Below are 457569 nucleotides of genomic sequence, written 5' to 3' on the forward strand. Positions count from 1 at the left end.
GCGTCGCCCGCACGGGTGCCGGCCACCGGAGATACGGTCCGCGCGAGCAGGGGTTGGTGCACCTTCTCATCGCACTCCGCGACACCGGTATGAGCACGGCCGGGATGAAGCACTTCGTGGAGCTCCTCGCTGAGGGGGCTGCGAGCCACGGGCGCAGGATCACGTTGCTGCAGGAGGGGCAGGCCCTCTTGGCGGCGCGACGAGCGGAACTTGAGCTGGCGGCATCGGCGTTGGAGAACAAGATCAGTCACTATGAGGGACTGATCGCACGGGGTCTGGACTGCGACGGTGGGCCAGTGAGCGGTGAGGTGCAGAGGTGTCAGGCTGTCCGAGTCTGACGTCTGGGCTGACACCGATGTCTTCCGATTCCTTGCTCAGTCGAGCGAGAGCCACCCGCCGAGGTGGGCGGCCACACTGACGTCGGCGGGAAGCGGGCGAACAGTGTCGTCGGTGACGAGCTCGGTGCGCCAGCCCGCTGACTCGCCCCAGCGTTCCTCGCGTCGCAGCGCGCGTTCGGACCGCACGGTGACGTGCTCGCCGATGCGCACGGCGCCGAGGTCGGAGCTGCCGACTCGGGCGGCAGCGTCCTGAAGGGCGGTCGACCCGACCGCGGGGGACTCCGTTCCTGTCGCAGCCCCGGTCTCTTGGACAGACCGAACAGGGCTGCCGAAGCGCACGGCGGCGTCGACGTCGATGCGCACGCGGCCCCGCGGGATCGGCCCCGAAGCGGACAGGACTCTCGGGTCTGCCGCGAACAAGGGATGCATCTCAGCCGGGACGACGACACTCGCGTGCGGCAGCTGCTCGAGCAGGCTGTCGACGCAGATGAAGGCCGCGCCGTCGCTCGGCGCGGACGCCAGCACCGCGACGACGTCGGCGGCGACCGTGCGGAGGGCGCGCGGACGTGAGCCGACGACGCCGATCTTCTGCGCGAGCAGCAACGTCTCCCCGTTCTTCTGCTCCTGCCGCTTCGCGTCGCCTGAGCTCCGTCCCGCCCAGTCCGGACCGTCGTGCCAGGCCACGGCGAGAGGCTCGTGCGCCAGCACGGCGCCGGCCAGCCAGGCGCGGCTGGCCCAGTCCCAGTCCTCACCGCCGTAGCCCAGGAAGTCCTCGTCGAATCCGCCGGTCTCGTCGAAGAACCACCTCGTGCAGGAGAAGACGGCCCCGATGACGAACCGGTAGGAGCGGTCGTCCGCGTCGAGCAGGTCCCTCGACGCGCGGTAGGCGGAAGCCAGCCAGCTGGGTTCGGTGAGCTCGCGCGCCGGCCCGGCAGTCTCGACGGGAGCATCCACGTCCACCCCGGTGAAGTCGGCGTGCTTGCGGTGGCCCGCGACGACCGCCTCCGGCAGCGACGACGGAAGCGCAGCCATGCGCGCCACGTAGTCGGGCTCGGGGGAGGTGTCGGCGTCCAGGAAGCACAGGATGTCTCCCGTCGCAGCCCGCGCTCCGAGGTTGCGGGCGGAGCCGGCCCGGAACCCGAGGTTCTCCTGCGCCAGCACTCGAACGTCGGCCGGGACCGTCGGGGGCACGCGGGAGCCGTCGTCGACGACGATGACCTCCATGAGCTGCGTCGGATGCGTCTGCCTGGCGAGCGCGGCGATCGTGCGGTCGAGCTCGGCCTGCTGCTCGAAGTGCGCGACGATGACCGACACCGACCTGGCGGATGCGCCGCCGTCAGCGCCGTCCGCATCCGCCAGGTCCCAGCGGTTGCCCGGAACCGTGCGTCCGAACGGCGGGCGGCTCGGGGTGCTGATGGTCACAGCGCCGCCCACCAGCTGAGGTAGGCGCGGGCGATCTCGTCGATGCTCGGGGAGGTCGACGTCCCGTCGTCGAGCCACGTCGACTCGGGCTGCAGGAGCGCGAGCTGCAGCGCCCTTGCGAGCTCGCCAGACCGAACGAGGTGCATGGTCTCTGGCCGGATGGCATCCATCTCGCGGAAGTAGGCGGAGTCCACGGTCAGGGGCCTGCGGCCTGCGGAGAGCCAGTCGGTGAGGGAGCCGGAGGCGGAGACGTGCTGGTGGGCGATGATCGGAACGGCCACGCTGCGGCTGCGTTCGAGGCGCTCCTCGGGCGAGAGGAAGCCGGTGCTCGAGAACTCCACGCCAAGCCCGCCCGCGTACCGCTCCAGGTCCGCGAGCTCCTGCTCGTGTCCGGCCGACGCGCATCCCAGCGCGACGACGCGCGGCCGCCGCTCGCTCGGAATGGCGGCGACCGCGTTGACGACCTCGAGGTGCCCCTTGCCTGGGTAGTAGAAGCCGAGCACGGCGACCTCGTCGGTCGGGAGCCACCCGTCGGGTCGCGGCTGGGGTGGCTGCGCGGGGAGCGGCACGACGTGCACCTGCACGCGGCTCCCGAGAGCGACCTCGAGCAGGCGCTGCTCGTGCGTGCTGTTGACGACGGTACCGGCGGCTGCCGCGACGACTCGGCGATAGCACTCGGTGCGGCGCGGAAAGCCATTCGCTCCGTCAGAGGCCTGCGGCACATCGTGGAGCGTGACGCTGACGGGGCCGCGCGCGGCGAGACGCTCGAACCGCTCAGCCGCCCGCTCGGGCGTGCTACCCCACAGGCGGTCGGTGAAGTGGACGTGCGCGAGCTGCGACGAGACGAGCCCGTGCGCGCTGCGGTAGGTCACGGCGGAGTCGAGCTTCGCGACGGCCGTCGCGACGGCGCGGGCGTACTGGTCGACACCGTGGGTCTCGTCGTCGCGGTGCAGGAGCAGCGGAGGGGCGTTCACGCGGCCCTCAACGTCTCGATCGTCGCGCCGTGTCTCGCGAATCCGGCCGCAACGGCGTCGGGATGCTCGGCGTACCACTCGAGGTGAGCGGCACGGATGCGTTCGCTGTCGATCGGCTCGCCGTCGCGTGTCCACGACTCGGTCGCCTCCGCGTCGAGGCCCCAGGCGTCGATGACCGCCTGCTCGCGCGGCGCGTGGATCGAGTTCAGGATTTCCCGGTCGAGCGTGAGCTCCCGCTCCGGGAGGTCGAGGCGCTCGCGGATGCGCTCCGCGGTCGCGAGCCAGATGGGGTTTCCCGGGTGGTTGATCGTACGAGCCTGCGCAAAGGAGGGGCGGGCGAAGAGCTCGGAGACGCGCACGGTGCCGTGGCGGTCCTCGCGGGCCCGCAGCTGTGCGATCGACTCGGCGCCGACCGCCCTGATCGCATCGCGCGACGGCGACTGGGGCAGCGCATCCAGGCCCGCGGTCTCTGCCAGGATTCGGAGGTCGTGGTAGGGGACCAGGGGAGGCACAAGCGAGGTGTCGGATGGTGGCCGGACGATCGCCTGGAACGGGTACAGCCCCGCGAACCTGATGACGGGGAACAGGGCGGTGCGTGCACCGGCGCGCAGCCTGGTGCTGAGCTGCTTCGTGCCGACGGGCAGCCCCCGGTAGTCGTCGCGCACGGGCTGCGCGACGAGGAAGCTGGCGCGTGCGAGCCACGACTCCAGGTGCGGGAGGTCGGCTGGCTCGAGCTCGTGCACGGGCGGCGTGCGCACGAAGCGCACGTCGTCGCCGAGAGCGAGACGCAGGGACTCAGCCTGGCAGTTGCCGATCGTGAGGCCGATGGGCCGGTCGTCCCCGGCAGGAGACGGGTCGCTTCCGGAGGCGAAGAAGTCTGCGTAGTGCGCGAGGCGTGCGGTGGCGTGCGTCATCGAGGGGAGAGGTCTCCGAACCTGCCGAGGTGGGTGGGGGGCGAGTTATCTTAGCTCCCGCGCGACCTGGCGCAGCGCGGGGTTGAGTTCCGGGTGCACGAAGTGGTAGCCGGCATTCGTGAGCCGCTGCGGTGTCACCCACCTGCTCTTCAGGATGAGCTCGGGCTCGGTGCGCAGCACGGCCATCGCGGGCTCGAGCATCCACCGCCAGGATGGCAGCCCCAACGGGGCGCGCACGACGCGGCGGATGCTCGCCATGAGCGTTCGGTTGTCGCTCGGGTTGGGGCTGCTCACGTTGATGACACCGTCGAGGTCGTCGCGGTCGATGAGGAACCTGACGGCGCCGATGACGTCGTCGACGTGCACCCAGCTGAACTTCTGCCGACCCCGCGTCCGGTACTGCGGGGCACTCCCGTCGCCGCTCGGTGCGGGACCGATGCCTCGGTAGCGCCGGTGGTTCGGGGCCCAGCCGTCGATGTTCGGGCCGCCGAGGCCCAGGCGGGCCAGGGTGAAGAGGGTGCTCGCGGCGGGTCCGTCGCCGAGCACGATGGCCATGCGCAGCGCGACGCGACGCGTCTTCGGGAGGGTGCCCTCGAAGAATGCACGTTCCCAGTTGCGGGCGACGTCGACGGAGAAGCCCTGCCCGAGCTCGCCCTCGGACTCCGTGTTCGGCCGGTCGGTCGCATGGCGGTAGATGGTGGCAGTGGAGGCGTTGAACCACACCCGCGGCGGGTTCGGCACTGCTGCGACCGCGGCCCGCAGCTCGGCCGTCGTCTCCACGCGGGAGCGCAGGATCTCGGCGCGGTTCGCGTCGTTGTAGCGGCAGTTGACGGACTTGCCGGCGAGGTTGATGAGCACCTCGGCACCGTCGATGGCGCGCTGGATGGCGTCTGCGTCGCCCCAGCGCACGGCCTCGCGCCTGCCGATGCGGACGACCTCCCAGCCGCGGCTCTCGAAGTCGTCCTCCAGCGCTCGGCCGACAAATCCGCTCGCTCCCGCGATGACGACGCGGAGCGCGTCGGGGCGCTCTGCCCCGTGACTGGCGTGGTTGTGCTGTTCCATGAGGCCGAGTGTAGTACTTTCTGAACATGTTCAGTTTTGAATCCGGTGGCAGCGCCGACTCGGGCGGTTCCGTCGACAAGGCACCCCGAGAAGAGCGAGGACCAGCGGTGCCGTCCACCAAGAGAGAGCGCACCCGGGCGCTCATCCGCGACGTCGCCCTCCGCTCCTTCCGCGAGCGCGGCTACGACGCGACGACGATCCGTCGCATCGCAGAAGAGGCCGGGGTGTCAGTCGGCACCACCAACTACCACTTCGCGACCAAGAACCACCTCGTGCAGGAGCTGTACCTGGACGTGCAGGAATCGCACGCAGACGCCGCGATCCCGCAGCTGGAGGGCGTCCGCGAGCTCACCGAGCGCCTCGCCATCGTCTACCGCACCGGCCTGGAGCAGCTCGAGCCCTACCACCCGCACGCGCCGGAGTTCCTCGCTGCCGCAGTGTCGCCGAGGTCGCCCATCAACCCGCTCTCCGAGGAGTCCGCGCCCGCGCTCGCGGTGATCCGCGGCCTCTTCGAGCGCGCCGTCGACGACGCGAAGTCCCCGCTGCCCGACGAGTTCAAGACCGGCCTCCCGCAGGTTCTGGTGCTGAGCCACCTGCTGCTGGCGCTCCTCTGGGTCTACGACTCATCGCCGGGGCGGGAGCGCACGCACCGCATCCTCGACCGCGCCCTCAACCTGCTGCGCATGACGCTGCCGCTCACGCGCATCCCCGTCGTTCGGGCGCCGCTGCGGGAGCTGCTCGCGCTCGCTGGGGAGGTGCGCGCCTGATGGCGCGCTCCGTGTTCGGACCCGGAGCGGCCTCGTGCGGACGCAACGCGGTCGACGAGCGCTGCACCCAGCCGCTGCAGTCGGTCTACGAGCAGGCCCTCGGGTCGCAGATCGAACTCCTCCACCCGCAGCTCCGCCGCTACTTCGGCCTCATACCCGCCGGGCACGAGGGCCGGGGTCGTGGGGTCTACTCGTGGGCGGGCCCCCGCCACACGGTGCTGCGGCCGGTGTTCGCCTGGCTCGCCTGGCGGCACGTCCTGTTCCCGGAGCGCGGGCGCAGCGTTCCCTTCACGATCCGCAACCGACCGGAGGACGATGGTGCCCTCTCCGCCAGGCGTGAGTTCGCGTTCCCGCTCGTCACGCGCGTCATGGAGGACACGATGAGGGCCATCCCAGTGCCGGGCGGGAGGCCGCGGCTCGTCGACCGGCTCGGTCGCCGACGCGGCCTCGAGGTCGAGCTCGAGGTCCGAGTGCACGAGGGCGGTGTGCGGATGCGCTCGACGCGCCTGTGGCTCCGGATGCGGGTCCCGGGCGCAGTCGCGGTCCTTCGCGTGCCACTGCCTCGCGTCGTCACCATGACGCTCGACGAGCGGGCGCATCCTGACGGCGACGGTCGCCAATGCGTTGACGTGCGCCTGCGGTCGCCGATCATCGGCGACGTGTTCCGCTACGTCGGCGAATTCGCGTACGACGTCGTGACCGTCAGCGAGCCCTGACATGACCGGCGGATTCTCGGGCACGAGCGCGTAGTCTCGCGCCGGAACAGCCCAGCCGAGGAAGCCAGCACCCGGAGGTCACATGCAGACGAGCACCGAGATTCCAGAGGTCGCCACCGGCGGCAAGGTCAGGCGGACGATCGCGATCCTCGGCGCGGGTGGCGACCTGACGGAGCGCCTCCTGCTGCCGGGGATCGCGAGGGTCGCCGACGCGAGCCCGGACGTCGAGCTGCACATCATCGGCGCCGCCCGCACCCCGCAGTCGCGCGACGAGTGGCGTGACGTCGTCCGGCAGAGCCTCGAGGGCATAGGCGTCTCGGAGGACACGATCGACGCGCTCGTGTCCCGCTCGGACTTCGTGCCGACCGACGCGTCCTCCGCCGACGAGCTGCGGGAGCTGCTCGAAGCGTGCCCGAGCTCGCCGCTGCTCTACGTCGCGCTGCCGCCGGTCATGGGCGAGAAGGTCGCGGCGGCGCTCGCCGAACTGGATCTCCCCGACGACCTCAGGATCGCGATCGAGAAGCCGTTCGGCGAGAGTGAGGAAAGCGCGCGGGCGCTCAACGAGGCGCTCGCCGCCGTCGTGCCGGAGGACCGCCTGTGGCGCATCGATCACTTCCTCGGGACCCCGGCGGCGGTGGAGCTCATCCGGTCGCGGGACCGCATCGAGGCGAGCGGCGTGCCGGTTGCCGACGCTGGGTCGAAGACGGAGGACACGGAGGACACTCGGGACGCGGAGTCACCCGGCCGCGTCGAGATCATCTTCGAGGAAGGCCTCGGCATCGAGGGGCGAGGCGCCTTCTACGACGAGACCGGCGCGCTGCGGGACATGCTGCAGAGCCACCTCATGCTCATGCTCGCGCTGACGGCCATGGAGCAGCCGGACGGGGAGCCCGGTGGGCTCGACGACGCCCTCGCGGAGGTCCTGCGGGCCGTGCGCCTGTGGGACGAGCATCCAGTGTCCGCCCGCCGCGCCCGCTACGCGGCCGGGGAGGTCGACGGGAAGCCGCTCGGGGCGTACGTCGACGAGGACGACGTGGATGCCGACCGCGGGACGGAGACGCTCGCCGAGATCACACTGCAGGTCGACACCCCCAGGTGGCGCGGCGTGCCGTTCGTGCTGCGCTCCGCGAAGGCCATCGGTGAGGCGCGGCAGGAGATCGTCCTGACCCCTGGCGACGGGTCGGCGCCCACGCGCATCCCGCTCCGCGCCCCTGCGGGCGACAGCAGCGCCGATCCGTACGCGCGCGTCATCGCGGGCCTGCTGACCGGGAACACGCTGCTCTCGGTGCGCGGCGACGTCGCCGAGGAGCTGTGGCGCATCGTGACGCCCGTGCTCGAAGCGTGGGAAGGCGACGCAAGAGAGCTGCCGGAGTACGCGGCCGGCACCGTCGGCGCTGACGCCTGACGCCTGACGCCTGACGCTGGCAGCGCGAGCGGACCACAGCGGGGCGGCACCAGCAGGAACTGGTGCCGCCCCGCGGCGGTTTCGCTCGAGGCGAGCGGTGGTCCGAATGGAGGGCCCTACCTGCGAAGCCCCTCGAAGAGCGGCTTGTAGGTGAAGCCAGCGATGAGGGCGCCCGCGACGGGGGCGAGGATGAACACCCACAGCTGCGCGAGCGGCTCGGAGCCGCCGAACACGGCCGTCGCGATGGAGCGGGCCGGGTTGAGCGACGCGTTGGACACGGGGATCGTCATGAGGTGGAAGAGCGTCAGCGCGAGGCCGATCGAGAGGGGAGCGAAGCCGCTCGGCGCGCGGCGGTCGGTGACGCCGAGGATGACGTAGAGGAAGAGCGCCGTCGCGACGATCTCGGTCACGATGACGGCGACGAGGCCGAACCCGCCTGGCGACGCCTCGCCGTAGCCGTTCGACGCGAAGCCGCCCGCCTGCGCCGCGGCCAGGAAGCCGTCCGGGCCGTTCGAGGCGATGAGGACGACGATGGTCGTGGCGAGGATGCCGCCGAGGATCTGCGCGACGACGTACAGGGGCACGTCCTTCCACGCGAAGCGGCCGGCGGCAGCGGCACCGACGGTGACGGCCGGGTTGAAGTGGCCGCCCGAGATGTGGCCGACCGCGTAGGCGCCTGCGATCACGGTGATGCCGACGGCGAGCGAGACGCCGACCCAGCCGATTCCGGTCTCGGCGACGCCGTTGGCGGCGGCGAAGATCGCGGCGCTGATGACGCCGAAGACGAGCAGGAAGGTGCCGAAGAACTCGGCGGCGAGGCGGCTGGTCGTCGAGGGGTCGCGTTCGATGGCGACGTCGGCGATTGCAACATCGGTGGTCATGGATGCTCCTAGGAGGTGGGCGGGTGGAATGAGGATTCTCACCGCGCGGTGATCTCGGGAACGAGGGTGCTCGTCCCACGACCCAGGGCTCGCCTGGGGGATCGTTCCCCCTGAATCGACTCTGAAGTGTACGACAAAACCCACCGGTCGGTCGCTCGGGGCGGTTCCCGGCCCCGTGTCGCTTCGCTCGGGGTCGACACCGATGCCGACGCCGGGAGCATGTCGAAACTGCATCGGGTCATGCCGAATCTGAAGCGCCAGTGTCGGCGGACGGCCATAGCCTCGAAGAAGGACTCAGTACCGCACGAGGCTCGTCGCCGCACGAGGCTCCAACGCACGACGAAAGGCACGCAATGACGCTGGCACCACATTCGCTCATCGCCGGAAGCAGCGAGCTCGGGGGAGGCGACGAGCTCATCGCCCGTCGCGCCGCAGACGGGGCGGTGCTCGCGCCGGCCTTCCGCAGCAACACCGCGGAGGAGCTCGAGCTGGCCGTGCAGGCCGCGCACGACGCGTTCGACGTCTACCGCGCGACGTCACCGGCCGACCGGGCGGCGTTCCTGGAGCGCATCGCGACGGAGATCGAGGCCGACAAGGACGAGATCATCGCCCGAGCGCACGAGGAGACCGGGCTTCCCGTCGCGCGCCTCACCGGTGAGGTCGGCCGCACCACGGGCCAGCTCCGGTTGTTCGCGAAGGTCGTCGCCGAAGGCGGCTGGCAGGGCGCCCGCATCGACGAGGCACTGCCGGATCGGACCCCGCTGCCCCGCGCCGACATCCGCCAGCGGAAGATCCCCCTCGGCCCCGTCGCCGTCTTCGGAGCGAGCAACTTCCCGCTGGCCTTCTCGACCGCAGGTGGAGACACGGCGTCGGCGCTCGCCTCCGGGAGCCCCGTCATCGTGAAGGCGCACAGCGGCCACCTCGGCACCGCATCGCTCGTCGGCCACGCCATCGCCCGCGCCGTCGAGGCATCCGGGCTGCCCAGCGGCGTGTTCTCGCAACTGTTCGGGTCTGGCCGGGTGATCGGGCAGGGCCTCGTCGCCGACCCGCGCATCAAGGCGGTGGGCTTCACCGGCTCGCGCTCGGGTGGGCTCGCGCTCGTGCGCATCGCCCAGCAGCGGGCCGAGCCCATTCCCGTGTACGCCGAGATGAGCAGCGTCAACCCGGTCTTCGTGCTCCCGGCCGCCCTCGCGGCCGACCCCGAGAAGGTCGCGGCCGACTACGTCGGCTCCCTCACGCTCGGCTCCGGACAGTTCTGCACGAACCCCGGCATCGTGCTCGTGCCGGGCGGCGACGCGGGTGACACGTTCCTGCGCGAAGTCGGCGAGCGCATCGCCCAGGCGAACGGGCAGACGATGCTCACGCACGGCATCGGCGACGCCTACCGGGAAGGCGTCGCGGAACGCGAGGCGTCCGGGGCGACGGTCGTCGCGAGGGGGCAGGGCGACTCGACCCTGAACGCACCGGCTCCCATCGTCTTCAGTGAAGCCGTCGAGGCGTTCGGCGAGGCGCTCGAGGGCGAGATCTTCGGTGCTGCCGGGCTCGTGCTGCGCTACGACGACGCCGACCAGCTCCGCGAGTTCGCCGAGCAGCTCGAAGGCCAGCTCACCGCGACGGTCCTCGCGACCGACGACGACACCGACGCGGCCCGCGCGCTCCTGCCGGTGCTCGAGCGCAAGGTCGGGCGCATCCTGTTCAACGGCTGGCCGACGGGTGTCGAGGTCGGGTACTCGATGGTGCACGGCGGGCCGTACCCGGCGACGTCGGATACGCGCTCCACGTCGGTCGGGGCGCTCGCCATCGAACGGTTCCTGCGCCCCGTCGCCTACCAGGACGTGCCGGACGCGCTGCTGCCCGAGGCGCTGCGCGACGCGAACGAGTGGGGCGTGCCGCGCCTCGTCGAGGGACGCATCCAGCTGCCGAGCGGGTACTGAGCCCCAGCTCCCAACGAAGTGCTGATGCGCTTCGTTGGGCGTGAACCCCGAGGCACGAACCCCGAGGCGCCGGTCGCAGCGCGTCGAACGCGGAAGGAGCTCACCCGGTCGGGTGAGCTCCCTCCGTGCGGCGTCCGAGCGAGGCCTGCTCGGCGCGACCCGCTTGCCGCGCTGCTAGAGCTTGACCGGGGTGACGAGCGTGCCGTTCGCGAGCCACGACCTGAGGTTGTCGACGACCAGCTGCCGCATGTCGTCGCGAGTCTCCCGCGTGCCGCTGCCGAGGTGGGGGAGCAGCACGACGTTCTCGAGACCGATGAGCGCCTCGGGGACGTTCGGCTCGTCCGCGAACACGTCGAGACCCGCGCCCCGGATCGTGCCAGCCTGCAGTGCCGCGACGAGCGCATCCTCGTCGACGACGGAGCCGCGGGAGATGTTCACGAGGACGCCGTCCGGCCCCAGCGCCTCGAGGACCTCGGCCGAGATGAGCTTCTGCGAGTCAGCGCCCCCAGCGGTTGCCACGACCAGCGCGTCACTGCTCCGTGCGAGCTCCACAAGCGAGTCGACGTACCGGAAGGGGGAGCCGGGGACTTCACGCCGATTGTGGTAGCTGATGGGGCAGTCGAAGCCCGAGAGGCGCTTGGCGATCGCGCTTCCGATGCGCCCGAGCCCGACGATGCCGACGCGGGTGCCGGTGAATCTCGTCGTGAGCGGGAAGTTGCCGGACCTCGCCCACGAGCCGGCCCGCACGTAGCGGTCGGAGGCGCTGATGCCGCGGTAGACGTCGAGGAGCAGGGACAGGGCGGTGTCGGCGACGCAGTCGTTGAGCACGTCAGGGGTGTTGCTGAGGGCGATGCCCCGATCACGAGCTGCGCTCGTGTCGGTGGTGTCGTATCCGACGCCGAAGTTCACGATCGCCTCGAGCGAGGGGAGCCGCTCCATGAGTGCGCGTGAGACCCCGAACCGGCCGCCCGTCACGACGACGCGCACGTCGGCGAGTTCCGCCTCCTGCTCGGCGGTGAGCTCGCTCGCGACGGCGGAGATGATCGGCGCATCGAACTCGGCGATGAGCTCCCGCTCGAGCTGCGGCATAAGGGGACCGACGCGCAGCACGGTGGGGGTCGCGGTGGTCGCCGCTGGGGTGGCGGTGGCCGCGGCAGTGCTGGCGGGGGCGGCGTCTGGCGTCGTTGCGAGAGGGGATTCCATGTCTGGATCGTAGGTCGCAGGACCGATGCTGGTCCAAGATGCACTTTGCATTGATTGATCCACTCGGCGCATGGATGCGAGTCTTGCCAGTAATCACTAGGGCACGCGGGTCGCTAGGGTTGACTCCGGCCCCGCGCCTCCCGCCGTCCCCCGCGGCTCCCTCGCCCAGTCGTGTTGACGCAGTCGAATCGACGCGCCCAAGCTGAAGGCGTCTCAACGAGGAGAACCACTGACTCAGGGCTCGGCCCTCGAGTTCACAACACCGGAGGAACAACGATGTCTTCTTCACACGAACCATCCCCGACACTCGGGCGCACCGCATCCAACAAGCCGTCCCCAGCGCGCCGCCCCCTCGCATCCGTCAGCAAGGCGGTGGCCGTCGGTGCCGCCGCGCTGCTCCTCAGCAGCTGCGCCGTCGCGAACTCCGACGGCGCGGCCGGAGGCGGTGGCGGAGGTGCGGCCAGCGCCCTCCGTGTTGTCCTGCAGCAGGAGCCGCCGACACTCGAGCCCTGCGAGGCGAACCTCACGTCGACCGGTGTCGTCGTGCGCTCCAACATCACCGAGCCGCTCATCGAGCGCAACCCCACGACGGGTGACCTCGACCCGCTGCTCGCCACCGAGTGGGAGCAGACGAGCGACAACGAGTGGACCTTCACCCTCCGCGACGACGTGACCTTCCAGGACGGCACCCCCTTCGACGCGGAAGCGGCCGCCTTCTCGATCGACCGGGCCGTGAACAGCGACCTCGGCTGCAACGTCGAGGGCTACGTGTTCGGCGAGTCCGACCTCGAGGTCAACGCGGTCGACGCGACCACCCTCACGGTCACGACGCCCGAACCAGACCCCATCCTCCCCTTGAAGCTCTCGTTCATCGAGATCGTCCCCACGTCGACGAGCACCACCGACAAGGTGCGCGAGCCCGTCGGCACCGGCCCCTACCAGATCGACCAGTGGGAGGTCGGCACGAAGCTCACCCTCGGCGCCTACGACGGCTACTGGGGCGAGGCTCCCGCCTACCCATCAGTCGAGTACCAGTGGCGCGGTGAGGGCACCGTCCGCGCGGCGATGATCACCGGCGGCGAAGCCGACATCGCCATGGGCCTCAGCCCGGACGACGGCATCGGCGAGAACGGCGTCAGCTACCCGAACAACGAGACGATCGCGCTCCGCTTCTCCGGCGACATCGCCCCGCTCGACGACATCCGGGTGCGCCAGGCGATCAACTTCGCCATCGACAAGGACGGCATCATCGCCTCCCTCTACCCGAACGGCGACGTCGTCGCGTCCCAGCTGATCCCCGAGGGTGTCGTCGGCCACAACGACTCGCTCGAGCCGTGGGAGTTCGACCTCGACCAGGCGAAGGCGCTCGTCGCCGAGGCCAAGGCCGACGGGGTCCCCGTCGACACCAAGATCACCCTCGTGACCCGCACGGCGCAGTTCCCCAAGGTCAACGAGCTGTCGCAGGTGCTGCAGGAGCAGCTCAGCCAGGCCGGCCTCAACGTGGAACTCCGCATGGTCGACACGACGCAGCACCTCCAGTACCAGCTGCGCCCGTTCGTCACCAACGAGGGCCCCATCGCGCTGCTCGTGCAGCACGGCAACCAGGCCGGTGACGCCCAGTTCACGGTCGACCAGTACATGAGCTCCACGGGCGCGCAGTCGACGTTCGGCACCCCCGAGTTCGACCAGAAGCTCGACGCCGCGGCCAAGACCTCCGGCGACGAGCGGCAGACCGCCTACGAGCAGATCTTCGCCGACCAGAACGAGGAGATCGTGCAGTTCGCGCACATCGCGCACCAGACTGGCCTCCTGGGCATCGCGTCTGGCATCACCTACGAGCCGAACTCGGCGAGCGGCGACGAGCTGCGCATCGCCGAGGTGAAGCCAGCGGCCTGACGGCCGCCCGCCACCCTGGAGAAAGCAGCCGCTCATGTGGACTTATCTCAGAACCAGAATCGTCTCCAGTCTGCTGCCACTCGTGGCCGTCGTCCTCGGCGTGTTCGTGCTGGCCCGCCTCACCGGAAACCCGGCGAGCCTGTACCTGCCGCTCAACGCGACGGAGCAGATGAAAGAGGACTTCGCGGTCCGCAACGGGCTCGACCAGCCGCTGTGGATGCAGATCGTCAACTACTTCTCCGGGGTGGCGCGCTTCGACTTCGGCGAGTCGCTCCGCACGGGAGAGCCCGCGGCGGCCATGGTGCTGCGGGCCTTCCCGGCCACGCTGCAGCTCGCCGGCGTCACGATGCTCCTCACGGTGGTCCTCGCGATCATCATCGGCAGCTGGGCGGCCCTCAAGCCGAACGGCGTCGCCGACCGCATCGCGAGCTTCTTCTCGATGGCCGCCGCCAGCGTGCCGGACTTCTGGCTCGCCATCATGGGCATCTGGATCTTCGCGATCACGCTCGGCTGGCTGCCCACCTCGGGCGTCGACAGCGGCGGCCTCTCCTGGATCCTGCCGATCGCGACGCTGATGCTGAGGCCCGTCGGGGTGCTCACGCAGATCGTCCGAGGCTCCATGGTGAGCGTGCTCGGGCAGCCCTTCATCAAGGTGGCCCGCAGCAAGGGCGCAGGTCAGCTCCGCGTCGTGTTCAAGCACGCGCTGCGCAACGCCGCGGCTCCCGCGCTGACGGTCGCCGGTGACCTCACGGTTGGCCTCATCAACGGTGCGGTCGTCGTCGAGACCATCTTCGGCTGGCCCGGCATCGGCAAGCTCATGATCGACTCCATCCTGCAGCGCGACTTCGCCGTGCTCCAGGCCGCGGTGCTCATCACGGCGCTGTCCATCTTCATCCTCAACATCCTCATCGACCTCGGCTACGCGCTCCTCGACCCGCGGGTGCGACCGGTGGCGAAGCAGTCGCGCATCCGTCCCACGGACAAGGATGCGAAGCGCGACGCCGCCGGAGCGGCCGCACGGAAGTCGGCCGCGAAGGGCACCGAGAGCAGCGACGCAGAGAAGGGCAAGGCGCATGTCTGACCCGCAGAACCCACAGGTCCCCGGCGGCCCCAGCACGGGCGCCGCCCCGCAGCAGCCGCCCGCGACGACGAACGTGCTCCTGCAGAAGGAGAAGCGCGAGCGGAACGGCGCCGAGCGACCCACGCTCTTCACGCTGCTCCTCAAGGACAAGGTCGCGACGGTCGCGGCCGCCGTGCTCGCCTTCATCGCCCTCGTGGCCGTCTTCGGGCCGCTGCTCGTGGGGGAGCTCGCCTCCAAGCAGGACCTCACGGCCATCAACCTGGCCCCGTTCAGCCTCGACAACGGCTGGGCGTTCATCCTCGGCAGCGACTCGCTCGGGCGCAGCATGCTCGCGCGCCTCGTGATCGCGACGGGAACAACGCTCGGCGTCGCGGTCCCCGCCGTCCTCGTGGCCCTCATCGTGGGATCCATCTGGGGCGTCTGGGCCGGCTATTTCCGCGGTTGGCGGGAGTCGGTGTCGATGCGCATCGCCGACATCATCATGAGCTTCCCGTCGCTGCTGCTCGCGGTCGTCATCCTGTACGTCTTCAACCCGAGCCTCGCGAACATCGTCGCCGTGCTGGCGCTGACCCGCATCCCGATCTACCTGCGTACGGCGCGGGCCGAGGCCGCCGAGCTGCGGTCGCGGATGTTCGTGGACGCGGCCACCAACTTCGGCACGAAGCCACGCAGCATCATCTTCCGCCACATCGTGCCGAACGTCGTGCCCACCCTGGTCACGCTCGCGACGCTCGAGTTCTGCTACGTCATGCTCGCCGAGTCCTCGCTGAGCTTCCTCGGCATCGGCGTGCAGTCGCCCGACGTCAGCTGGGGGCTCATGGTCGCCCAGGGACGCCAGTACCTGCAGCAGGCGTGGTGGCTCTCGGTGCTCCCTGGCCTCGCGATCGTCATCACGGCCGTCGCCGCGAACGTGCTCGCCTCCTGGCTGCGCATCGCGACCGACCCGAACCAGAAGTGGCGGCTCATGCAGAAGTCCGCCAAGGTGAAGCTCCGCCCGTCGCTCCCGACGCGCGAGCCCGCCGGCGAGGTGTGACCCTCATCCTCCCGCAGCAACGCCTTCCGGTGCCACGCGCCGGGCACGCCCGATCGGCCGGAGTCGCAGCATGACTCCGGCCGATTGGGCTGCCCTCGTGGTCATCTTCTTCGCGGCCTCCTGCCTGCAGGCCGGCATCGGCTTCGGGATGGGGATGCTCGCGGCACCCTTCATCGCCCTCATCGACCCGGCGCTGCTGCCCGCGACGGTGATCATCATGTCGATCCTCCTCACCTCGATCGTGACGGTCGCGGAGAAGGACTCGCTGGATCTCAGGGGCGCCGGGTGGGCATTGGTCGGGCGGGTGCCCGGCAGCGTCGCCGGGGCCCTGCTCGTGACCGTCATGGCGCCGGCCGCGCTCTCCTGGGTCGTCGTCGCGACCGTCGTCACTGGGGTGGTCTTCTCGCTGCGCGGCTGGGCACCGAAGGTGACGCGCTGGTCGCAGATCGTGGCCGGGGCCGCCTCCGGTGTCATGGGCACGACGACGTCGATCGGCGGGGCGCCCATGGCGATCATCTGGCAGGGCTCCGACTCGGCGCGGCTGCGAGGCACGCTCTCGGCGTTCCTGCTGGTCGGGTCGATCATCTCGTTCGGACTGCTGCTCGCGTTCGGTGCCGTCGCACCGCAGACGTGGACGGTCGTGCTGTGGATGGTCCCCGTCGTCCTGCTGGGCTTCGTCGCGAGCCGTTTCATCACCCCGCACCTCGACAAGACGCGCACGAAGCGGCTCGCACTCGGCGCATCCCTCCTCGGCTGCGCACTGCTCGTCGCGACGCAGCTCGTGCAGCTGCTCGGGTGACAGCGCCGTCCTGCCTGAGTCGCGGCGCAGCCACACGAGAAATGCAGGTTGGTTGACGAACCAACCTGCAGTTGCTGGGCTGACGACCCGCGCTGTACCTCCAGCGGAGGGGCGAACATGCGAGCGATGCAGGTTCGTTGGGGGACGAACCTGCATCTGTCGTATGTCTGTGCGCCGAGCGGGACAACGGGGCGGGGCGGGTGGCGAGCGGGGCGCCGGCTACCGGATGACGCGCTCCAGGGGCAGCCCGACCGCGTGCAGGTCGATGTTGCGCGCGATGTCGGCGGCGCGCTGCTCGAAGACCTGGCGTGCGTGGCCGGAGTGGTGGGGCGTGAGCACGGTGTTGTCGAGGGTCGAGAAGCGGTCGACGGATGCGGGAACGCGGCCCTCAGAGTCGGGTGCTCCCCACCACACGTCGATGCCGGCGCCGCCGATGCGGCCCTCGGAGAGCGCGTCGAAGACCGCGTCCTCGTCGACGACTCCGCCGCGGGCCACGTTGATGAGCAGCAGGTCGGGCTTCGCAGCCGCGAGCTCGGCCGCGCCGATCATGCCGCGTGTGCGATCGGAGAGGGGGATGGAGACGACGAGCACGTCGGCGCCCCCTACGAACTCGGGCATCCGGTCGGGGCCGTAGACCTCGGCGACGTCGAGCCCGTCTGGACTGGGCGCATCCGGTCGCTGTCGGAGCGCGGTGAGGCGCATGCCGAGGGCCTGCGCCAGGCGCCCGACCTCCGTACCGATCTCGCCGAGGCCCAGGAGGCCCATCGTCGTGCCGCGCAGCATGGGGTGGAACGGGATGCTCGCGTCGTTGCCGATCGTGCGCCACCGGCCCGCGCGCATCTGCGCATCCGCCTCCAGCGCGCGCCGGCGCAGCATGAGCGCGGTCATGACGACGTGCTCGGCGATCGCCGCCCCGTGGTGGCCGGTGTTGCAGATCGTCACGCCAGGCGGGAGCGCATCGACGCTCACGCGGTCGGCGCCGGCACCCGTGACGTGCAGGAGCGCGTCCGGGCGAAGCGAAGCCGCCTGCTCCGGCGTGAGCACGGAGGCGATGACGACGTCGGCCCCGCGGAGCGCGTCGTCCAGCTCCGCGGGGCCGAGCTCGGCGGTGAAGCTCCACTCGTGCGCGCGCTCCGTCTGCGCGAGGAGCTCCGCGAAGCGGGTGATGATCGGGTCGGTGACGAGGATGCGCATGCGGAGTCTCTGACTCTCTCCGGGGGTGGGTCGGCGGCTGGGCGGGGAAGTCGAGCTCTGCCGTTACCAGCGGGGGCTGGCGACGGTGTAGCCGGGCTGGAAGCGCTGCATGTAGCCCGTGTCGTCTCGTTGCGTGATGCCGCTGTCGAGGAACTGCTCGTGCAGCTTCGCGAGGCCGTCCTCGTCGAGCTCGACGCCGAGGCCGGGCCCGGTCGGCACGAGCACCGAGCCGTCGACGAAGGAGAGGTCGTGGGTGACGACGTCCTCGTCCGGCTGCTTCCAGGGCCAGTGCGTGTCGCACGCGTAGCTGAGCGACGGCGTCGCGGAGGCGAGGTGCACCATCGCCGCGAGGCTGATGCCGAGGTGCGAGTTGGAGTGCATCGACAGGCCCCAGTCGAGCGACTCGGCGAGGCCGCCGAGGGTGCGCGACCGGGTGAGGCCTCCCCAGAAGTGGTGGTCGGATAGCACGATGTCGATGGAGCCCTGCTCGACGGCGGGCTTCACGTCGGCGAAGCTCACGACGCACATGTTCGTGGCGAGGGGGAGGGTCGTGCCTCGGCGCACCTCGGCCATGCCGGCGAGGCCCGGGGTGGGGTCCTCGAGATACTCGAGCGACGATTCGAGGGCCTTCGCGACGCGCAGCGACGTCTCGACGCTCCACGCGGCGTTGGGGTCGAGGCGCAGCCCGAGGTCGGGGAAGGCGTCTGCGAGGGCGAGGATCGCGGCGATCTCCTGGTCGGGTTCGAAGACGCCGCCCTTGAGCTTGAGCGCGGAGAAACCGTAGCCGTCGACGAGCTGGCGTGCCTGCTCGACGATGCCTTCTGGGCTCAGCGCCTCGCCGAACTCGTCGGCGCCGGCGCCGGGGTGGCCGGCCCACTTGTAGAACAGGTAGCCGCTGAACGCGACCTCCGGGCGGATCGCGCCGCCGAGGAGCGAGCTCACGGGCACGCCGAGGATCTTGCCCTGCAGGTCGAGGGCGGCGACGTCGAAGGGGGAGAGGACGCGGTCGGCCGTGCTCGAGCCGGTCACCATGCCGCTCATGCCGTGGCCACCCTGCGAGGTGTCGGCCGCGAGCGCCTGCGCGACCGCGAAGCGCAGGCGGTTGGTGTCGAAGACGTTGATGCCGACGACGGCGTCCGCCGCGAGGGCCAGGCGGTGCAGGTGGGGTGCATCGCCGTAGGTCTCGCCGAGTCCGGTGAGGCCCGAGCGGGTCGTGACCTGCACGATCGCGCGGAGCGCGTACGGTTCGTGCACGCCGACGGTGTTCAGGAGGGGCGGGTCCTTGAAGGCGACCGGCGTGATCGTGACGGCGGCGATCTCGTTCTGCGGGTTCCGGTCGAAGGCCGCCGCCGCGGCGGCAGTCGAAGTGGACGCGAACTCGGATGCGGTCGTGGATGCGGTGGACGTGCTCTGCGCGGTCATGTCGTCTCCCTGTGTTCGTCGTTGAACGAGGTGTGTTCGTCGTTGCGGGCGGGCGCGCCCGGTTGCGCTTCGTCAGCGCAACCGGGTGCGCTCAGGCTCAGGCGACGGGGGTCGCGACGCGGTCCTGCTCGGCCGGGGTGGCCGCGCGCTTCGCGAGGAGGGCCCTGGTGTCGTCGATGAGCTTCTTGAGCTCTTCGACGTGCTCGGGCTTGGCGTCGATGAGGGGCGCGCGCACGTGGCCGGCGTTGATGCCGGCGAGCTTCGTGGCTTCCTTGACGAGCGACACGGCGTACCCGGGGACCGAGTTCCTGAGGCGCACGAGGGGGTGGTAGAAGCTGCGGTTGAGCTCGGCGAGGCGCTCCTTGTCGCCGGATTCGACGGCGTCGAAGAACGCGAGGGCGATGTCGGGGGCGAACGCGAACGACGCCGAAGAGTAGAGGGGAACGCCGATGGCCTTGTACGCCTCCTGGGCGATCTCTGCCGTGGGGAGGCCGTTGAAGAAGAGGAAGTCCTCGCCGCGCGACTGGGTCTCGTCGGTGACGGAGCGCACGATGCGGGACATGAGGTCGATGTCGCCCACGCCGTCCTTGAGGCCGATGACGTTCGGGATGCGGGAGACGGCGACGGCGGTGTGCTCGTCGAACCGGGCCGTGCTGCGGTGGTAGACGATCACGGGCAGCGTCGTGGCACCCGCGACCTGCTCGACGTAGGCGACGAGGCCTTCGCTGGGGCCGGTGACGAGGTATGGCGGGAGGAGGAGGATGCCGTCGGCTCCGACTGCCTCGGCGCTGCGCACCTGCGCCTTGGCGTCGGCGAGCGTCCCGCCGGCCCCGGCGAACACCGGCGTGGCCTTCTTGGTGGTCGTGACGGCCGTGTCCACGACGGTCGTGTACTCGTCGAGGCTCAGCGCGTGGAATTCGCCGGTGCCGCAGGCGATGAAGATTCCGCCCGGCTCGTGGGCGAGCCCCTGTTCGAGGTGCTGCGCGAGGGCTGCGACATCGACGGCATCGTCGGCCGTGAAGGGGGTGACCGGGAAGAAGAGGATTCTGTCGAGCACGTCGATCTCCTTAGTTGCGTGTCTCCGCGGTGCGTCGTTGCACGGTGCGGCTGTTCCGAGTTGGTTGCCCGGCTATCTGCGACGCTATGGTCTTATGGATGCGCAAACAAACTAAAGTGTGGATGAATCAATGTTGGGAGTGAATTGATGTTTACCCTCGTTCAGCTCGAGTGCTTCGTCGCGGTCGCCGAGGAGCTGCACTTCGGCGCGGCCGCCGAGCGCCTCCGCATGACGCAGCCGCCCATCAGCCGCCAGATCCAGCAGCTGGAGCGCGAGCTCGACACGCAGCTGTTCGTCCGCACGAGCCGCCGTGTCGCGCTCACCGAGGCCGGGCGCACCCTCCTGCCGAGCGCACGCAAGCTCATCGACCTCTCGGCGAAGGCCGCGGCCGATGTCCGCGCCGTCGGAGAGGGGGCGACCGGCACGCTGACCGTCGGGTACACGGCGGTCGCGGCCCACAGCGTGCTGCCCAAGCTGCTGCGGGCGGCGGCGGAGGAGCTGCCCGGGCTGCAGCTCATCCTGCAGGAGTCGGTGACCGTCGACCAGATGGACGAGCTGGAGCGCGGCACGGTCGACATCGGCCTCCTTCGTCCCATGCGGGACCGCCCAGGCGTCCAGTCGACGACGGTGCTCACCGAGCGCCTGGTGCTCGCCCTCCCGCGGGGGTCGCGGCTCGCGGAGTTCACCGGGCCCATCTTCTTGAGCGACCTCAACGATGAGGCGCTCCTCATGTACTCGCCGGGCGGGGCTCGCTACTTCCACGACCTGCTCCTCAGCATGTTCGTCGCCTCGTCCAGCCACCCGCGCATCGTGCAGTACGCGGGTCAGGTGCCTGCACTGCTTGCGCTCGTGAACGCTGGCATCGGCGTCGCGCTCATCCCCGAGTCCGCGACGCAGCTCGCGCCCGACGGCGTCATCTGCCGGCCGGTTGCCGACGGGGACCGGTCGGAGCCGTACAACCGCGTGCACCTCGACATCGCGTGGCGGGAGGACTCCGACAACCCGCTCGTGGCGGCGGTCGTCGAGCTCATGCAGCGCAACGCGTGAGCGCGGCCTCGGACGGCATTGATGCTCAACGCGCATCCGGTCATGCCGAATACGCTCTCGATCGAATGGATGCGGCTCCTTAGAGTGTCAATACGGCACCGTGGCCCAAGCCACGCGTGACCACTCAGCGCGGCGATGGAGGCGGAGCTATGAACCAGGTGACGGTCGAGACGTGGGAAGTGATCCCGGTCGCGGGCCACGACAGCATGCTGCTGAACCTCAGCGGAGCCCACGCGCCCCTCTTCACTCGCAACCTCGTGAAGCTCACCGACAGCGAAGGGCGCGTCGGCATCGGCGAGGTCCCCGGCGGGGAGAGCATCCGATCGACGCTGATCGCCTCGGCTGAACTCATCGTCGGCAAGCCCGTCGCCGACTACCGCGCGATCCTGCGCAGCATCCACCAGGAATTTGCGTGGCAGGACAGCGCCGGCCGCGGAGCGCAGACCTTCGACCTCCGCACGACCGTGCACGTCGTCACCGCCTGGGAGTGCGCGCTCCTCGACCTCCTCGGGCAGCAGCTCGGCCTGCCGATCTCGTCGCTCCTCGGCGACGGCAGGCAGCGCGAGGCCGTCGACGTGCTCGGCTACCTCTTCTTCGTCGGCGACCCCGACGCGACCGGACTCGACTACCTGCGCGGCGACGACACGAGCGACGCGTGGGGCACGGTGCGCCGCGAGCGCGCCCTCGACAGCGAGGGAGTCGTGCGGCTCGCGAAGGCCGCGCAGGAGCGCTACGGCTTCCGCGACTTCAAGCTCAAGGGCGGCGTGCTCGAACCGGCCGTCGAAGCCGCCGTCGTCACCGACCTCGCCGCCGAGTTCACGGATGCGCGCATCACGCTCGACCCGAACGGCTCCTGGCCGCTCGCCGAGGCGCTGCGCCTCGGCCCCGACCTGAAGCGCGTGCTCGCGTACGCCGAGGACCCGGTCGGCGCGGAGAGCGGCTACTCGGGACGCGAGGTGATGGCGGAGTTCCGCCGCGCCACGGGGCTGCGGACCGCCACGAACATGATCGCGACCGACTGGCGCGAGCTGGGGCACGCGATCCGCTCGCAGGCCGTCGACATCCCGCTCGCCGACCCGCACTTCTGGACCATGAGCGGTTCCGTGCGCGTCGCCCAGCTGTGCGACGAGCTCGGCCTCACCTGGGGCTCGCACTCGAACAACCACTTCGACGTGAGTCTCGCGATGTTCACGCACGTCGCAGCGGCGGCCCCTGGAACGCCGACGGCGATCGACACGCACTGGATCTGGCAGGACGGCGAGGAGCTGACGACGGCCGCCCCCAAGATCGAGGACGGCGTCATCCAGGTGCCGACGGCACCCGGCCTCGGCGTCACGCTCGATGACGGCGCGGTGAACCGCGCTCACGAGCTTTACCTGAGCCTCGAGAACTCGGCGCGCGACGACGCGTTCGCGATGAAGACCTTCATGCCCGAGTGGGCATTCCACCCGAAGCGGCCTGCCCTCATCCGCGCCTAGCGGACGCGGCGCAGGCACCCCAGAGCAACCAATCCAACACGACGAGGTGTGAGAATGGACCAGCGAATGACGCAGCAGCAGCTCCAGGCCGACGAACTGGCCGCGACGGCCGGCCAGGCTGGAAGCCGGGACGAGGTGGCCCCGAATGGCGAGGCCCTCAACGGCCAGGCTCAACCCGATCAGGTTCGATCCGATCAAGAAGTGGAGAAGGCCATGCTCCTCTCGGTGCGCGATCTCTGCATCTCCTACGGCATCGGCGGACGCGCCGTCGATGCCGTGAGGAACGTCTCGTTCGAGCTGTACGCCGGCGAGGTGCTCGCGGTCGTCGGCGAGTCCGGCTCCGGCAAGAGCACGGTGGCCCACGCGCTCATCAACCTCCTCGCACCGAATGCGACGGTCACCTCGGGAGAGATCAAGTTCGACGGGGAGCCCATCCAGGGGTTCAGCGACGCGCAGTGGCGCGGCATCCGCGGTCGGCGCATCGGCCTCGTCCCGCAGGACCCGGCCCTCTCCCTCAACCCGACGACGAAGGTCGGCGCCCAGGTCGCCGAGCCGCTCCTCATCCACGGACTCGCGAGCCGCAAGGACGCGCACGCCGAGGCAGTGCGACTCCTCGACATGGCAGGCCTCACCGAGCCGGCGGCCCGTGCTCAGCAGTACCCGCACGAGTTCTCGGGTGGCATGAAGCAGCGCGCGCTCATCGCGACGGCGCTGGCAGGTCAGCCGGAGATGGTGATCGCCGACGAGCCGACCAGTGCCCTTGACGTGACGGTGCAGAAGCAGATCCTCGACCACATCGACGGGCTCGTGAAGGAGCTCGGGACGGCCGTGCTCATGATCACGCACGACCTCGGAGTCGCGGCCGACCGCGCCGACCGCATCATCGTGATGCGCAAGGGCGAGATCGTCGAGACGGGCACAGCCGACGACGTCATGCTCCGCCCCCAGCACGACTACACGAAGAAGCTCCTGCGTGCCGCGCCGAGCCTGCACAGCCACGAGGCGCGCACCGTGCTCGTGACCGACAAGGCGACGGGCAAGGCGTCGAGTCGAGCGGCGGATGCGGGTGCTGGGGCTCCCGACATCACCGCGCCGCTGCTGCGGGTCGAGAACCTCACCAAGGAGTTCGCGCTTCCCGGCGGGCGCGGCGGCAAGCGCACGCTGACCGCGGTCGACGACATGAGCTTCGACCTGCACCGCGGCGAGACGCTCGCGGTCGTGGGGGAGTCCGGCTCCGGCAAGAGCACGACGGCGCGCCTCGTGCTGCGCCTCGAGAAGCCGACCTCCGGCCGCATCGTCTTCGACGACCAGGACATCACCGACCTCGAGGGTGAACGGTTGCGAGCCCTTCGCCGCAGGTTCCAGATGGTGTACCAGAGCCCGTACGCGTCACTGAATCCCCGCTTCTCCATCGAGCAGCTCATCGCAGAGCCCCTCGTGTCGTTCAAGCTCGGTGACTCGAAGTCGCGGGCCAAGCGGGTGCGGGAGCTGCTCGACCAGGTCCAGCTGCCGCAGCTGTTCCTGAACCGCGGCCCGGACGAGCTGTCCGGCGGGCAGCGCCAGCGCGTGGCGATCGCGAGGGCCCTTGCCCTCGAGCCCGAGTTCATCGTGCTCGACGAAGCAGTCTCGGCGCTCGACGTGTCGGTGCAGGCGCAGATCCTGGACCTGCTCACTGAGCTGCAGCAGGAGAACGACCTCACCTACCTGTTCATCACGCACGACCTCGCCGTCGTCGCGCAGATCTCCGACCGGGTCGCCGTCATGAAGAACGGCGTGCTCGTCGAGCTGGGCAAGACCGGCGACATCCTCATGAAGCCGCAGGAGCCCTACACGCGCAAGCTCATCGACGCCATCCCCGGTCACGGAAGCTCGCACGCCGCGTAGGCTCGGCGCCTATGGGCGAGGTGAGCGGGGCAGGAGGAGGTGCCGCCGGGGGTGCTGGCAGCACGACTGGCGGGACGAGCAGTGGGGTCGATGGTCTGGCGGTCGGCGACGAGTACTCCGACGACGAGCGCTGGCTCGTCGTCAAGGGCCGGCGCTGGCGGCGCACCGATCCGAGTCTCCCCACCGACGTCGTCGAACGGCTGAAGTCGCATCTCGGCCGCGGGCGATCGGGCGTGGGTGCTGCGAAGCGGCGGGGTGACGACTCCGCGGTGGCGGCGTCGCGCAAGCGCGTCGGGCTCGCGAAGCACGGGCTGGGCGAGCGCGGTCCGCGCTGGTGGGAGGAACCGGAGGCGGCTCGACTCGAGCGGGCCCGGGAGGCGCTCGCTGAGCTCGACGAGCTCGACCGGACGACCCCGGAGAGCGTCTGACGCTGCCAATCGCGGCGGGTCGCTCGGGCACATGATCGACCACCAGTGTTTACACCCAGGAAACTGTGTTCACTCGATACTTGGTTCATGAGCACAGAATTCATGAGCACCGATGCCGTGGCCACCGCCGTTCCACCGTTCCGCGTGACCCCGGACTTCTGGTCACAGCTGCCGAGGATGCCGCTCGAGCAGTACCCCGGCACTGAGGGCTACATCGCCGACGTCTACTCGAACCCGGACGGCTCCGCCATGTCGGCCGGCTACTTCGCGCTGACGCACACCGACGCCCCGCTCGACTACTTCTACGACTACGACGAGATGAAGGTCGTCATCTCCGGCACGTTCCGGCTCGAGAACGTCGACACCGGACAGGTGTCGTATGCCGGCCCGAAGGACGCGATCTTCTTCCCGAAGGGGTCGCGAATCCTCTTCAGCACCGAGGATTCGGCGCTCGCGTTCTACGTCGGCCACCGCTCCGTCGCTCCCTGACGATCATGGCGATGTCCACCATGCAACCGGCCGAGGTCGGGCCGGGCGTGAGCGCAACCGCCACCAGTTCAGCTCGATGGCGGCGGCTGCTCGAAGCGGGGAACCAGCAGGCGACCGACTCCGGATGCGACGCGGTCTGCCCAGCGCGCACCATGACGTTCGTGGTCGGCGCGGCGCCAGATGGCTGGGTGCCCGAACGCGGTGCTCCCAACGAGTCAGGGCCAGGCGACACGGCTTCCAGCGACTCCCGGCCCGCCGAGACGGCGCGGTCGACGTCTGGTGACACGGTGCCGGTCGAGCTCGAGGACGCGACCTCGGCCGCGTCGCGAGCCCGGATCCTCGAGGCGCTCCGGGCCGCGCGCACGGGGTGGCGGTTCCGAGTCGTCGGCGACGAGCTCGCGCTCGGCGCGCTGCGAGCCATCTTGCACGACGCCGGCGTGCTCGACGAGGAGATCGAGTTCGCGCTCACGGCCCCGGAGCCAGGCGTCGCCGAGGTCCTCGTGCACTGCGGGCACTGCCAGGCGAAGACGAGTGCGCCGACAGGCGGAAGCGTGCCGTGCTCGGGATGCGGCCTGCACCTCACCGTCTACCCCCACTTCTCGCGCCGCCAGGGTGCCTACCTCGGGTACTTCGCTGAGGCCGAGGTTGCCGAGTCCGACGGGGCGCGCGCTGCCGGCATCCCGACCCGGTTCGTCGCCGTTGCGCCCAGCCAGAGCGAACCGGTGCTCGCGTGACCGGCGCTCCCGCAGCCGACGCTGCGACGACTCGCCGTCCTGCTGCCGGCGCCGCGCTTCACCTCGTCGTCTCCGGCATCGCGGAGCTGAGCAGGGGCGTCCGCTCGTTCACGCTTCGCGACCCGCGGGGCCGTTCCCTTCCATCGTTCGCGCCGGGCAGCAGCATCGCGGTGCAGCTCGGCGACGGCGGCCGAAACTCCTACTCGCTGACCGGCAGCGGGCGGCGCCCAGACCACTACGCGATCTCGGTGCGCCTCGACGACGCGGGCCGGGGCGGCTCGAAATGGATGCACGGCCTCAGCGTCGGCGACGAGGTGACGGTGAGCGCCCCATCCAGCGCGTTCCCGCCTGTGCTCGCGGCACGCCACCACCTGCTGATCGCGGGCGGCATCGGGGTCACCCCGATCCTCTCGCACGCCAGGGCCGCGGCCGAGTGGGGGCGTTCCTTCGACGTGGTGTACGCGTACGGGGATGGCGGGGGAGCGCACCGGGATGAACTCGAGCGCCTGAGCGGGGGCCGCCTGACCGTCTGCGCGAGCCGCGCCGCCTTGCACACGCACCTCGCGGCGGCCCTGCTCGAGCAGCCGCTCGGCGCGCACCTCTACGTCTGCGGTCCGGTCGCCATGATCGACGCGGTGCAGGCAGCCGCTCGCGCGGCCGGCTGGCCCGAGGCGCGCCTCCACGCAGAGGCGTTCACCCCGCCCGCCCTCGACCCGGGCGAGCCATTCGAGGCGCGGCTCCTGGGCCTCGGCCGGACGATCCGAGTCGAGTCCGGCGTCACCCTGCTCGATGCGCTGCTCAGCGCGAACGTGCCGGTGCCGAACCTGTGCCGGCAAGGCGTGTGCGGCGAGTGCCGCGTCGCCGTCCGCGCGCCGTCCGGTTCGCAGGGCGCTGACGCGCGCGACCCCGAGGGGATCGACCACCGCGACAGCTTCCTCACCGATGAGGAGAAGGACCGCGGCGACTGCCTCATGCCGTGCGTCTCCCGCCCGAGAGGCGAGATCCTGGAGATCGAACTGTGACCGCATCCGCCACCGGCAAGGCCGACCATTCCGTCGCCGTCGCCGGCTTCCCGTTCCCCTTCCCGAAAGAGACCTACCGCTACAGCACCAACGTGGAGCCGGCGTCTGTGCTGCGGCCGACGGCGGCCGGCTCCTGGGGCGAGCATCCGGTTGACATCGACCACTGCTATGGCGATGAGCTCGCCGAGCGGGCACGCATCCTGAGCGCCGACCCGTCACGTCTGCAGTGCCTGCCGCACATGGTGCCAGCCGCGTGGGATGCGATGTTCGTGCTCATGGAGCAGCTCGCCGATGCCTACCCGCAGCACATGAGCCTCACCAGGGAGGGCGGCGGCTGGCACTGGCACAACGCTCTCCTCGGCATCGACCGGTGCTTCGCGGTCGGCGAGACCTCGTCGATGCCCGAGGGACCCCTCGGGTTCATCGGTCAGCAGCTGCAGGAGGATGTTGTGCTGCTCGACCAGCGTGACGGGGAGCTGTGGGCCGACGCCGGCCTCGTGACGTTCGCCGCGGACTGGTCGTTCGGGTTCGATGTCGGGATGTCGTTCCTCGAGATCCACGGACCGGTGCCGCGTGTCCACGACGAAGGGGTCATCCCACGGGCGCAGGCCTTCATCATGCGGCTCGAGCCCGGGCAGAGCTACCGGCGCACGAACTGGACGCTGACCGTCGACGGCAAGCTCGACACGTCGACGGAGACGTACCCGCAGTGGGGTCCGGACCGGACCTCGCTCGTGGACGGCCCGCTCGTCGCGGTCGGCGACAGGCTGCACCTGCGGACCGAGGTGCAGCACCTCATCCGCCTCCCCGAGTCGAACGCCATCATGTTCCTGATCCGCAGCTACCTGCTGCCGTTCGCGGCCCTCGCGACCGTGCCAGAGTGGGCGGCGAGAACGGTCGAGGTGCTCGAGGAGCTGCCAGCCGACATGGCCGAGTACAAGGGCGTGACGCGCACCCGCGAGGTTGGCATCAGGTGGCTGCGCGAGTTCGGGGGAGTCTGCGAGGGGAGCGCGGCCGGGGCGGCGTGATGCTGGTGCTCTCGCCGCGGGTCGGGGCGCTCCCGTTCCTGTGTAGCCTGGCCGACATGGCTGATGCAGCGCAGGTCCCGAGCGAGCGGGAGCACGGGGTTGGACGTGAGCGCGCTCCCGGGCAGGACGCTGAGGGCAGTGTCGAGGACAGGCCAGAGGACTCGGCTGTGGACTCAGCCGCCCCTACCGCGGCGGAGCCGCTCGAGCTGACGCAGCAGGAGCGGGCCGAGGCCACGCTGCGCTCCATCATGTCCGGTGGCAATCTCACCGCCGAGACGATGAAGCTCTCCAACGACTTCACCGACCGCCACGTGTCGCGGCTGAAGTCGCTCTTCCGCCGCGCGAAGTAGGCGGCGTCTCGAGAGCCGCGGCGCCCTCACGCGGTGCCGCGTGCCTCACACGAGCAGGTAGACGGCACCGGCGATCGTGAGCACCAGGACGATGCGGTCGAAGAGCTGCTGGCTCAGCCGCGGGGCGAGCCAGCGCCCGAGGAATGCGCCGCCGATGAGGAGCGGAACGAGCAGCAGGTCCAGCACGAGGGTGCTCGGCGTGATGAGGCCCAGCCCGATCGAGAACGGCAGCTTCGCGATGTTGACGATCGTGAAGAACCAGGCGGCCGTTCCGAGGAACGCCTTGACGGGGAACTTGGCGGCGAGGAAATACATCGCCATGACGGGACCACCGGCGTTGGCGACCATCGTCGTGAACCCGCCCAGCGATCCGTAGCCGACACGCGCGATCTTGGCGGCGCGGTCGCCAGGCGTCTCCGGGGTGCGGTAGCGGCGCCACACGGTGATGGCGACGAGGATGAGCAGGATGATGCCGATGACGCGGCGCACCCAGTCGTCGTCGGCGAAGGCGAGGAAGGCGGCGCCCGCGAGCAGGCCGACCGCGACCGCCGGGATGAGCTTGACGAGCGTTGACCAGTCCGCGTGGCGGCGATACGTCCACAGCGCGAACATGTCGCCGACGATGAGCAGCACGAGCAGGGCCCCGGTCGACTGCTTGGCGGGGAGCACGGCCGCGAAGGTCGCGACCGACAGCGTCGTGACGCCTGGCAGTGCCGTCTTCGAGATTCCGACGGCGAAGGCGGCCACTGCGAGCAGGACCCATCCGAAGGTGGGGAGTTGGGGGATCAGCTCGAGCACCTGTCGAGTCTAGGGCCGGGGCCGTCCTTGTCCTGTCGTGACGACAAGCGCGGTGCTGGCGGGGATGGAATCGGTCCCGCCACGCCTCGAGCGTCGGCACGCGCCGCTCGTCGTCACGTGGGGCTCGTCGTCACGCGCGGTCGAGCTCGTCCGGCCACGGTGGGTTCGCGCCAGCGCGGGCCACCGTGACGGCGGCGCTCTGCGTGGCTGTCGCGAGGGCAGCATCCACCCAGGAGTCGTCGAAGGTGCTGCCGTGAGCGCCACCGAGGATCACCCTGCGGATGTTCGGGGTGGAGACGGCGTGGAGGAGGCCCGACATGAATGCGTCGCCCGCGCCGACCGTGTCGACGACTCGGACGGCCGGGGCCGGCACGGTGAACTCGCGCTCGGCCGTGCGTGCGAGGGCGCCGTCGCCGCCGCGCGTCATGAGGGCGAGGCGGGCGCCGAGCTCGGTGAGGCGAAGGAGCACATCTGAGGGGCTCAGCTGCGGGTACAGCCAGGCGGCGTCCTCGTCGCTGAGCTTCACGACGTGGCTGAGGGCGACCAGGGCCTCGACGCGTTCGACGACCGCCTCGCGCTCGCCCATGATGGCCGCGCGCACGTTGGGGTCGTAGCTCGTGAGGATGCCGCCGCGGTCCCTTGCCTCCTCGAACACGGCTCGGACGACCGCGCCTCCGGGGTCGACGACCGCGCCGATGGACCCCGTGTGCAGCACGTCGACGCGCGTGAGATCTGGCGTGGGCAGCGAGAAGTCGAGATCGAACTCGTAGCTCGCGCTGCCGTGCTCATCGAGGGTGGCGCTCGCGGTCGAGGTGCGCTGGCCGTCGAGCGCGCCATCGACGAGTTCGACACCGGACTCCGCGAGGTGGGCGATCACCAGCCCGCCGAGCTCGTCGTCGGCGAGCCGCGCGGCGAGCTGAGAGCGGTGGCCGAGCCGGGCCAGGCCGACGGCGACGTTCATGGGGGAGCCTCCCGGGAGGGCCCGCCCCTCCGGGGAATGCTCGTCACCGGGCAGCAGGTCGACAAGCGCCTCGCCGATCACGAGCGCGCTCGCCAGCTCGCAGCCCGCGGCGTCGTTCTGCGTGTCTGCGGCGGATGCTGCGCGTTCGTTCATGAGATCGCCTCCGGTTCGATGTCGCGACCGCTCAGCCAGAGGAGCAGGTCGATGGCGGTTCCCCGGACGGAGGGGCCCTCGCCGAGCGCGAGAGGCTTTCCATTCGCTGTGACCGCGTCGGTTGCGACGAGTCTGCGGCCGGCGGCGAGTTCGCGTCCGCCGCCCATCGAGACGGGGGTCTTGCGCTGATGAGCGATCGCGGCGAGGACGGCGTCCTGCAGATAGTCGTGGGCGATGCCGAGGGGGCGGCGAATGTCCTCACCGTGCACGATGGCTTCGACGTAGCGCGTCGCGGCCGGCGTCGGAGCGCTCGACGTGCGGTCGGCGACTTCACCGAATCGGGCGAGCGTGTCGAGGGGATGCGCTCGACGCTCCGCCTCGACTCCTCGCTGGTTGAGGGCGTCGAAGTCGAAGCGTGCGGCCGTGAGCTGCGCGACGAAGCCGAGGCGAGTCGTCGTCGCGTCGTTGACGAGGTGCGCGAGGACGTCGTGCACCGTCCACCCCGTGCAGAGCGATGGGGTGCCCCAGTCGGCGTCGTCGAGGTTGCGGAGGTCGGCGATGAGCGCCGCGCGCTCCGCGTGCACGATGCGCCAATGGGCTCCCGGTCGACTCACAGGCATGACGCTACCGCGTCGTGGCCCCATCGGCGAGTCGCGGGCGCGCCTGTGAAGTCAACCCCGCGCATCCGAGGGGCGTTCCTTCGTAGCCTCGAGGCGTACCCCCGAATGTCCGGCGCCCGCTCGACGATGGCGCCTCCCCCGACGAGAGGAATCCCCATGCGCGCGCTCACGTGGCAGTCGACCGGCGAAGTGTCCGTCGAGACGGTCCCCAAACCGACGATCGAGGAGGCGGGCGACGCGATCATCCGCGTGACGTCGGCGGCCATCTGCGGCTCCGACCTGCACTTGTACAGCGTGTTCGGGCCGTTCCTCGCGAAGGGCGACATCCTCGGCCACGAGACGATGGGCATCGTCGAGGAGGTCGGCTCTGGCGTGACGAAGCTCAGCGTGGGCGACCGGGTCGTCGTGCCCTTCGTGATCGCCTGCGGCGACTGCGCCGCCTGCCATTCAGGGCTGTCCACGCAGTGCGAGGTGACGCAGAACACCGAGCAGGGCACCGGTGCCGACCTCTACGGATACACGGAGCTCTACGGCTCGGTGCCCGGCGGGCAGGCCGAGTACCTGCGGGTTCGCCTGGCTGACAACAACGCCATCAAGGTCGGGCACGAGCTGTCCGACGAACGCTACCTCTTCCTCAGCGACATCCTTCCGACGGCCTGGCAGGGCGTGAAGTACGCCGCCGTTCCCGACGGCGGGACGCTCGCCGTCGTCGGCCTCGGACCGGTCGGCCAGTTCGCGGCCCGTATCGGGAAGCACCTGGGCTACCGGGTGCTCGGGGTCGACCCGGTGCCCGAGCGGCGAGCGCTCGCGGAGCGCTACGGGGTCGAGGTCTTCGACTACGACGACGAGACGGCTGATGCGCTGCGTGCCGCCACCGACGGGCGTGGCCCCGATTCCGTCGTGGATGCGGTCGGCCTGGAGGCGCACGGTTCCGGAGACGGCTCCGGTTTCGCGGAGCTCGCGCAGAAGGGTGCTGGCCTGCTGCCGGACGCGATCGCGAAGAAGGTCATCAAGACCGCCGGTGTCGACCGGTTGTCGGCGATCATGCTCGCCGTCGACGCGGTGCGCCGGGGCGGCACGGTCTCGCTGAGCGGTGTGTACGCGGGCACGGCCGACCCGATGCCGATGATGACGATGTTCGACAAGCAGCTGACCCTGCGCATGGGCCAGTGCAATGTGCAGCGCTGGATCCCTGAGCTGCTGCCGCTTGTGGAAGACCGCAGCGACCCGCTCGGCACGGAGGATCTCGTGACGCATCGCATGCCGCTCGAGGACGCGCCACGGATGTACGAGGTGTTCCAGAAGAAGGCCGAAGGGTGCATCAAGGTCGTGCTGAAGCCTCGCGGCTGAGCTTCGTCCAGAGGAGTCACTCGGCCGCGGCGGGTTCCCAGCGGAGGAGCTCGCCCGGCTGACACTCAAGGGCGACGCAGAGCGCCTCGAGCGTCGTGAAGCGCACTGCCTTGGCTCGGCCGTTCTTCAAGACGGCGAGGTTGGCCGGGGTGATGCCGACCCGCTCCGCGAGCTCGCCCACGGACATCTTCCTGCGCGCGAGCATGACGTCGATATCGATGGCGATCGGCATCAGATGACCTCTCCGAGCTCGCCGCGGAGCGCCTCGGCCTCGGCCTCGCGCCTGGTGGCGAGGCGCAGCAGCATCCGCATCACCACCATGAGGAGGGCGCCGCCGGCCGTGACGAGCGCGGCACCGCAGAGAAGGCCGATCAGGCCGGGAGCCGCGGGTCCCGGAGCGAGCAGGATGGCCAGCGTGAGGATGGTGAAAGAGGCGACGGCGATCGCGCCGATGATCGTGTCGACGTAGCGGAAGGCTCCTGCGGAGAAGACCGAGCCTCGGCGGATCATCGTCAGCAGACGCCAGATGCTGACAGCGCTGACCTGCAGGGTGAGCACGAAGATCGCGGCGAGCGCGACGAGAGCGACTCGGGCCGGCGTGGGAACGCCCGCGAGGTCCGCCCAGGCGAGCGGCAGGAGCAAAAGCTGGACTGCGAGCGACCCGAGGAGCGAGACCGCGATGACGGCCTTGAGTACGAAGATGGTGACGGTGCCCACGGTGTGACCTCCTGCTGTCTAGCGATGCTTTTCTATCGATTTTCGATAGATTACAGCAGGTGGACGCTGACATGCGACACGATCACCTGTCCATGCTCACCTCAGCACGTTGACACTGGTGTGGTTATCGGGCGAGGTATGCGGCGAGGTTGTCGAGCGCCTGCATCCAGCCGTCGTAGACGTTGTCGTCACCGGGCTGGCCGGGGATTCCCCGGACGTGCAGTGCGACCTCGGTGTCGGTCTCAAGGTCGCCCGTCGTGAGGTCGACGCTGACGACAGGGGATGCCGCCGGATCGTCGTCGGGCGAGCCCCACGTGAAGACGAGGCGTTCCGGTTCGTCAACCAGCAGGTAGGTGCCCGCCGTCGGATACTCGTCGCCGGTGTCGTCGTTCACCATCGTGTAGGCGTAGGCGCCGCCTTCTCGGACATCGAGGTTGATGGTCTCGCGAGGCGTCGAGACGCTCACGGGGTGGTGCCAGTGGCTGAGGTCGTCGGCGTCCGTCCACGCGCGCCAGACGCGCTCGCGAGGAGCGGCGACGGTGCGGCTGAGGGCGAACTCCGGCTGTGCGACGGCTTCCGGGCTGGTCATGGCTGACTCCTCTGCGTGTTCGTGAACGCTGTCTTCATCGACGCTGCGTCACCGCGACTCAGGTCGCGGCTGGCCACGGTGGGGTCAGCTCGTCGGCCTGCAGCAAGGCTAGGTACCCAGGGTTGGAGTCTCCTCGACAACGCGCGTCACCGGGCCCCGTCCCTCGTCACTGGGCGGCGCGCCGTGCAGCCCGGCAACCGAGGGTCGTGTCTCAGAAGAGCGGCCAGGGCGCCGCGGGCATGTCGCCCTCCGGGGCCGGGAACTCGCGTTCGGCCGCGAGGCGTTCAACGCGGGCGGCGAGCTGCCCGAGCTCTGCGACCGAGAGGAGCTCGGCGAGCCTGGCTCCGAGACCGCCGTCACGCGTGTCGGCAAGCGCCTCGTGGAGCTTCCGGATGCTCGTCGTCTCATCGTCGCTGATCGGCTCGCCGACCCACCCCCACAGGACGGTCCGCAGCTTCGGCTCGACGTGGAATGAGAGGCCGTGGTCGACGCCGTAGCGGTGCCCGTCCGGCATGGCGAGCACGTGGCCGCCCTTGCGGTCAGCGTTGTTGACGATGGCGTCGAAGATCGCCATGCGCCGCATGATGGGGGAGTCCTCGTGGACGAGGACGACCTCGCGACCGGTCTCGTCTTCGCCGCTGAGGACGGTCCGCCAACCGTCTCCCGGCACCTCGGTCGCGGCGACGAGATCGACGGGGTCTTGCGCTTCGTCGATGTCCTGCCACAGCTGGAGCATCCCGGGCCCGAACTGGCCGTCACCGAGCCAGGTTCGCGGCACGATGTTCCAGCCAAGGGCCTCCGAGACGAGGTACGCGGCAACCTCGCGATTGGCGAGGTCGTTGTTCGGGAAGTCCCAGAGCGGCTTCTCGCCGCGGGATGGCTTGTAGACGACGTCGACAGGGTCGGCACCTGGAACGGAGTAAGTGCCGACGAAGGTCGCGTTCGACGCGCTCATGAGCCGGGCGGTGAGCTCGAGCACCGGACCGCTCGGAGCGGCGTCACCCAAGGCGGTGTCACCCGGGTCGGCGTCGCCCGGGTCGGAGGCGATCGACGTGGACGCCGTCGGCCCCTCGGACTCGGGCACCTGAGCCGTGTCCGCGGTTCCCTCGTTCGGCTCGGGTTCGGTCACAGGCCGTCGTCTGCCGGACAGTCGTGGCCTTCCGGGTCCATCGGGAGGCCGCAGCGGGGGCACAGCGATCGGCCGGCGCCGACGATTTCGAGGGTCCGCTTCGCGAAGGCACGGGCCGAGCCCACGGGGATGCGCACGCGGAGCAGCTCCTCGGGTTCGGCCGCCTCGACGAGCTCGTCGAGGCCGGCCATGCGGGCCAGCTCAGCCTCGAGAGCCTCGGTGTCCACGTCCGCGTCGACCTCGAGTTCGACCTCGACGACGGGGATCACCTCGAGGATGACCTGCGCGGTTGCCGGCTCCCAGCCGAGGCCGATCGTGCCGACTCTGAAGCGACCGTCGACGGGCGTGTCGAGCGGCTCCTCATCGATGAGCTCGATGGGGGTCGAACTCGGAACGCTGTAGCGGTTGCCGTCCTCGAGCATGAGCTGGTCGAGGATCTCGTCGACCTTCTCGGCGAGCAGAGCGGACTGCTCCTTCTCGAGGATGACGCTCACGACGCGGGAGCCGTCGCGTGCCTGCAGGTAGAAGGTTCGCTCGCCGGGCTTGCCGAGCGTGCCGACGACAAATCGGTCCGGCCAGTCGAATTCGTGCACGAGGGTCGTCATGGTCTCAAGCCTATGCTCAGGAGGCTCTGCCCGCGCCGCCGCCGACGGTCGCGTCTCCCGTCTGGGGGCCACCTGCCGCGGCAGCGTGCGACGGGGCGAGCCAGGACAGGTCTCCGGCATCGGAGTTGATGATGGGGACGCTCGGGCGTGCCTTGCCGTAGCTGATGATCGAGGTCGATGCGGGTCCGACGGCGAGCCGTTGGAACAGGTCGAGGTGCATCCCGAGCGCGTCGGCGAGCACGGCCTTGATGATGTCGCCGTGGCTCACGGCGACCCAGACGGCGCCGGGCCCGAACTCGCGCTCGACGTCGGCGTCGTGCCGACGCACCGCGGCGACCGCCCTCGACTGCATGGCGGCCATCGATTCTCCGTCGGGGAACGTGACGGCGGACGGCTGCGTCTGGACGGTCGCCCAGAGGTCCTCCTTGGCGAGGTCGGCGAGGCTCCGATTCTGCCAGGCCCCGTAGCCGCACTCGGTGAGGTCTTCGTCGATGACGTCGAGCGAGGGCTCGACGTGAGGGTCGTCGAAGGGGTCGGTGGGCTGCTGCGCGCGGATCGCGGCCGCGGTCTCGACGCATCGCTCGAGAGGACTCGTGACGAGGCGGGCGAGGGGCACCGACGCGAGCCTCGCCCCGGTCGCGGCGGCTTGCGCCCGCCCGGTCTCGTCGAGGAGGACTCCCGGGGTACGTCCCGCGAGGAGTCCGCTCGCGTTCGCCGTGGTGCGTCCGTGGCGGACGAGGATGACGGTGGCCATGCGAGTCACCCTAATCGGTGCGTCACGGGAAGTCCCTGCGCGGCGTCAGCGCTCGGTGAGCTGCCCGCCTTCGACGTGCCAGGCCCTGTTCAGCTGCACGGTCTCGAGCATCCGCCGGTCGTGCGTGACCAGCAGGAGGGTGCCGTCGTAGCTTTCGAGCGCCTGCTCGAGCTGCTCGATGGCGACGAGGTCGAGGTGGTTGGTGGGTTCGTCGAGCACCAGCAGGTTCACGCCGCGGGCCTGGAGAAGGGCGAGGCCCGCCCGGGTTCGCTCGCCGGGGGAGAGCTCGTCGGCGCTTCGACCGACGTGGTCGGCTTTCAGCCCGAACTTCGCGAGGAGGGTGCGCACCTCGGCGGTTGGCCAGTCTGGCACCTGCGCTTCGAACTGCTCGGCGAGCGGCGTGGGGCCCGCGAGGGCCGCCCTGGCCTGGTCGATCTCGCCGATGGCGACGCTCGAACCCAGGCTCGAGGTGCCCGAATCCGGTTGGATGCGCCCGAGGAGGAGGCGCAGGAGGGTCGACTTGCCAGCGCCGTTCGGGCCAGTGATGCCGATGCGGTCGCCGGCGTCGACCTGCACGGACACGGGGCCGAACGTGAAGTCGCCCAGGCGGAGTTCCGCGCGCGACAGGGTGGAGACGACGCTGCTCGAACGCGGAGCCGAGCCGATCGTGAACTGCAGCTGCCATTCCTTGCGCGGCTCCTCGACCTCGTCGAGGCGGGCGATGCGGCTCTCCATCTGGCGCACCTTCTGGGCCTGCTTCTCGCTGGACTCGGTGGACGCCGTGCGACGGATCTTGTCGTTGTCCGGCGCCTTTCGCATCGCATTGCGCACCCCCTGGCTCGACCACTCACGCTGCGTGCGTGCGCGCCCCACGAGGTCTGCCTTCTTCTCGGCGAACTCCTCGTACTCTTCGCGCGCGTGCCGCTTCGCGGTGGCGCGCTCCTCCAGGAAGGCTTCGTAGCCGCCGCCGTAGACGCGGTTGCTGTGCTGGGCGAGGTCGAGCTCGAGCACACGCGTGACGCTGCGGGCGAGGAATTCGCGGTCGTGGCTGACGAGGACCACTCCGCCGCGAAGGCCCTGGATGAACGCCTCGAGGCGATCGAGCCCGTCGAGGTCGAGGTCGTTGGTCGGCTCGTCGAGGAGCACGATGTCGAAGCGTGAGAGGAGGAGCGCTGCCAGGCCGACTCGGGCCGCCTGCCCTCCGGAGAGGGACGTCATGAGGGCGTCGGCGCTCAGTTCGAGGCCGAGCTCGGCGAGGACCGCGGGGAGGCGCTCCTCGAGGTCAGCAGCGCCGCTCGCGAGCCAGCGTTCGAGGGCAACCGCGTAGATCTCGCCGGGGTCGGGGGCGCCGGGCTTCGCCTCCTCGGCAAGGGCTTCGGCGGCCGCATCCATCTCTCTGGTCGCCTCGGTGGTGCCGGTTCGGCGGCCCACGTACTGCGCGACGCTCTCGCCGGCGACGCGCTCGTGCTCCTGTGGCAGCCAGCCGATGAATGCGTCGGCGGGTGCGAGCGAGACGCTGCCTTCCTGGGGCTCGTCGATGCCGGCGAGGAGGCGCAGCAGCGTCGATTTGCCGGCACCGTTCGCACCCACGACTCCGACCACGTCGCCCGGGGCGACGACGAGGTCGAGGGCGGAGAAGAGCGTTCGGTGGTCGTGGCCACCGGCGAGGTCCTTGGCGACGAGGGTTGCGGTCATTGTTCTATGGTCGCGCACTCCGACGCTGCGCGGCGACGGCGCCCCTGTTCAGCGCCCGGTCGCAGCCTCGGTTCCGGGCCTGTGGTCCGAGGCCTGGTGTCGAGCCCCGGCCGTTGGTCCCTTCGGCGGGAGTGGCTACACGAGGGTGTCGGCGTGGAGGGCTCCGACGAGTGGTGCGAGCTCAGGCACCTCCGCCGCCTCGGACAAGGACTGCTCGAGCACTGAATCGTGCGTGGGACGTGCACGCTCGAGGAGGTCGCGCCCGAGCGGCGTCAGTTCCGTGTAGATGCCACGTCGGTCGTCGTCGCACAGGATGCGCGTCAGCAGCTTCCGGTCTTCCAAGCGGGTCACGAGGCGAGTGGTCGCGCTGCTCGAGAGTGCGGCGGCGCGGGCGAGCTGACGCATCCGCATGTGCCATCCGTCCTGGCGGCTCAGGGCGTCGAGGACGGTGAACTCGACGACTGAGAGCTTGTGCTCGCGTTGCAGGGAGCGCTCGAGCTCCATCTCGATGAGTCCGTGGAGGGCCGCGAGCGTGCGCCAGCCTCTGGCGCGGATCTCCACGGCGTCGTCGGCGATTCCCATGTGCCCTCCTCAGGTGCGTGGCTGCCAATACTACTCCACTTGCGCGGATATAGCGCGTGTGCAACGATCATCTTCGTTGCGTGTGCAACTACTGCACGCGCCGTATATCGCTGGAGAAAACATGCCAATCGCGCTCTTCGCGCTCGCACTCGGCGGGTTCGGAATCGGTCTGACCGAGTTCGTCATCATGGGGCTGCTCCCCGAGGTCGCTGCCGACTTCGCCGTCTCAGAGGCTGTCGCCGGCGCCCTGATCTCCGGCTACGCCTTGGCGGTGGCAGTCGGCGCGATCGGACTCACGGTCGCTCTCACCCGCTTGGACCGCAAGAAGGCGCTGGTGGGGCTCATGATCATCTTCATCGCGGGCAACGTGCTCTCGGCGCTGGCACCCAGCTACGAGGTGATGATGCTCGGGCGCATCGTCGCGGCCCTCAGCCACGGCGCCTTCTTCGGGATCGGCGCGGTCGTCGCCGCGAACCTGGTTCCCGCGAACAGGAAGGCGGCGGCCATCTCGCTGATGTTCGCGGGTCTCACGGTCGCCAACGTGCTCGGCGTGCCGATCGGGACGTTCATCGGACAGGCCACTGGGTGGCGTTCGACGTTCTGGGTGATCGCGTCGATCGGCGTCGTCGCTCTCGTCGGCATGGCGGTGCTGATCCCCGCGTCCGCCGGGCGCAGCGGCGGCGGCAGCATCCTCGCCGAGTTCCGCATCTTCCGCTCCGGGCAAGTCTGGGCCTCGATGGCCATCACGGTGCTCGGCTACGGCGGCATGTTCGGGGCGTTCAGCTACATCGCCTTCACGCTGACCGGGGTGTCCGGGTTCGCGGCGTCCACCGTGCCCTGGCTCCTGGTGCTCTTCGGCGTCGGCCTCTTCGTCGGCAACATCGTCGGCGGCCGGGCCGCCGACCGGAACCTTGGGCGCACCCTGCTGGTCCTGCTGGTCGGACTCATCGTGATCCTCGTCGCGTTTGCGCTGCTCGCGTCGAGCCGGGTCGCGACGCTGGTGCTGCTCGTCCTCATGGGCGGCTTCGGGTTCGCGACGGTCCCCGGACTGCAGATGCGCATCATGAACTTCGCTGGTGACGCCCCGACGCTCGCCTCCGGCGCCAACATCGCCGCCTTCAACGTCGGGAACGCGTTCGGCGCGTGGATCGGCGGGCTGACCATCGCTGCCGGGCTCGGCTACGCTTCGCCGCTCTGGGCCGGCGCCGCGGTGACGCTTGCCGGGCTCGCCGCACTGGTGATCGCCGGCGTCATGCCCGGCGGTGAACTCCGCCGCGGTTCGCGAGGGGGAGAGGTGCCGCGCGAGCAACCGGCGCTCGCGGTAACGCCTGCTGCTTGACCGCCTGCCTGGGCGGGCCGACACTGATCTCGTAGCCTCGAATCCCCGCAGGCTGCGTCGAAGCTCGCCTCAGGAAGCTGTTGAGGCCGGAGCAGTTCAGAAGAGGACCGCCAGTGGCCGAGATGCCAGCGAACCCGCCAGAGGTATCCCCGCGTCGAGCGACCGGTTCGCGCCCGCCCCAGCCGAGCGGGGCTCTGACCCGGGATCGAGCTCCGAAGCGTGCTGCCGCGTTCGTCCTGACCGGGGCGCTCGCTCTCGTCGCGATCATCGTGGGCGCCGAGGTGCTGCGTGTGAGCGGTGACACGATCGAGCAGGGTGAGCTTGCCGCGTTCTACGAGCTGCCGGGCGGGGACGCGCCGAGCGAGCCTGGCACCCTCGTGCGGAGCGAGCAGCTCCTCGGCACACCCCTCGGCTCGCAGGCGTGGCGCATCATGTACTCGTCGACCGATCTCAACGGCTCGCCGGTGCTGGTCACGGGCGTTGTCGTCGTCCCGGATGGGGAGGCGCCCGCCGGGGGCCGCACGGTGCTCGCCTGGGGGCACCCCACGACCGGCACCGACCCGTCGTGCGCTCCCTCACGCGCGTTTGATCCGTTCCTCGGAATCGAGGGGATGCGGCTCATGCTCGACCGCGGCTATGCGGTCGTCGCGACCGACTATCTCGGGATGGGCGTTGTGACCGCCGACGGCAAGCAGGCCGAGCGGGATTCGTACCTCGTGGGAGAGACGGCGGCCAGAAGCGTGCTGGACGCGGTGCGCGCGGCGCAGCAGATCGAAGCAGCAGAGGCCGGGACCGAGGTTGTGCTCTGGGGGCACTCGCAGGGCGGCCAGGCTGTGCTGTTCGCGGCCCAGGAAGCGCCGAGCTACGCGCCCGAGCTCAAGGTCGTGGCGGTTGCGGCGGCGGCACCCGCCGCGGACCTGACGAAACTCATGGGCTCACACCTCGACGACATCTCGGGCGTGACGATCGGCTCGTACGCGTTCCCGGCTTTCGCCGAGGTCTACGCGGACGTGCCGGGGGTGGAGCTCTCGGGCATCCTCACTCCACCTGCCATCGCGAAGGTCGCGCAGATGAACTCGCTGTGCCTCCTCACGAGCCTCACCGAACTGCACGACATCGGGCAGCCGCTCGTCGGTGACTTCACGCTGCACGACCCGACCACGGTTGAGCCTTGGGCGACGCTCCTTGCAGAGAACTCGGCCGGGGCGAAGGCGTTCGAGGCGCCGCTCTTCGTCGCGCAGGGGAGCGCGGACGAGCTGGTGCTGCCCGCCGATACCGCGGCGTTCGTCGCCCACGAGGAATCCATCGGGGTCGACGTCCATGCCGTGACCGTGCCAGGCGCGAGCCACGGCACGATCGCCTATGAAGCGCTTCCCGAGCTGGAACGCTGGCTCGAACAGCACGTCCCCGACAACGGAGGTTCCTGATGTCCAAGACCCGTCGCGCCGCATCCACTGGCCTCGCGGTGCTACTGAGTGCCGGGGCGGTTGCCGCCTTGAGCGGATGCTCGCCGCAAGCGGACGCGCCCCTCACGCGGGCGGTCGCCACGTTCCAGGTCGTCGATCAGAGCTTCAAGGTCGAGCTCGCAACCCCGGAGCTCGTTGAGCACGCGCAGAAGCTCCTCGACGGCGAGGACGTGTCGTCGATCCCTCTGGGTACCGTCGTCCGCGGCGACGCGTCCGTCAACGAACCGTGGACGTGGCACATCGACCCGGCAACGCTCGAGTTCGCAGACTTCACGACGGAGGTCTGCGACGGTCTTCCCGAGTACGTCGAGGACGGAACCGTCACGAGCGACGTGTACTGCCCGTGGTCGGCGAAGATCACTGCGATCGAGCCGCTCGCGGACTAGCTCCGGCCGGTGCCGGTGCCGGTGCCGGTGCTGGTGCGGGTGATAGTGCTGGTGCTGGTGCTGGTGCTGCTGCTGGTGCCTGGTGCTGGATGCGGGTGGGCGTGCGAGCGCTGGTGCGGATGCGGAGCGACTGCTCGACTCGCGTGCATCCGGTTCGGAGCCTCGAGTGCTTCTCTGGGATGAGTCGGGCGACAGTCAGTCGCCCGCGGGATCCGAGCGCAGTGAGGCGGCGACGATCATGGGTGAAGACAGCATCGAAGAGGGAGTTCCCGAGGGCGAGGAGCGCTGGAGAGACGAGGGCGGTTCTGGGGAGAGCACGCACTTTCACGCGCACGGCTGGCGGCCTGACCCGGTGCTGCCGGGACAGGCGCGTCCGGAGGTGGCGGACCCGGCCGTTGCGCCGACGACGGTCGCAGTGGCCGAAGGCGACGACCCGGGGGAGAGCTGAGCGGCCGTCTCGGTCTCAACCTGACGCCGAGTTCTAGCCCCTGGTACGGCTGTAGCCGCCGCCCGGAAATGGGCTGCGGCTACTTGCTGTCGGCGACGGCGTTGACTCCACGGCGGCGGCTCCCGTTCAAGGGGCCGTTGCGCCGGAAGCTCTACCCAGCAGTTCGCCTAGCTATCCGGCAGTGCGCGTGCCAACGGCGCTGCGTCGACCCGCGCGGCGGGGACGCGGTCGTGCTGCTGCGACGTCGGTCTGGTCGTGCTCGAGCGGGAACAGGGCTGCGGCCAGTGCCTCCTGGGCCTCGTCGAGCGTCCCGAAGTCGCCGATGCTCTGGCCTTGAGGGCCCTGCAGCGTGTGCAGACCGGTGTCTGCGATCGTGATGAAGCCAGCGAACTCGTCGCTGATGGTTGCCGCGTACACGTCGTCGTCGGCTTGTCGCCAGGAGACTCGAGGTGCGGGCAGAGTGAATGGTAGTGCGAGTGTGATGCGAATCTTCGTTTCGTTGCGGCGCAGCCCGCCTGCGTTGGCGGGGCGCTTTCTTTCAAGCATGTGTGCGCCCGGGTGGGCGCGTGCTGGTCAGCCGTGTGCTCTCGTGGAGAGCGTCTTCGCGAGCAGCGTCTGCTGTTGAGTGGAACGGCGTCTCGGACTTGGGTCCTGGTGGCCACGGATCCGGTGGCGCGGATGGCGACTGGCAAGATCTGGAATGTCCGCGAGAAGCGGGGTGATCATGCGTCGACTCCACGACTATACGGCACAAAGCCTGAGTGAGAGGGTTTTCTTATGAGCGATGACACGAAGAGCAGCGTCGGCGAGGATGGCGGCGCGAGCGAGAGCGGTGAGTTGACGGAGCTTGGTTTCACGGTTTCGGGCTTCATCTCGAAGCCGGTGCGTGAGGTCTACGAGGCGGTCGCCGACCCCGCCGTCCTCTCCGAGTACTTCACGACGGGAGGCGCGAAGGGGCGGTTGGAGGCCGGAGCGGAAGTGCAGTGGGACTTCGCGGACTTCCCTGGGGCGTTCCCCGTCGACGTCATCGAGGCGGTTGCACCGAGCCGCATCGTCGTCCGGTGGGAGGCCGATGAGGACAGCGCGAGGCAAGGCTTCACGACGACGACGTTCGAGTTCGATCCTGTTGACGACGGATCCCGCACGAGAGTGCGCATCAGCGAGGCGGCCTGGCGCCTGAGCGATGCCGGTGCGAAGGCTGCGTTTGGCAACTCGATGGGGTGGACGGGCATGCTCGCGGCCATGAAGGTGTGGCTCGAGCACGGTATCCGTCTCCGCGAAGGGTTCTACAGGTAACCGGCCAAGCCCGGGTCTCCCTGACCGGCGCTGCGGACTTCGGGGTCATGGTGTCGGCTGCCTACTCCGTGATGACGCGTTCGAGGGTCGGGTACTTGGCCGTGCGGGTGTCGCCCGACGATTTCCCGGTGAGGCGCCGGCCGATCCACGGGAGGACGTACTCGCGCCAGTACGCGGAGTTGCGGGGGCGCTGGATGCTCGGGGCGCGGGGGCCGAAGTCCGGCGCGGGAACGTCGAGGGCGGCGAGCACGTTGGCCGCCACTCGTTGATGCCCGCTGACGCCCATGTGGAGGCGGTCACGCGACCAGTAGTCGAGGTGCGTGAGCTCGGGGTCTGCCCAGTTGTCGACGAAGGTGAGGCCCGGCTGGGCGGGGATCTTCGCGTGGACGGCGGCCGCGAGGGCGTCGCCGCGGGCGCTGATGCGCTTGCCCATCGGCAGGTGGTCGGAGGGGTTGGCGCCCGAGAGGAGGATCACATGGATGCCCGCGTCGAGGGCCTGCTTGGCGCCGTCGACGAGGCGCTGGGCGACGGCGTCGATGGAGACGCGCGGGCGCAGGATGTCGTTGCCGCCGCCGTTGAGGCTCAGGAGCTGTGGCTTGAGCGCGATGGCGGCGGGAAGCTGCTCTTCGAGGATCGCGTCGAGCAGACGACCGCGGATCGCGAGGTTGGCGTAGCTGACCGGTTCAGCCGACGAGACGGCGAGGCCCTGCGCGACCAGGTCGGCCCACCCACGGACGCGTCCATCCGGCAGCTCGTCGCCGACGCCCTCGGTGAAGCTGTCTCCGACGGCCGCGAAACTCGTGAATCCCATGCGGGAGAGTCCATCACACTAGAGGCGAGCTGACGTTCAGATGAGGCAGGAGTCGCCCTCGCAGGCTGTGCCCGCGACGCCGAGCATCGTGAAGCCACCGGCGGCCGGCGCGACCCCGTCGGCGGGGGCCGCTGCGCCTGCTCCTGGCAGCTCCTCGAGCGTCGTGGTCGTAGTCGTGCTGGTGTCGCTCGTGCTGGTGTCGCTCATGCCGGTCTCGGCGTTCATGCGTTCGCCTCGTCGCGGTCGCTCGTGACCTTGGCGAGGACCTCCGCGAAGGTTGCTGCTTCCTGCGCGCCGGAGACGCCGTACTTGCCGTCGATGACGAAGAACGGCACGCCCTGGATGCCGTAGGCCTGCGCCTGCTGCTGGTCGGCGAGCACGTCGTCGTGGTGCACACGCTCCTCCAGAGCGTGGACGGCCGCGGCCCGGTCGAGTCCGAGTTCTTCTGCGAGGTCGGCGAGCACGGCGATATCGCTGAGGTCACGCCCCTCGACGAAGTACGCCTTGAGGAGTTGCTCCTTTGCCTCGAGCTGGCGGCCGTTCGCCTTGGCGAAATGGATGAGCTCGTGGGCGCGCACAGTGTTCACGTGCTGCACGGAGTCGAAGTCGTAGTCGAGGCCGACGTCTTTCGCGATGCCGGTTACACGGTCGAGCATCTGCTCCACCTGCACGAGGGGGAGTCCCTTGCGCTCGGCGAGGTACTCGGTCGTCGACCCGTGGAAGTCGATGGGCGTATCGGGGGAGAGCTCGTAGCTGTGGTACTCGACCTCCACGGCCGGGGCGTCGCCCGACGCGGAGAACTGCTCGATACCGCTCTCCAGCTTCCGCTTCCCGATGTAGCACCAGGGGCACGCGATGTCCGACCAGATGTCGATGCGGATCGGTGCCTGCTCTGGGCTGGCTTGCGGAGAGGTCTGGGGTGCGTTCTGCGCTGCTGTCGTCACACGCACTGCAACCGGGCCCGCTCCGCGGCTATTCCCGGCTGCGTTCGCAGCTGTTCCGGGCCCCCTTCGCAGATACCCCCACTCGGCTGCCCGCACCGGGCAGGAACCATCTCGCCATGCTCTCTCGCAACCGGCGAGCCTAGAAAGGCGGTGGTTTTGGAGCGTGTGGGCGCGGAGGCAGGTCATCTCCTGGTGGGTGGTCATCCGTCGTCGTAGTCGCCGTCGCTGATGCTGCTCCGGGCGTTGGGCTCCCCGAAGCCATCCGTGGGAGCTCGTCGCTTGGTCTGAAGATCACGTCGTAGGGTTCGGGTCGGTCGATGTAGATCTTCCCGCTGGGTGTGGTCCATTTGAGGACGCCGCCGCCGAGTTGTCGGACTTTCCAGGCGGTGTGGTGTTTCACGATGTGGTGTGCGAGGCAGAAGTCGCTGAGGTTCCAGACGGCGGTCTCGCCGCCGTATTGGTGGTCCTTGGTGTGGTCGAGTTCGCATCTGGCTGCGGGTTGTCGGCAGCCGATGAAGCGGCAGTGGATGTCGCGGGCTTGGAGGAACGCCCGCATCGCCGTGGTCGGCTTGTACGAGTCGACGGCCTGCACTGCGCCCGTCACGGGGTGCGTGAGCACGCGGATGAAGGCTGGGGCGGTGGCGGCGAGGCGTTTCGCCTCCTCGAGCGGCATGGGGGACATGCCATCGAGCAGCGCCGGGGCAAGGCCCGTGCTGCCTGGGCCGCCGGTGTTGGGGCCGGCCAGCATCGTCGTCGCGGGGATGCTGATGTGCGCGATGGCTTGGATGCCCTTCGCGAGGCTCGCCGCCATGGGGTCGCTCGTGAGGAGCATGTCCGCGATGACGTCGGACATGACCTGATCGAGGGTGCGTTCGTCGGGCGCGAGGGCCGTGCTGTCTCTACCGCTCGCCGCGTGCGACGGGTTCGCGTTCGCGTCGGCTGCTGCGCCCGCTCCGGTTGCCGCCTGCGCGCCGGGCTTGGGGCGGGCCTTGATGATCGCTTTCCCCTGCTTCCGTGCCCGGTCGAGGACCGCGTTCGCGACGAACGAGCTCATCAGCACGCGGAGCACGCTCATGCCGTCGCCGAGATCCTCGACCGTCGCGCGGCGGCGCTTCTTCGCTCGCTCGTAGCGGTCGTCGATGGACTCCCCGGTGAGCTCCTCCGCGACCCGCTCGGCCGCCTTCTGCAACGCTCTCGGCGGCAACGGCTCCACCCGCACCCGCTCCAGCATGACCTGCAGGAATTCCGCGCGCCGCGCGGACTGCTCGGCTGGGTCCGCATGGTTCACCTTCAACCCGACACTCGCGAGCGTGGTCACCTGCGCGGGAGTCGCCAGGTTCTCCTCGAGCGCGAGGGCCAGTGCCGGGAACTCGCGTAACGTCACCGACGCGGACGCGAGGTGCCAGCGGCGAGCTTCACGAGCAGCCCCACCTCGTTCGCGATCGACCTCACGTGCATCGCCGACTCCGCACATCCCTCAGCGACATCGAGTGCGTGCCCGAACTCGTACGCCGCCGCGTGCGCCCGCAACTGCAGCGCGGTGCCAGCCGCCAGCATCGCCGCAGCCGCCTCCTCCAGAGCCAGAACCTCCGACCGCCGCGCCGCGACCGACCCCGGATCCGAGGGATCGAACCCCAGGCCCGGAACGTGGCCATCGCGGTGCTGCTGCATGCCCCCAACCCTACGGAGCACCACCGACATTCTGCGGGTTCGTGGATAACTTCCTCACCCGTGAGTTGCTCTCCACGGGCTCACGCGCTGGCTATCACCTGATCTGGACGCGACTTCAGCGAGCTGTGTTCGTATGTATGCCACGAAGGCGAGCAGTTCAAGCAAGTGAACTTGCTGTAACTCCGGGGTCCCCGCACTCACTCCGCCTTGACGACGGCCAGCTCATCCCAGTGCGTCGTGGCGCGCGGCGAGATCATCTCGCGACGCATCGTCCAGCTGCGTCCACCTCGAAGACCGGCGACGCCGAGGCCAAGCGACTCCTGCCCGAACTTCGCGGCGACGGCGTCGAGGGCTTCTCCCACGCGCCGGTCCTCGCTGCGCTCGCCGAAGATGTCGAGCGCGGCGTACGAGTCGCGGGCGACGAACTCGAACAGCGAGACGCCCACGCGCACGTACTTCAGGTCGCTGCGCAGTTGCGGGCCCAGGGCCGTGGCGGCCGCCCGGAACAGAACGACCGGGTCGTCCGTCGGCTCGGGGAACGCGACGGAGACGGCGTGCGACTCGTGCCCCTCGCGGAAGGGGGAGGTGGCCGCGTAGCAGCTCATCGCCCGGGCCAGCGAGCCCTGGGACCGCAGGCGGGCTGAGGCGCGCTGCGTGTACACGGAGAGCACCTCCTCGAGTTCCTGCACCGTCGAGATGGGCACGGCGAACGATCTCGAGAACTGGATCTGCTCGCGTTCCGACGGCACCTCGTCGATGGGGAGGCAGTCGATGCCGCGGAGCTCCTGCACGACACGCTCCTGCACGACCCCGTAGCGTCGCCGGATGGCGGTCGGCGACGATTCGCGGAGGTCGAGGGCGGTGCGGATGCCGAGTCCCACGTACTTCGCGGCCATCTTGCGGCCGACGCCCCACACATCGCCGACGTCGATCGTGCCGAGGATGCCGCTCAGCTGCTCCCGACCGTAGGCGTCGAGGTGGCAGACCCCGCCGAGCGACGGCTCGGACTTGGAGCCGCGGTTCGCGAGCTTGGCGAGGGTCTTGCTCGGCGCGATGCCGATGCTGACGGGGATGCCGATGAGCTTGCGCATGGCGACCCTGATCTCGCGCGCGACGGCGAGCGCCTCCGCGCGGCGGCCCGGAAGGCGGATGAAACTCTCGTCGATCGAATAGACCTCCTGCGACGGCGTGTACCGGCCGAGGAGCTCGATCGTGCGCGCGTTGATGTCGCCGTAGAGCTCGTAGTTGCTCGAGCGGGCGACGACGCCCTTCATCGCGGCCTCCGGCGCGATGGCCTGCCATGGGGCGCCCATCGGGATTCCCGCGGCCTTCGCCTCCTCTGAGCGCGCGATCACGCATCCGTCGTTGTTGGAGAGCACGACGATGGGCGTGCCCTCGAGGCTCGGGTCGAAGATGCGCTCGCAGGATGCGTAGAAGTTGTTGGCGTCGACGATCGCGATCGCTGACTGTGGCGCGTCGCGAGTCTGGCTCGCCTCAGACACGGTGCAGGCACCTCGTGACGACGCCCCACACGGTGAGCTCGCTGAGCTCCTCGAGCACGATGTCGGCGTAGGCGGGGTTCTCGGGCACCAGCCGTACGCGGCCGTGGTCGAATCGAAGGCGCTTGACGGTGAGCTCGCCATCGACGACGGCGATGACGACGTTGCCGTCGTGCGGTTCGAGTGATCGGTCGACGATGATCTCGTCGCCGTCGAAGATGCCGGCCCCGATCATGCTGTCACCGCTGACGCGCACGATGAAGGTCGCAGCGGGATCGTTGATGAGGTGCCGGTTAAGGTCGACGGGGCCCGAGTAGTAGCCCTGCGCGGGAGATGGGAAGCCGGCGGGCACGGCCTCCTCGGCACGTTCCGCGAGCGGCGCCCGCGACTCCGAGCTGCTCGCGCCCTCAGCGGGCAGCGAGACGGAGGCGAGGACTTCGACGCCTGCATCGCTCATGCGCCGCCTCCTGTCCTTCGTCCGGCAGGCGGGCCCGGTGCCGGCGCGCGTGCATCACACGGTTGTGCGAGCACCAATTGTCGCGGATGAACCTTCGGAGTGCGTGACGGATGCGCCCGGCGCGTGGTGTCGTCCGATCGGCACCATGAGGGGCCGGCCGGAGACGGGGTCCTCGACGACGAGGCTCTCGAGGCCGAACACGGCGCGAACGGTGTCGACCGTGAGGACGTCACCGGGCCGACCGGCCGCGTGGAGTCCGCCGTCGGCGAGCGCGATGAGGTGGTCGGCGTAGCGTGCGGCCAGGTTGAGGTCGTGCAGCACCATGACGATGGTGGTGCCCCGCGAGCGGTTCAGATCGGTGAGCAGGTCGAGCACCTCGACCTGGTGGCTGACGTCGAGGAAGGTCGTCGGCTCGTCGAGCAGCAGGAGGTCGGTCTGCTGGGCGAGCGCCATCGCGATCCACACACGCTGGCGCTGCCCGCCGGAGAGCTCGTCGACGTGCCGGTCGGCGAGCGCCGTCGTCTCGGTCGCCTCGAGGGCAGCGGCGACGGCGAGGTCGTCGTCGTGGCTCCACCTGGAGAGGAGGTTCTGGTGCGGGTGGCGGCCGCGGCCCACGAGGTCGGCGACCGTGATGCCCTCCGGGGCGATCGGCGACTGCGGCAGGAGTCCGAGCATCCGCGCCAGCTGCTTCGCCGGCGTCTTGTGCACTTCCTTGCCGTCGAGGAGCACGTGCCCGTCTCGCGGCGAGAGGAGCCGCGACATGGAGCGCAGCAGGGTCGACTTGCCGCACGCGTTCGCGCCGACGATGGCCGTGACCTTGCCTGGCGGCACGAGGAGGTCGAGCTCATCGATGACGACTCGGTCGCCGTAGCCGAGGCTCAGCTTCTCGACGAGGAGGGTGTGGTCTGCGGTCATAGTGAGCCTCCCGCGCGGTTCGTGCGGATGATCAGGTAGATGAGGAACGGTGCGCCGAGCACGCCGGTCACGACGCCGACGGGGTAGCGGGTGCCGAGGAGGAACTGGCCGACGAGGTCGGCGACGAGCACCAGCAGCGCGCCGACGAGCCCGGCGGGGATGAGGAGCGACCCGCCCCCGCCGAAGAGGCGCGCGGCGATGGGGCCGGCCAGGAAGGCGACGAACGCGATGGGGCCGGCAGCGGCCGTCGCGAACGACAGCACGCCGACCGCCGTGACGATGACGACGAGCCTCGTGCGGTTGACGCGCACCCCGAGGGCGGCCGCCGTATCGTCGCCGAGCTGCGTCGCGGCGAGGCTGCGGCTCTGCGCGAGGAGGATGGGCACGAGCGCGACGATCGCTATGGCCACCGGCGTGATGGCGTTCCAGGATGCGCCGTTCAGGCTGCCGTTGAGCCAGCGCAGCGCCTCCTGCAGATCCCACTGCGCCGCCTGCGAGAGCACGTAGTTGGTGATGCTGTCGAGCATGGCCGCGATGCCGATGCCGATGAGGATGAGCCTCGTGCCGGTGACGCCGCCCTTGAACGACAGCACGTAGATGAGGATCGCGACGCCGAGCCCGACGAAGATCGCGAAGAACGACACCTCGCTCGCGCCGAGCGACAGGGTGATGATGCCGAACGCGGCCGCAGCGCTCGCGCCGGAGGAGATGCCGATGATGTCGGGGCTCGCGAGCGGGTTGCGCAGCATGGTCTGGAAGGTGACGCCGGCGAGCCCGAACGAGAGGCCGGCGAGGATCGCGAGCACGGCGCGGGGGAGCCGGAGGCGCCCGATCGTGAAGGTCGCGCCCTGCACGTCCTGGCCCAGGATGACGGCGACGACCTGGTCGATGCCGTAGAACGTCTGCCCGTACATGAGCGAGAACACGAAGACGGCTGCGATGAGCGTGACCAGCACGAGCATGAGCAGGCGGCGGCGCGCCGCGCGTCGGCCGCGGCTGGCGGCGACGGCGCGGGCTGTCGCCTCGATCGCCGAATTCGGCGAGGACGGTGCCAGGGACTTGGGGGACGAGGCGGGAGAGCGCTGCCCGGATGCACGCGTTGCGGTCACAGGGCACGCACCTTCGAGCGGCGGACGATCCAGATGAAGATGGGGGCTCCGATGATGGCCGTGATGATGCCGACGTCGATCTCGGAGGGGCGCGTGAGGATGCGGCCGAGCACGTCGGCCCCCGTCAGCAGCGACGCGCCGACGACGGCGGAGAACGGCAGCACCCAGCGGTGGTCGACGCCGAACATGAGGCGGCAGGCGTGCGGCACGACGAGGCCGACGAACGCGATGGGTCCCGTGACGGCGGTGGCGGCACCGCAGAGGATGACGGCGCCGAGGGCCGCGGCGCCTCGAGTGAGCGCGACCTTCTCGCCGAGGCCCGCCGCGAGGTCGTCGCCGAGCGCGAGCGAGTTGAGCCCCTTCGCGGAGAGGAGGCTGATGAGGAACCCGACGACGAGGAAGGGGAGCACCTGCGAGATGCTGTCCCAGGTTCCGCCGCCGACGCCGCCGATCTGCCACGACCTGGCGCTCTGGCTGATGTCGCCGCGGGGCAGGATGATGGCCGTCACGAATGAGGCGAGCGCCGCGGAGGTCGCCGCGCCCGCGAGTGCGAGCTTGAGCGGTGTCGCGCCGCCTCTGCCGAGCGAGCCGACCACGTAGACGAAGACGGCCGCGATGGCGGCGCCCGTGATGGCGACCCAGATGAAGCTGGACGCGGAGGTCAGACCGAAGTAGGCGATGCCGGTGACGACGGCGAGGGATGCTCCCATGTTGACGCCGAGGATGCCCGGGTCGGCGAGCGGGTTGCGCGTCACGCCCTGCATGACAGCGCCGGACACACCGAGTGCGGCGCCCACCGCGACGGCGAGGAAGGTACGCGGGATGCGTTTCGCGACCGCGGCCTCGTCGAAGCCGTCGGTCGAACCGCCGAGCGCGGCCACCGCATCCGCCCAGCTGACGTCGCGCGAGCCGATCATGACGGAGACGACGACAAGCGCCCCCAACGAGGCCAGCGCGAGGACGAACCACAGCGCCCGCAGCCGCCGGGGACGTCGCACGGTGGCGACACCCCCGGCGGCTGCGGGAGGAGCGGTGAGGGTCACTGGACCTTGTCGGCTGCCTGCGAGAGGAGTGCGACGTAGTCGTCGAGGATCCAGGAGATGGAGAGCGGCGTGGGGTTCGCGGCCGTACCGAGGGGCTCGGTGCCCGGCAGGTTGACGATCGAGCCGTTCGCGACGGCGGGGATCTGCGAGAGGACCGGGTCGCCCTGGAGGGTTTGGACGAGCTCCTCGCCGCCGTAGGTGACGATGATCTCGACGTCGGCGAGCGTGTCGGTCTGCTCGGCACTGATGGTCTGCGAGAACTGGTCGGTGCTCGCGGAGGCATCGACGAGGCTCTGCGGGAAGGTCATGCCGAGGTCCTCGAAGAAGGCGCTGCGCGTATCGTGCGTCGTGTAGAAGCTGACCTGGCTGAGGTCGGTCTCGTCCACGTGCGTGAGGAACATCGTCTTCTTGCCCTGGATGGACGGGTACTTCGCGGCCGTGGCCTCGATCTCGCCCTCGAGCTCGGTGATGAGCGCGTCACCCTCGGCCTGGAGGCCCATGCCCTGGCTGTTGAGGCGGATCATGTCGCGCCACGAGGTCGCCCAGGCCGTCTCCGGGTAGGCGACGACCGGCGCGATCTCGGAGAGCGTGTCGTAGTCCTCCTGCGTGAGGCCCGAGTAGGCGGCGAGGATGACGTCGGGGTTCGTGTCGGCGACGGCCTCGAAGTCGACGCCGTCGGTCTCGTCGAAGAGCACGGGCGTCTCGCCGCCGAGCTCGTCGAGCTTCTCGCTCACCCAGGGGAGGATGCCGTCGCCGTTGTCGTCGCCGAAGTCCGCGCGGGCCATGCCGACGGGGACGACGCCGAGCGCGAGGGGGACTTCCTGGTTCGCCCAGTTGACGGTCGCGATACGCTCCGGCTTCTCGGTGATCTCGGTCGTGCCGAGCGCGTGCTCGATGGTGATCGGCGTGAAGTCGCCGCTCGCCGAACCGGGCTCCGCGCCGGTGTCGGCGGCAGGGGAGGTCGAGCAGGCGGCGAGGCCTGCGGTGAGCAACGCGGTCGCAGCGAGCGCGACGAGCTTGGAGGCGCGGGGCATGGTGTCCTTTCGGGGGTGGACCTGAGGAGCTTCCCGCACAACGATCGCCGCCGCAGTACGGCAGCGACGGCGGACGGGTCGTCGAAGTCGGTGGCAGCCTCGACCCGAGAGCGGGTCCGGTTAGGCGTGCCTTACCAAAGCTAGGCGACGCGGGTCTGCTTTGCAATCGAGCCAAAACGACACGAATCACCGCGAAACAGACATGTTCCGGTGAGGCTGCCGCACGAAGGTGCGGGTGACTACCGTGCGCGTTCCGGCGCGCGACGTCACCGCACGCGGAACTGACCGGGGCTCGTCCCGGTCACCCGTCTGAACGCCGTCCCGAAGGAACTCGCCGAGCGGAACCCCACCGTCATCGCCACCTCGTCGATGCTGTCGCCGCCCGCGAGCAACACGATCGCGCGTTGGATTCGGAACGCGGCCACCCAGCTACTGAAGCCGAGACCCGTCTCGGCTCGGAACTGACGGGTAATGGTGCGCGAGCTCACCCCGAGCCGCGCCGACCACGCTTCGAGCGTGCCGGCATCCCGCACATCCGCACGGACCGCCTCGACGATGGGAGCCAAGAGCTCGGAGTCGGGGATGCGCAGGAGCAGCTCGTGCGGGGATGGGGCGAGCACGTCGAGCACCATCGCCTCGGTCGTCGCCCGCGAACTGCCCTCGAGGCTCGGCTCAGCCAGTCGGTCGAGGAGGAGGCGCAGCAGGTCGGTCACGTCGACGGCGACCGGGCCGTCTGCGATGGGGGCGGTGCTCTGCACGCTGAACATGGCGGTCCGGTACCAGGTGCCGGCTGGCGTCCAAGCCGTGTGGCGGACGCCAGCCGGGATCCAGAGACCCACCGTCGGCGTGATCGTCCAGGTGCGGGAGCCGACCGTCAGTGAGGAAGCGCCCCGCGTGTTCCAGATGAGCTCGTGCGTCGGATGCGAATGCTCTTCCCAGAACGTGTTCCGACTGATGGCCTCGTCCATGCCGTCGATGACGTACGGCACGTCGATGGAGCCCGCCTCGAAGACAGGAAGACTGCGCCGGTCGACGTCGGGCACATCCACTGGCTTCAGGGGGAACACGGGGCAAGCCTACGGAGTCGACCTGCGGGTGCTGCTGCGGGTCCGTGTCCGGCCGCTCCTGGCGAGGTCAGGCACGCTCCGTCTTCAGCCAGTCGCCGTGCGATGGCGCCCAGTCGTAGGCCGCCTTCGCGTACGCGCCAGTCGCGGCCTGGTCCTGCAGGAGCGCATCGGCGAAGGGTGCGCCCAGGCGCTCGCGGCTCGCATCCGGAGCCTCCTCCAGCACCTGGGTGCCAGGGCCAGCCGACTCGGCGATCTCCCGGACTGTGGGGTTCTCCCCGCTCGCACCGATGACGTAGCCGACGGCGGCGCCCTTCTCGAGGACGCGCACGTAGAGCTCAGCCAGATCGTCGACGTGCACCAGCGTCCACCGCTGGCCGCCGTCGCCGACCAGAGCTGTCGGAGCCGACCCGTTCCCGGCGAGGAGCTGCGTGACACCACCTTGCCCCCCGTAGACGACTGCGGGCGCGACGATGGCCGTGTTGACGTTGCTGTTGATGACCTGTCGGTCGAGAGGCACGCGCCACGACACGATCTCGGGCGGCTCAGGCTCGGACTCCTCAGTGATGGCCGGGTTGTTCCCGAACAGCCAGATGCCGCTCGTGTGCACGAACTGGGTGGGGGAGTGCACGAGCTCGTTGAGCACGATGGGCACGAAGACCGGGTCGACGTCTGGCGCCGACGCCGTGTGGATGACGCCCTCCGCCTGGCGGAGCAGCGGCGCCAGGGCGACGCGGTCGGTGAGGTCGACGACGACGGCCCGCGCGCCCGCCTCCCGCACGGCTGCCGCCTTCTCCTCGGTGCGCACCGCGGCGGTCACGGTGTGACCATTCGCGAGGAGCGCCCGAAGCACTGCAGAGCCGATATAACCGGTCGCCCCGGTGAGGAACACCTTCATGTGGTCGCCTTCCGTCGTGTCGAAGTGGACTGCGGGGTGCAACGACCCGGATGCCGTCGGCATTCCGGGTCGTCGCAGAGCCCGCGGTCGTGGTCTGTTCCCGAGGGTCCAGTGGGCTAGGACGTCGTCGGGCCCAGGTCGGGGTCGGTTGCCTGCGCCGTCGGTGCGGGCGCGACGGAGTCGGTCTTGGGGACACCATCGGCGCCCACGGGGCTCTCGTCCGCGTCAGACGCGGATCCGGGTTCACGTCGGTCGACGCCCACCGTCACCTGCGTCACGAGCGCCGCGATGGCCCCGACGGCGACCAGGACGGGGGCCAGCGCGGCCGCCACGACGGTGACCGCGAGGCCCGCGGTCAGCGGGATCTCGAGGAGGGTGGTGCCGTCGTCGTTCTTGATGAACACGCGACGCACGTTGCCCTCGTGGATGAGCTCCTTGACCTTGCCGAGCAGGTTCTCGCCGGAGACCTTGAACTCCTCGTAGCCGTTCTTCTTCTCAGTCATGTTCTGCGTCCTTCTTTCGGTTGTGGTGGGACTGCTGGGTTGCGTGGAGGCCGGTCAGCTGGGAGCGTCAGCGCCCTGCCCCTCCTGCCATTCGGCCATCTTCGAGTAGTCGGGCAGCTCCTGGATCGACCAGGTGTTGCCGTCCGGGTCCGCGAAGTACACGAAGCGCCCCCAGGGCTGGTCGTCGATGGGGCTGACCTCGACGCCGCGGCGCGTGAGATCGGCGTGCGCTTCCTCGATGGAGGTGACCACGCATTGGAGGGCGCGCAGCGAACCAGCCTGCATGTCGCTGATGCCGTTGCCGAAGGCGATGGAGCAGGCGGAGCCGGGTGGGGTGACCTGCACGAAGCGGATCTCGTCGCTCACCACCTGGTCGTTGTCGACCGGCCAGCCCAGCGTCTCGCCGTAGAAGGCTCGCGAGCGGTCGACGTCGGTGACCGGGAGGCCGACGAGTTCGATGCGGTACTCAACCATGGTGTTCCCCTTTTCGTGCATGAGTCCTGCGGCGCTCGAGTCCCCTGCGACTCGAACGTGCGGGCAATGTAGCACCGGCCACCGACAGTTCGGACAGTCACGGGCCTTGCGGCGGCATGAAGGTCACCGAACCTCCCGCCAAGCCGCGAGCGCAGCCTCGCGACCTTCCTTCAGGCCGACGATCGGTGCCGGATACTCGTCGGTTCCCGCCTCAGGCACCCAGCGCTGCACGTATGCCCCGTGCGGGTCGAATCGCTCGGCCTGGCGCTCCGGGTTGAAGACACGGAAGTACGGGGCGGCATCCACTCCGGAACCCGCGACCCACTGCCAGTTGAACGGGTTCGAAGCCTGGTCGGCGTCGACGAGCGTGTCCCAGAACCACTCCTCGCCGCGCCGCCAGTCGGTCAGCAGGTGCTTGGTGAGGAAAGAGGCGGTGACCATGCGGATGCGGTTGTGCATGCTGCCGGTGCGCCACAGCTCCCGCATGCCCGCATCCACGATGGGGATCCCGGTGGTGCCCCGCTGCCACGCCTCGAGCGCGTCGCGGTCGAGTTCCGGCCACGGGAAGTCTTCGTAGGACGCGCGCCAGGGGCGCGTGTGGAGTTCGGGGAAGCTGTAGAGCGTGTGCCAGGCGAACTCGCGCCAGAGGAGCTCGCGACGGAAGGTCGCGGCGCCTTCTCCGGTGCGCCCATCGAGGGCGTGCCAGGCCTGCGCGGAGGAGATCTCACCCCAGCGGAGGTGCGGGCTGAGCCGGCTCGTGCCCACGAGGTCCGGTCGGTCGCGGTCCGCTTTGTAGTCGGTGACGACCCCGTCGAGGAACTCCTCGAGCCGGTCGTGAGCGCCCCGCTCTCCGGGCGTCCACTCCTCCCGAAGTCCCTCGGCCCAGTCTGGCCTCGTCGGCAGCAGCTGCCAGGAGTCGAGCGCGTCGGAGTCGAGCGAGGTCGCCTTCGAGCCGCGGGGGAGCGCGTCCGGTGCCGGCAGGGGCAACCGCGGGGGCTCATGGTCGAAGCGGCTCTGGCAGGCGTTGGCGAAGGGCGTGTACACGCGGTACGCCTCACCCTGCCCGGTCTGGATCTGCCACGGCTCCGTGAGGAGCGAGCCGGGGAGGCTGTGGGCCTCGGCACCGCCATCGATGAGGCCCTGCTTGATGCGTGCGTCGATGTCGCGCTCGGCCCCGCCATAGCGGCGGTTCCAGACGACGAGCCCCGCGCCAGCCTCTTCGGCGACGCTCGGCACGATCTCGTCCGCGCGCCCGCGCCGCAGCACCAGCGAGCCGCCGATCTCGTCCAGGCTCGCGCGCAGGGCATCGAGGCTGTGGTGCAACCACCACTTCGCTGCCCCTCCGAGCGCACGCACGCCGGGGGACTCCTCATCCAGCACGAACAGCGCGATGACGGGCCCGCCGCGTTCGAGCGCGACGTGCAGCGCCGGGTGGTCGTGGAGGCGCAGGTCGTCACGGAACCAGACGAGCGTAGGGGAGGCCATGCGCCAAGGCTATTGCTCGAACCTCGGCCGGAGGCTGGACGCGAGGCGCGGCAGTGTCATCCCAGAGGACCATGCGCGGGCGACCAGGGGCGGACGCGGCCGAGCGGGGCGCATCCGTAGCGTCGTGGACATGAACACCACATCCTCCCTTGTCGCGAGCGTCGTCGACGTTCGAAAGATCTACGGCACCCACGGCAGCGTCGCGGCCCTCGATGGCGTCAGCCTCGGCATCCGAAGCGGCGAGTTCACGGCGATCATGGGCCCGAGCGGCTCCGGCAAGTCGACGCTCATGCATGTCATGGCGGGGCTCGACGGCGCCACCTCCGGCCGCGTGTTTCTCGGCGACACCGAGATCACGGGCATGAACGACGCCGAGCTGACCGTGCTCCGGCGCCGAGCGGTCGGCTTCATCTTCCAGGCCTTCAACCTCGTGCCCACGCTGGATGTGCGCGGCAACATCATGCTGCCGTTCGACCTCGACGGCCGGTCCGTCTCCCGCGACGAGGAGCAGTGGATCACGCACCTCATCCAGACCCTCGGCCTGGCGCAGCGACTCGCGCACCGCCCCTACGAGCTGTCCGGTGGGCAGCAGCAGCGAGTTGCCATCGCGCGAGCCCTCGCGACGCGGCCAAAGCTGATCTTCGCCGACGAGCCGACGGGAAACCTCGACTCCAAGACGGGGCGAGAGGTGCTGTCGCTGCTCTCCACGGCGAGCAGCCAGTACGGCCAGTCGATCGCGATGGTGACGCACGACCCGATCGCCGCCAGCCACGCCGATCGTGTCGTGTTCCTCGCCGACGGCAAGGTCGTCGCCGACCGGCCCCGCACAAGCGCCGCCGAGATCTCCAACCTCATGCTTTCCATGGAGACGGCAGCATGAGCGCCGCCGGAACCGCGACCGCTGCGAGCAGTGCGGGGACCAGGAGCGCCGGCAAGCCGCGCCGCGCCCCGGAGTCGCAGCAGAACAGCGGCGGCGCGGCCGTCGTGCTGGTCTCTGCCCTCTCGGCCGCCTTCGGCACGGTGCTCATCATGATCGTCGCCGACCTCGCCGCCTACTTCGACGCGATGGGTCTCAGCGAGATCGGTCAGCTCGCGACGGTGCTCGGCACCGTCGCGGCCCTGTTCTTCACGATCGCCCTCTTCGTGGGCGCCGTCGTCACCTCCAACTCGGTCGCGACCGTCATCGCCGGGCGCACGAAGGAGATCGCGCTGCTGCGCCTCATCGGCGCCTCGGGGAAGTCGCTCCGAGCCCGCACCGTCCGCGAGGGACTCGTGCAGGGAGCATCCGGCGCGCTCGCGGGAGCCGTCCTCGGCGTCGGGCTGACCGCCCTCGGTGCGCAGCTCGCGATCATGAACGGGGCACTCGAGCCGTTCGCGTTCCCCATCGTGCATCCCGCGGTGCTCGCCCCCGTCATCGCCGTGACCGCCGCGACGATCATCGCGTCCTGGGTCGGTTCGCGCCGGGTCCTCTCGGTGTCCCCGATCGCGGCGACCTCGTCCACGGCAGAGCCGACCATGCAGGAGCTGCGCGCCGGTCGTGGGCGCAGCATCACGGCCGTCATCCTCATCGCCCTGGGCGTCGCCATGCTCGTCGGCGGTGTCTACCTGGGCCTCTCCAGCCCGACCGGTGTGCTCGTGAGCGTCGTGGGCGGCATGCTGTCGTTCGTCGGTGTCGTCATCGGCTCGCCCGTCATCCTCCCGCCCCTCATGAGCCTCGCCGGGAGGGCCCTCGGGCGCGGCCCGGTGACGCGGCTCGCGGCCGCCAACGCCGTGCGCAACCCATCGCGCAGCAGCCGGGCGGTCATCGGCCTCGTCATCGGCATCACGCTCGTCACGATGTTCGCCGTCGCCACGGAGACGTTCCGCACCATCACCCTCGAGTTCGGGCAGATGGAGCCCGAGATGTACGCCGCGTTCGAGCAGGTCATCGACGTCACGACGGCCATCATGAGCGTGCTCCTGGGCTTCTCGGTGCTGCTCGCCGCCGTCGGCATGGTCAACACCCTGTCGCTGAGCGTCATGCAGCGCAGGCGCGAGCTCGGCCTGCTGCGGGCGCTCGGGTTCACGGCGGGGCAGGTGCGGCGGATGATCGTGACCGAGGCCGTCGCCATGATCGCCTCGTCAGCGCTCTTCGGTCTGCTGCTGGGCGTCTTCTACGGGTGGGTGGGCGCGCAGGCCACCTTCGGATCAATGGTGGGGCGCATCATGCTGCCGAGCATCCCGTGGGTGACGGTCGCCGCCGTGTTGCTCGTGACGTTGCTCATCACCGTCGCGGCGTCGCTGCTGCCCGCCCGCCGTGCGACACGCGTCTCCCCGGTCGCGGCCCTCGCCGTCGACTGACGGCCTGCGCTCCGGCCTACGCTCGCGGTCCGCGCTCCGGTCTACGCTCGCGGTCCGCGCTCCGGTCCCGCGCGCACCTCGCTCCCGCATCTCAGAGTTGTGGCCCGTTGCTGTTCCCGAACTCGGGAACAGCAACGGGCCACAACTCTGCGAGGCGTCAGCGGCGCCAGGTGGCCAGCGGCGGCCTCGCGCCGGCAGCGCGGGCTACGGCAGCGTGTGGCCGGCTGCCGTGAAGAGGCGGTAGTACTCCTCGCGCGTGAGATGCACGTCCGAGCCAGCCGCCGACTCTGCGACGCGCGACGGGGTCGTCGTGCCGAGCACCACCTGGATGTTCGCGGGGTGGCGGGTGATCCAGGCCGTCGCGATGCCCGTCGGCGTGACGCCGTACTTCTCGGCGAGCGCGTCAAGGACGTCGTTGAGATCGGCGAAGTTCTCGCGGTCGCCGATGAAGACGCCGTCGAAGAACGCCTTCTGGAATGGCGACCAGGCCTGCAGCGTGATGCCGTTCAGTCGCGCGTAGTCGAGCATGCCGTTGTCTCGGTCGATGGACTGGTCGAGGCCCACCATGTTGGCGGCGATGCCCGACGCGATGATCGGGGCATGCGTGACGCTCAGCTGCACCTGGTTGATGATGAGCGGCTGCGCGACGACCGACTTGAGCAGCTCGACCTGCCCGGGAGTGTGGTTGGAGACGCCGAAGTGGCGGACCTTGCCGCGGTTGTGGAGCTCGCTGAAGGCCGTCGCGACCTCGTCGGGCTCGACGAGCGTGTCGGGGCGGTGGAGGAGGAGCACGTCGAGGTACTCAGTGCCGAGGGCCTCCAGCGATTCGTCGACGGTGCGCATGATGTGCTCGGCCGAGAAGTCGAAGTAGCCCTCGCGGATGCCGACCTTCGACTGGATGAGCACGTTCTCGCGCTCGGTGGGGGAGAAGCGGATGGCGTCCCCGAAGCGACGCTCGCAAGCGTGGCGTTCGCCGCCGTAGATGTCGGCGTGGTCGATGACGTTGACGCCGGCGTCGAGGGCCGTGCCGACCAGGGTGCGCAGCTGCTCGTCGTCGAGGTCCATGATGCGCATCTGGCCGAGCACGATGCTCGATGCACGCACGTCGGTCTGCGGGAGTGTGAAGGTCTTCATGCTGGCATCATCTCAACTCCGTTGCCGAGGAACCTGGCTGCATCGAGGACTTCGGGCGTCGCGGAGCGTCACAGTCGTTCCCCCGCTCGCCGCACACGCCTAGCCTTTCGGCACGGCATCCGCCGTCGAGAGGAGCGCACCCTTCCGGGGCGTTCCAGGAGCATCTTCCAGAAGCCACCCCCACGACGGAGCATCATGTCGGCACAGACTCGAATCGACCCCCGGGGGCCGCGCTTCGGCGCGGCCATCTCGGCGCTGCTCCTTCTCGTGACGGTGTATCTCGGCCTCGTGGCACCGGCCGGGGCCTCGTTCCCCGACCGGGTCGTGCAGCCAGGGTTCCTCCTCCTGGTCGCGCTGTCGGCGCTGTTCGCGTGGGGCTCGTTCGCGGGCATCCAGCGCCACCCGTACGGCCGCTTCTTCGCCCGCTTCATCCGGCCGCGTCTCGCCCCTCCGGCCGAGACGGAGGACGCGGCCCCGCCGACGTTCGCGCAGGGGGTCGGCTTCGCGGTCACGCTGGTCGGCGTCGTCCTGCACCTCCTCGGGGTGCCGCTCGCCGTGCCGGTCGCCGCGGGGGCCGCGTTCATCGCGGCGTTCCTGAACGCCGTCTTCGGCTACTGCCTCGGCTGCCAGCTGTACGTGCTGCTCTTGCGCGGCGGGATCATCCGCCGCCGGGCTGCGCAGGGCTGAGCCGCACCAGCATGGACGCCACCACCGCTGCGCTGCTCGTCGGTGCGCTCGTCGTGATCGCCACCGTGGTCGGAGTGGCGATGCAGCGCACGAGCGGGCGCCTGAAGCGCGCAGCTCAGCAGCTCGACGGTGCCCCGGACCTGGACCTGCTCACCGACGGGCCGCCGCAGGGGAAGCGCGCAACGCTCATCCTCTTCTCCACCGCGTTCTGCGCCAGATGCCCCGCGACCAAGCGGATGCTCGAGGACCTCGCGGCCCAGACGCCCGGCGTGGTCGTCGCCGAAGTCGACCTCACCGATCGTCAGGACCTCGCGCGCAGCTACGACGTGAGGCAGACGCCCACGGTTCTGGTGCTCGACGACGCGGGCACGCGGGTCGCTCGCATCGGCGGGCCGCCGAGGCGAGCCGAGCTGCAGGCGCAGCTCCAGCAGCTGAGCGCCTGATCCCGGCGCCACAGACCTCACCGTTCGACCCCCGGATATGCGAGGCTGTCCGCGTGGACGCATCAGTGGTGTTGCTCGTGATCATGGCACTTGTACTCATTGTGGCCGTGGTCGGCTGGGTCGCGAGGCGCGGTGTGAGCCGTTTCGACGGCGAGGGGGAGCCGGAGCCCGAGCAGTCGGAGATCGACCTCGAACTGCTGCCAGAGGGCGTGCTGCCGGGTCGCCGCGCGACCATCGTGCTCTTCACCGCCCCGGACAGTCCCGAATGCGCCGTGACGAGGTGGATGCTGCAGGACGTCGCCGCCACCTCGGCGGGGGTCGTGCTCGCCGAGGTGGACACGAGCATCCGCCCGGAGCTCGTGCTGCCGTACGACATCGTCGTCACTCCCACGGTGCTGCTGCTCGACGCCGACGGCAACCGCGCCGGCCGCTTCGACGGGGCGCCGCTGCGCGAGTCGGTGGAGGCGCAGCTCATCGAGCTCAGCGTGCGCTGACCGGGCGGCTGCCTCCGCTGTCCCAGAGCTGCGCGGGCCTCGCGTGGCGTTAGACGCCGATCAGGAGTTGAAGGGCCAGAACTCGAAGCCCGCGGAATGCGAGAGCGCGTCGCGGAGCAGCAGGAAGCCGACGATGCCGATGATCCAGGCCGTGTTCTCGGCGGCGTTCCGGCTCAGCCAGTCCGAGAGACGACGGAGGCGGGGTTCGACGGTGCGGCGTGCCGCGACCCGTCCGAGCAGGAGCAGCAGCGCCGGGACGATCATGACGACGCAGTACGCGGCGAGCAGCGGAGCTGATCCGGCGACGCCGAGCCCCGAGTTCGTGAGTAGGCCCACGGCCGCGAGATAGGGAATCATCGTCGCGAGCTCGACGAGACCCGCGGCCAGGGCGAGCACGATGACGGTCGCCGGGGAGCCACCGCCGAGCGCCCGCTCGCGCCAGCGGCCAAGGCGCCCGGGAGCGGCCGGTGCCGAGTCGGACTGCGGGTTCAGGTGTGCGGGAGGAATGCCGCTCCCGGCCGGGGCGACCTCAGCGGGCGAGAGCTGCGGCTCCTTCTTCTTCGTCGGCATGAGGATGGCGACGGCGAGCAGGCCTGCGCCGAGGAACAGCTGCACGGCGTAGGCGGTGGGCGTCTCGAGCACCGCGGCGGCACTGTCCAGCAGCACGGACGCGCCGGCCGTGAGGGCGAGACCGACGAGGAAGTAGAAGCCGGCGATCGTGCCCAGGTAGGTGAGCATGCGCCCGAGGCGGATGCGGCCGGGCGCGAGCAGGAAGAAGATCGGGATGAGCAGCGTGCCCGCACTCAGGCTGTCGACGAGTGCGAGTCCGAGGAGCGAGAGCAGCAGTTCTGTGGTCATGGGGCAAGCCTCAGGCGCGTGAGCGCGGGCCCGCGTCCGCCAAAGGGCGTCGACACGGCCGCCGGGCTACATCCTTCGGCGGACACCCTCCTTGCGTCTGTGTGCTGGGATGGTCGCATGACGGAACCCGGTGGGACGCTCGCGGCAGCGAAGACGCGCATCCGGGACCTCGACGAGGACACGACGTCGACCGTCGTCGTCGTGGCGATCGCCGTCGTGCTGGCGCTCTTCGACTCCGCTGAGCAGCTCGGTCCGACGCTCGGGGCGATCGCGATCGGCGCGGCAGCGCTCACGCAGAAGCGAAGGTTTCCGGTGGCCGTGCTCACCGTCTGCGTCGCACTGGCGGCGCTGACGCTCGTCGTCGGCGGCGCGCTCGGCGTGATCGTGCTGGTCCTCGACGCGCTGTATGTCGTGGGGAGGTTCGCTTCGAGGGGTGCGCTCCGGGTCGTGGAGTGGGTCGTCGTCGCGGCCGTGCTGGCAGCGTTCGTCGCGCCCCTGCTGCTCGGGGCCACAATCCGGGAAGCGGTCTTCTTCTGCCTGCAGGCCCTCGCCATCTTCTGCACCCCGCTGTGGTGGGCGGGCTCGGTGCGCCAGAGCGCGGAGCTGGCCCGTGTGCAGGAGGCACGCGCCGACGACGCCGAGCGCCTGCTCGTGCTGGAACGCGAAGAAGCGGTGCGCGCTGAACGAGAGCGCATGGCCCGCGACCTCCACGACGTCGTCGCCGCGAACCTCTCGGCGATCGCGATCACCTCCGAGGCGGCGCTCGCGGGGCCAGCGGTCGCTCCCCGGGAGGCCGGCGCCCTCCAAGCCATCCGTGCCTCCGCCCTCGAGGGACTCGACGAGATGCGGTCGATGATCCTCATCCTGCGTCACGGTGAGAGCGACAGTCAGGAGCTGGCCGCACCACCGCGGCTCGCTCAGGTGGCCCAGATCGTCGCGGCCACGCGCGCGGTCGACGTGACGGTCGTCGGCGAGGTGCCGAGCGCATCCGCCGCCTCCGAGCAAGCGCTCGCGCGGGTCGTGGCGGAGGCTCTCGCGAACAGCGAGCGCCATTCTCCCGGGGCCGACGTCGAGGTGCGCTTCGAGGAGGACACCGAGTCGATCTCCGTGCTCGTCACGTCCGTGGGCGGCACGCTCGTCGACGGCGCCCCGGGCACCGGGAACGGGCTCGGGCTGATCCGCGAGCGAGCCGAGCGTCTCGGCGGGCGCCTCGAGGCGGGGCCCATCGCGGGCGGTGGAGGGTGGCGCGTCAGCGCGCGAGTGCCACGGAACGTGGGAGGCGCGGAGCGCGGGGCCGGTCACCGAACCGAGAGGGCATCGTGAACGGAGCCGATCAAGCAGGCGAGGTGGACCAGGCCCACCTGGGCGGCGAAGCAACCGGGGCGGTCGGTGCTGCCCGGCCACGAGTGCGCGTGCTCATCGCCGACGATCACGCTGCGATCAGGGCGGGGCTGCGGCTCCTGCTGGAGGCACACGACATCGAGGTCGTGGGTGAGGCCGCTGACGGTGCGGCGGCGATCGGCAACGCGCGGGCGCTTCGACCGGACGTCGTGCTCATGGACGTTCGCATGCCCGGCACCGACGGCATCGCGGCCACACGGGCGATCATCGCCGAGTCGCTCTCGCAGGTGCTCGTGCTGACGACGTTCGACCTCCACGAGTACGTCTTCGGCGCGGTTCGCGCGGGTGCGGCCGGGTTCCTGCTCAAGTCGACGACCGGGCCCGCCCTGCAGGCGGCGGTGCAGGCGGTGGCGAGGGGGGACGGCGCGCTCTCGCCTGAGGTGACGCGGCGCCTCCTCGACCGCTTCGCCGAGACACGAGAGGAAGCGCCCACGGCAACGCCGGCTGTGCCCGGCATCGAGCAGCTCACGGCACGGGAGCGGGAGGTGCTCACCGCCCTCGGCGAGGGGCTCTCGAACGTGGGCATCGGCCAGCGGATGCACATCAGCGGGTCGACCGCGAAGACACACGTCTCCCGGGTGCTCGCGAAGCTCGGGGTCACCTCGCGCATGGAGGCCGCGGTGCTCGCGAGGCGTGCGGGACTCGCGGACTGATGCGTCCCCGCATCCGCCTGCCCTAGCGGATGACGTCGAAGACCTGCTTCTGGATGCCGTTCGAGTAGACCTCGTGCTCGACGAGCTTGAGGTGCTGGGTGGCCTTGTCGGTCTCGCTGAAGAGCCGCTTGCCTGCACCGAGGAGCAGCGGGAAGACGAGCAGGTTGTAGCGGTCGACGAGTCCGGCGTCGGCGAGCGCCTGGCCGAGCTCGGCGCTTCCGTGCACGATGATCGGGTCGCCGTCGCCGTCCTTGAGGGCGGCGACGTCGTCGATGGAGCGAAGGACGGTGGCGGGCCAGCGAGGGTCGTCGGTCTCGAGCGTCGTCGAGACGACGTAGCGCGGCATGGTGTTGTACTTCGGGAACTCCTCGGTCATGCCGGGCCAGACCGGCGCGAAGGCCTCGTAGCTCGTGCGGCCGAGGAGCAGCGCGCCGGCTTCGAGCTGCTCGGTGCCCTTGATCGTGTAGGCGGCCGGGTCGAAGTCGATGTCCTGCCAGGTCCACCCCGAGTTGCGGTAGCCCTCTTCACCTCCGGGGGCCTCCATGACCCCGTCGGCAGAGACGAAGGCGGTGACGATGAGCTGGCGCATGGGGTTCTCCTGACGGCGCACGGTTGATTCGCTCCTCGCGAACCGTAGGAAATGCTAGATCACTTGCGGCTAGGTCGGGGGCCAGCAAGAGAGCGTGACGCACGACTCTCGCGGCTGGCATCGCGGCTCGAGCTGTGGCGGATTCGTTGGTCGCGTCGCTAGAGTTTTTCCTGTGACGGCACAACGCGTTCGATGGGGAGTTCTCGGGGCAGGCAACATCGCGAAGACCTTCGTGTCCGACCTGCTGGCCCAGGGGCTCGAGGTCGCGGCTGTCGGATCGCGGGATGCGACAAAGGCGGCCGAGTTCGCCGCCGAGTTCTCCATCCCCGCCTCTCACGGCAGCTACGAGGACCTCGTCGCCGACCCGCACGTGGATGTGGTTTACATCGCGACGCCGCAGACGCTCCACGCGGAGCAGGCGCTGCTCGCGATCGGAGCCGGCAAGCCCGTGCTCGTCGAGAAGTCGTTCACCAGCACGGCCGCCGAGGCGGAGCGGGTCGTCGCGGCCGCCCGCGCCAAGGGCGTCTTCGCGATGGAGGCCATGTGGACCCGCTTCCTGCCGACGGCGGACGCGATCGGCGACGTGCTGGAGCGCGGGGCGATCGGTGAGCTCGTGAGCTTCACGAGCTCGCACTTCCAGAACCTCGACGTGTCTCCGACGAGCCGGCACGGTGACCCCTCGCTCGGCGGCGGGGTGATGGCCGATCTCGGCGTGTACGGCATCTCGATGGCCTCACAGCTGCTCGGGCCCGCCACGACGATCCTCGTCGACGGCGAGGCGTCCGAGCTCGGTGTCGACCTCTCCGCTTCCGTGCTGATGCGGCACGGCGCAGGCCGCAGCTCGGCGACGCTCACGCGCATGGACGCGCCGGGCTCGAACCGTGCAGCCATCGTCGGGTCCGACGGGTGGATTGACATCGATGCCGTCTTCTACGCGTCGACCTCGTTCACGGTCTACGACGGCGGCAGGCCGCAGCGTGAGCTGCTGCGCTTCGACAAGCCCCAGCACGTCGGCCGGGGCATGCAGTTCCAGGCGCTCGAGGTCGAGCGCTGCCTGCACGCCGGAGAACTCGAGAGCCCGCGCATGCCGCTCGACGAATCGGTCGCCATCATGGCGGTGCTCGACGAGGTGCGAGCCAGCATCGCCGCGCAGGCGGCAGCTGTGTAGCGAGCTCGCGCGGGCTCGACCGGGGCGCGCTAGGAGCTCGACCAGACGCCGAGCTCGTTGCCCGCCGGGTCGGTGAAGTGGAAGCGCCGGCCGCCCGGGAACTCGTACGGTCCGCTGACGATCTCCCCACCCGCCGAACGCACCTGGGCGATGCTCGCCTCGAGGTCGTCGGAGTAGAGGAGCACCAGGGCACCTCCGGGAGTGACTTGCGGGTCGAGGCGGAAGCCGCCCACCTCGTCGGTCTCCTCGCCACCCGGTCGACGGATGCCCACGTAGTTGGGGCCGGGGCCGTAGTCGTTGAAGGTCCACCCGAAGGCGTCGCCGTAGAACTGCTTGGCGACGGCGAGGTCGGTGACGCCGAACTCGAGGTAGTCGATCGAATGGTGGGCGCGGGCAGCTGGTTCCGTCATGCGAACCAGTCTGCCCGCACCCACCGACAATCGGCTCCGGGTGGCACCTCGCCAGCGCGGGGCGCGGCGGCTCGGAGCTCAGCTCGCCTGAGCGACCTCCGCGAGCACCTCACCGGCCGCGATTGGGCTGCCCGCCTCGGCCCGGTGGCGCAGGGTGCCGGCGGCCTTCACCTGCACGGGCGTCTCCATCTTCATGGCCTCGACCACGGCCACCGCGGTGCCCGCCTCGACCTCTGCACCGTCATCGACGAGCCAGCGCAGGAGCGTGCCCGCCATGGGGGCCGCGACCGACGAGCCGGACCCGCTGCCAGCATCCGCTGCCCCTGCAGAACCTGCCGCGCCGGCGGGCGACACCGCGGCAGCCGAGCCGCCCGCGGCGAAGAGCGTCGCGGGGAGCCGCATGGCGACGCGTCGCCCGTCGAGCTCGATCCAGGTCGACACGACCGACGGGTCCGTCGGCTGGACCGAGAGCGACTGCTCCGGGATGCGCTCGGCGAAGGTCGTCTCGATCCATTGCGTGTGCACGCCGAAGCCCGGCTCACCGTCGGGGCCTTCGCCGCCGATGAAATCTGGGTCGTCGAGCACCGCGCGGTGGAAGGGCAGCACGGTCGGCACGCCCTCGACCTCGAACTCAGCCAGCGCGCGGCGTGCGCGGCGGAGCGCCTCCTCACGGGTGGCCCCGGTGACGATGAGCTTCGCGAGCATCGAGTCGAACTGCCCGGAGACCACGGAGCCGGTCTCGACGCCGGTGTCGATGCGCACGCCTGGACCCGACGGCGCGCGGAACAGCGAGATGGTGCCCGGCCCTGGCAGGAAACCGCGCGCCGGGTCCTCGGCGTTGATGCGGAACTCGAACGCGTGCCCGCGGGGCTCGAACTCGGCCGCCTCGAGCGCGAGCCCGTCGGCGATGCGCAGCTGCTGCACCACGAGGTCGACGCCCGCGGTCTCCTCGGTCACGGGGTGCTCGACCTGCAGGCGAGTGTTGACCTCGAGGAAGGAGATGATGCCGTTCGCGTCGAGGAGGAACTCGACCGTGCCGGCGCTGCGGTAGCCGGCCTCGGCGCAGATGTCACGGGCTGAGGTGTGGATGCGCTCCCGCTGCTCGGGAGTCAGGAAGGGCGCGGGGGCCTCCTCGACGAGCTTCTGGTTGCGGCGCTGCAGCGAGCAGTCGCGCGTGCCGACGACCACCACGTTGCCGTGCTCGTCGGCGATCACCTGCGCTTCGATGTGGCGTGGCGACTCGAGGAACTGCTCGACGAAGCACTCGCCGCGACCGAACGCGGCGACGGCTTCGCGACCTGCTGCGGCGAAGAGCTCCTCGACCTCGTCGAGTCGGCGCGCGACGCGGAGGCCGCGGCCGCCACCGCCGAACGCGGCCTTGATGGCGATGGGGAGGCCGTGCTCCTCGGCGAAGGCGCTCGCCTCCGCGGGGGAGTCGACGGGGCCGCTCGTTCCGGCGACGAGGGGCGCACCGACGCGCTCGGCCAGGCGGCGGGCAGAGATCTTGTCGCCGAGGAGCTCGATGGCCGCTGGTGGCGGCCCGATCCACACGAGGCCAGCGGATTCGACGGCCCGCGCGAAGTCGGCGTTCTCGGAGAGGAAGCCGTAGCCGGGGTGGACGGCGTCGGCGCCCGTCGCCTTGGCTGCGGCGAGGAGCTTGTCGGCGTCGAGGTAGGTCTCCTTCGACGTCTCGCCCTCGAGCGGCACGGCCTCGTCGGCGAGGCGCACGTGCAGGGCGTCGGCATCGGAGTCGGCGTAGACGGCGACGGAGGCGACCCCGTAGTCGGCGCAGGCGCGGGCGACGCGCCCTGCGATCTCACCGCGGTTCGCGATGAGGACCTTGCTGATGCGGGTCATCGGAGTTCTCCTGGGGTCTGGGTGAGTGGGGTCTGGGTGCGTGGCTGGTGGATGCGCGGTTCGACGATGCGGAATCGCACGGTGGCGCCGACGGGCAGCTGGCCAGCGAGGGGTAGGTCGTCGGTGATGACGGCGCCGAGCACGGGGTAGCCGCCCGTGAGGGGATGGTCGGCGAGGAAGAGCACGGGCTGCCCGCTGGGCGGCATCTGCAGGGCCCCGCTGACGCAGCCCTCGCTCGGCAGCTCTCCGCCCTTCGCGCGAGTGAGGGCGTCGCCCTCGAGGCGCACGCCGACGCGGTTCGACTGCGGCGTCACCTGCCACTCCTGGCTCGTGAAGCGGGTGATCTCCTCGGCGGAGAACCAGTCGTCGCGCGGTCCGAGCACGATGCGCAGCTCGACGCTGTCGCCGCCCGCGGCAGGCAGGTCCCGGTGCGCCGCGTCGGCGACGGAGATCGCCGGGGCGAGGGGCGCCGCGGGCTCGCGGACGCCGAGCACGTCACCGGCCTCGAGTGCGTCGGGGCCGAGCCCCGCGAGAAGATCGGTCGCGAGGCTCTCGAGCACGGGAGGTGCGTCGAATCCGCCGCGCACCGCGAGGTAGCTGCGGACGCCGAACGTGGGGGAGCCGAGCTGCAGCTCGTCGCCGTCGTCGAGGGCGAAGGCCGCGCCGAACGGCACGGTGCGAGGGAGGACGCCGTCCACGGTCAGCTCGACCTCGGCGCCGGCGACGGCCACCACCTGCGGGCCGTGTGCTCGCAGGCGCAGGCCGCCGTAGGCGACCTCCAGGGTGGGGCCGCCCGGGCTGTTGCCGACGAGGCGGTTCGCCTGCCGGTGGGCGGGCGCGTCCAGTGACCCGGAGGCTGAGACGCCCATGCTGGCGTAGCCGTCGCGCCCGAGGTCCTGGAACAGCGTCTGCAGGCCTGGGGAGACCACTTCGAGGGCGGAGCTGCGGCCGTCTGCCCCCTCGGGTTGCGCCTGATCGGTCTGCTTGGGTGCGTTCGCGCGTTCAGCGCTCACGGTCGCGCGCGCCCGCTCGGTCGCGGCGTCGACGCTGAACGTGACGATGTCGCCCGGCGCCATGAAGGCGGCAGGGTCGCGGTCGAGATCCCACATGGGGACCTCCGTGGTGCCGATGAGCTGCCAGCCGCCGGGGCTCTCGCGGGGGTAGACGCCGCTGTAGGTGCCGGCGAGGGCGACCGAGCCTGCGGGGATGCGGGTGCGCGGGGTCGACCGGCGTGGCACGTCGAGCACGGGGTCGTCGCCCGTCAGGTAGGCGAAGCCGGGCGCGAAGCCCACGAACCCGACCGTGAAGGTCGAGTTCGTGTGGCGGCGCACGACTTCGTCGGCGGAGATGCCGAGGAGGTCGGCGACCTCCGCGAGGTCCTCACCGTCGTACCGCGTTGGGATCTCGAGACGCCGCGGTTCTCCCGCACGCACGCCGCTGAGGTCGGCGCCCGCTGCTGCGGCTTCGATCTCCTCGGCGGTCACCCGTGCGGGCCGGAACGGGACGAGCAGGGTGCGGGCACCCGGCACCATCTCGCCGACCCCGGGGATGCGCAGGGCGGTCATGGCGTCGAAGAGCGCGATCGTCTCGTCGAGGCTGTCGCACTCGATGAGGACCGCGTCGTCGCGGGCGGTGAGGACTCTCATGGGGTGGGCTCAGCTCCTAGCGGTCACGGACGTGGTGGCCGCTGTCGCCGTGGCTGCGGGCGCGAAGGGGCGCAGCTCGACGCCGGCCTCGGTGAGCGCGAGCCGCACCTGCCTGGCCATGTCGGTGGCTCCGGGGCTGTCGCCGTGCACGCAGATCGAGTCGGCGCGCAGCTCGAGCGTGCTGCCATCGATGGCCTCGAGGAGGCCTTCCGTCGCGAGGCGCACCATGCGCTTCGCGACCTCGTCGACGTCGTGCAGCACGGCTCCCGGCTCCCGGCGGGAGACGAGGGTGCCCTGCGGGGTGTAGGCGCGGTCGGCGAACGCCTCGATCGCGGTGGGCAGGCCCGCCTCGGTCGCGAGGCGGAGCACGGCCGAGCCTGGCATGCCGAGGAGCACGAGGCTCGGGTCGACGAGGCGCACGGCCTCGACGACGTCGGCGGCCTGGCGCTCGTCGTGCACGATCGTGTTGTAGAGGGCGCCGTGCGGCTTCACGTAGCTGACGCTGGTCCCCTCGGCGGCCGCGAGTGCTTGCAGCGCGCCGATCTGGTAGATCACGTCGGCGACGAGGTCGTCGGTGGCGACGTCGATGTTGCGGCGCCCGAAGCCGGCCAGGTCGCGGTAGCCGACGTGTGCGCCGATCGCGACCCCTGCATCCGCCGCCCCCTTGACGGTGGAGCGGATGGCGCGCGGGTCGCCGGCGTGGAAGCCGCAGGCGACGTTGGCGCTCGTGACGATGCCGAGCATCTCCTGGTCGTCGCCGAGGGTCCAGCGGCCGAAGCCCTCGCCGAGGTCGCTGTTGAGGTCGATGGCACGTGCGTTCATGTGGTCAGCCTTTCGCTCGGGGATGCGGATCAGGTGTTGAGGAGGTCGAAGATCGGTCCGACCGCGTTGACCGCCATGTACCAGGTGATGACCGTCGCGAGCGTGCCGATGATCAGCAGCCACTTCGGGTACTTCGCACCGCCCAGCTTCGACGGGCGGAACCAGCCGATGTACATGAACAGCGTGAGGCCGATGGGCAGGATGAGGCCGTTGAAGCCGCCCACGAAGACGAGCAGGGTGGCTGGCGGGGTGCCGATGGACAGGTAGACGGCGAGCGAGAAGACGATGAAGCCCACGGTCCAGAAGTCGGCGGCGCGGCCGGCGATGCGCTTCGAGAACACGGGGAGGAACGAGACCGAGGTGTAGGCAGCGCCGATGATGCTCGTGAGGGCGGCGAGCCAGAAGATGGCGCCGAAGATGCGGAAGCCGGCCTCGCCCGCGGCTGCCTGGAAGGCATCGGCGGCGGGGTTGAGGGTCGTGTCGAGGACGACGCCGCTCGCGACGACGCCGAGGATGGCGAGGAACAGCACGTAGCGCATGACGCCCGTGATAACGATGCCGGTGACGGCGGCGCGGTTGACCTGTCTGATGTGCTCGGGTCCGGCGTTGCCGGAGTCGAGGAGCTTGTGCGCGCCCGAGTAGACGATGTACCCGCCGACGGTGCCGCCGACGATGGTCGTGATGGTGGCGAAGTTGATGGTGTCGGGGAGGATCGTCTGGCGCAGCGCGTCGCCGATGGGCGGCTGGGCCACGATCGCGACGATGACGGTCAGGAGGATCATGGCGACGCCCGCGACGATGACGACGCGGTCCATGACGATGCCGGCACGCTTGATGAGGAAGATGGCGATGGCGATCGCGGCGCTGATGACGGCGCCGATCTTCACGTCGAGGCCGAGGAGCACGTTGAGGCCGAGCCCGGCGCCGCCGATGTTCCCGATGTTGAAGACGAGGCCGCCGATGACGATGAGCACGGCGAGGACGTACCCGCTGCCCGGCAGGGCGTCGTTCGCGAGGGCGCTCGCGCGCTTCCCGGAGAGCGTGATCATGCGCCAGATGTTGAGCTGAACGGCGAGGTCGATGAGGACCGAGATGAGGATGCCGAAGGCGAACGCCGCGCCGAGCTGCTGGGTGAAGGTCGCCGTCTGCGTGATGAAGCCGGGGCCGATGGCCGAGGTGGCCATGAGGAAGAGGGCGCCGACCAGGGAGGTGCGGCGGGCTTTCGCGTACTGCTTGAGCTTCTCGGGGGTGCTCGCCTCGTCGGCGGCCGCGGAGCTGCCGGCTGGTGAGGCCGATGATGCGGGAGGAGGTGTAGAGGACATGACTCGTTCCAGTTCGGTAGGGGAGCAGCGAGTGATTGCGGCAACCCTACGGTTGTTCAACGCTGAGCAACAGATTGTTCAACGATAGACGCGTAAATGTCTTGTTACAAGATGTATCGGGGTTGTTTCCGGAATCCGATCGACGAGTTCGACGTCCGAGCCCGCCGGTAGAGTTCGAAGCGTGAACGCAGCCGACGAGACCCTCGACAGGGCCGAGCGGGCGGCCTCGAGCCTCCGCCAGATGATCGTCGCGGGCGAGATCGTTCCCGGTCAGCGCCTCTCGGAGAGCGCGATGACGGAGCGGCTCGAGGTCTCGCGCAACACCCTTCGCGAGGCGTTCCGCATGCTCACGGCGGAGCGGCTGCTCACCCGCCGCCCCAATGCCGGCGTCTTCGTCGCCGTCCCCTCGCTCGCATCCATCCTCGACATCTACCGGGTGCGACGCATGATCGAGGTGCAGGCGTTGCGCGCGGCCCCCGGTCGGCACCCGGCAGGCACGCGGATGCGAGAAGCCGTCGAGCGCGCGCTCCAGGGTCGCGAGGCCGGTGACTGGGCCGCCGTCGGCACCGCCAACATGGAGTTCCACACGGCGATCGTCGCGCTCGCGGACAGCGAGCGGCTCGACCGCGTGTACGCGAACGTCTCCGCCGAGCTCCGGCTCGCCTTCGGCTTCCTCGAGGACCTCGAGTACCTGCACGCCCCGTACATCGAGCTGAACCAGCGGGTGCTCGCGCTCCACACCGCGGGCGACACCGAGGGTGCTGCGCAGGCGCTCGACGAATACCTCGTGAGGTCGGAGCGCACCGTGCTGGCCGCCTACGCGCGCATCGCGCCTGAGCCGACGATCTGATCCGAGGACCGCGTCCGACGCTCTGCGCCGATCCAACCGCCACGCATCTGACGTCCCAACCCGCCCCCTTGAAGGAGCCCGCCGTGTCGCTCACCGCCCTCGTCGTCCGCCACGTGGTCTTCGAGGACCTCGGCCTGCTCCGTGAGGTGCTCACCGCGCGCGGGTACGGCATCCGCTACCTGGAAGCCGGGCAGGACGAGATAACCGCGGACGAGCTGCTCGCGGCCGACCTCGTCGTGGTGCTCGGCGGACCGATCGGGGTGGGGGATGCGGAGCGCTACCCGTTCCTCGCGCCCGAGATCGCGGCGATCAGAGCTCGGGTCGAGGCCGACCGCCCGACGCTCGGCGTGTGCCTCGGAGCCCAGCTCATGGCGGCAGCCATGGGCGCAGACGTTGCGCCGACGGGCAGGGTCGAGATCGGCTTCTCGCCGCTGACGCTCACGGAAGACGGAGCGGGCTCTGTGCTCGAGGGGCTGCGCGACGTGCCGGTGCTGCACTGGCACGGCGACCAGTTCGAGATTCCCGCCGGCGTCGCGCGGCTGGCCGAGACCCCGGGCTTCCCGAACCAGGCGTTCGCCGCGGGCCCGAACCTGCTCGGCCTGCAGTTCCACCTCGAGGTCGACCCGCAGATGGTCGAGACGTGGCTCATCGCGAACGCCTACGAGCTGGCGATGCACGAGCTCGACCCGCGGAAGATCAGGGCGGATGCGCTCGAGCTCGCGCCGCGCCTCACGGCCGCCGCGCGCGAGGTCGTCGGCGCCTGGCTCGACGGCCTCGCGCGCTCCTAGGCTGGCACGCCGGTCGTTTCGGCGTTGCTCCCTGCTCGGGAGAACGGCACCCCGCGCGGCACCACGAGCGGCCCGCCCGTGATGGGGTCGTCGATGACGACGTTCGGCAGGCCGTAGATATCCTCGACCCGCTCGCTCGTCACCACCTCGCGTGGCGTTCCCGACGCGAGGATGCGGCCGTCGCGCATCGCGATGATGTGGTCGGCGTAGCGCGCGGCGTGGTTGAGGTCGTGGAGCACGGCCACGATGGTGCGGCCGCTGCGGTTGAGGTGCGCGAAGAGCTCCATGAGCTCCACCTGGTGGGCGATGTCGAGGAACGTCGTCGGCTCGTCGAGGAGGAGGAGGTCGGTCTGCTGCGCGAGGACCATGGCAACCCAGACGCGCTGCCGCTGGCCGCCGGAGAGCTCGTCGACGCGTCGCGCCGCGAGCGGCAGGGTGCCCGTCGCGTCGAGCGCGTCGCGGACGGCACGCTCGTCGGCTGGCGACCATTGGCGGAGGAGGCGCTGGTGGGCGAACCTGCCGCGCCCGACGAGGTCGGCGACGGTGATGCCATCCGGGGCGAGCGCCGACTGCGGCAGGAGGCCGAGGCGGCGGGCGACGTCCTTCGCACGCATGCTCGTGATGGCCTTGCCGTCGAGCACCACCCGGCCGGCTTCAGGGGTGATGAGCCGCGAGAGGCCCCGTAGCAGGGTCGACTTGCCGCACGCGTTCGGGCCGATGATGACGGTGAAGGATCCGTCGGGGATCTCTGCGCTGAGCCGCTTGATGATGGGCGCGCCGTCGTAGCCCAAGGTGACCTCCACCGCTTCGAGGCGTGGCGCGCCCCGAGCCGGGATGACGGCGTCGGGCTGTGGACGCTCGTCTCGGCTGCCGGGAGCGGGGGCGGGGTGTCTAAGCACGGCGGCGGATCTCCTGAACGATGGTGACGATGAGGTAGAGGCCGCCGACGGACACCGTGACGACGCCCACGGGCAGGGTGACGGGAAGCACGTGCTGCGCGACCAGGTCGGAGCCGAGGAGGAGCAGGGCTCCGACGAGGGCCGAGAGTGGAAGGGAGAGGTACGGTGTCCGCGCGATCCGGCGGGCGATCTGCGGGGCGGCGAGGGCGACGAAGGCGACGGGGCCGATGACGGCGGTGGAGATCGACACGAGGCCGACCGCCGCGAGCAGGACGACGGCGCGCACGAGCTGCGGCCGAGTTCCCGTCGCGGCCGCCATGTCGTCGCCGAGATCGAGCTGGCGCAGCTGGGGAGCCGTCAGCAGGAGGAGCGCGAGGAGCGGGATGCCGCACGCGATCGCGCCGACGAGCGGCGGAGCTGTCACCCCGTTGAGGGTGCCAGCTCCCCATGCGGAGGCGAACATGGCGGTCTCGAGTTCGACCTCGAGCAGCATCCATGTGTTCAGGGACGCGAGCATGGCAGAGATTCCGATGCCGATCACGATGAGGCGGAAGCCCTGCGCGCCGCCCCCGCGCGCGAGCCCCCAGATGAGGAGGGCCGTGACAAGTCCGCCGAGGACGGCGCCCGCGGTCATGAGCGGCCAGGACGCTGAGAAGGCGACGACGCTCACGAGCATCCCGGTGAAGGCGCCGTTGGAGAGGCCGAGGATGTCGGGGCTCGCGAGTGGGTTCCTGGTGACGGTCTGGAAGAGGGCTCCGGCGGTCGCGAGGAATCCGCCGAGCACGATGGCCGCCACGACCCTGGCCAGGCGCCATTCGAAGACGACCGTGCGGTCGAGGGCGTCCCCGCCGCCGAGCAGGGCGCGCACGACGGCGTTCGGGGTCAGCGGGTAGGTGCCGAGGCCGAGGGCGAGGATGCCGAGTATCAGGATGGCGGCGGCCGCGATCACGCTGACGATCAGGGTCCGCACGCGGAGGGGCATCGCGAGGGGCCCGGCTGTGAGGAGCACCTGCCGGTAGCCGATGTCGACGCGGTCTGGGATGCGGGTGGTGCTCACGAGAGGGTGCTCGCCGTGCGCTGGCGTGCGAGGGCGATGAGCAGGGGTGCGCCCACGAACGCGGTGACGATGCCGACGGGGATCTCGGCGGGCGCGATGAGGACTCGACCCAGCACATCCGACAGGAGCACGATGACCGGGGCGAGCACGATCGAGATCGTGAGGATCACGCGCTGGTCGACGCCGAACACCCACCTCGCGACGTGCGGCACCATGAGGCCGACGAAGGCGATCGGCCCGGCCAGAGCCGTCGCGGCCCCGGCGAGGACCGTGACCGCGATGATCACGCCCACGCGAATGGCGCCGACGTTCGCTCCTTGCGCGCGAGCGACGTCCTCGCCGAGCGCAAGCGCGTTGAGCCCGGGGGCGAGCAGCAGCGCGCCGATCAGCCCGAGGACGATGAAGGGGAGCACCGGCAGGAGGACGTCGAAGCCCCTGCCGAGGAGCGAGCCAGCGTTCCACGAGCGCATCCGGTCGAACGCATCCGGGTTGCTCAGGGTCATGCCCGTTGTCATGCCGGAGAAGACGGCGCCGATGGCGACGCCGGCCAGGGTGAGGCGGATGGGGTCGGCGGGGCCGCGCCCCGCGGAGCCGATGAGGGAGACGGCGAGGGTCACAGCGAGCGCGCCGAGGAACCCGAGCCACACGAACGAGGAGATGTCGCGGAGACCGAAGAATGCGACGCCGATGGCGATGGCGAACGCGGCTCCGGCGTTGACGCCGAGGATGCCGGGGTCCGCGAGCGGGTTGCGGGTGAACGCCTGGATCAGCGCGCCGGCGACGCCGAGGGCGACGCCCACGATGATCCCCGTCACGGTGCGGGGCGCACGGATCTCGCCGACGACGTAGCGGGCCTCGGAGGAGCCGCCGCCCCGCAGCACGTCGAGGACGACGTGCGGCGGGAGCGAGTTCGAGCCGACCATGAGCGAGAGCACGACCGAGATCACGAGCAGCACCGCGAGGGCGGCGAGGCCGAGGGATGCTCGGCCTCGCCCGTCCACCCGGAGCGGAGTCGGCGCGTGGCCGGCGTGGGCGAGCGTCACTGCTGCGCTGCGAGGAAGCGCTCGATGTCGTCGAGCACCAGGTCGCCGCCCTTGGGGCCGACGCCGGAGACCCAGTAGCTCGTGTCGACGAGGGTGACGGTGGGGAACTCGGCGGCGTTCTGGGTGATCGCGGTCGGCACGGTCGACGTGTCCTCGACGTCTGCCGTCGTCACGAAGACGTAGTCGGCCTTGGCGTCGAGGATGTTCTCCGGCGAGATGTCGGCCTGCAGTCCGTCCTCCCACTGCTGCTCGGGAATGGTGAGCCCGGCGCATTCGAGTGCCCCGCCAGCGAATGACGTGGGCCCGTAGAGGCTGAGCGTCGTCTCGTCGCGCGGCCGGATGAGGTTGGCGGTCTTTCCCGCCGAGCCAGTCTGGCTCTTGATCTCCTCGCAGCGGTCGTTGAAGCCGGTGAGGAGTTCTTCGGCTTTGTCCTGCTGTCCGAGCGCCTCGCCGATGAGGAGCACGTTCTCCTGCCACGGGTCGGCCTGCGTGGCCATGAACACGGTCGGCGCGATGGCTCCGAGCTGGTCGTAGAGCTTCGAGTGGCGGGATTCGGTGCCCAGGATGAGGTCGGGCTTCAGCGCCGCGATGGCCTCGAGGTCGGGTTCCGGGACGGTCCCGACGGGCTCTATGCCGTCGACGCCGAGGTACTCGGGGATGCCCGCGACGTTGCTGGCGACGGCGGCACCGACCGGGGTCACGCCGAGGGCGACGGCCGTGTCGAGCTCGACGGGCTCGAGGACCACGACGCGCTGCGGGTCGGCGGGGACCTCGGCCGTGCCTCTGGCGTGCTCGACGGAGCGGGTGCCGGATGCTCCGCCCTCGTTGTCCCCGGATGCGGGGGTCTCTGCGGCGCCGGTCGCGCATCCGGCGAGGAGCAGGCCGGTGAGTGCGGCGCAGGCGATGAGGGCCGATGCCCTCCGTGTCGTGGATGAGTGCATGGGAGTGACTTCCGTGGAGGTGGATGGATGGATCGCTGGGTGCTGCGTGTCGAGTGCTGCCTGGGTGGGCCGCGACTCACCGGTAGTAGACGGCGAGCGGGTAGTCGCCGTCGTGGCGCACCTCGATCGGGGTGCCGAAGACGTGCTCGAGGGTCTCGGTCGTCATGAGGTCCTTCGGGCTGCCGGAGTGCGCGAGCTGCCCGTCGGTGAGGGCGATGATGTTGTCGGCGTAGGCGGCGGCGAAGTTGATGTCGTGGATGACGATCACGAACGTCTTGCCGAGTTCGTCCGCGGCTCGGCGAAGCTGGCCCATCATGGCGACGGCGTGCTTCATGTCGAGGTTGTTGAGGGGCTCGTCGAGGAGGATGTAGTCCGTGTCCTGCGCGAGCACCATGGCGACGTAGGCCCGCTGCCGCTGCCCGCCGGAGAGCTGGTCGAGGTAGCGGTGCTCGAGGGTCGTGAGGTCGAGGAACTCGATGGCCCGGTCGATGTGCTGCTTGTCGGCTGGCGTGAGCCGCCCCTGCGAGTGGGGGAAGCGGCCGAAGCCGACGAGCTCCCGCACCGTGAGGCGGGTGACGAAGTGGTTCTCCTGCCGGAGGATGGAGACGACCTTCGCGAGGTCGCGGCTCTTCGCCTTCGTCACATCGTGGCCGCCGACGGTGACCGTGCCGGTGCTCGCATCCGTCAGCCTGCCGACGATCGTCAGCAGCGTCGATTTGCCGGCGCCGTTCGGGCCGACGAGGGCCGTGATGCCGCCTGCGGGGATGTCGAGGGTCACGGGCCCGAGCACGGTCGCCTTGCCGTAGGTCTTGGTGACGTTCGAGAGCGAGATCACAGGGCGCCCTTCCTGAGTAGGTACACGATGAAGAAGAGGCCGCCGACGAACTCGATGATGATCGAGAGGGTGCCGGCCGCGTAGAACACGTGGCGGAGCACGAAGTAGCCGCCGAGCAGGGTGAGCATGCCGAGGAGCATCGCGAACGGGATGACGTGCTTGTGCTGCGAGGACCCGGTCAGCTGGTAGGCGAGGGTCGCGACGATGAACCCGAAGAACGTCATGGGGCCGACGAGGGTCGTCGAGATGGAGATGAGCACGGCCGTCAGGATGAGGAGCACCGTGACCTTGCGCTTGTAGGCGACGCCGAGGTTGACGGCGGTGTCGCGGCCGAGGGCGAGCACGTCGAGGGTGTTCCTGGTGCGCCAGATGAAGGCGAGCACGACCGCGATGATGAGCGCGGCCCACGGCAGGTACTCGGGGTTCGAGTTGCTGAGGTTGCCGAAGAGCTTCGCCGAGAGCACGTCGAACTCGCTCGGCGTGAGGAGGCGCTGCATGAAGGTCGAGAGCGAGCCGAAGCCCACGCCGAAGACGACGCCGATGAGCAGCATGATGTGCAGGTTGCCGCGCTTGCCGGAGAAGAGCCACGTGTAGAGCACGGTCGCGAAGCCCACCATGAGGAAGCTCTGCAGGAACACCTTGGGGAGGCCGTCGGTCGAGGCGAGGGCCGCGCCGCCGAGGAAGAACACGAGGGCGGTCTGGAAGACGACGTAGATGGCGTCGAACCCCATGATCGATGGGGTCAGGATGCGGTTGCCGGTCGCCGTGTGGAAGAGCACCGTGGCGACGGCCTGGCAGGCGGCGACGATGATGACGGTCGCGACCGTGACGACCCGCAGGTTGACGGCGAGCCAGAAGCCGCGACTGCCGGGCTCCATGGCGATGTCGTAGGTGAGCACGCCGACGGCCGAGAGGACGACGAGGGCGCCGAGGATGCTGAAGCGCAGCCAGAGGCGGGGCGGCTTGGCGGGCTTGGACGCGTCGCTGACCTTGTCGCCGACGCGGCGGGCCGTGGATCTCGGGAGGCGGGGCACGGTGTCAGCCATCGCGCCGCATCCGGAGCAGGAGGGTGATGAAGACGGCGGCGCCGACCATGCCGAGGATCATCGAGACGGGCAGCTCGAAGGGCATGCGGATGACGCGGCCGATGATGTCGCAGACGATGATGATGCCCACGCCGAGCACGCACACCCATGGCAGGTTCGACCTGAGGTTGTCGCCGCGGGCCATGGAGACGAGGTTCGGCACGATGAGCCCGAGGAACGGCAGGAAGCCGACGACGACGGTCGTGACGCCGGTCGCGATGGCGACGAGCGCGGTGCCGATGAACATCACGAGGTTGTAGTTGACGCCGAAGTTCGTGGCGATGTCCTTGCCGAGGCCGGCGACGGTGAAGCGGTCGGCGACGAAGTAGGCGATGACGACGATGATGGCGACGATCCACAGCACCTCGTAGCGGCCGCGCACGACGCTCGTGAAGCTGCCCATGAACCAGGTGCCCAGCATCTGCAGGTAGTTCGTCTCGATCGCGAGCCACGTCGTGAAGGCCGAGACGACGGCGCCGAGCATGATGCCGATCAGCGGCACGATGAGGGCCGAGCGCAGCGCGACGCGGCGCAGCACGGCGAGGAAGACCATAGTGCCGATGAAGGCGGAGGCGCTGGCCATGACCATGCGGGTCGTGAGGCCGGCGGTGGGCACGACGATGTAGCTGACGAGCAGGCCGAGGGCGGACCACTCGGTGGTGCCCGTCGTCGTGGGCTCGACGAAGCGGTTCTGGGTGAGCAGCTGCAGGATGAGCCCCGAGACGCTCATGGCGCATCCGGCCAGCACGAGGGAGACGGTGCGGGGGACGCGGGAGATCCAGATCATCTCGCCGCCGAACTCGTTCCCCGCGATGTCGTAGGCGCCGACGAAGAGGGAGAGGACGGCGAGGCAGAGCACCACGGCGATGCCCACCGGGAGGGCGCCTCGGCGGTTGAGGAGCGGCACGCGGTGCGCGGGGGTGATCCGCGGCGCCGATGCGGCCGGGGGTGGGGCTGTTGCTGTCATTCGCTCGCTGTCATGGGCTGGCGGGCTGGGTGCTGTGCTGCGTCTGCTGCGCGTCTGCTGCGCTGTGCCCCGCTGCCCGGACGACGTGGGGGCGCCTTCCGAGCGGCGGGGCACAGCGCGGGTGCGCTGCCTAGCTGTTGGCTCCGGCGAACGCGGCAGCGACGTCGGCGTACAGGCCGGTGTAGGCCTGGATGCCCTCGTCGAGGTAGAACGTCGGGTCGAGGTAGACGATCTGGTTCTTCTGCACGGCTGGCACGTTCTGGAGTGCCTCGGCGCCCGCGATGAGGTCGGCAGCTGCGGTTGCGCCCTCTTCGCCGGTGCCGGCGTCGCGGTCGAGCACGATCATCCACTCGGGGTTGGCCTGCGCGATGGCCTCGACGCTGATGTCGTCGCCGTGGGAGGCGTCTTCAGCGGTCTGGTCGATGGCCGGGGTGAGGCCGATCGTGGGGAAGAGCTGGCCGACGCCGCGGCCCTCACCCGGTGCCGCGTAGGCGATCTCGCCGCCGGAGGTGATGAGCCCGACAACCGAGTCGGTGCCGTTGTAGGCGCTCTTCGCGTCGGCGATGGCCGTGTCGAAGGCGGCGATCGTCTCTGCGGCCTCTTCTTCCTTGTCGAAGATCTGGCCGAGGATCTCAACCTGGCGCTTCAGCTCACTCGTCGCCTCTTCGCCGTCGCGGGCGTTGATCTCGATGGTGGTGGGCTGGATCGCCTTGAGGTCCGCGTAGTAGTCCTGGAAGCGGTAGCCGCCGATGATGAGGTCGGGGTCGGCCTCGATGACGGCCTCGAGGTCGGGCTCGCGGTGGAGGCCGACGTCGAGCACCTCGTCGCCACCGGCGAGGTCCGGCCAGACGCTCTCCATGAGCGGCTTGGGGGCCGCGACGACGTCGATGCCCCAGTCGCTGAGGGTCTGGAACGTGGTGTTGTCGAGGGCGACGACGCGCTCCGGGTTCACGGGCACTTCGATCTCGCCGTGGTTGTCGGTGATCGTGACGGTTCCGGACGCTGCTGCCGCGGCATCCGCATCGGCGGCAGGCGCGGAGTCGGCCGGGGCGCATCCGGCGAGCAGGAGCGCCGAGATGGCGAGGAGGCCGGCTCCCTGGATACGTGCGGCGGTGCGCCGGGTGGGGGCGGTGAGCGTTTTGGGCATGGCGGATCCTCGGTTCGGGGATGGGCTGTGTTTCGCGCACAGGTGATGTTTCGGGCACGGATGTGAAGCCGCTGCAGGGGCCGCACGGGCGCTTCGGAGCGGACGGGCCAAGCCTGCGAATCGTGCTGATCATCCAGCGCGACTCGGCTTCGAGTAAGGCGAGCCTATCTTAAGTTCTGGGGCCGGGTTGGGCGATCTTGAGTGGAGCTCCGGGGAGAAGGGCCCGGCGCGTGACAGGCGCGAGACAATGGGGTGATGCTTTCTCCTCGTCCTTCGATGATCCCCGGTTGGCGTGACCTCACGACGATGGGCCCCTACCGCCGCGATCACTGGGTGGCGCTTCGGGTCGCCTTGGCGATCGGGGTGCCGCTGGTGCTCCTGTGGGCGACGGGGTCGATGCCGCTCGCGATCTTCGCCGTCTTCGGAGCGTTCACAAGCGTCTACGGTCGTGGGCTCAGCGTGTTCGGTCGGTTCCGGATGCAGTCGATCGCGGCGGGTTCGCTCCTCGCGTCGGTCGGCGTGGGCGCCGTCATCGCGCTCTCGCCTGGCCGGGCTCTGCTCGTGCTGCCCGCTGCGGCGATGTGGGCGTTCCTCATGTCGCTCCTCGGCGACCGTGTGCGTTGGGCTCCGCCAGGGCCGATGTTCCAGATCTTCGCGCTGGCCGGCATCGCGGCGCTCGCGGCGGGTGGTGAGGTGCTGCTGGTCGGCATCGGCGTCGCGGTCGTGACGGCGGCATGGTCGCTGCTGCTCGGGCTCGCGTTCGGCGCTGTCGGTGCCGTCGTGGATCGGGCGCGTGCGCGCACCGGGGCAGCCGCGACGTCGCAGCCGTCGAGTGCCGCTGCCGCTGGGACCGCCGCCGCTGCCGCTGGGGCCGATCCGGCACGCGCTGGGGCCGCGGGTGCTGGTGCCGACGAGGCACGTTCGGGTCTGGCGCCGGTGACGGGGTCGATTCGGTCGGTCCGCCCGGCGCGTTCGTCGGCGATCGGTCGGGCGACGATGTTCGCGGTCGGCACCCTCATCGCCGGTGCCATCCCGTTGCTGATCGGCATCGGGCATCCGTACTGGGCGATGGTGTCTGCGATCGCGGGTCTGTCTGCGGCGACGGGGTTCCATCGGGTGCTGCGGGCGACGCATCGACTTGTGGGCACGGTGCTGGGTCTTGGCGTGGCAGCGGTGCTGTTGGCGTTCGAGCCGAGCGGCTTGGTCGTGGTGCTGCTGGTGATCGCGCTGCAGGGTGGGGTGGAGCTGTTCATCGTGCGCAACTACACGATCGGGTTGCTGTTCCTGACCCCGCTGGTGCTGGTGATGGGCCGCCTGGCGGGTGACGTCTCTGCGGGCCAGCTGCTGCTGGAGCGCGGCGTCGAGACGGCCATCGGCGTGGCGGTCGCGATCGGCATCGCGGTGCTGCTCGAGTGGAGGCCCAGATGGCAGTCGCCTGCCTCTTCCAAGGTATAGATCACCAGGGGGCTTGCCGCAAGACCCCGTCGAGGCACCAGAATGAGCGATCGTGACATCTCCTGTTGAAGTCTTTGCCCTGCCGCCGCACCTGTCGTTCAAGTCGGACCCCGAACTCGTCGGCGAGGATGCCAGCCAGTTCGCGGCGATCGCTGGGGCCCTGTCGCGCCAGAAGCGTGAGCTGGCGTCGCGGCTCGACGAGCTTCGGCTCACCGATGGAGGGGCGGGGCAGCAGGCGCTCGACCGCGATACGGAGATCCACCGCCTGTCGCGGCAGCTTCGCGGGCTCGAGCGGTTCGGGGTGGACGCGTGCCTTGGGCGTATGACGCCGGCGGACGGGTCTCCGGATGTCTACGTGGGGCGCTTCGGGCTCGCGGATGAGGACGGGCGGCGCCTCCTGATCGACTGGCGGGTGCCGGCGGCTGAGCCGTTCTTCGCGGCGACGCACGCGAATCCGCTTGGCCTGGCGAGTCGGCGGCGGTACCGGTGGAACGTGGAGCGGGTCGTCGACTACTGGGACGAGGTGTTCGTGCCCGAGGAGATGGCGGGGCGGGTGGCGCTCGACGACCAGTCTTCGTTCATCGCGAGCCTCGGCTCCGCGCGGTCTGGCGAGATGCGGGATGTGCTCGGCACGATCCAGGCCGATCAGGATGCGATCATCCGGGCGGGTTCGCGCGGTGCCCTGGTCGTGGATGGCGGGCCGGGAACCGGCAAGACGGTGGTCGCCCTGCACCGCACGGCGTTCCTGCTCTACTCCGACCCGCGCTTCAAGCAGGGCCGCGGCGGGGTGCTCTTCGTGGGGCCGAGCCGCCCCTACCTGAACTACGTGGCGAACGTGCTGCCGAGCCTCGGGGAGGACAGCGTGCAGCTGTGCACGCTGCGCGACCTGCTGCCCGAGGGGGCGGATGCGCGTGACGAGGCCGACGCATCCGTCGCCCGCCTGAAGTCGTCGCTCGATCTGGTGCGCGCCGTGGGCAAGGCGGTGCGCTACCACCAGCGTCCGCCACGTGCACCGTTCACGGTGACGACGACGGACTCGCAGGAGCTGACGCTCGACGCGGCCGACTGGGCGGAGGCGTTCGTGGCCTACGAGCCTGGGCTCACCCACAACGAGGCTCGAGAGCAGGTGTGGGAGGAGGTGCTGCGACTGCTCGTCGACAAGCGCTCGCCGAGCGCGTCGGAGCACTCGGTGCGGGCGACGCTCCTGCGCGACGAGCGGCTGCGGGTTGCGTTCGCGAAGGCGTGGCCGCTGCTCGATCCGGCCTCGGTGATCGCCGATCTGTGGTCGGTGCCGGCGTACCTGCAGTGGTGCGCTCCCGAGCTGGGTGCCGATGAGGTGCGTCGGCTGCAGCGCCCGGATGCTCGTGCTTGGACTGTCTCGGACCTCCCGCTCATCGACGTGGCGAGGCGCCTCACGGGCGACCCGAACGAGTTCCGGCAGCGGGCGCGACGGGCTGAGGCGCTGGCGTCGCAGCAGGAGAACATGTCGCACGTTGTCGACAACCTCATCGAGGGCGATGACGACGGGGAGGGGCTGGTCACGATGCTGCGGGTCGAGGATGCGCAGCAGTCGCTCATCGACGAGGATTCCCTGCCGCCCGTCGACTTCGACGAGCTCGCGGGGCCGTTCGCGCACGTGGTGATCGACGAGGCGCAGGAGCTGACGGATGCGGAGTGGGCGATGCTGCTGGCGAGGTGCCCGTCGAGGAGTTTCACGATCGTCGGCGACCGGGCGCAGGCGCGTCACGGGTTCCGAGAGACCTGGGAGGAGCGTCTGGCGCGCGTCGGTCTGCCGAAGGTCGAGGTCGCCCAGCTGACGATCAACTACCGCACGCCGGAGGAGGTCATGCTCGAGGCCGCACCCGTCATCCTCGAGGCCCTTCCCGACGCGAACGTGCCGGTGTCGGTGCGCAGCAGCGGTCTCCCGGTCGTGTACGGCGGTGTCGCTGAGCTGCAGGGCGTGCTGGACGCGTGGCTCGACGAGCACCTCGACGGGATCACGTGCGTCATCACCGCGGTGGGCAGCGACCGGTCCCTCGCCTACGACAACCGCGGGCGCGGGCGCTCGCTCACTCCGGAGACCGCGAAGGGTCTCGAGTTCGATCTCGTGGTGCTCATCGACCCTGACCGCTTCGGAACAGGCATCGAGGGTGCCGTCGACCGCTACGTCGCGATGACGAGGGCGACGCAGCAGCTGGTGGTGCTGACCACGGAATGACGGTGCCGCGACGGGTCGTGCTTGCCGGGCGGAGCTCACGCGGCGACGGCGAAGTACTCGGCCTTCTCGAACAGGCGCACGCCCTCCCTGGACGCGAGGAGCTGCGCCCGCACGGACAGTTCTCTCACCTCGCAGACGATGCCGAGCGCGGCAGCCCAGAGACGCTCATCTGAAGTCGAGTCGCCGGGCCCAGGTCTCTCCCACGTGAGCATGACGCTCGCGGCCTGCAGCTCGTCGATCATGCGGGAGATGACGCTGGCGATCCGCTCGAGCTGCGGGTGGGTCGGGCGTTGCGGGTAGGCCTCGATCGGCATGAGCACGGGGAGCGCGTGATCGTCGGCGTCGAGGAACATGAGCCAGAGCTGGCGCCGGTAGGCCTGTCCGACAAGGGCGGTCACATGACGCAGGACGTCCTCGTCGGTGGTGATGGGGTCGGTCATCGGGGCTGGGATCGCTGTCATGGCACGAGTCTGCGCTGGCGACTCGGGACGCGGCCGCCTTTCTCGCCCGCTGTGCACGGGCCCGCATCCACAGGCCACGCGCCTGCGAAGTCGAGCGGAGCGCCTGCGTGGCGAGCTCGGGCGGAGGCAGGTGGGGGGCGGGCTCGAGACGGCGGGCGGGCGTCGAGGTCTGTGACGCCGAGCACCCGCGGGCCTTGGCAGGGTGGCCGCGCCGTGTGAAGCTGACTGGGTGACGACTTCCCCCGCCAGCAAACAGGTCTCGCGACGCCTGCACGGCCCACGCGATCCGGGTGACGCGTGGGTGTACTCCGACACCGGTCAGCGCTACTGGGGCAGGTTCGGCGCGGCAGGTCTGGTAGCCGTGGACCCGCAACGCGGGATCCTCCTCCAGCACCGTGCCGAGTGGAGCCACCACGGCGGCACCTGGGGCATTCCGGGCGGCGCCCTCCACGAGGGTGAGCTGCCGAGCGTCGGGGCGCTGCGCGAGGCCGCCGAGGAGGCCGGAGTGCCTGCCGAGGCCATGACTCCGCTCTTCACCAGCGTGCTGGAGCTCGGTTTCTGGCGATACACGACGCTCGTCGCCCGCGTCGTCCACCCCTTCGAGCCGGTGATCGCCGACGCGGAGAGCCTCGAGCTGCGGTGGGTCCCCATCGACGAGGTCGACGACCTGCCCCTCCATCACGGGTTTGCTGCCGCCTGGCCCGAGCTTCGGTCCGCGCTCGCGGTGCGGCCGGTGGTCATCGTCGATGCGGCGAATGTCGTCGGCTCGGTGCCGGATGGCTGGTGGCGGGACCGCGCCGGCGCTGCCGAGCGTCTGCTCGCGAAGGTGCACGCTTTCGCGCTCGCCGGAGCGCGAGCCGCAGTATCCAGCGTCCCGACCGCGGCCTCCGGGTCGACCTCGGGCGCTCCCTCGCACGCCTCCCGAAGTGCCACCAGCGCGGGCGTCCCCGCGGCAGACCTCGGACTGACCGGGGATCGGTGGTTCCCGGAGTTCGCTGTCGTCGTCGAAGGTGCCGCGCGGGATGCCAGCTGCCCGGCGGCCAGCGAATCTGTGAAGAACGCCGCGGTCAGCGTGGTCCGGGCCACCGCATCCGGAGACGACGCGATCGTCGACGAGGCTCGTCGTCGCCTGGCGATGGGGGAGTCCGTGACGGTCGCGACGAGCGACCGGGAGCTGGGCGAACGTGCGGTGGCGGTTGGTGCCAGCGTGCGCGGCGTGGGGTGGCTGCGGGATCTGGTCGGCTACGGGGACCGGCGCTCCCTCGAGCCGTAGCACTCGCCCTGCGCGGTCCTCCCAGGTGGCACGCCGGGAGTGCACGGCGGGCGTTCGGGCGACACGAGGGGACTTCGGATGCCGCGTGCGTACGTTCGCGGAGTCCCGGTAACGGGAGCGCCCCGAGCGGGCGCCTCAGCGTGCAGGATTCGACCCCGAGGAGCAGTACATGACTGACCACACCACGCACGACGGCCACGGCGCGCACTCGAACGCGACGCAGTCCGATGAGGTCGCGAAGATCGCGAAGCTCGTTAAGGACTTCCGCTTCGCCATGCTCACGACGATCGAGGGCTCGGGTTCGCTGGTCGCGCATCCGCTCACGATCCAGGAGGCGGAGTTCGACGGCGACCTGTGGTTCCTGATTCAGAAGGACTCGACCACGGTGCGGAACCTGGGCGCGGACTCGCGTGCCGGGGTGTCACTGAGCTCGAACGACTCGTGGGTCTCGCTGTCGGGCACTGCCGGACTCGTGGATGCGCCGGAGAAGGTGCGCGAGCTGTGGAACCCTGCGGCGGAGGCGTGGTTCCCGAACGGACCAGAGGACCCGAACGTGGGCGTGCTGAAGTTCTCGGCGAGCGGTGCCGAGTACTGGGACAGCCCGGGCGGCCGCATCGCGACTGCCTTCAGCTTCATCAAGTCGAAGGTGTCCGGCGAGCCGCTCGAGGGTGACAACGCCAAGGTCGAGCTGTAAGCAGAACTGCAGCAGGCTTCGGTGGTCCGGTCCCGCGCTCAGCGGGGCCGGGCCACTCGTCTCGGCGGGCACGGGCTCGTCAACACCCACGGCCCATTCAGTTAGATCGTTTAGCTTCTTTGCATGTCCTCCGATCTGCTTCGTCGTCTGTTCGTGACCGTCTCTGGAATCCTCTGCGTCGTCGGGACCCTCTTCGGGGTGGGCCTGTTCGGCGGCACCGAAGTCAACCAGTCGTCGAGCGGCAACCTCTCCGCCGACGCCACACTCATCGCTCCCGCCGGCACCGCGTTCTCGATCTGGTCGGTCATCTACCTGGGCCTGTTCGCGTACGTCGTCTGGCAGTGGCTGCCGAAGCAGGCGCACTCCGCCAAGGCGCGGGCCACCGGCTGGTGGGCCGCCCTCTCCATGCTCCTCAACGCGGGGTGGCTGCTGGTCACCCAGTTCGGCCTCATCTGGGTGAGCGTCGGCGTCATCGTCGCGCTGCTCGCTGTCTGCATCGTGCTCGTGAGCCGTATCGCCGCGCATCCCGCCGAGAACTGGGGTGAGCGCCTCGCCGTCGACACAACGTTTGGCCTCTACCTGGGCTGGGTGTCGGTCGCCACGCTCGCGAACCTTGGTGCCGCCATCGTCTCGACAGGTGTCGAAGCTGAAAGCACGCTCGGCGAGATATCCACGACGGCCGCACTTGTCGCCGTCCTCGGTGTTGCGACGTTCTACATCTGGCGTTGGAAGAACCTCGCCGTCTCTGCCGCCATCATCTGGGGTGTCGCCTGGGTCGGCTTCGGGCGGCTCTCGGATGCACCCGAGTCGACGCTCGTCGGCGTCGTCGCCCTCGCGGTTGCGGTGCTCATCGCCGTCACCGGCCTGCTCGCGAAGTCCATCGACTGGCGCAGCGCCAAGAGCTCAAATGCTCTCGCCTGAATCGCAACGAGTAGCAGCGTTGTTCAGGTCTGTGCCCGAAAGCTGCAGAGCTCGAGGGGTTCGTTGAATGAACTCACCTGTTGTTCGTCTCCCTGCGCGTAGACATCGGATGATTGCACTAGCATGTGGCTATGGCAGTTACCGATGGAGCTATTCTGCGAATCAAGGAGATGATCGTCTCCGGCGATCTTGTGCCTGGCTCGAAACTTCCGCCCGAGAAGGAGCTGAGCGAGCGCCTCGGTCTCTCGAGGAGCTCGTTGCGCGAGGCGGTGAAGGCGCTGGAGGTCATCCGGGTCCTCGACGTCCGGCGAGGCGACGGAACGTATGTGACGAGCCTCGAGCCGCGCCTGCTCTTGGAGGCCATGAACTTCGTCGTGGACCTGCATCAGGACGACAGCGTCCTCGAGATCCTGGCGGTCCGACGCATGCTGGAGCCACAGGCGGCCGCGGTTGCGGCGCGTGAGGCATCTCCCGAGCAGCTAACTCGACTCGAGGAGATCCTGAGCGAGATCGACGACGACACCGAGGTCGAGGGGCTCATCGAGCACGACCTTAAATTTCACCGGCACATCGTCGAGAGCACGGGCAACAAGTACTTGACGAGCCTCATCGACTCGCTCTCGAGCCGGACCGTTCGGGCTCGCGTCTGGCGCGGCATCACACAGGCAGGCGCAGTTTCCCGCACGGTCGACGAGCACAGGGCGATTCTGGATGCGCTGCGTTCGGGAGACACGGAGCTCACGGCCGCGCTCACCCTCGCGCACGTGTCCGGTGTCGAGCGCTGGCTGCGAGACGCGCGATGAGGGTCGCGCTCCACTCGGAGATCAAGCCCGGTGCTGTCGACCAGTATCGGGAGAGCCACGCCGTCATTCCGGAGGAGCTCGTCGCCACGTTCGATCGTGTCGGCATCAGCAGCTGGACGATCTTCCGGTCGGGCCTGCGGCTCTTCCACGATGTGATCTGCGACGACTGGGATGCGGCGAACGAGGTGCTCGACGCGGACCCGGCGAATGCCCGTTGGCAGCAAGACATCGGACGCTTCGTCGAACTCTTCCGAGACTCGGATGGTGGCGAGGGGTATGCTCCACTCGAGCTGATGTGGGATCTCGAGCTACAGAAGCGGCGCAGCTGACGTGGAGCGCTTCGATACCCCCGAGCCGGTGGACGCCCACGTCCACGTCTGGGATCGATCGCTGCTGCGTCTCGACTGGCTCGACGATCTGCCCGAGCTCGCGACATCCCGCCTTCCATGGGCCTACGACGCTCAGCGTGGAAAAGTTGGTGCCGCGGTGTTCGTCCAAGCAGGTGCCAGGCCCGCGGACGCGTTGGCGGAGGCGACGTGGGTTCAGTCTCTGGCCCAGGGATGGCCAGCCCTGGCCGGCATCGTCGCGGACGCCGATCTTCTGAGTCCTCCGGTTGAACTCGGCGCACACCTCGATGCGCTCGAGGAGCTGCCGCTGTACCGGGGCGTGCGTCACCTCCTGCAGGACCTCGACGTGCAGGTGCTGCGCTCTGACGCCCTGCTCCTCGGGCTCGATGCGCTTGCGCGCAGGGACTCGAGTTTCGACGCCTGCGTGCGCTGGTGGCAGCTCGAGGAGCTGGCCGGCCTGCTCGAGCGATCGTCGCCGCTCACGGTGGTGCTCGATCACATCGGCAAGCCGCCGCTCGATTCGGACGTGAAGTCGGAGGCCTGGGCGGGGTGGGAGGTCGGACTGCGCAGGATCGGAGCCCTGCCCGGTGCTCACGTGAAGCTCAGCGGGTTGTCCGCAGAAATGTCCGCGGGTGCGAAGGCGGGACCCACGTTTCGGGCTCGGGCTGCGCACGCCATCGAGACGGCGCTTGACGTGTTCGGCGCCGAGCGGGCCATGTTCGGCAGCGATTGGCCGGTCAGCGCGGTCGGCGGCGCGGGTCTTTCGACCGCCGAGTGGTTGGACTTCGTCCGAGGGCAGGTCTCCGACGTCGAGTGGTTGGAGATCGGCTCCGGCACGGCAGCGCGCGTCTACCGCCTCGAGCGCTGACGCTCGGGCGGCGGGCCCGCACAGCGCCGAGCCGAGCGCGGCGGCGTCGGAGCATGCCGCCACGGCCAAGCCCCACGACGGCCCAGCCGTCTGCTACCGGGCTATCACCGGCACAGGAATCAGCTCGAGCGCTGCAAGCTCCTGCCACAGCTCCTCGGGGATGGGTGCCCGGAGGTGCTCTGCGTTCTCGCGAACGGCAGCGGCGCGCGACGTCCCGACCACGACCGTTGAGACGGCGGGGTGCCGCAGGGGGAACTGGATGGCGGCCTGTGGGAGCGTCACGTCGTATGCTCCGCAGACCTGCGCGAGGCGGTCGACCCGCGCGGCGACCGCATCCGGGACTGCGCCGTAGTTGTAGTGCGCGCTGGCCGAACGAGTCGCTGTGGCGAGCAAGCCGGAGTTGAAGACGGCGGCCGTCACCACTCTGACGCCACGTTCGAGGCAGCGAGGGAGCAACTCCGCCGCCGCCGGCTGCTCGAGGAGGGTGTAGCGTCCGGCGATCATGACGACGTCGATGTCGCTCTCGTTCACGGCCCGAAGTGCAGCATCGACGCTGTTGACGCCGATGCCGACTTCGGAGACGACGCCCTGCTCACGCAGCGTTACGAGGGCCGGCAGCCCCTGCGAGATGCCGGCGTCGAGGTCGTAGACGTCCGGGTCGTGGAGGTACGCGACGTCAACGACGTCGACGCCCATGCGCTCGAGGGATTCGCCGAGGCTCCGCTCGACTCCGGACTTCGACGGATCGTAGCGGCGGACGAGTTCGTCGGGCACGGCGAAGCCGTTGGCTTCGTCCGTTTTGCCGGTGAAGTCAGGGTTGGGGACGAGGAGTCGCCCGACCTTCGTCGAGAGCGTGTACTCATCGGCGGGGAGGTTCGTGAGGAAATCGCCGAGGCGACGCTCGGACAGCCCGAGGCCGTAGTGCGGTGCCGTGTCGTACACGCGGACGCCCTCGTCCCACGCGGCTGCGAGTGCGGCCCGGGCCTGCTCGTCGCTGACTTCACGGTAGAGGTTGCCGATGGAGGCGGCCCCGAAGCCGAGCCGTTCGATCATGCGACCACGACCGGCTCAGACGAGAAGGCGTAGTCGATGAGGGTCTGCGCGAGCATCTCGGTCCCGGCTCCTGGGGCGAGGGGTGTCACGTAGTGCCCGCCCGTGAGAACTGTCGGGGTGACGAAGTGCTCGTGCAGGTGGTCGACGAATTCGATCATCCGATTCTCCATGGTGCCGCTCACGGCGACGAAGTCGAACATCGAGAGGTGCTGCACCGCCTCGCACAGGCCGACCCCGCCGGCGTGCGGGCAGACGCGCACGCCGAACTTCGCGGCGAGCAGCAGGTTCGCGATGTTCTCGTTGACGCCGCCGACTCGGCTCGCGTCGATCTGCATGACCTGCATGCCGCCAGATTGCAGGAACTGCTTGAACATGACCCGGCTGTGCGCGTGCTCGCCGGTGGCGACCGGAATGGGGGCGATGGCGCGAGCGATGGCGGCGTGGGCGAGCACGTCATCCGGGCTCGTGGGCTCCTCGACCCAGGCGACGCCGAAGGGGGCGAGCGCGGTGATCCACTCGATCGCATCCTGGGTGTCCCAGCGCTGGTTCGCGTCGATGGCTATGGGGAAGTCGGGCCCGCAGATCTCGCGGGCGATGCGCATCCGCCTGATGTCGTCGTCGATGCTGCCGCCGACCTTGAGCTTGATCTGCGGGAAGCCCTCGGCGCGCGCCTCGCGGCAGAGGCGCGCGAGCTTCTCGTCGGAGTAACCGAGCCAGCCCGGCGTCGTCGTGTAGGCCGGGTAGCCCGTGCGCAGCAGGGAAGCCTCTCGCGCTTCGCGTCCCGGCACTGCGGCCTCCAGGATCTGCAGCGCATCGTCCCGCGTCAGCGCGTCGGACAGGTAGCGGAAGTCGACCAGGTCGACGAGCTCCTCGGGCGACATGGAGGAGAGGAGCCTCCACAGGGGCTGGCCCGCGCGCTTGGCTTTGAGGTCCCAGAGGGCGTTGACCACGGCGCCGATCGCCATGTGCATGACGCCCTTCTCAGGGCCGAGCCAGCGCAGCTGCGAGTCGTAGACAAAGCCCCGATACGTGGCTCCCATGTCGGCGAGCAGCTCTTCGACGTCGCGCCCGACGAGGTACTGCTCGAGCGACCGGATGGCGGCGACCTGCACGTCGTTGCCCCGCCCGATCGTGAACGCGAACGCGTGGCCGGAGAGGCCGTCAGCGGTGTCGGTCTCGATCACCGCATAGGCCGCTGAGTAGTCGGGGTCGAGATTCATCGCGTCGGTGCCATCAGCGGTCAGCGACGTCGGGAACCGTACGTCGACAGTCGTCAGTGACTGAACTTTGCTCATTGTTCCTCCTTGCTGAGAACAGTAAACATCCGATCAATGCCACGTCAAGTGCTACAGTTGCCGCGTCCTAGGCCAACAGTGGCCGTAATCTTCAGATGTTTGGAGCGTGGTGCATGCGTTTTCTTCGATTGGGTGACGAGGGGGTCGAGGTTCCCGTGCTGCGAGTGGATGGCATCGACTTCGACCTGAGCGGGGTCACTGCAGACCTCGACGGCGAGTTCTTCGAGACGGACGGCATCGCGCGCGCCAAGGTGGCTCACGCTGCCGGCGAGCTTCCGGTGCTCGACGGATCGGCAGGTCTCAGGGTCGGGGCGCCGGTCGCGCGTCCGTCGGCGATCGTCTGCGTCGGCATGAACTACGCGGCACACGCCGCCGAGTCAGGGGCGGCGCCGCCCAGCGACGTCATCGTCTTCCTCAAGACGCCCAACACCATCTCTGGGCCGTTCGACAATGTGCCGCTGCCTCGAGGGTCTGAGAAGTCCGACTGGGAGGTCGAACTCGGTGTCGTGATCTCGAAGCGAGTCAGCTACCTCGAGAGCGCTGACGAGGCGATGGATGCGGTGGCCGGGTTCGTGGTCGGCAACGACTTGTCCGAGCGTGCCTGGCAGCTCGAAGCCCCTGGCGGACAGTGGAGCAAGGGAAAGTCAGCCCCGCGCTTCTCTCCCCTTGGGCCGGAGCTCGTGACCCCGGACGAAGTCGATTTCCGGTCGCTGCGCCTGTGGAGCAGGGTGAACGGGGAGCCGAGGCAGGACTCGTCGACGGCCGACATGATCTTCGATGTCCCGCACATCATCTGGACGCTGAGCCAGTACCTGGCCCTCGAGCCTGGCGACGTCGTGCTAACGGGGACACCGGAAGGGGTCGCCCTCTCCGGTCGGTTCCGGTACCTCAGGGTCGGGGATGTGGTCGAGCTCGGGATCGACGGCCTCGGGTCCCAGTGCCAGGTGATCGTGTGAGGGGCTCGATGCAGGGGCTGATCGCCGTCGTCACCGGCGGCGCATCTGGGATCGGGGCCGCGATCACCGAGCGCCTTCGTGCGGATGGCGCGTTCGTCGTCCCCTTCGACCTCGTGTCGAGCGAGCAGGGGCTCGTCGTCGACATCGGGGACGACGCGGCGGTGCGAGCGGCTGTCGACCAGGTGGTCGAGTGCCATGGCCGCCTCGACATCGTCGTCAACAATGCCGGGATCAGCTCGGTCGGCTCGATCGAGGACAACCCGGACGAGGAATGGCATCGGGCCTTCGATGTCAATGTCCTCGGGGCGGTGAGGGTGACGCGAGCCGCGCTGCCGCACCTGCGCCGCTCGCCGTGCGCGTCGGTAGTGAACACATGCTCGATCGCGGCCTCAGTGGGCCTGCCGCAACGTGCCGTCTACGGCGCGACCAAGGGAGCGCTCTTGGCGTTGACCCTGCAGATGGCCGCCGATCACCTCGCGGACGGGGTACGCGTCAACGCGGTGAACCCTGGGACGGCAGATACTCCTTGGGTGCAGCGCCTGCTCGCGGCCACCGACGATCCGGTTGCCGCTCGAGAGGCGCTAGAGGCGCGGCAGCCCTCTGGGCGACTAGTGAGCGCCGGAGAAGTCGCTGAGGCTGTCGCGTACCTGGCAGGCCCCGGTGCGAGGTCGACGACGGGCACGAGCCTCGCAGTGGATGGCGGCATGGCCGGTCTCCGCCTGCCACCGGCACGCGGTTGAACTGATGTTTACGGCCATTCGACAGTCATTGAACTTCGAAACTCGCTCTTGACCATTCAAACATCGGATGATTAGATCGCTTCTGGCGAAGCATCCGGGGTCTGAGCCCCAACATCGCAACATCAAAGGAGATAACGATGAAGAGACGCACGAAGACCGCCGCTGCCGCCCTCGCGATCGGGTCGCTGGCCCTCGCCGGCTGCGCGTCCGGGGAATCGGCGGAGTCGGCCGACGGCCTCGTCTGGTCCATGTGGATCGGTTCCACCGAAGATCAGACGGCCTGGCAGTCCGTCGGTGAAGCCGGGGCAGCAGCAGCCGGAGTTGGTGTGACCCTGCAGGGAGCGCCCTTCGCCGACTACTGGACGAAGCTGTCCACGCAGCTCGGCACCTCCGCTGCCCCGTGCATCGTCTCGATGCAGAGCCTCCGCATCAACCAGTTCAACACCGGACTGCTCCCGCTCGACGACCTCATCGCAGGGTCGGACATCGACCTCGCCGAGTTCGATGAGGGTGCGCTGGACGCGATGCGGGTCGACGGCCAGCAGTACGCGATTCCCTACGACACCGGCCCCATGGTGCTCTACTACAACAAGGACGCGTTCGCGGCGGCGGGCGTCGCCGACCCCGAGCCGGGCTGGACGGCCGACGAGTTCGACGCGGCTACTGCGAAGCTCAAAGACGCTGGCCAGGTGGGTATGGCGACGACGGTCGAGGATCTGTTCCTCGAGAGCAGCGTGCTCGCCTACAACGGGGGACGAGTGCTCGACGAGAGCGGTGAGTTCACCTTCGACGACCCGGCCTTCGGCCAGGGCGTCGAGTGGATCGCGAGCGCTGTCCAGGATGGCCGCGCGACGGTCGCGAACGGGCCGGACAACACGGCCGACGACAACGCATTCATGAACGGCTCGGCCGCATCCGTCGTCGGTGGGCCGTGGCTCCTCCTCGACTTCAACGCGAAGTCAGACTTCGAGATCGGCGTCGCCACGCTCCCGGCGGGCCCGAACGGTGGCGGCACCTTCTCGGCGGGCAGCGGCTTCGGCATCTCGTCGGAGTGCTCCGATCCTGAAGCCGCGCTTGCGGCGATCGCTGGCATGACCTCGGAGGAGACGCTCACGTCGCTCGCCGAGCAGGGCCGCGCGTTCCCGGCTCGGACTGCCTCTCAGCAGGTCTGGTACGACAACGCGGGCATCGAGGGACTTCAGGAGGCGATGGATGCGGCCCTGGTGACGGCGACCCCGCTTCCAGGCTCCGCGAAGGGCGACCAGTTCAATCAGCTGCTCGTTCAGTACGGACCGCAGATGGTGAACGGCGACAAGCCGGCCGACGAGATCCTGCCCGAGATCGCGACGCAGCTCGGATCATGACGCTGACCTCCGAGCCCACGGCGATCTCGCCTGCGGTTCCGCTCACCACCGAGGCGAGGAAGTCATCGCCGCCGCCGCGTCGGCAGCGTCGCAACCTGTGGGGGCCGGCCTTCGCCGCCCCCCACGCGATCGGCCTTGGGCTCTTCACTTTGACGCCCATCGTGATCGCCCTCGTCATGAGCTTCCACGACTGGCCGATGATCGGCAGCCCGACGTTCACGGGCCTCGACAACTTCGAACGGCTGTTCGCCGATGACACGTTCCGGGCGGCGCTCGGCAACACGCTGCTCTTCGTTGTCCTCTACATCCCCCTGAACCTCATCGTCTCGATGGGCATGGCGGCGTGGCTGTCGCCGCGAATCAAGGGCAGGCAGTTCTTCAGGGTCCTGTTCTTCCTGCCCACGGTCACGCCCATCGTCGCGAACGCGGTCGTATGGCGCCTCATCTACGAGCCGGGTGGCACGCTCGACGCGACCTCGCAGACGCTCTTCGGAATCGAGCTGCCGAACTTTCTGGCAGATCCGAACTGGGCGATGGCGGCGATCGTCGTCATGAGCGTCTGGCAGGGCTTCGGCTACAACATGCTCGTGTTCTCGGCGGCGCTCGACTCCGTGCCGGAGAACCAGATCGAGGCGGCCCAGCTCGACGGAGCGAACCCGTGGACGATCTTCTGGCGCATCCAGCTGCCGCTCATTTCGCCGTCCCTGTTCTTCGCCACGATCATGACGCTCATCACGTCGTTCCAGGTGTTCATCCAGCCGTACATCCTTACGAAGGGCGGGCCTGGCACGTCCACGCTGACGCTCGTGCAGTTCATCTACAACCAGGGCTTCACCTTCCAGCAGCTCGGGCTCGCCGCGGCTGCCGGGTGGGTGCTGTTCGTCATGATCCTCGTCATCACCGCCGTGCAGTTCATCGGCCAGAAGAAGTGGGTGCACTATGACTAGCGATACCGCCGTGACGAGGCGCCGGTCCGCACCGCCGAGTCGAACCGGGCAGCGCATCCGTTCTGCCATCGGGTACGTGCTGCTCGGCATCGTCACACTCATCTTCATCTCGCCGCTGCTCGTGATGATCGGCTCGTCGCTGAAGAAGCCGAACGAGATCTTCTCGACCCCGCCGAGCCTGTTCGGCTCGACGCTCGAGTGGGGTAACTTCGCCGAGGTCTTCGAGTACGCGCCGTTCGGCCAGTACCTCATGAACGGCATGATCGTCGCCGTGCTCGGTACCGCGCTGACCCTCGCGGTCGCGGCGCTCTCGGGCTACGCCTTCTCGCGGCTCAAGTGGAAGGGACGCGGTGCCACGTTCGCCGTGTTCCTCGCGACGATGATGCTCCCGCAGGAGGTCATCATCGTGCCGGCGTTCGTGCTCATGCGCTCGTTCGGCTGGGTCAACTCGTACGAGGCGCTCATCATCCCGTGGGCGTTCACGGCGCTCGGGGCGTTCCTGCTGCGCCAGTTCTACATGACGGTGCCGCAGGAGCTCGAGGATGCTGCCAGGCTCGACGGGGCAGGCACCGTGGCGATCTTCTTCCGGATCATGCTGCCCCTGTCGCGGTCGACGCTGGCCGTGCTCGCGGTCTTCACCTTCATCACCTACTGGAACTCGTTCCTCTGGCCGCTCATCATCGTGAATGACGTGAGCGCGCTCGGCACGATTCCGCTCGGCCTGCAGCAGTTCTTCGGCCAGCAGGGCACCCAGTGGCATCTGCTGATGGCGGCGTCCGTCATCTCCATGCTGCCGACGACCGTGCTGCTCGTGGCTCTGCAGAAGCACCTCGTGCGGGGCGTCGTGACGTCCGGCATGGGCGGTCGCTGAGCCCCTACCTTTCCGTACATCTCCGCAAGGCAGTCGCGAACGCTTCAGAGAGGAAGCTTCACCCCATGGCAATGTTCAAGTCAGCCCCAGTCCGCCCAGAGGCCTACCAGAAGTTCGAGCGTGAGACACCGGAGTGGTACCAGGATGCGAAGCTCGGCATCTTCGTGCACTGGGGTGCGTACTCGGTGCCCGCGTGGGCCGAGCCGATCGGGCCGCTCGGCACCTTCGACGAGGAGTACTGGTTCAGGCACAATCCGTACGCCGAGTGGTACTACAACACGGTGCGCATCGAGGGCAGCCCGGCGCATCAGCACCAGCAGGAGGTCTTCGGCGGGGCCCACTACGACGAGTTCATCGACCTGTGGAAGGCGGAGAACTTCGATGCGGGTGCCGTCATGGATATCGTGAAGTCGACCGGAGCGCGGTACTTCGTGCCGACGACGAAGCACCACGACGGTGTGACCCTGTGGGATGCGCCGGGGACGGGGGAGCGAAACACGGTCAGCCGTGGTCCGAAGCGCGACCTCGTCGCGGAGTTCAAGGAAGCGGCTGAGGCTCGCGGCGTGAAGTTCGGCGTCTACTACTCGGGTGGCCTCGACTGGCACTTCACGAATGCGGCCGTCATCGATGGTCCTATCGAGGGGGATCGGCGCCCGGTCGACAAGGAATACGCCGATTACGCCCACGACCATGTCGTGGACCTCATCGAGAAGTACGACCCGGAGGTGCTGTGGGGTGATATCGAGTGGCCGGATGCTGGCAAGGCGCCCGGTGAGAAGAGCCTCGTGAACATCTTCGAGAAGTTCTACGCGAGCAGGCCGGAGGGTGTCTCCAACGATCGTTGGGGCGAGACGCACTGGGACTTCCGCACGAGCGAGTACGAGCAGGGGCGTTCCCAGGAGGGCGACGGCGCGTGGGAGAACTGCCGCGGAGTCGGGTTCTCCTTCGGCCACAACACGCTCGAAGACGAGTCGAACTCGCTCGGTGGGGTCGATGCCATCCGCAACTTCGTGGACATCGTGTCTCGTGGCGGCAACTTCCTGCTCAACATCGGGCTGACCGCGTCGGGGGAGGTGCCCGAGCTGCAGCGCCGCACGCTCGAGACGCTCGGCGCCTGGAACGCGGTGCACGGGGAGGCGATCTTCGGGTCGCGGCCATTGGACGACTCGTTGGGTGCGGAGGGCGAGGACCCGTGGGTGCGCTGGACCCGCACGAGAAACACGGCGCATGCGTTCGTCGATGTGCCGGCCGGAGAGACCGTCGCGCTTGAAAAGTTCGCGAGTGGTCTGGACCTCGAGGGCGCCACGGCCGTCAGCGCGACGGCTCGAGTCGACGGCGGCACGGTCACGCTGGTGCGCGCTGAGGATGCGGTCGACGGGCCGGTCCGGGTGTCATTCCCCATCAGCGACTGAGCGGATGCGAGGGTCGCCCCGCGCGGAAATCTCTGGTCCGCGCGGGGCGACTTTCTGCCTTCATACTCCTCAAGCGCCCGATCCACGATTGATGCTTGCCACGATGAGTGCTCCGCCCCTACACTCAGAACCCTTGGGGGACGCGTTCTTGAGACGCCTTGTCTGGTGCGATTCCAGAGTCCTCCACCACTTTTTCGAGCGGGACGCTCGCTCGGAGCCGTCGGCACGCTTTTCGCGCAGCTGCCAATGCCGGTTCGCACCGCAGCGGATGCCTGCTCAGCTCCCCGAGGACAGTCCGAGCACCGGGTAGAGCACGTTGAAGCCTTCGGTGAGGCCGCCGCTGACGGCGTCGCCGCCGTGGTCGGCGCCTTGCACGATGAAGAGGGTGGTGTTGATGCCGAGCGCTTGCGTGGCGTTGGAGACGGTGGTGGCCATGGACACGAAGTCGGGGTCTTCGCTGCCGGCCGTGAAGATCGCGGTCACGCTCGCGTAGGTGCCTGCTGGGGCGGCCTGGAAGATGTTGATGGGCTTCGACGCTTCGAAGGCGGCGGCGTCGCCGCCGTAGATGTCGGCTTGGACGGCGTCGGGGGTTTCGGATCCCGGGTACTGTTCGCCGGAGACGCTGATGATGTTCTTGAACGTGCCCGGGTCCTTCGCGCCGTACTTCGCTGCGCATCCGCCGCCGTTAGAGTAGCCGGCAACGGTCCAGTACTTGGGGTCCTGGATGACGTTGAGGTTCGCGTTGACCCAGTTGACGACGTCTGTCGTGACGTAGGTTTCGGCGTTGCCGTACTTGGCGGAGTCGGCGCAGGCAGGGTCGACGTCGCCTTGGCCGCCGAGCTGGTCGGCGACGACGACGATGGGTGCGAGGCCGTTGTGGTCGGCGGCGAACTGGTCGAGGACGTCGCTGATGATCGTGGGGTCGGGGTTGCCGACGTAGCCCATCATCATGATGACGACGGGGAGGGCGGGCGCGTTCTCGACGAGCGCCGCCGGGGGCAGGTAGATGCCCGCGTCCCGGGCGACGAAGCCCGACGTTGTGCCGGGGATGGGGACGGAGCCGCGTTCACCGGTCGAGGGCATGTCTGCGGGGGCCTGCCAGGTCGTGGCGATGGGCTGCGTCGGGGCTTGCCGGTTGTCGGCGTTGAACTCGGGGAGGGTGATCTGGTCTTCTTCGACGATGCCGAACACGGAGCCGAGGGTGGGATTGAGGCCGTAGAGCGCGTTGATGCCGGTTGCGCCGGCGACGAGGTAGGCGAGGATCGAGATGCTCGCGACGATCTTGCGCCAGGGCTTCGAGTGGGGGAAGGACGCGATGGCGAGGCCGATGCCGGCGAAGGTGGCGGCGGCCCACGTGCCGACGGGGCCCGGCAGCTGGACGCCGAACAGGCCGAGGGCGTTGCCGCCAAGGTAGATGAGGAACCCGACGAGGGCACCGACGACGATGCCAATGAGTGCGCGTGGCGGCCACCGCTTCGTCTTGCCGTGCTTGGTCTTGCTGTTCCTGCGGACCAGCAGGGTGACCGTGAGGGCGATCGCGACGGCGTAGATGATCCACATCGCCGGCGAGTTAATGATGGGCAACTCGAGGATGGCGCTCATGGGCGTGCGTGGAACGACATCGGTGCTCCTTCAGGCGAAGCGTGACGGGGGATTCCGGCGGAGCTGCGGCACTGGTTGACTCAACTTCTCACACGGGGTGAGAGAAAGCTACACGCGCGAGTGGGGTGCTTGCCTGCGAAGTTTCGGGTGGATGCGGGGCGCTCGTCGTGCGGGCATGCAAGTGAGTTGGGCCGCATGTTTCCAAGCCCGGTGGTTGTACGGGCAGCGGCCCGCATCCTATCCAGGACGCGGGCCGCTTCTCGAGGATCGGTTACGAAAGCGCGACGAAGACTGGGTCCACGAAATATCCGGCTTCCACGCGAAGAACACCCGTCGCATCGATCGGGATCTGTAGTGCCTCGTTTCCGGTTGTGCTGGCACCCGCGTAGAGCTCTTCCATCGTCAGAGTCGGCTCCGGCGGGACGATCACTGTGTCGTAGCTGTTGGAGACGTTGCCTCCCGCGTCCACGTAGGAGAACGAAACTTGATTCGCAAAGGCGGAGTCTGCACCCTTGTAGGTGAGAGTTGCGTTCACGACGATGTACTGGTTGCCCGGCGTCGCAGCCTGGTTGAAGGTGTTCGCCTGCGCGATCGCGTCATCGGCGCCAAGCTGAACACTGTTGATGACTACATCCCAGTCTGCTGAAGAGATAGTAGTTCCGAGCGGGTAGGGGTTGTCGCGAGTTCCTTGATCAGCTGCGACTGCATCCTGCTGATCCGTATCGGATCCATTGGTCTCGGGGGCAGGCGCGGCCGTCACGGCTGTTGCCTCTTCGGCCGTTTCCACAACTGCGGTTGTGAAGACACCAACAACAAGTGCCGCGACGATGGCAGTAACCAGCGCGACGGCACCTAGAGCTAGCCCCGTGACAGCGAAGCCCTTCGGCTGTCGTCGAATAAGGGCTGTGATCCCGAGCGCAATTGCAGCGAGAGCAACAATGATTCCGAAGATCGGGATCAGACTCGTGAAGAAGGCAACGATCCCGACAATGAGTGCGGCGATTGCCAGTCCTCGAGCAACGGGTGCTGGGGGCTGGTAGTAGTTCTGCGGTTGCTGCACCTGGTACTGCGGCGGGCCAGGTGGTGGGGAGTACTGAGTCATGAGTCAATGCTCGGGTCGCAGTGACGGCCCCCCTGCACAGATTTCATAACGACTCGATTTCGAAATGCCCTCTGGGGTTATTTATCCGGGTGATTTGCCGATAACTGTCGGAGAAATACTTGAGCGCGAGAATAACTCCGATGGCAGATCAAGCTGGTTGGCTCCTTCCGACACCGCAGAGCGAAGCTAGAAGTGGCAGGGCGGTGACTGCGGGAGGAAGGGGTGTTTCGCGGTATGAACGCCCCGTGTTTGAGTCTCGGCTTGTTCGACGGGGCGATACGTTAGCTTCCCGGGACGCTGACCTGAGGTTACCTTTCGAGTTCGAGCAGCCCCGAGAACATCGCAATTCGTCAGGCCGATGGGCAGCGCGACGTGCCCCTTGGCGTCGTCATGGTGGGTATGGCGGCGGTGGCCTGGTGGCCGGCGTTCACGCTGGGGGCGTGGGGTGAGGTGTTCTTCGATGACATCCTCGGCTTCTGGGCCGCGTCGACCGCGGCGTTTGTGTTTGTGCTGCTCGAGCGGCGACGCGTCTGGGGTCGGCTCGGTCGTGCGGCGGTGCTGCTGGTGCCGACGGTGTGGCTGGTCCTGAACTTCCTGGTCGATGACGACTCGGACAACGTCGCGATCGCTCTGGTCGACCTCGCGGCGCTGCTGGTTGTGCTGCTCTGCGTGCCGTTCACGCTGTGGGTGCTGCTGCGCATCGTCTGGCCGGACTTCATCGACCGCACGCCGAAGCGCCGACGCTGGCTGATCGTCGCCGTGGTCGGAGGAATCGTTGTGATCGCCTACGTGCTCGGCCTCAACCAGGCGCACTTCCTCACCTGCGATGACTTCGCGGTCAGCGGGAACTCGCTGCCGCCGGGGTGCGTGCAGGGGAGCGGCGGCTGACTGGGCCCTGGGGCCTAGGCTCTGTCGGGAACAGATCGCGGGGAGCCATGCCATCCATTTATGCAAGCCGTCAGCCGAGTGTTGAGCACGACGCACAGACTCAGCTGCGACTCAGCGCGATCTTTGCCGGCCTGGCGGCATCTGCGGGCTCGTTGCGCTCGGAGCCGCTCGACGTGCACGACGCTCCTGACGGACGCGTCCGAGTGTTCGACCTCGGCGGAGGCACTGGGATGCTTGCCTACCTGCTCGAGCCTGAGGCCGGTGACCAGGTCGTCGTTGTGGCTGGTGCCTGGCCTCTGACTGAGGCCCTAGAGCTGGCTCAGAGTCGAGTTCTTCAGCTCAACCCTGTGAACGGGTTGCCTGAGTTCGTCCCAGCAAGGACCGCTGAGGAAGCGGCGGAGCGACGGGCGAGTCTGCAGAGCAGCGTTCAAAACGACCAAAGGTTGCGCACGATGTCCTACGAGTCACTCACCGAGGAGGAGTACCAAGCTCGGGAATCTGGCGTCTGGAACTCTGCAGGGACCGTGGAACCCGAGGAGCCACAGGCCGACACCGAGACCGACACCGACGTCGAAGCGATGAAGGAAGCGAAGATTCAAGCGGCGTTTGAGAATGCGAAGGCGGAGGCCGCCGCCGCAGGGACACCCATCGATGAAGAGACGGTTGAGTGGTACGTCTCAATCGTTGGGGACGGCGAACCGAACGTGACGTTTGTCACCGAGGAGCAGCGGCGCGCCTTCGAGGCCGAGGCCGAGGAGTATTTCGACGGTATCGCTGGCCACTATTCGCCGATGGAGGTGACCGGACGGCTGGGGCTCCCGGAGGAGGTTCTCAGCGAGGCCTGGAACGCGCAGTCACAGGACGCGCTGGACGCGGCGATCAACGCGTGTGAGAACGAGTGGCACCGCCGGATGCTCGTGCGGATGGCCGAGCATGCTGCTCTCGACGAACTCATGCTCGAGTTCGGCATCGAGACGATTGTGTTCCCCCAGGACCGTGAGCCGACGGAGGAGGAGCAGGAGGTGTGGTCAGTCGCGTACTCCGCGGCCATGGAGCGCTGGGAGCTCGGGGACTTCGTCGACGAGCCCGCAGCGCCGTGGTTGCTGTCGGGCGTCCAACTTGGCGCTCCCGCCTCCGACGCCGAGATCATCGCCTCGTTTGAGCACCCGACGGCTCGGCTGCAGTTCGAGCGCGTTCGGTAGGCACCGATGCGTTCCGTGATCGGCGGGTGGTGCTGTGTTCGTGACCCGCGCGGTGAGGTCGGGGCCGAGGAGTATGACGGGCACTTCCGCGTTTGCGCCGCGCGCGTGGCGGGTGACGTTGCTGAGCGCTTCTTGGACGTCGCGGTAGGCCGTGAGCTGGACGGTGCCGGGGAGCGTGCTGGAGGTGGAGGGCGGCTTCGATGCCGCCGTTTGCGCTGCCGTCGACAAGCGCTTGCAGGTCGCTGAGCTGGGGCTGCCGGGCAAGGGTCGTGTCTTCGTCGAGGCGCAGGACTCCGCCGAGGTGGGTGCGCATCTCCTCCAGAGCGTCGCGGGCGGATCCGGCGATGGACTCGAATTCGGCTTTGGCCTCTTCGTTGAGGTCCGCGACGCGGAAGGGGGCGGAGCTGGCCTGCATGTGGACGATGTTCATGCTGTGGGCGACGACGTCGTGCATTTCGCGGGCGATACGGGAGCGTTCTTCGGCGCCCATGCGGCGTTTTTGTTCGATATCGACAGTGCGCTTCGCATGCATGAGTTCGCGCTTTGACCAGTTGCGGCGGCTGAGGTTGTAGCCGGCGGCGACGATGGGCCCCGTGAAGATGGTGATGGCGATGAGGCTCGCGAACTGCGCGTCAACGTCCGCGCCGGCTCGCATGGCGTCGAACCCCATGAACGCGAGGGCGACGGCTGCGGGTATGAGGCTGACAATCCAGGTGGCGACCGCGAGCGTCAGGGTCGCGGAGGGTGATGATGCCGACCAAGAGGCTGAGCGAGATGAGCTGCGGCACTGGCAGGGGCCAGGCCTCGATGTAGATCGCGTAGGGGAACGGGAGGAGCGCGATGCCGGCGAGGTGCAGGAGGATCGCGATGCGAGGGCGGATGGGCGCGAGCAGCAAGCCGGCTGCCGTCAGCACCGCGAGTCCGAACGCGAGGCCGACACGCACGTTGTAGACGGCTCCGAGGATCGACACGGACACCGCGAACAGCGCGGCGGTGGCGACAGAGAGCAGCACCCACTCGAGCCGGGTGAGGGGCCGCGGTGCTGGCTCGCGTGCTTCTCGAAGCTGCCGGAACAGCTGGTCGATCGTGATGTTCACGAGCGTCACGCCTTTCGTCGAGGACGACGCTAGTAGGCGCGTGGATGCGGGGGCGTCACCTTTGGGGTGCAAGTGACCGACACCCGAGTATGGGGTGGGATCGTTGTCGCGGTCTCGCGAATAGAGTTAGCCGGGTCGATCGAATGCGCTCGGCCCCCCCCACTGGCTCAGTCTCTACTGTTGCCGACGATCTTGGAGTACTCGATGACCGAGCTCGAATCCATTGGTAGCAGCGACGACGCGCAGCAGATTGAGGTGATCAGCGATGGGAATGGGGTCGCGTTTATCGGGGACCCGGCCGCTCTCGATCGTCTGCTGTCGGAAGCTGGGTTGCCCGCTCGCGACCTCAAGTTGCCTCGCTTGAGTTCCGCAGGCGGCATCGGAGGCGCAGTGTTTCAGGCGGCGAGTACGATCGCGGAGTCATCTGGTCGCTGGGTGAAGATCACGGAGGAATCTGCGCGCAAGATGCAGAAAATGAAGCTCATGAAAGGGTCGGCTCCTGGCCTCAAACGTGCTGTGCTCACAGACAAGGGGAAGGTCACGGGTCTCATCGAGATCGTGAGGACACCCGCATCGTTTCTGACGAATCCTGCTGTCCTCACCAGCGCAGGTGCCTTGATGACGCAAATGGCGGTTCAGCAGGCGATGGATGACATCCAGGACTATCTCGCGGAGATCGATCAGAAGATTGACGACATCATCCGCGCTCAGAAGGACGACGTGTTTGCCGATCTCATCGGCGTGGAGATGGTGATTCGGGAGGCTATGACCGTGCGGGAAACGACCGGGCGCGTCTCTGAGACGACATGGTCGAAGGTGCAGAACGCCCCCTTCACGGTGGCGCGGACACAGGCCTATGCTCTGCGCCAGTTAGCCGCTCTTGCAGAGAAGCTTGAGACGCAGGGGGTGAACGACATGGAGAAGACGTTGAAGGGCGTCGAGACTTCCGCGCGGGAGTGGTTGGCTGTTCTCGCTCACAGCGTCCAGGTCAACGATGCGCTGGCTGTTCTGGAGATCGACCACGCGCTCGAGGGTGTACCTGAGCAGATTGAAAGCCATCGTGTGGGGGTTCTATCTGCTCGTCGTGACCGACTCATGCATATTTCATTGACGACCACTCGTCTTTTGGAGCGGATGCAGACTGCAGCGGATAAGGCGAACAGCAAAGTGCTCCTCAATCCGTTCGCTGCGGTGAATGTTGTGAGGCTGAGCAGTGGGGTGGCCAGTGCAATTACAGATTTCCACGACCGGCTTGAGATCGAAGACGATGAGCGGGCGCTCGAAGCACGGAGATGGCGCGATGCAGTGGTGGATGTTCGCGATACAGGAATCGAAGTGGCTAACGACCGATTCGATGATGCAAAGCGGATTGGATCAGAAGGTCTAGACAAAGCCAGAAATGTCGCAGGAACGGCAGCTTTGCGATTCGCGAATTTCGCTCTTCGGAAAAATCCAGAAGATTCCGACACAACACCGTGAGTCGACCTGAGGGTTCTAAGTCAGCGAGGGTCTCTCTGGTATCATGCCGGCGTAGCAACAGAGTGGGTACTTGATGGTGCGGAGAGCCTTGAGGTTGCGGGATCGTACGCAGATGGCGGTCAGGACCGAGCAGGGACTGTCCGACCGTGAGATCCGTGAGTACCGGGCGGGATAAAACGGTGGTGCGACGCGAGCATTGGGACCGTGGACCAGTCACCGGACATTGCTGGAAGGGCCGTGTCACACGATTTGTCGGTGGGTCTCCGCCCTCCCGAAGTGGTGAGCTTGAAATACGCGGCATCCCTCTGCACTCTAAGCCCAACACGCAGAAATGGGGTATCTCGGAGGGGAGAGGTCTGCTCGTTGGCTTGGTCCCCATCGATGACAGGCCAGACGCGGCGTCGGATCGCCTGCCGGAGGATTCGGGAGGAAACCCACATCACCGGCGTCCTGGCAGACAGCAGTAGCCGCTCTGGTGGAACGCCACTCCAAGTATTTGGTCTTCCGAGGCTGGTTGAACGGAAAAGAATCAAGCGCCATCGCAGACGAGCTCAACAATCGTCCACACAAGACCATTATTGGACGTTGGTGTGCGTCTCAATCGCGGTCGAGCTCACGGCGACCCGGTAGACTTGGCACTCTCGGCGGTCCGAGCTGATCAATGTGGATGCATGACTTCGCGGCGGGCGAATCGTTGCGTAGTGGACGAAGCGCTCAGGGGACCGTGGGGAGCTCCTGTCGGAACGAGACCCCGAAGAGGGTCGATCGCGGATCAGAGATCAAGCGGCGTGCAGGGCAAAGGAGACGAAGTGCGAGTTGAAGAGGGGGTTCTGCAAGATGACCGGATCTGACACTGTTACGAGCCATGTCTATCTCGGCACGTTGCGGACGACCGCCAGCCACACGATCAGTATTCCTCACCTGTTGGAACTTCTACGCGCAGTGCCTCATGGCGCGCCCGCCGAGCGGTACCGTCAGGCTGTCGTAGATGACAACGTCCTCGGGCGACCGACTCAGGTCGGCAGGCAGCGTTCGTTCCGACACCTGCGAGAGCTGTACTTCCTTGACCCGGGTCATCCGGAGTTCATGGGCCTGCGGCACTTCTGGGAAATCGATTCCTCGTCACATTCGCTACTCGCGGGGTTGTTGGCATTCACCCGTGACGAAGTGCTCCGCGCTTCTTTCACCGCGATTGCTGACCTACGCGAGGGCTTGAGCGTGTCATCGGCAGATTTCACTTCAGCTGTCGCCGCACAGTTCGATGGCGAGATGTCCGATTCGACGCTTGGCAAGACGGGCCGCAACACGGGCGCCAGCTGGACCCAGACCGGCCATCTGGTTGGTCGTACGAAGAAAGTTCGCACCGACCTGGTGGCACGCCCGGCGGCGGTTGCGTATGCAGCATATCTGGGGCACCTTGCTGGAGGGCGAGGCCTCGGCGTCCTTGACAACCCGTGGTCGAAGATACTCGGGGTCTCACCCGGCCGATCCTTAGAGGCACTCCGCGATGCCCACACCCAGGGGCTCCTCGATTTGCTCGTGGCCGGCAATGTCGTGGACGTAGCGTTCCCAGCCCTCGGGCGCGATATATGAGCCGCGTCTCCGATCTCGTCGACGCCTACAGAGCCGAGTTGTCCTTGACATGGAAGGACAACGTTTCGGGCGGTGAGCGCGTCTGGATGCTCGTCTACCCGCCGGACCTGGAGCGTCAAATGCGGCACTCGCTGCCGAACCTGGGGCTGGCGACAACCCAGGCAGGCCACGATTGGATCGTCCTCGATGTTACGGACGACTTCGGGCACTGGTTGTCGTCACACCGGCACGCGGAGGCGTTTTACGAGGAGCCGAGCGACCTCACGCAGTCGATCCTCGATCAGTTCGAGACGACATTGGTCGCGCGCATCCGCCAGACACTTGAAGCGGCTCCCACAGGCGCCGTCGTGTCGCTCGTCGGTATCGGCTCGATCTTCCCGTTCTTGCGTGCGTCGAGCGTGATCAAGTCCGTCGATTCTGCTGTCGCCGGCCGCCTCCTCGTACTCTTTCCGGGATTTCACGACCCGGAGACTCACTCATTCCGCTTGCTCGACGCGCGCGACGGGTTCAATTACCGCGCCCGCGTCATCGATCCTCAGAAGGACCTCACGTGACGATCAACAATGACCTGTTTATTCGGCACCCGCTGAGCTTCGAGATTCCGAACGACGGTGTCACCAACGTCGACCGTCCCGAGGACTCCAACCAGTGGGATGTCCTCAAGTACGAGCTCGAGAGCTTCGTCTGCGAGGGCGAGTACGAGCACGGCCTTCAGCGCATCCTTGACTCGTATGTCGGCCACCGGAACAGGACGACGCAGCCTGCCGTGTGGGTCTCGGGGTTCTACGGCAGCGGCAAGTCCCACCTCGTCCGTGTGCTTCAGCATCTGTGGGCCGACACGAACTTCCCGAACGGTGCGACCGCGCGGGGCCTGACCAACATCCCGCAAGGCATCCAGGACCAGCTGACGGAGCTGACCACGCTCGGCCGCCGGGATGGCGCCGCACCGTGGGCAGCCGCAGGTGCGCTCGACCGGAGCGGCGACACCCTCAATTCGGTGTTCCTCTCCATCGTCCTCGGGGCGGCCGGGCTGCCTGCGCGAGTCGCGCCCGCCCAGGTGGCTCTCTGGCTTGCGGGCAACGGGCACCTCGCCGCCGTCCGCGACCACATCACGACCAGCGGTGGGGACTTCATCGAGGAACTTGACGAGTACAACCTCAGCACAAGGCTCGCGAACGCCATCCTCGCCTCTGACGCAGAGTTCGCCGCATCAGCCAAAGATGTGCGTGCCGCGCTTCGCAGCCAGTTCCCGCCGGACACGCGGTCGTTCTCCACTGACGAGACCGTCGCGCTGTTCAAGAAGATCCTTGAATACGTCGGTGGTGGTCAGATCCCGCCGTCTTTGATCGTCCTGGACGAGGTGCAGCAGTACATCAGCGGCGACGGTGGCCGCGCTATGGAGGTGCAGAACCTCGTCGAGTCGGTGTCCCGCGAACTCGATGGTCGCGTGCTGCTCGTCGCCACAGGGCAGCAGGAGTTGACGGCGGACTCGACACTCCAGAAGATCCAGGACCGCTTCACCGTCAAGGTCGTGCTCAAAAATCAGGATGTCGATGCCGTCGTCCGTCGTGTGCTGCTGAGCAAGGAGCCCGCGAAGAAGCCGGGTCTCGACAGCACGCTCGCGTCGGTCGCTGGGCAGATTTCCCGGCAGCTCATCGGAAGCAAGATTCAGCACACCGCGGAGGACGACAAGGACCTCGCCGAGGACTACCCGCTGCTTCCTGTGCGGCGTCGATTCTGGGAGAGCGTGCTCCGCCAGGCCGACGCCGGCCGCGCCGGACAGCTGCGCTCCCAGCTCCGGATCGTGCACGAGGCGAACCGTAAGGTTGCGCCCAAGCCACTGGGCACCGTGGTCGGTGCGGACTTCCTTTACTCCCAGAAGAATGAAGACTTGAACGGCGCGGGGCTGCTCCTCAAGGAGACGCAGACGCTGATCCACGAGCAGTGGCAGAAGAACGCCCTGCGTGGTCGCGTCCTCGGCCTGATCCATCTCATCGGTCTCCTCCCGACCTCGGGGCATGGGGATATCGGCGTGCGCGCCTCGGCAGACCATCTCGTCGACCTGCTCGTCGAAGACCTCGCCCATGATGGCGACAGGCTTCGGCAAGAAGTGCCTGCCGTGCTCGAAGCGCTCGCCGCGGAGGGAATTATCCAGCAGGACGGCGAGGAGTTCCGTCTTCAGACGAAGGCGGGCCGCGATTGGGACGAGGCGTTCCGCAGGCACCACGCCCAGGTCACCGACAGCGAGGTGAGCACCGAGCGTGATTCGCTGTTGCTCTCCGAGGTCGGTCGGTCGCTGCCCGCTTCGATCCAGCAGGGGCGCGCCAAAGAATCGCGCAAGCTTGCCCTGCACGCCGATGCGTCGCTCCCGCCCGACTCCGAGGCGATCCCGGTGTGGCTCCGCTCAGAGTGGGACGAAGGAATCACGGCGAAGCAGTTCGATGAGGCCGCCCGCAGCCTTGGCGTCGACTCGCCGATCATCCTCATCCACGTTCCGCGACTCCAGGCCCCCACATTCGCAGCGGCGGTCCGCAACAAGCTCGCTGCACAGCGAGTGATCGACCAGCAGGGCATTCCTCAGGACGATGAGGGCAAGCAAGCCAGAAGTGCGATGCAGACCCGCCTCAATCGCGCGACGGACCAGGTGAACGCCCATGTCCGCGACGTCACCTCCAAGGCGAACGTTCTCCTTGGCGGCGGGACGGCACCCAGCGGAGTCAGCCTGCGCGAACGGATCGAAGCTGGCGCACAGGACGCCGCGACGCGGCTCTTCCCGCGGTTCGCCGAGGCAGACGACAATCGCTGGCCGCAGGTGATCGCCAGGGTCAAGAGCGGGTCGGCGGCTGATGCCCTCAAGGCCGTCAATCACGACGCCGACCCTGAGCAGCATCGCGTCATCAAAGAGGTACTCAGCCACATCGGCTCGGCTGGCACCTCCGCGAACGACGTCGAGAAGGCCGTCACCTCGAAACCGCTTGGCTGGCCGAGAGACGCGCTCATGGCTGCCCTCGGTGTACTCCTCGACACCGGGGTGATTCGAGCGACGCTCAACGGCAGCGAAGCAACGACTACCGACGTACTCAAGCAGACCCGCCTCGGCAATGTGCAGCTCCGCCGTGAAGTGACAGTTCTCAAGCCTGCCGAGAAGATTCAGGGGCGCCAGGTGCTGAGCACCCTCGGGTTCCCGACCGATAACGATGGACTCGTCTCGGCGGTCGAGCAAGCCGTAAAGTCGCTCGTTCAACGTGCGAAGGACGTGAGCGGACCGGCGCCGCTCCCGGACATCAGCGTCCCGAGCAACATCCAGATCATCATAAGCAGTTCCGGCAACGACCGAGTGCACGCCTTACTACGCGCGAAAGACGAACTCACGAGTTTCAGCGACAGGCTCGGGGAGCTTGAGCGCCGCAGCAAGAGCCGAGCCACAGCCTTGGCGCTCGCGCGCTCGCTCGCCACCTCCTCTGCCGAATTAGAGACCGCGTCGGCCGTACGCAACCGCCTCGACGCACTGGTCGCAAGCCGTGATCTGCTCGCCGACGCCGACCCTGTCGCCCCGATCGTCAAGGACCTGGCCGACGCGCTTCGCGACGCGATCCACTCAGCCGCGGGCGCGTTGAGAGACGCCCGCAAGCAGGCTGTCGAAAGCCTCGAAGCGCAGTCTGTATGGAAGCCGCTTGAACAGGCGCAACGCGCGTCGCTCCTCGCGGACCACCACCTCACTGCAGAGCCGGAGCCCAACCTGGCCGATCCATCGGCTGTACTGGCGGCGGCGCAGGCGCGACCTCTCCAAGGGTGGACCGCCGAACTGGACGCGATCCCGCAGCGTGCCTCTCGCGCTCTGGAAGCGGCCCTTCGGCTCACGACCCCTGCGGCGACGACCGCCACGGTCACCGTCTCGACTGCGAGCCTGAGCAGCTCGGACGAGGTCGAGCGGTACATTGACAAACTTCGATCGCAGCTTCTCGAAGCCCTGAGCAGCAATGACACCGTCGTGGTGAAGGGCTGATCATGACCGAAGACACGATTACCGTCCTGAATTCCGACCAACGGCGCTTCCTCGATGCCCAGACGCAACGCGCCCGCGAGGCGGCACAGCGCGCAGCGGAGGATGCCCTGCGCGCACTCGCGGTCGGTGAGCCGAGCCGGCCTGCCTTCCTGAGCGAGGAGCAGAACGGGCTTCGTCTGGCGCTTCGAGACAAGGGCCGGCAACTCGGTGACGACACGTCGCGAGCGGGAGCAACCCTCACAAACCTCGTCCATGACGTCGCCTATGAGCAATGGCACCGCTTGCTGTTTGCTCGCTTCCTGGAGGTCAACGAGCTCCTGCGGCACCCCGAGTACCGCGACATCCCGTTGTCGTTGGAGGACTGCGGCGATTTTGCGCCCGACCTCGGCGAACCCGACGCGTGGGCCGTTGCCGCTCGCTTCGCATCGGAGATACTGCCCGGTGTCTTTCGCCTGACCGACCCTGCGGTACAGGTGCGGTTCGCGGCTGAGCATCGTAACGCGCTGGAGCGTTTGCTGCTGGAGATCCCCGCTGAGGTGTTCACGACCGAAGACGCGCTCGGATGGGTGTATCAGTTCTGGCAGACGGCCGAGAAAAAGCGGGTGAACGACTCCGGGGTCAAGATCGGTGGCGCCGAACTATCCCCCGTCACGCAGCTGTTCACCGAGAACTACATGGTCCGCTTCCTGCTGGAGAACTCGCTCGGTGCATGGTGGGCAGCCCGGCACCCCGAGTCGCCGCTCGTCGATGCGTGGGAGTACCTCCGTCGCAACGAGGATGGCACTCCCGCCGCGGGCTCGTTCAGCGAGTGGCCCGAGTATGCCGCCGACGTGACCCTGATGGACCCCTGCTGCGGCTCCGGTCACTTCCTCGTCGCTATGTTCGGCATGCTCTGGCGCATGCGCGCCGAGGAGGAAGGCATCACGCCGGCCGAAGCACAAGACGCCGTACTCCGCGACAACCTCCACGGCCTCGAACTCGACCCACGCTGTACCCAGATCGCGACATTCAATGTTGCTCTGGAAGCCTGGAAACAGGGTGGGTTCCGTGAGCTCCCAGCACCGCAGATTTCATGTTCGGGCGTGCCGGTTCGCGCCAAGCGCGCGGAGTGGCTCGATCAAGCCGGCGAAGACGAGGAGCTCTCAAAGGTTCTTGGACGCCTTCACTCGCTCTTCCGCGGCGCAGATACGCTGGGTTCGCTTATATCGCCGAGACGCAGTGAGTCGGATAGTGCACTCTTTGGCCCGGACTTGAGTATCGGATCTAACTGGGACCAGGTGCGGGCCGCTCTCGTGGAGACTCTGAAATCCGAGCGGCAGGACACGACTGTCCTGGGGCACACAACTGCAGATGTAGTGCATGCGGCTGGTCTACTTGCACGCGAGTACACACTGGTGGCTACCAACCCACCTTATCTCCAACGAAACGCGATGGATGCTGCCCTTGCGCGCTACATTGACGAGTCCCACCCGCTCGCGAAGTCCGACATTGCGACCGCGTTCATAGAACGTTGTCTGACCTTCGCTGGCGACAGCGGCACGATTGCAGTGGTGTCCCCCCAAAACTGGCTTTTCCTTGGATCCTACGCGAAGTTTCGCCGTGACCTGTTGAAACGTCGCCGATTCGACTCGGTGGCTCGATTGGGTGCTGGTGCGTTCCGCCAGATAAGTGGTGAGGTCGTTAAGGTCGCACTCAGCATCGTGAGCGCGGCGTCAGCGGATGCCAGCCATCGTATCGCTGGTGTCCAGGCGCATCGCCTGGCGGGCGCGGATGGCAAGGCAGCCGCTTTGCAGAATGGCGAGATGTTGTGCCCTTTGCAGGTGGACCAGTCGCGAAATCCGGATTCGCGGATTACCTTGACCCGAATCCTGCCGGAATCACTGCTGGACGTACTTGCCGACGGGATGGCGGGGATCCAGACCGGGGACTACCCGCGATTCGGCCGAGTGTTTTGGGAACGCCCGCTACCGCACCCGGACTGGGAGTTTCAGCAGAGCACGGTTCGATCGACGACACCGTATGGGGGCCGCGAGCACATCTTGCGTTGGGAGGGAGGCAAGGGTCACCTCCACGAATTTGTGGCCGAGCGACTCGGGGAATGGGGTGTCGGTGCTTGGATTCGGGGCGTAGGACTGAGCGGGAAGCGAGGAGTCGCGATCTCGCAGATGGGAAACCTTCCTGCCACCATCTATACCGGTGAGCTGTTCGATAACAACACTGCAGTGATCCTGCCGAAAGACCCATCCGATCTTGAAGCGATTTGGGCCTATTGCTCCAGCGAAGACTTTGCCGAGGACGTCCGTGAGATTGACGACAAGATGAATGTCACGAATGCAACGCTCGTCAAGGTTGCTTTCAACCGTGAGCATTGGCAGCAGGTAGCTGATGGGATGGGTCCCCTTCCCAGACCCAAGTCGGATTACCCGACTCAGTGGCTGTTCAGAGGTGATGTCCGCACTGCATCCCATCCTCTCCAGGTTGGAGTCGCTCGCCTGCTCGGCTATCGCTGGCCCGAGCAGATATCAGATAATCTGGACCAGTTTGGCGACCAGGATGGCATCGCCGCGCTTGTGTCTTTACCCGGCGAACCGGACCTAGCCTCCAGGCTTCGCCAACTGCTCACAGCCGCGTACGGTGATGACTGGTCCAGCAATCTCGAACGCCAGCTTGTCACTGAAGCGGGGGGTAAGAACGGCAAACTCGAAGATTGGCTTCGCAGCACTTTTTTTGCCCAGCACGTGAAGGTGTTCGACAACCGCCCTTTCCTGTGGCACATCTGGGACGGTCGCAAGGACGGGTTTTCTGCGATCGTCAACTACCACGAGCTCGACCGGCCGACGTTGGAGAAGCTAGCCTTCACGTCGCTCGGCGCGTGGATCGACCGACAGAAACATGAGGTTCGTGAAGAACGGGCGGGTGCCGATGTGCGCTTAGCCGCTGCCGAGGAACTCCAGCGCAGGCTCAAGCTCATTCTCGACGGAGCGCCGCCTTGCGACGTGTACGTGCGGTGGAAGCCCATGGCCGAGCAGCCGATCGGTTGGGAGCCTGACCTTGACGATGGTGTCCGCCTCAACATTCGGCCATTCGTGACCGCCGGCGTGCTTCGGTCGAAGGTCAACGTGCACTGGAAGAAGGATCGCGGCACGAACACGGATGGATCGGAGCGGCAGAACGACCTGCACCCGACACTGGATGATCGCCGTGCAGCCCGAAAAGCTGCGGAGGCTGCCGAATGACGCTCGTCCGTGCCGTTGTCGCCAAGGCCCTTCGTGATGCCGGGGCCTTCAACTCGGGGGCGAACTTTTCCCCAGCAGCTGTTCTGTGGGCCGACCCCGAGCGCACATGGGTGCCGGTAATCCGCAGCCTTCAGGAGGCGGTGCCCATCCTCGTTCTCGGCGAGTACGACCCCGCAACTGCGCAGGGCCCGGCGCTCTGGCTTCGAGCCGTTCTTGCCTCGCCCGAGTCAGCGGAACTGCCGTCTCATCTTGCCGGACGCGATGAGCGCAACCCGTGGGTGATCTATCTGCCTGGTGTCAGTCGAAGTTCCGTGGCCGAGGCATCGGCTCTCAACGACTCGCTCGCGCCTCTCGCCGAGGTCGCGATCCGCTCCAATTGGTGGCCCTCCGCTCACGGCCAGACGCCGTGGACGCCGCACTCGTTCCTCTCGTCAAAGCAGGGTGCCGGGCTGGACATTGCTGGCGATGCCGCTACAAAGGCGGCCCTCACGCAGGTACTGGACAAGTTCTTCTTCGAGGACATTGACGACCTCAAGCGCATGGGCCGACTCGACTCGTCGCGTCTTCACCGCCTTGTGCTCGAAGACTCGGTGCGCACGCTCCTCGAATGGATGAATGACCCGGACGGCGTGCGCGCCTCGCTCAAAGGTGGTCGGTGGCAGGCGCTCAGAGCCGCTTGCAAGTCCGCATACGGCTTTGACCCCGAGACGGATGGTGCGCTTACTGCTGCCAGAAAGCTTGGCGGGCGAACGGGGGAGTGGGGAGCTGCTTGGAGGCGGTTCGTAGAAAACCCGAGCCGGTATCCAAACCTACCTGCGTTGCTTGACCAGGCCCGGCCTTCCGCGGTGGCGCTTTTCGGAGACATGGACCCACATATCGACTCCTGGCCCTCGTGGAACCAAGGTCAGGAGGATGCCCTAAGGTCAGCACTGGACGCCTTGGGGGCTTCCTGCGCGGATCCGCACCGTCGCGTTGCGGAGCTCGCTGACGCGCACACGTTGCGGGAAGACAGCGTGTGGGCTGCACTTGGCCAGGCCCCGCTCGCGCGTGCTGTCGGTCACCTCGCCGAAATAGCAGACCGTGTGGTTACCGCCCCGGCAGCCACGGACCTTGAGACACAAGTCGCCTGGTTCGGCAACGAGGGCCACTTGATCGACGACCTTGCTCTTCGGACCATCGCGACGGCGAAGACAGCTCGCGACCGGACCGCCGTCGCTCATGCTCTCGGTGTAATTTACGACCCTTGGGTTGATCAGTCGGCGCGAGCGTTCCAGGAGGCTGCAGTCGGTACCTACCACGGTCAGACTGGCCTCGATGTATCGGCCGGAACATGCGTGGTCTACGTCGATGCCCTGCGCTACGACTTGGCCACCCGTCTGGCTCGACGGCTGTCGCCACTCGCCGCCACCGTTGAGCCACGCCTAGCGGCGTTCCCCAGCGTCACGCCAACCGGCCAACCGGCAGTGGCACCAATCAAGATCAGTGTGGCTGGCGGCGTTGCTTTCGATGCGGCCGATACTCAGGGGCGATCGGTCAAGGGGCCAATCCTGCGGTTGGCCCTCGCTGGCGCCGGGGTCCAGGTCCTCGATTGGGACACCGCAGAGGTTGGCGACCCTGCTGGAATAGCGTGGACCCAGACAAACATGATCGACTCATTGGGGCACTCACACGGGCACCAAATGGCTGACCTTGTTGACCAGCAACTTGACCTCGTTGCCGAGCGTGTTCGTGCTCTGCTGGACACAGGCTGGCGGAAAGTCGTCGTAGTTACCGATCATGGGTTCCTCCTACCGGCCCAAACAGCAGAGAAGGTCAGCCTCCCGCTACCAGTCACAGAAGGCGACACCGCGCGCAAGCCACGCGTGGCACGGCTGAAGGCCGCAGCCGCGCGTCCAAACTTCCCGATCCTGCCCTGGACTTGGGACTCTTCCGTTGACATGGTCAGTGCACCGGGGGCTGCGGCGTTCGAGGCCGGCCGCCTATACGAGCATGGAGGCTTGAGTCCCCAGGAGTGCGTGATCCCCATCGTCACGGTGACCCGTAGCAATACTGCTATTACCCCCGTCAAGGTTGAAGCTGTCCGGTGGGCCGGACAGCGATGCCGCATCGACTATGGCCCTGCCGAGGCTGATCTCATGGCGGAGATCCGTCTCCGCCCCGCAGACGCTTCGAGCACGGTTGGCGGTCCGAAAGCCCCCGCAGAACCAGGAGAGGTCAAAGTGCTCGTGGACGAGGAACGGGCCCCGAGCGGGGTGGCCGCCTGGGTCGTCCTCCTCGATTTGAGCGGTGGGGTTCTAGCCCAAACGCAAACTACGGTGGGAGGAGCCGAATGACCAACGCAATCACTCTTGACGAGATCGACAAGACCGCAGCGTCAGCCTTTGAAGGCTACGTCGTCCGTAAGGATCTCGCGCAGCAGTTTAAAGGGGCGTATCCGGTCCCGACATATGTGGGCGAGTTCCTCATTGGACGCTACTGTGCTACGACCGACCTCGAGGAGATTGAGGAAGGCCTTCACGTCGTGCGACGTCTGCTCGCGGACCGCACTGTTCGGGCAGGTGAGGAGGAACTGTTCAAGTCGCGAGCTCGCGAGCGCATGACTGTCAAACTGATCGACCTAGTCAAGGCTCGGCTCGATGCTAAGTCGAACTCCTACGTCGCCGAGCTGCCAAGCCTCGGGCTCCGCGACGTTCGCATTGATGACGCCGTTGTCCGTGACAATGAGCGCATGCTGACCGGGGGCTTCTATGCCGAGGTGGACCTGTTCTACGACGCCGCGATCGCTGACGAGAACAACGGCAAGCCCTTCGCTATAGGGTCGCTGCGCCCCATTCAGCTCTCAACCCGCGACTCGCTCTCGCGCCTAGCAGAGGGACGCTCAAGATTCACTACCGAGCAGTGGAAGCACTTGCTGCTGCGGTCGGTGGGTTTCGAACCCGCACAGCTTACGGAGCGCCAGCAGGATGTCCTGCTGCTGCGCATGGTCCCATTCGTGCAGCGGAACTTCAATATGGTCGAACTGGGGCCTCGCGGCACTGGCAAGTCCCATCTGTTCCAGCAAGTCTCGCCATATGCTCACTTGATTTCAGGTGGCAAGGCCACTGTTGCCCGGATGTTCGTCAACAACGCGACCGGCCAGCGCGGCCTCGTCGCGCAGTATGACGTCGTCTGTTTTGACGAGGTTTCGGGCGTCTCCTTCGACCAGAAGGACGGCGTCAACATCATGAAGGGCTACATGGAGTCCGGTGAGTTTTCGCGCGGCCGTGAGTCTATCCGCGCGGACGGATCCATCGTATTGGTCGGGAATTTCGACGTGGACGTCGCCCATCAGCAACGCATCGGACACCTGCTGTCGCCGTTGCCCCCGGAAATGCGCGACGACACGGCTTTCATGGACCGCATCCATGCTTACCTGCCGGGCTGGGACGTCCCTAAACTCAACCCAACGTATTTCACCCATCACTACGGACTTGTCAGCGACTTTCTCTCTGAGTGTTGGTCCCGTCTGCGAGACCAGTCGCGACTCTCCTCGATCCAAGGCCGCGTGAACTATTCGGACGCGCTGTCTGGCCGTGACCTTTCTGCAGTCAACAAGACCGTCGACGGCCTGCTCAAGCTGCTTCACCCCAACGCCGAGACGCCGATTCCCGACGACGACCTCGAGTGGGCGGTTCGCATCGCGCTTGAGTGCCGCCGCCGTGTGAAGGAGCAACAACGTCGCATCGGTGCGGCGGAGTTCCGCAACACGCAATTCGGTTACCGCATTAGCGAGGGGGTGGAGCAATTCGTCTCGACTCCTGAGCTGGCAAGTCCCGACTCGATTGGCCTCGATCCGCTGCCGCCTGGCCAAGTTTGGGCGATCTCAGAGAGCAACGGCGATGTCGGCCCGGGGCTTTACCGGATCGAAGCGGCGGACACACCGGGATCCGGTGCACGCGGACTGCTCAATCAGGCAGCACCCGCAATGCTCCGCGAGAGCTTCAAGGTGGCCGAGCAGAATCTCATCGCTCAGGCACGCCAGCTCGTAGGCGACCGCGAGCCCCGCGAGCACAACCTGACCGCTCAGGTCCGCGCACTCGACGCAGCTAAGAACGGCGCTGGCCTCGGACTCCCAATTCTGCTCGCCCTTGCCTCCGCAATGCTTGAGAGGTCGGTACGTGGTGGTCTGATCGCCGTCGGCAACCTTTCGCTCGGCGGAGGTGTCGAGACAGTATTGAACGCTGCGCAGCTTGCAGAGCACGCGATGGAAAAGGGGGCGACAGCTCTGCTGCTTCCGGTGTCAGCCCGTCGACAGCTCCTCGACGTTAGCGATGAGGTCGCGACGAAGGTTTCGTTCGTCTTTTACAAAGACGTGCAGGACGCTTTAATGAAGGCACTTGACGAATAGAGTCGCGGTCAGGATCGCTTTTCTTGGCTTCAAGTGGCGTGACGCGCAGGCGCGTTTTGAGTTCCCAGGTGGGTCAAGAAAAGGTATCTGCGGCCGCGATGTCTGGCGGTGCTGAGGTCTGTGATTCCGCGATCTCGGTAGGTTCGGAGAAGATCTCTGCGACGCTCGCTGCACCCTGACTCAAGATTTTCCGCGACTTCCATCGCCCTGACATCCAGCGTTCGCGGAGTGTGGTTGCAGTCCTGAGCAGCCTCAGTGTGTTTTTCCAAGCAGGTATGTTCGCGTGTTCGGCAGTCGCGTCCGTGCGGCAGTGGTGGAAGCGAGTAGTCGCCCCTAAATTCTCGCCAGGAGTTCTGTCTTCTTCGCAGAGAACTCTTCTTCGGTTAGGACACCAGCATCACGTAGCTGACCCAGCTTCTCGAGTGCGGCGTAGATGTTCTCGGGCAGATGATTGGCGGTTCCTGAAGCGCTAACATTTGCAATATCGGCAGCCTTCTGATGCATCTTTGCCTTTACCTCGGCCAGGAAAGGCTCGAAATCCTGGGCAGGTTGCAACCACTTGACAACTACGCGGTTTCCCGACGCGTACAGGGAAACGTTATGTCCCATGAGGGACTTGCCGTGTTCAAATGACGAGATGTTGCGGTATGGGAAAGACTCGATCTCGAAGCCTCCGAGCTTCTTCGCATAGAACATGACTCGCAGGTCGGTCGCTAGTAGTAGACCACTCCGCAGCGTGTCCTGACCCGCGATTTTGGAGTCGTAGGTGCCGACTACCGACGCAAGTATCAGCTCGCTTGCTTCTAGGTGCTGGCTGGCGAGCTCTAGAAGCTTCTGTTTCGTGGCCATAGTTCCCTTTCGCGTCCCACCAAGTATGCGTCCTCCGCGGCTCTGTGCGTGGACACTTCCAGCCCCTCGGTGAGGGGTGGCTGTGGCGTATGGCACCGTCAGCCGGCGCGGCGTTGCGGTCAAGTAGCGTGCTAACCTCCATCCCACGTTCACGAGTTGCAGCGTCAAGTACCTGGCTAGCTGCACGGCAACCCTCCACCTGAGTGGGGTGCCCCAGGGGAAGAACGGGTCGACACCGTCCGGTGTGCGACAAGTCAGTTCACGCACCAAGCGGTGCCGAGCGCGGTGAACCCCGCGGCGCGCATCCGCTGGCCGCGCGGCGTACCCGTGAGGAGCGCACCCGTGCCCGAAACACCCACCCCGACCGACCAGGCCGCCCGCAACCAGAGCGGCGTCTACCTGATCCAAGCGAAGCGCGACTGGGATGCGGAGCTCGACCAGGACGCCCTCGCCGCGTTCCGAGAACTGCCCCACGAACTGCGCCGCGAGTGGCTGCTCGCCGTGCTGCGCTGGCCGCCGCACACGCACGCCACCCCGACCTTCGCCATGGCGTTCCTGACCGGCATGTTCCGCAAGGGCCAGCTCGACACCAAGCCCGACTGGCAGGAGTACGCAGGGCAATGGCACCAGCTCGGCTTCTCACCCATGCTTTTCCTGCTGCTCACCGTCACGGCGCAGAACCGGGCGCGGCTCCAACTCGACGCGCACGAGAACAATCCCCACGGCGTCTCCCCGAAGAAAGCACTCAAGCGGGCCGGCTTCGAGCAGGGCAGGATCGGCTACCGGGCAGGACACCTTCGCCCAAGCGACTGGAAGGCGATCCCCGAGACCTACGAGAACGGCGACTTCGCCAACGCAGTCGGCCACTTGCTGACGAAAGCGGGGGAGGCCCCAAGCGGATGCGCGACCTGCGTCGCCCGCAAGCTCGCGCGTCGCGCTTTCCGCGACGAGGGGCCGCGAGGCGACGGCAGGCTGCGCGATAGGAACCTCGAGCATCTCAGTCGGAAGACCAGCACGCGGGGCTGAAATGGACGGGACCTCTCGAAGCCACTGCACCGTTTGCCGTGAACACCGTGCAGTGGTTTCGAGAGAAGGGTCCCCGTGCCCCCAGCCGTTCTCCGGCGGGTATCGAGACCACGGCGCCTGATCTCAAGACCTGCGAAGAACCAGCCGAAACCCCGCTCAGTAGGGTTGTCGCGTGAGCTACGCGATCTCGATGACCATCCAGACCCAACTCCGTACAGACCGGCCCGCCTGGGTGACCGAGTATCTACAAGCGGTCGTCTCGAAGGACCCGGCTGCAAGCCGTGGCCCCAACCTGGCTGACGGCGCCCCGCACTACCTGTTGGCCGAGTACCTGCCCGAGCGTGACTGGTTTACCGCGGTGCCCTGCGGCCTGGATGCTGGCCTGATGGCGGACACGGAGCGGTTCTGGCTCGCCTCCGACTTCCATGACGATTTCATCCAGCACGACCAGTTCTTCATGGAGCTCATCGCCAACTACACCGCAGGAGACCGCATCATCGGGTCCATCTGGAACGACCTGTCGGCGACCAAGTTCACGCAGTATGCCTCCATCGGCGGAGAGCTGCACCTGCTCTCCGTCGACGGCGGGTGGCGGCCGGCGAACAGCGAGTCGTAGCAGCACGCGAACCCCGGGCACCGCAGCAGAGGGCGCAAGAACGCCTACGCGTCGACGACCCCCGTGAAGCGAGTACCGATGCCGTACGAGAACTCGCGCGTCGTTCCGGGGGCAGGGTCCGGCAGCTCGTCGAGATCGTGGTTGTCGCACGACATATACGTGAACTCCGGCCACCACTTCTTTGGCCGCACTTTCTCGACCGTCCCGCACACCTCGCACGTCAACGTCGCCCACACGGGACGCTTGCCTGTCCGGTTGGCCCGCGACTGAGCGAGCCACGCCGGCGGATTCGCATCCAGCTCCGCCAACGCCTCCTCGGCGATATACGGGGGAAGGCCGTTCCGCTTCGCCATCTCGAGCGGAATATCGAGACGGATCGCGGCGTCATGTCGGCTGAGCTTCATCACGACAGCCTAAAGCCAGGCTAGAGGGCAGGCGCGCCAGCAGCATCCGCCGCCGGATCCGCCGCCGCGCCAGCGGCAGAGCCAGAAGCAGAACCAGCAGCCGGCAGCGGTGCGAGGTACCGAGCGAGGCTGTCATCGAGCTCATCCACCCACTTCGTGTGGTGCGTGGATGCGATCGTGCCCGTCATCACGGACCGGTACGCGCGGTCGCGGTACCCCATGATGTCCTCGGACTTGTCGTGCTTCCACTCGAGGAAGATCTCCACCACCTCGTCCAGATCGAACATCGGGTAGTCGGTCGCCTCGATCAGATCGCGCACGTAGTCGGCCTGGAAGTGGATCTCATCCGCAGCCCCACCGATCGCGCGGAAACGCTCGAGCCACGCGGCGATGTCGGCCTGTCGCGCATCCACCCCGGGCAGCACCACATCGCCCAGGATGACGTCGCGCACGAACCACGCCTGCGCGTCGAACATGTTGAACGTGAACCACTGGTCCTGCGCGCCAAGGTAGAACAGGTGCGGGTTCTGCTCCCACACGACCCCCTTGTAGAGGCCCTCCGGATACACGTTGTTGGGGGAGTCGAGCGCCAGCTCGTTCGGCAGGAACGGGTACTTGTGCAGATACCCCGTGCACAGCACGACCGCGTCGAAGTCCTTCTCCGTGCCATCCGCGAAGTGGGCCGTCGAACCGTCGAACTTCGTCACCAGCGGACGCTCCTCGAAGCCGAGCGGCCAGTCGTACCCCATCGGCGCCGTGCGGTAGCTGGCCGTCACCGAGCGCGCACCCATCTTGTGCGCCTGGCTGCCGATGTCCTCCGCCGAATAGCTCGACCCGATCACCAGCACATCCTTGCCACGCAGGTTCTCCGCACCACGGAACTCGTGCGCGTGGCTCACCTGGCCTGGGAACGTCTCGAGGCCCTCGAACGACGGCATCTTCGGGAACGAGAAGTGCCCAGACCCGACGATGACGCGGTCGAACACCTCACGGCTCGTCTTCTTCGACTCCAGGTCCTCGCTCACCAACGTGAACTGCTGCGTCGCCTCATCGAAGTCCACCCAGCGCACCACCGTGCTGAAGCGCACATGCTTGCGGACGCCCGCCCGCTCCACGCGGCCCGAGATGTAATCCCACAGCGCGGGGCGCGGGGGATACGAGGAGATGGGGCGGCCGAAGTGCTCATCGAAGCTGTAGTCGGCGAACTCGAGGGCCTCCTTCGGCCCGTTCGACCAGAGATTGCGATACATGCTCGAGTGGACAGGCTCGCCGTGCTCATCGAGGCCCGTCATCCACGTGTAGTTCCACTGGCCGCCCCAGTCAGCCTGCTTCTCGAAGCAGACGATCTCAGGGATCTCCCGCCCCTGCTCAGCCGCCGACTCGAACGCCCGAAGCTGTGCCATGCCGCTCGGGCCCGCACCGATGATCGCAATTCTCATGTTCTGTTGTTCCCTGGTTCTGTATGTCTGGTCGAGTTACGTATGACGAAGTACTGACCACCAGGTTAACGAGTCGCTCGATTCGCGCGATAAAGCGGGTCGAACCGGCGCACCTCGCTGAGGGAGGGGCACCGGATGCGCGGCTCACGGCATGCAGACCGCCGAGTCCGCCTCCAGCTCCGGCAGCGACGACTCGTATCCGCCCGTCTGCACCGACGCCGACACGACCGCCGTCCCCATCGTCGAGAACGTGTACGTCGTCGTGACCAGCGGCGCCGGCTTCGAAGGCGCCTCCGTGTCCAGCCCGTACACCGCCCCGAAGTCGGGCAGCTCCGGCAGGTCCACCTTCGTGGTGCCCGTCTGCAGATCCAGCTCGTGCTCGGCCGCGAACGCCTCCATCGACGACGCAGTCCAACCCACGTCGCTGCGCGTCGCATCCAGCGCCGGCTTCAGCTCCGACTCGCACCGCTCGGCGAGCGTCGCACGGAACGTGAACGTGAACGCCACACCCGTCGCGACGATCGCCAGCACGCACAGCACAACGCCGCCGAACCTGACGTAGCCGAGGTACGCGTCGCTCCAGTTCGGCTCGCGGTCGCGGAACATCCACCGTTGCCCCGTCGAAGCGGCGGATGCGGGCCACCCGGCCTGCCACACACCGGCGGCGGCGAAGAGCGTGGCCAGCGCGAAAAGCGGAAGAAACTCCATGACGGCCGATGCTATGCCCAGTCCGCGGGCGGCCATGGGCACCGTGAACGCGAAATCACGGCCCGCTCAACGTCAGCTCTCCGCGCGGTCAGCAGGCGCAGGTCATGCTCGCGAACTCGTTGAGACCCACGATCGCGAAGATGATGCCCGTGATCAGGAAGACCGGGGCCGTCAGGATGCCGCACCAGAAGCTCGGCGCCTGCTTCTCGCTCGGCAGGAAGAACGTCGCGATCGCCGCCCCGATCGTCCAGACCGAGACGGGTGCGAGGAACGGCTGCTCGAACACCCAGATCATCGGCACCCAGTGCAGTCCGACGATGAGCAGCATGACGGGCGCCATCAGCTCGCCCTTCTTGCGCCTGAGCAGGATGAACGCCGCGATGAGACCGCCGATCACCTCGAGTGCCACCATGACGATGTAGATCGTGAACGGCACCGAATCCACCTGCAACGCCGTCGCACTCGTCCAGTTCCTGATCGCCGTCGGCAAGGTGATGCCGACGAGAGCCACACCAGCGAGGCTCAAGACGCCGAACACGATCCGCCACGCCCAGTGCCGCGGACGCTCCTGCGCCCACCCGGCCCACACGAACGTCGCGAAACCGAATATGGCCGCAGTGAAGATGACATCTCTCGGGAACTCGACGGACAGCATGCGCACCCCTTCATCGACGTGCCGCTCAGCCTAGGGGAGCGGCCCGCAGTAACTCCGAGTTCGCGTCGGGGAGAACTGCCCGCGCGCATCTGCTCGAGCCGCGCGAGCCGGCCGCTGCCCCGTCAGAGCACGTCGAGGATCGCGCCGAACGTCGCGTCGGCGTCGTGCAGCCAGAACGGATGCCCGACCTGCGGCAGCTGACGCACATCCCACCCCAGCGCCTCGAGCTCGGCAGGGATCGGCGCAGGGACAACCGTCTTGCCCTCCGCCGAGAGCACCAGCGTCGACGGCACAACCGGGGCCGCGGAGGCGGTGGGGGCGTGTGTGATCTGATCGAAGATGCCGACCGTCATCTTCTTGTCGAAGCGCTGCTTCGCGCGCTTGTCCAGCACACGCGTCGCCTCCGAGTAGCGTTTGCTGTCGCCGGTGCCCGTCGCTGCGCTGGCCAGCATCACAAGCGGCAGCGTCACCCCGGACAGCGCCCAGAAGACGCGGGCGCCGACGCCCTCGCTCAGCAGTCCGAGCTTGAAGCCGGGGTCGAGGTAGATCGCATGCCTCGGCAGCAGCCGCGGCACGGCGCGCACGAGCAGGGCACCCCCGAGCGAATGCCCGACCGCGCTGTGCAGGTCGCCAGGCAGGGTCTCGATGAGGTCGTCGACGAACTCGGCGAGACGGTAGCTCTGAGCCCGAGGACTGTCCCCGTGGCCGCGCAGGTCGACGGCGATCGTCGTGAACTCGCCAGACTCCGCGATGCGCTCGGCGAGCGAGCCCCACAGTTCGGCGCTCGCACCGATGCCGTGCACCAACGCGACCTTCTTCGGTCCGTCGCCGGTGGTGATCGTGTGCAGCTTCATGAGAGCCTTCCCAGCGGGTCGTGGTGGTGGATGAGCGCGCGCCGCCCGGTCTCACGCTACGCGTCCGACGCGCAAAGACGCCTCGTGCGACCCTCCGGTCGCCTCGCACCCCGCTGTTACGCTGAGCGCGTGTCGGAACCCGGGGTCTTCCTCATCCCGGCCCTCGCAGTGCTGGCTCCCCTCTTCGCGCGCAGCATCTCGCCCTGGGTCAAGGTGCCGATCGTCGTGTTCGAACTTCTGCTTGGCATCGCCGTCGGGCCGAGCCTCCTCGGCTGGGTCGAGAAATCGGACCTCCTCGACTGGCTCGCCGAGTTCGGCCTCGCGGCGCTCTTCTTCGTCGCCGGCAACGAGATCCGCTTCCGCAGCCTCGGCGGCGGGCTGCTCGGGAAGGCGTCGCTCGCGTGGGTCGTGAGCCTCGCCCTGGGGGTCGCCGCCGGCTTTCTCATCGCGCCGGGTGAAGCGGCCGTCATCATCGCGATCGCGCTGAGCTCGACGGCGCTCGGCGCGCTCATCCCCATCCTCCGCGACGCTGGCGAGCTCGGATCACCGTTCGGCAAGGCGACGACCGCGATGGGCGCCGTCGGCGAGTTCGGACCCCTGGTCGCCATCTCGGTGTTCCTCGGCACCCGCTCACCGGGCATCTCAGCGCTGGTGCTCGCGCTGTTCGTGGTCATTACGGGCGTCGCGATCCTCGTAGCCGTGCGCATGCAGCACGGGCACCTGCACCGGCTCGTCAGCGCGAGCCTCCACACCTCGGGCCAGTTCGCGGTGCGGGTGGTCATCTTCACGCTCGCCTGCCTCGTCGCGCTGAGCGCCATGCTCGACCTCGACATCCTCCTCGGCGCCTTCGCGGCGGGCGTCATGTGGCAGATCGTCATGCGCAGCGCGCCCGAGGCGGACCGCGAGCAGGTCGAGAGCAAGATCGAGGCGATCGCGTTCGGCTTCCTCGTGCCGCTCTTCTTCATCTACACGGGCGTCACGTTCAACCTCGACGCGCTGCTCGGCAGCGTGCAGGCGCTCATCCTGCTCCCCGTGTTCCTCGCGCTGCTGCTTGTCATCAGGGGTATCCCCGCGCAGCTGGTCGCGCCCAAGGGCGCGGCGCCGCGCGAGCGCTCGAGCCTCGGGCTCCTCAGCGCGACCGCGCTTCCCATCATCGTGGCGGTGACCGCCATCGGCGTCGACGAGAAGGTCCTCGATCCCGCCCTCGCCTCGTCGCTCGTCGGAGCCGGGATGCTCTCCGTGCTGCTGTTCCCACTCGTCGGCATGGCGCTGCGGCCAGCGGACGCTCGGCGAACGTACCCCGCGTCCACCTGATCCAAGACTCAGGTCCGCGCATCCACCCGGCAGATGACGCTCCGGTGGCGAACGAACCCGCGTTCGTCGTGTGGATGCGAGCCCCCGAGCGAGACGGGCCTAGTGGGGTGCGTGGAACGCCGTGATGTTCGCCGAATTCCAGCGCAGCGCATCCCATTCGCCGTGGAACGTCAGCACGGTGATCCCCGACGTCGGGTAGCCGTGGCGGATCTCCCGCGCCAGGTCCGACTCCTTGTCAGCGGCCAACGCGATCGCCGTGCCCGACACGGTCGGCTCGTGTCCGATGATCAGCAGCGTCTGCACCTCGGCGTCCGTCTCCTTGACCTGCTCGAGGTAGTCGTCCTCGCCACCCATGTACAGGGTGCTCGGGAACTCGGCCGGTGCCAGGATCTCAGCGGTCTCCAACGTCTGCCGCGTGCGAGCGGCGGGGGAGCACAGCACCTTGTCGACCTTGGGCGCGTGCTCGCGCAGCCAGTCGCCCGCCTCCGCAGCCTCACGTACGCCACGGTCAGCAAGCGAACGCTGGCGGTCGTCGATCGTCATCGGATGCTCGGCTTTGGCATGACGGAGCAGGATCAGAGTGCGGGGCATGGAGCCAGCCTAGGGAACTCGACGGCGAACGCTGAGCAGGCTGACCGCGCGCGCTCGGAACGTGGCGGTTCCGATCTTGTCTCCAACATGCTGAACGACCAGATCCCTGACGAACGGCGCCTGAGATCGAACAGCGTTTATATCTTTGAGATCTATGTCGGGTGACCGCGCTGGTCGAGAGTCGCGCGAACCGGGCGGAGCACGTCGTTCGGCGGGAACGACAGCGTGAACTCGACGTTGGGCACCGTGATGTCTCCCCAGTCGTCCCGCTTCACGCGGACGCGGACCGTCGACACTTCAGTGATGCGCACGCGCAACCACGCGCCATTCTCCAAGCGCAGCTCATAGGCGTCGGCGAGATACCCGATTCCCAGATCATCTAGAAGCGTCTCAGCTTCGAACCAGTCGAGTGCCCCGGAGCATTCCCGTCCGAGCAGATCGATGACCACGAAACCATCGCCGTGCGGGCGCATCCAACCGAGGAGCTCACCGTCTCCACGGCGATGCTCGATCCAATCGCTGGGGCTCGTCACGCCACGATGCTACCCAGCACGCGGCCCGGACCGTCGGTCTGTGGATAACTTCTGCGAGGATTTTCCGGAGCCGCTACCTTGACGGCCATGCAACCAAGGGGGAAGCGCAGGCGGGCCATCGGCACCGTTCTGCTCGTCATGTTCAGTCTCGGGGCGGCTGTCGGTGTGAGCGGATGCGCGCCCGAGGAAGGCACGACATCGAGCCCGCCCCCGACCTCCACCACTGGGACCGGAACTCCGGTCCTTCCCAGTAATGAGGAAGCCCTGGCGATCGTGGAGGAGCTGGTGCCGAAGTTCCTGGCGGCGGAAGCGGCGAACCTCCAGACGGGCTCATCCGACGCACTCAAGGAATACGCGATTGCGTCTTACGTGGAAAAAGTGCAGCAGGATCTCAGAGACCTGCAAACGCGCGGACTGACAGTTACGGGGATACCGACCTTAGACCGGCTTGAACTCCAGAAAGTAGAGTTTGCGGACGGCCATATCGAAATTGCTTCCTACGGCTGTTACGACATCTCAGGCACGCAACTAGTGGATGCAACAGGTGCCGATGCAATAGCGCCATCGACTTCCAGACGCGCGCCGGTTGTCGTGCTGGCTAGTGACTCCGAGGGTGCGTTCAAGATCAAGGAGACGGAGCCATGGTCTGGCGAGAACTTCTGCTGATCGGCGCGCTCTTAGTCGGTGGAGGGATGGCCGAAGCTGCGCCGAATCCCCGCGGGTGCACCTTTCTAGATTTCGCTGATGCTGCCTGCGGCAGCGCGTCCAACGACGGGAACGGCGTGAGCGTCAACGTCGAGGAGACCTACGTGGGTGACCCGGGTCCCTCTGACTCGTACGACGGCGGGGGCTCCGGGGATGACTACTCGTCCGACGACAGCTGGGTTGACAGCGGAGGCTCAGGAGACGATACGAGCGGCGGTGGCGGCCCGCCTCCGTTCATACCGAACGCGAGCGCGCTCGCATCCCCCGTGAGCTCCCTCGTCGCGCCGGCGACAGTGCAGTGCAGGGAGTGCGGCGGCGGCGGGGGAGGCGGCACCACCACGACCGCGCCGAGGCCACCCACGAGTTTCACGATCAGCGACGTGCTCACCCTCGCGCCCGCATCCGTGACCCTCACGGCCGAGCCCTCCACGTGGAGCATCGTCGGGACCCACACGAACTTCTACACGGCCGCCGCCCAGCACACCGCGGCCGGGAGCGTCCTCGGCCACCCGATCACCGTGACCTTCACCCCCACCACATACCGGTGGGACTACGGCGACGGCACCACGCAGGACACGACAACAGCCGGCTCAACCTGGCAAGCACTCGGGCAGGAAGACTTCACCGTTACTGAGACGAGCCACGTCTACACCGAGAAGACGACGGTGCAGGCATCCGTCACCGTCGTCTACACCGCCGTCGTGACCCTCGCCGACGGCACGAACATCCCCGTCACCGGAACGCTCAACCGCGCCTCGACCACCGTCACGCTGGAACTCTTCACCGCCGACACCGTCATCACCGTCGGCGACTGCAACGAGCAACCCCAGCAGCCCCGCTGTTGACCCGCGCAACCAACCCCGTCGTCGCTGACGCCGTCGCCGACGCAGCGACACTGCTCACGGAGACCGCATCGGCCGCGTACCGGTACCCCGGATCCTTACTCGCCCTCCCCGAACACGACCGATCCATCGGGAAGCACACTCCACCCAGGGTTGTGCGCCACCTCCCAGACGACACCGTTCGGGTCCTCGACCACGCCGTGGAACACACCGCCGAAGTCACCCTCCTGCGGCACCTTCAACATCACCCCGCCGCCGGCCGCCATCGCCGACACCACCGCGACGACCTCCTCGCGGCTCCCCACGTTGTGCGCCAACGTCACACCGGACACCTGCGAACGATCCTCACCGGTCCCCAGATCGCGGTTGAACTTCTCCGCATCGAAGAACCCGAGCACCTGCCCCGCCCCAAGCTGGAAGAACACGATCTCGCCCTCCACATCGAGCAGCGGTTCCCAACCGAGCGCATCGACGTAGAAGCGCCGCGCATCGTCGAGATCGCGAGTCGCGAACGTCACGAAGTTCACCTGCTGCTTCACGAGCGACCTACAAACGCCGAAAGGTTCTCCAACGACGACGAAATGCCCTCCACGTGATCCGCCTGACTGATGCCGCTCGGCACGTCATACGCCGAGACGGTCACGAGCGTGCCACCCGGGAACTCCGCCAACTCCCACACCATCGTCATGGTGCCCGCAAACCGCGCATCATCCGACTCGAACACGATCTGCTGGGCAACGCGCTCACCCTCGACCAGCTCCACGAACACCGACTCCGAAACATCCCGCGACTCAGCTGTCTTGCCACCACCGACCGGAACCTCCGAATACGTGAGCTCCAGCACACTGCGCCCACCCACCCGCGGCTCGAAACGCGTGTACCTGCCCGTCATCCCCGCCGGCGGCAACCAGGTCTCCAACGCCCGCTGATCGAGGAGCGCCCCGTAGACCCTGGATGCGCTCGCCGGCAGCACTCGCGAGACTCGGTCGACCCGTGGTTCGAAATCGCTCGTCATGCCCGGAAGCTAGCAAGCCGACTTGAAGATGCGCCGACCGGCCCCGAGAAAAGACTCTCAAGAACATTCACGGCACGTGTCGATTTCTCCGTCCGCCGTTCGACGCCATAGTAGACGGGTGCAGATCAGCACCCTGCAACCGGCCCTGCGGGGCTGCAGACAAGGAGAATCATCATGAAGTTCATGCTCATCATGCGTGCCACCGACGAAGCCAAGGACGCCTACGAGAACACCGACTTCACCGAGATCATCAACGCCATGGGCAAGTACAACGAGTCCATGATGGAAGCGGGCGTCCTCCTCGCAGGCGAGGGCCTCGCCGACGACCTCAGCACCGCCTTCGTCGTCGACTTCTCTGGCGAGCAGCCCGTCGTCACCGACGGCCCGTACGGCGAGACCCACGAGCTCTTCAACGGCTTCTGGATCATCGAGACCGCCACCCGCGACGAAGCCATCCAATGGGCCTCCCGCGCCCCGCTCCAGGGGCCGGGGTCGAAGCTCGAAGTGCGCCGCGTCACCGACATGAGCGACTTCGCCGGCCACGAAGACAACGAGTTCATCCAGAAGGAAGAGGGCTGGCGCGAGCAGCAGGCCGGCGCCTGAGCGCACCCGGACACGGACGCGGGCAGAGGCCTCGGCGATGATCTCGGCAGGGCAAGGCGAAGGCCACGGAGCGGACAGCGACGACGTCGCCGCTCGCGCGCCGGGCAAGCCCGCGACCGCCGCCGCCATCGACGCCGTCTGGCGCATCGAGAGCGCCCGCATCGTCGCGACCCTCACGAGAATGGTCGGCGACGTCGGCCTTGCCGAAGACCTCGCGCAGGAAGCCGTCGCCGACGCGCTCACCCAGTGGCCACAGTCAGGCGTCCCGGTCAACCCGGGCGCCTGGCTCACCGCCGTCGCCAAACGCAAGGCCATCGACGGGTGGCGACGCCGCGAGCGACTCGACGACCGCTACAGCGCCATCGCACGCGACCTGCGCGACGCGGATGCGACCGCCAGCGACCCCTGGGTGCCCATCGGCGACGACGTCCTCCGCCTCATCTTCGTCGCCTGCCACCCCGCGCTCTCCCGAGAGGCGCAGGTCGCACTCACGCTGCGCATCGTGGGCGGACTCACAACCGACGAGATCGCGCGCCTCTTCCTCATCCCGGTCGCGACCGTGCAGCAGCGCATCGTGCGGGCCAAGAAGAGCCTCGCCGCCGCCAGAGTGCCCTTCGAGACGCCCGACCCGAGCGAGTGGACGCCGCGCCTCGGCGGCGTCCTCGCCGTCATCTACCTGATCTTCACCGAGGGGTACGCCGCCAGTTCCGGAGACCGCTGGCTGCGATCCGACCTCGCTGCGGAAGCCCTCCGCCTCGGCCGAGCGCTCACCAGCATGCTCCCCAGAGAGCCTGAGGTGCTCGGACTCGTCGCACTCATGGAGTTCCAGAGCTCGCGCTTCGCGGCGCGAGAGTCGGCCGACGGCACCCCCATCCTCCTCGCCGACCAGGACAGGCGACGCTGGGACCGCTCGGCGATCCTCCGCGGTCGCGCCCTTCTGTCTAGAGCCGACGCCCTCGGCAAGGGGCGCGGCACGTACTGCCTGCAGGCCGCCATCGCCGAGCGGCACGCCGTGGCCCCGTCCGTGCAGCACACCGACTGGGCGCAGATCGTCCTGCTCTACGAGGTGCTCGGACGCCTGGCCCCGAGTCCCATCGTCCAACTCAACCGGGCCGTCGCGGTCTCCATGGCGACCGGACCGGCGACCGCACTCGCCATCGTCGACCGGCTCGGCGCATCCGGTGCCCTGGCCCGTGGCCCCCTGCTCGCGAGCGTGCGCGGGGAGTTGCTCTCGCAGCTCGGGAGGATCGACGAAGCGAGATCCGAGCTGAGCGTCGCGGTCGAGCTCACCGCAAACGAGCAGCAGCGTCGCGTGCTGCAGGGGAAGCTCGACGCCCTCCAAGCAGGCACCTGACGAGCGTCGTCGGCCAAGTCCCGACGCCGTCACCCGGGTCGGCCTGGGAGCCCCACCGGACGGCGCGGCCGGACAATCGGACTCCCGGACCGCGCAGCGCGATGACCAACTTGCGTGACGATCTGGGCCTCTGGGCTGGGTCTGGCCCGGAGGAGGCGGTCTCGTCACGCAAGCTGGTCAGCGGAAAGATATGGTGGGGGAGTCGGCCAGCTGGCCGGCGGTTCGGGTTCGTTCAGCGCCTACGCGCGCTCGAGGACGAGCAGGAACTCGACCGACCCGGTGGGCTCGACGGAGACGAAGCCAAGGTTCGGGGCTTCGACCCCGTAGTCGGCGAAAGTCACGGGGATGCTGCCGGCGACCTGCACGTTGTCACCGTCAAGGCCCGCCGTGAGGTCGATGGTCACCTGCTGGCTGACGCCGTTGAGCGTGAGCGTTCCGGTGGCAGGGATCGTCGCCTGCGTGCCATCCGCGAGTCCGTCGAGCGCGGCGACTGGCTCATCCAGCGTGAAGGTCGCCTCGGGGTTCGCGGCGGTGTCGAGCGCCTCGCTGCGGAAGTACTCGTCGCGGCGCTGCTCGTCGGTGGCGATGGATGCGACGTCGACCGTGATGTCGGCGGCCGTGAGCTCAGTCTCGGTGGTCGTGAGCGTGCCGGAGACGGTTTCGGTGCGGCCGGTGACGGTCACGTCCGTGCCATTGAGCACCTCATCCACCCGGTAGCCGGCGTAGGAGCCGGAGGCGACGGTCCACGAGCCGGCGAGTGTGCTGGCGTCGGCCGCGCTCGGGGTCGTCGACTCGATCTCGAGCGCCGGCGCCTCGGCTGCGGGCTCGGCGATCACGTCACGGTAGATCATGGGGCCGAACACTGCGGCGGCGATGCCGATCACCACGACAACGGCCGCGATGACGATACCGATGGTGGCTTTCTTCGATGGCTTCTTCATAGTTGTAGCTTGAAGCACTTTCCTATGGCTGGACTATGAGTTCTTCGTCGATCGCGTGAGGAAGCGGATGCGCGCTGAGGGGAGCCGGAGAGACTCCGGCACACACGGCTTCAGCACAAGCGCGGCGACTTAGGCTTCGAGCGCACCGCTGTGCGCGCAGCCGTGCTCGTCGAAAGGACCCCGGTGAACGACGCCAACGAGACCAGCAGCACGTCCAACCTCGCGTCCAGGCCATGGCTGGCCGCGTATGCCGATGACGTGCCCCACGACATCGCCGACGTGCGGGAGTCGCTCGTCGACCTCCTCGAGAACTCGGTGAAGCACTTCGGCTCTCGGCCGGCGCTCGAGTTCTTCGGGGCCGAGACCAGCTACGGCGAGCTCGGGGAGCAGGTGGCTCGTGCGGCCGAGGGCCTCCGCAAGCTCGGGGTCGCAGCGGGCGACCGCGTCGCGTTGGTGCTCCCCAACTGCCCACAGCACGTCATCGCCTTCTACGCTGCGCTCCGCCTCGGCGCGATCGTCATCGAGCACAACCCGCTCTACACGGCACGCGAGCTGCGGCATCAGTTCGAGGACCACGGCGCGAAGATCGCGATCGTGTGGGACAAGGTCGCCGATCTCATCTCGGAGCTGCCGAGCGACGTCGTCCCGGACACGATCGTCGCTGTCGACATGACGAGCGCGCTGCCATTCGGGAAGCGGCTGGCTCTGCACCTCCCCGTCGCGAAGGCCCGCGAATCCCGCGAGGCCATGACGGCGACCCCCTCGGATCGCCGCGTGCTCAAGTGGGAGCGCGTCGCGAATGCGAAGCGCATCTCGAAGCGAGTGCCCAAGCCCGCCCTGGATGACGTCGCCCTGCTGCAGTACACGAGCGGAACCACCGGCAGCCCCAAGGGTGCCATCCTCACCCACCGCAACCTGCGCGCGAACGCCGCGCAGGGCCGCGCCTGGGTGCCGGGGCTCACCGAGGGGCGAGAAGTCTTCTACGGCGTGCTCCCGCTGTTCCACGCGTATGGGATGACGCTGTGCCTCACCTTCGCCATGAGCATCGGAGCGCGGCTCGTCCTCTTCCCGAAGTTCGACGTCGACCTCGTTGTCGCGGCGGCCAAGAGCTCCCCGCCGACCTTCCTGCCCGCTGTCCCTCCTATCTACGACGCCCTGTCGAGGGCAGCCTCGCGCAAGGGGGTCAGCTTCACGGGCATCCGCTTCGCGATCTCCGGAGCCATGAGCCTGCCCGTCAAGACCGTCGAACGCTGGGAAGATGTCACCGGAGGGCTCCTGGTGGAGGGGTACGGCATGACCGAGACCTCGCCGGTCGCGCTCGGCAACCCGGTCGGCCCGACCAGGCGCCCCGGAACGGTCGGGGTGCCGTTCCCGAGCACGCACATCCGCGTCGTCGACCCGGACGACCCGAGCATCGACCGCGCCGCGGGCGAATCGGGCGAGCTCCTCATCCGCGGGCCGCAGGTCTTCCAGGGGTACTGGAAGCGGCCGGATGAGACCCGTGAGGTGCTCCTCGCGGGAGGCTGGCTCCGCACCGGCGACATCGTCACCGTGTCCGACGACGGCTTCGTGACGGTCGTCGACCGCAAGAAGGAGCTCATCATCACGGGCGGCTTCAACGTGAGCCCCTCCGAGGTCGAGGAAGCCCTCACGGCGCACCCGGACGTCGAGGGCGCCGCCGTCGTCGGCCTCCCGCGCAGCTCCGGGGGTGAGGACGTGACCGCCGCGGTCGTGCTCCGCGACGGTGCCACGTTCGACGGCGACGCGCTCCGCGACTTCTGCCGCTCACGACTCGCGTCCTACAAGGTGCCCAAGCGGGTCGTGCAGGTCGAGGAGCTCCCGAAGTCGCTCATCGGCAAGGTCCTCCGTCGCCAGGTCCGGGACCGACTCGTCGCCAAGCGCAACGAGTAGCGTCCCGCGGCCTGGATCCCGCACGGCCCGCGACTGCCGCCGCTCTGGTGCATCACCGGTGCGCCGACCCCGTAGCGACGGCCTCGCGGGTGCCCTCGGGCGTCGTGAGGCGCGAGTCTGCGGGTGCTGCTTCAGCGCGCTTCGAGGCGCGCGTCGAGCCAGTCGAGCAGCACCTCGTTGACGGCGGTTCGGGCGAGGGGCTCGCAGTGCGAATCGGCACCGTTGACGGCCGTGAACCGAACCAGCTCGGCGTCGGGCACGAAGCTGGCGAGCTCGTCGGACTGTCCCGGCCAGAACTGCTCGTTCTCCGGCGCCGTGATGAGCAGCGGCGTGGTGATCGAGCCGGCGGTCTCCGGACTGAGCCGGTACTTCCCGACCTCTCGATAGACGGCGAAGTAGCCGGTGCTCGCGTAGGGCTTGGCGCGGAAGTTCCACACGGCTCGTTCGGAGGCGCTGTGGCCGAGGCCCAGCTTCATGTACTGGTCGAAGTGCTTCGAGTCGCCCTTCTCCAGCTCGTGGCGCAGCGGAGACGGCAGGTGTCCGACCCAGGAGGTCGACACGTCCGTCACCCCGGGGTCGACGATCGCCGCTGCCACGCGGTGCTCGAAGGCCAGCGCCCGCGGCACCCAGTACCCCGCCTGGCTGACCCCGTAGACGGCGATGCGGGACCCGTCGATGCCGGGTAGGCCCAGCGCGTGGTCGATCACCGGTGTCAGGACTGCTTCGAAGTCCGGTCTGAAGTGGGTGCCGGCGACGAGCTGGCTCTGCTGACCCGGCCCGTCGAAGTACAGCACGGCGTACCCGCGGGCCGCCGCGGCCGCACCGATCGTCGAGTACAGATCCGTGAGCGTCCCGTCGCTGCCGTTGACCAGCACGAGCAGGGGCGACCGTCCGTCCCGCGGCGGCACATCCGGGCGCTGCAGGTACCCGGGAAGGGAGCCCTTTCCGTAGCGGATCGAGCGACCCTCGAGAGGGACACGCCTGAGCAACGCGAAGCGGTCCCAGGCCGCGCGGTGCATGGCAAACGCGTTGGCGTACCCGTCGGTGTCGCCGATGGCCGCGATCGCGTTGAGCGCGTGGCCGTAGTAGGCGGATGCTCGCAGCCACTGCGCGGCCGCGGTGGCGGTCCGCCCGTTGCTCTCGGAGACCTGCGCGAGCTGCTGCGTGGCCTGCGCTCTCGCGAACCAGGCCCTGACCCACGACTCCCGCTTGCCGTCCTCGACAGCGGCGAGCGTGGCGAAGATCTCCCCGAGGTCGCCAGCGCCTGCGCCGACGGATCCGAGAACGATCTTGGCTTCGAAATTCTGGTCTGCGTCGTGGAACAACGGCCGCGACAGTGCTGGATGGTGCGACATAGCCACATCATCCTCCTGTCGCCACCGGCCCGGTCCGATCCGCAGGGAGTTGGGAGGAAGCACCGGTCGCTAGGATGCCAGCACGGTCGCCGATCAGCGGCGAGCCCAGGGAGGGAGCATCCATGTCGTTCCAGTCGTACCTCGACAACATCGAGGGCAAGACGGGCCTCACGCCGCGTCAGTTCATCGCCATCGCGCAGGAGAAGGGCCTCGACGCGCCAGACACGAAGGCGGGCGACATCCTGGCCTGGCTGAAGGAGGACTACGACCTCGGTCGCGGGCACGGCATGGCGCTGGTGCACGTCATCAAGAACGGCCCGCAGATCAGCGCCAAGCACGTCGGCAAGGCCGGGGCACACGGCGACGAGTCCGACACGCTCTGGCTCGACGGTGTGGCGACGAAGCCAGCGGCGGGGGAGTGAGCGCACCGGAGGGGGCGCCCCCAGGCTCTTCGCGAGGTGCTGCCGAACGCCCCGGGAACACCGCCCCGCCTGCTGCTGACGTCTGCCCCTGCGGCAGCCGCCTCGCATACGAGTCGTGCTGCGGAGCCTTCCATGCCGGTCGTCCCGCGCCGACAGCCGAGGCGCTCATGCGTTCCCGCTACTCGGCGTTCGCGCTCGGCCTGCCCGGCTACCTCGCGGAGACGTGGGCGGAGGCGACCAGGCCCGACGAGATCGACCTCGACGACGGCACCGTCTGGCGACGCCTGCAGATCGTCGACACCCTCGACGGAGGGCCGGAGGACGAATCCGGGGTCGTCGAGTTCCGGGCCGCGTACCGGGACCCCGACGGCGCGGGCCTCCTCCACGAGCGCGCCCGCTTCATCCGCGCCGACGGCCGCTGGGTCTACCTCGACGGGCAGATCCGCGGGAGCTGAATCGACAGCATGGCCGCCACCCAGACGGGTGACGGCCATGCTCTGCCGGCTTCGCGCGACGACGTCGCGCCCCCGCGGAGCGTCAGCCGGTGTTCTGCAGTCCGGCTGCGACGCCGTTGACCGAGAGCAGCAGCAGGCGCTGGAGCTCCGCCGCCTCGTCGCTGTCGGGCTTCCTCGCGTCGTCGCGCAGTCGGCGCAGAGCGCGGAGCTGCAGCAGCGAGAGCGCGTCCACGTACGGACTGCGCATCTTCACGGCACGCTGCAGCACCGGCTTGCGCTCAAGCAGCTCGGCACCGCCCGTGATGCGGGTGACCCAGCTGGCCGTGAGATCAAGCTCGTCCGTCACGAGTCCCGCGAGCTCCGGCCGATCGCCGAGCTCCAGGTAGCGGCGCGCGATACGCGCATCCGTCTTCGCGAGGCTCATCGCGACGTTGTCGATCATCGAACGGAAGAGGGGCCACTCGGCGTAGGCGGCCTGCAGCTGCTCGAGGTTCCCGACCGCCTCCAGGGCGGTGCCCAGACCGAACCACCCGGTGAGGTTGATGCGAGCCTGCGTCCACGCGAAGACCCAGGGGATGGCGCGCAGGTCCTCGAGCGACTCCACCGACAGCCCTCTGCGGGCCGGTCGCGAGCCGAGTGCGAGCATCCCGACTTCCTCCATGGGTGTGACGCGGGCGAACCAGGGCGCGAAGCCGGGCGCCTTGACGAGCGCGAAGAAGCGCTCACGCGAGGCCGCATCCATCGTGGCCGCGACGCCGGCGTACTTCTCGGCGGCGTTCGCGTTGCGCGACTCCGTTGAGGGTGCGGAGGCGAGCAGCGTCGCGGAGATGACCTGGTCGATGTGGCGTGCCGCGATGTCCGGGTCGCCGTACCTGGCGAAGATGACCTCGCCCTGCTCGGTCAGCTTGAAGCGGCCGTCGACCGAGTGCGGCGGCTGGGCGAGGATCGCGACGTTCGCGGGGCCGCCGCCACGCCCGAGCGCGCCACCGCGGCCGTGGAAGAGCGTCAGCTCGATGCCGTTCTCCTGCGCCCACGCCGCGATCTGGCTCTGCGCCTCGTAGAGGGCGAGGGTCGCGGCAACGGGGCCGACGTCCTTCGAGGAATCGGAGTAGCCGAGCATGACCTCGAGCCTGCGGCCATTGCCGGCGAGCAGCTCGACGACCTCCGGCTGCTCGAGCATCTCGGCGAGGATACGGGGAGCCGCCTGCAGGTCGGCGAACGTCTCGAAGAGCGGGATCACGTTGAGCGCGGGTGGCGTCGCGCCCGGACCCGTCGCCGCCAGGGCGAGCTTGAAGACGTTGGCGATGTCCTCGGATGACTGCGTGAAGGAGACGATGTAGCGTCCAGCTGCGCGAGGCCCGTGACGCTCCTGGATGAACGCGACCGAGCGGAACACGTCCAGGACCTCGGCGGCGAGCTCGCTCGGCTCGTCCCCGGCTTCCAGCTCAGCGAGCTCGGCGAGCACCTTGCGGTGCACCTGGGAGTGCTGGCGCACCTCGAGCTCCGTGAGGTGGAAGCCGAACGTCTCCACCTGCCAGATCAGGTGCTGCAGCTCGCCGTACGCGTGCCGGCCCGCGCCCGCTGCGACGAGCGAGGCCTGCAGGATGCGCAGCTCGCGCAGCAGCTCGTCCGGCACCGTGTAGGCAAGGTCGGCGTCGCGTCGCCGCGTGGCCTCGATGCGACGCGCGATGAGCAGCAGCACTCTGCGGTGCGGCTCACCGGGCGAGCGCTGCGCGATCTCAGCAGCGGCCGACTCGTCGGCGCTCCCGAGGCGTGCGAGCAGGGTCGCCGCGGCCGCATCGAGCGGGGTCGTGTCGGAGCCGAGCGTGAGCGTGCGGCCGATTCGGGCGGAGGCACGTTCAAGGCCGAGCAGCACGTGCTCGGAGGCGATGACGGCCGCCTGTCGGCTGACCTTGGCGGTCACGAACGGATTGCCGTCGCGGTCGCCGCCGATCCAGGAGCCAACCCGCACGAACGGGTTCGCGAGCGGAGCGACCGTGCCCGAGATGCCACCCTGCAGCGCCTCGTCGACCCGGCGATACACGCGGGGGACGGTCGTGAAGAGCGTCTCGTCGAAGACCGCCATGACGGTGCGCACCTCGTCGACGGGAGTCGGCTTGTCGCTGCGCAGCGGTGACGTGCGCCAGAGGAGGTCGATCTCCTCGAGCAGGCGACGCGTGAGTTCCTGCGCTGCCGCGCTTCCGTCGGAATCGGAGCCGAGGAAGCGCAGTTCGTCGCGCTCCTCGAGAAGGTCGCTGATGCGGCGGATCGCGGACGACACCGCCCGGCGGCGGGCCTCAGTGGGATGCGCCGTGAACACCGGGTGGAAGCGGAGGCCGCGCACGCGCTCGGCCGCCTTCTCCTCACCGATCTCCGCGCTGAGTCGCGCGAAGGCCTGCGAGATCGTGTCCTCCTGCTGCTTCGCCGGGGAGGCGCCGCGGGACCGGAGCACGCGAACCCGGTGGTGCTCCTCGGCGAGGTTCACAAGGTGGAAGTAGCAGGTGAACGCGCGAGCGACCTCGTCCGCACGTGCCGGTGAGAGCGCATCCACCAGCTCCTCGGCTGATGCGAACGAGTCGTCTGCCACCTCGGCTCCGTGCTCGTACGCCGCGATCGTGAGGCGGCGCAGCCGCTCGACGTCGTCGAGGAGCGCCGGGCCTCCCGTCTCGGTGATGACCTGACCGAGCAGGGTGCCGAGGAGGTGCACATCCGAGCGCAGTTCGTCCGGCAGTTCTGCGCCAGCCTCAGTTCGGCTGGCGGGGGAGTTCGTAGGGGCTTCGAGCATGAGCACAGGCTACCGAGGCTGTGTCTCGACAATGTGACACGCCATCCATCATGACCGGGAATGACATTCCTGGGCGGGTGGCTGCTGGGGTCCCGTCTCAGTCGGCACCGGGGGTTGGCGGCTCGAGGTAGTCCTCGAATACGGGCTTCTCGAGCCCATCCTTCGCGGCCAGCATCGTGTCGAGGTAGAAGTTCCAACCGGCACGGATGTCCGTCAGCATGCCGACTGGCACATCGAAGTGCTCGAAGATGAGCCGCGTCGATGCTCCACCGGGGCCTTCAGGCTCCAGCGAGACCTGCAGATGCCACACGCCCGCAGCATCCTCGGTCGTGACCTCCAGCACTCCCGGCGCCTCACAGCGACCGATCGTCGCGCTGCTCGCCGGGGTGCCCTCCTCAGCCACCAGCTGGAGTCCGATCTGCCTGGCATCCTCATCGGTGTAGTGCCAGGGGCCGATCCACTGCGCAGTCCGGTCGCTCTCCGTGAACCACAGCCACAGTTCCTCCCGGGGAGCGGCGACGACGCGCTCGATGCGAATGGTCTGCGTGCCGACATCGTCGGCTGGTGTCTCGGACATGTCCGTATCTCAGCACACGACGTCGGGAAGCAGCTCGAACTCGGCGAAGCCGAATCGGACGCCGTTGACCTGCAGCTCGATGGCGTGGACTCCAGGGTGGTACCGGCGTGTGGTGATCGGCACGATCTTGTGACGCTTCGCGATCTCGAGCGTCTCGCCCGGAGCGAGCGTGGTCGTCGAGATCTTGAAGGTCTTCGGGGTCCTGCTCCCATCCGCCTTGACATGGTGCACCACGTAGTCGACGACCAGCTTCGCGGGCTCCTGACCGCTGTTCCGGATCGCTCCGCAGATGAGCAGCTCCTCGCCGAGCACGATGCTGCTGCGGTCGAGCGTCGGCCCGTCGACGATCACGTCGGCCGAGACGAAGCCGAGGATGCCCAGCGCCTCCTGGTCGCCGCGCTTCACGAGCGTCCTGAGGGCGTGCCGTACGAGCTTCGGCGTGTTCTCGTCGCCCTCCGCGAGCCACGCCGTGGCCAGTTCGCAGACGAGTCCCGCATCATGCCGACTGATGTCGTTGAGGTGGTTCGCGACCGAGCGGCGGACGTACTCGCTCTCGTCCCTGTAGAGAGCATTCAGGATCGGTGCGGTCAGGCGAGCGTCGCGAGTGATCCCAGCCACCCTCGTTCCCCACGGAAGGTATGGGCGCGTCCCCTCGGACGCGAGGCGACGCACGTGCTCATCACGGCTGCGGGTCCACGCGAGCATGATCCCGAGGGCCCGTTCGAGGCGCGCACGAAGCATCGCCCGAACCGCCCACTCGCACGTGAGCCGATGGGTCAGCTCGGCGAGCAGCTGCATGCCGTCGTCGAACGCCTCCTCACCGCCGTCGGCGATCGCTGCAGCGGAGACGGCGACCGAGACGGGCCAGATCATCCACCCGGTGAGGGATGCTGACTCCAGCGCCCGGCGCACGATCGCGGCGAAGGCCGGGTACGGCACAGGGAGGTCGACGGCAAGCGAGGCGGCGAGGTGCGCGCTCCGAGCACCCAGCGCGAGGTCATCGAGCTGGAGGGCCGCGCTGCGTGTCTCGGTGAGGCGAACGCCGGCCGCCGCTTCGAGCAGGTCCGTCATGGCGGAGGCCTGCTGTCGTCCGAGCAGTTCGTCTGCGAACGGCATGCGTCATCTCCTCTCAGCCGGGCGCCAGCTCGGTTGGGGTCGTCACGGGATTGTCGGGATTGTCGGGGGCGGCTGGTCGGTCAGCGGGCAGCAACGTCGTCATCGAACACCGAGTCGAGGAGGTCTGTGACGCGCGCAGCCTCCTCGGGCGTCGTCAGACTGGGCAGGATGATCCGCCAGTGCGTGGCGACCCGGGTCACAAGGTCTTGTCGGCTGCTCACGGCGCCCGAGAGGAGCTGGGTCCCCGTGAACGTCGACACGAGGAGCGAGCTCAGGTCCGCCGCCGCCACATCGCGGCGGATGCTTCCCTCGCGTTGGCAGAGCTGGATGAGCGGCTTCAGGCGGGCGAGCCAGTCGAGATACGGGCCGTGAGCGAGGAAGTTCGACCCGATCTCCGTCGTGACCAGGACCCCAGCAAGCACCACGACGTCGCTGCGCAGGAGCTGGGCGAACGCGAGCGAAACCTTGAGAAGAGCCTCGATTCCACTCGTCGCGGAGGTCGTCGCATCCGTCACCGAGCGCGTCGCGCGTTCCGCGTACTCGGCGAGGACCGCCTCGGCGACCGCCTCGCGCGTCGCGAAGTGGTGATAGAACGCACCGTTGGTCACCCCGGAGTGCTCGCGGATCCGCGCCAGCGTCGACCCCGCGAAGCCGAACTCCACGAAGGTCGTGGCGGCCGCGAGCACCAGCCGACTCCGCGTCTCGACGCTCCGCTGCTGCTGGGGCGCGTTGGACGGTCGGGGGAGGGCGGTCATAGCCAGTGAGTGTAGTGACGAAGACCCCGCCGCCGAGGGAGGGCGAGCGGGAGGGGCCGAATTCGCCAGGGCCTCACGCGCATCGAACCTGGGCCACACGCTCGTGCGCCTGATCTGCTGCCGTCGAGACCTGGTGGCCCGAACGCCTGGCACTGATGGAGACGACCTCTCCGATCTCGGCGAACCGGGGGCAGACAAGCGCCACCTCGTGGGGCGCTGTCCCCGTGAGGTGCTCGTGCGCCTCGATCCCTGCCTGGGCGAAGAGCAGGCCGGGCACGTGGTCGACCTCGTGGTCGAAGATGAGCCGGTTGGCGGATGGCCAGCCGAGGTGCGCCTGAAGGTCCAGACCGTGCACGGAGACCTCGGCGAGGGCTCCGCTGCTGCTGGGGCGGGGTTGGCGGGGGGCCTGCAGCTGACGTCGTCGCAGCGCCGAGTAGGTGCGCCTGGGCACGCACCGGAACGAGCCCGAGCCCTCCGCGACGACGTCGTGATCGATCTCGAAGACCGCGAACGCCGTCATCTCGTCGCAGCGCCCAGCGCGGACGCGCGCGCTGCTGATGCGAACCGAGGCCGTCATCGCCGCCGCGTTCGTCGCGATGCCGAGCCCGAACGCATCCGACCCCTGGAAGGTCAGCTCGTTGAGGAGGAAGGCCCAATCGAGCGGGATGCCGCCCGCTCGGTGCCCCATGAGGAGGCCCAGCTGCCTGGTGATCTCGAGCCCGAGGAGGGTCGGTGATGAGACCGCGGTCGACCGGGCGCCAGCCGCCTGCACGACAGTCGGGATCGTGCGCAGACGAGCGAGGTACGCATCCGGACTCACCTCATCCATCGTGGCGATGAGCATCGACTCTTCGCTGTCCTTGTGGACGAGTTCTCGGCTGACCCGCATCAATGCCCCCTTCGGCGTCGCTCTGCGCCACGACGCCCGTGATCTCGGTGAGCAGACATCACGGCGCGGCGTCATCTGCGCCAGTTGGCAGAGGGGCCCACGAGGAGTGACGTACAAAACAGAGTGTTCTGTATGTTAGCTTGCCCTGGGCCGATCGGGAAACCAACTGCTCACGATCCGAGAGGGGACACATGGGAGTGCTCGTGCATCCAGACCGTCAGATGCACCTCGCCGTGCGGTCGGCCGTTGCAGATGGACGTCTTCGGGTGGTCGCCGAGCATCGCGGTGGCAACCCGTGGCTGCTTGCGCGGCCCGGTGACCACGCGCTCACGGAAGTCCGGACCAGGCACCTCGACCTGGTCATCCCCAGTCGCCTCGAGGGGGAGACGGCTACGGCAGTTGTGCTCCTGGCTCAGGGGCGGCGTTCCCTGGACGAGCTGGCCGACCTTCCCTCGCTCCTCTCGGGCGATGCAGTCATCATCGCGAAGGACGCGCGGGGCGCGGTTCGCGTTGAGGGGCCGCGAGCCGGTGGCCGGCGGGCAGCGTGGGTCGACGTTGGGTCGATGGTCTTCGCGAGCGACGACAGGACGCTCCTCGCTGCGGTCTTCCGGTCAGACGCAGCATCTGACGGAGGCCGCGGGCTCGCGGTCATCAGGGCGATCCCAACCGGCATGTGGCTGCACGTGATCGAGGGGGCGACCCCTCGCCTGCGTGCCGTCATCACCGTGTGACGGAGGCATACCAGTCCAGGTCTGCGCGAGACAATCTGAGGTCGCGGTCGGGATGCCCACGCCAGCCGGTTCGTCGACGCAGGAGCTCGCCGTCGTAGGTGTGCTCGACGAAGGCTCGCTGCAGCAGCTGCGGAGGCACCTCAGCGAGGCGCGGGTCGTCGACCGGGATGTCTTCCTCGGGGAGGTCGAGGCCGAGCCGACGCGTCACGCTCGTGAGCATCTCCCGGAATGTCGCGGGTTCGGGGTCTGCGGCATGGAAAATCGCGTCAGGAAGCTCCCCGGAGTCAGTGGCCAGGAGGACGATCTGCGCCGCCAGCGAGCTGACATGGACGGTCGAGAGGCGCGCGTTCCCACCGCCCACCCATCCACCCAGGGCGCGAACGCCCGCAAGCGCAGTCGGGATGAACCAGCGGTCGCCGCCCCCATACGTCAGGGCGGCCCTGACGACCGTGCCGCCAGCCGACAGCACATGGGCCTCGCCGGCGCTCCGCGACACGCTCGCCGCGGAAACCGGATGCATCGCGACCTCGCCTTCACGGGCGAGGCGGTGCGGGCCGGGGCCGTACACGGCGGTCGTGCTGACGGCGATCAGTCGCGCCCCCGACCGCGTGCACTCGCCAGCGAGAGCACGGGTTCCCGCGTCGTTGACGGAGGTGGCCATGCGCGGGACGTTCCCGACGTAGCCGGCTGCGTGGATCACGACATCTGCCCCCTCGGCGGCACCGACGATCGTCCTGGTCTCGGCGAGATCGCCGCGCACGACATCCACGCCTCGCGGGGCGCGGTCAGGTCCTCTCGACAGCACCCGGACACGAGTGACGTCCGGCATCGTGCGCAGCCGAGCGAGCACGGCCGTGCCCACGAATCCCGTCGCCCCCGTCAGAAGAATCTCCATGCCGCCCCCACCTCTGAACCGTTCCGATCAGCGTAGCTGGCACCACCGACGGCACCGCGCAGCGACGGCCGCGGTGCAGCTCCTGGCATTCTTGGACCATGAAGCTCTCGCATCGCGCCCAGACCGTCGAGCCGTTCCACGCCATGGCCTTCGGGCAGCGGGCGGCGGTTCTCGAGGCCGCTGGTCACCGGATCGTGAAGCTCTCGCTCGGCGAACCTGACTTCGGGGCACCGCCAGCCGTGCGCGACGCCATGCGCGAAGCCATGGACGGTCGTCCGCTGCCCTACACGGTCGCGCTCGGGCTCCCCGCCCTCCGCCAGGCGATCAGCGGTTTCTACCAGCTCCGCCACGGTGTCGACGTGGACCCGGCGCGCATCATCGTGACCTCAGGAGCATCCGCGGCGCTGCCGCTGGTCGTCGCCGCGACCACCGACAACGGCGACGACGTCCTCATGGCCGACCCCTCCTACCCGTGCAATCGTCAGCTGGTCGAGAGCTTCGGCGGCCGAGTCGTCAGCGCGCCGTCGACCGTCGGGTCTCGCTACCAGCTCGATCTCGCCAGCGTGCGGGCCGCCTGGAGCGAGCACACGAACGGGCTCATGGTGGCGACACCATCGAACCCGACCGGGACGTCGATACCGTTCGATGAACTCGAGGCGATCTGCGCGTTCGCCCGCGAACGCGGCGCGTGGCGCATCGTCGACGAGATCTACCTGAACCTCTCCGACCCCGGTGCTGACGGCACGCCTCCGCGGAGCGTCCTGAGCGTCGACCCGGACGCGATCGTCATCAACAGCTTCTCGAAGTACTTCGGCATGACGGGGTGGCGGCTCGGCTGGGCGGTGCTGCCGGAGGCCCTCGTGCCCGCCGTCGAGAAGCTGGCAACCAACTACTTCCTCTCGGCGTCGGCACCCGCGCAGCTGGCGGCGCTCGCCGCGTTCACGCCCGAGTCGCTCGACCTCTGCGAAGCGCGGCGCACTGAGCTGCGTGCGCGACGCGACCTCGTGCTGGATGGGCTCACCCGTATCGGGCTGCCTGTACCGGTTCTCCCAGACGGGGCGTTCTACGTGTACTTCGACGTGGCATCGACCGGTCTCTCCGCGTGGGATTTCTGTGGCCGAGCGCTCGAGGAGGCACACGTCGCCCTCACGCCTGGGCGCGATTTCGGGGCAGCGACGGGGGAGACGCACGTGCGGCTCTCCTACGCCTCCTCCACGACTGAACTGGTGGAGGGCCTGGAGCGCCTCGGTCATTTCCTGGAGACGCTTCGCGGCTGATCGCGGGCGGCGCCGCGTTCGTGACGTCGAGGTCCAGACGAACGCCGTGGGCCAGCTGCTGGCGACGTGACTTGCTCAGGGTCTGCGGGCACGGGAGGATGGTCGCATGCCAGCGGTCCGCGTCGAAGGAGCGTCCGTCAGACGCGGCGGCACCCTCGTGCTCGCCTCAGTCGATTTCGAGGTGGCTGCGGGCTCCATTTTGTGCCTGACCGGCGAGAACGGTTCTGGAAAGACCACGGTGTTGCGCACGCTCACAGGACAGGTCTCACCGAGTTCGGGCCACGTCCTCGTCGGTGGGGAACCCGTCGATGAACGGAGCTCAAAGTTCCGGCGAAGGCTCGCGGCGCTGCTCGGGTCCGTCCCCTTCTCCATGACGATGACCGCGCGGGAGCATCTCACCGCGGTGGCCGCCTCCTGGGGTGCCTCGGTTCGCGACGCCAATGCCAGCGCCGACGAGGTGCTCGCGCGTCTCGGCATCCTGGACCTTGCCGATCGCTTCCCGCACGAGCTGTCGTCCGGCCAGTTCCAGCTCCTCTCGCTGGCCACCGCACTCGCACGACCGTTCGAGGTGCTGGTGCTCGATGAGCCGGAGCAGCGCCTCGACGAGCACAGGCGCGAGCTGCTCGCCCGCATCCTGACCGAGGAGCGCGAGCGGGGAGCTGCGATCGTCGTGGCGACCCACAGTCGTCCCCTCATCTATGCGCTTGGTGCAGCCGAGCTGCGTCTCGGGGGCAGCCCCGGTGCCCGCGGCAGCACCCCAGATGACGGTCTCAGGACTGGCGGTGACGATGACCGCGCGGCGGCGTGAGGGCGCCTACCGGGTCTACCTCGCTGTCGCCGTTGGGCTCATCGCCGTTGCTCCCATCGTGCGGATGCTCTTCCTCGCGCTCCTGCAACCTGCGTCGATCGGCTGGCTGACCTCCGCGGACTTCCTCGAGCAGCTTCGTCTCCTCACGGCCGCAGTCGGCCCCGTCGGCATGCTCGTGGGTACTGTGCGAGGGCCGGCCCTCCTTGCCCCGTTCGCGACGGTGACGCTCGGCTCGAACCATCTCCCTAGGATGCTCACGCTGCGGCGCCCGTTCGTGAAGAGCCTGATCGTCGCGGCCGCGGTCTCCGCCGCTGTCGTGTGTCTGCCTGGAGCCGCGCTGGTGGTGGGCCTCGGCGCTCGGCCTCTGGCCGTGGTGGCCTGTGCTGTCGCAGCCGTGGCGGTGGCCTCGCTCGGCGTCGTGTCGGCGTTGCTCGGTCAGCTGCTCGTCGGCCCGCGGGTGTGGGCTGGCGCCCTGCTCCTGGGGGTCTGGGGTGCGTCTCCGTTGGGCGATGGCCAGTGGTTCGCAGCGTCTTGGGCTGGTCTGGTCGGCGACGCCGACGCCGGGATCATCGGCACAGTTCTGCTGGTCGCCGCGGCGGTTGTCGCGCTCGCCGCTGTGCCTGGCCTCCTCAATCGTCTGCGCGGTGACGCTCTGCTGCTGCAGGCGGGACGCCGCGAGTCGGCGTCTGTCGCGATTGCCACCGGCGAGCTGGCGGGAGCTGCGGCGACGTACCGAGAGCGCCCCACGACAGGAAGAAGGCTCAGTGCTGTGGTCGGTGGACCACGTGTCCTCCGGATGCTGGTCCGCGACGCGGTCGGAGCGATGCGGACGCCCCAGCGCACGGTGCTCGGCATTCTCGGCCTCGCGGTCGGAGCCGTGCTGCTCGGGTCGGCCACGGGACATTCGGGCGCTCCCGAGCTTGCGGGCGCGGCCGCGTCGACCGGCGCGATCGCTGGCATCGCCGCCGTCGCATCCGTGCTCATGTATCTCGCGCTGGGGACCTTCGCAGACGGCTTCCGGCACGCCGCCGACGCTGCGGTCGGCGCCGCCGTCTTCGGAACCCCGGTCGGAGAGCAGTTTCTCCTGCACGCGGTGTTCCCAGTGGCCCTCGTCGTGCTCGTCGTCGGCGCGGTCGTCGCGGTGTCAGGGGGTGGTCCGGTACCACTCCTCGTGGCCCTGGCCCTGGTCGCCGTCCGAGCATTCGATGCCGCGCGGGGTCACCTGCCTCCCCTCTTGCTGACGCCGATGCCGAGCGAGGTCGGTGACCTGTCGGTGATCGCGCGTCTCGCCTGGCAGTTCGATGGCGTGCTCCTCTCCGTTGCCCTCGGTCTCGGCCTCGCCTTGCCGTCGCTGGCAGGCGCGCCGGCGCTCTCGATTGCGACTCTCGCGGTCGCGACGCCGCTGCTCGCCCTCGCGACGACGACGAGGCTACGTCAGGGGCGCGGGTAACGGACCTCGTAGTGCGCGTGCACGAACTGGCCCTCGACGTGCGCCGACTTCAGGTGGAGCGCATCCGCCTCGATGCGACGGGGGAGCACCGGCGCCCCTGACTCGAGGGTGACGGGGGCGATGGACAGTCGGATCTCGTCGAGCTGCCCGGCCTCGTAGAACTGACCAGCCAGGTCGCCGCCACCGACCACCCACACATCGCCATCGCCGGCCGCCTCTGCGATCTCGCCGAAGTGGTCGCTGACGGCGTCTCGGACCAGGCGGATGTCGAGCCCGTCCGGGACCGGGAGCTCACGTGTCGTGAACACGAACGCCGGACGCTCGGCGTAGGAATCCCGCCACTTCTCGGGATGCTCGTCGAGCCCCTCATGGTTGTAGACCCACTCGTAGGTCGTCGAGCCCATGACGAGGGCACCGACGCCCTCGAGGAACGGGCCGAAGCTGTTGTCCTCAGGCTGCTCGACCACGAACAGCCAGTCGAGCGAGTTGTCGTCGTCTGCGATGAATCCGGAAAGCGTTGTCGCGGTGTTGTAGATCACGTTCGTCATGTCGGCACGGTACCCGCGGCCACCGACAAATCCGGTGGAGGACGGACCGGGAATGCCACGCAGGGCCCGAACGCTGTGTCCTGCATGCGCAAGAACATCGGCTTCCTCTCATTCGGACACTGGCACCCGTCACCCCAGTCGGGAACTCGGACCGGCGGTGATGCGCTCGTCCAGTCGATCGAGCTCGCCGTCGCCGCCGAGGAGCTCGGCATCGACGGCGCGTACTACCGGGTCCACCACTTCGCGCGGCAGCTGGCCGCGCCGTTTCCGCTGCTCGCAGCCGTCGGGGCGCGCACGAGCCGGATCGAGATCGGCACGGGCGTCATCGACATGCGCTACGAGAACCCCCTCTACATGGCTGAGGAGGCCGCCGCGGCCGACCTCATCAGCGCCCACTCCGGCGGAGAAGGCCGACTGCAGCTCGGGCTGAGCCGTGGCTCACCGGAGCCTGCCCAGAACGGCGCGCACGCGTTCGGCTTCACCCCGCCGGAAGGGAAGACCGACGACGATCTGGCCCGCGCGAAGACCGAGTTGTTCCGCGCGGCCATCACGGGTGCAGGTCTAGTCGAGGGCAACCCGCAGATGACGGGATCCAACGCCCCACTGCCCATCCAGCCGCGCTCGGCGGGCCTCGACGACCGCATCTGGTGGGGTTCCGGGAGCCGCGCGAGCGCGGTCTGGGTCGCCGAGCAGGGCATGAACCTCATGAGCTCGACCTTGCTCACCGAAGACACCGGTGTGCCATTCGACGAATTGCAGGCCGAGCAGATTCAGGGCTTCCGTGACGCGTGGGCGGCTGCAGGACACGAGCGCGAGCCGCGCGTCTCCGTCAGCCGCAGCGTCATTCCCATCACGACCGATGAAGACGTCACCTACTTCGGGGGACGCGGCGGCAGCGAAGGCGACCAGGTCGGCATGCTGGAGGGCATGCGCTCTCGGTTCGGGCGCACGTACCAGGGTGCTCCTGACCGCATCGCCGAAGAGCTGGCAGCGGACGCGGCGGTCCAGTCCGCAGACACGCTCCTGCTCACGGTGCCGAACCAGCTCGGAGTCGCCTACAACACGCGCCTGCTGGAGACCATCGCCGAACACGTCGCCCCCGCGATCGGCTGGTCGCGGAAAGCATGATGGTTCAGGTCATCGCCGCGGCGGCCCAGATCACCGGATAACGCGGTAGCGGAGGTGCACGACCCCTGATTCGAAGGTGCGCGAGTCCAGCAGCTCGAGCGCTGTGCGGCGGTTGTTCCGGGAGAAGAACGGGGTTCCGCCTCCCACGAGGACCGGGCAGATGCGAAGCAGGTATTCGTCGATCAGGTCGAGGTCGGCGACCTGGTGTGCGAGTTCCGCGCCACCGATGGCGATCGCGCCATCACCTGGCTCGTTCTTCAGCTGGGCGATCTCCTCGGCGAGCGTGCCGCCGGCGATCCGAGTCTTGCCCCGGACCTCGGTGATCGTGTTCGAGAAGACGATCTTCGGGAGGGCACGCCAGAGCTCTGCGAACTCCTCCTCGAGCTGCCCGTAGTCTCGCTCCTCATCGGTGGGCTCCCAGTAGACCATCGTCTCGTAGAGCCGACGCCCCATCAGGTGGGCGTCGGCACCACGAACCTCGTCGGTCGCCATGCGGAACACCTCCTCGCTGGGGTCGCCCCAGTCGAAGCTGCCGTCCTCGTCCTTGATGTAGCCGTCGAGCGTGAGGGCGAGTGAGTACGTGACCTTCCGCATGAGCGAACCTCCTTGTTCGAGGGTCTGAACCTACCACCGGCGAGTGGTGCCGCTCGAAGCGTGCGAGTGGTGCGCGAGACACGCACGGGACCTGGGCTTTTCTGCTGGATTTTCCGCGGCCACCTTAAATGTCGGTGGTCCGGTCCAACATGCAGGTATGTACTCGTACGACGGTGAACCGCTGAAGGTCCTGGGGCTTGACCCCCACGACCCGGCTTCGGTCGAGGCGTGGCGGAAGTTCCTGCTGGACTGGGATGCGGACCTCGCTGTCATGGCAGCCATCGTGGCTGCCGACCAGGTGCGGGTACGCGCGAAGTTGGCGGAGATGGCGTCGGTTCTCGATGCGCTCGACGGCACCGCGGAGCATGCCATGCACGTGCAGTCGGTCGCGGCGGAGGTCGCATTGATCGAGCAGGTCGGGCAGTCGGCGGCCGAAGGCGCGCTGTCGGATGCTGGCATCGCCGTTCACGAGTTCCCTGGTCTCGTCGACGCGCTCGGTGAGGGGAGCATCAGCGAAGAGCAGCTGCGGGTGCTCACGGGTGCCGGGTTGTCGGTCTCGCATGTCGATTCGGTCGAGCAGGGGGCGCGGCGGGGAGAGTTCGTGCGGGTGATGCTCGCCGAGCTGGGCTCGCGTGTGCTGCCGCCGAAGGCGCTGCGGATGGCCGCGGCTCGGGTCGCGGAGTCACTGACGGAGGAATCGGTGTCCGAGCGGCACGAGCGGGCGCGGAAGACCCGCTATGTGTCGGTGACGGCAACGGAGAACGGCATGTGCCTTCTGCGGGCGAGGCTCCCGCTGATCGAGGGGACGGCGATCGCCGACCGGCTGCGGAAGCAGGGCAAGGCGCTCATCAAGGCGCGACCGAAACCCGCGAACGCGAAATTCGCCAGGAGCGCGACGAGCGCCGGTACAGCCGGGAGGCGAGGCCCGTTCGGGGCAGGGGCAAATGCCGATGCCGATGCCGCTGCTGGCGCCCGCGCCGAGGCGCATGTCGATGTCGACGCCCGCACCGATGTCGCCGCCGATGTCGACGCCCGTGCCGGCGCCCATGTCGATGCCGGCGCCCACGCCGATATCGACGCAGCTGCCGACCCCGCCGTGGATGCGCCCGATGAGCGCACCATCGACGAAGTCAAGGCCGACCTGTTCGCGGATATGCTGCTCACGTCCGACCCGATGTCCTGCGCCACTGCGGCGGGCATTCAGGCGAACGTCGCCTTCACGATCCCGATCCTCTCTGCCCTCACCGCGCCGGGAAGAAACGGCGCGGCCCGTGATGCCAGTGCTGTTGCCGGTGCAGGCGTGAGCGGCCCTGATGGTACGGGCGGCGTCGTTGCCGGCGCCAGCCGCGCGTCAGGCGCTACCCGCCTCACCCCGGCTCCAGCTCTGCTCGACGGCATGGTCCCGGTTCCGCTCGAAGAGGCGATGCGCCTCGCCGCGAATGCGCCGTCGTTCCTCCGGATCCTCACCGACCCGATCACGGGCACCGTCGAAGCCGTCGACGGCTATCGCCCTACGGCGGCCATGCGGAACTTCCTGGCCGCGCGCGACATCCACTGTCGCTGGCCCGGTTGCCGACAACCCGCCGCGAGATGCGACCTCGACCACACCCACGCCTGGGAACACGGCGGCACCACAAACCTGGAGAACCTCTGCGGGCTCTGCAAACACCACCACGTCATGAAACACTCCACCGCCTGGAGTGTCGAACAACTCGGCGGCGGCATCCTCGACTGGCGCACCCCAAGCGGCAAAGCGCGCACAGACAGACCCGAGCACCACGACGTCTACTTCACCCCCAACGACGACTACCTCACGCCGGGAGAGTCATCGCCAGCAAACCGCGGGACGAGTCCGCCCGCTGCCGAGCCCCCGGAAACGAGAGCAGCAGATGAAGCTCCGTTCTGACCGAGGCCCCAGGGTTCGCGGCCCGGCAGCGCCGACAGGCGCTACCGATTGGCGACACGCTTCGGTCAGCCGGGCGACACCGCCTGGCCGGGCGACAGCGGTTGGCCGGGCGACACCGCTTGGCCGGGCGACACCGCTTCGCCGGGCGACAGCGGTTGGCCGGGCGACAGCGGTTGGCCGGGCGACACCGCTTCGCCGGGCTACACCGCTTCGCCGGGCTACACCGCTTCGCCGGGCTACACCGCTTCGCCGGGCGGCACGACATGCGCCGTGTGCCCCTGATTCGGCGCCTGGCGCGCGCAGACCCGACGGAGGAGGACGGGCAGCGTCCGAGACGCGTACAGAATCTTTGCCGGGCTTAGCGGCGTTTGCGCTTCCCGCCCGAGCCGCCAGCCTTGGCCCGCTTCGCAGCCAGCTGGGCGCCACGGCTCGTGCCGGACGACGTGCCGATCCGCTTTGCGGTCGCCCGCTTCTTCTGCTGCTCCTTCACCCGGCGCTCAGCCTCGGCGAGCGCCTGCTGCTCCTCCCGCTGCAACGCCGCCGACTTCGCGCCCGTGCGGCCTCGCGAGCTCCCGGCCGTCCGTCCCCGGACGATGCCAACGAACTCCTCCGTGTCGAGGCGATCATCCTCAGCGGCCCAGATGATCGACACCGGAACCCGGGGGAGATCGCTGATGACCCGGTAGGTGACATCCTTCCGCGCGTGCTGCCGAGCGACGGACTGCGGGACGACGGCAACTCCAGCGCCTCCGGCCACCAGCTCCATCGCATCCGCCGCGTCGGTGGTCATGGCCGACGCGCCCGAGTCGAGACCGAGCCGCTCAGCGGCCTCCGCCCAATCCGGCGTCCAAGCTGCCAGCACCAGCTGCCAGTCGTCGAGCTCCTCGAGCCGCAGCGGCTCGTCGACATCGAGGTCCGACTCGACGGCGACCACGGCCACCACATCCTCGGCGAACAGGTCGATGGCGTTCACGCCATCACGGTCGAAGGGATGGCGCACGAAGGCGACCTGCGCAGCATCGTCGAGGACAAGCTGGCGAGCCTCGGCCGCGTGCACGGTCGTGAACTCCAGCGGCGTCTCCGCTCGTCGCCCCTCCCACACACGAGACCACTTGCGTGGATTGATGCCGGGGGCGAGAGCGACCGTGAGGTGCGTCGGAGTCTCCATGCCCGCAAGGCTACTGGGTACGATGCACAGATGAGCGAATCAGAGGGCACCTCGACCGACAACCAGCCGACGGACGAGAACCAGACCGCAGCCGAGCGCGGTTCCGAACAGACCATGAAACCGGCCACCGCAGCCAAGAAGCTCGGCATCTACCTGCCGGCCACCCCGGGGACGTTCCAGGAGACCCCGCTCACCCGCAGCGCCTTCCTCGAACTGCAGGAGACCCCGCCAGAGTGGCTCCAAGAGCTGCGCCGCACCGGCCCCCACCCGCGCGACGTCGTCGCCCGCAAACTCGGCATCACCAACTCCGGCCTCGCCAGGGGCGGCGTCACCGAAGCACTCACGACCGCCGAGATCCAGACGCTCCTCGAAGAGGCCCCGTCATGGCTCTCCCACGAGCGCGGCGTCCAGGCGAAGGTCCGCGCCGAGGACGCCCGCGTCGCCAAGCTGCACGCCAAGCGCGCCAACTGAGCCGACCTTGGCCAGTCTGCTCGCCGTCTGCGCCGTCGCGCAGCTCCGCCGGGACCCCGGCGCCATCGGCGTGACCGCCATCGACAAGCGCCCCGTCGATGGGGCCGTCAAGGTTGGCCGCTACGGGGTCTACGGCGACGTGCAAGCGGACCGCAAGCATCACGGCGGCCTCGACCAGGCCGTCTACGCCTACTCTCAGTCCGACGCCGACTACTGGGCGGCAGAGCTCGGACGAGACCTCCCACCGGGGTTCTTCGGCGAGAACCTCCGCATCGACGGGCTCGACGTCAACGAGCTCCGTGTCGGCGACACCCTCCGCATCGGCGACCCGACCTCGGCGAGTTCGTCCCGCAGCGTCGAGCTCGTCGTCACCGCCCCACGGGTTCCGTGCCAGACCTTCGCCCGCTGGGTCGGCGGCCACGACGAACGTGGCTGGGTCAGACGATTCGGCTCGACCGGCCGTGTTGGCGCGTACCTGCGCGTCGCGAAGACGGGCAGGGTCGCCGCGGGTGACGCCATCGAGATCGTTCCGGGTGCCGTCGGAGCGCCGACCGTGCGAGAGGTCTTCGCCGGCGCTGGCGCCTGAAGCCGGGCCCCGCGTCAGGAACGCGACGGACAGGCACCTACGCAGGCGCCCAAGGCAGGCACCCAAGGCAGGCACTCAGGGCAGGAGTCCAAGGGCAGGAGTCCAAGGGCAGGCACTCAGGGCGGGAGCCCGAGGGCAGTCGTCGGAGGGCAGGCCCTCAGGGCAAGCGTCCGTGGGCAGTCGTCTGAGGGCAGGCGCCCGAGTGCAGTCGTCCGAGGGCAGGCCCTCAGGGCACGCGCCCGAGTGCAGACGCCCGAGGACAGGCGAGCGCGGACACTCGCCCAAGGCAGGCGCCCGAGGATAGGGGCCGGGGGCAGGCGAGCATGCATCGAGCACCCGCCCCCGTGCCGCCAGCCCCCGGGCCGCCCAGCGCTGCCCCCGTGCGCCGTCCGCTACTCGGGGCGCCCGTAGGCCTCGAGGAGACGCAGCCAGAGTTCGCTCATCGTCGGGAACGACGGCACCGCGTGCCAGAGCCTCGACAGCGGCACCTCCCCGACGACTGCGATCGTCGCCGCGTGCAGCAGCTCGCCCACGTCTGGCCCGACCATGGTGAATCCGACGATGACGCCTCGGTCCTCGTCGACGACCATCCGGGCCGTGCCCTCGTATCCCTCGGCGTGCAGCGACGCCCCGGAGACCTTGCCGATCGGGACGTCGACCGACCGCACACGAAGGCCCTGCTTCTCCGCGGCCGTGCTCGTGAGACCGACCGCCGCGACCTCGGGGTCCGAGTAGACCAGCTGCGGCACCGCGACGTGGTCGGCCGTGGCCACGTGGGCGCCCCACGGCCCGTCGTCGAGAGCACGGCCCGCGGCCCGAGCCGCGATCGCGTCGCCTGCAGCCCGAGCCTGATACTTGCCCTGGTGGGTGAGGAGCGCGCGATGGTTCACGTCGCCCGCCGCGTACAGCCAGTCGGTGCCTCGCACCAGCATCGTGTCGTCCACGTCGATCCACGAACCAGGCTCGAGCCCGGCCACCTCGAGGCCCACGTCGTCGGTGCGCGGGACGCGGCCCGTCGCGACGAGCAGCTCATCGCTCTCGAGGACGCGACCATCGTCAACACTCACCGCGACGCGGCCAGCAGCGTCCCGGGCCACGCTCGACGGCGAAGCGCCGAGGATGACCTCCGCACCCCGGGAGCGCAGGGCGTCAGCCACCGCCTTCCCGGCGAACTCCTCGAACCCGCCGAGCACGCGGCTCCGGACGAGCAGCGTCACCTTCGCACCGAGGTCCGTGTACGCGGTCGCGATCTCGACCGCCACGACACCACCGCCGATGATCGTGATCGACTCGGGGATGCGCTTGACGGCGGTCGCCTCTCGGCTCGTCCACGGGGACGCGTCGGCGAGGCCGGTGATATCGGGCAGCAGCGCCGCCGAACCGGTCGCGATGACCACGGCGACCCTCGCCGCGTACGTGGTGTCGCCGACGGTGACCTGACGTTCTCCCGTCAGACGCGCGTGCCCGCGGACCAGGTCGATGCCTGCGCCAGACAGCCACTTCACCTGACCCTCGTCGTCCCAATCGGAGACGTAGGAGTCGCGCCGGGCGAGAACGGCCGAGACGTCGAGGTCGCCGGTCGCGGCTTCCCGAGCGCCGGGGACTGCGCGCGCCGCGCGGAGCGCTGAACCGCTGCGGAGGAGCGCCTTCGACGGGATGCATGCCCAATACGAGCACTCGCCGCCGACGAGCTCCTTCTCGACGATGAGCGCCCTGAGGCCGCCACGCACCGCGCGGTCCGCGACGTTCTCGCCGACTGGGCCCGCGCCGATCACGATCACGTCGTAGGCGGATGCGTCGGCTGCCCCGGCCTGTGTGTCAGTGACCACGCGCGATCCATTCCTCGAGATGCCCAGCTTCCGCGCCGATCGACGTCGCGTCGCCGTGTCCCGTGAACACCGTCGTCTCCGGGGGCAGGGTCAGCAGCCGCTCCGAGATCGAGGCGATGATCGTCCCGAAGTCGCTGTAGCTGCGTCCCGTAGCGCCCGGGCCGCCGTTGAAGAGCGTGTCGCCGCTGAAGAGCGTTCCGAGCGCCGGCGCGTAGAAGCACACCGACCCGGGCGAATGGCCTGGGGTGTGCAGCACCTGCAGGTCGACCTCGTCGATCAGGATGCGGTCGTCGTCGGCGAGCTCGATGTCGGGTGCCGTGTCGGGGTAGACGGCGTCCCAGAGCATCCGGTCGCCGCCGTGCAGCGCGATGGGCGCGTCGACGAGAGAAGCGAACTCCCGTGCCGCCGCGATGTGGTCGTCGTGCCCGTGCGTGAGGAGGACCCGGCGCACGCGCCGATCTCCCACCGCGTCCCGGACCGCCTGCGCGTCGTGGGCAGGGTCGATGACCACCACGTCATCGTCGTCGCCGATGAGGTACACGTTGTTGTCGACGTCCCACGTCCCCCCGTCGAGGGAGAACGTGCCGCTCGTCACGATGCGATCGATGCGCACCTTCCCGTGGCCGCTCACAGCTCCACCACCGATCGGAGGACGGTGCCGTCCTTCATCCGCTCGAACGACGCCTCGATGTCCTCGATCCCGATGCGCTCCGACACGAACGCGTCGAGGTCCAGCCTGCCAAGACGGTACTGCTCGACGAGCATCGGGAAGTCGCGGCTCGGGAGGCAGTCGCCGTACCAGGAAGACTTCAGGGAACCGCCTCGACCGAACACATCGAGCAGCGGGAGCTCGAGGCTCATCTCGGGGGTCGGCACCCCGACCAGGACAACCCGGCCAGCGAGGTCGCGCGCGTAGAACGCCTGCTTGTACGTCTCCGGCCGTCCGACTGCTTCGATGACGACGTCGGCGCCGAAGCCGCCCGTGAGGGCGCGGACGCCCTCGACGACGTCCTCTTCGCGGGAGTTGATGGTGTGGGTTGCGCCGAAGTGCGCCGCACGCTCGAGCTTCGCCGCGTCGATGTCGACGGCGATGATCGTGGTGGCCCCTGCGAGGGCGGCACCGGCGATGGCCGCCATGCCGACGCCACCGCAGCCGATGACCGCGACCGACTCGCCGCGCTTCACCTCGCCGGTGTTGATCGCGGCTCCGATGCCAGCCATGACACCGCAGCCGAGGAGGCCGACCGCCGCCGCGTCCGACTCCTCGTCAACCTTCGTGCACTGTCCGGCGGCGACGAGCGTCTTCTCGATGAAGGCGCCGATGCCCAGCGCGGGGGAGAGCTCGGTCCCGTCCTCGAGCGTCATCTTCTGCGTCGCGTTGTGCGTGTTGAAGCAGTACTGCGGCTGCCCCTTCGCGCAGGCGCGGCACTCGCCGCACACGGCGCGCCAGTTCAGGATGACCCGGTCGCCGACCTCGATCTCGGTCACACCCTCGCCGATCGCCGACACACGACCCGTGGCCTCGTGACCGAGCAGGAACGGGAAGTCGTCGCTGATCCCACCCTGCTGATAGTGGAGATCGGTGTGACAGACACCGCTCGTGATGATGTCGACCACGGCTTCGCCTGGCCCCGGATCGGGGACCAGCACCGTCTCAATCGACACCGGTTCGTTCTTGCCACGGACAACTGCACCTTTGACACGGGAGACCATGTGGCAAGGGTAGTCGTAGTCTCTCTGGATGGTCATCCTGATCGATCCGCCCGTCTGGCCCGCGCACGGCACGACCTTCTCGCATCTCGTCTCCGACTCGGCCCTCGGAGAGCTGCACGAGTTCGCGGCGCGGGCCGGCATTCGAGACCGGGCGTTCGACGTCGACCACTACGACGTGCCGGCCGAGCAGTACGAGGCCCTCGTCGCGCTCGGGGCCGAGCCGGTCTCGGGCTCCACGCTCGTGCGCCGCCTCGTCGCCGGTGGCGTGCGGGTGCCAGCCAGGGACCGGCCGAAGCGAGCCCGCCTCACCCTGATGCGCCGCTGGGACGAGCTCGGAATGGGGGACGATCAGCAGTCGGCGACGGATGCTCTCCGCGACGACCTGCTCGACGCCTGGTCAAGCCCCGCCCGCCACTACCACGACGCCACACACCTGCTCTCGGTGCTCGACGCCATCGACACCATGCGCCTCCGGGCCGCCGAGCTCGGCGCCTCGCTGAGCGAGCGGGAGCTGCTCACGGCCCGACTCGCCGCCTGGTTCCACGACGCCGTCTACGAGGGCGCCGCGGGCGACGACGAGCGAGCGAGCGCCGCCCTCGCCGTGGAGCGGCTCGGTGCCCTGGGTCTGGCACCCGGGCTCGTCGGCGACGTCGAGCGCCTCGTGCTGGCGACGATCGACCACGAGGTCCAGCGAGGGGATGCGGCGGGGGAGGTCTTCATGGACGCGGACCTCGCCGTGCTCGCCAGGACCGAGGACGGCTACGCGCGCTACGTCGCCCTCGTGCGGCGCGACTACGCGCACGTCACCGACGAGCAGTGGCGCGTCGGCCGAGCGTCGGTGCTTCGCGCGCTCCTCGGATCTGCACGCCTCTTCGTCTCGCCTGCGGCCCCCGAGGACTGGGAGCCGCGAGCACGACGCAACCTCGAGCGCGAGCTGAAGGGTCTCGAGGCGAGCGCGAGCTGACCGGCCGCGCCGGCTGGCCTGCGTCGGCCCATCAAGGCGCCGCGCGAACGTCAGTCTCCGCGACGCTCCGCGCCGACGTAGCGCGCCAGATGCTGCCCGGTGAGGGTCGAGGAGTCGCCGACGAGCTGCGCGGGGGTTCCCTCGAACACGACGGAGCCCCCGTCGTGCCCGGCACCCGGCCCGATGTCGATGATCCAGTCGGCGTGCGCCATGACGGCCTGATGGTGCTCGATGACGATGACCGACTTCCCCGACTCGACGAGCCGGTCGAGGAGCGAGAGCAGCTGCCGCACATCCGCGAGGTGCAGGCCCGTCGTCGGCTCGTCGAGCACGTAGACGCCGCCCTTCTCGGCCATGTGGATGGCGAGCTTGAGGCGCTGACGCTCACCGCCCGAGAGCGTCGTGAGCGGCTGGCCAAGGCCGAGATAGCCGAGCCCGACGTCGACGAGCCGCGCGAGCACCTTGTTGGCCGGTCCCGTGGCGAAGAAGTCGTGGGCCTCGTCGATCGACATCGAGAGCACCTCGCTGATGTTCTTCCCGTCGAGCGTGTACTGCAGCACCTCAGCCTGGAAGCGCTTCCCTTCGCACTCCTCGCAGACGGTCGACACGGCCGCCATCATCGCGAGGTCGGTGAAGATCACCCCGAGGCCGTTGCACTTCGGGCAGGCCCCCGACGAGTTCGCGCTGAACAGGCCGGGCTTGACGCCGTTGGCCTTCGCGAAGGCCGTGCGGATCGCGTCCAGCACCCCCGTGTACGTGGCCGGCGTGCTCCGTCGAGACCCGCGGATCGACGTCTGGTCGACGACCACGACGTTCGCCGACTTCGGGATAGACCCGTGGATGAGGGAGCTCTTGCCGGACCCGGCGACTCCGGTCACGACCGTGAGTACCCCGAGCGGGATGTCGACGTCCACGTCCTTGAGGTTGTGGCGCGTCGCGCCGCGGATCTCGAGGCTCGACGTCGAGGTCCGCGTCGTCTCCTTCAGCGAGACGCGGTCGTCGAGGTGCTTGCCCGTGAGCGTGCCAGAGACGCGCAGCCCCTCGACCGTGCCTTCGAACATTAGCTCGCCGCCGCCCGAACCTGCACGCGGGCCGAGGTCCACGACGTGGTCGGCGATCGCGATCGTCTCCGGCTTGTGCTCCACGACGAGCACCGTGTTGCCCTTGTCGCGCAGGCGCAGCAGCAGCTCGTTCATGCGCTGGATGTCGTGCGGGTGCAGCCCGACCGTCGGCTCGTCGAACACGTAGGTGATGTCGGTGAGGCTGGAGCCGAGGTGGCGCACCATCTTCACTCGCTGCGCCTCACCGCCGGAGAGGCTGCCTGATTCGCGGTCGAGGCTGAGGTAGCCGAGCCCGATGTTCACGAGCGAGTCGAGGGTCTCCTGGAGCGTCGCGATGGCGGGCGCCACCTGCGGGTCCTGCACGCCCGCCATGAAGACGGCCAGGTCGCTGATCTGCATCGACGAGCAGTCGGCGATGTTCGTGCCGTCGATGCGGCAGGCGAGGGCAGCCTGGTTCAGGCGCGTCCCCTCGCAGTCTGGGCAGGCTGTGAAGGTGACGGCCCGATCCATGAACGCGCGGATCGCCGGTTGGACCGCCTCGGGGTCTTTCGACAGGATCGACTTCTGGATGCGCGGGACGAGCCCCTCGTACGTCATGTTCATGTTGAGGGCGGGAACATGGACCTTCGTCGCCTCCTTGTAGAGGAAGTCCTGGAGCTCCTGGTCGGAGTACTCGGCGACCTTCTTGTCGCCGTCGAGGAACGGCGCCTCGGAGTAGCCGCGCACCATCCACCCGTCGATCTTGTAGCCGGGGATCGTGATGGCACCCTCGTTGAGCGACTTCGAGCGGTCGACGACCTCGTCCAGATCGAGGTCGGTGACGCGGCCGATTCCCTCGCAGCGCGGGCACATGCCCTCCGCGAGGTTGAAGCTGAAGTGTCCGGCCGGCCCGGCCGAGGGCGTCCCGAGCCTCGAGAAGATGATGCGCAGCATGGTGTGCGCGTCGGTGGCCGTGCCCACCGTGGAGCGCGCGTTCGAGCCCATCCGCTCCTGGTCGACGACGATCGACGCGCTCAGCCCCTCCAGCACCTCGACGTCGGGCCTCGCCAGGCTCGGCATGAACGACTGCACGAACGCGGTGTACGTCTCGTTGATGAGCCGCTGGGATTCCGCGGCGATCGTGCCGAAGACGAGCGAGCTCTTTCCCGAGCCGGACACGCCGGTGAAGACCGTCAGCTTGCGCTTCGGGATGTCGACGTCGACTCCCTTGAGGTTGTTCTCGCGAGCACCGCGAACGCGGATGGTTTCATACATGCAGTGATCGTAGCGAGCGGGACGCGGATCGGAGCGGGCAGCCGGACCTTGGTATGGACCGGATGCGGCGCGGGCGACCGGTGCGACGCCTCAGTGTGCTTGCATTCCCCATATGCCCCCGTTCCACTCTCTCGATGATCTCGTCGAATTCGTGACCACCGAACTCGCCCGCGGAGACCTCAGCGCTGTCGCGTCTGCGCTGGCGAACGCGCCGATGCCCGACGTCGCCGTGCTGCTCGAACGGCTACCTGCCGGCGACGCCGGGGTCGCGTTCCGGCTCCTGCCGAAGGACGAAGCCATGACCGTCTTCGAACGCATGGACGCACCCGCGCAGCGCGAGGTCGTGACGCAGCTCTCCGATACCGATGTCGCGAGGGTGTTCTCGGAGCTCGACCCCGACGACCGGGTCGCCCTCATGGACGAGCTCCCGGCGAAGATCGCGAAGCGGCTCATCCAGGAGCTGCCGGCGGATGAGCGCGGCGAGACGGCCATCATCCTGGGCTACCCGGTCGGTTCCGTCGGCAGGCGCATGACCCCCGACTACGTGCACGTCTACCCGCACGAGCTCGTCAGGGTCGCCCTCGAGCGCATCCAGCAGCGTGGCGGCAGCGCGGAGACCATCTACACGATCCCCGTCATCGACGACGGGCGGCATCTCCTCGGTGTCGTGAGCCTTCGGGAGCTGTTCTTCGCCGGCCCTGACGACACGGTCGAGAAGCACATGGCGACGGCCCTCTACGCGCACGCCGACGACGACGCTGAGGTGACCGCACGCACCCTGGTCGACCGGGGCGTTCTGGCCATGCCGATCGTCGACCGCGAGAACAGACTCATCGGGCTGCTCACGGGCGACGACGCCCACCGGATGGTCGAGGCCGCTCGAGACGAGGACGAGGCTCACGCGGGCGCAGCCGAACCCCTCCGGCGCCCGTATCTGACGACACCGGTCTTCGCCGTCGTCCGCTCCCGGATCGTCTGGCTGTTCGTGCTGGCGGTTTCCGCGATCCTGACGGTGAGCGTGCTCGAGCTCTTCGAGGCGACCCTCGAGCAGCAGGTGGCGCTCGCACTGTTCATCCCGCTCCTGACCGGCATCGGCGGCAACACCGGTTCCCAGGCGGCGACCACGGTCACGAGAGCCCTCGCGATGGGGGAGGTACGCCCCAGGAACGCCTGGCCGGTCGCCCTCAAGGAGCTGAGGACCGGTGTCGTCCTCGGTGTCACCCTCGGGGCAGTCGCCTTCGCCGTGGCGACGACCTTCTATGGTGCCGGCATCGGCACGGTCATCGGGCTCACCCTGCTGTCGGTCTGCACGATCTCGGCGACCGTGGGCGGCGTCATGCCGCTCGTCGCGAAGTCCATCCGGGTCGACCCCGCCGTGTTCTCGACGCCATTCATCTCCACGTTCTGCGACGCGACGGGACTCATCGTGTACTTCTCGATCGCCAAGTCGGTTCTGGGCATCTGAGCCGAGACACGCCCGAGCGAACGCAATCCAAGAATGCGCTCCGTCAGCCCGAGACCCGGTGAATTCATGGGCGTTCGCGCGCTTTGGCGTCGCAAATAGGAGAAATGGGGCAGCGAAACCCGCGCTTGATCTCCGAATCCGGCGAAGCGGCCCGGGGCGCCGAGTGAACGTATACAACGCGCGTGTCCCCAAAACCGTATCGTGGGAGCGAGGCGTGGGAGCGGAGAAAGAATTCCGCGACCGTGCCGGACTCTGGGGGGAGTCCACAGCGCCTGGCGCTGAGAATCAGCAGGAGAGAAACGAATGTCCAGCACCACGCTCAACGGCGATCAACGCGGGGGAGAGCCGTGGCAGATCGCGGAACGCGACCGGCTCTCCGGCGTTGCGCTCGAGGGTCATGCCCTGACCTTCCTCGTCGGCATGCCGGGAAGCGGACGCACCACGCTGCTCCGGCAGATGCAGGCGAAGCTCGAGACCGTCGGCGAGGCGCATGTCTGGTGCTCGTCACGTTCTGAATTGCAACGTGTTCTGGATGACCTCGCTGCCGGCAAGCGCTCGGGGCGTCTCGCGGTGCTCCTCGACGACGTCATCGTCGCGCAGGACGACCAGCTCTGGGACCGCATCAGGCGGCTGGTCATAACCGGAGACGACGATGGGGCTGCGGACCAGGGGAGCGCCCCGCGATTTCTCATCGCGTCGCTGTCGATGCCGGATTGGGCCTCCGCGCACGGAGCTGCCGGAGTGGTCCTCCGGCCTCGTGACCTCGCCTTCGACGCGTCGGAGCTGAATGCGGTCCTCGCAGCCAACGCGCCGGGCGCGCCTCAGGAACTGCGGATGCAGCTCCTCGACTCGTTCTCGGGTCATCCGCTCACGACTCGCGTCGCGTTGGAGCGATTCCGCGCCAACGCCCACGCTGAGGGCTGGTCCGTCGTCAGCGGCAGCTCGAGTGCCGCCATGACCCTGCAAGAGCTGCGTCGATTCGACCCCGCTGAGCTCGACCGCGTCGACGCCATACGGATGATGCGCGCCACCAGCGTCCTCCGGCGCCTCTCAAGAGAAGACCTCCACCTGCTCGCACCGGACCTCATCGACGACTACTGGTTCGACCAGCTCGCGTCCTCCCCGTACGGCGTCACGGAGATCAACCCGGTCTCCCTCGACGTCGAGTTCGTCTGGCACGCCGACACCTTCGCCCGCCTCAGCGCTGAGCGCTCACCCCACGAGGTCCGCGCGCTCGCCGCGCGCGCCGTGGCGGCCTTCCCGGGCGAGGGCAACGTCATGCAGCGGCTCTTCCTCTCCCTCCGGGCCCGCGCCTGGGGTGAGGTCGAGTCGATCGCGCAACGCCACTTCCGGACCATCTACGAGTACGCCCCGCGCGAGACCGTCGAGGAGATGCTCCAGGCCCCGGCAAGCGTGCTCCCGCGCCTCGTGAGCACGAACCTGCTCATCGCCCTCTTCCGCTGGCGCAGATTCGGCGCGACGCGGAGCGTGCTGCACAGCCTGCGCGAGTCCAGCATCGCCACGACTCGCATCGCCGCCAGCGACCCGATCGGCTTGTTCTCGCAGGTTACCAGGCACTCCCTGGCCACCTCCTTCGGGGGAGATCGTGCCGCGGCCGAACGCTGCCTTCGAGACGCGAAGGCCCTCATCCGTGATGCTGACGGGAAACTGCACGCCGCCCTCTACGCGTCGGCCATCGCTCGAGGGCGCTTCGCGGCCGACTGCCTCGTGCTGGTCTGGGCGGCAACGCTCCTCGAGGACATGCCGCTTGCTCTGGAACTGTCGACCATCGCTGCCGAGCACGGCCAGAGCTTCAACCGCACCGACATCGACGCGCTGCGGCACATCGAGATCATCGGGGTCATCTCCGGCGTGCGTCAGGCCGACGCAGCCAAGCTCACCGGTCGCTCCCTGCCGGGGTTCGCGGACTGCTTCGACCTGCTCGACAACGGCGAGGAAGCAAGGGCCCGCGACCTGGCGCGTCAGCTCCGCGACCTTCCGCGCTCCGTCCTCCCACACGACACCGGGGCGAGCGTGCGCATCCTCCTCGAGGCGCTCGTGGGCGATGAGGACCCGATCGCCGAGGTCGATGAGCTCCTCGAGCTGAGCGCGGCGTCCTGGCGCGACGGGCTCCCATCCACGCTGCTCACCTTGTCGGCGACGACCTTCTACCTCACGCGTGGGCAGAGTGTGCGCGCACAGAAGGCGGCGGACTACTCCGGTGCGGAAGGCGACTGCTACGTGAGCCTTTCGCGCGCCCTCGTCGAGCTCGCGAACGGCCGCCCCGGGGAGGCGCTCGCGCACGCCGAGGCCGCCCTCGCCGATGACAAGATCGCCCCGCGTTTCGCCTCGATCGCGCGCACGCTCGCGGCGCTCTGCATGCTGCGGCTCGGGAACCTGGATGCGGCCGCCAACCGCATCGCGACGATGGCCACGCAGTGCCTCGACGATCGAAACGCGAGGTTCGCGCTGCGCTTCGCGACAACAAGCGACGCCGCCCTCATGACCTCCATCAGCGACAAGCTGCCGAAGCGCATCGCCGACCTGCTTGTCGTCTCCGCACTGGACTCGCGGCCGCTCTCCGACTCCACCGTCGGTGAGGAGCTCTCGAGCGCCGAGATAGAAGTGCTCCGCCTCGTGGGGAGGAACTGGACCAACGCGCAGATCGCGGCCCAGCGCTTCGTCTCCGTGCACACGGTCCGCGCTCAGTTGCGCAGCGTGTTCCGCAAGCTGGGCGCCAGCGATCGCCGTTCGGCCGTGGCGGCAGCGGAACGGCGGGGGCTGCTCGACTAGCTTCGCTGGGCCTGCGCCGTGCTGCGCGTCGCCGCGGTGTGATCGGCGAGACGTTGCAGTCCCTCTTCGAGGGAGACCGCAGGCGACCAGTCGAGGTCGGCGCGGGTGCGGCGCTGGTCGAACCAATGCGCGGTCGAGAGCTGCTCGGCGAGGAAGCGCGTCATGGGCGGCTCATCCTGACCAGGTCGGATACGCCAGACGCCTTCGATGAGCGACCCCGCTGCACGGGCCACCCCGGCGGGGACGCGCAGTCGCGGTGGCGGCGCACCGCCGGCCAGGCAGATGCCCTCCATGAGCTCGGCGACCGTGCGCGGCTCGCCGTTCGTGATCACGTAGCTGTTCCCGTGCGCGGCGGGCGCTCGACGGAGCGCCGCCGCGATCCCGGTGGCGGCGTTGTCGACGTAGCAGGAGTCGATGAGCGCCGCTCCGCGTCCGAGGAGCGGGAGGGTCCCTCTCGTCGCACGCTCGAGGATGCGCCCGATGAGCTGCGTGTCGCCCGGCCCCCAGACGAGGTGCGGGCGAACGGCGACCACCGCGAACTCGGGAGCGTCTGCCGCGAGGGCGAGCAGCTCTGCCGTCGCCTTCGTGCGCGCGTAGCTGCCGTGCGCGAGATCGGGCCTCGCCTCGTCGGCGCTCGCCCCGTGGATGGCGGCGCCGAAATGCGCCACCGACGGGGAGGACACCATGACGAAGCGGGTGGCACCCGCAGCCTTCGAGTGTGCGAGCAGATGCTTCGTGCCCGTGACGTTGACGGCCTCGAACTCGTGCTCTGCGCCGCTCAGCGACACCTTGGCGGCGAGGTGAACGATGCCTTCGGCGCCGGCGACGGCCCGTTCGACTGCCGCCTCGTCCGTGATCGATCCGAGCGCATCCGTCACCCCGGCGATGCCACTCGGACCTCGCTGCATCGTCGTGACCTCGTGGCCGCCGTCGCGCAGCTCGGTCGCGACGGAACGCCCCAGCATGCCGCTCGCGCCAGTTACGAGGACCCTCACGGTGCCGAGACCCGTTCCCCGGAGAGCGCGCGCTCAGCCCAGGCGGCCAGCGCGCTCCGGTCGATCTTCGAGTTGTGCCTGATGTCGGTGGGGAGCTCAGGAACGATGAACGCGGCCGCGAGCGGATGCGTCGTGGATGCGCGCAGGGCGTCGGCGAGTGCCGCTTCGGCGACGCGCACCCGACGGGTGGGCTCCCGCGTCTCGAGCACGGCAACCGCCTGCGCCGTGCCGGCTGGGCCAACGCCGACGACCGCTGCGCGCCGCACCCAGGGCAGCGTCTCGAGGTCCTGTTCGGTTCCGACGGGCGCGAGGGGTCCGTCTGCCGTCACGAACACGTGGGGGAGTCGGCCCTCCACCCAGAGGCGGCCTTCGTCGTCGAGATGTCCGACGTCGCCCGTGCGATGCCAGCGCCCTTCGGAGGGCAGCTCGCGAGCGGCGGCACGGTCCGTCATCGCGAGCCGGTCGTAGCGCTCCTTGAGGTGCGGGGCGCTGATGACGATCTCACCGAGCACGCCGGGCTCGGCCGAGGGCTGGCCCCGCGCGGCTCCCGAGGAGTCGAGGGCGCTGATGCGCACCACGTTGCTGCCGATGGGCGCGCCCACGCAGACCCCGTCGTCGGGGGCGAGCGCGGCGGCCGAGATGCCCTCACGGTCGATGTCGGTCACGAGCAGGCACTCCGTCATGCCGTACGGCGTGTGCGCCTCGGCGTTCGGCATGAGGGCGCACGCATCGTCGAGCAGTCTTGCGCCGATGGGCGCGCCCGTGGACAGGAACGTCTGGACGCGTTCGAGCGCTGCACGCTGCGCCGCGTCCAACCCGTCGCGGGTCGCGACGACGTTGAGGATCGCCGCCGGCGATAGGAACACGATGCGGGCGTCCGCCGCGATGACCGCATCGGCAACAGCCGTCGCGGTCAGCGTGCGGGGCGAGGTGACATCCATGTCTGGGGTCACGGACCGTGTCCCGAGGGCCGGGCCGAGCAGCGCGAACGGTGCGAACCCGGTGACGAGGCCGGAGTCGGCGGTGACGCCGTAGGTGTCTCGCAGCGTGTCTCGCACGGCCTGCAGCTGCTGATGCGTGTACACGACGCCCTTGGCGGGCCCCGTGGAGCCTGAGGTGAAGAGCACCGCTGCGAGGTCGTCAGGGCCGGGGGCCTCGGGAAGGGCCGCGCCGCGCCCGAGCTCGGCGACCTCGGCGAGCGAGTGGGCGACGCCGAGGGCCGCGCGGCTGCTGGCGGGGATGCTCGTGGCGCTGATGCGCAGGCCGGGCCATCCGAGCACCTTCGCCGCGGTCAGTCCGGGGACCTGTCCGATGACGACGTCCGGCCATGCGCCTCGGACGGCACGCGAGAGGCCCTTGACGCCGAGGCCAGCATCCGCGACCACGACGACTGCGCCGATGCGCAGGCAGGCGTAGACGACGGCCGTGAGGGTCACGCCAGGCTGCACGAGCAGTGAGACGCGGTCACCGCGGCGGACGCCGACGGCGCTCAGCCCCGCGGCCAGCTCGTCGACGCGGGCGGCGAGCTGGCGCCAGGACACGGCGAGCGGCGCCCCGTCGGTTCCGCGGCCCATCTCGAGCGCGGCGACGGACGGGTCGTCACGGTGCTGGTCGAGGGCTGCCCACATGGGTGCGGAGCTGGGGGAGCTGCCTGCGGCGGGCGAGTTCGCCGGCTGCTCGCGCCGGCGCGCACGACCTGCGGCGACGTCGTCGAGCCAGGTGAGGAGATGCGTCGCATACGGGGTGTCCTCGGCGATGAGGTGGCCGGCGCCTTCGAAGCGGTGCACCTCGGCGTGGGGGAGGCGTCGCATGAGGTCGCCGAGGTAGAGGTCGGTGAAGATCGGGTCGCGGGGGCCCCAGAGCAGCAGGGCGGGCACCTCGAGCTTCGCGACGCCGGAGGAGACTTCCAGCAGCGCGTCGTGGCTCTCGGTGTCTTCGTCGACGGGGATGTCGGCGACGAACTGCTCGATGCCGAGACGCGACGCGCGGTCCAGGTACGGCGTGGCGTATGCGCCCTTCACCTCGGCCGACAGCGGGGGGTTCGCAAGGGCGAGGGTCGTCTGCAGGAACGCTGGGCTGGTCGACGTGGAGGCGCGCAGCACCGGCCCGAAGCGCGCGAGCCGGAGGGCCGCCGGGATGGGCAGGTCGCTCGGCTGGTCGACGGCGGTGTTGAGTGAGGCGACGGCGGTGAGCAGCTCCGGGTGGCGGACCGCCCAGCCGAAGGCGACGACGCCGCCCCAGTCGTGGCCGAGCGAGACGACGCGGCCTTCCAACGCGAGTTCGTCGGTGAGGGCGCCGAGGTCGAGGATGCGCTGCTCGAGCGTGCGTCGCACGTCGGTTCGCTCCGAGAAGCCCATGTCGAGCTGGTCCACCGCGACGACCCGCCAGGCGGTGCCCCCGGACTCGGCGGCCGCGAGTGACTCGTTGGCAAGCGCACGCCACAGGTAGGACCACGTCGGGTTGCCGTGCACAGCGAGGACCGTGCCTGCCGGCTCGATGCCGAGCTGCGCGAGGGCTGGCCCGGTGTCGAGGAGGTGCCAGCCCCGCCTGGTGCCCGCGTCCGCGCCGACACCCGGCGCATCGACGATGCGGCTGAACCGGTCTTGGAGGCCTGGCAGGCCGGCGGGTGGGCGTGTGGCCGACCTCACCACTTGAGCTCCATCATGGCCGTGTTGAGTCCGGAGCCGACGCCCATGAGCAGCACTCGGTCGTCGCGCTTCAGCGTGCTCGACTGCAGGTCGAGCGTGATCGGGATGGAGGCGGGGCCGACGTTCCCGAGCGTCGGGTACGTCGTTGGCACTCGCTTCTTGTCGAGCCCCACGGCCTTGACGATCGCGTTCGTGTGCACGCGGGAGACCTGGTGGGTGATGTAGTGATCCATCGACGACCAGTTCCAGTCGGCCTGGGCTTCCTTCCAGGCGGAGACGACGAGGTCGAGTCCTCCCTTGAGGAGCGCCTTCGCGTCGGTGAACATGCCCTGCACGCTGCCGACGCAGAGCTCGTGGAACTGGGTCGCCGCTCGAGTCACGCCGCCGAGGATCTGGTGGCCCTCCGGATGCTCGTCGGTGCGGCCGAGGACGGCCGCGGCGGCCCCAGAGCCGAGCGTGAGACTCGCGAACTCGCTCATGAAGTCCTCGCGGCCGATGTCGTCGCGCAGCAGGCGGTTGATGGTGTTGACCTGGATCTCGTCGGCGTCCTCACCGTTGACGATGATGGCGTAGCGGATCTGTCCGGCCTCGATCATCTGGGCGGCGAGCGTCATGCCGTTCACGAAGCCCAGGCACGCATTGGCGATGTCGAAGTTGACGGCCGAGCTCGGCATCCCAAGCCCGTGGTGCATGCGGACGGCGACCGAGGGCTCGAGGTGCGTGCGGGTGACCGAGGTGTTGATGAGGAGGCCCACGTCGCTGGCGTCGACACCGGCACGTCGCAGTGCCTCCTGTCCCGCGGCCACGGTCGCGTCGGTGAAGGACTCGCCGTCGGCCCAGTTGCGCCGTTCCGTGACCCCGGCGACGCGCTCGAGGAGGTTGCCGGGCAGTTTCAACCGCTTCAAGCCCGCGGCCAGCTGGCCTTCGATATCCGAGGAGGCGGTGGCCTTCGACGGAAGGCGGCTCGCGACCGACAGCAGCGAGACGTTGTGGAAGCGAGTAGTCGCGTTACCTGTCATAGATGTGATTTGCGTCCTGAGCCGTACGAGGGGTGTGGAGGGGCGTAACCACGTCAGTCTAGGTGTTCGACGGTGACCGAACTCTCAGGCCGAATCAATAGCGTGCAGAGATGTTGCCAAGTGATATTCCCACCCATGAAGATCTGCTTGAACTGACCGAGTACCGGGGCGAGGGCAGCGTGAGCATCGCCATCCCGGCATCGAGCGCGCCGAGCGAGTCGGAGGCTCTGCGACTCGAGCTGCGCGCGGCGGTGAGCCAGGCGGCGAAGGAGCTCGAGGCGCTCGGCCTGGACCGGGCGCGAATCGCGAAGACCCTCGATCCCGCGAAGCAGCTGGAGTCCGATCCGGAGTTCTGGCGGGCACAATCCCGGTCGCTCGTCATCCTGGCGGCCCCCGATCGCTTCCGCACCTTCCGCCTTGCCAACCGCCTGGGACAGCACGTGGCCGTCGGCGACCGATTCGACGTCGGCGCGCTTCTGCGTGCCACCACCTTCCCCAACTGCGGGTTCGTGCTCGGGCTCTCCCGAGGAGAGGTGACGCTCTTCGAGGTGCTCGCCGACGCGAAGCCGCGCCAGCTGCCCATCGAGGGGCTCCCCGACGACCTTCCCCTGGTGCTCGAGCACACGACGACGGGCGGACGCTTCGACCGACAGCGAGCGCAGGGCACGACGGGCGATCGCATCGGCCATGAGCGTTTCGCGAGGATCGTCCAGGAGCAGGTCATCCCGATCCTCCGGGAGTCGGGCGCACCGCTCATCCTCGCGGCGACGGGAGACTTCGACACCGCCTACCGAGCAGTGAACGAGTACCCGGGGCTCCTCGAGCAGCGCATCGGAGCGCATCCGGGGTCGCTGGCGGCCGGTGAGCTCGATGCGAAGGCGCGCGGCATCCTCGACGACCACTACCGCAGCGAGATCAATGCCTGGCGCGAGGAGTTCGGGACGAAGCGCAGCAATGGCCACGCGACGACCTCGATCAACGAGGTGGCGAGGGCCGCGTCGCAGGGCGCGGTTGCTGAGCTCTACTTCGACATGGACTCCACGCTCGAGGGGGAGCTCGACGAGCACGGCAAGCTGACGCGCGCCGAGACGCCCGGCCCGCACACCTACGCGATCGTCGACGAGATCGCGGCGCGCGCCCTCAAGCACGGTGCGAAGGTCAGGGCCGTGCGCAGGGGCGACCTGGTCGACGGCGCGGAAGTGGCCGCGACGCTGCGGTACCCGCTGGACTCCACGGCGTAGACCCGCGACCCGACGGGGTGGGGCGCTGACTCGGACCGAGTCGGCGCCCCACCCTTTCCCGTGTGCCCCCTTACGCGCCGCCGAACCGGAGCGCCTCGGTGTCGAGGCGGTTCTGGGCCTGCTCGATCGTCCGCGACGAGTAGGTGCCGGATGACCTTGCGTCGAGCAGCGCGAGCTGGGCGTTGTCGAGCAGGATGCGCGTGAGCTCGCGGCGCTGCAGGTGCGCGTCGTCGAGATCCTCGTCGAGCTCAGCGCGGTTGGCGAGCAGGCCACCCATGCGAGCCGCCAGCGTGCGCACCTGCTCGAGGACCTCTGGGTCGTACGATTGCCCGTCCGCGCGCCGCAGCTCGGGGTTCGCGAGTGATTCCTGCGCGACGTCGAAGACCTCGTCGGCGAGGCTCGAGAGCTCCCGCGCGTCTGCCTGCGCGTCGGTCCCGGTCACGCCGAGCCGCTTGATGAGCCAGGGGAGCGAGCCGCCCTGGACCACGAGCGTGACGATCGCGACCGTGAACGCGATGAGGACGAGCTGCGGGCGGTACGGGAAGTCCGAGGGCAGCGACTGTGCGGCGGCGAGGGTCACGACACCCCGCATCCCCGACCAGGCGAGCACGGCTCCGCCGCGCCAGCCCAGTCCCTCGTCCCGGTAGAAGGCCATGTCCGCGCTGGCCCGCTTCGCCCGGTCGAGCAGGCGTGGCCGCACGTTGTCCTTGCCGGCGACCCGCTCCAGGAACTGGTCGAGGCGAGGAGCGACGAGCGTGGCCCTTCGCTGTTCGCTTCGGAGCATCAGCACTAGGGGAATCACGAACGCGACCCTGATGAGGACGAGCGCGGCCGTCGCGAGGAGCCCGATCCCGACCGCGTGCAGGAGGCCGATGCCGTCCTCGTCGCCGTCGACCGACTCGATGAGCGCCGAGAGCTCGAATCCCATGAGGAGGAAGACGCCGTTCTCGAGGAGCAGCTGCGCCGTGCGCCAGTTCGTGCGCTCGCTGATGCGGTCCTGCGGACTGAAGCGGCTGGCACTCGCGTGCCCCGTGACGAGGCCGGCGACGACGACGGCCAGGACGCCGGAGCCTCCGATCTCCTCGGTGGGGACGTACGCCAGGAAGGGAACCGTGAACGAGATCGCAGTCGTCAGGACGGGGCTGCCCAACCTCGAGCGCACGAAGACCGTGACCGCCCCGACGAGGGCACCGAGCACCACGGCGAGCGTCACGGCGAGCACGAAGTCGCCGACGGCACCCCAGAACGAGAGCGCACCGGCCGTCGCGGCGATCGCGCTGCGCAGCATGACGAGCGCCGTCGCGTCGTTGACGAGCCCCTCGCCCTCGAGCACCGTGACGAGGCGCGGCGGCAGCCCGAGGCGCTTGCCGATGGAGGTCGCGGCCACCGCATCCGGGGGACTGATGACAGCGCCGAGGGCGACAGCTGCGGCGAAGTTGAGGTCGGGCAGCAGCGCGAAGAGCAGGAGGCCGCTGCCGAACGCCGAGATGATGACGAGCAGCACCGAGAGGCCGGTGATGGATCGCAGATTGCGGCGGAAGTCGGTCAGCGGAACGTTGACGGCGGCCGAATAGAGGATCGGCGGCAGCACGATCGTGAGGATCAGCTCCGGCGGGAACTCGAAGTCGGGGACCCCGGGGAGATAGCCGACGCCGATGCCCACGATGACCAGCAGGATGGGCGCGGCAACCCCAAGCTTCGGGGCGACCGCGGCGACCGCGACGATGATCAGGATCGCGGCGACGCCGAAGACTGCGAGTTCGAGCTCCATGGAACAGCAGACTAATCGGCTGGGGGAGATGGGCCGCTCCGGTACGCGCGTCGGAATGTTGCACTCCATTTCGGTCGGTGACGCGACCCGACGCCCATGCTCCGCGCGCGGACCTACGATCGGGCAACTCCCCGCACCGTCAGCGCTGCTGCCCCGGCGTGCGTGGGACCCCGATCCCGTGAGAGAGGCACCATGTCGAGACGCCAAGGACCCGGACGATTCACGGTCGGACTCGCCCTCCAGGGAGCGGGCTGGCACCCCGCCGCCTGGACGGTCCTGCCGCGCGGCGACGGCACCAGGCTCACCGAGCTCGGCTACTGGCGCGACCTCGTGCAGCACGCCGAGCGAGCCGGCATCGACTACGTCACCTTCGAGGACGCCTACCAGATCGAGGGGAGCGCACCGGACTGGGAGGCCCCCCGCGACCTCGCCGAGGTGTCGCTCGACGCGACCCTCCTGGCAGCGTCGCTCGCGCCGCTCACGAAGCGCATCGGGCTGGTCCCGACCATCGGTCTGACGCACGCGGAGCCCTTCCACGCGGCCACGAGCATCCAGACCCTCGACTTCGTCTCCCTCGGCCGTGCCGGCCTGCGCGCGAAACTGAGCGCGAGCGCGGCCGAGGCCGCGAGCTTCGGCCGCAAGAGCTCGCTCGGTCTCGACGCGATCTTCGCCGAGGGCACCGACTCCATCGAGGCCATCCGCCGGCTCTGGGACAGCTGGGAAGACGACGCCGTCATCCGCGACGCGAGCACCGGCCGCTTCATCGACGCCGACCGCCTGCACTACGCCGATTTCGAGGGGGAGCACTTCAGCGTCAAGGGGCCGTCGATCGTGCCCCGCTCGCCGCAGGGCCAGCCTCCCGTCTTCGCGCTCGCGCAGGCCCAGGAGTCGTTCGACTTCGCGGCTCGGCAGGCAGACGTCGTGTTCATCACGCCGGGTCGCTCGACGGTCGCCGAGCTGGTGGCGGCGATCCGGGACGCCGAGCTGCGTGTGGGCCGCACAGGGGAGCCGCTGCGCATCGTCGCCGACCTCGAGATCTTCCTCGGCGACGAGGACGGCTCCACCGAAGAGCACTTCCGCGCCCTCGACGAGCGCGTCCGCGCCGACTCCGGGTATCGCAGCGACACGAGGGTCGTCGTGCGCTCGAACGTCATCACGGCAGAGCTCATCGCCAAGTACGCGGATGCCGGCCTCGACGGCGTCCGCGTCCGCCCGCTCACCCACGGCGACGTCGCCGAGTTCGTCGACCGCGTTCGGCCGATGCTCGAGGCGAGGGGCATCGTCGCACCTCCCAATCCGCGCGAGAAGTCGCCGAGCCTGCGCAAGACGTTCGGCCTCGTCCCGCGTCCGGCCAACCGGTTCGCGGCCTCCCACGCGGAGAGGCCCGGAACCGCTGGCGCTGCATCGACCCGCGATGCCAGGAGCTCCGCACAGCCGGCATCCGCACGAAAGGCACACCGCGCATGACCAGCCCAGCGCTCAAGCAGGTCCACCTCGCCGCGCATTTCCCCGGCGTCAACAACACGACCATCTGGACCGACCCGGACGCCGGAAGCCAGATCGACCTCGCCTCCTTCCGCGCGTTCGCTGAGACAGCGGAGCGCGGCAGGTTCGACTACCTCTTCCTCGCGGAAGGGCTGCGGCTCCGTGAGCACAAGGGGCGCATCCACGAGCTCGACGTCGTCGGTCGCCCCAACACGCTCGTGATCCTCGCCGCCCTCGCGAGCCTCACCACGCACATCGGCCTCGTCGGCACGCTCTCCTCCACCTTCAACGAGCCGGCGGACCTCGCACGGCAGCTCGCGACGCTCGACCACCTCTCCGGTGGGAGGGCGGGCTGGAACGTCGTCACCTCGAGCGACGCCTTCCACGGCCAGAACTTCCGCCGCGGAGGCTTCCTCGAGTACGCGGAACGCTACGAGCGGGCCGAGGAGTTCGTGCGGCTCTCGAAGCGACTCTGGGACTCCTGGGAGTCCGACGCGATTTCCGCGAACCCCGGCCGAGGGGAGTACCTGCGCCAGGACGGTGTGCACCGCGTCAACCACGTCGGCAAGCACTTCGACATCGAGACCATCTCGAACGTGCCGCGAAGCCCGCAGCGGTACCCGGTCATCGTGCAGGCCGGCGACTCACCGGCCGGGCGCGACTTCGCCTCCGCGACCGCCGAGATCATCTTCTCGCTGCACGCGGCCTTCGAGGACGGCAAGCGCTTCTTCGACGACGTCAAGTCTCGCCTCCCCGCCGTCGGGCGGTCGAAGGACTCGCTCCTCATCATGCCCGCCGCGACGTTCGTCGTGGGTGACTCCGAGGCGGATGCACGCGAGCGGTCCCGCGCGGAAGCGCTCGCCCAGATCAGCCCGCAGACGGCGATCGCCATGCTCGAGCAGGTCTGGGGGAGGGACCTGTCAGGCGTCGACCCGGACGGCCCGCTTCCCGACCTCGAGCCGGGTGACGAGCTCATCCGTGCAGGCCAGGCCAACGACCTCTCCAAGCAGCGCGCCCAGATCTCGAAGTTCCGGGAGATCGCGGAGCGCGAGTCGCTCAGTGTCCGAGAGCTCATGCTGAAGCTCAACACGCGCCACACGTTCGTCGGAACCGGCGCGCACATCGCCGAAGAGATCTCCCGCTACGTGCAGGGTGGTGCCGCCGACGGCTTCGTGATCGTCCCCTCGCTCATCCCGAACGGGCTCGACCGGTTCGTGGACGAGGTCATTCCCGAGCTGCAGGAGCGCGGCGTCTACCGCGAGGAGTACACGCCGGGTGCGACCCTGCGGGAAACCCTCGGCCTGCCATCCGAGCCGCCATCGGCAGAGGCCCCGAGCGGCCGGCTGCTTGGCGCTGGAGGGGCCGTCGGGGCCTGAAGGTCAGGGTGCGGCGATGAGAATTTCGCGGGCGGCCGGATGTCAGCGCCGCAGCGGCGCGAGGCCTCGCGCGTCGAGCGCGGTCTCCAGGAGACCGACGGCCCTCGGTCCCACGCCGTGCAGCGACAGGAGGTGCTCGCGGCTCGCGCCAGCGACATCTCCGAGCATCGTCTGACCCGCCTCGGCAAGCGCGCGCGCTGCCGGAGCGCCGATCCCGAGGCGCGCGAGCGGCTCCGTGTCGGCGGCCGACGGCTCGGCCGGGACCCGGTGCACGCCGAAACGGTCCTCTGGGTCGATCCGGCCGAGCAGCTTCTGGGAGAGACGGCCGAGCGTGCTGAACTCCTCCGGGGTGAGCGCGTCGACGATGAGCTCGCGCACCTTGGCGACGTGCCCTGGCGCGGTCTCCTCGAGGAACGACATCCCCTCGTCGCTGAGCTTGGCGATCTTCGCCCGTCGATCGTCTGGGTGGCTCGTGCGCTCCACGTAGCCTCGCTGCTCAAGGCCGAGGACGACCCTGGACAGGCGGGGGAGCGTCGCGTTGGTGCGTGTGGCGAGGTCGGTCATCCGCAGGCTGCGCCCGGGCGACTCTGAGAGGACGGCCATCACGAGATACTCGTAGTGCGTGACGCCGGCGTCGTTGCCGAGCTGAGTGTCGAGTGCCCCTGGGAGGAGCTCGACGACCCCGATGAAGTGCAGCCACGAGTGCTGCTCGTCTGCGGTCAGCCATCTCGGTTCGCTCATGGCCCCATTCTCCCGACTTTTACTTGTAGATGCAAGTTTTTGAGTGCTACGGTTCCAGGCATGACGACAACAGACGGCGACAAGCTCGACGCAGGCACCGGCATGGGCCTCGTCTCCCTCCACGTCGGCGACCTCGCCGCGCAATCCGAGTACTACCGAACGGCCCTCGCGCTCGAGCCCATGGCCGAGGCCGACGGCGAGATCACGCTCGGCCGTGGACGGGTGCCGCTCGTGCGCCTGCGCCACACCCCAGGCCTCCCCATTCCTTCGCGCCGTGCCGCGGGACTCTTCCACACCGCGCTCCTCTTCGAGACGCCGAGCGACCTCGCCGCGACCGTCTACCGAGCCGCGCAGCACCAGCGCTCGCAGTTCGTCGGCTCCTCCGACCACCACGTGAGCGAGGCGTTCTACTTCACCGATCCAGAGGGCAACGGCATCGAGCTCTACACCGACCGGCCCCGCGACACGTGGCTCGACGCCTCCGGCCGCATCGCCATGTCGACCGAGTTCCTGGACCCGAACGCCTACCTGCGCGCCAACCTCGTCGAGGCGACCGCGGATGCGCCGCACACGGCGGCTGCCGACGTGGGCCACGTGCACCTGCAGGTCGGCGACGTCGACACCGCCAAGGGGTTCTACGTCGACACCCTCGGCTTCGAGACGACCACAACCTATCCGGGTGCCCTCTTCGTGAGCGCGGGCGGCTACCACCACCACGTCGCTCTCAACGTGTGGAACAGCGCAGGGGCCGGCCCCCGCGCGGCAACCCTCGGACTCGGCCAGCTCACCATCGAGGTGCCAGCGCGGGATGAGCTCGACGCGGTCGCCGAGCGGCTGCGCGGCGCAGGCCTGCAGTTCGCCGACGACGGCGCCTCCATCACCGTGCTGGACCCGTGGCGCTCCGAAGTGGTGCTCCGAACACGCGACCAGGCGGTCGCCGCGTGAGCCACCTCGCCATCACGACGGCCCTCACCTCCGCCGGGGGAAGCCTCCAGGACGATGCGGCCGACCGTCCGATCCTGCTGCTCATGCACGGCTACGGCTCGCACGAGGACGACCTCACCAGCCTGCTCCCGTCGCTCGGCGACCGTTTCGCCTGGGCCTCGCTTCGCGCGCCGCTCGTCCTCCGCCAGCAGACGCCCGCCGAGGTCGGCTCCTACGCGTGGGTCCCCATCGATCGTCCTGGACTGCCGGACCCGGTGCAGGCCGCGGCCGCGACCGACGCGGTGACGGCCTGGCTCGACGAGCACACCGCGCCCACCGCGAGCATCATCCCCATCGGGTTCTCCCAGGGCGGGCTCATGGTGACGCAGCTCCTTCGACGCGACCCGCAGCGCTTCGCGCGCGGCGCCGTGCTCTCCGGCTTCTCCCTCCAGGGCGAGCAACCCGGTGACGCTGAGCTCGCACGCCTCCGCCCGCCGGTGTTCTTCGGCCGCGGAGACCGGGACCAGATCATCAGCGACGAGACGTTCGAGCGCACCACGGGCTGGCTCGCGGACCACGCCACCCCGACGGAGAAGGTCTACCCGGGGCTCGCGCACGGCATCTCGCCGCAGGAACTCCAGGACCTCGCGGCCTTCCTCGCCTGAAGGCCGCCGCGCGGAATGTGACCCCGCGTGTCCCCCTGGTACTCGAGATTTCGGCCGCCCGCTTCCGCGGGCGGCCGTCTTCCTAGTCTCTGGACATCCCCACCACGAAGGAGTCCAGATGACCCGCTCGACCAGATCCCTCTCCGCTGCCGCCCTCGCTGCAGTCGGCATGATGGCCCTGGCGTCGTGCGCCGGGCAGTCTGGGGCGACTCCGGCGGCGGATGCGGACCCCGTGCAGGGCGGCAACCTCCGCGTCGGCATCCTCAGCGACATCGGATGCATCGACCCGGCGCAGGTCGGCAACAACAACAACGTCAACATCGCCCGCCAGACCGTCGCGTCGCTCACGACGCAGGACGTCGAGACCGGTGAGGTGCTTCCGTGGCTCGCCGAGTCGTGGGAGATCTCCGACGACGCCAAGGAGTTCACCTTCACCCTCGCCGAAGGCCCGACCTTCGCCGACGGAACCCCCATCGACGCGGAGGCCGTCAAGGCGAACGCGGAGGGGATCCAGGCGCTCGGCGCGAAGTCGCCGCTGGGCAATCTCTACCTGGCCGGCCTCGAATCGGTGACAGTCGTTGACCCGCAGACCGTCACCTACACGTTCGCCGAGCCCTCCGCGCAGTTCCTGCAGGCGACCTCGACCTTCACGCTCGGGCTCGTCTCCACGGAGAGCAGCAAGCTCAGCCAGGAGGATCGCTGCGCCGGCGACCTCGTCGGCTCCGGCCCCTTCTCCGTCGAGTCCTACACGCCGAACGCCGAGACGGTGCTCTCAGCGCGTGAGGATTACGCCTGGGGAGCATCCACGACGGGCAACACCGGGCGCCCGTACCTCGACACCATCACGTACTCCGTCATCCCCGAGGCATCGACGCTCACCGGCTCGCTCCAGTCCGGCCAGCTCGACGTGTCGACCGACGTGTCCTTCGTCGACCTCGACCCGCTCAAGAGCGCAGGAGCAAGCGTCGAGAACCGCGCGAACCCCGGTGTCGTGTACAACCTCATCCCGAACGCATCTCATCCGATCCTGTCGGACGAGAAGGTGCGTCTCGCCGTGCAGAAGAGCATCAACCGCGAGGAGCTCCTCGCGCTCCTGACGCCGGAGGACAGCCCGGCGACCAGCGTGCTCGCAACGTCGACCCCGTACTACAGCGACAAGAGCGACATCCTCGAGTTCAACACCGAGGAAGCCGCCAAGCTGCTCGACGAGGCGGGCTGGACCGAAGGAGCGGACGGCGTGCGCGAGAAGGACGGGCAGAAGCTGAGCTTCGAGCTCGCCTACTGGCAGCCGACGACGAACGTGCTCGAGCAGGTGCAGGTGCAGCTGGCGGCCGTCGGCATCGACCTGCAGCTCCGCGAGGCGCCCATTGCCGACGTCACCGCCATCAACGACGGCACGCAGCCGTTCACCTGGGCCAACATCACGCGAGCCGACCCAGACGCGCTCCGCATCTTCTTCTCAGCCGAGGGCGGCAACAAGTACAACTACCGCGAGGTGGGCCCGATCGACGAGGTCCTCAACTCGCAGGCAGCCGTCATCGACGCGGATGCGCGCCAGACCTCGGTCGACGCCGCCGTCACGCAGCTGCTCGAGGAGGGCTACGCGGTTCCCGTCATCCAGCTCTCGACGAACCTCGTCCAGGCACCCGGAGTCCAGGGCACGCAGTTCGAAGCCTCCAGCCGGCTCGACTTCTCGGCAGCCTGGAAGGCCGCGGAGTAGTTCATGGTCCGCTACTTCGCCGCCAGGCTCGCCCTGGGGATCCTGGTCCTCTGGGCGGCCTTCACGCTGTCGTTCCTCCTGCTCTACCTGCTCCCCGGTGACGCGGCCGCAGTGGCCGCGGCCGGCGGAGGTGAGGGCGCGGCCGATCCTGCGGCCGTCGAGGCGCTGCGAGCGGAGCTCGGGCTCGACGCCCCGTTCCACGAGCAGTACCTCGCGGCCCTCGGCGGCGCGCTCGTCCTCGACTTCGGAAGCTCCGTGCAGAACGGCATTCCCGCGACCGAGGTGCTTGCCCGTGCCCTCCCGTCCACGGCGACGCTCGCCGGGGCGGCGCTTGTCCTCTCCGTCGTCGGCGGCGTCGGCCTCGCGATCGTCAGCAACCTCGTCCGATCAACCTGGCTGCGCGGCATCCTCCAATCGCTGCCGTCGCTCGCCATCGCCGTCCCGACGTTCTGGCTGGGCCTGCTCCTCCTGCAGGTCTTCTCCTTCCAGCTCGGCTGGGTGCCCGCCTTCGGGAGCACCGGATTCGTGGGGCTCATCCTGCCCGCGCTCACGCTGTCCATCCCGACGGGGGCCTACCTCGCGCAGGTGCTGACGCGCAGCCTCCACGAGACGCTCGCGCGTCCGTTCATCGAGCAGGCCAAGGCGAAGGGCGCGGGCGACACGCGCATCCTCGTCCGCCACGCTCTTCGCAACGCAGCCCTTCCGACCCTCACGATCGGCGGTGTGCTCGTGGGCCAGCTCCTCGCCGGCACCGTCGTCACCGAGACCGTCTTCTCCCGCGACGGCGTCGGCCGCATGATCGTGACCGCCGTCGCGAACCGCGATATCCCGCTCGTCATGATCGCCGTCGTCTTCGCCGCGGTCGTGTTCGTCGTGACCAACCTCATCGTCGACGCGCTCTACCCGCTCATCGACCCGCGCCTGACGCATTCCACCAGACAGCAGCGACCCTCATCGAGGCGCCGCACGACGCCGACGCTGACACCCGGGCTCGCCCCGAGCGAACCAGCCGACGCACGCAAGAAGGGGGTCCCAGCATGAGCCAGGCTCTTCTCGAGACCGTGCCGGGCGTCACCCCGCTCAGCCGCACGGAACGCTACGTCGCACCCAGCGGCCTCGACAACCCGGATATCCGCGACAACCCGGAAGGGCGAGGGCACGGGACCGCCGAGCGGACGCCGCAGCCGGTGCCGGAGCCGGTCAAGCCGTCGTCGTTCGCACGCTTCAGCGGCCTCCTGCGCCTCCCGTCCCTCATCCTCGCGCTCGTCGTGCTCGCCACGGTCATCGCCTGGGCGATCATCCCGTCCGTCTTCACGCCGTACGACGCCGTCAACGGAACCCTCCTCGACCGCCTGCAGCCGCCGAGCGCCACGCACCCCTTCGGTACGGACAACCTCGGCCGGGACACCCTCGCTCGCTTCATCTACGGATCGCAGACCACCCTCTTGGCCTCCGGCCTCGCCGTGGTCATCGCCCTCGGCACCGGCGCGCTCCTCGGCCTCCTCGCAGGCTACCTTCGCGGGCTCGTCGACGAGGCGATCATGCGGTTCATGGACGTCATCCTCGCGATCCCGGCGCTGCTGCTCTCGCTCACCATCATCACGGGGCTCGGCTTCGGGACGCTCAACATCGCCATCGCGGTCGGCCTCGCCTCGACCGCGGCCTTCGCGCGCATCATGCGCTCGCAGGTGCTCTCGGTCGCGACGGCCGGGTACATCGAAGCGGCGAAGCTGTCCGGCGCCCGCTGGCCCAGCATCATCTTCCGCCAGGTGCTGCCCGCCGCGATCACCCCGGTGCTCGCCCTCGCCGCCATCGAGTTCGGCGCAGCGGTGCTCGCCATCTCCGCGCTCAGCTTCCTCGGCTTCGGCGCCCCGCCGCCCCAGCCCGAGTGGGGCGCGCTCATCTCCGAGGGACGCGACTACCTGCAGGCCGCCTGGTGGCTCACGACGCTGCCCGGCCTCTTGATCGTCGCCGTCGTGCTCTCCACCGCCCGCCTCTCCCGCTGGCTCCAAGACCGAGGAGACCGCTCATGACGTCAACGCAGTCACCCGTCCCCAGCGAAGCTCCCGCCGGGCCCCTGCTCTCCGTGCGCGGCCTCCGGCTCGCCTACAAGGGGGCCACGACGCTCGCCGTCGCCGGTGTCTCCTTCGACGTCTACCCGGGCGAGCAGGTCGCGATCGTCGGCGAGTCCGGCTCCGGCAAGACGAGCGTCGCGAAGTCCATCGTCGACCTCCTCCCGTCGAGCACCGACGTCCGCGCGGACGCGCTCCGCTACGACGGGCTCGACCTCACCGCCCTCACCCCGCTCGAGTGGCGCGCCGTGCGCGGCGCACGCATCGGCCTCATCCCGCAGGACCCCTCCGCGTCACTCAACCCGCTGCAGACGGTCGGCTCGCAGGTCGCCGAAGTGCTGCTCATCCACGGCCTCGCGACGAAGAAGGATGCGCGCGCGCGAGCCGTCGAGCTGCTGGCGGATGCGGGCATCCCGGACGCTGCGAAGCGAGCAGCCCAGTACCCGCACCAGTTCTCCGGCGGCATGCGGCAGCGTGTCCTCATCGCGGCGGCGCTCGCCGCCTCACCGGGCCTCATCATCGCGGACGAGCCGACCAGCGCCCTCGACGTGACCGTGCAGCGACAGATCCTCGACCTCATCGCGGAACGCGCCGCCGTCGCCTCCACGTCGGTGCTCTTCATCACCCACGACCTCGGCGTCGCCGCCGACCGTGCGGACCGCATCCTGGTCATGCAGCACGGCGTGATCGTCGAAGCGGGACCTGCCGCGCAGGTGCTCGAGGACCCACAGCATCCGTATACGAAGCGACTCGTCGCGGCCGCGCCGACGAGGACCTCGACCCGGCTCGCGCCGGCGCAGGGCGCCCTCGCGATCGACCGAAGCAGGCCAGTGCTCGAGGTCTCCGGCCTCAGCAAGACCTTCCGGCTGCCCGGCGGGGCGCGCGTGGATGCGACGAAGGACGTCGCGTTCTCGATCGCGCGCGGCGAGAGCTACGCGCTCGTCGGAGAATCGGGCTCAGGCAAGAGCACGACGGCGCGACTCGCGCTGCTGCTCGAACGGCCAGACCAGGGCAGCATCCGCCTCGACGGCGTCGAGGTCGCCGGAGCACGAGGCGGCGCGCTCAGGGCATTCCGGCGTAGGACGGGACTGGTGCACCAGGATCCGTACTCCTCCCTCGACCCGCGCTTCACCGTCGCCGAGTCCATCGAGCAACCGCTGCGCGCCTTCGGCGTCGGCGACAAGGCCTCACGGCGGGCACGCGTGCTCGAACTGCTCGACGACGTCGCGCTGCCCGCGAGCTTCGCCGAGCGGCGCTCCACGCAGCTCTCCGGTGGGCAGCGCCAGCGCGTCGCCATCGCCAGGGCGCTCGCGCTCAAACCGGAGCTCATCGTGCTCGACGAGGCGGTGTCGGCGCTCGACGTCTCCGTGCAGGCGCAGATCCTGCAACTGCTCGTCGACCTCCAGGCAGAGCACTCGCTGAGCTACCTCTTCATCACCCACGACCTCGGCGTCGTGAGGCAGATCGCGGACAGGGTCGGCGTGCTCCGCGGGGGAGAGCTGCTCGAGGAGGGCACGGTCGACGAGGTCTTCGAGCGCAGCACCAACGACTACACGCGGGCGCTCGTCGACGCGATCCCGGGCGGGCGGCCCACCGAGCGCGTCCTGGAGGCCATCGCATGACCTCCGCCGCCAGGCTCATCGACAGCGACAGCAGCAAGGGGGCGCGCTGCATCGCCGTGCTCGGCGCGGGCCCGCGCGGCGCCGGACTGCTCGAGCGCATCGTCGCCAACTACGACGCCGACGCCACCGGTCAGCTGGTCGTGCACCTCATCGACCCGCACCCGCCGGGCGCCGGGCGCATCTGGCGCGACGCGCAGTCCGGGCTCCTCAAGCTCAACTCGCTCGCGGCCGACGTCACGATGTTCACCGACGACACGAGCACCATCGAGGGGCCAATCCGAGAGGGCCCATCGCTGGTCGAGTGGGCGCAGCTCGCGACGCGCGGCGCCCTGCCCGGGTACGAGCTCGACGCGGAAGACCCGCAGCTCGCCGCGGAGATCCGGGCACTGGGTCCCGCGAGCTTCCCCACCAGGCGGCTCCAGGGCCGGTATCTCGGCTGGTTCTTCGAGCAGGCCGCAGACGCCGCGCCGGAAGGGCTGACCGTGCTGGTGCACACCGCGCAGGTGACGGGCGTCACGACGCTCGAGAACGGCTCCCAGCGGGTCGAGCTCGATACGGGTGACGGGCTCACGGTCGACGTGGTCGTCTACGCCCTGGGCCACTCGGGAACGCGAGTGCATGAAGGGACGAGGACCGCCGAGCACAGCGACTTCGCGGCACGCCACGAGCTCGCGTACGTGCCGCCCTCGTTCACGGCGGACGCCGACTTCAGCGCCGTTCGAGCGGGGGAGCCCGTCATCGTCCGCGGGCTCGGACTCGCCGCCGTGGACCTGCTCGTGCTGCTCACCGAGGGGCGGGGCGGAACGTTCGTGCCGAGCGCGGACGAGGGACGTCTGACGTACCTTCCCTCAGGACGCGAGCCGCGCATCCTCGTCGGCTCCAGGCGCGGTGTCCCCTACCACTCGAAGGTCACCAGCGTGCTGCAGGGAGAGCCCTTCGAGACGCGGTACTTCACGCCGGACATCGCACGGGAGGTCGTCGCGCGGCACGAGATCCTCGACTTCCGCACGCACTTCTGGCCGCTGCTCGCGAAGGAGATGCTCCACGGCTACTACCGGGAGCTGTTCACGGGCCACCCGGAGCGCGTCCGCATCTCCTGGGTCGAGTTCCGGGCTGACCTCGACCGTCTCGGCGCGCAGTCTCCGGAGCTCCACGACGCGGTCGTCGCGGCGCTCGTCGACCCCAGCGACGAACTCGACATCGAGACCTTCGACCACCCCCTCCGCGGTGCCGTCGCCACGGACGTCGGGTCGGTCTCGGCCTCGCTGCACGAGTACATTCGCGAGGACCTGCGGCGCAGGAACCGGCAGGAGCACAGCGAGAGCCAGGGGCTCTTCCTGGCGCTGCTCTTCTCGTTCATGACCTTCGTCGAGTTCCAGGACGCGCCCAACTGGTCACCAGCTTCCCTCGCAGGCGACGTGCGCGTCTGGTGGAAGGGCTTCTTCAGCTACGTCGCCTCCGGCCCACCAGGGCACCGCCTCGACGAGCTCCTCGCGCTCAGCGAGGCCGGTGTCGTGCACTTCCTCGGAGGCGACCTCCGGGTCTGGGAAGACGAGGAGACCGGGGTGTTCCACGCGACGGGGAGCACGCTCGAGCAGGAGGTCTCGGCCCGCGCGCTCATCGACGCCTGGCTCCCGGACTCCGACGTCGCGCACACCGACAACGACGCCCTGCGCCAGCTCATAGCATCCGGCGAGGGGCGCGAGCGGATCGCGGCCACGCCGGAGGGCAGCCTCGCCACCGGCGTCATCGAGGTGCGGCGCGCTGACTCGCGCATCGTGCGGGGCGACGGCACGGCGCATCCGCGACGGTTCGCCGTCGGGCCGTACACCTCGAATCCGTTCGTGGGGGCCTTCTCGCGCCCGAGGACGAACGCCGTGTCATTTCGCGAGAACGACGCCGTCGCGCTGAGTACCTTGAGACTTGTCGGCGACATCAGCAGAGAGAACCAGGATCGGGAGCAGCATGAGCACGCAGCAGAGCACCACCACCGGAGACCAGTTCGGCAAGCGCTGGGCGGCCTGGCACGACAGTCGTGAACGCGCGGTCCGAGCCCCGTATGGGCCGGCGGCACTCGTCGCCACGAACTGGCTCGCCGACGGCGTCGAGCTCGAGCTCGACACCGTATCGGGCGCCTGGACGATCGAGGACGGGGCCATCGTCGGCACTGGCCTCGCCTCGAGCGGATACACGGATGCATCCGGTGAGGCAGTCGGAGATCGGGTCACGCTCACCGCGGGCGAGGAGCTCCGCGACGGCGAGCGCATCCTTCGGGCCTTCGCTCGCGACGACCAGCGCGCGCTTCGCGTGCTGGACCCGGCCGCGCCCGGACGCGCGGCGCTGCTCGGCATCGACAGCTACGCGCCCGGTGACGACTACGTCGTCTCCGCCACCTTCCGACCGTCGACCGAGCAGGTCGATGTGCTCCAGGCCGACGGCTACGTGTCCAGGAAGGACCTCGGCGGGAAGCTCGACTTCACGCTCGGCGGAGCCCGGTTCTCGATCGACGCCGACCACGCAGAGGCTGGACTGCAGGTCGTCTTCGCGGATGCGACCAGCGGCGACGAGAGCTACCGGTTCCGGTTCCTCACCGTCCCGGCGCCGGAGGCCGACGGGACGACCACGATCGACTTCAATCGCGCGTACCTCCCGCCGTGCGCCTTCAGCGACCAGTTCGTCTGCCCCACGCCCGCCGCAGACAACCGCCTGACGGTGCCGGTGCGAGCGGGGGAGCGCAACGCCATCACGGCGTAGGACTCGACGTTCCCGACGGGAGCTTCGTCCCGCCGGAGCCTGGTTCGGACCATCCGCGGGCGGCCGACACGCGTCGGCCGCCGGCTCAGTCCTCCGCGTCCCAGGGCTCCGGTTCGATGTCGCGCCCGCGGATGCGATCGATCTCGCGGCGCTCGCGCTTCGTCGGCCTGCCGGCACCTCGGTCGCGGAACGCGATGGGCGCCGCGAACTCGCGCGGGGGAGGCGGCGGTGAGTTGTCGATGAGCGCCTTCGCCGCGATCGGTGCGCCCACGCGCTTCTTGAGCAGCTGCTGCGCGACGAGGATCCGATCACGATCGGTGCGCACGCGAACCTCGTCGCCGACGTGGATGCGCTGGGCGGGCTTCGCCCGGTCGCCGTCGATCTTCACGTGCCCGGCCTTGCAGGCGGCTGTGGCGGCGCTGCGCGTCTTGAAGATGCGCACGGCCCAGAGCCACACGTCGACGCGCACGGACGCGGGGCCGGCTTGGGGGGAGCCATGCTCGTCGGGGTCCATCCGCTGATCGTAGCGAGTCCGTGGCCGTCCGCGGATCTCGGTGCGCCGGCGGCGAACGACGCGACCATCCCGGCGACACGCTGGGCCACCCAGTCGCTGGGCTGCGCCCGCTGAGACAATGGGCGCATGGCGAGCAGAGAGCAGGAAGCCCCGATGCGGTGGGCGACGCTGCCGAATGCCATCTCGGTGGCGCGGCTGCTCGTCTTCGTGCCGCTCACCATCTGGCTCGCCGCAGATGGCAGAGCACTCGCGGCGACCCTGAGCCTCGCAGCCTTCGGCGCTACCGACTGGATCGACGGGTTCCTCGCTCGCCGGCTCGGCCAGGTCTCACGGGTGGGGGAGATCCTCGACCCGGTCGCGGATCGACTCGGCATCATCGCCATCGGCCTCGGGCTCGCCCTCCTGGGTTATCTCCCGTGGTTCGTCCTCATCACGATCTTCGTGTGCGACGTGACTCTGCTCGTGATCGGGCTCACCCGACTCGACCGCGTCCGCGAGGGGAGAGTCAACCTGCTCGGCAAGGCCAGGTCGGCGTTCATCATGGTCGCGATGCCGCTCCACCTGCTCTCCTACGCCGCTCAGGTGCCCGCTGAGCCCCTGCGGGGCATCACGTGGTGGATGCTCGCCATCGGCACGGTCCTGCACGTCGCCGCTGGCGCGGTCTACGCCGTCAGGTACCTGCGCCGCCGGGCTCCGTGACGAAGTCGATGAGCTCCTCGACGCGGCCCAGCAGGGACGGCTCCAGGTCGCGGTAGTCGCGGACCTGCTCGAGGATGCGCTGCCACGCCCTCGCGGTGTCCGCCTGCTCCTCGGCTGGCCAGCCGAGCGCCCGGCAGATGCCCTTCTTCCAGTCCTGCCCACGGGGGATGACCGGCCAGGCCTTGAGCCCGAGGCGCTCGGGCTTGACCGACTGCCACACGTCGACGTACGGGTGCCCGACGACGCGGACGTGAGAGGCGCCGAAGCGCTTCGTGATGTCGTCCGCGATGCGCTGCTCCTTGGAGCCCTTGACGAGGTGGTCGAGCAGCACGCCGACGCGCCGCGTCTGGCTCGGGCCGAAGACGGTGAGCACCTCGGCGAGGTGGTCGGCTCCCTGCAGGAACTCGACGACGACGCCGTCGATGCGGAGGTCGTGGCCCCAGACCTTCTCGACGAGCTCCGCGTCGTGCTTTCCCTCGACGAAGATGCGACCAGCCCTGGCGGTGCGCGCCTTCGCGTCGGCGACGTGGAACGACCCGGATGCGCTCCTCGCGCGCCCGGACGGCTGCTTCGCGACCGGAGGGCCGAGGAGGACCGGCTCGTCCTCGAGGAGGAAGATCGAATCCGCCGGGAACGCCTTGCGCTGCCCGTCGAAGTCCAGCAGCGTCACGGTCTGCTTGTTGGCGGAGGCGAGGCGCCCGTAGAAGCCCGTGGCCGCGTCCTCGAGCCACATGCCGCTCGCCATGGGGACCTTGCGCGTCAGCGGGGCGGATTTGCGCGCCCGCATCTGTGCGACGGGATCACCGCCGTAGCGGTCGTCGAACGCGTTTTCGTCAGAAGAAGACAGGTGTGCCACCCACGGAGTGTACGCCGAGGGTGAAAACCGGCAACGATTCGGTCGCTCGTTTCGACAACACTCAGTCGTCTGACGCACAATGGCTGGCGGTGCTTGTGCAGTTAACCGACCGGAATTCGGGCACCCCCGATTCCGCTACGCTTGAGCACCGACTCGAGGAGGCAAATATGGCTGGGTCTGACGCTGAGGCGCGAACCCCTGACGGCGACGGCGTCGTCGATGAACAGACGCAATCGTCGACGATGTCGTTCACTGGCGATTTCAGCGCGCAACTCGCCGCGCTCATCGCCGGCGGTGTCTCGAAGGAGGAGATGGAGTCGATCAGCGCCCTTCCCTCCGGCTCCGCGCTCCTGATCGTGCGCAGGGGGTCCAACGTCGGGGCCAGGTTCCTGCTCGACACCGACCTCCAGGTCGCCGGTCGCCACCCGAACGCCGAGATCTTCCTCGACGACGTCACCGTCTCCCGTCGTCACGCCGAGTTCACCAGGCACGGCCGCGAATTCCACATGCGCGACCTCGGCTCGCTCAACGGCACCTACTACAACGGCGAGCGCATCAACTCTGCAGTGCTCACGAACGGCGGAGAGGTGCAGGTCGGCAAGTTCCGCCTCACGTTCTACAGCTCTCCGCTCGACACGAGCCTGACGTCCGCGTCTGCCGGGAACTGACGGTGGCCGCTATCGCGGCGGCTTCTTCCAGTGGGCAGGGCCGCATGCTCAGCATCGGACAGGTCCTCCAGCGGCTGAACGTCGAGTTCCCCGAGCTGAGTCCCTCGAAGCTGCGCTTCCTCGAGGACAAGGGGCTCGTGCATCCCGAGCGCACGCCCAAGGGCTACCGCAAGTTCTCCGCCGGCGACGTCGCTCGGCTGCGGGAAGTGCTCACCATGCAGCGGGACCTCTACCTGCCGCTCAAGGTCATCGCTGAGTACTTCGACGCGCTCGACCGCGGGCTCGAGCCCGAACTCCCGGGGTCCAGGGCACCGCAGCGGCAGACGATGCTCGCCGCGGGCACCGTGCTCGACCGCGCGCAGCTCCTCGAGCGCTCCGGCGCGAAGCCTGCACTCCTCGAGCAGGCCGTGAGCGCTGGGTTGATCCCGGCGGCCAGCCGATACCAGGAGGACGAGCTCACGATGCTGAGCACACTCGTCGAACTGGAGAAGGTGGGCATCGAGCCGCGACACCTCCGACCGTTCCGCGCCGCCGCGCACCACGAGTTCGGTCTCATCGAGCAGGCCTTGTCGACCAGCACTCGACGGGCTCGTTCGGGCGGCGAGGCGCACGAGCGGGCGCACGAGCTCGCCGAGCACCTCGAGTCCGTCCGACGGTCGCTCATCCGTCAGGCCGTCCGCGGTCGCAGGTAGCTTCACCCTCCACTTGAACGTCAGGTGGATTCGAACGGCGCAAGCCCTCTCCGCGACACGCCGCTGCGCGCATCCCGAAGCCCGAGATACAGGGCGAGTCGGGTCGGGATCACATCGTTGTCGTTCGGAAGTAGCCGAGTCGCACGCGCTCCAATAGAATCAACTCAGACGGCTCGGGACTTACCTCAAGTTCCCCTGTGGTAAGACCCACTGCTTCCGCCCCAGTTCTCCTGGGAGCTGAGCCAGTCGAAAACGTGTGAAAGGTGCAGGCATGAGCGAGCAGGGACAGGGCGACGCGCCAACCGGCGGCGAGTTGGTCTTCACCGACGGCATTCCGGACCTCGATCCGGGTTCCGGCTACCGCGGCGCCGTTGCCGCGAGAGCCGCCGGCATCACCTACCGTCAGCTCGACTACTGGGCTCGGACGGGACTCGTCGAGCCGACAGTGCGCGGTGCGAAGGGGTCCGGCTCCCAGCGTCTCTACTCGTTCCGGGACATCCTCGTCCTCAAGCTCGTCAAGCGACTGCTCGAGACCGGCATCTCGCTCCAGCAGATCCGCACCGCGGTCGACCAGCTGCACGAGACCGGCGTCGTCGACCTCGCGCAGACGACCCTCATGTCGGACGGTGCGAGCGTGTACCTCTGCACCTCGAACGATCAGGTCATCGACCTCGTGCACCGCGGTCAGGGCGTCTTCGGCATCTTCGTGGGCCAGGTGCTCCGAGAGGTCGAATCGACGCTCGTGGACTTCGAGCAGCAGACCATCGACCCAGTCGACGAGCTCGCAGCTCGCCGCGCAAGCCGCGCGAGCTAGCCGCCGAGCCCCGCACCCTAGCTGTTCGACCGGCCCCGCTGACGCCCACGCGTCACCGGGGCTTCGTCGTCGGTACCCGCGGCGCTGGCATACGGGCCGAGGCGTCCCGCACGCATGATGCGCTCGAGGAGCGTGTCGAAGCTCGCGGCCATCTCCTCGGCGGAGCTCCCGGGCCACAGGTGCACGGGCTTGGCCGCGCCCGTGGCCTGCTGGAGCGACGTCCGCTCAGGCAACGCGGGGGAGAGGACAAGCGGTCCGAACATGTCGCGCAGCTCGCCGAGCCTGAACTGGTGCTCGATCGACTGATGCTTCGCCCGGTTGACGATGATGCCGAGCGGCTGCAGCCGCGGCGAGAGCTCACGCCTGATCTCATCCACCGCTCGGAGCGCGCGGTCTGCTGCCGCCACCGAGAACAGTCCCGGCTCCGTCACGACGGCAACACGGTCAGAGGCCGCCCAGGCTGTCCTGGTGAGCGCGTTGAGGGATGGCGGGCAGTCGATGAGGACCAGGTCGTAGTCGGCTTCGACGACGGCCAGGGCCTCCTCGAGGCGCCAGATCTCGCGGATCGACGGGTTCGGGGTGTCGAAGCTCAGCGCCGCCGGGCTTCCGACCATGAGGTCGATGACGCCGTGGCCTCCCTCGCCCCACGACGAGCGGGCGATCGCGGCTCGCACGGTGCTCGGCTTGGGAGAGCGGAGGACGTCGGCGATCGTGGCGCCATCCTGCGCGCGCGCGTCGAGCCCAGTCGAGACATCCGACTGGGGATCCAGGTCGACGACGAGGGTTCTGAGCCCGCGGGCCCAGGCGGCGGAAGCGAGGCCCAGGGTCACCGTGGTCTTGCCGACGCCGCCCTTGAGAGAACTGATGCTGAGGACGAACACCAGCCCAGGCTACATTCACTAGGCTTGCGTCACGTTGCTGCAAGCCCCTGTCGTTGTTGTCGGAAGGTGGAACACCGGTGTTCAAGAAGATCCTGGTTGCCAATCGAGGCGAGATCGCCATTCGCGCATTCCGTGCCGCTGTGGAGCTCGGAGCACGGACGGTCGCGGTGTATCCCTACGAGGACCGCAACTCGCTTCACCGCCTGAAAGCTGACGAGGCATACCAGATCGGCACCGTGGGACAGCCAGTCCGGGCCTACCTCGACGTCGCGGAGATCCTCCGCGTCGCGAAGGAATCCGGTGCCGACGCGATCTACCCCGGCTACGGCTTCCTGAGTGAGAACCCAGAACTCGCGCGGGCCGCCCAGGACGCGGGAATCGCCTTCATCGGGCCGCCCCCTCGGGTCCTCGAATCGGCGGGCAACAAGGTCACGGCCAAGAACCAGGCGATCGCCGCGGGGGTGCCGGTGCTCGCCTCGAGCCAGCCCTCCACCGACCTCGACGCCCTGTGCGCCGCCGCCGAGGAGATCGGCTTCCCGATCTTCGCCAAGGCGGTCGCCGGCGGCGGCGGGCGAGGGATGCGGCGCGTCGAGCGCCCGGAGGACCTGCGCGAAGCGCTCGAGTCTGCGATGAAGGAGGCGGACAGCGCCTTCGGCGACCCGACGATGTTCGTCGAGCAGGCCGTGCTCCGCCCACGCCACATCGAAGTCCAGATCCTCGCCGACGAGCACGGCAACGTCGTGCACCTCTTCGAGCGCGACTGCAGCGTTCAGCGACGCCACCAGAAGGTCGTCGAGATCGCCCCTGCGCCCAACCTCTCGCAGGAGGTGCGGGAGCAGCTCTACGCCGACGCGGTCGCCTTCGCCAAGTCCATCGACTACGTGAACGCGGGCACCGTGGAGTTCCTCCTCGACACGGCCGGCCCCCGAGCCGGGCAGCACGTGTTCATCGAGATGAACCCGCGCATCCAGGTCGAGCACACGGTCACCGAGGAGGTGACGGATGTCGACCTCGTGCAGGCACAGATGCGCGTCGCCTCGGGCGAGCGCCTCGACGACATGGGGCTCGAGCAGCACCAGCTGGAGCTGCACGGCTTCGCGCTGCAGTGCAGGATCACGACCGAGGACCCATCTCAGGGGTTCCGCCCGGACACGGGGGTCATCACGACCTACCGCTCCGCGGGAGGCTCCGGCATCCGCATCGACGGAGGCACGATCGCCACGGGAGCCGAGGTCCTGCCGCACTTCGACTCGATGCTGATGAAGCTCACGGCACGCGGGCGCGACTTCCCGGCTGCGGTGCGGCGCGCTCGACGTGCGCTGTCCGAGTTCCGCATCCGAGGCGTCGCCACGAACATCCCCTTCCTCCTCGGTGTGCTCGACGATCCCGACTTCCAGCGCGGGGACGTCGCGACCGACTTCATCGAGAAGCGCCCGGGGCTGCTCGAATACCGTCGCCCGGGCGACCGCGGCACGAAGATCGTGAACTGGCTGGCCGACGTCACGGTCAACGCACCGCACGGCGTGCGCCCGACCTCCGTCGAGCCGCGGACGAAGCTGCCCGCGCTCGACACCTCCGTCCCGCTTCCCGCCGGGCGGCGTCAGGAGCTCTTGGATCTCGGCCCCGCGGGGTTCGCAGCCCAGCTGCGTTCCGAGAAGCGCCTCGCGGTCACCGACACCACCTTCCGTGACGCACACCAGTCGCTGCTCGCGACGCGCGTCCGCACCCGCGACCTCGTCACGGCTGCGCCCTACCTCGCGAGACTCACGCCCGAGCTGCTGTCCATCGAGGCCTGGGGCGGTGCGACGTACGACGTCGCGCTCCGCTTCCTCGGCGAGGAGCCGTGGGAGCGCCTCGCGAGTCTCCGCGAAGCCGTCCCCAACATCCCGCTCCAGATGCTGCTGCGGGGCCGGAACACCGTCGGCTACACGCCGTACCCGGAGGCCGTGACGAAGGCGTTCGTCCACGAGGCGACTGCGACCGGGGTCGACATCTTCCGCATCTTCGACGCCCTCAACGACGTCGCCCAGATGCGACCCGCCGTCGATGCGGTTCTCGAGACGGGAACGGCGGTCGCCGAGGTCGCCCTCTGCTACACCGGCAACCTCGCCGACCCCAACGAGCCGTTCTACACGCTCGACTACTACCTGCGCCTCGCGGAGCAGATCGTCGACGCGGGCGCGCACATCATCGCCATCAAGGACATGGCCGGGCTGCTCCGCCCGCAGGCAGCCTCGAAGCTGGTCACCGCGCTCCGCGACCGCTTCGATCTGCCCGTGCATCTGCACACGCACGACACGGCGGGCGGACAGCTCGCCACACTCCTCGCCGCCAGCGAGGCCGGTGTCGACGCCGTCGACGTCGCGAGCGCCCCCATGTCGGGAACAACGAGTCAGGCAAGCCTCTCGGCGCTTGTCGCGTCCCTCGAGCACACAGAGCGGGACACGGGCATCAGCCTCACGAACGTCACCGACCTCGAGCCATACTGGGAGGCGGTCAGGCTCGTCTACCGTCCCTTCGAATCCGGGCTCCCGGGTCCGACGGGTCGCGTCTACAAGCACGAGATCCCGGGAGGTCAGCTGTCGAACCTCCGGCAGCAGGCCATCGCGCTCGGCCTCGCGGACCAGTTCGAGCGCATCGAGGACATGTACGACGCAGCCGACAAGATCCTCGGCCGCATCCCGAAGGTCACGCCGTCCTCGAAGGTCGTGGGCGACTTGGCCCTGCACCTCGTGGCCGTCGGCGCAGACCCGGCCGATTTCGCCGAGAACCCAGGAAAGTACGACATCCCGGATTCGGTCATCGGCTTCATGGCCGGTGAGCTCGGCGAGCTGCCGGCCGGATGGCCGGAGCCGTTCCGCAGCAAGGTGCTCGAGGGGCGCGACGTCAAGATCGAAGTCACGCCGCTCTCCGACACCGACGAAGCCGGGCTCGCGGGGGACAGCCTCGAGCGCAGACGGACCCTGAACCGCCTCCTGTTCCCACAGCCCACGGCAAGCTACGAGGACACCGTCCGGCTCTTCGGCGACCTCTCCGTGCTCGACACCCTCGACTACCTCTACGGGCTCGAACCCGGAGAGGAGCACGTCATCCACATCGGGAAGGGCGTGCAGCTCTTCGTGGGCCTCGAGGCCATCGGCGAGCCGGACGCTGACGGCATGCGCACGGTCATGGCGACCCTCAACGGACAGCTGCGCCCGGTCTTCGTCCGCGATCGCAGCATCAAGGTCGACACGATCGAACGCGAGAAGGCGGACAGCGGCAACCCCGGGCACGTCGCCGCACCGTTCTCCGGCGTCGTGACGCTCCGCGTCGAGGTCGGCGAACGCGTGGCGCAGGGGCAGACCGTCGCGACCATCGAGGCTATGAAGATGGAGGCCGGCATCACGGCTCCTGTCGCGGGCGTCGTCGAGCGCCTCGCCATCTCCTCGCCGCTAGAGGTCGGCAACGGCGACCTCCTCGTCGTCGTCCGCCCTGGCGCTGAGCGTGCAGATGACTGAGCGCCCAGCCGCTGAGCACTTCGAGCTGCTCATCATCGGTGCAGGCTCCGGCAACACGCTCCCGCCCGGCGACGAGGGCGGGCCGAAGACGGCCATCGTCGACGACGGACCGCACTTCGGTGGCACGTGCCTCAACGTCGGGTGCATTCCCACGAAGATGTTCGTGCACGTCGCCGACGTGGTTCGAAACGCGCGGGACGCGCAGCGGCTGGGCGTCCATGACGTCCACCTGCGTCCGTCCTGGCCGGAGGTGCGCGACCGTGTCTTCGGGCGGATCGACCAGATCAGCGAGGGCGGGGAGAGCTACCGCGAGCACGGGAACCCGCGCGTGACGCTCGTGCGCGAGCGCGTCGAGATGCTCGGCGACCGCGAGGTGCTGACCGCCTCCGGGCGCAGGCTGAGCGCGGAGACGCTGGTCATCGCCGCGGGCAGCCGGGCACGCCACCACGATGTGGTGCCCCTCGACTCCACGCTCGTGCACACCTCGGACACGATCATGCGCATCGACGATGTGCCGCGCCGCCTCGCGATCATCGGCGGCGGGTCCATCGCATCGGAGTTCGCCCATGTCTTCAGCGCCTTCGGCTCCGAGGTCACGCAGCTCGTGCGTGGGCGCGTGCTCTCCTCGCTCGACGCGGACGTCGCCGCGACGTTCACGGAGGCCGCCCGTGAGCGGTGGCGGGTCGAGACCGGCACCTCGGTCGTCGGCTTCTCCGAAGACGGTCGAGTCGCGACGCTCACGACGGACGCGGGGGAGCAGATCGAGGTCGACGCCGTGCTGGTGGCGATCGGACGCATCCCCAACACGGACACGCTCGGCACCTACGAGGTCGGCTTCGACCACCACGATGACGGCCGGTTGCGAGTGGACGCCTACCAGCGGGTGCTGCGCGACGGCCACCCGGTCTCCGGGGTGTTCGCGCTCGGTGACATCGACTCGGAGCACCAGCTCAAGCACGTCGCCAACCACGAGGCGAGAGTCGTCGCGCACAACATCGCGGTCGAGCCCGGGCGCCGTCTCATGAAGAACACGCTCGGCCCCGTGCCGGACGTCGTCTTCACCGAGCCGCAGATCGCGAGCTTCGGAGTGACGCTCGAACGCGCCGAGCAGCTGGGCTACGACGCCTTCGAGGTGACGCACCAATATGGCTCGACCGCCTGGGGGTGGGCGCTCGAAGACGAGCGGAGCTTCTGTAAACTCGTCATCGCGCGGGGCAGCGCGACCATCCTCGGGGCACACATCGTGGGTCCGGATGCGGCGGTCCTGCTCCAGCCCCTCGTCCTCGCGGCGAGCTTCGGGCATTCCATCAGGGGCCTCGCGCGTGGCCAGTACTGGCCTCACCCCGCAGCGAGCGAGGTGGTCGAGAACGCGCTGCTGCGCGCCGAGGAGGAACTGTGACCGTTCGCCCCATCCGCTACTACGGTGACCCGGTGCTCCGGACGCCCGCAGAGCAGATCACCGTCATCGATGACCGCATCCGCAGCCTCGTCACCGACCTGCTGGACACGACATCGCTCGACGGAAGGGCAGGCGTCGCCGCGCCGCAGATCGGCGTGGGACTCGCGGCCTTCTCGTACAACATCGATGGCGAGACCGGCTACGTGCTCAACCCGGTTCTCGAGAGCACGTGGGGCGAGCTCGAGGAGATCGACGAAGGCTGCCTGTCGGTTCCTGGCCTCTGGAACAAGACACCGAGGTACGAGCACGCGCGTGTGACCGGCATCGACCTGGACGGCGAGCCCGTGGTGCTCGAGGGAGCCGGGCTCATGGCGCAGATGCTGCAGCACGAGACCGACCACCTCAAGGGCGTCGTCTACATCGACACGCTTGCTGCTGAGCACCGCAAGGCCGCCATGCGCGAGATCCGCGGCAGCAAGTGGTTCGCGCCCGCGACTGCGGCCAGTGCGTCCACGGCGGGCAGGACCACGGCAAGCGCCTTCGGCCGCCCGACTCGCTGAGGGGCATGGCCGAAGGCGCAGGATCGGTGCTCTGCCGATCTACTTGAGCGTGATGCCCTGGGTCGCCGGCGCCGCGTTGTAGATGCCCTCGATGATCCCCTTGTACTTCTCGAGGATCACGTGGCGCTTGATGGACATCTTCGGCGTGAGCGTTCCGTTGGCCTCCGTGAACTCCCCGTCGAGCACGACGAACTTCCGGATCGACTCGGCCCGCGATACGCGCGTGTTCGCCCGATCGACCGCGTGCTGGATCTCGGCGAGCACCTTGGGGTGCTCGGCCGCCTGAGCGACCGTGAGGTCCGGATTCTCGCCGTTGTTGCTCAGCCAGGTCTTCAGCATCTCCGGGTCGAGCGTCACGAGCGCGGAGATGAAGGGACGCTGGTCCCCGACGACCACGATCTGCCCGACGAGTGGGTCGGCGCGAATCGGGTCCTCGAGCGCCGCGGGGGAGACGTTCTTCCCGCCGGAGGTGACGATGATCTCCTTGATGCGACCCGTCACCGTGATGTAGCCGTCATCGTCGATCGAGCCGAGGTCGCCGGTCTTGAACCACTCGCCGTCGAACGCCGCGGCCGTCGCCTCGGGGTTCTTCCAGTACTCGCGGAAGACGTTGATGCCCTTGACCTGCAGCTCGCCGTGCTCGTCCGTGCGGACTGCGACGCCGGGCAGCGCGGGGCCGACGGTCCCGATCTTGGACTTCTCGGCGAGGTTCACGGACGCCGGGGCCGTGGTCTCGGTGAGGCCGTAGCCTTCGAGGATGTTCACGCCGATGGCGCGGTAGAAGTGGCCGAGGCGGGAGCCGAGCGGTGCCGAGCCGGAGACGGCGTGCTTCACGCGGCCGCCCATCACCTCGCGAAGCTTCGAGTAGACGAGCTTGTCGAAGAGCTTGTACTGGAGTCCGAGCACGAGCGGCGTGCGGCCGGCGTCCTGCGACTCCGAGTAGTGCACGGCGACATCCGCCGCCTTCCGGAAGATCTTGCCGCGCCCACCGGCTTCCGCCTTCTGCTCAGCAGAGTTGTAGACCTTCTCGAACACGCGCGGAACTGCGAGCAGGAAGGTCGGGTGGAAGGTGCCGAGCGATTCGACCAGTTTCGTGGTGTCGTGCTGGTGTCCCACCTTCACGCCGCCGTAGATGCAGAGCACGGAGATGAACCGCGCGAACACGTGCGCGAGCGTGATGAACAGCACGGTGGATGCGCCAGGGTAGATGAGCGCGCCCAGCGGGTCCTTCACGTTCCGGCAGAGCTCGACGAAGTTCGAGTGCATGATGACGCACCCCTTGGGGCGCCCCGTGGATCCTGACGTGTAGATGAGCGTCGCGATGTCGTCGCCGTTCGCGATGCCGCGCCTGCGCTCGATCTCAGCGTCGTCGACGTCGGCCCCGAGCCTGGCGAGTTCATCGATGGCGCCTGCATGCAGTGCGTAGCGCACGCGGAGGCTCGAGACGGTGTCGGCGATCTCGTCGAGCTTGTCGTCGTGCTCGGGAAGCTCGGAGATGATGCCGACCGCCTCCGAGTCCTCGAGGATCCACTCGATCTGCGCCGACGAGCTCGTCTCGTACACCGGCACCATGACGGCGCCCGCGTACCAGAGGGCGAAATCGACGAGCGTCCACTCGTAGTTCGTCTTCGCCAGGAACGCGACGCGCTCGCCGACCTCGACGCCGGCGGCGACGAAGCCCTTCGCGAGGTCGTTAACCTTGGCGTGGAACTCCTTGACGGAGACATCGCGCCAGCGATCGCCGTCCGGCAGTCCGAAGAGGGCGAGATCCGGCGATTCTCGAAGTCTGTACTGGAGCAGATCGGTGGTGTTCCAGCTCGGCTCCGGGCTGACTACGGCGGGGGTCTCGGATAGCTTCATTGCAACTCCTGAGTGTGGTCCTGGTCGTGAGCCGCCTGGACGTCCATCGGCCGGGGTCATCCGGCTTCACGTCCAGTGGCCTTCAACCCTACCGTTCCGGACACGGCGAGCGGCGCACCGGTGCGTGGCATGTCCCGAGTACACTGATGTGCCATCGCCTATCGGGAGGCCACGCATGTTGTATTGGGTGCTCAAGCATCTCTTCGCAGGGCCCTTGGTGCGCGCGACGTTCCGCCCGTGGGTGCGGGGAATCGAGAACATCCCCGCGAAGGGGCCGGTCATCCTGGCGTCGAACCATCTCTCGGTCGTCGACTCGTTCTTCATGCCGCTCTCGATCGACCGCCGCGTGTACTTCCTCGCGAAGAAGGAGTACTTCACCGGCACCGGCATCAAGGGCTGGCTGACCGCGCAGTTCTTCAAGTCGACCGGCATGCTCCCCATCGATCGAGGCGGCGGAGCCGCGAGCGAGGCGTCCCTCCAGACCGGGCTCCGCGTCCTCAGCGAGGGCCGCGTGCTCGGCATCTATCCGGAGGGAACGCGCAGCCCGGACGCGCGCATGTTCCGCGGCCGGACAGGCATCGCCCGCATGATCATGCAGGCGGACAAGCCGGTCACCGTCGTACCGGTCGTCATGGTCGACACCGAGCGTGTCCTGCCCATCGGCGCGAAGGTGCCGCGGCTGCGCAAGGTCGGCATGGTCTTCGGCGAGCCGCTCACCTTCACGCGCTACGAGGGCATGGCGGCCGACCGGTTCGTGCTCCGCTCCATCACGGACGAGATCATGAGCGAGCTGCACGCCCTCAGCAACCAGGACTATCGCGACATCTACGCCTCGTCCATCCGAACCAAGATGGATGCAGAGGCCAAGGCGCTCGCCGCCGCGCAGAAGCCCTGAACGCGCGAGAGCCGGTGATTGCTGTCAGCGATCAGACGAGCACAGCGCGCGCTGCCCCGGGTAGTGTCGGGCCGTCCGGCGTGAGATTCAGAACAACCAGTGCTGCAGCGCGTGAGCTGTCAGCGTGAGATCCGAGACATGAGATCAGAGAAGCGAGCATGAGCCAATTCACCTCCACCCGCACAGAGTCGATCCCGACGCCTCCCGGCGTGCTCGAGGGCCTCGACGCGTGGCGCGAGCTGCCGATCAGGCAGCAGCCGCAGTGGGGCGACGCGACGAAGGTCGCGAGCGTCTCCGGTGAGCTCGCGTCCCTGCCGCCGCTCGTCTTCGCGGGCGAGGTCGACAGGCTGCGCGATCGTATCGCCACGGCCGCGGCCGGTCAGGCATTCGTCCTCCAGGGTGGCGACTGCGCCGAGACCTTCGCGGGAGCGACCGCCGACAAGATCCGAGCGCGCGTCCGCACGATCCTGCAGATGGCCGTCGTCCTGACCTACGGTGCCTCGATGCCCGTCGTCAAGATGGGCCGGATGGCCGGGCAGTTCGCGAAGCCCCGCTCGAGCGACAACGAGACGCGCGGCGACGTGACGCTGCCCGCCTACCGCGGCGACATCGTCAACGACTTCGACTTCACGACGGAGGGGCGGACGCCGGACCCCGAGCGCATGCTCCGCGGGTACCACACGGCGGCATCCACGCTGAACCTCGTCCGCGCCTTCACGACCGGCGGGTTCGCCGACCTCCGCGAGGTGCACTCCTGGAACCAGGGCTTCGCCGCGAACCCCGCCAACGCGCGCTACGAGCAGCTCGCCGCTGAGATCGATCGCGCCGTTCGCTTCATGGCGGCCGCCGGGGCCGACTTCTACGCGCTGCGTGATGTCGAGTTCTTCGTGGGCCACGAGGGACTCCTCATGGACTACGAGCGCCCCATGACCCGCATCGACTCGCGGACCGGCCAGCCGTACGACACCTCCGGTCACTTCATCTGGATCGGCGAGCGGACGCGTGACCTCGACGAGGCGCACGTCGACTTCTTCAGCCGCGTCAAGAACCCGATCGGTGTGAAGCTCGGGCCCTCGACAACGCCAGACACCATGCTGCGGCTCATCGACAAGATCGACCCGAACCGTGAGCCGGGGCGCCTGACCTTCATCACGCGCATGGGCGCCGGCAAGATCCGCGACGCCCTTCCGCCCCTGCTCGAGGCCATCAAGGGCGCAGACGCGCAGCCGCTGTGGATCACCGACCCGATGCACGGAAACGGCATCACGACCCCGAACGGCTACAAGACGCGTCGCTTCGACGACGTGGTTGACGAGGTCAAGGGCTTCTTCGAGGCGCACCGCGCCGCGGGGACGCACCCGGGCGGCATCCACGTGGAGCTCACGGGCGATGACGTGACGGAGTGCCTGGGCGGCTCAGAGCAGATCGACGAGAAGACGCTCGAGACGCGCTACGAATCGCTCTGCGACCCACGCCTCAACCACATGCAGTCCCTCGAGCTCGCGTTTCTGGTCGCTGAGGAGCTCCGCGCCGCGAAGCGCTGAGCCGAGTCGCAGCAAACAGAAGAGGCGCATCCCGGAGACGGGATGCGCCTCTTCTGTTCGAGCGGCGCAGCCGGCCCTGCTGCCTTCAGCAGCAGCAGCAGCCCGGCCGCTAGAGCGTCGCCGTCGCGGTCAGCGTGACGTTCGAGCCCGCAGGAACCTCGACCCCGGCCGCTGGAGACTGCGTCGACACCACGAATTTGATGACCGGGTTCGGGTCGTTGACGATGCCAGGGGGCACGTTGTGGCCCACGGTGAGCCCGAGCCCCTCCAATTGCGAGATCGCCTCAGCGATCGGCTTCCCGACGACGTCGGGGAGCGTGACCGGTGCCGGACCTCGCGAGACGGAGATGTTGATCGTGTCTCCCGGGACAACCGGGTCCGTCGTCGTGGAGAACGCGATGACGACACCGCTCGCAACCGACGCCGAGTACTCGCGGCTGGAGACGTTCACCACGAGGCCAGCGTCTTCGATCAGCTGGGTCGCGTTGGCTTCCGTCTCGCCTGCGACGTCGGGAACGACGCCGGCTGAGGCGATCAGTCGAATCGGCTGGCCTTCAGCGAGGGTCGCGGGCAGCGGAGCCCCGTTGTTGTCGGTCGCGGAGAGGACGATATCCGCCTCCTGATCGGAGAACTGCCGCAGCGTCGTCGCGGGATCGTAGGTGAACCCAGCCTCGGTGATCGCACCCTCGGCCTCGTCGAGGGTGAGCCCTTCGAGATCAGGCACGTCGAGCATCTCAGGTCCAGCAGACACGACCAGCGAGATCGGGGTCTCCGGCGCGAGGGAAGTGCCCGCCTGCGGGTCCATATCCATGACCGTGCCCGCCGCGACGTCGAGCGAGAACTCCTGCGTCACGTCGCCGACGGTGAAACCAGCGGCCGTGATGGCCGCCTCGGCATCCGCCTGCGTCAAGGAGACCGCCTGGGGAACCGTGTCGTACGACCCCGGCCCGAGACCGAACCACCACCCGACACCGCCGGCGGCGGCGATCAGCGCGATGACGATCACGGCGATCACGGCGCCGAAGCGGCGCCGCTTGCGCGCGCCCGACTCTGCCGTCGTGGTCGCCGGAGGGAGCTTGGGGGAGAGGTCGGTCGCTGTCTCCTCGGGGAAGAGGGCAGGGCTGGCCATCACAGGCGGCGAGCCCGGCGTGAAGGGCTCGACGTGCCCATCGAACGCGTCGGGAGGTGAGGACGCCGAGGAGAGCTGGCTGGTGATGGCCGCCAGCTCGGTCGGGTCGGTGTCCTCGATGTCCTCGTCGCCCGCCTGGGCGATCACAGCCGTCGGCGGGAGCGGACGCGCGGACTGCCCGAGCTCGGCCTCGGCACGACGGAGGGCCTCGAGCATGACGCCAGCGTCGGCGGGGCGCAGCTCCGGGTCGCGCTCCGTCGACCACGCGACGAGCTCGTCGAGCTCGTGGGGGACGTTGGGGTTCACCTCGCTGGGCGCAGGCACCGTCTCGTTCGCATGGCGGTACGCGATGTTCACGGGCTGATCGCCGCGGTACGGCTGCTCACCGGTGAGCATCTCGAAGAGCATGATGCCGAGCGAGTAGATGTCGCTGCGCACATCCGCCGTGCCCTTGGTCACGAGCTCCGGGCTCAGGTACGCGATCGTTCCGAGGAGCACCTGGCCCGTCGCCGTGTTCGCGCTCGCCGCCCTGGCCAGCCCGAAGTCGCTGAGCTTGATGCGGCCGTCGTCGGCCAGCAGCACGTTCTCCGGCTTGAGGTCGCGGTGGACGATGCCGAGCTTGTGCGCGGCCTGCAGGCCCGCCAGGACGGCATCCATGACATCGATGGACTGCTCGGGGGTGAGCTTGTGGTGGTCGTGCAGGAGGTCCCGCAGCGTGATGCCGGGGATGTACTCCATCACCATGTACGCGAAGATCTCGTCGTCGCCCTGGTCGTAGACGTTCACGACGTTCGGGTGCGTGATCTTCGCAGCGGAGCGAGCCTCGCGGATGAATCGCTCGCGGAAGCGCTCGTCGGCAGCGAGGTGATCGTGCATCACCTTGATGGCGACGCGGCGTTCCAGGCGCAGGTCAGTGGCGACATAGACCGTAGCCATGCCGCCCTTGGCGATCAGAGAGCGCACTTGATATCGGCCGTCGATCAGACGGCCGATCATGTCGTCGGGACCAACGGGACTCACGTCGTGCAGGATAGCCCGAGCAGGCGGTCAGCCCCCGGATGAAACACCGGACGCCGCCGATCAATCGCATCGGCTCGCATCCGCGGGCGGCGTCTGCGACGATGTGAGACGTGAGTGACGTCTTCAGTACCCGCGAGTGGTACACGATTCCCCAGGCCGCTGCCGAGCTCGGCGTCTCGACGGGGCGCGTGTCGACCCTGATCGAGGACAAGCAGCTGCTTTCGTTCCGCATCGAACGCGAGCCGCGCATCCCGCGAGAGTTCATCAAGGACGGGGAGCCGCTCGTCGGCCTCCGTGGCACGCTCTTCCTGCTCGCGGACGCGGGTCTGAGTGCACACGAGCAGATGGTCTGGCTCCTGAGCGTCGACGGGACGCTCGGCATCGCCCCCGTGGACGCGCTCGTCGAGGGCCGCAAGACGCAGGTTCGTCACGCGGTGCAGCTCCTCGCCATCTGAGGCGCCCGCGCACCGGCATGGACGGGGACCGAACGTCCTTGGGCGCTCGTGGCTGCTGCGCTGCGGGTCTGCGGCCCTGTCAGTGTGCGCGGTGCGCGGTGCGCTCCGCGAGGTCCTCGAGTAGCTGCCGCGACTCGCTGTCGAGTTCGATCGCCGCCAGGCCGGTGAGCGCCTCGCGCAACGACGTGCTGATGAGATCCTCGGTGCGCTGAAGTCCACCTGACTCGGCGATGAGGGACTGCATCCACGTGATGTCGGCGTCGCTCAGATCCGGGTCGCCCAGGAGCTCGTCGAGACGCGCCGAGTCATCCGGTGCCGCCAGCTCCTGCGCTGCAGCGATCATGAGCGTGCGCTTTCCCTCCCGCAGGTCGTCACCGCTCGGCTTGCCGGTCACGGCCTCGTCGCCGAAGACGCCGAGGACGTCGTCCCTGAGCTGGAAGGCGAGTCCGAGCGGCAGTCCGAACGACCGGATCTGCTCGACGTGCGAGTCGGATGCCCCGCCGAGCAGCGCGCCGAGCACGAGCGGCTCCTCGACGCTGTATCGCGCCGATTTCGAGATGGCGATGGTCTTCGCTCGGGAGGCTCGTGCATCGATGGGCACAACCGGCCACGCGACCTCTTCAACGAGGTCGAGGTACTGCCCCACGGTCACCTCGCTGCGCATCTTGCTGAACTCCGCCCGTGCACGAACCGCGTTCTCAGGGGAGACGAGGGCGCAGGCCTCGACGAAGAGCTGGTCGCTCCAGACGAGCAGGAGATCACCGAGCAGGATCGCGGCGCTCAGGCCGAAGTGCGTCTCGTCGCCTGCCCAGGCCGACGCGCGGTGATGGCGTGCGAAGGCGCGATGCGTGGAGGGGGCGCCTCGCCGCGTGTCAGAGCGATCGATGATGTCGTCGTGGACGAGAGCGGCGGCGTGGAAGAACTCGATCGAGGCAGCGGCGCGGACGACGGCCTCAGTGTGCTCGCTCGTGCCGGTCGCGCTGCCGAAGCCTGCGGCGCAGAAGGACGCGCGAAGTCGCTTGCCGCCCGTCGTGAAGCTCGCGGCCTGCTCGAGGAAGGCGGGCACGTCGACGCCGATCGGGCCGAGAACTCGCAGGTTCTCGTCGATTGTTGCGTCCAGACGACGCTGGACTTTGGAGGACAGCGAGGAACTCTCAGACACGACACCACTCTACCCAGGTGTGCGCGCCTACAATGGGCGCAATACTTCGGAGCGGGGCTCCGATCGCCCCCTTGAGCACGAGGTCAACATGGCACTATCTGAGCAAGAGCAGCGGTTGCTTGATGAGATGGAGCGCAGCTTCTATCAGAACGATGCGGACGTTGTCTCCACATCGCCGAGAAGCGGTGCTGCGGTCACCACGCGAGCCGTCGTCGTCGCGTTTCTGTCCGTCGCGGTCGGCATCGGCGTCGTCGTCGCCGGCGTCGCGACCAACATCCCTGTCCTGGGGGTCGTCGGGTTCGTCCTGATGCTCGCGGGCGTGGTCTACGCGTTCGCGGCCCCGAAGGGCGCCTCAGAATCCGATCCGCTGCCGACCGGTCGTCCGTCGCCGAAGCGCGGCGAGTCTTCGGATGGGTCCTTCATGGACAAGCTCGGCAATCGCTGGGACAAGCGGCAGCAGGGGGAGTAGCGGGAGCGGGCGCCCAGCGGCCCCACCTCGCACCACCACCGTCACCCACCACTTCGCACCACCATCGGGACCGGCCACCTGGCCGGTCCCGTTTTTTGCGCCCTGGATGGCGCCAACTAGCTCCACTTCCCTCCACCATGCAGAGGCCAGTAATTTACTGGCCTCTTTTCGCATTCTCAGGGAGCAAATCGGGTGTTTGCGTAGCTAGGTGGTTGGTTGTGGAGTAAAGTGGAGCTTGTGGGGATTCAGCGACGGGGAGGGAGGCGTGCATGTTCCTTGGCACGTACTCGCCCAAGCTCGATGAGAAGGGGCGGCTCATCCTTCCGGCCAAGTTCCGGGATGAGCTCGCGGAGGGCGTCGTGCTGACCCGTGGGCAGGACCGCTGCGTCTACGTCTTCTCGACGAGCGAGTTCGAGGAGCTCCACAACCGCATCCGTCAGGCACCCGTCACGAGCAAGCAGGCGCGCGACTACCTGCGCCTCCTGCTGTCCGGCGCGCACGCGGAGACGCCAGACCGCCAGAACCGCGTCACGATCCCGCAGCAGCTCAGGCAGTACGCCGGACTCGACCGCGAACTGGCCGTCATCGGGGCCGGAACGCGCGCCGAGATCTGGGGCGCCGAGGCCTGGAACACGTACGTCGAGGCCAACGAGGCCGCCTTCTCCGAGACCGCTGAGGAGGTGATCCCGGGACTCTTCTGACCCTGACCGCCGATTCTCAGCCGTTCCGCTCTGAAGCGCCTTCCCTCGCAGCAGAGCACAGCAGTACCGCAGGAGCCCCATCTGAAGCCACTTCCCCGGCGGCAGATGGAATCTCCACTTCGCTCCCCTCGCCCTCCCCGGCGGGGAGAGAGAACGGATGGGAATCAGTGATCAGGGAGGAACCCGAAACGTCATGACAGAGAACAACCAGAACGTCCAGGACAGTGGGGGCAGCGATCGTGACCCCGCGATGCTGCACACGCCGGTGCTCCTCGAGCGATGCGTTGAGCTCCTTGCGCCGGCCTTGCAGAACCCCGGCAGCATCTACGTCGACGCGACACTCGGCATGGGCGGGCACAGCGAGGCCGTCCTCGATCGCTGCCCGAATGCCCGGCTGGTCGGCTTCGACCGCGACTCGGAGGCCCTTGGGCTCGCCGGCCGTCGGCTCGCTCGCTTCGGCGACCGCGTCACGCTGGTGCACGCCGTCTACGACGAGTTCGCGTCGTCACTCGACAACCTCGGCATCGGCACGGTCGACGCCGTCTTGTTCGACCTCGGGGTGTCCTCGCTACAGCTTGACGAGGCCAGTCGCGGCTTCTCGTACATCCAGGATGCGCCGCTCGACATGCGCATGGACGCCACGAAGGGCGTCACGGCAGCCGAGATCGTCGCGTCCTACGGTGAGGACGAGCTCAGGGAGCTCTTCTACCGCTACGGCGACGAGAAGCTGGCGCCCCGGTACGCGAGCTGGATCGTGCGAGAGCGCGCCCAGGCGCCGATCGAGACCACCGGGCAGCTCGTCGATGTGCTCCAGCGCGCGACCCCGGCGGCCAAGCGCGACGCGGGTCACCCGGCGAAGCGCGTCTTCCAGGCGCTTCGCATCGAGGTGAACGCCGAACTGGGCGCCCTCGAGCGCGCGCTGCCACAGGCGCTCGACCGTGTCGTCGTCGGCGGCCGCGTCGTCGTCGAGGCCTACCAGTCGCTCGAGGACCGCTTCGTGAAGCGACTCTTCGAGGCGAAGACCACGTCGACCGCGCCAAGCGGACTGCCGGTCGAGCTTCCCGAGCACAAGCCCGAGTTCTCGCGCCTCGTGCGCGGAGCCGAGCGCGCCGGTGCCGCAGAAGGCGAGATCAATCCACGAGCACTGCCCGTGCGCCTGCGCGCGGTTGAACGAGTAAGGAGTCCACGGGCATGACGGCAGCAACGAGCATCCTTCGAGGATCCACGGCACCCCGTCGGTCCAAGGCAGCCCCCAAGAAGCAGGCGCAGTCTCCTCGGCTGCGCCTCGTCGAGGCGCCGAGCGCTCGGCGCCTGCCGAGCCTGCGCTCGATCATGATCTCGCTCGGCATCCTCGCGGGCGTGTTCGTCACCCAGCTCGCCCTGAGCATCGCGATCTCGCAGGGGGCCTACGAGGTGAGCGGCCTCGAGCAGACCCAGACGGAGCTGCAGCGCGAGGAGTCGGCCGCGCTCGAGGAGCTGAGCGCCATGTCCTCGGCGCAGAACCTCGCCGTCGAGGCCACGAAGCTGGGCATGGTCCCCACCGACTCGCAGGCGTTCCTGCAGGTCGGGAGTGCCTCACTCGCGACGGACGCGAGCTCCACCGGCACATCCGCGCCCATCAACACGGGTCTCGTCACCAACGAGGTGACGCAGCCGGCACCGGCTCCCGCCGCCGACGGAGTTTCACCGCAGCAGGCAGCCGCGCCTGAAGTACCGTCTGTCACCGAGCTGCGCTCTCCCTCGACGAGGTAGAACCACGACGAGGCTGAGGCGCCGAGAGGCCACTCAGCTGGGAGCAGAGCCGAACAAGGGGGAGGACCACCGTGTCACCGAAAGTGTCCAGGCGCAGGGCTGGCCTCGTCATCATCCTGGTGACCGCAGTGCTCATCGCCTTCGGGGTCCGCCTGATCGACGTTCAGCTCGTCTCGGCCTCGACCATCAACGCCGACGCCGAATCGAAGCGCGGCGTCTCCAGCACGATCTTCAGCGAGCGCGGGTCGATCGTCGACAAGAACGGTGAGATCCTCGCCGACTCCGCCGACCGCTTCGACCTCACGGTCGCTCCCGTGAACGTCAAGGAGTTCGACCGCACCGGTGACGATGGCAAGACCAGCGAGGTCTCGCGCGAGCAGGCGCTCGGTGAGATCGCCGCGATCACCGGCCAGCAGCAGGCAGAGCTCGTCGGCGTCGTGGATGCGGCCCTCGCGATCGACCCCAACAGCAACTTCGCGTACCTCAGCCGAGGCCTCGAGCTCGCGGCCTACGAGAAGATCCGTGCGCTCGAGATCCCATGGATCTACCCGAAACGTGAAGCCGCCCGCGTGTACCCGAACGGGCAGGTGGCGGGCAACCTCACCGGCTTCCTGGGTGCAGACGGCGAGCCCCTCGCCGGCCTCGAACTCTCGGAGAACCAGTGCCTCGCCGGCATCGACGGCGAGGAGACCTACGAGCGCAGTGCGGACAACGTGCGCATCCCCGGCACCGAGGTCACCCTCACCGAGGCCAAGCAGGGCGGCACGCTCAAGCTCACGGTCGACGCCGACCTGCAGTGGTACGCCCTGCAGGTGCTCGCCGAGCAGGTCACCGCGATGGGCGGAAAGTGGGGGCACGCGACCGTCATGGAAATCGAGACGGGCAAGGTCCTCGCGGTCGCCGACTACCCCTCCGTCGACCCCAACGACCCGGGCGCCACGGCAACCGAGGCTCGCGGCTCGCGCGCGTTCACCGCACCGTACGAGCCAGGCTCGACGATGAAGGCCCTCACCGCAGCCATGGTCTTCGACAAGGGGCTCTCAACGCCGGGCGAGCAGATCACCGTTCCCGGCCGCTTCGAGCAGACCGACGTGAGCTTCGGCGACGACTGGGCGCACGGCGACGAGCGCTGGACCGCGGCCGGCATCATGACGCGCTCCTCCAACATCGGCATCGCCATGATGGGCGAGCGCCTGAGTGCCAGCGAACGCTACGACTACATGCTCGACTTCGGGCTCAACGCCGACACCGAGGCCGACTTCCTCGGCGAGGAGTCCGGCACCGTCCACCCGTGGGAGGACTGGGACCCGCAGACGAACTACGCCACGATGTTCGGTCAGGGCCTGCAGGTCACCGCCCCCCAGATGGCGAGCGCCTACGCGACCATCGCGAACGGCGGACAACGGCTCCCCGTCCAGCTCGTCGAGGGCTGCGAGACCGAAGACGGCTTCCAGGAGACGGAACCGGGCGAGCCGCGTCAGGTCGTCTCCGCACAGGCGGCAGCCGACACGCTCACCCTCCTCGAGGCCACGGCACAGAGCGGAAGCCTCGCCAAGCAGGTCGCGATCCCCGGGTACCGAGTCGGAATCAAGACGGGCACGGCCGAGGTCTCGGCGGGCGACGGCACCTACCTGCAGGGGCAGTACATGGCCTCCATGGCCGGAGTCGCCCCAATCGACGACCCGAAGTACGTCGTGACGGTCTCGATCATGAACCCAACTACGATGACTGGAAGCGCCGCCACCGCGCCAGCATGGCACGATGTCATGGCGTACGTACTCCAATCCAACCGGGTGGCACCATCGCCGAGTCCGTGGCCGACCATACCGACCACGTTCTGATCCGCACTACTGCACAGGAAGTCATGCCCGCAGCAAGCATCCGTCCATCCCATCCAGTGCCGCGCTCGCTCTCTGAGCTGTGCGCGCACTTCGGACTCGACGCCCCAGAAGGCGTCGACCAGGTCGAGGTGACCGGCGTCTCCATCTCCTCGATGGATGTCGAGTCCGGCGACCTCTACGTGGGGCTGCCCGGCGCGCGAGTGCACGGCGCCAGCTACGCCGCGAAGGCCGAGGAAGCCGGCGCCGTCGCCATCCTCACCGACGCGGCCGGTGCCGCACTCGCCGGCGAGCTCGGCGTTCCCGTGCTCGTCACGGAGGAGCCCCGCCTGGCGCTCGGCGACGTCTCCGCCTGGATCTACCGGACCGACCCCGACCAGCCGAAGCTCTTCGGCGTCACAGGAACCAACGGCAAGACCTCTGTCGTCTACATCCTCGACGGGCTCCTGCTGCAGCTCGGCGTCGTCACGGGCCTCACGACCACGGTCGAACGCCGCATCGGCGAGGAGCGCATCGAGGCGAACCTGACCACCCCGGAGGCGAGCGAGCTCCACGCTCTGCTCGCCCGCATGCGCGAAGTCGGGGTCCACGCGGCGAGCATCGAGGTGTCCGCCCAGGCCGTGACGCGTCACCGTGTCGACGGCATCGAGTTCGACGTCGTCGGCTTCATCAACCTCTCGCACGACCACCTCGACGACTACGTCGACTTCGAGGAGTACTTCGGCGAGAAGCTCAAGCTCTTCACCCCGGAGCGCGCGCGGCGCGGCGTGGTCTCGCTCGACTCCGAGTGGGGCGCGCGGGTCGTCGAGGACTCCCGCATCCCCGTCACGACGATCTCCTCCAAGCCCGGAACCGAGGCCGACTGGAACCTCGTCGTCACGGGCGCAGAAGGCGGCAGCACGAGCTTCACGCTCACGAGCCCGGACGACCGGGTGCTGCACTCGAGCATCCCGATGCCCGGCTGGTTCTCAGCGGCGAACGCCGGGCTGGCGATCGCGATGCTCGTCGAGTCCGGCTACGACCTCGGCGAGATCGCGGAAGTGCTCGAACGTGACGGCGGCATCGACGCCTTCGTGCCCGGACGACTCGAGCTGGTCTCCGGAGACAAGGGGCCGCGCCTCTACGTGGACTACGGGCACACCCCCGACGCCTTCGAGCAGACGCTCGGCGCCCTCCGGGAGATGACCACCGGCCGCCTGTTCATGGTCTTCGGCGCCGATGGCGACCGTGACCGCACCAAGCGCCCGGAGATGGCACGGGTCGCGGCAGCTGGCAGCGACGTCGTCATCATCACCGACTACAACCCGCGCACCGAGGACCCTGACGAGATCAGGAAGGTGCTCGTCGAGAGCGTGAAGGCGAGCCACCCTGACCGGGAGCTGCACGAGATCGCCGACGCGAGCCTCGGGCTCCGCAAGGCGGTTTCGCTCGCAGGGCCGGAGGACACTATCCTCGTTGCCGGCCCAGGCCACGAGAGCTACACCGAGGTCGCGGGCACCAAGATCCAGTATTCGGCACGAGACGAGGCCAGAGCGGCGCTCAGGGAAGCAGGGTGGTGAGCGGATGATCGAACTCCGACTTCGCGAGATCGCTGACATCACCGGGGGAGAGGCACGTCCCGTGGGTGACGACACGCTCGAGAGCGTGTTCAGCGGCACCGTCGACACCGATTCCCGACTCATCCGTCCGGGCGACATCTTCGTCGCCAAGCCGGGCGAGGTCACCGACGGGCACCTCTTCGCCCCCAAGGCTGTCGAGAACGGCGCCTCGCTCCTCATCGTCGAGCGCGCCCTCGACCTTCCCGTCACGCAGGTCGTCGTCGACGACGCCGTCCTCGCCCTCGGACGCCTCGCAACCGAGGTCGTGACGCGCGTGAAGTCCCGCGGACAGCTCGTCACGATCGCGGTCACCGGGTCGAACGGGAAGACGACGACGAAGAACCTCCTCAACGAGATCTTCTCGGCGCGAGGCGAGACGGTCGCGCCCATCGCCAGCTTCAACAACGAGGTGGGCGCCCCGCTGACGTTCCTGAAGCTCACAGAGGAGACGCAGACCCTCATCGCCGAGATGGGCGCGAGCGCTCCAGGCGAGATCCGCAGGCTCATCTCGATGGCGAAGCCGGACGTCGGCATCGTGCTGACGGTCGGCCTCGCGCACGCGGGCGAGTTCGGCGGCATCGAGGTCACGCTCACCTCGAAGACCGAGATGGTGCAAGGGCTCGTGGCGGGGGACACCGCCGTGCTCAACGCCGACGATGCGCGCGTCGCCTCGATGGCAGACAAGACCGACGCGAACGTGCTGTGGTTCGGTCGAGGCGAGCGAGCGGACGTTCGCGCGAGCGAGGTCTCGACGAGCCTCGACGGGACGGAGTTCACGCTGCACCTTCCCGAGCAGGAACCCGTCGTCGTCCGCTTCAACGTGATCGGGGAGCACCACGTCACCAACGCGCTCGCCGCGGCGGCGGCCGCCCACACGCAGGCGGTGCCGGCCACGGAGATCCGTGACGCCCTCCAGCGCGTGACACGCGCCGAGCAGTGGCGCATGGAGCTCCAGCACGCCGGCTCCGTGCACCTCATCAACGATGCCTACAACGCGAGCCCAGACTCCATGGCCGCCGCCCTCAAGACGATCGCTCAGATCGCGCCGAGCGGCGCCCGCACGGTCGCGGTGCTCGGCGCCATGAGCGAGCTCGGGGATGCCTCCATCGAGGAGCACGACCGCCTCGGACTCCTCGCCGTCCGCCTCGGCATCGACCAGCTCATCGTCGTCGGCCGCGACGCCCGCGCGCTGCACCTCGGAGCGATCGCCCAGGGCTCCTGGGATGGGGAGTCGATCTTCGTCGAGTCCATGGATGAGGCGTACGAGCTGCTGGTCCGTGAGACGCGCCCGGGTGACCTGGTCCTCGTCAAGTCTTCGAACTCAGCGGGCCTCCGACACCTCGGAGACCGTTTCGCCGAGCACCTCAGGGGGCACTTCGCGTGATTGCGATCCTTATTGCCGGAGGTGTCGGGCTGGCGTTCACGCTGTTCATGACGCCACTCTTCATCCGCCTGTTCCACAAGCTCGAGTGGGGCCAGTTCATCCGCGAAGATGGGCCGGAAGCCCACCACTCGAAGCGCGGAACCGCGACCATGGGCGGCATCGTCTTCATCGTCGGCTCCGTGCTGGCGTACTTCATCGCGACGCTGGCCACGGGCGACCAGGTCACGGCCGCCGGACTCCTCATCCTCGGCATGATGGTCGGCCTCGGTGTCATCGGCTTCATCGACGACTTCCTGAAGGTCCGCAAGCAGCAGTCCCTCGGCCTCGGTGGCTGGTCGAAGATCGTCGGGCAGGTGATCGTCGCCGGGCTGTTCGCCGTCATCGGCCTGCAGTACCGCAACCCCGACGGCGTCCCGGTCCTCTCGACGCACATCTCGTTCATCCGAGACCTGCCGATCGACTTCATGGCGCTCGGCGCCATCGCGGGAACGATCGCCCTCATCGTCTGGATCGTCGTCATCACGACGGCGACGTCGAACGCGGTGAACGTGACGGACGGCCTCGACGGCCTCGCGACCGGTGCGTCGATCATCTCGATCGGCTCCTACGGCATCATCGCCTACTGGCAGTTCAACCAGGCCTGCGGCACGGAGCGCCTGGCCGAATCGCTCGAGTCGGCCTGCTACACGGCATACGCGCCCCTCGACGTAGCCATCGTGGCGGCAGGCATCGCCGGTGCGCTCATCGGGTTCCTCTGGTGGAACACCTCGCCAGCGCAGATCTTCATGGGAGACACGGGTTCGCTCGGTCTCGGCGGCGCGATCGCCGCCTTCGCCATCATCACCCGCACCGAGCTGCTGCTCGTCCTCATCGGCGGCCTCTTCGTCATGACGACCGGCTCCGTGATCGTGCAGCGCATCTACTTCAAGCTCACCAAGGGCAAGCGCATCTTCCTCATGAGCCCCATCCACCACCACTTCGAGCTCAAGGGCTGGGCCGAGACCACGGTCGTCGTCCGGTTCTGGATCATCGCCGGACTCTGCGCCGCGCTCGGCATCGGACTCTTCTACGCCGAGTGGGGAGTCACGACGTGACCCGCGAGGGAGCAGGCCGCGAGGTCGACGGTCTCCGGAGCTGGCACGACGACTGGACCGGCCTGTCGGTCGCGGTGCTCGGCCTGGGCAAGACGGGGTTCTCCGTCGCGGACACCCTCGCTGAGCTCGGCGCCAAGCCGCACGTCATCGCGCAGTCGCACGATGACGAGCGTGAGCGCATCCTCGAGGTGCTCGACGTTCCCGTGACGATCGCCGACAGCGACGAGTCCGCCGTCGACGCGCTCAGGGCCCTGGAGGCCGACCTCATCGTCGCGTCTCCTGGTTTCGCCCCGAGCCACCCGCTCATCGTCGCCGCCGACGCCCTCGACGCGCCGGTGTGGGGTGACGTCGAGCTGGCCTGGCGGCTCCGCGACAAGTTCGGCGACCCCGCCCCCTGGCTGGCCGTCACGGGGACGAACGGCAAGACGACGACAACCCAGCTCGCAGCGCACATGGGACTGGCCGCGGGTATCCGCACGGCGCCCTGCGGCAACATCGGCGTCCCCGTCCTCGATGTGCTCCGCGACCCCGCCGAGTTCCAACTGCTCGTGGTCGAGCTCTCGAGCTTCCAGCTCCACTCCCTGCACTCCATGTCGGCGCACGCCGCGGTCGTCCTCAACATCGCCGACGACCACCTCGACTGGCACGGCGGCGCTGAGGCCTACCGCGCAGCGAAGGGCCGCGTCTACGAGCGAGCCCAGATCGCGTGCGTCTACAACAAGGGCGACGAGGCGACACTCGACCTCGTCGAGGCGGCCGACGTCGTCGAAGGATGCCGCGCTATCGGGTTCGGGACCGATGTGCCGGGGCCGAGCGACTTCGGCGTGGTCGACGGAATCCTGGTCGATCGTGCGTTCCTCGACGACCGAGCCCGCACCGCCCTCGAGCTGACGACGCTCGAGGAGCTGCGCCCGCGCGGTCTCTCCTCGAAGCACCTCGTGGAGGACGTGCTCGCCGCGGCCGCCCTCGTGCGGGCCGTCGGTGTCCCCGTCGCCGCGATCTCCGAGGCGCTCTCTACCTTCTCGGTCGATCGGCACCGCCACGAGATCGTCGCTGAGGCCGCCGGGGTCCTCTGGGTCGACGACTCGAAGGCGACGAACGTCCACGCCGCCGACGCCTCGCTGGCCGCGCACCGCAGCGTCGTCTGGCTGGTGGGAGGGCTCCTCAAGGGAGTCGACATCGCGCCGCTCGTCGCCAAGCACGCCGGGCGCCTCCGCGGTGCGGTGGCCCTCGGAACATCCCGATCCGAAGTGGCCGACGCGTTCGCGCAACACGCCCCGGAGGTCGCGTTCATCGAGATCGACGTGAGCGACACTGACTCCATCATGGGACGCGCCGTGGCGGAAGCCGCGCGGCTCGCGCAGGACGGCGACACCGTGCTGCTCGCTCCGGCGGCCGCCTCCATGGATCAGTTCGTGAGTTACAGCGACCGCGGCCAGCGTTTCGCGCTCGCCGTCGCGTCGCACCTTGAAGGGGGCCGGCATGCCGAGACAGAAGGCTCCCAGGACCGCACCTCCGAGCCGGACGCCAGCGCCGAATAGGCCAAGCACGGGGCCGACGGCTGGCGGTTCCGCACGCAAGAGCTCCTCGAGCGCCGTCGTCGTCTCGCTCGGGAAGCGCATCCGCGGCGTCAACCGCAACTTCGTGCTCCTGCTCTCGATCACGCTCTTCCTGGTCGCCTTCGGCATCGTGATGGTGCTCTCGAGCTCCTCGGTCGAGGAGTTCGCGGGTGGCAACGCCGTCTCGGCGCGGTTCGTCAGCCAAGCCACGTTCGCGGCGCTGGGCATCCCGCTGATGCTGTTCGCTTCCCGGATGCCGCTGCGGTTCTGGAAGCGGATCGCCTGGCCAGCCCTCTTCGTCGCCGTCATCCTCCAAGCGCTGGTCTTCACCCCCATCGGTGTCGACGTCAACGGCAACCGGGCCTGGATCGACCTCGGCTTCACGACGATGCAGCCCGCCGAGGCGCTCAAGGTTGCGCTCGTGCTGTGGCTCGGCCTCATCCTCGGGCGCAAGCAGGGCAAGCTGCACGTCGCCAAGGAGGTCGCGGTTCCGATCCTGCCCGTCCTCGGCCTGAGCTTCGGCGTCATGGCGCTCAGCAAGGACCTGGGAACGATGATCGTCGTCGGCGCGCTCGTTCTCGGAGCGCTCTACTTCGGCGGCGTCGCATCCAAGTTCCTGTGGCTCGCCGGGTTCATCGCCGTGGCTGCTGCGCTCCTGCTGTCGATCTTCAGCGACAACCGCATGGCCCGCATCACGAACTTCTTCGGCGGAGACGTCGACTACGAGACCTGGGGCTGGCAGAGCGCGCACGGGCTCTACGCCCTCGCCGCTGGCGGCCTGTTCGGCTCGGGGCTCGGCAACTCGAAGGCCAAGTGGTCCTGGCTGCCGGAGGCCGACAACGACTTCATCTTCGCGATCATCGGGGAGGAGCTCGGGCTCGTCGGGGCGATCATCGTCATCGGCGTCTTCGTCCTGCTCGCGGTCGTCCTCGTCCGCATCTACCACGAGGCGGAAGACTGGACGGCGAAGACCATCGTCGGTGCAGTGACCACCTGGCTGATCTTCCAGGCCTTCGTGAACATCGCCGTCGTCATCGGCTTCCTGCCGGTCCTCGGCGTGCCATTGCCGCTCGTCTCCTCCGGCGGATCGGCGCTCATCACGACCCTCTTCGCAATCGGCATAGTCTTGTCGATCGCCCGCAACCCGAAGCGATCGGAGTCCCGCACGTGACCAACTACCTGCTCGCCGGAGGCGGCACGGCCGGCCACGTCAACCCGCTGCTCGCGGTCGCGGATGCGTTGCGCGAGCGCGACCCCGACTCGAAGATCCTCGTGCTCGGCACGAAGGAGGGCCTTGAGGCCCGGCTCGTTCCCGCGCGCGGCTACGAGCTCCTCACGATTCCGAAGCTGCCCTTCCCGCGCCGCCCGGGCATGCAGGTGCTGACCTTCCTGCCTCGACTCCGTGAGACGGTTGCCTCCGTGGGCCGCATGCTCGACGAGCACAGCATCGACGCGATCGCCGGCTTCGGCGGCTATGCCGCAGCCCCCGCCTACCTGGCCGCGAGGGGGCGCGTGCCGACCGTCGTCCACGAGGCCAACGCCCATCCCGGCATGGCCAACAAGCTCGGGGCGCGCTGGGCGAAGCGCGTGGGCGTCGCCTTCGACGGCACGCCCCTCCGCGGCGCCGTGACCGTCGGGATGCCGCTCCGGGCTGAGATCGAGCACCTCGACCGCGCCGCGAAGCGCGACGATGCTGTCGAGTTCTTCGGGCTGGCCCCCGACCGTCGCACGCTGCTGGTCACCGGCGGCTCGCTCGGCGCGAGGCGCGTCAACGAGACCGTCCGAGCCGTCGTCCCCGAACTCATCTCCGAGGGCTGGCAGGTTCTTCACCTCGTCGGGGGGCTCTCGAAGTTCGAGCACGACCACGTCGAGGGCTACCACGTGCTCGAGTACTGCGACCGCATGGACCTCGCGTTCGCCGCCGCCGACCTGGTCGTCGCGCGTGCGGGCGCATCCACCGTCAGCGAGCTCGGTGTCGTCGGCCTCCCGGCCGTCTACATCCCGTACCCTGCCGCCACCGGCGACCACCAGACCACCAACATCCGCTCCGTCCTATCCGCAGGTGGTGCCATACGGGTGGCCGACGCGGACTTCTCGCCCGAGTGGGCGTCGAAGGAGCTCCTCGCCCTCGCCCGCGACGATGACCGCCGGGCCCGCATGGAGCAGGCGACTCGCGCATCAGCCCAGCGCGACGGGGCCTCTCGGGTCGTTGCACTGCTGGACCAGGCGGTCGAGGACGCTCGGACCGGCTAGGCGCCTTCGGACGTGAAGGCGGAGTACCCTCGACCATCGACGCGGAAGAGACCGCGCAGCTCGCAGATCGAGCGGACTCAGGAGCAGCAATGATCAATCCAGACGCCACCGCGCAGATTCCCGACGAGATCGGGAACGTGCACTTCATCGGCATCGGCGGCTCAGGCATGAGCGGCATCGCGCGCATGATGCTCGACCGCGGCCTCACGATCTCCGGAAGCGACCGGACCGAGAACTACGCGACACGAGAGCTGCGCGATCGCGGCGCCCGCGTCGAGATCGGCCACGCGGCAGAGCACCTCGGCGACGCGGACACCATCGTCGTCACCAGCGCGCTCTGGCCCGACAACCCCGAACTCGTCCTGGCGAAGGAGCGTGGGCTGAACATCCTGCACCGCTCGCAGGCGCTCGTCTGGCTCACGCGCGGGAGCCGCCTCGTCTCCGTCGCCGGAGCGCACGGCAAGACGACCTCGACCGGCATGGTCGTGACGGCCCTCGACGCCCTCGACGCGTCGCCGAGCTTCGTCAACGGCGGCATCATCTCGGCCCTGGGGACGAGCTCCGCCGTCGGAAGCGGCGAGGCCTTCGTCGTCGAGGCCGACGAGTCCGACGGGTCCTTCCTGTTCTACGACACGGCGATCGCCCTCATCACGAACGTCGACAACGACCACCTCGACCACTACGGCAGCGTCGAGGCCTTCGAAGCCGCGTTCGTCCAGTTCGCGGATGCGGCCAGCGAGGCCGTGGTCATCTCCAGCGACGACCCGCTTGCCGTCGAGCTGACCGGGAAGCTCACCCACAAGCGGGTGCTGACCTTCGGCCAGGCTCCGACGGCCGACGCGCGCGTCTCCGACATCGCGTCGGAGGGAGGGGAGACCCGCTTTACCGTCACCTGGCAGGGTGTCGACTACCCGGCGCTCCTGCACGTGCCCGGCGTCCACAACGCGCTCAACGCGACCGGCGCGTTCGTCGTCCTCGTCCAGCTCGGCTTCGAGCCCGCCGCCGTCCTTGACGCGCTCTCGACGTTCGGGGGCACGAAGCGACGCTTCGAGCTCCACGGCACGGTGAGCGGCGTCAGCGTCTATGACGACTACGCCCATCACCCTGCCGAGGTCGAAGCGGCGCTCACGGCTGCGCGCACCGTCGTCGGCTCCGGTCGCCTCATCGCCGTCCACCAGCCGCACCTCTACTCGCGGACGCGCGACATGAGCGACGTCTTCGCGGCGGTGTACGAGCGTCTCGCCGACGAGACCGTCGTGCTCGACGTGTGCGGCGCACGTGAAGACCCGATTCCCGGTGTCACGGGAGCGCTGGTCGAGGAGGCGTTCGCCGACCGCAGCAAGGTCGCCTACCGCCCCGACTGGCAGGATGCGGCCGACACGGTCGCCGAGATCTCACAGGACGGCGATTTCGTCATCACCTTCGGCTGCGGCGACGTCAACCTCATCGTGCCCCAGCTCCTAGAGGCGCTCGGCGCGAAGGAGACAGGCAAGCCGTGAGCGTGCTCGGCGACGATGCGCGCCGATTCACCTGGCGCGCCAGACGACGCCGCCGCATCCTGATCGGGGTCGCGGCGGCGGTGGCCGCACTTGTCGCGTTCGTCGCGGTCGCCGTCTACAGTCCGATCATGTCCGTGCGTGAGATCGTCGTCGCCGGCACCCAGCGTGTCGATGCGACACAGGTCGACGAATCGCTCGCCGACCTGCACGGACAGCCGCTTGCGCTCGTCACGAACGACGACGTCGAGAGTCGACTCCAGTCCTACGTGATGGTGCAGAGCTACTCGATCCGCGTCGAGCCGCCGAGCCGTCTTGTCGTCACGATCGTCGAGCGGTCGCCGATCGGCGCGGTCGCGGTGCCATCCGGGTACGACGTCATGGATGCGGCCGGCGTGGTGCTCTGGACGCAGTCGGAGCCCGCAGGGGACATCCCGACTCTCGAACTGGGCGGCGAGGGGGTCGACTCCGAGGCGTTCGCCTCTGCGGCGGGCGTGTCGCTCGCCCTGCCCGTCGACTTCAGGGCTGGCGTCGCTGCAGTGACGGCCAAGAGCATCGACGATGTGCGTCTGACGATGCGCAGCGGTGCCGAGGTCGTATGGGGGAGCGCGGAGGAGTCCGACCGCAAGGCGGAGGTGCTCGCCGCGCTCGTCACGGCCACCGCCGACCAGTCCATCTCCAGCTACGACGTCTCGAGTCCCGAGACCCCCGTGACCCGCTGAGGAGTTCCTCGGCCGGCGAGTGCGGCAACCTTCAAGCTCCGGTTGAAGCGACTCGCCGACATTCGGCGCGCAAAACGCAACACACCTGCTGACTGCACGGATCGTGCGACGTTCGCGACCTAGCGTCGAAGCAAGCAACCAGGAAACAGCATATCTCTGAGCTTCAAGTAGAGGTTGAAGCTCGTAGACATTCGCCAGCGGCGACGTGTCGAGGTGTGCATCCGTTCTTCCACCACACCACACGCCAACGAGGGGCCGGACACGTGTCGAACACCAACAACTACCTCGCCGTCATCAAGGTCGTCGGCATCGGCGGCGGCGGCGTCAATGCAGTCAACCGAATGATCGAGCTCGGCCTCCGCGGTGTCGAGTTCATCGCGATCAACACCGACGCCCAGGCGCTGCTCATGAGCGACGCCGACGTCAAGCTCGACGTCGGACGCGAACTGACCCGCGGTCTCGGTGCAGGCGCCGACCCCGAGGTCGGCCGCCGGGCAGCCGAGGACCACGCCGAGGAGATCGAGCAGGCGCTCGCCGGCGCCGACATGGTCTTCGTCACGGCTGGCGAGGGTGGCGGAACCGGAACAGGGGGCGCTCCCGTCGTCGCGCGCATCGCGAAGTCGATCGGTGCGCTCACCATCGGTGTCGTCACGAAGCCGTTCAGCTTCGAGGGCCGCCGCCGCATGCAGCAGGCCGAGCAGGGCGTCGCCACTCTGAAGGAAGAGGTCGACACCCTCATCGTCGTCCCGAACGACCGCCTCCTCGAGATCAGCGACCGCGGCATCTCCATGATCGAGGCGTTCTCGACGGCCGACCAGGTGCTGCTCGCCGGTGTGCAGGGCATCACCGACCTGATCACGACCCCGGGCCTCATCAACCTCGACTTCGCCGACGTGAAGTCGGTCATGCAGGGTGCGGGCTCCGCGCTCATGGGCATCGGCTCCTCCAGGGGCGCCGACCGAGCGATCAAGGCGGCAGAACTCGCCGTCGCCTCGCCGCTCCTCGAGGCGAGCATCGAGGGCGCCCACGGCGTCCTGCTCTCCATCCAGGGCGGTTCGAACCTCGGCATCTTCGAGATCAACGACGCTGCGAAGCTCGTGCAGGAGGCCGTCCACCAGGAGGCCAACATCATCTTCGGCGCGGTCATCGACGACACCCTCGGCGACGAGGTGCGCGTCACGGTCATCGCGGCGGGCTTCGCCGGGGGAGAGCCCAAGACGCTGCAGGAGCAGCAGTCTGTGCCGACGCCAGCGGCCGCGCCTGTCCAGCAGGCGAACACCGGTGCCATCGGGCTCGGCGCAGCCGCAGCCGCTGTCGCCTCCGCACCCTCCGTGCCCGTGGAGCGCGAGCCCGTCCAGGCGCCAGCACCGGTCGCGCAGGCTCCGGCCTGGTCGACGGCCGAGGCGCCCACCATCGCACCTCGCCGCGAGCCGGAAGCCGCCTACGACGACGCCGAGGACATCCTCGACGTCCCGGACTTCCTCAAGTAGAGCGCGCATGCCAGAGCAAGCTGGAGAGGCGCTCGGCCAGGGTCATCAGACGCTGGCCGAGCGCCTCTCGGCGGTTCAGGCCGCCATCCACCAGAGCTGTCTCAGCGCGGGACGCGATCCCTCGGACGTCACTCTCATCCCCGTCACGAAGTTCCACGGCCCCGAGCTCGTCGCCGATCTGGTCGACCTCGGCGTTCGTCGCTTCGCCGAGAGCAGGCATCCGGAGGCCAGAGACAAGGCGGCGGCGTTCGCAGAGCGCGCCGACCTCGAATGGCACTTCGTCGGTCAGATCCAGACCAAGAAGGCGCGCCAGATCGCCCAGTACGTGGATGCCGTCCATTCGATCGACAGAGGAGGCCTCGTCGACGCGCTGTCGGGCGTCGAGCGGGCGCACCCGCTGCGGGCGTTCGTGCAGGTCAACATGACGCCGGACCCTGCCAGAGGCGGCGTTCAGCCGACGGAGCTCGAGGCGCTCGTCGAGCAGGTGCTGCGCACCGAATCCCTCGAACTCCAGGGCCTCATGTGCGTGGCGCCACTCGGGGGGGATCCGCGCGCGGCCTTCGCCGAACTCCAGGCCCTCGGGCAGCGCATCCAATCGCTGGCGCCTTCCGCGACCTCGCTGTCGATGGGCATGTCCAACGACTTCGCCGACGCCATCGAAAACGGTGCGACACACCTCAGAATCGGCGCGGCAATCACGGGAAAGCGACCCGACCGGACGTAGCGTGGGTGCACGCCGAACACACGGAGGAGCACAATGGCCAACCCGCTGCGCAATGCCATGGTCTACCTGGGCCTTGCTGACGAAGACGAGCAGAATCTGCACGACGAGACGCCACAGGCGCAGCAGCAGCAGAGGCAGTCGCCAGCCGCGGCACCTTCGCCGCAGCTCTCTCCGGTGGTCACCGAGCGCCCGAAGCCGGCACCCGTGACCCCGATCACCAAAGCACCCAAGCACACTTCGACCCCGGCGATGGCGGAAATGAACGAGATCCTCACGGTCCACCCGAAGGCCTACAACAAAGACGCGCAGGTCATCGCCGAGAACTTCCGCGATGGCGTCCCCGTCATCATGAACCTCTCCGAGATGGACGAAGCCGAGGCGCGTCGCCTCATCGACTTCGCGAGCGGGCTCTCCCAGGGCCTCTATGGCAAGATCGAGCGCGTGACGAGCCGGGTGTTCCTGCTCTCGCCTCAGCACATCGCCGTCCACGGCGAGTCGAGCAAGCTTGAGGCGGAGAAGGAAGCCTCGTTCTTCCAGTAGACCCCCAACCAGCCTGACTCTGCTGAGCAGCAGAGCGGCCCGCTTTCGCGCGAACGGTGAGACGGTGCATCCTGAGGGTGCACCGTCGCCGTGTCTGCGCGACAACATCTCAGGAAACGAATGAATATCCTCGGCGCGATCCTCGGCTTCGTCATCGGCCTCTACATCATGGTGATGTGGGGTCGGCTGATCCTCGATTACGCTCGCATGTTCGCGCCTCGGTGGAAGCCGAAGGGGTTCGTGCTCGTCCTCTGCGAGGGCGTCTACTCGCTGACCGACCCGCCCCTTCGTGCGGTCCGGAAAGTCGTGCCCCCGCTCCGCATCGGCAACATCGCCCTCGATCTCGCGTGGATCATCGTCATGTTCGCGCTGGTGATCACATCGAATCTCGTGCGCCTGCTCTAAGCGCCGAGCGTTCTCCATTAGGTGAATGGCGACTTTCCCGACAGAATGTGACGCGCGGGACCCAAGTGCCGTAATGTGACTTATGTGCTGCGCAGCACAGCAACGTTCTGCGTGCACATCTGGGCAACGCTAGTGTTGTCACGCCGGACCCGGAGTCTGCTCGTCAGACCCAGAGTCTTTTCCAGATACAGACCAATCGCAGAGAGAGTCGAAAGGTGGCCGACATGGCACTCACTCCTGAGGACGTCATCAACAAACGCTTCCAGCAGACCAAGTTCCGCGAGGGGTACGACCAGGACGAGGTCGACGACTTCCTCGACGAGGTCGTTGCAGAGATGCGCCGCCTCGTGGGGGAGAACGAGCAGCTTCGTCAGCAGCTCGAAGAGGCAGAGGCACGCGCCAGCAGCGCGCCTGCGGCCGCAGCTCCCGCCCCGGTCGAAGAGCCCAGCGTCGAGGTTGAGGCAGCTCCTGAGCCCGAGCCTGAGCCCATCGCGCCGCTCGCGCAGCCTGCAGCTCCCGCTCCGGTCGCCGTAGAGGGTGCAGACGAGGCCGAGACGAGCAGCTCGCTCATCGCCCTCGCCCGCCGCCTCCACGACGAGCACGTCGAAGAGGGAACGCGCAAGCGCGACGAGATCATCGCCACGGGTGAGACCCGTGCTCGCGAGATCATCGCCGAGTCCGAGACCCGCGCCCGCCAGATCGAAGGCGACAGCGAGAAGCGTGCCCGCGAGATCACGGTCGAGTCCGAGGGTCGTGCCCGCACGATCGTCACCGAGGCCGAGGCCAAGGAACGCGAGACCATCGGTCGACTCGAGGAGGCCAAGACCAAGCTCGAGGCCCGTATCGAGGAGCTCCGCATCTTCGAGCGCGAGTACCGCAACAACCTCCGGTCCTACATCGAAGGCCAGCTCAACGACCTGAACCGTCAGGCCAGCGACGTCCTCGAAGGCTCCGCACCAGCGGGCCAGTAGCACTCGGAACGTGGAGGACACACCTCTGCAGACCACCGAACGGCGATCGCGTCCGAGCATCCGCATTCTTGCGATGCTCGCCGCGGTCGCCGTCGGCGCGTTTGCGCTCGACCAGATATCCAAGGCGTTCGTCGTCTCCTCGATGACCGAGGGCCAGACCGTCGAGGCGCTCGGCGGCTTCCTGCAGTGGCACTTCGTGAGGAACCCGGGCGCCGCATTCTCGTTCGCCGCAGGCTCCACGTGGATCTTCACGGGCGTGTCGACGATCATGGTCATCGTCATCCTGGTCGTCGCTCGCAGGCTCGCGTCGAAGCGCTGGGCCGCAGTGTTCGGGCTCGTGCTCGGAGGCGCTCTCGGGAACCTCTTCGACCGGCTCTTCCGCGAGCCCGGTTTCGGCGTCGGCCACGTCATCGACTTCATCTACACGCCGTGGATGCTCCCGGCGATCTACAACGTCGCCGACATGTGCATCGTCGTTGGGATGTCGGCGTTCGTGCTGCTCACCCTGTTCGACATCGGTTTCGACGGCAAGCGCCGACCCAAGGCGAAGAAGGACGCGTAATGCAATCCAGGACGATCCCGATCCCTGACGGCCTCGAGGGCACCCGTGTCGACGCAGGCGTCTCGAAGCTGCTCGGTCTGAGCAGGACACAGGTCGCCGATATCGCGGCGGCGGGCGGGATCACGATCGACGGAAAGCTCGTCGGCAAATCCGACCGGATGACAGCCGGCGCCGTCATCTCCGTCGAGTGGGAGCAGGCCGGACCGGTCGAGGTCGTCCCGATCGCCGTGCCCGACCTCAAGATCGTGCACGACGAGGACGACTTCGTCGTCATCGACAAGCCAGTCGGCGTTGCCGCCCATCCTTCGATCGGCTGGGACGGCCCCACGGTGCTCGGCGCGCTCGCCGCCGCGGGGTTCACCATCTCGACCTCCGGGCAGTCGGAGCGCCAGGGAATCGTGCACCGTCTGGATGCGGGCACGAGTGGCCTGATGGTCGTGGCGAAGAGCGAGCTCGCGTACGCGCAGCTCAAGAAGGCGTTCCACGATCGTCAGGTCGAGAAGGTCTACCACGCGGTCGTGCAGGGACACCCGGACCCGCTCTCGGGAACGATCGACGCGCCCATCGGTCGCCACCCAGGCTCCTCCTGGAAGTTCGCCGTCACCAGCGAGGGGAAGCCCTCCGTCACGCACTACGAGACCCTCGAGGCCTTCCGGCGCGGGGCGCTGCTCGAGGTTCACCTGGAGACCGGACGCACGCACCAGATCCGCGTGCACATGGCCGCCCAGCGGCACCCGTGTGTCGGCGACCCCCTCTACGGCTCCGACCCGACCCTGGCCGGCAAGCTCGGGCTGAGACGCCAGTGGCTGCACGCCAAGGAGCTGGGGTTCGCCCACCCGCGGACCGGCGAGCCCGTGCGCTTCACGACCGAGTACCCAGACGACCTGGCGCACTCGCTCGAGCTGCTCCGCGAAGGCGAGCTGTAGTCCACAGGCTCGTCCGCAGAGGCGCTCCGGCGACCTAAGATGGGTGCGCCGATCCACCCATCTTCTCGGAGAGACATTGCCTTCAGCAGACTCGTTCGCCCACCTCCACGTCCACAGCGAGTACTCGATGCTCGATGGGGCGGCCCGGATCGGCGAACTCATGAAGGCCGCCGTCGAGCAGGGCATGCCGGCGGTCGCGATGACCGACCACGGCAACGTCTTCGGTGCCTACGAGTTCGCCAAGGCCGCCAAGGAGCACGGCATCAAGCCGATCATCGGCACAGAGGCCTACCTCACGCCGGGAACGCACCGCGGTGACCGCACGCGCGTGAAGTGGGGCAACGGCGGGGGCGATGATGTCTCCGGCTCCGGTGCGTACACGCACATCACCATGCTCAGCGAGACCACGCAGGGCATGCACAACCTCTTCCGGCTCTCCAGTCGGGCCTCCATGGAGGGGTACTACTTCAAGCCGCGTATGGACCGCGAGCTGCTGAACACGTATTCCAAGGGGCTCATCGCGACGACCGGATGCCCCTCAGGCGAGGTGCAGACCAGGCTTCGGCTCGGGCAGTACAACGAGGCCAGAGCAGCGGCAGCTGAGTTCCGCGACATCTTCGGCGCAGAGAACTACTTCTGCGAGATCATGGACCACGGCATCGACATCGAGCGGCGCGTCATGCCCGACCTGCTCAAGCTCGCCAAAGACCTCGGCCTTCCCCTCGTCGCGACGAACGACCTCCACTACACGCACTCGCACGACGCCGACAGCCACTCGGCGCTGCTGTGCGTGCAGTCCGGTTCGACGATGGACGACCCGAACCGCTTCCAGTTCTCCGGCACGGGGTACTACCTGAAGTCCGCCGCCGAGATGCGCGGGATCTTCCGCGACCACCCGGAAGCGTGCGACAACACGCTGCTCATCGCCGAGCGGTGCTCTGCCGAGTTCGACGAGAGCGCGAACTACATGCCTCGCTTCCCCGTGCCGGAGGGCGAGACGGAGAGCACCTGGTTCATCAAGGAGATCGACGCGGGTCTCGACAAGCGGTACCCGGCCGGGGTCCCGAGCGACGTCCGCAAGCAGGCGGACTACGAGATCGGCGTCATCAACCAGATGGGCTTCCCGGGGTACTTCCTGGTCGTCGCCGACTTCATCAACTGGGCGAAGGACAACGGCATCCGCGTCGGGCCAGGTCGCGGTTCCGGTGCAGGGTCCATGGTGGCCTACGCCATGGGCATCACCGACCTCGACCCGCTGCGGCACGGCCTCATCTTCGAGCGCTTCCTCAACCCGGACCGAGTCTCGATGCCCGACTTCGACGTCGACTTCGACGATCGCCGCAGGTCGGAGGTCATCCGGTACGTCACCGAGAAGTACGGCTCGGAGCGCGTCGCCCAGATCGTCACCTACGGCACGATCAAGGCCAAGCAGGCGCTCAAGGATGCCTCGCGCGTGCTCGGCTACCCGTTCTCGATGGGCGACCAGCTCACGAAGGCCATGCCTCCCGCCGTCATGGGCAAGGACATCCCGCTCAGCGGGATCTTCGACAAGGAGCACAAGCGCTACTCGGAGGCCGCCGAGATGCGCGCCTTCATCGAGAGCAACCCGGACGCGAAGAAGGTGTTCGACACCGCGAGCGGGCTCGAGAACCTGAAGCGCCAGTGGGGCGTGCACGCGGCCGGCGTCATCATGTCGAGCGACCCGCTCATCGACATCATCCCGATCATGAAGCGGGAGCAGGACGGCCAGATCGTCACCCAGTTCGACTATCCGGCGAGCGAGTCCCTCGGGCTCATCAAGATGGACTTCCTCGGACTGCGCAACCTCACCATCGTGAGTGACGCGGTGGTCAACATCAAGGCGAACCGCGGCATCGATCTCGTCCTCGAGGACCTCGAACTGGACGACGTCGGCGCCTACGAGCTGCTGACGCGGGGTGACACGCTCGGGGTCTTCCAGCTCGACGGTGGACCTATGCGCTCCCTGCTGCGCCTCCTCAAGCCCGACAACTTCGAGGACATCTCCGCGGTCATCGCGCTGTACCGTCCCGGGCCGATGGGTGCCAACTCCCACATCAACTACGCGCTGCGCAAGAACGGCGAGCAGGAGATCACCCCGATTCACCCGCAACTCGAGGAGCCGCTCCAGGAGATCCTCTCGACCAGCTACGGCCTGATCATCTATCAGGAGCAGGTCATGGCCATCGCGCAGAAGGTCGCCGGATTCTCGCTCGGCCAGGCCGACATCCTCCGCCGCGCCATGGGCAAGAAGAAGAAGTCGGAGCTGGACAAGCAGTTCGCCGGCTTCCAGGGCGGAATGCACGCCAACGGCTACTCCGATGAAGCCGTGAAGATGCTCTGGGACATCCTGCTGCCGTTCTCCGACTACGCCTTCAACAAGGCCCACTCCGCCGCCTACGGCGTCGTCTCCTACTGGACCGCGTATCTGAAGGCCCATTTCCCCGCTGAGTACATGGCCGCTCTGCTCACGAGCGTCGGCGACTCGCGCGACAAGCTGGCGATGTACCTCAACGAGTGCCGCCGCATGGGCATCACGGTGCTCGCCCCCGACGTCAACGAGTCGTTCGTCAACTTCACCGCGGTGGGGGAGGACATCCGCTTCGGTCTCGGCGCCGTGAGGAACGTGGGAGCGAACGTCGTCGAGGAGATCCAGAAGGCGCGCGAGTCGAAGACCGCGTTCGTCTCGTTCCATGACTTCCTGAAGAAGGTGCCGACGACGGTCGCCAACAAGCGCACCGTGGAGTCGCTCATCAAGGCCGGCGCCTTCGATTCGCTTGGCAACACTCGCCGCGCCCTCGTCGAGGTGCACGAGAACGCCATCGACGTCGCGGTGTCGCGCAAGCGGAACGAGGCGCACGGGCAGGTTGACCTCTTCGCGGGTCTCGACGAGTTCGAAGCCGAGGAGGACGACGTTCCCGTCCGACCCGAGTTCAATCGCCGCGACAAGCTCGCCTTCGAACGGGACATGCTCGGGCTCTACGTCTCCGACCACCCGCTTGCGGGGCTCGAGCGAGAGCTCGCGAAGCTGGCGACGACCAGCATCCTCGACCTGACGCAGGCCGAGCACCTGGAGGACGGGCAGCAGGTCACGATCGCCGGCCTCATCACGAGCGTGCAGCATCGGGTGGCCCGGAACTCGGGCAATCCCTACGGGATGATCGAGGTCGAGGACTTCGGCGGCACCATGACCGTCATGTTCATGGGCAAGACGTACCAGGAGTTCCAGACACAGCTCCAAGGCGATGTCATCGTGGCCGTCAAGGGTCGCGTGTCGAAGCGAGACGACGGTATGAACCTGCACGCGCAGGGCCTCACGCTGCCGAAGATCGCAGCGGCCGAGGACGCGGGCACGCTCACGCTCACCATCCCGGATACTCGGGCAACGGAGCCGGTCGTGGATGCGCTCGGCAAGGTTCTGCGCCGCCACTCGGGGGAGAGCGAGGTGCGGCTCCGACTTCGCACGCCGGGTGTCATCCGCCGCTTCGAGCTGCCGCACCGTGTGCGGATCACCCAGGACCTCTACGGGGAGCTGAAGGCTCTGCTCGGGCCCAGTTGCCTCGAGTAGTCCCGGTCGCGTGTCGCGGACGAGACGGCCCCCACTCCCGCCTGACTACGATGGAGACACCATGATGCAACTCATCGATCTGCGTGGTTCTGCGCTCAGCGCCTCCGAGCTTCGGAACATCCTCCCTCGCGCCGAGCTCGACGTCGGGCGTGCGCTCGGCACGGCCGCCGAGCTCATCTCGTCGGTCCGCGAGCAGGGAGCTTCCGCGCTCCGTGAGCAGGCGGTGCGCCTCGACGGCGTCGAGCCACCGCACCTGCGGGTCCCGCAGGAGGCGATCGACGAAGCCACGGCGAGTCTCGACCCCCAGGTGCGGGCTGGCCTGGAGGCCATGATCGAGCGTGTCCGCGCTGGCTCGGCTGCCCAGGTTCCCGACCCCAGGGTCACGACTCTCGGTGACGGTGCCGTCGTCGAGCTCCGCTGGCACCCGGTGAAGCGCGTCGGGCTCTACGTCCCTGGCGGGAAGGCCGTCTATCCGTCGAGCGTCGTCATGAACGTCTGCGCCGCGATGGCGGCGGGCGTCTCCTCGATCGCGATCGCGTCGCCGCCGCAGCGGGAGTTCGGTGGGGGTGTCCACCCCACGATCCTCGGCGCAGCTGGCCTCCTCGGGGTCACCGAGGTCTACGCCATGGGCGGGGCAGGCGCCATCGGCGCGTTGGCGCACGGGGTCCCTGACATCGGCCTCGAACCGGTCGAGGTCATCACGGGCCCGGGCAATGTGTACGTCGCTGCAGCGAAGCGCATCGTGCAGTCGTTCGTCGGCATCGACTCCGAGGCGGGCCCGACGGAGATCCTCGTGATCGCCGACGACTCCGCAGATGCGGACCACGTCGCCGCGGACCTGGTGAGCCAGGCCGAGCACGACGAGCTCGCGTCGGCGCTTCTCGTCACCCCCGACGCGGACTGGGCGAAGCGTGTGCTCGAGCGCGTCGAGGCCCGAGCAGCGGCGACCAAGCACGCCGAGCGCGTGCGCGTCTCGCTCGGCGGCCGCCAGTCCGCCGTCATCCTCGTCGACGACTTCACCGCAGCAGCCAGGGTGTCGAATGCCTACGCGCCCGAGCACCTCGAGGTGCAGACTCGCGAGCCCGAGGCCATGCTCGCGATGCTCCACAACGCTGGAGCCATCTTCATGGGCGCCAACTCGCCAGTGAGCCTCGGGGACTACCTCGCTGGCTCCAACCACGTGCTGCCGACGGGCGGCCAGGCCGCGCACACGCCCGGTCTCGGGGCGCACACGTTCCTCCGCCCGCAACAGATCATCCGCTACGACAGGGAGGCCCTGCGCGCCGTGAGCGAGCATGTCGTGGCGCTCGCAGACGCCGAGGACCTCCCGGCGCACGGTGAGGCAGTGACGGCGAGGTTCAGCTGATGCACTGCCCGTTCTGTCGTCACCCTGATTCACGGGTCATCGACTCGCGCACGAGCGACGACGGTTTCGCGATCCGTCGAAGGAGGCAGTGCCCGGAATGCGGGCGCCGATTCTCCACGACCGAGACGGCGAGCCTCACGGTCATCAAGCGCAACGGCGTCGTCGAGTCGTTCTCACGCGACAAGGTCGTGGCGGGTGTCCGCAAGGCCTGCCAGGGACGGCCCGTGACCGATACCGACCTGGCGCTCCTCGCGCAGCGCGTGGAAGAGAGCATCCGCGCGACCGGGGCCTCGCAGATCGAAGCCAACGACATCGGCCTGGCCATCCTGCCGCCGCTGCGTGAGCTGGATGACGTCGCCTACCTCCGCTTTGCGAGCGTCTACCAAGGCTTCGCCGGCCTTGACGACTTCCGTGCCGCCATCGATCGAATGCACGAGGACGGCATCAAGGCCCAGTACGCCACCGAGTCAGCCGACGGCGAGTCGACAGTCAAGGGAGAGACCCGATGAACGCCGCCTATCGTCTGCTGTTCAGGCACGTCCTGTCCAAGATGGACCCGGAACGCGCGCACGCGCTCGCCTCCGGGGTCATCCGGGCGCTCGGTCGTCGCGGCCCAGCTGCGCTGCTCTCGCCGCTCGCCGCGCCTGCCGAATCGCTCAGGGTCGAGACGATGGGCCTCAGCTTCGCGTCGCCGTTCGGTCTCGCGGCCGGTTTCGATAAGGACGCCGAGGACATCGACGGCCTCGCCACGCTCGGCTTCGGCCACGTCGAGGTCGGCACCGTGACGCCCCGCCCGCAGCCGGGCAACCCCGGCCCGCGGCTCTTCCGGCTCGTCGCCGACGGCGCGCTCATCAACCGCATGGGCTTCAACAATCGCGGAGCGGAACTCGCAGCCGCCAACATCGCGGCTCGTCGCAACCGCTCCGTCATCGTCGGCGTCAACATCGGCAAGAACAAGACGACCGAGGCTGACGACGCTCATCTCGACTACGCGGCCGCCGCGGCCGCGGTCAAGGATGTCGCGGACTATCTGGTCGTGAACGTCTCCTCGCCGAACACGCCCGGCCTGCGCAGGCTACAGTCCCTTGGATCGCTGACGCCCATCCTTCGAGCGGCACGGGATGCGGCACCCGGCGTCCCCTTGCTGGTCAAGATCGCTCCAGACCTGGACGACGAGGAGATCAGGGAGGTCACTCAGCTGGCCATAGACGAGGGTCTGGCCGGAATCATCGCGGCCAACACGACGATCTCGCGCTCGGGGTTGCGCACGTCGGCACGCATCGTGGAGGCGTTCGGCGCTGGAGGCCTGTCCGGTCGTCCCCTGACCGAGCGCTCACTCGAGGTCCTGCGCATCGTCAAGGAGGCGTCCGGGGACCGGCTGTGCATCATCTCCGTCGGAGGGGTCGCGGACGCGGCCGAGGTTCGCCGACGCCTCGATGCGGGCGCTACCCTCGTCCAGGGCTACACCGAGTTCCTCTACGCGGGTCCCATGTGGGCTGCCAGCATCAATCGCGGACTCGCACGCCGCGCACGCTGACCGACGCTTCCGCGCGAAGGTCTCAGTTTGGGCACCATGTCGGATTCCCAGCCGCCTGACACCTTCGCGCAACCCTGCGGGTCTAGATTGTGAAACAGCGAAGGCCCGAGCGGAATACCGTTCGGGCCTTCGAGTTTTTCTGCGGGCAGCCGGTCGCGCCCCTGACGCGACTACTTGCCGGTGAACTCGATCTTCGCGCCGCGCTTGACCTGCGACTTGGGCATGCGCATGACTCGCAGCTGCAGGCAGCGGGCGATCGTGCCGATCATGATGCCCTTCTCGACCTTGTCCTTGCCGACGACCGCGGCGATGCGGCGCTTGATCATGTTGGCGACCATGACGGCCTCGAGGATGCACACGGCGAGGAACGCCCAGATGAAGCTCATGGCCCAGATGCCGATCGACTGGCTCGGGATGAACGTCGCGAAGATCACGAGGAACATCATCGGCAGCAGCAGCTCGCCGATCGAGTACCTCGCGTCGATGTAGTTGCGCATGAAGCGCTTCTGCGGACCGCGCTCGGTCGGACGGAGGTAGCGGTCGTCGCCCTTGGCGAGCCCCTCACGTGCCTTCGCCTGCTCGATGCGGACCTTCGCCTGCATCTCGCGCTTGGCCTGCTTGCGGTCCTCTGGGACGAGGGGACGCAGGTTCTGCGCTTCGCGCTCGCGCCTCGTGGGGGTCGGCTGCTGCTTCTTCGCCGGAGACTTCGCGGGAAGCGATGCTGTCTCGGCGCTCTTGGACTCGTGCTTCGACATGATGCCTCTCAAGAACTCTGGTGTGATTTAGCCTAACCGCTATGACTCTCCCCGAAGCCCCACTCGATGCACACGATCAGGAACAGCGACTCCTCGAAGCGGTCGAGGACCGTTTTCCCGCCACGATCGCCCGGCTTTCCGGCCTCGTCCGCATCCCGTCCGTCTCCTGGGACGCCTTCGACCGAGTGCACGTCCAGCGCAGCGCCGAACGCACAGCGGAGCTCTTGCGTGAGCTCGAGCTGTTCGACTCCGTCGAGATCGACGGCGTCGAGACGTCCGAGGGCTACGCGGGTCAGCCTGCCGTGATCGCGACGCGACGGGCCGAGCCGGGCCAGCCCACCGTCCTGCTCTACGCGCACCACGACGTGCAGCCGCAGGGGAGCGCCGACGACTGGCGAACCCCGCCGTTCGAGCCGACCCTGCGCGAGGGGCGGCTCTACGGTCGCGGCGCGAGTGACGACAAGGCGGGAGTCATGACGCATATCGCGGCTCTCGAGGCGCTCAGCGCGGCCACGTCAGGGAGGCCCAGAATCGGCATCTCCGTGTTCATCGAGGGCGAGGAGGAGAACGGCTCGCGCAGCTTCTCGGACTTCCTCGCCAAGCATCGGGCTGCCCTCGGGGCCGACGCGATCATCGTCGCCGACAGCGACAACCCCTCCACCACCACTCCTGGGCTGACCGTCTCCCTGCGCGGCAACGTGACGATGAAGGTCACCGTTCGAACGCTCGGTCATGCGTCCCACTCTGGGATGCTCGGGGGTGCAGTGCCGGACGCGATGCTCGCGACCGTGCGCCTGCTCGATACGCTCTGGGATGCGGATGGCGCGGTCGCCGTCGCTGGTCTCGGCACGCGCAGCGCGGGACCAGCAGGCGGGGATGAGGCGGACGTCCGGCGCGACGCAGAGCTCCTCGAGGGGGTCTCGACGATCGGGCGGGGGAGCATGCACGACCGGCTCTGGAACCAGCCCGCGATCACCATCACCGGCATCGATGCGCCGAGCGTCGCTGAAGCGTCCAACACGCTCCTTCCCGTCGTGTCGGTCCGCCTCTCGGCCCGCATCGCCCCAGGTGACGACGCAGCGGAGGCCTACGCTGCCATCGAGCGTCACCTCACCGAGCACGCCCCATTCGGAGCGCACATCGAGATCACCCAGCCAGACGTCGGGCAGCCGTTCCTCGTCGATACCGCGGGACCCGCGGTCGGCCTCATGAAGTCCGCGATGCGCGACGGGTGGGGCGCGGAGCCTGCCGAGACGGGCATCGGCGGGTCGATCCCATTCATCGCCGCCCTCGCAGAGGTGTACCCCGACGCCGAGATCCTCGTGACCGGAGTGGAGGACCCGGCCACGATGGCGCACAGCCCCAACGAGTCGCAGGACCTCGGCGTGCTGCGTCGCGCGATCTCGGCCGAAGGCCTCTTCCTCCTCCGCTTCGCGCGGCCGGATGCCGACATCAGCTGATGCGATTCCGGCTGAGGAGGAATACCCTGGAGCCATACGCCGTTACTGAGGTGAAGAGCGCGGGAGCAGGACGTCCCGCCCAGCAGCACGAGGAGAATCCATGAGCGCAGTTCTTGAAGGCATCACCGTGAGCGAGGCCACGCACTCCGTGACCCTGACCCAGGCGGCCCTTGACAAGATCAAGAACCTGATCGGCCAGGAGAGCGAGGGTGGCCTGCGACTGCGCATCGCCGTCCAGCCAGGAGGATGCTCCGGCCTCATCTACCAGCTGTTCTTCGACGAGCGCATCCTCGACGGCGACGCGACGGTCGACTTCGATGGCGTGGAGGTCATCGTCGATCCGATGAGCGTTCCCTACCTTGACAACGCGAAGATCGACTTCGAAGACACGATCCAGAAGCAGGGCTTCACGATCGACAACCCGAGTGCGCAGGGTTCCTGTGCTTGTGGCGACTCCTTCCACTGACTCGACACGCGGGGCTCACCCTCGCGACACACCCGAAACGGCGCGGTCTCTGACCGCGCCGTTTTGTCGTCCCCGCGCGCCCCGGGTCATCGACCCTTCCGATTCGCACTAGACTGACAGCAACCTGTATGCGTCACCTCGAAAGGTTTGCCGTGCGAGACACCCGCCGCGTGAAGTGGTTCGCCGCTCCGATTGCAGCAGCCCTGATTCTGATCCTGGCTGGCTGCACGTCGCAAGAACTACGGGGCTACATGCCCGGTGACCCTGGTGTCACCAACCATTCCGACGCCTTCACGAACTTCTGGGTGAACTCCTGGATCATCCTCCTCGTCGTGGGAGGGATCACCTGGGGTCTCATCATCTGGGCGTCAGTTCTGTTCCGCCGCCGCAAGGGCGAGAAGGGCCTGCCGGCGCAGCTGCGCTACCACATGCCCATCGAGATCCTCTTCACCGTGGTCCCGGTCATCCTGGTCGCAGGCTTCTTCGCCTTCACCGTGCGTGAGGAGGCCCCGGTCGTCTCCAACTTCGCCGAAGAAGAGCAGGACGTGAAGATCGAGGTCTACGGCAAGCAGTGGGCGTGGGACTTCAACTACCTGCCCACGAGCAACACCGAGTACGACTCCGGTGTCTACTACGAGGGAATCCAGGCGCAGGAGATCCGCGAGCCGTCCGAGGGCGGCGAGCGCGGCGCCGCCACCGGAGAGGTCGACGAGGCTGCGCTGCCAAAGCTCGTCCTCCCGGTCGGTGCGAACGTCACGCTCGACATCAAGTCGCGCGACGTCATCCACTCCTTCTGGATCGTCGACTTCCACTACAAGATCGACAACATCCCCGGCCACACCAACACCATGTCGTTCGTCCCAGAGCGTGAAGGCACGTACATGGGCAAGTGCGCCGAGCTCTGCGGCGAGTACCACTCGATGATGCTCTTCCAGGTCGAGGTCGTCTCGCAGGCCGAGTACAACGCCTACATCGCCGAGCTTCGCGCGGCGGGCAACGTCGGCTCCCACGGAGACGACTACAACCGCAACCAGAACCTTCCGGGCACTGATGTTCCCGAGTTCAACCACGAGTCGGAATAGGGGCGACGAATATGACGTCAACGCTGAACCGTCCAGGCATCACCCCGGTCTCTGAGGCGACCACCGCTCCTAGCAGCTCAGTCGAGCGCAAGGGCAATGTCCTCGTTTCCTGGATCACCTCGACGGACCACAAGACCATCGGGTACATGTACCTGATCTCCAGCTTCGTCTGGTTCTGCATCGGTGGTGTGATGGCGCTGGTCATCCGTACCCAGCTCTTCGAGCCGGGTATGGAGATCATCGACACGAAAGAGCAGTACAACCAGCTCTTCACCATGCACGGCACGATCATGCTGCTCATGTTCGGAACGCCGCTGTTCTCCGGCTTCGCGAACGTCCTCGTGCCTCTGCAGATCGGCACGGCCGACGTCGCCTTCCCGCGACTCAACGCCTTCGCCTTCTGGCTCTTCACCTTCGGCGCGCTCATCGCGGTCGGCGGCTTCCTCACGCCGGGAGGTGCGGCATCCTTCGGCTGGACGGCTTACGTCCCCTTGTCGACGACCACCTATTCCCCAGGCGTAGGCGGCAACCTCTGGGTGGCCGGTCTCGCGGCGACAGGCTTCGCGACGATCTTCGGTGCCGTGAACTTCATCACGACGATCATCACCATGCGCGCGCCCGGCATGACGATGTGGCGCATGCCGATCTTCACCTGGAACGCGATGATCACGTCGATCCTCGTCCTCTTCGCCTTCCCGGTCCTCGCTGCCGCCTGGTTCGGTCTCCTCATGGATCGCGTGTTCCTCACGCACATCTACGACGTCGAGGCCGGCGGTGCGATCCTCTATCAGCACCTGTTCTGGTTCTTCGGCCATCCAGAGGTCTACGTGCTCGCTCTGCCGTTCTTCGGCATCGTCTCCGAGATCTTCCCGGCCTTCAGCAGGAAGCCGATCTTCGGCTACAAGACCCTCGTCTACGCGACGATCGCGATCGCCGCCCTGTCGGCGTCCGTGTGGGCGCACCACATGTACGTGACCGGCACCGTGCTCCTGCCGTTCTTCGCGCTCATGACGATGCTGATCGCCGTGCCCACCGGAGTGAAGATCTTCAACTGGATCGGAACTCTCTGGCGGGGCTCGGTGACGTTCGAGACGCCCATGCTCTTCTCGCTCGGCTTCCTCGTCACGTTCGTCTTCGGTGGCCTGACCGGAGTCATCCTGGCCTCGCCGATGCTCGACTTCCACGTGTCGGACACCTACTTCGTGGTGGCGCACTTCCACTACGTGGTCTTCGGCACCATCGTGTTCGCGATGTTCGCCGGCGCCTTCTTCTGGTGGCCGAAGTGGACCGGCAAGATGCTCAACGAGCGCCTCGGCAAGATCCAGTTCTGGTTGCTGTTCATCGGCTTCCACATGACGTTCCTCATCCAGCACTGGCTCGGTGTGATGGGCATGCCGCGTAGGTACGCCACCTACCAGCCCGAGGACAACTTCACGTGGATGAACCAGCTGTCGACGATCGGCGCGTTCGTGCTCGCCATCTCGCTCCTGCCGTTCTTCTTGAACATCTTCCTCACCGCGCGCAATGCGCCGAAGGTCACGGTCGACGACCCGTGGGGCTACGGCTCCTCGCTCGAGTGGGCAACCAGCTGCCCGCCGCCGCGACACAACTTCACGTCCATCCCGCGCATCCGTTCGGAGCGCCCCGCGTTCGACCTCAACCACCCCGAGGTCGCACCACACGGATACCGTGACCTGACGCCCGTCAACGACAAGATCGGAGAACGAGAGTGAAGACCTCAGCCCGCCTCCTCTGGGTCCTCGCCGTCTTCTACGCGGTTGTGACCGTCATCTACGTCCTGTGGACTCGTGCGGCTCTCGGCCACTACGAGTGGGTCGGCATCGTCGCACTGGCACTGTCTGGTCTGTTCGTGGCGTTCGTCGCGTTCTACCTGGGCAGCTCCGCCAAGCCTTTCCGCGTGCACGTCCTCCCGGAGGATCGTCTCGACGGGGAGATCGCTGACGCCGACCCCGAGCTCGGGTTCTTCCCGCCGCAGAGCTGGTGGCCGTTCGTGCTGGCCCTCGCCGTCGGCCTGATCTTCCTGGGCCTGTCGATCGGTGGATGGTGGTTCGCGTACTTCGCGGCCCCGCTGTTCATCATCGCGATCGTCGGCTGGGTGTTCGAGTACTACCGCGGACGCTACGCCCACTAGGCGCTGTCCTAAGGCTTCTGGCCCGTCCCTCTCACGAGGGGCGGGCCTTTTTGCCTGTGTTCCCCGCACGCCGGGCCCACGCGGTAGGGGAGCGCCATCCAGTGCATGCGTGGCGCTGATGAGGGCCCGGGGGGCATATATGGATGGGCCTCGACTTGGACCCCACGTGCGCGTGCACGGCGTCTGCCCGGCCCATATCCGGTCATCGGCGGGACAGGCACGTGCGGCTGGGTTGTCCGCGACCTGAGGCACGAGGAAGAGGAGACGGGAACTCATCGTCCGAGGGGGCGCAGACTTCGCGCAATGGGACCATGAGCGCGTCTCGGCCTGGTGGAGCGGTGCAGACGAGCGGGTGCGCGCGAACCCTCGCTGCTGATGATGCGGAGTCCTGAACCCCGTCGACGTTGCACGAAGAACGTCGAATCCCCGCCCTCGAGGGGCCGAGCGCTGGGCCACGGGGCGAGGACGAACAGCGTCCCGCCCGTGATGATGCAGAGACTGCGGCTGCGGTGCCTCCTACGGCCGGTCAACACGAGTGATGGGGGAGCCCGGGTGCTAGAGATCCAGTCCGCAACTGGTGTGCGCGCATCGATGACACGCACCGGCTCGAATCGGGGAGCAGTTGCAGCTCTCCTTCGTGCGGAGAGGCGACCACAGGTGGCCCCTGGAACGCCGAGCCTGCGTCCACGGTCGTTTCCTACCCCCAAAGGCGGCGGGGCTCTGGGACTGCTCGGTCGACAACATTTGGCCATGCTGCTTCTGCGCCCTGCGCCCCGGGGCGCCCGCAGCAGGCCGGCTCCGTGCTGACCTCGACCTCGGCCACGTCGGGGCGGACGCTGAAGCCGACAGTGACGCCGACGGCCAAGCAAGTATCGCTCGCCTCCATCCACGAGGCAAGCTGCTCCATCCTGGCTCGAGCTTCGAGCTCAGACGAGAATGGGGCTGCCAGACCGCATGTGTGCGGATCTGACAGCCCCATTTGCAGCCCAGGAGGCTGCCACAGGAGTTGGCTACGACCTAGTGGTGGCCGTGGTGTGCCTGCTCGAGCTCGCCCTTGGCGACCGGCTCGACACGGTCCTCGAAGAACCATCGGGACAGGGCGGCACGCACGCGCATAGGCGCCGTGATCTTGCCATCCGAATTCGGACGGAGCATGATCGGAGCCTGCTCGTTGTAGGAGACCAGCTCCCAGCGGTCGTACTTGTCCAGAGGAACCTCAACCTCGACGAACTCACCGTGCGGGAGGCGAAGGACACGACCCGACTCCACGCCGTGGAGCGCGAGCGAACGGTCACGCTTCTGCAGGCCGATGCAGATTCGCTTCGTGGCGATGTACGCGATGATCGGGCCGAGGATGAGCATCACCTGGAGGAAGTGGATGACATGTTCCATCGCGAGATGGAAGTGCGTCGCCATGAGGTCCGAGCTTGCCGCTGCCCACATGACCGCGTAGAACGTGACACCGGCAGCACCGATGGCGGTACGGGTCGGAGCGTTGCGCGGACGGTCAAGCAGGTGGTGCTCGCGCTTGTCGCCCGTGATCCAGGCCTCGATGAAGGGGTACACGACGACCAGCACGATGAAGATGCCGATGACGATCAGCGGTGTCAGGATCGCGAACGACCACGTGTGGTTGAACCAGTACACCTCCCAGCCCGGTGGGATGAGGCGGAGCATTCCGTCGGCGAAGCCGATGTACCAGTCAGGCTGGGTTCCAGCGGACACGGGGGACGGGTCGTACGGGCCGTAGTTCCAGACCGGGTTGATCGAGAAGAACGACGCGATCAGGAAGATGAGGCCGAAGATGAGGAAGAAGAATCCTCCGGCCTTGCCGGCGAAGACCGGCAGGACCGGGTTTCCGACGACATTGCCGTTCGTACGGCCGGGTCCAGGCCACTGGGTGTGCTTGTTGATCACCATGAGGGCAAGGTGCAGCGCGATGAACAGGATGACCATCGCGGGCAGGATCATGATGTGCAAGGAGTACAGGCGGCCGACGATCTCGGTGCCGGGGAACTCGCCGCCGAAGAACAGGAACGAGACCCACGTTCCGACGAGCGGGATGCCCTTCATGATGCCGTCGATGATGCGCAGGCCGTTGCCGGAGAGCAGATCGTCGGGGAGCGAATAGCCCGTGAAGCCCTCAGCCATCGCGAGGATGAAGAGCACGAAGCCGACGACCCAGTTGAGCTCGCGCGGCTTGCGGAACGCGCCCGTGAAGAAGACGCGCAGCATGTGCAGGCCGATGGAGGCCACGAACAGCAGGGCCGCCCAGTGGTGCACCTGGCGCATGAGGAGGCCGCCGCGGATGTCGAACGAGATGTCGAGCGTGGATGCCATCGCGGCCGACATGCCCATGCCCTTGAGGGGCAGGTAGGAGCCTTCGTATTCGACGTGCGCCATCGACGGGTCGAAGAAGAACGTCAGGAACGTGCCGGAAAGCAGGATGACGACGAAGCTGTAGAGCGCGATCTCACCGAGCATGAAAGACCAGTGGTCCGGGAAGATCTTGCGGCCGAACTCCTTGACCGCGCCCGAGATCGTGGTGCGCTCGTCGAGGTAGTTGGCGGCGCCAGCGATGAAGCCGCCTTCGCGGACCGGAGCTTTATACGTTGTAGTCATGGCGTCGCTCCCAGAAGCTCGGTCCGACAGGTTCGGTGAAGTCGCTCTGCGCGATCAGGTAGCCCTCGTCGTCGACGGCGATCGGCAGCTGCGGGAGCGGACGACCAGCGGGTCCGAAGATGACCTCGCAGTGGTTCTTGACGTCGAACTGCGACTGGTGGCAGGGGCAGAGCAGGTGGTGCGTCTGCTGCTCGTACAGAGCGACAGGGCAGCCGACGTGCGTGCAGACCTTGGAGTAGGCGACGATGCCGTCGTACGACCACCCCGCTCGGTCTTCGCGCTCGTTGAGCTGGTCTGCGGGGAGACGCATCAGCAGGACGACGGCCTTGGCCTTCTCCTCGAGCAGGTGGTGCTCGAGGTCGATGAGGCCGTCCGGGATCACGTGGAACGCGGAGCCGTACGTGACGTCAGCTGCGCGGATCGGCGTGCCCGTAGGGTCGCGGACAAGGCGCGTCCCTTCTTCCCACATGGTGTGCGAGAGGGATTCGACCGGGTCCGGGTTGTTTCCGTTGTAGAGGTCGCGGAAGAGGACGATGCCGGGAAGCGGCATCGCGACGAGCGCACCGATGAGCGAGTTGCGGAACAGCTTGCGGCGGCTGAAGCCGGATTCCTCGTTGGCCTGCGCGAAGATCTCGACGGCGCGCGAGCGTGTAGCGGGCGAACCCTTGCCGGGGTGGCGTGCTTCGGCCATCTCGTGGTCGGCCATGAGGTACTTCGACCAGGCGACCGTGCCGATTCCGATGGCGAGCATGGCGAGGGCGATGCCGATGCCGAGGAACATGTTGTTCGCCCGCACCGTGGAGATGTCCTCGCGGCTGATCGGCCACACGAAGTAGGCGACGACAGCGAAGATGCTGGCGAGCGCCGAAAAGACGAAGAGCGCGACGAGGATGCGCTCGGTGCGCTTCGCCTGTGCGGGGTCTACGTCGGTGATCCGGTCGCGGTGCGCCGGCATGCCAGGGTTCTCGAAGCCGTCCTTGGGAAGGATCGCGGTCCCGATGTGAGGCGCCCGCTCCGACGAAGGAGCAGTGCGAAGCTCTCCGCCGTGTTCGCCATCAGCCATGGTGATCCCTTTCTGGGTGTGTCTGTTCAGCTGCAGTATGTCTTGGGTGCCTGTGCCAGGTCTCAGCCAGCACTAGTTCGGTCGAGTGGCGATCCAGACCGCCATGGCGACGCCGGCACCGATCCCGAAGATCCAGATGAAGAGGCCTTCGGAGACGGGTCCGAGCGATCCGAGGCTGTTGCCGCCGATCGTGCCCGTGACCTCGGTCTGCCAGCGGATGGCCGTGATGATGTCGGCCTTGTCCTGGGGGGTGAGGTTCGCGTCGTTGAAGACGGGCATGTTCTGCGGGCCGGTGATCATGGCCTCGTAGAGGTGCACCGGCTCGACGGTCATGAGCTCGGGAGCGAACTTGCCCTCGGTCAGGGCGCCGCCAGCGCCGGCCACGTTGTGGCACATCGCGCAGTTGATGCGGAAGAGCTCGGCGCCGCGTGCCGCGTCGCCGTCGGCCTGCAGGTACTGCTCGTCCGGGACAGCGGGGCCGGGAGCCAGCGATGCCACGTAGTCCGCGAGGTCGCTGATGCCCTGCTCGTCGAACTGGACGGGCTTCGCGGGCGCCTGGGCGGCGTTCGCCTGCATCGGCATGCGGCCGGTTCCGACCTGGAAGTCGACGGCGGCTGCTCCGACGCCGATGAGGCTCGGACCGTTCTCCGTACCGGCGGCGTTCATGCCATGGCAGGTCGCGCAGTTCGCGCCGAAGAGCGCAGCACCGTTCTCGATGTCGCTCGCCGCGGCGGGGGCGGCACCTTGTGCTGCGGCCGCCGTCGTCGCGGAGTCGATCGCGGTGTACGCGCCTCCGGTGAGGAGGAGGCCGGCTCCGAGGAGTGCGGCGGTGGCGAGAGGGGTGCGGCGGCGTGCCGTCTTGCGGGTCGCCGTCTTCGCAGTCCGTGGCTTGGTGGTTCGGAACATTTGGGTGTTCTCCAGGATCGGGCTACGAGAAGTAGGGCAGCAGGTAGATGACGAAGAAGAGTGCAACCCAGACCACGTCGACGAAGTGCCAGTAGTAGGAGATGCCCAGTGCGCTGCTGACCTCGCGGGTGCCCATGCGCCTGGCCGAGTACATGCGGCCGATGACGAGGAGGAACGTGACGAGTCCGCCGGTCACGTGCAGGCCGTGGAAGCCGGTCGTCATGTAGAAGGCGCTCGTGTACGCGTTGAGGTTGAGGACGTAGCCCTCGCTCACGAGCGTGGCGTACTCCCAGACCTGGCCCGCGACGAAGATGCCGCCGAGAAGGACCGTGAGGTAGAACCATTCGATGGCGCCCCAGTGCTTGGGGCTCTTGCCGGTCGCACGCGCCTGCTCGCGCTCCGCCGCGAACGTGCCGAACTGGCACGTGAACGACGAGCTCACGAGGATGAGCGTGTTGATGGTCGCGAAGGGGACGTTCAGCACGCTGTGGCCTTCGGCGAACTGCTCCGGCGCCATTGAGCGCAGTGTGAAGAAGATCGCGAAGAGCCCAGCGAAGAACATCACTTCGCTACCGAGCCAAACGATGACGCCGATGGCAGTCGTATTGGGGCGATGGACCGTGTGCACGGCCTGAGCGGAGGTTGCAGCAGTCACCTGACCATTATGACCGATTTCCCAGGCTCCCGAGACAAGGCGGGCCCGACCGGCGGGTCGCGTCCGATTAGGTGTGCCTGGGTGGTGGACGACTATCGTTTCCTGCATGACTTCGACCGAGACCTGGCCCGGACTGCTCGAGAAGCTGCTTGGCGGTGAGGACCTGAGCGTCGCGCAGGCGACGTGGGCGATGCGCCAGGTGATGGCGGGCGAGGTGAGCGAGGCTCGGCTCGCGGCGTTCCTCGTGGCGCTCCGTGCGAAGGGGGAGACGGTCGAGGAGGTCGTCGGCTTCCGGGACGCGATCCTCGAGCACGCGGTGCCGCTCGATGTGCCGCCGATGGCGCTCGACATCGTCGGCACCGGCGGTGACATGGTCGGAACCGTCAACGTGTCGACCATGTCGTCGATGGTCTGCGCTGGGGCCGGGGTGCCGGTCGTCAAGCACGGCGGCGGTGCGTCCAGCGCGAAGTCGGGCTCCAGCGACGTCCTCTCGGCGCTCGGCGCCGTGCACACGGCCGATCCGGTGCGCGTGAAGCGGATCTTCGAGGAGGTCGGCCTGACGTTCGTGTACGCGGCGCAGTTCCATCCGGGCTTCGGGCACGCGCGGAAGGTGCGCGGCGAGCTCGGCGTCCCCACCGTGTTCAACCTGCTCGGCCCGCTCACCAACCCAGCACGACCGGAGGCTTCGGCGGTCGGCGTGGCACGCCAGGCGGCGATCCCCCTCATCACCGGCGTGTTCCGCACGCGCGGTGCGACGGCACTCGTCTTCCGAGGAGACGACGGGCTCGACGAGTTGAGCGTCACGGGATACAGCCACATCTGGGAGGTCTCGAACGGCGCGATCACGGAGCACGACCTTCATCCGCGCGACGTCGGCCTCGGCACGTACGACATGCAGGATCTCCTCGGAGGCCTGCCAGAGGAGAACGCCGCCATCGCCCGCGACGTTCTGTCCGGGAAGCGACACGGTGCCGTCCGCGACATCGTGCTGCTCAACGCCGCCGCTGGCCTCGTCGCCTACGACCTCGCGCAGAATCCCGAGGCCGCCGAGCGGCCCCTCCGCGAGCGGCTGTCAGCCAGGATCGTGGATGCAGCGGCGAGCATCGACAGCGGGCGGGCGATCGAGACCCTCGACGCCTGGGTCGCCGCGACACGCGCCGCCTGACCCCGACGCAGCTCAGACCACGGAGAGCGGCCGAGGCCCTCAGCAGGTGCTGCTGAGGGCCTCGACGTGTTCTCTGCGTTTCCCGGACTACGAGACGTCGTCGTCGACCCAGTCAAGCGTCTTCGAGACGGCCTTCTTCCAGTTGCGGTAGAGGCGCTCGCGCTCCTCTTCCGGCATCTGCGGGGTCCAGCGCTTGTCCTCCTGCCAGTTGGCGGACACCTCGTCGAGGTCCTTCCAGAACCCGACTGCGAGGCCGGCCGCGTAGGCGGCGCCGAGCGCGGTTGTCTCCGTGACCACGGGGCGAACGACATCGGTGTTGAGGATGTCGGCCTGGAACTGCATGAGCGTGTCGTTGGCGACCATGCCGCCGTCGACCTTGAGCTCGGCGAGGGGCACGCCTGAGTCAGCGTTCGACGCCTCGAGGACGTCGCGCGTCTGGTACGCCGTGGATTCCAGCGCTGCACGCGCGATGTGGTTCTTGTTGACGAAGCGCGTCAGACCGACGATGGCGCCTCGTGCATCAGGTCGCCAGTACGGCGCGAAGAGGCCCGAGAACGCGGGGACGATGTACGTGCCGCCGTTGTCCTCGACCTTGCTCGCCAGCTCTTCGATCTCCGGTGCGGAGTTGATGAGACCCAGGTTGTCGCGGAGCCACTGGACCAGCGAGCCGGTCACGGCGATCGAGCCCTCGAGCGCGTAGACGGGAGCCGCGTCGCCGAGCTTGTAGCAGAGCGTCGTGAGGAGCCCGTTCTCGGACTTCACGATCTTCTCGCCGGTGTTGTAGATGAGGAAGGACCCGGTGCCGTAGGTGTTCTTGGCCTCGCCGGACGTGAAGGCTGTCTGCCCGAACGTCGCCGCCTGCTGGTCGCCGAGGATGCCGGAGATCGGGACTTCGCGGAGGAGCGACTGCGTGCTCGCGTGTCCGTAGACCTCGGACGAGGACTTGATCTCGGGGAGCATCGACGCTGGAACACCGAAGGCGTCCAGGATCGACTGGTCCCAGGCCAGCGTCTCGAGGTCCATGAAGAGCGTTCGGGAGGCGTTCGTGACGTCGGTGACGTGCACGCCCCCATTCACCCCGCCCGTCAGGTTCCAGAGCACCCAGCTGTCGGTCGTGCCGAAGATGAGGTCGCCTGCCTCGGCTCGCTCGCGCGCTCCGTCGACGTTCTCGAGGATCCAGACGATCTTGGTGCCGGAGAAGTAGGTGGCGAGGGGCAGGCCCACGGTGTCCTTGAACCGCTCGACGCCGCCGTCGGCCGCCAGGCGGTCCACGATGGCCTGGGTGCGCGTGTCCTGCCAGACGATCGCGTTGTAGACCGGCTCGCCGGTGGTCTTGTCCCAGACCACGGCCGTCTCGCGCTGGTTGGTGATGCCGATCGTGGCGATGTCGTGCCTGGTGATGTTCGCCTTCGAGAGCGCCTGGCCGATGACCTCTCGCGTGTTGTTCCAGATCTCCTTCGGGTCGTGCTCGACCCAGCCGGCCTGCGGGAAGATCTGCTCGTGTTCGAGCTGCCCCGTGGACACGATCGACCCTGAGTGGTCGAAGACGATGGCTCGAGAGGAGGTGGTGCCCTGGTCGATGGCGATGACGTACTTGCTCACGGAATGACTCCCTTGTCAGAGATGGTGATGTGCCAGTGGTGGTGACAGCGATGCCGACCTGGCGCGAGCATCGCGGGTGGTGTCATGCAGACAGTTTCGGGGCCGGATCTGTGAGGAGTCCGGCCCCGAAGACGTGGTGGTGTGCTCGCGGGTGCTAGGCGGCGACGCCTGGCAGGATCGCGGTGCCGACGAGGCCCGCGAGGATGCCGCCGATGATCGGTCCGACGATGGGGACCCACGAGTAGCTCCAGTCGCTGCCACCCTTGCCCTTGATGGGGAGGAAGGCGTGCGCGAGGCGGGGCCCGAGGTCACGTGCTGGGTTGATGGCGTATCCGGTCGGGCCACCGAGGCTCGCGCCGATGGAGACCACGACGATCGCGACGGCGAGCGGCGCGAGGTTGCCGAGGCTCGTCGAATCGGGTGCGGTCGATCCGAGGTCGCTGCCGAGGATCCCGGGGAAGTTCGTGAAGGCGATGACCGCGAGGACGAGGACGAACGTCGCGATGATCTCGGTCACGGTGTTCCAGCCGAGGCTGCGCTTCGCCGGGCCGGTGGCGAAGACCGCGAGCTTGGAGGCCGGGTCGGGTTCGTCGTCGAAGTGCAGCTTGTAGGCGAGCCACACGATGACGGCTCCGAGGATGGCACCGATCAGCTGGGCGAGAATGCGCAGCCCGATCTCTCCTCCGTCGATCGGGTCGCCGTTCACGAGGGCGTTGGCCGCGAGGCCCAGCGTCACTGCTGGGTTGAGCTGGCCGCCGGAGGCCGCAGACGAGAGCACGCCGATGAAGACGGCGAAGCCCCAGCCGAAGTTGATGAGGAGCCAGCCGCCGCCGTTGCCCTTCGTGCCTTTGAGGACGACGTTGGCGACGACACCGCAACCGAGGAGGACGAGCACTGCGGTGCCCACCAGCTCGGCCAAGAAGATCGATCCTAGATCCACGGGATTGCCTTTCTGGGAAGTTCGATACGGGGCGAGCCCGTGCCGCGATTGAGCGGTGCCTCACCCTAGGCACAGCGCGAACTAATACGCGCGTGTTACGAGGGAATTTCCCCGAATCGTGACAAGTCGGCGGCACTAGGCTGGGCCTGGTTGCAATGCTGCCGCCAATATCTCGTCGAGAGGATGATCGTGAAAAAGCTGATCAACGATCCGAAGGACGTTGTCAAAGAAGCGCTGGAAGGCATGGCGCTCGCACACGCCGACATTCTCCGGGTCGCTCCGGAGCCGGCGTTCCTCGTGCGCAACGACGCGCCGGTGGCCGGCAAGGTCGGCATCGTGTCCGGTGGCGGTTCTGGTCACGAGCCGATGCACGGAGGCCTGGTCGGGTACGGGATGCTCGACGCGGCAGTTCCTGGGCCCGTGTTCACCTCCCCGACGCCTGACCCCATCCTGGAGGCGACGAAGGCGGTCGATGCAGGCCGCGGGGTGCTCCACATCGTCAAGAACTACACGGGTGACGTCCTCAACTTCGAGACCGCATCCGACCTCGCGCTCGCCGAGGACATCGAGGTGCGCAGCGTCATCGTCGACGACGACGTGGCCGTCAAGGACTCGCTGTACACGGCGGGGCGTCGAGGCGTGGCAGGCACGGTGCTCGTGGAGAAGATCGCGGGTGCCTCGGCCGAGCGCGGCGACGACCTCGACACCGTCGCGGGCCTCGCGGAGCGCGTGAACGCGCAGACGCGATCGATGGGCGTCGCCCTGACGGCGTGCACGGTTCCGCACGCGGGGGAGCCGAGCTTCGACCTCGCTGAGGATGAGATCGAGATCGGCATCGGCATTCACGGGGAACCCGGGCGCGCGCGAATCGGGATCGAGCCTGCGGATGCGATTGTCGATCGCCTCTTGGCCCCGATTCTCGAGGACCTCCCTTTTGCATCCGGCGACAATGTTCTTCTCTTTGTGAACGGAATGGGGGGCACGCCGGAAATCGAGCTCTACATCGTGTTCCGGAGGGCGGCGGCGGTACTCGCAGAGCACGGGATCTCCGTGACTCGTCACCTCGTCGGGAACTTCACGACCTCGCTGGAGATGCAGGGATGCTCGATCACCGTGCTGAGACTCGACGACGAATTGACCGAATTATGGGATGCGCCCGTCCACACGGCGGCGCTCCGGTGGGGAAGGTAGGACATGGCACTCGACGGAAACTGGGCTCGCACATGGGTGGAGCTCTCCGCGGCCTCTATGGCCGAACATCGGACTGAGCTGATCCACCTCGACAGGAACATCGGTGACGGCGATCACGGCGAGAACATGGACCGAGGATTCCAGGCGGCTCTCGGGAAGCTGTCGACGCTCGAGGACGGCGCGACGCCGGCGGATGTGCTGAAGCTGCTCGCGACGACCCTCATCTCGACCGTCGGCGGTGCTGCGGGGCCGCTGTACGGGACAGCTTTCCTCAAGGGCGCGGTTGCCCTCAAGGGCAAGGCGGAACTCGACCCGGCTGACGTCGCGGCGTTCGTGGAGGCGGCGAGCGCCGGACTCCAGCAGCGCGGCAAGGCGCAGCCAGGCGACAAGACGATGGTGGACGCATGGTCCCCGGCCGCGTCCGCGGCGCAGAAAGCCTCGGACGCAGGCGAGGATGCCGTCTCGGTGCTGCGCGCCGCGGCGTTCGCCGCCGTCGAAGGCGCCGCGGCCACGGAGCCGCTCGTCGCGAGGAAGGGGCGGGCGAGCTACCTGGGCGAGCGGAGTGCGGGGCACCGCGACCCTGGAGCGCAGTCGACGGCCTACCTCCTCGGGGCCGCGGTCGAGGCCGCCTCGTGACAGTCGGCATCGTCGTCGTCTCTCACTCGGCCCGCATCGCTGATGGGCTCGTCGAGCTGGCCGGCCAGATGGCCGCTGACGTGGCGATCATCGCCGCCGGCGGCACGGAGGACGGTCGCGTCGGCACGAGCTTCGAGCTGATCGAGAGCGCCTTGGCACAGGCACGGTCCGGCGACGGAGTCGCGGTCTTCACCGACCTCGGTTCGGCCGTCATGACCGCCGAGACGGTCCTCGAGATGCTCGACGACGATGCCGACGAGGTCCGGCTCGTGGACGCGCCACTGGTCGAGGGCACGGTCGCGGCCGCCGTCGCTGCGGCGGGCGGTGCCTCTCTCGACGAGGTCGTCGCTGCTGGAGAGTCCGCTTGGCTGCGCCCAGCTGAGCAGTCGACCGGCCTCGGCGAGGGCGCTTCGCATGAGGTCGCCGCGGATTCAGCGTCGGATGCCACGGTGCCCGACGCGAGCGCTCGCGTCACGATCGTCAACGAGCAGGGGCTCCACGCGAGGCCGGCGGCGCAGCTCGCGGCGGCGGCGGCGAGATTCGAGGCGAAGATCACGATCGGCGGGGCCGACGCGGACAGCCTCCTGCGCATCATCTCGCTCGGGGCATCACACGGTCAGGAGATCGAGGTCGCCGCGACCGGCAGGGACGCGGACCAGGCCGTGCGAGAACTCGCCGAGCTCATCAGCTCCGGTTTCGGCGAAGCCTGAGGAACAAGCAACCACAGCACGCGGCACCGGCGCCGAGGAAAAGTCCCCGCGCGTCGGTGTCCGCGCCTTCGGTAGAATCAATGCCAGGCGGGGGCACACCCCGCCACACGCGGCCACCAGGGAGCTCACCGTCATGACCGTCTTCATCATCATCGGAGCGATCGGCCTCGGACTTCTCGTCTTCTCGATGTTCTTCGGAGAGATCCTCGACGTGGATGCCGGTGGACTGCTCTCGGTACCTGGCCTCGCGGTCGCCCTCGTCGTCTTCGGCGCCTCCGGGGCGATCACGGACAGCATGGGACTCCCGCAGTTCTGGGCCTACATCGTCGCGATCGTGATCGGTCTGATCGCCTACGTCGGATCTGCCCTCCTCGTGCGCAACCTCTCGAAGAGCAGCGACGGCGTGCCGCGCGACGTGACCGGGGATACCGGAACGGCGATGTCCCGCATCACGAACGCCAGCGGCGAAGTCGCGCTCGACGGCTCCCACGAGATCGAACGACGCCTCGCCTTCGCCGACGGGGACATTGAGCAGGGAACGCGCATCCGCGTCGTGCAGCACCTCGGCTCGCGCGTCAAAGTCGAACGCGAATCGAACTAAGCCCTGTCGCGCTCACCGGACGAGGCGGCAGGCGCGGCGCGACCACAGCATGACCAACCACGACCTCCACGACAGGAAATCGACCATATGGACTTGATAACTGCCAACGTCTCCGTGATCGGCGTCATCGCGATCATCATCGCGCTGCTCGCCCTCGGTGTCTTCATCGCATCCCGCATCCGCCGCGTCCCACCGAACGAGGCCCTCATCATCGTCGGCCGCGGCGCCGGGCAGAAGGCCCAGAGCGACATGACGGGACAGCGCGTCGTGATCGGCGGCCGCACGTTCGTCTGGCCGATTCTGCAGCAGGGCTTCGCGCTCTCGCTCGAGCAGCGCCAGATCGGCATCCAGGTCGAGGGTGTCGACAAGAACCGCATCAAGATCGCCATCAAGGCGTCCATCAACTTCAAGGTGTCCGGCACCGAGGAAGGCGTGCGCCGCGCGGCCCAGCGATTCCTGGACCAGCAGGAAGCGCTCACCGACATCATCCGCGAGTCGCTCGAGGGCTCGCTTCGTTCCATCGTCGGAGACATGACGATCGAGCAGATCATCTCCGACCGCAAGAGCCTCTCCGACCGCGTCGTGTCCGAGACGAAGGCCGACCTCATCGAGCAGGGTCTGCAGGTCGACCTCCTCAACATCTCCGACATCTCCACGCCCGGCAGCGACTACCTGCAGAACCTCGGGCGTTCCGAGTCCGCTCGCGCCCGTCAGGTCGCGGAGGTCAGCGAGGCCGAAGCGGCCCGCGTGTCCGAGTTCGCGAAGATCGAGGCATCTGAGCGCATCGCAGAGCGTGAGAAGGAACTCCGTCTCCGTCAGGCCTCCATCAAGGCCGAGACCGACCGCGCAAACGCGGAAGCCGAGGCCGCTGGCCAGTTCGCACGGGCCGAGCAGGACCGCCTCGTCGCACAGCAGGAGCGCGAAGCGCTCATCGAGCAGGCGCTCGTGACGCAGGAGCGGCTCGACATCGAGATCCGCAAGCCTGCCGAAGCGGACGCCTACGCGAAGGTCCAGCAGGCAAACGCCATCCGCGACACCGAGAACGCGGCCACCGACGCCGAGGTCTACAAGCGCACCCGCACGGCAGAGGCCAACAAGGTGGCCGCCGTCCAGGACGCTGAAGCAGCGGCCGCCGCCGTCCGATACTCCGGTGAGGCCGACCGTGACCGCCAGATCGCGCTCGCAGCCGGTATTCGTGCAGAGGGTGACGCTCGCGCCGCCGCGATCCAGGCTGAGGGTCTTGCAGAGGCCGCAGCTACGGACGCCAAGGCTCAGGCTCTGCAAAAGTACGGCGAAGCCGCCATCGCGCAGGAGATCATCTCGCGCCTGCCGGAGATCGTCCGCGCCGCGGCCGACCCGATCAGCAACATCGAGAAGCTCACCGTCATCTCCACCGACGGTGCAAGCGCCGTCACGAAGACGGTCGGGTCCGTTCTCGGCGAGGGCACCGAGGTGCTCAAGACCCTCACGGGCATCGACCTGCAGCAGCTGGTCGGCTCGTTCGCCAAGGACGGTGGCCTCGCCCCCTCCGCTCCGAAGACGGGTGACACCACGCCGAACATCTGACCGAGAGTCGCGACATCTCGTTCCGTGCACTGAGACGGGGCGGCCCCACCAGGGGTCGCCCCGTCTCGTCGTCTGCGGCGGCTACACTGACCGGCGTGAGCGTCGCCCCTGCAGAAGAGTCCCCGTCGATCTCCCTCGCGACGTTCCGGCCGAGCCAGCGTGACGTCCTCGCCCGCCTTGTCCCGACGCTGCTCGGCGTCGGTCTCGTGGCGTTCCTCGGCTACGCGCTGGCCACCGAGGCGGGCCGAACGCAGCTCGACGAGCGCGGCTTCGTGCCCCTGCTGCTCGGCTGGATCGCGATGCTCGGGCTGTGCATCCTGGGCGCAGTCGCTGCGCTCGCAGCCGAGCGTGGCGTGTCAACGGGACTTCGTTCCTACACCCGCCAGCGCGTGCTGCCGCTCGCTCTCGGGCACTCGATCCTGGCGGCCGCGGGCGCGACGTTCTGCAGCTTCTGGATCTCCGGGGGAGCGTACAACCTGCTCACGGTGCTCACGTGCACGTTCGTGCTCACGCTGCTGTTCACCGCGTCCGTGCTCGTGCCGGCGTACCTGACGGGCTTCGCACGCGCGGAGGCGGCGAGAGCCTAGAGCAGCACCTGCGGCGAGATCTCCACGGTCTGCTCAGGAGGCAGCCCGAACTGCGCTGCGGGAGACGACGCACCGCGCGACATGAGCACGAAGAACTTGGCCCGCCAGGTCGCCATTCCACTCGCGTGGCCTGGCCGGAGCGCGATGCGCGAGAGGAAGAAGATCGCGCTCTCGTTGTCGAACTGCGAGACGGTGCCGGCGAGCCGGGCGTCCCGAAGCGACAGCGGCACGTCCCGACGGTCGAGGAACCCGTAGGTCAGGGTGATGTGCACGAGGCCCTCGGGGGCTGGCCCGATGTCGTCGATCCGACAGCGCGCGCGCTCCGGGATGTGCGGCACATCGGCCGTCGCGACGCGCACGAGCAGCACGTGCTCGTGGAGCGCGTGGTTGACCCGGGTGTTGAGGCGGAGCGCGAGGGGCGCCGTGCGGGCGCCGCCGTGGGGGTAGATGGCCCAACCGGGGACGCGCGTCGGCTGGTCCGCGAGGAGCCTCCTCATGAGCTCCTGCAGGGTGCCCTCCAGGCGCTCGCGCCTGCCGGTGACGATCTCGCGGCCGCGTCTCCAGGTGAGCATGGTCAGGATGATCGCGGCGGCCAGCACGAGCGGCAGCCAGCCGCCCGCGAAGAACTTCACGAGACCCGAGACGAAGAAGGCGAGCTCGAGCAGGACGATCGGCACCGTCACGAGCAGCACTCGGTACCAGGGCCATTCCCACACGATGCGCAGGTACACGATGAAGAGCGACGACGTGAGCAGGAAGGTAGTCGTCACCGCGAGCCCGTAGGCCGCCGCCAGGTTCTCCGACGTTCGGAACCCGAGGACGACCCCGATGATCAGCACGAGAAGGATCATCGAGACGACCGGGATGTAGATCTGGCCGATGGACGCACGCGAGGTGTGCTTGACGCTGAGGTTCGGCAGGAAACCGAGCCGCATGGCTTGTCTGGCGACCGAGAAGGTGCCGGAGATCACCGACTGGGAGGCGATGACGGTGGCGAGCGTCGCGAGGCCGATGAGGGGGAACACCGCCCAGGTGGGGGCCATGCGGAAGAAGGGGTTGTCGATGGCGGTCGGGTCCTCGATGACGAGGGCGCCCTGACCGAGGTAGCAGACCGTGAGGGCCGGGAACACGACGAACAGCCAGGCCTTCGAGATGGGGGAGCGGCCGAAATGGCCGAGGTCGGCGTAGAGGGCCTCGGCGCCCGTGACGGCAAGCACCACGGCTCCCAGCGCCACGCCGGCGATGAGCGGCTCGCTGAAGATGAAGCCGAGCGCGTGGTGCGGAGAGAACGCCGCGAGGATCTCGGGATGCTCCAGGATGTGGGGGATTCCGAGCAGCGCGAGGGTGATGAACCAGATCAGCATGATCGGGCCGAACAGACGGCCGATGCCGGCGGTGCCGAACCGCTGCAGCGCGAAGAGGCCGACGAGCACGACGAGGGCGATGGGCACGACCAGTGCCCCGGTGCCCGGCACCGCGATCTCAAGGCCCTCGACGGCTGACAGCACGGACACCGCAGGCGTGATGACGCTGTCCCCGAAGAAGAGGGCTGCCCCGATGATCCCGACGAGGGTCGTCGCGGCCATGGCGCGCCGTGATCCGCGAAGGCGCCGCCCGATGAGGGTGGAGAGCGCGAGGATCCCGCCCTCGCCCTCGTGGTCGGCGCGGAGCACGAACAGCACGTACTTGACGGTGACGAGCAGCGTGACGGCCCAGATGATGAGCGAGATCAGCCCATAGACGTGCGCGATGCTCGGCTGCACGATGCCGTCGTGCTCGGAGAACACCGCCCGCAGGGCGTAGAGGGGACTCGTGCCGATATCGCCGAAGACGATGCCGATCGCGGCGACGCCCACGGCGGACCGGGCGAGGAGGGTGCCGCTGGTTCTGGTGTGGGAGGCGGCGGCAGCCTCTGGTCGCGCGGTGCGCAGATCGTGCATGCGACCAATGTAGACCCGGTCTGCGTGCGTGCCGACCGGAGACTAGAATTCCCGGGTTCGGCATCGAGCAGTATCGAGGGGGTTCCGGTGACCAGCAGCACAGTCCAGACCGAGGCGCAGCATCCGCACAGCGAGGGGACGGCGCCCGGCGGGCTGCGTCGTGGTCTCAAGGCCAGGCATCTGCAGCTCCTGGCGATCGGCGGAGCCATCGGCACCGGGCTCTTCCTGGGGTCGGGGACCACGATCAGCCTCGCCGGACCGTCGATCATCTTCGTGTACGCGATCGTCGGCCTCGCGCTGTTCTTCGTCATGCGGGCCCTCGGGGAGCTGCTGCTCTCGAACCTCGGGTACAAGACGTTCGGGGACGTCGCGGCCGACCTCATCGGCCCTTGGGCCGGTTACGTCGTCGCCTGGACGTACTGGCTGGCGTGGGTCATCACGGTCATCGCCGACATCGTCGCCATCACGGGCTATGTGGCGTTCTTCAACGCCGACATCCCCGCCTGGGCGCCGGCGATCGCCACGGCGATCGGTCTGCTCCTCCTCAACCTGCAGCCGGTCAAGGCCTTCGGCGAGACGGAGTTCTGGTTCGCGATCATCAAGGTCGTGGCGATTCTCGCCCTCATCGGCGTCGGCATCTTCCTGCTCGTCACCGGCTTCACGAGCGCGGACGGCGTCACGGCCTCGGTCTCGCACCTGTGGGACCACGGCGGCATGTTCCCGTTCGGCATCAGCGGGTTCATCCTGGGCTTCCAGATGGGCGTGTTCGCGTTCGTCGGCATCGAGCTCGTCGGCACGGCCTCCGCGGAGGCGGAGGATCCCGAGAAGAACCTGCCGAAGGCCATCAACTCGGTCGTCGTGCGCATCCTCGTCTTCTACGTCGGCGCGCTCGTCATCATCATGTCGGTGACCCCCTGGGACCGGATCCAGCCGGGAGTGAGCCCGTTCACCTCGATGTTCGAGCTCATCGGGTTCCCGGCGGCAGCCATCGTCGTCAACCTGGTGGTGCTCACCTCGGCGGCATCGAGCGCCAACTCCGGCTTCTACTCGTCGACGCGGATGCTCTACGGCCTCGCGGCGGACGGGCAGGCGACGAAGCGGTTCGGCCTCCTCAACTCGCGTGGCGTGCCGACGCAGGGCGTGTTCTTCACGACGGCGTTCCTCTTCGCGGCGCTACCGGTGCTCGCCCTCGGTGACAACGTGATGGCGGCCTTCACGGTCGTGACCTCCGTGAGCTCCCTCAACTTCATCGCGACGTGGACGTTCATCCTCGTCAGCTACCTCATGTTCCGGAAGAAGCGCCCCGAGCTCCACGAGGCCTCGAAGTTCAAGATGCCGGGCGGACGGTTCATGCCGTGGGTGATCCTGGCGTTCTTCGCCTTCATCCTCGTCGCGCTCGCCATGGGCGAGGACACCCGCGCCGGCCTGATCGTGCTGCCGTTGTGGTTCCTCGGCCTCGGCCTCATGTGGCGCCTCGTCGTCAGCAAGCGGGTGGCCCGTCGTGGGGCCGAGGAGCTCGACGAGCTCGCCGAGGGCACCGCGCCCTAGTCCGTCAGCGACTGCCCCCTGGATCCGACGATGGAGCGCAGCATGGCGCGCAGGATCCCGAAGAAGCCGAGCAGGCCGATCACCGCCCCCAGCAGGTTGAACAGCTGCAGGCCGGGGGCGAGCGTTGGACCGCCGCCCGCGACGACCAGCACGATCGCGAGGATCACGGCAGTCAGGGCCACCGCCGTGTCGATGCCTCGGCTGACGAGCCCCCCGAGCCAGCTGCGATCCTGTCGGTCGGAGAACGGACTGACCCGCACGCTCAGCTCGCCGTCTTCGAGCTTCGAGACGATCGTGTCGATGCGGTTCGGCATGCGGGCAGCATAGGCGGCGGCGATGGCGGCCTTCGCCTGCGCGGTGCCGACGACCCGCTTGAGTGCGAGGAGCTGCTTCAGCAGCTTCGGCACGAAGGGGAGCGCGCGCTGCACGAAGTCGAAGTCCGGTTCGATGACGCGAAGGCAGCCCTCGAGCGTCGCGAAGCTGCGGAACGCGGAGGCGAGCGTCGAGGGGAGCGCGAGGTGGTGCTTGCGGATGACGTCGAGCATCATCGTGAAGATCGAGCCCTCCCCGCGAGGCCAGTGCTGCACCGAGGTGAGTGCGATGCCGATGTCGTGCCGGAAGGCCTCCACGTCGAGGTCCTCGGGAGCGTCGACGATGAGGAGCAGCGCGTCGGCGGCCGACACGTCGTCGTCGCTCGCCGCCGAGAGCAGGAACGCGGCCAGGTGCTCGCGCTGGCTTCGCTGCACGATGCCGATCGCGCCGAAGTCGATGAGGCCGAGCGTGCCGTCGTCGCGGATGAACACATTGCCGGGGTGCAGATCGGCGTGGAAGACGCCGTAGACGAGGATCTGCTCGATGACCGTCTCCATGAGCGTCTGCGCGAGGTCGTGACGGGCCTCCGGGCCCAGCGCCTCCAGGCGGTCGGCTGCTGAGCTCAGCGGGCTCCCGTCCATGACGTCCATCGTCAGGACCCTGCGCGCGCTCGCCGCCGAGTACACGGCAGGGATGGCGATCTCCGTGAGCTCGGGGGAGCCCGCGTGGATCTCGCGCATCGTGCTCTCGATCATGTGCACGTTTCGAGCCTCGACGCGATAGTCGAGCTCCTCTTCCAACGTCGTCGTGAAGCCGGCGGCCATCGCGGAGAGCCGCATCTCCCTGCCGAGCGCCGTGTGCGTCTCGGCCCGGTCCGCGAGACGCCCGATGATGTCCACGTCGGCTTCGACCTGAGCGCGCGCATCCGGTCGCTGCACCTTGACGACGACGGGGGTGCCGTCGACGAGGCGGGCGCGGTGCACCTGTGCGACCGAGGCGGCCGCCAGGGGAGTGGAGTCGATCTCCCGGAAGATCGTGTCGAGAGGCGCCCCGAGCTCGCTCTTCAGCACCCGCTCGATCTCGGGCCACGGCACCGTCGTCGCGTTGGACTGCAGCCGCGCGAGCGCGGAGAGGTAGGGCTCCGGGACGAGGTCACGTCTCGTCGAGAGGACCTGCCCGAGCTTCACGAACGTGACGCCGGCGTGGTTGATGGTCGTGATGAGGGCATCCGCGCGCTGCTGGGCGGTCGTGCGCCCCTCTGCGGTCGAGGTGCGGCGCCCGTGCAGCAGCCAGCCGGCCCCGTCGCGCGACGCGATCGTGAGGATCTGCAGATAGCGCTTCGTACGGCTGCGGCGCCGGATGGCGGAGCGGACGAGCTCGATGGGGTTCGGGAACGCGCGGGTGGGGATGGTCGCCTCGAGGGCGACGAGGACGAGCACACCGAGGGCGAAGATCCACGAGACGGCGAGGAGCACCACGACCACGACGACCGTGAAGTTGGTCTCGCCGTCCTCGAGCTGGTCGACGCCGGTCTCGCGGATGATCCAGTTGCCGAAGGGGATCGAGGCGATCACGACGAGCGCTCCGACGATGATCGCCCGGATGTACCCGATCGGCACGCCGAGCACGCGGCGGGACACGAGCCCCACGAGGATGGCGGCGAGGATCGCGACGGCGATCAGCAGGGCGTTGGCGAACACGGCGCTCCTCGTCTGATGGGGGACTCGCCCAGGCTAGCCGCTCGGCTGGCGCTCGAGCATGCCGGCCGACCTGCGAAGTCGTTCGAGCTCTGACCGATCGCGTGCCACCGCTGCGGTCAGCGCGAGAGGTACGGGAGGTGCGGCGCCGCACCCTCTGCGAACTGGCGCAGGATTCGCCGCTGCGTCTCGGCGGGGTAGTCGAAGGGGAGTGCGATCACGAGCTCGTCAGCGGCGTGGATGCCGGCGTCGTCCGCGAGCGCTTCGGCGATCTGCTCGCCGGTGCCGCTCGCAACGCGCCCGAACTGGAATGGCAGCGGACCTCCGCCCACGTTCGCAGCACGCTCGGCGTCGCGCTCGAGCAGCCACTCGAGCTCGGAGCGTTCGGCGGGAGTGTCGAATGGCACGATGGCGCGACTCACAGAGGCGAACGAGGTGAGGGAGCTCGCCTTGGCGTGCTCTTCGCGATAATCGCGGATGTACTGCGCCTGCGTGTCCTCGAAGCCGAGGTCCCCGATCTCCGTGTTGAGGGTCGAGAGCTGCAGTCGCAGTCCGCGCCTGCCGGTCTTCCGCGCGCTTGTGCCGCCACCGGCCCCGTAGGCGACGCGGCCCCTGAGCCCCGGACTCTGAGGCTGCGCGGTCAGCGCGCTGCCGGCCTCGGCGAAAGGCAGGTCGGTTTCGGCCGTGGCGATGGTTCTCCCTTCGATCGCCGTGAGGAAGGTGTCGAGACGTGCGTCGACGAGCGCACGCACGTCATCGCCCTCGATCCTGCCGAAGGCCTGCGCGAACGTCGACTCGGTCGCCGCGTATCCGGAGCTGAGCCCGAGCTCGAGCCGTCCTCCCGTGAGCAGATCGAGCGTCGCCGCGTCCTCAGCGAGGCGCACCGGCTGCTCGAAGCGCAGGGGAGTGACGCTCGTCCCGACTCGGATGCGCCGGGCGCGTTGGGCCGCTGCGGCGAGGAACGTGAAGGGCGAGGAAAGGTACGTCTCGAGGTGCCGGTGGCGCACGTACCCGGTGTCGTAGCCGAGGTCTTCGGCGTACTCGAAGAGCTCCAAGCCCTCCTGGAGGCCGAGCGATCGATGCGCGGAGACTCTGGTGTGCTCGACGAAGGCGAGGAAGGAGAGTCGTTTCGGAGTGGTGGGTGCCGGCTGCGTCGCAAGATCGCTCATGATCTCCCAAGCATCCCGCCGGAATCACGGCCAGCCGTGCATTCTCGTCATGGAGCGTAAGGCCGAGTGAGGAGACGTGCGCGCCGATCTCATCTCTGGAGAGATGCCGCTTGCTGCGCTCTTCCTAGATCATAAAGATATAAAGAGCATCGGCCTCGCGTGAGCGTCATTCGACCGCCGCTCAACTCCGCTCGACAGGCAACCACAACTCGCACGTCGCCGTGCTGAAGTCTGGCGACCGGTCGATGATCGCGACGATCGAGGGGCCCGGGCGCAGCCGCCACGGGTTGGACGGGAACCAATCGGTCGCCGTGGCGGCCCAGAGCTGTTGCAGTGCAGCCGGGTAGTCTCCAGTTGCTGTGAAGACGGCCCAGGTTCCCGCCGGCACCCCGATGACGTCGAGGTCGTCTGGCACCGCATGGTCGTGCCCCACGGCGACGCCGTGCAGATAGGTCAGGGGAGTGCCCTCCGTGTAGTCCGGGTCGACGTCGGCGCTCACCTGGAGCAAACCGGTCGGCTCGCCGGAACTCAGCGCCTTGAGCCTCGCGTGCGCCTCCGCCGGAATCGCCGCGATATGCGCCTGGATGTGAGGATTCCCGCCGTTGTGGATGAGCGGAACGCGTGCGGCGTGCCCGATCAGCTGGAAAGCGGGATGTTCGATGATTCGTGTGTCCATGGGGGAGTTCCCTTCTACGGTCAGGCGGAACCTGAGTTGCGGTTGTGAGCGAAGGGGGCCACCGGCTCGGCGAACCTCACCGGGTGTCGATCCGTGCACGGCGCGGAACGCCCGGCCGAAGGCCTCGGTCGATCCGTAGCCGAACTGGGTTGCGATCTCGAGCAGCTCGTCATCGCCGAGCACATCGCCTGCAGCCACGGTCATGCGCCGTCGCCTGATGTACTCGCTCAAGGGCATCCCGGCGAGCGATGAGAACATCCGCCGAGCGTGGTATTCGGTCGTGCCGAGCGAGCTGGCGAGCGAGGCGACGTCGATGCTGTCGCCGAGATGCGCCTCGATGTGCTGGACGAGATGGTTGAGTGTCGAGATCACGGTTCCTCCTTCGATGACGATTCTGTCCAGGAGAGCGGATGCGCACCCGATCATCGTGGTCCGATCAGATCATCGCCGGTTGTGTGGACATTGCTGGCGAGTGGAGAGCAGAGGAGCGGGACGACACCTCGTAATGTCATAATGTGCATTATCGGATATAGCGAAGGCGGCTCGTCATGCGCGAGCACGTCGCCCCGCATCCAGTAGGCTGTGTGGACGCGGTGATGATTTTGCCGTGGCTGACTTCGTGGCTCGCGCCACCTCGTCGTTGTTTGTGTCACTGAGAGATTCTGGGAGCCGACACTCGTGAGCGTTCTGATTGCCATCGGTTGCATCATCATCTTCGGCGCCGGCATCTGGTGCTACGGACTGGCCTTCCAGGTCGACGGCGACACGCTTCGTCTCCTGGTGTTCTTGGCCGGCATCCTCCTGAACTCACTGGCGCTGTTCATCCCGTGGCAGCTCGTGGGCCAAAGCCGCAAGTAGCGACCGAGGCCCCACGCGCGGTGTTCACCCCCAGCATCGACATCAGCGTGCGGATCAAGGCACCCGCAGAGCTCATCTGGCAGGCACTCGTCGACGAGGACCTCCGCGAGCTGTGGTGGCCCGACTCCGAATTCAAGATCAAGCGCGGCGCGAAGATCACGGCACGCTCCCTGCGCCCAGGCAAGAAGAAACCCCGTATCACCTCGGGAACCATCACCAAGATCGATGCTCCTGAGGAACTGCACTTCACCTGGAAGACGAAATCAGGCGACTTCGAGACGGACGTCGTACTCGTCGTCGTGCAGCAGAAAGACAAGAAGAGCAAGGTGCGTGTCCTCGAGCAGGGATTCCCCCGGGGCGACTACGCCGAGATCCACGTCGCGAAGTACCGCGACGGTTGGCGCGAGCATCTGCTGCAACTCCAGGAGCTCTTCGAAGATGGTCCAGGCCGGAAGCTCGCGACGAACTCGCTCAAGCACTCCTGAGCTCCCCTGGCCTGCTCTCCCCCGTCCCTCCGTCCGTGACGGTGCAGGAGCAGTGCTCGACAGCAGGATGCCCGGACCGTGTGGTCCGGGCATCTCCGCCTTGGGTCCGCCAGTCGTGCAGGACGACGGCAGAGCCGCTACTCCGTGACGAACCCTGACGTGTCGCCGATGAGCCGCAGGTTGTCGGCCGGAACCGGCTCGACGACCGCTTTCGTGACCTCGGCCGCGAACTCCTGCACGTTGTAGAGCTTGCCCGCCTCCTCGCGGCGCGCGGCGATCGCACCCGGGTTGAGGCGGTCGAGCAGCGTCGCCGTGATCGTCCCCTCGATCATGTCGCCGGACACGACGACGAACTCGATGCCGCGCTCCGTGAGCTCGGGCACGAGCGCCAGCAGGGCGTCCTCTCCCGCCCGCTTTGAGCTCGCGACGGCCTCGTACTCCGGCATCGTGGGCGTCGTCCGGATGAAGTGCGCCTGGTGGCTCGTGACGAACACGACACGCCCGCCGTCCCCCATGAGTTCGAGGGCGCCCTTGAGGGTCTCGACCTGCGCGTCGCGGTTGAGCTTCAGGGCGTAGTCCTCGCCGAGGCCCGACTCCATGCCGCCGGACGCGTTGAGGACGAGCACATCGAGCCCGTCGTACGCGCTCTCGATGCTCGAGAAGAGCCCCCGGCGGCTCGCCTCGTCGGTGAGGTCGGCACCCACGGCGATCGCCGTGCCGCCGTCGGCGGTGATCGCGTCGACCAGCTTGACGGCGCGGGCCTCCTTGTTGCGGTAGTTCACGACGACCTTGGCGCCAGCCTGCGCGAGGAACTTGACGGTGTCCGCGCCGATACCGCGCGAGGACCCCGTGACAAGCGCGCGCTTGCCCTCGAGGGAACCGGCGGCCAGCGGGTTGAGAATCTGTTCAGCCATGCCTCCGAGTCTATTGGGCGCGGCGTCGCCCCCGCGCACTAGCGTTGGACGCATGCAGCACCCGTACCTGGACGGCGCTGGACCGCGCATCCTCGCCCACCGAGGCCTCGCCCTGCTGGCGACGGAGAACACGATGGAGGCGTTCCGCGCCGCGCTCGACGTCGGGGCGACCCACATCGAGACGGACGCACGGGCATCCGCAGACGGCCGTGCCGTGCTGTGGCACGACGAGACGCTCGAGGGCTACGACGGCAGCGACCGGCCGGTCGCTGGCTCCCCCGCATCCGTGCTGGCCGGGCTCACGTCGGCGGGGCCGACGCCAGGTGCCAGGCTGCTGTTGCTCGAGGAGGCCCTCGAGGAGTTCCCCGCCGCGCGATTCAACGTCGACGTCAAGTCGGCGGACGCGGTGGAGGCCGTGGCCGAGGCTGTCCGGCGAGCAGACGCGTCGTCCAGAGTGCTCATCACCTCCTTCTCCGCCCTTCGGCTGCGGCGCACGGCCGCCCTGCTGCCCGAAGCGGCTCGTGGCGTGGCGAGCCCGGGCATCGCGGCGGCGCTCATCGCCATGTCCGTGCGTTCTGGCCGACTGCTCCACCGGGCACTCCGGGGCGCTTCCGCGGTGCAGATCCCGGAGCGTGCCGCAGGTCTCGATCTGCTCTCCCCCGCCAGGCTGCGTGGGTTCCACCGGCACGTGCCCGAGGTGCACGTCTGGACGATCAACGACCCGGCCAGGATGCGCGACCTCCTCGAGCGCGGCGTGGATGGCCTTGTCACGGACCGCGCTGACCTGGCCGCCGAGGTTGTGCGACGCCGCCTAAATCTATGAGTTTTCGAGGAAAAGCTGGAACGCGCGGGAATACCTCGGCACAATCGCACGTTTGACCGGTAGTAGTAGAACCGCACTGACGAGGAGAGGAGGTCAGCATGGCTGATCGAAGTCTGCGCGGAATGCGGCTCGGCGCACAGAGCCTGCAGAGTGACGAGGGCGTTGTCCTTGTCGACCGCCAGGTGCGAACGTACGAGACGACACTGGGTGAGCGCTTCGCCGTCACCTTTGCCGCCGAAGCGGAGGTGCCCGAGGTCTGGGCGTCGCCGAAGAGCGGCAACGAGGGTCGTCTGCTGGATGAAGGTGGCGAACAGGTCGCCTACGAGGCGCCGGAGCAGAAGCACCAGCGCACTCACTGGGACATGCTGCTCGAGCGTCGCACTCGGGAGGAGCTCGAAGAGGTCCTCCAGGAGCGACTCGCGTTCCTGCGCTCACGGCGCGGAACCAAGGGCGCGAAAGACGTCTGACCCCCGGAGGTCGCTCAGCGAGCGACGATGAATGTCGAAAGGGACGAAGCCTGTGGCTTCGTCCCTTTCGTGTTGCTGGACCGTGGTGCTGTCTGGGCGCAGAGGCTGGGCGCCCGCTACCGGAGCCGGATGCGTGTCGCCGAGTCGCGCATCCGCTGGGTCTTCGAGCTGCCGGCGCCGATGAGGAGGCCGAGCCCGAGCATCCCGAGCGTGATCTCGATGCCGCGCCCGAGGAGGACAGCGGGCGTCATGCCATCGGCGAGCGGGACGTCGACGATCATCACGCCGGGCTCGTACCAGGGCAGCTCCGCGAGCGTGCGCCCCTCCGGTGAGTAGATGGCGCTCATCCCCACCGTCGACGCCTGCACCAGCGAGCGTCCCGTCTCCATCGACCTGAGACGGGCGAACGCGAGCTGCTGAGCCGGCTCGTCGGTCTTCCCGAAGTCGGCATTGTTGCTCGGCGCGAAGAGCACCGTCGCGCCTCCCAGGACGGCGTCCCTGATCAGCACGTCGTCGACGATGTCGTAGCAGATGTAGGTGCCGGCCTTGATGTCGCCGATCTCGAGGATGCTGTCGCGCTCCCCCGGCGAGTATCCGCGGCCGATCATGCCGATGAGGTCGGGAGCGAGCGAGTACCAGAAATCCCGGTCCGGGACGTACTCGCCGAATGGGATGGGGTGCTTCTTGTCGTACTGCTCGCCCCATCCGTTCTCCGCATCCCACACGAACTGCGAGTTGAAGAAGCGGTCATCGGCCTGGGTCTCCCCCGGCTCCACCGTGACCGTGTTGGCCACGATGGGCGCGCCGTAGCTGTCGCTCAGCTGATCGAGCGTGCGGCGCACGCCGGGCGAAGCGTCCGGGTTGAGGTCGATGGAGCCTTCTGGCCACAGGATCACGTCGACGTCGGCGTCGTCTGGGATGGTGCGCGTCGCGTTGACGTGGCCGAGGAAGACATCGCCAGGGTCACCCTCGACGAAGTAAGCAGCCTCGGGGGTGTCACCCTGCACTGCCGCGATCCGGGCGGAGCCGATCGTGTTCGTGGGAAAGAGGGGAACGGCGGTGACGACCAGGATGGCGGCGGCCGCGGTCGCCCAGGTGAGCGGGCGGGCGCGCGAGCGGCCGAGCTCGAGGACCAGCGCGACGAGGAAGACCATGACGAAGCCCATGCCGGAGAGACCCAGCCAGGAGACGAGCTCCGCGAACGGGCTCGCCGACTGTGACTGGGCGACACGACCCCACGCGAAGCCGCCGTACGGCCATGCAGAGTAGATCCCCTCCCGCAGCGTCCACAGGCCCGCCACGGCCGCTGGGACGAGGAGCAGGCGCTTGGGGCCGGTCTCCCATCGCGCCGTGACGCGCCGGTAGGCGAGCGCGATGAGCACCGCTCCCCCGGCCCAGAACAGCGACGAGAGGATGCTGAGGGCGCTCCACGGCACCGGGCCCAGGAACAGCGACGCCCAGGCGATGAGCGGGAAGTAGTACGAGAGCCCAGATGCGAGGCCCACGAGGAGCGCCCCGCCTGCGGAGCGGTGCATGAGCGAGCAGAGCACGAGGCCTGTGCCGACGAAGGCGAGGGGCCACAGCGCCGGTCCTGGGAACGCGGCCCTCAGCAGCAGTCCACCGGCGACGGCGGCGAGCAGCGAGAGCCAGAACGACCTCACCCAACCCCCGAGTACGCGACGATCCCGCGGCGCACGCTGTTCGCGGCCTGGCGCGCGGTGGTCGCGAACTTGCCCTCCGCGACCTTCTCGATCTGGTCGAGCACGTCGAGCACCTGCTTGCACCAGCGCACGAAGTCGCCGGCAGCGAGATTCGACTCGTCGAGCACACGCTCGAGCTCCGCGCCGTGCGCCCAGTGGAAGATGGCCGGCGCGAGGTTCGTCGCGAGCCTCGACGAACGTGGCACGCGGAAGCGCTCGGCCAGCTCATCCAACGCCTGCCAGTGCTTCTCGGTCGTCTGCATCGCCCCGCGGAACGCGCCGCGCGGCAGCTGGTACTCCTCGAGGCTCTCCTCTTCTCGCCGCGGCTCGTAGACGAGCACGGCGGCCATCGCGGCGAGCTGCTGCGGGTTCAGCTCGTTCCAGACCTGCCGACGCAGGCACTCGGCGATGAGCAGGTCGCGCTCGCCGTAGATGCGCGCGAGCGTACGCCCGTGCGCCGTGACCGCGAGGTCCCTGTCTCCGCTCTCGGCGGGGGCCAGGTAGCCGAGCTCGAGCAGCAGCTCTGTGATCCGGTCGAAGACCTGCGCGACGGCACCGGTGCGCGACTCGATCTGCCGGGTGAACTTGTCGTTCTCGTGCTTCAGCTTCCAGTACCGCTCGCCCCAGCGCGCGTGCTGCTCCCGGTCGGGGCAGACATGGCACGGGTGGCGCTTGAGGGCGGTCTGCAGCTGGGTGAGCTTCGTCTGGCGCCGCTCGCGAGCCGCATGCTGGTGCGCCTCGTCGTGCGGGATGCGCTTGCGCTCGAGATCGTTCAGCTCACGTCGGATGCGCGAGTACTCGAAGAAGTCGCCGAGGTGGCACTTCATGCCGTCCTCGTAGCCGGCGAGGGCCTCCTCCTGCTGCCGGACGCGCTTGGCCAGGTCGACGACGGCGCGGTCCGCCTGGAACTGGGCGAACGACGACTCGAGCACCGAGCGGGTACGAGCGCGACCGAAGCGGTCGATGAGGTTGACCGCCATGTTGTAGGTGGGCTTGAAGCTCGAGTTCATCGGGTACGAACGACGGGAAGCCAGCGAGGCGATGGCCTGCGGGTGCATGCCCCCGACCCACTGCACCACGGCGTGACCTTCGACATCGATGCCGCGACGCCCTGCCCGGCCGGTGAGCTGCGTGTACTCCCCCGGGGTGATCGGCACGCGTGACTCGCCGTTGAACTTCTCGAGCGTCTCGAGGACAACCGTCCGAGCAGGCATGTTGATGCCGAGGGCGAGCGTCTCGGTGGCGAAGACGAGCTTCACGAGCTTCCTCTGGAAGAGCTCTTCGACGACTTCCTTGAAGGCGGGCAGGAGACCGGCGTGGTGTGCGGCGATGCCCCGCTCGAGACCTTCCGTCCACTCGTAGTAGCCGAGCACTCCGAGGTCCTCGTCGAGCAGGTTGCGGCAGCGGTCCTCGACGATCCACCTGATCTCGTCGCGCTCTTCCCTGGTCGTCAGCGAGACGCCAGCGCGAAGCACCTGCGACACGGCCTGGTCGCAGCCCTTGCGGCTGAAGATGAAGTTGATCGCGGGCAGCATGTCCGCGTCGTCGAGCATCTTCGTCAGGCCGGCACGGTCGGCGCGCGGCGCCTGGAAGCGCTGCTCCTTCCAGCTGCTCCCTCGCCCGCGTCTGCCGACTCGGTCGCGGTCGCGGCCGTCCTCGCGTCGACCACCGCCGCCCTGGGTTGCCCTCACCAGGTCGGGGTTCACTCGGTCGGCGATGTCGCCGTCTCGAGTCTCGAAGAGGTCGTAGAGGCGATGGCCGACGAGCACGTGCTGGAACAGCGGGGTCGGCCGCTCCTCGGAGACGATGACGTCGGTGTCACCGCGGACGGTCTGCAGCCAGTCGCCGAACTCCTCCGCGTTCGAGACCGTCGCCGACAGCGAGATGAGACGCACCTCGCTGGGGAGGTGGATGATGACCTCTTCCCAGACGGCCCCGCGGAAGCGATCGGCGAGGTAGTGGACCTCATCCATGATGACGTAGGCGAGGTCGTCGAGCAGGTCGCTGCCCGCGTAGAGCATGTTGCGGAGCACCTCGGTCGTCATGACGACGATGCGGGCCCGCGGGTTGATGTTGACGTCGCCCGTCAGCAGTCCGACTTCGCTCTCGCCGTAGCGACGGACGAACTCACTGAACTTCTGATTGCTCAGCGCCTTGATGGGGGCCGTGTAGAAGATCTTGGCGTTCGGCTGTCGCATCGCGAGGAACACGCCGAACTCGGCCACGACCGTCTTGCCTGCCCCTGTCGGTGCCGCCACGAGGACGCTCCTGCCGGCCTCGACGCTCGCGCAGGATGCGATCTGGAACTCGTCGAGGTCGAAGCTCAGCTCGCGCCTGAACAGCTCGAACTGCTGCAGCTTGGCGCGCGCCCTGCTCGCGGCGAAGCGCTCGGACGGGCTCGGGGTCATGTAGCGGACGCTTCGGCTGCCGCGAGGTCGGCCTCGAACTTCTTGTGCTTCCTGGCTCGTCGCTTGTCGTTGATGATCGCGATGCCGACGGCGAGGAAGTACAGCGCGAGCATGGGCGCCATGAGGAAGAACATGGACAGCACGTCCGCCGAGGGCGTCGCCATGCCGGCGAACAGGGCGACGAGGAGCACGGCGACCCTCCACCCCTTCAGGATGGCCTCTCCGGTGATGATGCCAGCGAAGTTCAGCATGACGAGGATCACGGGGAGGATGAAGGCGATGCCGACGGCCAGGCAGAGCGTCATGATCAGCTTGTAGTAGTTGGCCGCGTTGATGAAGTTGGCGCTCTCCGCGGGCGCGAAGCTCAGCATCACCTCGACGATGCGGGGCATCAGCATCCAGGCCACCCAGACCCCGGCGAGGAACAGCGGGATCGCGGTTCCCACGAAGCCGAGCGCGTACCAGCGCTCGTTCTTCTTCAGCCCTGGGACGATGAACATCCAGATCTGGTAGAGCCAGACCGGGGCCGAGATGATGATGCCGAGCGTGAGCGAGATCTGCAGGCGGAGATCGAACGCGCTGGTGATGCCCTCGAAGTTGAGGTCCGCGTTGCGGTTTCGGGCCTCGGCGATCTCACGGATGGGGTCGGCCATCACGTTGAACACCCAGTCGGTGAGCAGGAAGCCGCCCACCATTCCGATGACGATGCCGATCGCCGAGATGATGAGGCGGTTGCGGAACTCGATGAGGTGCTCCGCGAGGCGCATGCGCCCGTCAGGGTCGCGCTTCCGGCTCTTCTTCGCTTTCGACTTCGTCGGCTCGACCGCCAGCGGAGCCCCCTCGGGTTGAACGGTCACGTCAGTTGGAGGTGCCCGTGTTGCCCCTGGCGTCCGTGCTGGGCGCGGCGGGTGCCTCGGGCGCCGGTGCGGCCGGTGCCGAGTTCTGCACTGGAGGCGTCACCGGGGCCTGGGGTGCCGCCGGTGCCTGCGGAGCTGCCGGCGTGGTCGAAGCGGCCGGCTGCGAGTAGACGTCGGTGGCCGGCGGGACGTCGACCTCGTCGTCCTTCTTCATGTTCTTGACCTCGCCGCGGAAGATGCGCATCGACTGTCCGATGCTCTTCGCGAGGCCGGGAAGCTTCGGAGCACCGAAGAGCAGCAGGATGATCACCAGGATGATGATGAGGTGTGGGCCAGTCAGATTCGGCATGGTGTCAGTTGCCTTTCACAAGGTGTTCGTATTGAAACGGGTCTGCGGTCGTCAGGTCACGGGCGCGCTCCAGGCGCTGCTCGCGTCGCTGCTCCTTGGTTTCGTCGCGCACGTCGTTCAGCTCGCCTCGCTCGACTTGGACCTCGCGGAGCCCGCGGACGATCGCATTGCTCCGGGCCGGCGTGAACGAGACGAGAGTCTGCGCACGCTGCTCGAACGCCTCGAGGAGTACCTCGAACTTCGCCAGTTCGCCCTGCAGGAGGACGACCTTCCTGAAGAGCCAGTAGCCGAGCGCGCCGAGCACTGCGAGCAGGACGAGCACGAGGCCCACCCAGATGAGAACCCAACTCCACCACGGCATAGTGACTCCAACGATACCTGCTCTGAGGTGAATCGCCAGGCCACCGGCCCGGACTCGCTTTCAGATTCAATCTTCCTGCTGAGCGCGGAGCGCGTCGGCGGCCCATTGCAGGACGGCGGCTCGCGCGGAGTCTGGTGAGAGCACGCGCATCTGGCCAGCGTTCCCGGCGACGAGGCGTGCCAGGTGCTGCATGGAGGCGATGCGCACGTCGACGACGGCCCGACCTCGCGCATCCGTCTGCGGAACCGGGGCGCCCGGCGGGAGGTAGTCGCGGATGAGGGGCAGGACGGCGGTGCCGACCTCGAGCGTCACGAGCACGTGGTCGTCGCTCGGTGCGAAGATCGGTCGCCCCCGCTTGGCCTCCGCACGCGCGGGGGCCCGCACGTCGGTGACCACGGCATCCCGCATGCGGTCGAGCCGGAAGACCCGCTCTGCGTCTCGCTCCAGGCACCAGCCGTGCAGGAACAGGTCGCCGCCGAGCGTCTCGAGCGTGAACGCGTCCACGTGACGCACGCTCTCGACCCCATCTTCCCTGCGGTACCGGAAGCGGAGCCGTCTGTTCGTCGCGATGGCGGCGGCCACGGCGTCCCTGGCTGCCGGATGCTCCCCCGTCGTCCCGAAGGCGAAGTGGGGCGCCGCCCCGCTGGGGCCGAGCTTGCCGAGCAGCTCGTCGATACGGGACTCATCGACGAGGCGAGGCAGGCTTCTGAGGTAGCCGAGTCCCGCGATGACCGCCGCGGCTTCGCGGTTCGACATGCGAGGCGCCTCCTCGAGCGCGACGAAGTGGGTCACCTCGATGAGGTCCTGCAGCTCGAACGCATCCCAGTTGATGTCGAACAGGTCGAGGTGGCTGTAGACGCCCGCGTCTCCCGGGGTCCCGGAGACGGCGATGAGCCTCACTGCGTCCCTCACCTGCTTCGGCTTCACGCCGAAGTGGGCTGCGGCCGTCTCGACGGGCACCGCTTCGTCCTGTTGGCGGAGGTACGGGACCAAGGAGACGAGGAGCGCGAGGCGGTCGGCCGAGACGAAGGTGCTCACGAGGACGCTCCGGCGTGAGCCGACACGACCGAGGCCAGCCTCGAGGCGACGAGGCGTCTGAGCTCGGGTGGCGAGACGACTCTGACTTCTGGACCGAAGGACGCAAGTCGGTCTGCGAGCAGGCTCAGGTCGGTGTAGCCGAGCTCGACCTCGAGCCAGGGCCCTGACGTCGCTCGCGCGTCACCGCGCAGGCGGACCTCGGCGTCGGAACCAGCGCGCACCTCGAGCCTGGCCCGCTGTCTGCCAGCGAGCTCGGCAAGGTCCTCGAGCGCTCTCGCCGCGTGCTGCTCCGCGCTCACCCCCGGGTACCGCGACGCGTCGGCGTTCCCGACCGGCCGCGGTGCGGACACGATGCGGGACAGCAGGAACATGCGCTCGGATGAGCGGTCCAGGTCATAGGAGACGAGGAGCCAGTTGCCGTCGGCGAAGACAAGCGCGAGCGGTTCGACGCGGCGGATGCTGGACCCGTCGTCCCCGGGCTTCGAGTAGGAGAAGGAAACGGTCTGCCCCTGCTCGATGGCCGTGGAGAGGGGTTCGAAGGCCGCGTCCCGGGCACGCAGGCGAGGTGCCACTCCGATGAGGTCCTCGTGCGTCTGGGCGCCAAGCGCCTTCAGCTTCATGAGGCCCCGCCTCGACTCCTGCGAGACCGACCCCTCGCGCCACACCTGCGCCGCCAGGCTGAGCAGGGAGGTCTCGTCTGCGTCGAATTCGAGGCCGGCAGGCATGGCGAAGCCGCCTCGGGGCACGCGGTAGCGGACCAGCTGGTTGTTGCCGGGCGCCGACGGGTCGTCGATGACTTCCACAGGGACTCCCAGGTCACGCAACTCGGCCTTGTCGCGCTCGAATCGCTTCTCGCGTGCCGCCGCAGCCGCGGGTGAAGTGCTGTCGCGGCTGTCGTCCGCGTAGCCGTGGACGGTCTGGAAGACGTCGCTCTTCGTCAGTCCGCGCTCCGTGGTCAGGAGCGCGAGGATGAGCGAGAACTGGCGCTCCGCAGCCGCGGGGGCCTTCGCTCGGTCTGTTCGCTCGTGCGTCACGCCTCGACTTTAGATCGTGCCGAGGATGTCGACGACGAAGACAAGCGTCGAGCCGGCAGGAATCGTATCGCTCGCCTGGTCGCCGTACCCGAGCGCGGGTGGGATCACCGCGATGACCTGGGATCCGACCGTCTGGCCCACGAGCGCCTGCGCGAAGCCGTCGACGACCCCCGTGGTCGAGAACTGGGCTGGCTCCCCGCGGTCCCAGGAGCTGTCGAACTTCTCGCCGTTCGCGAAGAGGACCCCCGTGTACTGCACGACGACGGTGCTGCCGTCGGCGACGACAGCACCGGTTCCCAGCTTGCGCGTGTCGAGGACGAGCTCGTCGGGTGCCGCGGCGCCTTCCGCGATCGTGATCTGCGGGGCCCCCTCGGCGGCGTCGGTCACGGTGACGAGCTCCTGCGTGGGCGTCTGCTCGGAACCGGTCGCCCGTGTCTCCGGGATCTCGATCACGTCGGCGACGACAAGCGCCGGGGGCGTGTCGGTCGCGCCCGCGTTCGCAGTCCCCTCAAGGAGCAGCGCCGACGGGATGAGCGCGACGACGCGCGAGCCAGAGGCCACGCCGTCGAACAGGCCGCTGAGATACCCCGGGATGCCCTCATCGCTGAGGTCGAGCACCTGGCCGAGAGGCCCATAGGGGCTCTGCTCGGCCTGCGTGCCGACGTCGTAGACCGTGAGGTTGGCGGTGACCGTCGAATCGAGCGTCATCTCCTCGCCGTCGCCCTCCACCTCGATGCGGCGCTCCATCTCGTCGCCGAGTCCGGAGACCTCGCCGATGGTGACGGCGGGCGCGGCACCGTACTCGCCGGTGACCTCGATGCCGTTGAGCGCGTCGCCGCTCGCTACGGGCGTCGAGCTGCCGGCGCACGAGGCGAGTCCGAGGGAGAGGAGGATGGCCGCGGCGATCGCGGGGAGTCGTCGTTGCATGAATCCGCCTTGCGTGGGGTGGGAGAAGCTTCTGGGGGTGGAGCGGACGCCTATTCGGCGGCCAGGATGTCGATCACGAAGACGAGGGTGCGTCCCTGCGTGGCCGAGGCGTTCAGCGGGCCAGGCTGGGAGGCGAGCCGCTCGGGTGGGAGGACCACGACGAGCTGCGAGCCGACGGGGGTGCCGACGATCTCCTCGCTCAGCCCGAAGAGGCCATCGGTGGCCGCGGTCGTGAGCTGCAGGACGTTGTTGCCGGGAGTCCAGGTCGATGCGACCTGCTCGCCGGTCGTCCAATCGAACGCCGACAGCTGCATCGTGACGAGCTGTCCCTCGGCGACCGGGGAGCCGTACCCTTCGATGCGGACGTGCCGCTTGGGGGCGGCTGGCGGGTCCTGCGCTGGCATCGTGACGCCAGGGGTGCCGTTGGGGGCGGTGACGACGGCAGGGATGCCATCCGCTGGGGCCGCGATCCGCCCGCCGGCGCTCGATGGGTAGACGTCGAGCACGTCGGCGATGGCGACGATGGTCATGGCAGGGTCGACGCCGACAGACGTGGCCGCTTCGCCGAAGAGGACGCTCGCGGGCATGACGGCGACGACGCGCTCACCCGTCTGCGAGCACTCGATCGCCTCCGCCAGACCAGGGAAGGTGTTCGCGATCGTCGCGACGCTCGTGGCGGCTGCGCCGCCGGTCTCGTTCGCGACGGTGGGGCTGTAGGGAACCAGCACCTCCCCGTCGGCGCCGTCGAGCAGCTCGAAGTTGGCTCGCACCACGCCGGAGGACGTCACCGGGTCGCCGGTTCCCGTTCCATCGCGGGTCGTCTCCAGCGACGTCACGGAGAGCGGATGCGTGAGCGCCGCTCCGCTCAGCTCGCCGAACGCGCCGTCCGCCGACACGCTCGACGACGCGGCGCCATCGACGCCAGGCAGCTCGCAGGCGTCCGCGTCGAGCTCGCTCTCAGGCCACGTCACGCAGCCGGTCAGTGCGACGGCGACAGCGGCGGCCGTCAGGGCAGCCCCCGCCAGTCGGGTACGTGTGCGCATCATTCGCTCTCTCCCTCAGTCTCCGTGCTGATGGCGGGAGCATCCGTTGCCTCCACCACGTCTGGGGTCTGATCGCGCCCCTTCTCCGCGGTGATCGCTGCGCCGCGCTGGGCCAGCCGAGCACGCTTGCGGAGCACCTTGTCGCTCACCTGACGGTCGCCGAGCGAGCCCGGCGTCCAGATCTCCACATCCTCGTCGCTGAAGTCGGACTTGGAGGCGCGGCGCTTGAGATTGGGCAGGACCGCCCCGTCGGCGAGGCGGCGGGCCGTCAGAAGGAAGCCAGTGTGCGCGATCATCCGGTGGTCGGGACGCACCGCGAGGCCTTCGACGTGCCAGCCTCGCACCATCGTCTCGTCGGCGCTGGGGTCGGTGAACAGGCCTGTCGCTCGGATCGCCTCGGCGACGCGCGACAGCTGCGTCACGGTCGCGACGTAGCAGAGCAGCACCCCACCCGGCTTGAGCGCGTCGGCGACGACGTCGAGGCACTCCCAGGGCGCGAGCATGTCGAGCACGGCGCGGTCCGCCGTCCCGTCCGCGTGCTGTTCCGGAAGCGCCTCGGCGAGGTCGCCGAGCACGAGGTTCCAGTTGCCCGGCTTCTCCCCCATCACGCTCACGACGTTGCCCTCGGCAACCTGGGCGAACTCCTCGCGGCGCTCGAAGGAGGTGAGCGATCCGGTGCCGCCGAGCATGCGGAGGATCCAGAGCGAGAGTGCGCCGGAGCCGACTCCGGCCTCGATGACGCGCGCCCCCGGCCGGATGTCCGCCTTCGCCAGGATGGCGGCCGCATCCTTCGGGTAGATGATCGCGGCCCCGCGCGGCATCGACATGACGATGTCCTCGAGGAGCGGACGCAGCGCCAGGTACTGGCCGCCGTCCGTCGCGGAGATCACGGAGCCCTCGTCGACGCCGATGATGGTGTCGTGGTCGATCATGCCCTTGTGCATGAAGTACCGCTTGCCCGGTTCGAGGTAGAGCGTGCTGACACGCCCCTTGGGTCCGGTCAGCTGCACGCGGTCGCCCGCGCGGAAGGGTCCGCCGATGTCGGTCTCGGTCATAGCTGTGCTTCGCTTTCTGCGGGGGCGGCGTCTGCTGCCGTGTGTGCGTTCTCGCGCTGCGTCGTCTCGCGAGCGACCTGCTCGACGAGCTCGCCGAGCGCCTCTGGCGTTATGCCCTCGAGGGTCGCCGTGACGAGGTGCGCGTGGTGTGCTTCGAGTGTCTGTCCGTGCGGGATGCCGATGGTCGCGCATCCTGCGGCACGTGCGGCTTCGAGGCCGCGGCGGGAGTCCTCGACGGCGACGCAGCGCTCGGGCGCGACCCCGAGCTGCGCTGCGGCGCGCAGGTAGGGCTCCGGGTGCGGCTTGCCGTTCTCGACTTCGTCGCCCGCGATGACGATCGCGAACAGAGGGGTGTCGAGGGTCGAGACGACGGCGTCTGCGAGGACGCGCGTCGAATTGGTGACCAGAGCGTTCGGGACCCCCGCCGCGTGCAGAGCGCCGAGCAGGTCGAGCGCGCCGGGCCGCCAGGCCAGCTCGGCGAGGATGCTCGCCATGACGGTCGAGTTCATGTGGTCCACGATCTCGCCGGGCGCGAGGTCGACGCCCAGGCGGGCGAAGAACTCCGATGCGTCCGCCATGCTCGACCCGACCATGCTGAGTTCCTGCTCCTCGGTGAGCGGAGGCAGCCCGTGGTCGGCGAGCAGGTTCAGCTGGGCTGTCTGCCAGTACTGCTCGGTGTCGACGATGGTGCCATCCATATCCCAGAGGACGGCGTCGGGAAGATTCGAAGGAGCCACGGGGCGACAGTCTACGGGGCGGCAGGCGGCCCACCGACGCCCGGCGCGTATCCTGGGACAACACTTCAAGCATGGCGAGGAGCACGGTGACGGATCACAGCGAGGCCACCACACCATTCGCGCGGGGCCGACTGCTTGTCGTCGCACTGCTCGGCTGGAACGACGCGGGCGATGCGGCATCAAGTGCCGTCCGCGCACTGCAGGAGGCCATCGGCGCGGACCGTCTCATCGAGGACATCGATGACGAGTCGTTCTTCGACTACTCCATCCACCGACCCGTCATGCGCGCGGGAACCGAGGGCGTCCGGAAGATCCAATGGCCCAGCGTGTCCTTCAGCGGCACTCCTCAGCGGGAGGCCGACGAAGCCGATCCCGCAGCCGAGAGCACGGAGCTGGCCGCCGATGCAGGTCTCTCGGTGAGCTCGGACAACGGCGAGAACGTGTTCGTGCTCATCGGCCCGGAACCCACCCTGCGGTGGCGCAGCTTCACGAAGCACGTCGTCGATCTGTGCGAGCACGAAGGCATCACGCGCATCGTGCTCGTGGGCGCGTTGCTGGCAGACGTGCCCCACACGCGGCCCATCACGATCTTCATGTCGAGCGACGACGCGGTCGTGCGCGATGAGCTCGACATCGACCGCAGCGAGTACGAGGGGCCGACCGGCGTGCTCTCGGCGATCGGCGAGGAGGCTCGCTCACGGGGCATGCTCGTGCTCTCGCTCTGGGCGTCTGTGCCGCACTACGCGCACCACTCCCCCTCGCCGAAGGCGACTCTGGCGCTCGTGGACCGGCTGACAGAGATCGTCGACGTCTCGATCCCCCACGGCGACCTCGTCACCGAGTCCGCCGAGTGGGAGTCCGAGGTCACGGAGGCGACCGCCCAGGACGACGAGATCGCTCAGTACGTCGGCTATCTCGAGCGCACCCGCGACATGGTCGAGGCGCCTGAGGCCTCCGGCGAGGCCATCGCGCAGGAGTTCGAGCGCTTCCTCGAGCAGGCGGCCGACAAAAAGCCGCAACCCGGCCCGGCGGCGTTCCCCACCGATCTCCCGGGGACCCCGCAGCGCCCCATGGGTGTCGAACGACGGACCACGGCCGACGACGAGGGCCTCGAGCCAGGCGCCGAGACGAGGCCGGACGAAGAACCCGAGCATGACGGTGGCGGAGCTGACGACCAGGACGCCGACGACGACCACGAGGGTCAGGCCTAGCCGACCACGGACGCCCGTCCTCGGTGGATGCGCGCCGCCGGCGGTCCGCCGCGCGCGCATCAGGCCGCCGCTAGTCGCTCGTGAGGTCCAGCCCGAGCAGGGCGTCGACGAGCGCGACGACGTCCGCGTCTCCCGCGGCGGGGGGCATCGACGCCCACTCATCGACGATCGCGACGACGCGAGGGGTGTCGAGGTCGTCGGCGATGGCGTCGCGCATCCGCTGGACGACGGTATTGAGCTCGGGTGCCACCGTGTCGTCAGACGATCGAGCCGCGCGCTCGCGCCACTCCTGCAGGCGGGCGCTCGAGCCCTCGAGCTCTTCGTCGGTCCACTCCCAGTCGCTTCGGTAGTGGTGTGAGAGCAGCGCGAGCCGGATCGCACCGGGGGCGACCCCAGCTGCGGTGAGCCGTGAGACGAGCACGAGGTTGCCGAGCGACTTCGACATCTTCGTGCCGTCATAGGCGATGAGACCGGCGTGCGTGTAGGCGCGCGCGAAGTCCGCCGGCGTCCCGTGCGAGTCCACCGAGAGCAGCGACATGGCGTGCGCCGCGGACAGCTCGTGGTGTGGGAAGCGGAGATCGCGCCCGCCGCCCTGCACGGAGATCGGAGCGCCGAGCGTCTGCGTGGCGATGACGGAGCATTCGATGTGCCAGCCGGGGCGCCCGAGGCCGACGGCGCTCTCGAACGCGGGTTCGCCCGCCCGCGCGCTGCGCCACAGGAGCGGGTCGAAGGCTCCGCGCTTGCCCGCCCGGTCGGGGTCTCCCCCGAACTCGAGGAAGGCGGCTTCCATCTCCGCCGCCGTGTACCCGGAGACGTCCCCCATGTTCCAGTCGCTTGCCGCCTCGGCTGCGGCGACGTCGTAGTAGACATCGCCCAGCTGGGTGGTGGCCGCCGGCTCGGCGTCCGAGGCGACGTCGACTCGGTAGGCGAGACCCGCCCCGATGAGGGCGGCGATTGCCTCGCCCGTCTCCCCGATGCTGTCCTGCACTCGCACGTAGGCGTCCGGCGGGAGCACACGCAGCGCGGCCATGTCGGAACGGAAGAGATCGGTCTGCGACGCGGCGATCTCCTGCCAGTCGCGTCCCGTTTTCGCCGCACGCTCGAGCAGCGGGTCGTCCACGTCGGTGATGTTCTGCGCGTAGCGGACCTCGAGGCCCGCGTCGCGCCAGGCTCGTCCGAGGGTGTCGAAGGCGACGTAGGTGGCCGCGTGCCCCAGGTGCGTCGCGTCGTATGGCGTGATTCCGCACACGTACAGCGTTGCGATCCCGTTGGGGGTGACCGTGTCCTGGACGCGGCCACTCGCGGAATCGAAGACCCGGATCGCACCACCGCCGCTGCCGGCTACCGAGGGGACTGCAGGGATGGGCCACGAGGGAACGGTTCGCACCGGAACATCCTATGTCGCGCCCCAGCCTTGCCCGGTCCGCGAGAGGGCGTCAGCGTGTCAGCGTCAGGCGGCGCCGCCGGTCGGATCCATGAGGCCGAACGACAGCAGGATGATGATGAGGGTGCCGAGCGCGATCCGGTAGACCACGAACGGGAGGAAGCTGCCCTTGTTGAGGTAGGCCATCAGGTACTTGATGACGACAAGGCCGACGACGAAGGAGATGATAGTCGCGATGATCGTGCCGACGACGGGCGCCTCGGCGCCTTCCGCCTCTCCGAACGCGGAGACGAGCTCGTAGAAGCCCGAGCCGAACACGGCGGGGATGGCCAGCAGGAAGCTGTACCTCGCGGCGGACGGTCGGTCGTAGCCCATGATGCGCCCCGCAGTGATGGTGCCGCCCGAGCGCGAGACGCCGGGGATCAGGGCGAGCGCCTGCGCGAATCCGTAGACGACGCCGTCTCTCGTGTTGAGGTCCTGGAGGGCCTTCGCGCGCTTGCCGAAGATGTCGGCGAGGCCGAGGATGACGCCGAAGATGATGAGCGTGAACGCCACGATCCAGAGCGACCGGAACTGGTCGCGGATGAGGCTCTGGAGCAGGAAGCCGAGCACGACGATGGGAATCGATCCGAAGATGATGAGCCACCCCATGCGCGCATCCGGGTCGTTGCGCGGCACGCTCCCGCGCAGGGAGGCGAACCACCGCGAGATGATGCGCTTGATGTCGCCCCAGAAGTAGACGAGCACGGCTGCCTCGGTGCCGAGCTGGATGATGGCGGTGAAGGTCGCGCCCGGGTCCTGGACCCCGATCCACTCGCCCACGATGCGGATGTGCGCGCTCGAGGAGATCGGCAGGAACTCAGTGAGCGCCTGCACGAGACCGAGGATCACGGCGTCAAACCAGTTCATTGCCACTGCCTTTTCCGAGAGAGATTTCCAGCTGCGGGCCGCGGTGAGGTCACGTCGGGCCCGGCGCACGCTAACACGAAACCGGCGCCGGCCGCGGAGGGCACCCCGCGTCGACGGTGATGCGCGGCCGGCCTCGGGGGCGCGAACCGGCCGCGGTGGTGGGTGTCGCGACCTCGGCTCGGCCCCCGGTGCCGTCAGTAGCTGCGCAGGAAGTCGCCGAGCACCTTGCGGCCGAAGACCAGCGATTCGAGTGGGACACGCTCGTCGACGCCGTGGAACATCGCGGGGAAGTCGATGCCCTCCGGCAGTCGCAGCGGCGCGAAGCCGTAGCCTTCGATGCCGAGCGTCGCGAGGGCCTTGTTGTCGGTGCCGCCCGACAGGAAGTACGGGACCACGACCGCCTCTGGGTCGTGGCGCTGCAGGGCCGCTGTCGCCGCGTCGACGATGGGGCCGGAGACGGGGGCCTGGGTGCCGATGCCGCGGAACACGGTCTCGATCTCGATGTCGTCGCCGACGATCGCCTGGATCTCCGCGAGCAGCTCGTCCTCGGCGCCGGGGAACGGGCGCGCGTCGATGGCGACGCTCGCCGACTCCGGGATCACGTTGTGCTTGTAGCCCGCGCTCAGCATCGTGGGGTTCGTCGTCGACCGGAGGCTGGCCGTCAGGAAGCCGGACGCGCTGCCCGTCGCCAGGACGATCGCACCCGGCGTGGTCTCCTGCGGGTCGACGTCCAGGAGGCGCGCGAGCTCGGTGATCATGGACGTGGTCGTGTCGTTGAGCAGCACCGGCCACTCGTGCGAGCCGAGCTTCGCGATGGCCTGGGCGAGGCGTGTCACCGCGTTCTCCTCGGCGGGGATGACACGCGAGCCGTGTGCGGCCCGTCCCTTCGCGTGGAGGCGCAGCCAGAGCAGCGCCTTCTCCCCCGTCTGCAGCAGGTAGGCGCGCTTGCCGCCGACCGTGATCGAGTAGCCGCCGACCTCGGAGATCGCCTGTGTCGCCCCCGCGAAGAGCTCAGGGTGGTCTCGCGCGATGGGCTCGGAGCCGAACTGACCGCCGTTCTCCTCATCGGCGAAGAACGCGAGCACGAGCTCGCGCTCGGGGAGCTCCCCCGCGCCGAGGATCTCCTCGACCGCGGTCAGGATCATGGCGTCCATGTTCTTCATGTCGACGGCCCCGCGCCCCCACAGGAGACCGTCCTTGATGACCCCCGCGAACGGGTCGACGCTCCAGTTGCCCGCCTCGGCGGGCACGACGTCGGTGTGCCCATGCACGACCAGGGCCGGCTTCGCCGCGTTGCGGCCGGGGACCCGCGTGAAGATGCTCGGGCGTCCCGGGGCTGCCTCGATCGTGGTCACGTCGAGCCCGAGCGCCGTGAGCCGCGCCTCCAGGTACTGGGCCGCCTCGGTCTCGCCCTTCGAGCGACCCTCGCCGTAGTTGGTGGTGTCGAGACGGATGAGGTCCTGGGTCGTCGTGACGGTGGGGTCGAGTTCGAGGGAGTCAGCCATGCCCCCAACGCTACCGCTGTGCGAGGCCCGGAATTCCGGCGCGACGCGCCCGGGATGCACGCATTCTCGCCTCGATTCGCGTTTCGTCGGAATCCTGGTAATGTTTCTCCTCGTGCTCAACAGCACAACCTGCGCGGGTGGCGGAAATGGCAGACGCGCTAGCTTGAGGTGCTAGTGCCCGTATTAGGGCGTGGGGGTTCAAGTCCCCCCTCGCGCACAGGTTGAAAGGCCCGGGAGTTCTCTCCCGGGCCTTTCGTGTTTCTCCGTGACGACACCGATTCTCCGGGACGACACCGTGGTCCGACTCCCTGACTCCCTGACTCCGCGCGTAGTGAGATGCCGCGGAGCGAAACACTCGGCAACCTTCGCTTGCGAGGAAGCGCACGTCGCGTGACGCTCGGTGTTGGCCCATCCCCGTCATCCCAGGAGTGCACCCGTGTCAGCTGAAACGACATCGCTCGTGAACCACGCGCAGATCGACCAAACGGAGCTCTCCGAGAGCTTCCGGTCGCTGTTCCGCCAGCATCCGTCGGGCGTCGCGGTCCTCACGGCGCAGAGCGAAGACGGTCCGGTCGCGATGACGATCACGTCGCTCACCTCCGTGAACGCCTCCCCCGCGCTCGTGGCCTTCTCGCTCTCCACGGCGTCGTCGGCGACGCCAGGCATCCTCTCGTCGCCCAGCATCCTCGTGCACTTCATCGACGAGGAGTCCCTGGCGGTCGCTCAGGTGGCCGCCACGAGCGGCGTCGACCGCTTCGCGGACCTCGACAGTTGGAGCTACCTGCCGAGCGGTGAGCCGCACTACAGCGCCGTCCAGCGGTGGGCGCGAGGCACCATCCGCAGCACGCTCGACGTCGATGGGGCGGTGCTGGTCGTGCTCGACGTCATCGAAGCGCGCGACGGCCGAGCGGGTTCCGAACGAGCAGGCGGCGGGGTCGTGTACCGGAACCGCATCTGGCACGAGCTCGGCGCACCACACAGCTGACAGGCCTGGAGGGCCCCTTCCGGTAGTTTGGGGATGCAGGACACCGACGAGCGCTTCGCGCGTCAACTGCCTCGACGCTCCCAGACCGAGAAGGACCTCCTCGAACCATGCCCGGCCTCGCAACCGCCCTCCTGCACGCCGCCAGCTCAGGCGGCGGCGCCGTCGAAGAAGCCTCAGGCGGATTCTTCGGCGTGATCTCCGACTGGGCGATCGACATCATGGGGACGATCGGGGCCCCGGGAGCCGGCCTCGCCGTCGCACTCGAGAACCTGTTCCCGCCCATCCCGTCCGAGATCATCCTCCCCCTCGCCGGCCTCGCGGCGCACCAGGGCAAGTTCTCGGTGGTCGAGGCGATCATCTGGACGACCATCGGCTCGGTCGTCGGCGCCTACGCACTGTACTGGCTGGGCCGCTGGCTGGGCCACAACCGCATGGTGTGGCTCGCCCGCAAGATCCCACTCGTCGACGCCGCCGACGTGGTCAAGACCACGAACTGGTTCAAGAAGCACGGCAAGAAGGCCGTGTTCTTCGGCCGCTTCCTGCCCATCTTCCGCAGCCTCATCTCGATACCGGCTGGCATCGAGCGCATGCCCGCCCTGCAATTCGGGTTGCTCACCCTCGCCGGCTCCGCGATCTGGAACACCATCTTCGTCATGGCCGGCTACCTGCTCGGCGACGCGTGGGAGCAGATCCTCATCTACGCTGACGCGCTCAAGTACCTCGTCTACGCCCTCGTCGCTGGCGCCATCATCTGGTTCCTGGTGGTGAAGATCCGCGGACGCGTGCACCGGGGTGGACACTCCGCGTAGCGCTTCCCGCTCTGCGTTCGTTGATGGACGCCCACCGACGTGGGCGTCCATCCGCGTCTCAGGCGCGCATTCGTCGCCGTAGGACGTCGATGCGTGCCTGGATCTGCGACACGGTGGCCTGGCCGACCGCTGGCCCTCCGCAGCTGCGACGCAGCTCCGCGTGCACGATGCCGTGGGGCTCCCCCGACTGCTTCGCGTAGACGGAGACCAGACTGTTGAGCAGCGTCCGCTGCTCCTTCAGGGTCCGGTGCAGGGCCTGCGGTGGCGCCGGGGCCGGTGGCCCGGCCTTCACGCGCGACTCCTGGATGCGGCCCTGCTTCGCTTGGCGCTGCGACAGCACCGAGCGCACCTGGTCGGCGTCGAGGATGCCAGGCAGACCGAGGAACTCGAGCTCCTCCTCGCTGCCCACCTCGGCCGCATAGCCGAAGTCGCCCCCGTCGTACAGCACCTTGTCGAAGAGCGCCTCGCTGGAGATCGCCTCGAAGGTGAACTTGCCCAGTTCATCGCTGGTCTTGTCCGGCCGCTCGGCGGCCGCCATCATGTCCTCTTCCGGGGCCCTGGAATCGTCGGCGTCCGCGAGCCGATCGAGCGCGTGATTGCGCTCCATCTCGAGGGCGTGCGCCAGCTTGGTGAGCTGCGGCACGCTCGGAACGAACACCGTGGCCGTCTCGCCCTTCTTGCGGGCGCGCACGAAACGGCCGATGGCCTGCGCGAAGAACATCGGCGTCGACGCGTTGGTCGCGTAGACGCCCACCGCGAGGCGCGGCACGTCGACGCCCTCAGACACCATGCGCACGGCGACCATCCACCGTTCATCGCTCGCCGAGAACTCGGTGATGCGGTCGGAGGCGCCCTTGTCGTCGGACAGGATGAGCGCGGGCTTCGTGCCGGTGATGGTCTTCAGGATCGCCGCGTAGCCCTTGGCGGCAGCGTGGTCGGTGGCGATGACGAGGCCGCCGGCGTCCGGCACCTCCTGGCGCACCTCGCTGAGGCGCTGGTCTGCGGCCTGCAGGACCTGCGGGATCCACTGCCCCTCGTGATCGAGGGCGGTGCGCCACGCCTGAGAGACGATGTCCTTCGTGTTGTCCTCCGCGAGACCGGCCGACATCTCCTCGCCCTGCGTGTCGCGCCAGCGCACGTTGCCGGCGTAGGACATGAAGAGCACGGGGCGGACGACGCCGTCTTCGAGCGCTCGCCCGTAGCCGTACGAGTAGTCGGTGAGCGAGGTGCGGATGCCGTCCTCGTTGGGCGCGTAGGTGACGAAGGGGATGGGCGCGGAGTCGGAGCGGAACGGGGTTCCCGTGAGCGAGAGGCGACGATCGGCGTGGCCGAACGCCTCGCGGATCGCGTCCCCCCAGCTCAACGCGTCTCCACCGTGGTGCACCTCGTCGAGGATCACGAGCGTGCGACCGGACGCCGTCAGGTGGCTGTGCACGCTCGGCTTCATGGCGACCTGCGCGTACGTGACGGCCACTCCGTGGAACTGACGCGAGTGGATGCCCTGGTTGTTGCCGTAGCGGGGGTCGATGCGGATGCCGACCCGAGCCGCGGCTTCTGCCCACTGCGTCTTGAGGTGGTCGGTCGGGGCGACGATCGTGATGCGGTCCACCGAGCGGCGCTGGAGGAGCTCTGTCGCGAGTCGGAGGGCGAACGTCGTCTTCCCAGCGCCCGGCGTCGCTGAGGCCAGGAAGTCTCTTGGCTCGCTCTCGAAGTACACGTCGAGGGCCTCGGCCTGCCAGGCTCGGAGCCTGCCCGCCGTTCCCCAGGGTGCTCGCTGCGGGAAGGAAGGCGAGAGGTGCTCGGCGGCGAACGTGCCGACCTGGTGACCGTAGCGGGTGCCGTCGTGGCTTGAGGAGTGCGTTTCCTGGACGGCCTCGCGTTCGGTCATAGCTGCGTCGAGTTCCTTTCACTCATTGGCAGGGGCAGCCCGTCGGTCTTCGTCCGTCAGCGGCTGGTTGGTGGGTCTTGAATGGGGCCGAGGCGGTGGCCGGCGTGGAGCCGGCGCACGGCGCGCTCATTGGACGGGTGCAGCCCGCCCGCGAGCACGTCCCGCAGCAGTCGCGCGAGCTCGTGTCCGGAACGGTAGCCGCTGCCTCCGACAATCCCGAGCGCATCATGCGTCGTGGCGGCCGCGGCTGCGACCGCCTCGTACTTCGCCATCGTCAAGCGCGCGAACCAGGCGTCGCCGTGCGGCGCCCCCTCGTCGACATCGCGTGCGATGGACTCAACGAGGGTACGCGCTGCGAGCTGTCGAATGCTCATTCTGGCGATTTCCTCTCGAACCTGCACGTCGTCGGCGAGCCGCATCCCGCCCTGGGTCGAGCTCGTCCGGTGGTTCGCGGCGTCGACGGCCAGCTCGAGGGCACGGTCCCCGATGCCGACGTAGCAGGCAGCGACCAGGAGGAGGAAGTTCGAGTGGACCGCGAAGATGTGCGGCTCGCCGTTCGGTCCGACGGGGAGACGGGCGATGACCCGATCGGCTGGGATGAGAGCACCATCCAGCGACGTCGAGCAGCTCTGCGTGGCCCGCATCCCGAGCGTGTCCCAGTCGTCGTGGATGCGCACCCCGTCGTCATCCCGCCGCAGCACCCCGTGCACGAGGGCGGGCTCCGCACCCGTGTCGTCGCGGCCGAAGGTGACGAGCCTGGTCCAGACGGGCGAGAGCGAGGTGAAGATCTTCATGCCGTGCAGTCGGTAGCCGCCGCCCTGCTCCGGCTCGGCTCGGACATTCGAGTCGTAGAGCACGGCGTCGTTGCCGATCTCGGAGATCGCGAGCGCGTACGTCTCCCCCGCAACGATCTCGCGCAGCATCCAGTCGAGGCCATCGTCGTCAGACTCGTGCCGCGCGCGGGCGATGCCCGCCACGACGTGGTGCATGTTGACGGCGAGGGCCGTCGCAGGTGCCGCGGCCGCAAGGCGCGCCTGGCACCTCACCGCCTGCTCGAGCGTGGCGCCGGTGCCCCCGAAATCGCGGGGAACCAACAGCCGCAGGTAGCCCTCTTCGCGCAGCGCATCGAGGTCGTCGGTAGGGAACGAGTTCTCTGCGTCGTAGCGGCTCGCGCGCTGGTTGAGCACCTCGAGCAGCTCATCGGCCAAAATGGATCTCGGGTCTGAAGCTGGCATGCTGACCACGGTACTCGCCAGGGCTTCGACCACCAGCAGGAAGTCTCAGCCGGCGAGGGCTTGGTCTTCAGATCCGATCGAGGAGAGCAGCAGCGAGATGTCAGAACGCGAACTCATTCCCTGGAGCCGCTACGTCGCGATCGGCGATTCCTTCACCGAGGGGGTCGGCGATCCCGAGCCGACCGCGCCTGGCGGGCTCCGCGGCTGGGCCGATCGCGTGGCCGAGGAGCTCGCCGCGCATCGCACCGACTTCGCCTACGCCAACCTTGCTATCCGCGGGCGACTCCTCGACCAGATCGTCGAGGAGCAGCTCGGGCCGGCCCTCGAGCTGAAGCCCGACCTCGTGACCGTCTCCGCGGGCGGCAACGACATCATCCGCCCTGGCGCCGACCCGGACGCCATCGCGGCTCGCTTCTCACGGCTCGTCGGCTCGCTGCGGGCGTCCGGAGCGACCGTCGTGGTCTTCACCGGCGTGGACACGAAGTTCGCGCCCGTCTTCTCGTCCATGCGCGGCAAGATCGCCATCTACAACGAGCACGTGCGCGGCATCGCGGAATACCACGACTGCATCGTCGCGGACCAGTGGGCGCTGCGCTCGATCCAACGGCCGAGCATGTGGGTCAGCGACCGACTGCACCTCAACTCCTACGGGCACCACGAGGTGGCGCGCATGGTGCTCGCGGCCCTCAACGTCGAGAACGATCTCGTCGCCATGCAGCCGGCCCCCGCACGGCCGGCCAGGTGGCGCGAAGCGAGGGCGCAGGACATGGTGTGGGCGAGGCAGCACCTCGTGCCCTGGGTACTGCGTCGTCTCCGGAATGAATCGTCCGGAGACAATGTGATCGCCAAGCGCCCATTCGCGGAACCCTTCTCCTTCGGAACGGATGCCGCGCCGCCTATCCCGTGAGCGCGTAGAGGGCGACCGCGCTTGCCGCGGCCACGTTCAGCGAGTCCACGCCGTGGAGCATGGGAATCGTGACCGTCGTCGTCGCGGCGCTGAGGGCGCCGCGGCTGAGCCCATCCCCCTCCGTGCCGAGCAGGATCGCGGTGCGCTCCGGTCTGCTGGCGGCGTAGTCGCGGAGCGATACAGCGTGGTCATCGAGGGCCAGGGCGGCGACATCGAAACCGGCGTCGGCGAAGAGCGTCGCCGCGTCCGGCCAGGCTGGCAGCCGGGTCCACGGCACCTGGAAGACGGTCCCCATGCTGACTCGAACGCTCCTGCGGTAGAGCGGGTCGGCGCATTCCTGGGTCACCAGGACTGCGTCGGCACCGAGGCCCGCCGCCGCCCGGAAGACAGCACCGACGTTGGTGTGGTCGACGAGGTCCTCGAGCACGACGACCGTCTTCGCGTCGGCCAGGAGCTCCGCCGGATCGCGCAAGGATGGCCGGTGCATGGAAGCGAGCGCGCCCCGGTGCATGCGGAACCCGGTCAGCTGCTCGAGCTGCTCGCTCGACCCGACGTACACGGGGACCTCGGGGAACGACTCGAGCAGCGGTTCCACGGTCGGCAACCACTGCTCCATGAGGAGGAGTGAGCGCGGCGTGTGACCGGCACGCAGGGCGCGCTCGATGACCTTCGGCGACTCGGCGATGTACAGGCCGCCCTCGGGCTCGAGGCGCCGACGCAGGGCCACATCGGTCAGCCGGGAATAGTCGTCGAGTCCAGACTGTTCGAGTGAGCGGACGGATGGGGTCACACGTGGCCAATCGGTCGACTGGAGAGGGGTCAGACGCATGGAGGCAATCCTGTCAGAAGCGAACGGGGCCAGGGCCGACCGGACTCGAGCAGAGGGCCTCGCCCGCGCCGCCGACCTGCTGTCGGATCGCACCTTCGCGGTGCTGACTGGGGCGGGGCTGTCAACCGACTCCGGCATCCCGGACTACCGCGGTGACGGCAAGGCCCCGCGCATCTCCCCAATGACGATCCAGCAGTTCATGTCGGACGAGGCGACCCGTCGACGCTACTGGGCGGGAGCCGCCTTGGGCGCTGCCCGCTTCTCCGGCGCGGAACCCAATGCCGGGCACCTCGCGCTCGCCGAGCTCGAACGCCACGGAGCCGCCGCGGGTGTCGCCACCCAGAACGTGGACGGATTGCACGTGCGGGCGGGGAGCCGCAACGTCATCGAGCTGCACGGCAGCATGCGCACGGCAAGCTGCACGAGCTGCGGCCACGAGATCTCGAGGGCTGCCCTGCTCGCCGACATCCTGGACTCCTCCCCCCGCATCGCCGAACTCGCAGCGGACGCCAGCAGCCGCCCCGACGGCGACGCCGAGGCGAGCGGGGCCGAGATCGACGAACTTCCTTCCTGCCCGGTCTGCGGTGGCATCCTGCAACCCGACGTCGTCATGTTCGGTGACGTCGTGCGCCCGTCGGTTGCCGAGCGCGCGCGTGAACTCGTTGATGAGGCCGATGCGCTGCTCGTCGCGGGGACGTCGCTGGTCGTCAACACGGGGCGGCGGCTCGTGCACCGCGCCGTCGCGGCGAAGAAGCCGGTCGTCTTGTTCAACCGCGGTGACGCCGCGATCGGCCACCTGGCTTCCGTGTACGTCGAAGGTGGCACGTCCGAGTCGCTCGTGGACCTCGCGGGGAGACTCACCTCCGACTCCTAGGGCGAGGTCGGCGGCCTCAGCTCCGCCGTCGCTGCGCCACCTGTCGGCAGGCGTCGAGCAGCGTCGCCGCCGACCGTTCCCACGCGTAGTCGGCGGCGCGGGCGACGCCTGCTGCCGAGGCGGAGCGCCACGCCGCTGGATCGGCCTGCAGGCGCTCGGCCATGGTCGCGAGGAGGCCAGCGTCGTCCGCCGGGAAGTACCCGGCGGCCGTCCCCCCGACCTCGCGGAAGATCGGGGTGTCGCTCACCAGGATGGGGGTGCCTGCAGACATCGCCTCGACGAGCGGCAGGCCGAAGCCCTCGCTCTTGGACGCGGTCACGAGCGCCGTCGCGCGCCCGAGCAGCGTGCGGTACTCCTCGTCGCTCACGCCCTGGTGGGCGACGATCGAGTCCTCCGGGGCCTGCGCCTCGAGCGCGGCCAGGGTCCGCTCATCCACTTTCGAGCACAGGTGGAGGCGCCACCCTGGCAGATCGCGCATGGCGCGAGCGAGCGTCTCGACGTTCTTGTACGGCATGAACGAGCCCATGTAGACGAGGTTGGGCTCGCTCGGCGGCGCCGACCTCGGCGTGGCCGCGAAGGCGGGATCCGGCGCGTTGGGCACGAGCGGGATCGGGCGCCGGGTCAGCCGCTTGGCTCGGAGCAGTTCGCGTGTGGTCGCCGAGACGACCGCCACCTGGTCCGCTCCTCGCAGCAGGAGGCGCTGCGGCCAGAATGACAGGTGGTAGACGCGCCACAGCACACGGACGTACCAGGGCAGGAACTGCGGCGGCTTCGGGTGCTCGTAGTAGATGAGGTCGTGGATGGTCAGGATCAGCCCGTAGCGCCGACCCAGGGACCCCATCGTCTGCATCGGGCTCACGACCACGTCGGGGCGCAACCGATTGACCTCCCGGGCCACGAACGGCTCCGCCGGCGACGTCGGCGCACTGATGACCTCGTGCGGCAGGTCGGGCAGCATGGGCAGCTGCCGCTCGTCCGAGATCAGCATGGTCACGGGGTGGAGCTCGGAGAGGGCCCGCACGAGTTCTGCAGAGTACCTCGAGATGCCGTCATGACGATCGATGCGCACGTAGCGGCAGTCGAAGAGCAGTCTCACCGTGCTTGCTCCGCTGGCGTGCCGGGGTGTGCGTCGGCGATGACGTCGGCGAGCAGGCGCGCGGCGGCGATGGGCGTCTCGTAGTGCACCAGGTGCCCAGTGCCCGCGATGACGTGCAGTGGCACGTCGGCGAGTCGGGCGAGTTCGAGCTGCGCCTCGAGCGGAGCGATGTCGTCGAGGGCACCGGCGATGAGCACGGTGGATGCCGGAAGCTCAGCCGCGTGCGCGAGCACCGAATCCGAGACTGAGGCACGGAATGCCGCGAGGAGCGTCTCGCGGTCCGAGAAATCGGAGAAGTGGCGCTCATGCTCCGCGTGGATCCAGGCCCTGAGCGGCTTGGATTTTGTCTTCGCCATGACCTCGCTCATGATGCGCGTGATGAGCGGGTGCGAGAGCAGCAGCCGACCTGCCGAAGCGGGAAGGCGCGAGCCGAGCCAGTAGTAGAAGATCGCGAGTCGGGTGAGGATCGCCTGCGGCCCTTCCAGAGCCGGTGACGCGATCGGGTTGATGAGCACGAGCGGTCGATCTCCGATCGCCGACGACCTCCTGGAGATCACGAGCGAGCCGAACGAGTGCCCGAGCACGATCGCATCGCCGTCCGGATCGACCTGCTCGAGGAACGCCTCGAGCCACGCCGAGTAGTCGTCCAGCGTGTGCCCGTGTTCCAGCGGTTCCGACTCACCGAAACCCGGGAGGTCGGGGGCGATGAAGCGCACGTTTGGAAGACGATTCACGACCGGCAGCAGGCCGTGGTGGGTGCCGCGGAAGCCATGCACCAGGACGATCGTTGCCGTGGCGTCTGCGGCGGCGGGGCCCACCTCCCACCAGGCGCACGCTGAGCCCAGGATACGAACGGAGTGGGCAAGCGACGGGGACCCGGGAGTGGCTGCAGGAGCGGAGGAAGGCATCGTGCAAGAGTGTACCGAGCAGGGCGGGAGGCCGTGCTCAGGCGCGTTCGCGCTCGGCGGGGACACTGTTCTCGCCCCAGGATCTCGAGGCGGGATGAGGAAGCTATGACCGAGTGGACGAAGCGGGTCGCGGTGTTCGATCTCGAGACGACGGGTATCGACGTCGAGAACGACCGGATCGTCACCGCGTTCGTGGGGCTCATCGACGGGGAGGGCACGGTGGAACGCGGCACTGACTGGCTCGCGGACCCCGGGGTCCCTATCCCGGAGCGAGCCGCGGCGGTGCACGGCATCACGACGGAGATCGCGCAGGCGGAGGGGCGGCCTGCTGTTGAGGTCGTCACGGAGCTGCGGGCCGCCCTCGACTGGATCGCACGTCATCGGGTGCCGCTTGTCATCTACAACGCGCCGTATGACCTCACGCTCTTCGCTCGGGAGTGCGCGCGCCACGGCATCGAGCCGGTCGTCTTCTCGGAGCAGGTGGTCGACCCCCTCGTCATCGATCGTGCGCTCGACCGCTACCGGAAGGGCAAGCGCACCCTCACGGACACGTCGATCTTCTACGGGGTCGAGCTCATCGACGCGCACTCGGCAGGCGACGACGCCGTCGCCGCTGGGCAGCTCGCCCTTGCCCTCGCCGCCAAGTACCCGGTGGAGCTCGACCTCCCCCTGCCTGAGCTCCACATGAGGCAGGTCACGTGGGCGGCGGATCAGGCCAGGGACTTCGAGGCCTACATGCGAGCCAACCGCGATCCGGACTTCACCGCAGACGGAGCGTGGCCGGTCCGCACGGCTTCCTGACGATCAGTTTCCGGCGTCTCGCTCGCTGTGACAGGGCGAGGGCGCGTTTCGCCCCGGTCTCGGGGATACGCAGAAGGGCGGCACCGAAACGGTGCCGCCCTTCTCGCGTGAGCAGTGAGCTCGCCTGCGATGCAGACGAGACTACTTGCTGCCGCCGCCGAACTTGGCGTAGCGGTTCTTGAACTTCTCGACACGACCGGCGGAGTCCATGATGCGCTGCTTGCCCGTGTAGAACGGGTGCGAGGCGCTGGAGATCTCGACGTCGATGACTGGGTACGTGTTGCCGTCTTCCCATTCGATCGTCTTGGCGCTCGAGACCGTGGAACGGGTGAGGAACTTCTCCCCCGATGCGAGGTCGTTGAACACCACCGTGTTGTAGGTGGGGTGGACGTCAGCCTTCATAAGGGTTCCTTCAACGAGTTTGGTGAGCAGAATCGGACCACGGGTCCTGAGCCAAGGATCAACCTTAGCAGATGGGGACGCGTGAGTGTCAGTGCGACGCGCGGGCCGCGTAGCGGCCGCCCGCGTTCGTGACGTGCAGGGCAAGACCGAAGGTGGTCTCGAGGTTCGCGCTGGTGAGCACCTCGGCGATCGGGCCGGCGGCGACGAGCTTGCCCTCGCGCAGCAGGAGCACGTGGGTGATGCCGACGGGGATCTCCTCGACGTGGTGCGTGACCATGACGATGGCGGGGGCGTACGGGCTCTGCGCGAAGCTCGAGAGCGCCGCGAGGAGGTTCTCACGAGCCCCGAGGTCGAGGGAGGCGCTCGGCTCGTCGAGCAGCAGCAGCTCGGGGTCGGTCATGATGGCCCGCGCGATGAGCGTGCGCTTCTGCTCGCCGTCACTCAGCGTGCCGAAGTCGCGCTCGGCGAAGTCGCCGAGGTTCCATTCCTCGAGGACGCGCTGCGCGCGGCGCTCGTCGATCTCCTCGTAGGCCTCGTTCCAACGGCCTGTCACGGCGTAGGAGGCGGTGAGCGCCACGTTGATGACGCTCTCGTCCCCCGGGATCCGGCGCGCCATCGCGCTCGAGGCGACGCCGATCCGTGGGCGCAGGTCGAACACGTTGGTCCGCCCGAGGCGTTCGCCGAGCACGTCGACCTCGCCTGTTGTCGGGTGCTGCGTCGCGGATGCGAGCGAGAGCAGCGTGGACTTGCCGGCTCCGTTGGGGCCGAGCACCGCCCATCGCTCCGTCTCGTCGACACTCCAGGTGACGTGGTCGAGGATCGGACGACCGTTGCGAACGACCGTAGCGTCGTTGAATTCGAGAACCGTTGCCATATGCCCCAGCCTAAACGCGGCTCGCGCCGAGGCTTCGGCGGCGCACCGCGTCAGCCAACGAGCTGCTCGTAGATGGCGATGGTCTCGTCGCTGATGCGCCGCCAGGTGAACTCGCGCTCGGCGCGTTCTCGCCCGGCCTTCCCGTAGCGTGCGGCCGTCTCCGGGTCGCTGACGACCTCGGTGAGGACCCGAGCGAGGTCGGCGACGAACTTGTCAGGGTCGAGCGGCGTGCCGGTGCCGTCGGTCGCCTGCTCGATCGGCACGAGGCGACCCGTGACGCCGTCATCGACGACCTCGGGGATCCCGCCTGTCGCGGTTCCGACGACTGCCGTGCCGCAGGCCATGGCTTCGAGGTTGACGATGCCGAGCGGCTCGTAGATCGATGGGCACGCGAAGACCGTCGACGCGGAGAGCGCCGTCATGATCTCTCTCTTGCTGAGGTGCCTTGCGAGCCAGACCACACCGTCGCGCTCGGTCTGCAGCTGCGCGACGAGGGCGGCGACCTCGGCCTCGATCTCGGGGGTGTCCGGCGCTCCGGCGCACAGGATGACCTGGACTTCCGGAGGGAGCTCGCGGACCGCCCGAAGGAAGTAGGGAAGCCCCTTCTGTCGCGTGATGCGTCCCACGAACACCACTGCGGGGCGGTCGGGGTCGATGCCGAGCTCGCGCGCTGCCTCCGGGTCCTCGACCCGCTGCCATGCATCGAGGTCGATGCCGTTGTAGACGACCTCCACCTTGTCCGGGTCGAGGTTGGGGTAGGCGCGCAGGATGTCGGCTCGCATGCCGTGACTCACCGCGATGATGCGGTCGGCGTGCTCATAGGAGACCTGCTCGATCCAGCTGGAGAGCCGGTAGCCGCCGCCGAGCTGCTCGGCCTTCCACGGGCGCAGCGGCTCGAGGCTGTGCGCCGTGATGACGTGCGGGATGCCGTGGAGCAGCTTCGCGACGTGGCCCGCCGCGTTCGCGTACCAGGTGTGCGAGTGCACGAGGTCGGCACCCTCGATGTCGTTCGCGATCTCGAGGTCGGTGCCGAGGAAGCCGAGCGCCGGGTTCGCCGAACGCAGCGCTGGCGGCGTCGTGTAGGCGTACGTCTGCTGCTCATCGCGGGCGTCGCCGAAGCAGCGGACGTTGACGTCGATGTCGCGCCTCATCGCCTTGACGAGCTCGGTGACGTGGACTCCGGCCCCGCCGTAGACGGCCGGTGGATACTCGCGTGTTACCAGATCTACTCTCACGGGCTACACGGTAGTACAGCGGGGCTGGGAACCCCTAAGCTCGAGTCATGTCACAGGCAAAGGTGTTCGGCATCGTTCTCGCTGGCGGTGAGGGGAAGCGGCTCATGCCGCTCACTGCAGACCGGGCAAAGCCCGCTGTGCCCTTCGCAGGCCAGTATCGACTCATTGACTTCGCGCTCTCGAACCTGGTGAATTCCGGGCTTCACAAGATCGTCGTCCTGACCCAGTACAAGTCCCACTCGCTGGACAGACACGTCTCGCACACGTGGCGTCTCCCGGCCATGCTCAACTCCTACGTCGCCTCGGTGCCTGCACAGCAGCGCCTCGGCAAGCGCTGGTTCTCGGGCTCGGCTGACGCGATCAGGCAGAGCCTGAACCTCATCAACGACGAATCGCCGGACATCGTCGTCGTGGTGGGAGCCGACCACGTCTACCGCATGGACTTCTCGCAGATGATCGAGGCGCACATCGCCTCGGGTCGGAGCGCGACGGTCGCGGCCATCCGCCAGCCGATCTCCCTCTCCGACCAGTTCGGGGTCATCGACGTCGACCCGGACGACCGCACGCTCATCCGCGAGTTCCTCGAGAAGCCGGACGACGCGCAGGGGCTGCCGGACAGCCCGGGCGAGATTCTGGCGTCGATGGGCAACTACGTCTTCACTGCGGACAAGCTCGTGGAAGCCGTCATCCGCGACTCCACGCTCGAGGATTCGAAGCACGACATGGGCGGGGACATCATCCCGAGCTTCGTCGCGCAGGGTGACTGCGGCGTCTACGACCTCAAGGACAACGTCGTTCCTGGTTCCACGGATCGCGATCGCGACTACTGGCGCGACGTCGGCACGATCGACTCGTTCTACGACGCGCACATGGACCTCATCTCCACGCTGCCGATCTTCAACCTATACAACGAGAAGTGGCCGATCTTCGCCCAGCAGCTGAACTCGCCTCCCGCGAAGTTCGTCCGCGACAGCCGCGGGTCGACGGGCACCATGATCGACTCGATCATCTCCCTCGGCTCCGTCATCTCAGGCGCGCACATCGAGCGGAGCGTGCTCGGCCCGTGGGACAACGTCGAGTCCGGGGCGGCTGTCGTCGACTCGATCCTGTTCGATCGGGTCAACGTGCAGGCCGGCGCCGTGGTTCGGCGCGCGATCCTCGACAAGAACGTCATCGTCAAGGAGGGCGCCTCCGTCGGCGTCGACCGCGAGCATGACCTCCGTCGCGGATTCACGGTCACCGACTCGGGCCTCACCGTCGTGGAGAAGTTCGGGATCGTCGAGCCGTGACGTCGGGCACGCTGACCCGCGCCCCGTTCCTGGTCCTCCTCGACGTCGACTCGACCCTCATCGAGGATGAGGTCATCGAGCTCATCGCCGACTACGCCGGCGTGACCGCCCAGGTCACCGAGGTCACGGAACGCGCCATGGCCGGCGAGCTCGACTTCGAGGAGAGCCTGCGGCATCGTGTTGCGCTCCTCGAGGGCGTGTCTGCCGCCGACGTCGCCTCGGTCGTCGACCGGGTCGTCGTCACCGATGGCGTTCCCGAGCTCGTCTCGGGCGTGCACGCCGCCGGCGGGTACATCGCTGCTGTCTCCGGCGGGTTCCATGAGATCCTCGACGACCTCGCTGCCAGGCTGGACCTCGACCGGTGGCGAGCCAACCGGTTCGAGATCATCGAAGGCAGGCTCACGGGACGCGTCTCCGGCCCCATCATCGGTCGTGAGGCCAAGCGCGACACGCTGCTCGAGTGGGCAGACGAACTCGGCGTCGACCCGTCACGGACGGTCGCCATCGGAGACGGCGCGAACGACCTCGGCATGATGTCGGCGGCGGGACTCTCGATCGCGTTCGACGCCAAGCCGGTCGTGCGCGAGCAGGCGCACATCAGCCTCCCCGATCGCGACATGCGTCAGGTGCTGCACGTGCTCGGCCGCGCGGGCTGACGGCCACGGCGCAAACGAGGGGCCGACCGGATGCGTGCATCCGGTCGGCCCTTCGTCTGTTCGCCTGGCGGCCGCCGCTAGTGCCCCATGCCGAGTCCGCCGTCGACGGGGATGACGGCGCCGGAGATGTATCCGGCGTCATCGCTCGCGAGCCACGCTGCGGTCTTCGCGATCTCGTCGACGCTGCCGTAGCGCGCGGCGGGGATCTGCGAGAGGTACTCCTTCTTCGTGTCCTCCGGCAGCACGGCCGTCATCTCGGTCTCGATGAACCCTGGCGCGATGACGTTGGCTGTGATGCCGCGCGAGCCGAGCTCGCGGGTGAGCGAGCGGGCCATGCCGACGAGGCCGGCCTTCGCCGACGAGTAGTTGATCTGACCGGGCGAGCCGAAGAGCCCGACCACGCTCGAGATGAAGACGACCCGTCCGAATCGGGCCTTGAGCATGCCCTTCGAAGAGCGCTTGAGGACGCGGAAGACTCCCGTCAGGTTCGTGTCGATGACCTGCTGGAAATCGTCCTCCGACATGCGGAGGAGGAGGTTGTCCTTCGTAATGCCAGCGTTGGCGATGAGCACCTCGACGGCCCCGAGCTCCTGCTCGACGGCCTTGAACGCCGCGTCGACGCTTGCAGAGTCGGTGACGTCAGCTTGCACGGTGAGCGCGCCTTCCGGCCCGCCCTCCCCCGAGCGCGAGGTCACCGCGACGCGATGCCCCAAGCTGACGAAGTGTGCGGCGATGGCGAAGCCGATGCCACGGTTTCCTCCCGTGACGAGGACGGTTCTTTGGGTCATGCTGCTCCCTTGAGACGGTGAGCTCCAGTCTAGGGGCGAGGAGTAAGCTGAGCAGATCGCCGAGAGGAGCACCTGCCACCGTGCGATCACACACAACGAACGTCACCTCCATGGCGGACAGCGAGTACGACGAGCGCGCCGCCCGCATGAAGAAGTACACCATCATGATGCTGATCAGGGTGGCGTGCTTCGTCGCGCTCATCTGGGTGCGCGGACCCTGGATGTTCGTGTTCGCAGCCGGAGCCATCTTCCTTCCCTACTTCGCCGTCGTCATCGCCAACGCCGCGACGCAGCGCAGAACACGCAGGGTGGAGCGGCCGAGCTTCCTCCAGCGGCGAGGCAAGCCGGATGCGTGACGGCTTCGACCTGCTCGGGGCCCTGCAGGGCGGCGGTCTGGACGCGGCCGAGGCGGAGCCTCGGTGTTCGCGCGCGGGCTGCAGCGCCGATGCGACGACCCGACTGGAGTGGCGCAACCCCCGCATCCACGACGAGACCCGCCGCAAGGTCTGGCTCGCTTGCGGCGAGCATGCTGGCTACCTCGAGGACTTCCTCCGCCAGCGGGACTTTCCGGTGACCGCCGCCGCGATCGCGGGCGAGGCGGCCGACCACGAGGATGGGCACGCGTGAGCGGCGAGCGTCGCTGGCGGTTCGCGCTGTCGAAGCGCTGGCTCGGTTACCTGGGTCTGCTCATCGTGTTCGCCATAGCGTGCGGCTTCCTGAGCCACTGGCAGTTCGAGCGTCGAGACGAGCGCGTCTCCGAGAACGCCCGCATCACCGGCAACTTCGACCGGGAGCCGGTCCCGATCGAGTCGGAGCTCGCATCGCTCGACGCGTTCTCGATCAACCAGGAGTGGACGCCCGTGCTCCTGCAGGGCAGATATCTGACCGACGAGCAGCTCCTGGCCCGGTCTCGACCCCACAACGGCCTCCCAGGCTTCGAGATCCTGACCCCCTTCGAGACTCAGGACGGACGGGTCTTCATCGTGAACCGCGGCTGGATCCCGACCGGGGACGCGCAGGACTCCCCCGACCACGTGCCGGCACCCCCCGAGGGTGATGCGACGGTGGTGGCGCGACTCAAACCCGGCGAACCAGAGATCCCGGGTCGCAGCGCTCCGGCCGGACAGATCGCGACCATCCACCTGCCGCAGTTCGCCGCAGAGCTCGGTGCGGACCGCGTGTACACGGGTGCATACGGCCTGCTGTCTGCCGAACGGCCGTCAGCGGAGACCGGCGCGCTCACGACGAAGCCGGCGCTGGATGAGGGCAATCACCTGTCCTACGCGTTCCAGTGGATCATCTTCGCGATCATCGCGCTTCTCGGGCTCATCTTCGGCCTCCGCGCCGAATACCGCGATCGAAACCCGGACGACCCCAAGGTGAGGGAGGCGCTCGCCCGCGAACGCGAGCGAGCTGGGCGCCGCCGCAGGACCGATGCGGAGATCGAGGACGAGCTCCTCGACCGCGCAGGCGCCTGACAGTCCCCGTCACGAACGAAGCGCATGCCCCGAGGGGCATGCGCTTCGTGGTGAGGCAGGAGCGTTCGCGCGGCGTGCCTAGTTCATCGTGATGAGATCGAAGTAGTCGGGCGTCCAGTGATCCTCCACCCCATCGGGCATGATGAGCACCCGCTCGGGGTTGAGCGCCTCGACAGCGCCCTCGTCGTGGCTGACCAACACGACTGAGCCCTCGTAGTGCGCGAGCGCGTCCAGGATCTGCTCACGGCTCATCGGGTCGAGGTTGTTCGTCGGTTCGTCGAGGAGCAGGACGTTGGCACTGGAAACCACGAGCATCGCCAGCGCGAGTCGCGTCTTCTCACCGCCCGAGAGCACCCCAGCCGGCTTGTGCACGTCATCCCCGGAGAAGAGGAAGGAGCCGAGTACCTTGCGCGCCTCGGTCTCCGTGAGGTGGCTCGAGACGCTCACCATGTTCTGGAGGACGCTGCGGGCGACATCCAGCGTCTCGTGCTCCTGGGCGTAGTAGCCGATCTTGAGGCCGTGGCCCGGCTCGAGCGCGCCCGTGTCCGGCTCATCGACGCCGGCGAGCATACGCAGAAGGGTCGTCTTGCCCGCACCATTGAGCCCGAGGATCACGACGCGTGAACCTCGGTCGATGGCGAGGTCGACCGCGGTGAAGATCTCGAGCGATCCGTAGGACTTCGAGAGATTCGATGCCCGCAGCGGGGTCTTGCCGCAGGCCGCGGGAGTCGGGAAGCGCAGCTTCGCCACCCGGTCGGCGACGCGGACCTCCTCGAGACCCGAGAGCATCTTCTCCGCACGACGCGCCATCTGGTGGGCCGCGGTGGCCTTCGTCGCCTTGGCACCGAACTTGGCGGCCTGCTGCTGCAGCACGGTCGCCTTCTTCTCGATGTTGGCCCGCTCCTTCTTGCGGCGCTCCTGGTCAGCCTCACGCTGTCGCAGGTAGTGCTTCCAGCCCATGTTGTAGACGTCGATGACCTGGCGGTTCGCGTCGAGGTAGAACACGCGGTTGACGGTGTCGCCGACGAGTTCGACGTCGTGGGAGATCACGATGAGCCCGCCGGCATATCCCTTGAGGAACTCCCGCAGCCAGATGACCGAGTCGATGTCGAGGTGGTTCGTCGGCTCATCGAGCAGCATCGTCTCCGCGCCGGAGAACAGGATCCGGGCGAGTTCGATGCGACGACGCTGTCCACCCGAGAGCGTCTGCAGCTCCTGGTCGAGGATGCGGTCCGGCAGCTTGAGGTTGCTGGCGATCGCCGCGGCCTCGGCCTCGGCCGCGTAGCCTCCGAGCGCCAGGAACCTGTCATCGAGGCGCGAGTACTTCTTCATCGCGGCCTCCTGCTCGGCAGGAGACCCCTCCGCCATCGCGAGGGTCGCCTCGTCGATGCCGAGACGCAGTTCGCCGAGTCCTCTGGCGTCCAGGATGCGCGTGCGGGCCGTCTGCGTCGGGTCGCCGCTCCGCGGGTCCTGCGGGAGGTAGCCGATCTCGCCTCGGCGTTCGATCTTCCCTGCCGTCGGGAGGGTGTCCCCCGCCAGGATCTTCGTCAGCGTCGTCTTGCCCGCGCCGTTGCGACCGACGAGGCCGATCTTGTCGCCAGCGGCAACACGAAAGTTGACTCCCGACATGAGGGTGCGGGCACCCATGGTGATTTCGAGGTCATGTACGGCGAGCAAGAAGAGCATCCATTCGGTGGAGAGCGGGGCGAGCTGTGCAGTGCTGAGAGGCGGGTGTCGGGGCCACGCCGGGGTCGACCGGGCTGGCCCCGTAGCCGACAACCTGCCCAGTCTAGACGAGACGCGAATGAGCCCCGCCGAGGCGGGGCTCATCACGGTCAGACGTGGGTCAGATGTTGAACCCGAGCGCGCGCATCATGTCGCGCCCGTCGTCGGTGATCTTCTCAGGACCCCACGGCGGCATCCAGACCCAGTTGATGACGAACCGCTCGACTTGGCCGTCGAGCGCCTGCGCGGTGTCGGCCTCGATGACGTCAGTCAGCGGGCAACCTGCGGAGGTGAGCGTCATCGAGATGACCAGCGCGTCGGAGTCGTCGTCCCAGTTCAGGTCGTAGATGAGGCCGAGGTCGACGATGTTGACGCCGAGCTCTGGGTCCACGACCTCTTTGAGCGCCTCTTCGATCTCGTCGTAGCGTGTCGCTTCGAGTGTCGTCAGTGCCATGGCGTGATCCTACGCCTCGACCTGCTGCACGAGGTAGCGGTCGTAGCCCTCGTTCTCGAGGCGGTCGGCGAGCTCGGGTCCGCCCTGGTCAGCGACCTTGCCCGCGACGAAGACGTGCACGAAGTCCGGCTTGATGTAGCGCAGGATGCGCGTGTAGTGGGTGATGAGGAGCACGCCGAGGCCGGTGTTCTCCTTGACGCGATTGACGCCCTCGGACACGATGCGGAGCGCATCCACGTCGAGGCCGGAGTCGGTCTCGTCGAGCACGGCGAACTTCGGCTTGAGAAGCTCGAGCTGGAGGATCTCGTTGCGCTTCTTCTCACCACCGGAGAAGCCCTCGTTGACGTTACGCTCGGAGAAGACCGGGTCCATGCGCAGTGCAGACATGGAGGACTTGACCTCCTTCAGCCACGGGCGCAGGGGCGGGGCCTCACCGGAGACGGCGGTCTTCGCGGTGCGCAGGAAGTTCGCGACCGTCACGCCGGGGATCTCGACGGGGTACTGCATGGCGAGGAAGAGGCCGGCCTTCGCCCGCTCGTCGACGGACATCTCGAGGACATCCTCGCCGTCGAGCGTGATCGAGCCGCTCGTCACCTCGTACTTGGGGTGGCCCGCGATCGTGTACGCGAGCGTCGACTTGCCTGAGCCGTTCGGGCCCATGATGGCGTGGATCTCGCCCTGGTTGATCGTCAGGTCGACACCGCGGAGGATTTCCTTGGTGCCCTGGTCGGTCTCGACCGTGACGTGGAGGTCGGATATCTGCAGCGTGGACATGTGCTAGCTCTTCTCCTCGAAGATTGGAGTGGGGTCGATGTAGATGTCGCCCTCTTGCACCTGGATGCGGTACACGGGCACTGGTTCGTAGGCGGGGAGGGTGCGTGGCCACCCGGTCTTGAGCGAGAACTGGGAGCCGTGCGCCCAGCATTCGATCGAGTCGTCCTCCACGAAGCCCTCGGCAAGCGAGATGTCTCCGTGCGAGCATCGGTCCCCGAGAGCGAAGAGCTCACCGGCCGAGTCCCGGACGACGCAGATGGCCTGTCCCTCGATCTCGAAGCGCTGCGGCGCCTCGACCTTCACGTCGTCTGCGGCGCAGAGACGCACCGAGGTCATCGCTCTGCGACGAGCAGAGGACTTGCGCCCTCGTTGAGCTCGCGTTCGAGCGCGTCCCGAAGATGGGTTGCGATCTCCTCGTTCCCGATCTGCTGGACGATCTCGTTGAGGAAGCCGTGCACCACGAGGCGACGGCTCATGGCCTCGGAGATGCCGCGGCTCATCAGGTAGAAGAGCTGCTCGTCGTCGAAGCGACCAGTCGCGGACGCGTGACCCGCGCCCTCGATGTCGCCGGTCTCGATCTCGAGGTTCGGAACCGAGTCGGCGCGCGTCCCCTCCGAGAGGACGAGGTTGCGGTTCTGCTCGTAGGAGTCGGTGCCGGGCGCGTTGCGGCGGATGAGCACGTCGCCGATCCAGACGGCGCGCGCGCCCTCGCCCTGCAGCGCACCCTTGTAGTTGACACGGCTGCGCGTGTGTGGCGCATTGTGGTCGACGAAGACCTGGTGCTCGAGGTGCTGGCCGGCGTCGGAGTAGTAGAGCCCGTAGAGCTCGCCATCCGCGCCCTGCGCATTGAGCTGGAGCGTCGGGTTGAGCCGCACGATGCCACCGCCGAGCGAGACCACGATGTGCTTGATGAACGCGTCGCGCCCCACCGACAGGAAGTGCGTGGAGAGGTGCTGCGCGGAGTCCTCCCATTCCTGCATGGAGACGACCGTGACGTTCGCGCCGTCGCCGACGAGGATCTCGACGTTCTCGGCGACCGTCGCCTCGCCGGTGTGGCGGAGGATGATGAGGCCCCTGGCGTGCGGCTTGATGTCGATCACGACGTGGGCCGCGAGTGCGGCGTCGCCGAAGCCCTTGCGGTCGAGGACGAACTGCTTGTCGTCTTCGCCCGACACCTCGACGAGGAGCGCCTCTTCGAAGTTCGTCCAGGCGTTGGCGGAGGCGCGGTCCTCTGGCTTTCCTGCGGAGCCGATGCGCGCATCCGAACGAGGGATCCAGCTCACCGAGACGCCCTCGGTCTCCGAGAAGTCGAGCTCGGAGCGGGTTCCGGTGAGCGTGCCGTTGATGAGCGCGTCGAGCTTCGCGACGGGAGTGTACTTCCACTCGATCTCGCGGCCGCTGAGCGGTGCGAAGTCGGCGAAGTCGAAGGAGGTGAAGCGCTCCGACCTCGTCTGTACCGGCACCTCGGAGCCGGGCCCATGGCTGTGCTTGTTGAGACCGAGCGGGTTGATCTGCTCGCTCGTCACCTGCGTCGTCATCTAGCCGACCGATCCTTCCATGCTCATCTCGATGAGCTTGTTGAGTTCCAGCGCGTACTCCATCGGCAGCTCGCGAGCGATGGGCTCGATGAAGCCGCGAACGATCATGGCCATGGCCTCGGTCTCCGGGAGTCCGCGGCTCATGAGGTAGAAGAGCTGCTCCTCCGACACCTTCGTGACGGTGGCCTCGTGGCCGAGCTGCACGTCGTCGACCCGGATGTCGATCGCGGGGTACGTGTCAGAACGGGACTGCGTATCGACGAGCAGCGCGTCGCAGACGACGCTGTTCGATGAGTGGTGAGCCTTGGCATCGATGCGGACCTCGCCTCGGTAGCCGGCTCGTCCCCCACCCCTCGCGATCGACTTCGACGTGATCGACGACTGCGTGTACGGAGCCATGTGGATCATCTTGGCGCCGGCGTCCTGGTGCTGGCCGGGACCCGCGAAGGCCACGGACATGGTCTCGCCCTTGGCGTGCTCGCCGACCAGGTAGATCGACGGGTACTTCATGGTGACCTTCGAGCCGATGTTGCCATCGACCCACTCCATCGTCGCGCCCTCTTCGGCGATCGCACGCTTCGTGACGAGGTTGTAGACGTTGTTCGACCAGTTCTGGATCGTCGTGTAGCGAACGCGGGCGTTCTTCTTCACGATGATCTCGACAACCGCAGAGTGCAGGGAGTCGGACTTGTAGATGGGAGCCGTGCAGCCCTCGATGTAGTGGACGTAGCTGCCCTCATCGGCGATGATCAGCGTCCGCTCGAACTGACCCATGTTCTCAGTGTTGATGCGGAAGTAGGCCTGCAGCGGGATCTCGACGTGCACGCCCTTCGGCACGTAGACGAACGAGCCGCCCGACCAGACGGCCGTGTTCAGGGCCGCGAACTTGTTGTCCCCGGAGGGGATGACGGTGCCGAAGTACTCCTCGAAGAACTCCGGGTGCTCGCGGAGCGCCGTGTCGGTGTCCATGAAGATGACACCCTGCTTCTCGAGCTCCTCGTTGATCTGGTGGTAGACCACCTCGGACTCGTACTGAGCCGCAACGCCGGCGACGAGGCGCTGACGCTCTGCGTCGGGGATGCCGAGCTTCTCGTAGGTGCTCTTGATGTCCTCGGGCAGGTCCTCCCACGTCTGGGCCTGCTTCTCCGTCGACCGCACGAAGTACTTGATGTTGTCGAAGTCGATGCCGGAGAGGTCTGCACCCCAGTTCGGCATCGGCTTCCGCTCGAACATCTTGTAGCCCTTGAGGCGCGTCTTGAGCATCCACTCAGGCTCGTCTTTCAGGCGCGAGATGTCGGCGACGACGGCATCGTTGATGCCTCGCTTCGCGGACGATCCCGCAACGTCGGAGTCTGCCCAGCCGAACTCATAGCGGCCGAGGCCCTCGAGTTCTGGGCGATCGATCAGGACATCTGACATGTCTGCCTCGTCTCTCTCATCTCTGAAGTCGTTGTGCACGTGCGGGCGCTCGCCCGGCTTCACGCCGGCGTTCGTCTCGCATGTGGGTCTACGGCCGGTGGGCCCGCGGTCGCTCGGGAAGACGGCGTGCGTCTACCTCTCGTAGAATGGAACCCGCGAAGGGCCTCCATTGTTCCCTGCGCCGCGATTCGGGCACACGTCCCGAGCGAAGACAACACCTTCTATCCTACGCCAGACAAGCCAGGCGTCTGAAAGGAACTCGTGACCGCGCAAGTCGCTCCCGTCCGTCCCTCAGGAGCGGACGCCATCCGTGCGCGCCTGATGCCCAGCGGCATCACGCGCTACACACGTTTCCTGGCGTGGGCGAGCCTGATCGCGAACATCGCCATCGTCGGCACGGGCGGGCTCGTCCGACTCACCGGTTCGGGCCTCGGCTGTCCCACGTGGCCGTACTGCACGGACGAATCGCTCATCAACACGCCCGAGATGGGCATCCACGGTGTCATCGAGTTCGGGAACCGTCTGCTGACGTTCATCCTGTGCGTCATCGCCCTCCTGCTGTTCCTGGCGGTCCTGAGGGTGCGCCCGCGCGGCATGCGCCTCGCCGTTCCGGCCTTCTCGATCGGCGTGCTGATCATCGTCCAGGCGATCGTCGGCGGCATCACCGTGCTCACCGGCCTCAACCCGGACATCGTGGGCCTCCACTTCCTCATCTCCGGCCTCATCGTGGCGATCGCCGCCGTCCTGCTCTTCCGGGTGCGACGCGGCGAGCCGGTCCCCGAGGTCGGAACGCGACTCGACGTCAGCCGGGCGGGTCTCGTGCTCACGCTCGCGGTCGTGGTCAACGTGTGGGTCTGGGTGACGGTGTTCGTCGGCGCGCTGACCACGGGATCCGGTCCGCACGCGGGAGACTCGGCCGCCTCGAGGAACGGGCTCGATCCCGTCGTCATGCAGCACGTCCACTCCTGGCCCGCGTACATCCTGCTGGCCTGCTCCCTCGCGTTCGCCGTTCTGGCCGCGGTGCGGAGGTTCCCGGCCACCCGCAAGGTCTCGCTGGGCCTGCTCGCGCTCATCGTCGCGCAGGCGGGCGTCGGCATCTGGCAGGCACGCACAGGCCTTCCCATCACCCTCGTGATCGTGCACATGGTGCTCTCGGTCACGACCATCGCTGTCGCCACGACCGCGGTGGCGACCATCCGCCGCGAAGGACGCCCGCAACGCGCCTGACCTCGCCGGCTTCGAGCCGAGTGCAGAGAAGCCCCGACGAGACCGTGTCTCGCCGGGGCTTTCTCGTTCAGAAGACGGTGGGCCTGCAGCTCGGGGAGAAGCGGGAACAGCGAAATCGGCCCGGCGGGAGGGATGCTCCGCCGGGCCGATCTCAATGGCTGCTGCCCCGCACTAGGAGATCAGCGGGTCGATGCCGACTGCCACGAAGACGAGCGTGAGGTACGTGATGGAGAGGTGGAAGACCTTCATCGGCTTCCCGCCCTTGCCCGTGATGGTGCGGTAATAGAGCACGTGCGCCTCGTAGAGGAACCACGCACCCGACAGCACAGCGACGGACGTGTACAGCCAGCCCATGCCCGCAATCGGGACGAGCAGGAGCGAGCAGATGACCGTCGCCCAGGCGTAGAGCACGGTCTGCAGCGAGACCGACAGCTCCCCCTCGGTGACCGACAGCATCGGGACGCTCGCCTTCGCGTAGTCGTCGCGGTACTTCACGGAGAGCGGCCAGTAGTGGGCCGGGGTCCAGAGGAAGATGATGGCGAACAGCACGAACGGCGCCCAGCTGAGGGAGTTCGTGACGCCGGCCCAGCCGATGAGGACGGGCATGCAGCCCGCGACGCCGCCCCAGATGATGTTCTGCTCGGTGCGGCGCTTGAGCACGATCGTGTAGAAGACGACGTACAGCAGGATGGCGCCGACGGAGAGCGCCGCAGTCAGCGGGTTGGCGACAAGCCACAGCACGACCGTTGACAGGATGCCGAGGGCGAACGCGAAGACGAGAGCCTCGCGGTCTGTCAGCTCCCCCGTCACCAGCGGGCGCTTGGCGGTGCGCTTCATCAGGCGATCGATGTCGCGGTCGATGTAGCAGTTGAAGGCGTTTGCGCTGCCTGCGGACATGGCGCCGCCCAGGACGACCCCGAGGACGAGCCACAGGTTCGGCACGCCGCCCTGCGCCAGGAACATCGTCGGCACCGTCGTGATGAGGAGGAGCTCGATGATGCGCGGCTTCGTCAGCGCCAGGTAGGCCTTCGCCTTGCGCCCCAACGTCGCTCGCTGCGGGGGTGCGACAGCCACTAGTTCATCGACAGACAAAGCCACCAAGTCCTCTTCGCTCGAAATCTCCTGGCAATTCTATCTGGTCCCGCCGAGAACGGCTCCCCATTCCGGGGCGTGCCAGCCGGTCACAGCTGCCGTCGCGGACCGTGAGGCCCGTCGCACGGAGAAACATGACCGAGAACTGGATGCCGTTCCTCCCGCGCGGACCCGACGTGGCGATAGGCTGTGAGGTGGCCCTTTCCCAACGACGACGGGACGCAGTGTGACGAATTTTGAGTGGTCTGAGCTCGATCGACGTGCAGTCGACACAGCAAGGATCTTGGCGGCGGACGCAGTTGAGAAGGCGAAGGGTGGGCACCCTGGCACGGCGATGAGCCTCGCCCCCCTCGCGACGCTGCTGTACCAGCACGTGATGCGGGTCGATCCGAAGGACCCCCACTGGATCGGTCGCGACCGCTTCATCCTCTCGGCGGGACACTCCTCGCTGACCCAGTACACCCAGCTCTACCTGGGCGGCTTCGGTCTCGAGCTCGACGACCTCAAGCAGCTCCGCCAGCTCGGCTCCAAGACGCCGGGCCACCCGGAGTTCGGCCACACCGACCACGTCGAGATGACGACGGGGCCACTCGGCCAGGGGCTCGCCTCCGCAGTGGGCTTCGCCTACGCGCAGCGCTTCGAACGCGGACTCTTCGACCCCGAGGCCGCTCCCGGGGAGAGCCCCTTCGACCACCGCGTCTACGTCATCGCCAGCGACGGCGACCTGCAGGAGGGCGTGACGAGCGAGGCCTCCTCGCTCGCGGGCCACCAGGAGCTCGGCAACCTCATCGTCTTCTACGACGCCAACCAGATCTCCATCGAGGACGACACCGACATCGCCTTCACGGAAGACGTCGCCAAGCGCTACGAGGCCTACGGCTGGCACGTCCAGACGGTCGACTGGACCGCGGGCGAGCAGTACCACGAGGACCTCTCCGCACTGCACGACGCGACGCTCCAGGCCCAGGCCGAGACCGGGCGCCCGTCGATCATCGTCCTGAAGACCATCATCGGCTGGCCGAGCCCGACCAAACAGAACACCGGCGGCATCCACGGCTCGGCGCTCGGTGAGACCGAGCTCGAGGCGGTCAAGAGCCTCGTCGGATTCGACCCGAAGCAGAGCTTCGAGGTCGCCGATGACGTGCTCGCCTACACGCGAGGACTCGCCGACCGCGCGGCTCCGGTGCGCGCTGAGTGGCAGCAGAGCTTCGACGCCTGGAAGAGCGCGAACCCCGAGCGCGCCGAGCTGCTCGAGCGACTCGAGGCCGACGAGCTGCCCGAGGGCATCGCCGACGCGCTGCCAGACTTCGCGGGCGTCGCCAAGGTCTCCACCCGCAAGGCGTCGGGCGAGGCCATCAACGCACTCGCAGCCCAGCTCCCGGAGCTCTGGGGCGGTTCGGCCGACCTCGCCGGCTCCAACAACACGACCATCAACGGGGCCGCGTCCTTCATCCCCTCGCAGTTCTCGACGTCGAGCTGGACCGGCAACCCCTACGGACGGGTGCTGCACTTCGGCATCCGCGAGCACGCCATGGGCGCGATCCTCAACGGCATCACACTGCACGGCAAGACTCGCGCGTTCGGCGGCACGTTCCTGATGTTCAGCGACTACATGCGTCCCTCCGTTCGCCTCGCTGCGCTCATGAACATCCCGTCGATCTTCGTGTGGACGCACGACTCCATCGCCCTCGGTGGCGACGGCCCGACGCACCAGCCCGTGGAGTCCCTCACGGCGCTCCGCGCCATCCCGAACCTCGCAGTGGTCCGCCCAGCGGACGGACCGGAGACGGCGGCGGCCTGGCTCGAGGTCGTGAGCCGCCGAGGCGGCCCGACCGGCCTCATCCTCTCGCGCCAGGACCTCCCCGTCATCGCACGCGGATCCGGAGACGCCAACGAGCAGGAGTTCGGCTCCGCCGCCGGAACGAAGCGAGGCGCCTACGTCCTCGCGGAAGCCTCCGGCGGCACGCCCGAGGTCATCCTGCTCGCCACCGGCTCCGAGGTCCAGTACGCGCTGGAAGCACGTGAGACGCTCCAGGAGCAAGGACACCCCACGCGCGTCGTGTCCGTCCCGAGCTTCGAGTGGTTCGCCGAGCAGGACGCGGCCTACCGGGAGCACGTCCTCCCAGCTGCCGTCGAGGCTCGCGTGAGCATCGAGGCAGGGCTCGCACTGCCATGGCTCCAGTTCGTGGGACCCAAGGGCCGCAGCATCTCGATCGAGACGTTCGGCGCATCCGCAGACCAGCCGGAGCTCTACAAGGCCTACGGCATCACGGCAGAGGCCGTCGTCGACGCGGCGCTCGAGTCGCTCGCGCAGTAGCGCTCCCCTGCGAATCACCGCTCTTCCTCATCAGCTACGCGAAGGAACACCAACAATGACTTCAACACCCACAGCAGCACTCGCCGAGGCCGGCGTCAGCATCTGGCTCGACGACCTCTCGCGCTCAAGCCTCGAGTCGGGCGCGCTCGAGCGCCTCATCGCCGAACGCGGCATCGTCGGCGTCACGACGAACCCGACGATCTTCGCCGGCGCCCTCAGCAAGGGCGACGCGTACGACACGCAGGTCGCCGAGCTCCAGGCCCGCGGCGCGAGCATCGACGAGGCGATCTTCGAGATCACCACTGACGACGTGCGCTCCGCGTGCGACCTCTTCCTGCCGATCTACGAGGCCACTGACGGCCTCGACGGGCGCGTCTCGATCGAGGTCTCCCCCGAGCTCGCCCGCGACACCGCAGCGACGATCGAGGAGGCCAAGCGACTCTGGGCCACGGTCGACCGCAAGAACGCCATGATCAAGATCCCGGCGACCGTCGAAGGCCTCCCGGCCATCACGGAGGTCATCGCTTCCGGCATCAGCGTCAACGTCACGCTGATCTTCAGCCTCAGCCGCTACCGCGAGGTCGTGAACGCGTACCTGTCCGGTCTCGAGCAGGCCAAGGAGCGCGGGCACGACCTGTCGACGATCCGCTCCGTCGCATCGTTCTTCGTCTCGCGCGTCGACGCCGAGATCGACAAGCGACTCGTGGCCGCGGGGAGCGACGAGGCGACCGCGCTCAAGAGCCGTGCTGCTCTTGCGAACGCCCGCCTCGCCTACGCAGCCTTCGAAGAGGAGTTCTCGAGCGAGCGCGCGCAGCTGCTGCTCGCCGAGGGCGCGCACGTGCAGCGCCCGCTCTGGGCATCCACTGGCGTCAAGGACCCGGCGCTGCCCGACACGCTCTACGTGACCGAGCTCGTCGCGCCCAACACGGTCAACACGATGCCGGAGAAGACGCTCGAAGCCGTCGCCGACCACGGGGTCATCACGGGCAACACCGTCGCGGGAACCGCCCACGCGGCCAACACGACGCTCGACGAACTCGAGGCGCTCGGCGTGAGCTACGTCGAGGTCACGGAGCAGCTCGAGACCGAGGGCGTCGACAAGTTCATCGTCTCCTGGCAGGAGCTCAAGGCAACCGTCGACTCGCAGCTCAAGGCTGCCGCGGCGAAGGCCTAGGGGAACCGCCGTGAGCATCAAGGTCAGCACCGCGGGTGCCGCGAACGCAGCGGCCGCCGCGAAGGTCGGCGAGCTCGTCGCCGAGCGATTCGCGTCGCGACTCTTCGCGCAGGACGCCACCCTGTGGGGTGCGGCAGCCGAGGCAGAATCGGCAATCCGCCTCGGCTGGACGCGCGCGCACGAGGTCTCTCGCGAACTGGTCGACGGCATCATCGCGCTGCGGGACGAGTTCGCGTCGGCAGGCATCACCCGATTCGTGCTCTGCGGGATGGGCGGATCGTCCCTGGCCCCCGAGGTCATCACGCGCACCGCGGGCGTCGAGCTCGTCGTGCTCGACTCCACCGACCCAGCACAGGTTCGTGCAGCAGTCGAGGAAGGCCTGGAGCGCACGGCGATCGTGGTGTCGTCCAAGTCCGGCTCCACGGTCGAGACCGACTCGCAGCGCCGAGCGTTCGTGAGCGCATTCGAAGCGGCCGGCATCGACCCGGCCGGCCGCGTCGTGATCGTCACCGATCCCGGCTCGCCCATGGAGGAAGCCTCTCGGGCGGCGGGCTACCGCGTGTTCCTGGCCGACCCGCACGTCGGCGGACGCTTCTCGGCGCTGACCGCGTTCGGCCTCGTGCCCTCCGGGCTGGCGGGCGTCGACATCGCCGCCCTCCTCGATGACGCCGGCGTCGCCGCGACGGCCGTCGCCATCGACGACGAGAGCAACCCTGCCCTCGTCCTCGGCACCGCGATCGCCGCGAAGCGATTCCTCGGCATCGTCGACGACGGCACATCCATCGTCGGCTTCGGCGACTGGGTCGAGCAGCTCATCGCCGAGTCGACCGGAAAGGACGACCTCGGCATCCTGCCCGTCGTCCTCACCCCAGGTGCTCCGGAGATCGACGCTCGCCCGGCCGACCTGCAGCTCGTACGCGTGGCTGCCGACGCTGAGTCGACCCCGGCAGCGGGCGACGACATCACCGTCTCCGGTTCGCTCGGGGGCCAGTTCGTGCTCTGGGAGACCGCTGTCGCTGTCGCGGGCGCCGTCATCGGCATCAACCCCTACGACCAGCCCGACGTCGAGTCGGCAAAGGTCGCCGCACGCGGACTCCTGGAAGCGACACCGGAGCCCACGCCTGCCGCGTTCGTCGCGGAGGGCGTCGAGGTGCGCGGCAGCGAGACCGTCGTCGCCGGGCAGAGCACGCTGGAAGGGGCCATCGACGCACTCGTGGCCCTCATCCCAGCGGACGGCTACCTCTCAGTGCAGGCCTATGTCGACCGGAATCGCTTCGGCGCACTCGAAGCGCTTCGCGACGAGCTCGCGAAGCGCTCAGGACGTCCCGTCACCTTCGGGTGGGGGCCGCGCTTCCTGCACTCCACCGGGCAGTTCCACAAGGGCGGCCCGAAGGTCGGCACCTTCCTGCAGATCACGTCCGGAGAGAAGGACGACCTCGAGATCCCCGAGCGTCCGTTCACCTTCGGCACGCTCATCTCGGCGCAGGCCGCTGGTGATGCCTCCGTGCTCGAGTCGCACGCGCAGCCTGTGCTGCGCATCGACCTCGGCGAATCCGGCAGCGGACTCGACGCGCTCCTCGGCGCCATCTCGCGCTAACCGATCAGCGAGGCGGGGATGCGAGCACCATCGCATCCCCGCGCTCGTGTCTGCAGGACACACACGGGAGCACGCAACCCGTGCCTAGAAAACAAGGAGGCGACGCTGTGACGCCAGTCGACATCAGCGCGGACAACAACCCCCTCAGGTCCATCGACGATGGGCGCCTGCGCCGCATCGCGGGACCCTCAAGTCTCGTCATCTTCGGAGTCACGGGAGACCTCTCCAGGAAGAAGCTGCTCCCGGCGGTCTACGACCTCGCGAACCGCGGTCTGCTCTCCCCGTCGTTCGGCCTCGTCGGGTTCGCTCGTCGGCCGTGGTCCGACGACGAGTTCCGCGCGTTCGTGAAGGAGAACGTCGAGCAGCACGCGCGGACGCCCTTCAACGAGGACGTCTGGACGCAGCTCGCCAAAGGCATCCGCTTCGTCTCCGGGGAGTTCGACAACGACGCCTCGTTCGACTCCCTCAAGGTCGTCCTCGACGAGCTCGACAACGAGCAGGGCACGCGAGGCAACCACGCGTTCTACCTCTCGATTCCGCCCCGCTCCTTCCCAGAGGTGACAACTCAGCTGCGCCGATCCGGGCTCGCCGAGGAACGCCAGGACTCGTGGCGGCGCGTCATCATCGAAAAGCCCTTCGGCCATGACCTGGCCTCCGCGCGCGAGCTGAACAGCATCGTCGAGTCGGTCTTCGCGAGCGACGCGATCTTCCGCATCGATCACTACCTCGGCAAGGAGACGGTGCAGAACATCCTCGCGCTGCGCTTCGCGAACTCCATGTTCGAGCCGCTGTGGAACGCCAACACGGTCGACCATGTCCAGATCACGATGGCCGAGGACATCGGCGTCTCCGGCCGCGCCGGCTACTACGACGGCGTGGGCGCTGCACGCGACGTCATCCAGAACCACCTCTTGCAGCTGCTCGCCCTCACCGCCATGGAGGAGCCGCTGTCCTTCAACGCGAAGGACCTCCGCCAGGAGAAGGAGAAGGCCCTCGCGGCTGTTCGCCTCCCCCACGACCTGTCGCTCGCGTCGGCTCGAGGCCAGTACGGCTCCGGCTGGCAGGGCGGCGAGTTCGTGCGTGGGTTCCTCGAAGAGGACGGCATGAACCCCAAGTCGACCACCGAGACCTACGCGGCGCTCCGAGTCGAGCTCGACTCACGTCGCTGGGCCGGAGTGCCGTTCTACCTGCGCACGGGCAAGCGGCTCGGTCGTCGCGTGACCGAGATCGCCGTCACGTTCAAGCAGGGCCCCCTGTACCTGTTCGACGAAGCCCAGCGCACCTCGCTCGGACCGAACGCGCTGGTCATCCGGGTCCAACCGGATGAGGGCGTCACGATCCGGTTCGGCTCGAAGATCCCGGGCTCCGGCATGCACGTGCGGGACGTGACCATGGACTTCGGCTACGGACACGCATTCACCGAGTCGAGCCCGGAGGCCTACGAGCGCCTCATCCTCGACGTGCTGCTCGGCGATCCTCCCCTGTTCCCCCGCCACGAGGAGGTCGAGCTCTCCTGGAAGATCCTCGACCCCGTCGAGGAGTACTGGGCCACCCAGGGACAACCCGAACTCTACAAACCCGGCAGCTGGGGCCCGGCCTCGGCCACAGCCCTGCTCGCCCGCGATGGCCGCACCTGGAGGCGCCCGTGATCATCGAACTCGGCAATACGACGACCTCGGCCGTCTCGAAGCGACTCGTCTCCATGCGAGAGGAGGGCGGCGCAGTCGCGCTCGGACGCGTGCTCACCCTCGTCATCTCCACCGGCGAACGGCGCGGCGAGGCAGCGATCGCCGCTGCGAACTCGGCCTCCGGCGAGCATCCCATGCGCGTCATCGTGATCCACGTCGTCGATCGTGACGCGAAGGTCTCGAACATGGACGCGGAGATCAGGGTCGGTGGAGACGCCGGAGCGAGCGAGGTCATCGTCCTCCACGTCTCCGGACCCGCCTCCGACGACCCCGAGACCCTGGTGCAGGCCCTCCTCCTGCCCGACGCTCCCGTGGTGGCCTGGTGGCCGGACTCCGCCCTCGGCGCACCGAGCGCGTCGTCGCTCGGCCGCATCGCACAGCTCCGCATCGTCGACTCCGGCAGCTCGCCAAACGGTGAGGAGACCGTGGCGAAGCTCGCGGCGGGGTTCTGTGACGGAGACAGCGACCTCGCGTGGACGAGACTGACCAGCTGGCGCGCGCAGATCGCGGCCGTGCTGGACCAGCCCCCGTACGAGCCCATCCAGGAGGTGGAGGTCATCGGCCGCCCCTCGCAGACCTCGACGCTCCTCATGGCGGCGTGGTTGCAGCTCTCGTTGCAGGTTCCCGTCCGCGTCGCGCAGGCGACGGACCGGGAACTCGGACGTGCGCAGCTGCGCGCGATCAAGCTCACGCGTCCGAGCGGCGTCGTCACGTTCGAGCGTGTGAGCGACTCCGCGGTCGTGCTGACACAGCCAGGTCAACCGGAGCAGAAGATCCCGATGCCGGTCCGAGACCTCCCCGACGTGCTTGCTGAAGAGCTGCGATCGCTTGGACCCGACCGAGTGTTCGGAGAGGTGCTAGTTGCCGCCGCCGCGGCGGAAGCCCACGCTCACGTGGCCGAGGAGACCACCGAGGAGACCGGCGAGGGAAGCGAATGATGCAGGCGACACGGGTCCGTCACGTCGAGCCCTCTGTCGCCGCGGTCGCGGAGAACGCTGCACGCCGGTTCGTCGAGCTCGTCGCCTCGACCACGGCAGAGCTGCATGTCGCGGTGAGCGGTGGATCCGTCGCGACGAAGGTGCTCCCCGCCTTCGTCGTCGAGATGGATCGAGCCGGGCTTGACTGGACGCGCGTGCACGTGTGGCTCGCCGATGAGCGCTTCGTCCCGACCGGGCATGATGACCGGAACGTCGTCGCCGTCGCAGAGGCGCTGAAGGGTGCGGCCGGGTTCGAGCAGGCACGCCTGCACGCGACCCTGGCGAGTGACAGCGGCGAGACCCTCGACGACGCTGCGGTCGCGTACGAAGCTGAGCTGCGAGCGATCGTTCCTCCGGCGGATGGCGTACCGGGAGGCGTCCCCTCCTTGGACCTCGTGCTCCTCGGCGCGGGAGGCGACGGTCACACCGCGTCGCTGTTCCCAGGCACTCCCGGGCTCGAGACCGCGTCTGCGCTCGTCGAGAGCATCCATGACTCGCCGAAGCCGCCACCTGAGCGGGTGACGCTCACGCTGCCCGCCATCCGCGAGGCGGCTCGCGTCTGGGCTGTCGTCACGGGTGCCGAGAAGGCGTCGGCCGTGCGACTGGCTTCGACGGAGGGGGTCCAGGCTGAGGAATCCCCCCTCGGGGCTGCGACCGGCCGCGTCGAGACGCTCCTGCTGCTCGATGCGGCCGCAGCGGAAGCCCTCGGCTGACCCCATTTCGGGCGAGACGACAATGGCTCCGGCCGAGAGCAGCGCTCTCGGCCGGAGCCATGTTTCGCAGTACCTGCCACGCCAGCCTGTTCAGGCGGCGGGGCGAGTCAGCCCTTGGTGGTCGTCTTCCCGCGGCGCTCCCGCAGCTTCGAGAGCGCCTCGTCGAGGAGTCGTTCTGCCTCCTCGTTCGTTCGTCGTTCTTTGACGTACGCGAGGTGCGTCTTGTAGGGCGCGACCTTCGTGGCCGCCGGTGGGTTGTCCCGGTCGCGGCCGGCGGGCAAGCCGGAGATCGGGCAGTCGATGAGCTCGGGGATGTCGTCCTCTGCGATCTCCGCAGAGTAGTGCCTCACGGTCTCATTGCCGAGCGCATCCCAGTAGGAGATCGACACGCGCGCAGCGTGCACTCCGTGGTCCATCTCCCCCATCGGTCCGGCACCCACACGCGATCCTCGGATCGCTGAGCCCCCCTGTGCCACCTAGCTCACCACGACCGTCTGGATGCGGGTGATGATGCCCATGGCGACGATGGCGAGCAGCCAGATGACGGCGAGCGTCACCGTGATGCGGTTCAGGTTCTTCTCGGCGACACCGGAGGCGCCGAGGTTCGACCCCATGCCCCCGCCGAACATGTCGGAGAGTCCGCCGCCTCGTCCGCGGTGCAACAGGATGAACAGGATCAGCAGGACGCTGGTGATGGCCAACACGACCTGCAGGATGACGAGGAGAATATCCACGGAATCCCTCTCAGATGAACGGACTCGGACGTGGCCTGAGTGAACAGGCCACGTCCGAGTATAGATGGTTGCCGTTTGCGACTAGGAACCGACGTGCTGACGGAACCGCGCGATGGCGCTGAACTCGTCGACCTTGAGGCTCGCGCCGCCGATGAGCGCGCCGTCGACGTCGGGCTCGCGCATGAAGCCTGCGATGTTGTCCGACTTCACGGAACCGCCGTAGAGGATGCGCGTGGCCGCTGCCACCGACTCGCCGAGAAGCTCCTCGAGCGCATCGCGGAGCGCCTTGGCGACGGTCTGCGCCTGCTCGGGGGTCGCGGCCTGTCCGGATCCGATGGCCCAGACCGGCTCGTAGGCGACCACGAGGTCCGGGGTACCATCGACGCCCTCGAGCGCAGCCTTCAGCTGAGCGACGGGGACGGCGCTTGCACCGAACTTCTCGAGGTCTTCCGACGTCTCGCCGACGCAGATGACCGGGACGAGGCCGTGCTTCAGCGCGGCCTTCACCTTGCTGCCCACAACCTCATCGGTCTCCGCGTGCAGCGTGCGTCGCTCGGAGTGTCCGAGGATGACGTACCTGCAGGCGAGAGCGCTCAGGAAGGCGCCCGAGATCTCACCCGTGTACGCGCCCGAGTCGTGGGCGGAGACGTCCTGGGCGCCGTAGCTCAGCGAGAGCTTGTCGGCGTCCACGAGCGTCTGCACGCTCCGCAGATCGGTGTAGGGAGGGAAGATCGCGACCTCGACATCGTCGAAGTCGTGCTTCGCGTCCTTGAGTGCCCACGCGAGCTTCTGCGTGAACGCGATGGCCTGGAGGTGGTCCAGGTTCATCTTCCAGTTGCCCGCCATGAGCGGGGTACGAGTCGTTACCATCCGAGAACCTGCAATCCGGGCAGCTGCTTGCCCTCGAGGAACTCGAGGCTGGCACCGCCACCAGTAGAGATGTGGCCAAATCTGTCATCTGCGAAGCCGAGCGTGCGCACGGCTGCTGCGGAGTCGCCGCCGCCGACAACCGAGAGGCCGTCGACGTCGGTCAGGGCGTCTGCGACGGAACGGGTTCCCTCGGCGAACGCGGGGAACTCGAACACGCCCATGGGCCCGTTCCAGAACACGGTCTTCGAATCTCGGATAACCGAGGCGAACGCCTTGGCCGTCTCCGGTCCGATGTCGAGTCCGATTCCAGAGGCTCCGAACCCGCTGTCCTCGATGCCATCTGCGGGGACGACCTCGTGCTCGGCGTCCGCCGAGAACGATGCTGCGACGACGACATCGCTCGGCAGCACGATGGAGACTCCACGCTGCTCGGCGTCCGCCAGGTACCCGCGAACGGTGTCCAGCTGGTCCGACTCCAAGAGGGAGGAGCCCACCTTGTGGCCCTGGGCCGCAAGGAACGTGAACAGCATTCCCCCGCCGATGAGGATCGAGTCGACCCTCGGGAGGAGATGCTCGATGACACCGAGCTTGTCCGACACCTTCGAACCACCGAGTACCACCGAGTACGGCCGCTCGACGGCCGAGGTCAGACGCTCGAGCACTTCGAGCTCATTGGCCACGAGGAGTCCCGCGGCGCTCGGCACGAGCTGGGGCAGGTCGTACACCGAGGCCTGCTTGCGGTGCACGACTCCGAAGCCGTCCGAGACGAACGCGTCCGCGAAACTCGCGAGCTGCTCGGCGAAGGCTCGGCGCTCGGCGTCGTCCTTGCTCGTCTCACCCGGGTTGAAGCGGAGGTTCTCGAGGACGACCAGCTGGCCGTCTTCGAGACCGCCGACGAGGCGCTGCGCGTCCTCGCCGACCGTGTCGGCGGCAAGAGGAGCATCGATCTCGAGGAGCTCACCCAGCCGGGAGGCGGCTGGAGCGAGCGAGTACTGCGGTTCAGGTGCCCCCTTGGGCCGACCAAGGTGCGAGATCACGATGACCTGCGCACCCTGGTCGAGGAGGAGGCGGAGCGTGCCGAGGGAGGCGCGAATCCGACCATCGTCGGTGATCACGCCCTCCTTCAGCGGCACGTTCAGGTCGCAGCGGACGATGACCTTCTTTCCCGTGAGGGAGCCAAGGCTCTCGATTGTGCGAAGCGCCATGTTGGCGATCCTTCCTCTGTTGCCGAAGTGGTTAGAGCTTGCTCGCGACGTACTCGGTGAGGTCGACGAGGCGAACGGTGTAGCCCCACTCGTTGTCGTACCAGGACGACAGCTTCACCTGGTTGCCGATGACCTTGGTCAGAGGCGCGTCGAAGATCGAGGAGTGGTTCTCTCCCACGATGTCGCGCGAGACGATGTCTTCCTCGTTGTACATGAGGAGGCCCTTGAACTCGCCCTCGGCGGCTTCCTTGTACGCGGCGTTGACTTCCTCGACGGTCACGGGCGTCTTGGAGACGACGGTGAGGTCGGTGATCGAGCCGGTCTCGGTGGGCACGCGGAGTGCGAAGCCGTCGAGCTTGCCCGCGAGCTCGGGGATGACGAGGCCGATGGCCTTCGCCGCACCCGTCGACGTGGGGATGATGCTGAGCGCGGCCGCACGTGCACGACGGAGGTCCTTGTGGGGGCCGTCCTGCAGGTTCTGGTCGGACGTGTAGGCGTGGACCGTGGTCATGAGACCCGACTCGATGCCGAACTTGTCGTTGAAGACCTTCACGAGCGGCGCGAGGCAGTTCGTCGTGCACGACGCGTTCGAGATGACGTCGTCATTCTCGGGGTCGTACTCGGTGTGGTTCACGCCGAAGACGAACGTCGGGGCAGGTCCGGAAGCGGGAGCCGAGAGGATGACCTTCTTGGCGCCTGCAGCGATGTGCGCGCGAGCCTTGTCGGGGTCGGTGAAGTGCCCCGTGCTCTCGATGACGATCTCGACGCCGAGCTCTGCCCAGGGCAGGTTGGCGGGGTCGCGCTCGGCCGTGGCCGTGATCTTCTTGCCGTCGACGTAGATGGCGTCGTCGTCGAACGAGATGTCGTTCTTCAGCTTGCCACCCGTGGAGTCGTACTTGAGGAGGTGTGCAAGGGTCTTGTTGTCGGTGAGGTCGTTGATTGCAACGAGCTCGAGGTTGTTGTCATCCTGCAGCAGTGCGCGTGCGTAGCTGCGTCCGATGCGTCCGAAACCGTTGATGGCGATTTTCGTCACGTGATGCTCCTTTTTCCTGTTGTTTCTCCGATTTGACAGGACTGTGTGGCCACAAGCGGCCGGGTGCACCATCGCACCGAAATCGTGGGAACGGTCTGCTGGGCAGGCCCGTTCAACATCGTCAGCCTAGTCCCATGGGCGGGCGCGGAGGTGACCAAACGGGCAGAGCTGTTCGGCGCGGTGATCAGAGCTCGTCGAGCACGGGGAGGTTGGACTCCGTGCCTGGGATGCCGCGGTCCGATGCCTGCTTGTCCGCAAGCGCGAGGAGGCGACGGATGCGGCCGGCGACGGCGTCCTTCGTCATGGGCGGATCCGCGTAGCGCCCCAGCTCGTCCAAGGAGGCCTCGCGGTGCGCCAGACGCAGCTGCCCCGCGTACTTGAGGTGGTCTGGTGCTCCCTCGCCGAGGATCTCGAGCGCCCGCTCGACGCGTGTGCAGGCGGTCACCGCAGCCTGAGCGGAGCGCCGCAGGTTCGCGTCGTCGAAGTTCACGAGCCGGTTCGCGGTCGCCCGCGTCTCGCGGCGCTGCCGGAGGCTCTCCCAGCTCTCGACGGTCGCGTGGGCTCCGATGACGGTCAGCATCGCGCTGATCGCATCACCGTCGCGGATGACGACGCGGTGCACGCCACGGACCTCGCGGGCCTTGGACGAGACGCCGAGTCGTCCGGCCGCGCCGACGAGGGCCATCGCCGTCTCGGAGTTCGGGGTGATGATGTCGAGCGACGCAGACCGGCCCGGATCGGTCAGGGACCCGGCCGCGAGGAACGCGCCGCGCCAGACAGCGGTCAGGTCGTCCTGGCTGCCGGTGGTGAGTCGGTTCGGGAGCCCGCGAACGGTGCGTCGTCGCGCGTCCATGAGTCCCGTCTGCCTGGCGAGCGTCTCGCCGTTCTCGAGGACTCGAAGCAGGTAGCTCTCCCCCGGCCTGGCACCTGAGCCGGCGACGATGGAGATCTTGGCTCGCACGCCGTACAGCTCGAGGAGCTCTCGGCCGAGTCGTCGGGCGAGCATCTCGGAATCGAGCTGCGCCTCGACAGCGATGCGCCCCGAGATGAGCTGCAGGCCACCCGCGAACCTCAGGAGCGACGCGACCTCGGCAGCACGAGCTTGGGTTGTGGCTGCGCGCGTGCGCAGAAGCTCGTGCTTGACATCGGCGGTGAGCGTCACCGGGGTACCTCCATGGATCAGAGTGAGTGGGCGCGACGAAGCGTCGTCGCGAATGCGAGATGGAACGGGAGTCACTCGCGACCGAGGTCGCGGTGCCGCACGCTGATGATCGTGTCATCGCGTTCGCGCAGCAGGCTCGCGATGCGCTCGGTCATGGCGACCGAGCGGTGCTTGCCGCCGGTGCATCCGACGGCCAGCGTCACGTGCCGCTTGTTCTCACGTTCGTAACCCCGCAGCACGGGGTCAAGCATCTCAATGTAGTGGGTCAGGAACTCGTCTGCACCTTCTTGGTCGAAGACGTAGTCGGAGACGCGCTTGTCGCGGCCGTTGAAGGCGCGGAGTTCCGGCTCCCAGAAAGGGTTCGGCAGGAAGCGCATGTCGACGACCAGATCGGCATCCGTGGGGATGCCGTACTTGAAGCCGAAGCTCTGCACCGTCACGGCGACCTTGTTCTGGTCGGCTTCGCCGAAGCGCTTGACGATGCGGGTCACCAGCTGATGGCCGTTGAGCTCCGAGGTGTCGATGACGATGTCGCTCGCCTCGCGGATCTCCTGGAGGCGGCTGCGTTCGCGGGCGATGCCATCGAGGATCGTGCCGTTGCCCTGCAAGGGATGCGGGCGCCGGACAGCCTCGAACCGTCGCACGAGCGTTCCGTCGGTCGCATCGAGGAAGAGAACGTCGACCTCGTGCGTCTCCCTGAGCCCGCCCACGAGCGCGGTGAACTCCTCGAGGAGGTGGCCGCCACGCACGTCGACCGAGACGGCGAGCTTCGGGAGCGAGTCTCGCGCCTTTCCGGCGACCTCGATGAGGGGCCTGATCATCTGCGGGGGCAGATTGTCGACCACGAACCAGTCGAGGTCCTCGAACGCCTTGCACGCGGTGGACCGCCCCGCACCGGACATGCCGGTGACGATCATGATGTGCTGGCGTCCTTCGCCGTCGATCTCCGCCGAACTCATGCGCAGGTCACCTCCCGTGGACTAAAACACCAGCCTACATAGCCGGAGCGTGCGTCTCTCACGCTTCCGCCGATTGCTCTCGCGCGAATCGCTCGGTTATCGCGGTCGCCGTGGCCTCTCCGACTCCCTGCACGCTCGTGAGCTCCTCGACGGTGGCCGCCCGGAGTCTCTTGACCGAGCCGAACTTCTTGAGGAGGGCGGCGACGCGCGTCGGCCCGAGGCCCGGGACGTCCGCGAGGACCGTGCCGATGTCGGCTTTGCGCTTCGTACGCTGATGGCGGATCGCGAAGCGGTGCGCCTCGTCTCGAAGACGCTGCACGAGGAAGAGCGCTTCGGACCCTCGAGGGAGGATGACCGGGAAGTCGTCGTCCGGGAGCCAGAGCTCCTCGAGCCGCTTGGCGATGCCGACGACGGCGATGCCACGCACCCCGGATTCCTCGAGCGCGCGTTGCGCCGCGTTGACCTGCGGCACTCCGCCGTCGATGAGCAGCAGTTGCGGTCGGTAGGCGAACTTGGCCCGTGTGGATTCCTGCGTCGACGCTTTCACGCGATCCGCGGAGAGGGCTGCGTCCTCGACGATATCGGCCGGTGTCGCGTCGTCGCGCAGGTAGGCGAGGCGCCGCGCGAGCACCTGGCGAATGGAGTCCGTGTCGTCCGTCGACGACGCGATGTTGAATCGCCGGTAGTGCGACTTCCGCGCCAGGCCGTCCTCGAAGACCACCATGGAGCCGACGATGCCGGTGCCTTGCAGGTGCGAGATGTCGTAGCACTCGATGCGAAGCGGCGCCTCGGCCAAGCCCAGCGCGTTCTGCAGCTCGGTGAGCGCATCCGATCGCGCGACGTAGTCGCTGCTGCGTTTGAGCTTGTACTGCGCGAGCGACCCCATGGCGTTGATCGTCGCGGTCTTGAGGAGTTCGGATTTCGGGCCCCGCTGCGCCGTTCGCAGGTTCACCTTGGCCTGTCTGGTCGCCTCAAGCCATTCCGACAGGGCTTCGGAGTCGTCGGGCAAGGCCGGCACGATGATCTCACCTGGTGGGAAGAGTCCGTCCTTCCCGTAGACGCGCTGCATCGTCTGGTCGATGATCGTTCCCAGGTCGGTGTCGAGTTCCTTGTCGAGCACCCAGTTGCGAACGCCGCGGATGCGGCCGCCGCGAACCGTGAACTGCTGCACGGATGCGCTCAGCTCGTCCTCCGCGATGCCGAAGAGGTCGAGGTCGACGTTGTCCGGCAGGACGACCGCGCTCTTCTCCAGGACGTTCTCGAGCGCTCCGATGCGGTCACGCAGCCTGGCTGCGTCCTCGAAGCGCATCTCGCTGGCTGCGAGCTTCATCTCCTCCTGCAGCGTCGTCAGCAGGCTGCGGTCGTAGCTCTCCATGAACCGCACGAACTCGTTCACGATCACGCGGTGCTCCGCGATGGTCACGCGTCCGCTGCAGGGCCCTCCGCACCGGCCGATCTGGCCCGGGAAGCACGGGCGTCCGCTCTGCATGGCGCGCTTGTAGTTCGAGTCGTTGCAGGTTCGGATCGGGAACGCCTTGACCATGAGGTCGATGGTCTCGTTGACCGCCCATACCTTGGGGTACGGACCGAAGTACCTGGCACCGCGGATCTTCGGGTTGCGGGTGACGAGGACGCGCGGCGCCTCGTCGCCGAGCGTGACCGCCATGAACGGGTAGCTCTTGTCGTCCTTGAACTTGACGTTGAAGGGCGGCGAGAACTCCTGGATCCAGGTGTACTCGAGCTGCAGGGCCTCGGTCTCGGTGCGCACGACGGTCCACTCGACACGAGTTGCCGTCGTCACCATGTGCCGCGTGCGTTCGTGCAGCCGCTCGAGTGGCGCGAAGTAGTTGCTCAGGCGCGCGCGGAGGTTCTTGGCCTTCCCGACGTAGAGCACGCGGTCGTTGTCCCCGAGGAACCTGTAGACCCCGGGGGCTGTGGGGATGTCGCCCGTCGCGGGACGATATGGCAGGACGTTCGCCATCAGCGGCCAGCTGCCTCCCGGTCGAAGATCTCCTTGAGGTACTGGCCCGTGTGGCTCTCCGCGATGCCGGCGACCTTCTCGGGGGTGCCGACGCCGACGACGGTGCCGCCACCTGAGCCACCCTCCGGCCCCATGTCGATGAGCCAGTCCGCGGACTTGATGACGTCGAGGTTGTGCTCGATCACGATGACGGTGTTGCCCTTGTCGACGAGTCCGCCCAGCACCTTCAGGAGCTTGCGGACGTCCTCGAAGTGGAGACCGGTGGTGGGCTCGTCGAGCACGTAGACGCTCCGTCCGTTGGAGCGGCGCTGGAGCTCCGTGGCGAGCTTGACGCGCTGCGCCTCGCCGCCGGAGAGCGTCGTCGCCGACTGCCCGAGGCGCACATAGCCCAGACCGACCTCGACGAGCGTCGAGAGGTACCGGTGGATGGCCGTGATGGGCTCGAAGAAGTCCGCAGCCTCGGCGATCGGCATCTGCAGGACCTCAGCGATGTTCTTGCCCTTGTAGTGCACGCTGAGGGTCTCGCGGTTGTACCGCGATCCTCCGCACACCTCGCACAGGACGTAGACATCCGGGAGGAAGTTCATCTCGATCTTCAGCGTGCCGTCTCCCGAGCACGCCTCGCAGCGGCCGCCCTTGACGTTGAAGCTGAAGCGCCCAGGCAGGTAGCCGCGCGCCTTCGCTTCGCTCGTCTCCGCGAAGAGCGTGCGGATGCGGTCGAAGACGCCCGTGTACGTGGCCGGGTTCGAGCGGGGAGTCCGGCCGATGGGGTTCTGGTCGACGTGGATGACCTTGTCGAGCTGGTCGACGCCGGTGATGCGCGTGTGCTTGCCGGCGACGGCGCGTGCTCCGTTGAGCTTGCTCGCGAGCACCCGGTAGAGGATGTCGTTCACAAGCGACGACTTCCCGGACCCGCTGACACCCGTGACCGCGGTGAGGATGCCGAGAGGGAAGCTCACCTGCACGTTCTTCAGGTTGTTTGCCCTGGCGCCGACGACGGTGAGCTCTCGCTTCTTGTCGTACTTCCGACGCTTCTTGGGCGTCTCGATGCCCATGCGACCCGAGAGGTAGTCGCCCGTGATCGACCTGGTGTTCTTCTCGAGGTCGGCGACGGAGCCGCTGTGGACGACTTCGCCCCCGTGCTCCCCCGCTCCCGGCCCGATGTCCACGATCCAGTCGGAGGTGCGGATGGTGTCCTCGTCGTGCTCGACGACGATGAGGGTGTTTCCGAGGTCGCGCAGCTTGACGAGGGTCTCGATGAGTCGCCGGTTGTCGCGCTGGTGGAGACCGATGGACGGCTCATCGAGGACGTACAGCACGCCGGTCAGGCCGGACCCGATCTGTGTCGCGAGGCGGATGCGCTGGGCCTCACCGCCGGAGAGCGTTCCCGCGGCACGAGCGAGGTCGAGGTAGCTGAGTCCGACCTCGATGAGGAAGTCGAGGCGGGCGCGGATCTCCCTGAGGACCTGCGCGGCGATCTTCGCCTCCCGGTCGGTGAGCTCGACCGTGTTCATGAAGTCCAGGCAGTCGGCGAGGCTCAGTGTCGTCGCGTCGGCGATGGAGCGGCCGTGGACCTTGACCGCGAGCACCTCGGGGCGCAGGCGCGCCCCGTTGCACGCCGAGCACGGGATCTCGCGCAGATACTGAGCCCAGCGGGCACGGGTCGCGTCGGTCTCCGCCTCGGCGTACTGGCGCTCGATGTAGGGCATGACGCCCTCGAAACCCGAGCTGTACGTCATCTGCCGGCCGAAGCGGTTGCGGTACTTGACCTTGACCTCGTACTCGCGCCCCTCGAGGATGGCCTCGCGGACCTCCTCTGGGAGTTTCTTCCATGGAGTCGTGAGCTTGAACTGGATCTGCTCCGAGAGCCCGAGGAGGAGGCGTTCGTAGTACTGGTACAGGCTCTTGCCCTGGGAGCTCCACGGCAGGATGACGCCATCCGCGATCGAGTCGAGTGGGTCGCCGATGAGCAGCTCGCGGTCGACGGACATGCGCGTGCCGAGGCCGTCGCAGGTCTGGCAGGCGCCGAACGGAGCGTTGAAGGAGAAGGTCCTCGGCTCGATCTCGGTGAGCGCGATGGGGTGGTTGTTCGGGCAGGAGAGCTGCTCGGAGAACGTGGTCCACGCATCGTCACCCTCCGCATCCACGAAGTTGATCTGCACGAGGCCGTCCGCGAGTCGGAGCGCCGTCTCCAGCGAGTCGGTCAGGCGGCCGAGCACGTCGTCGGCGGCGACGAGGCGGTCGACGATGACCGAGATGTCGTGCTTGAACGACTTCTTGAGCTTGGGCGGGTCGGTGAGCTGCACTCGCTCGCCGTCCACCATCGCCCTCGCGTAGCCCTGACCGGAGAGCGACTGGAAGAGGTCGACGAACTCGCCCTTCTTCTGCTGCACGACGGGCGCGAGCACCTGGTACCTGGTGCCCTCCTCGAGCTCCATGAGGTGGTCGGCGATCTGCTGCACGGTCTGCCGCTGGATGACCTCGCCGCAGACCGGGCAGTGCGGCACGCCGATTCGCGCCCACAGCAGGCGGAGGTAGTCGTAGATCTCCGTGATCGTGCCGACCGTCGACCGCGGGTTCCGGTTGGTCGACTTCTGGTCGATGGAGACCGCGGGGCTCAGGCCCTCGATGAAGTCGACGTCGGGTCGGTCGACCTGGCCGAGGAACTGCCGCGCGTAGGCGGAGAGCGACTCGACGTATCGTCGCTGGCCCTCCGCGAAGATGGTGTCGAAGGCGAGCGACGACTTCCCCGACCCGGAGAGGCCCGTGAACACGACGAGACTGTCGCGTGGGATCTCGAGGTCGACGTTCTTGAGGTTGTGGACGCGGGCGCCTTGGACGCGCAGCTGCGAGGAGGGAGGGAGGACGGCCATAGCTCTTTCAGGTTCTCTATTCGTGTGGATGCTGTGCGCCCGTCAGAGGCGCGCGGCCGCGGTCACCCCTTGGTGACGTGCCCGGCTCGTTCCATGGTCCGGAGGTCTTGCTTCAGCGCCGAGAGCTCATCGCGAAGGCGGGCGGCGAGCTCGAACTTGAGCTCGCTGGCCGCGTCGAGCATCTGCGCGTTGAGGTCAGAGATCATGTTCTCGAGCTCGCGTGCGCCGGATGCGGCGAGACCCTCTCGCTTGAGCTTAGGTGTCGTCTGCCGCTTGTTGTCGCCCTTGCCGCGAGATGCGAGGAGGTTCTCGGTGTCCTGCCCCTCACGCATGAGCGACTCCGTGATGTCTGCGATCTTCTTGCGCAGCGGGGTCGGGTCGATGCCGTGCTCCTTGTTGTAGGCGAGCTGGCGGTCGCGGCGCCGGTCGGTCTCCTCGATGGCTTGCGCCATGCTGTCGGTGATGCGGTCGGCGTACATGTGCACCTCGCCCGTCACGTTTCGGGCGGCGCGTCCGATGGTCTGGATGAGGGACGTGCTGGAGCGCAGGAACCCCTCCTTGTCGGCGTCCAGGATCGCGACGAGCGACACCTCCGGCAGGTCGAGGCCCTCGCGGAGGAGGTTGATGCCGACGAGCACATCGTAGAGTCCGGCACGAAGCTCCGAGAGGAGCTCCACCCGGCGCAGCGTGTCGACGTCGGCGTGCAGGTAGCGGACCCGGACGCCGTTCTCGCCGAGGAAGTCAGTGAGCTCCTCTGCCATCTTCTTGGTGAGGGTCGTGACGAGGACTCGCTCGTCGCGATCTGCGCGGACTCGGATCTCCTCGAGCAGGTCGTCGATCTGGCCCTTTGACGGCTTCACGATGATCTGCGGATCGACGAGGCCCGTCGGGCGGATGATCTGCTCGACGAACCCGTCAGCTTGCGCGAGCTCGTACTTGCCCGGCGTCGCCGACAGGTACACGGTCTGACCGACGCGGTCGCTGAACTCGTCCCACCGAAGCGGTCGGTTGTCGAGGGCGCTCGGCAGGCGGAATCCATGGTCGACGAGCGTGCGCTTCCGCGAGGCGTCACCCTCGTACATCGCGCCGATCTGCGGCACGGTCACGTGCGACTCGTCGATGACGGTGATGAAGTCGTCCGGGAAGTAGTCGATGAGGCAGTGCGGGGCCTCGCCGGGCGCACGACCATCCATGTGCCTCGAGTAGTTCTCGATGCCGGAGCAGAAGCCGATCTGCTCCATCATCTCCAGATCGAAGGAGGTTCGCATGCGGAGCCGCTGGGCTTCGAGCAGCTTCTGCTCGCGCTCGAAGACGCCGAGGCGATCGTCGAGTTCGTCGCGGATCTGGCCCATGGCCCGCTGCATCGCATCCGCACCTGCCACGTAGTGCGAGCCAGGGAAGACGCTCACGGAGTCCATGGAGCGGACGACGTCACCGGTCAGCGGGTTGAGGGCCGTCAGCGCCTCGATCTCGTCGCCGAACATCTCGATCCGGATCGCGAGCTCCTCGTAGACGGGGATGATCTCGATCGTGTCGCCCCGAACTCGGAAGGTGCCGCGTTGGAAGGCCACGTCGTTGCGCTGGTACTGCATGGTGACGAAGCGCCGGAGCAGCTCCTGGCGCGGGATGCGGTCTCCGACGTGGAGCGCGAGCATCGAGTTGAAGTACTCCTCCGGCTTCCCGAGGCCGTAGATGCAGGAGACCGTGGAGACGACGATGACGTCGCGCCGACTCAGGAGCGAGTTCGTCGTGGAGTGCCGGAGCCGCTCGACCTCCTCGTTCACCGAGCTGTCCTTCTCGATGAAGGTGTCGGTCTGCGGGACGTACGCCTCCGGCTGGTAGTAGTCGTAGTAGGAGACGAAGTACTCGACGGCGTTGTTCGGCATGAGCTCGCGGAACTCCGTCGCGAGCTGCGCCGCCAGGGTCTTGTTGTGCGCTAGCACGAGGGCCGGGCGCTGCAGCTTCTCGATGAGCCACGCGGTCGTGGCGGATTTTCCGGTTCCGGTCGCCCCGAGCAGGACGACATCCGGTTCGCCGGCATTGATGCGACTCGCAAGCTCGTCGATGGCCTTCGGCTGGTCGCCACTCGGCGTGTACTCGCTGACGACTTCGAAGGGACGGACGCTGCGTGTTGCTTGCATAGAACAAGTGTACGTGGCGGCTGCGACATTTCGGGGCCTCCGTGATGCGCTCTGCGCGATCACGGAGGCCCCGATGTGCAGTCGGCGCGGACTAGTCCTCGCTCGAGAGCACGCCCTGCGTGTTCTCGAGGTGTGCGCGGATGAACCACTGGAACTTCTCCAGCTCGGACACCTGGCCGATGACCAGGTCCTGGGTCACGAGGTCGAGGTCGTCGAGGCGCTTGATGGCCTCGCGGTGGTCGGTGATGACGCCCACGTAGACGTGGTCCAGCGCCTCGAGGTGCTGGCGGGTGCCTGCGCGGAACACCTCGTAGTCACCCCAGGTGCGGGCCTGGACGAGCGCGCCCGGCAGGCCGTTCGGCGGCACGCCGAGGGTCGCCATGCGCTCCGCGACCTCGTCGGCATAACCGCGGACGAGTTCGATCTGGGGGTCGAGCATCTCGTGGACGCTGATGAAGTCGCGCCCGATGACGTTCCAGTGGGCGTGCTTCAGCGTGAGGTGCAGGTCGTTGAGGGCGTGAAGGCGAAGCTGGAGGAGCTCGCCGATCTCGTGGCCCTTGTCGAGCGAGAGCCCGGGGACGGTGTACTCGCCGTTCTCGGTGTGCTGGCTTGAGGCTGTTGTGGTCATCTCAGTCCTCTCTTGGGAGCGCGAGTCGCGGATCCCGGTCGATGAGTCCCGTTCAGTGCGGGGGAAGACCAACCTTGTCAGCCAGGTCTGAACGTTTGGTCAGAGGACTGCCGAGGATGCGCGGCGACCGCCGTAGACTGCCGGGATGCGCGCCGCACAGTCAGGGGGCAGCCCGTCGAGCGGGCGTGCCGACTCGGCGCCGAGCTACGGGGTACTCGCCGATCTGGGTCCGCTCGACAACGAGATCGAGATCCGCCGCTCCCGGTTCATCTGCCGCCTCCAGCGAGTGGAGAGCGAAGCGGAGGCAAGGGCGGTCATCGCCGATCGGCGGGCCGCACACCGACTCGCGCGCCATCACTGCAGTGCGTTCGTGGTGGGTGCCGGGCGAGATGTCCAGCGCTCGAACGATGATGGCGAACCTGGCGGGACGGCTGGGACGCCCATGCTCGAGGCGCTCGTGCTGCACGAGCGCGAGCGGGGCATCCCGTCCTCGGCCGACCTCAGCGACGTCGTCGCTGTGGTCACGCGGTACTTCGGCGGCGTTCTGCTCGGCGCAGGCGGGCTCGTGCGCGCCTACTCGGAGTCCGTCTCGGCAACCCTGCAGCTCGCACGACTCGCGACGCGCGAGGCGAGGGCGATCTTCGGTCTCGAAGCGCCGCACGCCACCGCAGGTCAGTGGGAGAACGAGCTGCGCGTCCGCGGCGTGCTCGTGGCCGGAACCGACTACGCCGGAGCCACAGCCATGTTGAGCCTGGCCATCCCCGACTCGCCTGACGCGCGCGGGCGTCTGGCTGCTGAGGTGGCGGCGGTCACCGCCGGCCGGGGCTCGCTCGTCCCCCTCGGCGCCGAGTGGGTCGATCTCGCCTAGGGCGTGCACGCGTCACCTCCGGGAAGCCGTCACCATGAGGTACTCCCAGTTCATCTGGCCGTCCTGCAGGGAACGGTCGGCGAGTGCCGCCAGGTCTGCGTCCAGTGCAGCCACTCGCGCTCTGTGGTCGGTCACACCGCGGTCTGACAGCCCGTGTCCGCGCTCGTCGTACCGGATCACCGTTGCGATGCGGCCGAGCTCCACGAGGAAGTGGCGCCAGACAGGGCTCTGCCAATCGAACTGCAGATGACTCAGCGCCCCCGCAGGACTCATGCTAGAACTCCCGAGCGCGCAGCACCCCCCATCGTCAGCCCACTGTCAGGCTCAGGCGCGGGACCAGGCGCGCGTCCGTCGGTCAGACTCCGTACGTCTGCGTCTCCGGTGCTCGAAGGCTCGCGGCCGTGATCCGGCGCCACTCGGCGTCGACTTGATCGAGTGTCTCGTCGAGGGGGGCGCTCGTGTCGATGAGCACGTCGGCGATCCGACGCCGCTCGTCATCGCTCGCCTGCGATGCGATTCGAGCCTGCGCGTCTTCCGGTGTCATGCCGCGACCCCCGACGAGACGCTCCTCGCGGATGTTGGCCGGCGCATCCGCAACCCAGATCTCCTCGTAGTCGTAGTTGCTCGTCGATTCGACGAGCAGCGGGATGACATGCACGACAAGGGCCGCCGGGTCGTCGGCGAGCACCTCATCGAGCTTCTCCCCCGTGAGGCGACGCACCTCCGGGTGCACGATGTCGTTGAGTGCCCCGCGTGCCTCGTCGTCGCCGAAGACCAGCGCGCCGAGTGCGGGACGGTCCAGTGTTCCGTCCGCCAGGAGCACCTGCTGTCCGAAGCGCGCGACGATCTGTCGAAGCGCTGGAGCGCCGACGGTGACGGCCTCTCGCGCGAAGACGTCGGCGTCGAGGATCACGCCGCCGAGCTCGGCAAGTCGGTTGGCGATGGTCGTCTTGCCGGATCCGATTCCCCCGGTCAGCGCGATGGTGACCATGATGTGCTGTCCTCTCGTCTGCGCATGCCCTCCGACGGGCATCGTCGTGTGGCCAACGCTACTGCGCTCCGGCCGAGAGCACCCTCCGGCAATCCCGGGACGACCCGCCCCCGGGCTGATCGCGTGCCAGACTGGGACGCAGGAGGCACGAGACACATGCTTGAAATTCTGACCGGCCTGGGGCTCGCGACGGCGAGCGGCCTCAACGCGTTCATCCCACTGCTCGGGATCGGGCTTCTCGCCCGATTCACCGACCTCATCGCGCTTCCAGCAGGCTGGGCCTGGCTCAGCAACGACTGGGTGCTCATCATCGTCGGCGTGCTGCTCGTGCTCGAGCTCGTCGCCGACAAGGTCCCCGCGCTGGACCACGTCAACGACTGGATCCAGACGGTCATCCGCCCGACCTCCGGCGGTATCGTCTTCGGGGCTGGCACCGCCAGCTCGACCGCAGCCATCCAGGACCCGGCCAGCTTCTTCACGAGCAACGCGTGGGTGCCAGTGGTCATCGGGATCGGCATCGCCCTGCTGACCCACCTCACCAAGAGCAGCACCCGAGCCGCGGCGAACGTCGTGACAGCTGGTGCGGCCGCTCCGATCCTGAGCGTCGGCGAGGACGCCATCAGCGTCGGGCTGCTCTTCTCCGCGATTCTCGTGCCGCTGTTCGTGCTGGTCATGCTCGCAATGCTCGGTGTGCTCGCCTGGCTGCTGTTCCGCAGCTTCAAGCGCGTGCGCGACGCGCGCGCCGCCAGGTCGGGGCCTGCCGCTCCCCCGGTCCCGCCGGCCCCGGGCTTCACCGCCTGACCAGAACGAGCCCCGCTGGGACGTAGCAACGCCCGGCTGCTTCTCAGCGGCCGGGCGTTGCATTCGCGCCGGTATCCGCGCCTCTCTCCCCACAACGGCCGAAGGCCGGCCCCAGAACTGGGACCGGCCTTCGGATGCACTGCTGCTGCTGGGAACTAGTTCCCTGCGAGCTTCTCGCGGAGGGCGGCAAGCGACTCGTCGTCGGCAAGCGTTCCTGCGCCAGCTGCTTCGCTCGCGAACGAGTTCGAGGAGCTCGACGGCGCGACGGCGCTGACGTTCTGCTCGATCTCGGCTGCGGATGCGACCTGCTTCTTGTGCGCTTCCCAGCGAGTCTGGGCGAGAGCGTACTCCTGCTCCCAAGCCTCGCGCTGTGCGTCGAAGCCTTCCTTCCACTCGTTGGTCTCGGGGTCGAAGCCCTCGGGGTACGTGTAGTTCCCCTCGGCGTCGTACTCGGAGACCATGCCGTAGAGCGCTGCGTCGAACTCGGTGCCCTCGGGGTCGACGCCATCGTTCGCCTGCTTGAGCGAGAGCGAGATGCGGCGACGGTCGAGGTCGATGTCGATGATCTTGACGAACAGCTCCTGGCCGACCGACACAACCTGCTCGGCGAGCTCGACGTGGCCGCTGGAGAGCTCCGAGATGTGCACGAGGCCCTCGATGCCGTCTGCGACGCGAACGAACGCACCGAACGGAACGAGCTTCGTGACCTTGCCCGGTGCGATCTGACCGATGGCGTGCGTGCGTGCGAGCACCTGCCACGGGTCTTCCTGCGTTGCCTTCAGCGAGAGCGAGACACGCTCGCGGTCGAGGTCGACCTCGAGGATCTCGACGGTGACCTCCTGGCCAACCTCGACGACCTCGGAGGCGTGCTCGATGTGCTTCCAGCTGAGCTCGGAGACGTGCACGAGGCCGTCAACGCCACCCAGGTCGACGAACGCACCGAAGTTGACGATCGAGGAGACCACACCCTTGCGGACCTGGCCCTTCTGGAGGTTGTTGAGGAAGTTCGAGCGGGTCTCGGACTGGGTCTGCTCGAGGAGCGCGCGGCGCGAGAGCACGACGTTGTTGCGGTTCTTGTCGAGCTCGAGCACCTTGGCCTCGAGTTCCTGACCGAGGTACGGCGTGAGGTCGCGCACACGGCGGAGCTCGATGAGCGAGGCCGGGAGGAAGCCGCGGAGGCCGATGTCGACGATGAGACCGCCCTTGACGACCTCGATGACGGTGCCGGTGACGACGCCGTCTTCTTCCTTGATCTTCTCCACGTCGCCCCAGGCGCGCTCGTACTGTGCGCGCTTCTTGGACAGGATCAGACGGCCTTCCTTGTCCTCCTTCTGGAGAACGAGGGCCTCAACGGTGTCGCCGACCTGAACGACCTCGGTGGGGTCGACGTCGTGCTTGATCGAAAGCTCGCGCGAGGGGATGACGCCCTCGGTCTTGTAACCGACGTCGAGGAGGACCTCGTCGCGGTCGATGCGAACGACGGTGCCCTCGATGAGGTCCCCGTCGTTGAAGAACTTCAGCGTCTCTTCGACCGCGGCAAGAAAGTCCTCAGCAGATCCGATGTCGTTGATGGCGACCTGCTTGGTTGCCTTTTCGGTCGTGGTGGTGGTCATGTAGGTAATGCTCCAGGTGGGCTATAAGTCGGCCCGGATGTGCTGCTCTCGGCATGATGTCGAGGACAATGGTGCTCATCCGGGAATGCGGATACGTGCACACAGAAAAGTGCTCTGTCAGCCTAGTCGGCGAAGTCAAGTGAGAGCAAGTGTCGCGCGTGGCGAGTTCCCCGGCGTTTGCGGCGAGTCGGTCCCGCGAGCCCCGTTCGGCTCTGCACGGATCAGGAGACGGCGAGCGAATCCGCGTCGGTGCCGTCGGGGTTCATGAGCTGCGAGCGGATCAGGAAGCGCTTGCCTTCCGGGGCCTCCAGCGAGAAGCCGGATCCCCGCCCGGTGACGATGTCGACGGTGAGACGAGTGTGGCGCCAGTACGCGAACTGCTCGCGCGACATCCAGAACTCCACTCGACCCGCGTCGGCGATGTCGGTGGTGCCGAGGAGGACGTCGGCGTCGCCGGTGAGGAAGTCGCCAGCCGGGTAGCACATGGGCGAGGAGCCATCGCAGCAGCCCCCGGACTGATGGAACATGAGCGGGCCGTGGCGCCTCCCGAGCGCCGAGATCATCCCGACGGCTTCCGGCGTGAAGGAGACCCGGGAGAAGGTCTCGCCCTCGATGGTCGGGGTCGATGCGAGCGCTCCACCACTGGGCAGCTCGTCGACATCGCCTCGCACTTCGCTGTGCATGTCTTCACCCGTTCGTTGTGTCTTGGTGTCCGGCCTTGCCTGGGGTCGCACGCGCGGCTCGGTGTCGCGTTTGCGGCGAGCGTACGCCCGGCGCCCGAGGACTCCATGAGTGCTCGGCCGCCGGGCGCGGGCGTGAATCAGAAGAAGCCCAGCTTGTCCTCGCTGTAGCTGACGAGGAGGTTCTTCGTCTGCTGGTAGTGGTCGAGCATCATGAGGTGGTTCTCGCGGCCGATGCCGGAGGACTTGTAGCCGCCGAACGCAGAGTGGGCAGGGTACGCGTGGTACTGGTTGACCCAGACACGGCCGGCCTGGATGTCCCGGCCGGCTCGGTACGCGGTGTTGCCCATGCGCGACCAGACACCGGCGCCGAGACCGTAGAGGGTGTCGTTGGCGATCGAGATCGCGTCGTCGTAGTCGGAGAACTTCGTGACCGCGACAACCGGGCCGAAGATCTCCTCCTGGAAGATGCGCATGCTGTTCTGGCCTTCGAAGATCGTGGGCTGCACGTAGTAGCCGCCCGCGAGGTCGCCGTCCAGTTCCGCGCGCGCGCCGCCGATGCGGACCTTCGCGCCTTCCTGACGTCCGATCTCCAGGTAGCTGAGGATCTTCTCGAGCTGGTCGTTCGAGGCCTGGGCGCCGACCTGCGTGTCGGTGTCGAGCGGGTTGCCCTGCACGATCTTGCGGGTGCGCTCGGTCACGTCCTCGAGGAAGCGGTCGTAGATCGAGTCCTGGATGAGGGCGCGGGACGGGCAGGTGCAGACCTCACCCTGGTTGAGGGCGAAGAGCGTGAAGCCCTCCTGCGCCTTGTCGTAGTACGCGTCATCGCGCAGCGCGATGTCCTCGAAGAAGATGTTCGGGCTCTTGCCGCCGAGCTCGAGCGTCACGGGGATGATGTTCTGCGAGGCGTACTGCATGATGAGGCGCCCGGTCGTCGTCTCGCCCGTGAACGCGATCTTGCGGATGCGCGAGTTCGAGGCCAGCGGTTTCCCGGCCTCGGCGCCGAAGCCGTTCACGATGTTCACGACGCCAGGCGGGAGCAGGTCGCCGATGAGCTCGAAGAGCACGAGGATCGACGTGGGCGTCTGCTCTGCCGGCTTCAGGACGATCGCGTTGCCTGCTGCGAGTGCTGGCGCGAGCTTCCACACGGCCATGAGGATCGGGAAGTTCCATGGGATGATCTGGCCGACGACGCCGAGCGGCTCGTGGAAGTGGTATGAGGTCGTGTTGTCGTCAAGCTGGCTGAGCGTTCCTTCCTGCGCCCTGATGGCTCCCGCGAAGTATCTGAAGTGATCGATCGCGAGCGGGATGTCGGCGGCGAGGCACTCTCGGATGGGCTTGCCGTTGTCCCACGTCTCGGTGACGGCGATGTACTCGAGGTTCTCCTCGATGCGGTCTGCGATCTTGTTCAGGATGACGGCACGCTCGGCCGGGCTGGTCTTGCCCCAGGCGGGGGCTGCGGCGTGCGCCGCGTCCAGGGCCGCCTCGATGTCCTCGGCCGTTCCGCGGGCGACCTCGGTGAAGGGCTGGCCGGTCACCGGGGTGATGTTCTCGAAGTACTCGCCCTTCACCGGCGGCACCCATTGGCCGCCGATGTAGTGCTCGTAGCGCGGCTTGAACGAGACGAGGGACCCGTCGGTTCCTGGCTTGGCGTACACAGTCATGGGGACTCCTTTGTCCGGGGAAACTCTTCCTCGGCAGATTAGGAGCGACAACGTTGCAATCGGGTTGCAGCACTATGGCGCTGTCGCGCGAGGGGCGCTTCAGGACTCGAGCGATTCGATCCGAGCGACGTACCTGGAACGGGCGGGCGAGCGAGGCGGGAGCACGCCGAGGGCGATGCGGAAGGCGTCGGAGTCCTGGGCGACCTCTGGGAGCTCGAGGTAGGCGAGCAGCGTCGGCGTGTCCGCCGTGCTGAGGACCTGGTCCCGGAGCGTCGCCGAGATCTCGGCCCGCAGTTCGCGGATGCCAGGCGCATCGGAGGCGGGCAGGAGCTCGCCCGGATACATCCTCACCGCCGCCCGGACGTCGCCCGCTGCGAGGAGGCGCAGCACCTCGGCGGCATCGCTCGTGAGGCCCTTCGCGACACGATAGGGGCGCGGCACGAGGTCGAGGTCGCGTTCGGCGAGGAGCGGCCTGAGCCTCGCGAGCTCCGCCCGGAGCGTGACCTCCTTGGCCGTCTCACCGTAGAGCCGGAGTGCAAGCTCCCCCGCGCTGAGCCCGGAGGGGCGTGCGGCGAGGAGCGTCAGGATCTCTCCGTGTCTGCCGCTGAGCTCGAGCAGCGGAAGGCCCGGTGCTGCGAGTCGAGCACGATGGACGCCGAGTGCGCTGACCTTGGCCGTAGCGGCCCCGTTCGCCGGCGCACTCGGGAGGGACGGGCCGCCGGAGCGAGCCGCGGCGCCTGCCAGCAAGGCGGCGACTCGCATCTCGGCTTCGGCGGCGGCGACGGCTGCCCGCATGAGGGCGAGGGAATGGGGGCCGACCGCCCGTTCGTCACCCGTCAGGTCGATGGCTCCCACCGCGAGGCCGGACAGGGGATCGCGGATGGGGACCGCGGTGCAGCTGAGCAGCTGCACCGCGGGGGCGAAGTGCTCGGCGCCCGCGATCTGCACGCCTCGACCTGAGGCCAGAGCTGTGCCCGGGGCGCTCGTGCCGACGGCACCCTCGGACCAGTCGGCGCCTGCCACGAAGTCCATGTGCTCCGCGCGGCGAAGCGTGTCGCCGTCCCCGCGCACCCACAGGAGACGTCCCTGCTCGTTGGTGATGGCGACGATGAGGCCGGTGTCCCTGGCCGGCTCGACGAGCAGGCGGTCGAGGACGGGAAGGACGTGCTGGAGGGGGCTGCGTTCGCGTGCGGCCGCGAGCGGTTCGAACGCGTCGAGGTCACGAGCCCTGGCATTCGAAGGACTCCCGAGCAGGTGCAGCGAACGGAGCCAGGATTCGCGGACGACGCTGCGAAGGCCTGCGACCGCCGAGCGGAGGTCGACGCCTCCGCTTCGCCCGCCGTCGGCGTCGATCAGGGAATGGGCGGATGCGGCGGCTGCCTGGTCGGGACCGACGCTCTCGCCACTCTGCGGGTGCACCTCGCAGCCTCCTCGGATTCGCGGCAGCGAATGCATCGATGCATTCGCTGCCGCGAGCCTAGGCGAAGCCGCCTGGGTGATGTCCAGCCACGAAGGCCGGACGCTCGAGCCGCCCGATCAGTCCGTGCTGAGCACCTCGCGGAGGGTGTCGAGGCCGAGGCCGCCGAGGTCGAGCGCACGCGAGTGCCAGGCCTTGAGGTCGAAGTCATCCCCGCCTCGCTGTTCGGCTTCCGCGCGCAGCTCCTCCCAGATGCGCTGACCGATCTTGTAGGAGGGTGCTTGGCCCGGCCAGCCGAAGTAGCGGTTCACCTCGAACTTCACGAAGCCGTCCGGCATGTTCACGTGCTGGCGCATGAAGTCGAGCGCGTACTCGTAGTCCCAGACCTCGTCTCCCTCGGGGACCGTCTTGCCGAGGTGGACACCGATGTCGAGGACGACGCGTGCTGCGCGCATCCGCTGCCCGTCGAGCATGCCGAGTCGGTCGGCTGGCTCATCGAGGTAGCCGAGCTGCTCCATGAGGCGTTCCGCGTAGAGCGCCCACCCCTCGCCGTGGCCCGAGGTCCAGTTGTTGCGTCGCCAGGTGTTGAGCTGGTCTCGGTTCAGGGTCGCGCGCGCGATCTGCAGGTGGTGGCCCGGGACGCCTTCGTGGTACACGGTCGTCAGCTCGCGCCAGGTGTCGAACTCCGTGACGCCCGGTGTGACCGACCACCACATGCGGCCGGGACGGGAGAAGTCCTCGGACGGGCCCGTGTAGTAGATGCCGCCCTCTTCCGTTGGCGCGATCATGCACTCGAGTCGGCGCATCGGCTCCGGGATGTCGAAGTGGCTTTCTGCGAGCTCGGCGACGGCTCGGTCGCTGGTCTCCTGCATCCAGGCCTTGAGAGCCGGCTTTCCATGCAGTTTTCGGCTCGGATCGAGCTCGAGGTGAGCGATGGCCTCCGCGACGGATGCGCCTGGGAGGATCTCGTTCGCGATCGCCTCCTGCTCGGCCTTCATCCGCGCGAGCTCGGCGAGACCCCACTCGTAGGTCTCGTCCAGGTCGACCGCGGCACCGAGGAAGCCGCGGGAGGCGAGCGCGTAGTGCTCGCGCCCGACGGCGTCGGTCTCGCTCGCCGCGGGCAGCAGCTCGTCGTCGAGGAACGTCGTGAACGCGCCGTACGCGGCAGACGCGAGCTCAGCGCCTCGCTGCAGCTTCTTGCGGAGTTCCTGCGAGAGCTCGCCGGTCGCGGGCGACGACTCCGCGAGCTGCTCGAAGAAGTTCCCCGGGGCCGCGTACTCGCCGGTCTGCACGGCGACTTCGCGGACCTGCCGCTTCGCGGGAACTACACCGGCCATGATGCCCGCGCCGAGGCGCTCCGTGTATCCCTCGACCGCCGCAGGCAGGTTCTCGAGGCGCCGCGCGATGTCCTCGAAGTCGCTCGGCGTCTCGCGAGGCATGAGGTCGAACACCATGCGGATGTCCTGCGCCGGAGATGCGATGTTCGACAGTTCACGCAGGTGCAGCTTGGCGTCGATCATCTCGACCTCGAGCCCGAGGCTGCGTCGCAGCTCGAGCGCCGTCACACGGTCGACCTCGTCGGTCTCGGTGAGCGTGTTCAGCTTCGCGAGCACCTCGACGATCGCGGCGCGCTTCCGGGGAGCCGCGGCCGACGAGTAGTCGCCGTACTCGGCCTTGTCGCCCTCGGCGCCGAGCTCCACGCGCAGCTCGGGCGAGAGGTCGATCTCGGTAGCGACCCAGGCCTCCGCGAGCCGGTCGATGTCCGTCTGCGGTCGTGGCTGACTGGTGTTCTGGGTGGGAAGAGCGGAAGTCGTCATCCCGCAAGCCTATGCTCGCCCCTCTGGGTCCCCGCTCCACGGCCCGACCGGGTCGGGGCGAGCAGCTGCGCGGGCTAGTGCGCGGCCTCGTCCCAGTTCGGGCCGCGCCCGATCTGCACTTCCAATGGCACGGTGAGGTCCGCAGCCGCGGCCATCTCCTCGCGGACGAGCGCTTCCATCGCCTCGCCCTCACCGGCGGCGACCTCGAACACGAGCTCGTCGTGCACCTGCAGCAGCATGCGGGACGAGAAGTTCTCCGCACGGATGCGGTCCTCGATGGAGTTCATGGCGCGCTTGATGATGTCGGCCGCCGATCCCTGGATCGGCGAGTTGAGTGCCTGTCGCTCGGCGTTCTCGCGCGCGATCCTGTTCGTCGAGTGCAGGTCCGGGAACGGGCGCCTGCGGCCGAAGATGGTCTCCGTGTACCCGTCCTCCTTTGCCTGCAGGACGACGTTGCGCAGGTAGTCGCGGACCTTCCCGAAGCGCTCGAAGTAGTCGATCATGAGCTTCTTCGCTTCGGCGACCTCGATCTGCAGCTGCTTCGACAGGCCGAACGCCGAGAGGCCGTAGGCGAGGCCGTAGGACATCGCCTTGACCTTCGAGCGCATGGCCGGCGTCACATCGGCCGGGTCCACCCCGAACACCCGCGAGCCGACGAAGCGGTGGAGGTCCTCCCCCGCGTTGAAGGCCTCGATGAGCGCGGCGTCGCCCGACAGGTGCGCCATGATGCGCATCTCGATCTGCGAGTAGTCGGCGGTCAGGAGCGACTCGAACTCGGGTCCGTGCACGAACGCGCGACGGATGCGGCGACCCTCATCGGAGCGGATGGGGATGTTCTGCAGGTTCGGGTCGTTCGACGACAGGCGGCCCGTGGCGGAGCCGATCTGGTGGTAGCTCGTGTGGATGCGCGAGCTCTCGTCGATGGCCTTGAGCAGCGACTCCATGATCTGTCGCAGCTTCACCGAGTCGCGGTGCTTCCGGAGGGCGCCGAGGAAGGGATGCGGGCTGTTGCGCTCGAGGTCGGCGAGCGACTCCGCATCCGTGGAGAAGCCCGTCTTCGTCTTGCGGGTCTTCGGCATCTCGAGCGTCTCGAAGAGCACGACCTGCAGCTGCTTCGGGGAGCCGAGGTTGATCTCGGTGCCGCCGATGGCGTCGAACGCCTCCTGCTCGTAGGTGCGGATGCGCTCGGTCAGGTCGTCGGCGAGGCCCTGCAGGAAGTCGCGGTCGATGGCGACGCCCTGCAGCTCCATGCTCGAGAGCGTGGCGAGCAGGGGCGTCTCGATGGATGTGAAGACGTCGAGCGTGCCTGGCTCGAGCATGCCGAGGGCGGCAGTCGTCGCGCGCTGCGTGTACCAGGCGTCACTCGCGACGAGCGACGACTCGTCGCCGAGCTGCAGCTGGTTCGGGTCGCCCTCTGGGAGCTGCTCGTCGAGTCGCATCTGCACGAGCTCGGCGAGGCGCTTGGGGGCGTTCTGGGGGCGGTAGAGCCACGCGGCGAGCTGCCCGTCCTTGACCTGGCCGCCGACCGCGAGGCCGGCGACGGTGAGGGCCTTGAGCTGGGGCTTCGCGTCGAACATGAGCTTGGGAGCATCGCTCGCGAGCCACGCCTCGAGGGGCGCGTAGTCGACGCGCTCCGGAATCCAGCGGAGCTCGGTCGCCTCGGCGGCCGTCGACACGCCGATGGCGATGATGCCACCCTCGGCGTTGTGCGAGACCGCGAGGCCGAGGCCCTCCGGGGTCGCGGCGACGGCCTTCTCGAGCCACTGCTCGAGCTCCTCGTCGAGCAGCTCCGGTCGAACGGGCGCAGCGACTGCTTCGGCGGGCGCGATGTCGTCACCGGCTTCGTCGGCGAGCTTCAGCACCCGGTCCTGCAGGGTGCGGAACTGCAGCTTCGTGAAGATCTCGCGGACGGCATCCGCGTCGATCGACCCTCGCGTGAGCTGATCCGGTGCGACCGGCAGCTCGACGTCATCGACGAGGCGGTTGAGCTTGCGGTTGCGGACCGCGTTCTCGCGGTGCTCGCGGAAGGACTCGCCGACCTTGCCGCCGATCTCGTCGGCATGGTCGAGGATGCCCTGGAGGGAGCCGTACTGCGCGAGCCACTTGGCCGCGGTCTTCTCGCCGACCTTGGGCACGCCGGGGAGGTTGTCGCTCTTCTCCCCCACGAGGGCCGCCACGTCCGGGTACTGCTCCGGGCGCACGCTGTAGCGCTCCTCGACCTTCGCGGGGTCGTAGCGGGTCAGCTTCGTCACGCCCTGCGTCGACGGGTAGAGCAGCGTGACATCGTCGGTGACGAGCTGGATCGAGTCGCGGTCGCCGGAGACGACGAGCACCTTGAAGCCCTGCTCGCGCCCCTGCCGTGCGAGGGTCGCGAGGATGTCGTCGGCCTCGAAGTCCTCCTTCACGACGGTCTTGATGCCCATCGCGTGGAGGGCGTCGCGAAGCAGCGGGATCTGCCCCTTGAACTCGACTGGAGTCGCGTCGCGGCCCGCCTTGTACTCGGGGTACTCGCGGGTGCGGAAGGAGCTGCGCGAGATGTCGAAGGCCACGGCGATGTGGCTCGGGTTCTCGTTCTGCAGCAGGTTGAGGAGCATGGAGACGAAGCCGTGGATGGCGTTCGTGTGCTGCCCCTCCGAGTTCACGAAGCTGTCGACCGGCAGGGCGAAGAACGCCCTGAAGGCAAGCGAGTGGCCGTCGATGACCATGAGGGTAGGCTGATTTTGCGCTGACACACGGTCAGCCTACTTGCCGCCCCAGACACTGCGCCGATGCGCGCGTGTTGTGGGGCGTTCTTCGAGGAGGAAGCCTGATGACTCACCTGGAAACGCCCCCGACGACGGTCAACGGGCTCGCCATCCCCGACCAGCACGACGTGACCTACGGTCGCGGCTTCGGCGCGCTGGCCGAGCGGATGGGCATCCTCTGCGTCGAGCTGAGTCCAGAGCGCTCGGTCGCCGTCATGCCGGTCGACGGGAACACCCAGCCCATCGGCCTGCTGCACGGCGGCGCCTACTGCGTGCTCGGCGAATCCCTCGGTTCCATGGCCGCCAACGTGCACGCCGGCCCCGGGCGCTTCGCGGTCGGCATCGACATCAACGCCACCCACACCGGATCCGCGGTCAGCGGCTGGGTCACGGGCGTGTGCACGGCGATCCACCTCGGCGGCGCCATGACGGTGCACGAGATCGTGGTCACCGATGAGGCGGGCAAGCGCTGCTCCACGATCCGCATCACCAACCTCATCCGAACCGCGAAGTAGTTCCACGCAGAGCCGAAGAAGCCCTCACCGCGACAACGCGGTGAGGGCTTCTGCTGATCGAGGCTCGGCTACTTCTTGGCCGAGAGCTGCTGGATGACCGCCTGCGCGACCTCCTGCATCGTGAGACGGCGGTCCATCGACGCCTTCTGGATCCAGCGGAACGCCTCTGGCTCGCTGAGCCCCATCTTCTGCGTGAGGAGGCCCTTCGCGCGGTCGACCTGCTTGCGGGTCTCGAACCGCTCGTTGAGGTCGGAGATCTCGGCCTCGAGCGCGATGAGCTGCGCGTGGCGAGCGAGCGCGATCTCGATCGCGGGGAGCAGGTCGTTCTGCGTGAACGGCTTCACGACGTACGCGAGGGCGCCCGCCTCAGTCGCGCGCTCCACCAGTTCCTTCTGGCTGAACGCGGTGAGGAGCACAACGGGCGCGATGCTGTCCTTCGACAGCTGCTCGGCCGCGGAGATGCCGTCGAGCTGCGGCATCTTGACGTCCATGATGACGAGGTCGGGGCGGAGTTCCTTCGCGAGGGCGACCGCGGTCTCCCCGTCGCCGGCCTCTCCGACCACGTCGAAGCCGTTGTCGCGGAGGATCTCCACGATGTCGAGCCGGATGAGCGACTCGTCTTCAGCGACGACAACACGTCGCGGGGCTTGAGAGGTTTCCTGTTCAGTCACGTAGTGAGCTTACGATACTGTGTCCGTGGTGTTGCGCCGGCTTGGCGGAATGGCAGACGCGGTGCACTCAAAATGCTCTGTCCGAGAGGGCGTGTGGGTTCGAATCCCACAGCCGGCACCAGACGGGAAGCCCCGGTCGTGCCAGTGAATCACTGGCCGAACCGGGGCTTGTCTCGTTCTCGGTGTTTGTGCTCGGCGCTACTCGCCCGTCATGGGCGTCTCCTCAGGTTCCGACGAGGTCGCACCGGTTCCCGACCAGGTCGCGGTCGCGTCCCAGAGGTTCAGCGTGTCGTCGACCAGCACGTCGACCTCGACTTCGCTCTGGGGAATCGTGACGCCGTCGGAGGCCCCTGCCTCGACGAGGCGCTGCACCAGCTTGTCGGTGACCTCCGTGAGGGCCTCTTCGCCAGCATCCGCCTCGGCAGAGGCGGTGCGCATATATGTCTTGACTTCGCTCATGCGTCCATCATCTCAGCCACCGCGACCATCTCAGCCGAAGAAGAGTCTCGTGGATGCCGAGACGAAGCCTGACTGCCCGAGCTGCTCACGCATGCCCATGTACTCCTGCGCGTCCTGGCCGACGACGTACGTGATCTGCTCGGTCCCGTCCGTCACCGCGTCGAATGCGGCCTGGGCGACCTGCTCGGCGGACGAGCGCGTCGAGTCGCGGGACGGGTCCCGGAACCGCGACGTCGCCCGGATGAGCGCTTCCAGGTAGTCGGGGTGAGCGGTCTGGTCGAGGCTGCGGCCGCCGAAGTCGGTGCGGATGCCGCCAGGTGCAAGGGTCTTGACCCGGATGCCGAACGGAGCCAGCTCGTAGGCGAGGCCCTCGCTCCACCCCTCGGCACCGAACTTCGCGGCGTGGTAGACGGAGTTGAAGGGCATCGTGACCTTGCCGCCGATGGACGTCGTCGTGAGGATCACGCCTGCGCCGCGCTCACGGAAGTGCGGGATGAACTCCTTCGTGACGCGCATGACGCCGATGAGGTTGGTGGTGATGTTCTGGACGATCTGCTCGTCCGTTGCGGCCTCGAACGGGCCCGCGAGCCCGTAGCCCGCGTTGTTGAAGAGGACGTCGACGGGCTCCTCGGCAAGCGTCTCGGCCACGACGCGGACGATGGCGTCTCGGTCCGTCACGTCGAGCCGCTTGAGCGTCACCCCCGGGAGGTCACCGAGCTCCGTCTGCTTCTCCGGCGCCCGCATGGTGGCGATCACTCGCCAGCCCCTGGCGGAGAAGAGCTCGACGGCCGCACGGCCGAGTCCGGTCGAAGTCCCCGTGATGAAGATGGTGCTCATGGTGCCTCTTCCCTGTTGGTGCTGACGCGGGTGCGCGCTCCGGATCGTACTCCTCACCCCACCAGGTGGTAGGTCAGCGATCGTGCGCGCGCACGGCGCGTGGCCTTGCATCAGCCTTAGGCACCCCTTACCGTACGTATACCGCTTTGCCGCTGGGAAGCTCGCACCGCACCAAGTGCCGACTCCCGCAGACGAAACCTCCAACGTTGCAGTGTTCGCGTCGCCTTTCCCCTCGCTGCTGTCCCCTGGAGGCATCTTCGTGTCGCAAAAAATCACCGGTCTGTACCGTCCCGAGCTCGAGAAGAGCGACTGTGGCGTCGGCTTCATCACGCGGAAGGACGGCGTCCAGCATCACGACGTCATCCGGCTCGGCAACGAGGCGCTCTGCGCGATCCCGCACCGCGGAGGGATGTCAGCTGAGGGCGTCGGGGACGGCGCCGGCGTCAACGTCGACCTGTCAGTGGAGTTCTTCAGTGCGCTCGTCGGCCGACAGCTCACGGCCGGCCTCTTCGGGGTCGGCAACTTCTTCATGCCGAGCGACGAGGCACAGCTCGAGGCCGCTCACGAGCTCATCTCCGGCACGCTGCGGGCCAACGGCATCGAGCCCGTGCTCGTGCGCGACGTTCCCGTCGACCCCTCCGTCGCGCGCCCGGCCGCGGCGCACTACCAGCTCCCCATCGTGCAGTGGGTGTTCGAGGCCGCGGAAGGATGGAGCCGAGCCGAGATGGATTCGGCGGCGAACGCCGCACTCCTCGACATCGAGGGCGTCGCGTACGCGGACCCCGCGCTCCAGGGCCTCTACCCCCTCTCCCTGAGCGCGCGCACGCAGACCCTCAAGGGGCGCCTCAACTCGAACGAGGTCATCCCCTACTTCACCGACCTGCTCGACGAGCGCCAGTCGGTGCGCACGCTGTTCTTCCACACGCGCTTCTCGACCAACACGGAACCGCACCCGAGCATGGCGCAGCCGTTCCGCATGCTCGCGCACAACGGCGAGCTCAACACCGACCGCAAGAACCGCCTCTCTGAGAACGCCCTCGCGACCGCCCGCGGTCGCGTCATCGTGCATCCGCCCGGCCAGTCGGACAGCAGCCGGTTCGACCAGACCCTCCAGAGCCGTGTCTTCGACGACGGGCTCGAGCTCGTCGAGGCCGTCGTCTCGACCATGCCGCCGGCGTGGGAGAACGACCGCACGCTGACCCCCGAGGTGCGCGACATGCTCGAGTTCTTCTCCCTGTACGAGGAGAAGAACGACGGTCCGGCCGCCCTCGTCTTCAGCAACGGCGACATCATCGGCACCCGGCTCGACCGCCTCGGCCTGCGGCCGCTGCGTACCGTCGAGACGGACGACTACCTCGTCGTGAGCTCCGAGGCGGGACAGATCCAGTTCGCGCCGGGCACGATCATCCGCCGCGGCCGCATCGAGGCTGGCGGGATGCTGTACTTCGATCACCGTCAGGGACGCAGCTACCGCACGAGAGAGGCGCTCGAGCAGCTCGCCAGGCGCCGCGACTACAGCGCGGAGCTCGAAGCGGCCAGAGTCAACATCGAGGACATCGAGCTGCCCGAGATCACCCGAGGCAGCTCCACGCTCGGCTACGACGGCGACCTCTCCCCCGCCGGCAGGTACGTTGCGTACTCGCTCAACCAGGAGAGCTTCAAGTTCATGATGGACCCGATGCTCGCGAACGGCACCGAGCGCATCTCCGCGATGGGCTACGGCAATGCGATCAACGCGCTCTCCGACCAGGAGGGCGGCCTCGCGAAGTACTTCTCGCAGCGGTTCGCGCAGGTCACCAACCCGCCGCTCGACAGCATCCGCGAAGCCGACGGGATGACGCTCCGCGTGGCGCTCGGCGCGAAGCCGGACGGCGGCAACCGCACGAGGCAGATCGTCGTGCCGTCCCCGATCCTCAGCCACCTCAACATGGTCGCCCTGCGGGAGCAGCGCCTCGCGCCGCTCGAGCGCTTCGAGATCCTCTACGCCCCCGTGCAGGGTGACGCCGCGGCCAACGCGGCATCACTGCGCGACGCGGTCGAGCGGGTCTGCGACGCCGTGGCCGAGTTCGCGCGCACGCAGGGCGGCATCGCGGTCCTCACTGATCGCAACGTGTCCAGGGAGGCGGCAGCCATCCCGCTCATCCTGGTGATCGCGGCCGTGAACCAGCGGCTGATCCGCGAAGGGCTCAGGCTCCGGGTCTCGATCATCGCCGAGAGCGGCCAGCTGCCGTCCTCGCACCACATCGCGTCGGCGCTGGGCTTCGGCGCGGCCGCCGTCTACCCGCTCTGCGTGCGGCTGCGCGCGGAGGAGCGCTACCCGAGCGGCGCCGCATCCGTCGACACGATCACCGAGACGGACCTCGCGGTCGCGCGCTTCGCGAAGGCTGCGGAGAAGTCGCTCATGAAGACGATGGGTCGCGTCGGCCTCTGCACGGTCGAGAGCTACATCGGTGGCGAGTTCTTCGAACCCAACTACCTCGACACGAAGGACCCCGTGCTCGCCGGCTACTTCCCGCACCTCGCGGCGCCCGTCGGCGGGGTGCGCTTCGAGCGCATCGCCCTCGCGGTCGCCGAGTGGCACGAGCGGGCCGTCGCCGTCGCCGACGAGAAGCAGATCCCGCTCCTCGGACTCTTCAAGGAGCGCCAGGAAGGTGCAGGCCATTCCTTCGGGACCACGGCCGTTCGCGGGTTCATCGACATGACAGAGGAGCCGCGCGTCCTCGAGTCGCCGGGGGCTGCTGAGGCGACGGAACCGGGCGAGGCGGCCGCCGAACCGCACCCGGGCCACGACTCGCTGCGCCTCCTCACGCTCGGCCAGCTCGGCGACGCCTTCGGGCTCGACGACAAGGCCTACACGTACAACGGATACGGGGCGCTCACCCCCGAGCAGATCGACGCGTTCGAGATCACCCCCGGCTACCGCGACTTCGTCACCAACACGATCCAGGAGCGCACGCGCCGACCATCCGCGCTGCGCGATGTCCTCTCGCTGCCCGCCGACGTGCGCCTCGCGTCGACCCCCTCCGAGTTCGCGCGCGAGCTCAGTCGGTTCTCGCTCGACGGGAACAGCGACGTCCGCGTGCGCGGCCTCGAGATCGAGCGCGTCGAGAACGAGCGCTACCTGCTCACCCTGACGGGTCCCCTCGACGACGAAGCCGCGCGCTACGACGCGCTCGCGCAGGTCCTCACCGCACTCGATGGCGAGGCCATCGTCGAGACCACGGCGACGGATGCAGGACTCGAGGTCCGCGTGGTCCCCGGCATCTCCAGCGTTCTGAGCCTGCTGAGGACGGCTCCGGACAGCATCTCGCTCGACGAAGTGCAGCCGGCGCACGAGATCGCCCGCACGCTCGCCTCCGGCGCCATGAGCCACGGGGCGCTCGTCGCCACGGCGCACGAGTCGGTCGCGCACGGCACGAACATGGTCGGCGGCATGTCGAACTGCGGTGAGGGTGGCGAGCACATCACCCGCTACAACACGATCCGCGGCTCGCGCATCAAGCAGTTCGCCTCCGGACGCTTCGGCATCTGGGCCGGCTACCTCGCCGACCCGATGCTGCAAGAGCTGGAGATCAAGATCGGCCAGGGCGCGAAGCCCGGCGAGGGCGGGCAGCTGCCTGCCCCCAAGGTCACGGTCGACATCGCCGCGGCCCGCGGCGGCACCCCTGGCGTCGAGCTCGTCTCCCCGCCCCCGCACCACGACACGTACTCGATCGAGGACCTCGCCCAGCTCATCCACGACTGCAAGGCGGCGAGAGTTCGCGTCGTCGTCAAACTCGTCTCGTCGGAGGGCATCGGCACGATCGCCGTGGGCGTCGCGAAGGCCGGCGCCGACGTCATCAACGTGGCGGGCAACACGGGCGGCACGGGGGCTGCGGCCGTCACGAGCCTCAAGTACGCGGGCCGCTCGGCCGAGATCGGCGTCGCCGAGGTGCACCAGGCGCTCCTCGCGAACGGACTCCGGCAGAAGGTCGTGCTGCGCTGCTCGGGCGCCCACCAGATGGCAAGCGACGTCGTCACCTCGGCGCTCCTCGGCGGGGACAGCTTCGAGTTCGGCACGACGGCGCTGATGATGCTCGGCTGCGTCATGGCGAAGAACTGCAACATCAAGTGCCCAGCCGGCCTCACGACGAACCCGGAGGTGTTCGACGGCGACCCGCGCGCGCTCGCGCAGTACCTGCTCAACATCTCCCACGAGGTGCGCGAGATCCTCGCCTCCCTCGGCCTTCGCTCGCTCGGCGAGGCACGCGGCCGCGGCGACCTGCTGCAGCTCCTCGCGCACCCCGCGAGCGTCGGCGACCTGGATGTGCGCGACATGCTCGCGAAGGTGCCGGAAAAGATCGTCACCGACCCCATCTCCCTCGAGAAGGACTTCAGCATCGACGACTCGCTCGTCGAGCAGATCCGGGCCGCGCTCATCGAGCGCGCTGAGCCCGCAGTTCTCATCGAGGGCGTCGAGATGGGCAACCGCTTCAAGTCGGTCGGTGGCCAGCTGTCCATCGACATCGAGCGGATGCTCAACTACGAGCTCGACGCCGCGACCGTGGCGGACCTTTCCTCGGTCGTCGAGGACGACCGCGGACGGCGCTCGCTCGTCGACGGCAGCGTGACCGTCACGACCCAGGGGTCGGCGGGCCAGTCGTACGGCGCGTTCAGCAACGACGGCATGCGCCTCGTGCACACGGGAACCGCGAACGACGGCGTCGGCAAGAGCCAAGGAGGCGGCACCATCGTGATCCTCTCCCCCGGCGGAGGTGGCTCGCAGCCCGGCGAGAACGTGCTCATCGGCAACTTCGCACTCTTCGGCGCGACCGGTGGACGCACGTTCGTGCAGGGCGAGGCGGGTGACCGCTTCGCGGTGCGCAACTCCGGCGCCACGGCCGTCGTCGAGGGCATCGGCGACTTCGGCTGCGAGTACATGACCAACGGAGCCGTGCTCAACCTCGGGAGCGCGGGCAAGGGCCTCGGCAACGGGATGAGCGGCGGCTTCGTCTACCAGTACGACGCGGACGGGTCGACTCTCGCCAACGTCAGCGCCGACTCGCTGCTGGTGTTCCCCATCACCGACACGAGCCACGGGGACTTCCACGAGGCGGCCGTCAAGCTCCTGCTGCACTGGCACCTCGACGCGACCGGGTCTCCGCTCGCCGCGCGGATCCTCGGCGACTGGGAGGCGGAGCGCAGCAAGTTCTTCTGCGGCATGCCCCGGGCGCTGCTCCTGTACCAGGACGCGGACGAGATCCTCGCGGCCAAGGGCCGCAAGGAGCTCCTCGACGAGCTCTCGGCGTCGATCGCGACCCAGCGCATCCGCCTCTTCAAGGAGGCCTACCGAGGCGCTCACCCGGTCATCGGCGGGCGCACGCCGAGTGGCTCCGAAGCGGACCGCGACGACCGGTTCGCGCTGCTCGCCTCCTACGCCGTGCTGAACATCTCGCAGGGCATCGCGCTCACACGCGTCCCGGACGCGAGCGGACCCGACGACCCCCGGGTGGTGGATGCGGTGCGGAAGCTGATCCTCACCGAGGACTTCTTCGTCATGCAGCGCGTCAACAAGTACCTGCGCGGGGAGCTCGAGCGCTTCGAGGACGCTGCGCTGGCGGCCCTCATCGCTGCCAAGCGCCTGGAGGATTACAAGGACGCGCTCCGTCTGCGCAACGTGCGCAGCATCGACGCGCCTGGAACGACGGGATGGATCATGCACCAGAACGTGAAGAACCGCCGCCTGCTCGAGTCGGTTGGCACCGACGAGATCCTGGCGACCGCGGCGCTGGTGGACATCGCCCGCGACCTCGTCGTCACGGAGAAGCGTCAGCAGCCTTCGGCCGCCATGGCGGGTCTCACGGCAACCGCCGGAGGTCTGGCATGAGCGCGCCGTTCATCCCGGTGGACGCCCCGTTCACCAAGGAGCAGCAGGCCTGGCTCTCAGGTTTCATGGCGGGCCTGGCCGCGATCCCGACGGCCGACAAGGAGGTGCAGTCGGCGACGCTCACGCTCGAGATCCTGATCGGCACGCAGACCGGCAACTGCGAGTTCGTGGCTGAGGACCTCGCGGCCGCGGCCCGCGGCGCGGGTCTCGCGGCGACGCTCGCCCCGCTCGACTCCGTCTCGCCCGAGGCGCTCGGCGGGGAACGCAACATCGTCGTCGTCACGTCCACGTACGGCGAGGGCGAGATGCCGGACAACGCGGAGCTGTTCTGGGAGGAGCTCTCCGCCGACGGTGCGCCGCGTCTTGAGTCTGCGAAGTTCGCCGTGCTGGCGCTCGGTGACAGCAGCTACGACGACTACTGCCAGGCAGGCAAGCTCATTGACACACGCCTCGAGCAGCTCGGCGCCACTCGGGTGGTGCAGCGCGTCGACTGCGACGTCGACTACGAGGACGCAGCCGCCGCCTGGATCGCCGAGGTTGTCGAGCACTTCGCTGCGCTGCAGCCGAACACGGCAGCCCCGGCGCCCGCCGCCGCGGCAGCCCCTGCCCGCGTGCGCTCTCCCTGGAACAAGAAGACCCCGTACCCGTCGCGGCTCGCCGTGAATCGCGTGCTCTCCGGGCCGCGGAGCTCGAAGGAGATCCGCCACTACGAGTTCGAGCTCGGCGACAGCGGCATCACGTATGCGGCGGGCGACGCCCTCGCGGTCGTCCCGGTCAACGCGCCGGCACTCGTCGACGAGCTTCTCGGACACCTCGGATTCTCGGGAGACGAGGCGCTCGAGAACGGCTCAAGCCTGCGCACGGCGTTCGAACGTGAACTCGACATCACGGCGCCGTCGAAGGACCTGCTCGCGGAGCTCTCGGCGCGCGAGCCAAGCGGCGCTGTCGCGGAGCTCGTGCAGCGCGGCGACAAGGCGCAGCTCGACAGCTGGCTGTGGGGGAAGGACACGCTCGACGTCCTCAAGGCCGCACAGGGCGTGGCGTTCGGTGCGGACGAGTTCGCGGCGCTGCTGCGCCCGATGCAGCACCGTGCGTACTCGATCTCGTCGAGCCCCCTGGCCAGCCCGGACCGCATCCACCTCACCGTCGCCTCCGTCCGCTACGGCAGCGAGGCCCGCCGGTACGGCGGCGTCTGCTCGACGTTCCTCGCCGACCGTGTGGGTGAGGCCGACCCGGTGCACCTGTTCCTGCAGCCGAACGCTGCGTTCCGCGTGCCCGAGGACGATGACGCGCCCATGATCATGGTCGGCCCTGGCACGGGCATCGCGCCGTTCCGCGGCTTCCTGCACGAGCGCGAGGCGCGGGGCGCCTCCGGGCGCAACTGGCTGCTGTTCGGTGACCAGCATCGAGAGAGCGACTTCATCTACGAGGACGAGCTGACGGGGCTCAGCGAGCGGGGTGTCCTCGACCGCCTCGACCTCGCGTTCTCGCGCGACCAGGCCGAGAAGATCTACGTGCAGACGCGGATGCTCGAGCACAGTGCAGAGCTCTACGCGTGGCTCGAGGAGGGTGGCCACTTCTACGTGTGCGGCGACGCTTCGCGCATGGCAAGGGACGTCGATGATGCGCTGCATGCCGTGGTCGCGCGGGAGCGCGTAGTGACGGCTGAGGTGGCTGCCGAGTACGTCGGCGCCCTGAAGCGCCAGAAGCGCTACGTGAGGGACGTGTATTGACTCATGCGGCCGTTCGGTCGTGCTTGCCGGTGACGTCCTCGGTCCGCATGGCCGCACCTCCACACTGGAGCTGTCCGACGTGCGAGCGCAGTGCGTGGCCGTGGTGACGCGGCTCGAGATCGTGGGCGCCGACACGCACCGCGCATGGGAGCAGATGAAGGACTCGCTGCCCGCCACATGAGCCGCGGCTGCTTGGTTGCCGGTGGGTGGTTTCAGGGTCTTCGGTTGGTTGCTGGGCGTGCGGTTGGGACGCTGCTGGTGGTGTTGCTGCGGCGGCGGGCGGTTCTGCGTGGGGCGTGGTGGCCGAGGGCGGGGACGACGTGCCAGCGTCCGCTGCCACTGTTGCTGCTGCCGTTGCCGTTGCCGTTGCCGTTGATGAGGACGAGCCGTCCGCGGTGGACTTCGTGGTGGTGGAAGGAACACAGCAGGATGCCGTGTTTCGCGTCGGTGGGTGCGCCTTCGCTCCAGGGCTGTGCGTGGTGCACTTCGCACCAGCGCACGGGTGCGCTGCAGCCGGGGGCCCGGCATTGCCGGTCGCGGATCGCGATGGCTCGTCGTTGGGCGGTGGTGAAGAGTCGTTGTTTGCGGCCGAGGTCGAGGATCTCCCCGGTGCTGTTGCGGGTCGCGACGCGGATGAATCCGTCGCACAGCAGTTGCACGGCGAGGCTCGGTGGGACTGGTTCCCCGGTGCGCTCGAGGTGCGGGACGTCTTCGGGACGTTCTGCGGTTCCGGCGATGCCGGCTTCGGTGGTGACGATGATGACGGTGGGGGCTTCGCCGCCGGTTCTGGGCGCGTCTGGGGATTCGGCGTAGGCGCGGACGAGCATCGTGAGCGCGTCGATGCGCTGCTGCTCGATGGAGCGCGGGTCCACCAGCGGAACCTCGACGTCGTCGCGCTCACCCTGGCCCTGGCCCTGGCTGCCACCGTTGCCATCGCCGAGGCCGCAGTCGTCGTCGTCGCCGTCGCCGAGCGCGTGGCTTCCACCGCCGCTGTCGGCGACCGAAGGGAAGCCGTCGGCGCCGAGGGCCGGGGCGAGGGGTTCCCCGCACTCGGACGCCGCCGGGAACTCCACCCTGCGCCGTGGTGAGAGCAGCGCGTCGAACACGGAGAGCAGCTGCTCGCCCTGCTCGGGTGTCGCGACGAACTTCCCGGTGACCGCGCCGTCGCTGCGGCGGGAGATCCACAGGCCGCGTTCCTCGGCGATCTTGTCGGCCCGCGGCTCGTCACCGTCCGGGTCCAGGTACGACACCCACGTCGCCGCCTGCACCTCCAGCACCTTCGGCACGGCCGGCTGCTCATCTTCCGGGTTCACCCCGCACGCTGACGCGACCAGCTCCATCTCGGCCCGCTCGAGCTCGTCGACGCCCACGCGGTTCCCGGTGTGGTCCAGGCCCTTCGTGATCGCCGACGCCTGCGCGATCGACATGACCGCCGACCCGACCGCCTGCGACACGGCCGGATACTTCGCCGGGATCGGCTCGCCCGTCACGCTCATCCGCTCCCGCGTCGCCGCCGCCACCCGCACCAGCGTGCTCGCCTCGAACGGCCGCACCGCAAGCACCTGCTCCACCATCGCCGTCAGGTTCCGAAACCCCGACTTCCGCGCCACCGACTCCGCACGCGGCGACTCACCCTCCCGCCGCAGCAACTCCCCAGCGACCTCCACCAACGCCGCATCCAACACACGCCGACGAGCAGCCAACTCCTGCAACGCGACCACGATCTCCGCATCCGGAAACCCCGCCAACTGACACCGCGCCTCGAGCAGCGCATCAACCACAGCCGTCTCCACTGACGACTCGCGATACGCCTCCTGCTCGAACTGCGATGCCACGATAACCTCCCCCAAGATCACCACCAGCCTAGCACTGGACCGCACCAAAAACCAGTGATTGACCAGGGATTGTGGAAAAACTCAGAACCTGTGTTCGACGCCGAACCGATCATCTGCCAACCCCTGGTCGGCGCAGTATCTCGACGCACCCCCTGCCCCTGACTTCAGTGAACGTGTTCATTGAACCCGTTCACTATAGGCTCGGTCCATGTCGAGCACACGCGCGGAGATAAAGAGGCTCACTCAGACCCGCGTGCTCGACGCCGCCGAACAGATCTTTCAGGAGGAAGGGTTCGCTGGAGCCAGCATCCGCGGTATCGCCAAGTCAGCGGGCGTCAGCGCTGGAACCGTCATATCGGTCGGCGACAAGAACGCGCTGCTCGTCCGGGTCTTCGATCGCCTCATCGAAGCTGAGCACGACCGGCATGCAGCAGGCGCGATCGTCGAGTGGGAGACGACCCGACCAGGGTCGACCCCTCGCATCGAATCGCGCTTCGCGGGCAGCAGCACCTGTTCAGGCCGCCTGGTCGCTCTGGCCTCCCCATTTGTCGCCGTCTTCATGCGGAATGACGACCTCGCGCGCGTCTACGCGTCGATCCTCGTCTCCGGTGGTCACTCGTCGAGCCTCTTCTCAGAGCTCGCGGCGCGACTTACCGAGGAGTTCCGCACCGCGATCACGGTGCGGGGCTGCACTCCGCGCGCAGAAGCCGCCCAGAAGGCCGGCGCGCTGTACTTCGCATTCCTGGGCCTGCTCTTCACGGCGTCGGCCCGCCGCACCGCCGACCCCGCTGATCTCTCCGCGGATCTGCACCGCGCGTTCGCCGCGATCTGCACCTGCAAGGAGAAAGAGTGATACTTCTCCCAGACCCGTGGTGGCCAACTCTCGCGCTCGCCGTCGTGCTCGCCGCCGACGCCGTGATGTCGCTCAAACCGCCCGAGTTCATCCGGGACTGCCTCGACGGCGTGCGCTTCCCGCGTGACTGGTGGTGGACACTCATCGTCATCAAGCTGACTGCCGTGGCCGGTCTCGTGGTGCTGGTGGTCTCGCTCTAGTTGTCGGCGGAAGGGGTCGCCGGGCAGAGGATGCTGCTCGGCTGGTTCGCGCCGACACCACGGCGCACCTGATGCTCCGAATAGGGGTGCCCGCACTCGCGACAGGCGGACGGTGCGCGCACGGGGTCGGTGCGCGCAACTCCCCCGGTACCCACCTGGGCGGGGCCCATGAATGGGAAGAGGGCCTGGTTGATTCGGTTCCACCAGCCCGGCTGGCCCTTGTAGGGGTTCGGGAGTCTGTCGCTCGGCATGTTGTTAGTGTACTAACTATTCGTGGACTCGGTTGCTTCGGCTAGTCTGGACTCGTGGACCTCCTCGCGCTCGACAAGCAACTGTGCTTCGCCCTCGCCGCTGCGAGCAGGAGCGTCATCTCGCTGTACCGCCCCATCCTCGAGCCCCTCGGTCTCACCCACCCCCAGTACCTCGTGATGCTGGGCCTCTGGGAGGACGACGGGCAGACGCTCGGTCAGCTCGCCCGAGCGCTGCATCTCGAACCGGCGACCCTGAGCCCGCTCGTGAAGCGGCTTGAGGCGTCGGGACTCATCACGCGGAACCGCCGGCCAGCGGACGAGCGCGCCGTCGAGATCCGGCTCACGGACGCGGGGCGCGGCCTCAGGCGGAAGGCAGAGGAAGTCCCAGTCAAGGTCGTTGCCGAGCTCGGCTGGAGCATTCCAGAACTCGAGGCGCTCAAGGACACGCTCACGCAGCTGCTGGCCGACTCCACGTCCGCACGGAGCGACCGCGGCGGAGACGGTCGCGACGAGAGCTGACGCCCACCTGCGGGACCGAGCTCCCGAGCCGGCCGCGCTCAGCGGCTAGGCCATGTTCGCACGCCAGTACTGGGGCGCGACGAGTCCTTCCTGGCCGTCCCCCAACGCGACTGCGGCATGGACAGGCCAGTTCGGGTTCGCGAGTGCCGCACGGCCGATCGTGATCCCGTCGGCGTCACCGGCCACGAGGATCGCCTCAGCATGGCGCGCATCCGTGATCTGGCCGACCGCCGTCACGAACGTGCCCTCTTGTGGCAGCGCCGAGCGCACGGCGCGCGCCAGAGTCACCTGGTACCCGGGGCCGACCGGCCCGGTGAACGCGCCGATGCCACCACTCGACAGGTCGAACACGGTGACGCCGAGTTCGTGCACGCGCTTGGCGAGCTCGACGGTCTCGTCGATGGTCCAACCGCCTTCGACCCAGTCCTCACCCGAGAAGCGGATCGCGAGCGGCTTCTCGGCAGACCAGTTGCGTCGCACCTCGCTCACGACCTCGAGGGCGAAGCGGAGGCGGTTGTCGAACGAGCCGCCGTACTCGTCGCTCCGCTGGTTCGAGCGCGGTGACAGGAACTCGTGCACCAGGTATCCGTGGGCTGCGTGAATCTGCAGCGCGTCGAAACCGGCCGCATCCGCCCGACGCGCCGCGATGCCCCAAGCGCTCACGATCTCGGCGATCTCTTCGACGCTCAGCGCGACCGGGGGCTCAAGGCCGAGTGCATCGTTGCTCGACGGTGCTTCCGCCGTCCACCCACCCTCGTCAGCAGGAACCCGGCCGCGCGCCGTCTCGGGCAGCGCAGGATACGTGGACGCCTTCCCGCCGGCGTGCGCGAGCTGGATGCCGGCCGCCGCGCCCTGCGCATGAATGAACTCCACGATCGGGCGCCACGCCTCGGTGTGCTCGTCGCTCCAGATGCCCGCGTCCTCTGGAGAGATGCGTCCCTCTGGGACGATCGCGGTCGCCTCCGTCCAGACCAGCCCGAAGCCACCGCTGGCCCGCGCGCCGAGGTGCACCAGCTGCCATGAGGTCGGCAGGCCGTCGCGTTCCGTCACGGAGTACTGGCACATGGGAGCGAGGAACGTGGCGTTGCGCAGCGGCAGGCCGTCGCCAGCGATGCTCGGTAGGGTGATCGGCGACAGGAGGCGGCTCATACTGACCTTTCGGGTGCGGTGGCGCTGGGTACACGCAGTCCAACAGTCCGCGAGCCTGCGTTGTTCCCTGCTCCGGTCAGTCCAGGTATCCCTTGAGCCAGGTGGTCATCGCGTCGAACGCCTTCGCTCGGACGGGTGGCGCCGAGAGGAGCACGTCGTGGAGTGCGCCATCCAGACGGCGAACGGTCACGGTGTCACCCAGATTGAGGGTGCGTCTCGCGATGTCGTCGACGCGCAGCACGGAGTCCGTCCGCCTCATCGCCTCGTGCCAGATCGGGGACAGCGTGCTGCGCGCCGAGAGCATCGTCAGGACCGGCGCCTTGATGTCGAGACCGACGGCGACGGCCGCATGGCCCGCGAGGATGGCGTTGAGCCAGCCAGCCCGCACGGTGAAGCTCGGCGTCGGCCGCCAGCGCTCGTCGAACTCCCACTCTCCCCCAAGGCTCTTCTTCACTGCCCTCGTGTAGAAGCCGAAATCGATGTTGTTGAACGTGTCCGTCGGGCGGAGCTGGGCCGCGAGTGTCATGAGCGGCATGAGGGCCGTGCGAACCGCGGCGCGCGTCTGCAGCTCCAGCCAAGGACTGTTCAGGATGAGCGCGCTGGCTCGCCCAGGGTGCCTGTCGGCCCACAGGCTCAGCGTCAGACCGCCAGTGGAGTGGCCGATGAGGATGAGCGGATGGCGACCGCGGCGATGCCCGCCCGGCCCATGCCCCATGATCTCCAGCGCGCGGTCCAGCTCCTCGTCGTAGGTGGCGAGATCGGTGACGAACCCGGGTGTCTGGTGGTCGCGGAGGCTGCGACCGTACTTGCGGAGATCGAGGGCGAAGAACCGCGCTCCCTCCCCTGCCCAGTAGTGCGCGTGATGCTTCTGGAAGAAGTAGTCGGACCAGCCGTGCACGTAGAGCACGTCGGCGCCCCGGGCGGGACCGCGTGCGAAGCGGTCAGCTCTCGGCCCGCGGACGAGCGTGGCGAGCACCTCGCCCTCCTGGTCTGGCTTGAGGGGAAGGTCGAGCGCGGCGAAGCCAGCGCCGAGGACGTCGGGACGCCACGACGTCGCGGCGGCGAGCGAGTCCATCGGGTCCGTGTCGACGGATCCCTGCAGCGGACTCATATCGTCTGTTCCGTCTCGGACTTCACCATGGTGAAACGATACCCGTCGCACCGGGTGCGGCGTGGGCGCGCGAAGGCGAGCGCGCGCCGGGGATGCACAGAGGCCGGACAGCATGTCGGTGCTGTCCGGCCTCCGCGTTGCCGATCTGGCTCAGCGCGTGTGCTTGCCCTCGTACGCGGGCACGACGCGGTCATCGTCGACGCCCACGCGGTGCACCCGGAGGTCGTTGGTGGTGCCGGCGCGTCCCGGCGGCATGCCGGCCACGACCACGACGACGTCGCCCGCCTGGGCGAGGCCGTTCTCCATGAGGTACTTGTCGACCTGCCCGATCATCTCGTCCGTGTGCGTGACGCGGTCGACGATCGCTGCCGTGACGCCCCAGTAGAGGTTCATGCGACGAGCGATGTGGGGTGACGGGGTGAACCCGAGCACGGGGATCTCGGTGCGCAGGCGCGCCATGCGGCGCACGGAGTCACCGGACTCCGTGAACACGCAGTAGTACTTCGCCTTGAGGAACTCGCCCACTTCCGACGCGGCGAGGGTGATCGCGCCGCCCTGCGTGAAGGGCTTCGTGCCGAGCGGCGGGATGCGGTCGAGGCCGTGCGTCTCGGTCGACTCGATGATGCGCGCCATGGTGCGCACCGCCTCGATCGGGAACGCGCCGACGCTCGTCTCACCGGACAGCATGAGCGCGTCGGCGCCGTCGAGGACGGCGTTCGCGCAGTCGGACGCCTCCGCGCGGGTGGGGCGCGGGTTCTCGATCATTGTCTCGAGCATCTGCGTCGCGACGATGACGGGCTTCGCCCAGCGGCGGGCCTGCTGGATCGCGTTCTTCTGCACGATCGGGACCTGCTCGAGCGGCAGCTCCACGCCGAGGTCGCCGCGGGCGACCATGATGCCGTCGAACGCGTCGACGATCTCGTTGAGGTTCTCGACCGCCTGCGGCTTCTCGATCTTCGCGATGACGGGGAGGCGGATGCCCTCCTCGTCCATGATCGCGTGCACGCGGTTGATGTCCTCCGCCGAGCGCACGAACGAGAGCGCGATGATGTCGGCGCCGATGCGCAGACCCCAGCGCAGGTCGTCCTCGTCCTTCTCGGACAGGGCCGGCACGTTCACGGCGACACCGGGCAGGTTGATGCCCTTGTTGTTCGAGACCTTGCCTGGCACCTCGACGCGGGTCGTGACGGTCACGCCGTCGGTCTCCACGACGCGCACGAGCACCTTGCCGTCGTCGATGAGGAGCGGGTCGCCCGGCTTCACGTCGGTGGGCAGGCCCTTGTAGGTCGTGCCGACGAGTTCCTTCGTGCCGGGCACGTCCTGCGAGGTGATCTTGAAGATGTCACCGACCGCGAGGTCGTGAGGGCCGTTCTCGAACTTCTCGAGACGGATCTTCGGGCCCTGCAGGTCGACGAGGATGGCGACGGGAACGCCGAGCTCCTCGGCCGCATCCCGCACCAGCTTGTAGTTGTCGGTGTGCACGGTGTGGTCGCCGTGGCTGAGGTTGAAGCGCGTGACGTTGACGCCAGCGGCGATGAGGGCGCGGATCCCTTCAGGGGTGTTGACGGCTGGTCCGAGGGTGGCGACGATCTTCGCTCTACGGCTCATGCATATCTCCGGTTCGTCGAGACTGAGGTGCGCCCTGCGGCGCGTGGTGGCGGACTCAGAGCGAAATCGCGCGCTCGGTGGCGAGGATCGGCTCGGGAAGTTCCGTCGACTGTTCAAGATACCGGTCGACGGAGGCGGCCGCCGCACGTCCCTCGGCGATCGCCCAGACGATGAGCGACTGGCCGCGGCCCGCGTCGCCCGCGACGAACACGCCGGGCAGCTCCGTCTCGTACTCCGCCGTGCGATCCAACGCCCCGCGGGACGTGAAGGGAAGCTGGAGCTGCGGCTCGATCGTGTGCCTCTCCGGTCCCGTGAATCCCATGGCGAGCAGCACGAGGTCGGCGGGCAGCTCACGCTCTGTTCCCGCCTTCGGACCGCGCGAGCCATCCGCGCGGAACTCCGTCTCGGCGAGGCGGATCGCGCGCACGCGCCCCGACTCGTCGCCGATGAACTCGACCGTCGACGCCTGGAACGCTCGCTCGCCGCCCTCTTCGTGCGAGGTCGACACCTCGAACAGCGTCGGCGTCGTCGGCCAGGGCTGGTGCGCCGGGCGCTCCGTCGGCGGCTCCTTGCCGATGGCGAGGTTCGTGACCGAGGCTGCGCCCTGGCGGTGGGACGTGCCGATGCAGTCGGCTCCCGTGTCGCCACCGCCGATGACGATGACGTGCTTGTCTTCAGCGTGGATCTGCGAGGCGAGGTCGTCGCCTGCGACCACGCGGTTCGACTGCGTCAGGAAGTCCATCGCGTAGTGGACGCCCTTGAGCTCACGCCCGGGAACGGGCAGGTCGCGCGGGACCATCGCCCCTGTGCAGACCACGACGGCGTCGTAGCGCTGTCGCAGGTTGTCCCACGTGATGTCCCGGCCGATCTCGATGCCGGTGCGGAACCGAGTGCCCTCGGCGCGCATCTGCGAGAGGCGGGCGTCGAGGACTGACTTCTCCATCTTGAAGTCCGGGATGCCGTAACGGAGGAGTCCCCCGATGCGGTCGTCGCGTTCGAAGACGGCGACCGTGTGGCCCGCACGCGTCAGCTGCTGGGCGGCGGCGAGGCCGGCGGGGCCCGAGCCGACGACGGCGACCGTCTTGCCCGTGAGACGCTCGGGCGGGTGCGGACGCACGTTGCCCTCGGCGAACGCCGTGTCAGCGATCGACTGCTCCACGCGCTTGATCGTGACGGCCGGCTGGTTGATGCCGAGCACGCACGACGACTCGCACGGAGCCGGGCACAGGCGGCCCGTGAACTCTGGGAAGTTGTTCGTGGCGTGCAGTCGCTCGCTCGCTCCGGCCATGTCACCGCGGAACGTCAGGTCGTTCCATTCCGGGATGATGTTGCCGAGGGGGCAGCCCTGGTGGCAGAAGGGCACGCCGCAGTCCATGCAGCGCCCCGCCTGGCGGCGCAGCTGGGTTGGCTCCTGCGGGTCGTAGACCTCACTGAAGTCCATGATCCGCACGGGCACTGGACGGCGCGTCGGGAGCTCCCGCTCGCGGTTGGTGAGGAATCCTCTCGGGTCAGCCACGGGTCGCCTCCAGAATCTCGTGCCAGGTCGTGCTGTCGTCGGGGTCGCCACCGCGTTCGACGGCGGCGTTGCGGATCTCGGTGACCTTCGCGTAGTCGCGAGGGAGCACCTTCGTGAACTCCTTCGACACCGCGTCGAAGTTGTCGAGCATCTCGCGGGCCAGCTGCGAGTCGGTCTCCGTGGCATGCCGTTCGAGGATGTCGCGGAGGATGTCCGCATCGGCGCTCGTGAGCGTCGTGAGACCGAGCTCGCCCGTCGAGAGCATGTCGGGGTTGACGAGCTTCGGGTCGAGCTTGTGCACGTAGGCGATGCCGCCCGACATGCCGGCGCCGAAGTTCTTGCCGGTCTCGCCCAGGATCACGGCGAGGCCTCCCGTCATGTACTCGAGCGCGTGGTCGCCCACGGCTTCCGCGACGGCCGTCGCACCGGAGTTGCGCACGAGGAAGCGCTCGCCGACGACGCCGCTGAGGAACATCGTGCCGCTGGTCGCGCCGTAGCCGATGACGTTGCCGGCGATGACGTTCTCGTGGGACTTGAACGGCGCGCGCTCGTCAGGGCGCAGGATGATCTCCCCACCGCTGAGCCCCTTGCCGACGTAGTCGTTCGAGTCGCCGACGAGGCGGATGCGGATGCCATTCGGCAGGAACGCACCGAGCGACTGCCCGGCGGTCCCCCGCAGCTCGATGTCGATCGTGCCGGCCGGGAGCCCGTGTTCGCCGTGCCCGCGCGTCACGTGGTGTCCGAGCATCGTGCCGACGGCGCGGTCGGTGTTGATGACGTCCATCGACACCTTGACCGACTCGCCGTTCTCGAGGGCCTTCTCGGCGAGCTCGAGGAGCTTCTGGTCGAAGTGCTGGTCGAGCTCGTGCTCCTGGGTGACGAGGCTGCGCGTGGGCGCGTCGCCGAACTCGTGGCCCGTGAGGACGCGGGAGAGATCGAGGCCCTCGGTCTTCCAGTGATGCATGGCGTCGTCGACTTCGAGCAGCTCGCGCTTGCCGATGATCTCGTCGAGCGAGCGCACGCCGAGCTCCGCGAGATACTCGCGGACCTCCTGCGCCACGAACTCGAAGAAGTTGACGACGTGATCCGCCTGGCCGGTGTAGCGCGAACGCAGCTCAGGGTTCTGAGTCGCGACGCCGACGGGGCACGTGTCGAGGTGGCAGACGCGCATCATGATGCAGCCGGAGACGACGAGGGCGGCCGTCGCGAAGCCGAACTCCTCGGCGCCCAGCAGCGCGCCGACGATGACGTCACGGCCCGTCTTGAGCTGCCCATCCACCTGCACGACCACTCGATCGCGGAGGCCGTTGAGCATGAGCGTCTGCTGGGTCTCGGCGAGGCCGAGCTCCCAGGGCGTTCCCGCGTGCTTGAGCGAGTTGAGCGGCGAGGCGCCGGTTCCGCCGTCGTGTCCGGAGACGAGGACCACGTCGGCGAGTGCCTTTGTGACCCCGGCGGCCACTGCCCCGATGCCGTTCTCGCTCACGAGCTTCACGTGGATGCGCGCAGACGGGTTGGCCCGCTTCAGGTCGAAGATGAGCTGCTTGAGGTCTTCGATCGAGTAGATGTCGTGGTGCGGGGGCGGCGAGATGAGCCCGACGCCCGGCGTCGCGTGGCGTGTGCGGGCCACCCACGGGTAGACCTTCGTCGGGGGCAGCTGCCCGCCCTCGCCCGGCTTCGCGCCCTGCGCGAGCTTGATCTGGATGTCGTCGGCGTGCGTCAGATACATGCTCGTGACGCCGAAGCGCCCGGAAGCGACCTGCTTGATCGCGCTGCGGCGCTCCGGGTCGAGCAGACGCTCGACATCTTCGCCGCCCTCGCCCGTGTTGGACTTGCCGCCGATGCGGTTCATCGCGATCGCGAGCGTCTCGTGCGCTTCCTTCGAGATGGAGCCGTAGCTCATCGCTCCGGTCTGGAAGCGCCTGAGGATCTCGGAGGCTGGCTCGACCTCGTCGATCGGCACGGGAGGCCGTTCGCCGACCTTGAGCTTGAAGAGGCCTCGCAGCGTCATCGTCTCGGCTGCCTGGTCGTCGACGAGCTTCGTGTACTCCTTGAAGATGTCGTAGCGACCCTCGCGCGTGGAGTGCTGGAGGCGGAAGATCGTGTTCGGGTTGAAGAGGTGGGGCGGCCCCTCGCGGCGCCACTGGTACTCGCCGCCGATGTCGAGCGGGCGGTGCGATGCCGGAGCCGCCTGGGCGGGGTAGGCGTGGCGGTGACGCAGCTCGTTCTCGCGAGCGATGCCCTCGAGCCCCATGCCGGAGATCTTCGACGCCGTGCCGGTGAAGTACTCGCTGACGAGCTCGTTCGAGAGGCCCACGGCCTCGAAGCACTGCGCACCAGCGTACGAGGCGACTGCTGAGATGCCCATCTTCGACATGATCTTCAGGACGCCCTTGCCCAGCGCCTTGATGAGGTTCGCGACCGCCTTCTCCTCGGTGACCCCGGTGAGCTTGCCCTGGCGCACCATGTCCTCGCAGGACTCCATGGCGAGGTACGGGTTGACTGCGGACGCGCCGTAGCCGAGCAGCACGGCGACGTGGTGGACCTCACGCACGTCGCCCGCCTCGATGACGAGCCCGACACGCATGCGGCGCTCGGTGCGGATCAGGTGGTGATGCACCGCGCTCGTCATGAGCAGCGATGGGATGGGGGCGTAGTCACGGTTCGAGTCGCGGTCGGAGAGCACGAGGAATCCCGCGCCGGCGTCGATGGCGCGGTCTGCTTCCTCGCACAGCTCCTCGAGCCGCTTGCGCAGTCCCTCGACGCCGTCGTCGACGCGGTAGCAGCCGCGAAGCGTCTCGGCCGCGTCGATGCCTGGGCGCTGCTCGATGTGCTGGATCTTCGCGAGCTGGTCGTTGTCGATGACCGGGAAGTCGAGGACGACCTGGCGAGCGTGCTCTGGGCCCGCGCTCAGGAGGTTCTCCTGGGGGCCGATGCTCGTCGTGAGGCTCGTCACGACCTCCTCGCGGATCGCATCCAGCGGCGGGTTGGTGACCTGCGCGAAGTTCTGCGTGAAGTAGTCGAAGACGAGGCGCGGTCGGTCGGTGAGGATCGCGATGGGCGTGTCAGTGCCCATGGCGCCGATCGGCTCCGCGCCGTTCTTCGCCATAGGGGCGAGCAGGATGCGAAGCTCCTCCTCCGTGTACCCGAACGTGCGCTGGCGGCGCTCGACGGATGCGGGGGTGTGCGTCACGTGCTCGCGCTCGGGCAGCTCCGCGAGGTTGATGCGGCCCTCGTCGAGCCAGTCGCCCCACGGCTGGAGCTCGGCGAGATCGTGCTTGACCTCTTCGTCCTCGATGAGACGGCCGACCTCGGTGTCCACGAGGAGCACCTGGCCGGGACGCAGGCGCCCCTTGCGGATGACGGTGGCTGGGTCGAGGCTGGCGACGCCGACCTCGGAGCCGAGGACGATGAGCCCGTCGGCGGTCTGGACGAAGCGTCCAGGGCGCAGGCCGTTGCGGTCGAGGGTCGCGCACACGTAGCGGCCATCGGTGAAGGCCATGGCGGCGGGGCCGTCCCACGGCTCCATGATCAGCGAGTGGTACTCGTAGAAGTCGCGAACTTCAGCGCTCAGGTCCTCTGCGGTCTCCCACGCGGCCGGCACCATCATGTGCACGGCGTGCGACAGCGAGCGGCCGGACAGCGTGAGGAGTTCGAGCACCTCGTCGAAGGACGCGGAGTCGCTCGCGCCCTCGGTCACGATCGGGAAGAGATCGGAGACGTCACCGAGGATCTCGGATCGAAGCTGCGACTGGCGGGCGCGCATCCAGTTGCGGTTGCCGCGCACGGTGTTGATCTCGCCGTTGTGGGCCATCATGCGCATGGGCTGCGCGAGCTGCCACGACGGGAACGTGTTGGTCGAGTAGCGAGAGTGGACGATCGCGAGCTTGGACGCGAAGCGCTCGTCGCCGAGGTCGGGGAAGAACGGCTCCAGCTGGAGCGTCGTCACCATGCCCTTGTAGGTGATCATGCGGCACGAGAGCGACATGAAGTAGACCCCGAGCGAGTGCTCCGCGCGCTTGCGCAGGCGGTAGCACTGACGGTCGAGGGACGCCCCCTTGCGCGGGTTGCCCCGGAAGTTCTGGCGCTCGCTGCGCACGTAGAGCTGCTCGATGACCGGCATCGCGGCGCGTGCGAGCTTGCCGAGCTCATCCGGCTGCACGGGGACCTCGCGCCAGCCGATGACCCGGAGGTCCTCTTCTGCCGCGAGCTTGACGATTCCGGCCTTGACGCGCGCCCGCTCGTCAGGGTCCACCGGAAGGTAGGCGTTGCCGACGGCGTAGCGCCCCTCTGCCGGAAGCTCGAACCCGCTCACCGCGCGGAAGAACTCGTCGGGGATCTGGGTCAGGATGCCGGCGCCGTCACCCGTTCCGGCGTCCGAGCCGACCGCGCCGCGGTGCTCCATGTGGCGCAGGGCGTCGAGCGCGTGATCGATGATGTCGTGGCCCGGCGTGCCGCGCAGGGTGGCGACCATCGCGAGCCCGCAGGCATCGCGCTCATTCGCAGGGTCATAGAGACCGGCTGCTTCTGGGTAGCCATTCGTTGGAAAGGCGGCGGAGGTCATAACTCGTCCCCTCGTCGGTGGTGCCATGGGTCGCTTGGCGGACTCGACAGAAGACTGATGTTGACGGAGCCCGTGGGGGCGGGTGCCTACAGGCGTCCGTCGGTCCATTCAGCAGAGTACGACCGCTGTGTTACCTCTGTGTTTCGCGTGCGACTCCAGGCAGCCCAGGAGGGTCGTGCCCGGCGGATCACACCCTCGACGAGTCGGAAGCTTCCTTGCGCTCATCAGGTGTTTCTTCACCGTCGGGCGAGTTAGGCTTGGCTACGGAAGTTTCCTCGTCGTGAACCTCAGATTTCGCGGAGGTTTCCTCTGCGTCCGCTTCGTCCTCGTCGCCCTCATCCGACTCCTGCTCACCCAGCTCGTCTTCCTCGGCGGCCTTGGCCGCCGCTTCCGACTCCGGGTCGCGCCCGGGCAGATAGACGCTGTAGCTCAGCTGCGAGACCGGGAGGCGTGAGACGACGACGAACAGCGCGATGCCGACGATGACGAGGCACAGGGCACCGAAGACGTTCGAGCGCATGCCGAGGATGACCTCGGAGTAGTCGACGCGGATCGACTCGATCCAGATGCGACCCGTGCCGTACCAGATGAGGTAGGAGGCGAGCGTCTTGCCGGCGCGCCACCGGAACATGCGCTCGAGGAGCACGATGATCGCGATGCCCGCGAGGTTCCACAGCATCTCGTAGAGGAACGTGGGGTGGAAGAGCGTGCCTTCCGGCAGCCCGACGGGAAAGGCCGGGTTGCTCGCCTCGATCTGCAGGCCCCAGGGCAGATCGGTCGGCCACCCGTAGAGCTCATGGTTGAAGTAGTTTCCGAGGCGTCCGACGGCCTGCGCGAGCAGCAGTCCGGGGATCAGCGCGTCGGAGAAGGCGAGCATCCGGATGCCCGTCATGCGGCTCGCGATGAAGATGCCGATCGCGCCGCCGATGAGGGAGCCGATGATGGCGTTGCCGCCCTCCCAGATGAAGAAGATGCGCCAGAAGTTCGCGCCCTCGAAGAAGTAGTCGGCGGGGTGCGTGAAGACGTGATAGAGACGCGCACCGAGCAGGCCGAGCAGGACGGCCCAGATGGCGAAGTCGACCGTGATCCACTTCTCCCCACCACGAGCGGTCAGGCGCCGGTCGGTCCACAGCACCGCGAGCACCATGCCGGCGACGATGAACAGCGCGTAGAGGTGCACCGTCAGGGGGCCGACCTCGAAGCTCGCCCAATCGAGGGGCGGGCTGGGGATTCCGGTCAGGGGCGTCATGCGTGTTCCTTCGAAGTCGTGGCCTCGAGGGCCGTGCCGCGCGCGAGCTGGGCCGCGGTCTCCGCGACCGCCTCGACGCCTCCGGCGGCGAGGGCCTTGACGAGGGCGGAGCCGACGATGGCTCCCTCGGCGTATTCGAGGACTTCGCGCACCTGCTCCGCGCTGGAGATGCCGAGTCCGACGCAGGCCCGAGTGCAGCCGTGCGCGTGCAGTCGATCTGCGAGCGTCCGCGCCGCCTGGTCGACATCAGCGCGGGCGCCGGTGATGCCCATCGTGGAGACCGTGTACACGAAGCCCCTGCTGGAGTCGATGACGAGGTCGAGGCGAGTGTCACTCGAGCTGGGCGCTGCGAGGAAGACCCGGTCAAGGTCATGGCTCTTGGCCGCCGCGATCCACTCGGCGCCCTCGTCTGGCACGAGGTCCGGGGTGATGAGCCCGTTGCCGCCAGCCTCGGCCAGGTCCCGCGCGAACGCGTCGACGCCGTACTGCATGACGAGGTTCCAGTAGGTCATGACGACGATCGGCGCGTCGACCTCGGCGCGGATCCGTCTGATGGCCTCGAACACGTGCTCCGTGCGGAAGCCGCCCTCAAGCGCCTGCACGGCCGCAGCCTGGATGACGGGGCCGTCCATGACGGGGTCGGAGTACGGCATGCCGAGTTCCAGCACGTCCGCCCCGGCCTTCACGACCGCGATGGCCGCCGCGACGGAGGTCTCGAAGTCGGGGAACCCGACGGGCAGGTACGCGACGAGCGCGCCCCTGCGGTCCCGGTTCGCGGCGTCGATGACGCTCTCGAGTGCGGAGGGTGCTGAGGTCATTTGCCCTGTCCTTCTGATGCGTCGAGGCCCTCGGTGCGGTCCGGGTCTCCGAGCCCGAAGTACTCGGCGGCCGTCTCCATGTCCTTGTCACCGCGCCCGGAGAGCGAGACCAGGATCGTGGCGTCTGGCCCGAGCTCCTTCCCGAGCTCGAGCGCCCCGGCGAGCGCGTGGCTCGACTCGATCGCCGGGATGATGCCCTCGGTGCGAGCCAGGAGTCGGAACGCGTCCATGGCCGCGGCGTCGGTCACCGGAAGGTAGCGTGCGCGCCCGATGGACGCGAGGTAGGCGTGCTCAGGCCCGACCCCGGGGTAGTCGAGGCCGGCCGAGATCGAATGCGACTCGACCGTCTGCCCGTCCGTGTCCTGCAGCAGCAGCGTGCGCGCGCCGTGGAGCACTCCTGGCCGTCCGCCGCCGATCGTGGCAGCGTGGCGCGGCGTGTCGACGCCATCACCCGCCGCCTCGTAGCCGTACAGGGCGACCTTCTCGTCGTCGAGGAAGGCGCTGAAGATGCCGATGGCGTTCGAACCACCGCCGACACAGGCCACCACCGCATCGGGCAGCGACCCCGTCAGGTCGATGACCTGCTGACGAGCTTCCTCGCCGATCACTGCCTGCAGGTCGCGCACGAGCGCGGGGAACGGATGCGGCCCGGCGGCGGTCCCGAAGAGGTAGTTCGTGGTGTCGACGGACGCCACCCAGTCGCGCATGGCGTCGTTGATCGCATCCTTCAGCGTGGCTGAGCCGGCTTCCACCGCGACCACCTCGGCGCCGAGGAGGCGCATCCGGGCGACGTTGAGGGCCTGACGGGCCGTGTCGACGGCCCCCATGTAGATCGTGCAGTCGAGCCCGAAGAGCGCGGCGGCGGTGGCGGTCGCAACACCGTGCTGGCCGGCACCGGTCTCGGCGATGACCCGTGTCTTCCCGATGCGCTTCGTCAGGAGCGCCTGGCCGAGCACGTTGTTGATCTTGTGCGAGCCCGTGTGATTGAGGTCCTCGCGCTTCAGGATGATGCGCGCTCCGCCGCCGTGCGCCGCGAACCGAGGGGCCTCAGTGATGATCGACGGGCGTCCCGAGTAGTCGCGGTGCAGGCGACCGAGCTCCGCCCAGAACTCGTCGTCCGCCTTCGCTGCCTCCCACGCGGTCGCGAGCTCGTCGAGAGCGGCCATGAGGCTCTCGGGAACGAACCTCCCGCCGAATTCGCCGAAGTAGGGGCCTGAGGCGTCGCGCAACGATGTCGTGCTGGGGGGCTGAATGCTCATGCGAGGTGGAAGGTCTCCAAGGTAGTTTCGGGGTCGCCGCCCGTGACGAGGGCCTCCCCGATGAGGACTGCGTCCGCGCCCGCATCGCGGTAGCGGCGGACGTGGGCTGGCTCGAGGACGGCCGATTCGGCGACCTTCACCACGTCACTCGGGTACAGGGGGGCGAGCTCTCCGAAGAGCTCGGGGTGCAGCTCGAACGTTGCCAGGTTGCGCGCGTTGACGCCGAGGATGCGAGCGCCAGCGTCGAGGCCACGCAGCAGCTCGTCCTTCGAGTGCGCCTCGACGAGGGCCGTCATGCCGAGCTGCTCGGTGAACTCCGCGAGTCGCACCAGCGTTGACTGGTCGAGGCCGGCGACGATGAGCAGGGCGAGGTCGGCGCCGCAGGCACGAGCCTCGAGCAGCTGGTACTCCTCGGCGATGAACTCCTTGCGCAGCACCGGAACGGCTACCGTGTCGCGCACGGCTCGGAGGTCGTCGAGCGAGCCGAGGAACTTGCGCTGCTCGGTGAGGACCGAGATCGCGGCTGCTCCCCCACGCTCGTAGGAGGCGGCGAGGACGGCCGGGTCCGGGATGTCAGCGAGACGGCCGCGCGATGGGCTGGCGCGCTTGACCTCGGCGATGATGTTCACGCGCTCCGAGCGCGCGAGCGCCGCATAGGCGTCGAGCGCTGGCGGAACGTCGGCGATTCGTGCCTCGAGCGCACGTGCCGGCGTCCGCTCCCGCCGTTCTGCGGCGTCCTCGAGTGCGCCGTGGTAGAGCGACTCGAGCAAGCTAGTGCGCCTTCGGCCCGAAGCCGAGGCGCGCGAGCACTGGCCAGGCGACGGCACCGACCGCGACGGCGGCGACGCCGACCCAGGTCAGGACGGCCTGATCGAACCAGATCCCGAGGGTGCCGATCGTGAAGCCCGCGAGCATGATGAGCACGCCGGTCCAGGCGGCGACCGAGTGCCCGTGGCTCTCGTGCGGCTCCTGCAGCGGAGCTTCCTGCACCTCCTCGGCTTCGGCGATGTTCGTGGGTTCGTGGGACGTCTTCGCGGACATTTCAGTCATGAGGGTGCTCCTTGTCACGTGCGCTTGGGTAAGTCTAGCTGGATGCTCGTGTGCCACCGGTGTCGGTGGGATCGTCCCCGTGACTGAGCGCATCCCATTGCTCGACCCGCCGGTCGCTGTCGGTCGGTGCGACAGCCGGTGCGGCGGCCGGCTCATCGTCGCCGCCCGCAGTCGCATCCGCGGGCTCGAGCGAGGTGGTCGTGAAGCGGCGTCCCCCGGTCGGCCATCTGCGAGCCGTGGTGATGACGGCGAGGCCCGCGAGCACGAGGATCGCTCCCGCGAGAACCGCGAGCCAAGGCCAGAACGTGACCGTCACCGTGCCGGCCGCGACCGCGTCCGCGATCGTCTGCTCCCCCGCGAGGCCGGACGCCGCCGTCACCTCCGGCGCGATCGCCGGAGCCGGGTTCCCAACCGCGATGAACGACTGCAGCACGAGGACGGCGCCGACGAGCGTCAGCAGGCCGCCGAGAACATAGCGGAAGATGAGGCCAGCCAGCGCCAGCGCGGCGAGCACGGCAAGCGCGGCGAGTGCGAGCGCCATGACGGCGGGAGCTGCGACGTCTCCGCGGACCTCACCGCTGTAGCTCTCCGGTCCGAGGACGAGGTCGAACGAGAACCACGCCTGTGACCACGCGAGGATCGCCAGCCCGGCGCCGACGACGATCGACATCAGCGCCGTGCGCTTGCCTCGCTTTCCGGCGGCGTCAGGCGCGCTCATGAGCTTCGAAGTCCAGGGCCTGCTGGTCGCCGTCGAAGCACGTCCGCGTGCCGGTGTGGCAGGCAGGGCCGTGCTGGTCGACGCGGATGAGGATCGTGTCGGCATCGCAGTCGAGTGCGAAGCTCACGAGCCGCTGCGTGTTGCCCGAGGTGTCGCCCTTGCGCCACAGCTCAGCGCGCGACCGGGACCAGTACACGACCCGGCCCTCCGTGAGCGTCATGCGGAGCGACTCCTCGTTCATGTAGGCGAGCATGAGCACCTCGCGGGTGTCGTGCTGCGTGACGATGACGGGGACGAGCCCGCGGTCGTCGAAGGAGGTCCTGGCCACTATCTGGTCGAGCTGCTCGGAGGGCACAGGGAAGCTGGCGGTGCTCATCGGACGCTCCTCCTCACGGTGACCCCGGCCGCGGCCAGGGAGTCCTTGACCTCGCCGATCGTGAACTGCCTGTGGTGGAAGACACTCGCAGCGAGGACCGCGTCAGCGCCCGCCTCCACGGCCGGCGCGAAATGCTCGAGCGCTCCGGCACCGCCTGAGGCGATGACCGGGACCGGGGAGATCTCGCGGACGAGTCTCGTCAGCTCCAGATCGAAACCGGCCTTGGTGCCGTCGGCGTCCATCGAGTTGACGAGGAGCTCCCCCGCGCCGCGTTCGATGGCCTCACTGGCCCAGGACAGCGCGTCGATGCCCGTGTCGGTGCGGCCTCCATGCGACGTCACGACGAACCCGGACTCGGTCGAGGCGGAGCGCTTGACGTCCAGCGACAGCACGAGCACCTGGTTGCCGAAGGTCGACGAGATCTCGTCGAGGAGCGAGGGGCGGACGATGGCCGCCGAGTTGACGCCGACCTTGTCCGCGCCGCACGCCAGCAGGACGCGAACATCCTCGACGCTGCGCACGCCACCCCCGACGGTGAGGGGGATGAAGACCTGCTCCGCCGTGCGGGTGACGAGGTCGTAGGTTGTGCCCCGCCCCTCCGTCGAAGCCGTGACGTCGAGGAACGTGAGCTCATCCGCGCCCTCTTCTGCGTAGCGGGCGGCGAGCTCGACCGGGTCACCGGCGTCCTGGAGGTCGAGGAAGTTCACCCCCTTCACCACGCGCCCCGCTGCGACGTCCAGGCAGGGGATGACACGCGTCGCGAGGCCGGTCGACTTCTGCGTGGAGGATGAGGCGGTCATCGAGATCACATCCGGACGGCTTGCAGGGCCGTCACGATGATGGCCTTCGCACCGGCGTCCTGGAGCCGGTCCATGACCTGGTTGAGCTCGTTCTGTGGGACCATCGAGCGCACGGCGACCCAGTCGGAGTCGCGCAGGGGCGAGATCGTCGGCGACTGGAAGCCGGGCGTGATGGCGAGGGCCGCGTCGAGCTTCGAGGACTCGATGTCGTAGTCCATGATCGCGTAGCGGCGCGCGACGAGCACCCCGTCCAGGCGACCGAGGAGACGCCTCGCTGCGTGCTCCTTCTCGGGCGTGGAGATGAGCACGGCGGTCGACTCGAGGATCACGGGGCCGAAGACCTCGAGGCCGGCCTTGCGCAGCGTCCCACCGGTTGACACGACGTCGGCGACGGCGTCAGCGACGCCCAGGCGGATGGCCGACTCCACGGCGCCCTCCAGCGGCACGAGCTCGGCTTCGATGCCGGCCCGAGCGAACCAGGACCCCAGGAGACCCGTGTAGCTCGTCGCGACGCGCTTGCCCTGCAGCTGGTTCACGTCCGTGAACTCCCCGGCTGGCCCCGCGAAGCGGAAGGTCGAGTCGCCGAAGTCGAGCGCCCGCACCTCCTTGGCGGCCGACTCGGTGTTCAGGAGGAAGTCGCGGCCGGTGATGCCGGCATCAAGGACACCGGACCCCACGTAGGTCGCGATGTCGCGCGGGCGCAGGTAGAAGAACTCGACGTCGTTGATGGGGTCGATGGCGACGAGCTCTCGGCTGTCACCGCGGCCGCGGTATCCGGCCTCCTGAAGCATTTCGTTGGCCGTCTCGGCGAGCATGCCCTTGTTTGGCACGGCGATGCGAAGCATTGTGGGAACGTCCTTGGTTCTGGAAGTGTGCGTCGGGGGTGGATGCGCGGCGCCGGGTGTGCACCCGGGGCGCCGTCTCAGCGGCGCGCGTGCTGCGCTGGCTCGTGCGCGCTGGTTGGAGCGTTGGCCGGGTCCTGCTGCCTAGAGCTTGCTGTAGACGTCGTCGAGGGTGAGGCCCTTGGCCAGCATGAGGACCTGCAGATGGTAGAGCAGCTGCGAGATCTCCTCGGCTGTCTCCTCGTCGCTCTCGTATTCCGCGGCCATCCAGACCTCGGCGGCCTCCTCCACGATCTTCTTCCCGATCGTATGAACGCCGGCGTCGAACTCTCGGACCGTCCCGGAACCCTCGGGGCGGGAGCTGATTTTCTCGGAGAGTTCTGCGAACAGCGTGTCGAAGGATTTCACAGGCACAGCGTAGTCGCTTGCCGGTCAGTGCGCGTGCCCAGCCGCCGTCGCCGCGGCGCGCAGCGCGGCGATCTGCTCGCCGGGGTCGCCTCGGAAGACCGCGGATCCTGCGACGAACGTGTCCGCCCCGTTCGCCGCCGCGAGCTCGATGGTGTCGAGGGAGATCCCTCCGTCGACCTGCAGCCAGGTCTCCAGGCCGTGTGCGCGCCGCAGCGCGTCGGCCTTGGCGAGCTTCGGCATCATGTCCGCCATGAAGGACTGTCCGCCGAAGCCTGGCTCGACGGTCATGATCAGCAGCTGGTCGAAATGGGGAAGGATCTCCTCGACGGCGCTCAGCGGGGTTGCCGGGTTGATGGCGATTCCGGCTCGCGCCCCTCGCTCCCTGAGCTTTCTCGCGAGCGTCACTGGGCTTGTCGCAGCCTCCGCGTGGAACGTCACCGAGAAGACCCCCATCTCGGCGAACTGCGGTGCCCACTGGTCCGGGTCCTCGATCATGAGGTGCAGGTCGAGCGGGACGGGAGTGATCTCCTGCAGGCGCTCGACCATCGGCTGCCCGAACGTGAGGTTCGGGACGAAGTGGTTGTCCATGACATCGACGTGGGCCGCGTCAGCAGTGGAGATCAGGTTGAGATCACGCTCGAAGTTCGCGAAGTCGGCGGCCAGGATGCTGGGGTTGATGCGCGCGTTCACGGGCCGATCCTACGGGGTCCGCGTCGTCTGCTCGTCGGGATTCGCGGCAGGCGCACGACGCAGCAGTGCCAGGAACATCGCGTCGGTGCCGTGGCGGTGCGGCCACAGCTGCACGAGCGTGCCGTCGCCGAGAGGGCGGGCTCCGAGATCGAGATCGGGAGCGTGCGATGCGCGCGTCACGATGGCCGCCGCGTCCAGCACCTCCGCGCCCGAGAGTCGAACTGCTCGGCGGACGACGGCCGTCGTCTCCGCCTGGTGCGGCGAACAGGTGACGTAGGCCACGATCCCGCCCGGTCGCACGGCGAGGAGTGCTGCTTGGAGCAGCTCCTCCTGCAGCTGGACGAGCTCGGCGACGTCGCTGCTCTGCTTGCGCCATCGCGCCTCCGGTCGGCGACGTAGCGCGCCGAGGCCCGTGCAGGGTGCGTCGAGCAGCACGCGATCGAATGTGCCCGGGTGCGTGTCTGCGAAGGCGCGGCCGTCCTCGTTCGTGACGGTGACGGGGGCCGCGAGGGGTGCGAGGGCGGCGCGCACGAGCCCAGCGCGCGCCGGCACGAGCTCGTTGGCCGTCAGCTTCGCCTGCAGCTCCGTGGCGCTTGCGGCGAGCAGGGCTGCCTTGCCACCGGGGCCGGCGCACATGTCGAGCCAGCGCTCCCCCGCCCGCACGGGCTCCGCCTCGAGCAGCGCGAGCGTGACGAGCTGCGAGCCCTCGTCCTGCACGCGGGCGCGCCCGGCCTTGACCTGCGGCACCCACGAGGGGTCGCCCGACGCGAGCGTCAGGCCGCGCGGTGAGACGCGACCCGGGACCAGCAGGTCGGGGTTGGACGCGACGAGTTCATCCGGCGTGTCGAATCCTGGCAGTGCCACGATGCTGACCGCAGGCGACTCGTTGTTGGCGGCGAGGCTCGCCGCGAGTTCGTCGCCGCGGTGCTCCGCGGTGAGGGCATCGCGGAGCGCGCGCACGATCCAGTCCGGATGCGAGTTTCGGACGGCGAGCGCCCGTTCCTCGGTCAGGCCCTCGGAGACCTGGTCGAGCCAGTCGTCGAGGTCCGTGCGGGAGATCTTGCGCAGGATCGCGTTCACGAAGCCAGAGGCACCGCGGGACGCGATGCGCGCGGCCTGCTCGACGGATTCGTTGACCGCCGCGTGGCTCGGTGTGCGCATGCTGAGCAGCTGGTGCGCTCCCAGGCGCAGCACGTCGAGGAGAGGTGGGTCGATGTCCCGGATGTCGCGACCGGAGGCCTCCGCGATGATGGCGTCGTAGGTCCCCCTGCGTCGGAGCGTGCCGTAGGTCAGCTCCGTGGCGAGCCCCGCGTCGGACGGCGAGAGCCGCGCCGCCGAGATGCGATGCGGAAGCAGCAGGTTCGCGTAGGCGTCGTCCTCGTCGACGGCCCTCAGCACCTCGAACGCCACCTGGCGTGAGCGAGTCACTCCGCGCCCGGCCGGAGGCTGATCTGGTCGCCGCCGTCCCTGGTAGGGGCTGCCGCCGCGGCCACCAGCTCCTGCGGGGCTCATGCGAGCACCAGCGTCGCTGCGTCGCGGCGGCCGCGGAGCCAGTCTCTGGCAGGCATCGGCTTCTTTCCCGCCGGCTGCACGGAGAGCAGCCGGAGCGGGCCGGTTCCCGTGCCCACGAAGACGTCCTTGCCGACCGCACCGAGCTGGCCGGGAGTGAGCGTGGGCGCGTCCGCCGCCACATCAGGGCGCGCCACGCGCAGGATGCGCAGCGGTTGTCCGTCGACCTGGGCCACCGCTCCTGGCTCTGGAGTGACTCCGCGGATGTGGGCTTCGACGAGGTCGAGGGGAGCCGCCCAGTCGATGATCGAGTCGTGCTTGCCGAGCTTCGGCGCGAAGGTCGCCTCGCCAGTCTGCGGCTCGGCGCTCAGCGTTCCGGAGCAGATGGCGCCGACGGTCCGGGTGAGGAAGGCCGCGCCCTCCCCCGCGAGACGCTCCAGGAGGTCGCCAGCGGTCTCCTCTTCGCCGATCGGGGAGTGCTGCACAGCGAAGATCGGCCCCTCGTCGAGCCCGGCGGTGAGCTGGAAGATGGTCATGCCGGTGGTGGTGTCGCCTCGCATCACGGCGCGCTGGGCCGGGGCGGCGCCGCGGAGGTCGGGGAGGAGGGAGAAGTGCAGGTTGATCCAGCCGAGCGACGGCGCCGTCAGGGTCGCAGCGTCGATGAGGGCGCCGTAGGCCACGATGACCCCGAGCTCGGCCCCGAGCCCCGTGAGCTCTTCCGTCACCTCAGGCGTCATCCGGTTGCTCTTGATGACATGCAGCCCGAGCTCGTGGGCGCGGGCAGCCACCGGGGACGGCGTCAGCGCCCTGGACCGACCGACCTTCGCATCGTCGCGCGTCAGCACAGCCACGATCTCGTGGCCGTCGTCGACCAGCGCATCGAGGCTGGGGACGGCGGTGGTGGGTGTGCCGGCGAAGACGAGCCGCATAGCTGGTGCCTCTCGAGGTTGTGTGGAACGTGGAGCTGGGACGAGGGTCAGAAGATCCCCGGCGGGTCAAATCGTACGCGCAGGGTCGACGCGTGGCCGCCTCCTCTGCCGGCGACCCGCGGGCGCCTGCTGGTGGCCGAACGCACGAGCTCGCTCTTGAGCGCTTTCGCGAGTGGCGTGCCGAGCGCATAGCCGAACTTGATGACGGCCCTGCTCCCGACCTCCTGTGGCGTCGGTCCGAGGACCTGCAGCGCGCCGCCCGGCTGGAGCTCTGGCACCGCCTCGAGGGTTGAGAGGGCCCGACGAACTTCCTCGTCAGTTCCCGTCAGTGCGACGACGCGCACGGCCGGTGGGAAGTGCAGCTCGCGTCGTTCGGACAGTTCACGAGTCGCGTACTCGGGCTGCTGCCAGGTGCGGAGGGCGTGCGCGGCTGGTGTCTCACCGCCGACGATGACCACCTTGGCGTTCGGGTGCGCGAGCGCGGCGGCGTTCGACCACCCGCGGAGCGCATCGACGCCCGCGTCGAGTCGCTCCTGCGCGAGGGAGCGCTCCGTGTCGAGCAGCACGATGCCGGCGTAGCCGGAAGTCGGCACGGGCTCAGCTCCTCGTGTCGCGACGACGAGGCAGGGGCGGTCGTCGATGGACACCGTCTCTGACGCTCCGTCGGCCACGACCACGCGCGTGCCGGGGAACGCACGACCGAGCTCCTCGGCGGTCCGCTCGGCTCCGAGCGAGGTGTTGCGAAGGCGCTTGTCTCCGCACTCGGGGCACTGCCACTCGGGGTGGAGGGCGTCGCACACCCGGCACGACGGCGGCGCGGACGGACGCGCGAACTCGAGCGCCCCGCCGCAGACGGTGCAACGAGCTGGCGTGCGGCACCTGGCGCAGCTGAGACTCGGGATGTAGCCGGCCCTGACGACCTGCAGCAGCACGGGCCCGTGCTCGAGTGCACGTCGTGCCTCCTGCCACGCGAGGGCTGGGATGCGAGCGTGCGCGGCTGGCGTCTCCTCGGCGAGCGCCTGGCTCCCCGAGATGACCTTCGGGGCCTCTGGCCGGGCCAGCGGCACGGGCGTGAGCCAGTGCATGCCGACAAGACGCGCGACCTCGAGGCTCGGCGTGTGAGCGGCGAACACGAGCGTGAGCGACTCCCGCTCTGCTCGCAGCAGGGCGACGTCGCGCGTGCTCGCGTAGGGGGCGAGCTGCTCGGTGAAGCTCTCGTCTCCGTCGTCCCACACGAGCACTGCGCCGAGGCGCGACGCCGGGGCGTAGATGACGCTTCTCGTCCCGACGACGACGCCCGGGGTGTCATAGAGGCAGGCGAGGAACGCGGCGTACCGCTCGGCGGGCTTGGCCCGCGTGTCGAGGCGGCGGATGCGGGACGTCTCGAGGAATCGTCCGAGGGCCTTCAGCGCGAGCTCGACGTCTCGGTAGTCCGGGACGGCGAGGATGACGGACTCCCCCGCACGAACCCTCGCCGCGGCCACGGCCGCGAGAGCGAAGAGCGAGCGGGGCACGCCAGCATCGACGCCGACGGGCGCATCGATTGCGAGCCTCGCTGCCGAGCCCCTCGCAAGGAGCGCAGCCGCGTCCGCGCCGTACATGGGCACAAGCGCGGCCTCGGGGTCCTCGAGCACGGCGGTGACTGCGGGGGTGGGCTGCGCCGCGACCGAAGTTGCGGCCTGGTCTGCCGAGGCCTGATCCTCGGTGCTGGCCGGCGCCGCCTGGTCGTCCGTGTCGTCTCGCGCCGCCTGTGCTTCCAGCCACCGCTGCTCGACGCGCACGGACCGGGCCGGGATCGCGAGGCGCAGCACATCGGCCGCACATCCCGCCTGCCGGTCCGCAACCGCTCGTGCGAGCCCGGCGATCTCGGGGGTCAGCACGCGAGCGATCGAGACGAGCTCGGTGATCGAGGCGAGCTTCCCCCCGTACTCGGCCGCCTGCTCGAGCGCGACCACGAACCCCTGCAGCTGGCGGTTCGAGGTGCGAAGCGGCACCGCGACGCGCATGCCGACGCCGATCCGCTCGCGCAGCTCGATCGGGATCTCGTATTCGAGTTCCCGATCGAGCTGCGGGAGCGGCGAGGCGACGACAACTCGCGCGACCCGCGGAAGCGTGTCGTTCATGGTGAGTCGGCTGATCAGAGGCCTGCCGCTTGGCGGAGCTCCTCAGCCCGGTCGGTGCGCTCCCACGTGAAGTCGGGCAGCTCGCGTCCGAAGTGCCCGTACGCCGAGGTCTGCGCGTAGATGGGGCGGCGGAGATCGAGGTCATCGACAAGCGCACCGGGGCGGAGGTCGAAGGTCTTCAGGATCGCCGCGATGATCTTGCCATCCGCGACGGCGCCGGTGCCGAACGTCTCGACGTACAGTCCCACAGGCTCGGCCTTGCCGATCGCGTAGGCGATCTGGACCTCGAGTCGATCCGCGAGCCCGGCCGCGACGGCATTCTTCGCGACCCACCGCATGGCGTAGGCGGCAGAGCGGTCGACCTTCGACGGGTCCTTGCCGCTGAACGCCCCACCGCCGTGCCTGGCCATGCCGCCGTAGGTGTCGACGATGATCTTGCGCCCCGTGAGACCCGCGTCGGCGCGGGGGCCTCCGTCGATGAAGCTGCCAGACGGGTTCACGAGGAAGGTGGGCTCGGCCCCCGCGAAGCCGTTCCGCTCCAGGACGGGCCGCACGACGTGCGCGATGACGTCCTCCCGGATCTGTGCCTGCTCGAGGCCCGGGTCGTGCTGGGTCGAGAGGACCACCGTCTCGATGGAACGCGGCACGCTTCCCTCGTAGCCGACCGTGACCTGGGTCTTGCCGTCGGGCCGCAGGTAGGCGACTTCGCCGGACTTGCGCACCGCGGCGAGCTGCTGGGCGAGCTGATGGGCGAGGTGGATCGGAAGCGGCATGAGCGCGTCCGTCTCTCGGGTCGCGTAGCCGAACATGATGCCCTGGTCGCCGGCGCCCTGCTTGGCGATCTCGTCCTCCGAGCTCTCAGAGCGGTGCTCCAGCGAGGTCGTGACGCCCTCGCCGATCTCCGGCGACTGCTCGCCCACGGAGATCGAGACACCGCACGACGAGCCGTCGAAGCCGACATCGCTCGACGTGTAGCCGATCTCGCTGATGGTGCGCCTGACGATGCCCGCGATGTCCGAGTAGGCGTTGGTCGTGACCTCCCCGGCGACGTGCACCTGGCCGGTCGTGACGAGTGTCTCTACCGCGACACGTGAAGCCGGGTCCTGGGCGAGGAGGTCGTCGAGGATGCGGTCGGAGATCTGGTCGCAGATCTTGTCAGGGTGACCCTCGGTGACCGACTCCGAGGTGAACAGGCGAAGCGTAGACAAGAAGAACCCCTTGCGGTGAAGTTGCGGCCGGACGGTTTGGACCGGCCGGTACGGCTAGACGTTGACGAGCAGGTCCAGGATGGCATCGGCCACCGACACTTTGTCGCCAGTGTGACGCGAGACAACGTCGCCGGACGCTGAGAGGACGAAGATCGAGTTCTCGTCCGACTGGAATCCGAGGTTCCAGCCGACCCGGTTCACGACGAGGTAGTCGCACCCCTTGCGAGCGATCTTCGCGCGACCGAGCTCGAGCAGTGCCGCGTCGTCCGTCTCTGTCTCCGCGGCGAAGCCGATGATGACCTGCTCGCTGCCGCGGGCGGAGGCGAGATCCTGCAGGATGTCGGGATTGCGAGTGAACGTGAGCGTCAGCTCCTCGCCAGCCTGCTCTTTCTTGATCTTGCCCTCCGCCACGGTGACCGGACGGTAGTCGGCAACTGCGGCGGCCATGATGATGACGTCGTGTCGTGGGGCGATCTCGGCGCAGGCCTGCGCGAGCTGCTGGGCGCTCGAGACCGTGACGAGCTTGACGCCGTCGGGCGGGCGGACCTCGGCGTTGGCCGCCACGAGGGTGACCTCCGCGCCACGGGCGAGTGCCCGCTCGGCGAGCGCGAAGCCCTGCCGTCCGCTCGATCGGTTGCCGATGAACCGGACAGGATCGAGCGGCTCGCGCGTGCCGCCGGCGGTGATGAGGACCCGCCTGCCTCGGAGATCGCTGGCGAGTTCGGCGTCCCTGCGACGGCGTCGCTCGCCGCGGCCGGCGCTCAGGATCGTCGCGACGATCTCACTGGGCTCGGCGAGGCGTCCCGGGCCCGAGTCGTTGCCCGTCAGCTGACCCTCGGCAGGCCCGACGAGGACGACGCCGCGTGCATCGAGCCGCGCCGCATTGGCCTGTGTCGCCTGGTTGAGCCACATCTCGGTGTGCATGGCCGGGGCGAGGATGAGCGGAGCCGTCGACGCGAGGATGGTCGTGCCCAGCAGGTCGTCGGAGAGCCCAGCGGCGATCTTCGCCATGGAGTTCGCGGTGGCCGGGACCACTGCGATGACGTCGGCCTGCTGACCCAATGCGACGTGCCTCACCTCGGCCACGTCGTCGAAGACGTCCGTTCGCACGGGGTTGCGTGAGAGGGCTTCGAACGTCGGACGGCCCACGAATCGCAGCGCGGACTCCGTGGGGACGACGTCGACGTGGTGACCGAGGAGGACGAGGTCGCGGATGACCTGGACGGCCTTGTAGGCGGCGATGCCGCCGGTCACACCGACGACGACGCGCATCGGCTGGCCGTCGGACGCGTCGGTCCCGTGGTCAGCCGGATGCGCGCCGGCGGTCTCGCTCACGGTCGTGCTATGCCTGAGGGGCGTCGTCTTCGAAGTTGATCTCGTCATCGAACACGATGACGTCGTCTGGGGTCTCGAGCGGGCGAGCCTCGACCATGACGATCTTCTGCTCGTTGATCTCGTGCAGCGCGATCGACAGGGGCTTGTCGTCGATCGAGGAGTCGATCAGCGGGCCGACATTCTGGTAGATCGCTCCGTCGTGCAGGTCGGAGTAGTAGTCGTTGATCTGACGCGCGCGACGCGATGCGAAGATGACCAGCTGGTACTTGTTGTCGACTCGCTGCAGCAGCTCGTCCATGGGCGGGTCGATGATGCCCTTTGGCTTCTCAATCATGCGTGCTCCTTGTTCAGTCCCAGATGTTCGACTACGCGTGCCGCAGCCTCAGGCACGGAGTCGTTGACGACCAGTGCATCGAACTCGTCCTGGGCGGCGAGTTCGACCTTCGCGGTTTCGAGGCGCCGAGCCTGTTCTTCGGCCGATTCCGTGCCGCGCCCGACGAGGCGCCGCACGAGCTCGTCCCAGCTCGGAGGCAACAAAAATACCAGTCTAGCCTCTGGCATGCGCGATCGGACCTGTCTTGCGCCCTGAATGTCGATTTCGAGGAGGACCGAGCGTCCCGAGGAGATGGCGTCGTCGATGGGTCCGCGCGGGGTTCCGTATCTGAAGGCGTTGTGCACGGTGGCGTACTCGAGGAGCTGCTCGTCGGCGACGAGCCGGTCGAAGCCCTCGTCGTCGTGGAAGTGGTAGTTCACGCCGTCGACTTCACCGGGACGCGGGGCACGCGTCGTGGCGGACACCGAGAGCTCGACTTCCGGGTAGTGCTCTCGGATGTAGTTCGCGACGGTGCCCTTGCCGACCGCCGTGGGGCCGGCCAGCACGACGAGACGACTGTTGCCGGTCTGCGCGCCCAGCCGCTCCTCCAGGAACGAGCGGAGACGGATGCGCTGGTTGCGGCCGAGGCCACCGAGGCGCTTTGAGGGCGAGATCGCGAGCTCTTCGAGGATGCGCGCCTGCTTCGTGGCTCCGATGTGCGGGATGCTGAGCAGGAACTGCGTCACGCGGAGGGAGTGCTCGGCGGCGTGCTCTGCGGACTGGCTCGCGTCGAGCACGGAGATCGGCGAGCGGGTTCCGTTCGCAAGGGCGCGTTTGACCTCAGCGCGAGCCTGGCGTGCGAGGACCGCCGCGCGCGACGCGGCGACGCGATCGACCGGAGGTGGGACCTGGGTCATGAGAGGGCGTCCTCCAGCTCAGCGGCTTGCTGGTCGATGGCGTCGGCGATGCCATTTGGCCCCGCGGCCAGGACACTGCGTGAGACGTTGACGATGACGGACTCAGCTGCTGCGCCGAACGTCTCCTTGATGCGCGCGAACTCGGCACCCTGGTGGCCGAAGCCTGGGGCGAGGATCGGGGTCCGGGGTGAGGCGCCGAGCATCGCGAGGTCGACGCCGAGGAGGTCGAAGTCGACCGTGCCGCCGAGGACGACGCCGACTGAGCCGAGCGCGCCGGTCGTGTGCTCGGCATTCCAGGCGGCCGCGCGCTTCGCGACTCCCCCGGCGACGGTCTCGCCGAGCTGGGAGCCGCGGTCTCGGCGGGCCGTCTGGATCGAGGTCGACTCCGGGTTCGAGGTGGCGGCGAGCACGAAGAGTCCCTTGCCGAGACGGTCGGCGAGCTCCAGCGCCGAGGCGAGGGAGTCGAAGCCCTGGTAGGGGTTCACGGTCATGGCGTCCGCTTCGAGCGGCGAGCCCTCGTCGAGCCACGCCTTGGCGTAGGCCTCGAGGGTCGTGCCGACGTCCCCGCGCTTGACGTCGGCGATGACGAGCAGGCCCGCCTCCCGCGCGGCGCCGAGCACGGACTCGAGCGCCGCGAATCCGCTGGAGCCGAATCGCTCGTAGAACGCGATCTGCGGCTTGATCACGCCGACGCGCTCCGCCGATGCCTCGACGACGCGGAGTCCGAACTCCCTGGCACCCGCCGCGGTGTTCGGCAGCCCCCACGCGTCGAGCAGGAACTCATGCGGATCGATGCCGATGCACAGCCTGCCCCGGTTCTCCACGGCGTGCTGGAGTCGGGCTCCGAACCCGCTCCCTCCAGCACGCGCCGCGAACGCCTCAGTCAACTAGCTGTCCCCCCTCTGGGTGTTGTACTCCTGCAGGCTCGTCACCGTGAATCCGCTTCGCAGCGCGGAGAGCGAACCGACAGCGGCGGACAGCTCCGAGATCGTGGTGAAGATGGGCAGGTCGGCGGAGACTGCCGCCGTGCGGATCTCGTAGCCGTCGGCCCGTGACGCGCGGCCCGATGGGGTGTTGATGACCATGTCGACCTCTCCCCCGTGGATCATGTCCACGATATTGCGGTCCTGGCCGGGAGTGGTGCCGTCGGGCGAATCCGGAGTGAACTTTCCGACGACCTTGGCGGTGATGCCGTGGCGCGCGAGGACGGCAGCTGTGCCCTCGGTGGCCGCGATCGAGAACCCGAGCTCGACGAACTTCGCGACAGGAAGCACGATCGCGCGCTTGTCGCGGTCGGAGACCGAGACGAACACGGTGCCGGACTTCGGCAGGCCGCCGTAGGCCGCGAGCTGGCTCTTGGCGAATGCGGTCGGGAAGTCGGTGTCGATGCCCATGACCTCGCCGGTGGAGCGCATCTCCGGCGAGAGCAGCGAGTCGACGATGCGTCCGTCCTTCGTGCGGAAGCGCTTGAAGGGAAGCACTGCCTCCTTCACGGCGACGGGGCTCGAGGCCGGCTGGTGCGTGCCGTCCTGGTCGCGGAGGAGTCCCTCGGCCTTCAGCTCGGCGATGGAGACCCCCGTCATGACACGGGCGGCGGCCTTCGCGAGCTGCGTACCGAGGGCCTTCGAGACGAAGGGCACGGTCCGGGAGGCGCGCGGGTTGGCTTCGAGCACGTACAGCTTGCCGCCCGACAGCGCGAACTGCACGTTGAGCAGGCCACGGACGCCGACGCCCTGGGCGATGGCGAGGGTCGCGTCGCGCACGTTGTCCAGGACAGCGCTCGAGAGAGTGACAGGAGGCAGGGTGCACGCCGAGTCGCCGGAGTGGATGCCGGCCTCCTCGATGTGCTCCATGATGCCGCCGATGTAGAGCTCGTCGCCGTCGAACAGGGCGTCGACGTCGATCTCCGTGGCCTCGTCGAGGAACCGATCGACCAGCAGCGGATGAGCGGGTCCGACGATCGCCTGACCCTCGATGCGCGAGAAGTAGTCCTGCATCTGCTCTGCGTCGTACACGATCTCCATCCCGCGTCCGCCGAGCACGAAGCTGGGGCGCACGAGCACCGGGTAGCCGATGCCCGTGGCGACATCGAGGGCGCCGTCGAGGTCGGTCGCGGTGCCGTTCTCCGGCGAGATCAGGCCGGCGCGGTCGAGGACGCCGGAGAAGAGCCCGCGCTCCTCGGCGAGGTCGATCGCTGCTGGGCTCGTGCCGAGGATCGGGACGCCAGCCGCCTCGAGCCCCTTCGCGAGTCCCAGCGCAGTCTGGCCGCCGAGCTGGACGACGACGCCGAGCAGCTCGCCGGCACCGCGCTCGACCTCGACGATCTCGAGGACGTCCTCGAGCGTGAGCGGCTCGAAGTAGAGGCGGTCGCTCGTGTCGTAGTCGGTGGAGACCGTCTCCGGGTTGCAGTTGATCATGATGGTCTCGAAGCCGGCGTCCGAGAGCGCGAACGACGCGTGCACGCACGAGTAGTCGAACTCGATGCCCTGACCGATGCGGTTCGGGCCCGAGCCGAGGATGATCACCTTGCGGCGGTCGCTCGGCGTGACCTCGGACTCCTGGTCGTAGCTCGAGTAGTGGTACGGCGTGAAGGCCGGGAACTCACCGGCGCACGTGTCCACGGTCTTGAAGACCGGGCGGACTCCGAAGTTGTGGCGGATCGCGCGGACCTCGTCCTCGCGGCTCCCGCGGAGCTCCGCGATCTGGGCGTCGGAGAAGCCGTGGCGCTTCGCGTGCCGGAGCAGGCGGGCGTCGACGACGTCTGCGGAGCTGATCTCGGCCGCGACCTCGTTGATGAGCACGATCTGGTCGATGAACCAGGGGTCGATGGCCGTGGATTCGAAGATCTGCTCCGGCGTCGCACCCTTCCAGAGCGCGCGCTGCACGTTGACGATGCGGCCGTCGGTCGGGATCTTGATCGTCTCGAGGAGCTCCTCGACGGAGACCTCGTCTGCAGCCCACGTGAACGACGATCCCCGCTTCTCGAGCGAGCGCAGTGCCTTCTGCAGCGCGGTCGAGAAGTTGCGACCGATGGCCATGGCCTCGCCGACCGACTTCATGGTGGTCGTCAGCGTCGTGTCGGCGGCCGGGAACTTCTCGAAGTTGAAGCGGGGCACCTTGACGACGACGTAGTCGAGCGTCGGCTCGAAGCTCGCGGGCGTCACCTTCGTGATGTCGTTGGGGATCTCATCCAGGCGGTAGCCGATGGCGAGCTTCGCCGCGATCTTCGCGATCGGGAAGCCCGTCGCCTTGGACGCCAGCGCCGACGAGCGGGACACGCGAGGGTTCATCTCGATGACGATGATGCGACCGTTCGAGGGGTCGATGGCGAACTGGATGTTGCATCCACCGGTGTCGACGCCCACGAGTCGGATGATCGCGATGCCGATGTCGCGGAGGCGCTGGTACTCGCGGTCGGTCAGCGTGAGCGCGGGCGCGACCGTGATGGAGTCGCCCGTGTGGACGCCGACGGGGTCGACGTTCTCGATCGAGCAGACGACCACCGTGTTGTCGGCGGTGTCGCGCATGAGCTCGAGCTCGTACTCCTTCCAGCCGAGGATCGACTCCTCGAGGAGCACCTCGCCCGTCGGGCTCGACTGCACGCCGTCGGCGACGAAGCGGATCAGGTCCTCTTCGTTGTAGGCGAAGCCGGAGCCGAGGCCGCCCATGGTGAACGAGGGACGGACGACAAGAGGGTAGCCGAGGTCCTCGGCGAAGCCGATCGCCTGCTCGACGCTCGTCGCGATGTGGGAGCGCGCGACTTCGGCGCCGGCCTCGATGACGAGGTCCTTGAAGATCTGGCGGTCCTCGCCGCGGCGGATCGCGTCCACCTTCGCGCCGATGAGCTCGACGCCGTGACGCTCGAGGATGCCCTCCTCATGGAGCGCGATGGCCGCGTTGAGCGCCGTCTGCCCGCCGAGGGTGGGGAGGATCGCGTCAGGGCGCTCCTTGATGATGATCGACTCGATGATGTCCGGGGTGATCGGCTCGACGTACGTGGCGTCGGCGAAGTCCGGGTCGGTCATGATCGTCGCGGGGTTCGAGTTCACGAGGATGACGCGGACGCCCTCCTCGCGGAGCACGCGGCAGGCCTGCGTGCCCGAGTAGTCGAACTCGGCCGCCTGGCCGATGACGATGGGTCCCGAGCCGATGACGAGGACGCTCGAGATGTCTGTGCGCTTTGGCATGCTTACGCGTTCTCCTGGCCGTTGGTGGGGGTGGATGAGGTGGCGAGGTGCTCGCGCACCATCTCCCTGAACTGGTCGAAGAGCGGGGCCGAGTCGTGGGGGCCCGCCGCCGCCTCTGGGTGGAACTGCACGCTGAACGCCGGGATGTCGAGGCAGCGGAGGCCTTCGACGACCTGGTCGTTGAGGCCGATGTGGCTGACCTGCGCGCGGCCGAAGCCGGCTGGCGTCTCGACGGGGCCGTCGAGTGGAGCCTGGACGGCGAAGCCGTGGTTCTGGGCGGTGATCTCGATGCGGCCGGAGAACGTGTCGACGACGGGCTGGTTGATGCCGCGGTGGCCGAAGGGCAGCTTGTACGTGTCGAAGCCGAGGGCACGGCCGAGCAGCTGGTTGCCGAAGCAGATGCCGAAGAACGGTGTGCCGTCGCGGAGGACGTTCTGCAGCAGCTCCACGTGCGCGTCGCTGGATGCAGGGTCGCCCGGCCCGTTGGAGTAGAAGACGGCGGTGGGGGCGAGCTCGCGGAGCTGGTCGATGGTCGTGGCGTGCGGCAGCACGTGCACGTCGAAGCCACGCTCGGCCAGCGCCTTGATCGTGGCCGTCTTGATGCCCAGGTCGATGATGGCGACGGAGCCGATCCGCTCGTCGGCCGTCGACGGGTGCACGATGGGCTCCGGCGTCGAGACGCGGTCGCTGAGGTTGCGGCCCGCCATGCTCGGCTGCGAACGCACCTTCTCGAGCAGCGTGGTCTCGTCGGCCGAGGCCGCCTCGCCGGAGAAGATCCCGCCGCGCATCGAGCCCTCGCTGCGGATGCGTCGCGTGAGCGCACGGGTGTCGACGCCGGCGATGCCGACGATGCTGGTCTCGGTCAGGGCGTTCTCGAGCGTGTCCTCGGAGCGCCAGTTCGAGACGACGCGGGAGGGGTCGCGGACGACGTAGCCGTCGACCCAGATCTGGCGCGACTCCATGTCCTCCGCGTTGACCCCGGTGTTGCCGATGTGCGGGGCGGTCTGGACGACGATCTGGCCTGCGTAGCTCGGGTCCGTCAGCGTCTCCTGGTAGCCGGTCATGCCGGTCGAGAACACGACTTCGCCGAGCGTCTCGCCGACGGCGCCGTACGCGTCGCCCTCGTATCGCGTCCCGTCCTCCAGGACGAGCACGGCGGGAATTGGTGGCGTCATGAGGACTCCTCGGTCGTGGGGGCTGGTGTTCGCTGCAGCGAGTGCAGCGCGGTCTTGAGCTGTTCTCGCGCGGTGGCGTCGACAACTCGGAGGGAGGTCTCGACGCTCACGCGGTCGCTCGCTGCGTCGTCGCCGGGCAGGAGCCACCGGATGATCGTGAGCCCGCCGTTCTCGACGACTCGGTCGATCGTGACGGTGCCGTCGATGGTGGCCTCGATGTCTGCCGCGGGGATGAAGAAGGCTCGTTCGCCTGCGATGCGCACGACGAGTCCTTCCCGGAGCACGGTCACCTCAGCCCGCCCCCGGAATCCGAGCGGCGGGACGACGATGCGGTCGAGGGTGTCACCCGTGCGGCTCGTCGACACGTAGTGCACGTCGTGCCAGTGCCCGAGCGGCTGCTCCGTCGACTGCGGGGGGCTCAGGGGCGTGGCGATGCCGGCCTGCGCCCGTGTCCGGCGTCGCCAGCCGAGCCACATGAGCGCGACGATGACGAGGAACGCGACGATCGTGAGGGCGGCGGGGAGTACGCGGTCGTCCATCAGGCGAGTTCCTGCTCGCGCGCTCGGGCGGCGGCGGCCGCACCTTCGGCCGAGAGGAGGACGCCGTCGTCGAGCGTGCGGGTTCCGCGGTAGACGGTGTGCACGACCCGGCCGGGCAGCGGCATGCCGAGGAATGGCGAGTTGATGCTCTTGCCTCCGAGTGCGGCCGTCGTGAAGTCAGCCGTCGGGGCTGGGTCGTAGAAGACGAGGTTGGCGAGCTCGCCGGCCGCGACGGGGCGTCCAGATGCGGAGTCGCCCCCGATGCGAGCGGGAGTCTCGGACATGATCCGCGCCACGTCCGCCCAGCTGAGCGCGCCCGTGTCGATCATGGTGTGCTGCACGACGCGCAGGGCGGACTCGAGCCCGACCATGCCCATCGCGGCCTGGTCCCACTCGGTCTCCTTGGCATCGACGGGATGCGGCGCGTGGTCGGTGGCGACGATGTCGATCGTGCCGTCGGCCAGCGCTTCTCGCACCGCGAGCACGTCATCCTGCGTCCGAAGCGGCGGGTTGACCTTGAACCGGGCGTCGTAGCCGCGCACGAGCTCCTCGGTGAGGAGGAGGTGGTGGGGCGTGACCTCAGCGGTCACGTCGATGCCGCGTGTCTTTGCCCACCGCACGACATCCACACCTTCGCGGGTGGAGACGTGGCAGACGTGCAGGCGTGAGGAGACGTGATCGGCGAGCAGTGCGTCGCGCGCGATGATCGACGATTCGGCCACCGCCGGCCACCCGCCGAGGCCGAGCTCGGCCGAGAGCGCCCCTTCGTTCATCTGGGCCCCTGCCGTGAGGCGAGGGTCCTGGGCGTGCTGGGCGACGACTCCGCCGAACGCCTTCACGTACTCGAGGGCGCGACGCATGATGAGCGGATCGAAGACGCACTTGCCGTCGTCGGAGAACACGCGGACGCCGGCGTTCGACTGCGCCATCGCGCCGATCTCGGAGAGCTGCTCGCCTTCGAGCCCGACCGTCACGGCCCCGATGGGCCGGACATCGGCGTATCCGGCGGCGCGACCGAGCGCGGCGACCGCCTCGACCACACCCGCCGTGTCCTGGACCGGAGAGGTGTTCGCCATGGCGAACACCGTCGTGTACCCGCCGAACGCCGCCGCGCGGGTGCCGGTGAGCACCGTCTCGCTCGACTCGAAGCCAGGTTCGCGCAGGTGCGTGTGGAGGTCGACGAGGCCGGGCAGGAGCACGAGGCCCTCGACGTCGATGACGCGTTCCACGCCGTCGACGGAGACGGATCCGGCCGGGGCGACTTCGGCGATCGTGGTTCCGGCGACGAGCACGTCGACGGGGTCGGCGCCGAGCAGCTTGGCGCCTCGATACAGCGTGGTCATGGTGCCTTTCTCGTTTCCTGGGCCCTGGTTCACGAGCCGCTCCCCTCGCGCTCGCCGGAGCAGAGCACGTAGAGCGCGGCCATGCGGACGGCGACGCCGTTCGCGACCTGCTCGAGGACGGTCGACTGCGGTGAGTCGGCGGCGATCGAGGAGATCTCCAGACCGCGGTTCATGGGGCCGGGATGCATGACCATCGTAGCCTCGGGCAGGCTCCGGAACCGGGTCTCGCCGAGCCCCCAGTTCTTGGCGTACTCGCGCGTGTTCGGGAAGAAGGCGTCGTGCATCCGCTCCGCCTGGATGCGGAGCAGCATGACCGCGGTCGGGTGCGTGGCGAGCGCCGCGTCGAGGTCGCTCGTGATCGTCGCCGGCCAGGACTCCGTGCGCACGGGGACGAGGGTCGGCGGGCCGACGAGCGTGACCTCGGCCCCGAGGGTCGTGAGGAGCCACACGTTCGATCTGGCCACTCGCGAGTGCAGGATGTCACCGACGATGACGATGTGGCAGCCGTCGAGTCCCTTTCCGCGGGCCGCGGCGCGTCCGTGGACGCGACGTCGCAGCGTGAACGCGTCGAGGAGCGCCTGCGTGGGGTGCTCGTGCATGCCGTCGCCGGCGTTCAGGATGGGGGCGTCGATCCAGTCACGCTCGGCGAGGAGCTGCGGCGCGCCGCTCGAGGGGTGCCTGATGACGACGGCATCGGCGCCGATGGCCTTGAGCGTCTGCGCCGTGTCCTTGAGCGACTCTCCCTTGGAGACGCTCGATCCCTTGGCGCCGAAGTTGATGACGTCAGCGGAGAGTCGCTTCTCCGCGGCTTCGAACGAGATGCGGGTGCGCGTCGAGTCCTCATAGAACAGGTTCACGACGGTGATGCCTCGAAGAGCTGGCAGCTTCTTGACCTCGCGGTCGCCGACATCCGACATGTCCTCGGCGACGTCGAGCAGCATGATCGCGTCCTCGCGACTCATGCCCTTCGTGGAGAGCAGGTGCTTCATGCGCGTCCCCCGTCGGTGATGACGACGCGGTCGCCGCCGTCGAGCTCCGTGAGCTCGACGCCGATGCGCTCGCTCCGGGCGGAGGGCAGGTTCTTCCCGACGTAGTCCGCGCGGATCGGGAGCTCGCGGTGCCCGCGGTCGACCAGGACGGCGAGCTGCACGGCACGAGGCCGGCCGGTATCGCTGAGCGCGTCGAGGGCGGCTCGCACCGTGCGGCCGGAGAAGAGCACGTCATCGACGAGCACCACGGTCTTGCCGTCGATGCCGCCCACAGGGATGTGCGTGGGCTGCGAGACGCGTGCCGGTCCGCGGCGCAGATCGTCACGGTACATCGTCACGTCGAGTGCGCCAGCGATCTCCGCGGCGTCGACGTGTGTCCCGTTCGAGGCCTCGAAGCCGGCGATGAGGCTGGCGAGGCGCTTCGCGAGGGGAACTCCTCGGCTCGGGATGCCGAGCAGGAGCAGGTCCTTCGACCCACGGTTCTGCTCGAGGATCTGGTGCGCGATTCGCACGAGGGCTCGTTGAACGTCGTCGTGATTCAGCACGGTTCGCTGGGGCACGTCGACCTCCTTCCCCGCCTCACTGGACGGTGTTAAAGGATGTCTGGAACTGGGGGCCGGGCCGTCTCGCCTGTGGCGGTCTCGGCTCGAGCCCCCAGCCTAGCATCGGCTACTGCTCGCTGATGCGGCCGAGCACGCCGTGGATGAACTTGCCCGACGCGTCCGTCGAGTACTCACCGGCGGCGCTGACGGCCTCGGTGATGGCCACGGCGGCGGGGATCTCGTCGTTGTACTTGAGCTCCCAGATCGCGACGCGGAGGATCGAGCGGTCGAGCGCGGGCATGCGCTCCAGCGTCCAGTCGCGAGCGGTCTCGACGATGTAGCCGTCGATCTCATCTGCGTGCTCGATGACGCCGAGCACGATCTCCCTGGCGTAGCGCCAGCTCGCCGCGCGGTCGGGCTCATCAGCGGCCCGCTCCGCTTCCTGGCCGAGGAGCTCGGGGATCGGGGTCCCGCGAACGTCGGAGGCGAACAGGATGTCCATGGCGCGCTTGCGCGCCTTCGTGCGCGCGCTCACTAGTCGTTGACGCGGCCCAGGTAGTCGCCCGTGCGGGTGTCGATCTTGACCTTCGTGCCGGCGTCGACGAACAGCGGAACCTGGATCTCCGCGCCGGTCTCGACGGTCGCGGGCTTGGTGCCCGCATTGGAGCGGTCGCCCTGCAGGCCCGGCTCGGTGTACGTGATCTCGAGCACCACCGACGGCGGGAGCTCGATGTAGAGCGGCTCGCCCTCGTTCAGCGCGATCTGCACGCTCTGCTGCTCGAGCATGTACTTGGCCGCGTCACCCACGATCCGCTCGTCGAGCGTGATCTGGTCGTAGTCGGTCTGGTCCATGAAGACGTAGCCGTCGCCGTCGCGGTAGAGGTACTGGAAGTCGCGGCGGTCGACCGTCGCGGTCTCGATCTTGGCGCCGGCGTTGAACGTGCGGTCGACGGTCTTGCCGCTGACGACCTGCTTGAGCTTGGTGCGCACGAAGGCACCGCCCTTGCCGGGCTTGACGTGCTGGAAGTCGATGACCTGCCAGAGTTGCTTCTCGATGAGAAGCACAACGCCGTTCTTGATGTCTGCCGTAGTTGCCATGGAAGTTTCTCCGTGTCCATCCCGCGCAAGAGCGGGATTCTTCAGTTATCGCCACCTGGTTGAGGTACGCGCGAGCTGTCGGCGCGAGGCGTTTGCCCCAGCGGCCCCGGAGAAGTCTAGTGCAGGGTCTCCGAAGAGGCCTGTTTCGCCTCGCTCATGGCGCGGATGCCTTCGAGTGCCGCCAGGTACGAGCCTGCGCCGAGACCGGCGACGACGCCCGTCGCGACCGCCGAGATGACGCTCGTGTGCCGGAACGTCTCGCGTGCGTGCGGGTTCGACAGGTGCACCTCGATGACCGGGGTCCCCGTCTCCGTGACGATCGAGACCGCGTCGCGGAGCGCGATGGAGTAATGGGTGAGCGCGGCGGGGTTCAGGATGACCGGGGTGCGCGCATCCGCCGCTTCATGCAGCCACTCGACCAGCTGGCCCTCGAAGTTGGACTGCCGTGCGTCGATCTCGACGCCGCCGCCAGCTGCAGCGCGGAGGAGCTCGACGATGTCGGCGAGCGTCTGCGTGCCGTACGTCTCCGGCTCGCGCGTGCCGAGTCGATCGAGGTTGGGGCCGCCGAGAACGAGGATGCGCATGCGGGTCAGTCTATAGACGGGGTCAGGCGAAGGCCGCGGTCGGGACGACCGACTCGTCCGCCGAGATGAGCTCGTTGCGCACGAACGCGTTCCAGACCCCGTTGTCGTCGACGCCGGTCGTCACCTGGTCGGCGTAGGCCTTGATGGCATCGGGTGCGTTGCCCATCGCGACGCCGACTCCCGTGAGCTGGAGCATCTCGACGTCGTTGATGCTGTCGCCGATCCCGATCGTGTCCGCCCGCTCGAGCCCCTTCAGGCGGCACACCTCGAGGATGGCGCTCCCCTTGTTCACGCCGAGTTGCAGGAGCTCGCCGCTGTGGGGGCCGAGAACAGGGACCGTGGCGTTGATGACGTCGAAGCGTCCGGCGAAGGCCTCGCGGATAGCGTCGATGGGGGTTTCGGCGCTCAGGAAGCACATCTTGCCGATGTCGTCTCGCAGCACCTCGCCACCCTCCTCGAAGAACGTCTCGAACTGCAGCGCTCCGTCGGCCTCGACACGGTCGGAGTCGGCGAGCTCGACGGCGAGCAGCCTCCGGAGGTGCGCGCGGAAGCCGGGACTTGCGACGACTGCCGAGTCGCTCTGCACGTAGAAATCGATCCCAGACCGGGTGAACACGTCGATGGCGAAGGCGACGTCGTCGAGCGACATCGTGCGTGAGACGCGCGTCTCCCCATCGAACCACACGAAGCTGCCGCCGGCGCTCACGATTCCGTCGAAGCCGATGTCGAGGATCTGGGGGTAGATCTCCGCGCGCGACCGGCCGGTGCAGATGAAGACCAGGTGGCCGGCGGCCCTCGCGCGGCTGACGGCCTCGACCGTCGACGGCTGGATGCGCTCCTGCTCGTCGATGAGAGTGCCGTCGATGTCGAGGAAGACGATGCGCCTGGTCAACTGTGTCCTTCTGCTCATGAGTGCGGCCGATAGCTCCGGCGCCTCGTCGAACGAGGATGACGCTGCAGCTGGGCCGTCCACCAGGCTAGACGATGCGAGCACGCGGACGGCACCTGAGGGCTGGCGGCGCTGTCCCTGACGACCTAGCCTCGGACCATGTCCGCCGAGTTCGAGACCCTGGCGACCACGGGGTCGTCCACGCCGTCCGTCGAGGACGCCAGCAGAGCCCTGCGCGCCAGCTGGCCCGCGCTGGACGAACGGCGTCTCGGCGGCTGGGCCGTCGGATTCTCCGAGGGGTTCACGCGGCGTGCGAACAGCGTGTGGATGCTCGGCGAGGTGGGGGACGTGGAGACGGCCATCGGCACGGTCGAGGAGGCGTACCGTGTGCGTGGCCTCCCCAGCCGCTTCCTCACGACCGACTCGAGTGACTCGGACGAAGTGGCGGCGCTGCGGGCGTTCGGCTACGTGACGTCACTCTCCGGCGGAGTCCTCGCGCGTGCGCTCGGCCCAGCAGACGGCCCTCACCAGTCGCTCGCTGGCTCACATCCATCCGCGGTCCTCTCGGTATCCGCCCCGCAGCTCCCACCCGACTGGCTCGACGCCTGGCTGACCTGGAGCGGCCGACGCCTGCCGAGCGACCGCCGCCTCGCCCCGCGCATCCTGCGCCAGGGCACGCCGAGCTTCCTCAGCGTGAGCGTCGACGGTTCCAACGTGGCGACCGCGCGGCTCTCGGTGCTCGACGGCATCGGGGTCGTCGACTGCCTGGTCACGGCTCGCGCGAGCCGGGGCCGTGGGTACGCCCGTCTGCTGCTCGAACGCGCGCAGCACGAGGCCTTCGCGCTCGGCGCATCGTCGTGCCTCGCCATGGTGGTCGACGGCAACGACGCCTCGCTCCGGCTCTTCGACCGGCTGGGCTACCACCGGCTCGGGGCGTTCCGATACCTGGAGGGTCCAGAGCGGACCGGCTGCTGCTGAACGCCGCCCTGGCAGCGGCGACCCAGGGCCGCGTCGTAGGGTCCTCGCACCAGTGAGACAGAGGAGCAGCCCATGCGAGAGCTCGTGTACTACGTCGCGACGAGCATCGACGGTTTCATCGCCGACCCGAGCGGAGGCTTCGACGCCTTCCCGATGGAGGGCGACCACATGGCCACCCTGCTCGCGGACTACCCCGACGCGTTCCCTGCGCATGTCCTTGATGCGCTCGGAATGCGGGCCCCCGGCACGAGGTTCGACACCGTCATCATGGGCTGGAACACCCTACGCCCAGCTCTCGATGTCGGCATCGAGAGCCCGTACCCGCATCTGCGTCAGGTCGTCGCGAGCCGCGGCGACCGGCGCGTCGCTGATGACATGACGCTCACGAGCGACCCCGTCGACACCGTCCGGCGGCTGAAGGACGAGGACGGGCTGCCGATCTGGCTCTGCGGCGGAGGGGAGCTCGCCGGCTCGCTGCGCAGCGAGATCGACCGCCTCGTTCTGAAGCGGAACCCGGTCGTCTTCGGTGCCGGCGTTCCGCTCTTCGGCCACGCTGGATACTCACCGCAGGCATTCACCCTGAGCGCGACGCGGCGCTTCGAATCGGGCGTGACGATTGATGAGTATGTTCGGTGCGACGAACGCCGGGGCGCTTAGCTGGCGATCTCCTGGTACGCGGCGAAGAGCAGGCTCTCGTCCGGCGCGCGCATGATCGTCGGACGCCCGAGGCCATCGAGGACGACGAACCGGAGCATGGCGCCCCGCGCCTTCTTGTCGCGGCGCATCGTGGCGAGCAACGTCTTCCAGCGGCCGGCTGGATAGCTCGTGGGGAGACCGAGGAGCTCGAGGATCGCCGTGTGGCGGTCCGCGGTCGCGTCGTCCAGGCGCCCGGAGAGCCTCGCCAGCTCGGCGACGAACACCATGCCGATGGAGATGGCGGCACCGTGGCGCCACTGGTAGCGCTCCGCGTTCTCGATGGCGTGCCCGAGCGTATGGCCGTAGTTGAGGATCTCCCGCAGCCCCTGCTCGGTGAAGTCCTCGCCGACGACCCGCGCCTTGACGCGGATCGCGAGCTCGAGCACCCGGAGGAACTCGGGGGTCGTCGGGTCGGTAGCCCGCTCCGGGTCACGCTCGATGATGTCGAGGATCTCCGGCTCCGCGATGAAGCCGGCCTTCACGACCTCGGCGAAGCCGGCCAGGAGCTCGTTTCGCGGCAGGCTGTCGAGGATCTCCGGATCGATGACGACGCCAGCAGGAGGGTGGAAGGACCCGACGAGATTCTTGCCCTCGTTCGTGTTCAGCCCTGTCTTGCCGCCGATCGCTGCGTCGACCATCGCGAGCACCGTCGTGGGCATGTGCACGACCTTGACGCCACGCAGCCACGTCGCGGCGATGAAGCCGCCGATGTCGCTCGTCGCGCCTCCGCCGATCGTGATGACGGCGTCCGACCTCGTGAAGTCCGCCTGGCCGAGGATCTGCCAGCAGAACGCGGCCACCTCGATGCGCTTCGCGCCCTCCGCATCCGGGATCTCGGCGATCAGAACCTGGGTGTACTCGCCGACGAGCTGCTCCCGGACACGCTCCGCCACATTCGCGAGGTGGGGGGCGTGCACGATCAGGACCTTGGCGACGCCCTCGCCGAGCAGCGCCGGGACCACGGCGGCCGCGTCGCGGAACTGGCCGCCCCCGATGATGATGTCGCCGTGGGCGCCGGGAACCTCGATGATCTCAGGCAACGTCGCTTGGTCCTTCCTTGGAGTTCTGCTCCAGCCACTCCGCGATGTCGTCGACGACGCGGACCATGGGCCGGAATGAGGTGTCGAAGCTCACGTCCGCGAGACGCTCGTACGTCTCGCGACGGGCTTCGTAGATCTGCGTCCAGCTCTCGATGCCCGTGATGAGCGGCCGCTTCGAGTTGCCGGTGATGCGCTCCGTGATGGCAGCGGGGGACGCGGTCAGCAGCACGACGGTGTGGCCGTCGAGCCGCGACTGCGTCTCGACGTCCATGACTGCCCCGCCCCCGAGTGAGAGGACCTCGGTCGTCTCGAGGTGCTCCGCGATCACGTCGCGTTCGAGTCGCCGGAACTCGACTTCCCCGTGCGCGGCGAAGATGTCGGGAATCGCCCCGTGGCGCGCCACGATCACCTTGTCGGTGTCGGCGTAGCTCGCGCCGAGCACCTTCGCGAGGCGGCGCCCGGCCCTCGACTTGCCGGCCGCCGGCGGGCCGATGAGGACGACGCTCATACGCGCCACTCGCTCAGCGAGTCCCCCATCGGCGTCTCGTCGACGGGACCAGCCTGCAGCTCGGACTCGGAGACCGACTCGTGGGACGTGCGCAGCAGGGGTGGGATGCTCCCGAGGTAGCTCTCGATGTTCCGCTTCGTCTCCGCCACCGAGTCCCCGCCGAACTTCTCCAGGATCGTGTCCGCGATCGTGAGGGCCACCATGGCCTCGACGACGACGCCGGAGGCCGGGACCGCGCACACGTCGGAGCGCTGGTGGTGTGCCGCCGCGTCCTGACCGGTGGCGACATCCACGGTGTGCAGCGCCTTCGGAACGGTCGCGATCGGCTTCATGCCCGCGCGCACGCGCAGGACCGTGCCCGTCGCCATGCCACCCTCGATACCGCCGGCGCGGTCGCTCGAGCGCACGATGGAGCCATCCCGGACGTAGAGCGGGTCGTGCGCCGAGGTTCCCGGACGACGAGTCGTCTCGAACCCGTCGCCGACCTCGACGCCCTTGATGGCCTGGACGCTCATGAGCGCCTTCGCGAGACGCGCGTCGAGTCGACGGTCCCAGTGCACGTAGGAGCCGATGCCAGGCGGCAGTCCCCACACGAGGACCTCCGTGACCCCGCCGAGCGTGTCGCCGCTCTTGCGGACCTCGTCGATGAGCGCGACGGCCGCCGCCGACGTCTCCGCATCGAAGACGCGGACGGGATCGGCGTCGATCGCCGCGAGGTCCGCGTAGACGGGCAGGGGCGCGTCGTCTGGAACGCGAACCGTGCCGATGGCCAGCGTGTGACTGAGCGTGGTGATCCCCAGCTCGGCCAGGAAGCGCTTCGCGATCGCACCGAGCGCGACGCGCGCCGCTGTCTCACGGGCGCTCGCGCGCTCAAGGACGGGGCGGGCGTCGTCGAAGCCGTGCTTCTGCATGCCGATGAGATCGGCATGTCCCGGGCGTGGACGCGTGAGTTTCGCACCCCGGCCAGTGTCGAACACGGCGGGATCCACCGGCTCCGGACTCATGACCTCGACCCACTTGGGCCACTCCGTGTTGCCGATGCGGATGCCGATGGGCGAACCCATCGTGGCGCCGTGGCGCACGCCCGCGGAGAGCGTCAGCTCGTCCTGCTCGAACTTCATTCGCGCTCCCCGGCCGTGGCCGAGCTTTCGCCGCGCGAGGTCGGTGCGGAGATCGTCGAGGGACAGCGGGACACCAGCTGGGAGTCCCTCGAGGATCGCAAGGAGTTCTGGGCCGTGGGATTCCCCGGCCGTGAGCCATCGAAGCATTGGACTATTCTGACACGCGCAGCGCGGCGCTCCGCATCGCGGCCCGCACCTCGGCCTCTCGCGGCAGCCGTTCGGACACCCCGCGTCCCGTGAAGAGACGCACTTGCACGAGAGCCTGCTCGAGCAGGAGCTCGAGTCCGGAGACGACCCGTCCGCCAGCAGACAGCCAGCGCGACGCGAGATTCGTCGGCCACGGGTCGTAGAGCACGTCGAACAGGAGTGCTCCGTCGACCCAGGCCTCATCGACCAGGAGATGGTCCTGGTCACCCGGGATGGTGTTGACGACGAGCTCGGCGTGCTTGGACTCGGCCGGCAGGGCGTCGAACTGGGCGAAGGTCAGCACGTCGACGCCGACCCCGAGCGATGATGCCAGCGTGGCCAGCTCCCGCGCGCGCTCGGGCGCGCGGACGACGACACGCAGCTCAGACGTGCCGAGGGAGGGCAGCGCTGCGACCACGGCCGCCGCCGTGCCACCGGCCCCGAGCAGGCGGACCCTCGGCGCAGCCTCCATCCCCGCACCGTTCAGCGCGGCGACGAACCCGAGCACGTCCGTGTTCCACCCACGAGCGGCGCCGCCTGCGTCCGGATCGTCGAAGACGAGCGTGTTGACGGCCCCGATCTCGACAGCGGCCGGGGCGAGCCAGGAAGCGAATTCGTGCGCCTCCTGTTTGAGGGGCATCGTGACGGAGAACCCCCGCCACCCCGGTCCGCGCGTCGACATGAAGCCGGCGAGCTCGCCTTCCGGAACGTCGAATCGCTCGTAGCGCCAGTCCAGCCCGAGCTCCCTGTACGCCGCGGCATGGATCGCCGGCGACTTCGAGTGGTCGATGGGCGAGCCGAGGACGGCGAGCCTGGTCTCCGGCGAGTCCACGCCTGCCTCAGCCATATTCGGGGTGATCTTCCATCCACGCGAGCCACTTGGCGACCGCGACCTCGTGCTCCTCGAACGTCTCGGAGAAGATGGTCTCCCCCGTGTCGAGGTTCCAGGTCACGAAGTACACCCACGGCCCGTCGGCGGGGTTCACGGCAGCATCGATAGCGATGTCACCCGGGTTCGAGATCGGCCCCGCGACCATCCCCGGATGCACGTAGGTGTTGTAGATGTTCGCAGCGTCGGCGCGTTCCGCATCGCTCGTCGAGACTCGGTGCGTGTTGCCGGTGCCATAGGCCACCGTCGCGTCGGACTGCAGGAGCATGCCCATGTCGAGCCTGTTGAGGAACACCCGCGAGACCTTGTAGTAGTCCTCGCGGAGGCCCGCTTCCTTCTGGATGAGCGAGGCCAGGCGGATCGTGTCCCAGCGTGCCTCTGGAGCGACGCCGTGCTCGTCGAGTGACTGGAACATGCGGTCGACCAGCGTCTTCAGCACCGTGTTCGCGTCGACGCCGGGGTCGAAGCTGTAGGTCGCCGGGAACAGGAACCCTTCAAGGGTCGTCGCCTCGGCGGGGAGTCCGAAGTTCGCCGGGATGGCCGCCGCCTCGAGATCGGCGACGGGAATGCCGACGCCACCCTCGATGAGTGCGTAAACGTCCTGGAGCGCTGTGCCCTCCGGAATCACGACGGTCGACTCCTGGCGGTTCGCGGGGTCGAGCAGCGAGGCGAGCGCGGATTCGGCGCTCATCTCCTCCTGCATTCCGTAGCTGCCTGGGATGAAGACCGGATCCTCGGGCTGCGCGAGCACCTCATCCACGAAGGCGCCAGGGGACTTCACGATGCCGACCTCGGCGAGTCGCTCGCCGATGGAGGTGCCGGTGTCGCCGGATTCGATGGTGAACGCCATCTCCGTGCCGTTCCCGCTGCCCTCGAAGTCCGCAGAGGACGCACCACCCCCGAACAGGCTGCGCAGCTGGGAGCCGAAGCCGAACCAGACGACCGCCGCGCTCACTGCCACGACAACGACGAGCACGAGGATGACGATCAGACTGCGCTTGCCCTGCTTGACCGCGGCCGACTGGCGCCTGCGGTTCCCGCCGGACCTTCGCGGACTGCCGTCGCCTGCGTCCGCCTGCTTCGCGGTCTCGTCGGAGAAGAGGTCACCGAACGGATCGTCCGGGGTGAATCGCTTGCGACCTTCTTGGCTACCTGGGGGCTGGTTGTCCGTCAGAGTCCTGATCCTTTCGGGAGAGGAGCTCACCCGGCGCACGTCCGGATTGGCGCTCCGCGTCGAGCGAGGTCTGCAAGATGACGACTGCCGCCACCTGGTCGATGATGTTCCGAGATCTGGAGGCCTTCCGGCCCACGTCGCGAAGCTGCCGGCTCGCGCTGACCGTCGTCAGACGCTCGTCCACCAACCTGAGTGGAACCGGAGAGTGGGCGGCGATCTGCTCGGCCACCGCCCGCGCGTCCGCAGTCGATGCGGTCTCGGCACCTGAGAGCGACAGCGGGAGGCCCACGACGATCTCGATGGCGCCGTACTCGACGACGAGCTCCGCGATCCGCCTGGCGTGGGCATCGCCCTTGGCTCCGTCCCGCGGCACCGTTTCGAGCGGCGTCGCGAGCATTCCGTGCGGGTCGCTCCTGCTCACGCCGACGCGGGCCTTGCCCACGTCGACGCCGAGGCGCGTGCCTGGACGGATGTCAGCCATTCGCGAGTTCAGTGCGGATCGCGGCGAGCGCGTCGTCGAGGCGCTCGACGTCGGTGCCGCCGCCCTGCGCGACGTCCGGCTTCCCGCCGCCGCCTCCGCCGAGGATCGGGGCCGCGATGCGAACGAGGGCGCCTGCTGCGGCCCCAGCGTCACGCGCGGCCGGGTTGGTGGCGACGAGCACGATCGGCTTGCCGTTGGAGGCGGCGCCGAGCGCGACGACGGCAGGTCGGTCGCCGAGCTGCTCGCGGACGGCGAGCGCGAGCGAGCGGAGCTCGTCCGCGCTACGGACCTCGCCGAGGTGCTTCGCCACGAGCAGGACGCTCCCAGCGGAGCTGGCCTCGGCGGCGATCGCGGGCACGCGCCGCATGGCCTCGGCGGCTTCGAGCTCCGCGATGCGCTTCTGAGCGGCCTTGAGGCTCGTCGCCAGGTCCTGGACGCGGTCGGCGAGCTGCTCGCGTGGGGCCTTGAGGTTGCTCGTGAGCTGCGAGACGATGGCGCGCTCGACGGCGAAGTCCGCGAAGGCGTCTCGCCCGACAAGCGACTCGATGCGGCGGTTGCTCGAGCCGACGGAGGACTCCCCCACCAGGTTGACGATCCCGATCTCCGACGAGCTGCCGACGTGCGTGCCGCCGCACAGCTCTCGCGACCAGGGGCCGCCGATGTCGACCATCCGCACCCGGCTGCCGTACTTCTCGCCGAACAGGGCGCGAGCCCCGAGCGACTTGGCCTCGTCGAGGTCCATCTCGCGGGTCGTGACGACGTGGTTGGCGCGGATGGCGTCGTTGACGATGCCTTCGAGCTCGGCCTTCGTGTCGTTCGTGAGTCCCTGGCTCCAGGAGAAGTCGAGGCGCAGGTACCCGGCCTTGTTGTACGAGCCGGACTGGTGGGCGTCGGGTCCGAGCACGTCGCGGAGCGCGGCGTGGAGGAGGTGCGTCGCCGTGTGGGCCTGGTTGGCGCTGCGACGGTATGCCGGGTCGACGATCGTCTCGACGCGATCGCCGACGGCGACCTCACCGGAGACGATGGTGACGGTGTGGCTCACGAGGCCCGCGATGGGCCGCTGGACGTCGACGACGTCCGCGACGAGTCCGCGGGTGGCTGAGGTGATCTGGCCAGAGTCTGCTTCCTGTCCGCCCGACTCCGCGTAGAGCGCCGTGCTGGCCAGGATGATCTCGACCTGCTGTCCGGAGCTGGCGCTGACGGCGGGGTGACCGTCGACGATGAGCCCGAGCACCTCGCTCTCGTGGGTCAGGTCGGTGTAGCCGACGAACGTGGTCTCGCCCAGCGAGCGGAACTCGCTGTACACCGAGACGTCGGCAAGGGCGGAGCGCTTTGACTTCGCATCCGCCTTCGCACGCGTGCGCTGCTCGCTCATCAGCCGCTCGAACGCCTCGCGGTTGACGCTGACGCCCGCCTCCTCGGCGATCTCAACGGTGAGGTCGATGGGGAAGCCGAAGGTGTCGTGGAGCTTGAACGCGGTCTCACCGGAGAGGTGCTGCACCCCGCTCGCACGCGTCTCGGTGACGGCGGTCTCGAGGATGGCCGTGCCAGCTGCGAGCGTGCGGAGGAAGGTCTCTTCTTCTGCGTAGGCGAGACGCGCGATGCGCGGGAACTCGTCCGCGAGCTCTGGGTAGGCGTCCTTCATCGCGTCTTTGGAAGCGGGCAGGAGCTGCGGGAGGCTGGCGCCTTCGAACCCGAGGAGGCGCATGGCTCGGACGACCCGGCGCAGGAGGCGTCGCAGGATGTACCCGCGTCCCTCGTTGCCCGGCTCGACCCGGTCGGCCATCAGCATGAGCGAGGAGCGCACGTGGTCGGCGACGACGCGCATGCGCACGTCGTCCGCGTGGGAGGCACCATAGGCCTTGCCGGAGATCTCAGCGGCCTTGTCGAGGACCGGGCGAACCTGGTCGATCTCGTACATGTTGTCGACGCCCTGCTTGATGAAGGCGATGCGCTCGAGGCCCATGCCCGTGTCGATGTTCTGCTTCGGGAGGTCGGCGACGATCTCGTAGTCGTCCTTCGTGGTTCCCTCACCGCGCTCGTACTGCATGAACACGAGGTTCCAGATCTCGACGTAGCGGTCGTCGTCGGTTGCCGGTCCCCCGTCGGCTCCGTATGCGGGGCCACGGTCGAAGAAGATCTCGGAGCAGGGACCGGCGGGGCTGCCGGGGCCGCCCGCCGACCAGAAGTTGTCCTTCATGCCGAGGCCCTGGATGCGTGCATCCGGGAACCCCGTGACCTCACGCCAGATGCCGCGTGCTACGTCGTCCTTCTCGTAGACCGTGATCCAGAGGTCCTCCGGCTTGAATCCGAGCCCGCCCGCACTCTCCGGCGTGGTCAGCAGCTCCCAGGCGAACTCGATCGCGCCCTGCTTGAAGTAGTCGCCGAACGAGAAGTTCCCGCACATCTGGAAGAAGGTGCCGTGTCGAGGGGTCTTGCCGACTTCTTCGATGTCGTTGGTCCTGATGCACTTCTGCACGCTGACCGCGCGGTCGAACGGGGCCGGGACCACTCCCGTGAAGTACGGGATGAACGGAACCATGCCCGCGATCGTGAACATGATCGTCGGGTCGTCGCTCACCAGGGGCGCTGAGGGGACTGCGGTGTGCCCCCGCTTCTCGAAGAAGTCGAGGTAGCGGCGACGGATCTCGGCGGTTTGCATCGTGCTGTGTGGCTCTTTCTGTGGCGACTGGCGACGGGCGACGAGGCCCCCCGGGATGTGGGTGGGGTGTCGCGCTACTTGATGTCGGCGATAGCCGCGGTGAGGTCCTGCGTGCGCGCGCGGTAGCCCTCCGCCACGGCTTCGGTGAACTCGTCGACGCGTCCGTTCACGCCGGAGAAGAACGTGCGGCCTGCTGGGGTCGAGTTGACGAGGTGGGCGAGGGCGAAGCCTGCGGCGATACCGCCGATGATGCTGAGCGCTGTGCGCATGAGATCTCCTGGAACGTGGTGAGCGGGTGTCTGGCGGGTCAGCGCGTTGCGCGCTTCTTCGGCTTCTTCGGCTTCGAGGTGGACTTGACCGTCGCAGGTCCATCGCTCTTGAGGCTGGAGATGCCGGAGCGCACGGCGGCTGAGAAGCCGGCGAGCTTGATGAGGGGGCCGCCGACGGTCGCCGCGGTGAGTGCGACGAGGCTTGAGACGTTGCTCGTGGTCTCGGAGACGTGGGTCGTGATGCTGTCGATCTTCGCGAGCTGCTTGTTGGCCTCGAGCACGGTGACCTGCGTCTCGGCGAGGGTTGGCGTGATCGCGTCGACGGACTCGCGGATGCCGCTGCGCACCTCGTCGAGCACCCCGCCGAGCTTCAGCAGGGGAACAGCGAGCAGGAGGACGAGGATGAGGAAGACTGCGGCCGCGATGAGGCCGGCGATGTCGCCACCAGACATGGTGCTTGCTCCTTAGTGAGCGCGGCGCGTCGCCGCACGGATAGACGAACGCCGCAGCGCCGCAGGACAGACAAAAGGGCGGGTCATCTTGCGATGACCCGCCCCTATGTTAGTTGGCTCCGGCGGCTCGGGTTGCCCCGAACTGCCAGTTCCGGCGAACCGGAGCGCCAGCTTGGCTAGCGAGCAGCGTAGTACTCGACGACGAGCTGGACTTCACACGTCACCGGGACCTCGACGCGCTTCGGGCGACGCACGAGGCGCGCCTGGAGCGTTGCGAGGTCGACATCGAGGTACGCGGGGAGCTTCGGGAGGACGTCCGCGTGGCCACCGGCTGCGGCGACCTGGAAGACCTCGAGGGCCTCCGAGCGCTGCTTGACCTGGATGAGCTGTCCCGGCTTCACGCGGAAGCTGGGGCGGTCGACGAGCTTGCCGTCGACGAGGATGTGGCGGTGCACCACGAGCTGACGAGCCTGAGCCGTCGTGCGGGCGAAGCCCGAACGCAGGACAAGCGCGTCGAGGCGCATCTCGAGCAGCTCGACGAGGTTCTCACCCGTCAGGCCTGCCGCGCGACGCGACTCTTCGAAGACGATGCGAAGCTGCTTCTCGCGGAGCCCGTACTGGGCGCGCAGGCGCTGCTTCTCGCGCAGACGGACGGCGTAGTCGCTGTCGGTCTTGCGACGCGTGCGGCCGTGCTCGCCCGGTGCGTACGGGCGCTTCTCGAGCGCGCGCTCAGCCTTCGGGGTGAGCGCGATGCCGAGTGCGCGGCTGAGGCGCACCTTGCTGCGTGAACGTGAGGTCTTGGACACAATTGCCTTTCGAGCGAAGTTTGGCGCGCGTGAGCGCGCAGAAATGAAGTTGCTCTCCGCCAAGGCCATGCCCCGGCGTCAAACTTGAGCAGTGTCGCGCGTGCGTCGGCTACAGACTGCACGCCTTACTCCCAGACGCGCAGCCGCACGGTCCCGGGACGTAGACCGAGAAAGACTAGCACAGTGCGGTGTACCGTCACGTACCCGGCTTGGTGATGGCGCGGAGCTTCTCGAGCCTGGCAGCGATCTCGCGCTCTTCGCCGAAGCGAGTCGGCGAGTAGTACTCGCGCTGGCTCAGCTCGTCGGGGAGGTACTGCTGCTCGGAGACGCCGCGCGCGTCGTCATGAGGGTACTTATACCCCTTGCCGTGACCGAGGCGCTTCGCTCCTGCGTAGTGCGCGTCCCTGAGGTGCTTGGGAACGCGGCCGATGCCGCCCGCCTTGACATCGGCGATGGCGGCGTTGATGCCGGAGTAGGCGGCGTTGGACTTCGGTGCCGTAGCCAGGAACACGGTCGCCTGAGCCAGCGGGATCCGCCCCTCCGGCATGCCGATGAGCTGCACGGCGTCTGCCGCGGCGACTGCCATCTCGAGCCCACGTGGCTCCGCGAGTCCGATGTCCTCGCTCGCCAGCACGATGAGGCGCCGGGCGATGAAGCGCGGGTCCTCCCCCGCGACGATCATCCGCGCAAGGTAGTGGAGCGCAGCATCCGGGTCGCTCCCTCGGACGGACTTGATGAACGCGCTGATGACGTCGTAGTGCTCGTCGCCGTCCCTGTCATAGCGCAGGAGCGCCTGGTCGGAGGCGCTCGTGACGATCTCGGCGTCGATGGTCGTCTGCTCGGAGGCCTGCGCTGCGGCGGCCGCGGCCTCGAGTGTGGTGAGCGCGCGCCGCGCGTCTCCGGAAGAGAACTGCACGATGGCCCGTTTGGCGTCGTCCGCGACCTCGAAGACCCCTGAGAGTCCTCGCTTGTCGGTGGAGGCGCGGTCGATGAGCTCGATCAGATCTGCTTCGTCGAGCGGCTGCAGCGTGAGCAGCAGGCTCCTAGAGAGCAGCGGGCTGATGACCGAGAACGACGGATTCTCCGTCGTGGCCGCGACGAGCGTCACCCAGCCGTTCTCAACGCCTGGCAGGAGCGCGTCCTGCTGCGCCTTCGTGAACCGGTGGATCTCATCGAGGAACAGCACCGACTGGATGCCGTAGAGATCGCGTTGCGTGAGCGCCTCGTCCATCACCTGGCGCACGTCCTTGACACCGGCCGAGATCGCGGAGAGCTGCGTGAAGCGCTTGCCCGAGGTATGCGCGATCGCCTGCGCGAGCGTCGTCTTGCCCGTTCCGGGCGGACCCCAGAGGATCACGGAGGTGCCAGCCCGAGCGTCCTGCTCGGGGGATGCGAGCGCGCGGAGGGGTGACCCCGGGCGCAGGAGGTGCCGCTGACCGACGACCTCGTCGAGGGAACGCGGGCGCATCCGCACCGCGAGGGGCGCGGTTGTACCCGCCAGGCTTGGCGCGTCACCGGTCATGAGGCCCGATGTTAGTAAACTCCCCTCTGGTGCCTGCACGGCATGCTGAGGACAAGCGAATGAGGCACAGTGGCAACTTCGGAGAAGAACACGCGTGAACAGCGTCGGCGTACCCGCGAGTACGAGGCGCGCGTCGCCGTCCACGAACGGGGTGTCCGACGTCGCAGTCGAGACAACCGCGTCTGGACCGTCGCCCTCGTCGTCGTGGCGCTTGTCGTCGGCGCCCTGCAGGTCTTCTACTTCACCGGCGGCCCCGGCGCCCCAGCACCCGCAGCGGACGCGACCTCGACGCCTGCGGCCACGCCCGCCGGCGAGGTGCCAGACCCGGCCATCGCCGAGGCGCGCACCTGGACGGGCGAGCTGACGTTCAACGACGATCTCACGCTCGGCATCGAGCTCGACGGCGCGGCAGCTCCCCAGGCGGTCGCGAACATGGTCTCCCTCAGCGGTGAGAACTACTTCACGGACACCTCCTGCCACCGCCTCACGACCGAGGGGCTCTTCGTGCTGCAGTGCGGCGATCCGACCGGCACCGGGACGGGTGGGCCCGGCTACAGCTGGGGCCCGATCGAGAACGCGCCGGAGGACGGGGTCTACCCGGCCGGCACGATCGCCATGGCCCGCCAGGGCGGCAACGCCGAGAGCATGGGGAGCCAGTTCTTCATCGTCTACGAGGACACGACCCTCCCCGGTGACGCCGCAGGCGGGTACACCGTCATGGGTCAGGTCACGGACGGACTGGACCAGCTCATCACGGGCATCGTGGACGCCGGTGTCGACCCCGCTTCAGGGGGCGGCGATGGTGCGCCGGTCGCACCCGCGGTGATCACGTCGCTCACGCTCGAGTAGCGGGTCGGACCGCGCTGACGCGGCGACGGGACTCTCCGTCATCTGCAGAGACTGGGCATGCGCTGGTGAACGAAGCGTCCGCAGTGTCCTAGCATGGGGAGTCAGTCGCGCAAGCTGCGCAAACGCCTACCGTGAGGGAATACCCGCCATGTCTGCACTCCCCCAGAACCCGTGGGGCCGCGTCGAAGAAGACGGCACCGTGTACGTGATCGAAGAAGGGACTGAGCGCAAGGTCGGCCAGTACCCTGACGGCACGGCCGAGGAGGCTCTCGCGTACTTCGTCCGCAAGTTCTCTGACCTCGAGGGTCAGGTCTCGCTGCTCGAGCAGCGCGTCAAGAACGGCGCACCGGCCTCCGACATCGCGAAGTCGGCCAAGCACCTCAGCGCGCAGCTGAGCGACGCGAACGCCGTCGGCGACCTTGCGGCGCTCCGGTCGCGCCTCGACGCGCTCGGCGGGACGGTCAGCGAGCTCACCGAGCAGCAGCGCGAAGCGCAGCAGGAGGAGATCGCCGGGGCTCTCGCGGAACGCGAAGCGATCGTGGTCGAGGCCGAGCGCCTCGCCGCCCAGCCCCCAGCCTCCATCCAGTGGAAGCAGACGACGGCGAGCATCGACGAGCTCTTCACGAAGTGGAAGGCGCACCAGCAGGACGGGCCGCGCCTGCCGAAGGCCGAGGCCAACGCGCTCTGGAAGCGCTTCCGTGGTGCCAGGAGCACGCTCGAGCGCGAGCGTCGTGCGTTCTTCGCCGACCTCGACGCGAGCCACAAGACCGCTCGGGATGCGAAGACGAAGATCCTCGAGCGCGCCGAGGCGCTCGCCCCTCGCGGCGCGGACGGCGTGGCTGAGTACCGTCGCCTGCTCGACGAGTGGAAGGCCGCTGGCCGTGCTGGCCGCAAGTACGACGACGCCCTGTGGAACCAGTTCAAGGCGGCTGGAGACGTGCTCTTCCAGGCGAAGGGCGAGGTCGACGCGGCCGAGAACGTCGAGTACGCGGCGAACTACGAGGCCAAGGCAGCGCTGCTCGAGGAGGCGACGCCGATCCTCCAGATCACCGACCGCCGCGCGGCACGCGAGAAGCTCGCCGATATCCAGCGACGCTGGGACGAGATCGGCCGTGTTCCTCGCGAGAACTTCAAGTCGACAGAAGACCGCCTTCGCGCGATCGAGCAGCACGTTCGCAAGCTCGACGACGACCACTGGCAGAAGTCCAACCCGGAGCGCCAGGCGCGCAGCCAGGGCATGCACAGCCAGCTCACCGAGGCGATCGAGAAGCTCGAAGCCGAGCGTGCCGCCGCGGAGGCTCGTGGCGACAAGCGTGCCGTGAAGGAAGCCGAGGAGGCGCTCGAAGCCCGCCGCGTGTGGCTCGGGGCCATCGGCAGCTAGAACGTCGAGCGCTGTCCACAGCTCACCAGGCTGAGCGGCGCGAAGACCACGAAGTGGGGCAGGATGCGAGTGTGCATCCTGCCCCGCTTCGTCTGCTGCCCGATGTGGAGCTGCAGGTCATGAGGCGCGATGGCGTCGTCGTCCGCTTCGGTCACGCCTGCGCAGTCGCGTATGCGTCCGTGGCCGACCGGTTGACCCCGGGAGACCGAGCGGCATCGCTCGCTCCCCTGGTGATGGGAACCGCCGCGGTGGGTGGTGCCTCAGCCGTCTGGGTGCACGCGGGCGGACCTGCCCCGTCGGAGCTCACCATCTCCACGCAGCGTGGAGCGCGTCCGCCCAGGCAGCATCTCGTCGGCGTCCGCTATCGCTCCACCGCTCCGCCAGACGCTGCGGTCCGGCTCGTCGGCGGCGTGCGGGTCGTCGTGCCGTGGCTGGCGCTGTTCGATCTGCTCCACGACCCGACAGCCGACCAGGCGACCATCGAACTCGCCGTGAGGCGACTTGAACTGGATCCCGTCGAGCTGCTCGCGACCCACGTCACGCTGCGTCGGCCGTTCGCTGCTCTGGCGAGGAGACGTGCGACGTTGGCGACAGCTGCTACTGGGTCTTGACGCGGTACACGTCGTAGACGCCGTCGATGCGGCGCACGGCATTCAGCACCCGGTCGAGGTGCGTCGTGTCGCCCATCTGGAACGAGAACTTGCTGATCGCGAGGCGCGCCTTCGAGGTGTGCACCGTCGCCGAGAGGATGTTGACGTGGTGCTCGCTCAGCACCCGCGTGACGTCGCTCAGCAAGCCAGACCTGTCGAGCGCCTCGACCTGGATGTTGACGAGGAACACACTCGACGAGCTCGGCGCCCACTGGACTTCGATCATGCGCTCCGGCTCGCGGAGCAGGCTCGCCACGTTGTTGCAGTCGGCTCGGTGCACCGAGACGCCCTGCCCACGCGTGACGAAGCCGAGGATCTCGTCACCCGGAACCGGCGTGCAGCACTTGGCGACCTTGACGAGGATGTCGGGCGCGCCGCGGACGAGCACCCCGGAGTCGCTCGTGGTCGGGATGGTGGTGCCGGGCGTGAACTGCGGCGCCTCATCGGCGGCCGGGACGTCCTGCTCCTGCCGAAGCGCGGCCTGCAGCTTCTCCATGACGGATTGCGTCGAGACGTGGCCGTCGCCGACGGCCGCGTAGAGGGCGGTCACGTCGAGGTAGCGGAGGTTGGAGGCGACCGACGAGAACGCCTCCTGGACGTGGTCCTTGTTGAGCGGGAGGCCCGCCTTGCGGAGTGCCTTCGCGACGGAGTCCTTGCCCTGCTCGATCGCCTCGTCGCGGCGCTCCTTCGAGAACCACTGCCTGATCTTGTTCTTCGCCCTAGCGCTCGCGACGAACGCCAGCCAGTCCTGCTTCGGTCCCGCGTCCGGGTTCTTCGAGGTGAACACCTCGACGACATCGCCGTTCTGCAGTTTCGAGTCGAGCGGGAGGAGCCGCCCGTTGACCTTCGCGCCCATCGTCCGGTGACCGACGTCGGTGTGGATGGCGTACGCGAAGTCGACGGGTGTCGCCCCTGCGCTGAGACCGATGACCTTGCCCTGCGGTGTGAAGACGTAGACCTCCTTCGCGCCGAGGTCGAAGCGCAGCGAGTCGAGGAACTCCCCCGGGTCCGTCGTCTCCTGCTGCCAGTCGCTGAGGTGCTTGAGCCAGGCCATCTCGGTCTGGGTCTCATCCGCCTTGTCCTGCTTGCCCGACTGGGCGTTCTGCTTGTACATCCAGTGCGCCGCGACACCGAACTCGGCGCGGCGGTGCATCTCGACGGTGCGGATCTGGATTTCGACCGGCTTGCCGTCCGGCCCGATGACCGTCGTGTGCAGCGACTGGTAGAGATTGAACTTGGGCGTCGCGATGTAGTCCTTGAACCTGCCGGGCATCGGCGTCCACCTGGCGTGGATCGCTCCCAGCACGCCGTAGCAGTCGCGGACCGAGTCGACGATGAGTCTGATGGCGGTGAGATCGTAGATCTCGTCGAAGTCCCGTCCGCGGACGATCATCTTCTGGTAGATCGAGTAGAGCTCCTTGGGGCGCCCGTAGACGTCGCCGCGCATCTTCAGCTGGCGGAGGTCGGACTGCACCTCGGCGATGACGCGCTGGACGTACTTCTCGCGCTCCGGCTGCCGGTGGGCCACGAGGTTCTTGATCTCTGAGTAGATCTTGGGATTGATGACGGCGAACGAGAGGTCCTCGAGCTCGTTCTTCATCGCCTGGATGCCCATCCGGTGCGCGAGCGGGGCGTAGATCTCCAGGGTCTCCTTGGCCTTGCTCTTGGCCTTCTCCGGCGACATGAAGCCCCAGGTGCGGGCGTTGTGGAGACGGTCGGCGAGCTTGATCACGAGAACGCGGATGTCCTTCGACATCGCGACGACCATCTTTCGAACGGTCTCCGCCTGCGCGTTGTCGCCGTATTTGACCTTGTCGAGCTTGGTGACGCCGTCGACGAGCATCGCGATCTCGTCACCGAAATCGGAGCGGAGCTCGTCGAGCGTGTACTCCGTGTCCTCGACCGTGTCGTGGAGCAGGGCTGCTGCCACGGTGATCGAGCCGATGCCGAGGTCGGCGAGGATCTTGGCGACGGCGACCGGGTGGGTGATGTACGGCTCGCCGCTGCGTCGGAACTGCCCCTCGTGCGCATCCTTCGCGACCTCGTAGGCGCGCTGCACGAGCGCGGTGTTGGCGCGGGGGTCGTGCTTCCTGAGCGATTTGAGAATCGGCTCGAGAACGTGGACAGGCTGCTTCGCGAACATTCTCGGCATTCGCCAGCGCAGCGAGGAAACTTCGCTCATGCAGCACCTCCATATGCATCATCACCCTGGCCTGCGTGAATACGCGGACCAGGGTGATGACAAGTTATCACCGTGCGGACGGTCGTCAGGACGCCGATGCCTTCGACGCCGACTCGGATGCCTCCGGGGTCTCCGCGTCGTCGTCGAGAGCGTCGCCCTCCACGTCGCCGCCATCCTTCTGCGTGCGAGCGCGCGCTGCCAGAATGCGCTTGTCGGTGCGTGCGATCTCCGGCTCTCGCGACCGGAGCGCCGCGTAGAGCGGGCCGGCGACGAAGATCGTCGAGAGTGCCCCGACGAAGATCCCGATGAACAGCGCGAGTGCGATGTCGCGCAGCGTGCCTGCTCCCATGAGGAAGGCGCCGATGAAGAGGATCCCGCCGACCGGGAGGAGCGCGACGACCGACGTGTTGATCGAGCGCACCAGCGTCTGGTTGATCGCGAGGTTGACGAGTTCGCCGAACGTCCTCGAGGACTCCGCGTTGTAGTCCTCGGCGTTCTCGCGGATCTTGTCGAACACCACGACGGTGTCGTACAGCGAGTAGCCGAGGATGGTGAGGAAGCCGATCACGGCCGCCGGGGTGACTTCGACGCCGGTGATGGCGTAGACGCCCGCCGTGACGACGAGGTCGTGGGCGAGGGCGACGAGCGCCGCTATGGACATCTTCCAGGTACGGAAGTACAGCGACATGAGGATGGCGGCGACCGCGACGAAGACCGCGAGGCCGATCACCATCTGCCTGGTGATGTCCTGGCCCCAGGATGGCCCGATCGTCGACAGGTTGACGTCCTCGACGGGAACGGAGTAGGCCTCGGCGAGCTGCGCGCGCAGCTCGGTGTTGGCCTCTTCGGACAGGGAGTCGGTCTGGACTCGGATGCCGCCGTCGCCGAGGACGGCGACCTTGGCCGGCGTGGGCGTGAACTCGGCCGCCGCGGCGATGGCCGGCTCCTGCTCGTCGGTCGCCGGCTGCGAGACGAGGAACTCCGAACCGCCGGTGAACTCGATGCCGAGTTCGAGGCCACCCCGGAGGATCGGGACGAGGATGGAGATGAGGACGGCGATCCCCGCGATGGAGAACCAGATCTTCCGCCTGCCGACGAAGTCGATCGAGCGCTCACCGGTGTACAGGTCGTTGCCGAGCGTCTGGAACTTGCTCATCAGGCCTTCTCCCCCTTGCTTGTCGTCGACGTCTGCTCCGCCGCAGGCGTTCCTGCGCTCACGAGGTCGTCGGCTCCGCCCTTCTTGGCGGCTTCCGCCTTGCGCTCGGCGAGGGTCTGGCGCTTCGTCGCCTCACGCGACGCGCCGCGCTTCTTCTGCTCGGGGGTGCGGAACGTTCCGCGGCCGCGGTAGACGGCGCCGAGCGAGCGCGGGTCGAGGCCGGAGGCCGGGTGGCCGTCTGCGAAGAACGAGGTCCGTGCGAGGAGTCGCATGAGCGGGTGCGTGAAGAGGGTCACGACGATGATGTCGATGATGGTCGTGATGCCGAGGGTCAGCGCGAAGCCGCGCACGTTGCCGACGGCGACGAACAGCAGCACGATCGCGACGAGGAAGTTGACGGCGTCGGACGCGAGGATCGTGCGGATCGCGCGCGTCCACCCGCCTTCGACGGCGGAGACGAGTCCCTTGCCGTCTCTCAGCTCGTCCTTGATGCGCTCGAAGTACACGATGAACGAGTCCGCCGTGATGCCGATGGCGACGATGAGGCCCGCGACACCCGCGAGTGACAGCCGGTACCCCTCTTGGTTGGAGAGGTAGGTGACCACGATGTAGGTCAAGGCCGCGGCGATGACCAGCGAGGCCACGGTCACGAGCCCGAGCGTCCGGTACTGGAAGAGCGAGTAGACCACGACGGCGGCGAGTCCGATGAGGCCCGCGATGAGGCCGTTCACGAGCTGCGAGCTTCCCAGCGTGGCCGAGATGGTGGAGGTGGACTGCGCGACGAAGTTGAACGGCAGCGCACCGAACTTCAGCTGGTCGGCGAGCGCCTTCGCGCTCTCCTCGTTGAAGTTGCCCGAGATCTGCGGCTTGCCGTCGGTGATCGCGGCGTTGGTGGTCGGGGCGACGATGACCTGGTTGTCGAGCGTCACGGCGAACCTGTTCTGGTTCTCCGTGAGGCCGACGAGACGCTCGGTGACGGCAGCGAACTCCTGGGTGCCCTGCGCGTCGAACTCGATGTTCACCGCCCACTGGTTCGTGGTGGCGCCTGTGCTGGTCGTAGTGAGACCGCTCGTGGCGTCGGCGATGCGCTCGCCGGTGACTTCGACGGGTCCGAGGACGTACTTCTCCGTGCCCGTGTCGTCGCACGTGATGAGCGGCTGGGTCGGGTCGATGTCGGCGGCCGGAGCGAGGTCTGCGCAGTTGAACTGCACGAAGTCGACGTACATCTGCTCGGTGACCCAGTTGAGGTCGCTCGCATCGGTCGGCTCGGCGGTCGGCGTCGTCGAGAGCTCCTCCGGCAGCTGGTCTGCAGGGATGGCCTGGGTGTTCGCAGCCTGGTCGGCGACGAGCACGGCGCGGAACTCGAGCTTGGCCGAGTTCTCTATGCGGTCGCGGGTGAGCTGGTCCATCTCGCCGGGCACGGAGACGACGATGTTGCGTCCGCCCTGCGTGGTGATCTCGGCCTCGGAGACACCGGAGGCGTCGATGCGCTGGCGGATGATGGAGACCGCCTGCTGCATCTGCTCAGATGACGGGTCGGCCTGCCCCTCTGGAAGCTGAGCGGCGAGCACAACCTGGGTGCCACCCTCGAGGTCGAGCGCGAGGCGCGGGGTCCACTGACCGCCCTGCGTGGCGACGGCCAGCCAGTTGAGGCCCACGAGGGCAAGGATGAGGATCAGGAGCCACGTGAGCGTGCGCCAGGCGCGCTGGACGATGCCAGCACCCCGACCACGACGCGCCGATGACGTTGTCGACTTCGCCAAGAGAGTTCTGCCTTCTGACCTCAAGACGAGGCCCGTGCGTGAGAGGTGAGGGAGTCGCCTACGCCTTGTTGGTGTTGGGTCCGGACTCGGAGCCGTTGTCGCCGTCGCGGCGGTCTGCGTCCGCGGCGTCGCGGTGCTCGGGCTCCGTGGCGGGGAACTCTTCCACCGTCTCCTCGACGGAGAGCGCGGAGGCGTCGTCCGGGACGGACGGGGTGAGGATGTTCGCGATCGTCATCGAGTGGACGCGGAGGCGCGTGCCGGGCTCGGACTCGATCGTCGTGATGTTGTTGTCCTCGTCGATGTCGACGATGGTGCCGTACACGCCGCTCTGCGTCATGACGTCTGCGCCGATGACGGCGCTGCTGCGCATCTCCTGCTGCTGCTGGGTCCTCTTCTTGTTGCTGCGCCACATGAAGAAGATCATGACGCCGAGGAGGACGAGGGGAAGAAGGAGCGTGAGATCCATATGTGGGTGCCTTTCTGGCAGTCCGTACTACGACTATGCACGCCCGGAACGACGGCAAACGCATCTAGTGTACGTCGCGGTCGTGCGGATGTCGCTCAGCCAGTGATCGAAGGTTGGCGGGAGGACTAGATATCGAGGCGGGGCCCCTGCGGCACGGCGCCGCCCGGCAGCGCCCGGCCGAGGTGCGCGTAGGCCTGCTGCGTGGCGACGCGGCCCCGCTGCGTTCGCGTGACGAGTCCCGTGCGGACGAGGAACGGCTCGACGACGCTCTCGACCGTTTCTGCTTCCTCGCCGACGGAGACGGCGAGCGACTTGACGCCGACCGGTCCCCCGGCGAAGCGATCGATGAGCGCCTGCAGGACGGCCCGGTCGAGCCTGTCGAGGCCAAGCGCATCCACGTCGTAGACGAGCAGCGCGTGCTGCACGGCCTGCTCGTCTGCATCGGTCTCGTGGACCAGCGCGTAGTCGCGGACTCGCCGCAGGAGCCGGTTCGCGATTCGGGGCGTTCCCCGACTGCGGGTCGCGATCTCGGCGAGCGCCGCGTCGTCGACCCGGAGATCGAGGAGGCGAGCCGCGCGCGCGAGGACACGCTCGAGCTCCCCGTCCTCGTAGAACTCGAGGTGGGCGGTGAAGCCGAAGCGGTCTCGGAGCGGGTTCGGCAGGAGTCCGGCGCGGGTGGTGGCGCCGATGACGGTGAAGGGGGCGAGCTCGAGGGGCACGCTGGTCGCCCCGGCCCCCTTGCCAACCATGATGTCGATCCGGAAGTCCTCCATCGCGAGGTAGAGCATCTCCTCGGCGGTGCGCGCCATCCGATGGATCTCGTCGATGAAGAGCAGCTCGCCGGGCACGAGGCTCGAAAGCACGGCCGCGAGGTCGCCGGCATGCTGGAGGGCCGGGCCGCTCGTCAGGCGGATGGGCTGCCCCGTCTCCTCCGCGACGATGAGGGCGAGCGTCGTCTTGCCGAGTCCCGGGGGGCCGGCCAGCAGGATGTGGTCGGGCGTCCGGCTCTGCATGGCCGCTGCCTTGAGCAGGAGCTCGAGCTGCACGCGAACCTTCGCCTGGCCGACGAACTCGGCGAGGTTCGCGGGACGAAGCGCCCCCTCGAAGGCGATCTCCGCCTCTGATTCCGGTGACTCGGGGATGCGCGAGACGTCGGTCACGAGCGGCTCCCCGCGGGTCCGAGGAGCTTCAGCGTCGCGCGCAGCAGCGCAGCGACGTCAGGGTCCTCACCGTCGAGCGCCTTCGCGGCGTCTTCGACCGCGGGAGCCGCCTGGCGTTCCGCGTAGCCGAGGCCGAGCAGCGCCTCGACGACGTCGCGGCGCAGTGCCGCCGAACCGCTCTGGGCGACTGGCTCGCCAGCCGCAGGACTCGGGGAGAGAGCGAGAGCGATCTTGCCGGCGAGGGAGAGGATGATGAGCTTGGCCGTCTTGGGGCCGATGCCGCTCACTGCGGTGAAGGCCTTGACGTCCTCCTCGGCGACGGCGCGTGCGACCTGCTCCGGCTCGAGGTGCGCGAGCACTCCGAGCGCCGACTTCGGTCCGACGCCGGTCACCGTGATGAGGTGCTCGAAGATCTCGAGCTCCTCGGGTCGCTGGAAGCCGTACAGGGTCCACGCGTCCTCGCGCACGACGAGGTGCGTGCGCACCAGCACCTCGGCGTCCAGGCGCAGCTGGAGTGCGTGGGCCGGAGTCACGAAGACCTGGTAGCCGACACCGGCGGCCTCGATCGTGACCGTGGTGGCGGTTCGGTACAGCACCTGGCCGCGGAGGGAAGCAATCACCGGTCTACCGTACGCGGCGGCCGCGAGTTTTCGCGGCACGCTCGGCGGCGAGCCACGCGCTCTGCGCCGCCGTCGGCGCATCAGGCGTGCGCCCGGCAGCTGCTGAGGCTCGCCGGAGCGGGGCCGCCTCGGCAGCGCTGCCCGCGGCGGCTCCCAGCGGGGTCTTCCAGGCCGAGCAGATGGCGAGGGCCAGTGCATCGGCCGCGTCGGCGGGCTTGGGGATGTCGTCCAGGCGCAGGATGCGCTGCACCATCGTGCCCACCTGCTTCTTCTCGGCAGATCCGTAGCCGGTGACTGCCGCCTTCACCTCCGAGGGAGTGTGCAGGGCGGCCGCGATGCCCCGGCGCTCGGCGGCGACGAGCACGACCCCGGAGATCTGGGCGACACCCATGACGCTCGGGAGGTTCTGCTGCGCGAAGACGCGCTCGAGCGCGATGGCATCGGGCGTGTACTCGTCGAGGATCGCCTCGATGCCGTCGGCGAGGAGCCGAAGGCGCCGTGGCAGCTCGTCAGCAGGTGATGACGTGACGACCGAGACGTGCACGAACTCGACCCTCTGTCGCCCGTGCACGTCGACGATGCCGAGGCCGCAGCGGGTGAGACCCGGATCGATGCCCAGGATGCGCCGCGGCACTCGGACTACTCGTCGTCTTCCGAGAGCTGCTGCTGCACCTCTGGGGACACGTCGATGTTGGTGAAGATGTTCTGCACGTCGTCGCTGTCCTCGAGGGCGTCGACGAGGCGGAAGACCTTGCGTGCGGTCTCAGCGTCGGCCTCGACCTTGACGTTCGGGACGAACTCGGCGTCCGCGGAGTCGTAGTCGATGCCGGCGGCCTGCAGGGCCGCGCGTGCGCCGACCATCTCGCTCGCCTCGGTGCGGATCTCGAATACGTGTCCGTGGTCGATGACCTCTTCGGCGCCAGCGTCGAGGACGACCTCGAGGATGTCGTCCTCGGTGGGCGTCTCCTCGTGCGGGACGACGATGACGCCCTTGCGCTCGAAGTTGAAGGCGACCGAGCCCGGGTCTGCCATGTTCCCGCCGTTGCGGCTCATGGCGGTGCGCACCTCGGCGGCTGCGCGGTTCTTGTTGTCGGTCAGACACTCGATGAGGAGCGCGATGCCTCCGGGGCCGTAGCCCTCGTACATGATGGTCGTGTAGTCGATCGATTCGCCGGTCAGACCCGCCCCGCGCTTGACGGCGCGGTTGATGTTGTCGATCGGGACGCTGGTCTTCTTCGCCTTCTGGATCGCGTCGGCCAGCGTGGGGTTTCCTGCGACGTCAGCGCCGCCGATCTTGGCGGCGACCTCGATGTTCTTGATGAGCTTGGCGAACGACTTCGCGCGGCGCGAGTCGATGATGGCCTTCTTGTGCTTCGTCGTCGCCCACTTGGAGTGTCCGGACATGTGTTCTCCGTTGTTCTCGCGCGTCTCGCCGGAGGCGGGCGCCTGCTTCTGATCGTGTGCGCGCCGACACCGTTGCCCAAGAATCGGGACACGACCGGTCGTCGTCGGCGCGCGGTCTGTCCCCAGTTTACTCGTGCTCCTGGGCTGCGCCTGCTCGAGGCGAGCCGGCTTACGCGTGCTCTGGCCAGGCTCCGGCCAGGAAGACCGCCAGTGCGCGTTCGAGGGCTTCGATGTCGGCGATGGCCGCCAGCTCGCGTGCCGAGTGCATGGAGAGGATGGGGATGCCGACGTCGACGGTCGAGATGCCCAGCCTGGTGGCTGAGATCGGGCCGATGGTCGAGCCGCACGGCAGCGCGTTGTTGGAGACGAACGGCTGCACGGCGACGCCCGCGTTCTGGCAGACGCCGTGCCAGAGCGCGCTCCCCCTGGCATCGGTCGCGTACCGCTGGTTGGCGTTCAGCTTGAGGAGCGTGCCTTTTCCCGCGATCGGCCGGGATTCGTCGTCGTGCTTCTCCGGGTAGTTCGGGTGCACGCTGTGGCCGAGGTCGCTGGAGACGAGCCACGAGGCTGCGAGCGCGCGCCGCTGCTGCGCGGGTCCCGCACCGAGTCCCTCCTGGATGCGTGCGAGGACGTCGCCGAGGAAGGGACCTGCCGCCCCGGACCGGCTCGCGGACCCGACTTCTTCGTGATCGAACGCCGCGATGACGGGGATCACGCCGTTCGGGACCGTCTCGACGAGTGCGGTGGTGGCCGCGTGGACGCTGACGAGGTTGTCGAGGCGAGCGCCGGCGAGCAGCGCCTCTCCATGGCCGAAGAGCTGCGCTTCCTGCGCGTCGGCGAGGAAGAGGTCGAAGCCGGCGATCGTCTCCGGATCCACGCCCGCGCTCTCTGCGAGAGCCGCTACGACGCCGCCCGCCGCCTCGAGCCCGAGTACGGGGTGCGTGTGCCGTTGCGGGTCGAGGACAAGACCGCGCTCGTTCACTCCCCTGTCGAGGTGGATGGCGAGCTGCGGGATGCGCGCGATGGGTCCCGAGGCCGCGAGCACCGTCGTGCCGTCGGCGAGCGCGAGACGCCCCGCGACTCGAAGCTCGCGGTCGAGCCAGGAGTTGAGCAGCGGACCGCCGTAGACCTCGACCTCGAGGCGCTGCCAGCCGTGCGCTGACGATTCGGGGGTCGGCTTGACCTTGAACCCGGGCGAGTCCGTGTGCGCTCCGACGATCGCGAACGGCGTCGTCGGAGTGGTGGATTCTGGGACGCGCCAGGCGATGACGGCGCCATCACGCACGACGACGTACCCTCCTGCGTCCTGCGGCCATTCCTCGCGCTCGTCGAGGGTGGTGAAGCCTGCGTCCTCGAGCCGCCTGGCCACCTCAGCCGCCGCATGGAAGGACGACGGCGCGTCGCGGATGAAGGCGGCGAGCGAATCGCTGACCTGCTTGCTCCGCGCGGCTCTGCTCGGTCGGCGTCTCGCCATGTTCGTCTCCTGGCTTCTCTCGAGTCGGGGCGTGAATAGGTCTGGTCAGGCGGCGTGATCGGTGACGCGATCCAGGAAGTACCTGTGGAAGCGCGTTTCGCCGTTCATCTCCGGGTGGAACGAGGTGCCGAGCAGGTTCCCCTGCGACACCGCCACCACGCGGCCGTCCGGCAGCGCGGCCATGATCCGGGCTCGGTCGCCCACCGTCTCCACGACGGGGCCGCGGATGAACGTGGCATGAACCGCTGGCCCGCCCAGTTCGGGAACGTCGAGCTCGGTCTCGAACGACTGGTTCTGCGATCCGAAGGCGTTCCTGCGGACGGCGACGTCGAGCCCGCCGAAGCTCCGCTGCCCGTCGATGGCGTCGAGCACGGTGTCTGCGAGCATGATGAGTCCGGCGCAGGTGCCGAGCACCGGCATCCCTGACGCGATCCGCGTCGTGATGGGCTCGGCGATGTCGAAGATGCGCGAGAGCTTGTCGATGACGCTCGATTCCCCACCGGGGATGACGAGACCGGCGACGGTTTCGAGCTGCGCCGGCGTGCGGACGAGCACGACCTCGGCGCCGAGGTCCGTGAGCACCTGCTGGTGCTCACGGACGTCGCCTTGCAGCGCCAGGACGCCGACCGTGGGAGCTGCCAACGACCTGCTACCAGCCGCGCTCTGCGAGGCGGTGGGGGGCAGCCAGGTCGGAGACGTTGATGCCGACCATGGCCTCGCCGAGCCCGCGCGAGGCTGCCGCGATGACGGCGGGGTCGTCGAACGCGGTGGTCGCCTTGACGATCGCGGCGGCTCGCTGGGCGGGGTTGCCGGACTTGAAGATGCCTGAGCCGACGAAGACGCCGTCGGCACCGAGCTGCATCATCATGGCCGCGTCGGCGGGCGTCGCGACGCCTCCGGCGGTGAAGAGCACGACGGGCAGCTTGCCGGTCTCAGCGATCTCGCGCACCAGCTCGTACGGCGCCTGCAGCTCCTTGGCCGCGACGTAGAGCTCGTCACGCGTCATCGAGGTGAGGGCCGCGACCTCGCCGCGGATCTTTCGGATGTGCTTGGTCGCCTCGGAGACGTCTCCCGTGCCGGCCTCGCCCTTGGAGCGGATCATCGCGGCACCCTCGTTGATGCGACGCAGGGCCTCGCCGAGGTTCGTGGCGCCGCAGACGAAGGGCGTCGTGAACTGCCACTTGTCGATGTGGTTCACGTAGTCAGCAGGGCTCAGCACCTCGGACTCGTCGATGTAGTCGACGTCGAGGGCCTGCAGCACCTGTGCCTCGACGAAGTGCCCGATGCGGGCCTTCGCCATGACGGGGATGGAGACCTCGGCGATGATGCTCTCGATGAGGTCCGGGTCGCTCATGCGCGCGACGCCGCCCTGTGCGCGGATGTCCGCAGGAACGCGCTCGAGCGCCATGACGGCGACGGCGCCAGCGTCCTCGGCGATGCGAGCCTGCTCGGCGGTGACGACGTCCATGATCACGCCGCCCTTGAGCATCTCGGCAAGTCCGCGCTTGACGCGGTTGGAGCCGACGGTTCCGTCGGCGCCGACAGAGGTGGCAGTGCGTTCGCTCATGATGTCCTTAGTCTCCGCGCGCAGTCAGTGCGAGGCGGTTCGGGTGTGAAGTGTGCTCAAGTGTAGACGCGGCGCGGTCGACGCATGGTTGGGCGACTGCCCAATGAAAACGCTGGATGTCAGTCCCGCGGCCAAGCGTCCGCGAGAGCCTGCCTGGTCTCTCCGAGGAGCGATGGGAACGCCTTCGTCTTGGCGATGATCGGGAAGAAGTTGGCGTCGAACTGCCACCGCGGCACGATGTGCTGGTGCAGGTGCCCGGCGATCCCAGCCCCGGCCAGTCGGCCCTGGTTCATGCCGATGTTGAAGCCGTCCACGTTCGAGACCTCACGCAGCACGCGCATCGCGGTCTGCGTGAGGTGTGCTATCTCGAGCACCTCGTCCTCCGTGGCCTCGTCGTACATCGCGACGTGGCGGTACGGGCAGACGAGCAGGTGGCCGGAGTTGTACGGGTACAGGTTCATGACCACGAACGCGTGCTCGCCCCTGGCCACGATGAGCGACTTCTCGTCGTCCATCGTGGGCCCGACGCAGAACGGGCAGGCGTCCGCGGCCGGGTCCTGCCCGTCCTGGATGTACGCCATCCGGTGCGGCGTCCAGAGCCGCTGGAACGAGTCGGGCACCCCGGCGAAGTCGGTGGAGCGCTCGATCTCGAGACCATCCAGCTCGCCGTCCGGGAACCCGAGGGCGCTCATGCCAGGTCTTCTGCCGTGTTCACGAGCAGGTGCTCGTCGACAGCCCCGCGGACGAGACGGATCGCGTCCTCGATCGGGACGCCGTTGCGCTGCGTGCCGTCGCGGAACCGGAAGGAGACCGTCTTGGCGGCGCGGTCGTCCTCGCCGGCGATGAGCTGGAACGGCACCTTCGCCTTGGTGTGGTTGCGGATCTTCTTGGGCATGCGGTCATCTGAGGCGTCGAGCTCCGCGCGGACGCCGTGTGAACGCAGCTCGTCGACGATGCCCTGCAGGTAGTCCCCGTACTGCTCGGCGACAGGGATGGCGACGAGCTGGACCGGCGAGAGCCAGACCGGGAACGCACCGGCGTAGTGCTCGACGAGCACGCCGAAGAAGCGCTCGATGGACCCGAAGAGCGCTCGGTGGATCATGACGGGCCGCTGACGCGTGCCGTCGGGGGCCGCGTACTCCATGTCGAAGAGCTCGGGGAGATTGAAGTCGAGCTGGATGGTCGACATCTGCCAGGTGCGACCGATGGCGTCGCGGGCCTGCACCGAGATCTTGGGCCCGTAGAAGGCCGCTCCGCCCGGATCGGGGACCAGGTCGAGCCCCGACGCCGTCGCGACCTCCTCGAGCGTGCGAGTCGCTTCCTCCCAGGTCGCGTCGTCTCCGACGAACTTCTCCGGGTTCTTCGTCGACAGCTCGAGGTAGAAGTCGTCGAGGCCGTAGTCCTTGAGGAGCGAGAGCACGAATTCGAGCGTCCTCGACAGCTCGTCGCGCATCTGCTCACGCGTGCAGTAGATGTGCGCATCGTCCTGCGTGAAACCGCGGGCACGGGTCAAGCCGTGCACGACCCCGGACTTCTCCATGCGGTAGACGGTGCCGAACTCGAACATGCGCAACGGCAGCTCGCGGTACGAGTGCGCGCCCTGGTTGTAGATCAGGTTGTGCATTGGGCAGTTCATGGGCTTCAGGTAGTAGTCCTGGCCCTGCTTCGTGACGTTGCCCGCCTCGTCGACCTCCTCGTCGATGCGCATCGGCGGGTACATGCCGTCGCGGTACCAGTCGAGGTGGCCCGAGATCTCGTAGAGGCGCCCCTTCGTGATGTGCGGGGTCGAGACGAAGCTGTAGCCCTCCTGCACGTGGCGCTTGCGGGAGTGCTCCTCCATCTCGAGCTTGATGATGCCGCCCTTGGGGTGGAAGACCGGAAGCCCGGAGCCGAGCTCGTCGGGGAAGCTGAACAGGTCGAGCTCGCGGCCGAGGCGACGGTGGTCGCGCTTCATGGCCTCCTCGATGCGCTCCTTGTAGGCGCGCAGCTCGTCCTTCGTCGGCCACGCGGTGCCGTAGATGCGCTGCAGCTGAGGGTTCTTCTCTGATCCGCGCCAGTAGGCGGCGGCGGAGCGGAGGATGGCGAAGCCGTTGCTGAGCATGCGAGTCGACGGCACGTGCGGGCCTCGGCAGAGGTCCTTCCAGTAGACCTCGCCGGTCTTCGGGTCGACGTTGTCGTAGATCGTCAGCTCACCGGCCCCGACCTCGACGGACTCGTTGTCCGCGTTCGCGCCGGACCCCTTGATGCTGATGAGCTCGAGCTTGTACGGCTCGTTCGCGAGTTCCGCTCGCGCCTCGTCGTCGGTGACGACGCGTCGCACGAAGCGCTGGCCCTGACGCTGGATGCGCTGGGCTTCCTTCTCGATGGCCTTGAGGTCCTCCGGCGTGAACGGGGTCTCGACGTCGAAGTCGTAGTAGAAGCCGTCGGTGATGGGGGGACCGATACCGAGCTTGGCGTCCGGGTTGATCTTCTGCACGGCCTGCGCGATGACGTGCGCGGCGGAGTGGCGGAGGATGCTCAGCCCCTCTTCGCTGTCAATCGTGACCGGCTCTGCGACTGCGCCCTCCGGTACCTCGCGGGCGAGGTCCACGAGCTCCCCGTCCAGCTTCATCGCGACGACGGAGCGGTCGGTGAAGAGCTCGAATCCGGTGGTCGTCGCGCCGCCGGCATCGCTCTGGCGGGGTTCGGTCTCGAGGTCAACGGGATCGCTGGTCACGATGCTCCTTGTCGTTAGGCATGATCAAGCGACCACTTTATCGCGGCACCGGCTCACGCCGAGCACCGGTCGACGCGCGACGAACGAGTTCCCCTACTTCGCGGGACGGTTTCCCTTGGCGGTGAAGGTGCCGATGTCCTCGGGCTCGTCCGAACTCGCTGATGTCGTCGTGGGCCGCTTCGAGTTCCCGGCAGGGTCCGTGCCCTCGTCACGAGCGGAACTCTTCTTCTCTGAGGCGGCCGTGCCGTCTCTGCCGAGCGTGTCCACGAGGCTGTTCAAGGCGAGGAGCGCGAGTCGGATCTTCTGATGGTGTCGCCCGTCCGTCTTCACGTCGAGCTTCTCGGCAAGCTTCACCGCCTGCTCCTTGATGACGCTCTCGCGACCCGTGACGACCTTCTTGAGCCCCGTTTGCACGGCCTGCACGCGCGCTCCCGAGTTCGCGGAGTCGCGCACTCGACCGCCCCTCGGCTCGCCCGTGTTCGCACCTGCGCTGCTGCCCGTCGAAGACATGGTTCCTCCAAGTGCGCCGCTCGGCGCGATCCGTGATGGGAACAAGATACGCCGGGTCGAGATACATCGCGTGTGAAGACGCTGGGTGACGCGACGCGTGCAGATACACAGCCAAGAAGGCGGCACATCCGGCTAGCCTGAAGTCAGCGATCGGCGGACTGCCTTTGGCGTACGAACAACCGAAGGTTGCCGACCGAGGGGATCCTCACATCACGACTTCATCTTCTGCGCTCCCCCAGGCCTCAGGCCCGCTTCAGGGTCTCGGTCGCGTCCGAACCACGAAGCCCCGCACACCGGGAGCGAAGTCCGTCACGCAGAGCTACAGCGCAGTGTCGAAGGTCATCCGTGAGATGGGCCTACTCAAGCGCACTCGCTGGTTCTACGGAATGCTGGCTGCCGGCCTCATCGTCGCCCTGGGTGGCGCGATCACCGGCTTCATCCTGCTCGGCGACAGCTGGTTCCAGCTGCTCATCGCCGCGGCGCTCGGCATCATCTTCACGCAGTTCGCGTTCATCGCGCACGAGGCCTCGCACCGACAGGTGCTCGAGTCCGGCCCGGGCAACGACCGCCTCGGTCGCTTCCTCGCGGCGGGCGTCGTCGGCATGAGCTACAGCTGGTGGATGACGAAGCATACGAAGCACCACGTGAACCCGAACAAGATGGGCAAAGACCCTGACATCGACTTCGACACGATCTCGTTCACCGAGGAAGACGCCCGGAAGCAGACCGGTCTCCTCGCACTGATCACGCGCAAGCAGGGCTACCTCTTCTTCCCGCTGCTCACCTTCGAGGGCTACAACCTCCACTTCCGCTCGATCAAGTCGCTCTTCACGCGACAGCCGATCAAGGGTCGCTGGGTCGAGTTCACCATGATCGCAGTGCGCTTCGCGATCTACTTCGGCGCCATCTTCTGGCTCCTGCCCGTCGGCATGGCCTTCGCGTTCGTCGCCGTGCAGATGGCCGTCTTCGGCGTCTACATGGGCGCCTCCTTCGCGCCGAATCACAAGGGCATGCCGATCATCCCGGCAGACGTCAAGATGGACTTCTTCAGCAAGCAGGTGCTCACGTCCCGCAATGTCAGCGGTGGCTGGTGGGCCAGCGCGCTCATGGGCGGTCTCAACTACCAAGTCGAGCACCACCTCTTCCCAAGCATGCCGCGTCCGCACCTCGCTCGAGCTCGCGAGATCATCCGCGAGCACTGCCAGAACCTCGAGGTGCCGTACACCGAGACGACGCTCATCAAGTCGTACGGCATCGTGATCGAGTACCTGAACCGCGTCGGCCTGCAGGCACGCGATCCGTTCGACTGCCCGCTCGTCAATCAGTTCCGTCGCGTGTGACCTGACCCCACACGTGCTCGAAGGCCCATCCGGATCATCCGGGTGGGCCTTCTTCGTGTCCCTCCCAGGTCACTCGCCGACATCTATTCGTAAATCTACGAATAGGGCGTATGCTCGAGTCATGAGCATCCACTTCCAAGCACAGATGCCTTCCGGCTGGAAGGCCACGAGCGCCATCCGCACCATGCGCTTCCCGGGCGGCGAGGTCTCCCTCGTCGTGCCCGACTCCCTTGAGGAGGTGCCGGCCTACGCCACCGTGACCGGTGCTGACCCGTCGGACCTCGTTGCCCTCGGGATGTGGGCCGACTACACCCACGGGCTCGGGCACCGCGCCGTCGCCCTCCTCCCGTACCTGCCCGCGGCCCGGGCCGACCGCGGCGTGCCGTTCGGCGCGAGGGTCTACGCCGAGCTCATCAACAGCTTCCGGCTCGACCAGGTGATCGTCTTCGACCCCCACTCCCGAGTCGCGCCGGCGCTGATCGACAACGTCAAGGTGATCGGCTCCGCACCGTACATCCGTCGTGCCACGATCGGTCGTGTCGGCGACACCCACGACTTCACGGGCGTCATCGCGCCGGACGCGGGCGCCGTCACCCGTGCGCAGGCTGCGGCCGACGCGTTGCATCTTCCGCTCTTCCGTGCACAGAAGCACCGCGACTTCGCCACGGGCAGACTCTCCGGCTTCAGCTGCGAGCAGCTGCCGGAGCACGGACGACTGCTTGTGGTCGACGACATCTGCGACGGCGGCGGCACGTTCAGAGGACTTGCAGAGGCGACGGGCCTGAATCGCGAGCGGCTCTCCCTCTTTGTGAGCCACGGCGTGTTCTCCGGGGATGCGCCTGCCCTGCGCCAGCACTTTGCCGAGATCATCACCACCGATTCGCACCCCGGTTCCGCTCGCAAAGGTGTGGCGACCAAGGTGCTCTCGATTCGTAACATCCTTGCCCCCTTCGTCGAGCGCTGAGCAGCGCGACGACGACCTCGACCACGCCACCAGAAAGGCACGACCATGGACTTCACGGCAATCGCTCCCCTCTTCCAGACGGACGCGTACAAGCTCGGCCACCTGCAGCAGTACGGACTCGCGGGGAACGTCACGGGCGTCTACTCCAACTACACGAACCGCGGATCCCGCATCGCCGACATCGGGGCCGTCGTGCACTTCGGGCTGCAGGCGTTCCTCGAGCGCTACGCTGACTCGTTCCGCGTCTTCTTCGACGCCGACGAGGACGAGGTCTGCGCGGCCTACGAGGCGCGACTCGCGCGCATCCTCGGCCCGAACACGATCGGGAGCGCGCACGTCCGCGCACTGCACCGGCTCGGGTTCCTCCCCTTGCGGTTCTGCGCCGTGCCGGAAGGCACTGCGGTGCCGCTGCGCATCCCGAGCTTCACGATCGAGAACACGCACCCCGACTTCTTCTGGCTGACGAACTACGTCGAGACGGTCCTGAGCGCGGAGATCTGGCAGGCCTCGACCACGGCGACGCTCGCCAGGGCGATGCGCGAGACCCTCGAGGTAGCAGCGGCCAGGACGGGCACCCCGGCCGCAGCCGTCGACTGGCAGGGACACGACTTCTCCTACCGCGGCATGTCCTCCAACGAGACTGCGGCGATGAGCGGCGCAGCGCACCTGCTGAGCTTCACGGGAACCGACTCCCTCGTGTCCATCGACTGGATCGAACGCCACTACGGCGGCGAGTTCGTCGCCGGCAGCGTGCCGGCGACCGAGCACTCCGTGATGTGCGCCGGGATCGCCACGGTGGGTGAGCGTGAGCTGTTCGAGCGGCTCCTGCACCTGTACCCGAGTGGCATCGTCTCCGTGGTCTCCGACACGTTCGACCTCTGGCGCGTCCTCACCGAGTACCTGCCCGCCCTCAAGCAGGAGGTGCTCGCGCGTGACGGCAAGCTCGTCATCCGGCCGGACTCCGGTGACCCCGTCGACATCCTGTGCGGAGTCGAGGACGAGGGCCGGGACGTCGGCACGGCCGAGCGGAAGGGGGTCATCGAGCTCCTCTGGGACACGTTCGGCGGCACCGTGAATGCCGCGGGCTTCCGGGAGCTCGACCCGCACATCGGCGCGATCTACGGCGATTCCATCACCCGCGAGCGTGCTGTGCGCATCACGGGGCGACTCGCGGCGAAGGGCTTCGCATCTGGAAACGTCGTCTTCGGCATGGGAAGCTTCGGGTACCAGTACCAGACCAGGGACACGTTCATGTCCGCGATCAAGGCGACGTGGATTCGAGTCGATGGTCGCGGCGTCGACATCCGGAAGGATCCAGTGACCGACAGCGGAACGAAGAAGAGCGCCACGGGGCGACTCGCCGTCGTCCGAGACGCAGACGCTCGGATGCGCCTCATCGAGCGCGCCACGCCCGCGGAGGAGGCCGAGTCCCTCCTGCAGACCGTGTGGGAGGACGGGGCGTTCGTTCGCCGTCACACGTTCTCCGACGTTCGCGCGGTGCTGGCCGCACAGACGGTGCTGCGTTGAGCGAAGCGTACGATCAGCCGCTCGTCGCGATGGATGCACTGCCCGTGCGATATCGCGACGAGCGGCTGGAGTTCGGTCTGGCGGTGCGACAGTACGACCCGCATGCGGGCGTCGAGGCCCTTCCGGGGGTGCTCCTGCTTGCGGGCGAGCACGGGCCGGGCCCAGTGCTGCGTGCCATGCGCACGAAAGCCGGTATCCCGGAACCCGAGGTGCGGTTCACCCGCCAGCTCGGCTGGTTCGACGGCACCATGCGCGACCCACGCAGTGCGACGATCTCCCTCGCGAGTCTCGTGTTCCTCGAACCGGGTACCCGTGCCGGTGAACTGGTCTGGCATCCGCTCGACGACGCGCCGCGCCTGCCCTTCGACCACACGGTGATCGTAGAGGCGGCGCGTGTGAGGCTCGGTGAGATCCTCTGGCGGGACTGGGATGTCACGCGAGCGCTGCTCGGCGAGAAGTTCACCTCTGGCACCGCCCTCGCGCTGGGCGCAGCGCTGGAATCGGAGCCGTACGATCGCCCGAACTTCCGACGCTGGCTCGAGGGAACCGGTGTCGTGCGGGTCACCACCGACACGACGGGCGTCAAGCTCAGGGGCCGCACGACAGTGTGGGAGTGGAGCGACTGAGTCATTCCCCGGAAGAACCGGGCACCTTGCAGGTCCACACACGAAGAGAGGATTGGGCTCATGGCCGAGATGCCGCACATCGCAGAGGCCTGGGAGACGATCGAGCGCGTCCTGCGCCGTCGCGTCCCCGCCGTCGCTGACACGTTGCGTCCCGGCGCAGACGACGCTTCGCTTGACCAGCTTGCAGGCGCAGTCGGTGACCTGCCAGACGAACTGGTGGCGAGCCTGCGCATTCATGACGGGCAGGACAACCCGACGCAGCTCCTCGATCTCTTCGACTACCTGACCTTCCTGAGCATCGAGGCAATGCTCGAAGATCACCGCGTGCGGTCCGAAGCGCTCGGCGACGATGTGGGCTCGACGGAGTACTCGTGGATGTCTCCGGATCGGGTGCGAGCGATTCCGAACAGCAGCGGCTGGCTCCGCTTCACGGATTCTGACGGGACGGGTCACGCCGTGGACCTCGATCCGCTCCCCGCAGGCCAACGTGGGCAGGTCATCTGGCTGCCGATCGACGGACCGACTCCTGCTCCGATCGCAGTCTCCTACGGGGCCTGGTTGACGAGTCTGGCCCGCCGCCTCGACGACGGGGAATTCACCGTCGATGGCGAACTCGGCGTTCTCCGACTCGAACGGGACCTCACGGCGTGAGCGCTCGGCGATCCCGGCCGCCGTTGTGGGCCCTCGCCTGACTCCGTTCGAAGACCCAGACGGCCTTCGTGTCCGGGAACCAGGGCGTCCCGTCCTCCTCGAGGACAGTCCAGCCCGCGAGGTGCTGTCGATACCCGGGCTGGATCCACGTCTCCCTGTGCCGGAGCGACAGCTCCGGGTCCATGGCCAGAACCGCGTGTGGGAGTTCGTCGAGCTCGAACTGGCAGTACTGCTCCTGGGCCTCTCTCGGCAGCGACCCCTTACCCCAGCTGACCGTGAGGAGCGCCTCCGTGACAGCACGCGCTGTCGCCATGAACGTGTGGGGGCCGCGTGCGGTGAAGTCCGCGAGCTCGGGCACTGGGACCTGCTCCCGGTAGGCGCCGAGCAGATCGTCCCCATCCCGTCCCGGGGTGACGAGCGTCAGCGGCCGGTCCGGGTTGCTCGGCATGACGAAGTCGCGGATGATCAGCACCCCGTCAGGGGCGAGCGCCGTCCCGATGACGGCGAGGTTCGCTAGCGCAGCCTGTCGACCGTGCTCTGGTCCCCGCGGGTTGTACGAGGCGATCTCGTGCAGCACCGAGCTCATGACGATGCCGTCGAGGTCGCGCAACCCGAGTTCCGAAAGCTGCTCGGCGGTCCCTGACCGCACCGTAATGCCGGGGATAGCACGCAAGTGGGCGACCGCGTCGGCGGAGTCGTCGAGCGCTATGACGTCGTCGACGTCAGGAAGTGCTGCGATCCTGGCCGCCAGCTCTCCCCCGCCGGCGCCGATGTCGAGAATGCGTCCACCGCGAAGCCAGTGGGTGAGCTCGGTCTTCTCGTCGACGGCGGCCGCCATGCGCCGGAAGTAGCGTTCCTCGAGTCTCGAGCGCTGACTGCCTGCGGCTGCGGAGCGTGTCGTATTCCTCGCGGATGTCATGGTGAGGATCCTCCGCTTGTTCGGCAGTGACGGCGGACACGAAGAAGGCCCCTGAAATTCAGGGGCCTTCTTCTCAATGGTGGGCGATACTGGGATCGAACCAGTGACCTCTTCCGTGTCAGGGAAGCGCGCTACCGCTGCGCCAATCGCCCATTGCGAGGTGACGACGGGATTCGAACCCGTGTGGACGGCTTTGCAGGCCGCTGCCTCGCCTCTCGGCCACGTCACCGTGTTGTGGGTTGAAACCCGTGCAAACTCCGTTTGGTGTTTACCACCAGACTGAGTCACACTCGAGCGGATGACGAGATTCGAACTCGCGACCCTCACCTTGGCAAGGTGATGCGCTACCACTGCGCCACATCCGCATCGCGCTTGTCTCGGGAACTTCCGTTCCGGCTTGACCAGCGCGAGAATGACTCTATAGGAACTCGAGCCGCGATACAAAATCCACCGGTGTAATTCGCCGAAAGTCCTGGTCAGAACGGCAAGCCGCGGCGGGCGTCTTGGGTCTCCTGCACGAGGGGCTGGTGCGAACAGTCGCCGGAGGGTGCCGTTCGAGGCGCTGCAAGCGCGTCCGCAGTCCCGGGGCGTGCACGACTGACTCGTGCACGTGGACGACACGGCGACACGGTTCGGCACTTCAGTGCCGCGTGCTCATCCCCCGCCGGATTCTGTGGCATGATTAGTCCTCGTCGCGGGTGATTGGCGCAGTTGGTAGCGCGCTTCCTTCACACGGAAGAGGTCGTGGGTTCGAGTCCCGCATCACCCACCGCGAGAAACCCCGGTCGTCGAGACATCAAGTCTCGTCCGCCGGGGTTTCTGTCTTTCTCGCGATTGCTCCTCGGAACGGCACGGACCCACTGTGGTCCGGCCGCCCTCAGAAGTTGACCGCGAAGACGGTCAGCACCGTGACGACGACGACGACCGCGATGCCCGTGCCGCAGCCGATGGCGGCGATAGCGCCGTAACCGAGGCGTGAGACGCGCGCGCCGGACTGGCGTGCCGCGTCCAGGAACTGCGGTCCGCCGCCGGCGCTCCAGGAAGACGCGGCCGAGATCTGATTCCGGAGGGCGCCGACATCCGCTGCGGCGCCAGCCATCGGACGGTCGAGGACTGCGGCGACTGCGCCTGCGGTGGTGTACCCGAGTGCGCGGTTCACGGCACCAGGGTCGGCGAGCAGCGGGTACTTCACTCCCCCGACGGCGAGATGGATGCTCTGCGCCCTCGACGTCACCGTGGCCTGGGATGCAGGTGCGCGGACGACGACGGTCCACCCTTCTGGCGCGAGGGCCCACAACGTCATCCAGCCGTCGCCGATCTCGGCAGTGGCGGGCACATAGCCTCCTCCGCCGCTGACTCCGAGTGCACCCGAGAAGGTCGCGTGAGGAAAGTGATTGGGATACGTCACGCTCACATGCTATGCGGCACTGGTCTCGGGCGCGGCCGGGCCGGTGGGACGGGCGACAGTCGCTGTGACGCGAGCGATCGACGGGTCCACTGCGGGTTCCTCGGCTCCGGTCGGCTCTAAACTCGGCATCAGGGCCGACGACGAGGAGAGCAATGGCGAACGTGGGATGGGACCGGGATCGGGCAGCGGCGCGAGCCGCGGGAACGCCACCGCACGTCCTGACCAACATCGCCATGCGCCGCCCCGATCTCCGCGCGGACATCGCCGCGAACCCGGGCGCCACGCCCGAGCTGATCCGATGGATGAACGGGGTCAGCGGGCCAGGCAAGCCGCAGCCGCAGCCGCAGCCGACGCATACTCCAACGCGTCCCGGGTACGGGCCCCGCCCAACGCATCCGGGGCTCGCCGCTGCCCCCTACTCCCCCGGTCAAGGCGCGTACCCGCCGCGTGCAGGCCTGGCCGCCGCCCCGTACGCCCCCGGTCCAAGCCCATACCCGCCGCGCAGGAAAGGCAAGGCGGGGTACTGGTTCGCCGGTTGCGGCTGCCTGGTCGTGGTCGCGTTCATGGGCCTGTTCGCGTTCGCCGGCCTTGGCGCGATCCTCGGCTTGAGCGACGCGGCAACGACCCCGAGCCCCTCTGTCGAAGCAGCCCCGGTCGATACCGGCGCCGCGGACCTCGCCGATCACATCGCGCTGTACGAGCAGGAGCGGACGAAGATCGATGAGCTCTCGACAGCGCTCGAGGCAAACCCAGTCAAGCCCCTCGTGGCCCTCTTCGACTGGATGGAGGACCAGGACGCCAAGATGACGGACCCGAACCTCACCGCGTACTCGGCGGAACTCCTCGCCGACCAGATGAGCACCTTCCGCGCGGACCTGGAACAGAGCATCACCGACGCCCAGACGCGCCGCACGAACGCGAGCGCGTCCGTGAGCGAAGGCCTCATCGACGCCGCCGGGAACGGGTTCATCGACGTCCAGTACGACGCGGCCACCGCCTGCGGCACCCACGAGAACGCAGACCAGGGCTACCAGACTGTCGGATGCGTCAAGGGCGGCAGCCCCCTCATCGTGCACCTCCTCCCCGATGCCGAGCGCACCGAGTGGCATGCCAAGATGACCACCGTCCACGAGCTCGCGCACGTGTACCAACGCGCAGACGACGTCAGATACCCGGACGACGACGGCGGCTACCAGGCCCTCCTCGCGCAGGGGTTGTTCCAGGGCAGCGAGGAGGTCATGGCCGACTGCTACGCCTTGACGTATCTCAACGAGTGGACGCTGAGCGACGGCGTCAAGGAGACCGGCTACGGCTACGTCTGCGGCGACAGCGAGCGCCAGGCGATCCGCGACTGGGCAGCCGGCATGAACGCGCCAGTCGGGTGACTCGGGAGGCGAGCTTCCTGAGGTCCGTGCCGCCAGCAGCCGGAGTTCGAGCGCACCGGACGTTCCGTAGGGTGGGGCCATGGGGTTCCAACCGCTTCGCTCGAGGTCACGCGACTTGTCGGTCTGGTTCGCGACGCGACCGGAGGTGTTCGTGTCTGAGAGATCGCCGCGCAAGACGGTGTTCTGGCTGGCCTCAGCTGTCGCCGCCGGCCTCGTCGCGCTGCTCGTTTACCTCAACCCGACAGCCACCGTCGAATTGCTGGGCGGGCGAGTGCGGAGCGGTCAGGCGGTTGCCGGTGCGTTTGTTCTCCCCCCGCTAGCCTTCGTCGCCTGTATCGTCCTGACGTTTCTCGTCGCCCGCCGGTGGCGCGTGCGCGGCGGCGGTGTTCTCAAGAACCCGGTGATCCTCGGGGTGAGGGCCGGGTTTCCCCTCGAGAACGTCCTTACGGCATTGGAGGTGGGAAGCGCTCGCCGCGGACCGGCGATCGAGGGGCTCGCCGCAGCGCGGCTCGCGAACGGTGATGACCGCCTGCTGACGATCTGGTCGTCAGAGCGCGACCACGTCATGGTCATCGCGATCCTCCGGGTCGATGGGAACGCCGTCTGGATTGACTCGGAACCGGTCATGCTCGCACCCGACTCGTACTTCGACGCCGAAGCGTACGACCGCGAGGCGCGTCGACTCCGGGATCATTGACGTTCGGCATGCTCAGCAGGCGCTGACAAGCAGGAAGAGGACATCATGGACCACACCGCATCGAACCTGGTTCCAGGGCCCGGGCTCTACGCCACCCACGACGGTGTGGTGTACCCGCTGCGAGTGCACGACGGCAGGTGGGCGTTCCGCTCGGCCAGCCCCGTGCGGGGCTTCGTCGTCGATCACGACGTGTACATCCGCCCGATCGCCATCGACGATGAGGTCGAGTGCTTCGGGTTCGAGCACACCGGCACCTACCGGGGGCTGCCGGTGCACGTCGCGCCGCGTCCCGGCGGCGCCGAACTGCTCCTCGTCTCGACCGACCGCTCGTCGGCGGACCTTGGGTTCACGGCCGAGGCGCTGCGTCGCGGTGGCCACGACTGGCGGAAGACCGTGACCAATGGAGACCCCGAGCTGACGGTCACGAGCACCAGGGTTCGCAAGCCGATCCCTTGGGAAGGACACCCCGAGGAGGCCCTTCCGCCCCGAGAGCCTGCACGGGCGGGTGCTCGCACCGCTCCGGGCAAGCGGAGCGGTGCGGCGCCTTCTCCGCGGCTCCAGGCCCCGGGGCTGTATGCGGTGCTCGATGGCCTCGAGTACCCGGTCGTGCGGCGGAGCACTGGGTGGGCGCTGCGCTCCGAGGAGCCGCAACCCGGTTTCGTGCCGCAGCGGGGAGAGCATCTCCGAACGATCACCCCCGAGGATCAGCTTGCATACGTCACGATCCTGCACCCCGGGACGTACCGTGAGCTGTCGGTCCAGGTCAGGCCGACGTCCGCGCACGCCGTGCAGCTCTCGACTCGGGACCGACGTTCGGTGGACCGCGGATTCGTGCAGTTCGGCTTCGAGCGCCCGGAGATCCAGGAGTACGTGCACTCGGTCGCGCTCGATGACCCCGAGTTGCAGGTGAGGACGACGCGGGCTCCGTCGGCCCCGCCGTGGCTGCGGAACGAGAGAGAGCGCACGCCGACGGGCGTGCCCACGACGTGGAGCGACTTCGCCGGAGCGCTCGCCGCGGCGATCGAGCAGGTCACCGACCGGGTCTTCGTCATCGTGTCCGCGTCCGGTGACGCGCGAAGGTACGTGCAGTTCGCGGGAGGACCCGACGTGATGGAGGCAGAGGCGCCCGGGCGCAGTGTCGTCGCCGATGCCGACGAGCGCGTCCTCCGGGGCGCGGGCTGGACGCCGCCGGGTCCGAGCCAGCCGAACTGGTCGGCAACCGCCCGTCGGCACGACGGCCGCCCGGTCACGCGTGCGCTTGCGGAGATGTCGGTCACCGTGCTTCGTGATGGGTACAGCGTCGAGAGTCCGCGGCTGCTCACCTACACCGCGGGGCGGGACCCGCAGGTGTTCCCTGACGGGGCGAGCTACACGGCCGAGCAGTGGGAGGCCCGCGACCTCGCAGCGCTCGAGATCCCCGCCCTCCGTCTCCCTCGAGGCTGACGACCGCGTGCACGACCGCGGATCAGCGCTCCCCGGCCCGCCTGTTCGTCTCGCGGCGGATGGCTCTCCGGGTGATCCACACAGCGATCACGATCGGGAGGATGCACACGCAGAACACCGCCACCTTGAGCCACCAGCTGTCGACCAGCGGCAGGAGGAAGATGCACCCGAGGACCGTCGCGAGCGCGGCGCCGATGTACGGTCCGCTCCGCCGCCCGTTGAGCGCGAGGCCCGGTCCCGCGCGAGGCGGCTCCGGCGGCTCAGAGCGGGCTGTCGGTCCGTCCTGTTCGAGGTCCATCCCCTGACGCTACCCGAACGCCGGAACACCCGCGGCGGGACCGAGGCTGGGCCGCATGACGCCTGCCCGCCTCAGCACCGGCCTAGTCGTGCTGGCTGCCCTTCCCGTCGCTCAGCGCCGTATGCCGCGGGCTGTTCGGGTTCATGAGCGAGTGCCTGCGACCGTACGCGAAGTAGATGATCAGGCCGATGACGAGCCACCCGCCGAACCGCAGCCAGGTCTCCCAGTGCAGCTGCAGCATCAGGAACCCCGACGCGAGCATGCCGAACGCGGGCACTAGGGGCATGAGCGGCAGCCTGAACGTTCGGGGAGCATCCGGGCGCTTGTAGCGGAAGATGATGACCGAGAGGCAGACCACGACGAACGCGGCAAGGATGCCGATGTTGGTGAGGTCCGCGACGGCCTTGATCGGGAACACACCCGCAAGGAGGGCTGACGCGACGCCTGCGATCCACGTGACGCGCTGCGGGGTCCCGTTGCGGTCCGTCTTCGCGAACCAGCCCGGGAGCAGCCCGTCTCGACTCATCGAGAACCAGACACGGGTGACGCCGAGGAGGAACGTCAGCATCACGGTCAGGATGGACAGCACTGCGAAGACGGAGATGATCGTGGCGATCACCGGCAGGCCGACGCTGTTGAACGCGGAGGCGAAGCCCGCCGTCGGGTCGATCTCCTCCCAGTTCTGCATTCCCGTCAGCACGAGCGTCGCCGCCACGTACAGCAGCATCGCGATGATCAGCGACAGGATGATGGCCTTCGGCATGTGCTTCTTGCCGTCCTTGGCCTCCTCTGCCGCGGTGCTCATGGCGTCGTACCCGAAGACGGCGAAGAACACCGTGGCCGAGCCGGCGAGCACCGGGCCGAAGCCGCTCGGCATGAACGGGTTGTAGTTGTTCGCGTCGATGTAGAAGACGCCGAGGCCGATGATGAACAGGATCAGGATCACCTTGATGGCGACCGCGACGAGCTCGAACCGTCCGAAGGCCCTCGTGCCGCGAGACAGGATCCAGGTCACGAGCAGGCAGACGGCGATGGCCGGGATGTTGACGATCCCTCCCTTGCCCTCGTCGACGGTGGAGGTCATCCAGACCGGCATGTGAATGCCCAGGCCCGACAGGAAGGCGTCGAAGTACCCGGAGATGCCGATGGCGACGACGGCCACGATGGCGATGTACTCCAGCAGGAGGTCCCAGCCGATGAACCAGCCGATGACCTCCCCGAGGGCGACATACCCGTACGTGTAGGCCGAGCCCGCCCTTGGGATCATGCCGGCAAATTCCGCGTAGGAGAGCGCGGCGGCGGCCGAGGCGAGGCCGGCGATGAGGAACGAGATGAGGACAGCTGGTCCAGCTCCCGGGGTCCCCTCGCTGCCTGCGGCGACGAGCCCAGCAAGGGAGAAGATGCCGACGCCGATGATGCCGCCGACGCCGATCGCCGTGAGCTGCCAGAGCCCCAGCGATTTGAAGAGGCCGCTGCTCTTGTTGTCCTCCTCCATCTCCTCGATCGGCTTCCGCCGCATGATCGACTGGGACGAACCTCGTGTGCTCATCGGTACTCCTCGTTCTCGCGCGACCGTCACTTCCCTGTGAAGATCGATTCCGCATCCTCAGTATGCGAGGTGATGCGACTGCGGACGAGTGGACAGTGCTTACGAGTACTCGTCAAGGGTGCCGAAGGCTGGGGCGAGCCTCCTCGTCGCGAGGGGGGGGGGGGACCCCGACCACATGCGTACGAGAGGTGCCCATCCCTAGACTGCCCGCATGAGTCCCCTGCCCTCACCGTCCCTGAAGGTCACGAACGCGCGAGTCTGGGGCGGTGAACCCACGCAGCTGCTGCTCGCCGGTGGCCGCGTCCACGCGGTCGGCGAGGCCGCCGCACAGGCCGCGTGCGACGTCGAATTCGACGCAGGGAACCTTCTGGCCCTCCCGGGTCTCGTCAACGCGCACGCCCACGTCGACAAGAGCTGGTGGGGGAAGCCGTGGGAGTCCTTCGGCGGAGAGTCCAGCACGCAGGGCAGGATCGCCCACGAGCGAGCGCGGAGGGATGCGCTCGGCATCCCGAGCGTCGAGACCACGCTGCGGGTGCTGCAGCAGTCGCTGCTGACCGGCACGACGCGGATGCGCACGCACGTCGATGTGGATCTCGGCGTGGGCCTGGACGGCATCGAGTTCGTCCGAGAGGCGGCAGAACGCCTCGACGGCGCCATCGAACTCTCGATCGTGGCGTTCCCGCAGGACGGCGTGCTGCGCAGACCCGGCGTCCTCGAGCTGCTCGAGAGAGCCGCCGCGGACGGGGCCGAGCACATCGGGGGCCTCGACCCAGCGCTCATCGACCGGGACCCGGTCGGACAGCTGGACGGTCTCTTCGACATCGCATCGCGCCACGGCTGCGGACTCGACATCCACCTGCACGAACCGGGAGACCTCGGCGCGTTCGAGTTCGACCTCATCCTCGACCGGGTCGAGCGCGACGGGTTGCCGGCCGGCCTCGTGAACATCGCCCACGGATTCGCGCTCGTCGACGTCGACGCCAAGCGGCGGCGCGACCTCCTCCAGCGCATGGGCGAGTTGGGCGTCAGCATGACGACGGTCGCTCCCGTGCGGATGCGCCAGCTGCCCCTGCACGAGCTGGATGCGGCTGGAGTCCGGTTCGGGTTCGGTACCGACGGCATCCGGGACCTGTGGAGCCCGTACGGCGACGGCGATATCCTCGGCATCGCCTGGCAGTACGGCCGCTCATCTGGGCTCGTCAGGGACGAGGACCTCACCCGGATCGTCCAGCTCGCCTCGAGCGACGGTGCCTGGTGCGCGACCGACGAGTCACACGACCTCCGGGTCGGCGACCGGGCAGACATCGTGCTGCTCGACGCGGAGAATGCGATGGACGCGCTCGTGCGCCGCGTTGACCGGTCTGCGGTGATCGCCGGCGGACGACTCGTCGACCTGGAGTCAATGCGCGAGGTTCCCTGGGAGTGACCCAGCTCGAGGCCCATTCCGCTATCGTCAGCATGTGACGACTCGACCGATCCTCGCCGTGGACAGCTGGACCGACACCCGCGACACCCTGCACCGCTGGCTGCAGATCGTGGGGAAAATCCGCATGGTCAGCACGCCGCACGTCAACCACTGGTGGAACGTGACCCTGCACGTCACTCCTCGCGGGCTCGGGACGGGCACGCAATCACTCGGCGACGCGATCTTCGACATCGAGTTCGACTTCGTGGAGCACCGTCTCGTCATCCGGCACAGCGACGGCGGGGAGCGAGTGCTGCACCTCGAGCCGATGTCCGTCGCCGACTTCTCGTCCCGCCTGTTCGCCTTGCTGGGAGAGGTCAACCTCCACCCGCGCATCCACGGCGCTCCGAATGAGGTGGAGGTCGCGATCCCCTTCGCCGAGGACACACGGCACGCCAGCTACGACCGCGACGCGGCCAACGCGTTCTGGCGACAGCTCGTCGACGCGGACCGGGCGCTCTCGCGGTTCCGCGCAGCATTCACCGGGAAGGTGAGCCCCGTGCACTTCTTCTGGGGAGCCATGGATCTCGCCGTGACGCGCTTCTCCGGCCGCGAAGCGCCGCGGCACCCGGGCGGCGCCCCGAACTGCCCCAACGAGGTCATGATCGAGGGGTACTCGCACGAGATCTCGAGCGCCGGGTTCTGGCCTGGTGGCGGGCGCGAGGGTGCCTACTACTCGTATGCCTACCCCGCTCCCGTCGGGTTCGCGGACGCGCGAGTGCCGGAGGGGGCCTACTGGGACGAGGCCCTCGGCGAGTACCTCCTGCCGTACGAAGTCGTTCGCGAGGCGGCCGACCCCGATGCGCTGGTCCAGGACTTCCTGACGGCGACCTACCGATCGGAGGCCGACCTCGCCGACTGGGCGAGCGTCACCACAAGCGCCTAGCGCATCCGGGACCTGACTTCAGGGCCGGGCGCGCGATCGCGGCGCTGGTTCCAGTAGCGATAGACGAGCTCGGGGTATTCGGCCATGACGTCGACGTCGGCGACGAGCACCTCGAGCCTGGCCTCATACCCCTCCGGAGTGAGGCCAAGCTGCCGGATCTTGTCGAGCTTCGGACGGTCGCGGCCAGGGTGAGCTGCCTCGAACTCCAGGAGCGCCCTTGCTCGTGCGGTGATCATGCCTGAAGAGTAGGTCAGGACATAACGAGATGACCCGCTCTTGCTTTTCAGCCGTCACCTCTGTATGGCCCAGGCGGGTGACGTCAACCTGCCACCGGTCTGATGCCGACGAACTGCATGCGATCCTCGCCGTAGAAGCACGACTGCAGTGCGAAGTCCCCCTGCAGTCCGATCAGTGATTCCGGCGTCTCCCAGTGCTTCGCCGTGTGCCGCACGTCGACGACCTCGAACGTGCCCGGCTGCCCCTCGACCTCGAACTGCGTCCCGACCGCCCAGTTCAGGACGATGTCTCCCCCGCAGTTGTTGTGCGCCGCGTACACGGCCGGAACCCCGACGGTGTTGCGGTAGCTGGTCATCTCGATGAATGATCCGTCGCACACGTCGAGTTCCTCCTGGCCGCCTTCGACCCCGAGCCGGACCGCGGGGAGCTGCACCTCCGCGGCGACGTCGTTCACTGCGGCTTTCACCTGCCCGTACCCGCGTTCCACGGTCGTCGGCGTCAAGAGAGACATCGCCAGGATGACAGCCCCGGCGAGGACGAGTGTCGTGCCGAGCACCCCGAGGACCGCGTTTCCCATCGACCGCCGTCGGCGTGGAGACGCGGATCGGGCGTGGGCTGGCGGCGCGGGCCGGGTGCTCGTCATAGGCAGAGGTCTCCTCGTGGTCAGACGCGTCAGATTCTGCAACAGCACCTTATGCGCTGCGTGTGAACGGATGCGCGCGTTCGAGCGATGCAGCGCCGGGCACTCATCTTCGTCTCGGCTGGCGTGCGTACGGTCGGAGCATGACAGAACAGCACGCAACCCCCGACCACGACGAAGACGCCACCCTCGACGAGACCAACGAGCGGCTCGAAGCAGAATCGATCCAGGGCCTCGGCACGGGTGAGCCCAACCGGGAACGGCCGGACCAGCCGCCCACGCAGGTCCGCGATGACGCGGCGCAGCACCGCGACGACACCGTCCCGCCAGCGGGTGTCAACGGCTGAACCGCAGTATCGGAGGCCGGGTCGCGCTAGTGCCCCGGCCTCCACCGCGCGCGGCGCGCCTGGGACGCAAGCCCCTCGGGCTCACTCGAGGCTGACCTCCGCCGGTGACTTGTCGGGGCGCCATCCGCGCCAGCTCGGCTGCCTGAGTCGGCCACCGGCGGTCCATTCTGCGAACTCGACCTCCCCGACCAGCTCCGGTTCCACCCAGACCGCACCCCGCGCATCCGCCGCAGGGATGTCGGTGAACGGCGGCGTGTCACGCTCGCGGGACGCCAGCTCCTGGGCGGTCCGTTCGAGCTGTCGGTCGGTGAATCCTGTGCCGACACGGCCCACGTAGCGGAGTCCGTCCGGGCCTGGGACGCCGAGCAGCAACGAGCCGATGCTGTCGGCACGTCGTCCCCGTCCGGGACGCCATCCCCCGACGACAACTTCCTGGGACCTGTGGTGCTTGACCTTGACCCAGCTCTCGGAACGGCGACCCGGACGGTAGACGCTGTCTCGCCGCTTCGCCACGATGCCCTCCAGCCCGAGCTCAGCGCTGCTCGTCAGCGCCAGCTTCGCGTCGCCTTCGACGACCGGAGGAACACGCAGCCCGCGATGCTCGCGCACGTACTCGACTAGCAGGTCGCGCCGCTCCTCGTACGGTCGATCGATCAGGCTCTCGCCGTCAGCTTCGAGCAGGTCGAAGACGAAGTAGTGCACGGGCACCTCCGCGGCCGCCCGCTCGACGTCGCGCGGTGCGCGCAAGCCCATCCTCGACTGGAGCCGGCCGAAGTCAGGGCGTCCCCGGCGGTCCAACGCCACGACCTCGCCGTCCAGAACCGCCACCCGCCCGCTCAGGCTCGCGCGCAGTGCATCGGCGACCTCCGGGTACGCAGCCGTCACGTCATTGCCGTTCCTCGTCAGCAGCCGTGGCCCGGCGGGCTCGACGGATGCCACGATGCGGATGCCGTCCCATTTCATCTCGAACGCCCAGTCACCCTCGTCGTCGAAGACGCTCGTGTCACGCGAGGTCGCGAGCATGGGTGGGATCGAGGGCTTGGAGCGCCCGGTCCGCCTCGTGGTGCGGTGTGACGCTGTCGCACCCGTCCTCGGCGACTTCTCGGCTGACATCCGGTGCAGCAGCCAGTTGCTCTTGTCATCACCGCTCCCCCGCGTGTGGATGAGCGCAACCCGCGTCGGCTCCCCGAGGCCTCCGGCGGCCTGGCCGTGCAAGGTGACGATCACCTCCTCGCCCTCGCGCCATTTCTCGAGCTCGTAGGTCCCCGCGTCCCAGATGTACACCTCACCGGCCCCGTACTCGCCCTTCGGGATCGAGCCCTCGAAGGTGCCGTACTCCAGGGGGTGGTCCTCGGTCTGCACCGCCAGGTGGTTCTTCTTCGTATCCGCTGGAATGCCCTTGGGCACAGCCCAGGAGACCAGCACGCCATCGTGTTCGAGCCGGAAGTCGTAGTGGAGCCGTCTCGCGTGGTGCTCCTGGATGACGAAGGTACGGCCGGATGAGGAAGGCGGGGCAGCCGCCGGCACCGGCTCGTTGGTCTTGGACGCATCGCGCATGGACCGGTAGCGTTTCAGCCGGTCCTCCCTGGCGGCCTCGGCGACGGGAGCGAGCGGGTCCAGCCGGGTGCGCATCCGTGTCAGCACCTCGTCGTACTCGAGGTGGCGCAGCTGCGGTGACGCGAGCTCGCGCCAGGTACGTGGGACGGCCACGGTCGGCCGCGCGCGTCCGCGGAGGGAGTACGGAGCGATGGTCGTCTTCGACGCGTTGTTCTGGCTCCAGTCGACGAGCACCTTGCCCGCCCGCAGAGTCTTCTTCATGTCGCTCACGATGAGGTCCGGGTAGTCGGCCTCCAGCGACCTCGCGAGCTCGTGCGCAACCTGCGACACCTCATCAGAGGTGTGCGCTCCGTCGAGGGCGGCGTACAGGTGGATGCCCTTGCTGCCGCTCGTCACCGGGACGGGGTCGAGGTCCATGCCCTGCAGGATCCGACGAGCGAGTCGCGCCACCTCGGCGCATTCGACGAGGCCGGCGCCCTCGCCCGGGTCGAGGTCCAGGACCAGGCGGTCGGGGTTCATCGGCGTTCCGCCCGGACCGAAGCGCCACTGAGGGACATGCAGCTCGAGGGCAGCGACCTGCGCGAGCCAGGTGAGCGTCGCGACATCCCGCACGATGGGGTACTCGTTGCGGTGCTCCCGGTGCTCGATCCCCTCCCTCGGCACCCAGGCCGGCGCGCTGGCCTCGAGGTTCTTCTGGAAGAAGACCTTGCCGGGGTGCTCGGCGGTCCCGACACCGTCGACCCAGCGTTTGCGGGTCACGGGACGCTCCCGCACGTGCGGCAGCAGGAACGGAGCGATCTCCGCGTAGTACGCGAGCACCTCGGCCTTCGTGGTGCCGGTCTCCGGGTAGAGCACCTTGTCGAGATTCGTGAGCGTCACACGGTGGCCATCAACCGTCACCGTCTGCTTCGGGGTCGCCATCCGCCCAGGATGCACCCCGAGCCTGAGGCGATCACCGGTGAACACTCAGCGTCGACTCGGCTCCCGAACTCCCGCGTCCGATGTACTTGCAGCATGAGATCCATCTGGAAGGGCTCCATCGCATTCGGCCTCGTCAATGTCCCAGTGAAGCTGTACAGCGCGACGGAGGACCACGACGTGCGCCTGCACCAGGTGCACGACAAGGACGGCGGGCGCATCCGCTATCAGCGACGCTGCGAGATCTGCGGGAAAGTGGTCGACTACGAGCACATCGACAAGGCCTACGCCGACGAGGACCGGACGGTGGTGCTCACCGAGGACGACCTCAGCTCGCTGCCGGAAGAGCGAAGCCGTGAGATCGACGTCGTCGAGTTCGTGCCGAGCGACCAGCTCGACCCGATCATGTTCGATCGCAGCTACTTCCTCGAGCCAGACTCGAAATCGGCGAAGGCCTACGTGCTGCTTCGGAAGACCCTCGAGAAGACGGACCGAACCGCGATCGTGCACTTCTCGCTCCGGCAGAAGTCTCGGCTCGGAGCGCTGCGGACACGCGGTGACGTGCTCATGCTCCAGTCGCTCCTCTGGGACGACGAGGTCAGGGAGGCGAACTTCGCATCCCTCGATGAACGGGTGAGGATCTCGGCGAAGGAGCTGAAGATGTCTGCATCGCTCGTCGACTCGTTCGCGGCAGACTTCGCGCCCGACCGTTTCACCGACGACTACCAGGAGCAGCTGCAGCAGCTCATCGACGCGAAGCTCGCGGAGGGCGACGCACTCGACACCGCCGCGACGTTCGGTGAGCCCGAGGACGACGAGGAAGCGGGCGGCGAGGTCATCGACCTCATGGACGCACTCCGCCGGAGCATCGACAAGGGGCGGAGGACGCCGTCGGGTCAGGCCGCAGGGAAGCAGGGCGACACCAAGGACGACAAGGCGGGCGCGAGCAAGACCTCCTCGGGGAAGACGGCGGCGAAGAAGCGAACGTCGAAGAACTCGACGTCGAAGAAGCCTTCGCCAAAGAAGACCGGGGCGACGAAGAGCGCTCCCAGGAAGACCGCGAAGAGCGAGACGAAGTCGGCCACGAAGAAGGCCGCTGACACGAAGACGGCGACGAAGAAGGCAGCGCCAGCGAAAGAGCGGAAGAGCGCCTGAGACGTCCTCCAGTTCACCGGGTGTTTACGTGCGGGAAGTCCCCCCGCGAGACGGTGCGGGTACGGTGACGGCGATCCCGTCAGAGACGCACGCCCCAGGAGGACGCACGTGACACGACCTTGGCAGAAGCTCCTCGCGGTGGGAGCCGCGACGACGCTCACCGGAGGCGGCCTGCTCGTCGCAGCCGCTCCCCCGACCGACGCTGCTCCCAGCGGAACCGAGCTCGTGATCAACGAGGCATACGGGGGCGGGGGCAACTCCGGCTCGCTGTACTCGAACGACTTCGTGGAGCTCTACAACCCGGGCCCGGCTGCGATCAGCGTCGATGGCTGGTCAGTTCAGTACTTCTCCGCGGGCGGCAATCTCGGCGGCGTGGCGGAGCTCTCGGGCGCCGTCGCACCGTCCTCGCACTACCTGGTCGCCCTCTCGGCCGGCAACTCGCTGACCGGTGAGCTCCCGGTGCCGGATGCGAGCGGGGAGATCGCGATGGGCGCGCGCGGAGGCATCGTCGCCCTCGCCGACACGGCCGAAGCGGTCACGCTCCCCGCGGGCGCGGCCGTGGATGCGGTCGGCGTCGTCGACCTCCTCGGCTACGGGAGCGCGAGCGCCTTCGAGGGTGCCGCCCCCGCGCCGGAGCTCGGCAATGCGCTCAGCGCCCAGCGCGCCGCTGCGGGAGTCGACACCGACGAGAACGCGGCCGACTTCGTCGCGGCGGCGCCGACGCCGGAGAACTCCGCGGGTGGCTCGACCGCGACCCCAGCGCCGACGACGACCCCAGCGCCGACGACGACCGCGGCTCCGACCGTCCCGCCGGAGGCGGCGCTCGTGTCGATCGCGGAGATCCAGGGCACGGGGGCCGAAACACCGCTCGTCGACCAGACGGTCACCACCGAGGGCATCGTGACGGCGGTCTACGCCGAAGGCGGGCTCGGTGGCTTCAACATCCAGACGCCAGGGGTCACAGACCCGACCACCCACAGCGCCTCGACCGGGGTCTTCGTCTACGGCCCTGCCGCTGCGGCCACGGTCAGCATCGGCGACCGAGTCGCGGTCACCGGGCGAGTCGGCGAGCGCTTCGAGTCCACCCAGATCAGCGCGAGCGGAGTCGAGCAGCTCGAAGTCCGACCGGAGCACGTCGTCGAGCCCGTCGCGATCGAATGGCCGGAGACCGAGGAGGAGCGGGAACGCTACGAGGGGATGCTGCTCGCGCCGACCGGCACCTACCGTGTCTCAGAGAACTACGCGCTCAACCAGTACGGCGAGGTGGGGCTCTCCGTCGGAGAGCGACTGCTCGTGACGCCGACCGAGGCCGGAGCCCCGGGCAGTCCCGAGGCGGTCGCGCAGGCCGAGTACAACGCCGCTCACAGCGTCATCCTCGACGACGGCGCTTCGACGGACTTCCTGCGGCGCGAAGGCGGCAGCATGGTCAACGCGGACATCCCGCTTCCCTACCTGAGTATCGAGACCCCCGTCACCGTCGGCGCGACGGCGACCTTCAGCGAACCCGTCGTCGTTCACTACTCCTTCGACAGCTACCGCTTCCAGCCGACGACGACCCTCACGGGCACGGAAGATGCACCCGTCACCTTCTCCGACGTGCGAGAGGCCGGCCCGGACTCCGTCGGCGGCAGCCTGCAGATCGGCACGTTCAACGTGCTCAACTACTTCACGAGCCTCGGCGTCGACTCCTGCGACGCAAGCCAGAGCTACACCGACCGTGAGGGCAACCCCATCAGCGCGAACGGATGCCTTCCGCGCGGTGCCTGGGACGCCGAGAACCTGGAGCGGCAGGAGTCGAAGATCGTCGCCGCGATCAACCAGCTCGACGCCGACATCGTCGCGCTCGAGGAGATCGAGGACTCCTCGGACTTCGGCAAGGATCGCGATGCGGCGCTCGTGGATCTCGTGGACGCGCTCAACGCCGCGGCCGGCGCGGACCGGTGGGCGCACGTCCCCTCGCCCGCGGACATCCCGGCTACGGGTGACGACGTCATCCGCACCGCCTTCATCTACCAGCCCGCGACGGTCGGGCTGAGCGGGTCCTCGAGCATCCTCGACGACCCCGCGTTCATCAACGGACGCGCTCCGCTCGCGCAGACGTTCTCGGATCCCGCGACGGACACCGACTTCATCGTGGTCGCCAACCACTTCAAGTCGAAGGGCGGCTCCGGCGAGGGCGACAACGCGAACGAGGACGATATCGCCGGGCCCGCTGGGGCCGTCGGCGGGTGGAACGGCGACCGGACACGGCAGGCTCAGGCGCTCGCCGACTTCACGGAAGCGCAACGCGCCGAGCACGGCACGGACCTGCTGTTCCTCACCGGCGACTTCAACAGCTACTCGCAGGAGGAGCCCATGCGGGTGCTCGAGGACGCCGGCTACGAGAACCTCGGGGACTCGCGCAACCGGGCGGCTGGCGAGCCCGGCTCTACAGGCACCGAGTACTCGTACAGCTTCGGCGGCACCGTCGGCTCACTCGATCACATCCTCGCGAGCGGCGCAGCGGCCGAAGCAGTGACGGGAGCCGACGTGTGGACGATCAACGCGTATGAGCAGGTCGGCACCGAGTACAGCCGCTTCAACTCCAACGTCACCCAGCTCTACACGGATGACGTCTACCGGTCGTCCGACCACAATCCCTTCCTGATCGGCCTCGACTTCTCCGTGGCGCCGACGCCTACCGAGACGGCAGGCCCGACGCCGACGGCGACGGCGACGATGACTCCCGAACCCACGCAGACCGACGGGACCGTGCCAGGAGCGTCCCCCTCGGCGAGCGCGAACCCACCGGCCGCGGGCGGCCCGACGACCAGCCAGCCGACCAGTCCCGGGGCCCCGGACGCCGACGGACAGCAGCTGGCCACCACCGGCGTCGAACTCAGCGCCCTCCTGCCCATCACGGCCGGTGCCGCGCTCCTTGCGGGTGCGCTTGCATTCCTGCTGAGGCGCCGCATCGACCGCGCCTGACCTGATCATCAGGGGCGCGCGCAGAATCGCCTCAACTGAGATGACCGGCCGTGAAGCGCAATTGCTTCACGGCCGGTCATCAGACGTCAGGACCGCAGCCCGCGATCACGGTCCGGAGTCGCTCCCGGACTGCTCGGACGGAGTGGGCTCACTCGTCGGCTGCGGGTCGACGGGCTCGTCGGTGGGATCTGGGACTGGCGGCTGAGTGGGCTCTGGCGTCTCCACAGGCGCGGGTGGCGTCGTGCTGCCTCCGGCCCCGTCCGGAACCGGCTGCGAGGTCAGACTCGGCGTGGTCGGGTCTGCGGGCGCGGGTGCCTGCGTGGGGGCGTCGACACCCGAGTCGTCGACGGGCTGCTCGGGAACGCTCGTGTCCTCACCCTGTTGCGTGTCGACCGCCGCGCTGTGCGAGCTCTGCGCTGCAGTCGCCTGGCGAACGACCGACGAGATCCCCGTCGTGCGCGCGCGATCATCGGCCGCATCCGCCAGCTCGATGAGTGCGGCGTCGTACGCGGTCAGGATGTCTGCCGAAGCCAGCGTGACTTGAAGGCGGTGCTCTTGGCCGAGGGCGAGCGTGCTCGTCGCCATGCCGCCCACGGCGTTCTGCAGGGCGGTGTAGGAGGTCTGCAGCGCGTTCGACGCTGACGACGTCGAACTCAGCGCATCCTTGACCTGGCCGAGGGCATCTTCCAACGCAGCCTTCTCGGCCGTTCCGACCCGCTCAGACGGAAGGCTCGCGAGCGGCTGGGCCAGCATGTGCAGGTTGACGACGTCACTGGAGCTGGCACTCGCCACGGTAGCGCTCGTCGTCGCAGGGACGGCCACGGTCTCGACGGGCGCCGCGACGTCGCCCCCCTGGCCGTTCGTGACCGTCAGGGCAGCAACGACCGCCCCCACGGCAATGACGCTCATCGTCGCGGCGGCGAGCTCACCCGGGCGCTTCTTGACGAACGCCAGTATGGCGTTCGAGGTCTCCCCGTTCGACATACGGCTCCTCTACGACGTTCTGCTGTGGCGCGCATTCCACGCACAGCTTCCCTAAGAGTAAGACGATCCCGCCGAAAGTCGAAGTCAGAACTGCCCGGGTCGCTCAGGAAACTCAGAGCCAGACGAACTGGATGAAGATCGACAGCGCGAGGATGGTCGTGGCGACCAGCGCGCACATGAGCTCGATGACCATGCCGAGCCCAAGCGCCTTGACCGCGGTCCAGCTCGAGTCCAGGGCCGGGCGGAACTCACGCACGCGTGCGTACTCGGAGGCCACGAGGCCGACCGCGAAGCCGATCGGAAGGCCGAACGCCGGGAGCACGAACAGGCCGACGATGCCGGCTGCGAGCCCGATGAGCACCGAGCGGTTCGGGACCTGCTTCTTCTTGAGCCCGCGCCCCGTGAGCACCCAGCCGATGATCATGCCGGTGATGAGCAGCGCCGCCCCGACCCCGAAGGCCACCCAGACGGGCCAGGTGCCAGCGAAGATCGCCCACACGAGGAAGCCGATGACGATGGTGATGCTGCCGGGCAGCACCGGCACGATGATGCCGATGATGCCGATGATCGCGAGGACCACGGCGACGATTGCAGCGATCACGGGGGCACTCATGGGTCAACCGTATCGGTTCCCGAACGCCCCTCCTGGGTGGCGCGCATGAGAACAGGGGCCGTGCATCCACAGGAGAGTGGATGCACGGCCCCCGAAGGCCGTCCGCGTGATCAGCGGGACAGCGCGTAACCGGTCTCGCCGTGCACGACCACGTCGACGCCGGCCACTTCATCCTCGTGGCGCACCCGGAAGCCGATGGTCTTCTGGATGGCCCAGGCCACGAGGAAACTCACACCGAAGGAGTAGAGGAGGACACCGAGCGATGCGATGAGCTGGACGATGAGCTGCTCGACTCCGCCGCCGGTGAAGAGGCCGGTGTCGAAGGCGAAGAGACCAGGCCAGATGGATCCGACGAGACCGCCGACGAGGTGCAGGCCGACGACGTCGAGCGAGTCATCGAAACCGAGCTTGAACTTCAGCTCGATGGCGAACGCGCAGAGGCCGCCGGAGACGAGGCCGAGGAGGAGCGCCCAGCCCGGCGTCAGCACGGCGCACGCCGGCGTGATGGCGACGAGGCCCGCGATGGCACCGGATGCGGCGCCGATGGACGTCGCCTTGCCGTTGCGAAGCTTCTCGACCATGATCCAGCCGAGGATGCCCGCGGCGGGAGCGGCGATCGTGTTGATGAAGAGCAGTCCGGGGCCGGGGAATTCCGAGCCGCCGAGGTCGCCCCATGCGGCGCCGACGTTGAAGCCGAACCACCCGAACCACAGGATCGCCGTGCCCAGGAGCACGAGTGGCACGTTGTGGGGCTGGGTGATGCCCTTCGCGAAGCCGACGCGCTTGCCGAGGACCAATGCGAGTGCGAGTGCTGCCGCTCCTGCGTTGATGTGCACGGCGGTTCCACCTGCGTAGTCAATGACCTCGATGCCCTCGAAGCCGAGCTGAGCGCCGAGCTGCATGATCCAGCCGCCGCCCCAGACCCACGCTGCGACGGGGAAGTAGACGAACGTGGCGAAGATGCCGGCGAAGAGCATCCAGGAACCGAACTTGGCGCGGTCCGCGATGGCCCCGGAGATCAGGGCGGTCGTGATGATGGCGAACGTGCCGCCGTAGGCCGCACCGGCCATCGCGTTGCTGTCCTGGATGAGGTTGGTCAGTGCGAAGTCAGAGAGCGGATCCCCAGCGAACTGGAAGAAGGAGTCGCCCGACACGGACGACATGTTGTAGCCGTACAGAATCCACAGCACGGCGACGAGGCCGAGCGCCCCGAACGAGAGCATCATCATGCTCACGACGCTCTTCTCCTTGACCATGCCGCCGTAGAAGAGGGCGAGTCCTGGTGTCATGAAGAGCACAAGCGCTGCGCTGATCATCAGCCACGCGGTTCCACCGGTATCCATTGCATCCTCGCTTTCGCCACCCGTGCTGCGGCCTGGAGGACGCGTCGTCGTGACACGGTGTGGGGAGATGCAACGAGTCTGCTGGGGGCTCGTGTCGCTGGTGGGGCGGTGCCGTTTCGATCATGTTTCGGAGCGGCCCGGCGTGTTACGAGTCTGTGTCGGGAACGGAGCCGGGTCGGTTCGGCGGGATCTCAGACGGAGGCGGTCTGCTCCTGGGCAGTCGAGGCGATGAGGCGCGACACGCAGCGCAGGTACTTCTTCCGGTAGCCGCCGTCGAGCATTCCGCCCCCGAAGATCTGGTCGAGAGCGAGACCGGAGGCGGCGATGGGGATCTGTGCGTCGTAGACGCGGTCGATGAAGGCGACGAACCGCAGCGCCTCGGCCTGATCGGTGAGCTCGTGCACGTCACGGAGTGCAAGGAGGTCGACCTTCTCGACGAGGCGCACGTACTTCGAGGGGTGGACGGTCGCAAGGTGCTGGACGAGGTCATCGAAGCTGTCGTAGGCGACGCTCCTGCCGTCGGCGACCGCTTCATCGACGAGCACGTCCAGTCGTTCGGCCGGGGTGACGGCCGCGTGGCCGGACATGTCGCGCCGTCGGTAGTCGGTGCCGTCGATGCGCAGCGTGTCGAAGACGCCGGCGAGCTTCGTGATCTCGCGGAGGAAGTCGGACGCGGCGAAGCGTCCCTCGCCCAGCGCATTCGGCGGGGTGTTGCTCGTCGCGGCGACGCTCGTGCCGGAGTCCACGAGCTCCCCGAGGAGCCGGGACATGACCATCGTGTCGCCCGGGTCGTCGAGCTCGAACTCGTCGATGGCGATGAGGCTCGTGCCCTTGAGCGAGCGGACGGCTTCTGCGTAGCCGAGGGCTCCGACCAGCGCCGTGTACTCGATGAACGTGCCGAAGTACTTGCGCCCGGGGTGCGCGTGCCAGATGGAGGCGAGGAGGTGCGTCTTGCCGACACCGAACCCGCCGTCGAGGTAGATGCCCGGCTTGACCGGCGGCGCCTTCTTGAGGAACCCGAAGAGCCCCTTGCCTCCGGAGTTCGCGGCCGCCTTGACCCCGGCGAACCGCTCGCCCGCCTCGACGGCGGCAGCCTGCGAGGGGTACTCGGGATCCGGTCGATACGTCGAGAACTGAGCACCGTCGAACTGCCGGGGAGGCACGAGGTCCTTCACCATCTCAGCCGCTGTGACGGTCGGCGAGAGTTCGGTCAGGTGCAGCAAGCGGCCTTCGCCCACGGAGTCCTCGTACTTTCCAGTGACAGATGCCCGGTGCGGGCACAACAGATCTTACCGTCAGCCGCTCCCGCCGGTCGTCCCGTATCGAGGGCCGGTACCGTGGTCACATGCACGACGTCACGCTGCCTGAACCGCTCGAGCTGCTCCGTGAGGAGCTCCTCGAGGTCTCCCCCCGCGATCGCCTCGAGCTCCTCGCCGAGATCGGTGCCGAGCTCCCACCTGTCGACGCCTCCGAGGTCGAGGCGTTCGAGCGCGTCATCGAATGCCAGTCGCCGGTGTACCTCGACGTCTCGCTGAGCGGGGACGCACGCATCCGGCTGCGTATCTCTGTCCCGCCTGGCGCGCCGATGACGCGCGGCTTCGCGGCGGCTCTCGTGCAGGGCGTCGACGGTCAAGAGCCAGCCGCGCTCCTCGGACTCCCTGAGGACCTCCCGAGTGTCCTCGGCCTGGCCGACCTCGTCTCCCCCCTCCGCCGCAGCGGAATGGTCGCGCTGCAGGCGCGCGCGAAGAGGCAGCTGCTCGAGCGCATCGCCGTCGAGGAGCGCTCCTAGGGACCGATTCGCGTCCTAGAACGTCGCGAGCCACTCGTCGAGCGACTGCTCCCAGCGACCACTGTCGACATTCCAGAGGCGCGTGTGCAAGGCACGCTCGAATTCGCGGTAGGTGACGAGGTCGGGGCGGCGACGTGCCACCTCTCGACTCGCTTCGACCGGCACGACGGTGTCAGCGCTGGAGTGGAACAAGAGGATGGGCACGCGTAGCTCCCCGAGCCGGCTCGGGATCTCGAGCTCGGCAAGCGGGATCGGCGCATCGAGGCCGAGCAGAGGGCGCGCGAAGGGACTCCCGATAAGCCAGACCCCGAGAGCCGTCACCGCCCGAGGAAGCCGCATGGCCCGGCCCTGGTATCGGAGGATCGAGCGCCAGCTCAACGCAGGCGACTCCAGGAAGATGCCGGCGACGAGCTCGCGGTGGCGGGCATTGAGCGACGCCTGCACGACGGTTCCACCACCCATGGACCACCCGACGAGGATGATCCGCTTCGCGCCGCGCTCGGCGGCCCAATCCATCGCGGACTCGACGTCGCGCCACTCCGTCGCGCCGAGACCGAACTTCCCGTCTGGCGATGGCGGCGCGAGCGCGTCGTTCCGGTAGCTCACCACCAGCGAGTTCCAGCCTCGACCGCGAAACAGCGGGACAGCCCGCAGGGGCTCCGTCATGACGGCGCCCCGACCGTGCACGTGGATCGCCCACGAATCGCTGGCCTGCGCCGCGGGGATCAGCCAGGCGGGCATCGCACCGAGCGGGGTCTGCACGTCGACCCAGCGCCACGGCAGATCGAGGTCCCGCACCCAGAGCTGCGGTGCCGACGCGAGACGAACGGACCGGACGCGCTCGAGCTGCGCGCCCTGCTCGCCCCAGAAGCGCCTGGTCACCGTGCGCTCCGACTCGTCGACGACGGCCCCGACGTTGGCCCGGCCCGTCTCCGCAGCGAAGACGAGACTGTAGTGGCCGGGCGCCGCCGTCTCGGGGGTGCGAGCGAGGGTGACCGTGCCCGCCTGCTTGTCCACGCGGAGCAGGCGCACCGGGTCCCGGCGGCGCCGGGGTGGCGTGACGACGGCGCGCGCAACCATGGTGGCCGCGGTGCCGGCGATCGCGGCGAGGCCGACGACGACTGCGCCGAGCGTCGCCGCCGCGAACTTCGCAGCAGTCGCGGTCGACTCAGCCGAGGCACGTTTTGCGGCACACATCATGACGATGATGGCGCACACCGCCCGTGAACACGCCGAACGGCTGGCGCGCCGCTTACGGCGCGCCTGATCTGCGTTGCTGGAGGCCAGGCCTAGTCTCGTCGCGTGGTTGTCCCGTTGCATCGATCTGCCCCGGAGTTCGAGGCCGCCGTAGAGGCGGTCCGTGCGGCCGAGTTCCGCTCTGCCCTCACGGTGAGTGAGATCCGTCCCCCAGCGAACCTGGCCCCCGAATCGCTCGCTCTCTCCGGAGACGTGCGACCAACTGCCCACGCCAGCGATTCAGAGCTCGGCACCGGCAGGTTCATCCTGCTCCACGACGAGAGCGAGCCGGAAGCCTGGCGCGGAGCGTTCCGCGTCGTCTGCTTCGCACAGGCGCCGCTGGAGCCCGAGATCGGCGTCGACCCCTTCCTCGCGCCTGTCGCGTGGTCCTGGCTCATGGATGCCCTCGAATCCAGGGGCGCCGCCTTCGAGCATCCCTCCGGAACCGCGACGACGATCAACGGTCGCGGTTTCGGTGAGCTCGAAGACCAGGGAGAGGGCGCTCAGATCGAGCTGCGCGCATCCTGGACACCCCGCGAGACCGACCTCGCGGCTCACGCCGAGGCGTGGGGCGAGCTGCTGTGCCTGCTCGCCGGCATGCCGCCCGAAGCCGAGGCAGACGACGGCGTCCAGGTCCTGCGGCACCTTCGAAAGGCCAAAGATGGGGCTTGACGCGGACCGCCTGAAGGCAGGCGGACTCGACGTGATCGAGACAGAGGACCAGCTGCGGGCGGGACTCGACAGGCTCGTCGCTGGAACAGGACCGGTCGCCGTGGACGCCGAGCGCGCGTCCGGGTATCGGTATTCAGAGCGTGCCTACCTCGTTCAGCTGTTCCGTCGCGGAAGCGGCACGCTGCTGATCGACCCGATCGCGACGGGGTCGCTTGCTCGCCTGCAGGAGATCATCGGCGAGGAGGAGTGGATCTTCCACGCGGCTACCCAGGACCTGCCCTGCCTGCGCGAACTCGAGCTGGACCCGACGCTCATCTTCGACACGGAGCTCGCCGCGCGACTGCTCGGCTACGAGCGAGTCGGGCTCGGCGCCGTCATCGAGCGCCTCCTCGGCATCTCACTCGAGAAGGCGCATTCCGCGGCAGATTGGTCGACGAGGCCGCTTCCGGAGACCTGGCTCGCCTACGCGGCGCTCGACGTGGAACTGCTGATCGACGTCCGTGACCAGCTGCACCAGGAGCTCGTGGATGCCGGGAAGCTGGAAGCGGCTCGCGAAGAGTTCGCCGATATCCTGGAGCGTGAGCTGGGAGTGAAGAAGCCAGACGCCTGGCGTCGGATCGGCGGCATCAGCCGGCTCCGCAGTCCGCGGGCTCTTGCAGTGGCGAGGGAGCTGTGGCTCTCGCGCGATGAGATGGCGAGAAGCTCCGACACCGCGCCTGGGCGCCTCTTCCCGGATCGCGCACTTGCCGCCGTTGCGACGGCGATGCCCCGGACGCGTGGCGAGCTGGCGCGACTGAAGGAATTCACGGGGCGGGCATCCCGAACGCAACTCGATCGCTGGTGGGGCGCCGTCGAGCGCGGGCTCACGACGGACGAGCTGCCACCGCAGGCGCCGCGCGACCCGGACCGCATGCCGCACCACCGCCAGTGGGAGCAGCGGGCCCCTGAGGCAGACCGCCGCCTCAAGCTCGCTCGTGAGTTCCTCGTGGCCCACGCCGAGCAGCTCCACATGCCGGTCGAGAACCTGCTGACACCCGAGCTGCTCAGGCGCGCGGCCTGGAACCCGCGCCAGCCGATCTCGGCAGACGCGGTTGCCGAGCACCTGCGCGAGCTGGGCGCTCGACCGTGGCAGACCAGCGAGGTCGCACAGGGAATCGCCGCCGCTTTTGTAGGAGCTGACCAATTGACTTCCGCTCCGGACGGAGAGGCTTCGTAGCTTCGCACGAGGCATTGGCCTCCCATCAGGCGGGCATCCATAGGATGACCGAGTCAATAGATGCTTGGAGGCAGTGTGGCCAATCGAGAAGTGTTGTTCATCGACGGCGTTCGGACCCCCTTCGGACGTGCCGGCGAGAAGGGCATGTACTGGAAGACCCGTGCGGATGACCTCGCCGTCAAGGCGATCAAGGGGCTCCTCGACCGGAACCCGCAGATCCCACACGACCGCTACGACGACGTCGCCATCGCGGCGACCACGCAGCAGGGTGACCAGGGCCTGACCCTCGGTCGCTCGACCGCCATCCTCGCCGGTCTCCCGAACACGGTTCCGGGTCTCGCCATCGACCGGATGTGCGCCGGCGCCATGACGGCGGTCACGACCATGGGCTCCGGCGTCGGCTTCGGCGCCTACGACGTCACGATCGCCGGCGGCGTCGAGCACATGGGCCGGCACCCGCTCGGCATCGGGGCCGACCCGAACCCGAGGTTCGTCGCCGAGCAGCTCGTGAGCGGTGACGCCCTCAACATGGGCAAGACCGCAGAGCGCCTGCACGACCGCTTCCCTCAGCTCACGCGCGAGCGCAGCGACCGCTACGCCATGCGCAGCCAGCAGAAGGCCGCCGCCGCGTACGACAACGGCCAGCTGCAGCCCGACCTCATCCCCGTGGCGATCGAGTCCGAGGCTGGCTGGGGACTCGCGACTCGAGACGAGACGCTGCGGCCCGAGACGAACATGGAGACGCTCTCCACTCTGAAGACGCCCTTCCGCCCGCACGGTCGAGTGACCGCTGGGAACGCCAGCGGCCTGAACGACGGCGCGACCGCCGCGATCATCGCATCGAGCGCCGCCGCCAAGGAGTTCTCTCTCAAGCCCAAGATGCGCATGGTCACGTTCGCGTTCGCCGGCGTCCAGCCCGAGGTCATGGGCCTCGGACCCGTGCCCTCGACGGAGAAGGCCCTCGCCCGGGCCGGCATGACCATCGACGACATCGGTCTCTTCGAGTTGAACGAGGCATTCGCCGTGCAGGTGCTGTCCTTCCTCGACCACTACGGCATCGACGACGACGACCCATCGGTGAACCCGTACGGCGGCGCCATCGCGATCGGCCACCCGCTCGCCTCATCCGGCGTACGCCTGATGACCCAGCTCGCGAAGCAGTTCGAAGAGCATCCGGAGGTCCGCTTCGGCCTGACCGCCATGTGCGTCGGCCTCGGACAGGGCGGCACCGTCATCTGGGAGAACCCCAACTGGAACGGCAAGTCGCACGCACGCCGAGGCTTCGGCAAGAAGGGACGCTGATCACCATGGCAACTGATCTCCGAGCACGCTACGCTCCCCTGCTCGCCATGAGCACCGACGAGGTCGTGACGCACTCGCTTGTCCGCGACGTCACCCTGCCGAGCGGCCGAACGCTGGCGCTCATCACGCTCGACAACGGCCACGACTACACGCGGCCGAACACGCTCGGGCCCGAGACGCTCGCCGAGCTCGGGGAGGTGCTCTCGCGTCTCCGGGCGCGAGCGTCGTCGCACGACATCGACGCGGTCGCCATCACCGGCAAGCGCTTCAACTTCGCCGCGGGTGCCGACCTCTCCAACGTCGGCTCGATCCCCAGCCGTGAGGTTGCCCTGCAGCTCGCGCAGCTCGGCCACGAGGTGCTCGGCTCACTCGGCAGGCTCGGCGTGCCCAGCTTCACGTTCTACAACGGACTCGCGCTCGGCGGCGGGGTCGAGATCGGCCTGAACTCCGACTACCGCACGGTCGACGCCACGGTTCCGGCCTTCGCGCTCCCCGAGACCTTCCTCGGCCTGGTACCGGGCTGGGGAGGCGCCAGCATCCTGCCGAACCTCATCGGCATCGAGAACGCGCTCAAGGTCATCATCGAGAATCCGCTGAAGCAGAACCGGATGCTCA

Annotated in this window: 422 protein-coding genes, 6 tRNA genes and 1 riboswitch (2 of these 429 running past the window's edge); of the genes, 192 read left to right on the plus strand and 236 right to left on the minus strand. The window is 68.4% G+C overall.

The window, feature by feature from the left end:
• Nucleotides 1-338: the 3' portion of a MerR family transcriptional regulator gene (locus tag C5B97_RS08465; protein ID WP_219819786.1), read on the plus strand. The gene continues 100 nt to the left of window position 1, outside the view; the window shows 338 of its 438 coding nt (coding positions 101-438); the start codon falls outside the window, past its left edge; its stop codon occupies nt 336-338.
• Between the two features lie 36 nt (nt 339-374).
• Here the strand turns inward: C5B97_RS08465 and C5B97_RS08470 are convergent, their stop codons facing one another.
• From C5B97_RS08470 to C5B97_RS08485, 4 genes are read right to left on the minus strand one after another with little or no spacing between them, the layout of a single operon-like run.
• A complete protein-coding gene (locus tag C5B97_RS08470; protein WP_219819787.1) occupies nt 375-1760 on the minus strand; it encodes a glycosyltransferase family 2 protein in 1386 nt (461 codons plus the stop codon).
• Nucleotides 1757-2734: a hypothetical protein gene (locus tag C5B97_RS18080; protein ID WP_211890645.1), complete on the minus strand. Its 978-nt coding sequence runs from the start codon at nt 2732-2734 to the stop codon at nt 1757-1759. The genes C5B97_RS08470 and C5B97_RS18080 overlap by 4 nt, the downstream gene beginning before the upstream one ends.
• Complete coding sequence (locus tag C5B97_RS08480; RefSeq protein WP_104311672.1) at nt 2731-3648, minus strand: WcbI family polysaccharide biosynthesis putative acetyltransferase; 918 nt, start codon at nt 3646-3648, stop codon at nt 2731-2733. The genes C5B97_RS18080 and C5B97_RS08480 overlap by 4 nt, the downstream gene beginning before the upstream one ends.
• Before the next feature lie 45 nt (nt 3649-3693).
• Nucleotides 3694-4710 carry an epimerase gene (locus tag C5B97_RS08485; RefSeq protein ID WP_104311673.1) on the minus strand — a complete coding sequence of 339 codons (1017 nt, stop codon included), beginning with the start codon at nt 4708-4710 and terminating at the stop codon, nt 3694-3696.
• A gap of 26 nt (nt 4711-4736) precedes the next feature.
• Between C5B97_RS08485 and C5B97_RS08490 the strand changes: the two genes are divergently transcribed.
• The 3 genes from C5B97_RS08490 (at nt 4737) to C5B97_RS08500 (ending at nt 7598) form a co-directional block, all read left to right on the plus strand.
• A complete protein-coding gene (locus tag C5B97_RS08490; protein ID WP_104311674.1) occupies nt 4737-5477 on the plus strand; it encodes a TetR/AcrR family transcriptional regulator in 741 nt (246 codons plus the stop codon).
• Nucleotides 5477-6193: a DUF4166 domain-containing protein gene (locus tag C5B97_RS08495; protein ID WP_104311675.1), complete on the plus strand. Its 717-nt coding sequence runs from the start codon at nt 5477-5479 to the stop codon at nt 6191-6193. The genes C5B97_RS08490 and C5B97_RS08495 overlap by 1 nt, the downstream gene beginning before the upstream one ends.
• 82 nt (nt 6194-6275) lie before the next feature.
• Nucleotides 6276-7598, plus strand: coding sequence for a glucose-6-phosphate dehydrogenase (locus C5B97_RS08500; RefSeq protein ID WP_104311676.1), 1323 nt, complete (start codon nt 6276-6278; stop codon nt 7596-7598).
• Nucleotides 7599-7714: 116 nt separating this feature from the next.
• Here the strand turns inward: C5B97_RS08500 and aqpZ are convergent, their stop codons facing one another.
• On the minus strand, nt 7715-8479 hold the full coding sequence (gene aqpZ, locus C5B97_RS08505) for an aquaporin Z (protein WP_104311677.1): 765 nt from the start codon (nt 8477-8479) through the stop codon (nt 7715-7717).
• Between the two features lie 353 nt (nt 8480-8832).
• On the opposite strand from aqpZ, the gene C5B97_RS08510 reads away from it, so the two are divergent.
• Nucleotides 8833-10413: an aldehyde dehydrogenase (NADP(+)) gene (locus C5B97_RS08510; RefSeq protein ID WP_104311678.1), complete on the plus strand. Its 1581-nt coding sequence runs from the start codon at nt 8833-8835 to the stop codon at nt 10411-10413.
• A gap of 174 nt (nt 10414-10587) precedes the next feature.
• Here C5B97_RS08510 and C5B97_RS08515 read toward each other — a convergent pair whose 3' ends face one another.
• Nucleotides 10588-11616: a 2-hydroxyacid dehydrogenase gene (locus tag C5B97_RS08515; protein WP_104311679.1), complete on the minus strand. Its 1029-nt coding sequence runs from the start codon at nt 11614-11616 to the stop codon at nt 10588-10590.
• Between the two features lie 276 nt (nt 11617-11892).
• Between C5B97_RS08515 and C5B97_RS08520 the strand changes: the two genes are divergently transcribed.
• The 4 genes from C5B97_RS08520 to C5B97_RS08535 all read left to right on the plus strand — a co-directional run bounded on the left by C5B97_RS08520 (nt 11893) and on the right by C5B97_RS08535 (nt 16425).
• Nucleotides 11893-13512 carry an ABC transporter substrate-binding protein gene (locus C5B97_RS08520; RefSeq protein ID WP_104311680.1) on the plus strand — a complete coding sequence of 540 codons (1620 nt, stop codon included), beginning with the start codon at nt 11893-11895 and terminating at the stop codon, nt 13510-13512.
• A gap of 34 nt (nt 13513-13546) precedes the next feature.
• Nucleotides 13547-14593 carry an ABC transporter permease gene (locus C5B97_RS08525; protein ID WP_104311681.1) on the plus strand — a complete coding sequence of 349 codons (1047 nt, stop codon included), beginning with the start codon at nt 13547-13549 and terminating at the stop codon, nt 14591-14593.
• Nucleotides 14586-15626, plus strand: coding sequence for an ABC transporter permease (locus tag C5B97_RS08530; RefSeq protein WP_104311682.1), 1041 nt, complete (start codon nt 14586-14588; stop codon nt 15624-15626). The genes C5B97_RS08525 and C5B97_RS08530 overlap by 8 nt, the downstream gene beginning before the upstream one ends.
• A 70-nt stretch (nt 15627-15696) precedes the next feature.
• A complete protein-coding gene (locus C5B97_RS08535) occupies nt 15697-16425 on the plus strand; it encodes a sulfite exporter TauE/SafE family protein (RefSeq protein ID WP_104311683.1) in 729 nt (242 codons plus the stop codon).
• Between the two features lie 219 nt (nt 16426-16644).
• Here C5B97_RS08535 and C5B97_RS08540 read toward each other — a convergent pair whose 3' ends face one another.
• The 3 genes from C5B97_RS08540 to C5B97_RS08550 form a co-directional block, all read right to left on the minus strand.
• Complete coding sequence (locus C5B97_RS08540; protein ID WP_104311684.1) at nt 16645-17619, minus strand: 2-hydroxyacid dehydrogenase; 975 nt, start codon at nt 17617-17619, stop codon at nt 16645-16647.
• 63 nt (nt 17620-17682) lie between these two features.
• Nucleotides 17683-19041, minus strand: a complete 1359-nt coding sequence (locus tag C5B97_RS08545) for an enolase C-terminal domain-like protein (protein ID WP_104311685.1) — start codon at nt 19039-19041, stop codon at nt 17683-17685.
• A 97-nt stretch (nt 19042-19138) separates the two neighbouring features.
• On the minus strand, nt 19139-20098 hold the full coding sequence (locus tag C5B97_RS08550) for a 5-dehydro-4-deoxyglucarate dehydratase (RefSeq protein WP_104311686.1): 960 nt from the start codon (nt 20096-20098) through the stop codon (nt 19139-19141).
• A gap of 147 nt (nt 20099-20245) precedes the next feature.
• On the opposite strand from C5B97_RS08550, the gene C5B97_RS08555 reads away from it, so the two are divergent.
• From C5B97_RS08555 to C5B97_RS08595, 9 genes are all read left to right on the plus strand, one after another.
• Complete coding sequence (locus C5B97_RS08555) at nt 20246-21145, plus strand: LysR family transcriptional regulator (RefSeq protein ID WP_104311687.1); 900 nt, start codon at nt 20246-20248, stop codon at nt 21143-21145.
• A 149-nt stretch (nt 21146-21294) separates the two neighbouring features.
• Nucleotides 21295-22623, plus strand: a complete 1329-nt coding sequence (locus C5B97_RS08560; RefSeq protein WP_104311688.1) for an enolase C-terminal domain-like protein — start codon at nt 21295-21297, stop codon at nt 22621-22623.
• 66 nt (nt 22624-22689) lie between these two features.
• Nucleotides 22690-24507, plus strand: coding sequence for an ABC transporter ATP-binding protein (locus C5B97_RS08565; RefSeq protein WP_258068077.1), 1818 nt, complete (start codon nt 22690-22692; stop codon nt 24505-24507).
• A 95-nt stretch (nt 24508-24602) separates the two neighbouring features.
• Nucleotides 24603-24935, plus strand: a complete 333-nt coding sequence (locus tag C5B97_RS08570) for a biopolymer transporter Tol (protein WP_104312542.1) — start codon at nt 24603-24605, stop codon at nt 24933-24935.
• 87 nt (nt 24936-25022) lie between these two features.
• Nucleotides 25023-25424 (plus strand): ethanolamine utilization protein, encoded by a 402-nt coding sequence (locus C5B97_RS08575; RefSeq protein ID WP_211890630.1) that lies wholly within the window; start codon nt 25023-25025, stop codon nt 25422-25424.
• A gap of 11 nt (nt 25425-25435) precedes the next feature.
• Complete coding sequence (locus C5B97_RS08580; RefSeq protein ID WP_104311689.1) at nt 25436-26158, plus strand: dimethylamine monooxygenase subunit DmmA family protein; 723 nt, start codon at nt 25436-25438, stop codon at nt 26156-26158.
• Nucleotides 26155-27180 (plus strand): PDR/VanB family oxidoreductase, encoded by a 1026-nt coding sequence (locus C5B97_RS08585; protein WP_104311690.1) that lies wholly within the window; start codon nt 26155-26157, stop codon nt 27178-27180. The genes C5B97_RS08580 and C5B97_RS08585 overlap by 4 nt, the downstream gene beginning before the upstream one ends.
• On the plus strand, nt 27177-28208 hold the full coding sequence (locus C5B97_RS08590; RefSeq protein WP_219819788.1) for a DUF3445 domain-containing protein: 1032 nt from the start codon (nt 27177-27179) through the stop codon (nt 28206-28208). Before C5B97_RS08585 ends, C5B97_RS08590 begins: the two co-directional genes overlap by 4 nt.
• Nucleotides 28209-28264: 56 nt before the next feature.
• Entirely contained in the window at nt 28265-28558 is a 294-nt protein-coding gene (locus C5B97_RS08595; protein ID WP_146080768.1) for a hypothetical protein, read from the plus strand.
• A gap of 45 nt (nt 28559-28603) precedes the next feature.
• On the opposite strand, the gene C5B97_RS08600 is transcribed toward C5B97_RS08595, so the two are convergent.
• The 3 genes from C5B97_RS08600 to C5B97_RS08610 form a co-directional block, all read right to left on the minus strand.
• Nucleotides 28604-29356: a sulfite exporter TauE/SafE family protein gene (locus C5B97_RS08600; protein ID WP_104311693.1), complete on the minus strand. Its 753-nt coding sequence runs from the start codon at nt 29354-29356 to the stop codon at nt 28604-28606.
• A 130-nt stretch (nt 29357-29486) separates the two neighbouring features.
• Nucleotides 29487-30470, minus strand: coding sequence for a carbohydrate kinase (locus C5B97_RS08605; RefSeq protein WP_104311694.1), 984 nt, complete (start codon nt 30468-30470; stop codon nt 29487-29489).
• Entirely contained in the window at nt 30467-31084 is a 618-nt protein-coding gene (locus tag C5B97_RS08610) for a maleylpyruvate isomerase family mycothiol-dependent enzyme (RefSeq protein ID WP_258068078.1), read from the minus strand. The genes C5B97_RS08605 and C5B97_RS08610 overlap by 4 nt, the downstream gene beginning before the upstream one ends.
• A 162-nt stretch (nt 31085-31246) precedes the next feature.
• On the opposite strand from C5B97_RS08610, the gene C5B97_RS08615 reads away from it, so the two are divergent.
• The gene (locus C5B97_RS08615) at nt 31247-32440 is read left to right on the plus strand and encodes a zinc-dependent alcohol dehydrogenase (protein WP_104311696.1); all 1194 of its coding nucleotides are present in this window, start codon (nt 31247-31249) and stop codon (nt 32438-32440) included.
• Between the two features lie 16 nt (nt 32441-32456).
• Here the strand turns inward: C5B97_RS08615 and C5B97_RS08620 are convergent, their stop codons facing one another.
• From C5B97_RS08620 to C5B97_RS08655, 8 genes are all read right to left on the minus strand, one after another.
• The gene (locus C5B97_RS08620) at nt 32457-32672 is read right to left on the minus strand and encodes a helix-turn-helix transcriptional regulator (protein WP_104311697.1); all 216 of its coding nucleotides are present in this window, start codon (nt 32670-32672) and stop codon (nt 32457-32459) included.
• Nucleotides 32672-33157 (minus strand): DUF2975 domain-containing protein, encoded by a 486-nt coding sequence (locus C5B97_RS08625; RefSeq protein ID WP_104311698.1) that lies wholly within the window; start codon nt 33155-33157, stop codon nt 32672-32674. Before C5B97_RS08625 ends, C5B97_RS08620 begins: the two co-directional genes overlap by 1 nt.
• A gap of 124 nt (nt 33158-33281) precedes the next feature.
• Nucleotides 33282-33746 carry an SRPBCC domain-containing protein gene (locus C5B97_RS08630; protein ID WP_104311699.1) on the minus strand — a complete coding sequence of 155 codons (465 nt, stop codon included), beginning with the start codon at nt 33744-33746 and terminating at the stop codon, nt 33282-33284.
• Nucleotides 33747-33957: 211 nt separating this feature from the next.
• The gene (locus tag C5B97_RS08635; protein ID WP_258068261.1) at nt 33958-34752 is read right to left on the minus strand and encodes an SCO1664 family protein; all 795 of its coding nucleotides are present in this window, start codon (nt 34750-34752) and stop codon (nt 33958-33960) included.
• Between the two features lie 119 nt (nt 34753-34871).
• Nucleotides 34872-35480 carry a DUF3090 domain-containing protein gene (locus C5B97_RS08640; protein WP_104311700.1) on the minus strand — a complete coding sequence of 203 codons (609 nt, stop codon included), beginning with the start codon at nt 35478-35480 and terminating at the stop codon, nt 34872-34874.
• A gap of 16 nt (nt 35481-35496) precedes the next feature.
• Nucleotides 35497-36234 carry an MSMEG_4193 family putative phosphomutase gene (locus tag C5B97_RS08645; RefSeq protein ID WP_104311701.1) on the minus strand — a complete coding sequence of 246 codons (738 nt, stop codon included), beginning with the start codon at nt 36232-36234 and terminating at the stop codon, nt 35497-35499.
• 45 nt (nt 36235-36279) lie between these two features.
• Nucleotides 36280-37929, minus strand: a complete 1650-nt coding sequence (locus tag C5B97_RS08650) for an ABC-F family ATP-binding cassette domain-containing protein (protein ID WP_104311702.1) — start codon at nt 37927-37929, stop codon at nt 36280-36282.
• Nucleotides 37930-38064: 135 nt separating this feature from the next.
• On the minus strand, nt 38065-38511 hold the full coding sequence (locus C5B97_RS08655; RefSeq protein WP_104311703.1) for a MarR family winged helix-turn-helix transcriptional regulator: 447 nt from the start codon (nt 38509-38511) through the stop codon (nt 38065-38067).
• A 121-nt stretch (nt 38512-38632) separates the two neighbouring features.
• On the opposite strand from C5B97_RS08655, the gene C5B97_RS08660 reads away from it, so the two are divergent.
• From C5B97_RS08660 to C5B97_RS17930, 4 genes are all read left to right on the plus strand, one after another.
• Entirely contained in the window at nt 38633-39850 is a 1218-nt protein-coding gene (locus C5B97_RS08660) for an MFS transporter (protein WP_104311704.1), read from the plus strand.
• Nucleotides 39851-39972: 122 nt separating this feature from the next.
• Nucleotides 39973-41277, plus strand: coding sequence for an alpha/beta fold hydrolase (locus tag C5B97_RS08665; protein WP_104312545.1), 1305 nt, complete (start codon nt 39973-39975; stop codon nt 41275-41277).
• On the plus strand, nt 41277-41702 hold the full coding sequence (locus tag C5B97_RS08670) for a hypothetical protein (protein ID WP_104311705.1): 426 nt from the start codon (nt 41277-41279) through the stop codon (nt 41700-41702). The genes C5B97_RS08665 and C5B97_RS08670 overlap by 1 nt, the downstream gene beginning before the upstream one ends.
• Before the next feature lie 166 nt (nt 41703-41868).
• The gene (locus tag C5B97_RS17930) at nt 41869-42150 is read left to right on the plus strand and encodes a hypothetical protein (RefSeq protein ID WP_181026957.1); all 282 of its coding nucleotides are present in this window, start codon (nt 41869-41871) and stop codon (nt 42148-42150) included.
• A gap of 171 nt (nt 42151-42321) precedes the next feature.
• Here C5B97_RS17930 and C5B97_RS08680 read toward each other — a convergent pair whose 3' ends face one another.
• Nucleotides 42322-42567, minus strand: a complete 246-nt coding sequence (locus C5B97_RS08680; RefSeq protein ID WP_104311707.1) for a hypothetical protein — start codon at nt 42565-42567, stop codon at nt 42322-42324.
• Between the two features lie 360 nt (nt 42568-42927).
• Here C5B97_RS08680 and C5B97_RS08685 point away from each other — a divergent pair, with 360 nt between their 5' ends.
• Nucleotides 42928-43446, plus strand: coding sequence for an SRPBCC domain-containing protein (locus C5B97_RS08685; RefSeq protein ID WP_104311708.1), 519 nt, complete (start codon nt 42928-42930; stop codon nt 43444-43446).
• Between the two features lie 61 nt (nt 43447-43507).
• Here C5B97_RS08685 and C5B97_RS08690 read toward each other — a convergent pair whose 3' ends face one another.
• The 16 genes from C5B97_RS08690 to C5B97_RS08765 form a co-directional block, all read right to left on the minus strand.
• Nucleotides 43508-44257, minus strand: a complete 750-nt coding sequence (locus tag C5B97_RS08690; RefSeq protein ID WP_104311709.1) for an SGNH/GDSL hydrolase family protein — start codon at nt 44255-44257, stop codon at nt 43508-43510.
• A gap of 36 nt (nt 44258-44293) precedes the next feature.
• Complete coding sequence (locus C5B97_RS08695) at nt 44294-44482, minus strand: hypothetical protein (protein ID WP_104311710.1); 189 nt, start codon at nt 44480-44482, stop codon at nt 44294-44296.
• Entirely contained in the window at nt 44479-45201 is a 723-nt protein-coding gene (locus tag C5B97_RS08700) for a DsbA family oxidoreductase (protein WP_258068079.1), read from the minus strand. Before C5B97_RS08700 ends, C5B97_RS08695 begins: the two co-directional genes overlap by 4 nt.
• Nucleotides 45202-45340: 139 nt before the next feature.
• Nucleotides 45341-46585, minus strand: coding sequence for an HNH endonuclease signature motif containing protein (locus tag C5B97_RS08705; protein ID WP_104311712.1), 1245 nt, complete (start codon nt 46583-46585; stop codon nt 45341-45343).
• Nucleotides 46582-46872 (minus strand): hypothetical protein, encoded by a 291-nt coding sequence (locus tag C5B97_RS08710; protein ID WP_146080770.1) that lies wholly within the window; start codon nt 46870-46872, stop codon nt 46582-46584. The genes C5B97_RS08705 and C5B97_RS08710 overlap by 4 nt, the downstream gene beginning before the upstream one ends.
• 197 nt (nt 46873-47069) lie before the next feature.
• Nucleotides 47070-48374 carry a Y-family DNA polymerase gene (locus C5B97_RS08715; protein WP_104311714.1) on the minus strand — a complete coding sequence of 435 codons (1305 nt, stop codon included), beginning with the start codon at nt 48372-48374 and terminating at the stop codon, nt 47070-47072.
• Complete coding sequence (locus C5B97_RS08720) at nt 48367-48828, minus strand: LexA family transcriptional regulator (protein ID WP_104311715.1); 462 nt, start codon at nt 48826-48828, stop codon at nt 48367-48369. The genes C5B97_RS08715 and C5B97_RS08720 overlap by 8 nt, the downstream gene beginning before the upstream one ends.
• 54 nt (nt 48829-48882) lie before the next feature.
• Nucleotides 48883-49743: an ABC transporter ATP-binding protein gene (locus tag C5B97_RS08725; RefSeq protein WP_104311716.1), complete on the minus strand. Its 861-nt coding sequence runs from the start codon at nt 49741-49743 to the stop codon at nt 48883-48885.
• On the minus strand, nt 49740-50771 hold the full coding sequence (locus C5B97_RS08730) for an iron chelate uptake ABC transporter family permease subunit (protein WP_258068263.1): 1032 nt from the start codon (nt 50769-50771) through the stop codon (nt 49740-49742). The genes C5B97_RS08725 and C5B97_RS08730 overlap by 4 nt, the downstream gene beginning before the upstream one ends.
• Nucleotides 50772-50848: 77 nt before the next feature.
• On the minus strand, nt 50849-51895 hold the full coding sequence (locus tag C5B97_RS08735; protein WP_104311717.1) for an iron ABC transporter permease: 1047 nt from the start codon (nt 51893-51895) through the stop codon (nt 50849-50851).
• The gene (locus tag C5B97_RS08740; RefSeq protein WP_104311718.1) at nt 51892-52929 is read right to left on the minus strand and encodes an iron-siderophore ABC transporter substrate-binding protein; all 1038 of its coding nucleotides are present in this window, start codon (nt 52927-52929) and stop codon (nt 51892-51894) included. The genes C5B97_RS08735 and C5B97_RS08740 overlap by 4 nt, the downstream gene beginning before the upstream one ends.
• Before the next feature lie 266 nt (nt 52930-53195).
• Entirely contained in the window at nt 53196-53996 is an 801-nt protein-coding gene (locus tag C5B97_RS08745; protein WP_258068080.1) for an AraC family transcriptional regulator, read from the minus strand.
• A 67-nt stretch (nt 53997-54063) separates the two neighbouring features.
• Nucleotides 54064-54891 carry an NAD-dependent epimerase/dehydratase family protein gene (locus tag C5B97_RS08750; protein WP_104312548.1) on the minus strand — a complete coding sequence of 276 codons (828 nt, stop codon included), beginning with the start codon at nt 54889-54891 and terminating at the stop codon, nt 54064-54066.
• Nucleotides 54892-55007: 116 nt separating this feature from the next.
• Nucleotides 55008-55394, minus strand: coding sequence for a DUF4342 domain-containing protein (locus C5B97_RS08755; protein WP_104311719.1), 387 nt, complete (start codon nt 55392-55394; stop codon nt 55008-55010).
• A gap of 54 nt (nt 55395-55448) precedes the next feature.
• The gene (locus tag C5B97_RS08760) at nt 55449-55868 is read right to left on the minus strand and encodes a VOC family protein (RefSeq protein WP_181026958.1); all 420 of its coding nucleotides are present in this window, start codon (nt 55866-55868) and stop codon (nt 55449-55451) included.
• Nucleotides 55869-55991: 123 nt separating this feature from the next.
• Entirely contained in the window at nt 55992-57353 is a 1362-nt protein-coding gene (locus C5B97_RS08765) for a deoxyribodipyrimidine photo-lyase (RefSeq protein ID WP_104311721.1), read from the minus strand.
• A 130-nt stretch (nt 57354-57483) separates the two neighbouring features.
• On the opposite strand from C5B97_RS08765, the gene C5B97_RS08770 reads away from it, so the two are divergent.
• Together C5B97_RS08770 and C5B97_RS08775 are read left to right on the plus strand one after the other, a co-directional pair.
• The gene (locus C5B97_RS08770; RefSeq protein WP_104252958.1) at nt 57484-58233 is read left to right on the plus strand and encodes an ABC transporter ATP-binding protein; all 750 of its coding nucleotides are present in this window, start codon (nt 57484-57486) and stop codon (nt 58231-58233) included.
• Nucleotides 58230-59693 carry an FtsX-like permease family protein gene (locus tag C5B97_RS08775; protein WP_258068081.1) on the plus strand — a complete coding sequence of 488 codons (1464 nt, stop codon included), beginning with the start codon at nt 58230-58232 and terminating at the stop codon, nt 59691-59693. The genes C5B97_RS08770 and C5B97_RS08775 overlap by 4 nt, the downstream gene beginning before the upstream one ends.
• A gap of 204 nt (nt 59694-59897) precedes the next feature.
• On the opposite strand, the gene C5B97_RS08780 is transcribed toward C5B97_RS08775, so the two are convergent.
• Nucleotides 59898-60827: an aldo/keto reductase family oxidoreductase gene (locus C5B97_RS08780; protein WP_104311722.1), complete on the minus strand. Its 930-nt coding sequence runs from the start codon at nt 60825-60827 to the stop codon at nt 59898-59900.
• Nucleotides 60828-61022: 195 nt separating this feature from the next.
• Between C5B97_RS08780 and C5B97_RS08785 the strand changes: the two genes are divergently transcribed.
• From C5B97_RS08785 to C5B97_RS08795, 3 genes are read left to right on the plus strand one after another with little or no spacing between them, the layout of a single operon-like run.
• Entirely contained in the window at nt 61023-61514 is a 492-nt protein-coding gene (locus C5B97_RS08785) for a DUF4395 domain-containing protein (protein ID WP_104311723.1), read from the plus strand.
• 11 nt (nt 61515-61525) lie between these two features.
• A complete protein-coding gene (locus C5B97_RS08790) occupies nt 61526-61957 on the plus strand; it encodes a thioredoxin family protein (RefSeq protein ID WP_104311724.1) in 432 nt (143 codons plus the stop codon).
• A 53-nt stretch (nt 61958-62010) separates the two neighbouring features.
• Nucleotides 62011-62451 carry a thioredoxin family protein gene (locus C5B97_RS08795; protein WP_104311725.1) on the plus strand — a complete coding sequence of 147 codons (441 nt, stop codon included), beginning with the start codon at nt 62011-62013 and terminating at the stop codon, nt 62449-62451.
• Between the two features lie 60 nt (nt 62452-62511).
• Here the strand turns inward: C5B97_RS08795 and C5B97_RS08800 are convergent, their stop codons facing one another.
• Entirely contained in the window at nt 62512-63309 is a 798-nt protein-coding gene (locus C5B97_RS08800; RefSeq protein WP_104311726.1) for a GAP family protein, read from the minus strand.
• Nucleotides 63310-63426: 117 nt separating this feature from the next.
• On the opposite strand from C5B97_RS08800, the gene C5B97_RS08805 reads away from it, so the two are divergent.
• Both C5B97_RS08805 and C5B97_RS08810 read left to right on the plus strand, forming a co-directional pair.
• A complete protein-coding gene (locus C5B97_RS08805) occupies nt 63427-64632 on the plus strand; it encodes a sensor histidine kinase (protein ID WP_104311727.1) in 1206 nt (401 codons plus the stop codon).
• A gap of 83 nt (nt 64633-64715) precedes the next feature.
• Complete coding sequence (locus C5B97_RS08810) at nt 64716-65363, plus strand: response regulator transcription factor (RefSeq protein WP_104312550.1); 648 nt, start codon at nt 64716-64718, stop codon at nt 65361-65363.
• A gap of 22 nt (nt 65364-65385) precedes the next feature.
• Here the strand turns inward: C5B97_RS08810 and C5B97_RS08815 are convergent, their stop codons facing one another.
• Nucleotides 65386-65952 carry a dihydrofolate reductase family protein gene (locus C5B97_RS08815; protein WP_104311728.1) on the minus strand — a complete coding sequence of 189 codons (567 nt, stop codon included), beginning with the start codon at nt 65950-65952 and terminating at the stop codon, nt 65386-65388.
• 172 nt (nt 65953-66124) lie between these two features.
• Here C5B97_RS08815 and C5B97_RS08820 point away from each other — a divergent pair, with 172 nt between their 5' ends.
• Nucleotides 66125-67120, plus strand: coding sequence for a Gfo/Idh/MocA family protein (locus C5B97_RS08820; RefSeq protein ID WP_181026959.1), 996 nt, complete (start codon nt 66125-66127; stop codon nt 67118-67120).
• A gap of 29 nt (nt 67121-67149) precedes the next feature.
• On the opposite strand, the gene C5B97_RS08825 is transcribed toward C5B97_RS08820, so the two are convergent.
• The 5 genes from C5B97_RS08825 to C5B97_RS08845 form a co-directional block, all read right to left on the minus strand.
• Nucleotides 67150-67530, minus strand: a complete 381-nt coding sequence (locus tag C5B97_RS08825) for a VOC family protein (protein ID WP_104311730.1) — start codon at nt 67528-67530, stop codon at nt 67150-67152.
• Nucleotides 67531-67608: 78 nt separating this feature from the next.
• A complete protein-coding gene (locus C5B97_RS08830) occupies nt 67609-69387 on the minus strand; it encodes a biotin carboxylase N-terminal domain-containing protein (protein WP_258068082.1) in 1779 nt (592 codons plus the stop codon).
• Nucleotides 69384-71033 carry a 5-oxoprolinase/urea amidolyase family protein gene (locus C5B97_RS08835; RefSeq protein WP_104311731.1) on the minus strand — a complete coding sequence of 550 codons (1650 nt, stop codon included), beginning with the start codon at nt 71031-71033 and terminating at the stop codon, nt 69384-69386. Before C5B97_RS08835 ends, C5B97_RS08830 begins: the two co-directional genes overlap by 4 nt.
• Nucleotides 71034-71042: 9 nt before the next feature.
• Complete coding sequence (locus C5B97_RS08840) at nt 71043-71855, minus strand: LamB/YcsF family protein (RefSeq protein ID WP_104311732.1); 813 nt, start codon at nt 71853-71855, stop codon at nt 71043-71045.
• A 29-nt stretch (nt 71856-71884) separates the two neighbouring features.
• Nucleotides 71885-73039, minus strand: coding sequence for an NRAMP family divalent metal transporter (locus C5B97_RS08845; RefSeq protein WP_258068266.1), 1155 nt, complete (start codon nt 73037-73039; stop codon nt 71885-71887).
• 319 nt (nt 73040-73358) lie between these two features.
• Here C5B97_RS08845 and C5B97_RS08850 point away from each other — a divergent pair, with 319 nt between their 5' ends.
• Together C5B97_RS08850 and C5B97_RS08855 are read left to right on the plus strand one after the other, a co-directional pair.
• Entirely contained in the window at nt 73359-74027 is a 669-nt protein-coding gene (locus C5B97_RS08850) for a GntR family transcriptional regulator (protein ID WP_104311734.1), read from the plus strand.
• 83 nt (nt 74028-74110) lie between these two features.
• Nucleotides 74111-74815, plus strand: a complete 705-nt coding sequence (locus C5B97_RS08855; protein ID WP_104311735.1) for a glutamine amidotransferase — start codon at nt 74111-74113, stop codon at nt 74813-74815.
• Here C5B97_RS08855 and C5B97_RS08860 read toward each other — a convergent pair.
• The 8 genes from C5B97_RS08860 to C5B97_RS08890 form a co-directional block, all read right to left on the minus strand.
• Nucleotides 74812-75618: an ABC transporter ATP-binding protein gene (locus C5B97_RS08860; protein WP_258068267.1), complete on the minus strand. Its 807-nt coding sequence runs from the start codon at nt 75616-75618 to the stop codon at nt 74812-74814. The genes C5B97_RS08855 and C5B97_RS08860 overlap by 4 nt on opposite strands.
• Before the next feature lie 88 nt (nt 75619-75706).
• The gene (locus tag C5B97_RS08865) at nt 75707-76771 is read right to left on the minus strand and encodes an iron chelate uptake ABC transporter family permease subunit (protein WP_258068083.1); all 1065 of its coding nucleotides are present in this window, start codon (nt 76769-76771) and stop codon (nt 75707-75709) included.
• Entirely contained in the window at nt 76768-77814 is a 1047-nt protein-coding gene (locus C5B97_RS08870) for an iron chelate uptake ABC transporter family permease subunit (RefSeq protein WP_258068084.1), read from the minus strand. The genes C5B97_RS08865 and C5B97_RS08870 overlap by 4 nt, the downstream gene beginning before the upstream one ends.
• Nucleotides 77811-78755, minus strand: coding sequence for an ABC transporter substrate-binding protein (locus C5B97_RS17935; RefSeq protein ID WP_181026960.1), 945 nt, complete (start codon nt 78753-78755; stop codon nt 77811-77813). The genes C5B97_RS08870 and C5B97_RS17935 overlap by 4 nt, the downstream gene beginning before the upstream one ends.
• Nucleotides 78756-78831: 76 nt before the next feature.
• Entirely contained in the window at nt 78832-79590 is a 759-nt protein-coding gene (locus tag C5B97_RS08875; protein WP_104311737.1) for an ABC transporter ATP-binding protein, read from the minus strand.
• Nucleotides 79587-80636 carry an iron chelate uptake ABC transporter family permease subunit gene (locus C5B97_RS08880; RefSeq protein WP_104252722.1) on the minus strand — a complete coding sequence of 350 codons (1050 nt, stop codon included), beginning with the start codon at nt 80634-80636 and terminating at the stop codon, nt 79587-79589. The genes C5B97_RS08875 and C5B97_RS08880 overlap by 4 nt, the downstream gene beginning before the upstream one ends.
• The gene (locus C5B97_RS08885) at nt 80629-81642 is read right to left on the minus strand and encodes an ABC transporter permease (RefSeq protein WP_104311738.1); all 1014 of its coding nucleotides are present in this window, start codon (nt 81640-81642) and stop codon (nt 80629-80631) included. Before C5B97_RS08885 ends, C5B97_RS08880 begins: the two co-directional genes overlap by 8 nt.
• Nucleotides 81643-81772: 130 nt before the next feature.
• Nucleotides 81773-82789 carry a siderophore ABC transporter substrate-binding protein gene (locus tag C5B97_RS08890; protein ID WP_104311739.1) on the minus strand — a complete coding sequence of 339 codons (1017 nt, stop codon included), beginning with the start codon at nt 82787-82789 and terminating at the stop codon, nt 81773-81775.
• 255 nt (nt 82790-83044) lie between these two features.
• Here C5B97_RS08890 and C5B97_RS08895 point away from each other — a divergent pair, with 255 nt between their 5' ends.
• Together C5B97_RS08895 and helR are read left to right on the plus strand one after the other, a co-directional pair.
• Nucleotides 83045-84244: an FUSC family protein gene (locus tag C5B97_RS08895; RefSeq protein ID WP_104311740.1), complete on the plus strand. Its 1200-nt coding sequence runs from the start codon at nt 83045-83047 to the stop codon at nt 84242-84244.
• Between the two features lie 52 nt (nt 84245-84296).
• The gene (gene helR, locus C5B97_RS08900) at nt 84297-86462 is read left to right on the plus strand and encodes an RNA polymerase recycling motor ATPase HelR (RefSeq protein ID WP_258068085.1); all 2166 of its coding nucleotides are present in this window, start codon (nt 84297-84299) and stop codon (nt 86460-86462) included.
• A 35-nt stretch (nt 86463-86497) separates the two neighbouring features.
• Here helR and C5B97_RS08905 read toward each other — a convergent pair whose 3' ends face one another.
• A complete protein-coding gene (locus C5B97_RS08905) occupies nt 86498-86923 on the minus strand; it encodes a hypothetical protein (RefSeq protein WP_104311742.1) in 426 nt (141 codons plus the stop codon).
• Nucleotides 86924-87152: 229 nt separating this feature from the next.
• Between C5B97_RS08905 and C5B97_RS08910 the strand changes: the two genes are divergently transcribed.
• The 6 genes from C5B97_RS08910 to C5B97_RS08935 all read left to right on the plus strand — a co-directional run bounded on the left by C5B97_RS08910 (nt 87153) and on the right by C5B97_RS08935 (nt 91829).
• Nucleotides 87153-88196 (plus strand): NUDIX domain-containing protein, encoded by a 1044-nt coding sequence (locus tag C5B97_RS08910; RefSeq protein ID WP_258068086.1) that lies wholly within the window; start codon nt 87153-87155, stop codon nt 88194-88196.
• Nucleotides 88197-88365: 169 nt separating this feature from the next.
• Nucleotides 88366-88890 carry a pyridoxamine 5'-phosphate oxidase family protein gene (locus C5B97_RS08915; RefSeq protein ID WP_104311744.1) on the plus strand — a complete coding sequence of 175 codons (525 nt, stop codon included), beginning with the start codon at nt 88366-88368 and terminating at the stop codon, nt 88888-88890.
• 123 nt (nt 88891-89013) lie between these two features.
• Nucleotides 89014-89811, plus strand: coding sequence for a tryptophan-rich sensory protein (locus tag C5B97_RS08920; RefSeq protein ID WP_104311745.1), 798 nt, complete (start codon nt 89014-89016; stop codon nt 89809-89811).
• Nucleotides 89812-89942: 131 nt separating this feature from the next.
• A complete protein-coding gene (locus C5B97_RS08925; protein WP_104311746.1) occupies nt 89943-90614 on the plus strand; it encodes a FadR/GntR family transcriptional regulator in 672 nt (223 codons plus the stop codon).
• A complete protein-coding gene (locus tag C5B97_RS08930; RefSeq protein WP_104311747.1) occupies nt 90611-90943 on the plus strand; it encodes an L-rhamnose mutarotase in 333 nt (110 codons plus the stop codon). The genes C5B97_RS08925 and C5B97_RS08930 overlap by 4 nt, the downstream gene beginning before the upstream one ends.
• Nucleotide 90944: 1 nt before the next feature.
• On the plus strand, nt 90945-91829 hold the full coding sequence (locus C5B97_RS08935) for an amidohydrolase (RefSeq protein ID WP_181026961.1): 885 nt from the start codon (nt 90945-90947) through the stop codon (nt 91827-91829).
• 93 nt (nt 91830-91922) lie between these two features.
• On the opposite strand, the gene C5B97_RS08940 is transcribed toward C5B97_RS08935, so the two are convergent.
• Nucleotides 91923-92882: an aldo/keto reductase gene (locus C5B97_RS08940; protein WP_104311749.1), complete on the minus strand. Its 960-nt coding sequence runs from the start codon at nt 92880-92882 to the stop codon at nt 91923-91925.
• The gene (locus C5B97_RS08945) at nt 92879-94177 is read right to left on the minus strand and encodes an enolase C-terminal domain-like protein (RefSeq protein ID WP_104311750.1); all 1299 of its coding nucleotides are present in this window, start codon (nt 94175-94177) and stop codon (nt 92879-92881) included. The genes C5B97_RS08940 and C5B97_RS08945 overlap by 4 nt, the downstream gene beginning before the upstream one ends.
• Nucleotides 94178-94290: 113 nt before the next feature.
• Here C5B97_RS08945 and C5B97_RS08950 point away from each other — a divergent pair, with 113 nt between their 5' ends.
• The 6 genes from C5B97_RS08950 (at nt 94291) to C5B97_RS08975 (ending at nt 100467) form a co-directional block, all read left to right on the plus strand.
• Nucleotides 94291-95133, plus strand: a complete 843-nt coding sequence (locus C5B97_RS08950) for a fumarylacetoacetate hydrolase family protein (RefSeq protein ID WP_104311751.1) — start codon at nt 94291-94293, stop codon at nt 95131-95133.
• 8 nt (nt 95134-95141) lie between these two features.
• Nucleotides 95142-95873 (plus strand): SDR family NAD(P)-dependent oxidoreductase, encoded by a 732-nt coding sequence (locus C5B97_RS08955; protein WP_104311752.1) that lies wholly within the window; start codon nt 95142-95144, stop codon nt 95871-95873.
• Between the two features lie 137 nt (nt 95874-96010).
• Nucleotides 96011-97237, plus strand: coding sequence for an ABC transporter substrate-binding protein (locus C5B97_RS08960; protein ID WP_104311753.1), 1227 nt, complete (start codon nt 96011-96013; stop codon nt 97235-97237).
• Nucleotides 97234-98184, plus strand: a complete 951-nt coding sequence (locus C5B97_RS08965; protein WP_104311754.1) for a carbohydrate ABC transporter permease — start codon at nt 97234-97236, stop codon at nt 98182-98184. Before C5B97_RS08960 ends, C5B97_RS08965 begins: the two co-directional genes overlap by 4 nt.
• Entirely contained in the window at nt 98177-99055 is an 879-nt protein-coding gene (locus tag C5B97_RS08970; protein WP_104311755.1) for a carbohydrate ABC transporter permease, read from the plus strand. The genes C5B97_RS08965 and C5B97_RS08970 overlap by 8 nt, the downstream gene beginning before the upstream one ends.
• Nucleotides 99056-99120: 65 nt before the next feature.
• Complete coding sequence (locus C5B97_RS08975) at nt 99121-100467, plus strand: alpha-L-fucosidase (RefSeq protein WP_104311756.1); 1347 nt, start codon at nt 99121-99123, stop codon at nt 100465-100467.
• A 276-nt stretch (nt 100468-100743) separates the two neighbouring features.
• Here C5B97_RS08975 and C5B97_RS08980 read toward each other — a convergent pair whose 3' ends face one another.
• Together C5B97_RS08980 and C5B97_RS17745 are read right to left on the minus strand one after the other, a co-directional pair.
• Nucleotides 100744-102069 carry an esterase family protein gene (locus tag C5B97_RS08980; RefSeq protein ID WP_104311757.1) on the minus strand — a complete coding sequence of 442 codons (1326 nt, stop codon included), beginning with the start codon at nt 102067-102069 and terminating at the stop codon, nt 100744-100746.
• A gap of 271 nt (nt 102070-102340) precedes the next feature.
• Entirely contained in the window at nt 102341-103171 is an 831-nt protein-coding gene (locus C5B97_RS17745) for a DUF4190 domain-containing protein (protein WP_146080771.1), read from the minus strand.
• Between the two features lie 372 nt (nt 103172-103543).
• Between C5B97_RS17745 and C5B97_RS08990 the strand changes: the two genes are divergently transcribed.
• Both C5B97_RS08990 and C5B97_RS08995 read left to right on the plus strand, forming a co-directional pair.
• On the plus strand, nt 103544-104059 hold the full coding sequence (locus C5B97_RS08990) for a hypothetical protein (RefSeq protein ID WP_258068087.1): 516 nt from the start codon (nt 103544-103546) through the stop codon (nt 104057-104059).
• Between the two features lie 203 nt (nt 104060-104262).
• Nucleotides 104263-105261 carry a hypothetical protein gene (locus C5B97_RS08995; protein ID WP_146080772.1) on the plus strand — a complete coding sequence of 333 codons (999 nt, stop codon included), beginning with the start codon at nt 104263-104265 and terminating at the stop codon, nt 105259-105261.
• Here C5B97_RS08995 and C5B97_RS18370 read toward each other — a convergent pair.
• Together C5B97_RS18370 and C5B97_RS09005 are read right to left on the minus strand one after the other, a co-directional pair.
• Nucleotides 105206-105931, minus strand: coding sequence for a sensor histidine kinase (locus C5B97_RS18370; protein ID WP_104311761.1), 726 nt, complete (start codon nt 105929-105931; stop codon nt 105206-105208). The two genes, C5B97_RS08995 and C5B97_RS18370, sit on opposite strands and share 56 nt — an antisense overlap.
• On the minus strand, nt 105894-106358 hold the full coding sequence (locus C5B97_RS09005) for a hypothetical protein (RefSeq protein ID WP_181026962.1): 465 nt from the start codon (nt 106356-106358) through the stop codon (nt 105894-105896). The genes C5B97_RS18370 and C5B97_RS09005 overlap by 38 nt, the downstream gene beginning before the upstream one ends.
• A 204-nt stretch (nt 106359-106562) precedes the next feature.
• Between C5B97_RS09005 and C5B97_RS09010 the strand changes: the two genes are divergently transcribed.
• From C5B97_RS09010 to brxL, 7 genes are all read left to right on the plus strand, one after another.
• On the plus strand, nt 106563-107837 hold the full coding sequence (locus C5B97_RS09010) for a hypothetical protein (RefSeq protein WP_104311763.1): 1275 nt from the start codon (nt 106563-106565) through the stop codon (nt 107835-107837).
• Nucleotides 107838-108674: 837 nt separating this feature from the next.
• Nucleotides 108675-109430: a hypothetical protein gene (locus tag C5B97_RS09015; protein WP_146080773.1), complete on the plus strand. Its 756-nt coding sequence runs from the start codon at nt 108675-108677 to the stop codon at nt 109428-109430.
• Nucleotides 109427-109984 carry a BREX protein BrxB domain-containing protein gene (locus C5B97_RS09020; RefSeq protein WP_104311765.1) on the plus strand — a complete coding sequence of 186 codons (558 nt, stop codon included), beginning with the start codon at nt 109427-109429 and terminating at the stop codon, nt 109982-109984. The genes C5B97_RS09015 and C5B97_RS09020 overlap by 4 nt, the downstream gene beginning before the upstream one ends.
• The gene (brxC, locus tag C5B97_RS09025; protein WP_181026963.1) at nt 109981-113436 is read left to right on the plus strand and encodes a BREX system P-loop protein BrxC; all 3456 of its coding nucleotides are present in this window, start codon (nt 109981-109983) and stop codon (nt 113434-113436) included. Before C5B97_RS09020 ends, brxC begins: the two co-directional genes overlap by 4 nt.
• Before the next feature lie 2 nt (nt 113437-113438).
• The gene (locus C5B97_RS09030; RefSeq protein WP_219819790.1) at nt 113439-116672 is read left to right on the plus strand and encodes an N-6 DNA methylase; all 3234 of its coding nucleotides are present in this window, start codon (nt 113439-113441) and stop codon (nt 116670-116672) included.
• Nucleotides 116669-119005, plus strand: a complete 2337-nt coding sequence (pglZ, locus tag C5B97_RS09035; RefSeq protein ID WP_104311767.1) for a BREX-1 system phosphatase PglZ type B — start codon at nt 116669-116671, stop codon at nt 119003-119005. Before C5B97_RS09030 ends, pglZ begins: the two co-directional genes overlap by 4 nt.
• Complete coding sequence (gene brxL / locus C5B97_RS09040) at nt 119002-121059, plus strand: protease Lon-related BREX system protein BrxL (protein ID WP_219819791.1); 2058 nt, start codon at nt 119002-119004, stop codon at nt 121057-121059. The genes pglZ and brxL overlap by 4 nt, the downstream gene beginning before the upstream one ends.
• Nucleotides 121060-121392: 333 nt before the next feature.
• Here brxL and C5B97_RS18210 read toward each other — a convergent pair whose 3' ends face one another.
• Nucleotides 121393-121908, minus strand: coding sequence for a PH domain-containing protein (locus C5B97_RS18210; protein ID WP_104312556.1), 516 nt, complete (start codon nt 121906-121908; stop codon nt 121393-121395).
• A 147-nt stretch (nt 121909-122055) separates the two neighbouring features.
• Nucleotides 122056-122170: riboswitch (SAM riboswitch) on the plus strand.
• A gap of 80 nt (nt 122171-122250) precedes the next feature.
• On the opposite strand from C5B97_RS18210, the gene C5B97_RS09050 reads away from it, so the two are divergent.
• Together C5B97_RS09050 and C5B97_RS17750 are read left to right on the plus strand one after the other, a co-directional pair.
• Nucleotides 122251-122934 (plus strand): hypothetical protein, encoded by a 684-nt coding sequence (locus C5B97_RS09050; RefSeq protein ID WP_104311768.1) that lies wholly within the window; start codon nt 122251-122253, stop codon nt 122932-122934.
• 172 nt (nt 122935-123106) lie between these two features.
• The gene (locus C5B97_RS17750) at nt 123107-123550 is read left to right on the plus strand and encodes a hypothetical protein (RefSeq protein ID WP_146080774.1); all 444 of its coding nucleotides are present in this window, start codon (nt 123107-123109) and stop codon (nt 123548-123550) included.
• Between the two features lie 44 nt (nt 123551-123594).
• Here C5B97_RS17750 and C5B97_RS09060 read toward each other — a convergent pair whose 3' ends face one another.
• From C5B97_RS09060 to C5B97_RS09080, 5 genes are all read right to left on the minus strand, one after another.
• A complete protein-coding gene (locus C5B97_RS09060; RefSeq protein ID WP_104311770.1) occupies nt 123595-123954 on the minus strand; it encodes a hypothetical protein in 360 nt (119 codons plus the stop codon).
• A 20-nt stretch (nt 123955-123974) separates the two neighbouring features.
• A complete protein-coding gene (locus C5B97_RS09065; RefSeq protein WP_104311771.1) occupies nt 123975-125393 on the minus strand; it encodes an NAD(P)-binding domain-containing protein in 1419 nt (472 codons plus the stop codon).
• 144 nt (nt 125394-125537) lie between these two features.
• Nucleotides 125538-126101, minus strand: a complete 564-nt coding sequence (locus C5B97_RS09070; RefSeq protein WP_146080775.1) for a hypothetical protein — start codon at nt 126099-126101, stop codon at nt 125538-125540.
• Nucleotides 126102-126189: 88 nt separating this feature from the next.
• The gene (locus C5B97_RS09075) at nt 126190-126756 is read right to left on the minus strand and encodes a hypothetical protein (protein ID WP_104311773.1); all 567 of its coding nucleotides are present in this window, start codon (nt 126754-126756) and stop codon (nt 126190-126192) included.
• A gap of 122 nt (nt 126757-126878) precedes the next feature.
• Nucleotides 126879-127610 carry an alpha/beta hydrolase gene (locus C5B97_RS09080; RefSeq protein ID WP_104311774.1) on the minus strand — a complete coding sequence of 244 codons (732 nt, stop codon included), beginning with the start codon at nt 127608-127610 and terminating at the stop codon, nt 126879-126881.
• A 129-nt stretch (nt 127611-127739) separates the two neighbouring features.
• On the opposite strand from C5B97_RS09080, the gene C5B97_RS09085 reads away from it, so the two are divergent.
• A complete protein-coding gene (locus C5B97_RS09085; RefSeq protein ID WP_258068089.1) occupies nt 127740-128924 on the plus strand; it encodes a cation:proton antiporter in 1185 nt (394 codons plus the stop codon).
• Nucleotides 128925-129023: 99 nt separating this feature from the next.
• Here the strand turns inward: C5B97_RS09085 and C5B97_RS09090 are convergent, their stop codons facing one another.
• Together C5B97_RS09090 and C5B97_RS09095 are read right to left on the minus strand one after the other, a co-directional pair.
• Nucleotides 129024-129515: a histidine phosphatase family protein gene (locus tag C5B97_RS09090; RefSeq protein WP_104311776.1), complete on the minus strand. Its 492-nt coding sequence runs from the start codon at nt 129513-129515 to the stop codon at nt 129024-129026.
• A gap of 152 nt (nt 129516-129667) precedes the next feature.
• On the minus strand, nt 129668-130048 hold the full coding sequence (locus C5B97_RS09095; protein ID WP_104311777.1) for a hypothetical protein: 381 nt from the start codon (nt 130046-130048) through the stop codon (nt 129668-129670).
• Between the two features lie 285 nt (nt 130049-130333).
• Between C5B97_RS09095 and C5B97_RS09100 the strand changes: the two genes are divergently transcribed.
• Both C5B97_RS09100 and C5B97_RS09105 read left to right on the plus strand, forming a co-directional pair.
• Nucleotides 130334-130714, plus strand: coding sequence for a hypothetical protein (locus C5B97_RS09100; RefSeq protein ID WP_181026964.1), 381 nt, complete (start codon nt 130334-130336; stop codon nt 130712-130714).
• A 116-nt stretch (nt 130715-130830) separates the two neighbouring features.
• A complete protein-coding gene (locus tag C5B97_RS09105) occupies nt 130831-131598 on the plus strand; it encodes a hypothetical protein (RefSeq protein WP_104311779.1) in 768 nt (255 codons plus the stop codon).
• Between the two features lie 95 nt (nt 131599-131693).
• Here the strand turns inward: C5B97_RS09105 and C5B97_RS09110 are convergent, their stop codons facing one another.
• Nucleotides 131694-132134 carry a VOC family protein gene (locus tag C5B97_RS09110; RefSeq protein ID WP_104311780.1) on the minus strand — a complete coding sequence of 147 codons (441 nt, stop codon included), beginning with the start codon at nt 132132-132134 and terminating at the stop codon, nt 131694-131696.
• Complete coding sequence (locus C5B97_RS09115) at nt 132131-132610, minus strand: SRPBCC domain-containing protein (protein WP_104311781.1); 480 nt, start codon at nt 132608-132610, stop codon at nt 132131-132133. Before C5B97_RS09115 ends, C5B97_RS09110 begins: the two co-directional genes overlap by 4 nt.
• A 174-nt stretch (nt 132611-132784) precedes the next feature.
• Here C5B97_RS09115 and C5B97_RS09120 point away from each other — a divergent pair, with 174 nt between their 5' ends.
• Nucleotides 132785-133213 (plus strand): YciI family protein, encoded by a 429-nt coding sequence (locus C5B97_RS09120; protein WP_104311782.1) that lies wholly within the window; start codon nt 132785-132787, stop codon nt 133211-133213.
• Nucleotides 133214-133250: 37 nt separating this feature from the next.
• Entirely contained in the window at nt 133251-134567 is a 1317-nt protein-coding gene (locus C5B97_RS09125) for an RNA polymerase sigma factor (protein ID WP_104311783.1), read from the plus strand.
• Nucleotides 134568-134806: 239 nt separating this feature from the next.
• Here C5B97_RS09125 and C5B97_RS09130 read toward each other — a convergent pair whose 3' ends face one another.
• Nucleotides 134807-135508: a YceI family protein gene (locus C5B97_RS09130; protein WP_104311784.1), complete on the minus strand. Its 702-nt coding sequence runs from the start codon at nt 135506-135508 to the stop codon at nt 134807-134809.
• A 183-nt stretch (nt 135509-135691) separates the two neighbouring features.
• On the opposite strand from C5B97_RS09130, the gene C5B97_RS09135 reads away from it, so the two are divergent.
• Nucleotides 135692-137419 (plus strand): long-chain-fatty-acid--CoA ligase, encoded by a 1728-nt coding sequence (locus C5B97_RS09135; protein ID WP_104312557.1) that lies wholly within the window; start codon nt 135692-135694, stop codon nt 137417-137419.
• A 131-nt stretch (nt 137420-137550) separates the two neighbouring features.
• On the opposite strand, the gene C5B97_RS09140 is transcribed toward C5B97_RS09135, so the two are convergent.
• Nucleotides 137551-138774 (minus strand): S9 family peptidase, encoded by a 1224-nt coding sequence (locus C5B97_RS09140; protein WP_104311785.1) that lies wholly within the window; start codon nt 138772-138774, stop codon nt 137551-137553.
• A gap of 122 nt (nt 138775-138896) precedes the next feature.
• On the opposite strand from C5B97_RS09140, the gene C5B97_RS09145 reads away from it, so the two are divergent.
• Together C5B97_RS09145 and C5B97_RS18090 are read left to right on the plus strand one after the other, a co-directional pair.
• Nucleotides 138897-139196: a DUF4287 domain-containing protein gene (locus C5B97_RS09145; protein ID WP_104312558.1), complete on the plus strand. Its 300-nt coding sequence runs from the start codon at nt 138897-138899 to the stop codon at nt 139194-139196.
• Entirely contained in the window at nt 139193-139651 is a 459-nt protein-coding gene (locus tag C5B97_RS18090; protein WP_104311786.1) for a YchJ family protein, read from the plus strand. Before C5B97_RS09145 ends, C5B97_RS18090 begins: the two co-directional genes overlap by 4 nt.
• Nucleotides 139652-139733: 82 nt before the next feature.
• Here the strand turns inward: C5B97_RS18090 and C5B97_RS09155 are convergent, their stop codons facing one another.
• The 5 genes from C5B97_RS09155 to C5B97_RS09175 all read right to left on the minus strand — a co-directional run bounded on the left by C5B97_RS09155 (nt 139734) and on the right by C5B97_RS09175 (nt 145773).
• A complete protein-coding gene (locus C5B97_RS09155; protein WP_104312559.1) occupies nt 139734-142436 on the minus strand; it encodes a phosphoenolpyruvate carboxylase in 2703 nt (900 codons plus the stop codon).
• A 97-nt stretch (nt 142437-142533) separates the two neighbouring features.
• Nucleotides 142534-143013 carry an SRPBCC domain-containing protein gene (locus C5B97_RS09160; protein WP_104311787.1) on the minus strand — a complete coding sequence of 160 codons (480 nt, stop codon included), beginning with the start codon at nt 143011-143013 and terminating at the stop codon, nt 142534-142536.
• A 9-nt stretch (nt 143014-143022) separates the two neighbouring features.
• Nucleotides 143023-144129, minus strand: coding sequence for a DNA alkylation repair protein (locus tag C5B97_RS09165; RefSeq protein WP_104311788.1), 1107 nt, complete (start codon nt 144127-144129; stop codon nt 143023-143025).
• Nucleotides 144130-144209: 80 nt separating this feature from the next.
• Complete coding sequence (locus C5B97_RS09170; RefSeq protein ID WP_104311789.1) at nt 144210-144884, minus strand: ScbR family autoregulator-binding transcription factor; 675 nt, start codon at nt 144882-144884, stop codon at nt 144210-144212.
• Nucleotides 144885-144957: 73 nt separating this feature from the next.
• Nucleotides 144958-145773, minus strand: a complete 816-nt coding sequence (locus C5B97_RS09175; RefSeq protein WP_181026966.1) for an AfsA-related hotdog domain-containing protein — start codon at nt 145771-145773, stop codon at nt 144958-144960.
• Nucleotides 145774-145964: 191 nt separating this feature from the next.
• On the opposite strand from C5B97_RS09175, the gene C5B97_RS09180 reads away from it, so the two are divergent.
• Nucleotides 145965-146504 (plus strand): hypothetical protein, encoded by a 540-nt coding sequence (locus C5B97_RS09180; RefSeq protein ID WP_104311791.1) that lies wholly within the window; start codon nt 145965-145967, stop codon nt 146502-146504.
• On the opposite strand, the gene C5B97_RS09185 is transcribed toward C5B97_RS09180, so the two are convergent.
• Complete coding sequence (locus C5B97_RS09185) at nt 146494-147399, minus strand: NAD(P)-dependent oxidoreductase (protein ID WP_104311792.1); 906 nt, start codon at nt 147397-147399, stop codon at nt 146494-146496. The two genes, C5B97_RS09180 and C5B97_RS09185, sit on opposite strands and share 11 nt — an antisense overlap.
• A gap of 98 nt (nt 147400-147497) precedes the next feature.
• Between C5B97_RS09185 and C5B97_RS09190 the strand changes: the two genes are divergently transcribed.
• From C5B97_RS09190 to C5B97_RS09200, 3 genes are all read left to right on the plus strand, one after another.
• A complete protein-coding gene (locus C5B97_RS09190; protein ID WP_104311793.1) occupies nt 147498-148676 on the plus strand; it encodes an aminotransferase class I/II-fold pyridoxal phosphate-dependent enzyme in 1179 nt (392 codons plus the stop codon).
• 106 nt (nt 148677-148782) lie between these two features.
• Nucleotides 148783-149484, plus strand: coding sequence for an ABC transporter ATP-binding protein (locus C5B97_RS09195; protein WP_104311794.1), 702 nt, complete (start codon nt 148783-148785; stop codon nt 149482-149484).
• Nucleotides 149438-150934, plus strand: a complete 1497-nt coding sequence (locus C5B97_RS09200; RefSeq protein ID WP_146080777.1) for a hypothetical protein — start codon at nt 149438-149440, stop codon at nt 150932-150934. Before C5B97_RS09195 ends, C5B97_RS09200 begins: the two co-directional genes overlap by 47 nt.
• On the opposite strand, the gene C5B97_RS09205 is transcribed toward C5B97_RS09200, so the two are convergent.
• Nucleotides 150919-151482: a dihydrofolate reductase family protein gene (locus C5B97_RS09205; RefSeq protein WP_104311796.1), complete on the minus strand. Its 564-nt coding sequence runs from the start codon at nt 151480-151482 to the stop codon at nt 150919-150921. The genes C5B97_RS09200 and C5B97_RS09205 overlap by 16 nt on opposite strands.
• A gap of 84 nt (nt 151483-151566) precedes the next feature.
• Here C5B97_RS09205 and C5B97_RS09210 point away from each other — a divergent pair, with 84 nt between their 5' ends.
• A complete protein-coding gene (locus C5B97_RS09210; RefSeq protein ID WP_104311797.1) occupies nt 151567-152610 on the plus strand; it encodes an LLM class flavin-dependent oxidoreductase in 1044 nt (347 codons plus the stop codon).
• Nucleotides 152611-152640: 30 nt separating this feature from the next.
• On the opposite strand, the gene C5B97_RS09215 is transcribed toward C5B97_RS09210, so the two are convergent.
• Nucleotides 152641-153204, minus strand: a complete 564-nt coding sequence (locus tag C5B97_RS09215; protein WP_104311798.1) for a dihydrofolate reductase family protein — start codon at nt 153202-153204, stop codon at nt 152641-152643.
• Between the two features lie 43 nt (nt 153205-153247).
• Between C5B97_RS09215 and C5B97_RS09220 the strand changes: the two genes are divergently transcribed.
• Nucleotides 153248-155110: an HNH endonuclease signature motif containing protein gene (locus C5B97_RS09220; protein ID WP_146080778.1), complete on the plus strand. Its 1863-nt coding sequence runs from the start codon at nt 153248-153250 to the stop codon at nt 155108-155110.
• A 358-nt stretch (nt 155111-155468) separates the two neighbouring features.
• Here C5B97_RS09220 and C5B97_RS09225 read toward each other — a convergent pair whose 3' ends face one another.
• Nucleotides 155469-156278 (minus strand): LysR substrate-binding domain-containing protein, encoded by an 810-nt coding sequence (locus tag C5B97_RS09225; RefSeq protein ID WP_104311800.1) that lies wholly within the window; start codon nt 156276-156278, stop codon nt 155469-155471.
• 114 nt (nt 156279-156392) lie between these two features.
• Here C5B97_RS09225 and C5B97_RS09230 point away from each other — a divergent pair, with 114 nt between their 5' ends.
• A complete protein-coding gene (locus tag C5B97_RS09230; protein ID WP_104312560.1) occupies nt 156393-156749 on the plus strand; it encodes a DUF5997 family protein in 357 nt (118 codons plus the stop codon).
• Nucleotides 156750-156756: 7 nt separating this feature from the next.
• On the plus strand, nt 156757-157335 hold the full coding sequence (locus C5B97_RS09235) for an MOSC domain-containing protein (RefSeq protein ID WP_104311801.1): 579 nt from the start codon (nt 156757-156759) through the stop codon (nt 157333-157335).
• Between the two features lie 392 nt (nt 157336-157727).
• Here C5B97_RS09235 and C5B97_RS09240 read toward each other — a convergent pair whose 3' ends face one another.
• Genes C5B97_RS09240 through C5B97_RS09250 form a run of 3 tightly spaced genes read right to left on the minus strand, consistent with a single transcriptional unit; the run spans nt 157728 to nt 160877 of the window.
• A complete protein-coding gene (locus C5B97_RS09240; RefSeq protein ID WP_104311802.1) occupies nt 157728-159164 on the minus strand; it encodes an NAD(P)/FAD-dependent oxidoreductase in 1437 nt (478 codons plus the stop codon).
• Nucleotides 159154-159795: an MBL fold metallo-hydrolase gene (locus tag C5B97_RS09245; protein ID WP_258068091.1), complete on the minus strand. Its 642-nt coding sequence runs from the start codon at nt 159793-159795 to the stop codon at nt 159154-159156. The genes C5B97_RS09240 and C5B97_RS09245 overlap by 11 nt, the downstream gene beginning before the upstream one ends.
• Nucleotides 159792-160877, minus strand: a complete 1086-nt coding sequence (locus tag C5B97_RS09250) for an S-(hydroxymethyl)mycothiol dehydrogenase (protein ID WP_104311803.1) — start codon at nt 160875-160877, stop codon at nt 159792-159794. Before C5B97_RS09250 ends, C5B97_RS09245 begins: the two co-directional genes overlap by 4 nt.
• 28 nt (nt 160878-160905) lie before the next feature.
• Here C5B97_RS09250 and C5B97_RS09255 point away from each other — a divergent pair, with 28 nt between their 5' ends.
• Complete coding sequence (locus C5B97_RS09255) at nt 160906-161841, plus strand: DUF4031 domain-containing protein (RefSeq protein WP_104311804.1); 936 nt, start codon at nt 160906-160908, stop codon at nt 161839-161841.
• A gap of 50 nt (nt 161842-161891) precedes the next feature.
• Here C5B97_RS09255 and C5B97_RS09260 read toward each other — a convergent pair whose 3' ends face one another.
• The gene (locus C5B97_RS09260; RefSeq protein ID WP_104311805.1) at nt 161892-164156 is read right to left on the minus strand and encodes an excinuclease ABC subunit UvrA; all 2265 of its coding nucleotides are present in this window, start codon (nt 164154-164156) and stop codon (nt 161892-161894) included.
• A gap of 112 nt (nt 164157-164268) precedes the next feature.
• On the opposite strand from C5B97_RS09260, the gene mgtE reads away from it, so the two are divergent.
• Nucleotides 164269-165621 carry a magnesium transporter gene (gene mgtE, locus C5B97_RS09265; protein WP_104311806.1) on the plus strand — a complete coding sequence of 451 codons (1353 nt, stop codon included), beginning with the start codon at nt 164269-164271 and terminating at the stop codon, nt 165619-165621.
• Nucleotides 165622-165924: 303 nt separating this feature from the next.
• Nucleotides 165925-168414: a LuxR C-terminal-related transcriptional regulator gene (locus C5B97_RS09270; RefSeq protein ID WP_104311807.1), complete on the plus strand. Its 2490-nt coding sequence runs from the start codon at nt 165925-165927 to the stop codon at nt 168412-168414.
• Here C5B97_RS09270 and C5B97_RS09275 read toward each other — a convergent pair.
• The 3 genes from C5B97_RS09275 to C5B97_RS09285 are packed head-to-tail and all read right to left on the minus strand — an operon-like array spanning nt 168411 to nt 173076.
• Nucleotides 168411-169409 carry an NAD(P)-dependent oxidoreductase gene (locus tag C5B97_RS09275; protein WP_104311808.1) on the minus strand — a complete coding sequence of 333 codons (999 nt, stop codon included), beginning with the start codon at nt 169407-169409 and terminating at the stop codon, nt 168411-168413. The genes C5B97_RS09270 and C5B97_RS09275 overlap by 4 nt on opposite strands.
• Nucleotides 169406-172060 carry an alpha/beta fold hydrolase gene (locus tag C5B97_RS09280; protein WP_104311809.1) on the minus strand — a complete coding sequence of 885 codons (2655 nt, stop codon included), beginning with the start codon at nt 172058-172060 and terminating at the stop codon, nt 169406-169408. The genes C5B97_RS09275 and C5B97_RS09280 overlap by 4 nt, the downstream gene beginning before the upstream one ends.
• Nucleotides 172054-173076, minus strand: a complete 1023-nt coding sequence (locus C5B97_RS09285; protein ID WP_104311810.1) for a 3-oxoacyl-ACP synthase III — start codon at nt 173074-173076, stop codon at nt 172054-172056. Before C5B97_RS09285 ends, C5B97_RS09280 begins: the two co-directional genes overlap by 7 nt.
• A 110-nt stretch (nt 173077-173186) precedes the next feature.
• On the opposite strand from C5B97_RS09285, the gene C5B97_RS09290 reads away from it, so the two are divergent.
• Nucleotides 173187-174317 (plus strand): hypothetical protein, encoded by a 1131-nt coding sequence (locus tag C5B97_RS09290; RefSeq protein WP_146080779.1) that lies wholly within the window; start codon nt 173187-173189, stop codon nt 174315-174317.
• 70 nt (nt 174318-174387) lie between these two features.
• Here C5B97_RS09290 and C5B97_RS09295 read toward each other — a convergent pair whose 3' ends face one another.
• Complete coding sequence (locus C5B97_RS09295; RefSeq protein ID WP_104311812.1) at nt 174388-176088, minus strand: sodium:proton antiporter; 1701 nt, start codon at nt 176086-176088, stop codon at nt 174388-174390.
• Nucleotides 176089-176280: 192 nt separating this feature from the next.
• Between C5B97_RS09295 and C5B97_RS09300 the strand changes: the two genes are divergently transcribed.
• Both C5B97_RS09300 and C5B97_RS09305 read left to right on the plus strand, forming a co-directional pair.
• On the plus strand, nt 176281-177555 hold the full coding sequence (locus C5B97_RS09300) for an LLM class flavin-dependent oxidoreductase (RefSeq protein WP_104311813.1): 1275 nt from the start codon (nt 176281-176283) through the stop codon (nt 177553-177555).
• Nucleotides 177552-178949, plus strand: coding sequence for an NtaA/DmoA family FMN-dependent monooxygenase (locus C5B97_RS09305; RefSeq protein ID WP_104311814.1), 1398 nt, complete (start codon nt 177552-177554; stop codon nt 178947-178949). Before C5B97_RS09300 ends, C5B97_RS09305 begins: the two co-directional genes overlap by 4 nt.
• Nucleotides 178950-178991: 42 nt before the next feature.
• Here the strand turns inward: C5B97_RS09305 and C5B97_RS09310 are convergent, their stop codons facing one another.
• Nucleotides 178992-179690 (minus strand): MarR family winged helix-turn-helix transcriptional regulator, encoded by a 699-nt coding sequence (locus tag C5B97_RS09310; protein WP_104311815.1) that lies wholly within the window; start codon nt 179688-179690, stop codon nt 178992-178994.
• A gap of 60 nt (nt 179691-179750) precedes the next feature.
• Here C5B97_RS09310 and C5B97_RS09315 point away from each other — a divergent pair, with 60 nt between their 5' ends.
• The 8 genes from C5B97_RS09315 (at nt 179751) to C5B97_RS09350 (ending at nt 189447) form a co-directional block, all read left to right on the plus strand.
• Nucleotides 179751-180635: a VOC family protein gene (locus C5B97_RS09315; RefSeq protein WP_104311816.1), complete on the plus strand. Its 885-nt coding sequence runs from the start codon at nt 179751-179753 to the stop codon at nt 180633-180635.
• On the plus strand, nt 180632-181279 hold the full coding sequence (locus C5B97_RS09320) for an alpha/beta hydrolase (protein ID WP_104311817.1): 648 nt from the start codon (nt 180632-180634) through the stop codon (nt 181277-181279). Before C5B97_RS09315 ends, C5B97_RS09320 begins: the two co-directional genes overlap by 4 nt.
• Before the next feature lie 118 nt (nt 181280-181397).
• Nucleotides 181398-182999, plus strand: coding sequence for an ABC transporter substrate-binding protein (locus C5B97_RS09325; protein WP_104311818.1), 1602 nt, complete (start codon nt 181398-181400; stop codon nt 182997-182999).
• 3 nt (nt 183000-183002) lie between these two features.
• Nucleotides 183003-184040 carry an ABC transporter permease gene (locus tag C5B97_RS09330; RefSeq protein ID WP_104311819.1) on the plus strand — a complete coding sequence of 346 codons (1038 nt, stop codon included), beginning with the start codon at nt 183003-183005 and terminating at the stop codon, nt 184038-184040.
• Nucleotides 184037-185032 (plus strand): ABC transporter permease, encoded by a 996-nt coding sequence (locus tag C5B97_RS09335; protein WP_104311820.1) that lies wholly within the window; start codon nt 184037-184039, stop codon nt 185030-185032. Before C5B97_RS09330 ends, C5B97_RS09335 begins: the two co-directional genes overlap by 4 nt.
• Nucleotides 185029-186693 (plus strand): ABC transporter ATP-binding protein, encoded by a 1665-nt coding sequence (locus C5B97_RS09340; protein WP_104311821.1) that lies wholly within the window; start codon nt 185029-185031, stop codon nt 186691-186693. Before C5B97_RS09335 ends, C5B97_RS09340 begins: the two co-directional genes overlap by 4 nt.
• Nucleotides 186690-188732 (plus strand): FAD/NAD(P)-binding domain-containing protein, encoded by a 2043-nt coding sequence (locus C5B97_RS09345; protein ID WP_219819792.1) that lies wholly within the window; start codon nt 186690-186692, stop codon nt 188730-188732. Before C5B97_RS09340 ends, C5B97_RS09345 begins: the two co-directional genes overlap by 4 nt.
• Nucleotides 188659-189447, plus strand: coding sequence for a DUF1684 domain-containing protein (locus C5B97_RS09350; protein WP_104311822.1), 789 nt, complete (start codon nt 188659-188661; stop codon nt 189445-189447). The genes C5B97_RS09345 and C5B97_RS09350 overlap by 74 nt, the downstream gene beginning before the upstream one ends.
• 85 nt (nt 189448-189532) lie before the next feature.
• Here C5B97_RS09350 and C5B97_RS09355 read toward each other — a convergent pair whose 3' ends face one another.
• Nucleotides 189533-189961 (minus strand): RNA-binding S4 domain-containing protein, encoded by a 429-nt coding sequence (locus C5B97_RS09355; RefSeq protein ID WP_104311823.1) that lies wholly within the window; start codon nt 189959-189961, stop codon nt 189533-189535.
• A gap of 126 nt (nt 189962-190087) precedes the next feature.
• On the opposite strand from C5B97_RS09355, the gene C5B97_RS09360 reads away from it, so the two are divergent.
• A complete protein-coding gene (locus C5B97_RS09360) occupies nt 190088-190660 on the plus strand; it encodes a CDP-alcohol phosphatidyltransferase family protein (RefSeq protein ID WP_104311824.1) in 573 nt (190 codons plus the stop codon).
• Here C5B97_RS09360 and C5B97_RS09365 read toward each other — a convergent pair.
• The gene (locus C5B97_RS09365) at nt 190632-191447 is read right to left on the minus strand and encodes a DUF3097 family protein (RefSeq protein WP_104252968.1); all 816 of its coding nucleotides are present in this window, start codon (nt 191445-191447) and stop codon (nt 190632-190634) included. The genes C5B97_RS09360 and C5B97_RS09365 overlap by 29 nt on opposite strands.
• Nucleotides 191448-191758: 311 nt before the next feature.
• Here C5B97_RS09365 and C5B97_RS09370 point away from each other — a divergent pair, with 311 nt between their 5' ends.
• The 3 genes from C5B97_RS09370 to C5B97_RS09380 all read left to right on the plus strand — a co-directional run bounded on the left by C5B97_RS09370 (nt 191759) and on the right by C5B97_RS09380 (nt 193690).
• Entirely contained in the window at nt 191759-192184 is a 426-nt protein-coding gene (locus C5B97_RS09370) for an FHA domain-containing protein (protein WP_179557156.1), read from the plus strand.
• A 44-nt stretch (nt 192185-192228) separates the two neighbouring features.
• Nucleotides 192229-192876 (plus strand): MerR family transcriptional regulator, encoded by a 648-nt coding sequence (locus tag C5B97_RS09375; RefSeq protein ID WP_104311825.1) that lies wholly within the window; start codon nt 192229-192231, stop codon nt 192874-192876.
• A 271-nt stretch (nt 192877-193147) separates the two neighbouring features.
• A complete protein-coding gene (locus tag C5B97_RS09380) occupies nt 193148-193690 on the plus strand; it encodes a MerR family transcriptional regulator (RefSeq protein ID WP_104252811.1) in 543 nt (180 codons plus the stop codon).
• 17 nt (nt 193691-193707) lie between these two features.
• Here C5B97_RS09380 and C5B97_RS09385 read toward each other — a convergent pair whose 3' ends face one another.
• Nucleotides 193708-194571: a ParA family protein gene (locus C5B97_RS09385; protein ID WP_104311826.1), complete on the minus strand. Its 864-nt coding sequence runs from the start codon at nt 194569-194571 to the stop codon at nt 193708-193710.
• A 77-nt stretch (nt 194572-194648) separates the two neighbouring features.
• Here C5B97_RS09385 and C5B97_RS09390 point away from each other — a divergent pair, with 77 nt between their 5' ends.
• From C5B97_RS09390 to def, 3 genes are read left to right on the plus strand one after another with little or no spacing between them, the layout of a single operon-like run.
• Complete coding sequence (locus tag C5B97_RS09390) at nt 194649-198071, plus strand: pyruvate carboxylase (RefSeq protein WP_104311827.1); 3423 nt, start codon at nt 194649-194651, stop codon at nt 198069-198071.
• Nucleotides 198064-199470, plus strand: a complete 1407-nt coding sequence (locus C5B97_RS09395; protein WP_104311828.1) for a mycothione reductase — start codon at nt 198064-198066, stop codon at nt 199468-199470. The genes C5B97_RS09390 and C5B97_RS09395 overlap by 8 nt, the downstream gene beginning before the upstream one ends.
• Nucleotides 199467-200030 (plus strand): peptide deformylase, encoded by a 564-nt coding sequence (gene def / locus C5B97_RS09400; RefSeq protein ID WP_104311829.1) that lies wholly within the window; start codon nt 199467-199469, stop codon nt 200028-200030. The genes C5B97_RS09395 and def overlap by 4 nt, the downstream gene beginning before the upstream one ends.
• Nucleotides 200031-200069: 39 nt before the next feature.
• On the opposite strand, the gene C5B97_RS09405 is transcribed toward def, so the two are convergent.
• On the minus strand, nt 200070-201890 hold the full coding sequence (locus C5B97_RS09405; RefSeq protein WP_104311830.1) for a long-chain fatty acid--CoA ligase: 1821 nt from the start codon (nt 201888-201890) through the stop codon (nt 200070-200072).
• A 175-nt stretch (nt 201891-202065) separates the two neighbouring features.
• Here C5B97_RS09405 and C5B97_RS09410 point away from each other — a divergent pair, with 175 nt between their 5' ends.
• Together C5B97_RS09410 and C5B97_RS09415 are read left to right on the plus strand one after the other, a co-directional pair.
• Complete coding sequence (locus tag C5B97_RS09410) at nt 202066-202785, plus strand: 1-acyl-sn-glycerol-3-phosphate acyltransferase (RefSeq protein ID WP_104252817.1); 720 nt, start codon at nt 202066-202068, stop codon at nt 202783-202785.
• Nucleotides 202786-202943: 158 nt separating this feature from the next.
• The gene (locus tag C5B97_RS09415; RefSeq protein ID WP_104311831.1) at nt 202944-204329 is read left to right on the plus strand and encodes a class II 3-deoxy-7-phosphoheptulonate synthase; all 1386 of its coding nucleotides are present in this window, start codon (nt 202944-202946) and stop codon (nt 204327-204329) included.
• A 109-nt stretch (nt 204330-204438) separates the two neighbouring features.
• On the opposite strand, the gene pknB is transcribed toward C5B97_RS09415, so the two are convergent.
• Nucleotides 204439-206478, minus strand: a complete 2040-nt coding sequence (gene pknB / locus C5B97_RS09420) for a Stk1 family PASTA domain-containing Ser/Thr kinase (RefSeq protein WP_258068096.1) — start codon at nt 206476-206478, stop codon at nt 204439-204441.
• Between the two features lie 110 nt (nt 206479-206588).
• Here pknB and C5B97_RS09425 point away from each other — a divergent pair, with 110 nt between their 5' ends.
• Complete coding sequence (locus tag C5B97_RS09425) at nt 206589-206933, plus strand: Rv2175c family DNA-binding protein (RefSeq protein WP_104311833.1); 345 nt, start codon at nt 206589-206591, stop codon at nt 206931-206933.
• Nucleotides 206934-207012: 79 nt separating this feature from the next.
• On the opposite strand, the gene C5B97_RS09430 is transcribed toward C5B97_RS09425, so the two are convergent.
• A complete protein-coding gene (locus C5B97_RS09430; protein WP_104311834.1) occupies nt 207013-208095 on the minus strand; it encodes a polyprenyl synthetase family protein in 1083 nt (360 codons plus the stop codon).
• 88 nt (nt 208096-208183) lie between these two features.
• On the opposite strand from C5B97_RS09430, the gene C5B97_RS09435 reads away from it, so the two are divergent.
• From C5B97_RS09435 to C5B97_RS09550, 24 genes are all read left to right on the plus strand, one after another.
• Nucleotides 208184-208564 (plus strand): DUF3040 domain-containing protein, encoded by a 381-nt coding sequence (locus C5B97_RS09435; RefSeq protein WP_104311835.1) that lies wholly within the window; start codon nt 208184-208186, stop codon nt 208562-208564.
• A gap of 269 nt (nt 208565-208833) precedes the next feature.
• Nucleotides 208834-209265 (plus strand): division/cell wall cluster transcriptional repressor MraZ, encoded by a 432-nt coding sequence (mraZ, locus tag C5B97_RS09440; protein ID WP_104311836.1) that lies wholly within the window; start codon nt 208834-208836, stop codon nt 209263-209265.
• 193 nt (nt 209266-209458) lie between these two features.
• Nucleotides 209459-210460: a 16S rRNA (cytosine(1402)-N(4))-methyltransferase RsmH gene (rsmH, locus tag C5B97_RS09445; RefSeq protein ID WP_104311837.1), complete on the plus strand. Its 1002-nt coding sequence runs from the start codon at nt 209459-209461 to the stop codon at nt 210458-210460.
• On the plus strand, nt 210457-211017 hold the full coding sequence (locus C5B97_RS09450; protein ID WP_104311838.1) for a hypothetical protein: 561 nt from the start codon (nt 210457-210459) through the stop codon (nt 211015-211017). Before rsmH ends, C5B97_RS09450 begins: the two co-directional genes overlap by 4 nt.
• A 71-nt stretch (nt 211018-211088) precedes the next feature.
• Complete coding sequence (locus C5B97_RS09455; RefSeq protein WP_104311839.1) at nt 211089-212858, plus strand: penicillin-binding protein 2; 1770 nt, start codon at nt 211089-211091, stop codon at nt 212856-212858.
• A gap of 23 nt (nt 212859-212881) precedes the next feature.
• A complete protein-coding gene (locus tag C5B97_RS09460) occupies nt 212882-214414 on the plus strand; it encodes a Mur ligase family protein (RefSeq protein WP_104311840.1) in 1533 nt (510 codons plus the stop codon).
• 4 nt (nt 214415-214418) lie between these two features.
• The gene (murF, locus tag C5B97_RS09465; protein WP_104311841.1) at nt 214419-215837 is read left to right on the plus strand and encodes a UDP-N-acetylmuramoyl-tripeptide--D-alanyl-D-alanine ligase; all 1419 of its coding nucleotides are present in this window, start codon (nt 214419-214421) and stop codon (nt 215835-215837) included.
• Nucleotides 215834-216931 carry a phospho-N-acetylmuramoyl-pentapeptide-transferase gene (mraY, locus tag C5B97_RS09470; RefSeq protein WP_104311842.1) on the plus strand — a complete coding sequence of 366 codons (1098 nt, stop codon included), beginning with the start codon at nt 215834-215836 and terminating at the stop codon, nt 216929-216931. Before murF ends, mraY begins: the two co-directional genes overlap by 4 nt.
• Nucleotides 216928-218472 (plus strand): UDP-N-acetylmuramoyl-L-alanine--D-glutamate ligase, encoded by a 1545-nt coding sequence (gene murD, locus C5B97_RS09475; RefSeq protein ID WP_104311843.1) that lies wholly within the window; start codon nt 216928-216930, stop codon nt 218470-218472. Before mraY ends, murD begins: the two co-directional genes overlap by 4 nt.
• Complete coding sequence (ftsW, locus tag C5B97_RS09480; RefSeq protein ID WP_104311844.1) at nt 218414-219661, plus strand: putative lipid II flippase FtsW; 1248 nt, start codon at nt 218414-218416, stop codon at nt 219659-219661. Before murD ends, ftsW begins: the two co-directional genes overlap by 59 nt.
• Nucleotides 219658-220743, plus strand: a complete 1086-nt coding sequence (murG, locus tag C5B97_RS09485) for an undecaprenyldiphospho-muramoylpentapeptide beta-N-acetylglucosaminyltransferase (protein ID WP_104311845.1) — start codon at nt 219658-219660, stop codon at nt 220741-220743. The genes ftsW and murG overlap by 4 nt, the downstream gene beginning before the upstream one ends.
• Before the next feature lie 89 nt (nt 220744-220832).
• Nucleotides 220833-222242, plus strand: coding sequence for a UDP-N-acetylmuramate--L-alanine ligase (gene murC, locus C5B97_RS09490; RefSeq protein WP_104311846.1), 1410 nt, complete (start codon nt 220833-220835; stop codon nt 222240-222242).
• Nucleotides 222239-222961, plus strand: a complete 723-nt coding sequence (locus C5B97_RS09495) for an FtsQ-type POTRA domain-containing protein (protein ID WP_104311847.1) — start codon at nt 222239-222241, stop codon at nt 222959-222961. Before murC ends, C5B97_RS09495 begins: the two co-directional genes overlap by 4 nt.
• Before the next feature lie 263 nt (nt 222962-223224).
• On the plus strand, nt 223225-224451 hold the full coding sequence (gene ftsZ, locus C5B97_RS09500) for a cell division protein FtsZ (protein WP_104311848.1): 1227 nt from the start codon (nt 223225-223227) through the stop codon (nt 224449-224451).
• Between the two features lie 7 nt (nt 224452-224458).
• Nucleotides 224459-225175, plus strand: coding sequence for a YggS family pyridoxal phosphate-dependent enzyme (locus tag C5B97_RS09505; protein ID WP_104311849.1), 717 nt, complete (start codon nt 224459-224461; stop codon nt 225173-225175).
• A gap of 33 nt (nt 225176-225208) precedes the next feature.
• Nucleotides 225209-225715: a cell division protein SepF gene (locus tag C5B97_RS09510; RefSeq protein ID WP_104311850.1), complete on the plus strand. Its 507-nt coding sequence runs from the start codon at nt 225209-225211 to the stop codon at nt 225713-225715.
• 120 nt (nt 225716-225835) lie between these two features.
• Complete coding sequence (locus tag C5B97_RS09515; protein WP_104252837.1) at nt 225836-226120, plus strand: YggT family protein; 285 nt, start codon at nt 225836-225838, stop codon at nt 226118-226120.
• Nucleotides 226121-226344: 224 nt separating this feature from the next.
• On the plus strand, nt 226345-227091 hold the full coding sequence (locus C5B97_RS09520; protein WP_104252838.1) for a DivIVA domain-containing protein: 747 nt from the start codon (nt 226345-226347) through the stop codon (nt 227089-227091).
• Nucleotides 227092-227101: 10 nt separating this feature from the next.
• Nucleotides 227102-227653, plus strand: a complete 552-nt coding sequence (lspA, locus tag C5B97_RS09525; RefSeq protein WP_258068099.1) for a signal peptidase II — start codon at nt 227102-227104, stop codon at nt 227651-227653.
• Nucleotides 227653-228579, plus strand: coding sequence for an RluA family pseudouridine synthase (locus C5B97_RS09530; protein ID WP_104311851.1), 927 nt, complete (start codon nt 227653-227655; stop codon nt 228577-228579). The genes lspA and C5B97_RS09530 overlap by 1 nt, the downstream gene beginning before the upstream one ends.
• Before the next feature lie 76 nt (nt 228580-228655).
• Nucleotides 228656-232165 (plus strand): DNA polymerase III subunit alpha, encoded by a 3510-nt coding sequence (dnaE, locus tag C5B97_RS09535; protein WP_104311852.1) that lies wholly within the window; start codon nt 228656-228658, stop codon nt 232163-232165.
• A gap of 61 nt (nt 232166-232226) precedes the next feature.
• Nucleotides 232227-233531: a histidinol dehydrogenase gene (gene hisD, locus C5B97_RS09540; RefSeq protein ID WP_104311853.1), complete on the plus strand. Its 1305-nt coding sequence runs from the start codon at nt 232227-232229 to the stop codon at nt 233529-233531.
• On the plus strand, nt 233531-234040 hold the full coding sequence (gene nrdR / locus C5B97_RS09545; protein ID WP_104311854.1) for a transcriptional regulator NrdR: 510 nt from the start codon (nt 233531-233533) through the stop codon (nt 234038-234040). Before hisD ends, nrdR begins: the two co-directional genes overlap by 1 nt.
• Nucleotides 234037-235068: a quinone-dependent dihydroorotate dehydrogenase gene (locus C5B97_RS09550; protein WP_104311855.1), complete on the plus strand. Its 1032-nt coding sequence runs from the start codon at nt 234037-234039 to the stop codon at nt 235066-235068. Before nrdR ends, C5B97_RS09550 begins: the two co-directional genes overlap by 4 nt.
• A 170-nt stretch (nt 235069-235238) precedes the next feature.
• On the opposite strand, the gene C5B97_RS09555 is transcribed toward C5B97_RS09550, so the two are convergent.
• Nucleotides 235239-235823: a DUF3043 domain-containing protein gene (locus C5B97_RS09555; protein ID WP_104311856.1), complete on the minus strand. Its 585-nt coding sequence runs from the start codon at nt 235821-235823 to the stop codon at nt 235239-235241.
• 41 nt (nt 235824-235864) lie between these two features.
• Between C5B97_RS09555 and C5B97_RS09560 the strand changes: the two genes are divergently transcribed.
• The 5 genes from C5B97_RS09560 (at nt 235865) to C5B97_RS09580 (ending at nt 240983) form a co-directional block, all read left to right on the plus strand.
• A complete protein-coding gene (locus C5B97_RS09560) occupies nt 235865-237283 on the plus strand; it encodes a dipeptidase (protein WP_104311857.1) in 1419 nt (472 codons plus the stop codon).
• Between the two features lie 100 nt (nt 237284-237383).
• Nucleotides 237384-237749 carry an iron-sulfur cluster assembly accessory protein gene (locus C5B97_RS09565; protein WP_068476349.1) on the plus strand — a complete coding sequence of 122 codons (366 nt, stop codon included), beginning with the start codon at nt 237384-237386 and terminating at the stop codon, nt 237747-237749.
• Between the two features lie 128 nt (nt 237750-237877).
• A complete protein-coding gene (gene coxB / locus C5B97_RS09570; protein WP_104311858.1) occupies nt 237878-238831 on the plus strand; it encodes a cytochrome c oxidase subunit II in 954 nt (317 codons plus the stop codon).
• A gap of 11 nt (nt 238832-238842) precedes the next feature.
• Nucleotides 238843-240564, plus strand: a complete 1722-nt coding sequence (ctaD, locus tag C5B97_RS09575; RefSeq protein WP_104311859.1) for a cytochrome c oxidase subunit I — start codon at nt 238843-238845, stop codon at nt 240562-240564.
• Nucleotides 240561-240983: a cytochrome c oxidase subunit 4 gene (locus C5B97_RS09580; protein ID WP_104252848.1), complete on the plus strand. Its 423-nt coding sequence runs from the start codon at nt 240561-240563 to the stop codon at nt 240981-240983. Before ctaD ends, C5B97_RS09580 begins: the two co-directional genes overlap by 4 nt.
• A 1017-nt stretch (nt 240984-242000) precedes the next feature.
• Here the strand turns inward: C5B97_RS09580 and C5B97_RS09590 are convergent.
• The 4 genes from C5B97_RS09590 to C5B97_RS09605 all read right to left on the minus strand — a co-directional run bounded on the left by C5B97_RS09590 (nt 242001) and on the right by C5B97_RS09605 (nt 246229).
• Complete coding sequence (locus C5B97_RS09590) at nt 242001-243605, minus strand: cytochrome bc complex cytochrome b subunit (RefSeq protein WP_104311861.1); 1605 nt, start codon at nt 243603-243605, stop codon at nt 242001-242003.
• A complete protein-coding gene (locus C5B97_RS09595) occupies nt 243589-244668 on the minus strand; it encodes a ubiquinol-cytochrome c reductase iron-sulfur subunit (RefSeq protein ID WP_104311862.1) in 1080 nt (359 codons plus the stop codon). The genes C5B97_RS09590 and C5B97_RS09595 overlap by 17 nt, the downstream gene beginning before the upstream one ends.
• A 72-nt stretch (nt 244669-244740) precedes the next feature.
• Nucleotides 244741-245574: a c-type cytochrome gene (locus tag C5B97_RS09600; protein ID WP_104252851.1), complete on the minus strand. Its 834-nt coding sequence runs from the start codon at nt 245572-245574 to the stop codon at nt 244741-244743.
• A 22-nt stretch (nt 245575-245596) separates the two neighbouring features.
• Nucleotides 245597-246229, minus strand: a complete 633-nt coding sequence (locus tag C5B97_RS09605; RefSeq protein ID WP_211890514.1) for a heme-copper oxidase subunit III — start codon at nt 246227-246229, stop codon at nt 245597-245599.
• Nucleotides 246230-246335: 106 nt separating this feature from the next.
• Between C5B97_RS09605 and trpD the strand changes: the two genes are divergently transcribed.
• Nucleotides 246336-247394 (plus strand): anthranilate phosphoribosyltransferase, encoded by a 1059-nt coding sequence (trpD, locus tag C5B97_RS09610; protein ID WP_104311864.1) that lies wholly within the window; start codon nt 246336-246338, stop codon nt 247392-247394.
• Between the two features lie 87 nt (nt 247395-247481).
• Here the strand turns inward: trpD and glpK are convergent, their stop codons facing one another.
• On the minus strand, nt 247482-248996 hold the full coding sequence (gene glpK / locus C5B97_RS09615) for a glycerol kinase GlpK (RefSeq protein ID WP_104311865.1): 1515 nt from the start codon (nt 248994-248996) through the stop codon (nt 247482-247484).
• 154 nt (nt 248997-249150) lie between these two features.
• Nucleotides 249151-249936 carry an MIP/aquaporin family protein gene (locus C5B97_RS09620; protein WP_104311866.1) on the minus strand — a complete coding sequence of 262 codons (786 nt, stop codon included), beginning with the start codon at nt 249934-249936 and terminating at the stop codon, nt 249151-249153.
• A gap of 189 nt (nt 249937-250125) precedes the next feature.
• Between C5B97_RS09620 and dhaK the strand changes: the two genes are divergently transcribed.
• The 6 genes from dhaK to C5B97_RS09650 all read left to right on the plus strand — a co-directional run bounded on the left by dhaK (nt 250126) and on the right by C5B97_RS09650 (nt 255227).
• The gene (gene dhaK, locus C5B97_RS09625; protein ID WP_104312564.1) at nt 250126-251127 is read left to right on the plus strand and encodes a dihydroxyacetone kinase subunit DhaK; all 1002 of its coding nucleotides are present in this window, start codon (nt 250126-250128) and stop codon (nt 251125-251127) included.
• 3 nt (nt 251128-251130) lie between these two features.
• Nucleotides 251131-251763, plus strand: a complete 633-nt coding sequence (gene dhaL / locus C5B97_RS09630) for a dihydroxyacetone kinase subunit DhaL (protein WP_104311867.1) — start codon at nt 251131-251133, stop codon at nt 251761-251763.
• A complete protein-coding gene (dhaM, locus tag C5B97_RS09635; RefSeq protein WP_104311868.1) occupies nt 251760-252473 on the plus strand; it encodes a dihydroxyacetone kinase phosphoryl donor subunit DhaM in 714 nt (237 codons plus the stop codon). The genes dhaL and dhaM overlap by 4 nt, the downstream gene beginning before the upstream one ends.
• Nucleotides 252474-252606: 133 nt before the next feature.
• Nucleotides 252607-253074 carry an NfeD family protein gene (locus tag C5B97_RS09640; RefSeq protein ID WP_104311869.1) on the plus strand — a complete coding sequence of 156 codons (468 nt, stop codon included), beginning with the start codon at nt 252607-252609 and terminating at the stop codon, nt 253072-253074.
• A gap of 87 nt (nt 253075-253161) precedes the next feature.
• Entirely contained in the window at nt 253162-254640 is a 1479-nt protein-coding gene (locus tag C5B97_RS09645; protein ID WP_104311870.1) for a flotillin family protein, read from the plus strand.
• A gap of 95 nt (nt 254641-254735) precedes the next feature.
• Entirely contained in the window at nt 254736-255227 is a 492-nt protein-coding gene (locus C5B97_RS09650) for a hypothetical protein (RefSeq protein WP_104311871.1), read from the plus strand.
• Here the strand turns inward: C5B97_RS09650 and C5B97_RS09655 are convergent.
• On the minus strand, nt 255224-257167 hold the full coding sequence (locus tag C5B97_RS09655; protein ID WP_104311872.1) for a potassium transporter Kup: 1944 nt from the start codon (nt 257165-257167) through the stop codon (nt 255224-255226). The genes C5B97_RS09650 and C5B97_RS09655 overlap by 4 nt on opposite strands.
• Before the next feature lie 87 nt (nt 257168-257254).
• Here C5B97_RS09655 and C5B97_RS09660 point away from each other — a divergent pair, with 87 nt between their 5' ends.
• Nucleotides 257255-258715, plus strand: a complete 1461-nt coding sequence (locus C5B97_RS09660) for an amino acid permease (protein WP_181026967.1) — start codon at nt 257255-257257, stop codon at nt 258713-258715.
• Here the strand turns inward: C5B97_RS09660 and C5B97_RS09665 are convergent.
• The 3 genes from C5B97_RS09665 to C5B97_RS09675 all read right to left on the minus strand — a co-directional run bounded on the left by C5B97_RS09665 (nt 258712) and on the right by C5B97_RS09675 (nt 262941).
• Entirely contained in the window at nt 258712-260727 is a 2016-nt protein-coding gene (locus C5B97_RS09665) for an AarF/ABC1/UbiB kinase family protein (protein WP_104311873.1), read from the minus strand. The genes C5B97_RS09660 and C5B97_RS09665 overlap by 4 nt on opposite strands.
• A gap of 116 nt (nt 260728-260843) precedes the next feature.
• The gene (locus C5B97_RS09670) at nt 260844-261893 is read right to left on the minus strand and encodes an LLM class flavin-dependent oxidoreductase (RefSeq protein WP_104311874.1); all 1050 of its coding nucleotides are present in this window, start codon (nt 261891-261893) and stop codon (nt 260844-260846) included.
• Nucleotides 261894-262074: 181 nt separating this feature from the next.
• Nucleotides 262075-262941, minus strand: coding sequence for an AraC family transcriptional regulator (locus C5B97_RS09675; protein ID WP_104312566.1), 867 nt, complete (start codon nt 262939-262941; stop codon nt 262075-262077).
• 306 nt (nt 262942-263247) lie between these two features.
• Between C5B97_RS09675 and C5B97_RS17945 the strand changes: the two genes are divergently transcribed.
• Together C5B97_RS17945 and C5B97_RS09680 are read left to right on the plus strand one after the other, a co-directional pair.
• Nucleotides 263248-263427: a hypothetical protein gene (locus C5B97_RS17945; protein WP_068479684.1), complete on the plus strand. Its 180-nt coding sequence runs from the start codon at nt 263248-263250 to the stop codon at nt 263425-263427.
• Between the two features lie 20 nt (nt 263428-263447).
• Complete coding sequence (locus tag C5B97_RS09680) at nt 263448-263912, plus strand: SRPBCC domain-containing protein (protein WP_179556792.1); 465 nt, start codon at nt 263448-263450, stop codon at nt 263910-263912.
• 137 nt (nt 263913-264049) lie between these two features.
• On the opposite strand, the gene C5B97_RS09685 is transcribed toward C5B97_RS09680, so the two are convergent.
• Nucleotides 264050-264826: an SDR family oxidoreductase gene (locus tag C5B97_RS09685; RefSeq protein WP_258068104.1), complete on the minus strand. Its 777-nt coding sequence runs from the start codon at nt 264824-264826 to the stop codon at nt 264050-264052.
• Between the two features lie 52 nt (nt 264827-264878).
• On the opposite strand from C5B97_RS09685, the gene C5B97_RS09690 reads away from it, so the two are divergent.
• Nucleotides 264879-265649, plus strand: coding sequence for a glycerophosphodiester phosphodiesterase family protein (locus tag C5B97_RS09690; RefSeq protein ID WP_104311876.1), 771 nt, complete (start codon nt 264879-264881; stop codon nt 265647-265649).
• A 98-nt stretch (nt 265650-265747) separates the two neighbouring features.
• Nucleotides 265748-266116 carry an RNA polymerase-binding protein RbpA gene (locus tag C5B97_RS09695; protein WP_104252867.1) on the plus strand — a complete coding sequence of 123 codons (369 nt, stop codon included), beginning with the start codon at nt 265748-265750 and terminating at the stop codon, nt 266114-266116.
• Between the two features lie 116 nt (nt 266117-266232).
• Here C5B97_RS09695 and lnt read toward each other — a convergent pair whose 3' ends face one another.
• The 11 genes from lnt to C5B97_RS09750 form a co-directional block, all read right to left on the minus strand.
• Entirely contained in the window at nt 266233-267777 is a 1545-nt protein-coding gene (lnt, locus tag C5B97_RS09700) for an apolipoprotein N-acyltransferase (protein ID WP_104311877.1), read from the minus strand.
• Complete coding sequence (locus C5B97_RS09705) at nt 267774-270224, minus strand: RNA helicase (protein ID WP_104311878.1); 2451 nt, start codon at nt 270222-270224, stop codon at nt 267774-267776. The genes lnt and C5B97_RS09705 overlap by 4 nt, the downstream gene beginning before the upstream one ends.
• Complete coding sequence (tatC, locus tag C5B97_RS09710; RefSeq protein WP_258068107.1) at nt 270221-271081, minus strand: twin-arginine translocase subunit TatC; 861 nt, start codon at nt 271079-271081, stop codon at nt 270221-270223. Before tatC ends, C5B97_RS09705 begins: the two co-directional genes overlap by 4 nt.
• 1 nt (nt 271082) lies before the next feature.
• A complete protein-coding gene (gene tatA / locus C5B97_RS09715; RefSeq protein WP_104311879.1) occupies nt 271083-271430 on the minus strand; it encodes a Sec-independent protein translocase subunit TatA in 348 nt (115 codons plus the stop codon).
• 4 nt (nt 271431-271434) lie between these two features.
• Entirely contained in the window at nt 271435-271791 is a 357-nt protein-coding gene (locus tag C5B97_RS09720) for a hypothetical protein (RefSeq protein WP_104311880.1), read from the minus strand.
• Nucleotides 271792-271857: 66 nt separating this feature from the next.
• Entirely contained in the window at nt 271858-272829 is a 972-nt protein-coding gene (locus C5B97_RS09725; RefSeq protein ID WP_104311881.1) for a YafY family protein, read from the minus strand.
• Nucleotides 272826-273863 carry a YafY family protein gene (locus tag C5B97_RS09730; protein ID WP_104311882.1) on the minus strand — a complete coding sequence of 346 codons (1038 nt, stop codon included), beginning with the start codon at nt 273861-273863 and terminating at the stop codon, nt 272826-272828. The genes C5B97_RS09725 and C5B97_RS09730 overlap by 4 nt, the downstream gene beginning before the upstream one ends.
• A gap of 9 nt (nt 273864-273872) precedes the next feature.
• Nucleotides 273873-274790: an FKBP-type peptidyl-prolyl cis-trans isomerase gene (locus tag C5B97_RS09735; protein ID WP_104311883.1), complete on the minus strand. Its 918-nt coding sequence runs from the start codon at nt 274788-274790 to the stop codon at nt 273873-273875.
• A 50-nt stretch (nt 274791-274840) separates the two neighbouring features.
• Nucleotides 274841-275836: a hypothetical protein gene (locus C5B97_RS09740; protein WP_104311884.1), complete on the minus strand. Its 996-nt coding sequence runs from the start codon at nt 275834-275836 to the stop codon at nt 274841-274843.
• Complete coding sequence (locus tag C5B97_RS09745) at nt 275833-276888, minus strand: tRNA (adenine-N1)-methyltransferase (RefSeq protein WP_104311885.1); 1056 nt, start codon at nt 276886-276888, stop codon at nt 275833-275835. The genes C5B97_RS09740 and C5B97_RS09745 overlap by 4 nt, the downstream gene beginning before the upstream one ends.
• Nucleotides 276885-277625, minus strand: coding sequence for an HAD family phosphatase (locus C5B97_RS09750; protein WP_181026968.1), 741 nt, complete (start codon nt 277623-277625; stop codon nt 276885-276887). Before C5B97_RS09750 ends, C5B97_RS09745 begins: the two co-directional genes overlap by 4 nt.
• 71 nt (nt 277626-277696) lie before the next feature.
• Here C5B97_RS09750 and C5B97_RS09755 point away from each other — a divergent pair, with 71 nt between their 5' ends.
• Nucleotides 277697-278836 carry a proteasome assembly chaperone family protein gene (locus C5B97_RS09755; protein ID WP_104311886.1) on the plus strand — a complete coding sequence of 380 codons (1140 nt, stop codon included), beginning with the start codon at nt 277697-277699 and terminating at the stop codon, nt 278834-278836.
• Between the two features lie 70 nt (nt 278837-278906).
• Here the strand turns inward: C5B97_RS09755 and mshC are convergent, their stop codons facing one another.
• The 3 genes from mshC to C5B97_RS09770 form a co-directional block, all read right to left on the minus strand.
• Nucleotides 278907-280223, minus strand: coding sequence for a cysteine--1-D-myo-inosityl 2-amino-2-deoxy-alpha-D-glucopyranoside ligase (mshC, locus tag C5B97_RS09760; protein WP_104311887.1), 1317 nt, complete (start codon nt 280221-280223; stop codon nt 278907-278909).
• 63 nt (nt 280224-280286) lie between these two features.
• The gene (locus tag C5B97_RS09765; RefSeq protein WP_104311888.1) at nt 280287-281129 is read right to left on the minus strand and encodes an undecaprenyl-diphosphate phosphatase; all 843 of its coding nucleotides are present in this window, start codon (nt 281127-281129) and stop codon (nt 280287-280289) included.
• A 194-nt stretch (nt 281130-281323) separates the two neighbouring features.
• Nucleotides 281324-282634, minus strand: a complete 1311-nt coding sequence (locus C5B97_RS09770) for a M20/M25/M40 family metallo-hydrolase (RefSeq protein ID WP_104311889.1) — start codon at nt 282632-282634, stop codon at nt 281324-281326.
• A 131-nt stretch (nt 282635-282765) separates the two neighbouring features.
• On the opposite strand from C5B97_RS09770, the gene C5B97_RS09775 reads away from it, so the two are divergent.
• From C5B97_RS09775 to C5B97_RS09785, 3 genes are all read left to right on the plus strand, one after another.
• Nucleotides 282766-282851, plus strand: a tRNA-Leu gene (locus C5B97_RS09775).
• A gap of 219 nt (nt 282852-283070) precedes the next feature.
• Nucleotides 283071-283619: a flavin reductase family protein gene (locus C5B97_RS09780; RefSeq protein WP_179556780.1), complete on the plus strand. Its 549-nt coding sequence runs from the start codon at nt 283071-283073 to the stop codon at nt 283617-283619.
• Between the two features lie 107 nt (nt 283620-283726).
• Nucleotides 283727-284428, plus strand: a complete 702-nt coding sequence (locus C5B97_RS09785) for a DedA family protein (RefSeq protein ID WP_179556779.1) — start codon at nt 283727-283729, stop codon at nt 284426-284428.
• A 58-nt stretch (nt 284429-284486) separates the two neighbouring features.
• On the opposite strand, the gene C5B97_RS09790 is transcribed toward C5B97_RS09785, so the two are convergent.
• Together C5B97_RS09790 and C5B97_RS09795 are read right to left on the minus strand one after the other, a co-directional pair.
• On the minus strand, nt 284487-286316 hold the full coding sequence (locus tag C5B97_RS09790; protein ID WP_104311891.1) for a DEAD/DEAH box helicase: 1830 nt from the start codon (nt 286314-286316) through the stop codon (nt 284487-284489).
• Between the two features lie 56 nt (nt 286317-286372).
• Nucleotides 286373-287551, minus strand: coding sequence for an acyl-CoA dehydrogenase family protein (locus C5B97_RS09795; protein ID WP_104312571.1), 1179 nt, complete (start codon nt 287549-287551; stop codon nt 286373-286375).
• A gap of 97 nt (nt 287552-287648) precedes the next feature.
• Between C5B97_RS09795 and C5B97_RS09800 the strand changes: the two genes are divergently transcribed.
• Nucleotides 287649-288458, plus strand: coding sequence for an SGNH/GDSL hydrolase family protein (locus C5B97_RS09800; protein ID WP_104311892.1), 810 nt, complete (start codon nt 287649-287651; stop codon nt 288456-288458).
• On the opposite strand, the gene C5B97_RS09805 is transcribed toward C5B97_RS09800, so the two are convergent.
• Nucleotides 288448-289287: an RNA methyltransferase gene (locus tag C5B97_RS09805; protein WP_104311893.1), complete on the minus strand. Its 840-nt coding sequence runs from the start codon at nt 289285-289287 to the stop codon at nt 288448-288450. The two genes, C5B97_RS09800 and C5B97_RS09805, sit on opposite strands and share 11 nt — an antisense overlap.
• Between C5B97_RS09805 and C5B97_RS09810 the strand changes: the two genes are divergently transcribed.
• Complete coding sequence (locus C5B97_RS09810; RefSeq protein WP_104311894.1) at nt 289286-290161, plus strand: Sir2 family NAD-dependent protein deacetylase; 876 nt, start codon at nt 289286-289288, stop codon at nt 290159-290161. The genes C5B97_RS09805 and C5B97_RS09810 overlap by 2 nt on opposite strands.
• Nucleotides 290162-290177: 16 nt before the next feature.
• Here C5B97_RS09810 and C5B97_RS09815 read toward each other — a convergent pair whose 3' ends face one another.
• Together C5B97_RS09815 and C5B97_RS09820 are read right to left on the minus strand one after the other, a co-directional pair.
• Nucleotides 290178-291257: a glycosyltransferase family 1 protein gene (locus tag C5B97_RS09815; protein WP_104311895.1), complete on the minus strand. Its 1080-nt coding sequence runs from the start codon at nt 291255-291257 to the stop codon at nt 290178-290180.
• Nucleotides 291254-292165, minus strand: a complete 912-nt coding sequence (locus C5B97_RS09820) for an alpha/beta fold hydrolase (protein ID WP_104311896.1) — start codon at nt 292163-292165, stop codon at nt 291254-291256. The genes C5B97_RS09815 and C5B97_RS09820 overlap by 4 nt, the downstream gene beginning before the upstream one ends.
• 105 nt (nt 292166-292270) lie before the next feature.
• Here C5B97_RS09820 and C5B97_RS09825 point away from each other — a divergent pair, with 105 nt between their 5' ends.
• Nucleotides 292271-292966: an exonuclease domain-containing protein gene (locus C5B97_RS09825; protein WP_104311897.1), complete on the plus strand. Its 696-nt coding sequence runs from the start codon at nt 292271-292273 to the stop codon at nt 292964-292966.
• 141 nt (nt 292967-293107) lie between these two features.
• Here the strand turns inward: C5B97_RS09825 and C5B97_RS09830 are convergent, their stop codons facing one another.
• The 3 genes from C5B97_RS09830 to glgA all read right to left on the minus strand — a co-directional run bounded on the left by C5B97_RS09830 (nt 293108) and on the right by glgA (nt 295477).
• Entirely contained in the window at nt 293108-293368 is a 261-nt protein-coding gene (locus tag C5B97_RS09830) for a type B 50S ribosomal protein L31 (RefSeq protein WP_068481959.1), read from the minus strand.
• An 88-nt stretch (nt 293369-293456) separates the two neighbouring features.
• Nucleotides 293457-294242 (minus strand): ABC transporter ATP-binding protein, encoded by a 786-nt coding sequence (locus tag C5B97_RS09835; protein WP_104311898.1) that lies wholly within the window; start codon nt 294240-294242, stop codon nt 293457-293459.
• Nucleotides 294243-294292: 50 nt separating this feature from the next.
• Nucleotides 294293-295477, minus strand: coding sequence for a glycogen synthase (gene glgA / locus C5B97_RS09840; RefSeq protein WP_104311899.1), 1185 nt, complete (start codon nt 295475-295477; stop codon nt 294293-294295).
• Nucleotides 295478-295524: 47 nt separating this feature from the next.
• On the opposite strand from glgA, the gene C5B97_RS09845 reads away from it, so the two are divergent.
• Both C5B97_RS09845 and serB read left to right on the plus strand, forming a co-directional pair.
• Entirely contained in the window at nt 295525-296766 is a 1242-nt protein-coding gene (locus C5B97_RS09845) for a glucose-1-phosphate adenylyltransferase (protein ID WP_104252892.1), read from the plus strand.
• Nucleotides 296763-297422: a phosphoserine phosphatase SerB gene (gene serB, locus C5B97_RS09850; RefSeq protein ID WP_258068114.1), complete on the plus strand. Its 660-nt coding sequence runs from the start codon at nt 296763-296765 to the stop codon at nt 297420-297422. The genes C5B97_RS09845 and serB overlap by 4 nt, the downstream gene beginning before the upstream one ends.
• Nucleotides 297423-297499: 77 nt before the next feature.
• Here the strand turns inward: serB and C5B97_RS09855 are convergent, their stop codons facing one another.
• Complete coding sequence (locus tag C5B97_RS09855) at nt 297500-298210, minus strand: beta-ketoacyl-ACP reductase (RefSeq protein ID WP_104311900.1); 711 nt, start codon at nt 298208-298210, stop codon at nt 297500-297502.
• Nucleotides 298211-298290: 80 nt separating this feature from the next.
• On the opposite strand from C5B97_RS09855, the gene C5B97_RS09860 reads away from it, so the two are divergent.
• The 3 genes from C5B97_RS09860 to C5B97_RS09870 are packed head-to-tail and all read left to right on the plus strand — an operon-like array spanning nt 298291 to nt 299688.
• Nucleotides 298291-298566 carry a DUF3099 domain-containing protein gene (locus tag C5B97_RS09860; RefSeq protein ID WP_146079113.1) on the plus strand — a complete coding sequence of 92 codons (276 nt, stop codon included), beginning with the start codon at nt 298291-298293 and terminating at the stop codon, nt 298564-298566.
• The gene (locus C5B97_RS09865; protein ID WP_306455471.1) at nt 298559-298837 is read left to right on the plus strand and encodes a hypothetical protein; all 279 of its coding nucleotides are present in this window, start codon (nt 298559-298561) and stop codon (nt 298835-298837) included. The genes C5B97_RS09860 and C5B97_RS09865 overlap by 8 nt, the downstream gene beginning before the upstream one ends.
• The gene (locus C5B97_RS09870; RefSeq protein WP_104311901.1) at nt 298834-299688 is read left to right on the plus strand and encodes an SURF1 family protein; all 855 of its coding nucleotides are present in this window, start codon (nt 298834-298836) and stop codon (nt 299686-299688) included. The genes C5B97_RS09865 and C5B97_RS09870 overlap by 4 nt, the downstream gene beginning before the upstream one ends.
• Nucleotides 299689-299766: 78 nt before the next feature.
• Here the strand turns inward: C5B97_RS09870 and C5B97_RS09875 are convergent, their stop codons facing one another.
• From C5B97_RS09875 to sufB, 6 genes are all read right to left on the minus strand, one after another.
• Nucleotides 299767-301365, minus strand: coding sequence for an ABC-F family ATP-binding cassette domain-containing protein (locus C5B97_RS09875; protein ID WP_104312574.1), 1599 nt, complete (start codon nt 301363-301365; stop codon nt 299767-299769).
• 169 nt (nt 301366-301534) lie between these two features.
• Nucleotides 301535-301867 (minus strand): metal-sulfur cluster assembly factor, encoded by a 333-nt coding sequence (locus C5B97_RS09880; RefSeq protein ID WP_104311902.1) that lies wholly within the window; start codon nt 301865-301867, stop codon nt 301535-301537.
• Between the two features lie 9 nt (nt 301868-301876).
• Nucleotides 301877-302641 carry a Fe-S cluster assembly ATPase SufC gene (gene sufC / locus C5B97_RS09885; protein WP_104311903.1) on the minus strand — a complete coding sequence of 255 codons (765 nt, stop codon included), beginning with the start codon at nt 302639-302641 and terminating at the stop codon, nt 301877-301879.
• A 3-nt stretch (nt 302642-302644) separates the two neighbouring features.
• Entirely contained in the window at nt 302645-302977 is a 333-nt protein-coding gene (locus C5B97_RS09890; protein WP_068481923.1) for a non-heme iron oxygenase ferredoxin subunit, read from the minus strand.
• Entirely contained in the window at nt 302974-304179 is a 1206-nt protein-coding gene (gene sufD, locus C5B97_RS09895) for a Fe-S cluster assembly protein SufD (RefSeq protein WP_104311904.1), read from the minus strand. Before sufD ends, C5B97_RS09890 begins: the two co-directional genes overlap by 4 nt.
• The gene (sufB, locus tag C5B97_RS09900) at nt 304180-305598 is read right to left on the minus strand and encodes a Fe-S cluster assembly protein SufB (protein ID WP_104312575.1); all 1419 of its coding nucleotides are present in this window, start codon (nt 305596-305598) and stop codon (nt 304180-304182) included.
• 261 nt (nt 305599-305859) lie between these two features.
• Between sufB and C5B97_RS09905 the strand changes: the two genes are divergently transcribed.
• Nucleotides 305860-306825 carry a heme A synthase gene (locus C5B97_RS09905; protein ID WP_146080780.1) on the plus strand — a complete coding sequence of 322 codons (966 nt, stop codon included), beginning with the start codon at nt 305860-305862 and terminating at the stop codon, nt 306823-306825.
• Nucleotides 306826-306996: 171 nt separating this feature from the next.
• On the opposite strand, the gene C5B97_RS09910 is transcribed toward C5B97_RS09905, so the two are convergent.
• Complete coding sequence (locus C5B97_RS09910) at nt 306997-307899, minus strand: heme o synthase (protein ID WP_258068115.1); 903 nt, start codon at nt 307897-307899, stop codon at nt 306997-306999.
• A gap of 244 nt (nt 307900-308143) precedes the next feature.
• Between C5B97_RS09910 and tkt the strand changes: the two genes are divergently transcribed.
• The 6 genes from tkt (at nt 308144) to pgl (ending at nt 316383) form a co-directional block, all read left to right on the plus strand.
• Nucleotides 308144-310234: a transketolase gene (gene tkt, locus C5B97_RS09915; protein ID WP_104311907.1), complete on the plus strand. Its 2091-nt coding sequence runs from the start codon at nt 308144-308146 to the stop codon at nt 310232-310234.
• A gap of 55 nt (nt 310235-310289) precedes the next feature.
• Complete coding sequence (gene tal / locus C5B97_RS09920) at nt 310290-311408, plus strand: transaldolase (RefSeq protein WP_104311908.1); 1119 nt, start codon at nt 310290-310292, stop codon at nt 311406-311408.
• Between the two features lie 10 nt (nt 311409-311418).
• Nucleotides 311419-313005, plus strand: a complete 1587-nt coding sequence (locus tag C5B97_RS09925) for a glucose-6-phosphate isomerase (protein WP_104311909.1) — start codon at nt 311419-311421, stop codon at nt 313003-313005.
• 107 nt (nt 313006-313112) lie between these two features.
• Nucleotides 313113-314654, plus strand: a complete 1542-nt coding sequence (zwf, locus tag C5B97_RS09930) for a glucose-6-phosphate dehydrogenase (protein ID WP_104311910.1) — start codon at nt 313113-313115, stop codon at nt 314652-314654.
• A complete protein-coding gene (locus C5B97_RS09935) occupies nt 314651-315631 on the plus strand; it encodes a glucose-6-phosphate dehydrogenase assembly protein OpcA (protein WP_104311911.1) in 981 nt (326 codons plus the stop codon). Before zwf ends, C5B97_RS09935 begins: the two co-directional genes overlap by 4 nt.
• The gene (pgl, locus tag C5B97_RS09940) at nt 315628-316383 is read left to right on the plus strand and encodes a 6-phosphogluconolactonase (RefSeq protein ID WP_104311912.1); all 756 of its coding nucleotides are present in this window, start codon (nt 315628-315630) and stop codon (nt 316381-316383) included. The genes C5B97_RS09935 and pgl overlap by 4 nt, the downstream gene beginning before the upstream one ends.
• A gap of 107 nt (nt 316384-316490) precedes the next feature.
• On the opposite strand, the gene C5B97_RS09945 is transcribed toward pgl, so the two are convergent.
• The 11 genes from C5B97_RS09945 to C5B97_RS09995 all read right to left on the minus strand — a co-directional run bounded on the left by C5B97_RS09945 (nt 316491) and on the right by C5B97_RS09995 (nt 329969).
• The gene (locus tag C5B97_RS09945) at nt 316491-316859 is read right to left on the minus strand and encodes an RNA polymerase-binding protein RbpA (RefSeq protein ID WP_104311913.1); all 369 of its coding nucleotides are present in this window, start codon (nt 316857-316859) and stop codon (nt 316491-316493) included.
• Nucleotides 316860-317117, minus strand: a complete 258-nt coding sequence (gene secG, locus C5B97_RS09950; protein WP_104241218.1) for a preprotein translocase subunit SecG — start codon at nt 317115-317117, stop codon at nt 316860-316862.
• Nucleotides 317118-317198: 81 nt separating this feature from the next.
• The gene (gene tpiA / locus C5B97_RS09955) at nt 317199-317987 is read right to left on the minus strand and encodes a triose-phosphate isomerase (RefSeq protein WP_104311914.1); all 789 of its coding nucleotides are present in this window, start codon (nt 317985-317987) and stop codon (nt 317199-317201) included.
• Nucleotides 317981-319192 carry a phosphoglycerate kinase gene (gene pgk / locus C5B97_RS09960; protein ID WP_104311915.1) on the minus strand — a complete coding sequence of 404 codons (1212 nt, stop codon included), beginning with the start codon at nt 319190-319192 and terminating at the stop codon, nt 317981-317983. The genes tpiA and pgk overlap by 7 nt, the downstream gene beginning before the upstream one ends.
• A gap of 31 nt (nt 319193-319223) precedes the next feature.
• Nucleotides 319224-320225, minus strand: a complete 1002-nt coding sequence (gene gap, locus C5B97_RS09965; RefSeq protein ID WP_258068117.1) for a type I glyceraldehyde-3-phosphate dehydrogenase — start codon at nt 320223-320225, stop codon at nt 319224-319226.
• 184 nt (nt 320226-320409) lie between these two features.
• Nucleotides 320410-321387: a DNA-binding protein WhiA gene (gene whiA, locus C5B97_RS09970; RefSeq protein WP_068481866.1), complete on the minus strand. Its 978-nt coding sequence runs from the start codon at nt 321385-321387 to the stop codon at nt 320410-320412.
• A 71-nt stretch (nt 321388-321458) separates the two neighbouring features.
• Complete coding sequence (rapZ, locus tag C5B97_RS09975) at nt 321459-322346, minus strand: RNase adapter RapZ (protein WP_068481863.1); 888 nt, start codon at nt 322344-322346, stop codon at nt 321459-321461.
• A 58-nt stretch (nt 322347-322404) separates the two neighbouring features.
• On the minus strand, nt 322405-324327 hold the full coding sequence (gene uvrC / locus C5B97_RS09980; RefSeq protein WP_104311917.1) for an excinuclease ABC subunit UvrC: 1923 nt from the start codon (nt 324325-324327) through the stop codon (nt 322405-322407).
• Entirely contained in the window at nt 324327-327200 is a 2874-nt protein-coding gene (uvrA, locus tag C5B97_RS09985; protein WP_104311918.1) for an excinuclease ABC subunit UvrA, read from the minus strand. The genes uvrC and uvrA overlap by 1 nt, the downstream gene beginning before the upstream one ends.
• 62 nt (nt 327201-327262) lie before the next feature.
• Nucleotides 327263-329341: an excinuclease ABC subunit UvrB gene (uvrB, locus tag C5B97_RS09990; RefSeq protein WP_104311919.1), complete on the minus strand. Its 2079-nt coding sequence runs from the start codon at nt 329339-329341 to the stop codon at nt 327263-327265.
• A gap of 91 nt (nt 329342-329432) precedes the next feature.
• Entirely contained in the window at nt 329433-329969 is a 537-nt protein-coding gene (locus tag C5B97_RS09995) for a Dps family protein (RefSeq protein WP_104311920.1), read from the minus strand.
• Between the two features lie 145 nt (nt 329970-330114).
• Here C5B97_RS09995 and C5B97_RS10000 point away from each other — a divergent pair, with 145 nt between their 5' ends.
• Nucleotides 330115-330837 (plus strand): YigZ family protein, encoded by a 723-nt coding sequence (locus tag C5B97_RS10000; RefSeq protein WP_104311921.1) that lies wholly within the window; start codon nt 330115-330117, stop codon nt 330835-330837.
• Between the two features lie 12 nt (nt 330838-330849).
• Here C5B97_RS10000 and C5B97_RS18215 read toward each other — a convergent pair whose 3' ends face one another.
• Both C5B97_RS18215 and coaE read right to left on the minus strand, forming a co-directional pair.
• Nucleotides 330850-331110 (minus strand): hypothetical protein, encoded by a 261-nt coding sequence (locus C5B97_RS18215; RefSeq protein WP_258068118.1) that lies wholly within the window; start codon nt 331108-331110, stop codon nt 330850-330852.
• Between the two features lie 82 nt (nt 331111-331192).
• On the minus strand, nt 331193-331828 hold the full coding sequence (gene coaE, locus C5B97_RS10010; protein ID WP_104311922.1) for a dephospho-CoA kinase: 636 nt from the start codon (nt 331826-331828) through the stop codon (nt 331193-331195).
• Between the two features lie 156 nt (nt 331829-331984).
• Here coaE and C5B97_RS10015 point away from each other — a divergent pair, with 156 nt between their 5' ends.
• A complete protein-coding gene (locus C5B97_RS10015) occupies nt 331985-332629 on the plus strand; it encodes a DUF4126 domain-containing protein (RefSeq protein ID WP_104311923.1) in 645 nt (214 codons plus the stop codon).
• Nucleotides 332630-332784: 155 nt separating this feature from the next.
• Here the strand turns inward: C5B97_RS10015 and rpsA are convergent, their stop codons facing one another.
• The 6 genes from rpsA to polA form a co-directional block, all read right to left on the minus strand.
• Nucleotides 332785-334242, minus strand: coding sequence for a 30S ribosomal protein S1 (gene rpsA / locus C5B97_RS10020; RefSeq protein WP_104252919.1), 1458 nt, complete (start codon nt 334240-334242; stop codon nt 332785-332787).
• A gap of 221 nt (nt 334243-334463) precedes the next feature.
• On the minus strand, nt 334464-334925 hold the full coding sequence (locus C5B97_RS10025; protein WP_104311924.1) for a DUF779 domain-containing protein: 462 nt from the start codon (nt 334923-334925) through the stop codon (nt 334464-334466).
• Nucleotides 334926-335062: 137 nt separating this feature from the next.
• The gene (locus C5B97_RS10030; RefSeq protein WP_104311925.1) at nt 335063-336586 is read right to left on the minus strand and encodes an aldehyde dehydrogenase family protein; all 1524 of its coding nucleotides are present in this window, start codon (nt 336584-336586) and stop codon (nt 335063-335065) included.
• A gap of 99 nt (nt 336587-336685) precedes the next feature.
• Complete coding sequence (locus C5B97_RS10035; protein ID WP_258068121.1) at nt 336686-338005, minus strand: GAF domain-containing protein; 1320 nt, start codon at nt 338003-338005, stop codon at nt 336686-336688.
• Nucleotides 338006-338122: 117 nt separating this feature from the next.
• Nucleotides 338123-339820, minus strand: coding sequence for a DUF885 domain-containing protein (locus C5B97_RS10040; RefSeq protein WP_104311927.1), 1698 nt, complete (start codon nt 339818-339820; stop codon nt 338123-338125).
• Between the two features lie 74 nt (nt 339821-339894).
• Complete coding sequence (gene polA, locus C5B97_RS10045; RefSeq protein ID WP_104311928.1) at nt 339895-342525, minus strand: DNA polymerase I; 2631 nt, start codon at nt 342523-342525, stop codon at nt 339895-339897.
• Nucleotides 342526-342629: 104 nt separating this feature from the next.
• On the opposite strand from polA, the gene C5B97_RS10050 reads away from it, so the two are divergent.
• A complete protein-coding gene (locus C5B97_RS10050; RefSeq protein WP_104311929.1) occupies nt 342630-343079 on the plus strand; it encodes a PaaI family thioesterase in 450 nt (149 codons plus the stop codon).
• 68 nt (nt 343080-343147) lie between these two features.
• Here C5B97_RS10050 and C5B97_RS10055 read toward each other — a convergent pair whose 3' ends face one another.
• The gene (locus C5B97_RS10055) at nt 343148-343750 is read right to left on the minus strand and encodes an ANTAR domain-containing response regulator (RefSeq protein WP_104241240.1); all 603 of its coding nucleotides are present in this window, start codon (nt 343748-343750) and stop codon (nt 343148-343150) included.
• Nucleotides 343751-343785: 35 nt separating this feature from the next.
• On the opposite strand from C5B97_RS10055, the gene C5B97_RS10060 reads away from it, so the two are divergent.
• A tRNA-Leu gene (locus C5B97_RS10060) sits at nt 343786-343871 on the plus strand.
• Nucleotides 343872-343948: 77 nt separating this feature from the next.
• Here the strand turns inward: C5B97_RS10060 and C5B97_RS10065 are convergent.
• Nucleotides 343949-344209, minus strand: a complete 261-nt coding sequence (locus C5B97_RS10065; RefSeq protein ID WP_146080781.1) for a hypothetical protein — start codon at nt 344207-344209, stop codon at nt 343949-343951.
• A gap of 30 nt (nt 344210-344239) precedes the next feature.
• Nucleotides 344240-345046, minus strand: a complete 807-nt coding sequence (locus C5B97_RS10070; RefSeq protein ID WP_104311931.1) for an SDR family oxidoreductase — start codon at nt 345044-345046, stop codon at nt 344240-344242.
• Between the two features lie 259 nt (nt 345047-345305).
• Here C5B97_RS10070 and C5B97_RS10075 point away from each other — a divergent pair, with 259 nt between their 5' ends.
• Entirely contained in the window at nt 345306-350912 is a 5607-nt protein-coding gene (locus tag C5B97_RS10075; RefSeq protein WP_219819793.1) for a glutamate synthase-related protein, read from the plus strand.
• The gene (locus tag C5B97_RS10080) at nt 350909-352645 is read left to right on the plus strand and encodes a sulfite reductase flavoprotein subunit alpha (RefSeq protein ID WP_104311932.1); all 1737 of its coding nucleotides are present in this window, start codon (nt 350909-350911) and stop codon (nt 352643-352645) included. Before C5B97_RS10075 ends, C5B97_RS10080 begins: the two co-directional genes overlap by 4 nt.
• 212 nt (nt 352646-352857) lie before the next feature.
• Here the strand turns inward: C5B97_RS10080 and C5B97_RS10085 are convergent, their stop codons facing one another.
• Nucleotides 352858-354525: a DUF222 domain-containing protein gene (locus C5B97_RS10085; protein WP_308471452.1), complete on the minus strand. Its 1668-nt coding sequence runs from the start codon at nt 354523-354525 to the stop codon at nt 352858-352860.
• A 163-nt stretch (nt 354526-354688) separates the two neighbouring features.
• On the opposite strand from C5B97_RS10085, the gene C5B97_RS10090 reads away from it, so the two are divergent.
• The gene (locus C5B97_RS10090; RefSeq protein ID WP_104311934.1) at nt 354689-355333 is read left to right on the plus strand and encodes a TetR/AcrR family transcriptional regulator; all 645 of its coding nucleotides are present in this window, start codon (nt 354689-354691) and stop codon (nt 355331-355333) included.
• Nucleotides 355330-355533, plus strand: coding sequence for a hypothetical protein (locus C5B97_RS10095; protein WP_104311935.1), 204 nt, complete (start codon nt 355330-355332; stop codon nt 355531-355533). Before C5B97_RS10090 ends, C5B97_RS10095 begins: the two co-directional genes overlap by 4 nt.
• Here C5B97_RS10095 and C5B97_RS17755 read toward each other — a convergent pair.
• Nucleotides 355530-355784 (minus strand): hypothetical protein, encoded by a 255-nt coding sequence (locus tag C5B97_RS17755; RefSeq protein WP_146080782.1) that lies wholly within the window; start codon nt 355782-355784, stop codon nt 355530-355532. The two genes, C5B97_RS10095 and C5B97_RS17755, sit on opposite strands and share 4 nt — an antisense overlap.
• Nucleotides 355785-355838: 54 nt before the next feature.
• Between C5B97_RS17755 and C5B97_RS10100 the strand changes: the two genes are divergently transcribed.
• The gene (locus C5B97_RS10100; protein ID WP_104311936.1) at nt 355839-356303 is read left to right on the plus strand and encodes a MarR family winged helix-turn-helix transcriptional regulator; all 465 of its coding nucleotides are present in this window, start codon (nt 355839-355841) and stop codon (nt 356301-356303) included.
• A 45-nt stretch (nt 356304-356348) separates the two neighbouring features.
• Here C5B97_RS10100 and C5B97_RS10105 read toward each other — a convergent pair whose 3' ends face one another.
• The 34 genes from C5B97_RS10105 to C5B97_RS10275 all read right to left on the minus strand — a co-directional run bounded on the left by C5B97_RS10105 (nt 356349) and on the right by C5B97_RS10275 (nt 394141).
• Nucleotides 356349-357452 carry an NADH:flavin oxidoreductase/NADH oxidase gene (locus C5B97_RS10105; protein ID WP_104311937.1) on the minus strand — a complete coding sequence of 368 codons (1104 nt, stop codon included), beginning with the start codon at nt 357450-357452 and terminating at the stop codon, nt 356349-356351.
• Between the two features lie 76 nt (nt 357453-357528).
• Nucleotides 357529-358563 carry an alpha/beta hydrolase gene (locus C5B97_RS10110; protein ID WP_258068123.1) on the minus strand — a complete coding sequence of 345 codons (1035 nt, stop codon included), beginning with the start codon at nt 358561-358563 and terminating at the stop codon, nt 357529-357531.
• Between the two features lie 150 nt (nt 358564-358713).
• On the minus strand, nt 358714-360171 hold the full coding sequence (gene pyk, locus C5B97_RS10115) for a pyruvate kinase (RefSeq protein WP_104311938.1): 1458 nt from the start codon (nt 360169-360171) through the stop codon (nt 358714-358716).
• Nucleotides 360172-360226: 55 nt separating this feature from the next.
• A complete protein-coding gene (locus tag C5B97_RS10120; protein ID WP_104253241.1) occupies nt 360227-361687 on the minus strand; it encodes a glutamate synthase subunit beta in 1461 nt (486 codons plus the stop codon).
• Nucleotides 361680-366248, minus strand: coding sequence for a glutamate synthase large subunit (gene gltB / locus C5B97_RS10125; protein ID WP_219819794.1), 4569 nt, complete (start codon nt 366246-366248; stop codon nt 361680-361682). The genes C5B97_RS10120 and gltB overlap by 8 nt, the downstream gene beginning before the upstream one ends.
• 187 nt (nt 366249-366435) lie before the next feature.
• Nucleotides 366436-367497, minus strand: a complete 1062-nt coding sequence (gene lgt / locus C5B97_RS10130; protein WP_104311940.1) for a prolipoprotein diacylglyceryl transferase — start codon at nt 367495-367497, stop codon at nt 366436-366438.
• Nucleotides 367494-368315, minus strand: a complete 822-nt coding sequence (gene trpA, locus C5B97_RS10135; protein ID WP_104311941.1) for a tryptophan synthase subunit alpha — start codon at nt 368313-368315, stop codon at nt 367494-367496. Before trpA ends, lgt begins: the two co-directional genes overlap by 4 nt.
• Nucleotides 368312-369574 carry a tryptophan synthase subunit beta gene (gene trpB, locus C5B97_RS10140; protein WP_104311942.1) on the minus strand — a complete coding sequence of 421 codons (1263 nt, stop codon included), beginning with the start codon at nt 369572-369574 and terminating at the stop codon, nt 368312-368314. Before trpB ends, trpA begins: the two co-directional genes overlap by 4 nt.
• Nucleotides 369571-370344 (minus strand): indole-3-glycerol phosphate synthase TrpC, encoded by a 774-nt coding sequence (gene trpC, locus C5B97_RS10145; protein WP_104311943.1) that lies wholly within the window; start codon nt 370342-370344, stop codon nt 369571-369573. Before trpC ends, trpB begins: the two co-directional genes overlap by 4 nt.
• A 1-nt stretch (nt 370345) precedes the next feature.
• Nucleotides 370346-370624, minus strand: coding sequence for an HGxxPAAW family protein (locus C5B97_RS10150; RefSeq protein WP_146080783.1), 279 nt, complete (start codon nt 370622-370624; stop codon nt 370346-370348).
• Nucleotides 370625-370658: 34 nt separating this feature from the next.
• Nucleotides 370659-371342 carry a Trp biosynthesis-associated membrane protein gene (locus C5B97_RS10155; protein WP_181026970.1) on the minus strand — a complete coding sequence of 228 codons (684 nt, stop codon included), beginning with the start codon at nt 371340-371342 and terminating at the stop codon, nt 370659-370661.
• Nucleotides 371329-371718, minus strand: coding sequence for a phosphoribosyl-AMP cyclohydrolase (gene hisI / locus C5B97_RS10160; RefSeq protein ID WP_104311946.1), 390 nt, complete (start codon nt 371716-371718; stop codon nt 371329-371331). The genes C5B97_RS10155 and hisI overlap by 14 nt, the downstream gene beginning before the upstream one ends.
• Nucleotides 371715-372518, minus strand: coding sequence for an imidazole glycerol phosphate synthase subunit HisF (hisF, locus tag C5B97_RS10165; protein WP_104312578.1), 804 nt, complete (start codon nt 372516-372518; stop codon nt 371715-371717). The genes hisI and hisF overlap by 4 nt, the downstream gene beginning before the upstream one ends.
• Nucleotides 372519-372523: 5 nt before the next feature.
• The gene (hisG, locus tag C5B97_RS10170; RefSeq protein WP_104311947.1) at nt 372524-373363 is read right to left on the minus strand and encodes an ATP phosphoribosyltransferase; all 840 of its coding nucleotides are present in this window, start codon (nt 373361-373363) and stop codon (nt 372524-372526) included.
• Nucleotides 373364-373504: 141 nt separating this feature from the next.
• A complete protein-coding gene (locus C5B97_RS10175) occupies nt 373505-373768 on the minus strand; it encodes a phosphoribosyl-ATP diphosphatase (protein WP_068484501.1) in 264 nt (87 codons plus the stop codon).
• Nucleotides 373769-373792: 24 nt separating this feature from the next.
• Nucleotides 373793-374458: a ribulose-phosphate 3-epimerase gene (gene rpe, locus C5B97_RS10180; protein WP_104311948.1), complete on the minus strand. Its 666-nt coding sequence runs from the start codon at nt 374456-374458 to the stop codon at nt 373793-373795.
• 9 nt (nt 374459-374467) lie between these two features.
• Nucleotides 374468-375970 (minus strand): RsmB/NOP family class I SAM-dependent RNA methyltransferase, encoded by a 1503-nt coding sequence (locus tag C5B97_RS10185; RefSeq protein WP_104311949.1) that lies wholly within the window; start codon nt 375968-375970, stop codon nt 374468-374470.
• Nucleotides 375967-376896 (minus strand): methionyl-tRNA formyltransferase, encoded by a 930-nt coding sequence (fmt, locus tag C5B97_RS10190; protein WP_104311950.1) that lies wholly within the window; start codon nt 376894-376896, stop codon nt 375967-375969. Before fmt ends, C5B97_RS10185 begins: the two co-directional genes overlap by 4 nt.
• A gap of 47 nt (nt 376897-376943) precedes the next feature.
• A complete protein-coding gene (locus tag C5B97_RS10195) occupies nt 376944-379019 on the minus strand; it encodes a primosomal protein N' (RefSeq protein ID WP_146080784.1) in 2076 nt (691 codons plus the stop codon).
• Nucleotides 379020-379033: 14 nt separating this feature from the next.
• Entirely contained in the window at nt 379034-380227 is a 1194-nt protein-coding gene (gene metK / locus C5B97_RS10205; RefSeq protein ID WP_104311953.1) for a methionine adenosyltransferase, read from the minus strand.
• 54 nt (nt 380228-380281) lie between these two features.
• Nucleotides 380282-381499 carry a bifunctional phosphopantothenoylcysteine decarboxylase/phosphopantothenate--cysteine ligase CoaBC gene (gene coaBC, locus C5B97_RS10210; RefSeq protein ID WP_104312579.1) on the minus strand — a complete coding sequence of 406 codons (1218 nt, stop codon included), beginning with the start codon at nt 381497-381499 and terminating at the stop codon, nt 380282-380284.
• A 70-nt stretch (nt 381500-381569) separates the two neighbouring features.
• On the minus strand, nt 381570-381896 hold the full coding sequence (gene rpoZ / locus C5B97_RS10215; protein ID WP_068484449.1) for a DNA-directed RNA polymerase subunit omega: 327 nt from the start codon (nt 381894-381896) through the stop codon (nt 381570-381572).
• Nucleotides 381893-382792 carry a guanylate kinase gene (gmk, locus tag C5B97_RS10220; protein ID WP_104311954.1) on the minus strand — a complete coding sequence of 300 codons (900 nt, stop codon included), beginning with the start codon at nt 382790-382792 and terminating at the stop codon, nt 381893-381895. Before gmk ends, rpoZ begins: the two co-directional genes overlap by 4 nt.
• The gene (gene pyrF / locus C5B97_RS10225) at nt 382789-383679 is read right to left on the minus strand and encodes an orotidine-5'-phosphate decarboxylase (RefSeq protein WP_104311955.1); all 891 of its coding nucleotides are present in this window, start codon (nt 383677-383679) and stop codon (nt 382789-382791) included. Before pyrF ends, gmk begins: the two co-directional genes overlap by 4 nt.
• The gene (gene carB / locus C5B97_RS10230) at nt 383680-386979 is read right to left on the minus strand and encodes a carbamoyl-phosphate synthase large subunit (protein WP_104311956.1); all 3300 of its coding nucleotides are present in this window, start codon (nt 386977-386979) and stop codon (nt 383680-383682) included.
• A gap of 2 nt (nt 386980-386981) precedes the next feature.
• A complete protein-coding gene (carA, locus tag C5B97_RS10235) occupies nt 386982-388154 on the minus strand; it encodes a glutamine-hydrolyzing carbamoyl-phosphate synthase small subunit (protein ID WP_104311957.1) in 1173 nt (390 codons plus the stop codon).
• Entirely contained in the window at nt 388151-388693 is a 543-nt protein-coding gene (locus tag C5B97_RS10240) for a hypothetical protein (protein ID WP_104311958.1), read from the minus strand. The genes carA and C5B97_RS10240 overlap by 4 nt, the downstream gene beginning before the upstream one ends.
• The gene (locus C5B97_RS10245) at nt 388693-390036 is read right to left on the minus strand and encodes a dihydroorotase (RefSeq protein WP_104311959.1); all 1344 of its coding nucleotides are present in this window, start codon (nt 390034-390036) and stop codon (nt 388693-388695) included. The genes C5B97_RS10240 and C5B97_RS10245 overlap by 1 nt, the downstream gene beginning before the upstream one ends.
• 29 nt (nt 390037-390065) lie before the next feature.
• Complete coding sequence (locus C5B97_RS10250; protein WP_104311960.1) at nt 390066-391025, minus strand: aspartate carbamoyltransferase catalytic subunit; 960 nt, start codon at nt 391023-391025, stop codon at nt 390066-390068.
• On the minus strand, nt 391022-391585 hold the full coding sequence (pyrR, locus tag C5B97_RS10255; protein WP_104253262.1) for a bifunctional pyr operon transcriptional regulator/uracil phosphoribosyltransferase PyrR: 564 nt from the start codon (nt 391583-391585) through the stop codon (nt 391022-391024). Before pyrR ends, C5B97_RS10250 begins: the two co-directional genes overlap by 4 nt.
• A gap of 109 nt (nt 391586-391694) precedes the next feature.
• A complete protein-coding gene (gene nusB, locus C5B97_RS10260; protein ID WP_068484434.1) occupies nt 391695-392102 on the minus strand; it encodes a transcription antitermination factor NusB in 408 nt (135 codons plus the stop codon).
• Complete coding sequence (gene efp, locus C5B97_RS10265; protein ID WP_068484432.1) at nt 392102-392665, minus strand: elongation factor P; 564 nt, start codon at nt 392663-392665, stop codon at nt 392102-392104. The genes nusB and efp overlap by 1 nt, the downstream gene beginning before the upstream one ends.
• A 116-nt stretch (nt 392666-392781) precedes the next feature.
• Nucleotides 392782-393249: a type II 3-dehydroquinate dehydratase gene (gene aroQ / locus C5B97_RS10270; protein ID WP_181026971.1), complete on the minus strand. Its 468-nt coding sequence runs from the start codon at nt 393247-393249 to the stop codon at nt 392782-392784.
• Nucleotides 393250-393271: 22 nt separating this feature from the next.
• The gene (locus tag C5B97_RS10275) at nt 393272-394141 is read right to left on the minus strand and encodes a Cof-type HAD-IIB family hydrolase (RefSeq protein WP_181026972.1); all 870 of its coding nucleotides are present in this window, start codon (nt 394139-394141) and stop codon (nt 393272-393274) included.
• Nucleotides 394142-394297: 156 nt separating this feature from the next.
• On the opposite strand from C5B97_RS10275, the gene C5B97_RS10280 reads away from it, so the two are divergent.
• Nucleotides 394298-395116 carry a GNAT family N-acetyltransferase gene (locus C5B97_RS10280; protein WP_104311963.1) on the plus strand — a complete coding sequence of 273 codons (819 nt, stop codon included), beginning with the start codon at nt 394298-394300 and terminating at the stop codon, nt 395114-395116.
• A gap of 72 nt (nt 395117-395188) precedes the next feature.
• The gene (locus C5B97_RS10285) at nt 395189-395773 is read left to right on the plus strand and encodes a dihydrofolate reductase family protein (protein WP_104311964.1); all 585 of its coding nucleotides are present in this window, start codon (nt 395189-395191) and stop codon (nt 395771-395773) included.
• On the opposite strand, the gene aroB is transcribed toward C5B97_RS10285, so the two are convergent.
• The 11 genes from aroB to C5B97_RS10340 form a co-directional block, all read right to left on the minus strand.
• On the minus strand, nt 395770-396807 hold the full coding sequence (gene aroB / locus C5B97_RS10290; protein ID WP_258068271.1) for a 3-dehydroquinate synthase: 1038 nt from the start codon (nt 396805-396807) through the stop codon (nt 395770-395772). The two genes, C5B97_RS10285 and aroB, sit on opposite strands and share 4 nt — an antisense overlap.
• A gap of 37 nt (nt 396808-396844) precedes the next feature.
• Nucleotides 396845-397360 carry a shikimate kinase gene (locus C5B97_RS10295; protein ID WP_104311966.1) on the minus strand — a complete coding sequence of 172 codons (516 nt, stop codon included), beginning with the start codon at nt 397358-397360 and terminating at the stop codon, nt 396845-396847.
• On the minus strand, nt 397357-398628 hold the full coding sequence (gene aroC / locus C5B97_RS10300) for a chorismate synthase (protein ID WP_104311967.1): 1272 nt from the start codon (nt 398626-398628) through the stop codon (nt 397357-397359). The genes C5B97_RS10295 and aroC overlap by 4 nt, the downstream gene beginning before the upstream one ends.
• A gap of 4 nt (nt 398629-398632) precedes the next feature.
• On the minus strand, nt 398633-399514 hold the full coding sequence (locus C5B97_RS10305; RefSeq protein WP_104311968.1) for a shikimate dehydrogenase: 882 nt from the start codon (nt 399512-399514) through the stop codon (nt 398633-398635).
• The gene (gene mltG / locus C5B97_RS10310; protein ID WP_258068127.1) at nt 399507-400760 is read right to left on the minus strand and encodes an endolytic transglycosylase MltG; all 1254 of its coding nucleotides are present in this window, start codon (nt 400758-400760) and stop codon (nt 399507-399509) included. Before mltG ends, C5B97_RS10305 begins: the two co-directional genes overlap by 8 nt.
• On the minus strand, nt 400705-401202 hold the full coding sequence (gene ruvX, locus C5B97_RS10315) for a Holliday junction resolvase RuvX (protein WP_219819811.1): 498 nt from the start codon (nt 401200-401202) through the stop codon (nt 400705-400707). Before ruvX ends, mltG begins: the two co-directional genes overlap by 56 nt.
• Before the next feature lies 1 nt (nt 401203).
• A complete protein-coding gene (gene alaS / locus C5B97_RS10320) occupies nt 401204-403873 on the minus strand; it encodes an alanine--tRNA ligase (RefSeq protein ID WP_104311971.1) in 2670 nt (889 codons plus the stop codon).
• Nucleotides 403874-403947: 74 nt separating this feature from the next.
• Nucleotides 403948-404142, minus strand: a complete 195-nt coding sequence (locus C5B97_RS10325) for a Na+ dependent nucleoside transporter N-terminal domain-containing protein (protein WP_104311972.1) — start codon at nt 404140-404142, stop codon at nt 403948-403950.
• A 38-nt stretch (nt 404143-404180) separates the two neighbouring features.
• Nucleotides 404181-404594 carry a DUF948 domain-containing protein gene (locus C5B97_RS10330; protein ID WP_104311973.1) on the minus strand — a complete coding sequence of 138 codons (414 nt, stop codon included), beginning with the start codon at nt 404592-404594 and terminating at the stop codon, nt 404181-404183.
• Nucleotides 404595-404770: 176 nt separating this feature from the next.
• The gene (rpsD, locus tag C5B97_RS10335; protein ID WP_068484404.1) at nt 404771-405400 is read right to left on the minus strand and encodes a 30S ribosomal protein S4; all 630 of its coding nucleotides are present in this window, start codon (nt 405398-405400) and stop codon (nt 404771-404773) included.
• Between the two features lie 196 nt (nt 405401-405596).
• Nucleotides 405597-406922 carry a replication-associated recombination protein A gene (locus C5B97_RS10340; protein ID WP_104311974.1) on the minus strand — a complete coding sequence of 442 codons (1326 nt, stop codon included), beginning with the start codon at nt 406920-406922 and terminating at the stop codon, nt 405597-405599.
• Between the two features lie 69 nt (nt 406923-406991).
• On the opposite strand from C5B97_RS10340, the gene C5B97_RS10345 reads away from it, so the two are divergent.
• The 3 genes from C5B97_RS10345 to C5B97_RS10355 all read left to right on the plus strand — a co-directional run bounded on the left by C5B97_RS10345 (nt 406992) and on the right by C5B97_RS10355 (nt 409763).
• On the plus strand, nt 406992-407771 hold the full coding sequence (locus C5B97_RS10345; RefSeq protein WP_104311975.1) for a peptidylprolyl isomerase: 780 nt from the start codon (nt 406992-406994) through the stop codon (nt 407769-407771).
• A gap of 148 nt (nt 407772-407919) precedes the next feature.
• Nucleotides 407920-409152 (plus strand): DUF349 domain-containing protein, encoded by a 1233-nt coding sequence (locus C5B97_RS10350; protein ID WP_104311976.1) that lies wholly within the window; start codon nt 407920-407922, stop codon nt 409150-409152.
• Nucleotides 409153-409223: 71 nt separating this feature from the next.
• The gene (locus C5B97_RS10355; protein WP_181026973.1) at nt 409224-409763 is read left to right on the plus strand and encodes a hypothetical protein; all 540 of its coding nucleotides are present in this window, start codon (nt 409224-409226) and stop codon (nt 409761-409763) included.
• On the opposite strand, the gene C5B97_RS10360 is transcribed toward C5B97_RS10355, so the two are convergent.
• The 14 genes from C5B97_RS10360 to C5B97_RS10425 all read right to left on the minus strand — a co-directional run bounded on the left by C5B97_RS10360 (nt 409750) and on the right by C5B97_RS10425 (nt 424820).
• Entirely contained in the window at nt 409750-411984 is a 2235-nt protein-coding gene (locus tag C5B97_RS10360; protein WP_104311978.1) for a bifunctional (p)ppGpp synthetase/guanosine-3',5'-bis(diphosphate) 3'-pyrophosphohydrolase, read from the minus strand. The two genes, C5B97_RS10355 and C5B97_RS10360, sit on opposite strands and share 14 nt — an antisense overlap.
• Nucleotides 411985-412069: 85 nt before the next feature.
• Nucleotides 412070-413140: a protein translocase subunit SecF gene (gene secF / locus C5B97_RS10365; RefSeq protein WP_104311979.1), complete on the minus strand. Its 1071-nt coding sequence runs from the start codon at nt 413138-413140 to the stop codon at nt 412070-412072.
• Nucleotides 413140-414903, minus strand: coding sequence for a protein translocase subunit SecD (gene secD, locus C5B97_RS10370; RefSeq protein WP_258068129.1), 1764 nt, complete (start codon nt 414901-414903; stop codon nt 413140-413142). Before secD ends, secF begins: the two co-directional genes overlap by 1 nt.
• A 58-nt stretch (nt 414904-414961) precedes the next feature.
• Nucleotides 414962-415369: a preprotein translocase subunit YajC gene (yajC, locus tag C5B97_RS10375; RefSeq protein WP_104311980.1), complete on the minus strand. Its 408-nt coding sequence runs from the start codon at nt 415367-415369 to the stop codon at nt 414962-414964.
• Nucleotides 415370-415494: 125 nt separating this feature from the next.
• Complete coding sequence (ruvB, locus tag C5B97_RS10380; protein ID WP_104311981.1) at nt 415495-416529, minus strand: Holliday junction branch migration DNA helicase RuvB; 1035 nt, start codon at nt 416527-416529, stop codon at nt 415495-415497.
• The gene (gene ruvA, locus C5B97_RS10385; protein ID WP_104311982.1) at nt 416526-417149 is read right to left on the minus strand and encodes a Holliday junction branch migration protein RuvA; all 624 of its coding nucleotides are present in this window, start codon (nt 417147-417149) and stop codon (nt 416526-416528) included. The genes ruvB and ruvA overlap by 4 nt, the downstream gene beginning before the upstream one ends.
• 4 nt (nt 417150-417153) lie before the next feature.
• A complete protein-coding gene (ruvC, locus tag C5B97_RS10390; protein ID WP_104311983.1) occupies nt 417154-417783 on the minus strand; it encodes a crossover junction endodeoxyribonuclease RuvC in 630 nt (209 codons plus the stop codon).
• 5 nt (nt 417784-417788) lie between these two features.
• Nucleotides 417789-418553, minus strand: coding sequence for a YebC/PmpR family DNA-binding transcriptional regulator (locus C5B97_RS10395; protein WP_104311984.1), 765 nt, complete (start codon nt 418551-418553; stop codon nt 417789-417791).
• A gap of 169 nt (nt 418554-418722) precedes the next feature.
• Nucleotides 418723-420027: a M18 family aminopeptidase gene (locus tag C5B97_RS10400; protein ID WP_104311985.1), complete on the minus strand. Its 1305-nt coding sequence runs from the start codon at nt 420025-420027 to the stop codon at nt 418723-418725.
• Between the two features lie 45 nt (nt 420028-420072).
• Entirely contained in the window at nt 420073-420669 is a 597-nt protein-coding gene (gene pdxT / locus C5B97_RS10405) for a pyridoxal 5'-phosphate synthase glutaminase subunit PdxT (protein ID WP_104311986.1), read from the minus strand.
• A 7-nt stretch (nt 420670-420676) separates the two neighbouring features.
• Nucleotides 420677-421594: a pyridoxal 5'-phosphate synthase lyase subunit PdxS gene (gene pdxS / locus C5B97_RS10410; RefSeq protein WP_104311987.1), complete on the minus strand. Its 918-nt coding sequence runs from the start codon at nt 421592-421594 to the stop codon at nt 420677-420679.
• 119 nt (nt 421595-421713) lie between these two features.
• A complete protein-coding gene (locus C5B97_RS10415) occupies nt 421714-422286 on the minus strand; it encodes an HIT domain-containing protein (protein WP_104311988.1) in 573 nt (190 codons plus the stop codon).
• Nucleotides 422283-424205 carry a threonine--tRNA ligase gene (gene thrS / locus C5B97_RS10420; RefSeq protein ID WP_104312581.1) on the minus strand — a complete coding sequence of 641 codons (1923 nt, stop codon included), beginning with the start codon at nt 424203-424205 and terminating at the stop codon, nt 422283-422285. Before thrS ends, C5B97_RS10415 begins: the two co-directional genes overlap by 4 nt.
• 198 nt (nt 424206-424403) lie before the next feature.
• On the minus strand, nt 424404-424820 hold the full coding sequence (locus C5B97_RS10425) for a hypothetical protein (RefSeq protein ID WP_104311989.1): 417 nt from the start codon (nt 424818-424820) through the stop codon (nt 424404-424406).
• A 329-nt stretch (nt 424821-425149) separates the two neighbouring features.
• On the opposite strand from C5B97_RS10425, the gene C5B97_RS10430 reads away from it, so the two are divergent.
• The 5 genes from C5B97_RS10430 to C5B97_RS10450 all read left to right on the plus strand — a co-directional run bounded on the left by C5B97_RS10430 (nt 425150) and on the right by C5B97_RS10450 (nt 429928).
• Nucleotides 425150-426160, plus strand: coding sequence for an acyl-CoA desaturase (locus C5B97_RS10430; protein ID WP_258068132.1), 1011 nt, complete (start codon nt 425150-425152; stop codon nt 426158-426160).
• Nucleotides 426161-426281: 121 nt separating this feature from the next.
• Entirely contained in the window at nt 426282-427124 is an 843-nt protein-coding gene (locus C5B97_RS10435; RefSeq protein ID WP_104311990.1) for a phosphoribosyltransferase family protein, read from the plus strand.
• Nucleotides 427125-427169: 45 nt separating this feature from the next.
• Nucleotides 427170-428651 (plus strand): nicotinate phosphoribosyltransferase, encoded by a 1482-nt coding sequence (locus C5B97_RS10440; protein ID WP_104311991.1) that lies wholly within the window; start codon nt 427170-427172, stop codon nt 428649-428651.
• Nucleotides 428648-429277 (plus strand): NUDIX hydrolase, encoded by a 630-nt coding sequence (locus C5B97_RS10445; protein WP_146080786.1) that lies wholly within the window; start codon nt 428648-428650, stop codon nt 429275-429277. The genes C5B97_RS10440 and C5B97_RS10445 overlap by 4 nt, the downstream gene beginning before the upstream one ends.
• A gap of 60 nt (nt 429278-429337) precedes the next feature.
• A complete protein-coding gene (locus C5B97_RS10450; RefSeq protein ID WP_219819795.1) occupies nt 429338-429928 on the plus strand; it encodes an SMI1/KNR4 family protein in 591 nt (196 codons plus the stop codon).
• On the opposite strand, the gene C5B97_RS10455 is transcribed toward C5B97_RS10450, so the two are convergent.
• From C5B97_RS10455 to C5B97_RS10470, 4 genes are all read right to left on the minus strand, one after another.
• On the minus strand, nt 429918-430847 hold the full coding sequence (locus C5B97_RS10455; RefSeq protein WP_146080787.1) for a hypothetical protein: 930 nt from the start codon (nt 430845-430847) through the stop codon (nt 429918-429920). The two genes, C5B97_RS10450 and C5B97_RS10455, sit on opposite strands and share 11 nt — an antisense overlap.
• Before the next feature lie 77 nt (nt 430848-430924).
• A tRNA-Val gene (locus C5B97_RS10460) sits at nt 430925-430999 on the minus strand.
• A 6-nt stretch (nt 431000-431005) separates the two neighbouring features.
• Nucleotides 431006-431076: transfer RNA gene (locus C5B97_RS10465), tRNA-Cys, on the minus strand.
• 64 nt (nt 431077-431140) lie between these two features.
• Nucleotides 431141-431212, minus strand: a tRNA-Gly gene (locus C5B97_RS10470).
• Between the two features lie 331 nt (nt 431213-431543).
• Here C5B97_RS10470 and C5B97_RS10475 point away from each other — a divergent pair.
• Nucleotides 431544-431616: transfer RNA gene (locus C5B97_RS10475), tRNA-Val, on the plus strand.
• Nucleotides 431617-431724: 108 nt separating this feature from the next.
• Here the strand turns inward: C5B97_RS10475 and C5B97_RS10480 are convergent.
• A complete protein-coding gene (locus C5B97_RS10480; protein WP_104311994.1) occupies nt 431725-432183 on the minus strand; it encodes a hypothetical protein in 459 nt (152 codons plus the stop codon).
• Between the two features lie 224 nt (nt 432184-432407).
• Between C5B97_RS10480 and C5B97_RS10485 the strand changes: the two genes are divergently transcribed.
• From C5B97_RS10485 to C5B97_RS10495, 3 genes are all read left to right on the plus strand, one after another.
• Nucleotides 432408-433640: a hypothetical protein gene (locus tag C5B97_RS10485; RefSeq protein ID WP_104311995.1), complete on the plus strand. Its 1233-nt coding sequence runs from the start codon at nt 432408-432410 to the stop codon at nt 433638-433640.
• Between the two features lie 115 nt (nt 433641-433755).
• Nucleotides 433756-434337, plus strand: coding sequence for a hypothetical protein (locus C5B97_RS10490; protein ID WP_258068134.1), 582 nt, complete (start codon nt 433756-433758; stop codon nt 434335-434337).
• A gap of 45 nt (nt 434338-434382) precedes the next feature.
• The gene (locus tag C5B97_RS10495) at nt 434383-435780 is read left to right on the plus strand and encodes a hypothetical protein (RefSeq protein ID WP_104311997.1); all 1398 of its coding nucleotides are present in this window, start codon (nt 434383-434385) and stop codon (nt 435778-435780) included.
• Nucleotides 435781-435802: 22 nt separating this feature from the next.
• On the opposite strand, the gene C5B97_RS10500 is transcribed toward C5B97_RS10495, so the two are convergent.
• The gene (locus tag C5B97_RS10500) at nt 435803-436078 is read right to left on the minus strand and encodes a hypothetical protein (RefSeq protein WP_104311998.1); all 276 of its coding nucleotides are present in this window, start codon (nt 436076-436078) and stop codon (nt 435803-435805) included.
• A gap of 82 nt (nt 436079-436160) precedes the next feature.
• Nucleotides 436161-437627, minus strand: coding sequence for an amino acid permease (locus C5B97_RS10505; protein ID WP_104311999.1), 1467 nt, complete (start codon nt 437625-437627; stop codon nt 436161-436163).
• Nucleotides 437628-437838: 211 nt separating this feature from the next.
• On the opposite strand from C5B97_RS10505, the gene C5B97_RS10510 reads away from it, so the two are divergent.
• Together C5B97_RS10510 and C5B97_RS10515 are read left to right on the plus strand one after the other, a co-directional pair.
• Nucleotides 437839-439053: an amidohydrolase family protein gene (locus tag C5B97_RS10510; RefSeq protein WP_104312000.1), complete on the plus strand. Its 1215-nt coding sequence runs from the start codon at nt 437839-437841 to the stop codon at nt 439051-439053.
• Between the two features lie 34 nt (nt 439054-439087).
• Nucleotides 439088-439978, plus strand: a complete 891-nt coding sequence (locus tag C5B97_RS10515) for a DUF5996 family protein (protein WP_104312001.1) — start codon at nt 439088-439090, stop codon at nt 439976-439978.
• Here C5B97_RS10515 and C5B97_RS10520 read toward each other — a convergent pair.
• Together C5B97_RS10520 and C5B97_RS10525 are read right to left on the minus strand one after the other, a co-directional pair.
• Nucleotides 439975-440214: a DUF3263 domain-containing protein gene (locus tag C5B97_RS10520; RefSeq protein ID WP_104312002.1), complete on the minus strand. Its 240-nt coding sequence runs from the start codon at nt 440212-440214 to the stop codon at nt 439975-439977. The genes C5B97_RS10515 and C5B97_RS10520 overlap by 4 nt on opposite strands.
• Nucleotides 440215-440297: 83 nt before the next feature.
• Complete coding sequence (locus tag C5B97_RS10525) at nt 440298-440792, minus strand: hypothetical protein (RefSeq protein ID WP_104312003.1); 495 nt, start codon at nt 440790-440792, stop codon at nt 440298-440300.
• A gap of 206 nt (nt 440793-440998) precedes the next feature.
• On the opposite strand from C5B97_RS10525, the gene C5B97_RS10530 reads away from it, so the two are divergent.
• Nucleotides 440999-441202 (plus strand): hypothetical protein, encoded by a 204-nt coding sequence (locus C5B97_RS10530; protein ID WP_104312004.1) that lies wholly within the window; start codon nt 440999-441001, stop codon nt 441200-441202.
• A gap of 81 nt (nt 441203-441283) precedes the next feature.
• Here the strand turns inward: C5B97_RS10530 and C5B97_RS10535 are convergent, their stop codons facing one another.
• On the minus strand, nt 441284-443680 hold the full coding sequence (locus C5B97_RS10535; RefSeq protein ID WP_104312005.1) for an ATP-dependent DNA ligase: 2397 nt from the start codon (nt 443678-443680) through the stop codon (nt 441284-441286).
• A 93-nt stretch (nt 443681-443773) separates the two neighbouring features.
• Between C5B97_RS10535 and C5B97_RS10540 the strand changes: the two genes are divergently transcribed.
• Both C5B97_RS10540 and C5B97_RS10545 read left to right on the plus strand, forming a co-directional pair.
• Nucleotides 443774-444832 carry a Ku protein gene (locus C5B97_RS10540; RefSeq protein WP_104312006.1) on the plus strand — a complete coding sequence of 353 codons (1059 nt, stop codon included), beginning with the start codon at nt 443774-443776 and terminating at the stop codon, nt 444830-444832.
• Between the two features lie 108 nt (nt 444833-444940).
• Nucleotides 444941-447799 carry an ExeM/NucH family extracellular endonuclease gene (locus C5B97_RS10545; protein WP_104312007.1) on the plus strand — a complete coding sequence of 953 codons (2859 nt, stop codon included), beginning with the start codon at nt 444941-444943 and terminating at the stop codon, nt 447797-447799.
• 105 nt (nt 447800-447904) lie between these two features.
• Here C5B97_RS10545 and C5B97_RS10550 read toward each other — a convergent pair whose 3' ends face one another.
• The 4 genes from C5B97_RS10550 to zapE all read right to left on the minus strand — a co-directional run bounded on the left by C5B97_RS10550 (nt 447905) and on the right by zapE (nt 451917).
• Nucleotides 447905-448783 (minus strand): hypothetical protein, encoded by an 879-nt coding sequence (locus C5B97_RS10550; protein WP_104312008.1) that lies wholly within the window; start codon nt 448781-448783, stop codon nt 447905-447907.
• A gap of 112 nt (nt 448784-448895) precedes the next feature.
• Entirely contained in the window at nt 448896-449396 is a 501-nt protein-coding gene (locus C5B97_RS10555; RefSeq protein WP_104312009.1) for a DUF456 domain-containing protein, read from the minus strand.
• Between the two features lie 110 nt (nt 449397-449506).
• Nucleotides 449507-450739, minus strand: a complete 1233-nt coding sequence (locus tag C5B97_RS10560) for an ammonium transporter (RefSeq protein WP_104312010.1) — start codon at nt 450737-450739, stop codon at nt 449507-449509.
• A 191-nt stretch (nt 450740-450930) separates the two neighbouring features.
• Complete coding sequence (gene zapE / locus C5B97_RS10565; protein ID WP_104312584.1) at nt 450931-451917, minus strand: cell division protein ZapE; 987 nt, start codon at nt 451915-451917, stop codon at nt 450931-450933.
• A 167-nt stretch (nt 451918-452084) separates the two neighbouring features.
• On the opposite strand from zapE, the gene C5B97_RS10570 reads away from it, so the two are divergent.
• On the plus strand, nt 452085-452528 hold the full coding sequence (locus C5B97_RS10570) for a SufE family protein (RefSeq protein ID WP_104312011.1): 444 nt from the start codon (nt 452085-452087) through the stop codon (nt 452526-452528).
• 15 nt (nt 452529-452543) lie between these two features.
• On the opposite strand, the gene C5B97_RS10575 is transcribed toward C5B97_RS10570, so the two are convergent.
• A complete protein-coding gene (locus C5B97_RS10575; RefSeq protein ID WP_146080788.1) occupies nt 452544-453728 on the minus strand; it encodes an alpha/beta hydrolase in 1185 nt (394 codons plus the stop codon).
• Between the two features lie 102 nt (nt 453729-453830).
• Here C5B97_RS10575 and C5B97_RS10580 point away from each other — a divergent pair, with 102 nt between their 5' ends.
• The 4 genes from C5B97_RS10580 to C5B97_RS10595 form a co-directional block, all read left to right on the plus strand.
• The gene (locus tag C5B97_RS10580) at nt 453831-454436 is read left to right on the plus strand and encodes a DUF3000 domain-containing protein (protein WP_104312013.1); all 606 of its coding nucleotides are present in this window, start codon (nt 453831-453833) and stop codon (nt 454434-454436) included.
• Nucleotides 454426-455652 (plus strand): HRDC domain-containing protein, encoded by a 1227-nt coding sequence (locus C5B97_RS10585; protein ID WP_104312014.1) that lies wholly within the window; start codon nt 454426-454428, stop codon nt 455650-455652. Before C5B97_RS10580 ends, C5B97_RS10585 begins: the two co-directional genes overlap by 11 nt.
• Nucleotides 455653-455727: 75 nt before the next feature.
• Nucleotides 455728-456954 carry an acetyl-CoA C-acyltransferase gene (locus C5B97_RS10590; protein ID WP_258068137.1) on the plus strand — a complete coding sequence of 409 codons (1227 nt, stop codon included), beginning with the start codon at nt 455728-455730 and terminating at the stop codon, nt 456952-456954.
• Between the two features lie 5 nt (nt 456955-456959).
• Nucleotides 456960-457569, plus strand: partial view of a 3-hydroxyacyl-CoA dehydrogenase NAD-binding domain-containing protein gene (locus tag C5B97_RS10595; protein WP_104312016.1) — the start only. Its footprint extends 1532 nt past the window's final position; the window shows 610 of its 2142 coding nt (coding positions 1-610); its start codon is at nt 456960-456962; its stop codon lies off the right edge, out of view.

The organism is Pseudoclavibacter sp. RFBB5 (assembly GCF_002931555.1).
Taxonomy (GTDB): domain Bacteria; phylum Actinomycetota; class Actinomycetes; order Actinomycetales; family Microbacteriaceae; genus Pseudoclavibacter.

Coding starts and splice junctions, on each gene's coding strand:
- aroQ (WP_181026971.1), bottom strand. CDS start 393,249: ATGCGCATCCTCGTTCTCGGCGGCCCCAACCTCGATCGACTCGGCACG.
- C5B97_RS10305 (WP_104311968.1), bottom strand. CDS start 399,514: ATGGCTGAGGCAGGCGTGGACTCGCCGGAGACCAGGCTCGCCGTCCTC.
- C5B97_RS10105 (WP_104311937.1), bottom strand. CDS start 357,452: ATGAGCCGCCTCCTGTCGCCGATCACCCTACCGAGCATCGCTGGCGAC.
- rpoZ (WP_068484449.1), bottom strand. CDS start 381,896: ATGATTGAGAAGCCAAAGGGCATCATCGACCCGCCCATGGACGAGCTG.
- C5B97_RS08765 (WP_104311721.1), bottom strand. CDS start 57,353: ATGGCCTCCCCTACGCTCGTCTGGTTCCGTGACGACCTGCGCCTCCAC.
- C5B97_RS08825 (WP_104311730.1), bottom strand. CDS start 67,530: ATGACGGAACCAGCTGCCCGCGCCCACCATTCGATCGACTACCTCGAG.
- C5B97_RS09340 (WP_104311821.1), top strand. CDS start 185,029: ATGACGTCAACGCAGTCACCCGTCCCCAGCGAAGCTCCCGCCGGGCCC.
- C5B97_RS10250 (WP_104311960.1), bottom strand. CDS start 391,025: ATGAAGCACCTGCTCTCCACGAAGGGCATGAGTCGCGAGGACGCGATC.
- C5B97_RS09350 (WP_104311822.1), top strand. CDS start 188,659: ATGAGCACGCAGCAGAGCACCACCACCGGAGACCAGTTCGGCAAGCGC.
- C5B97_RS10330 (WP_104311973.1), bottom strand. CDS start 404,594: ATGTCTGGTGGCGACATCGCCGGCCTCATCGCGGCCGCAGTCTTCCTC.
- C5B97_RS10155 (WP_181026970.1), bottom strand. CDS start 371,342: ATGAGCGCGCCTGACGCCGCCGGAAAGCGAGGCAAGCGCACGGCGCTG.
- C5B97_RS09795 (WP_104312571.1), bottom strand. CDS start 287,551: ATGCCAGCTTCAGACCCGAGATCCATTTTGGCCGATGAGCTGCTCGAG.
- C5B97_RS09310 (WP_104311815.1), bottom strand. CDS start 179,690: ATGAGCGAACCGAGATGGCTGACCGCAGACGAGCAGCACTCGTGGCTG.
- C5B97_RS09060 (WP_104311770.1), bottom strand. CDS start 123,954: ATGAAGCTCAGCCGACATGACGCCGCGATCCGTCTCGATATTCCGCTC.
- C5B97_RS09090 (WP_104311776.1), bottom strand. CDS start 129,515: ATGCCCCGCACTCTGATCCTGCTCCGTCATGCCAAAGCCGAGCATCCG.
- C5B97_RS08540 (WP_104311684.1), bottom strand. CDS start 17,619: ATGCGCATCCTCGTCACCGACCCGATCATCACCCGCTTCGCGGAGCTC.
- sufC (WP_104311903.1), bottom strand. CDS start 302,641: ATGTCCACGCTGCAGATATCCGACCTCCACGTCACGGTCGAGACCGAC.
- C5B97_RS10585 (WP_104312014.1), top strand. CDS start 454,426: ATGGGGCTTGACGCGGACCGCCTGAAGGCAGGCGGACTCGACGTGATC.
- mgtE (WP_104311806.1), top strand. CDS start 164,269: ATGCCCCCGTTCCACTCTCTCGATGATCTCGTCGAATTCGTGACCACC.
- C5B97_RS09790 (WP_104311891.1), bottom strand. CDS start 286,316: ATGACCGAACGCGAGGCCGTCCAGGAAACGCACTCCTCAAGCCACGAC.
- C5B97_RS10195 (WP_146080784.1), bottom strand. CDS start 379,019: ATGAACGACACGCTTCCGCGGGTCGCGCGAGTTGTCGTCGCCTCGCCG.
- sufD (WP_104311904.1), bottom strand. CDS start 304,179: ATGACGACGCAGGTGACGAGCGAGCAGATCAACCCGCTCGGTCTCAAC.
- C5B97_RS08605 (WP_104311694.1), bottom strand. CDS start 30,470: ATGAACGAACGCGCAGCATCCGCCGCAGACACGCAGAACGACGCCGCG.
- C5B97_RS08945 (WP_104311750.1), bottom strand. CDS start 94,177: ATGAGCAAAGTTCAGTCACTGACGACTGTCGACGTACGGTTCCCGACG.
- C5B97_RS10040 (WP_104311927.1), bottom strand. CDS start 339,820: ATGACGACTTCCGCTCTTCCCACCCAGAACACCAGTCAGCCACGACCG.
- yajC (WP_104311980.1), bottom strand. CDS start 415,369: ATGGATCTCACGCTCCTTCTTCCCCTCGTCCTCCTCGGCGTCATGATC.
- tpiA (WP_104311914.1), bottom strand. CDS start 317,987: ATGGTAACGACTCGTACCCCGCTCATGGCGGGCAACTGGAAGATGAAC.
- C5B97_RS09460 (WP_104311840.1), top strand. CDS start 212,882: ATGCCCGCAGCAAGCATCCGTCCATCCCATCCAGTGCCGCGCTCGCTC.
- C5B97_RS09325 (WP_104311818.1), top strand. CDS start 181,398: ATGACCCGCTCGACCAGATCCCTCTCCGCTGCCGCCCTCGCTGCAGTC.
- C5B97_RS09640 (WP_104311869.1), top strand. CDS start 252,607: ATGACCGTCTTCATCATCATCGGAGCGATCGGCCTCGGACTTCTCGTC.
- C5B97_RS09065 (WP_104311771.1), bottom strand. CDS start 125,393: ATGAGAATTGCGATCATCGGTGCGGGCCCGAGCGGCATGGCACAGCTT.
- C5B97_RS09295 (WP_104311812.1), bottom strand. CDS start 176,088: ATGGAGCTCGAACTCGCAGTCTTCGGCGTCGCCGCGATCCTGATCATC.
- C5B97_RS10505 (WP_104311999.1), bottom strand. CDS start 437,627: ATGAGCACACGAGGTTCGTCCCAGTCGATCATGCGGCGGAAGCCGATC.
- hisD (WP_104311853.1), top strand. CDS start 232,227: ATGATGCAACTCATCGATCTGCGTGGTTCTGCGCTCAGCGCCTCCGAG.
- C5B97_RS10555 (WP_104312009.1), bottom strand. CDS start 449,396: ATGAGTGCCCCCGTGATCGCTGCAATCGTCGCCGTGGTCCTCGCGATC.
- C5B97_RS09255 (WP_104311804.1), top strand. CDS start 160,906: ATGGTCATCCTGATCGATCCGCCCGTCTGGCCCGCGCACGGCACGACC.
- C5B97_RS09745 (WP_104311885.1), bottom strand. CDS start 276,888: ATGACCGAGACCGACATCGGCGGACCCTTCCGCGCGGGCGACCGCGTG.
- C5B97_RS09205 (WP_104311796.1), bottom strand. CDS start 151,482: ATGACGAACGTGATCTACAACACCGCGACAACGCTTTCCGGATTCATC.
- C5B97_RS10455 (WP_146080787.1), bottom strand. CDS start 430,847: ATGACATCCGCGAGGAATACGACACGCTCCGCAGCCGCAGGCAGTCAG.
- C5B97_RS09655 (WP_104311872.1), bottom strand. CDS start 257,167: ATGCACGATCTGCGCACCGCGCGACCAGAGGCTGCCGCCGCCTCCCAC.
- C5B97_RS08615 (WP_104311696.1), top strand. CDS start 31,247: ATGCGCGCGCTCACGTGGCAGTCGACCGGCGAAGTGTCCGTCGAGACG.
- C5B97_RS08760 (WP_181026958.1), bottom strand. CDS start 55,868: ATGGTTGAGTACCGCATCGAACTCGTCGGCCTCCCGGTCACCGACGTC.
- thrS (WP_104312581.1), bottom strand. CDS start 424,205: ATGAAGCTGGACGGGGAGCTCGTGGACCTCGCCCGCGAGGTACCGGAG.
- C5B97_RS08960 (WP_104311753.1), top strand. CDS start 96,011: ATGAAGAGACGCACGAAGACCGCCGCTGCCGCCCTCGCGATCGGGTCG.
- C5B97_RS09800 (WP_104311892.1), top strand. CDS start 287,649: ATGTCAGAACGCGAACTCATTCCCTGGAGCCGCTACGTCGCGATCGGC.
- C5B97_RS09080 (WP_104311774.1), bottom strand. CDS start 127,610: ATGAAGCTGCACACGATCACCACCGGCGACGGACCGAAGAAGGTCGCG.
- C5B97_RS08520 (WP_104311680.1), top strand. CDS start 11,893: ATGTCTTCTTCACACGAACCATCCCCGACACTCGGGCGCACCGCATCC.
- C5B97_RS08560 (WP_104311688.1), top strand. CDS start 21,295: ATGAACCAGGTGACGGTCGAGACGTGGGAAGTGATCCCGGTCGCGGGC.
- pyk (WP_104311938.1), bottom strand. CDS start 360,171: ATGAGCCGTAGAGCGAAGATCGTCGCCACCCTCGGACCAGCCGTCAAC.
- C5B97_RS09200 (WP_146080777.1), top strand. CDS start 149,438: ATGACGGTCTCAGGACTGGCGGTGACGATGACCGCGCGGCGGCGTGAG.
- pglZ (WP_104311767.1), top strand. CDS start 116,669: ATGACGCTCGTCCGTGCCGTTGTCGCCAAGGCCCTTCGTGATGCCGGG.
- C5B97_RS08690 (WP_104311709.1), bottom strand. CDS start 44,257: ATGGGATTCACGAGTTTCGCGGCCGTCGGAGACAGCTTCACCGAGGGC.
- C5B97_RS10150 (WP_146080783.1), bottom strand. CDS start 370,624: ATGACTGAAATGTCCGCGAAGACGTCCCACGAACCCACGAACATCGCC.
- C5B97_RS10500 (WP_104311998.1), bottom strand. CDS start 436,078: ATGGACCTCGAACAGGACGGACCGACAGCCCGCTCTGAGCCGCCGGAG.
- C5B97_RS09410 (WP_104252817.1), top strand. CDS start 202,066: ATGTTGTATTGGGTGCTCAAGCATCTCTTCGCAGGGCCCTTGGTGCGC.
- C5B97_RS08895 (WP_104311740.1), top strand. CDS start 83,045: ATGCTTTCTCCTCGTCCTTCGATGATCCCCGGTTGGCGTGACCTCACG.
- C5B97_RS10435 (WP_104311990.1), top strand. CDS start 426,282: ATGAGCATCCACTTCCAAGCACAGATGCCTTCCGGCTGGAAGGCCACG.
- C5B97_RS08885 (WP_104311738.1), bottom strand. CDS start 81,642: ATGACAGCAACAGCCCCACCCCCGGCCGCATCGGCGCCGCGGATCACC.
- C5B97_RS09160 (WP_104311787.1), bottom strand. CDS start 143,013: ATGTCCGAGACACCAGCCGACGATGTCGGCACGCAGACCATTCGCATC.
- C5B97_RS10050 (WP_104311929.1), top strand. CDS start 342,630: ATGACTCACCTGGAAACGCCCCCGACGACGGTCAACGGGCTCGCCATC.
- C5B97_RS08980 (WP_104311757.1), bottom strand. CDS start 102,069: ATGAGCGCCATCCTCGAGTTGCCCATCATTAACTCGCCGGCGATGTGG.
- C5B97_RS09330 (WP_104311819.1), top strand. CDS start 183,003: ATGGTCCGCTACTTCGCCGCCAGGCTCGCCCTGGGGATCCTGGTCCTC.
- C5B97_RS08565 (WP_258068077.1), top strand. CDS start 22,690: ATGACGCAGCAGCAGCTCCAGGCCGACGAACTGGCCGCGACGGCCGGC.
- aqpZ (WP_104311677.1), bottom strand. CDS start 8,479: ATGACCACCGATGTTGCAATCGCCGACGTCGCCATCGAACGCGACCCC.
- pdxS (WP_104311987.1), bottom strand. CDS start 421,594: ATGAGCGAACGCACTGCCACCTCTGTCGGCGCCGACGGAACCGTCGGC.
- zapE (WP_104312584.1), bottom strand. CDS start 451,917: ATGGTGAAGGACCTCGTGCCTCCCCGGCAGTTCGACGGTGCTCAGTTC.
- C5B97_RS10415 (WP_104311988.1), bottom strand. CDS start 422,286: ATGAGCGCCCTCGGGTTCCCGGACGGCGAGCTGGATGGTCTCGAGATC.
- C5B97_RS09190 (WP_104311793.1), top strand. CDS start 147,498: ATGAAGCTCTCGCATCGCGCCCAGACCGTCGAGCCGTTCCACGCCATG.
- C5B97_RS08720 (WP_104311715.1), bottom strand. CDS start 48,828: ATGAGCGATGCAGGCGTCGAAGTCCTCGCCTCCGTCTCGCTGCCCGCT.
- C5B97_RS09770 (WP_104311889.1), bottom strand. CDS start 282,634: ATGGCTGACTCCCTCGAACTCGACCCCACCGTCACGACGACCCAGGAC.
- pgk (WP_104311915.1), bottom strand. CDS start 319,192: ATGGCGCTTCGCACAATCGAGAGCCTTGGCTCCCTCACGGGAAAGAAG.
- C5B97_RS09395 (WP_104311828.1), top strand. CDS start 198,064: ATGACTGAGCGCCCAGCCGCTGAGCACTTCGAGCTGCTCATCATCGGT.
- C5B97_RS10450 (WP_219819795.1), top strand. CDS start 429,338: ATGGCCGAGATGCCGCACATCGCAGAGGCCTGGGAGACGATCGAGCGC.
- C5B97_RS08780 (WP_104311722.1), bottom strand. CDS start 60,827: ATGAAGACCTTCACACTCCCGCAGACCGACGTGCGTGCATCGAGCATC.
- C5B97_RS09020 (WP_104311765.1), top strand. CDS start 109,427: ATGAGCCGCGTCTCCGATCTCGTCGACGCCTACAGAGCCGAGTTGTCC.
- C5B97_RS08650 (WP_104311702.1), bottom strand. CDS start 37,929: ATGACCGCAACCCTCGTCGCCAAGGACCTCGCCGGTGGCCACGACCAC.
- C5B97_RS09120 (WP_104311782.1), top strand. CDS start 132,785: ATGAAGTTCATGCTCATCATGCGTGCCACCGACGAAGCCAAGGACGCC.
- C5B97_RS10525 (WP_104312003.1), bottom strand. CDS start 440,792: ATGGGAAACGCGGTCCTCGGGGTGCTCGGCACGACACTCGTCCTCGCC.
- C5B97_RS18215 (WP_258068118.1), bottom strand. CDS start 331,110: ATGAGTCCTGCGGGGGCGCTGAGTCATCTGCAGTTCGATTGGCAGAGC.
- trpB (WP_104311942.1), bottom strand. CDS start 369,574: ATGAGCATTCAGCCCCCCAGCACGACATCGTTGCGCGACGCCTCAGGC.
- C5B97_RS09360 (WP_104311824.1), top strand. CDS start 190,088: ATGGCGAGCAGAGAGCAGGAAGCCCCGATGCGGTGGGCGACGCTGCCG.
- C5B97_RS08510 (WP_104311678.1), top strand. CDS start 8,833: ATGACGCTGGCACCACATTCGCTCATCGCCGGAAGCAGCGAGCTCGGG.
- C5B97_RS08685 (WP_104311708.1), top strand. CDS start 42,928: ATGAGCGATGACACGAAGAGCAGCGTCGGCGAGGATGGCGGCGCGAGC.
- alaS (WP_104311971.1), bottom strand. CDS start 403,873: ATGCAAACCGCCGAGATCCGTCGCCGCTACCTCGACTTCTTCGAGAAG.
- C5B97_RS08965 (WP_104311754.1), top strand. CDS start 97,234: ATGACGCTGACCTCCGAGCCCACGGCGATCTCGCCTGCGGTTCCGCTC.
- C5B97_RS10070 (WP_104311931.1), bottom strand. CDS start 345,046: ATGAGCACCATCTTCATCACGGGGACTTCGACCGGACTCGGCCGTGCG.
- C5B97_RS08580 (WP_104311689.1), top strand. CDS start 25,436: ATGTCCACCATGCAACCGGCCGAGGTCGGGCCGGGCGTGAGCGCAACC.
- C5B97_RS09225 (WP_104311800.1), bottom strand. CDS start 156,278: ATGGAGACTCCGACGCACCTCACGGTCGCTCTCGCCCCCGGCATCAAT.
- C5B97_RS08490 (WP_104311674.1), top strand. CDS start 4,737: ATGTTCAGTTTTGAATCCGGTGGCAGCGCCGACTCGGGCGGTTCCGTC.
- C5B97_RS10360 (WP_104311978.1), bottom strand. CDS start 411,984: ATGAGCGAAGTTTCCTCGCTGCGCTGGCGAATGCCGAGAATGTTCGCG.
- C5B97_RS10080 (WP_104311932.1), top strand. CDS start 350,909: ATGAGCGCGCCGTTCATCCCGGTGGACGCCCCGTTCACCAAGGAGCAG.
- efp (WP_068484432.1), bottom strand. CDS start 392,665: ATGGCAACTACGGCAGACATCAAGAACGGCGTTGTGCTTCTCATCGAG.
- C5B97_RS09250 (WP_104311803.1), bottom strand. CDS start 160,877: ATGGTCTCCCGTGTCAAAGGTGCAGTTGTCCGTGGCAAGAACGAACCG.
- C5B97_RS08785 (WP_104311723.1), top strand. CDS start 61,023: ATGTCGGCACAGACTCGAATCGACCCCCGGGGGCCGCGCTTCGGCGCG.
- rsmH (WP_104311837.1), top strand. CDS start 209,459: ATGACAGAGAACAACCAGAACGTCCAGGACAGTGGGGGCAGCGATCGT.
- uvrC (WP_104311917.1), bottom strand. CDS start 324,327: ATGGCGAACGTCCTGCCATATCGTCCCGCGACGGGCGACATCCCCACA.
- C5B97_RS09300 (WP_104311813.1), top strand. CDS start 176,281: ATGTCGAGACGCCAAGGACCCGGACGATTCACGGTCGGACTCGCCCTC.
- ctaD (WP_104311859.1), top strand. CDS start 238,843: ATGACGTCAACGCTGAACCGTCCAGGCATCACCCCGGTCTCTGAGGCG.
- C5B97_RS09260 (WP_104311805.1), bottom strand. CDS start 164,156: ATGTATGAAACCATCCGCGTTCGCGGTGCTCGCGAGAACAACCTCAAG.
- C5B97_RS08970 (WP_104311755.1), top strand. CDS start 98,177: ATGACTAGCGATACCGCCGTGACGAGGCGCCGGTCCGCACCGCCGAGT.
- C5B97_RS08925 (WP_104311746.1), top strand. CDS start 89,943: ATGGCAGTTACCGATGGAGCTATTCTGCGAATCAAGGAGATGATCGTC.
- C5B97_RS10340 (WP_104311974.1), bottom strand. CDS start 406,922: ATGACCGGTGACGCGCCAAGCCTGGCGGGTACAACCGCGCCCCTCGCG.
- C5B97_RS08485 (WP_104311673.1), bottom strand. CDS start 4,710: ATGGAACAGCACAACCACGCCAGTCACGGGGCAGAGCGCCCCGACGCG.
- C5B97_RS10245 (WP_104311959.1), bottom strand. CDS start 390,036: ATGACCACGCTGTATCGAGGCGCCAAGCTGCTCGGCGCCGACCCCGTC.
- C5B97_RS09130 (WP_104311784.1), bottom strand. CDS start 135,508: ATGAAGAAGCCATCGAAGAAAGCCACCATCGGTATCGTCATCGCGGCC.
- C5B97_RS09125 (WP_104311783.1), top strand. CDS start 133,251: ATGATCTCGGCAGGGCAAGGCGAAGGCCACGGAGCGGACAGCGACGAC.
- C5B97_RS09845 (WP_104252892.1), top strand. CDS start 295,525: ATGTCACAGGCAAAGGTGTTCGGCATCGTTCTCGCTGGCGGTGAGGGG.
- C5B97_RS09685 (WP_258068104.1), bottom strand. CDS start 264,826: ATGGCTGAACAGATTCTCAACCCGCTGGCCGCCGGTTCCCTCGAGGGC.
- C5B97_RS10520 (WP_104312002.1), bottom strand. CDS start 440,214: ATGATCACCGCACGAGCAAGGGCGCTCCTGGAGTTCGAGGCAGCTCAC.
- C5B97_RS08835 (WP_104311731.1), bottom strand. CDS start 71,033: ATGAGAGTCCTCACCGCCCGCGACGACGCGGTCCTCATCGAGTGCGAC.
- C5B97_RS09155 (WP_104312559.1), bottom strand. CDS start 142,436: ATGCTCGAAGCCCCTACGAACTCCCCCGCCAGCCGAACTGAGGCTGGC.
- C5B97_RS08750 (WP_104312548.1), bottom strand. CDS start 54,891: ATGAAGGTGTTCCTCACCGGGGCGACCGGTTATATCGGCTCTGCAGTG.
- C5B97_RS09765 (WP_104311888.1), bottom strand. CDS start 281,129: ATGAACTGGTTTGACGCCGTGATCCTCGGTCTCGTGCAGGCGCTCACT.
- C5B97_RS09215 (WP_104311798.1), bottom strand. CDS start 153,204: ATGCGGAAGGTCACGTACTCACTCGCCCTCACGCTCGACGGCTACATC.
- C5B97_RS09145 (WP_104312558.1), top strand. CDS start 138,897: ATGTCGTTCCAGTCGTACCTCGACAACATCGAGGGCAAGACGGGCCTC.
- C5B97_RS09740 (WP_104311884.1), bottom strand. CDS start 275,836: ATGATGCGCACACGTACCCGACTGGCGGGGGCTGCCCTGACGGCCGCC.
- coxB (WP_104311858.1), top strand. CDS start 237,878: ATGCGTCACCTCGAAAGGTTTGCCGTGCGAGACACCCGCCGCGTGAAG.
- C5B97_RS08845 (WP_258068266.1), bottom strand. CDS start 73,039: ATGGCCACCTCGGCCATCGGCCCCGGCTTCATCACGCAGACGGCGACC.
- C5B97_RS09450 (WP_104311838.1), top strand. CDS start 210,457: ATGACGGCAGCAACGAGCATCCTTCGAGGATCCACGGCACCCCGTCGG.
- C5B97_RS09855 (WP_104311900.1), bottom strand. CDS start 298,210: ATGACCCAAAGAACCGTCCTCGTCACGGGAGGAAACCGTGGCATCGGC.
- C5B97_RS09270 (WP_104311807.1), top strand. CDS start 165,925: ATGTCCAGCACCACGCTCAACGGCGATCAACGCGGGGGAGAGCCGTGG.
- C5B97_RS08530 (WP_104311682.1), top strand. CDS start 14,586: ATGTCTGACCCGCAGAACCCACAGGTCCCCGGCGGCCCCAGCACGGGC.
- C5B97_RS08525 (WP_104311681.1), top strand. CDS start 13,547: ATGTGGACTTATCTCAGAACCAGAATCGTCTCCAGTCTGCTGCCACTC.
- gltB (WP_219819794.1), bottom strand. CDS start 366,248: ATGACCTCCGCCGCCTTTCCAACGAATGGCTACCCAGAAGCAGCCGGT.
- ftsW (WP_104311844.1), top strand. CDS start 218,414: ATGCCGAGACAGAAGGCTCCCAGGACCGCACCTCCGAGCCGGACGCCA.
- C5B97_RS10495 (WP_104311997.1), top strand. CDS start 434,383: ATGGACCACACCGCATCGAACCTGGTTCCAGGGCCCGGGCTCTACGCC.
- murC (WP_104311846.1), top strand. CDS start 220,833: ATGATCAATCCAGACGCCACCGCGCAGATTCCCGACGAGATCGGGAAC.
- C5B97_RS09180 (WP_104311791.1), top strand. CDS start 145,965: ATGGGAGTGCTCGTGCATCCAGACCGTCAGATGCACCTCGCCGTGCGG.
- C5B97_RS08840 (WP_104311732.1), bottom strand. CDS start 71,855: ATGAACGCACGTGCCATCGACCTCAACAGCGACCTCGGCGAGGGCTTC.
- C5B97_RS08645 (WP_104311701.1), bottom strand. CDS start 36,234: ATGGCCACCGTCATCCTCGTCCGCCACGGACGCACCACGGCGAACGCG.
- C5B97_RS10400 (WP_104311985.1), bottom strand. CDS start 420,027: ATGGCGAGACGCCGACCGAGCAGAGCCGCGCGGAGCAAGCAGGTCAGC.
- C5B97_RS08665 (WP_104312545.1), top strand. CDS start 39,973: ATGCCAGCGAACCCGCCAGAGGTATCCCCGCGTCGAGCGACCGGTTCG.
- C5B97_RS08805 (WP_104311727.1), top strand. CDS start 63,427: ATGACGGAACCCGGTGGGACGCTCGCGGCAGCGAAGACGCGCATCCGG.
- C5B97_RS08595 (WP_146080768.1), top strand. CDS start 28,265: ATGGCTGATGCAGCGCAGGTCCCGAGCGAGCGGGAGCACGGGGTTGGA.
- C5B97_RS10540 (WP_104312006.1), top strand. CDS start 443,774: ATGAGATCCATCTGGAAGGGCTCCATCGCATTCGGCCTCGTCAATGTC.
- C5B97_RS10425 (WP_104311989.1), bottom strand. CDS start 424,820: ATGTCTTCGACGGGCAGCAGCGCAGGTGCGAACACGGGCGAGCCGAGG.
- C5B97_RS09010 (WP_104311763.1), top strand. CDS start 106,563: ATGACCGAGCTCGAATCCATTGGTAGCAGCGACGACGCGCAGCAGATT.
- C5B97_RS09185 (WP_104311792.1), bottom strand. CDS start 147,399: ATGGAGATTCTTCTGACGGGGGCGACGGGATTCGTGGGCACGGCCGTG.
- tal (WP_104311908.1), top strand. CDS start 310,290: ATGACTTCAACACCCACAGCAGCACTCGCCGAGGCCGGCGTCAGCATC.
- C5B97_RS10485 (WP_104311995.1), top strand. CDS start 432,408: ATGGCGAACGTGGGATGGGACCGGGATCGGGCAGCGGCGCGAGCCGCG.
- aroC (WP_104311967.1), bottom strand. CDS start 398,628: ATGCTTCGATGGCTCACGGCCGGGGAATCCCACGGCCCAGAACTCCTT.
- C5B97_RS10560 (WP_104312010.1), bottom strand. CDS start 450,739: ATGGATACCGGTGGAACCGCGTGGCTGATGATCAGCGCAGCGCTTGTG.
- C5B97_RS08725 (WP_104311716.1), bottom strand. CDS start 49,743: ATGACCGCAGACCACACCCTCCTCGTCGAGAAGCTGAGCCTCGGCTAC.
- C5B97_RS10025 (WP_104311924.1), bottom strand. CDS start 334,925: ATGCACAGCGAAGTGCGAGGCGATGTCGACGAGCTGCCCAGTGGTGGA.
- C5B97_RS09890 (WP_068481923.1), bottom strand. CDS start 302,977: ATGACCTCGGTGCGTCTCTGCGCCGCAGACGACGTGAAGGTCGAGGCG.
- C5B97_RS10325 (WP_104311972.1), bottom strand. CDS start 404,142: ATGCGCACAGCGCTCAGCATCATCGGCGGTATCGCCGCAGGCTTCGCC.
- fmt (WP_104311950.1), bottom strand. CDS start 376,896: ATGCGGCTCGTCTTCGCCGGCACACCCACCACCGCCGTCCCCAGCCTC.
- C5B97_RS09170 (WP_104311789.1), bottom strand. CDS start 144,884: ATGACCGCCCTCCCCCGACCGTCCAACGCGCCCCAGCAGCAGCGGAGC.
- C5B97_RS10110 (WP_258068123.1), bottom strand. CDS start 358,563: ATGAGTCCGCTGCAGGGATCCGTCGACACGGACCCGATGGACTCGCTC.
- C5B97_RS10440 (WP_104311991.1), top strand. CDS start 427,170: ATGGACTTCACGGCAATCGCTCCCCTCTTCCAGACGGACGCGTACAAG.
- C5B97_RS17755 (WP_146080782.1), bottom strand. CDS start 355,784: ATGCCGAGCGACAGACTCCCGAACCCCTACAAGGGCCAGCCGGGCTGG.
- C5B97_RS09030 (WP_219819790.1), top strand. CDS start 113,439: ATGACCGAAGACACGATTACCGTCCTGAATTCCGACCAACGGCGCTTC.
- C5B97_RS09435 (WP_104311835.1), top strand. CDS start 208,184: ATGGCACTATCTGAGCAAGAGCAGCGGTTGCTTGATGAGATGGAGCGC.
- C5B97_RS08545 (WP_104311685.1), bottom strand. CDS start 19,041: ATGACCGCGCAGAGCACGTCCACCGCATCCACGACCGCATCCGAGTTC.
- C5B97_RS09880 (WP_104311902.1), bottom strand. CDS start 301,867: ATGGCACTGACGACACTCGAAGCGACACGCTACGACGAGATCGAAGAG.
- hisI (WP_104311946.1), bottom strand. CDS start 371,718: ATGAGCACCGCCAGCTTCCCTGTGCCCTCCGAGCAGCTCGACCAGATA.
- murF (WP_104311841.1), top strand. CDS start 214,419: ATGATCGAACTCCGACTTCGCGAGATCGCTGACATCACCGGGGGAGAG.
- C5B97_RS10240 (WP_104311958.1), bottom strand. CDS start 388,693: ATGGACGACCGCGTACTCCCCGCCGCCCTCACGATCGTCGCGTTCCTC.
- C5B97_RS09345 (WP_219819792.1), top strand. CDS start 186,690: ATGACCTCCGCCGCCAGGCTCATCGACAGCGACAGCAGCAAGGGGGCG.
- C5B97_RS08755 (WP_104311719.1), bottom strand. CDS start 55,394: ATGACTGAGAAGAAGAACGGCTACGAGGAGTTCAAGGTCTCCGGCGAG.
- uvrA (WP_104311918.1), bottom strand. CDS start 327,200: ATGGCCGTCCTCCCTCCCTCCTCGCAGCTGCGCGTCCAAGGCGCCCGC.
- C5B97_RS09590 (WP_104311861.1), bottom strand. CDS start 243,605: ATGACTACAACGTATAAAGCTCCGGTCCGCGAAGGCGGCTTCATCGCT.
- C5B97_RS09835 (WP_104311898.1), bottom strand. CDS start 294,242: ATGGCAACGGTTCTCGAATTCAACGACGCTACGGTCGTTCGCAACGGT.
- C5B97_RS08695 (WP_104311710.1), bottom strand. CDS start 44,482: ATGAACGCCGAGACCGGCATGAGCGACACCAGCACGAGCGACACCAGC.
- C5B97_RS10030 (WP_104311925.1), bottom strand. CDS start 336,586: ATGACTGTGTACGCCAAGCCAGGAACCGACGGGTCCCTCGTCTCGTTC.
- C5B97_RS08955 (WP_104311752.1), top strand. CDS start 95,142: ATGCAGGGGCTGATCGCCGTCGTCACCGGCGGCGCATCTGGGATCGGG.
- C5B97_RS08930 (WP_104311747.1), top strand. CDS start 90,611: ATGAGGGTCGCGCTCCACTCGGAGATCAAGCCCGGTGCTGTCGACCAG.
- C5B97_RS08770 (WP_104252958.1), top strand. CDS start 57,484: ATGAACACCACATCCTCCCTTGTCGCGAGCGTCGTCGACGTTCGAAAG.
- brxL (WP_219819791.1), top strand. CDS start 119,002: ATGACCAACGCAATCACTCTTGACGAGATCGACAAGACCGCAGCGTCA.
- trpA (WP_104311941.1), bottom strand. CDS start 368,315: ATGACCTCAGCACCCTCCGCACTCGAGAGCGTCATCGACGCCGCGAAC.
- C5B97_RS09290 (WP_146080779.1), top strand. CDS start 173,187: ATGTTGCCAAGTGATATTCCCACCCATGAAGATCTGCTTGAACTGACC.
- C5B97_RS18210 (WP_104312556.1), bottom strand. CDS start 121,908: ATGGCCACGAAACAGAAGCTTCTAGAGCTCGCCAGCCAGCACCTAGAA.
- C5B97_RS08940 (WP_104311749.1), bottom strand. CDS start 92,882: ATGATCGAACGGCTCGGCTTCGGGGCCGCCTCCATCGGCAACCTCTAC.
- C5B97_RS09805 (WP_104311893.1), bottom strand. CDS start 289,287: ATGCGTCTGACCCCTCTCCAGTCGACCGATTGGCCACGTGTGACCCCA.
- secF (WP_104311979.1), bottom strand. CDS start 413,140: ATGAGCAAGTTCCAGACGCTCGGCAACGACCTGTACACCGGTGAGCGC.
- C5B97_RS09735 (WP_104311883.1), bottom strand. CDS start 274,790: ATGCAACGACGACTCCCCGCGATCGCCGCGGCCATCCTCCTCTCCCTC.
- C5B97_RS10000 (WP_104311921.1), top strand. CDS start 330,115: ATGCGCGCCGCACAGTCAGGGGGCAGCCCGTCGAGCGGGCGTGCCGAC.
- C5B97_RS08655 (WP_104311703.1), bottom strand. CDS start 38,511: ATGGGAATCGCCGACGACGCCGTGGAGATCCGCGCCAGAGGCTGGCGC.
- C5B97_RS09505 (WP_104311849.1), top strand. CDS start 224,459: ATGCCAGAGCAAGCTGGAGAGGCGCTCGGCCAGGGTCATCAGACGCTG.
- C5B97_RS08480 (WP_104311672.1), bottom strand. CDS start 3,648: ATGACGCACGCCACCGCACGCCTCGCGCACTACGCAGACTTCTTCGCC.
- C5B97_RS09820 (WP_104311896.1), bottom strand. CDS start 292,165: ATGCCTTCCTCCGCTCCTGCAGCCACTCCCGGGTCCCCGTCGCTTGCC.
- C5B97_RS10535 (WP_104312005.1), bottom strand. CDS start 443,680: ATGGCGACCCCGAAGCAGACGGTGACGGTTGATGGCCACCGTGTGACG.
- C5B97_RS09530 (WP_104311851.1), top strand. CDS start 227,653: ATGCAATCCAGGACGATCCCGATCCCTGACGGCCTCGAGGGCACCCGT.
- C5B97_RS09595 (WP_104311862.1), bottom strand. CDS start 244,668: ATGGCTGATGGCGAACACGGCGGAGAGCTTCGCACTGCTCCTTCGTCG.
- C5B97_RS09175 (WP_181026966.1), bottom strand. CDS start 145,773: ATGCGGGTCAGCCGAGAACTCGTCCACAAGGACAGCGAAGAGTCGATG.
- C5B97_RS10570 (WP_104312011.1), top strand. CDS start 452,085: ATGCACGACGTCACGCTGCCTGAACCGCTCGAGCTGCTCCGTGAGGAG.
- trpD (WP_104311864.1), top strand. CDS start 246,336: ATGACTTCGACCGAGACCTGGCCCGGACTGCTCGAGAAGCTGCTTGGC.
- C5B97_RS08775 (WP_258068081.1), top strand. CDS start 58,230: ATGAGCGCCGCCGGAACCGCGACCGCTGCGAGCAGTGCGGGGACCAGG.
- C5B97_RS08555 (WP_104311687.1), top strand. CDS start 20,246: ATGTTTACCCTCGTTCAGCTCGAGTGCTTCGTCGCGGTCGCCGAGGAG.
- C5B97_RS10185 (WP_104311949.1), bottom strand. CDS start 375,970: ATGAGCCCCGCAGGAGCTGGTGGCCGCGGCGGCAGCCCCTACCAGGGA.
- C5B97_RS08575 (WP_211890630.1), top strand. CDS start 25,023: ATGAGCACAGAATTCATGAGCACCGATGCCGTGGCCACCGCCGTTCCA.
- C5B97_RS08905 (WP_104311742.1), bottom strand. CDS start 86,923: ATGACAGCGATCCCAGCCCCGATGACCGACCCCATCACCACCGACGAG.
- C5B97_RS09380 (WP_104252811.1), top strand. CDS start 193,148: ATGAGCGAGCAGGGACAGGGCGACGCGCCAACCGGCGGCGAGTTGGTC.
- C5B97_RS08640 (WP_104311700.1), bottom strand. CDS start 35,480: ATGACGACCCTCGTGCACGAATTCGACTGGCCGGACCGATTTGTCGTC.
- rapZ (WP_068481863.1), bottom strand. CDS start 322,346: ATGAGTTCGGCGGAGATCGACGGCGAAGGACGCCAGCACATCATGATC.
- C5B97_RS09415 (WP_104311831.1), top strand. CDS start 202,944: ATGAGCCAATTCACCTCCACCCGCACAGAGTCGATCCCGACGCCTCCC.
- nrdR (WP_104311854.1), top strand. CDS start 233,531: ATGCACTGCCCGTTCTGTCGTCACCCTGATTCACGGGTCATCGACTCG.
- coaBC (WP_104312579.1), bottom strand. CDS start 381,499: ATGCGCGTCGTCGTCGGTGTGACCGGCGGCATCGCCGCCTACAAGGCC.
- C5B97_RS08880 (WP_104252722.1), bottom strand. CDS start 80,636: ATGGCTGACACCGTGCCCCGCCTCCCGAGATCCACGGCCCGCCGCGTC.
- mraZ (WP_104311836.1), top strand. CDS start 208,834: ATGTTCCTTGGCACGTACTCGCCCAAGCTCGATGAGAAGGGGCGGCTC.
- C5B97_RS09075 (WP_104311773.1), bottom strand. CDS start 126,756: ATGCTGTCCGTCGAGTTCCCGAGAGATGTCATCTTCACTGCGGCCATA.
- tatA (WP_104311879.1), bottom strand. CDS start 271,430: ATGCCGAATCTGACTGGCCCACACCTCATCATCATCCTGGTGATCATC.
- C5B97_RS09230 (WP_104312560.1), top strand. CDS start 156,393: ATGAAACCGGCCACCGCAGCCAAGAAGCTCGGCATCTACCTGCCGGCC.
- C5B97_RS09165 (WP_104311788.1), bottom strand. CDS start 144,129: ATGCCGTTCGCAGACGAACTGCTCGGACGACAGCAGGCCTCCGCCATG.
- C5B97_RS08815 (WP_104311728.1), bottom strand. CDS start 65,952: ATGCGCCAGCTCATCGTCACCGCCTTCGTCTCTGCCGACGGGGTCATG.
- C5B97_RS09070 (WP_146080775.1), bottom strand. CDS start 126,101: ATGGAGTTTCTTCCGCTTTTCGCGCTGGCCACGCTCTTCGCCGCCGCC.
- C5B97_RS09315 (WP_104311816.1), top strand. CDS start 179,751: ATGACGACAACAGACGGCGACAAGCTCGACGCAGGCACCGGCATGGGC.
- C5B97_RS09140 (WP_104311785.1), bottom strand. CDS start 138,774: ATGTCGCACCATCCAGCACTGTCGCGGCCGTTGTTCCACGACGCAGAC.
- C5B97_RS17935 (WP_181026960.1), bottom strand. CDS start 78,755: ATGCACTCATCCACGACACGGAGGGCATCGGCCCTCATCGCCTGCGCC.
- C5B97_RS08630 (WP_104311699.1), bottom strand. CDS start 33,746: ATGACCAGCCCGGAAGCCGTCGCACAGCCGGAGTTCGCCCTCAGCCGC.
- C5B97_RS10090 (WP_104311934.1), top strand. CDS start 354,689: ATGTCGAGCACACGCGCGGAGATAAAGAGGCTCACTCAGACCCGCGTG.
- hisF (WP_104312578.1), bottom strand. CDS start 372,518: ATGACCGCCTCATCCTCCACGCAGAAGTCGACCGGCCTCGCGACGCGT.
- C5B97_RS08535 (WP_104311683.1), top strand. CDS start 15,697: ATGACTCCGGCCGATTGGGCTGCCCTCGTGGTCATCTTCTTCGCGGCC.
- C5B97_RS10510 (WP_104312000.1), top strand. CDS start 437,839: ATGAGTCCCCTGCCCTCACCGTCCCTGAAGGTCACGAACGCGCGAGTC.
- C5B97_RS09565 (WP_068476349.1), top strand. CDS start 237,384: ATGAGCGCAGTTCTTGAAGGCATCACCGTGAGCGAGGCCACGCACTCC.
- C5B97_RS08830 (WP_258068082.1), bottom strand. CDS start 69,387: ATGACCCGCATCAGCAAGGTCCTCATCGCGAACCGCGGTGAGATCGCA.
- pgl (WP_104311912.1), top strand. CDS start 315,628: ATGATGCAGGCGACACGGGTCCGTCACGTCGAGCCCTCTGTCGCCGCG.
- C5B97_RS08790 (WP_104311724.1), top strand. CDS start 61,526: ATGGACGCCACCACCGCTGCGCTGCTCGTCGGTGCGCTCGTCGTGATC.
- C5B97_RS09705 (WP_104311878.1), bottom strand. CDS start 270,224: ATGACCCCGAGCCCGTCCGAGCGCTTCGCCGCGAGCAGGGCGCGCGCC.
- C5B97_RS09285 (WP_104311810.1), bottom strand. CDS start 173,076: ATGACAGGTAACGCGACTACTCGCTTCCACAACGTCTCGCTGCTGTCG.
- C5B97_RS10280 (WP_104311963.1), top strand. CDS start 394,298: ATGTCCGCCGAGTTCGAGACCCTGGCGACCACGGGGTCGTCCACGCCG.
- C5B97_RS17745 (WP_146080771.1), bottom strand. CDS start 103,171: ATGACTCAGTACTCCCCACCACCTGGCCCGCCGCAGTACCAGGTGCAG.
- C5B97_RS09370 (WP_179557156.1), top strand. CDS start 191,759: ATGTCGTTCACTGGCGATTTCAGCGCGCAACTCGCCGCGCTCATCGCC.
- C5B97_RS18370 (WP_104311761.1), bottom strand. CDS start 105,931: ATGGGGTTCGACGCCATGCGAGCCGGCGCGGACGTTGACGCGCAGTTC.
- C5B97_RS08975 (WP_104311756.1), top strand. CDS start 99,121: ATGGCAATGTTCAAGTCAGCCCCAGTCCGCCCAGAGGCCTACCAGAAG.
- C5B97_RS09305 (WP_104311814.1), top strand. CDS start 177,552: ATGACCAGCCCAGCGCTCAAGCAGGTCCACCTCGCCGCGCATTTCCCC.
- C5B97_RS08920 (WP_104311745.1), top strand. CDS start 89,014: ATGTCCTCCGATCTGCTTCGTCGTCTGTTCGTGACCGTCTCTGGAATC.
- C5B97_RS08620 (WP_104311697.1), bottom strand. CDS start 32,672: ATGCCGATCGCCATCGATATCGACGTCATGCTCGCGCGCAGGAAGATG.
- C5B97_RS09015 (WP_146080773.1), top strand. CDS start 108,675: ATGACCGGATCTGACACTGTTACGAGCCATGTCTATCTCGGCACGTTG.
- C5B97_RS09695 (WP_104252867.1), top strand. CDS start 265,748: ATGGCTGATCGAAGTCTGCGCGGAATGCGGCTCGGCGCACAGAGCCTG.
- C5B97_RS09995 (WP_104311920.1), bottom strand. CDS start 329,969: ATGACCACAACAGCCTCAAGCCAGCACACCGAGAACGGCGAGTACACC.
- C5B97_RS09510 (WP_104311850.1), top strand. CDS start 225,209: ATGGCCAACCCGCTGCGCAATGCCATGGTCTACCTGGGCCTTGCTGAC.
- coaE (WP_104311922.1), bottom strand. CDS start 331,828: ATGGTCACCATCGCGCTGACCGGGGGAATCGGATCCGGCAAGACGACC.
- C5B97_RS09670 (WP_104311874.1), bottom strand. CDS start 261,893: ATGAGCGATCTTGCGACGCAGCCGGCACCCACCACTCCGAAACGACTC.
- C5B97_RS08890 (WP_104311739.1), bottom strand. CDS start 82,789: ATGCCCAAAACGCTCACCGCCCCCACCCGGCGCACCGCCGCACGTATC.
- C5B97_RS10395 (WP_104311984.1), bottom strand. CDS start 418,553: ATGTCCGGACACTCCAAGTGGGCGACGACGAAGCACAAGAAGGCCATC.
- C5B97_RS10530 (WP_104312004.1), top strand. CDS start 440,999: ATGACAGAACAGCACGCAACCCCCGACCACGACGAAGACGCCACCCTC.
- C5B97_RS09810 (WP_104311894.1), top strand. CDS start 289,286: ATGGAGGCAATCCTGTCAGAAGCGAACGGGGCCAGGGCCGACCGGACT.
- C5B97_RS10350 (WP_104311976.1), top strand. CDS start 407,920: ATGTCTGCACTCCCCCAGAACCCGTGGGGCCGCGTCGAAGAAGACGGC.
- C5B97_RS10550 (WP_104312008.1), bottom strand. CDS start 448,783: ATGTCGAACGGGGAGACCTCGAACGCCATACTGGCGTTCGTCAAGAAG.
- C5B97_RS09335 (WP_104311820.1), top strand. CDS start 184,037: ATGAGCCAGGCTCTTCTCGAGACCGTGCCGGGCGTCACCCCGCTCAGC.
- carB (WP_104311956.1), bottom strand. CDS start 386,979: ATGCCAAAGCGCACAGACATCTCGAGCGTCCTCGTCATCGGCTCGGGA.
- C5B97_RS09825 (WP_104311897.1), top strand. CDS start 292,271: ATGACCGAGTGGACGAAGCGGGTCGCGGTGTTCGATCTCGAGACGACG.
- C5B97_RS10065 (WP_146080781.1), bottom strand. CDS start 344,209: ATGAGCGAAGTCAAGACATATATGCGCACCGCCTCTGCCGAGGCGGAT.
- C5B97_RS09830 (WP_068481959.1), bottom strand. CDS start 293,368: ATGAAGGCTGACGTCCACCCCACCTACAACACGGTGGTGTTCAACGAC.
- C5B97_RS09690 (WP_104311876.1), top strand. CDS start 264,879: ATGCAGCACCCGTACCTGGACGGCGCTGGACCGCGCATCCTCGCCCAC.
- C5B97_RS09555 (WP_104311856.1), bottom strand. CDS start 235,823: ATGTCGAAGCACGAGTCCAAGAGCGCCGAGACAGCATCGCTTCCCGCG.
- C5B97_RS08800 (WP_104311726.1), bottom strand. CDS start 63,309: ATGACCACAGAACTGCTGCTCTCGCTCCTCGGACTCGCACTCGTCGAC.
- C5B97_RS09375 (WP_104311825.1), top strand. CDS start 192,229: ATGCTCAGCATCGGACAGGTCCTCCAGCGGCTGAACGTCGAGTTCCCC.
- C5B97_RS08500 (WP_104311676.1), top strand. CDS start 6,276: ATGCAGACGAGCACCGAGATTCCAGAGGTCGCCACCGGCGGCAAGGTC.
- C5B97_RS09865 (WP_306455471.1), top strand. CDS start 298,559: ATGCGTGACGGCTTCGACCTGCTCGGGGCCCTGCAGGGCGGCGGTCTG.
- C5B97_RS09515 (WP_104252837.1), top strand. CDS start 225,836: ATGAATATCCTCGGCGCGATCCTCGGCTTCGTCATCGGCCTCTACATC.
- hisG (WP_104311947.1), bottom strand. CDS start 373,363: ATGCTTCGCATCGCCGTGCCAAACAAGGGCATGCTCGCCGAGACGGCC.
- C5B97_RS08495 (WP_104311675.1), top strand. CDS start 5,477: ATGGCGCGCTCCGTGTTCGGACCCGGAGCGGCCTCGTGCGGACGCAAC.
- rpsA (WP_104252919.1), bottom strand. CDS start 334,242: ATGACCACCACCACGACCGAAAAGGCAACCAAGCAGGTCGCCATCAAC.
- C5B97_RS09755 (WP_104311886.1), top strand. CDS start 277,697: ATGGCGAGGAGCACGGTGACGGATCACAGCGAGGCCACCACACCATTC.
- C5B97_RS09405 (WP_104311830.1), bottom strand. CDS start 201,890: ATGAAGCTATCCGAGACCCCCGCCGTAGTCAGCCCGGAGCCGAGCTGG.
- C5B97_RS08915 (WP_104311744.1), top strand. CDS start 88,366: ATGACTGACCACACCACGCACGACGGCCACGGCGCGCACTCGAACGCG.
- C5B97_RS08670 (WP_104311705.1), top strand. CDS start 41,277: ATGTCCAAGACCCGTCGCGCCGCATCCACTGGCCTCGCGGTGCTACTG.
- C5B97_RS09365 (WP_104252968.1), bottom strand. CDS start 191,447: ATGCGGGCGCGCAAATCCGCCCCGCTGACGCGCAAGGTCCCCATGGCG.
- sufB (WP_104312575.1), bottom strand. CDS start 305,598: ATGTCAGATGTCCTGATCGATCGCCCAGAACTCGAGGGCCTCGGCCGC.
- lgt (WP_104311940.1), bottom strand. CDS start 367,497: ATGACGCCCCTGACCGGAATCCCCAGCCCGCCCCTCGATTGGGCGAGC.
- C5B97_RS09550 (WP_104311855.1), top strand. CDS start 234,037: ATGAACGCCGCCTATCGTCTGCTGTTCAGGCACGTCCTGTCCAAGATG.
- C5B97_RS09195 (WP_104311794.1), top strand. CDS start 148,783: ATGCCAGCGGTCCGCGTCGAAGGAGCGTCCGTCAGACGCGGCGGCACC.
- C5B97_RS09355 (WP_104311823.1), bottom strand. CDS start 189,961: ATGGACCCCGACGAGCATGGCTCCCCCCAAGCCGGCCCCGCGTCCGTG.
- C5B97_RS08740 (WP_104311718.1), bottom strand. CDS start 52,929: ATGCCCCGCGCCTCCAAGCTCGTCGCGCTCGCTGCGACCGCGTTGCTC.
- carA (WP_104311957.1), bottom strand. CDS start 388,154: ATGACGCCACCAATTCCCGCCGTGCTCGTCCTGGAGGACGGGACGCGA.
- C5B97_RS09720 (WP_104311880.1), bottom strand. CDS start 271,791: ATGCCGTGGTGGAGTTGGGTTCTCATCTGGGTGGGCCTCGTGCTCGTC.
- gmk (WP_104311954.1), bottom strand. CDS start 382,792: ATGACCCAGGTCCCACCTCCGGTCGATCGCGTCGCCGCGTCGCGCGCG.
- dhaL (WP_104311867.1), top strand. CDS start 251,131: ATGGCACTCGACGGAAACTGGGCTCGCACATGGGTGGAGCTCTCCGCG.
- C5B97_RS09520 (WP_104252838.1), top strand. CDS start 226,345: ATGGCACTCACTCCTGAGGACGTCATCAACAAACGCTTCCAGCAGACC.
- C5B97_RS10285 (WP_104311964.1), top strand. CDS start 395,189: ATGCGAGAGCTCGTGTACTACGTCGCGACGAGCATCGACGGTTTCATC.
- C5B97_RS09210 (WP_104311797.1), top strand. CDS start 151,567: ATGCGCAAGAACATCGGCTTCCTCTCATTCGGACACTGGCACCCGTCA.
- C5B97_RS09600 (WP_104252851.1), bottom strand. CDS start 245,574: ATGTTCCGAACCACCAAGCCACGGACTGCGAAGACGGCGACCCGCAAG.
- C5B97_RS08950 (WP_104311751.1), top strand. CDS start 94,291: ATGCGTTTTCTTCGATTGGGTGACGAGGGGGTCGAGGTTCCCGTGCTG.
- C5B97_RS08515 (WP_104311679.1), bottom strand. CDS start 11,616: ATGGAATCCCCTCTCGCAACGACGCCAGACGCCGCCCCCGCCAGCACT.
- C5B97_RS10295 (WP_104311966.1), bottom strand. CDS start 397,360: ATGAGCGTCGTCCTCATCGGCCCGCCGGCGGCCGGCAAGTCGAGGGCC.
- C5B97_RS09560 (WP_104311857.1), top strand. CDS start 235,865: ATGACTCTCCCCGAAGCCCCACTCGATGCACACGATCAGGAACAGCGA.
- C5B97_RS10015 (WP_104311923.1), top strand. CDS start 331,985: ATGCTTGAAATTCTGACCGGCCTGGGGCTCGCGACGGCGAGCGGCCTC.
- C5B97_RS08710 (WP_146080770.1), bottom strand. CDS start 46,872: ATGCAGCAGCACCGCGATGGCCACGTTCCGGGCCTGGGGTTCGATCCC.
- C5B97_RS09645 (WP_104311870.1), top strand. CDS start 253,162: ATGGACTTGATAACTGCCAACGTCTCCGTGATCGGCGTCATCGCGATC.
- C5B97_RS08660 (WP_104311704.1), top strand. CDS start 38,633: ATGCCAATCGCGCTCTTCGCGCTCGCACTCGGCGGGTTCGGAATCGGT.
- uvrB (WP_104311919.1), bottom strand. CDS start 329,341: ATGCAAGCAACACGCAGCGTCCGTCCCTTCGAAGTCGTCAGCGAGTAC.
- C5B97_RS10575 (WP_146080788.1), bottom strand. CDS start 453,728: ATGATGTGTGCCGCAAAACGTGCCTCGGCTGAGTCGACCGCGACTGCT.
- C5B97_RS09785 (WP_179556779.1), top strand. CDS start 283,727: ATGCCCGGCCTCGCAACCGCCCTCCTGCACGCCGCCAGCTCAGGCGGC.
- polA (WP_104311928.1), bottom strand. CDS start 342,525: ATGGTCATCGACGGCCACTCGCTTGCCTTCAGGGCGTTCTTCGCCCTG.
- C5B97_RS09115 (WP_104311781.1), bottom strand. CDS start 132,610: ATGACGAGCGATTTCGAACCACGGGTCGACCGAGTCTCGCGAGTGCTG.